The sequence below is a fragment of the Streptomyces sp. MRC013 genome, assembly GCF_023614235.1.
In the GTDB taxonomy this organism is placed as follows: domain Bacteria; phylum Actinomycetota; class Actinomycetes; order Streptomycetales; family Streptomycetaceae; genus Streptomyces.
Genome location: NZ_CP094264.1, coordinates 1,430,361 through 1,888,472 on the forward strand (window position 1 = coordinate 1,430,361; position 458,112 = coordinate 1,888,472).

Sequence of the window (458,112 nt, forward strand, 5' to 3'; positions counted from 1 at the left end):
CAAGACCCTGCGCCGCATCGTGGTCCCGCAGGCCATGCGCGTCATCGTGCCCCCCACGGGCAACGAGGTCATCAACATGCTGAAGACGACCTCGCTGGTGGCGGCGGTGCAGTACTACGAACTCCTGCGCAACGCGCAGGACATCGGGCAGGCGTCCGGCGCCCCGGTGGAGATGCTGTTCCTGGCGGCCACCTGGTACCTGATCATGACGTCGATCCTCAGTGTCGGGCAGTACTACCTGGAGCGGTACTACGCGCGCGGAAGCTCCCGCTCGCTTCCGGCCACCCCGTGGCAGAAGGTGAAGACGCACCTGCTGTCGTTCTCCAGCCGGCAGGGAGGCACGGCATGACCGCGACCGCCATGGTGAAGGCCGAGGGCGTCCACAAGTCCTACGGCACCGCGCACATCCTCAAGGGCATCGACCTGGAGGTGGCGCCGGGCGAGGTGTTCTGCCTCATCGGCCCCTCCGGTTCCGGCAAGTCGACGTTCCTGCGCTGCATCAACCACCTCGAGAAGATCAACGCCGGCCGGCTGTACGTCGACGGCGAGCTGGTCGGCTACCGCCAGAAGGGCGACAAGCTGTACGAGCTCGGGGACAGCGAGGTCGCGCTGAAGCGGCGGGACATCGGCATGGTGTTCCAGCGCTTCAACCTCTTCCCGCACATGACGGCCGTGGAGAACGTCATGGAGGCCCCGGTCCAGGTCAGGCGGGAGTCCAAGGCGGTGGCCCGGGAGCGGGCGCTGAAACTGCTGGACCGGGTCGGCCTCGGCGACCGCGCCGGGCACTACCCGTCCCAGCTCTCCGGCGGCCAGCAGCAGCGGGTGGCGATCGCCCGCGCCCTGGCGATGGAGCCGAAGCTGATGCTCTTCGACGAGCCCACGTCGGCGCTCGACCCGGAGCTCGTGGGCGACGTGCTGGACGTCATGCGGGACCTGGCCGAGTCGGGCATGACGATGGTCGTGGTCACCCACGAGATGGGCTTCGCGCGCGAGGTCGGCGACTCGCTGGTGTTCATGGACGGCGGCGTGGTGGTCGAGTCGGGCACCCCGCGGGACGTCCTGACGAACCCGCAGCACGACCGGACGAAGGCGTTCCTGTCGAAGGTGCTCTGACCGGCCCGGCGGGCCGCGCGGCGGAGGGGCGGTACGGGTGCCCGGCACCCCTACCGCCCCTCCTCCGCGTGCCTCGCGGGGGCGTGCGCGGCGCCGGGGAACCGGGGGCGCGGCCCCTTCGCGGTACCGCATGTGGCGCGTGTGGCGTTGAGCGTGCGGGGGCACGATCGGACACGATGCTCCGGGTAACAGCCGAAAGCTCTCCTCGTCCCTTACCCTTGAATCGTCGGACCCAAAACCGCCCCGGTGAGGACTTCTCGTGGAACTGGCCTCCTACTCGGACTACGCCGTACGTCTGGTGAACACCGAGGAACCGGCGCGCGGCAGGGACGCCCTCACCTCCGTCGAGGCGGTGCGGGACCTGTTCGACGGGATGACCCAGATGTCCCGCCGGCTGACCGACACGGACGTGAACCGGTTCCGGGCGGTGCGCGCGCGGCTGCGGGCGGTCTTCACCGCGGCCGACGAGGGCGACCGGTCCCGGGCGGTGGACCTGCTGAACTCGCTGCTGCTGGAGTTCCCGGTCAGCCCGCAGATCTCCGGCCACGACCTGCTCGACGACAAGGGCCACCCCCGTTGGCACATGCACCTGGCCGAGCACCCGTCGAACGCGACCGCCGGGTACGCCGCCGTCGCCGCCATGGGCCTGGCCTTCCACCTCACGGAGTTCGGCGCCGACCGGCTGGGCCTGTGCCAGGCGGTCCCGTGCCGCAACGCGTACCTGGACACCTCCACCAACCGCTCCCGCCGCTACTGCTCCGACCGCTGCGCCACCCGCGCGAACGTGGCCGCCTACCGGGCCCGCAAGCGCCTGGAGACCGAGCGCGCGGGCACCGGCCGCACGGCCGAGAGGAGCCACGCCAGCACGACGCCGACGGACCGCTGACGCCCGGGCCGGACGCCCCGGTACCGCGCCCGCACGCGGCCCAGCACCAGCTCGTCGGGGACCGCTCCGAAGGCCCTGCTGTCCACCGCCTCGGCGGCCCGGTTGTCCCCCAGCACCCACCAGCCGCCCTCGCGCCGCTCCGCCAGCCGCTTGACGATCAGCAGGTCCTGCTGGAGCGGGTGGCGCAGCACGGCCACCGCGCCGGGGCGCAGCGGCGCGCCGTAGTGCACCAGCAGCCGGTCGCCGTGGTGCAGCGCGGGCACCATGGAGGGCCCCGTCACCTCCGCGATCCCGAAGGGCAGCAAGGGCTCGCGCCCCCGTTCCGTCATCAGCGTCCACCGCCTGCCGGGGTTCCCGTGCGTCGTTCCTCCACCAGTCCCACGATCTTCCCGGACTTTCGTCCTAAGCCCCAGGGGGCACTCGCGAAAACCGCTCCCCCACCGAGTAATGTCCCACCTGAGAAGACGATCACGAGGAAGGACAGCTGCATGCTCTCCCGCCTGTTTGCCCCGAAGGTCAGGGTCAGCGCCCACTGCGACCTGCCCTGCGGTGTCTACGACCCCGCCCAGGCCCGTATCGAGGCCGAGTCGGTCAAGGCCGTCCAGGAGAAGATGGCCGCCAACGACGACCCGCACTTCCAGGCCCGCGCCACGGTGATCAAGGAGCAGCGCGCCGAGCTCGCGAAGCACCACGTCTCCGTGCTGTGGAGCGACTACTTCAAGGCCCCGCACTTCGAGAAGTACCCGGAGCTGCACCAGCTGGTCAACGACACCCTGAAGGCCCTGTCGGCCGCCAAGGCGTCGACGGACCCGAAGACCGGCGAGAAGGCCCTGGAGCTCATCGCCGAGATCGACCGCATCTTCTGGGAGACCAAGAAGGCCTGATCTTCGATCACCCCTGCGACCCGCGGCTTCCCCGGTCGCAGCGTCTCCGGGTCCGCACCCGGTCCGCGGTCCGCCGAACACGGCGCCTCCGACGGCCCGGGTGCGGTCCTCTTCTCCCGGCCGGTGCCCCGGCGGAGCGCGGTCCGAAGTCCGCTCGGGGCCGTTCGGGCGGGACGCGCGCGGACGGGGCGTGCAGGAGGTCGCGCGCGTCGAAGGCCGCGCCGGCGGAGGCGACGCCGACCGCCCCGGTCCGCCCCGTGAGGACGCGGTGGACCGCTTCCGCCGCGAGCGGGGCGCTGACGGCGCGGACCTCCCGGCCGCTCGCCACGGCGCGCCGTTCCGCGCCGCCGGAGCGCACGGCGGCGCCGACGGGGAAGGCCCGCGCGGACCGCCCGGGAAGCCCCTCCCCCGGCCACGCCCCGAACGGCGAGAGCCCTCGCCCACCGGCCTCCCGGTTCCGCCACCGCCCCGGTCCCGCCGCAGCCGCCCCCGCCCGGGACACCGGCCGCGGGGCCGGGTGGGGCGGGGGCGGCGCGGAGGCTCCGCGGACCGGCTGCTTGCAGCCAGCGAGGCGAAAAGGCCACCGGCCCGACGATCGACTCGCCTATCGTCGCCCACGGACGCACCCGCGCCCCGCCTCCGCGCACCGCAGGGCGGAGGCGCCCCTCCTTCCACTGCGCCGAGGTCCCTCCGTGCCCCTGCACTACCAAGCCTGCACCTTCCGCTACCCGCGCGGTTCACGACCGGTCCTCGACCGGCTCGACCTGCGGTTCTCACCGGGGCACACCGTCCTGCTGGGTCCCAACGGCGCGGGTAAGAGCACCCTGCTGTCCCTGGGCGCGAGCGCCACCGCGCCCCGCTCCGGGTCCGTCCGGTACGGGCGGCTCGACCCGGCCGACCGAAAACACGTACGGGCCTACCGGCGCAAGGTGTCGTGGCTGCCGCAGCGTCCCGGCTTCCTGCCGGGGATGACGTGCAGGGAGCACGTGGCGTACGTGGGCTGGCTCAAGGGCATGCGAGAGCGCGACGCCTGGCGGGCGGCGTCGCGGGCGATCGAGCGGGGGGAGCTCGCCGACAAGCTCACCGACAAGATCAGGACGTTGTCCGGTGGACAGCGGCAGCGGATCGCCATCGCCCAGGCCCTCGTCCACGACGCCGAACTGCTGCTGCTCGACGAACCCACCGTGGGGCTGGACCCGCACCAGCGCCGCCGCTTCCTCGATCTGCTGATCTCGCTCCGCGGCACCGTCCACGTGATCGTCTCCACCCACGACATCGGCGACCTCGACGAGGCGTTCGACGAGGTCGTCGTCCTGGAGGCGGGCCGGTCGAGGTTCCGGGGGACGGTCGACGAGTTCGCCGCACGCGCCCGGCCCGGCTGTGCTCCGGGCCGGCGCCTGGAGAGCGCGTACGCGTCGCTGCTGGAGGCGGCCGAGTGATCACCTGGGCCACCCTCCGCTCGTCGGCCGCACCCTGGCTGCTGCCGCCCGCCTTCTTCTACCTCGCCCTGTACATCGACGACGCCGCCCACACCGTGCCGTCGGGGTACGGGGTCGAGTCCGGCGAGCTGGCCGCGTACGGCGTGGTGGTCATCGCGCCGGTGCTGGCCGGGGCCGCCGCGTGGGAGTCGGGCCGCCACCGCCTCATGGGCGCCGTGCGGAACACCGGCGCCCGGCGCCCGGTCCGACGACTTCTCCGGGCCGCCGCACCCGCGCTGCTCCTGCACCTCCTCCTCGTCACGGGCGTGCTCGTCATGGCCCGCGGGGCCGTGGGCGTGTGGCCCGGCGGTTCCGGGTGGCTCGCCGCGGCGCACCTGGTGGTGCTGCCCCTGGGCTGGCTGGTGATCGGGTGGAGCCTGGGGGAAGTCCTCCCCAGGAGCGTCGCGGCGCCCGTCGCCGGCATCGGCTGCTGGACCTGGCTGGCCGTACCGCACGCGACCGGCAACGCCTGGGTGCGTCACCTCGGCGGCTTCATCGACGGGACGTCGTCCGTCACCGACGTCCGCGAGCCGGCCGTGTACGCCGTGCCGTGGCTCGTCGTGGCCTGCCTCGCCCTCGCCTGCCGGCTCCCGGTCCGGCCGCGCCGGCGTGCCTGGGCCGTGGCCGTCGGCGGTTTGGTGGCGGTGGGCGCCCTCGCCGCCGGGCGCCTCCTGGTCGCCGACTGGGGCCACCACCGCCCGACGAGTCCCCGCAGCGTCGCCCCGTCCTGTACGGGCGAGGCCCCGCGGGTGTGCGTGCCGCCGGAGTACGAGCCGTACGCCGAGCGGTTGCGCCGGGACGCCCTGGCCCCGCTCGGCCGCCTCCGGGCCGCCGGCGTGGCCGCGCCCCGGGAACTGCGGATCACCTCCGCCGGCGCCCGGCTCGAACCGGGTACGTGGCCGCTGTACTGGAGCCTCCCCGCACGTCGTTCCCCCGGTGCCGACGACCAGTACGCGGCGAACCTGGCCCAGTCCGCGGTGGCCGGGACGGCCGTACTGGCGGGATCGGCCGACTGCCGGCAGCCGGGCTCCCTCGCGACGGCCTGGGCCGCCCTGGTGATCGGGGTGGACGAGCGGGCCGTCCGGCAGGGGATGCCCGCGGCGGACTGGGCTGCGCTCCGCGACGTCCGCCGGCTCCCCGCCGGGGAGCAGAGCCGCTGGTTCCACGCGACCGCCGGAAGCGGAGAGGGCTGCGGGCCCGCTACCCCGTGAAGCACTACACGATCGCCGTGCGCCGATGGTGGACGGTTCCCGCCGCACTCGCCCTGCTGGTCCTCGTCTGCGTGGCCGTGGGGGCCGCCGACATCCCCGTGCCGAGCCTGAACGGCGGTATGGGCAGTACCCAACTCGCCTACTTCACGCCGGTGCTGGTCGTGGTCGCCGTCATGTACTGCCTGGAGCGGCGGCTGTGGGAGGCGGAGAGCACCGCGGCGGTCCCCGTCCACCTCCTCGACCTGGGAGCGCTCGTCCTCACCGTGGTGCTCGCGCACGCGGCGGGGCTGGTGGTGGGCCTGGACGTCGCCCGCAACACCACGCTGCTCCTCGCCCTCGCCCTCCTCGTACGCCGCCTCGCCAACGAGGCGGCGGCGGCCGCCGCCGGGCTGCTGTTCCTGATCCTCAACGTCATGCTCGGGCGTGTCCACGACCCGACGGGGCACGCCGTCCACACCTGGTGGGCCCTCACCCTCCACCCGGCGGGGAGCGTGGCCGCCTGGCTCGTCGCCGCGGTCCTGTTCGCCCTCGCGCTGAAGGCGACCGGAGCGGGGCGCCGGTGACCGGGACGCCGCGCCCGCAGCGGCGGGGCCGGCGGGCGCCGCGGCGTCCCGGGGCCCGCCGCCCACCGCCGTCCTCCCGACCGCGGAGCCCGGACGCCGCCGTCGCCGCGTGCGGCCGGGGCACCGGCCCAAAGCCCGCGTCCCCTACGCGCGGAGGCGCCCCGCGTGGCACCGTGCGGGGCGCCTCCGCGTCGCGGCGGGAGGCGCGGCGTGCGCGGTCACGCCGCCTGGATCAGGTCGCGGGCGAAGCGCGTGCCGGGCGGGAGCTGCCGCAGGATGCGGCCGAGGGCCTGGTCGAAGTCGCCGCCGGTCACCCCCGACTCGTACGCCGCTCCGCCGCAGTGCAGGGTGAGTTGCAGGTCCGTCCGCTCGGGCGATCCGTCGGGGAGCGCCTCGCCCAGTGTCAACAGGCAGCTCAGTGTGGCCTGCTGGGCCGTTCCGTCGGTCAGCACGGGCAGCGGCAGGTCCCATTCGAGTACGCAGCCCGTCAGCGGCAGCCCGCCGCTCTCCCCGGCCGCGCGCAGGTCGGCGAAGCCGCCGCCCGAGTAACGCACCCCCTGACACGGGTGCTGACGTTCCGTCCGTCCGACGTGATGAGGATGGCTTCCGCTCCCCGGCGGTCCCGGTACCAGCCGGTCCAGACGTCGGTCGACTCCGATGACTCCGATGACATGGCGCGGACTGTAGCGGTACATCCGTCCCCGGCGTGACCCCGGACACCCCCGGCGCCCGACTTCAGGTGATCTCGGCGCTGTCGCCCCGGTCGTCCTCCGGCCGTTCCGCGGCCTCGTGCGGCGCCCTCCCGAAGAGGTCGCACCGCGGGTTGTGGCACGGTCGGGGCCGCCAGGTGGGGACCCACGCGCCGAGCACCTTGCTCCGGTGTATGGCCTTACCGACAGGCTGTCCGCAGGAGGGGCACACCGGCTCGGCGGCCGGCGCCTCCCGCGGGCGGCGGACGGTACGGCGTCCTTCGCTGCCCATGCCTCCAGGGTATTGCGGTTCAGCGGTTCCGGCCGTACCGGCGGACGACGACGCCGTTGCCGAAGCTCCGGACGTCGTGCAGGACGAAGTCGGCGAGGGCGAAGCGGACGCCGCCGAACATCGGCATCCCCGAGCCGTAGAGCTGCGGGTACGTCTTGACCACCAGCTCGTCGACCTCGTCCATCAGCTCACCGGCGACGCCGGCGCCGCCGCACAGCCAGATGCCGAGCGGCCCCTCCCGCGCCTTCAGGGCACGGACGCGGGCGGCCAGGTCGTCCGCGACGATCTCCACGTCGGGGTGGGGGGAGGCCCCCATGGTGCGGGAGGCGACGATCTGCCGGAGGTGGCCGTACGGACTGGGCATGCCGGCGTCCAGGCCGAGCCGGTAGCTGCCGCGCCCCTGGATGACGGTGTCGAAGTGCCGGTTGGGGGCGTCGGCGATACCGAGCGCCCGGCGCCCCTCGGTGTTGACGGTCTCGGGGTACTCGGTGGCGAGATAGCCGAGGTACTCCTCGTCCAGGAAGCGGAACATGGAGGAGGCGTCGCCCTCCGGGTCGCCGATGAAGCCGTCGATCGAGCAGGCGACGAGGTACGTCAGGGTGCGCAAACCGTGGTCCTTCGCGTTCTCGGGGGTTCGATGGGGCGGCGTGGCCCACAACCACTACAGTCATAGTGCTACGCCTGTAGTGGTTGCAGCAAGGACGATTTTCGGACACCCGCCCCGCCGGGGCGGAGAGGGAGGAAGGCCCATGGCCGGCAATCCGGCGCGCAGGTTCGCGCTGCTCGACGCCGCCATCGACGTACTGGCCCGCGAGGGGGCCCGGGGGTTGACGTTCCGGGCGGTGGACGCGCGGGCCGGCGTCCCGGCCGGCACGGCGTCCAACTACTTCTCCAGCCGGGACGACCTGCTCACCCAGGTGGGGTCCCGCATCCACGTCCGCATGACCCCGCCGCCCGAGCGGATCGAGGCGGCGATGCGCCCCGAGCCCGACCGCCGGCTGGTCGCCGGACTGATGAAGTGGCTGGTCCAACGCATGACGGAGGAGCGCGCCGGCTACCTGGCGATGCTGGAGCTGCGGCTGGAGGCCACCCGCCGCCCGGCGCTCCGGGCCGAGCTGAGCAGGGCCGTGCGCGAGGAGCTCGACCGCAGCACCCGCTTCCACCTGGACTCGGGGCTGCCCGGCGACGCCGGCACCGTCCTCACCCTCTACCTCGCCATGACCGGCCTGCTGCTGGAGCACCTCACCCTGCCCGGCGTGCTCCCCCGGCGGAGCTGGACCGGACGGTCGACGCCCTCGTCGAACGCATCGTGCCGGAGGCCCGCACGGACCGGGACCGGTAGCCGGAGGCCCGCACGGACCGGGACCGCGGCCCCGCCGCGCACGGCGGCCGGGGAGGCGCTCCTCCGCCCCGTCCGGAGCGGACCGCCCCCCCGCCCGAGGCCGAACCCGGCCCGCCCAGGACCGGGCCCCGCCCGAGCCGGACCGCGGGCGCGCACAATGGGCGGGTGATCCCACGCGACCCCGCCGCCCCGGAGCCGCGGCTCGCCGCCTTGGAGCCGCGGCCGCCCTCGCCGCTGCGGCCGGTCGACGACGACCGGTTCGCCCGGCGCGGACTGCGGCTGCTGCTCAAGCGCGACGACCTGATCCACCCGGACCTGGTGGGCAACAAGTGGCGGAAGCTGGCCCCCACCCTGGCCGCGGCGGCCGGGCGGCCGGTGCTGACCTTCGGCGGGGCGTACTCCAACCACCTGCGGGCCACCGCGGCGGCCGGACGGCTGCTGGGCTTCCCGACCGTCGGCGTGGTCCGCGGCGACGAGCTGGCCGGGCGGCCGCTGAACCGGTCGCTGGAGCGGTGCGCGGCGGACGGGATGCGCCTGGTCTTCGTCGACCGGGCGACGTACCGCGCGAAGGGCGACCCGGAGGTGGTGGCGCGGCTGCTGGAGGACGCGCCGGAGGGCACGGTGGTCGTCCCGGAGGGCGGCAGCGGCGCGGCGGCGGTGCGCGGCTGCGCGGAGCTGGGCCGGGAGCTGCGGGGCCGGGCGGACGTGGTGGCGGTGGCGTGCGGCACGGGCGGGACCCTGGCCGGGCTGGCGGCGGGCCTGGCGCCGGGGCAGCGGGCGCTGGGCGTGCCGGTCCTGAGGGGCGGATTCCTGGGCGCGGAGGTGCGGGCGCTGCAGACGGCGGCGTTCGGCGGCCCGGCCGGCGAATGGAGCCTGGACGACCGCTTCCACTTCGGCGGGTACGGGCGGACGGGCCCCGTGCTGGAGGCGTTCGCGGAGGATTTCGCGGCGCGCCACGGGGTGGCGGTGGAGCGGCTGTACGTCGCCAAGATGCTGTACGCGCTGGTGGCGCTGGCCGAGGAGGGCGCCTTCGCGCCGGGTACGACGGTCGCCGCGGTGGTGACCGGGCGGCCGGATCCGGACGGGGGGCGGCACGCCTGAGCCGCGGGCGGTTCGACCGCCCGGGAGCTGGGTACGTCAACCCTCCGCCGGATCCTCGGGATTGGCCGCCGCAACCCCCTACCCACCGTACGTGCCCATGTGTCTACCATGAGTCACACCCATCGGTCCGGGGTCCCCGGCGACACGGCGGCGCGGATCGCGGTAGCGTCACAGGGACCACGCGTTTCGCGTACCGCACGGCTCCGGGGGATCTCGCTCCCCCGGCCCCCGAACGAGTTTGTGCCACCTTGGAGGTGAGGGTGTCCCAGATCGCAGGCGAGCCCGGGACCCAGGACTTCGTGGAAGTCCGGCTGCCCGCTGCGGGTGCCTACCTGTCCGTGCTGCGTACGGCCACGGCCGGTTTGGCGGCGCGTTTGGACTTCACCCTCGACGAGATCGAGGACCTGCGCATCGCGGTCGACGAGGCGTGCGCGATCCTGCTCCAGCAGGCCGTGGCCGGGTCGGTCCTCAGCTGCGTGTTCCGGCTGATCGACGACTCGCTGGAGGTCACGGTGTCGGCGCCCACCACCGACGGTCGCGCCCCCGAGCGGGACACGTTCGCCTGGACGGTGCTGTCCGCCCTGGCGGGCAAGGTGGACTCCTCGGTCGCCGACGACCGCACGGTCTCGATCAGCCTGTACAAACAGCGCGGCGCGGGACCCGGGCCGGCGTGATGGACGGGGACGGTCCGGTGCGGGACGAGGAGCGCGGCCCACGGGCGGTGGACGCGGCGGAGGGCATCGCGGGCATCCCGGAACAGCAGGCGCGGCCGCACCCGGTGGACGGTCCGGCGGAGGCGCCGGAGCGGACGCGGACGGGTGAGAGCGGGCAGCGGGGCAGGAACCAGCGGCACGACCCGCAGGACCGGAGCGGCGCGCGGGCGATGTTCGTCGAGCTGCGCGGCCTGCCGGACGGTTCGCCGGAGCGGGCCGAGCTGCGCAACCGGCTGGTGCGGATGCACCTGCCGCTCGTCGAGCACCTCGCACGCCGGTTCCGGAACCGGGGCGAGCCGCTGGACGACCTGACGCAGGTCGCGACGATCGGGCTGATCAAGTCCGTGGACCGGTTCGACCCGGAGCGGGGCGTCGAGTTCTCGACGTACGCGACGCCGACGGTCGTGGGCGAGATCAAGCGGCACTTCCGCGACAAGGGCTGGGCGGTCCGGGTCCCGCGGCGGCTCCAGGAGCTGCGGCTGTCGCTGACGACGGCGACGGCGGAGCTGTCGCAGCTGCACGGACGGTCACCGACCGTGCACGAACTGGCGGAGAGGCTGGCGATCTCCGAGGAGGAGGTCCTGGAGGGCCTGGAGTCCGCGAACGCCTACTCGACGCTCTCGCTGGACGTGCCCGACACGGACGACGAGTCGCCGGCCGTCGCGGACACGCTGGGCGCGGAGGACGAGGCCCTGGAGGGCGTCGAGTACCGGGAGTCGCTGAAGCCGTTGCTGGAGGGCCTGCCGCCCAGGGAGAAGCGGATCCTGCTGCTGCGGTTCTTCGGCAACATGACGCAGTCGCAGATCGCGCAGGAGGTGGGCATCTCCCAGATGCACGTCTCCCGGCTGCTGGCCCGCACGCTGGCCCAGCTCCGGGAGAGGCTCCTGGTGGAGGAGTGACCCGGCCCGCCGGCGGTCCGGCGGCCCGTCAGGGGGTGCGGCCGGTGATGCCCAGCGCCCGGGTGGTCGCGGGGTGGACCAGGAGCACCAGCGCCGCCACCGCCGCCACCGCCAGCGCGATCCCCGCCGGGACCGCCGCGCCCGCGCCCGTCAGGAGCGTGTACGCCACCGGCAGCGCCATGATCTGCGTGATGACCGCCGGCCCCCGGCTCCAGCTGCGGCACAGCAGCAGGCCCCGCGCCGCCAGCAGCGGGATGAGGCCGAGCGCGACGAGGGTCGCGCCGCCGGTGAGGGCCTGGGTGAAGCCGTCGGGGGTGCCGACCAGGGCGTTCACGAGGACGTAGACGCCCCCGGCGACGAGGGCGAGCGCCTCCAGCCCGGTCACCGCCGCGGCGGCCGTCACACGGGCGGGGCGCGGCGCTGGGGCGGGGCTGCGTTCGTTGCTGCTCACCCCAGCAGGGTAGCCGCCCCCTCCCGGCCCGCCTGGGCGCGGTACCGCACGGTGGGTAACCTGGCGGGCATGCGCGCACTCCTCGTGGTCAACCCGGCAGCCACCACCACGAGCGCCCGCACCCGCGACGTGTTGATCCACGCCCTCGCCAGCGAGGTGAAGCTGGACGCCGTGACGACGGAGTACCGGGGCCACGCCCGGGACCTGGCCCGGCGGGCCGCCGACGCCGGCGACGTCGACCTGGTCGTCGCGCTCGGCGGGGACGGCACCGTCAACGAGGTCGTCGACGGCCTGCTGCACCGCGGCCCCGACCCGGACCGGCTGCCGCGGCTGGCGGTGGTGCCCGGCGGGTCCACGAACGTGTTCGCCCGCGCACTGGGCCTGCCGAACGACGCGGTCGAGGCGACCGGCGCGATCCTCGACGCCCTGCGCGAGCGGCGGAGCCGGACGATCGGGCTGGGCCTGGCGGCCGGCACCCCCGGGACGGAGGACGAGGGCGTGCCGGCCCGCTGGTTCACCTTCTGCGCGGGCCTCGGTTTCGACGCGGGGGTGATCGGCCGCGTCGAGCAGCAGCGCGAGCGCGGCAAGCGGTCGACGCACGCGCTCTACCTGCGTCAGGTCGTGCGCCAGCTGCTGGCGGACCCGCACCGGCGGCACGGCACGATCACCCTGGAGCGACCGGGCCTCGACCCGGTCGAGGGACTGGTGCTGTCGATAGTCTGCAACACCTCTCCCTGGACCTTCCTGGGGAACAAACCGGTGTACGCGTCGCCGGAGGCGTCCTTCGACAAGGCGCTCGACGTGCTGGGGCTGAGCCGCCTGTCGGGTCCCGCCGTCGCCCGGTACGGGACGCAGCTGCTGACGTCCACCCCGGAGCGCGGTCCCCAGGGCAGACACGCGATCTCCCTGCACGACCAGATCGACTTCACCTTGCATTCCAAGGTCCCGCTGCCGTTTCAGATGGACGGAGACCACCTGGGACTCCGTACGAGCGTGACGTTCACAGGCGTTCGCCGTGCACTGGGTGTGATTGTGTGAGCAGAAGGGCTGTTGACCCTTTATCTCGAACGTATGGACCGGGATCCACCCCATAGAAGTACGGCTGTGACCTAGCCGACACCGAGGAATCAAAAAAAACTTTCTGGAAGGGGTTGTATCCGTCGTCGAGGTTTGCGAGTCTCTTCCTGGCGATCGGGACGGCCCGCAGAACCGGCCTCCACTGAGAGCCAGAACCCCTCCTCGAATCCAGGACCACACCAGTCCGTCTGGCAGTCGGCCCTTCACTTGCGGGGGGATTCGTGAAAGCGTTCACATTCACAAGCAACTTGCATGCAACACCAAGGAGAGGTAGCAGCCATGGACTGGCGTCACAACGCCGTTTGTCGTGAGGAAGACCCCGAGCTGTTCTTCCCCATCGGCAACACCGGTCCTGCGCTGCTGCAGATCGAGGAAGCCAAGGCCGTCTGCCGTCGCTGCCCCGTGATGGAGCAGTGCCTGCAGTGGGCGCTCGAGTCCGGCCAGGACTCCGGTGTCTGGGGCGGCCTCAGCGAGGACGAGCGTCGTGCGATGAAGCGCCGCGCCGCCCGTAACCGGGCGCGGAACGCCAGCGCCTGAGCACCGTCATCGCGCCTCCCGAGTAGCAGCGCGCAGCAGTAACCCACAGCGTTCGAGCCCCGGACCGCACGGATGCGGTCCGGGGCTCGCTGTCGTCCGCACCCCCTCCGGCCGGCCGGAGGGGGCTACTTCTGCGCGCGGACCGGGACGTCCAGCACCACCCGCGTCCCCCGGCCGGGGGCCGGGCGCATGGTGAACCGGCCGCCCAACTCCCCCTCCACCAGGGTCCGTACGATCTGCAGCCCCAGGTTGCCCGCGCGCTGCGGGTCGAAGCCCTCCGGCAGCCCCCGGCCGTCGTCCCGGACGGTGATCAGCAGCCGACCGTCGCCGCGGACCGCCGTGACCTCGACCGTGCCCTGCTCGGCCGGGGCGAAGGCGTGCTCCAGGGCGTTCTGCAGGACCTCGGTGAGCACCATGGACAGGGGGGGTGGCGACCTCCGCGTCGAGGATGCCGAAACGTCCGTTGCGCCGGCAGGCGACCTTTCCCGGTGAGATCTCCGCCACCATCGAGATGACCCGGTCCGCGATGTCGTCGAATTCGACGCGCTCGTCCAGGTTCTGCGACAGGGTCTCGTGGACGATGGCGATCGAGCCGACCCGGCGCACCGCCTCGTCCAGCGCCTCCCGGCCCCGGTCGGAGTCCATCCGGCGGGCCTGGAGGCGCAGCAGCGCGGCGACCGTCTGGAGGTTGTTCTTCACCCGGTGGTGGATCTCCCGGATGGTGGCGTCCTTGGTGATCAGCTCGCGCTCCCGGCGGCGCAGTTCCGTCACGTCGCGGAGGAGGACGAGCGAGCCGATGCGGGTGCCCTTCGGCTTGAGGGGGATCGCGCGGAGCTGGATGACGCCGCCGTTGCCCTCGACCTCCGTCTCGCGCGGGGCGTAGCCGCTGGCCAGTTTGACGAGCGCCTCGTCGACCGGGCCGCGGGAGGGCGCCAGTTCGGCGGTGATCTGACCGAGGTGCTGGCCGACCAGGTCGGCGGCGAGGCCGAGGCGGTGGTAGGCGGAGAGCGCGTTCGGCGAGGCGTACTGGACGACGCCCTCGGCGTCGAGCCGGATCAGGCCGTCGCCGGCGCGCGGCGAGGCGTCCATGTCGACCTGCTGCTCGGGGAAGGGGAAGGCCCCGGCTGCGATCATCTGGGCCAGGTCGGAGGCGGACTGGAGGTAGGTCAGCTCCAGCCGGGAGGGCGTGCGGACCGTGAGCAGGTTGGTGTTGCGGGCGATCACGCCGAGGACGCGGCCCTCCCGCCGCACCGGGATCGACTCGACCCGTACGGGGACCTCCTCACGCCACTCCGGGTCGCCCTCGCGCACGATGCGGCCCTCGTCGAGGGCGGCGTCGAGCAGCGGGCGGCGGCCCCGGGGGATGAGGCGGCCCACCATGTCGTCCTGGTAGGAGGTGGGTCCGGTGTTGGGGCGCATCTGCGCGACGGAGACGTAGCGGGCGCCGTCGCGGGTGGGGACCCACAGCACGAGGTCGGCGAAGGACAGGTCGGAGAGCAGCTGCCACTCCGAGACCAGCAGGTGGAGCCACTCGAGGTCGGACTCCCCGAGGGCGGTGTGCTGGCGTACGAGGTCGTTCATGGAGGGCACGTCTGCGAGCGTACTCGCGCGGTCGAACCTGGTGCTTTGCCGGTCCGTGGGGGAGGATGGAGCGGCAGCCCCTCCTCCGTCGCCGGGCGTGCGGACCGGTCCGACGAGGACGGGTGAAGACCTCCGCCCTCCCCGCACGGGGGGCGGACCGAGGCTCCGGCGCTCCCCGCCCCGGCCGCGCCGAGCCTCACCCGCGGCCGCGGGACCGCACACCCCGGCCGTCGCGGCCCCGGGTTGCGGTGCCGGACGGGTCGAGGGTCCCGTCGCGGCGCCGCGGCCCGTGGGCGCGTCCGGACCCGGGGCGGGCCCCGGCCGGTCCCCGCGCTCCCCCGCCGCGATCAGCCCGGGCGGAGTCTGGGAAGGCGGGCCCCGCTCCGGTAAATTGGTCTATACCTCCCTCCGTGCGCCCCTCCCTCCCTCCTCCCAGATCGGCAGGCCAGCGTGGAAGTCGTCATCGTCCGAGACGCCGAGGCAGGCGGCGAACTCGTCGCCGAGGCGGTCGCGGACCTCCTGCGGCGCAAGCCCGACGCCCTGCTCGGCGTGGCCACCGGCTCGACGCCGCTGCCCGTCTACGCCGCCCTGGCGGCCAGGGTCCGCTCCGGCTCGGTGGACGTCTCGCGCCTCCGGATCGCCCAGCTCGACGAGTACGTCGGACTGCCCACCGGACACCCCGGGTCGTACCGTTCCACGGTGCTGCGCCAGGTCGTGGAGCCGCTGGGTCTGGACCCGGAGGCGTTCATGGGCCCGGACGGCGGCGCCGAGGACGTGCGGGCGGCGTGCGAGGCGTACGACAGGGCGCTCGCCGAGGCGGGCGGCGTGGACCTCCAGATCCTCGGCATCGGCACGGACGGGCACATCGGCTTCAACGAGCCCTGCTCGTCGCTGGCCTCCCGCACCCGCGTCAAGACGCTCACCGAGCAGACCCGGGCCGACAACGCCCGGTTCTTCGGGGGCGACGTCGAGCAGGTGCCGCACCACGTCGTCACGCAGGGCGTCGGCACCATCCTGGAAGCCCGCCACCTGGTCCTCCTCGCCACCGGGGAGAGGAAGGCCGAGGCGGTCGCACGGGCCGTGGAGGGCCCGGTCGCCGCGTCCGTCCCGGCGTCCGCGCTCCAGCTGCACCCGCATGCGACGGTCGTCGCCGACGAGGCGGCCGCCTCCCGGCTGGAGCTCGCCGCCTACTTCCGCCGCGCCTACGCCCACAAGCCCGCCTGGCAGGGACTGTAGGACGCACCCGCGCCGCGCCCGGGAGGGCCCGTCCGGCGCCCGCCCGGCCGGGTGCGCTACGCGCCGGCGACGACCTCCGCCGCCGCGATCCCGCAGACCCGCGCCGCCCCGTGCGTCGCGATGTGCAGGGCCCCGCGCGGCGGGGCGTGGTCGAGGCCCATCTCCACGACGACCGTGTCGGGGCGGGCGGCGAGCAGCCCGTCCAGCGCCTCCGCCATCCACGGGTGGCGGTGCGCGTCGCGCACGACGGCCACGACGCGACGCCCCCCGGCCTCCCGCAGCACGTCCCCGGCGGCGGCGTCCGGGCCGTGGGTCCCGGTCCGCGTCCCCGGCAGCAGCCGCTCCAGTTCGGCGCCGACGCCCCACGGGGTCGCACCGCCCACCGCGGTGTTGGAGCCGGGGACGAAGGACGCCACGTACGGGGCCGGGCGCGGCGGTGCGTACGGCTCCTTCCCGGGCGTCACGCGCAGCGCGCGGCGCGCCGCCGCCAGACCGATGCCGGGGCCGGGCGCGGTCCCCTCCTGCACCGCCGCGCCCGGCCCCGAGCCGGCCCCCCCGGCCCGGTGCGCCCGGGTCCAGGACGCGAGGGCGCGCACCCGCGCCGCCGCGTCGGCCAGCCGCTCCTCGGGCAGTTCACCGGTTCGTACCGCTTCCACCAGCGCGTCGCGCAGGCCCAGTACGGTCCTCTCGTCCGCCGGGTCGCCGCCGACGCAGACGGCGTCGGCGCCCGCCGCGATCGCGAGGACGGAGCCGCGCTCGATGCCGTACGCCGACGCGACGGCCCGCATCTGCATGCCGTCGGTGACGATCAGCCCCTCGTGGCCCAGTTCCCGGCGCAGCAGTCCGGTGAGGATCCGCGGACTGAGGGTGGCGGGGCGGTCGGGGTCGAGCGCGGGCAGCAGGATATGCGCGCTCATCACCGATTTGGAACCCGCGGCGACGGCCGCCCGGAAAGGTGCCAGCTCACGGGCGTACAGTGTGTCCGGTTCCACATCGATACGGGGCAGCGCGAGGTGTGAGTCCACATTCGTGTCGCCGTGTCCGGGGAAGTGCTTGGCGCAGGCGGCCACGCCGGCGGACTGCACGCCCTCGACGTACGCGGCGGTGTGCCGGGAGACGAGTTCCGGGTCGGCGCCGAAGGACCGCACGCCGACGACCGGGTTGTCCGGGTCCGAGTTGACGTCGGCGCAGGGCGCCCAGTCCAGGTCCACCCCGCAGGCGGCGAGGCGGCGGCCCAGCTCGCGGGCGACGGCGCGGGTCAGGTCCGGGTCGTCGACGACGCCGAGCGCGAGGTTGCCGGGGAAGGAGGAGCCGGTGCGCGCCTCCAGCCGGGTGACGTCGCCGCCCTCCTCGTCGACCGCGACGAGGAGGTCCTCGCGCTCGGCGCGCAGCCGGGCGGTGAGGGCGGTCAGCTGCTCGGGCGCGGCGATGTTGCGGGCGAACAGGCCGACCGCGCCCAGCCCCTCGCCGACGCGCCGCAGCAGCCAGTCGGGCGGGGCGGTGCCGGTGAAGCCGGGCTGGAGGACGGTGAGGGCGTCGCGGGAGAGCGTGCCGGAGGCGCCGCGTGCGCGTGGGGCCATGGGACCGGCCGTCCTTTCACCGCGCCGGCCGCGGGTCCCGCGGCCGGCGCCGGAGGAGGGGGAGGGATCGGGACGGCCATCATGCCCGCGCCGCCGCCCCCCGTGGAGCCCCGCGGCGGGCGGCGGGCGCCCGGCCGGGACCGAGACCGGGTCCGGCCCGGGTTTCCGGGAGTGCCGGGGGTGTATAAGAGGAGCTGTCGCGTCCGCCACCGGTCCCACACCCGAGCAGGGACGACGACCCGGGACCGGTCCGTGCCACCATGTGGGCCGCGGCGGACGGGGAGCCGACGGCGGCGGCACAGGAGTCGGAGAGGCGGGCCATGGCCACGGACGGTGGCGGTACGGACACCACGGGCGGACTCCCGTCCGGGAACGGGGCGGCGGACCGCACGGCTCGCGTGCCGAAGTACTACCGGCTCAAGCGCCACCTGCTGGAGATGACCGAGACGCTGCCCCCCGGCACCCCCGTGCCGCCGGAGCGCGCCCTCGCCGCCGAGTTCGACACCTCCCGCACCACCGTGCGCCAGGCGCTCCAGGAGCTGGTCGTCGAGGGCCGCCTGGAGCGGATCCAGGGCAAGGGCACGTTCGTGGCGAAGCCCAAGGTCTCGCAGGTGCTGCGGCTCACCTCGTACACCGAGGACATGCGGGCCCAGGGCCTGGAGCCGGCCTCCCGGTTGCTGGACGTCGGGTACGTCGCCGCCGACGGCGCCCTCGCGGAGCTGCTCGGCACCGGGCCCGGCGGGCGGGTGCTGCGCGTCGAGCGGCTCCGCCTCGCCAGCGGGGAGCCGATGGCCATCGAGACGACGCACCTGTCGGCCGAGCGCTTCCCGGCGCTGCGGCGCTCCCTGGCGAAGTACGGCTCCCTCTACACGGCCCTCTCCGAGGTGTACGGCGTGCGGCCGGCCGAGGCCGAGGAGACCATCGAGACCTCCCTGGCCACCCCGCGCGAGGCCGGGCTGCTCGGTACGGACGTGGGCCTGCCCATGCTGATGCTCTCCCGCCACTCGGTCGACGAGCACGGCGCCCCCGTGGAGTGGGTCCGGTCGGTCTACCGGGGCGACCGCTACAAGTTCGTGGCACGCCTCAGGCGGCCCGCCGGGGGCTAGCGCCGCCGGGGGCGGAGGGCCGGCCCGGCGCCGGGGCGCCGTGGTCCCGGCGGCCCCTTCCGTTCACGGGGGTCACAGCGGTGGCCGCAGTCACACTGTTATCCGGCAACGGGTTCCCCGCGGCCGGGCCGTCCCCTAGATTCACCGCATCCACGGTTGATCACGAGGGGACGGTTCGTCATGTCCGAGGCGGTACGAGGGAAACAACCGGTCGTCACTCCCGTACGGGTGGTGATCGCGCTCTGCCTGGTCGCCCCGTTCGTCGCGATGCTCTGGGTGGGGTCCTACGCCCGGACGGAGCCCGTGCTCATCGGGGTCCCGTTCTTCTACTGGTACCAGATGCTGTGGGTCCTCCTGTCGACCGCGCTGACGATGGTGGCCTACAAGCTGTGGCACCGCGACCAGCGGGCCCGCTCCTCCCGGGACGGGGGTGCGGGGCGGTGAAGGACGGTGTCAACGGCGTCGCGCTCGCCGTCTTCGTCTTCTTCTTCCTGCTCGTCACGGTCCTCGGCTTCGCGGCCGCCCGCTGGCGCAGGGCCGAGAACGAGAACAGCCTGGACGAGTGGGGCCTGGGCGGGCGCTCGTTCGGCACGTGGATCACCTGGTTCCTGCTCGGCGGCGACCTGTACACGGCGTACACCTTCGTCGCCGTCCCCGCGGCGGTCTACGCGGCGGGCGCGGCCGGCTTCTTCGCCGTGCCGTACACGATCCTCGTCTACCCGCTGATCTTCGTCTTCCTGCCCCGCCTGTGGTCGGTGTCGCACCGGCACGGGTACGTCACCACCTCCGACTTCGTGCGCGGCCGGTTCGGCTCCAGGGGCCTGTCGCTGGCGGTCGCCGTCACCGGCATCCTCGCCACCATGCCGTACATCGCGCTCCAGCTGGTCGGCATCCAGGCCGTGCTGGACGTGATGGGCGTCGGCGGCGGCGCGTCGACCCACTGGTTCGTCAAGGACCTGCCGCTGCTCATCGCCTTCGGCGTGCTCGCGGCGTACACCTACTCCTCCGGGCTGCGCGCCCCCGCGCTGATCGCCTTCGTCAAGGACGCGCTGATCTACCTGGTCATCGTGGTCGCCATCGTCTACATCCCGATCAGACTGGGCGGCTTCGACGCGGTCTTCAGCGCGGCGGGCGACGCGTTCGCCCAGGTCAACCCGGTCACCGACAAGCCGCGCGGGGCGCTCGTACCCGGTGAGGCGGGCCAGTGGACGTACGCCACGCTGGCGCTCGGCTCGGCGCTGGCGCTCTTCATGTACCCGCACTCGATCACGGCGACCCTGTCGTCCGGCAGCCGCGACGTGATCCGCCGCAACACGACGATCCTGCCGCTGTACTCGCTGATGCTGGGTCTGCTGGCGCTGCTCGGGTTCATGGCGATCGCCGCCGGCATCACGGTGCAGAACGGCCAGCTGGCCATCCCCCAGCTGTTCGAGGACATGTTCCCGGACTGGTTCGCGGGCGTGGCCTTCGCCGCGATCGGCATCGGCGCGCTCGTCCCGGCCGCCATCATGTCCATCGCCGCGGCGAACCTGTTCACCCGCAACGTCTACCGGGACTTCCTGAAGCCGGACGCCACCCCGGAGCAGGAGACCAAGGTGTCCAAGCTCGTGTCGCTGCTGGTGAAGGTGGGGGCGCTCGTCTTCGTCCTGACGATGGACAAGACGGTCGCCATCAACTTCCAGCTCCTGGGCGGCATCTGGATCCTGCAGACCTTCCCGGCGCTGGTCGGCGGCCTGTTCACCCGCTGGTTCCACCGCTGGGCGCTGCTCGGCGGCTGGGCGGTCGGCATGGTGTACGGCACGTGGACCGCGTACAACGTGGCGGGTCCGACGCAGAAGCACTTCGGCGGCTCGGCGGCGGAGATCCCGGGCATCGGCGAGATCGGCTACGTCGGGCTCACCGCGTTCGTACTGAACCTGCTGGTCACGGTCGTCCTCACCGTCGTGCTGCGGACGGTCGGGGCGCCGGAGGGCGTCGACGAGACGGCGGCGTCCGACTACACCGCCGACACCGGCGACCCGGGCGTCACCCCCGAGCTGCCGAAGGTCGGAACGGGCCACTGAGGCGGGCCGCCCGGACCGCGGAGGGTCCCCGCACCCCGGTGCGGGGACCCTCCGCGCGTGCGTGAGGATGGGCGGATGAGACGCCGCCCCGCCCCGCAGCTCCTCGTCCTCGCCCTGCCGCTGCTCCTCAGCGCCTGCGGCACGTCCGCCGCCGGGGCGCGGACACCCGACCGGGCCGTCCTGGAAGCCCGCGCCGCCGCCCTGCGGACCCGGCCCGAGCACGTGTACGTCACGCGGGCCGACGGCTTCGACCTGGCCGAGCAGTCCGTGGGCGTCCTCGGCGACGACGGGTTCTCCGCCTCGTACGTCGCGGAGGGCGGCCGCACGATCACCCTCTCCGTCGAGCGCGGCGGCGTGGACGCGGCGGGCTGCGCCCGGACGGCCGCGGGTGCGGGCGGCGCCCCCGGGGGCACGCCCTGCGAGAGGGACGGCGCCGGCTGGTACCTGGCCGCGGAGCACGGCCACGCGTACCTGCGCTTCGAGAACGGGCTGCGCATCCGGGTCGGCGCCGACCGCGCCGTGGACCGCGGCACCCTGCGGGGCGCCGCCGAACGCGCCCGCCGCGCTTCGGACGAGGAGCTGGACGCCGTCCTGCCCGACCTCGCCCCCGGCCGGCCCGTCGACCGCGGCGACCTGCCTCCCGAGAGCGACGGCGCCCCGCGGAACGACGTGGGAACGAGCGGCTGATCGGGCACACTGAGGGCCATGGACGCCGCCACGACCCAGCCCTCCGTACCGCCTCCCGCGCCGCCCGCCGCCGGCTTCACCATCCGCCCGGTGCGTCCCGCCGAGCACGCCGCCCTGGGCGAGATCAGCGCCCGCGCCTACCTCGACGACCGCCTGCTGACCCACGGGGCCGACGACCCGTACCTCGACGTGCTGCGCGACGTGCCCCGCCGGGCCGCCGAGGCCGAGGTGCTCGTCGCCGCCGATCCGGACGGCGCCCTCCTCGGCGGCGTCACGTTCGTCCCGTCCGGCGGCACCCCGTGGGCGGACATCGCGGGCCCGGACGAGGCCGAGTTCCGGGTGCTCGCCGTGGACGGCGCGGCGCGCGGGCGGGGCGTGGGCGAGGCGCTCGTGCAGGCGTGCGCGGAACGGGCGCGCGCCCGCGAAGGGTGCGTACGGCTCGTGCTGTCGGTCGTGCCGGAGGCCGTCGCCGCCCGGCGGCTGTACGACCGGATGGGCTTCGCCAGGGCCCCGCACCGGGACTGGGAGCCCCTGCCCGGGCTGCCCCTCCACGTGTACGAGCTGACACTCTGACACAACATGTGGGGGGTGCCGTATCCGACTCCCCCCACATGTATGCTCGTCCTCGCTGTCGCAGCAGGGGAATCCGGTGTGAGTCCGGAACTGTCCCGCAACGGTGTACCGGTGTGCCCTTCGCGTACCCGCGAGTCCGACGACCTGCCGGCAGCGCGCCCGGACCGTCCGGCCCGGGTGCCCAGACGTCCGGGCCTCGCGGAGTGGGCCGGTGGACGCGGTCACGCACGCCCCCGTGCCCAGGGGGCACGGCGCGCCCGCTCGCCGCCGCCCCGCGCGGGGCCCCGAGCCGAGCGAGGGAGAGCCTCCACGTGACCATCGCGCCAGCGGATCCGGCCTCAGCCACCGAAGCCGACGCTCCCGGGACCGCGCTGCTGCGGACCCTGACCGACCTCACCGCGGACCTCCCCGACACCGACCCCGGCCGGGTCGCCGCCGCGGCCCTGCGGGGCCGGCACGCCGGGTCGGACGAGGCCGAGCTCCGGGAGCTCGCCACCGAGGCGGCCGCCGGCCTGATCGCCGAGGACCCGGCGTACTCGCGGCTCGCCGCCCGGCTGCTGGCGCGCACGATCACCGACGAGGCCGCCGGCCAGGGCGCGGTGACGTTCTCGGCCTCGGTCGCCACCGGTCACCGCGAGGGGCTCGTCGCCGACCGGACCGCCGGCCTCGTCGCCCGCCACGCCGCACGGCTCGACGCGATGGTCGACCCGGAGGCCGACGACCGCTTCGGCTACTTCGGCCTGCGCACCCTGTACTCGCGCTACCTGCTGCGCCACCCGATCACCCGCAAGGTCGTCGAGACCCCGCAGCAGTTCCTGCTCCGCGTCGCCTGCGGCCTGGCCGAGGACGACTCGGAGCGCGCGCTCGGCGAGGTGGAGGCGCTGTACGGGCTGATGAGCCGCCTCGACTACCTGCCCTCCTCCCCCACCCTCTTCAACTCGGGCACCAGCCACCCGCAGATGTCCTCCTGCTACCTGCTGGACTCCCCGCGGGACGAGCTGGACTCCATCTACGACCGCTACCACCAGGTGGCACGGCTGTCGAAGCACGCGGGCGGCATCGGCCTGTCGTACTCCCGCATCCGCGCCCGGGGTTCGCTCATCCGCGGCACCAACGGCCACTCCAACGGCATCGTGCCGTTCCTGAAGACGCTCGACGCCTCGGTCGCCGCCGTCAACCAGGGCGGCCGCCGCAAGGGCGCCGCCGCGGTGTACCTGGAGACCTGGCACGCCGACGTCGAGGAGTTCCTGGAGCTGCGCGACAACACCGGCGAGGACGCCCGCCGCACCCACAACCTGAACCTGGCGCACTGGGTCCCGGACGAGTTCATGCGCCGGGTCGCCGGCGACGCCGAGTGGTCGCTGTTCTCCCCGTCGGACGTGCCCGAGCTGGTCGACCTGTGGGGCGAGGAGTTCGACGCCGCGTACCGGGCCGCCGAGGCCAGGGGCCTGGCCCGCAGGACCATGCCGGCCCGCGACCTGTACGGCCGGATGATGCGGACCCTCGCGCAGACCGGCAACGGCTGGATGACGTTCAAGGACGCCGCCAACCGCACCGCCAACCAGACCGCCGAGCCGGGCCGCACGGTCCACTCCTCGAACCTGTGCACCGAGATCCTGGAGGTGACGGACGACGGGGAGACCGCCGTGTGCAACCTCGGCTCGGTGAACCTGGGCGCGTTCGTCGCCGGCGACGGCATCGACTGGGAGCGGCTGGACGAGACCGTCCGCACCGCGGTGACCTTCCTCGACCGGGTCGTCGACGTCAACTTCTACCCGACCGAGCAGGCCGCCCGGTCCAACACCCGCTGGCGCCCGGTGGGCCTGGGCGCGATGGGCCTGCAGGACGTCTTCTTCAAGCTGCGGCTGCCGTTCGACTCGCCCGGGGCGCGCGCCCTGTCCACCCGGATCGCCGAGCGGATCATGCTCGCCGCCTACGAGACCTCCGCCGACCTGGCCGAGCGCAACGGCCGGCTGCCCGCCTGGGACGAGACCCGCACCGCGCGCGGCGTGCTCCACCCGGACCACTACGACGTGGAGCCGGCCTGGCCGGAGCGGTGGGCGGCGCTGCGCGAGCGGATCGCCTCCGTCGGCCTGCGCAACTCGCTGCTCCTGGCGATCGCGCCGACCGCGACGATCGCGTCCATCGCGGGCGTCTACGAGTGCATCGAACCGCAGGTGTCCAACCTGTTCAAGCGCGAGACGCTCTCGGGGGAGTTCCTCCAGGTCAACTCCTACCTGGTGGACGACCTGAAGAGGCTCGGCGTGTGGGACGCGCAGACCCGCGAGGCGCTGCGCGAGGCCAACGGCTCGGTGCAGGGCCTCACCTGGGTTCCGGCCGAGGTGCGCGAGCTGTACCGCACCGCGTGGGAGATCCCGCAGCGCGGTCTGATCGACATGGCCGCCGCCCGGACGCCGTTCCTGGACCAGTCGCAGTCGCTGAACCTGTTCCTGGAGACGCCGACCATCGGCAAGCTGTCGTCGATGTACGCGTACGCCTGGAAGCAGGGCCTGAAGACGACGTACTACCTGCGCTCCCGCCCGGCGACGCGCATCGCCCGCGCCGCGTCGGCGACCCCCTGCCCGCCCCGCAGGCCTCCGAGCCCGACGCCGTGGCCTGCTCCCTTGAGAACCCCGAGTCCTGCGAGGCCTGCCAGTGACGAGCCCCACCCGCACCCCCCGCCCCTCGTCGACGGCGCCGCACGCCGGCAGGGCCAACCTGCTCGACCCGGGCTTCGAGCTCACGCTGCGGCCGATGCGCTACCCGGACTTCTACGAGCGGTACCGGGACGCCATCAGGAACACCTGGACCGTCGAGGAGGTCGACCTCCACTCGGACGTGGCGGACCTGGCGAAGCTGACCCCCGGCGAACAGCACCTGATCGGACGGCTCGTGGCGTTCTTCGCGACGGGCGACTCGATCGTCGCGAACAACCTGGTGCTGACGCTGTACAAGCACATCAACTCGCCCGAGGCCCGGCTGTACCTCTCCCGCCAGCTCTTCGAGGAGGCCGTGCACGTCCAGTTCTACCTGACGCTGCTCGACACCTACCTGCCCGACCCGGACGACCGGACCGCCGCGTTCGCCGCCGTCGAGAACATCCCCTCCATCCGCGAGAAGGCCGCGTTCTGCTTCCGCTGGATGGACTCGGTGGAGAAGCTGGACCGGCTGGAGACCCGGGCCGACCGGCGCCGCTTCCTGCTGAACCTGATCTGCTTCGCCGCGTGCATCGAGGGGCTGTTCTTCTACGGCGCGTTCGCCTACGTCTACTGGTTCCGCTCGCGCGGCCTGCTGCACGGCCTGGCGACCGGCACCAACTGGGTGTTCCGCGACGAGACGATGCACATGGGCTTCGCCTTCGAGGTCGTGGACACGGTCCGCAGGGAGGAGCCGGACCTGTTCGACGACGAACTCGGGCGGCAGGTCGCGGACATGCTGCAGGAGGCCGTGGAAGCCGAGCTGCAGTTCGCCCGCGACCTGTGCGGCGACGGACTGCCGGGCATGAACACCGAGTCGATGCGCGCCTACCTGGAGTGCGTCGCCGACCAGCGCCTGACGCGGCTGGGCCTGGCCCCGGTGTACGGCTCGGAGAACCCGTTCGCCTTCATGGAGCTGCAGGGCGTCCAGGAGCTGACGAACTTCTTCGAGCGGCGCCCGTCCGCGTACCAGGTCGCCGTCGAGGGCTCGGTCGACCTGGACGAGGACTTCTGACCGGTCCGGTCCGGACGCGGCGGCGGCCCGCGCCCTCCCTCGCGGGGGTGCGGGCCGCCGCGGCACGGGTCAGGTGCCGCAGGTGGGCGCCGACCGGGAGCGGCCGGCCCGGTGGACGGGGGCGGGGCGTGCGGCCGCCGGGAGGGGGACGCGTGCGGACCCCGGCGGCGGGGAGCCGGGCGCGGTCGGCCGCCGGCGCCCCCGGGGGTCAGTCGTTGGGGACGACCGGGTAGCGGGGCGTACCCTCGGCCATCTGGCGCAGGGCGTCCTTGCGGTCCCGCTTCGACAGGCGGTCGATGTACAGGTAGCCGTACAGGTGGTCCGTCTCGTGCTGGAGGCAGCGGGCGAAGTAGCCCGTGCCGCGCACCTTGACGGGGTTGCCCTTCACGTCCCGCCCTCGCACGACCGCGTAGTCGGGCCGGGCGAGGGAGGCGTACGCGGTGGGGACGGACAGGCAGCCCTCGTTGGAGTCGTCCAGGGCGCGCCGCTCCGGCGGCAGCTCCTCCAGGACCGGGTTGCAGACGACGCCGACGTGGCGCACGCCCTCGTCGTCGGGGCAGTCGTAGACGAAGACCTTCAGGTCGACGCCGATCTGGTTGGCGGCGAGGCCGACGCCCTCGGCGGTGCGCTGGCTGGCGAACATGTCGTCGACCAGCCGGGCCAGCTCGTCGTCGAACTCGGTGACGTCCTTGCACTCCTTGTGCAGCACGGGGTTGCCGACGACCGTGATCGGGTGCGACGTGCCGCGCTCGCGGTGGGCCCGCTCGCGCTCCTCGCAGTCCTCCGTGTCGACGACGAAGCCCTCGTCGTCCACGGGGAGGGCGTCGTAGTCCCGCTGGTCCGTCTCCTGCTGCGCCATGTCCGGTTTCGCGCCTTCCCTTGAGTACCCGTTCGATGTGCCCGTACAGCCTACGGGCCCGGTGCGACGGGCATCAGCAGACTTCCTCCAGATCCCGCCACTCCCGGCTGTCCGGACCGTCCGCGACCCAGCCGTCGAGGAGTCCGCGCACCAGCCCGGCCGGTGCGGCGATGCCGCACTCCCGCTCCGGCACCCACAGGTCGCCGGCGGTGCGGTGGCCGAGCGGGCCCGGGTGGCCGGGCTCGCTGTGGTCGTGCGGGTCGAGGTGCTCGCCGTCGCCCTCGGCGCTCGGCATCCGCGACTCGGAGCAGGAGCGGCACAGCAGCCGCACGGACGACGTCCAGTCCTCGGCGGCGAAGCCGGCGTCGGCGGCGAGCCGCTCCAGGGCGTCCCGGTCGGCCTCGGTCGCGGCCTCCAGGAGCACCACCCAGGTCGGTACGGGCGACGGGGCCCACAGTTCGATCTCGTCGAACACGGGGAAGCTGTGGCCGGACGCGGTGGTCCGCTCGCCGTTGGGCACCCCGTCGTGGAGGACGACCTCGCCCCAGCGGCGCCCGGACGAGGGGAGCGGGATCGACAGCACCTCCATCCGGGCCGGGTCGAGCCGGCGGCCCCACACCACCTCGGCCTCGCCCTCCGGCGACAGCCGCACGGCGGCGCTGCCCAGTTGCATGCCGGTCGGCTCCCCGCCGGGGGCGTCGCCCGCCGGCACCCTCAGGCCGTACGCCTGCCAGGCGCGCCGGGCGAGCGGCCAGTCCTGGAGGGCCGTGGCGGCGATGCCGACGTTCCACCAGTCGGGCGTCCCGGCCTCCTTCTCGAGCAGGGCGACCGCCCGCAGTCCGGCGGCGCGGGCCTGCTCCCAGTCGTGCCGGAACTTGTGCAGCAGCGCCAGGTTGAACCAGGACTCGGAGAGCCAGGGCTCCAGATCCGCGGCGCGTGTCAGCAGCGCGCCCGCGTCCTCGTACCGCCCGTCCCCGATCAGCGTGAACGCGCGGTCGGTGGCCTGCCGCCACGAGGCGGAGGGCCGATGCCGTACCTTCCCGAAGATCCTCACGATTCCCGCCTGCCGGTCGCTGAAGGTCACTGCCCCCGGACACCCTCTCGTTGGCATCCAACCATGCCCGGTCGCACGCCCGCTCATTACCCGTGGGTTACCCCGGGGCCGGCCCCTCGACGCCGCCGCGGGCGACGACCCTGACGAGGGATTCCACCACCGCCGGGTGGTAGTCCCTCGCGGTCCCCAGGCGGAGGTGCTCCAGCGCCCGGAGCGCCCCCCGGGCGGTTTCCCCCGACAGGTCGTCGTACGCGTTGGCGGCGCGGACGATCCGCGCGGCGAGGGGCTGCTCGGGGTACGGGTCGGCCTGCCGCTCCACGACGAGGGCGACGGCCGCGGGGACCCCGGTCCGGCGGACCACCGCGCCGCCGAGGAGGGCGATGCGGCGCTGCTCGGCGGCGGGCAGCAGGGCGGTGGCGCCTTCGGGGACCGGGTCGACAAGGGACAGCTGGCCGATGTCGTGCATGAGCGCCGCGTACTCCAGGACGGTCAGGTCCTCCCCCGACAGGCCCAGCTCCCGCCCGACGGCCCGGCTGAGCGAGGCGACCCGGTGGGCGTGGCCGGGCGGCGTGTAACCGGCGACCTCGGTGGCCCTGGCCAGGGACGCGATGGTCTGCCGGTAGGTGCGGCGGACCGCGCGGTGGCGGCGGAAGGCCAGCTGGGTGAGGAGCAGCGGCACGCACAGCACGGGGAGCGCCCACAGCCCGGCGGTGGTCACCGTGAGGGCCATCACCGCGCCGGACGCCCGGACGGCGGTCCCGACACCGGGCAGCGCCCTGAGTTCGTCGCGGAGGAGGGGCGCGTACGGCACGGGGCTCTCCCCGCGCCGCCGGAGACCCCGGGGGCGGGCGCGGGCGTGCCGGAGGAGGGCCGCCAGGACGGCGTCGCACAGCGCGGTGAGCACCAGGACGAGCAGCACGAGCGGCACGTGGCGCGGGCCCGGGGCGGCGTGCAGGGGGTCGGCGCAGACGGCGGAGAACGCGAGGGTCAGCACCCGGCGGGCCGCGTGGTCCGGGTCGGGTCCCCGGCCGCGCGCGATGTGCGGGACGAACCCGGCCAGCGCGCCCGTCGCGGCGACGGCGACGACCTGCGGGGCGCCGGGCCCGGCGGGCAGGAGGGCGTAGGCGAGGGCCCCGGCGGCGGCGAGCGGCGCGGGCTCCCGCTCGCCGGGCCCGTCGCGCCACCGGGTGAGCCCCCGACGGCGATCAGCACGCCGAAGGCGAGGGCGGTGCCGGGCCGGTGGACGCCGCTCCAGAGGGTCCACGCCACTCCCCCGGCCACCGCCCCGACGGCGCACCCCCGCATCCCCGCCACCACGCCCGGCGCGCTCACCGCTCCCCCGGCCGGGACGGCCCGGACCCCGCCGTCCCGCCGCCCGCGACACCGGAGGACGAGGGGGGAGCGGTCCCGGGGCCCGCGGGCCCCCGGCGGGAGGGCGGGGGGACGGACACGGGCGGGGACTCGTCGCAGGTCACGACCGTCTGCCAGCCGTGCCGGGCGAGGGCCCGGGCGAGGGCGTCGACCATGACCGGGTCGAACTGGGTGCCGGCGCAGCGGGCCAGCTCCCGCAGGGCCTCGGGGACGGGGCGGGCGCGGTCGTAGGAGCGGGCGGACGTCATGGCGTCGAACGCGTCGGCCACCGCGACCACCCGCGCCGGCTCCGGGATCTCGGCGCCCTGGAGGCCGTAGGGGTAGCCCTTGCCGTCGAGGCGCTCGTGGTGGTGGAGGATCGCGGCGCGCGCCTCGCCCAGGAAGCCGATTCCGCGCACCATCTCGTGCCCGTACTCCGGGTGCAGCTCGATGATCCGCCGCTCCTCCCGCGTCAGCGGGCCGTCCTTGCGCAGTACGCGGGTGGGGACGCCGATCTTTCCCACGTCGTGGAGCGTGCCGGCGAAGCGGAGGACCTCCAGCCGGTCCTCGTCCATCCCGAGTTCACGGCCGATCATGACGGAGGCGCGGCCGACGCGTTCGCTGTGCCCGCGCGTGTACGTGTCCTTGAGGTCCACGGCCTGGACGAGGGCCCGGATCGTCGCCCGGTGCGCGGCGCGCTCCCGGTGGTACTGGGCGTAGGCCCAGCAGGTGACGTACATCGGCGGCAGGGTGAACAGCGCCGCCGGCCAGCCGTACGGGCTGCGCCACAGCACGGCCGTCACCAGCCCGACCAGCCCGTGCGCGGCGTGCGCGGCGAGGGACCGGGCCAGGAGTCCCCGCCAGGCGTCGCGCGGCGGCACCCGCTCGGCGGCGGCGAGGATGCCGCCGTCGAGGGCGGCCAGGACGGCGCAGAACGCCAGGACCGCCACGCCCGCGGGGAGCAGCGCGTACGGCAGGTCGGGGGTCCGGTCGACCGCGGCGGGCCCGCCGAGCAGGGCGGCGGTCCGGGCGGCGGCCCAGACGGCGAGGGCGATCCGCGCGGCCCGCCAGACGCGCCGGGGCCGGGCGGGCGGCCGGTCCCCCACGGGGGAGACCAGCGCCCCGGGCACGGCGGCGAGCGCGGCGGCGGCGGGCGGCAGCAGGAGCGCGGCGGCGAGGAGGACGGGGAAGTGGCACCCGGCGGGGGCGGGCGGGGCGCCGTCGGCCCGGTCCGCGCGGCCGGCGGGCCGGCCGGTGCCGCGCCGCGCCGCGCCGCGGGCGAACCGGCACCGGGGCGGGTGCTCGCAGAGCGCGTACAGCCCCGCCAGGAGCGCCACGGCGCCCCACGGGGTCGCGGACCCGGCGGTGAACGCCGGGAAAGTGCAGGCGGCGGCGCCCAGCCCCGCGCAGGCGATGTACGCGTGCGCGGCTCCCGGAATGCCCGCCACGACCCCTCCCGTCTCCCCTCCGCTCGGACCGAGCGCCTGGCTGGCAGGCTAACGAGCGGGTGCGCCGGGAACGGCGGGACGGAACCGATTAGCACCTTCGGGTGAAAAGCACACGGGACGGGGCGCGGCCGCGCCCCGGCCCTCCGGGTGCGGTGCCCTCACTCCTGGGCGGACGCGGAGACGTCCTGGTCGGGGACGGCCTCCCCGGCCCGGATCATCTCGATCCGCCCCATGACCTTCGCGCGCAGGTCGCTCGGTACGTCGTCGTGCCCGCAGCACCGCTTGACGAGCTTCTTCACCGCCTGCTCGAGCCCGTACTTCTCCAGGCAGGGGGAGCATTCCTCGAAGTGCGTCTCGAACTTGGTGCAGTCGCTGTCGGGCATCTCGCGGTCGAGGAACTCGTAGAGGTGGTCCAGGACCTCCGAGCAGTCCGTCTCGTGCGGCTCTCCGCAGCTCATGAGCCCGAGCCCTTTCGGTCGTCCGTCGGCTCCCCGGCGCCCGCGGGCACCAGCCCGCGCTCCCGGGCGTAGCCCTCGAGCATGCCGCGCAACTGGCGGCGCCCCCGGTGGAGCCGGGACATCACGGTGCCGATGGGCGTGCCCATGATGTCCGCGATCTCCTTGTAGGCGAAGCCCTCGACGTCGGCCAGGTAGACGGCGATGCGGAACTCCTCGGGGATCGCCTGGAGGGCCGCCTTCACGTCGGAGTCCGGAAGGTGGTCCAGCGCCTGGGACTCGGCCGAGCGCAGACCGGTCGACATGTGCGACTCGGCGCGGGCGAGCTGCCAGTCCTCGATCTCCTCGGCCGCGCTGCGCTGGGGTTCGCGCTGCTTCTTGCGGTACGAGTTGATGAAGGTGTTGGTGAGGATGCGGTACAGCCACGCCTTCAGGTTGGTGCCCTCGCGGAACTGGTGGAACGAGCCGTACGCCTTGGCGAACGTCTCCTGCACCAGGTCCTCGGCGTCCGCCGGGTTGCGCGTCATCCGCAGGGCGGCCGAGTACATCTGGTCGAGGTAGCCGAGGGCGTCCCGCTCGAAGCGCGCGTTGCGCTCGCCGTCCGTCTCCCCGGGGCCTTCGACGGACCCCCTGTCGGTCCCAGTGACCGGACCCACCTCCTCCAGCGCCGCGGCGAGACCCGGTGCGGACCCGCTCGAATCGGAGGATAGTCGACCACCCGCCGGCCGTCCCCGCCGATTCCTCTCGCCCGTCACCCGCGCGGAGCCGGTCGCCGGCGCGGACAGCACCGTCCAGTCCAGCCCCGCGGCGCGCGACCGGCTGGGGCAGATGGTCGAACCCATGCGACGGACTCCCTCTCCTGGCCTGACGTCGTTCACCGACGGTCAGGACAACAGCGGGGCCCCGCTCCCCATTCCCGGTCGTCCCGGGAGGTCGCCGAGCCACTCCGCGACCCCTTCGGCGATCCTCCCGAGGGCGTCCTCCTGCGTGGCGGCGGCCCGCTTCGGCACGGCGAAGGAGTGGTCGGCCCACGGGACCTCCACGACCCGGTGCGCGCCGCCGGGGAACTCGGCGGGCTTCCCGAAGGGGTCGTTGCCGCCCTGGACGACGAGCGTGGGCAGGCCGCCGCCGAGGAGTTCGCCGGCACGGGTCCTCTCGGGCCTGCCCGGCGGGTGCAGGGGGAACGCCAGGGCGAGCACCGCCCGGGCGCCCAGGTCGCGGGCGGTGCGGCAGGCGACCCGGGCGCCGGCGCTGCGCCCCCCGGCGACGACGGGCAGGCCGGGCGCCCGCAGGGCGGGCCACAGGTCGCGCCAGGCGGCGTCGAGGGTCTTCGGGGCGGGGGCGAGCTTCCGGCCGGCGACGCGCCAGGGCTGTTCGACGAGGGCGACGGTGGCCGCGGCGGCGCGCGGCAGGTGCGCGGCGAGGGCCTGCAGGTCGCGGGCCTCGACGCCGCCCCCGGCGCCGTGGCCGAGGGCGACGACGAACCGGGCGCCGGGCCCGGCGTCGTACCAGGTGATCCGGGCGTCGCCGGCGCCCGTGGGGACGGTCTCGGTCTGTGTCACGGGGCCATCCTCGCGCGCCGGGCCGGCGCCGCTCAGAAGAGGGTGGTCTCCTCGGGCGCGTCGAGTTCCGCCAGGAGCTCGGGCCCGTTGTTGCGGACGTTGCTGACGGCGGTGGCGACCGGGTAGGCCCGCATCAGCCCCCCGGGCGGCGGGGCGAGCAGGGCGCGCAGCTCCTCGGCGTCCGTGCGGGCCGGGTCCAGCCAGGCGTCCCAGCGGTCCTCGGTGAGCGCGAGCGGCATCCGCGGGTGGATGTCGGCGAGCGAGCGGGGACCTTCGGCGGGGGCCGCGCCGAGGGGGCCCTTCTCGGCCTCGGTGGTGATCACCGAGCAGGTCGCGCGCCAGGCGCCCGGGTGGTCGGGGGGCAGCGTCGGATCGCGCCAGAACTCGTACAGCCCGGCCATCGCGAGGACGGAGCCGTCGACGGGCGTGACGAAGTAGGGCTGCTTGCGGGGTCGCTTCCTCCTGCCCTCGACCTCCAGCCGCCGCTCGTCGGCGCCGGTGACCCACTCGTAGTAGCCGTCGGCGGGGAGGACGCAGCGGCGGGAGGCGAAGGCGCGCCGGTAGGCGGGCTTCTCGTGGACGGTCTCGGCCCGGGCGTTGATCATCCGGGCCGCGCCCTCGGGGGACTTGGCCCAGGACGGTACGAGCCCCCACCTCAGGACGCGCAGCTGGCGGACCGGGCGGGTGTCGGCGGCGTCCTTCAGGGGCCGTTCGAGGACCGCGTACACCTCCTTGGTCGGGGCGACGTTCCAGTCGGGCTCCAGGGCCTCCTCGGGCTCCCACTTCTCCACGCCGAAGATCCCGGCGAGCTCCCCGGGCGTCCGGCCGGCCGCGTAACGTCCGCACATACCACCAAGCCTGCCACGTCCCGCCGTCCCCCGAGGAGCCGTCCACCCCATGGCCACCACGAAGATCCTTGACGACGTCCTGGGCACCCAGCCCGCGCCGGGGCTGTGGCTGGTGGTCGCGACCGCCGCGGCCGCACTGCTGACGACCACGGTGGGGGCGCTGTGGCGGCCCGCGCGGAACGCGGTGACGATCGCCCATGAGGGCGGCCACGGCCTGGTGGCACTGCTCACCGGGCGGCGGCTGGAGGCGATCCGGCTGCACTCGGACACCAGCGGGCTGACCGTGAGCCGGGGCAGGCCGACCGGTCTCGGCATGATCCTCACGGCGGCCGCCGGGTACACGGCGCCGCCGCTGCTGGGGCTGGGCGGGGCGTGGCTGCTGGCGGCGCACCGGGTCACGCTGCTGCTGTGGGTGGCGACGGCGCTGCTGACCGCGCTGCTGGTGATGGTCCGCAACGCGTACGGGATGCTGGCCGTGGTGGTGACGGGTGGGGCGTTCCTGCTGGTGTCGTGGCTGGCGGAGCCGCAGGTGCAGGCGGCGTTCGCGTACGGCGCGGTGTGGTTCCTGCTGCTGGGCGGGGTGCGGCCGGTGTTCGAGCTCCGGGCGAAGCGGCGGCGGGGGGAGGCGCGGGACTCCGACGCCGACCAGCTCGCCCGGCTCACGCACGCCCCGGCGGCGATGTGGATGCTCTTCTTCCACTCCGTGTCGCTCTCCTCGCTGGTCGGCGGGGCCCGCTGGCTGCTCGGCCTGTGACCCTCCCGGCCCACTAAAGTGAGGGGCATGACCGACACTTCCGCGCACCCCGATCCCTGGCCCGCCCCCTACGCGAGCGGCGCGGTCGACGCGACCGTCCCCGTGCCCGGTTCCAAGTCGGTCACGAACCGCGCCCTGGTGCTGGCCGCCCTCGCCTCCGAGCCGGGCTGGCTGCGCCGCCCGCTGCGGTCGAGGGACACGCTGCTGATGGCGGAGGCGCTGCGTGCGCTGGGCGTCGGCATCGAGGAGACGGTGTCGTCCAGCTCGACCGCCGCGGGCGCCCCGGACGGGTGCGGTGAGGCGTGGCGCGTCATCCCGGCGGGACTGCACGGCCCGGCCTCGGTCGACGTGGGCAACGCGGGCACGGTCATGCGGTTCCTGCCGCCGGTGGCGGCGCTGGCGGACGGCCCGGTCCGCTTCGACGGCGACGCCCGTTCGCACGAGCGCCCGCTGCACGGCGTGATCGACGCCCTGCGCGTGCTGGGCGCCCGGATCGACGACGGCGGGCGGGGCGCGCTGCCGATGACGGTGCACGGCGGGGGCGCCCTGGACGGCGGGAAGGTCGAGATCGACGCCTCGTCGTCCTCGCAGTTCGTCAGCGCCCTGCTGCTGTCGGCGCCCCGTTTCAACCAGGGCGTGGAGGTGCGGCACACGGGGCCGCGCCTGCCGTCGATGCCGCACATCCGGATGACCGTGGACATGCTGCGGGCGGTGGGCGCGCAGGTCGACGAGCCGGAGACGGGCGGCGAGCCGAACGTGTGGCGGGTCTCCCCCTCGGCGCTGCTCGGCCGGGACCTGGTGGTCGAGCCGGACCTGTCGAACGCGCAGCCGTTCCTGGCGGCCGCGCTGGTGACCGGCGGCCGGGTCACGGTCCCCGACTGGCCGGCGCGGACGACGCAGCCCGGTGACGCGCTGCGGGAGATCCTCACCGAGATGGGCGGTTCCTGCGAGCTGACGGAGGCCGGTCTCACCTTCACCGGTTCGGGCCGGATCCGCGGCATCGACGTGGACCTCGGCGAGGTCGGCGAGCTGACCCCCGGCATCGCGGCCCTGGCGGCGCTGGCGGACTCCCCGTCGACGCTGCGCGGCGTGGCGCACCTGCGGCTCCACGAGACGGACCGGCTGGCGGCGCTCACCAGGGAGATCAACGCCCTGGGCGGTGACGTGACGGAGACCGGGGACGGCCTGCGCATCCGGCCCCGCCCGCTGCGCGGCGGCGTGTTCCACACGTACGACGACCACCGGATGGCGACGGCCGGCGCCCTGATCGGCCTCGCGGTGGAGGGCGTGCGCGTCGAGAACGTGGCGACGACCGCCAAGACCCTGCCCGACTTCCCCCGGATGTGGACCGGGATGCTCGCGGTCGGGGCCTGAACGGCATGCGCCGCTACGGCAGGAACGCCGACGAGGACGACGTGCGCGTCCGTCCCAACCGCAAGGGGAACCGGCCCCGCACCAGCATCCGCCCGAAGCACGAGGACGCCGCGGAGGGCATGGTCCTCACCGTGGACCGCGGCCGGATCACCTGCCTCGTGGAGGGCCGCACGGTCACCGCCATGAAGGCGCGGGAGCTGGGCCGCAAGGCGGCGGTGGTCGGCGACCGGGTCTCCCTCGTCGGCGACCTGTCGGGCGACAAGGACACGCTGGCCCGGATCGTGCGGATCGGGGAGCGCGCGTCGGTGCTGCGCCGCACCGCGGACGACGACGACCCGTACGAACGGGTGGTGGTGGCCAACGCCGACCAGCTGGCCGTCGTGACGGCCCTCGCCGACCCGGAGCCCCGGCCGCGGCTGATCGACCGGTGCCTGGTCGCGGCGTTCGACGGCGGCCTGGAGCCGCTGCTGGTGCTGACCAAGTCGGACCTGGCCCCGCCGGGCAAGCTGCTGGAGCTGTACGGCGCGCTGGACATCCCGTCCGTCGTGACCAGCCGTGAGGAGCTGTACGGCGGGGGCGCGGCCGACCGGGTGCGCGAGCACCTGGCGGGCCGCACCACGGCGTTCGTGGGGCACTCGGGCGTGGGCAAGACGACGCTGGTGAACGCGCTGGTGCCCGAGGAGCGGCGGCGGTCGACGGGCCACGTCAACGCGGTGACGGGGCGCGGGCGGCACACCACGACGTCGGCGCTGGCCCTGCCGCTGGCGGGCGCCGGGGGCTGGGTGATCGACACGCCCGGCGTGCGGTCGTTCGGGCTGAACCACGTCGACCCGGCGCGTGTGATCCACGCCTTCCCGGACCTGGAGCCGGGCACGGCGGGCTGTCCGCGGGCGTGCGGCCACGACGAGCCGGACTGCGCGCTGGACGCGTGGGTCGAGGAGGGGCACGCGGACCGGGCGCGGCTCTACTCGCTGCGGCGGCTGCTGGCGACGCGGGAGCGGCACGAGGGCGACTGACGCGCACGGCCGGGCGCACGGGGGCTCCGGCGGGCCGTCGCACGGGGCGCGGCACCACGCGCCCGGGCCGCCGGGGGCCCGGGATAGAGTCGGCCGCATGGCCGACTACCACGATGACCTGCGTCTCGCCCACGCCCTGGCGGACGCCGCGGACGCCGTCACCATGGACCGGTTCAGGGCCCTGGACCTCCAGGTGGAGACGAAGCCGGACATGACCCCGGTCAGTGAGGCGGACCGGGCCGTCGAGGAGCTGATCCGCGGCCGCCTCCGGCAGGCCCGGCCGCACGACGCGGTCCTGGGCGAGGAGTACGGGACGGAGGGCACCGGCCCGCGCCGCTGGGTGGTCGACCCGATCGACGGCACCAAGAACTACGTGCGCGGAGTGCCCGTCTGGGCGACGCTGATCGCGCTGACGGAGGACGACGGCCGGGGCGGCCACCGGCCGGTGGTCGGGGTCGTGTCGGCCCCGGCGCTGGGCCGCCGCTGGTGGGCGGCGGAGGGCCTGGGCGCGTACGCGGGCCCCGGCCCGGAGTCGGCGACGCGCATCCGGGTGTCGGCGGTGGCGGGGCTGGCGGACGCCTCGTTCGCGTACTCGTCGCTGGACGGCTGGGAGGAGCGGGGGCTCCTGGAGGGCTTCCTGGACCTGTCGCGGGCGTGCTGGCGCACCCGCGCGTACGGCGACTTCTGGCCGTACATGATGGTGGCGGAGGGCTCGGTGGACATCTGCGCCGAACCGGAGCTGTCCCTGTGGGACATGGCGGCGAACGCGATCGTGGTCCAGGAGGCCGGCGGCAGGTTCACCGGGCTGGACGGCCGGGAGGGCCCGTGCGGCGTCGACGCGGCGGCGTCCAACGGCCTGCTCCACGGCGAGCTGCTGGCGTACCTCGGCACCCGGGACTGAGCCGGGTTCGGGACCCGCGCCGGGGCGGGCCGGGGGCGGACCCCGCGCGGCCGGACGCGCGGGCGGGCCGACCCCCTGGGGGCCGGCCCGCCGTCCGCGGTGGGCGGTCCGGTTCCGTCAGCCGCGCAGTTCCCGGACCGCGGCCTCCAGCCGCTTGCCGAAGTCCGCGTCGGCCCGGCGGAAGTTGCCGACCGCGCGCTCGACGATGTCCTCGCGCGACACCCGGGAGATCGAGCCGGCCAGGTTCCCGATCAGGCGGCCCTTCTCGTCCTCCGTCATCAGCCGGTAGAGGTTGCCCGCCTGGACGAAGTCGTCGTCCTCGGCGTGGACGGGCGCCGGCTGGTCGCCGGTCAGGCCGGTCACCGGGACCGGCTGCCACAGGGGGCGGCCGGTCTGGTGCGGGCCGCCGAAGCTGTTCGGCTCGTAGTTCCTGGCGCCCTTGTGGCGGCCGTCGTACAGGTACCCGTCCCGGCCGTGGGTGCGCGCCTCGGTGGCGTGCGGGCGGTTCACCGGCAGGTGGTCGGCGTTGACGCCGACGCGGTAGCGGTGGGCGTCGCCGTACGCGAAGAGGCGGCCCTGGAGCATCTTGTCGGGCGACGGGCCGATGCCGGGCACGAAGTGCGCCGGGGAGAAGACCGACTGCTCGACCTCGGCGAAGATGTTCTCCGGGTTGCGGTTCAGCTCCAGCCTGCCGAACTCGACGACCGGGTAGTCGGCGTGCGGCCACACCTTGGTCAGGTCGAACGGGTTGAAGCGGTACGTCGCGGCGTCGGCGGCCGGCATGATCTGCACGCCCACCGTCCACGTCGGGTACTCGCCGCGCTCGATCGCCTCGCGCAGGTCGCGCTGGTGGGAGTCGGGGTCCTCACCGGCGAGCCGGTCGGCCTCGGCCTGCGTGAGGTTCCTGATCCCCTGGTCGGTCTTGAAGTGGTACTTGACCCAGAAGACCTCGCCGGCCTCGTTGTTCCACTGGAACGTGTGCGAGCCGAAGCCGTCCATGTACCGGTAGCCGGCCGGGATGCCGCGGTCGCCGAACAACCACGTCACCTGGTGCGTGGACTCGGGTGACAGGCTCCAGAAGTCCCAGACGTTGTCCGCCTCCTGCGAGCCCGTGTACGGGTCGCGCTTCTGGGTGTGGATGAAGTCGGGGAACTTGACGGCGTCCCGGATGAAGAACACCGGGGTGTTGTTGCCGACGAGGTCGTAGTTGCCCTCCTCGGTGTAGAACTTCACCGCGAAGCCGCGCGGGTCGCGCACCGCGTCCGCCGCGCCGAGGCTGCCCGCGACGGTCGAGAAGCGCAGGAAGACCTCGGTCTCCTTGCCGATCCCGGAGAGGAACGCCGCCCTCGTGTACGGCGTCACGTCGGCGGTCACGGTGAAGGTGCCGTAGGCGCCCGCGCCGCGCGCATGGACCACGCGCTCCGGGATGCGCTCGCGGTTGAAGTGCGCCAGCTTCTCCAGCAGCAGCTGGTCCTGGACGAGGACCGGGCCGCCGGCGCCCGCGGTCTCGCTGTTCTGGTTGTCGGCGACCGGCGCGCCGGCCTCCGTGGTGAGCGGTCCCTGCGTCATGTGCGCCTCCTGCGTGTGGGCGACAGTCCTGTCCCCGGCCGAATCCGTCCCCGATCCTACAATAGACATTGTCTAAGTCAAGGCGCCCTCTAAATCAACATCGATTCGGGACTGGCTCCTCCGCCTGTTAGGCTGGACCGCATGAGCGACCTGTTGGAACGCCTGCGCGGCCGCGGCCTGCGGATGACCGCGCAGCGCCGCGTCGTGGCCGAGGTCCTCGACGGAGATCACGTCCATCTGACCGCCGACGAGGTCCACGCCCGCGCCGCCGAGCGCCTGCCCGAGATCTCCCGCGCGACCGTGTACAACACCCTGGGCGAGCTGGTCAGCCTGGGCGAGGTCCTGGAGGTGTCGACGGACCGCCGGGCCAAGCGGTACGACCCGAACGCGCACCGCCCGCACCACCACCTGGTCTGCGCCCGCTGCGGCACGATCCGCGACGTCCGCCCGGGGGGGGAACCCCCTGTCGGACCTCCCGGACTCGGAGCGCTTCGGCTTCACGGTCTCCGACGTGGAGGTCACCTACCGCGGCCTCTGCCCGGGCTGCGCGGGCGCCTGACCCCCGGGGGCCGCGGAGGGTCCCGGCGCGCCGCGCGCCGCCCCCGGCGCTCCGTGCGCTCCTCGCGCGCAGGACGTGAAAACGCCGAAGGCCGGATCCAGGGATCCGGCCTTCGGTTGCAGTAGCGGGGACAGGATTTGAACCTGCGACCTCTGGGTTATGAGCCCAGCGAGCTACCGAGCTGCTCCACCCCGCGTCGGTGAACACCACCTTACGGGACGGCGCGGACCAGCGCAAATCCGTTACTACGCCGTCAGCTCCTGGTGCAGGGCCTCGCTCAGCCGGGCCGCCCGCTCCGCGACCTCCGCCGGACCCAGCTCCACGGCGCGGGCGCACCACCGGCGCCCCTCGGCCAGTTCGCCGCGCCGGGCGGCGAGCAGCGCCAGGCGCAGCGCGGCCCGCCCGTGGCCGGCGCGGGCGGCGCGGCTCCACCACAGGGCGGCCTCCCGCTCGTTGCCGTCGCGGGCGAGCAGCAGCCCCAGGTTGAACGCGCCGTTGCGGCTGCCCGCCTCGGCGGCCTCCCGGTACCAGCGGGCCGCCTCCGCCACGTCGCCGCGTGCGGCGGCGAGCATCCCGACCCGCACCTGGGCGCGGCGGTGCCCCTGCTCGGCGGCCCGCCCGTACCACTCCTCGCACTCGGTCTTCGGCGTCTGCGGCTGGCCGAGCGTGTGCGGCTCGGGCGGCGACTGCCGCGCGTCGAGGACGGTCGCCAGCCGGAACGCCGCCTCGGCGCTGCCGCCGCCCGCGGCGCACCGCAGGTGCCGCTCGGCCTCCTGCTCGTCGCCGTCGCGGAGCCGGGCCATGCCGACCTGGAGGGCCGCCTCCGTGTGCCCGGCCGCCGCGGCCCGCTCGTACCAGCCCAGCGCGGTGCGGTCGTCGCCGCGGCCCGCGTGGAGGATGCCGAGGTTGAACGCGGCGTCGACGCTGCCCGCCTCGGCCGCCTTGGAGAACCACGGCTCCGCCCCGTGCGGGTCGCCCGCCTGGAGCAGGAGGATCGCCAGGGCGTTGGCCGCCTCCCGGTGGCCGGCGTACGCGGCGCGCCGGTACCACTGCTCGGCCTGGGCGGTGCGGCCCTGGGCGGCGGACAGCAGCCCGAGGTTGTAGGCGCCGTTCACGTCGCCCGCGTCCGTGGCCGTGCGGTACCAGCGCTCGGCGGTCTGGTACTCGCCGCGGGCGGCGTGCAGGGCGCCCAGGGCGTTGGCGGCGTTGCCGTCCCCGTCCTGGGCGGCGCGCAGCCACCACACGGCGGCGCTCTCCTCGTCGCCCGCGTCGCGCAGCAGGAAGCCGAGGGCGCAGGCGGCGCGCGACTCGCCCTCCTTCGCGGCCGTCAGGTACCAGCGGCCGGCCTCCTTCACCTCGCCGCGCTTCTCCAGGATCACGCCCAGGTGCAGCGCGGCCCTGCGGTGGCCGCGCGCGGCGGCCTGCCGGTACCACTGCTCGGCCGTCTCCTCGGCCGCCTCCGCCCCGCCGTCGCCGTCGGCCCGCCGCTCCAGGGCGCGGGCGAGCCGGTAGGCGGCCTCGCGGTGGCCCTGCTCGGCGGCGACGCGCAGCCAGCGTTCGGATCCGGCGTCGCCGCGGTGCTCCATGAGGTCGGCGAGGGCGTACGCGCCCAGCGCGTGGCCCTGCTCGGCCGACTGACGCAGCCAGTACTCGGCGGCGGGCTCGTCGCCGCGCTCCCGGTGGTGGCGGCCGAGGGCGTGAGCCGCGGCCGCGGAGCCGGCGACGGCGGCGACGCGCCACCAGCCGGCGGCCTCGTCGGGGTAACCGCGCTGGTGGAGGAGGACGCCCAGGTTGTTGGCGGCGGCGCGGTCACCGGCCGCGGTGGCGGCGCGCAGATAGGGTTCGGCGCCGTCCAGGTCGCCCCGGCGCAGCAGCACGGCGCCGAGGACGCTCATCGACGCGGCGTCCCCGTCCTCGGCGGCCCTCCGGTGCCGCGCCTCGGTCTCGACGGTGTCGGCGGCGGCCTCCGCGAAGTCCATCGCGGCGTCCAGCGCGGCGGGGTCCCAGCCCGCCGTGTTCTCCGGGGGGCGGCGCGGTCGATCGCCTCCGGGGTCCCTCCGGCGTGCCTTCGCTCGAACCGCCCAGTCTCCAAAAGCGCCGCCCTGTCCCCCATGCGTTCCATCGTGGCACCACCCGCAACCCGCCCACACCTGGTATATCGCACCCAGTGGGGTCACTTCAGCGTTTTGTCGACATGCCCACAGAGAGACAAGTCAAACCCGTCGCGCCCGAACTCCCCCCGGAGAGACGGCTTTCGGACCGGCACACGACCAAGGCCCGGATCCTTCGAGGATCCGGGCCTTGGCTTTCAGTAGCGGGGACAGGATTTGAACCTGCGACCTCTGGGTTATGAGCCCAGCGAGCTACCGAGCTGCTCCACCCCGCGCCGTTGTGTGATCCACCGTACCACGGTGCGGGAGGGGCGGTTCGCGGCCCCGCCGCCGGCGCCCGCGGAGGCGCCGGCGGCGGGGCCGCGGCCGGTCAGCCGGTGCCGCCCTGCGCCCCCCGGCCCGTATCCCGGGCGGGAGCGGACGGGGCGGGAGCGGACGGGGCGGTGGTGGACGGGGCGGTGGCGGACGGAGCCGGCGAGGGCTGCGGGTCGGCGGCGCCCTTGCGCCGGGCGTCCGCGTCGGCGGCGCGCCGGAGCGCCTCCGCGAGCGCCTGCTGCGCCTTGCCGTACGCCTCCCAGTCGCCCTTCCTGAGCGCCGTCTCGCCGTCCGTGAACGCCTTCTGGGCGTCCGCGATGGCCTGCTTGAGCGCGGCCTCGCCGGTGACCGGCGGCCTCGGCTGCTGCGGGGTGTCCGACGGCGGCGTCGTGGGCGTCCCGCCCTCCACGCCGAACACCTCGTTGAGCGCGGCCCCGAGGCTGTCCTCGAACCTCGTGATGTCCTTCGTGGCGTCGCCCTCCGGCTTGCTCGCGTCGATGTACGACACGGCCACCTTCTTCAGCAGCGGGTAGAGCGCGCTGCGGCCCTGGGCGTAGACCGGCTCGACGTACAGGAACCCGCCGTCCAGCGGAACGGTGAGCAGGTTGCCGTACTCGATCTCCGAGTCGGCGCCCTTCATGTCCCGGACGAACGTCGCCACGTCGGGCAGGCTGTTGAGCTTGCTCTGCACCTGGGCGGGGCCGGGCACCTCGGACGTGACCCTCAGCAGCCTTATCCGGCCGTAGTCCTTGCTGCCGGCGTCGGCGTCGACGGCCATGAACGCGCCCAGGTTGGGCCGTCCGTTCGGCGTGAACGTCGTCGTCAGCGAGAACCGCTGCCGCTCGTCCCCCGGCATCTTCAGGCTGAGGTAGTACGGCGGGACCGCGTTGCCGTCCTTCTTCGTCGGGTCCGCCGGCACCTGCCACGCGTCGGAGCCGCTGTAGAACTGGGCGGCGTCGCGCACGTGGTACCGGGTCAGCAGCTCGCGCTGGACCTTGAACATGTCCTGCGGGTACCGCAGGTGGGACTTCAGGTCGTCGCTGATGGCGCTCTTCGGCTGCACCGTGCCGGGGAACGCCTTCATCCAGGTCTTGAGGACTGGGTCCTTCGTGTCCCACTGGTACAGCTTCACCGTGCCGTCGTACGCGTCCACGGTGGCCTTCACCGAGTTGCGGATGTAGTTGACCTGGTTCTGCTGGGCCACGACCGTGCGGTTCTGGTTGCCGGCGGTCAGCGAGTCGGCGGTGCTGTCGCCGAGGGTCGTGCGGGAGGCGTAGGGGTAGCCGTTCGTCGTCGTGTAGGCGTCGACGATCCACTGGATGCGGCCGCCGACCACCGCCGGGTACGCGTCGCCGTCGATGGTCAGCCAGGGGGCGACCGCCTCGACGCGCTCCTTGGGCGTGCGGTTGTACAGGATGCGCGAGCCCTCGCCGATGGCTCCCGAATACAGGATCTGCGGCTCGCTGAAGGCCACCGCGTACGCGGCGCGGTTGAACGCGCCGGACAGGCTGACGCCGCTGTCGCCGCGGTAGCTGGTGGTCCGCTCGCCGTTCGCCTCGTAGTCGAGCTCCTTCTGCGGGCCGCCGACGATCGAGTACTGCTCGGTCTTCTCGCCGTAGTAGATCCGCTGCTCGTACGTGGGCATCCGGCCGGAGGTCGGCAGGCCGCTCTCGGTGAAGACCGGGGAGCCCGTGGCGTCCACCGACGTGCCCGTGGCCATGATCGCGCCGTAGCCGTGGGTGTAGGTGAAGTGGTCGTTGATCCAGTTCTGCTTCGGGATGCCCTTGATGTTCAGCTCGCGCAGGCCGACGACGGTGTCCTGGCCCCGGTAGCGGTCGACGTCGAGCGTGACGGGGAACTGGTAGTACTTCCGCTTCTGCTCCAGCTGCTGGAACGTCGGCGAGACGATGTCGGGGTCGACGAGCCGGTAGCTGGCCGCGGCGTCCGAGTCCCGGCGCAGCTGCTCCTTCGACTTGACCGTCGCCTTGCCCGAGTAGTTCTCCGGGACCGTCGTGTCGATCGCGTACGCCTTGCGCGTCGCCTCGATGTTCTTCTTGATGTACGGCGCTTCCTTGGCCTGCTCGTTCGGCTGGACCTGGAACTTCTGCACGATCGCCGGGTACAGGCCGCCGATCAGGATCGCCGACAGCACCATCAGGCCGAAGCCGATGACCGGCAGCTGCCAGGTGCGGCGCCACAGCGTCGCGAAGAACAGCAGGGCGCAGATGACCGCGATGCAGAAGAGGATCGTCTTCGCCGGGAGGTAGGCGTTGGCGTCGACGTACCGCAGGCCCGTCCAGTTGCCCGCGGCCTTGAAGTCGCTGGACTTCACCGCCAGGCCGTAGCGGTCGAGCCAGTACGCGCCGGCCTTCAGCGACACGAAGACGCCGAGCAGCACCGACAGGTGCCCCGTGGCCGCGGCCGTGGCGCGCGCGCCGGGGCTGGTGACGCGCAGCCCGCCGTACAGGTAGTGGGTGAGGGTCGCGGCGATCAGCGACAGCACCGTGGCCGCGAAGCCGAAGCCGAGCAGGAAGCGGTACCAGGGCAGGTCGAACGCGTAGAACGCGACGTCCATCCGGAACTGCGGGTCCTTCACGCCGAAGGGCACGCCGTTCACCCACATGAGCCAGGTGCGCCACTGGCCGGAGGCGGACGCGCCGGCGATCAGGCCGACGAGCGCCGCGACCGCGAGGAGCACCCACTTCTTGTACGGGGCGACGCCCATGCGGTACCGGTCGAGGCTCTGCTGCTCCAGCGACATCGCGCTCAGCGGCGGCCGCAGCCGGTGCGCGAGCCAGATGTTCAGCCCGACGGCCAGGGCCATCAGCAGGCCGAAGACGGCGAACATGCCGACCTTGGTCCACAGCGTGGTGGTGAAGACGGACGAGTAATCGACGGAGCGGTACCAGAGCCAGTCCGTCCAGAACCCGGCGAACATGACGAAGAGCATGGCCAGGACGGCCAGCACCCCCAGTGTCATGAGCAGGGTGCGGGCCCGCCGGGAGGGCCTGCCGACTCTGATCCGTGGCCCGGTCGGGCCTCCGCCTCGGTCCGGCATCTGGAAAGCCAACGTGCGCCCCTCGAGTTCGCGGTCCTGTGTGTCGCCTGCGTGGTTCCGTGGCCCCGGTTCTCCCCGGGCCCCACTGATGCAACTTACTGAAGCTTTACCTGGTTCCCGTCTCCGGGTCGGGAAGAGGCAGGATATTGACCATGTCCAACGTTTCCCCCTCCGGCCCTCCGATGGCCGCCGGCCCGCTCACACGCGCGGTCCTCGAGATCGACGAGTACGCCTCGGGGCTCGGCTGGGACCAGCCGGCCCGCCTGTTCGCCCTGGTCGACACGGCGCGGCTGCGCGCCGACGAGCCGGAACTGGCCGCCCGGCTCGGGCTCGACCCCGGCGGGGCCGCCGCACCGCTCACCCCGATCGTGCAGGACGAGCTGCCGGCCGGGGCCCCGCTGGACGAGTTCCTCGCGACGGTCGCCTGGCCCGACGCGGTCACCGGCTGCGCCCTGACCGTGGAACGGCTGATGCTCCCGCCGTCCGCCGAGGGGTCCGTGCCCGACGGCCTCGACGAAGCGGGGCTCGCGAAGTGGGTCGCGGCCCACCCGGACCGGCAGGAGGTGCGGATGACCGTGGCCGTCCTGCGCGGCGGGGCGCGCGAGTCGGCGATCCGGCTCCGCGAGAAGGACTCCCCCACGGAGGTGCTGACCGGATCCGACCTGGTGCCGGGGCTGGCGGAGGCGCTGGCCGCCACGTTCGAGGGCTGATCCCGGGCCGTCGGCTCCGGCCTGGTGCCGGGGGTGCGGAGCGGGGGCGGCGGGGACCCCGCCCCGGCTGCGTCCCCGGCTCCGGCCTCAGCTCCGCGAGCAGGTGGGGAGGGCCGCGGTGTCGCCCTCGCGCACCTTCTCCAGCGACTCCACCGCGTCCGCGATCGTGTCCACCCTGATCAGCCTCAGCCCGTCCGGGGTGTCCGCCGCGGCGGCCGGGCAGTTGGCGGCGGGGGGTGAGGAAGTACGTCGCCCCGGCGTCGCGCGCGCCCACCAGCTTCATCTCGATGCCGCCGATCGGGCCCACCTCGCCGGTCTCGTCGATGGTGCCCGTGCCGGCGACGAAGCGGCCGCCCGTCAGGGCGCCGGGGGTCAGCTTGTCGACGATGCCGAGGGCGAACATCAGGCCGGCGCTCGGCCCGCCCACGTCGTCGAGCCTGATGTCGATCCGGAAGGGGAAGGTGTGGTCCGTGCCGGCCCGGATGCCGACGACGGCCCGGTCGGCGTCCTCCGCCCGCCTGGTCGTGACGGTGACCTCCTCGGTGGTGGCCGGCTCGCGGCCGGCCTTCTCCGCCGCGGCGGCGTCCGCGGCCGGGACGACGGTGAAGCCGACCGGCTTCCCCGGCCGCCGCTCGGTGACGATCTCCGCCACGTCCCCCGGTTCCCGCACGGGCTTGCCGTCGACCTCCCTGATGACGTCGCCGGCGTGCAGCCTCCCCTCGGCGGGGCTGCCCTTCTGGACGGACGAGACGACCACGCGGGAGGCCACGGGGAGCCCGAGCTGCCGGAGCGCGGCGACGCGGGCGCTCTCCTGGGACTGGCTGAACTCCTCGGCGTTCTCCTGGGTGGCCTGCTCCTCCGTCTTGCCGTCCGGGTAGAGGGTGTCGTGCGGGACGACGACGCTGTCGTGGGCGAGCCAGCCGGCGACGGCCTCGGCCAGGTTCATCCGGTACTCCGCACCGGTGACCCTGACGGTGGTCATGTTCAGATGGCCGGATGTGGGGTACGTCTCGTGGCCGGAGATCCGCAGCACCGGCTCGCCGCCGGAGTCGCCCAGCGTGTTGACCGTGGGACCGGGGCTCATCTCGGAGTAGGGCACCGGGATGAGCACTCCCGCACAGAGCAGCGCGATCAGGGCGAGGGCGGCGGCGAGCATCGTCACGGTGCGGCGTGGCATGGAACGACAGTACGGGACCGGTTCGCCCGTGCACTCCCGGGGCCGCCGTCCGGGGTGATCGTCAGATGGATCCGTCGCGTGGGAGGGGCTTCTCCATCGCGTCGCGGAAGCGCGCGTAGCCGTCCAGCCCGGCCGTGTCCTCGGTGCTGCGGCTCCGTGCCGCCCAGCCGCCCCATATCGTGGCGCCGACGGTGGCCGAGAGCGGTATCAACAACCAGGCGAGTGCTGCCATCACAACCTCCCCAGGTGAAAGCGGCCGGCCGATCAGGGGATCGACCGGCTCTCCCCTCCACGCTGCTGCCGGGGAGGGCGTTGCGCAAATCGGGCTAAGGGCGGCGCCCCGGCGGGTCAGCAGGAGCCGACCCACTCCTCGGTGCCGTCGGAGAAGCGCTGGTGCTTCCAGATCGGGACCTCGTGCTTGAGATCGTCGATCAGCCTCCGGCACGCCGCGAACGCCTCCGCGCGGTGCGGGCACGACACGGCGACGACCACCGCGAGGTCGCCGACCGCCAGGTCGCCGACGCGGTGGACGGCGGCGAGGGCGCGTACGGGGAAGTCCGCGGCCACCTTCTCCGCCACCCGCCGAAGCTCGGCCTCGGCGGTGGGGTGGCCGGAGTAGCCGAGGGCGTCCACGGCGGCGCCGCCGTCGTGGTCGCGCACGGTCCCGACGAAGAGGGCGGTGCCGCCGGCGCCGGCGTCGCCGACGGCCCGGAACACCTCGTCGAGGGAGAGCGGCGTGTCGCGGATCGCCAGGAGCCGGATCGGCTGGTCGGCGGCGCGCTCGCCGGGGTGGTCGGAGCGGAGGGCCATGCCTCCATCGTGCCGTACGCCCCGCCCCGGGAAACCGCCCCCTCGGCCCGGCGGGCACACCGCGGCCGGAGGCGCCCCGCGGGGTTCGCGCCCCGTGTCACAGGCCCCGGCGGCGGCGCGCCCGGCGGACGAGGGCGGCCGTGCCGAGGAGGGCCACCGTGGCGCCCGCCGCGCCCGCGGCCGTGGCGTCCTTGCGGCCGAGGCGGCGGCCGGCGACGGTGTGGCGGCCGGCGACCTCCTCCAGGAGGGCGGCCAGCACCTCCTCGTTGGTCCAGGCCGGCCGCCAGCCGGCGTCGTGGAGCCGGCCGACGCTCACCACCCACGGGTGCATCGTGTACGTGAGGTCGCCGGCCGGCGACGGGGTGAGGCCGATGCGGTGCAGCCGGGTCGCCGCTCCCAGGGCGACGGCGGACGGCAGCTCCATCCGCCGGATGCCGCTGAGCGCCTCGACCTCCTCCTGCTCCAGCCACCCGTCGCAGCCGACGGCGAACTCCCCCGTCGACCTTCTCCAGCGCCGCGTACTCGAGGGCGCTCACCAGGTCCTCGACGTGGCAGAACTGCCAGGCAGGCCGGGACCCGGCCACGACCAGCAGCCGGGGCGACTCGAAGTAGCGGGTCAGGGCGGTGTCGGTGCCGCCGACGAGGACGGCGGGGCGCACGACGGTGACGTTGAGCCCCGGATGCGCGCGGGGTGCCCGGCGCGCCAGGCGCTCGATCTCCAGCAGGTCGCCCACCCCGGTCGCCTCGGCGGTGGCCCGCAGCTCGGCGTCCTCGGAGAGGGGGATGTCGTTGTCGGGGGAGGGCGCCGTACACCATGGCGGAGGTGCACAGGACGACGCGGCGGACCCCTGCCGCCGCGGCGGCCGTGAGCACCGTCTGGGTGCCGCGCACGTTGTACGCGCTGCGGGCGGCGGGGTCGGTCTCCAGGTCGAGGTCGAGTGCCAGGTGCACCACGACGTCCGCGCCGCGCAGCTTCTCGGCGATGGCCGGGTCCCGTACGTCCAGCGTGTGCCACAGCGCCTCGGGGACCTCGCCGCGGCGCTCGTCGATCGCGACGACCTGCCTGACCTCCCCGGACGCGGCGAGGCTCCGGGTCAGCAGGTCGCCGACGCCGGACGCGGCGCCCGTGACCGCGACGACGGGGCCCCGGGCGGCCGGCGGGATTGAGCGGTTTCGCGCTGCGCGAACCCGCGGATCTGGGGAACTCACCAGGCGTCTCCAGCGGTTGTCTTCAGTACGTACGCGGACGACGCGTACGTACCAGGTGACGTCCATCCTGCCGCAGCCGGCGCCCGAACAGAGCACCGAGCCCCGGACCCGGCCGGGATGTCTACGCTGGGTGTGATGTCGGGCAACCGCCGCCGGCACGAGGCCGGCGGCCCAACGAGCCGAGGAAACCCGTGAGCGACACCCCATTCGGATTCGGTCTTCCGCCGGAGGAGCCGGACGACGGCGACCAGGGCAGGAAGAAGCCCGAGGGTGGCGCCGGCCCCTTCGGGTTCGGCGGTCCGCCCGGCGGCCAGGGCGGCGCGGACAACCCGCTCGCCGCGATGTTCGGGTCGTTCGATCCGGCCGACCTGGGTGCGGCCTTCCAGCAGCTGGGCCGGATGCTGAGCTACGAGGGCGGTCCCGTGAACTGGGACATGGCCAAGCAGATCGCCCGCCAGGCGGTCTCCCAGGGCACCCCGGACGGCACGAAGGACGCCAGCGTGGGCCCCGCCGAGCGGAAGGCCGTCGAGGAGGCCGTGCGCCTGGCCGACCTGTGGCTGGACGGCGCGACGTCCCTGCCCTCCGGGTCGGCCACCGCGGTCGCCTGGTCGCGCGCGGAGTGGGTCGAGGCGACGCTGCCCGCCTGGCGGCAGCTCGTCGACCCGGTCGCGGAGCGCGTCGGCACGGCCATGGGCGACGTGCTGCCGCAGGAGATGCAGGCGATGGCGGGGCCGCTGATCGGCATGATGCGCTCCATGGGCGGCGCCATGTTCGGCCAGCAGATCGGCCGGGCCGTGGGCGTCCTCGCCGGCGAGGTGGTCGGGTCCACCGACATCGGCCTGCCCCTCGGCCCGTCCGGGCAGGCCGCGCTGCTGCCGCTGAACGTCACGGCGCTCGGCCGCGACCTGAGCGTCCCGCCGGACGAGGTGCGGCTGTACCTGGCGCTGCGCGAGGCGGCCCACCAGCGCCTCTTCGCCCACGTACCGTGGCTGCGCTCGCACCTGTTCGGCGCGGTCGACGGCTACGCGCGCGGGATCAAGGTCGACACGTCCAAGCTGGAGGACGCGGTCGCGCAGCTCGACCCGTCCAATCCCGAGCAGCTCCAGGAGGCCCTGCAGCAGGGCATGTTCCAGCCGGAGGACACGGCCGAGCAGAAGGCGGCCCTGGCCCGGCTGGAGACGGCGCTCGCGCTGGTCGAGGGCTGGGTGGACGCGGTGGTGCACGCGGCGGCCGGTTCCCGGCTGACCTCGGCGGACGCGCTGCGCGAGACGCTGCGCCGGCGCCGCGCCTCGGGCGGTCCCGCGGAGCAGACCTTCGCGACGCTGATCGGCCTGCAGCTGCGGCCGCGCCGGCTGCGGGACGCCTCGCGGCTGTGGGCGTCGCTCACCGACGCGCGCGGCGTCGACGGCCGGGACGCCCTGTGGGCGCACCCCGACATGCTGCCGACGGCCGCGGACCTGGACGATCCCGACGGCTTCGTCCACCGGGAGCAGATGGACTTCTCCGAGCTGGACAGGATGCTCGGCGAGGCCGCCGACCGGCCCGGCGAGAGCGACGGGGACGACGCCGACAAGTGAGCCTGCACGACGACGCGGTCCTCGTACTGGAGGGGTACGGGGAGCAGGAGGAGCTGCGACGCGCGTACCTGGACCACCTCGCGGCGCACGGGGACGCCGTGTGGAGGTCCTGCGCGGCCGGGCACCTCACGGCCAGCGCGCTGGTGGTGGACCCGAAGCGCGGCCGGGTGCTGCTGACCCTGCACCGGAAGCTGCGCATGTGGCTCCAGATGGGCGGTCACTGCGAGCCGGGTGACCGCACGATGGCGGCCGCGGCCCTGCGCGAGGCGGCCGAGGAGTCCGGGGTCCCGGGCCTGGCGCTGCTGCCGGGCGGCCCGGTGCGGCTGGACCGGCACCCGACGCCCTGCGCCTGGCACCTGGACGTGCAGTACGCGGCGGTGGCGCCGCCGGACGCGGTGGAGGCGATCAGCGACGAGTCCCTGGACCTGCGCTGGTTCCCGTACGACGACGTGTCCCGGGTGGCCGACGGGTCGGTGGTCCGGCTGCTGGAGCGGACCCTGGCCCGCCTGTAGTCCCGGGCGGGGCGGGCGGCGGCCGCGCGTGCGGCCGCCCCCGTCCCGGTCGCGGCGGTTCCGCCGCGCCCCCGGGCGCCGGTCAGTTCCAGGCGTTGTCCTGGTTCCGGCCGTGTGCGCCCTGCTGGCCCACGCCGAACTGGGCGGCGACGCCCTGCCCGATCTGCGCGTTCTGCGGGGGCATCACCTCGCTGGGCTGGACGAGGGCGAAGCCCTGGCCCAGGAAGTTCAGCTCCCAGCCCTCACCGGTGTTGCCGCGGCGCCGGCGGACGTTCGACGAGTGGGTCTGCGCCTGCATCTGCACGCGCAGCGACGACGACCAGGCGACGATCGCGTCCGCGTCGACGTTGACGTACTTGTCCGGGGTGACCTGGAGCATCAGCGGCTGACCGGACGTCATGAGGGCGACCCGGCCGCGGCCGGAGATGTTCAGCTGGTACTTGCCGGAGCCGGAGATGCCGTACTGGCTGTCCACGGCGATGACCTCGGTGTGCAGCGCCGAGTCGAGCGCCAGCACGTAGGCGCTGTCCACGGTCAACCCCTCCTGGTCGACGTCCACGACGTGGATGTGCTGCGCCAGGTTGGCGAGGTAGACGGTGCCCTGCCCGGAGCAGCGCATCAGGTCGAGCCCCTCGCCGGTGCGGGCGCGGGCCGTGCGCTGGGCCTGGTTCTGGTACTCGCCGTCGAAGTCCATCAGCCCCTGGTACGCCACCATGGCGCCCTTGCGGGCGAGGACGTCGTCGTGCCCGGTGAGGGCGACCCGCAGCAGCTGCGGGTTCTGCACGGTGTACCGCTCCTGGCTCTGCTGTTCCGTGTGGCTGAAAAGCGGGCTCTGCATGATCTGTTTCGCTCCCCCCGGCTCAGTGCCGGATCCGCAGGCGGTCGGTGCTGTCCTCGCTCGGCTGCACGACGACGACGCCCTGGCCCGAGAAGGCCATCTGGTACGCCTCGCCGCTGCCCCGCCCGATCAGGGAGGACGCCTTGAAGCTGCGCTTGCCCTTCACCTTCAGCGCCGGCGACCAGGCGACGAGCGCGTCCGGGTCGACGTACGTCTCGTCGTCGCCGCGTCCGCAGTCGACGACGACCGGCGTGCCGCGCGAGGTGAGCGCGACCCAGCCGGTGCCGGCGATCCGCACGTTCCACAGGCCCTGGCCGGCGAACTTCGCCATCCCCTTGACCCGTTCGACGCCCCACTGGAGGTGGGCGTCGAAGGCGAGGACGTTGGTGCCGTTGACGGACAGGGCGTCGTTGTCGAGGTGGACGACGACCACGTCGGCGCCGTAGTCGGCCAGGTAGAGCAGGCCGTCGCCGGAGCACTTCATCAGGGGCGCGCCCTCGCCGGTGACCCACGAGGAGGCGATCTGCCGCACGGCGGGCGGGTTCGGCTCGTACTGGACGAAGCCCTCGTACGCGACGACCGACCCGGTGCGGGCGAACAGGTCCTGGCCGGTGGCCATGGCGACCTTCAGCATGGCGTTGCCGTGGTTCTCCATGCGTACCGCGGCCGGGGTCGGGGCGTAGCCCGCGAGCTGCTGGTTCATTCTTCGGGCTCCCTCAGACCTCGTACGGCTGGACGACGATGAAGTTGCCGGGGGCGCCCCGGAACTGGAGGTTCACGGTCTCTCCGCTGTGGCCCGGGTAGGCGTTGCGGCGCAGCCTGACCTGGCTGGAGAGGACCACCTGGGAGGCGGCCGACCAGGCCACGACGGCGTTGCAGTCGGCGAAGGTGGTCGGCGTGACCGGCAGGACGACCGGGATGCCCTGCGTCTTCACGACGACCGTGCCGGTGCCCTGGAACAGCATCGTGAACAGCGCGCCGCCGGGGATGCCGTGGCCCTCGATGCGGCGGACCTCGTGGTGCAGCGACTCGTCGAACGCGAGGACGTTCTCGGCGGAGACGCAGATCCCGTCGCCCTGGAGCTCGACGGGGTGCAGGTGGGCGCTGTTCTCGGCGAGGAACACCTGGCCGCGGCCGGTGCAGCGCATCAGCTGCATCTCCTGGCCGGTGGCGTTGCCGACGACGCGGCCGGTGAACCCGGCGCCCTTGTAGCCGAAGTCGACCTTGCCCTGGTACATGACCATGCTGCCCTGGCGGGCGAGCACCGGGGTCTGCCCCATGGCCAGGTCGACCCGCATGAGCTGGGCGTTCTGCGGCGTCCATCGCTGCCCCGTGGGCGTCTCCCGGTACTTCCGGATCGCCGCCGCGAGCCCCGCGCCCCGCGGCGCCGCGTGCGGTGCGCCGGTCGGCATGCCCGCGGGCGGCTGCTGGCCGTACGGGGCGGGTGCGCCGTACGGGGCGGGGGCGGGTGCGCCGGGCGGCATGCCCGCGGGCGGCTGCTGGCCGTACGGGGCGGGGGCGCCGTACGGCGGCGTCTGGCCGGGTACGGGGGCGTGGGTTTGCCGGGGGTGCGGGGCCGGGGGCGGCGTGGGCGCCTGCGGGGCCGGGGCGTGCGCCGCGGCCGGGGCCTGCGGGACCAGGGGGCCCGCCATGGTGGGCTGGGCGTACAGCGGCTGCTGCGGCTGCGCGGGGGCCGGGGCCTGCGGCGGGGCCGGAGCCGCGAACGCGGGTGCGGGCCGGGCCGGGGCGGGGCCGCCGGGCGGGGGCGCGAAGCCGGGGGCCGCCTGCGGCTGCGCCTGGGACCCGGGCGCCTGGTGGGGCTGCTCCTCCTCCAGGACCTCACCGCCGAAGTTCTTCAGCAGCGCCTCCAGCCCGCCGTCGAAGCCCTGGCCGACCGCGGCGAAGCGCCAGCCGTCCTTGCGGTAGAAGTCGCCCAGCATGACCGCGCGCTCGGTGCTGAACTCGGCGCCGCCGAAGGCGTAGCGCGCGACCTCCTCACCGCCCGCGACGATCCGGATGTACCCCGGTGCGACCTGCGACATCTGCCCCGCGCCGTCGATCGTCGCCGTGAAGGACAGCTTGTGGATCGCCTCGGGGACGCGGTCGAGCGTGACGCGGAACGACTCGGTGTCGCCGGCCTGCGCGCCGAGCAGCTGGACGGATCCCTCGGGGGTCTTCGGCTGGTTGAAGAAGACGAAGTACCGGTCGTCGGAGAGCCGCTCGTCGGCGTCGAGGCCGAAGCAGCTGATGTCGAAGGTCAGCCCGGGACCCGTGATCTGCACGCCGACGTACAGATCGGTCCCGGCCGTCAGATCACTGATCCGGGCCTTGTGGCCCCGTTGGAATTCCCTGGCCATGCGTTACGACCGTCCCCCATCCCGGATTGGTGTGCGTCGCGCCAGGCTAACGGCTGGGTACGACGGGGGACCACGTCGGCGGCCGGCTCGGTACGGACTCGGTACACGGCCGGTGGCCGTCAGGTGCCGGGCTCTCGCGGAGGGCGGGGCGGACGGTCGACGGCGGCGGCGCCCTCCAGGTAGCCCCGCGCGCGCTCCGTCCGGGGGTACGGCTCCAGGAGCCGCCAGAAGCGGGGGCCGTGCCCGGGGACGAGCAGGTGCGCCAGCTCGTGCAGGAGGACGTAGTCGACGACGTACTCGGGCATGCCCTGGAGCCGGTGCGACAGGCGGATGCTGCCCTCGGCGGGGGTGCAGGAGCCCCAGCGGGTGTTCTGGTTGGTGACCCAGCGCACGGACGCCGGCCGCGCCCGGCCGCCGAGGTACTGGGCGGACAGCCGCTCGGCGCGCGCGGCCAGTTCGGAGTCGCCGGGACGGCGTCTGCTCTCCTGGGCGGCGAGCTTGTCGAGCATGACGTCGACCCAGCGCCGCTCCTCCGTCTCGGGCATCCGGGCGGGGATGAGGACGACGACCCGGTCGCCCTCCCGGTAGGCGGAGACGGTCCGGCGGCGCCGGGAGCTCCTGCGCACCTCGACGGCGGACGTCCGTCCGGCTCGGGCCGGGTCGCAGGCCGGGCTGTACTGGGGGTCGGCGGGCACGTCCCGACCGTACCCGCCCGCCCCGGAGGAATCCTCCGGCGGGGCGGTTCGCACACCGTCCGTCCACAGGTCGGACCATTCGTATGACGAAACGCCCGGCGTTGTGGACGGCGCTCCGCGGGGGTGGCGGCACCGGGGGATGCTGTCGGCGTGGTCGACGAGGGGGGCGGAGATGCGTCCGATGGTGAGACCGGCACTGCGCCGTGCCTGGCGTGACCTTCGGTACGTGCAGTTCGGCGTGGCGTCCGCGCACGCGGTCGTGGTGGGACCGGTGGACACGACGACCGGGAGCGTGCTGGAGCTGCTGGACGGGACGCGCGGTCTGCCGCTGCTGCGGAAGGAGGCACGCGGCCTCGGGGTACCGGACGCCTGGCTGGACGCACTGCTGAACCGGCTGGCGCGGGCCGGGCTGCTGGAGGACACGGCGGCGGACGGCCGGGGAGCCGACGCGCTGCGGTGGGGGGCGGGGGCGCTCGACCGGTTGCGCGCCGACCTCGGATCGCTGTCGGTGGTGCACCGGGGGCCGGGTGAGCCCCTGCGGCGGCTGGCGGCGCGCAGCGGTGTGCGGGTGCAGGTCCGGGGCGCGGGCCGGGTGGGGGCGGCGGTCGCGGCGCTCCTGTCGGCGGCGGGCGTGGGCCGCGTGGACGTGCTGGACGGCGGGCGGGTGCAGCCGTGGGACGTGGCGCCGGGCGGGCTGCCGCCCGAGTCGGTCGGGGAGCGGCGGGACGCGGCGGCCCGCCGGCTGGTGGCGCGGTCGGCGCCGGGCGGCCGCGCGGCCCGGGCGGGCGGGCCGGAGCCGGGGCTGTCGCTGGTGGTCGTCGCGCCGCGGGACGGTCTCGCGGCCTACGCCCCGGATCCGGTGGCGGCCGGCGCGTGGGTGGGCACGGGGATCCCGCACCTGTTCGCGGGGGTGCTGGAGGCGACGGGGGTGGTGGGGCCGCTGGTGCTGCCCGGGGGCTCGGCGTGCGCGCGGTGCCTGGAGCTGGGCCGGGTGGACGCCGATCCCGCCTGGCCCCGGCTGATGGCGCAGTGGAGGTCGGGCCGCCGGAGCGGTGCCGCTCCGGCCTGTGACGCGGGGCTGGCGGCGTCGGTGGCCGGGCTGGCCGCCGCGCACGCGCTGGCCTTCCTCGACGGGGACGTGCCGGCGAGCGCGGGCGCCCGGTGGGAGGTGTCGTCGCCGCTGCTGCGGTGGCGGGCGTCGGTCGTGCGGCCGCACGGGGGGTGCCCGTGCGGGGCGGCGGAGGGGGAGGAGGACCGGGTGGGACGGGAGCGGGCCTCGGCGGCTCTGGACGGGCAGGACACAATGGCGGGATAGCCGCCGTCGGCGGCGCGTGTCAGGCGATGCGGCACGACGGTCTGGGTTTTGGAGGGGCGCATGTCTGATCTTCCCCGGAAGGCGATCACCCGTACCGCCAAGCTGGCCGCGCTGCCACTGGGCTTCGCGGGGCGGGCCACGTGGGGGGCTCGGCAAGCGGATCGGGGGGAAGTCCGCCGAGATCGTGGCGCGTGAGCTGCAGCAGCGCACGGCGGACCAGCTGTTCAAGGTGCTGGGTGAGCTGAAGGGAGGGGCGATGAAGCTCGGCCAGGCGCTGTCGGTCTTCGAGTCGGCCCTGCCGGAGGAGGTCGCCGGGCCGTACCGGGCGGCGCTGACGAAGCTTCAGGAGGCGGCGCCGCCGATGCCGGCGCGCACGGTGCACGGGGTGCTCGTCGAGCACCTGGGCGCCGGGTGGCGGGACCTGTTCCTGGAGTTCGACGACAAGCCGGCCGCGGCGGCGTCGATCGGGCAGGTGCACCGGGCGGTGTGGCACGACGGGCGTCCGGTCGCGGTGAAGGTGCAGTACCCGGGGGCGGGCGAGGCACTGCTGTCGGACCTGACGCAGCTGAGCCGGTTCGCCCTGCTGCTGGGGCCGCTGATGCCGGGGATGGACGTCAAACCGCTGATCTCCGAGATGCGCGACCGGGTGTCGGAGGAGCTGGACTACGGGCTGGAGGCGCGGGCGCAGCAGGAGCACGCCGTCGAGTTCGCCGACGATCCCGACGTGGTGGTCCCCGGCGTGGTGCACCGGTCGGACCGGGTGCTGGTGACGGAGTGGATCGACGGGATACCGCTGTCGAAGGTCATAGCGGACGGCACGCCGGAGGAGCGGGACCGGGCGGGCCAGCTGCTGGCGCGGTTCCTGTTCTCGGGACCGGCGCGGACGGGGCTGCTGCACGCCGACCCCCACCCGGGGAACTTCCGTCTGCTGCCGGGTGAGGACGGTGGCGGGTCGCGGCTCGGCGTGCTGGACTTCGGCACGGTGGACCGGCTGCCCGGCGGGCTGCCGGAGACCATCGGCCTCTGTCTGCGGATGGCCCTGGAGGGCGAGGCGGAGACGGTCTACGAACTCCTGTGCGACGAGGGGTTCGTGAAGGAGTCGATCGAACTCGACCCGGAAGCGGTGCTGGAGTACCTGCTGCCGATCATCGAGCCGGCCGGCGCCGACGAGTTCCTCTTCACGCGGGAGTGGATCCGTACGCAGGCGGCGAGGATCGCCGATCCCCGTTCCCCGGCACACCAGTTGGGGAGGCAGCTGAACCTCCCGCCCGCGTACCTGCTGATCCACCGCGTGACGCTGAGCACGATCGGGGTGCTGTGCCAGCTGAACGCGTCGGTGCGGCTGCGGGACGAACTGGAGGAGTGGCTGCCGGGGTTCCTGCCGGAAGAGCCGCTGGAGGAGCCGGCCTGACGGGACGCCTCACCACCAGGTCGAGTCGAGCCTGCTCTCGATGGACCGGATGTGGTCGCGGGCGCAGGTCCCGCAGAAGTAGAGCCTGGTGCCGTTCTCGACGGAGCAGGTCCAGGCCAGGGGCAGGTCGTCGGCGGTCGCGCCGCAGCGTGAGCACACCACGCTCCGCGCGCGCGACTCCGCCGGTTCGGAAGTCCGCTCGTCCACCACGAGACGATAACCCCGCCGCGCGCGGATGGCGGGCAACGCACCGCGGGGACCGGTCCGGGTGGACCGGCCCCCGCGGGGAGGACGGCGGTCGGCGGGCGCCGCGGCCGGTTACTGCATGACCGCCATGGCGAGCGCGCGGCGGGCGCGGAGCGAGGCGCGTTCCGCACGGCGCTGCATCCGCCGCGCGGCGATCAGGCGCATGCCCGTGCGCTGCTCCTCGGCCTCCCTGAGGCGCTCGCGCATATGGGCACGGGCCAGGGCTTCTGGGATGAGTTGCATTTCTCGGTTCCTGTTCTGGCGCGAGGCGTGCGCGCCGAGGGTGGTGACGTCAGGGGTGGCCGAGCCCATGGGCTCGTTCGCGGAAGAGGTCATCGGAGCCTGCTTCTGGGGGTCGTGCGTGAGGGGGCGGTCGATGGTGCCGGCGACGGTGCTCATGCCGTGACCGGGTTCTTGCGCGGGCGGCCGCGCGGCCGCTTGCGGGCGACCACCACCCCCTGGACGAAGAGTTCGCCGCCCCAGACGCCCCACGGCTCACGCCGTTCCTTGGCGCCCGCGAGGCAGGCCGCCATGAGGGGGCAGGTGCGGCAGAGGGACTTGGCGTACTCGACGTCGGCCGGTGACTCGGCGAAGAAGACCTCCGGGTCGTAGGAGCGGCACGGGACGGGCACGCCGAGGTTCTCGATGGCGTCGTCCAGCGCGGTGAGCGCGGTGAGGGCGGTCACGTCGTGGTCCTCCGTGAGGCCGGGCGGGGGGAGCGTCTGGGAAGGCGGTACGGACGGGGCGTGCGCTTCGAGATGCACGGTGGTGTGTTCCTCGTCTGGTCGGTCCGGCCGGTCGGCCGGTGGGCTGGTACCGGGTTCTGCTGGTCCCGGGGCCCCTTCGCTCTGCTGCGCCCGTTCGGGGCAAAACAGAAGGGCCGCGGATCCCGGGTGGGGTTCCGCGGCCCTGAAGGCGCCGGCCTGATGCTGGATCAGGCTGGATCACTCCAGGGTTCGAGCCCGCGGAAGGCCCACATCGTGTGGTGCTGCTTCGTCTGCTTCGTTTCGTCGACACCGGTCGCCGCGAGGGCATAGGCCGGGGCCTGCGCCGCCGCTACTCCTGCTTCCGGTGCCTCGGTCGGTCGTTCGTCGGCCTCGAAGCCCTCGACGACGGGGAAGGCCGGCACGGGGAACGACGGACGGACGGCCCGCAGACCGGACAGACCGCTGCCGGGGAACGCCGAGCCGGAGAGGCCGAGCGCACAGGCGGAGGCGAACGGGCGATCGGTCATCTCGACGGTGCTGACGAAGCTGGTGTTGATGCTGATCACTGGAATCGCCTCCTCTCGGCGTCTCAAGGGGACCGGACGGAGCCGGACCCGCGGTGTTCGGATGAAGTGCAGCACGACGACAGCGCTTCACGGAAGCCGCTGTTCGCGTGGTTAAGAACCTATGGGGCTTCGTGGGGCGGGCGCAAACTATTTTTCCGACGAGTTGGGGTCAGTCCGCGCCGTCCCCGTCCGATCCTTCCCCACCTGCGCAGATGGCGAGGACATCGGTCCCGAAGCGGTTGAGCTTGCGAATGCCGACGCCGGGGATGACGGCCAGTTCGGCGTCGGTCGACGGGGCGGTCTCCGCGATGGCGATCAGGGTCTTCTCGGTGAAGACGCAGTAGTCGGGCTGCCCCAGCCGGCGGGCCTGGCCGGCACGCCACTGCAGGAGCCGCTCGTACAGGCCCTCGTCCATCTCCGAGGGGCACTCCTCGCAGCGCATCAGCTTCATCTCGCCGGCGGCCGTGAGCGTGGTGCCGCAGACCCGGCAGCGGACCGGGCCCCGGGCGCGCCGGGGACGGGCGGGCCCCGCGCCGCGCTCGGCGCCGTCGGCCGCGCGGACGGTGCGGGCGGCGGGGCTCCCGCCGCCGAGGCGCAGGTCCTGTAGGAAGCGGGACGGTTCGCGGTGGGGGCGGCCGCCGGGCGAGCGGGACAGCGCCCACGACAGGCTCAGGTACCGGCGGGCGCGGGTGACGCCGACGTAGAGCAGCCGCCGTTCCTCCTCGACCTGCTCGTCGGTCCTGGCGTACGCGATGGGCAGCATGCCCTCGGTGAGGCCGACGAGGAACACGGCGTCCCACTCGAGCCCCTTCGCCGCGTGGAGGGAGGCCAGCGTCACGCCCTGGACCGCGGGGGCGTGCTGGGCGGCGGCCCGCTCGTCCAGCTCCGCGACCAGGTCGGCGAGGACGGCCCCCGGGCGGGCGCGGGCGAGGTCCTCCGCGAGGCGGACCAGCGCCGCCAGGGACTCCCAGCGGTCCCGTACGGCGCCGGAGCCGGCGGGGGGCTCGGTCGTCCAGCCCTTGGTGGACAGTACGGCGCGGACCTGCGACGGCAGGTCGACGACGTCGTCGAGTAGCGGGTCGTTCGCGCCGAAGCGGGCGGCGCCGCGCAGGGCGGCACCCGCCTCCCGCACCTCCCGGCGCTCGAAGAACCGCTCGGCGCCGCGCAGCTGGTACGGGACGCCGGCGTCCGCGAGGGCCTGCTCGTGGATCTCGGACTGGGCGTTGACGCGGTACAGCACGGCGATCTCGCCCGCGGGGACGCCGGAGGCGATCAGGTCGCGGATGCGGCGGGCCGTGCCCTCGGCCTCGGTCGGCTCGTCGCCGTACTCGGTGTGGACGGGCTCGGGTCCGGGGTCGCGCTGGGAGACCAGCTCCAGCCGGTGGTCGGCGGCGCGGCCGCTCGCCCGGGCGAGCAGGCCGTTGGCCAGGTGGACGATCTGCGGGGTGGAGCGGTAGTCGCGGACCAGTCTGACGACGGTCGCGTGCGGGTGGCGGGTGCGGAAGTCCAGCAGGTAGTCGGGGGTGGCGCCGGTGAAGGAGTAGATCGTCTGGCCGGCGTCGCCGACGACGCACAGGCTGTCGCGGTCGCCCAGCCACAGGTCGAGGAGGCGCTGCTGGAGCGGGGACACGTCCTGGTACTCGTCCACCACGAAGTGCTGGTACTGGCGGCGGACCTGCTCCGCGATGTCGTGCCGGTCCTGGAGGATGCCGACCGTGAGCAGCAGGACGTCCTCGAAGTCGAGGACGTCGCGCTCCCGCTTCAGCTGCTCGTACATCGCGTAGACCTGGCTGGTCTCCGCCGGGTCGCGGGGGGCCTCGCGCCGGGCCTTGGCGACGGCGGCCGGGTAGTCGGCGGGAACGGTCTGCGTGACCTTCGCCCACTCGATCTCGGAGGTGACGTCCCGCAGCTCGGTGCGGTCGAGGCGGATCCGGCAGCGGGCGGCGGCGTCGGCGACGAGCGGGGCCTTGCGGTCGATGAGCCGGGGCAGGGCGCCGCCGACGGCTTTCGGCCAGAAGTACTGGAGCTGCCGGAGCGCCGCGGAGTGGAACGTGCGGGCCTGGACGCCGCCCGCGCCGAGCTGCCGCAGCCGGCCGCGCATCTCGCCGGCGGCGCGGTTGGTGAACGTGACGGCCAGCACGCTCGCGGGCTGGAGGATGCCGGCGCGCACCCCGTAAGCGATGCGGTGGGTGATCGCCCGGGTCTTGCCCGTGCCCGCGCCCGCCAGGACGCACACCGGGCCGCGGAGGGCCGTCGCCACCTCGCGCTGCTCGGGGTCGAGGCCGTCGAGCACCGCGTCCGCCGACTCGGGGACCTGCGGGAAGAGGGTGGAGTGCGTCGCTGGTGTCACCCCGCCATGCTGCCAGGTCCCCGCGGCGGGCCGCGCCGGCCGTCCACAGGGGCGGGCACCGGTCGTGCCCCGACGGGAATGCGGGGCGCCGCGCGGACGTTCCCCCGGTGCCATCAGGCACTTCAGGCCATATTCCGGATCATCCGAGGAGCGGACGAGACGATGCAGGGAACTGTGACGATGTACAGCACGACCTGGTGCGGGTACTGCCGGCGGCTCAAGAGCCAGCTGGACCGCGAAGGCATCGCGTACACCGAGATCAACATCGAGCAGGACCCGGAGTCCGCCGCTTTCGTGGAGAAGGCCAACAACGGCAACCAGACCGTTCCGACCGTGCTCGTCACGCCGAACGGCGGGGGCGAGGACGTCGTGATGACCAACCCGAGCCTGATGCAGGTCCAGCAGGCCCTCGCCGGCTGAGCCGGCCGGACCGGGGCCCCGGGGCCCCGCGCGAAGACGCCCCTGCCCCCCGCTGGCAGGGGCGTCCGCGCGCCGTGCGCGGCGCGGGGCGGGTCAGCCGGTGGCGCCGGGTCCGGGCAGCGGCCTGCCGTACCACGCCCCGATCAGGTGCGTCGCGATCGAGACGCCGGACGGCGGGAGCACCTCGCCGGACTCGAAGGCCCCCGCCAGGTCCTCGCGTGAGAACCAGCGGGCCTCCTCGATCTCGTCCCCGTCGACCTCGATCTCCGACGACGTGGCGCGGGCCGTGAAGCCCAGCATCAGGCTGGAGGGGAACGGCCACGGCTGGCTGGCGACGTACCGCACCTCGCCGATCGTGACGCCGACCTCCTCGTACACCTCCCGGGCCACGGACTGCTCGATGGCCTCGCCCGGCTCGACGAACCCGGCGAGGGTCGAGAAGCGGCCCTTGGGCCAGTGCACCTGCCGGCCGAGCAGCGCCCGGTCGTGCTCGTCGGTGACCAGCATGATCACCGCCGGGTCGGTGCGCGGGTAGTGCTCCGCGCCGCAGGCCGGGCAACGGCGGACGTGGCCCGCCGCCGCGATGTCCGTGCGCTCCCCGCAACGGGCGCAGAAGGGGTGGAGGCGCTGCCAGTTCTCCAGGGCCACCGCGTGGACCATCAGGGCCGCGTCCCGGGCGTCCAGCAGCAGGCCCGCCTCGCGCAGCCCGGCGTGGCGCGCCGACTGGTCCATCCGGCCGGGCAGCGCGTCCTCCTGGAGCGCGAAGTAGCTGACGCCCTCCTCGTCCGTGCCGAGGAAGTAGCGGGGGGCGTCGGTCTCGGGCGCCTCGAAGGAGGGCGTCATGACCAGCTCGGTGCGCCCGTCCGGGGTGTCGTCGACCAGGACCCGGCCGCCGGAGACGGCGAAGACGCGCGTGGTGGGGCGGCTCCACGCCGCCGCGAGCCACGCCTCGTCGAGGCGGTGGTGGGCGGCGCGGTCGATGCCGCCCGGTGCGGTGAAGCCGATCGGGCGGGGAACGGCCTCGTTGCTGACGGTGCTCACTGGTGCTACCAACTTCCCCGGTTCTGGGTCTCTGTTCGGCCTCGTGTTCAGCGGAGCGCGGCGGCCAGCCCGCCCCACAGGTGGGCGGTCGCCTCCACGCCCTTCAGCAGCAGGTCCAGCTCGACCTTCTCGTTCGGCGCGTGCCAGCCGTCGGACGGCACGGAGATCCCGAGGAACAGCACCGGGGCGGCCAGCACGTCCTGGAGGTCGGCGGCGGGCCCCGAGCCGCCCTCCCGGGTGTAGCGGATCCTGGCGCCGTCGAAGGCCAGGCTCATGGAGCGGGTGACGGCCTGCAGCGCCGGGTGGCCGAGCGGCGTCAGGCAGGGCCGGGTGGCCGCCCCGAAGGCGATCTCGTGGCGGATGCCGTCGGGGACGCGGGCGGCGACCCACTCGCGCACGGACTTCTCGATCCGGTCCGGGTCCTGGCCCGCGACGAGCCGGAAGGAGAGCTTCAGCCGCGCGGACGACGGGATGATCGTCTTGCCGCCGGGGCCCTGGTAGCCGCCGCCGATGCCGTTGACCTCGGCGGTGGGCCGGGCCCAGACGCGCTCCAGGGTGGAGTGGCCGGCCTCGCCGAAGGTGCCGTGCGAGCGGGCCGTGGCGAGCCACGCGGCCTCGTCGAACGGCAGCTCCGCGATGAGCTCCCGCTCCTCCTCGGTGAGCTCGGCGACGCCGTCGTAGAAGCCGGGGACGGTGACGCGCTCGTCCTCGTCGTGGAGGGCGGCGACCAGGCGGGCGGCGATCGTGGCCGGGTTGGGGACGGCGCCGCCGAAGGAGCCGGAGTGGACGTCCCGGTCGGGGCCGTACAGCTCGATCTCGCAGTCCGCGAGGCCGCGCATGCCGGTGCAGACGGTGGGCGTGGTCTCGGACCACATGCCGGTGTCGGAGACGACCACGGCGTCGGCGGCGAGCCGGTCGCGGCGCTCCTCGACCAGGGCGCGGAAGTGGGGGGAGCCGGACTCCTCCTCGCCCTCCACCAGCAGTTTCAGGTTGACGGCCGGGGTGGTGCGGCCGGTGAGGTCCAGGTGGGCGCGGACGCCGAGGGTGTGGAAGAGGACCTGGCCCTTGTCGTCGGCCGCGCCGCGCGCGTAGAGCCGGCCGTCGCGGACGACGGGCTCGAACGGCTCGGTGTGCCAGCCGTCCTCGCGGGCGGCGGGCTGCACGTCGTGGTGGCCGTAGACGAGGACCGTGGGGGCGCCGGGGTCGGCGGAGGGCCACTCCGCGTACACGGCGGGGGCTCCGTCCGTCTCCCAGACCTCCGCGATCGGGAAGCCGGTCCCGGCGAGCTTCGCGGCGAGCCACTCGGCGCTGCGCCGCACGTCCGGGGCGTGCTCGGGCTGAGCCGAGACCGAGGGGATGCGCAGCCACTCGGCGAGGTCGTCGAGGAAGGCGGCGCGGTGCCGCTCTATGTACTTCCGCACGGTCCGGACGGCGCTGTCCTGGGTGTCGCTCATACCGTCGAGCCTATCGGGCGCGCGGAGGCGTCCCGTCGGCCGTCCCGCCCAGCAGCACCCGTTCCAGTTCGGCGCGGCCGGGCAGCCCGTCCGGGCGCACGACCTCGCCGGTGCGCACGTAGACGAACGCGGCGGTGACCGCGTCGAGGGGCAGGCCGTGCAGCTCGGCCCAGGCGAGCCGGTAGACCGCGAGCTGGAGCGGGTCGCCGGTGCGGTGGCGGCTGGTCTTCCAGTCGACGACCTCGTACGCGCCGGAACCGGGGTCGTGGTAGACGGCGTCGATCCGGCCGCGCACGACCCGGCCGGCGAGTACGAGCTGGAACGGGGCCTCCACGCGGTGGGGGGTGCGGCGGGCGTACGGGGTCCTCTCGAACGCCTCCTTCAGGACGGCCAGGTCCCGCTCGTCGGCGATCTCCGGCTCGTCGGCGTACACCTCGCCGCCGGGCAGCTCGTCGGGGCCGAGCAGGGGCAGCGGCAGCTCCTCGAACCGGGACTCCACCCAGGCGTGGAACCGCGTGCCGCGCCGGGCGGCGGGCTGCGGGGGGCGCGGCATGGGACGGGCCAGCTCCGCCGCGAAGCCGTCCGGGTCGGCGGCGAGGCGCAGCAGCTGCGACGCGGAGAGGGAGGCGGGCAGGGGCACCTCGCGCGTGGTGGCGCGGGCGCGCAGCAGCTCACCGGCGAGCGCGTCGAGGTCGCGGTCCCAGGAGGCGACGGTCCGGGCCTCCTCGGGCGCGAGCGGGCCGGCGGCCCGGGGCGTGTCGGTGGTCCGGTCGGTACCGGCGGTCCCGGGCGTGTCCGTGATCCGGTCGGTACCGGTGGTCCGGTCCGTACCGGTGGTCCGGGGCGTGTCGGTGGTCCGGTCGGTACCGGCGGTCCCGGGCGTGTCCGTGATCCGGTCGGTACCGGTGGTCCGGTCCGTACCGGTGGTCCGGTCCGCGCCGGTGGTCCGGTCGGTACCGGTGACCCGGTCGGTACCGGTGGTCCGGTCCGTACCGGTGGTCCGGGGCGTGTCGTCGGCCCTGTTCGTACCGTCGGCGGCGGTGCGCTGGTGGGGGAGGGTGGGCGGGGGCGGGGGCGGGGCGGTCCGGCCCCGCGGGGCGGGGGCGACACCGCCGGGGTCCGTGCCGTCGGCGGGGGCCGCGGTGGGAGGGGCGCCGTCGGGGGCGGAGCCGTCTCCGCCGTCGGGGGGCGCGCCGGGCGCGGTGCCGGGCGCGGGGACACCGCCGGGAGCGGGGCGGCGGGGCTCGCACGGGACGGGGCCGGGGGTCCCGTCGGACGGGGGGGCTTCGTGGTCGTCGAAGGCGTCCTCGGGCGGGGCCTCGTCCGGCCAGGGGGCGTCGGGGGCGTCCGGCCACAGGGGGTCGCCCGGGGCGCCCGGGGAGTCGAAGGCGTCGGGGTCGTCGGGGGCGTCCGGCCACAGGGGGTCGCCCGGGGCTTCGGCGGTCTCCGGGGCCTGCGGGGCGGTCTCGGGCTCGGCGGGGGGTTCTCCAGGTACGCCAGGACCGTGTCGGCGGCGGCGCGGCGGCGGGCCAGGGAGTCCGGGTCCAGCGGCAGCGGCCACGCCGGGCCCTCGCCGGCCGTCCGGAGCGCCGGGTTCTCGGCGTCCTCCTCCGGCTCCTCCGCCCACGCCTCGACCTCCCCGTACCCGGCCGCGCAGTGGTCGTACAGGGCGTGCAGGAAGGCGGAGGGGCCGCGACGGCGCTTCTGGGTGGGCCCCCACCAGTGGCCGGAGCCGAGCAGCATCGAGCGGGGGCGGGTGAACGTCACGTAGCCCAGGCGCAGTTCCTCGGTGTGCTGGTGGTCGCGCATGGCGTCCTTGAACGCCCTGAGCGACTTCGCGTCCCACGTGTCGATCGCGGGCAGGGTCCCGGCGTCGCCGCGCAGGGCGTGCGGCAGCACCTGCGGCTGGGCCGTCCACGCCTCGCGCGCCCTGCCGTTGGGGAACTGGCCGGCCACGAGGCCGGGGACGGCGACCACGTCCCACTCCAGGCCCTTCGACTTGTGCGCCGTGAGGACCTTCACGGTGTTCTCCCCGCCGGGGAGCGCGTTGTCGAGGCCCTTCTCGTACTGGGCGGCCGTGCGCAGGAACCCGAGGAACGCCAGGAGCGTCGCCTCCCCGTCGAGGGACGCGAACCGGGCCGCGACGTCCAGGAAGTTCGACAGGGTCTCGCGGCGGCGGGCGGCCAGGGCGTGCGGGGACGCGGAGAGTTCGACCTCCAGGCCGGTGGTGGCGAGGATCCGGTGCAGGACGTCCATCAGCGGATCGGACAACGAGCGCCGCAGGTCGCGCAGTTCGGCGGCGAGGCGGGCGAACCGGACGCGGGCCTCCGCCGAGAAGGCCGACCCGTCGTCGTGCCCGCCCGGCTCCAGGAACGTGTCCAGCGCGTCCGCGAGGGACACCACCTCGGCGGGATCCACCCCCGCCACCGCCGCCGCCAGGCGCTCGTCCGCGTCGGCGGCCCCGTCGCCGTCGCGGTGGACCAGCAGGCGTGCGCGGCGGCCCAGCAGGGCGAGGTCCCGGGCGCCGATCCGCCAGCGCGGCCCGGTGAGGAGCCGTACCAGCGACGCGTTGGCGCCGGGGTCCTGGAGGACTTCGCACACGGCGACCAGGTCGGCGACCTCGGGGAGGTGCAGCAGCCCGGACAGGCCGACGACCTCGACCGGCACGTCGCGCGCGACGAGGGCGGCCTGGATCTGGGGGAAGTCGGCCGCCGTGCGGCACAGGACGGCGATCTCGCCGGGCTCCCTGCCCGTGCGGACCAGGTGGGCGATGGAGTCCGCGAGCCAGTCGACCTCCTCGGCCTGCGTCGGCAGCAGGGCGATCCGCACGGTGCCGTCCCGTTCGGCGCCCGGGGCGGGGCGCAGCGCCTCCACGCCCGCGTGCATGGCGCGCAGGGGCTCCGCGAGGCCGTTGGCGAGCCGCAGGAGCCGGCCGCCGCTGCGGCGGTTCTCGCTGAGCGCGTACCGGGTGGCCGGGCGCCCGTCCGCGTACGGGAAGTGCTCGGGGAAGTCGTCGAGGTTGGCGACGGACGCGCCGCGCCAGCCGTAGATGGCCTGGCAGGGGTCGCCCACGGCGGTGACGGGATGACCGGTGCCTCCGCCGAACAGGCCGGACAGGAGCCGCCGTTGCGCGACGGACGTGTCCTGGTACTCGTCGAGGAGGACGACCCGGAACTCGTCGCGCAGCTGGGCGCCGACCTCGGGGCGGGTGAGGGCCAGCTCGGCGGAGAGGGCGATCTGGTCGCCGAAGTCGAGCAGGTCCCGCTCGCGCTTGGCGGCCCGGTAGCGGACCACCAGGTCGAGCAGCTCGCGGCGGGCGGCCGCGGCGTCGGGGACCTTGCGGAGGTCGGCGTTGCCGAGGCGGACCCCGGCGAGGGCGGCGAGCAGCTCGGAGTCGTGCGCGCGGAGGTCCTCGGGCCGGACGAGGTGCTCGGACAGCTCGGCGTCGAGGGCGAGGAGGTCGCCGACGAGGGTGGGGAACGACCGCGTGAGCGCGGGGTACGGGCCGGGGGCCTCGCGCAGGACGCGGGCGGCGAGCTGGTGGCGCGTGGCGTCCGCGAGGAGGCGGGCCGTGGGTTCCAGGCCGATGCGCAGGCCGTGGTCGGTGAGGAGCCGGCCGGCGAAGGCGTGGTACGTGGAGATGCGGGGCTCGCCCGGCGGGTCGTCGGGGTCGGCGGGGTCGGGGTCGGTGACGCCGGCGCGGACGAGGGCGGCGCGGACCCGCTCGGCGAGTTCGCCGGCGGCCTTGTTGGTGAAGGTCAGGCCGAGGACCTGTTCGGGGGCGACCTGTCCCGTGCCGACCAGCCACACCACGCGGGCGGCCATCACCGTCGTCTTCCCGGAACCGGCTCCGGCCACGATGGCCTGCGGGGCGGGCGGCGCGGTGATGCAGGCCGTCTGCTCCGGGGTGAACGGGATGCCGAGCAGCTCCTTGAGCTGCTCGGGGTCGGTGATGCGTGCGGTCACCCGGAGAAGGCTAACCGGGGGCGCCGACGGCCCGGTCGGCCGGTCGACACCTCTTCACTTCACCCCATATCCCCCTACACCGCATCACCCTCCCCCACACACCTCATAGCACCCACTTCCCCTCACATCCCGTCACTTCCCCTTGTCGCGTGCTCACTCCACGATGTGGCGGCCCTCGGGGCGGGCACTGCAGGAGGCCCGGAAGGCGCAGGCGGCGCAGTGCTGCCCGGCGGTGGGCGTGAAGCGCTCGTCGAGGACGCGGCCCGCGGCGGTGGCGAGCAGGTCGGCCACCCACTCCCGCGGCGGCGGCTCCTGGGCCTGGACGCGCGGCAGGGCGTCGCCGCCCTCCTTCCCGGGGGCCGGTTGGCGCAGGTGGACCAGTTCGGCGCCGCCGGGTTCGGGGCGGCGGCCGCCGAAGACCTCGTCGACGGCGCCCTCGCGGACGGCCGCCTGGTAGACGGCGAGCTGGGCGTGGCGGGCGACCTCGTCCTTCGTGGGGGCCTGTTTGCCGGTCTTGAAGTCGACGACGTAGGCGCGGCCCCGCTCGTCCCGTTCGACCCGGTCCATGGAGCCCCGGATCCGCACCCGGTGCTCCCCCGCCTCCAGCGTCACGTCGAAGTCGTGCTCGGTGGCGGCGGCGGTCCGGCCGCCCCGGTCCATCACGTGCCAGCGCAGGAAGCGCTCCAGGGCCGCGCGCGCCTGTTCCTTCTCCTGGGCCGACTTCCACGGCGCGTCGAACGCCAGCGCGTTCCACACCGAGTCGAGGCGTTCCATGAGGACCGCCAGGTCGGCGGGGGTGCGGCCGGAGGCGACCTCGTCGGCGAGGACGTGGACGACGTTGCCGAAGCCCTGGGCGGCGGTCGCGGGGGCGTCCGCCCTCACCTCGCGGCCCAGGAACCACTGCAGGCCGCAGGTGCCGACCAGTTGGTCCAGTGCGCTGCCGGAGAGCGCGACGGGCTGGTCGCGGTCCCGGAGCGGGGCGGGCGCGTGCGTGGCGTCGTACAGCCCCCACCAGCGGTACGGGTGGGCGGCGGGGACGAGCGGCTGGCCCTCGTCGTCGGTGAGCGCGGCGAGCCTGGCCAGCCGCCGGGCGGCCGCGTCGCGCAGGACGGGTGAGGCGTCCGGGTCGACGGTGGTGGCCCGCAGTTCCGCGACGAGCGCGGCGACGGCGAGGGGGCGGCGCGGGCGGGTGGTGACGTCCTTCGGCTCGACGCCGAGTTCGGCGAGGAACCGGGAGGGCTGGTCGCCGTCCTCGGCGGGCGCCTTGACGGCGGTGACGACGAGCCGGTCGCGCGCGCGGGTGGCGGCGACGTAGAAGAGGCGGCGCTCCTCCGTGAGGAGGGCGCCGGGGGTGAGCGGTTCGGCCAGACCGTCGCGGCCGATCCGGTCGGCCTCCAGCAGGGAGCCGCGCCGCCGCAGGTCGGGCCAGAGGCCCTCCTGCACCCCGGCGACGACGACCAGGCCCCATTCGAGGCCCTTGGACCGGTGAGCCGTCATCAGGCGTACGGCGTCGGGGCGCGCCTGCCGCTTGGAGAGGGTGTCGGCGGCGATGTCCTGCGCCTCGAGTTCGGCGAGGAAGTTGAGGGCGCCGCGCCCGCCGGTGCGCTCCTCGGCGCGGGCGGCGGTGTCGAACAGGGCGCACACGGCGTCGAGGTCCCGGTCGGCGTTGCGGCCGGCGGGGCCGCCGCGCAGGGCGGCGCGGTGGAGGCGGTTCGGCCAGCCGGTGCCGTTCCACAGGTGCCAGAGGGCCTCCTCGGCGGTTCCCCCGAGGGCGAGGAGGTCGCGCGTCTCGCGGAGCAGCCGCCCCAGGTGCTGCGCCCCGCGCGCGTAGGCGGGGTCGTGGGCGACGAGCCGTTCGGGCTCGGCGAGGGCGCGGGCGAGCAGTGCGTCGGAGGGCGGGGGGCCTTGTCCCCCGCCGCACGCTCCTCGTCGCGCAGGGCGCGCCCGAGGCGCCGGAGGTCGGCGGCGTCCATGCCGCCGAGCGGTGAGGCGAGCAGGGTGAGCGCGGTCTCGGTGTCCAGCCAGGGGGCGGGCTCCCGCACCCCGGGGGCGTCGTCGCCGGAAGCCCCGCCGCCGGCGGACGGTCCCTCGGCGGAGGCGCCGACGGCAGGGGCCTCGCCGACGGCGTCCCCCTCGGCCAGGGCCTCCCCGGCGGCCGGGACGGCGCCCCCGGCCGGGGCGTCCCCCGCCGCGGGCCGCAGGGCCGCCTCGGCCGTGGCGCGCAGGGCCGTGAGGAGCGGGACCACCGCCGGTTCGTGGCGCAGCGCCACGTCCGCGCCGTCCACCTCCAGCGGCACGCCCGCCGAGGTCAGGGCGCGGCGCAGCGACGGCAGGGAGCGCGCGCCGGCGCGCACCAGGACGGCCATGTCGCTCCACGGCACCCCGTCCTCCAGGTGCGCGCGCCGCAGGACGTCCGCGATGTTGTCCAGTTCCGCGGAGGCGGTCGGGAAGGTGTACGCCTCCACCCGCCCGCCCTCCCGGACCGGTACCGGGTCCCGGTGGGCCCGCACCGTGTCGGCGGGCAGGCGCGGCAGCGGCATCCGGGCGGTGAGCAGCCGGGTCGCGGCCAGGACCGCCGAGGCGGAGCGGCGCGCGGTCCTCAGCACGGCGACCGGCGCCGGGCCGCCGTCCGCGCGCCGGAACGCGTGCGGGAAGTCGAGGACGCCGTTGACGTCCGCGCCCCGGAACGCGTAGATCGACTGGTCGGGGTCACCGAACGCGTACAGGGTCCTCCCCCGCCCCGCGAGCGCCCGGAGCAGCCGCACCTGTGCCGGGTCGGTGTCCTGGTACTCGTCGACGAAGACCGCGTCGTACGCGGGGGAGTTCCACGCGCTCGGCGAGGAGCACCGCGCGGTGGACCAGCTCGGCGTAGTCGAGGACGCCCTGCAGGTCGAGGACGTCCAGGTACTCGGCGAGGAACCCGGCCGCCGCCGACCAGTCGCGCCGCCCCGCGCGCGCGGCGAACGCGGCCAGCGCGCGCGGGCCGAGGCCCAGTTCGCGGGAGCGGGCCAGCACGGCGCGCACCTCGTCGGCGAAGCCGCGCGTGGTGAGGCAGGCCCGCAGCTCGTCGGGCCAATGGACGCGGGAGAGACCGGCACGCTCCAAGTCCGGATGCCCGGCGAGCAGTTCGCGCACGGCGACGTCCTGCTCGGGGCCGGACAGCAGGCGCAGCGGCTCGGCGAACAGGTCGGCGTCCTGGTGGGCGCGGACGAGGGCGTAGCAGTACGAGTGGAACGTCGTCGCCTGCGGCCCCCGCACCCCGGGCAGCCGGGCGGCCATGCGGTCGCGCAGTTCGACGGCGGCCTTGCGGCCGAAGGTGAGGACGAGCATCCGCTCGGGGTCGGCGCCCCGCTCGACGCGCGCCGCCACCGCCTCGACCAGGGTCGTCGTCTTGCCGGTGCCGGGGCCCGCGAGGACGAGGAGCGGTCCGTCCCCGTGGTCAACCACCGCCCGCTGCGCCGCGTCCAGGAGAGGAGGGGCCACCGGGTCCGGCGGGGTGCGCACCAGCCGGTACGCGCCGGGGGGACCCGGCCGTACCGGGTCCTGGTGCGGTGCGCGCCGGGTGGTGGAGGGGGAACTCACGTGGATCGCCGGTCCTGGGAGGTGTGCTGAGGTGGGGGTGCGGTGGAGAAGGGGCGCGGCCCCGCCGTATGGCGGAAGCTGTCAATCGTGAGCCATCGCACGCCCGGTGTCGTCGGCGTCACCGCCGTCGGCGCCGCCGGTCCCGTCCCAGCGGGCCCGCCTCATGTCGAGGCGCGGCGGGGAGGCCCCGGCGCCGTGCGCCGCCGTCCGGAGCGGGGTGGCCTCCGCGCGGTAGTGCCCGAGGGCGCGCCGTTCGCGCCCGGGCAGCAGCCGTCCGTCGGCGCGCACCACGCGCCACCACGGCACGGCCCCGCCGTACAGCGCCATGACCCTGCCGACCTGGCGGGGGCCGCCCTCGCCGAGCCATTCGGCGACGTCCCCGTAGGTCATCACCCGGCCGGGCGGGATGACCTCGGCGACCTCCAGGACGCGCTCCGCGTACTCCGGAAGCCGGTCGGGGTGCTCCTCAGCAGTCATCCGCACCATCCTGCACCACGGGTACGACAACGCGGGCACCGCACCCTGATGCCCCTCCCCGCCCCCGGCCGTGCCACCATCTTCCGGGCGGTGACTGGTGACACGAGATCGAGAAGGAACAGAGAAGGCGAGGGGAGAGGACGTGCGGCCTCCCGACGTGGCGAGCGCCTCCGGCGCCGGGCCGCGCCCGGACGGCGCCTCGCGCGGCGGCGGGCCGGAGCGCGGGGCGGACGACCGGCCCGCGCCGCCCGACGCCCCGGGCGAGCAGCGCGGCGACCTCTCCGGCGACGAGCCGCTGCTCGCGGCGCGCGTGCACCGCCCCTCCGACCTGCTGCGCCTGCTCGTCGGCCTCCTCGCGATCACCGTCGTCATCGGCATCGCGGCCTTCGCCAGCGGCACCACCTCCGGACTCGAACAGGACATCAACAAGGGCACCGGGCAGGCTCCGGACGTGTTCGTCAAGGTGGCCGGGCTCGTCTCCAGCATCGCCGTGCTGCTCGTGCCCGTGGCGTTCGCGATCGAGCGGCTGGTCAAGCGGGACGGGCTGCGCATCGCGGACGGCGTCCTGGCCGCCGTGCTCGCGCACGGGGTGACCCTCGCGACGGACCTGTGGGTGGCGCGGACGGCGCCCGCGGCGATCCAGGACGCGCTGACGCAGCCGCAGAGCGGCGGCGGGCTCACCGACCCGGTGCACGGCTACCTGGCGCCGGTCATCGCGTACATGTCGGCGGTCGGCATGGCCCGGCGGCCGCGCTGGCGGATCACCTTGTGGGCGGTGCTGCTGCTGGACGCGTTCACCATGCTGGTGGCGGGCTACACGACCCCCCTGTCGATCGTCCTGACGGTCCTGATCGGCTGGACGGTCGCGTACGGCGCCCTCTACGCGGTCGGCTCCCCGAACGTCCGCCCGACGGGCCAGACGCTCCTGGCGGGCCTGCGCCACGTCGGGTTCCGCCCGGTGTCCGCCATGCGCGCGGAGGGGCTGCCGGAGACCGCCGAGCAGGGCGACCGGGGCCGCCGCTACCTGGTCGCCCTGGAGGAGGGCCCGCCCCTCGACGTCACGGTGGTCGACCGGGAGCAGCAGGCGCAGGGCTTCTTCTACCGGGTGTGGCGCCGGATGACGCTGCGCGGCATCACCACGCGCCGCTCCATCCAGTCGCTGCGGCAGGCCCTGGAACAGGAGGCGCTCCTCGCGTACGCGGCGATCGCCGCCGGGGCGAACGCGCCGAAGCTGATCGCCACCTCCGAGCTCGGCCCGGACGCCGTGATGCTGGTGTACGAGCACCGGGGCGGCCGCTCCCTCGACTCGCTGGCCGACGAGGAGATCACCGACGAGGTGGTGTGCGGCTGCTGGGAGCAGGTCCGGGCGCTGCAGTCGCGGCGCATCGCGCACCGCCGGCTGACGGGCGACGCCCTGCTGGTGGACCACTCCGGCGACGTGGTGATCACGGACCTGCGCGGCGGCGAGATCGCCGCGGGCGACCTGGTGCTGCGGATGGACATCGCGCAGCTGCTCACCACGCTCGGCCTGCGGGTCGGCGCGGAGCGGGCGGTCGCGGCGGCCGTGGAGGTCCTCGGCCCCGACAAGGTCGCCGGCTGCCTGCCGCTGCTCCAGCCGATCGCGCTCAGCCGGTCCAGCCGCGCGACGCTGCGCAGGCTGGCCCGCGAGCGGTCGCAGCGGGAGCGGGAGGCGGTGCTGAAGGCGTCGGAGGCCGCGAAGCGGGCACGGTCGGAGGCGTCCGGCGGTACCGGCCCGAGGACGGGGCGCAGGGCGGTCCGGGCGGAGAAGCAGGCCGAGAAGCGGGCGCTGGAGGACGCGCTGCACGGCGCGCGGGAGGAGGACCTGCTGGCGCAGATCCGCCGCCAGGTGCTGCGCATCAGGCCGCAGGCCCCGGTGGAGCCGGTGCGGCTGGAGCGGATCAGGCCGCGCACGCTGATCAGCCTCATCGCGGGCGCCGTCGCCGCGTACTTCCTGCTGTCGCAGATCGCCAGCATCCCGCTGTCGACGATCAGCGGGGCGGACTGGACCTGGGTCTCGGCGGCCGTCGCGTGCTCGGCGCTCAGCTACGTGGCCGCGGCGATGAGCCTGCTGGGCTTCGTGCCGGAGCGGGTGCCGTTCCCCCGGACCGTGGTGGCGCAGGTCGCCGGTTCCTTCGTCAAGATCGTCGCGCCCGCCGCGGTGGGCGGGGTCGCGCTCAACACGCGGTTCCTCCAGCGGGCCGGGGTGCGGCCCGGCCTGGCGGTGGCGAGCGTCGGGGCGTCGCAGCTGTTCGGGCTGGGCGCGCACGTGCTGCTGCTGCTGGCGTTCGGCTACCTGACCGGTACCGAGCGCTCGCAGGGCGACTTCACCCCGTCGAGGACGGTCATCGCGGGGCTGCTGACGATCGCGGTGCTGCTGCTGGTGGTGACGGCGGTCCCGGCGCTGCGGAAGTTCGTGTCGACGCGGCTGCGGTCGCTGTTCGCGGGGGTGGTGCCGCGCATGCTGGACGTGCTCCAGCGGCCCGGCAAACTGCTGACCGGCATCGGCGGCATGCTGCTGCTGACGGCCACGTTCGTACTGTGCCTGGACGCCTCGGTCCGGGCGTTCAACGACGGCCTCCAGCCGCTGTCGTACGCGAGCCTCGCCGTGGTGTTCCTGGCGGGCAACGCACTCGGTTCGGCGGCGCCCACGCCGGGCGGCGTCGGCGCGGTCGAGGGCGCCCTGCTGGCCGGCCTGGTGCTGGCCGGGGTGCCGAAGGAGGTGGCGGCGCCGGCGGTGCTGCTGTACCGGCTGCTGACGCTGTGGCTGCCGGTGCTGCCGGGCTGGGTCTCGTTCAACCACCTCACGCGGAAGGACGCCCTGTAGGGCCGCGCGGGCGCGGCGGGTGCGCGGGCGCGGCGGACGCGAACGGGCGGCAGGGCCGCGCGGGTGCCGGGCACGAGCGGACCCGCAGAACCGCGCGGGAGCGGCGGGCGCGGGTGAGCGGCGGGCGGCGGGCACGGGTGAGCGGCGGGCACGCGGAGGCCGCCTCGCATCTGCTGGGGGAACCGGCTGCTCCCGCTTGCAGCCGCCGACCGCTCACGCCTACATTGCCGCACGTGCGTTCCTACACCTCGCAGCAGGCGGCGCGCCTCCTGGGCGTGAGCGCCGACACCGTACGCCGCTGGGCCGACGCCGGACGGCTCCCCACGCGCCGGGACGAGGCGGGGCGGAGGCTGGTCGACGGCCGCGACCTGGCGGCGTTCGCCGTCGAGCTGGCCGCGCGGCCCGGCGAGGGCGGCGATCCCCCGTACACCAGCGCGCGCAACGCGTTCCCCGGCATCGTCACCGCCGTGCGGCTCGGTGACGTGGCCGCCCAGGTGGAGATCCAGGCCGGTCCGCACCGGCTCGTGTCGCTGCTGACCCGCGAGGCCGTGGAGGAGCTGGGCCTGGAGGTGGGCGTGGAGGCGGTGGCGCGGGTGAAGTCGACCAACGTCCACGTCGACCGTGTCTGACCGTCCGCGCGCGCGCGCGCCCGGACCCCCGCTCCCCCGGTCCCCCCGGGGGCCCCCGTGTGCCGTGCCGTGCGCCGCTCCCTGGCCGCCCTGCTGGCCGCGGCCCTGCTGCCGCTGACGGCCTGCGCGGGCCCCGGGGACCCGGCGGGGCGGGGCGGGGGCCGGTTGACCGTGCTGGCCGCCGCCTCCCTCACGGACGTCCTCCGGGGCGTCGGCGCCGCCTACGAGGAGGAGCACCCCGGCACGGACGTCGTCTTCTCCTTCGCCGGGTCGCAGGAGCTGGCCTCCCAGGTGCGCCAGGGCGTCCCGGCCGACGTCCTGGTCACCGCCGACGCCCCGACCATGGACCGCCTGGGCCGGGCGGTCGGCGAGCCCGTCGTCGTCGCCCGCAACCGGCTCGCCATCGCCACCGCCGAGGGGAACCCCGAGCGGATCACCGGCCTGGAGGACCTGTCGCGGCCCGGCGTGAAGGTGGTGCTGGCCGCCCCCGAGGTGCCGGCCGGCCGCTACAGCCGGCAGGTCCTCGACCGGGCCGGCGTGGACGTGCGGCCCGTCTCCGAGGAGCCGAACGTCCGCGCCGTCCTCGGCAAGGTCCGGCTGGGCGAGGCGGACGCCGGGCTCGTGTACGCCACCGACGCGGCCGCCGCCCGCGACGAGGTCGACGCGGTCGCCCTGCCGGACGCGCACAACGCCGTCGCCTCCTACCCGGCCGCGGTCCTCGGCTCCGCGCGCGACCCCGGGGCGGCCCGCGGCCTCGTGGCGTGGCTGCGGTCGCCGCGCGCCCGCGCGCTGCTGGCGGCGGCCGGTTTCGAGACGCCGTGATCCGCGCCCGGCGGGTCCCGGTCCCGCTCGCCGTGCCGGCGCTGGCCGCGGTGGTGTTCCTGCTGGTGCCGCTCGCCGGGGTGCTGGCGCACGCCCCGTGGCGCACGCTCGGGGAGCGGCTGGCCGCACCCGCCGTGCGGGAGGCGCTCGGCCTGTCGCTGGTGGTGTCCGTGTGGGCGCTCGCCCTGTCGCTGCTGCTCGGCGTGCCGCTGGCGTGGGTGCTGGCCCGGGTCGACTTCCCCGGCAAGCCGCTGGTGCGGGTGCTGGTGATGCTGCCGATGGTGCTGCCGCCCACGGTGGCGGGCGTGGCCCTGCTGCAGGGGTTCGGGCGGCACGGCCTGCTGGGCGGGGTCCTGGCGGACCGGTTCGGGGCGTCGCTGCCGTTCTCGACGGCGGGCGCGGTGGTGGCGGCGGCGTTCGTGGCGATGCCGTTCCTGGTGATCAGCCTGGAGGGCGCGCTGGCGGGACTGCACCCGCGCTACGAGGAGACGGCCGCGTCGCTGGGCGCCGCGCCGCTGCGGGCGTTCCTCACGGTCACGGTGCCGATGGTCGGCCCGGGGCTGGTGGCGGGGGCGGCGCTGTGCTGGGCCCGGGCCCTGGGCGAGTTCGGGGCGACGATCACCTTCGCGGGGAACCTGCCGGGCACCACGCAGACGCTGCCGCTCCAGGTGTACCTGCTGCTCCAGAACGACCCGGAGGGCGCCGTCGCCGTGTCGCTGCTGCTCCTCGTCACGGCCGCGGCGGTCCTGGTCGCGCTGCGCGGGCGCTGGCTGGGACACGCGGCGGTACGGCGGGCCCCGCGTCCGCCGGCCGTCGCGCAGGAGGAGCGGAACGGCGCCGGCCCGCCCGCCGTCGAGCCGGCCGGCGGGCACCCCGAGGGGGCGGCGTGGCCGCTGTCGGCCGAGGTGAGCGGGGCCGCCGCCGTCCGCCTGGAGGTGCCCGCCGGGACGACGGTCGCCGTCGTCGGGCCGAACGGGGCCGGCAAGAGCACCCTGCTGCGCGCCCTGCTGGGCCTCACCCCGCGCGCCGCCGCCACGTCCCTGCGCCTGGGCGGGCGGGAGCTGGCCGGGCTGCCGCCGCACCGGCGCGGCATCGCGTGGGTGCCGCAGGACGGGGCGCTGTTCCCGCACCTGACGGCGCTGGCCAACACCGCGTACGGGCCGCGCGTCCGGGGCGTGCCGCGGGGCCGCGCGCGGGCGGAGGCCCGGAGGCGGCTGGAGCGGCTCGGCGTGGGCCACCTGGCGCACCGCAGGCCCGGGGAGCTGTCCGGCGGGCAGGCCCAGCGGGTGGCGCTCGCCCGGGCCCTGGCCGCGCGGCCCCGGCTGCTGCTGCTCGACGAGCCGCTGGCCGCCCTGGACCAGACGGCCCGCGCGCGGGTGCGGCACGCGCTGCGGCGGCACCTGGCCGGGTTCCCCGGGGTGTGCCTGATCGTCACCCACGACCCGGTGGAGGCGGTGTCGCTCGCCGACCGCGTCCTCGTCCTGGAGGAGGGGCGCCCGGTGCAGTACGCGGCGCCCGCCGAGGTGGCCCGGCACCCGCGCTCCCCGTGGGTCGCGCGCATGCTCGGCCGCAACGCCTGGCCGGGCACGGTGCGGGACGGGGGCCTGGACACGGCGGACGGCGCCCGGCTGGTCACGGCCGCCGACCCGGCGCCCGCCGACGGCGCGGCCGCCCTCGCGGTGGTGGCGCCCGAGGCGGTGGCGCTGCACCGCGCCCGCCCCTCGGGCAGCCCCCGCAACGTGTGGCGGGGCACCGTGCGGGAGCTGGCCGCGCACGGCGCGCGGTTGCGGGTCCTGGTGTCGGGCGGCCCGGGCGCGCCGTCCGACGCGGTCGCCGAGGTGACCCCGGCGGCGGCCGCGGACCTGGGGCTCGCGGAGGGCTCCGAGGTGTGGCTGAGCGTGAAGGCGACCGAGATCGACGTCGTACCGCTGTAGGCGCGGACGCCCCCCGTGCGCGCCCGCGCGGCGGCCACCCGCATGGGCGCGCGTCGCGGGCGGGGGGACGGCGGGGCGCCGACGATGGACGCATGCCGACCACTCGCCCCGCCCGGCGGACGACCGCCCGCCGCCGCACCGCCGTCCTCGCCGCCGCGGCCCTCCTCGCCGGCGCCGCCGCGGGGTGCGGCGACGGGGGCGGCGGGGACGGGGAGGAGGCCGGCCAGGCGATGAGGGGGCTGGCCGCGCAGAAGCCGTCGTGGAAGCCGTGCGCGCCCTCCTCGACGAAGGGCGGCGCGACGCCCCCGGCCCCGCTCCCGGACGGCACCCGGTGGGAGTGCGCCTTCATGGACGTCCCGCTCGACTACGCCGACCCCGGCGGCGACACGGTCGAACTGGCCCTGATCCGCGCCCGGGCCCGCGACCGGTCGAAGCGGATCGGCTCGCTGTTCTTCAACTTCGGCGGTCCGGGCGGCTCCGGGGTCACCGCCCTGCCGTCCTTCGCCCCCGACTACGAGGCCCTGCGCCGCCGTTACGACCTGGTCGGCTTCGACCCGCGCGGCGTGGGGCTGAGCAGCGGCGTGGAGTGCCTGGGCCCCCGCGCCCTGGACGCGTTCTTCGCCCGGGACGCGACGCCCGACGACGCCGCCGAGGAGAAGGCGTACCAGGGCGGGCTGAAGGAGTACGCGAAGGCGTGCGAGGAGAACTCCGGCGAGGTGCTGCCGCACGTCGGCACGGAGAACGCGGCCCGCGACATGGACCTGATGCGGCAGGTCCTCGGCGACGACAGGCTGCACTACTTCGGCATCTCGTACGGCACGGAGCTCGGCGGGGTGTACGCGCACCTGTTCCCCCGCCGGGTGGGCCGGGCCGTCTTCGACGCGGTCGTCGACCCGGGCGCGACCGCCGAGCAGGGGGCGCTCGGCCAGGCGAAGGGGTTCCAGCTGGCGCTGCGGAACTTCGCCGCCGACTGCGTGCGGCGGGGCGACGACTGCGCGCTGCCCGGCGGCACCCCGCAGGAGATCGAGCGGTTCGTCGTCGACCTGCTGAAGCGGCTCGACGAGCGCCCCGTGAAGGGCATCGGCGACCGCGAGCTGACCCAGACGCAGGCCGCCAACGGCATCGCGCAGGCGCTGTACTCCAAGGAGTACTGGCAGTACCTGGAGCAGGGACTCGACGAGGCGGACGGCGGCGACGGCGCCCTGCTGCTGGCGCTGTCCGACTCGATGAACGGCCGCGACGAGAACGGGGAGTACGACAACCTGCAGGCGGCGAACACGGCGATCAACTGCGTCGACGACCGGCAGCGGTTCACCGCGGAGCAGGTGAGGGCGAAGCTGCCCCGGTTCCGCGAGGCGTCGCCCGTCTTCGGCGAGCTCCTCGCCTGGGGGATGCTGGGGTGCGGCCAGTGGCCCGTCGCGGGCCGGTCGGACCACCCGGACGTGAGCGCCCCCGGCGCGCCGCCGATCCTGGTCGTCGGTACGACGGGCGACCCGGCCACGCCCTTCGAGGGCGCCGCGGCCATGGCCTCGGCGCTGGGCGGGGACGTCGGCGTGGAGGTGACGTACCGGGGCGAGGGGCACGGCGCGTACAACGGCGGCGACGCCTGCGTGCGGCGGGTGGTGGACGCCTACCTGCTCGACGGGAGGGTCCCGCCGTCGGGCACCGTCTGCCCGTGAAGGCCCCACCGGGGCGCGGGGAGCCGGGGGCGGGGGCGCCTACGATGGCTCTCCGGCGGCGGGACGCCCGGTACGCCGGGGAATCTTCGGGGGGTACATGTCCAAGCGGGTGCGGGTGCGGATCGCCGCGGCGGCGGCCCTGGCGGCCCTGGCGGCCGGTACGGTCACGGGCTGCCGGGACGGCGGGGCGGGCGGCGGGCCGGCGGCGGGGAGCACCCCGGGCGTGCCGGGGCTGCCCGCCGCGCTGACCGGCCAGAAGCCGCGGTGGGGGCCGTGCGGGGCGCCGGAGGGCGGGGAGAAGCCGGGACCGGCGTGGCGGTGCGCGGCGGTGGAGGTGCCGCTGGACTACCGGCGACCGGACGGCGAGACCCTGTCGGTGGCGCTGATCCGCAAGGAGGCCCGCGACCGGTCGAAGCGGATCGGCTCCCTGCTGTTCAACTTCGGCGGCCCCGGCGCGTCGGGCGTCGGGATGCTGCCGGGCTTCGCCCCGGCCTACGAGGCGCTGAACACCCGCTACGACCTGGTCGGCTTCGACCCGCGCGGCGTGGGCGGCAGTTCGGCGGTCGTGTGCCGGTCGGACGAGGAGCAGGCGAGCGCCGAGGCGAGGATCGACCCGACGCCCGACACGCCGGCCGAGGAGGCCGCCTACCTGGAGAACGGCTCCGACTTCGGGGCCGGCTGCGCCCGCCGCTCCGGCAGGCTGCTCCCCCACGTGACCACCGGCAACACGGCCCGCGACATGGACCTGATCCGCCACGTCCTGGGGGACGCCGACCTGAACTACTTCGGCATCTCGTACGGCACGCAGCTGGGCGCGGCCTACGCGCACCTCTTCCCCCGGCACACGGGCCGGACGGTGCTGGACGCGGTGGTCGACCCGACCGCCGACGGCGAGGGGCACGCCCGGCACCAGACGAGGGGCTTCCAGCGGGCGCTGGACAACTACTTCGCGTCCACCGGCGAGGACCCCGGGGCGGGCACGGCGCGGGTGGCGCGCCTGCTGGCGCGGCTCGACGGGCGGCCGCTGGGGACGAGCGGCGGCCGGATGCTGACGGAGGGCCTGGCCCTCACCGGCATCGTGCTCCCGCTGTACTCGCAGAGCAGCTGGCCGCTGCTGACGGAGGCGCTGCGGGAGGCGGAGGACGGCCGGGGCGACGCGCTGCTGCGGCTCGCCGACATGTACAACGACCGTGACGCGAGCGGACGCTACGGCACCGACAGCCACGCGCAGCGGGCGATCTCCTGCGCCGACACCGACCAGCGGCCCACGGCCGCCGACGCGAAGGCGCTGCTGCCCGAGTTCCGGCGCATCTCCCCCGTCTTCGGGGACTTCCTGGCGTGGGACACGGCGGGCTGGTGCGCGAACTGGCCGGTGAAGGGCGAACCGGCGGGCCGGGACGTGTCCGCGCCGGGGGCGGGGCCGATCCTGGTCGTGGGCACGACCGGCGACCCGGCGACGCCCTACGAGGGCGCGCGCAGGATGGCGGACGGCCTGGGCGAGGGCGTCGGCGTGCTGATCACCAACGAGGGCGAGGGGCACGGCGCGTACGGCTCGTCGGCGTGCGTGACGCGGAAGGTCGACGGCTACCTGCTGCGGGGCGAGGTCCCGGCGGACGGCACGACCTGCTCGTAGCCGCCCCGCGGGGCGGAGGGCGCCGGGGCCCCGGCGGGACCGGCCCGGCCCGGGCGCCCGCCCGCGGCCCGGCGGGCGGCGGACGCCCCCGCACCCGGGCTCCCTCCGAGGCCGGCGGGGAGCACCGGCCCCGGTCCCGACGGCGGTGCCCGTCCGGCGGCCTCCCCGGCCGCCGGGCCCGCCGTGGGATCCCGCTCGCGGGCCCTTATGGACCGGTCGACTCGGCGGTCTTTGGCCCTGCCCGCCGGACCGCGACCGGGGCAGGGTGGAAGGACCCGAATCCCGTGGAGGTCTCCTTGAGCATCGCGTTCCCGCCGACCGCCTCGGCCGCGGCGGTCGCCCCCGGCACCGGGGTGGCGCACCCCCGGCCGCCGGGCCGTCCCACGGCCGCCGGGCGGGCGTGGCCGCCGCGCCCGGCCGCGCCCTCGGCCCCGTGCCCCGTCCGGTGGCGGCGGTCACCGGCCTCGCCGCACTGCCGCGCACCGGCGCCGCCGCCCGCGAGGTGGTGGGGCACCCCGGTGTCGGCCGCCTCCCGTACGCGGCGGGGACGGCGCTCCGCGACGAGGGGGCGCCGCCCGTCGGGGAGGGGGCCGCGCCGCGACCCGCGGCCCGTGCGACCGCCTCCGGGGCGGAGGCCGGCCCTCTCGGTCCGAGGCCCGCGGTGCTCCCCGTCGTGCTCCTGCCGCCGCCCGTGCCCACCGGCGGGCACGGCTCCTCCCCGCCGCGTACGGGATGCCCGCCGCCGTACGGCACCGGGCGCCGGCCGGGCCGGGGGCGCCGACCGGCGTTCGCCGGAGGTCCGCGGCCCGCCTCGTGGCCCCGGGCGCCCGGTCGGCGGCGGCGTGATGCGTTTCCGGCACACGGACGCGATCTGGTCCGACCACCCCGAACTCACCGCCGGCGCGCTGTGGGCCACCGGCGTCGGCACCGCCGCCGACGTCGGCCCGCGCGTCGCCGGACACACGGCCCGCGCGGCGGCCCGGCTGGCCGGTGCCACCGAGGGCGGCTTCCCCGAAGTGCTGGCCTGGCGGCGGGCCTTCTCCCGGATGGGACTCAAGCCGACGCAGTACCGCTGCGCCGCGGAGTCGCTGCTGCGGCGGCTGAGGAAGGAGGGGGGACTGCCGCGCATCCATCCGGTGGTCGACCTGTGCAACGCGGTGTCGGTCGCGTACGCGGTGCCGGTGGCGGTCCTCGACGCGGACCGCATCGCCGGTCCCCTGCTTGAGGTGCGCCACGCCCGCGGCGACGAACACTACACGGCCTTCGGCGGCGGCACCGAGCACCCCGCACCCGGCGAGGTGACCTTCGTCGACTCCGCCGGACGGGCGCACGCCCGCCGCTGGACCAACCGGCAGAGCGGCCACTCCGCGGTCACCGCGCGCACCAGCCGCATCCTGGTGGTGGTGGAGGCCATGCACGACGGCGGGGCCGAGACCGTACCGGAGCTGCTGGGGACGGTGGCCGAGGAGCTGGCCGCGCACTGGCCGACCGACCCCGTGACGGCCGTCCTCACCCCCCGCGCACCGGAGTTCTCCTTCGGAGAGCCCTGATGGCGCGTGGGGGCCGCAGCGGCGCATGCGGCATCGACCCGGTGGACGAGGAGGGACCGGTGGCGGACGGAACGACCACCGCACCCGTGGCGGCGGCCGCGTCGGCGGACCGCCGGCCCCCGGCCCGCGGCTCCGACTTCCTGCAGCTCGACGTCGGTGACGCGCCCGTCGGCGGCAAGGCGGACTGGCTGGCCCGGCGGCTGCGGCAGGCGATGGCCGACGGCCGGTTGGCGGTGGGCAGCAGGCTGCCGCCCACCCGGATGCTCGCCGCCGAACTGCACGTCTCGCGCGGGGTGGTCACCGAGGCGTACCGGCGGCTGGCCGAGGACGGCCACGTCGAGGGGCGCCGGCGCGGTGGGACGGTGGTGGTCGCGGCACCCCCCGCGCGGCCGGCGGCACCCCGCGGCGCCGGGCCGTGCCGCGGCCCGGCGCCGGTCCCCGTCGACCGGGCGGGGCCGGGCGCGCCGTTCGCCGGGGAACCCGGCGCCGACGCCTTCGACGCGCTGCGCGCCGCCCCCGCGCGCATCGACCTCACCCCCGGGCGGCCCGACCTCACCGCGTTCCCCCGCACGGCCTGGCTGCGCGCCGAACGGGCCGTGCTCGCCGAGCTGTCCGCCGAGAACCTCGGCTACGGCGACCCCCGCGGAGCCCCGCGACTGCGCCGCGCCGTCGCGGCCTGGCTGGCGACCGGCCGCGGCATCCGGGTGGAGCCGGACGAGGTGCTGATCGTCGCCGGCACCGCGCAGGCGCTCACGCTGCTGTCCCCCGTGCTGCGGGCGGACGGCATCGACGGTGTCGCGATCGAGGACCCCGGTTCGCTCGGGACCCGCCAGCACCTGCGGAACGGAGCCCTGGCCACCCCGCCGGTACCGGTCGACGACCGCGGCGTGCGCGTCGACGCGCTGCGCGCCACCGGAGCCCGCGCGGTGCTCCTCACGCCCGCCCACCAGTTCCCCACCGGCGTGGTGACGAGCGGCGAGCGCCGCCGCGAGCTGCTCCTCTGGGCGGGGGACGGCGGGCTGGTCCTGGAGGACGACTACGACGCGGAGCACCGCTACGACCGGCCCCCGGCGGCAGCGCTGCGCGCGTCGTCGGCCGACGTGTGCTACATGGGCAGCGTGTCCAAGCTGCTCGCGCCCGCGCTGCGGATCGGCTGGATGGTCCCGCCGCCCCGCCACCGCGACGCGCTGGTCGACGCGAAGCGCTTCACCGACCTGGGCAACGCCGTGCTGCCGCAGTTGGCGCTCGCCCGGCTGATGGAGTCCGGCGGCCTGGAGCGGCATCTGCACCTCCTGCGCGGCCGTCACCGGCGGCGCCGCGACGCGATGATCGACGCCATCGCCGAGCACCTGCCGGGCGCGGTGGTGCACGGCGCGGCGGCCGGTCTGCACCTGACCGTCACGTACGCGCCGGAGGTGCCCGACACCGAGCTGGCCGCCGCCGCGCTCGCCCGGGGCGTGAAGTGCCAGCCGCTGTCGTGGCACCGGCAGGCACCCGGCCGTCCCGGCCTCGTCCTCGGCTACGCGGCCCCTCCGCGGGGAGCCATCGCCGAAGGGGTGGCGACGCTCGGCGAGGCGCTGCGCGAGCTGGCCTGACGCCGCCTTCGAACGGGTCGGCGGCGCCGTCCACGAGCTCGGCCGCGCCGGCCGCCGGGGGCGACACCGCCGGCCGGAGGCCCGTAGGGCACGAGCTGGAGGCGAGCGAGCGGAAGCCGGTGATCGAGCGGACAGCCCCGCAGGTCTGCCGGGCATCCCGCCGGGGGACGAACCGCTTCCAGATCGCCGACGGCCCCGGGCCGCCCAACCGGCTGTCACCGGCGGGCCAGGACCACGGAAGCACCCGGCCCCGTCCGGGGGCCTGAACCGCCGCTCCCTTCCTCGCCGCCGCCTCCCTCCGCTCACCGCGCCCTGGGTCACCCGGCCGCGTCGGCCGTTTCGCCCTCAGCATCGGCGTGCTGGACCAGGGGGAGAACTATGGATGTCGGGCCGGGCAGGACGGGTAACCTCTCCAGGTGGCTGACGACTGGTACGTCCTCATCGAGGAGGACACCCGCACGACGCGGCGTTTCGACCGTGGTGAGCTGAAGCTGCACCGCTGGGCCCTGGTGGCCACCCATCCGATCAGCGGTACCCGGGAGCAGGCGCAGGCCGCCGCCGAGGATGCCGCTCTCAACTACCTGCCGGACGTCCTGGCCAGACACGCGCGAAGCGGTGAGACCCCGGCCCGCCGCGCCTTCCTCACCCCGGACGGGGCCTGGCTGGTCTGGGTCAGGCAGCACCACCGCGAGTGCCACATACGCGTGACCACGGCCCGCCTCGTCCACGCGCACGAGGAGAGCCCGGCCCCGCCCAAGACCCTCAAGGAAAAGTTTCGCAACGCCCTGGAGGGCCCCGAACCTCCCCCGGCCCCCTGGACGCCCAAGGGCGGCAGCGAAGCTTCCCCTTGATCGTGGCCCCCTGGAGACGGGGAGCCTGGGGTTCCAGAGGGAGGAGTACCGGGTGGGAAGCGCGTACACGAAGCGGTACACCGAGGAGTTCGAGCGGGACGCGATCGCGCTCGTCGACTCCTCGGGCAAGACGGTCACCGCCGTCGCCCGGGAACTCGGCATCAACTCGGAGCCCCTGCGCGGCCGGTACCGCAAGGCCGAGGTCGACCGGGGCGAGGGACAGCCCGGTGAGCTGACCGGCGCCGAGCGCGAGGAGCTCAGGCGGCTGCGGCGGGAGGACCGTGAACAGCGGCAGACCATCGAGATCCTGAGAAAAGCGACGGCCTTCTCGTGAAGGGAGAACGACCGGTGAGCGGGCCGTACCGGTTGGTCCACGCGGAGAAGGCGACGTACCCGACCGTCCTGCTGTGCCGGGTGTGAAGGTCGCCCGCTCCCCTCAGCGGGCGGTTCGTGGGTCTTTGAGTGGTTCTGCTGCCGCCTGATGGTGTGGCGGCAAGGCGGAATGCCGGTCCACGGGTGCTGATCTGGTGATGTGACCGGGCGAGTGAACGCAAGCCGTACCCGAGTGACTCATCGGACGGGCAGTGGGCTCTGGTCGAGCCGGTGATCACCGCGTGGAAGAACCGGCGCCGCTCGGTCAGCGGCCACCGGGGCGCCTACGCCATGCGGGAGATCGTGAACGCGACCCTCCACCGGGGCGGGCCGGCTGCCGGTAGGCCCGCCTCCCGCACGATCCACCGCCCACGAGCGCGACGTACTGCTGCTTCGCCGCCCGGCGGGACGACGGCACCGACCAGGCCATCCACGACCTCCTGCGCTGCCGGGTCCGTGAACGCGCCCGACGACCGGAGGACCCGACCCTGGTGGTCCTGGACCCCCAGAGCGTCCACGCGGCCGCCGGGGTCCCCGCCGCCACGACCGGTCACGATCCCGCCAAGCGGGTGCCCGGCCGCAAGCGCGGCCCTGCCGTGGACGTCCTCGGCCCGGTCATCGCAGCCGTCGTCCTCGCCGCGAACACCCGCGACAACGCCGCGGGCATCGTCCTGCTGGACCAGGTCGCCGAGCACACCGGTGGCACCGTCCGCAAGGCCCTGGCCGACCAGGGTTTCAAGAACCAGGTCGTCGCGCACGGCGCCGGCCTGGGCACCGACGTCGAAACCGTCGTACGCAACCCGCAGGAGACGGGGTCCGTGCCGCAGCCGAAGCGGTGGAGGGTCGAGCAGACCTACGGGGCCCTGACACCGGAACCCCCACCAGCGACTCACTGCAACCCCAACCAGAAACAGACATCACCTCACAAACCACCCACTGAAGTCCGGGCCGGGCACGCGGCCGTGCGCCACCCGCGTTCGCGGCGAGCTCGGCGACGACCGGGGTCACCGTGGTGTGCGCGCCGGACTCGTGCGGCTGACCCCGGCGGGGAGGCGCTGGGAGGCGAGCCTGCGGGCCGGCCGGGCACCGCGCGGTGCCGACGTGACCGTCGTGCGGGGCTCCCGCACCGGCCGCGGAGGTCGGCGGGTGTCCCCGGAAGAGTGCGTTTCCGTCGTCATGGTCACGAGCCCGGTCCGGCGCGCATACCGCCACCGGTGACGACACCTTTACGCGATGTGGCCGTGCGCCAGCCGTGGGTGTCCTGTCGGGGTCGGCGGTGGGCCAGGTGCGAGGGGAAGGACGACGACGCAGCTTCCGGAACAGGCCGTCGCGCAGCGGGGTCAGGACCCGGCCGACGAGTTACTGCGATCGTTCGGCCGGCAGATCAAGATCCTTCGGCAGCGCGCCGGGCACACCCGGGTCGCCTTGGGGCGGCTCCTCGGCTACGGCGAGGCCCAGATCGCGGCCATCGAGCAGGGACGCCGCATTCCGCGGCCCGACACCGTCGACAAGCTCGACCACCTGCTGGAAGCCGAAGGCATGCTGCTCGCCATGAAGCGGCCCGTAGCCCTGACCCGGTACCCGGCGTTCTTCCGCGACGCGGCCCGGATCGAGGAGACGGCGGTCGAGTTCCACCAGTACGCCCCGCTGATCATGCCCGGCATGCTCCAGACCGAGGAGTACGCCAGGACCGTGTTCATCGTCTGGCGCCCGCGGCGGAGCGAAGCCGAGATCGAGCAGATGGTCTCGGCCCGGCTTGAACGGCACAGGATCTTCGATCGCAAGCCGGCGCCCGTGCTCGGCTTCGTGCTTGAGGAAGCGGTCCTCCAACGGCCCATCGGCGGGGTGGACGTCCTTCGAGGACAACTGGAGCATCTGCTGCTGGCCGGGCAGAACCCCCATGTGGAGATCCAGGTGATGCCGACCCAAGCGACCGATCACGCCTGTGTGGACGGCCCCTTCACCCTCATGGTGCCGGAGGGCGGGGAGCAGGCGGCTTACGTGGAGAGTCAGGGAAGCGGTCGCGTGCTCACCTGTCGGGAAACCGTCCGGGGCATCGCCGCCCGGTAGGGAGTCGTCCGGGCACAGGCGTTGTCGCCCGCCAAGTCCCAGCGCCTGATCGAGCAGTCGCTGCGAGAAGGAGACCTATGAACACCGAGCAGTCCGAGGTCCCACAGCTCCACTGGATCAAGAGCACCCACAGCGGAGGCGCGGGGGGCGATTGCGTCGAGGTGGCCTCAGCCCCGTCCGCCATCCACGTCCGCGACTCCAAGGACACCGGACAGGGCGGCCTCGCCGTCACACCGGGCGCCTGGACGGCGTTCCTCGGCCTCGCCCACCGAGGTTGACCGAAACCCGTACCACCTGACGTGTCGCCGGCCTGGCCGACCGCAGCCGCTCCCGGCGGGGTCGGGCCCGGCAGGCGGAGAATCGCGCATACGGCTGCGCAGACCCCGTGGCCGTCCCTTCGGGGGCGGCCACGGACGCGTTCCCGGGGAGTTCGGTGCGTCCGTGCCGCATCGGCGAGGCGGGCAGCGGACGGACGCCCGGCCAGGTGGGCCCGACGCCCCTCCGGCCCGCCGGTCCCGCGGTGCCCTCCCCGTCGTCCCCCGTCGCGTTCCACCTCGGTCCGGGCGACGTGACCTGGAACGCGCACCACGACGGCGGAGGCCCGTGGCGCCCGGTCGGGCCGGGCGCCACGGGCCTCCGTCCGGTCCCGCCGGCCGGCGGGAGGGATGGTCAGTAGACCGGCTTGTGCGGCTCGATCTGGTTGACCCAGCCGATGACGCCGCCGCCGACGTGGACGGCGTCGGAGAAGCCCGCGGACTTCAGCACCGCCAGGACCTCCGCGCTGCGGACGCCGGTCTTGCAGTGCAGGACGATCTTCTTGTCCTGCGGCAGGTCCTGGAGGGCGTTGCCCATCAGGAACTCGTTCTTGGGGATCAGCCGGGCGCCGGGGATCGAGACGATCTCGTACTCGTTGACCTCGCGGACGTCGATGATGTCGATGTCCTCTCCGTCGTCGATCCACTCCTTGAGCTGCTTCGGGGTGATCGTCGAACCGGCCGCCGCCTCCTGGGCCTCCTCGGACACGACGCCGCAGAAGGCCTCGTAGTCGATGAGCTCGGTGACGGTGGGGTTCTCTCCGCAGACGGCGCACTGCGGGTCCTTGCGGACCCTGACCTGCCGGTACTGCATCTCCAGGGCGTCGTAGACCATCAGCCGGCCGACCAGCGGGTCGCCCACGCCGGTCAGGACCTTGATCGCCTCGGTCACCTGGATGGAGCCGACGGACGCGCAGAGCACGCCCAGGACGCCGCCCTCCGCGCAGGAGGGGACCATGCCCGGCGGCGGGGGCTCGGGGTAGAGGCAGCGGTAGCAGGGGCCGTGCTCCGACCAGAAGACCGACGCCTGGCCGTCGAACCGGTAGATGGAGCCCCAGACGTACGGCTTGTTCAGCAGCACGCACGCGTCGTTGACGAGGTAGCGCGTGGCGAAGTTGTCCGTGCCGTCGACGATCAGGTCGTACTGCCCGAAGATGTCCAGCACGTTGTCGGCCTCGAGCCGCTCCTCGTGCAGGACCACGTTCACGTACGGGTTGATGCCCTTGACGGAGTCGCGGGCGGACTCCGCCTTGGAACGGCCGATGTCGGACTGGCTGTGGATGATCTGGCGCTGGAGGTTGGACTCGTCGACCTCGTCGAACTCCACGATGCCGAGCGTGCCCACCCCTGCGGCGGCCAGGTACATCAGGGCCGGCGAACCGAGCCCGCCGGCGCCCACGCACAGCACCTTGGCGTTCTTCAGCCGCTTCTGCCCGTCCATCCCGACGTCCGGGATGATCAGGTGGCGGGAGTACCTGCGGACCTCGTCTACGGTGAGCTCGGCAGCCGGCTCGACCAGGGGTGGCAGCGACACGGGGACTCCGTTGGTCGTATGTCAGTACGGGACTACCCCCGCGGGGGCGGGGACCAGGGGACTACCTGTCTGTTCGGTAACACTGCCACGGCCCTTCTCATTCCGAGACACCCGGTCCGATCTGCGAGACGATTTCGTCCCAGTACCCGGGCAGGGCCGCGAAGGGGCTCGTCCGCCCGGTGCGGTCGGTGAAGAAGACCGTCCCCGCGCCCTGCCAGCGGGCGATCCGCACGGCCTCGTCGAGGTGGTTGCGCGGCACGCCGTGGACGAAGTGCACGAACCTCTCCGGCGGGTGCTCGGCCGTCCACTCCGCCGCCTGGGACCAGCGGTACTCGGCCCAGGGCCCGGAGAAGGTGACCATCTGGTCGGCCGCGTCCGCGTAGCCGGGGTGCGGGGGGCCGCCGTGGCCGAGGACCAGGTAGGCGCCGTCGGCCTGGTTGACGGCGGCCTTCAGCACGGTGGCGAGCCGCCGGACCCCGGCGAGGTCCCGTCCCTCCGTGGGGCAGCGGTCCAGGAAGTAGCCGTCGACGCGGTACCAGTCGACCTGGCGGTGCGCCTCGGAGACCGCGTCGCTGAACGGCCGGGCGCCCCGGCCCAGGTCGAGGCGGCCGAGGACCCGGACGCCGGCGTTCCGGAGCCGGTCCGCCACCTCCAGGCGGTGCGGGTCGAGCCGGGCGCCGAGACCGCCCGCCACGTCGAGGACGGCCCAGTGCACGGGCGCTCCCGGCCGGGCCAGCTCGTCCCAGTCGGCGAGGGCCGGGAAGGGGTGGGCGCAGCCGGGGATGCCGAAGCCGAGCCGTTCGGCGCCGGCCGCCGACAGACCGGTGCCGGTGCCGGCCGCCGACGGGCCGGTGGCGGCGCCGGTGCCGGTGCCGGCGAGCGAGGGACCGGTGCCGGTGCCGGCGAGCGAGGGACCGGTGCCCGTCATCGACGGGCCGGTGGCGGCGCCGCTGCCGATCACCGCCAGGCCGGTGCCGCTGCTGGTCAGATGCGGCATGCCGCCTCCATCCAGATGTCCGCGAGGGATTCCTCCAGGTGGATGCGGGGCCTCCAGCCGAGCCGGTCGCGGGCGGTGCGCACGTCGGCCTGCTGCCAGGCCCCGCATCCGTCGGGGTAGGGGTGGCCGGTGACCGGCGGCTGGTGGTCGGAGGGCGACTCGGAGCGCTGGGCGCCGATGACGGGCCGCGCGGGCGGGCCGTCCGGCTCGTGGAGGGAGCCCGGGTAACCGGCGACGCGCGCCAGGAGGGAGGCGGCGTCGCGGAGCCGTACGGCGCGGCCGGTGCCGATGTTGACCACTCCCTGCGCCGCCGACAGGGAGGCGGCGTGCACGGCGCGCGCGACGTCCCGTACGTCGACGAAGTCGCGCTGCACGCCGAGGCCGCCGAGCCTCAGCTCCGTGTCGCCGGACTGCACGGCGCGGCGCACGGCCTCCGCGAGCCGGCCGAGGGGCGAGCCGGCCGGGGTGCCCGGGCCCACCGGCGAGAACACCCGCAGGACGACGGCGTCCAGCCCGGAACCGAGGACCAGCTCGGTCGCCGCGAGCTTGGACACCCCGTACGGCCCGCCGGGGCGGGGCACGGCGTCCTCGGCGGTCGACGAGCCGGGCTGCGACGGCCCGTACTCGGACGCGCAGCCGAGCTGGACCAGGCGGGCGCCGCAGCGGCTGCGGCGCAGCGCCTCGCAGACGGTGGCGACGGCGACCGTGTTGTGCCGGGTCAGTTCGCGGGCACCGCCGCGGGTGGTCCCGGCGCAGTTGATCACGACGCCCGGGTGCACGGCGTCCAGGAACCGGGTGAGTGCCCCCGGACTGCCGTTGGCGAGGTCGAAGCGCACGTCGGAGTCGTCGCGGCGGCCCAGGGCGGTGAGGTGTACCGCCGGGTCGGCGAGCAGCCGGTCGGCGACGAAGCGGCCGACGAATCCCGTGGCGCCGAGCAGCAGGACCCTCATCGCGCGCCCCCTTCGCGCCGTGCGGCCGTGGTCGGGGATTGGGGGGTCATGTCGTGTGTCTCCTCGGTGTTTCGCGGATGCGTGGGGCCCGGCGCCGTGCCGGGCACCCCGGGAGTCCCCGGGGCCGGCGGGACGCCCGGGCCTCCGGCCCGTTCTGCATGTGCTGTCTGTGCTGTCTGTGCTGTCTGTGCTGTCTGTGCTGTCTGCATGAATTCACATGGTCCGTGCATGTTCACGTGGTCTGCGGAACCGGCGTCCTGCGTGCTCTGCGGGACCGCGCGGATCGTGGACGCCGGAGGAAGGGTCAGGGGCGGACGGGCACGGCGGCCCGCACGGGCACGGTGGCGACCACCGCCGGGGCGGGCCCGACGGCCCTGCGGAGGGCACCCGGTACTGCGGGGGCGTCCCGGCCCCCGGCCGCCCGCCGTACCGGGGCGGTGGGGTTCCCCGGGAGGCCGGCCTCCCCGCCGCACGGCCCCCGGTGCCGGGGCGGCGACGCCTCGGCGAGGACGGCGGGCCGTCGGCGCCCGGTCCCGACCCCGGCGGAAGGGCTCGCAGCGAGGGCGTGCCCGGAGGGAGGGCGCCGGGTGGGAGCGGCACCGGAGGGGGCGCGCCCGGCGCGCGCCTGCCCGGCCGGGGGTCCTGAATGCTCAGGCATCGCCGCCCCCGTCCGCCGCCGCCGTGGCGGCGAACGCCCGCACGGACACGGACCGGGCCGAAACAAGCCGGGCGGACGCGGGCCGGGCGGATGCGGGCCGGGCGGACGCGGGCCGTACCGACCCGGGCCGGGCGGACACGGGCCGCACGGACACGAACCGTGCGGCCACGGACCGAGCAGGCGCGGGCCGTACCGCCACGGGCCGCGCGGACGCCGCCCGGCGGCCCGGTGCGGCGGGGCGGAGGGGCCGCGGGGTCGTGCGGCCGGCTGTCGGGCGGTATGTGCACGGTCGTACACGGTCCTCCGTGACCAGCGGCGGAGCACCGAAGAAGCGTTTGGCCAGCAGGCGGGGCGGCTCCACCGCGCCGCCCGGCGCGGCACGGCGCGGGCCGACCGCGTCCGGCCCGTCCACGCCGTACCGGTCGAGCGCCGGGGGAGCGGGGTGCCCTCCGGCCGGCCGACGGACGCCGGACGGTCGCCGGGGAGGCGTCGGGTGCGCTCCGGGGCGCGCCCGGGTCGCGGCGGCCCGGCACCCGGACACCGGCCCCGGACCGGAAGGCCCCGGACCGGGAAGCCGCGTGCCGGAAGGCCGCGTGCCGGAAGGCCGCGTGCCGGGAAGCCGCGTGCCGGAAGGCCGCGTGCCGGAAGGGCCCGGACCGGGAAGCCGCGTGCCGGAAGGGCCCGAGCCCGGAGGCTCCGTACCGGGAAGCCGGCCCTGCTGCGAGCCGGTCGCGCCAGGGTCCGGACCCGCCCGAGGCGTACGGGCGCCCGCCCTCCGCGAGCAGTCCGATCCGCACGAGTACACCCCCGATCTCCTTCGTGGACGGCGCCGTCGGTTCGGCGACTCCACGGCGGGACGACCGTAAGCGGGCGGGCGGGCGGCGCGCCGGACGGTTGTCCGTCACGCCACCGGAAGGGGTGAATGGGCGTGACTTTCGCACGCCGTCGGCGTTCTGCTGCGCTAAGACCGCACCCCGTCACCTTCCGTGACGACCCACCCGGGTGGCGGGGCGTCAGTCGCCCGGGTAGGCCCAGGGGTTGGGGCGGCACCTGACGCCGTCGATCTCCAGCGACTTGGTCTGCTGCTGCATCACCGGCGCCGGCGCGCCGGGGGTCTGGCAGGTGCGGTGGTTGTGGCCGAGGCGGTGGCCGACCTCGTGGTTGATGAGCATCTGCCGGTAGGCGAGCATCGCCCCGGGACCGAAGGTCTCGGCGCCCTGCGCCCACCGGTAGGCGTTGATCATGACGCGGTCGGTGGCGGCGGAGTCGCAGGAGACGTTGTCGACGGTCGTGTCGAGCCCGGACTTGGCGCACCAGACGCCGGTCGTCCCCGGGCTGGCCAGCGTGACGACGAAGTCGGGCTTGCCGGTGGAGATCCGCTCGAAGGTCATAGCGCCGCCGTGCGCCCAGCTGCGGTCGTCGTTGAGGGTCTCCTGCACGGCCCGGGCGAACAGCCTGCCGTCGAGCCCGAGCCCCTTCTCCACGTCGACGCGGTACCGGAACTTCCGTCCCCCGCCGGGCGCCCTGTCCGTCCCGGGGACGGCCTCGAACTCCCCGGACCCCTTCATCGCGGGGTCGAGGGGGAACTGCCGGGCCATCAGCTGCTCGTACGTCGCCGGCCCGGCGGGCGCCGCGGGCCGCGAGGGGGCGGCCCGCGGCGGGGTGGTCCGCTGGTCGGAGCGGGAGGCGGCGTCGTCGGCCGCGCCCCTGCCGGGCGCGTCGACGGCCCGGTCCGCCCGGTCCCGCTGCCGGGCGTCGCCGACCTGGCCGGTGACGACGACCGCGAGGACGGTGACGACGGCGGCCGCGGCGATCCCGGTGAGCGTACGGCCCCGGCCCGCGGCCTGCGTCCCGCCGCGGTCGCCGCCGCCGCGGTCGCCGTCCCGGTCGCCGTCCCGGTCGCCGTCGCCCCGGCTCCCGTCAGCGCCGGAACCGGCCGTGTCCGCCGCTCCGGCCCCCGGGCCGCCGGCCGGGGGGCCCTGCGGCCCGGCCGTCCCGGCGGAAGGGTCGCCGGCCGGGCGGGCGGAGGCCTCGCGGGCGCCCGGCGCCGCCGGGGCGTCGAACGCCTCGACGAACTCCCGGCGCGGTCCCGGGGCGCGCGGCGGGCTCTGCGCGATGCCCGGCCGGGGCGTCCCGGCCCCGTACGGGGCGCCGCCCCAGCCGCCGCCCGGCTCGCGCTGCTCGGGGTGCCCGCCCCGCACGTCGCGGGAGGGGGCGTGCACGGGGGTGCCGTGCGGCGGGGTCGCGAGGCCGTAGCCGTACCCGTACTGCCGCGGGGCCGGGTCCCCGGGGGGGCCGGTGGGGTGGGGCCGCCGGCTCCTCCCGCGGGAGGGGAGGAGCGGCCCGCCGCTCCCGTGCGTCCCCCTCCCCCGCCGGCGCCTCCCTGCGGCGGCGGCCGCCGCCGGGTGCGGTCGCGGTGGTCCTGTCGTCCGCCTCCCGGGGGGGTGGGGGCGGGGCCCTTGCGGCTGTGTCGTCCCACGCCCCGTGTCAGCTCCTCGCCCCGTCGCCCCGGCCGTCGCCGTCCCGGTCGGCGATCAGCTCGCGCACCGCCCGGGCGACCGCCTCGGGGTACTCCATCATCGCCACGTGACCGGCCTCCGGAAGCGTGAGCAGCCTCGCGTCCCGGAAGGTCGCGGCGGCCCTGCGCGCCGTGCGGTACGACACGAGCCGGTCCCGTCCCCCGTACACGAGGAGCGTCGGCGCCAGGACCCGTTCCGCCTGCCGCCACAGATTGTGCTGGCCGCCCAGAGTGTAGGCCTCGACGATGCCGCGCGCCGAACGGGCCGTCACGTCCCAGAAGTACGGGAGCCTCAGGCGGTGCTCCATCTCCTCGATCGCGGCCAGCAGCCCCTCGTCCGTGGCCCTGCCGGGATCGCCGTAGCAGAGGGCGAGCGCGCCCCGCACGCGCTGCTCGGCCGTCCACTGCCCGGTCAAGCGGGCGAGCAGCCGCGCCGCGCCGGGGAGGGCGAGCATCGCCATGGGCCACGCGGCGCGCTGGACGCGCAGCTCGGGCAGGGCGGGCGAGACGAGGGTCAGGGTGCGGACCAGGTCGGGGCGGACGGCCGCGACGCGCGTGGCGACGGCACCGCCCAGGGAGTTGCCGAGGAGGTGGACGGGGCCGCGGGCCTCGGCGTCGAGGAGGCGGACGACGGCGCGGGCGTGGCCCGCCACCGAGTGGTCGCCGTCGCCGGGCGGCGGGGAGGCGCCGAAGCCGGGCAGGTCGACGGCGTCCCCGTCCAGGACGTCCTCCAGGAGCGGCATCAGCGCCGACCAGTTCTGCGAGGAGCCGCCGAACCCGTGCACGTACAACGCGGGCGCCCCGCCGGGCGCGCCGGAGCGGCGGCGCACGTTCAGCGTCAGACCCGGGAGCTCCACGGAGCGCAGGCACTCCCCCTCCGCGATCCGCACGGCGTGCGCGCGAGGCGCCGCGGCGGAGGACGCGGGAAGCTCGGTCGAGGACATGCGGCAATGTTACGAGACGATCACGTCCGGGGCGGTGTGTTCGCCGTCACAGATCGCATAGCGTCGACAGGGGGGACCTTCTAGGCTCGTAGCGAGGGCAGAAGCCCGTGAGAAAGGGGAGCTCATGACCGTCGACCCCACCGATCCCGAGACGCTGGCGGAGCTGGCCCGGGAGAACGGCGCGACCGGCACCGCCGCACTGGACGAGGAGACCCCGGAGGCGGACGCGGCCGAACAGCACGCGGAGCTCCGGCAGCAGTCGGACGATCCGCTGTCGCGCATCGACCCGGGCACGGCGAACGAGGCGGACGCCGTGGAGCAGGCCCGGGTGGTGGCACTGGACGAGGACGACTACCGCGACGGCGAGTGAGAGGGGGCGTCCCCGTCGTTCCCGCAGGTCGGGGGTGCGGCGGTGGCCGGCCCGTTCGTGTTCGAACGTTCGGCTACCGCCGCCATCCGGTACGTGAAATTCTGCGTCCGCACCCCGCACGGCCGGATTACCCAAAAGTAGGATGGCCGACGCGGCGCACAGTGCACTTGGATCGATTTTGGGAGGCGGCGTGACAGCCATCGAGCAGACAGAGGCGACGCGCCCGAGGGGCACCCGCCTGCCGCGCCGAGCCCGACGCAACCAGCTGCTGGGCGCGGCCCAGCAGGTGTTCGTCGCCCAGGGGTACCACGCGGCGGCGATGGACGACATCGCCGAGCGGGCGGGTGTCAGCAAGCCGGTCCTGTACCAGCACTTCCCCGGCAAACTGGAGCTGTACCTGGCCCTGCTCGACCAGCACTGCGAGTCGCTGCTCCACTCCGTCCGGACGGCGCTGGCCTCGACGACGGACAACAAGCAGCGCGTGGCCGCCACGATGGACGCCTACTTCGCGTACGTGGAGGACGAAGGCGGGGCGTTCCGGCTGGTGTTCGAGTCGGACCTGACGAACGAACCCGCGGTGCGCGAGCGCGTCGAGCGGGTGTCCCTGCAGTGCGCCGAGGCGATCTCCGACGTGATCGCCGGTGACACGGGGCTGTCGAAGGACGAGTCGATGCTCCTGGCCGTCGCCCTGGGCGGCGTCGCGCAGGTCGTGGCACGGCACTGGCTGGCGAGCGACTCCCCGGTCCCGCGCGACAAGGCCGTACAGCTGCTGACCTCCCTGGCGTGGCGCGGCATCGCCGGGTTCCCGCTGCACGGGGCCGAGGGCCACTGAGCCGGGCGGCGCGGCGCTGTTCGCTCCTGGCGTGCGACGCCGGGCCGTGGCGCGTCGCCTCTCCGGGCTAATGTGTGCAGCGTACGGCGCGGTGATCGCGCAACGCTGACCGTTCGGAGGGACATAGCCGTGGAGGTCAAGATCGGCGTGCAGCACGCGCCCCGGGAGATCGTTCTGGAGAGCGGGCAGTCCGCCGAGGACGTCGAGCGCGCGGTGGCCGAGGCGCTGTCCGGCGAGGCGCAGCTGCTCAGCCTGACGGACGACAAGGGCCGCAAGGTGCTCGTCCCGGCGGACCGGCTCGCCTACGTGGAGATCGGCGAGCCGGCGACGCGCCGGGTGGGCTTCGGCGCGCTGTGACGAGGTGACGCAGGGGCAGGAGGCCCGGCGGGGGCGTCGTCCCCGCCGGGCCTCCTGCCGTGCGCGGCCCCTCCACCGCGGGAGGGTTGTCCTCCGGACGGGTCGGGTAGGACGGGTACGACCGCTCCGCCCGCCCCGTCGGATCCGCGAGGTGATGCTGTGCTCTGGGAAGCCCTCGGCTCCGTCCTGCTGGGACTCGCCCTGTCCTGGGCCGCCCTCCGGCGGCTGGCCGACCGGCTCCCACCGCGCCGTACGGTGCTGGTGACCGGTGTGCTCGGCGCGCTGTTCGGTGCGTTCGTCGCGCACTCCGCGCTCGGCCCCGGCCTGGTGCTCGGCACGCTCCTCGGGGCGGCCGCCGTCAGCGCCGTACTGCTGTCCCTGCTGATCCGGCCCCCGGCACGCCGCCTGCGGCGGTCGGCGGCGGCGTGATCCGCGCCGCCGACCGCCCGGCGGACGCCCCCTAGGCCGCGAGGCCCAGGGCCGCCATGCGCTTCGTGTGCGCCTTGGTGATCCGCGAGAACATCTCCCCGACCGCCGCCAGGTCGAACCCGCCGGCGACGCCGCCGACCAGCATCGTCGACAGCGCGTCCCGCTCCGCCACGACGCGCTGGGCCTGCGACAGGGCTTCGCCCATCAGCCGCCGCGCCCACAGCGCGAGGCGGCCGCCCACGCGCGGGTCGGCCTCGATCGCGGCGCGCACCTTCTCCACGGCGAAGTTCCCGTGCCCCGTGTCGTCCAGCACGGCCAGGACCAGCGCGCGCGTGTCGGAGTCGAGCCGGACGGCCACCTCCCGGTAGAAGTCGCTGGCGATCGAGTCCCCCACGTACGCCTTGACCAGGCCCTCCAGCCAGTCCGACGGCGCCGTCTGGCGGTGGAAGTCGTCCAGTGCCCTCGCGAACGGCTCCATCGCGGCGGTCGGCTCCACGTCGACGGCGGCCAGCCGGTCGCGCAGCCGCTCGAAGTGGTGGAACTCGGCGGACGCCATCTTCGCCAGCTCCGCCTTGTCGGCGAGCGTCGGCGCGAGCTTCGCGTCCTCCGCGAGCCGCTCGAAGGCCGCCAGCTCCCCGTAGGCGAGCGCGCCGAGCAGGTCCACGACGGCCGCGCGGTACTGCGGGTCGGCGGAGGCGCCGGCCCAGTCGAGGGCGGCGATCCCGGTCGGTCCTTCGGGGGCGGTGGCGTTGTCAGGCGTCTCCATGGAGCGCACAATAGCCCGCCGGCCCGGCCCCCCGAGGGCCCGGTCGACGGGTGTGACATCGCCCTCCTCGTGAATCGTCCCGACGCACCTGCGCGATTCCGGGGTACAGTGGTAAGGAGCCTGTCGAGCACGCGGACGCTTTCCGCGCCTGTCCGAGGGGCCGTTTCATGAATGAGGATGCCCGGTCGGTGGCCCGATCGGCTCCGACCCGACAGCCCTCGGTGCGCCTTCGCACATGAGGGGCCCTCAGCGGCATGACGCTCGAGCGACGGCAGTGGTCCCGCGCCACCCGGCTGTGATCTCGCGGTCTGCGGCCGGAGAGTCATCCGGCGCGGTAAGACCCCCAGCGTTCGCCTCATGCCGCGTCTCACAGAAGAGGCGACACCCTGACTACGACCGAGCAGCCCACGACTTTCCGAGAGCTCGGGATCCTCCCCGAGACCGCCGAGGCCCTGGAGGCCGTCGGCATCGTCACGCCGTTCCCGATCCAGGAGATGACCCTCCCGGTCGCCATGTCCGGGACGGACGTCATCGGCCAGGCCAAGACCGGTACGGGCAAGACCCTCGGCTTCGGCCTCCCCCTGGTGGACCGCGTCACCGTCCCCGCCGACGTCGAGGCCGGCCGCGCCCGCCCCGACCAGCTGACGGACGCGCCGCAGGCCCTCGTGGTCGTCCCGACCCGGGAGCTGTGCACGCAGGTCACCAACGACCTGCTCACCGCCGGCAAGGTGCGCAACGTCCGCGTCCTGGCGATCTACGGCGGCCGCGCCTACGAACCCCAGGTCGAGGCCCTGCGCAAGGGCGTCGACGTGGTCGTCGGCACGCCGGGCCGCCTGCTCGACCTGGCCGGGCAGCGGAAGCTCGACCTGTCGCACGTCCGCACGCTCGTGCTGGACGAGGCCGACGAGATGCTCGACCTGGGCTTCCTGCCCGACGTCGAGCGGATCATCAACATGCTCCCGGCGAAGCGCCAGACCATGCTGTTCTCGGCGACCATGCCGGGCGCCGTGATCGGCCTCGCCCGCCGCTACATGTCGCAGCCCACGCACATCCGCGCCACCGCGCCGGACGACGAGGGCGCGACCGTCGCCAACATCAAGCAGCATGTCTACCGCGCGCACTCCATGGACAAGCCGGAGATGGTCGCCCGCATCCTGCAGGCCCGCGGCCGCGGGCTGGCGATGATCTTCTGCCGTACGAAGCGCACCGCGGCCGACATCGCCGAGCAGCTGGAACGGCGCGGCTTCGCGTCCGGAGCCGTCCACGGCGACCTGGGCCAGGGCGCCCGCGAGCAGGCGCTGCGCGCCTTCCGCAACGGCAAGGTCGACGTACTGGTCTGCACCGACGTGGCCGCGCGCGGCATCGACGTCGAGGGCGTCACGCACGTGATCAACTACCAGTCGCCGGAGGACGAGAAGACCTACCTCCACCGCGTGGGCCGCACGGGCCGCGCCGGGGCGCACGGTACGGCGATCACCCTGGTGGACTGGGACGACATCCCGCGCTGGCAGCTGATCAACAAGGCGCTGGAGCTGGACTTCCACGACCCGGTCGAGACGTACTCCACCTCCCCGCACCTCTTCGCCGACCTGGACATCCCCGAGGGCACCAAGGGCGTCCTGCCCCGTGCCGAGCGGACCCGGGCCGGACTGGGCGCGGAGGAGCTGGAGGACCTGGGCGAGCCGGGCGGGCGCAAGCCGCGCGGCCGTCGCCGCGACGAGGAGCGCCCGGAGCCCGCCGAGCGCCCCCGCACCCCGCGGCAGCGCCGCCGTACGCGCGGCGGCGCCCCTCTGGACGAAACCGCCGCCGACGGCACGGCCGCACCGCAGGCGCCCGCCGCCGACGTCGCGGGCGGCGAGGAGGCCCCGGCCGAGCGCCGCGCCCCCCGTCGCCGCCGCCGTACCCGTGCGGGTGCGGCGCCCGCCGCGGAGGCCGCCGTCCAGGCCGCGCGGACCGCCCCGGAGGCGGGCGAGGCCGCGGACACCGCCGAGGGCCGGGCGCCCGAAGCGGAGACCAAGCCCCGCCGCCGCACCCGCAGGACCGCCGACACCGCGATCACCGAAACCCCGGCGACCGAAGCGGCCCCCGCCACCGAAACCGAGACCAAGCCCCGCCGCCGCACCCGCAGGACCGCCGCGTCCGCCGACACCGTGACGGTGCCGGAGCAGGCGTCCGAGGCCGGGCCGAGGCGCCGCACCCGCAAGGCGGCGGTTTCCGCCGATGCCTGAGCGACCGGCCGGAGGGCCCCGCCGTCACCGGGACGGCGGGGCCCTCCGCGTACCCGGCCCGTCGCCGCGCCGGCCGGGAGGGGCCGCCGCCGTCCCGGCCGGGCCGCGGGCCGGACCCCGTGCCGTTAGCCTCGGGGCATGAGCCGGCCGCCCACCTTCGTCCCTCCCCCCTGCGCCCGGGCCCGTCCGCTGCGGACCGCGCGGGGGCCCTTCGCCGTACTGGACGCCGCTCCCTCCGGGCCGGCCAGGGGCACCGCCCTGCTGCTGCCCGGGTACACGGGCAGCAAGGAGGACTTCATCGCCATGCTGGAGCCCCTCACGGGCGCCGGGTACCGGGTGGTCGCCGTCGACGGGCGGGGGCAGTACGAGACGTCGGGGCCGAGCCACCGGGAGGCGTACGCGCGTCGCGAGCTGGCCCTGGACGTGCTGGCGCAGGCCGGGGCCGTCGGGGGCGGGGAACCGGTCCACCTGCTGGGCCACTCGCTGGGCGGGCAGATCGCACGGGCCGCGGCCCTGGAGGACCGGGCGCCGTTCCGTACGCTCACCCTGGTCTCCTCCGGTCCCGCCGGGGTCGCCCCGGGGCAGCGGCGGAGGATCGGCCTGCTGAGCGACGCGCTGGGCGCCATGGACATGGGCCGGGTGTGGCGGGCGATGCGGGCCCTGGACCCTCCGGAGGACGTCGGCGACCCGCTGCGCGGCGACCGCGAGGACCTGCGCCGCCGCTGGCTGCGCCACAATCCCGCCCAGCTCCTGGCGACGGGGCGGCAGCTCGTCACCGAGCCGGACCGCGTCGCCGAGCTGGCCGCGCTGGACCCGCCGCTGCCCGTGCACGTCGTGTCCGGCGAACGGGACGACACCTGGCCGGTGCCCCTGCTGGACGCGATGGCCGAGCGGCTGGGCGCGCGCCGCACGCGGATCGCGGGCGCCGAGCACTCCCCCAACACCGACCGGCCCGTCGAGACGGCGGCGGCGGTGGCGGCGTTCTGGGACGCCCACCCCGTTCAGAACCGCGACTGAAGGTGCTGCCAGAACCCGTCCCGCAGCGCGCGGCGGAGCACGGCGTGGCCGCGCAGGGAACGGCCCAGCAGCCGTTCGGCCTCCACCAGGAGGTCCTGGTCGACGGAGCCGGGCAGGTAGGGGCGGCCGGGCAGCAGCTCGGCCAGCCCCTCGGCGCCCCGCTCCGCCAGCCACGTCGCGGCGATCCGCGCGCCCACGAACCGCACCTCGTCGCGCGACGGCGGCGGCTCGCCCTCGCTCTCGTACGTCGTCACGGGCCGCCGGGTGACGTACGGGCGGCAGAAGTCCAGGTCGAAGACGCGGGCGCTGTCGACCTCCCACAGCAGCGCCTCGGCCTGGTTGCGGCCCTCCGCGGACTCGACGCCCCACAGGTGGACCCGCGCCCCGTAGCCCTGCGCGGCCTCCACGGCGGAGACCAGGTCCTCGTCGCCGCCGACGAGCGCGGCGTCGCTGATGGCGCGGTGGCGGGCGAGTGACTCCAGGTCGGAGCGGATGAGGGAGTCGACGCCCTTCTGCTGGTTGTTGGCGTTGAGGTTGCCGAGGCGGACCTTCACGTCGGGGAGCTCGGCGATGGCCTGCTGCTCGGCGGTGTGGATGCGGCGCCGGGCGCCGTCGTACCAGTAGACGCGCAGCAGCCTGCTGTCCGCGAAGATCGCGCGGGCGGTGTCGATGAAGGCGTCGATGAGGCCCTCGGCGTCCAGGTCGAAGGAGCGGCGGTCCTCGGTGCCGGCGACCAGCAGTCCGGCGGAGGCGTAGACGTAGCCGGCGTCGACGAAGATGGCGTGCGTCGAAGGTGTCTTGGCGACCTCGGCCAGCATCCGCCGCAGGAGCTCGTTGGTGTGCTCCAGGCGCTGGGCGATGTCCTCGTCGTTCACAGGGACCTCATTGTCCGCCTCGGGCCGCCGGGCCGCCGGCCGCCCCTCTTTAGGCAATCGAAAAATTTATTTAGCGTAGGGAATGTTTCAACGGTTGTACATCGTTGCAGATGTCATCACACCGATCCGACGAAGGGAGAAGCCATGCGCTTCGAGATCATGCGGCTCGACGACGTCGACGGCGCCGCCGTCGACAGCACCGTCGTGGACGCGGCCTCCGTCAACCGCATCGTGCGGCAGGCCGCCGCGACCGGCCAGCGGCTCTACATCCGCCCGGCGGAAACCGCCGCCTCGTAGTTCCTCCGGCGGGAGGAGGGTGGGAGCAGGGCGCCGCGCCCCCGTACGGATCGTACGGGGGCGCGGCCGTGCGCCCGGGCGGCGGTCAGGCGGCCTGGATCGTCTGCGTCACCCCGTTGATGATCTGCTGCACGGCGATCGCGGAGAGCATCATCCCGGCGAGCCGGGTCACCAGCACCACGCCGCCGTCCCTGATCACGCGGATGATCACCAGCGAGTACCGCAGGGTCAGCCACAGCACCAGGTGCATCGCGACGATCGCCGCCCACACCGACACCTGCCCGCCCGGACCGTCCGCGTGCTGGACGGCGAGGATCACCGAGACGATCGCGCCGGGGCCCGCGAGCAGCGGCATGCCGAGCGGGACGAGGGCGACGTTCACGTCCTTGGTCTGCTTGGGCTCGTCGGTCTTGCCGGTGAGCAGGTCGAGCGCGACGAGCAGCAGGAGCAGCCCGCCCGCGATCATCAGGGCGGGCACGGAGACGTGGAGGTAGGCCAGGATCTGCTGGCCCAGGATGCCGAACACGGTGATCACGCCGAAGGCGACGGCCACGGCCTGCCAGGCCATCCGCCGCTGCACCTTGGCGGCCCGCCCGGAGGTCAGAGCGAGGAAGATCGGGGTGATCCCGGGGGGATCCATGATGACGAAGAGGGTCAGGAAGAGGGAGCCGAAGACGGCGACGTCGAACACGGTGAGGCCTTGCGGAGGAGGGGAGGGGTGGTGCGCGGCGGGTCGCGCCGCGGCGCGACCCGCCGGGACGGGACGGGGTGGGGTGAAAGGGACGGAGGGTGCAGAGCAGCGGGCCCGCTACGGGCGTCCGCCGGTGCCCGGCACCGGGAAGGCGCCGGTCGCCCGGCGCGTGATCTCGCCGTAGACCTCCGGGTCGGTGGTGAAGTCACCGAGACGGCAGGTCTTGCGGCCGCCGTGGTAGTCGCTGGAGCCGGTGGTCAGCAGTCCGAGCTCGCCGGCCAGGCCGCGCAGCCGGGCGCGGGTCGGCGCGTCGTGGTCCATGTGGTCGACCTCGACGCCGTCGAGCCCGTGCGCGGCGAGGTCGGCGATCACGGAGTCGGACACCGTGCGGCCGCGCTTGGCGGCGCCGGGGTGCGCCAGGACGGCCACCCCGCCGGCCGCCTTGACCAGACGGACCGCAGTGAACGGGTCCAGCTCGTGCTTCTCGACGTACGCGCGCCCGCCGTCCGCCAGCCACTCGGGGGTGAACGCGGCGGACACGTCCGGTACGACGCCCAGCTCGACCAGGGCCTGCGCGACGTGCGGGCGGCCCACGGAGCCGTCGCCCGCGATGGCGGCGACGCGCTCCCAGGTGACGGGCACGCCCAGCTCCCGGAGCCTGTCGACCATCGCGCGGGCCCGCGGCACCCGGTCGTCGCACACCAGTTCGCGCTCCCGCGCCAGCTCGGGCTCGTCCGGGTCGAAGAGGTACGCCAGCATGTGGACGCCGACTCCGTCGACGCGGCAGGACAGCTCGGCCCCGGTCACCAGCGCCAGCCCCCGGGGAGGGCCGCCAGCGCCTCGGCGTGGCCCCGCGTGGTGTCGTGGTCGGTCAGCGCGACCACGTCGAGGCCGGCCGCGGCCGCGGCGCGCACCAGGTCGGCGGGGGTGTCCGTGCCGTCCGACGCCGTGGAGTGGGTGTGCAGGTCGATGCGCACGGCACAGGCTCCAGGGCTCGCTGCGGACAGGGGACACCCAAGGATAACCGCCCCCCAAACCGACCATGCCCGGACGAACGGGCCGCCGCCCGGCCGGGGCGGCCGTCAGGAGAGCAGGCGCGGGGAGAGCGCCCCGCAGGGCACCATGTCGACCTCGGGCCCCGCCTCGCGCAGGTCGGTGAGGACCAGCTCGTCGTAGAGCAGGAGCCCGGAGTGCTCCGGCCAGGCGATCGCCCACAGCCACAGGCCGCGCGCCTCGCCCGCGAAGACGGCCCGCCCCTCGGGGACGCCGCCCACGTGCCACAGCGGCGTCAGCCGGCCGCCGGCGAGGACCTTGGCGTGCGGGGCCTCGTCGACGCACAGGTGGGGGCCCGGATCGGGGCCGTCCAGTCCGGCGTACCGGGCGCCGAGCCCCACCCCCAGCTCCTCCGCGACCAGCAGCAGCTCCCCCACGCCGCCGAGCGGCCCCGGACCGGAGCAGGCGACGGCGGTGGCGCGGCCGCCGCTGCGGTCGTCACCCGCGTAGGCGACGCCCGTGTAGAGCCAGCCGACGGGCAGCGGCCACGGCATCCAGACGGGGACCCGCGCCCGGTTCACGGCGACGTGCAGCGCCTCCAGGCTGGGGGGCACCACGGGCTGCAGCGGGTACACCGCGCCGTGCGCCCCGCACTGCCAGCGGTCGGAGAAGAGACCGGGCGCCCGGACCCGGCCTCCGCACTTCGGGCAACTGGGTTCGCCCCTCATAGCGTTCAACGGTCCTCCGCCGCCGCCGCCGCGTCAAGGACGATCACCCGTCCGGTGTGCCGCCCCGCCGCCCGCCGGGCGCGGCGGGGCGGGCTCAGTCGAGGCGGACCGGGGCCCGCCGCGGGTCCCGCAGGTCGGTCCCGGCGGCGAGCCAGCGCTCCTCCAGCGCCCGCGCGCCGTGCACCCGCTTCCACGCCGCCTCGACGGGCGTCATCGGCAGCAGCGGCAGGAACCGCACCGGGTCCGTCCCGCCGTCCGGCTCCAGGTCCGGCACCAGTCCGCCGGGCTCCCCGACGAGCACGGATGTGAACGGCGCGCCCGGCCACAGCGGCTCCCCCACGTCCAGGGACGCGCCCGGGGCGACGACGACCCCCTCCACCTGCGGCGAGGCGGCCAGCACGGCGAGCGGGCGGAGCACCTTGTCGGTGTCGGCGGCCCCGGCCCCCACGGTGAGGAGCAGCTCCGCGCGCGGACCGCGCACCGGGTCGGCGACCGGGTCCGTCGGGTCGGCCATGGGCCGCGCCGACATCCCGAGGGTGGCGTACCGGACGACCGGGCGGCCGCCGCCGTCCTCGACGCCGGTGAAGCGCAGCACCTCGACCCGGTCCGCGCCGAGGAAGGTGACGGAAGCCCGCGCGTCCGGTTCGCCGAGCGACGAGCGGAGCCGCGCCTCGACGAGCGCGAGAACTTTTTCCATACGGGGAGCATAGATCGCGCATCGAACGGGTAGGCAAAGAGATTGACCATCAGTCGGCTGATAGTGTGGGCCGCTGGTCGGGACAGCAGGTGGTGGAGGTGCTCCGCTTCCCAGCGGCAGCTGACGGAGCTCCTTCCGGTCCCGACGACACGTCATCCCCCACGGGGGACCGGCCGGAGGAGGTGGGGCTGCGGTGGATCGAAGTCGACCGTGCAGTACCAGCCGCTCTTCCGCGCCGCGCGGGCAGCTCCCGCCGCGCACCCCCCGCGCACGCCCCACCTCCCGTACGGCCCTCCGCACGGGCGTCTGAGGCGTTCCGGCCCGTTCTCCGCACGCCGGGCACCGCGCACGCTGGAAGAGCGCCTCGCCCCCGCCCGTCTGTAGCGAACCGCGAACGCCGTCCTGCGAACCGCGGTGCCGCCCGCTTCGCGGACGTACGCAACGCCACGTCCCCGTTCCGGGTTGTGCCGGGCCCCGCCGACGGCTTCCCGCGTGAAGGAGCCCGCCATGTCGATGATCCGTGACCTGCGCGCCGTCGTACGCCCGTCGCTGCGCAAGCGCAGCGCCTCGCCGTACAACGCCTACGACCCGACCCGCGACCCCTCCGCCTCGACCGCCGTCGTCGACTGCGCCGTGTACCGCGAGGGACGGCGCCTGGAGGGCGGCGGCCGCCTGACGCCGCGCGAGGCGATGCGGCGCGTCCGGGAGGACGGCGGCTTCGCGTGGATCGGGCTGCACGAGCCGACGGAGTCCGAATTCGCGGGCATCGCGGCCGAGTTCGGACTGCACCCGCTGGCCGTGGAGGACGCGGTCGACGCCCACCAGCGGCCGAAGCTGGAGCGGTACGACGACACGCTGTTCGCGGTCTTCAAGACGATCCACTACGTGGAGCACGCCGAGCTGACCGCGACGAGCGAGGTGGTGGAGACCGGCGAGCTGATGTGCTTCACCGGCCGGGACTTCGTCATCACCGTCCGGCACGGCGGGCAGGGCTCGCTGCGCAACCTGCGGCACCGGCTGGAGTCGGACCCGGAGTTGCTGGCGAAAGGGCCCTCGGCGGTCCTGCACGCCATCGCCGACCACGTGGTGGACGGGTACATCGCGGTCGCGGACGCCGTGGAGCTCGACATCGACCAGATCGAGATCGACGTCTTCTCGCCGCCGGCGAAGGGCGGCACGCGCGGTACGGACACGGGCCGCGTCTACCAGATGAAGCGCGAGGTGCTGGAGTTCAAGCGGGCCGTGACCCCGCTGGCGCGTCCGCTGCAACTGCTGAGCGAGCGGCCGATGCGGCTGGTCGACCCGGACATCCAGAAGTACTTCCGGGACGTCGCCGACCACCTGGCCCGGGTGCAGGAGCAGGTCGTGGGCTTCGACGAGCTGCTGAACTCCATCCTCCAGGCCAACCTCGCGCAGGCGACGGTCGCGCAGAACGAGGACATGCGCAAGATCACCTCCTGGGCGGCGATCATCGCCGTGCCGACGGCGGTGTGCGGCGTGTACGGCATGAACTTCGACCACATGCCGGAGCTCCAGTGGAGGTACGGCTACCCGATGGTGCTCACCGCCATCATCGGCACCTGCTTCGCGATCCACCGCACCCTGAAGCGCAACGGCTGGCTGTAGGGGCCTTCCCGCTGGCTAAGCTGCGGGCATGACTGACGACTCGCTGCTCGCCCGCGCCCTCGTCGAGGAGGCCACCAGGAAGTCCGGCCTCGTCTGGGTGCGCGGCGACGGGCCGGCGCGGGCGCTGTGGCACGTGTGGTACGAGGGCGCCGCGCACGTCGTCGGCGACGGCCCCGGTGAGCAGCCGCTGCCGTCGGGGCTCGCCGACGGGGCGGTGGCCGGGGTCACCGTGCGCAGCAAGGACAAGGGCGGCCGGGTCGTGGCGTGGTCGGCGGCGGTCGCCGAACTGGCGCCCGGCTCGGAGGAGTGGCGCGCGGCGGCGGACGAGCTGAAGGGCAAGCGGCTGAACGCGCCCGACGCGGAGACGATGACCGAGCGGTGGGCCCGCGAGTGCCGGCTGCTGCGGCTGACGCCCCGCGAGGCGGTCACGGACCTGCCGCGGGGCTCCCTGGCGGCGGTGCCGCTGCCGACCCCGGCCACCACCCGCGAACCGGTCCCGGCGGCCCTGCCGAGCCTGCTGCTGAAGCGGAGGAAGCGCCGCTGACCGCTGGCCGGGGGCCGGGGCGGGGGCGTCACCGTCCCGTGGGCGGAGCCGGTCGGGCCGCCGGGAGGGAGGGGCGGGGTGCCTCCCGGGCCGCGAGCGGGGCCCGAGGGCGCGGGTGGCCCGGGGGCGCCGGGCGGCGGGGCGGGCCGCGGAGAGGGGGCTCAGCCGCTGGTGCGGGGCAGCTGGCGGCCGTAGTCGAGGATGTCCTCCTTCTCCGGCTCCACCAGCGGGAAGTCCTCGTTCCAGTCCGACAGGACCACCACGCCCCCGCCGCCGCCGCGGGCGAACTGCAGCGGGAACGGCGTGCCCTCCAGGGACACGTCCAGGGTGCCGCCCTCGCCGTGCTCACCGCCCGCGACCTCGATGGTGCGGACCCCGCCGACCTTGTCGCGGTCGCCCTTGCGGACCTCGCCGTGGACCGTGAGCAGGCCCTTCAGCAGGACGTTCATCTCGGTGAAGCCGCGCAGGTGCTTGTACGAGGGGTCGTCCTGCGGGACCTTGACGTACTTGCCGTCCAGCTTGTCCGCCGCCTCGATGTCCGACTCGGTCGGCTCCTCGGAGTCCTGCGCGTGCCGCCAGAACGCCGCGCCGGCCTTCAGGAAGAGGGCGTCGCCCACGCGCAGCAGCTCGAACGTGGACTTCCGGGTGGTGACGGAACCGGTCGCGCCCCGGGCCTTGAGGCGCATGTTCAGCCGGTACGTGCCGGACTTGCTGACCAGGGAGCCCGCGAGGCGCACCGACACGGCGCCGTCGGCGGCGGCGCGGGCCTTGTCCTCGATCTCGTTCGCCGGGAGCCTGCCGACCCCGTTGGTCCCCTCGTCCGGGTCCTCCGCGCAGGCGGTCAGCGCCGCGGCCAGCCCGAGGCAGAGGGCGAGGGGGAGCATGACGCGTCGGGTACGCCGAACCGGGCGGAGAGCGGTCACCAGCGCTGCCTCTCAGTGTTTCACGGGGGGACGGCCGACCGCAGCGTACCGGGCGGGATCGCGCCCTCCGAACGGAGCCGGACGGACGCCCTGCCCGGGCGGCCCGAACCGTGACCGGCTAGCCTGAATCACCTGACTGCGGGCACAAGCTGCATGTCGACGGCGGTCGTGTGGATGGGAGGAGGCGCGGGACATGGCAGCAGGCGCCGCCCGGATCTTCGTCTCGCACCTCGCCGGGGCACCGGTCTTCGACCCGGGCGGCGACCAGGTGGGCCGGGTGCGCGACCTCGTCGCCATGCTCCGCGTGGGACGCCGCCCGCCCCGGGTGCTGGGGCTGGTCGTGGAGGTGATCGGACGCCGCAGGATCTTCCTGCCGATGACCCGGGTGACGGGGGTGGAGTCCGGCCAGGTGATCACGACCGGGGTCCTCAACGTCCGCCGCTTCGAGCAGCGCCCCACCGAGCGCCTCGTCCTCGGCGAGCTCCTCGACCGGCGGGTCCGGCTGGTCGACGGCGGCGACGAGGTGACCGTCCTCGACGTGGCGATGAGCCGGCTGCCCGCCCGGCGGGACTGGGAGGTCGACCGGGTCTTCGTGCGGCGCGGCGGCCGGGGGGCGCTCCGCCGCAGGGGCGAGACGCTGACCGTCGAGTGGTCGGCGGTCACCGGCTTCTCCCTGGAGGAGGACGCGCAGGGCGCGGAGAACCTGGTCGCCACGTTCGAGCGGATGCGCCCCGCCGACCTGGCGAACGCCCTGCACCACCTGACGCCCAAGCGCCGCGCCGAGGTCGCCGCCGCCCTCCACGACGACCGGCTGGCCGACGTGCTGGAGGAGCTGCCCGAGGACGACCAGGTCGAGATCCTCGGCAAGCTGAAGGCGGAGCGCGCCGCGGACGTCCTGGAGGCCATGGACCCGGACGACGCCGCGGACCTGCTGTCGGAACTGCCGGAGGAGGAGAAGGAACGGTTGCTCACCCTGATGCGCCCGGACGACGCGGCGGACGTGCGGCGGCTGATGTCGTACGAGGAGCGCACGGCGGGCGGGCTGATGACGACCGAGCCGATCGTGCTGCGGCCGGACGCGACGGTGGCGGACGCCCTCGCCCGCGTCCGCCAGCAGGATCTCTCCCCCGCGCTGGCCGCGCAGGTGTACGTGTGCCGGCCGCCCGACGAGACGCCGACCGGGAAGTTCCTCGGGACGGTCCACTTCCAGCGGCTGCTGCGGGACCCTCCGTTCACCCTGGTCTCCGCGATCGTCGACACGGACCTGGAACCGCTGCCGCCCGGCACCCCGCTGCCCTCCGTGGCCAGCCACCTCGCCGCGTACAACCTGGTCGCGGCGCCGGTCGTCGACGACGGCGGGTCGCTCCTCGGCGCCGTCACCGTCGACGACGTGCTGGACCACCTGCTGCCGGAGGACTGGCGGGAGACGGAGTTCGGCCCGGAGACGGAGCGGGAGGCCGCGCATGGGGCCTGACCGCCTCCCGGAACGGGGCGCCGGGCGCGACCGCGCCGGCCAGCGGGAGCGCGCCGTGCCGCGCGCCCGGCTCGACCAGCCGCTGGACCAGCCGCGCGTACGGCGGCCGAGGCTGCTGCCGGAGTACGACCCGGAGGCGTTCGGGCGGCTGTCGGAGCGGATCGCCCGGTTCCTCGGCACGGGCCGCTTCATCGTGTGGATGACGGGGGTCATCATCGCATGGCTGACCTGGAACATCGCCATGCCGGCCGCGCTGCGCTTCGACCCGTACCCGTTCATCTTCCTCACCCTGATGCTGTCGCTCCAGGCGTCGTACGCGGCGCCGCTGATCCTGCTCGCGCAGAACCGGCAGGACGACCGGGACCGGGTCAACCTGGAGCAGGACCGGGCGCAGAACGAGCGGTCGATCGCCGACACCGAGTACCTGACGCGGGAGGTCGCGGCACTGCGCATGGGCCTCGGCGAGGTCGCCACCCGCGACTGGATCCGCTCCGAGCTGGAGGACCTGGTGAAGGAGCTGGAGGGCCGGGGGGCCGTATTCCCGCCGGCCGCGCCGCCGCGGAGTGACGAAGGCGACCGCTGACGGGCTTTCCGGGGGCCGCGGTGGGCGCCGTACCATCGTCCGTATGACGACGGAAGACGCGGTGCGCGAAGCACTGGCGACGGTGAACGACCCCGAGATCCACCGACCGATCACCGAACTCGGCATGGTCAAGTCAGTCGAGGTCGGGGCGGACGGCGCGGTGGCCGTGACCGTGTACCTGACGGTCTCCGGCTGCCCGATGCGCGAGACGATCACGAAGAACGTGAGCGAGGCGGTCTCCCGCGTCGAGGGCGTCACCCGCGTCGACGTGTCGCTGGACGTCATGGGCGACGAGCAGCGCAGGGAGCTCGCCGCCGCGCTGCGCGGCACGACCGCCGAGCGCGAGGTGCCCTTCGCGAAGCCCGGCTCGCTGACCCGCGTGTACGCGGTGGCGTCCGGCAAGGGCGGCGTCGGCAAGTCGTCGGTGACGGTGAACCTCGCCGCCGCGATGGCCGCCGACGGGCTGAAGGTCGGCGTCGTGGACGCCGACATCTACGGCCACAGCGTGCCCCGCATGCTGGGCGCGGACGGGCGGCCCACCCAGGTCGAGAACATGATCATGCCGCCGTCCGCGAACGGCGTGAAGGTCATCTCGATCGGCATGTTCACCCCCGGCAACGCCCCGGTCGTGTGGCGCGGCCCGATGCTGCACCGGGCGCTCCAGCAGTTCCTCGCGGACGTCTACTGGGGCGACCTGGACGTGCTGCTGATGGACCTCCCGCCGGGCACGGGCGACATCGCGATCTCCGTGGCGCAGCTGGTGCCGAACGCCGAGATCCTCGTCGTCACCACGCCGCAGCAGGCGGCGGCCGAGGTGGCGGAGCGGGCCGGCTCGATCGCCGTGCAGACCCACCAGAAGATCGTCGGCGTGGTGGAGAACATGTCGGGCCTGCCGTGCCCCCACTGCGGCGAGATGGTCGACGTGTTCGGCACCGGCGGCGGCCAGCGGGTCGCGGACGGGCTGACGCGGACGACCGGCGCGACGGTGCCGGTGCTCGGCTCGATCCCGATCGACGTACGGCTGCGGGAGGGCGGCGACGAGGGCCGGCCCGTCGTGCTGTCCGACCCCGGCTCCCCGGCCGGCGCGGCGCTGCGCGCCATCGCGGGCAAGCTCGGCGGACGCCAGCGGGGCCTCGCGGGCATGTCCCTGGGCATCACGCCGCGCAACAAGTTCTGAGGCGTCCGCGCCCCGGGCCCACGGCCGCGGGGCGCGCCGGAGGGGCGCCGCCCCGTGCGGGGCGGCGCCCCTCCGGCGCGCCCGGACCCCTCCGGGGCTTCCGGTCAGGCGTACGCGGAGATGTCCGCGACGACGGTGAACGCGAGTCCGTACGCGCTCATCCCGCGCCCGTACGCGCCCAGGTGGACGTCGCGGGCGGTGCTCCCGGCGAGGACCCAGCCGAACGCGGACTCGCGGTAGTGGAACGGCCGCGGCGCGCCGTCCACGGGCAGCGACAGCGTCGTCCAGGCGGGCCCCTCCAGGTCGTGGGCGAGCTCGAACGCGGTCTCCGTCTGCTGGTCCAGCCACTCGTCGCGCAGCGCGTGGTCGAGCTGGGGCGGCCAGGTGTACGCGAGGAGCCCCGAGCCGGCCAGCCAGGCGGCGGAGGACACGCTCGTGGCGTCCAGGACGCCGGTGCCGTCGCCGCGCACGGGGTGGGCCGCGACGGTGACGACGACCGCGAAGGCACCGGGTTCCCGGGCCGCGGCCTCGGGACGTATGGAGGGCTCCTCGCCGTGGCCGGTCGAACCGTGCCGGACGGTGCCGTCCGCCGCCGTGCCCACCTGCGTCAGCCAGCGCGGGCCGGTGAACGCCTCGTCCAGCCCGTACCAGGGGAAGGGCGCCCGCAGGTAGCCGTCGAGGGCGCGGCCCCCCTCGGGCGTGGATGCGCCGCCGGGCACCGGTCGTACCCGCCCTTCCGCCCGTCTCGTGGTCTCCATCTGCCCGGCCGCCTCCTCGATCCGTTCGAACAGGGGGAGAGGATATCCACCCGGGCCCGGCCCGGGCCGCAGGACCGTCCCCCGGAGGGGCGTCCGGTGGCCCGGGTGGCCCAGTCCGTTCAGGTGGCGTCCGCGTCGAAGGGGGGCCGCTCGGCGGCCTCGGGGGCCTCGCGCTTCCTCAGGGGGTCGGGCGCCGCCGGGGCGGGGGCGGTTCCCCTGACGGCGCCGGCGACCTCGTCGATCTCCTTGCGGAGGTCGAAGCTGCTGCGCAGCTCCTGGAGGTCCTTCAGGTCGTGGTTCTCCGACAGCTGCTTGCGGATGAACGTCTTCGGGTTGAGGTCCTCGAACTCGAAGTCCTTGAACTCGGGTCCGAGCTCGCTGCGGATGTCCTGCTTGGCGCTCTCGGAGAAGGTCCGGATCTTGCGGATGAAGCGGCTGATGTCCTGGATGAGCTGGGGCAGCTTGTCGGGACCCCAGATGAGCACGGCGAGGATCACCAGCGTCACCACCTCGAGTCCGCCTATGTCACTGAACACCTTGCTCCTCCTCGGGTCTCCGCCGAACCAAGGTACCCGCTCCGCCCGTGCGGCGGGGCTTCCGCCGGGGCCGCCGGCCGGCCGTCCGCTCAGTCGTCCGCCGACGAGCCCAGGGTGAGGGTCCGGGACGAGTCCCGGCCGCCGCGCCGCACGGTGAGGCGGAGGTCCTCGCCGGGCCGGTGGGCGCGGATCTTGGCGATCAGCTCCTCGGCGTCGTGGACGCGTTCGCCGTCGACCTCGGTGATGACGTCGCCGGGGCGGATGCCCGCCCCGGCGGCGGGCCCGCCCGGGGTGACGGGCGCGCCGCCGTCCCGGGCCTCGTCCGCGACGCGGGCGCCGTCGCCGGTGAACCCCATGTCGAGGCTGACGCCGATGACGGGGTGCGTGGCCCTGCCGGTGTTGATGAGCTCCTCGGCGACGCGCTTGCCCTGGTTGATGGGGATGGCGAAGCCCAGGCCGATCGAGCCGGACTGGCCGTCGTCGATGCCGGAGCCGCTGTCGGCGGCGCGGATGGCGCTGTTGACGCCGATGACGCGGGCCTGCGAGTCGAGGAGCGGACCGCCGGAGTTGCCCGGGTTTATGGGGGCGTCGGTCTGGAGGGCGTCGACGTAGCTGACGTCGCTGTCGTCGCCCTTGCCGCCGCCCGCGGTGATGGGGCGGCCCTTGGCGCTGATGATGCCGGAGGTGACGGTGTTCTGGAGGTCGAAGGGCGCGCCGATGGCGACGACCGGGTCGCCGACGCGGACGCCGTCGGAGTCGCCGAGCGGGAGGGGCGCGAGGTTCGACACCCCGGTGACCCGGACGACGGCGAGGTCGTAGCCGCTGTCGCCGCCGACGAGGGTGGCTCCGGCGGTCTGGCCGCCGCTGAAGGTGACGGTGATGTCCCCGTCCCCGTCCGCGGAGTCGACCACGTGGTGGTTGGTGAGGATGTGGCCGCGCTCGTCGAGGACGAAGCCGGTGCCGGTGCCCTGTTCCCCGCCTCCGCTGACGTGGAGGGTGACGACGCCGGGCAGGGCGCGGGCGGCGATGCCGGCGACGCTGTCGGGGGCGCGGTCCCCGGCGTCCGCGGCGGCCTGGGGCAGCTCGACGGTGGTGAAGCCGCCGTTGCGCTCGACGTACGCGCCGACCGCGCCGCCGAGGACACCGGTGAGCAGCGCGAACACCAGCGCGCCGGCGAGCCCCAGGCCCCTGCGCGACCGCCGCGGCCGCGCGGCGTCCGGGTGGCCGGTGAGCGGCTGCGCGGGCTGCGGCGCGGCGGGGCCGGTCCAGGGGTCGTACCGTCCCCATCCCGCGGGCGCGGGCGGGTGGCCGTGCGGGGGCGCAGGGGTGCCGTGGGCGGCCGCGGGACCGGCCGGGGGCCGCTGTACGGGGGGCGCGGGCGCCCAGGGCCCCGGCTCGCCGTAGGGCGGCGTCCGGTACTCGTCGGGCTCGTGCAGGGAGCCGGTGTTCCCGGCGGGGTGTCCGGGCGCGGCGGCCACGGCCGGGGCGGCGGGCGGGGCCGCGGCCGGCGTTCCGGGCGCGGCGCCGGTCCCGTCGCCGGGGCCGCCCCGTGCCGTCGGCCGGGCCGGGCCGCCGCGGGCGGCGTCCGGCTCGGCCGGGGACGGTCCGGGGGTGCTCCCGGCGGGCGCCGGCCGCGTCCGCGGTGCGGGACCGCCCTCCCCGGCGGCCGGGAGCGCGTCCGCGGCCGCGGACGGGTCCGCCCCGGGCCGCGCCGGCGGTACGGGGTGCGCGGGCCCCGGCGGGCCGTCCGCCGGGCGCGTCGGGGCGGGGTTCGAGGGTGCGGGGCGGTTCCCCCACGTTCGTCTCGGCTGCGTGGGCTTCCCGTCGTCCATGCTCTCCCCGCTACTGGCCACTCAGCGCCCTTCCGGCGCCCCCGACCGTGGATTCAACCAGGTGTGCCGGGGTGCCGCTCACGGTGGCGGGGGGTGTCCGGTACGAAGGGCGGCGGGAGACCGGCACCGGGTCGGGAGCGCTCGCCAGGGGCAGGGCGCCGGCACCGATCAGGGGGGACACCGCGTGGAGGAACGGCGGAGCCGTCGGACGTCCCGTCCGGACCTGCGCACCCGGCAGCAGGGGCCCGGGCCGGTCGGCGAACCGGCCCGGGCCGGCGCTCGCGGTGGAGCGGCGGCGCGGGCCCTCGAGGGGCGCGGCGGGCTGCCCGGCGGACGGCGACCGCAGCGGCGTCACGCTGCTCCCGGGTGCCTCGCCCCGCGCCTCGACCACCCCGGCCGTCGGTATCGCGCCGCCCAGTGCGATCGCCGCGAACGAGACGGCGCTGGCCGCCGCGAACGCGAACCTCCGGCCGAGCCACACGGACCGCTCCACCTCCCGGCCGGGCTGGTGGATCCGGAAGCCCCCGCGCGCGGACGGCGCGCGCCCGCCCGCGGGGAGGTGGCCGAAGCCCCCGGGTCCCGCCCGGAACGGGTCGGGGCCGGGCCGCCCGGTGGTGTCCGGGGGAGACCCGGTGCGCCGGGGGCCGGTCCCCGGGCCGCCGTCCGCGAACGGCGGTCCGCCGCTCCCCCCGGGCAGCCCCTGAAGGCGTGCGAGCAGCCCCGCGGGGGGCGGCGGGGGTGCGGACTCGGCGAAGAAGCTCTTGACGCGGCGCTGCGCGTCGGCTTCGGCCTTGCAGCGGGCGCAGGTCGCCAGGTGGGCGAGGACCCGCTCACGGGCGTCGTGGCCCAGCTCGCCGTCGACGAGCGCGGCGAGCCGGTCCCCCAGATGGTGTTCCGCGGGGGTCGGACGTGCGCCACTCACGCGGCTCCGCCCTCCCCGCCCACGGCGACGAAGGCGCGCCCGGTGACGGGGCGCTGCCCGGCCCGCGCCTCGGGCGACCGGTGCTTGAGCGCCTTGCGCAGGTGCGAGCGGCCGCGGTGGATCCGGCTGCGGACCGTGCCGAGCTTCACGCCGAGCGTCGCGGCGATCTCCTCGTACGACAGGCCCTCGATGTCGCACAGCACGACGGCCGCGCGGAACTCCGGCGCCAGCGTGTCCAGCGCCTGCTGCACGTCCGCGTCGAAGTGGGTGTCGTGGAAGGCCTGCTGGGGCGACGGGTCGCGGCTGGGCAGCCGCTCCGCGGCGTCCTCGCCGAGCGCGTCGAAGCGGATGCGCTGCTTGCGCCGCACCGTGTCCAGGAAGAGGTTCGTGGTGATGCGGTGCAGCCAGCCCTCGAACGTGCCCGGCGTGTACGTCGACAGGGAGCGGAAGACGCGGACGAAGACCTCCTGCGTGAGGTCCTCGGCGTCGTGCTGGTTGCCCGTCAGGCGGTAGGCGAGGCGGTAGACGCGCCCGCTGTGCGTGCTGACGATCTCCTCCCAGGTCGGAGGAGCCCACGCCTGCGATTCCGCATCCGATGCGAAGGTCGCCGTCGTGGCTGCGGTCTCGGTGGCGGCGCGGGTGCTGTCAGCGATCTCGGTCACGGATTTCGGCTCACCCGCCGACCCGAGGAAGCGCCGCAGCCGCAGCGCCCCTCTCCGATCCACAGGCGCAGCCGCACCTCCCCTGTCGGCTCTGGTGGTGTCCAGTGGAGCCCCTACCATAGCCACCTCGCCCGTTAGCTCCGGATAAGAATCTTTACGAGAATTTGGGGCCGACTTCGGTCCTTGGTCCTCCCGGTCCTCCCCACCCCTTCCCAACGCCCGGTCCCATCTGCGGGTTCCCGGCGGCGAGCGGCTACAGTCACCGTTGCCGCCTACGGGAACAGGAGAGGGTCATTACCGCCAACCGGCAGACGAGCTGGGCCTTCGCCGACGCCTTCGCCGCCGAGGACGAAGCGCTGCACTGGGCCCGCGACCGGGCCCGGGAGGCAGGGGTGCCCTCGGTGTCCCCCGGCACCGGTGCCGCGTTGCGGATGCTCGCCGCCACGGCGGACGCCAAGGCCGTCGCGGAGATCGGTACGGGTACCGGCGTCTCCGGGATCTACCTGCTGCTGGGCATGCGGCCGGACGGGGTGCTGACCACCGTGGACCCGGAGCCGGACCGGCAGCAGTTCGCCAGGCAGGCGTTCCGGGCGGCGGGGTTCGCCGGGAACCGGGCGCGCTTCATCCCGGGCCGGGCGCTGGACGTGCTGCCGAGGCTGGCCGACGGCGGGTACGACGTGGTCTTCTGCGACGGCGACCGCGCCGAGTACCCGGCGTACCTCGACGAGTCCCTGCGGCTGCTGCGGCCGGGCGGACTGGTGTGCTTCGAGGGCGTGTTCGCGGACGGCCGCACGGTCGACTCGGGCGCCCAGCCGGTCGAGGTGCTGACGCTGCGGGAGTTGCTGCGCACGGTGCGGGAGAGCGGCGAGCTGGTGCCGTCCCTGCTGCCGGTCGGTGACGGGCTGCTCTGCGCCGTGCGCCGCGGCTGACCGGCGCCGCGACGCCCGCGGACCGTCCGGGCCCCGCGCGCCGCGCGGACCCCGCCCCTCCGGGAACGCGATCGCCCCGGCGCGGTGGGAACACCGGCCGGGGCGAATCGGGAAAACGTGGGCGTAAGCGTCAGCTCGTGACCTTCTTCAGCTCCTCGCCGAGGGCTACGGCCTCGTCCGGGGTCAGCTCGACGACGAGCCGACCGCCGCCTTCGAGCGGAACGCGCATGACGATGCCCCGCCCCTCCTTGGTCACCTCGAGCGGGCCGTCGCCCGTCCGCGGCTTCATGGCCGCCATGCTCGTTCCCCTTCCTGAAACCAGCTCACCGTTCAGCCGACGGCCCCATGGAAGGGCGCGGACCGGCGTCGAACACATTGCTTCCAGGCCATTATCCCGCATGGCGACACCCGATGACCAACATCGGATCGCATCGTTTGCACAATATGATCTCACAAACCCACCCATTTCGGCGATCCGGCTGCCGTACCCCGCCATCGCGGCGCCCGATGCGGGGCGCCGTCGTTTGACGCAGGTCACATGCCGGAGTCCGATGATCTCCGTCATGCTGGGCGGGACACGACCACCGGAGCCGCAAAGGGGACCCCGCCATGGCCGACACCGTGCTGTACGAGGTGAGCGAAGGGCTCGCGACCGTCACCATCAACCGGCCCGACGCGATGAACGCGCTGAACACCGAGGCGAAGGACGCGCTGCGGGAGGCCCTGGAGGCCGCGGGCGCCGACTCCGCCGTGCGCGCGGTGCTGCTGACCGCGGCGGGCCGGGCGTTCTGCGTGGGCCAGGACCTCAAGGAGCACGTGCAGTCGCTGACCGGCGAGGACGCGATGCGGACGGTGCGGGAGCACTACAACCCGATCGTCCGGGCGATCGCCGGGATGCCGAAGCCGGTGGTGGCCGGGGTGAACGGGGTCGCGGCGGGCGCCGGCTTCGGCTTCGCGCTGGCGGCGGACTACCGGGTCGTCGCCGACACGGCCTCGTTCAACACGTCCTTCGCGGGCGTGGCGCTCAGCGCCGACTCGGGCATCTCGTGGACGCTGCCCCGCCTGGTCGGCGCCGCCCGCGCCGCCGACCTGATGCTGTTCCCGCGCTCGCTGTCCGCGCGGGAGGCGTACGACCTGGGCCTGGTCGGCAGGCTGGTGCCGGCCGCCGAGCTGGCCGCGGAGGCGGAGCGGACCGCCCGCGCCCTCGCGGCGGGCCCCACGCTCGCGTACGCGTCGATCAAGGAGGCCATGGCGTACGGCGCCGGGCACACCCTGGCGGAGACCCTGGAGAAGGAGGACGAGCTCCAGACCCGGGCCGGCGCCTCCGAGGACCACCGGATCGCGGTGGAGGCGTTCCTCGCGAAGGAGAAGCCGGAGTACGTCGGCCGCTAGGAGGCCGGGGCCGCGGCGGGCGGGCGCGCGGTGCGGGCGACGCAGTCCGACAGGTGGTCGTCGACCAGGCCGCACGCCTGCATCAGCGCGTACGCCGTGGTGGGCCCGACGAAGCGGATGCCGCGCCGCTTCAGGGCCTTCGCCAGGGCCGTCGACTCGGGCGTGACCGCCGGGACGTCCGCGAGCGTGCGCGGGGCCGGGCGGGCCGCCGGGTCCGGCGCGTGGGACCAGACCAGTCCGTCGAGCTCGCCGGGTTCCCACCCGGCGAGCAGGCGCGCGTTGGCGAGCGTCGCGTCGATCTTGGCGCGGTTGCGGATGATGCCCTCGTCGGCGAGCAGCCGCTCCCGGTCGGCCTCCGTGAAGGCGGCGACCTCGGCGATCCGGAAACCGGCGAAGGCCCGCCGGAAGCCCTCCCGGCGGCGCAGGACGGTGATCCACGACAGGCCGGACTGGAACGCCTCCAGGCTCAGCCGTTCGAACAGCGCGTCGTCGCCGTGGACCGGGCGGCCCCACTCGCCGTCGTGGTAGGGGAGGTAGTCGGGGGTCGAGAGGCCCCACGGGCAGCGCGGCGCGCCGTCCGGCCCGGGCACCGCCCCGCCGGTCACCGGTCGCCCTCGCCGTCCCGCGTGTCGCGGCTCCCGCGGCCGTCGCGCGCCTCGCGGCCCTCGCGTTCGCCGGAACCGGGGAACTCACCACGGCCGGTGGGCTTCCCGTGCCCAGCGGGCTCCCCGCCGCCGGTCGGCTCCTCGCGGCCGCTGGGCCGGCCGTCGCCTGCGGGGCCGCCGTGGCCCGTGGGGCCGTCGTGCCGGGGGGTGCGGCGAAGAGGTCCGCGCGGCCGGAGGCCGTGGCCTGCGCGCCGGCCAGCGCGGACTCCAGCTCCGCGATCCGGGCGTCCCGCTCCGCGAGCTCTGCGGCCAGCCGGTCCAGGACGTCGTCGACCTCGTCCATCCGGTAGCCGCGGGGCGCCAGCGGGAGCCGCAGCGCCTCGACGTCGGCGCGGCTGACCGGCCGGGTGAGCGGCAGCGGGTCGACCAGGTGCTCCGGCGGCGCCTCGGGCAGCACCTCGCTCTCCGCGCCGCCGACCACCGCGAGGGTCACCGCGGCCACGACGACGACCATCGCTACAGCCAAGAACCAGAACACAGTGCGCCTCTCCCGGGACCGGAAACATGGAGCGTAGAACGTCCGGTGCCGATCGTGCCACGCGGTCGCGGCGGTTAGGGTCGCGGGGACGCCACACGAGGAGGACTTGCGGGATGCTGCGCCTGGGACGACGCGAATTCGACGCGCACGAGCCGGTGGTCATGGCCATCGTGAACCGGACCCCGGACTCCTTCTACGACCAGGGGGCCACCTTCCACGACGAGCCCGCCCTCGCCCGGGTCGAGCGGGCCGTGGCCGAGGGGGCGGCGATCGTCGACGTGGGAGGGGTGAAGGCGGGGCCCGGCGAGGAGGTCGACGCCGAGGAGGAGGCGCGGCGCACGGTCGGCTTCGTGGCGGAGGTGCGGCGGCGCCACCCCGACGTGGTGATCAGCGTCGACACCTGGCGGCACGAGGTCGGCGAGGCCGTGTGCGAGGCCGGGGCGGACCTGCTGAACGACGCCTGGGGCGGCGTCGATCCGAAGCTCGCGGAGGTCGCCGCCCGGTACGGGGCGGGACTCGTGTGCACCCACGCGGGCGGCGCCGAGCCGCGGACGCGTCCGCACCGGGTGGCGTACGACGACGTGGTGGCGGACATCCTGCGCGTGACGGTCGGGCTGGCCGAGCGGGCCGTGGCGCTGGGGGTGCCGCGGGAGTCGGTGCTGATCGACCCGGGGCACGACTTCGGGAAGAACACCCGGCACTCCCTGGAGGCGACGCGGCGGCTCGGGGAGATGGTGGAGACGGGGTGGCCGGTGCTGGTCTCCCTGTCGAACAAGGACTTCGTGGGCGAGACCCTGGACCGGCCGGTGAAGGAGCGGGTCGTCGGGACGCTGGCGACGACGGCGGTGTCGGCGTGGCTGGGGGCCCGGGTGTACCGGGTGCACGAGGTCGCCGAGACGCGGCAGGTGCTGGACATGGTGGCGTCCATCGCGGGGCACCGCGAGCCGGCCGTCGCCCGGCGGGGGCTGGCGTGACCGGCCGGGTCGCGCCGGCCCCGCGCCGGACGCGCGGGCTCAGCGCCCGGCCTCCTTGCTGACCAGGGCCACCGCCTCGTCCACGTCGTCCGTCACGTGGAACAGCATCAGGTCGCGCTCGGCGGCCTTGCCCTGGGCGATGACCGTGCCGCGGAGCCAGTCGACCAGGCCCGACCAGTACTCCGTGCCGAACAGGACGATCGGGAAGCGGGTGACCTTGCGGGTCTGGACGAGGGTCAGCGCCTCGAACAGCTCGTCCAGCGTGCCCAGACCGCCCGGCAGGACGACGAAACCCCGGGCGTACTTGACGAACATCGTCTTCCGCACGAAGAAGTAGCGGAAGTTGATGCCGATGTCGACGTGCGGGTTGAGGCCCTGCTCGAAGGGGAGCTCGATGCCGAGGCCGACGGAGACGCCCTTCGCCTCGCGCGCGCCCTTGTTCGCGGCCTCCATGGCGCCCGGCCCGCCGCCCGTGATCACCGCGAAGCCCGCCTCGGCCAGGGCCCTGCCGAGTCTCACGCCGGCCTCGTACTCCGGTGTGCCGGCCGGGGTGCGGGCCGAGCCGAAGACGCTGATGGCGCCGGGGAGTTCGGCCAGCGCGCCGAAGCCCTCGACGAACTCGGACTGGATGCGCATGACCCGCCAGGGGTCGGTGTGGACCCAGTCCGCGTCGCCCGCGGTGTCCAGCAGCCGCTGGTCGGCCGTGCCCGGCTGGATCTGTTCCCTGCGGCGGAGCACCGGTCCCAGCCGCTGCTCCGCGCGTGTCCGCACTCCTTCGGCCTCGGGGTTTCCCACGATCTGCTCCCTCCGCTGAACATCGTCTGCCGGGATCAGCGTAGGGCTGGAAATGTGAAGAGTGGCGAAATCGTGGTCGTCAGGCAGTGAGCCAGTCGTACAGGCGCCGCTCGCAGTGGGTGATCCGGTCGACCGCGACGCGCTCGTCCCGCTTGTGCGCGAGGACCGGGTTGCCGGGCCCGTAGTTGACGGCGGGCACGCCGAGCGCGCTGAAGCGGGAGACGTCGGTCCAGCCGAACTTGGGGCGGGCGGTGCCGCCGACCGCCGTCATGAACGCCGCCGCGGCCGGGTGGGAGAGGCCGGGCAGGGCGCCGCCGGAGTGGTCGTCGACGACGAACTCGTCCACGCCGCAGTCGGCGAACACCTCCCGCACGTGCTTCTCGGCCTCCTCCGGGGTGCGGTCGGGGGCGTAGCGGTAGTTCACGACGACGGTGCACTCGTCGGGGATCACGTTGGTGGCGACGCCGCCGGTGATCCCGACGGCGTTGAGGCCCTCGCGGTACTCCAGCCCGTCGACGACCGGGCGGCGCGGCTCGTACGAGGCGAGGCGGGCCAGGACGGGCGCGGCGGCGTGGACGGCGTTGGAGCCCATCCAGGAGCGGGCCGAGTGGGCGCGCTCGCCCCGCAGGGTGAGGCTGACGCGCAGGGTGCCCTGGCAGCCGCCCTCGACCTCCCCGTCGGACGGCTCCAGCAGGACGGCGAAGTCCCCGGCGAGCCAGTCGGGGTGCGCGGCGGCCACGTGCCCGAGGCCGTTGAGGTGGGCGGCGACCTCCTCGTTGTCGTAGAAGACGAACGTCAGGTCGCGGTTGGGCTCGGGGACGGTCGCGGCGATGCGGAGCTGGACGGCGACGCCGGACTTCATGTCGGACGTGCCGCAGCCCCACAGGACGCCGTCCGCGTCCAGCCGGGAGGGGACGTTGTCCGCGATCGGCACGGTGTCGATGTGGCCGGCGAGGACGACCCGCTCGGCGCGGCCGAGGTGCGTGCGGGCGACGACGTTGTTGCCGTACCGGTCGACGGTGAGGTGCGGGAGGGCGCGCAGGGCCTGCTCGATCGCGTCCGCGAGCGGCTTCTCGGTGCCGCTGACGGAGGGGAAGTCGACCAGCGCGGCGGTCAGTGCCGGACCGTCCAGCGTGAGGTCCAGAGCGGTGCGGAGGGGCGCTTCGGGCGTGGAGTCGGTCATGTGCCGACCCTATCCCGGCCCCTAGTACGGTTGACCGCGTGTCCGAGTCCGCCGTCCCCTCCCCCCGTCCCCGCCGCGCCCGCCGTGCCCGGGTCGCGGCGTCGTTCGCCGTCCTGCTGGCCGTCGCCGGTTACGTGGTGCTGCGGTACGAGTCGGGTGGCGGCGGCGCGCCGCGGTGCACGGTCGGCAGCGGGAGCCACACGTACACCCTCTCCCCGGAGCAGGCGGCGAACGCCGCGACGATCTCCGCCGTGGGCACCACGCGCGGGATGCCCGAGCGGGCGGTGACGATCGCGCTGGCGACCGCGCTGCAGGAGTCGGCGCTGCGCAACATCGACTACGGCGACCGGGATTCGCTGGGGCTGTTCCAGCAGCGGCCGTCGCAGGGCTGGGGGACGCCCCGGCAGATCATGGACCCGGTGTACTCGGCGGGCGTCTTCTACGACCGGCTGGCGGAGGTGCCGGGGTACTCGCGGCTGCCCCTGACGGTGGCCGCGCAGCGCGTGCAGCGCAGCGGGTTCCCCCAGGCGTACGCGAAGCACGAGCCGGACGCGGCGCTGCTGGCCGCGGCGCTGACCGGGCGCTCGGCGGCGTCGCTGACGTGCGCCCCGGCGCGCGGGGTGCGCCCCGGGGACGCGCGGCGGGTGCGGGGCGAGCTGGTGCGGGCGTTCGGCGCGGGCGTGCTCGGCGGGGTTCCGGCGGGCTCCGGCGACGGCAAGGGCGGCGGGGCGCCCGGCGGGACCGCCTCCGCGAGCCCGGTGCCGGGGGGCGGCTCCCGCACGGTGACGGTGCCCGTGCCCGTGCGGACGGGATCCGCCGGGCCGGGGGGCGAGGCGTCGGACGGCGCGCCGCGGCACGGCTGGGAGCTGGCGCAGTGGGCGGTGGCGCGGGCGGACGCGCTGGGCGTCGTGGAGGTCTCGTACGCGGGGCGCGTGTGGAGCGCGGACGAGGCCGACGAGGGGTGGCGCGCGGCGGGGCCCGGCACGGAGACGGCCGGCGTCGTCATCAGGACGGCGGAGTAGGAACCGCGGGGGAACGCCGTAGAGTAGCCGTACCGATCCGCAGAGTGGTCGCGGCGCCCGCCGACGCGGCTCGGTCAGCCGTCCGGGGCGTCACCCGGCCGGACCACCCCGCCCCCGCCGGGCCCTGCGTCCGCCGGGGGCCGCGGCCACCGGCGAACCGCCGCGGACGACTCCGGGGCACCTGCGGAGAGACGGTTCAGCCCGCCCCTCCGGGCCTCCCCGCCCACCCGTCCGGCGGGCGCCGGGAGACCGGCGCATTGCCAACTCTTTACCCGCGGGCACCGCAACCTCCCGCGGCCCCCGAGCGGTTGTCACAGCGTCCGATCGTCGGACAGGCATCACAACCACACGCCCTCTTCCCCGTCGAAGGAGCATCATGTCCCTCCCCCTGACCCGCCGGATCGCCCGTGCCGCGCTGCTCGCCGCAGCGGGAGCGGCCTCCGTGGTCGGTGCGGCCGGCTCCGCGAGCGCCGCGGACCTCCCCAAGACCGCCGACCTCACCGGCGGCGTCACCACCCTCGACACCGCGCAGGTCACCGACACGGTCGGCACCGTCTCGAGGGACGGCTCGGACCTCGCGAGCGGCAAGACCGCCGAGCGGGCCGCCCCGGTCGCGGGCGAGGCCCTCGACACCGCGGCCGAGGCCGCCATGCCGGCCTTCGGCGCGGCCGCCGGCGAACTCGCCCGGGGCGCCGGCGACGCCATGGGCGACGCCTCCGGGAACAAGCTCCCGGACGAGCCCTTCTCCGGGGGCCTGCCGGTCTCCGGTCCGGTCGGCTGACCCGCGCCCGCGGGAACGCGGAAGGGGCCGGGCCGCGCGATGCGGCCCGGCCCCTTCCCGTCTCCGTACGCCGACGGGGCCGGCCGTCACCCGAGGCGCTCGACCGCCTCGGCGACCCGCTCGTCCGTGGCCGTGAACGCGATCCGGACGAACCGCTCCCCCGCCGCGCCGTAGAAGTCGCCCGGCGCGACCAGGACGCCCCGGTCCGCCAGGTACCCGACGGTGTCCCAGCAGGGCTCGTCGCGGGTGGCCCACAGGTAGAGCCCCGCCTCGCTGTGTTCGATGCGGAAGCCGTGCGCCACCAGCGCCGCCCGCAGCTCCGCCCGCCGCTTCGCGTACCGTCCGCGCTGCTCGTCCACGTGGGCGTCGTCGCCGAGCGCCGCGACCGTCGCCGCCTGCACCGGGGCGGGCACCATCATGCCGCCGTGCTTGCGGATCCGCAGCAGCTCGCCCAGGACCGCCGCGTCGCCCGCGGCGAACGCGGCCCGGTAACCGGCCAGGTTGGACCGCTTGGACAGCGAGTGGACGGCGACGACCCCCTCGTACGATCCGCCGCACACGTCCGGGTGGAGCACGGAGACCGGGTCGGCCTCCCAGCCCAGCTCCAGGTAGCACTCGTCGCTGACGACCAGTACGCCGTGTTCGCGCGCCCAGGCGACGACCCGGGTCAGCTCGTCCTTGGCGAGGACCCCGCCCGTCGGGTTGGACGGGGAGTTCAGCCACAGCAGCCGCAGCCCGGCCGGGTCCAGCTCCGTCGGGTCGCCGTAGGCGACCGGGGCGGCCCCGGCGAGGCGGGCGCCGACCTCGTACGTCGGGTAGGCGAGCCGCGGGTGGGCGACCTCGTCGCCGGGGCCGAGGCCCAGCTGCGTCGGCAGCCACGCCACCAGTTCCTTGGAGCCGACGACCGGCAGGACGTTCGTGTGCGCGATGCCGCGGGCGCCGAGCCGGCGTCCGCACCAGCCGGTGATCGCGTCGCGGAGCGCGGCGGTCCCCCAGACGGTGGGGTAGCCGGGCGAGTCGGCCGCCTCGACCAGGGCCCTGCGGACCGGCCCGGGCACGGGGTCCACCGGGGTGCCGACCGACAGGTCGACGATGCCGCCGGAGTGGGAGGCGGCCGTCTTCTTGTACGGCTCCAGCTTGTCCCACGGGAAGACGGGGAGGCGGGAGGAGACTGCGGACACGGTGCTCACTTTCTCGCGGATGCGACGTCTGGCGGGGCGGGCGCCGGCACGAACGCCGCGGCCCCGTACGGCACGGAGGCCGTACGGGACCGACGACGGGGATGAGCGATCAGCCGTTCTGCGGCGGCAGGGCGGCGATGAAGGGGTGGTCGCGCTCGATCAGGCCGAGCTTGGAGGCACCACCGGGCGAGCCGAGCTCGTCGAAGAACTCGACGTTCGCCTTGTAGTAGTCCTTCCACTCCTCCGGGGTGTCGTCCTCGTAGAAGATCGCCTCGACCGGGCAGACCGGTTCACAGGCCCCGCAGTCGACGCATTCGTCCGGGTGGATGTACAAGGACCGCTGGCCCTCGTAGATGCAGTCGACGGGGCACTCCTCGATGCACGCCTTGTCCTTGACGTCGACACAAGGCTGCGCGATGACGTAGGTCACGCTGTCGTTCCTCCTTGGTAGGGCTGGCTCTGCGCGGGAGCGCGGCGTCGTCGATGCCCGCACCTAGTATCTCCGTTCTCGGGGGCGATCCGAACAGGAGGGGCGGACAGAGCTGTGGAGTTCACTGCGGGCGGACGACTCGAGGTCCGGATCACACCTTCCGACGTGGGAAAACGGGTATCCGTCCGCCGGTTGGGCGACCCGGGTTCCCCTAAGGGGACGTTCACCGACACCGTCGGGATCCTCACATCCTGGACCGACGGTGTGTTGCTGATCACACGGAGGACCGGAGAGATCGTCCGTGTGGCGGAGCGCACGCTGGTCGCGGGCAAGGTCGTACCGGCCGCCCCGGCCCGCAGGCGCGGCCCGGCGGCGGGCTTCGGGGAGCTGGCGCGGGTGCAGGCGCGGGCCTGGCGGCCGACGGAGAGCGAACCGCTGGGGGGGTGGACGCTGCGCGCCGCGCGGGGGTTCACCCGCCGGGCCAACTCCGCCCTGCCGCTCGGCGATCCCGGCGTACCGCTCGACGAGGCCCTCGCGCGCGTGCGCGCCTGGTACGGGCGGCGCGGCCTGCCCCCGCGCGTGCAGGCCGCGACCGGCGCCGAGGGCACCCAGGAGGACCTGTGCGCGGCGCTGGAGGAGCGGGGCTGGCGGCGCGAGGCGTCGGCGGAGGTGCGGATCGGGGGCCTCGCCCCCGTCGCGGACCCGGACGCCGGCACCGGCCGCGTGGCCCTGTCCCGCACCCCGGACGCGGCGTGGCTGCGCCGGTATCGGCGGGTGGGCGAGCCCGGCCCCCACGTGGTGCGGGTCCTGTCCTCCGGACCCTCGGTGTGGTTCGCCTCCGTGGCGGGCGCGGACGGGGTGCCGGTGGCGATCGGCCGGTGCGTGGTCGACGGCCGCTGGGCGGGGTTCACCGCCTTGGAGACCGACCCGGCGCACCGGCGGCAGGGCCTCGCCCGGGCGGTGACGGCCGCACTCGCCGTCCGCGCCCTGGAGGAGGGCGCGTCGGCCGCCTGGCTGCAGGTGGGGGCGGACGACGACGCGGCGCGCGCCCTGTACGACGGGATGGGCTTCGCGGTCCACCACCACTACCACCACTTCCGCATCGGCTGAGCGGGTACGGGGAACTCATGGACGACCGCACCGACCCCGGCGGGTGGCGTGCCCGGTTCGCGCGGGCGGCCCGCGAGGAGCGCCCCGACCTGGCGGAGCTGTGCCTGCTGATCGGAGCCGTGGCGGAGCCGGAGCTGGGCGAGGCGGAGCTGGACGCCGCCGAGATCGAGCTGGACCGGCTGGCGGGCCTCCTGCCGTACGGGCCGAAGACGCCGCACGCCTGGGTGGCGGCGCTGGCCTCGCTGCTCGGCGGGCGGTACGGCTTCCGCGGGACGCGGGGCGACTACCGGCGCCTGGAGTCCTCCCTCCTCCACCACGTGCTGCGGCGCCGCCGGGGCCTGCCGATCCTGCTGTCGGCCGTGTGGATCGAGGTGGCGCGGCGGGCGGGCGCCCCCGTGTACGGGGTGGCGCTGCCCGGCCACTTCGTCGTCGGTTTCGGGGACCCGGGCGAGCAGGTGCTGGCGGACCCGTTCGCCGGGGGCCGGGCGCTGACCGGCGCGGACGCGGAGCTGCTGGTGGCGGGCGCGACCGGGGAGCCGCTGCGGCCGTCGACGCTGGTGCCCGCGGACCCCCTCGACATGGTGCTGCGGATCTTGAACAACATCCGCGCCTGGGCGGCCGGGCGGCCCGAGCGCTCCGACACGGCGCTGTGGGCGGTGGAGCTGGCACTGCTGCTGCCGTCGCATCCGGCGCGGCTGCGGTACGAGCGGGCGGGGCTGCTCGTCCAGCGCGGGGACTTCCTGGCGGGCGCGGCGGAGATCGACGCGTACGCGGACGTGGTCGCCGCGGTGGAGCCGGCGGCCGCCGCCGCCCTGCGCGCCCGGGCGCGGGCGGCGCGGGCCCGGCTGAACTGAAGCCCGCTCCCCTCCCCGGACGGCGCGGCGGGGCGCCCCGGCCGGGGAGGGGAACGGGGAAGGGGCCGGGGAAGGGGGCGGGGCGCCGTCCTGGGAGGGGACGGGGGCGGAGGTACGCCCTCCGCTCCCCCGGTTCCCGCCGCCCTCGATCCGCCGGGCGGCTCCGGTCCGGGCGGGTCGCGTCCGATTCGGTGGGAGGGGTCCCGGGCGGCGGCACCGGCCCCGTGGCGGGCGGGGCCCGCGGTTCGCGGGGCCGCGCGGCCCGTCCGCGGCCTCCGTGAGGGTGGCGGCGGGTCCGCCGCCCCGTGCGGGTGCGCGGTGTGGTGGTCGCCGGTCGGCGGGCGTTCAGCTTCCCGTGGAGAGGCAGAACGGGTGGCCCGCGGGGTCCAGCAGGACCCTGCGCTCCTCGGGGTGCGGCTGGATCGCCGGTTCGGTGGCGCCCAGCGCCAGCATCCGGGCGTGGGCGGCCTCCAGGTCGGTGACGCCCAGTTCCATGTGCGCCTGCTTGCCCTGGGAGGGGTCGGGCCAGGTCGGGCGCCGGTAGTCGGCCACCCGGATGAAGCCCAGCCCGGGCGAACCGTCGCGGCCGAGGAGGACGAAGTCGTCGCTGGAGTAGACGACGGGCAGGTCGAGTGCCTCGCCGTAGAAGCGGGCCAGTTCGACCGGGTCGGGGCAGTCGAAGTCGACGGACAGCAGGCGGATCGCGGGTGCGGACGCGGGCGTGGATGCGGGTTCGGTGCTCATGGGCGGGACGCTACGACGGGACCAGGACAGTTCCGGTCCTGGTCATGGTGGACAATCCGGGATGTGACCAGCACCTCCGCCCGCCTGCTGCGCCTGGTCTCGCTGCTGTCCGCGCGGCCGGTGTGGACCTGCCGCGAGCTGGCCGAGCGGATGGCGGTCACCGACCGCACGATCCGGCGGGACGTCGCCAGGCTGCGGGAACTCGGCTACGGCATCGAGTCCGACCCCGGCCCGTGGGGCGGCTACCGCCTCGGCGGCGGGACCCGGGTGCCGCCGCTGAGCCTCGACGACGAGGAGGCGCTCGCCGTGGCCGTCGCCCTGCGCGAGGCCGCGCTCAGCGGCGTCCTGGGCGGCGACCGGGCCGCGCTGTCGGCGCTGCTGAAGCTGCGGCAGGTCCTGCCGTCCCGGATCGCGGAGCGGCTGGGCGAGATGGACTCCACCTTCGTCCACACCCCCCGGCCCGAGGGCCGCCGGATGATCCCGCCCGGCGTGCTGCCGGAACTGGCCGCCGCCTGCCGCCGCGGCGAGCGCACCCGCCTGTCGTACCGGGACCACGCCGGGAGGGCCACCGTCCGGGACGTCGACCCCTACCGCCTGGTGCACACGGGCCTGCGCTGGTACTTCGTCGCCCGGGACGTGGCGCGCGACCGGTGGCGGACCTTCCGGGCCGACCGGGTGGTGCGGGTACGGCCCACCGGGCACCCGGTCGAACTCGTCGACCCGCCCGACCCGGCCCTCCTGGTCTCCCGGGGCATCGCCGGCGTCGTCTACCCGCTCTACGCGACGGTCCGGCTCCCGCACCCCGTGGACCGGGCCCTGCGGCTCGTCCCGCCGACGATCGGCACCCACCGCCCCGACGGCCCCGACGCGACCCTCGTCGAGATCGGCGGCAACGACGCCGACCAAATCGCCGCCTACCTCCTCGGCCTGGGCACCCCCCTGCGGGTCCTCTCCCCCGACCCCGTACGGGAAGCGCTGCTGCGCCGCACCCGGGAACTGCTCGAGGACAACGGGGACGGCGACCGGCCCCGATAGGAAGCGCCGCATCAGGGCGGGTCCGGGCCTCGGCCGCCGCCGGGCGGTCACCCGGCGCCCCGGACGGAGACGACCGGCGGGCGCTCGGGCCCGGCCCGGGCTGCGGGGCCGCAGCGGACGGCAGCCGGGCGGGGGACCGAACCGGCCGGGGCCGGGCGCGGGCGTGACCGGGTGGGCCGACCGGGCGGTGGACGGCGCACGGGTCGGCCGGGCGGCCCGTGCACGTCTCGGCGGGGACCGGGCCGTGGGTGGGTGCCGGGCCGCACGCGGGTGCCGCCCTCGCCGGTCCGGCCCCGTGCCGCCCGGACCCGCCGCCTACCCCTGCGGGTCGAGCTCGATGGTGACCGTGCGCTCGGCTTCCGTCCTGCCGCGCAGGGCCTTGTGCATGGCGGCGGCCACGTCGTCGGCGGACAACTGGTGCTTCGTGCCGTCGCCCTTGGTGACCATGATGCCGTCGAAGGTCCCGTCGAGGAGGCGGTTGATGGCCTCCTTGTCGTAGTAGGGCTCCAGCCTCGTGCCGACCGCCTTCATCGACAGGATCTGCGGCAGCGACCGCTGGGGGCCGAACTGGATCTGCTTGCCGCCGGCCCTGATGGTGACCAGGCCGGACATCGCGGGCTCGGCGAACTCCCTCATCGCCCGGTCGACCTCGGCCCGCCCGATCACCGGCTCGCGGGTGGCCACGGGGAGTTCGACGACGTTCGCCCGCCCCGTCTCGACCTGGGCGCGGAACGCGTCCCTGACGAAGATCATCGACCGCTGGACGTCCAGCGCCGTACCGGCCTCACCCGGCACGGGCACGGCCTTGCCCGGCTCGAACCTGACGGTTCCCTCGGTGACCGCTCCGGAACCGCCGCCCAGGCCGGCCAGGGCGACACCCAGCTTCTCCTCGTCGACCGGGATGACCGGCTCGGCCGTGCGCTCGGCGCCGAACAGGGAGCCGATCACGGAGACGGGGTTGTAGTCGTTGCCGGCGGCGGCGCGGACCGTCTCCTGGCTGTCCAGGGTCAGGCCTGCCTTGTCGGGGGCGAGCGTGCGGTCCCGGCCGCCGATCTCCAGCCGGAGCGGCGCGGCGGCGCGCGCGCCGAGGACGGCGTCCAGCTTCCGTACGGCCTCCTCCTTCGTGGAGCCGCCGATGTCGACGCCCAGGACGGTGGTGCCCTTCGGCACGTCGGCCTGGTTGAGGAGCAGCCCCGCGCCGTAGGCGATGCCGGCGGCGACGACCACGCCCACGGCGAGGAGGACCAGTTTGGAGCGGCCCTTCCCCGCGGGGGGCGGGTGCCGGCGGGGCGGGCCGCGGGGCGGGCCCGGACGTCTCGGGGGCGGGCTCGCCGGAGGCGGGCGGGTACCCCTCCGGGTCGTCCCCGAAGGCTTCGTCGCGGGGGCCGGTCCCGTCGGCCGCGCGGGCGGGCCCCGGTGCCGGGTACGGCGAGAGGCCGGGCGGCCGCCCCCCGGTGTCCTGCGGGACGACGGAGAGGCCGCTCGTGAGCGTGTCGCCCGCCGCCTGGCCGGGCGGCGGGCCGGGGTGCGGACGCTGCGGGGTGAGGATCGCGGTGTCGTCGGACATTCCGCCGCCCGGGGCGTGGGCCTGGGCGGGGGGGCCGGCCGTGCCGGGGACCGCGGAGGCGTCCGGCGGAACGACTCCGGAGACTCCCGGGGTCCCGGGGACTCCCGGGACCCCGGGAACTCCGGGGGTCCCGGGAACTCCGGGAGGCCCAGGGACTCCTGGGACCCCGGGAACTCCGGGGGTCCCGGGAACTCCGGGGGGCCCAGGGACTCCGGGGGGCCCGGGGACTCCGGGGGCCGTCCCGAAGGCTCCGTGGACGGGGCCCGCCGTCTGGCCGGAGGGGGCGGCCGGGGCGCCGGGGGCGTCCGAGAAGTAGGGGAGGCCGGGGCCGGCGGGGTGCTCCTCGACACGGTCCTGCGGCGCGGCGGAGGCCGTCACCGCGTACCCGGCGCCGTTGGCGGCCGGACCCGGCCCGGCGCCGGGGTCCGGCGCCGGGCCGGGGTCCGGTGCGGCGGCGGTGCCGGGGGGTGCGGCGGCGGGCGGCTTGCGCGGGGCGAACCAGTCGTTGGCGGGCTTCCCCTGCGCGGGGGCCGGTTCCGGCTCGTCCGCGTCCGGGCGGGGCGCCCCCGCCGTCCGCTCGGCGGGCCCCTCCTGCTCGGTACCGCCCGCCGGCGCGTCCTGGCCTCCCGATCCCACGGGCTTGCGCATGACGACCGGCGGGATGGGCCTCGAACCCGGAATGTTGATCCGGATGCGGGTGGTCAGGGTCGTTTCGGTCTTCTTCTCCTCGGGCTGCGCGGGCGCACCGGCCCCGGGCGCCTCCTGGGGCCGGGGCGACCCGTAGGGCGGGGTGCCCGAGGGGTAGGCGGCTCCGCCGCGCCCCTGGTGCCCGGAGGGCGAAGTGTCAGTTTCACGACTCACAGCAGGATCTCCCGGTTGGCTCCGCCGCCCGCTCACACACCCACGGACGCCCGGCGGCGCGCACCACCATACTGGCCACCGCCATCGCGCCACTCCCTGCCGGGAGGGGCACCACCGGCCGCCACTCCTCAAGTTCGGGCACGTCCGCCGTCAAGTGGCCCGGTGGATCACCGCTGTTGCGGCGTCGCGAAGAGGGTGGCGCACATCACAGCGATCATCGTGCCGCCGAACACGAACACCAGGTCGACCAGTCCGCCCCAGAGGAGCTTGTCGCCCTCGCCGCGTCCGAGACCGGCCACCACGACGGCCGCCAGCCAGCCCGCGCCGGACGACACCACGCCCGACTGCCCGCCGACGGCGCGCAGCCCCCCGTAGAAGAGGGCCGCCGCCGCCAGCAGGGCGAGCAGCAGCCCGCCGGGGAGCCAGCCGGCCTGGACGAGTGCGCCGGCCAGCCCCACGAGGACGCCCAGCGAGGCGAGCACCGCGTGCGCGAGGACCTTCGCCGCGGCGCTCACGCGGCCACCCCGGCGAACAGGTCCGTCTCCCGCTCCCCCGCCGGAGCGCCGGGGACGCCCCGCGCCAACTGGTAGTGCTCCCGGATGAGGACGGGCTGCCCGAGACCGTTGGAGAGGGCGAAGAACCGGTCCTGCAGGGCGATCTGCGTGGCGTGCGCGCGCAGGGCGGCCGTCTTGCGGTCCGCGTACGCGGTGCCGTCGATCTCGGTGGTGACCAGTTCGTCGTCGACCACGCCCGGCAGGTCCCGGATGTCGGCGACGCCGGGGAAGGCCACCCCGCTCGCGGCGCGCAGGGCGGCGAAGCCCTCCTCGGCGGCCGAACGGGAGACCCGGTTCCAGTAGATCTTCGCGATGGCGTGCGGGGCGCCCAGGCCGGGCGCGTACGACGGGTCGGCGGCCAGGTCGGCGGCGCGCATCGCCACGCGGTGGGCCTGGACGTGGTCGGGGTGGCCGTACCCGCCGTCGGGGTCGTACGTCACGAGGACCTGGGGGCGGACCTCCCGGACGACCTCGACCAGGTGCGCCGCGGCGGCGTCCACGGGGGTGCTCCAGAAGGCGCCCTCGCGGTGGTTCTGCGGGAGGCCCGCCATCCCCGAGTCGCGGAAGCGGCCCGGGCCGCCGAGGAAGCGGTGGTCGGCGACGCCCAGCTCCCGCATGGCGGCGGCGAGTTCGCCGACGCGGTGGGGCCCGAGCCGGTCGTCGCGGTCGGGCGCGAGATGGGCGAGGCCGGGCGGGATGACCTCGCCCTCTTCGCCCCGTGTGCAGGTCACCAGGGTGACCCGGGCGCCCTCGGCCGCGTACCTGGCCATGGTGGCGCCGTTGTTGATCGACTCGTCGTCGGGGTGCGCGTGCACCAGGAGCAGACGACGGGCGGGGAGATCCGTCATGCGGACACCCTACGAGGTCCGCTCCCGAGGGGTGCTCGCGGAACGCGCGGAGGCGGCTTCTAGAACTTGAGGTTGCCGATCATGCCCGCCACGCTGGTGGTGAGCTGGCTCACGGTGGGGGCGATGGAGGAGCTCGCCAGGTAGAAGCCCAGGAGCATGCAGATCACGGCGTGCCCGGCCTTCAGCCCCGCTTTCCGGATGAGCAGGAAGACGACGATCGCCAGCAGCACCACCGCCGAAATCGAGAGTGCCACGGCGGTTCACCTCCATACATGTCGGTCGGAACGGGCAGCGCGCATGTGCCAGGAGGTTGATACCCACCTTGCGCCACGGATCATAACTTTCCGTCTCCGCGCTCCGATCGGTGCACGGCAGCACGGGGGGCGCACAGCCGCTAGTTTCGGTCACGCGGTTCGCCGTTGCGGTGTCCCCGCCCCCTGCCGGTGCGTCCGCCCGCGGCGCCTCGCCAGGGCGCGATCCGGGAGTTCGCCGCGGCGCCCGGCGGCCCGGCCGGTTCCCCGCGCACCTCCCCGGGGGGGGCGGGGCCCGCCGGGCCGGACCCGGGTCCCGGGCCGGGGAGGGGAGGAGGCCCGCGGGCGGCTCCCCCGAGGTCCCGCCCGGCGGGTCCCGGGAACGCCCGCCGATCCGGGGGGCGCGAGCCGGGGACGGCGCGGCGCGGTAGGCCACGCGCCGTGCCGCGCGGCCGAGTTGACGGGTGCGCCCTGCCGGCCCGGCGGTGCGCGGCGGGACCGGTCGCGCGGCGGTGCGCCGGCCGTCCGCGCCCGGACCGGGCGGCCGGCCGGGGCCGCCGTCGGGCGGGCGGCGGGGGGCCTCTCGGGGTTCGGGGTGACGCGGACGCCCCGGGCGGCGGGGGGCGGTCGGTGGCCGGAACCGGCCCGGGAGCACACCGGCGGGGACGCCGGCCGGGCGGCCCGCACGCGCCGTGGAGGGACGCGGGGGGCGGGTGGTGCCGGTGGGGGACCATCCGCCCGCGGATGAGGGGTTGCACATTCGGGGCGTACGGGACGTAGGGGGCGTCCGGATGCCGGAACCGGCCCCGAAGGGCGGATCGGCGGACGATCTGTAAATTGGCGAAATCCATATGTTCCGGCCGGGCAGGCGGGTATGGAGCACGTCCGCGCGGGACTGCGGCGTCCGCCGGGGTGGTGCCGGCGACGGGTCGTACCGCCGTACGGGGCCCACCGCGCCGGGCGGGCCCCGGGGAACGGCGCACGGGGCGGGTCCTCCGGGGCGGCGGCCCGGTGCGGCCCGCGGCCGGGCGGGCCTCCCGGGCGGCGGCACGCCCGTGCGGCCGGTGGCCGGAGGAGGCGGCACGCCCGTGCGGCGCCCCCCGACGGCCGGGGGCCGCCCCCACCCCGCGGCCGTCACGCGTCCCGTGGCCCGCCCGCACCGCGCACCGCGCGGCGCGGGCGCACCCTGCGGCCCGTCGCGTACCGCACACCCCGCGACCGCCACGCGCCCCACCGCCCGCCGCGCGCCCCGCGGCCGTCACGCGCCGGGCGGGCCGCCCCCGCCGGGCGGCGGCGCGGGGGCCGCCCGGTCCCGCGGGGGCTCCGCCCCGCCCGGTACGACGTGGACCTCCTCCGCGAAGTGGCACGCCGAGTCGTGCCGCGCCGGGGTCGCGACGTCCCGGAACGCGGCGGGCACGGCGAGCAGGGGCACCTCCAGGGCACACCGTTCGCGCGCCTTCCAGCAGCGGGTGCGGAAGCGGCAGCCGGACGGCGGGTTCGCCGGGGACGGGACGTCTCCGGCGAGCAGGATGCGCTCGCGGTGCTCCCTCGCCTCCGGGTCCGGCACGGGCACGGCGGAGAGCAGGGCCTGGGTGTAGGGGTGGGTGGGGTGGTCGTAGATCTCGGTGTCGGTGCCCGTCTCGACGATCCGGCCGAGGTACATGACGCCGACCCGGTCGGAGATGTGCCGGACGATCGACAGGTCGTGCGCGATGAAGACGTACGCCAGGCCGAACTCGTCCTGGAGCCGCTCCATCAGGTTGACGACCTGCGCCTGGACGGACACGTCGAGGGCGGAGACCGGCTCGTCGGCGACGATGACGCGCGGCCGGAGGGCGAGGCCGCGGGCGATGCCGATGCGCTGGCGCTGACCGCCGGAGAACTGGTGCGGGTAGCGGTTGACGTGCTCGGGGTTGAGGCCGACGACCTCCAGCAGCTCCTGCACCCTGCGGCGGCGGTCGCCCTTCGGCGCGACCTCCGGGTGGATCTCGTACGGTTCCCCGACGATGTCGCCGACCGTCATCCGGGGGTTCAGGGACGTGTACGGGTCCTGGAACACCATCTGGACGTCGCGCCGCACGGCCTTCAGCGCCCGCCCGGACAGCCGGGTGACGTCCTCACCCCGGTAGCGGATGGTGCCCGAGGTCGGCCGCTCCAGGCCGACCAGCATCCTGGCGACCGTCGACTTGCCGCAGCCGGACTCGCCGACGATGCCGAGCGTCTCGCCGGGGCCCAGGTCGAAGGAGACCCCGTCGACGGCCTTGACCGCGCCGACCTGCTTCCTGAACAGCACGCCCCGGGTGAGCGGGTAGTGCTTGACGAGCTCCCGTACCTCCAGGACCGGTTCAGCGCGCCGCATCGACGGGCTCCTTGTGGAGGGTCTCCCGCCAGAAGTGGCAGGCGCTGCTCCGGTCGGCCGAGACCTCGTACAGCGGGGGGACGTCGGTGCGGCACACGTCGCGGGCGCGGGGGCAGCGCGGGTGGAAGGGGCAGCCGGGCGGGATCGCGGTGAGGCTGGGCGGCAGGCCCCTGATCGCGTACAGCTCCCGGCCCTTGCGGTCGAGGCGGGGGATGGAGTCGAGCAGCCCCTGGGTGTAGGGGTGGGCGGGCGCCCGGTACAGGTCGTGGACGGGGGCGGTCTCGACGATGCGGCCCGCGTACATCACCGCGATCCTGTCGGCGACGTCGGCGACGACGCCGAGGTCGTGGGTGATGAGGACGAGGCCCATGCCCATCTCCCGCCGCAGCTCGGCCAGGAGCTCCATGACCTGGGCCTGGACGGTGACGTCGAGGGCGGTGGTGGGCTCGTCCGCGATGATCAGGGCGGGCTCCAGGGCCATCGCCATGGCGATCATGACGCGCTGGCGCATGCCGCCGCTGAACTGGTGGGGGTACTGGCCGACGCGTTCGCGGGCGGCGGGGACGCGGACGCGGTCCATCAGCTCGACGGCCCTGGCGCGGGCGTCCTTCTTCGACATGCCGCGGTGGACGGTGTACATCTCGGCGAGCTGGTCGCCGACGGTGAGGACGGGGTTGAGGGCCGACAGGGCGTCCTGGAAGACCATCGCCATCCGCGCGCCGCGCACCCTGCGCCGCTCCTCCGCCCCGAGGGTGAGCAGGTCGCGGCCCTGGAACAGGATCCGTCCGGCGGTGATCCGGCCGGGCGGCGTGTCGAGGATGCCCATGACGGCCTGGGCGGTGACGGACTTGCCGGAGCCGGACTCCCCGAGGACGGCGAGGGTCTCCCCCCGTCGACGGAGCAGGTGACGCCGTTGACCGCCCTCGCGGTGCCTTCGCGGGTGCGGAACTCGACGTGGAGGTCGCGTACTTCGAGCAGCATGGCGGCGGCTCCTCAGCGCAGCTTGGGGTCGAGGGCGTCGCGGACGGCGTCGCCGAGCATGATGAACGCGAGGACGGTGACGCTCAGCGCGCCCGCGGGCCACAGCAGCATGTGGGGGGCGTTGCGGATCTGCGGGGCGGCGTTGGAGATGTCGATGCCCCAGGAGACCGTGGGCGGGCGCAGCCCGACGCCGAGGAACGACAGCGTCGCCTCCAGCGCGATGTAGGTGCCCAGCGCGATCGTCGCGACGACGATGACGGGGGCGACGGCGTTCGGGGCGATGTGCCGCAGCATGAGCCGCCCGCCGCCGGCGCCGAGGGAGCGGGCAGCCTGGACGTAGTCGTGCTGCTTGGCGGTGATGACGGAGCCGCGGGCGATGCGGGCGATCTGCGGCCAGCCGAGCAGCACGATGAACCCGACGACGGGCCACACGGTGGTGCCGGTGACGACGGAGAGGAAGACCAGGCCGCCGAGGATGACGGGGATGCCGAAGAACACGTCGGCGGTGCGGGAGAGCAGGGCGTCGCCCCAGCCCCCGAAGAACCCGGCGAGCCCGCCGAGGAGGCCGCCGAGCAGGGCGGCGCCGAGGGTGGCGGCGACGCCGACGGTGATGGAGGCGCGGGCCCCGTGGACGGTGCGGGCGTACACGTCGCAGCCCTGGGTGTCGTACCCGAAGGGGTGGCCCGGCTCGGGGCCCTCCTGGGACTTGGCGAGGTCGCAGTGGAGGGGGTCGGTGTCGGTGAGGAGCTGCGGCCAGATCGCGACGAGCACCAGGAAGGCGATGAGCAGCGACGAGACGACGAAGACCGGGTTGCGGCGCAGCTGGTGCCAGGCGTCGGTCCACAGGCTGCGGGGCCTGCCGCCGGAGCCGGGCGGGGCGCCCTCCCCGCCGGTCGGCCCGGTCTCCCGCCCGTCCAGGGTCTCCGCCTCGCTCATGGCCAGGTCCATGGCGCCGCCGGCGCCGGTGGGGGCGACCGCCTCGCGCGGGTCCCCGTACGGGTTCCCCGCGCGGGGGTCCTTCCCGTACGGGTCAGGCATAGCGGATCCTCGGGTCCAGGACCGCGTAGAGCAGGTCGACGAGCAGGTTCGCCACGAGGAAGACGATCACGAGGATCGTCACGAAGCCGACGACGGTGGGCGAGTTGTTGCGCAGGATGCCCTGGTACAGCTGGTAGCCGACGCCGTGGATGTTGAAGATCCGCTCGGTGACGATGGCGCCGCCCATCAGCGCGCCGATGTCGGCGCCGATGAAGGTGACGACCGGGATGAGGGAGTTGCGCAGCAGGTGCCGGGTGATGACGCGGCGGCGCGGCAGGCCCTTGGCGACGGCGGTGCGGACGTAGTCGGCGCGGATGTTCTCGGCGATCGAGGTGCGGCTGAGCCTCGTGACGTAGGCGAGGGAGACGAGGGCGAGGACGACCCCGGGGAGGAGCAGCTCGTCGAAGCGGGCCTCGGAGGAGACGGACGGGCTGATCCACCCCCGCTTCACGCCGAGGAGGAACTGCAGGAGGTAGCCGGAGACGAAGGTGGGGACGGAGACGACGACGAGGGTGAGGACCAGCAGCCCCGTGTCGAGCGGGCGGCCGCGCCGGAGGCCGCTGACCACGCCGAGGGCGATGCCGACGACGACCTCGACGGCGACGGCGACGAGGGTGAGGCGCAGCGTCACCGGGAAGGCGGCGGCCATCAGCTCGGTCACCCGCTGGCCGTTGAAGGCGGTGCCGAAGTCCCCCCGGAAGATCGCCCCCATGTAGAGGAGGTACTGCTTCCACAGCGGCTCGTCGAGGTGGAGGTCCCTGCGGATGCGGGCGGCCGTGGCGGGGTCGGGCGCCTTGTCGCCGAAGAGCGCCGCGACGGGGTCGCCGAGGGCGTACACCATGAGGAAGATCAGCAGGGTGGTCCCGATGAACACGGGGATCATCTGGAGCAGCCGCCGGATGACGTAGCGCCCCATGTGGCCTCCTCCGGGGGGTGCGGGCGGCGGCTCAGCCGACCTTGATCTGGTCGTACACGGGGACGCTGAACTGGTTGAGCCTCACGTCGGAGAGCCGCTCGGAGTAGCCGGCGCTGCCGTTCTGGTACCAGAGGGGGATGGCGGGCATCTGGGCGGCGAGGACCCGCTCGGCGTCCTGGAAGTGCCTGACGGCGGCGGCCTGGTCGGACTCGGCGTTGGCGCGGTCGACGAGGGCGTCGAAGCGCCGGTTGCTGAACTTGCCGTAGTTGGAGGAGGCGCCGGTGGAGTAGAGGGGCTCCAGGAAGTTCTGGATGAGCGGGTAGTCGGCCTGCCAGCCGGAGCGGAAGGGCCCGGTGATCCGGCCGGCCGTGATCTGGTTGCGGAAGTCCGCGAAGGTGCCGACGGGGTTGACGGTGCAGACGGGGCCGCGGCCGAGGACGTTGTTGACGCTGTTGCAGACGGCGTCCATCCACTGCCGGTGGGAGCCGGTGTCGACGTTCGACGTGAGGGTGATCCGGCCGCCGGGGAGGCCGCCGCCCTCGGTGATGAGCCGCTTGGCCTCGGCGGGGTCGTAGGCGCAGGCGTCACCGCAGGCGTCGGAGTACCCGCCCTTGCCGCCGAGCGCCGGGGAGGTCCAGTCCTTGGCGGGGGTGCGGGTCTTCTGGAAGATCCGCTCGGTGATCTGCTCGCGGTTGATCGCCTTGGAGATGCCGGTGCGGACCTTCTCCATGCCGGGCTTGGACCACTCGGGCCGGTAGAAGGGGAAGACCAGGGTCTGGACGATGAGGGCGGGCTGGTTGATGTACCGGTCGCCCAGGTCGTTCCCGACGTTCTTGAGCTGCTGGGCGGGGATGTCGTCGACCAGGTCGAGGTTGCCGGAGATCAGGTCCTGGTAGGCGGTGTTGTTGTCGGTGTAGACGCGCAGGTCGACCCCGGCGTTCCGGGCCTTGTCGGGTCCCCGGTAGCCGTCCCAGCGGCGCAGCCGCATCCCGCTGCCCTTGGTGTACGAGTCGACGGTGTACGGGCCGTTGCCCACGGGCTTGTCCAGCCAGGCGGCGTGGTCGGTGAAGAACGCCCGCGGCAGCGGCATGAACGCCTGGTAGCCGAGGGTCTCCGGCCAGGTGGAGAACTCGTCCTTCAGGGCGACGGTGAAGGTGCGCTCGTCCTTGACGACCAGCCCGCGCATGGTCTTCGCCCTGGCGGCGCCGGACTCGGGGTGCACCTCCTCGTAGCCGACGATGTCGGAGAAGAACGGGGCGTTGTTCTGCTTGTTGTCGATGTGGGCCCCGTAGTTCCACGCGTCGACGAAGGACCGGGCGGTGACCTTCTCGCCGTTGCTGAAGGTCCAGCCGTCCTCGAGGGTGACGGTGAAGTTCCGGGAGTCGGCCGTCTCGATCCTCTCGGCGACCATGTCCTGGGCCTCGCCCGTCCCCGGGTCGTACCGCTTGAGGCCCCGGAAGACCATGTCGAGGACCTTGCCGCCCTGGACCTCGTTGGTGTTGGCGGGCTCCAGGGGGTTCTGGGGGTCCCCCCAGGACGAGCTCAGGACGCCGTCGCCCCCTCCACCGCCCCCTCCGCCGCAGGCGGTCGCGGTGGCCGCGAGGACGGCGGCGACGGCGGCGGCCCGCACGGCCCTCGTAGTTCCGGGCATGGAGTGCCTCCCTCATCCGCCGGCAGTTGCTGCGCCCCAATACACCGCGGCCGCGGGGGCACCGCACTCCGGCGGCGACCATCCGGTGTCCGCGCGCCCGGGAAAACCGCCCGAACGGGCGCGGCGGGAGGAGGGGGCGGCCCGTCCGGCGGCCGTACGCGACGGTGCCCGGCCCACCGCGGGGGTGGGCCGGGCACCGTCGGGACCGGGAGGGGTCACCCCGCGTGGATGACGTCCTTCTCCTCGGCGAAGTGGCACGCCGACTCGTGCGCGGCCGGGGAGTCCGAGCCCTTGAAGCGCTCGGGGACCGCCAGCAGCGGGACCTCCTGGGCGCACTTGTCCTGCGCCTTCCAGCAGCGGGTGCGGAAGCGGCAGCCGGACGGCGGGTTCGCCGGGGACGGGACGTCGCCGGTGAGGATGATCCGCTCCCGGCCCTCGCGCATCTCCGGGTCCGGCACCGGCACCGCGGACAGCAGCGCCTGCGTGTACGGGTGGGTGGGGTGGTCGTAGATCTGCGTGTCCGTGCCGATCTCGGCCATCTTCCCGAGGTACATCACGCCGACCCGGTCGGAGATGTGCCGCACCACGGACAGGTCGTGGGCGATGAAGATGTAGGAGAGGTCGAACTCGTCCTGCAGCTTCTCCATCAGGTTGACGACCTGCGCCTGGACGGACACGTCGAGGGCGGAGACCGGCTCGTCGCAGATGATGATCTCCGGGTTGAGCGCCAGGCCGCGGGCGATGCCGATGCGCTGGCGCTGACCGCCGGAGAACTGGTGCGGGTACCGGTTGATGTACTCCGGGTTGAGGCCGACGACGTCCAGCAGCTCCTGCACCCTGCGGCGGCGGTCGCCCTTGGGCGCCACCTCCGGGTGGATGTCGAAGGTCTCGCCGATGATGTCGCCGACCGTCATCCGGGGGTTCAGGGACGTGTACGGGTCCTGGAAGACCATCTGGATGTTGCGGCGCACCGCCTTGAGGGCCCGGCCGGACAGCTTGGTGATGTCCTGGCCCTTGTAGAAGATCTCGCCGGCGGTGGCGCTCTCCAGCAGCATCAGCAGCTTGGCGACGGTGGACTTGCCGCAGCCGGACTCGCCGACGATGCCGAGGGTCTCGCCCCGGTAGAGGTCGAAGGAGATGCCGTCGACGGCCTTGACCGCGCCGACCTTCTTCTTGAACAGGATGCCCTGGGTGAGCGGGAAGTGCTTGACCAGGTTGCGGACCCGCAGGATCGGCTCGCCGCGGTCGGCGGCGGGAACGGCGCCCATGGACATGTCCGCCTTCTCGAGGTCAGCCATGGATCGTCTCCTTCCAGAAGTGGCACGCACTGCCGCGGCCGACGAGCTCGGTGCCGTCCTGCTCGGTGACCTGGTGCAGCGGCGGAAGATCGGTGCGGCAGACGTCCTGGGCCTTCGGGCACCGCGGGTTGAACGCGCAGCCGGTGGGGATGCGCGTCAGGTTGGGCGGCAGGCCCTTGATCGCGTAGAGCTCCTGGCCCTTCTGGTCCAGACGCGGGATCGAGTCCAGCAGGCCGCGCGTGTACGGGTGGGCGGGGCGCTTGTAGAGCTCGTGGACGGGGGCCGTCTCGACGATGCGGCCCGCGTACATCACCGCGATCTTGTCGGCGACGTCGGCGACGACGCCGAGGTCGTGGGTGATGAGGATGAGACCCATGTTGTACTCGCGCTGGAGCTCCGCGAGCAGCTCCATGACCTGGGCCTGGACCGTCACGTCGAGAGCGGTCGTCGGCTCGTCGGCGATGATCAGGTCCGGCTCCAGGGAGAGCGCCATGGCGATCATGATGCGCTGGCGCATGCCGCCGGAGAACTGGTGCGGGTAGTCGTTCACCCGGGCCTTGGCGGCCGGGATCTTCACCCGGTCCATCAGCTCGATGGCCTTGGCCTTGGCGTCCTTCTTGGACAGGCCGAGGTGGACGCGGAACATCTCGCTGAGCTGGTAGCCCACGGAGAGCACCGGGTTCAGCGACGACAGCGCGTCCTGGAAGATCATCGCGATCTTGCGCCCGCGGATGCGGCGGCGCTCCTCGGCGGACATCTTGAGCATGTCCTGGCCGTGGAAGAGGATCTCGCCCTTGGGGATGCGGCCCGGAGGCATGTCGAGGATGCCCATGATGGCCTGGGCCGTCACGGACTTGCCGGAGCCCGACTCGCCCAGCACGGCGAGGGTCTCGCCGGAGCTGACCGAGTAGTTCACTCCGTTGACGGCCTTGGCGACGCCGTCCCGGGTGTGGAACTCCACGTGGAGGTCGCGCACTTCGAGCAGCGGCCGGACGTCGTCCGCGGCACCGCGCGGCGCGGGGACGCCCCCGGTCTTTTCAGTGGTGATCACGTACGCCTCCCTCAGCGCAGCTTGGGGTCGAGGGCGTTGCGTACCGCATCGCCGAACATGAGGAACGAGAGGACGGTGATGGAGACCATCACGGAGGGGATGATCAGCACGTAGGAGGCGTTGCGCAGCTGCTCACGGCCGCTGGACACGTCCACGCCCCAGGAGACGGTCGGCTCCGCCAGGCCGACGCCCAGGAAGGAGAGCGTCGCCTCGGCCGCGATGTACCCGCCGAGCGCGATGGTGGCGACGACGATGATCGGGGCGAGGGCGTTGGGCAGGATGTGCCGGATCAGGATGCGGCTGGTGGAGGCGCCCAGCGCCTTGGCGGCGACGACGTAGTCGGCCTGCTTGATGGTGATGACCGCGCCCCGGGAGACCCGGGCGATCTGGGTCCAGCCGAGGAACGCCAGGGCGAAGATCACCACGTAGACCTCGCGCTTCTCGAAGCTGCTGAGCACGACCATCGCGCCGAGCAGGAACGGGACGCCGAAGAAGATGTCCGTGATGCGGGAGAGCAGGCTGTCGACCCACCCGCCGAAGTAGCCGGCGAGCATGCCGACCAGCGTGCCGAGGATCGTGACCAGGGTGGTGACGCCGACGCCGACGAGGATCGACGCGCGGGCGCCGTAGAGCACGCGGGCGTAGATGGAGCGGCCCTGGCCGTCGTAGCCGAGCCAGTCCGGCTGGAAGAAGTGGCCCCAGTTCGGCGGCTGGAGGTAGTGCTTGGCCAGGTCGGCGTCGCGCGGCGAGGCGCTGGTGAACAGCGACGGGAAGAACGCGATCACCAGCAGCAGCGTGATGAGCGCCGCCGATATCAGGAACATCGGCTGGCGGCGCAGGTCGTGCCAGGCGTCGGACCAGAGGCTGCGCGGCTTGCCCGGGGCCGGCCCGGTCTCGGCGACGATGTCGGAGGCCGAGGGCGGGGTGATCGGCTCGGCGTCGGCCTTCCGGAGGGTCCCGCTGTTCTCTGCGGTGTTCTCGGCGGTTGTCTCAGGCATACCGGATCCTCGGGTCCAGGACCGCGTACAGCAGGTCGACGAGCAGGCTCATGAGCAGGTAGACGAGGACGATCAGCGACGCGATGCCGACGACGGTGGCGCCCTCGCGGCGGATGAGCGCGTCGAAGATGGTGTAGCCGACGCCCTTCACGTTGAAGATGCCCTCGGTGACGATGGCGCCGGTCATCAGGGTGCCGATGTCGGTGCCGAGGAAGGTGACCACCGGCACGAGCGAGTTGCGGAGCAGGTGGACGCCGATGATGCGGCGGCGCGGCAGGCCCTTGGCGACCGCGGTGCGCATGTAGTCGGCGCGCAGGTTCTCCGCCATCGACGTACGGGTGAGCCGGGCCACGTACGCCAGGGAGAGGGAGCCGAGCACGATGGCCGGCAGGAAGAGGTCCCCGAAGCTCTCGGAGTCCTGAACGGTCGGGGTCACCAGGCCGAGCTGGAAGGCGAAGACGAACTGCATCAGGTAGCCCAGCACGAAGGAGGGCATGGAGATCAGCACCAGGGTCAGCGTCAGCAGGCTCTTGTCCCGCATCGAGTTGGGCTTGAGGCCCGCGACGACGCCGAGGCCGATGCCCACCAGCACCGTGAAGGCGAAGGCGAACAGCGTGAGGCGGATCGTGACCGGGAACGCCTCGGCGATGATGTCCGCGATGGGGCGCTGGCTGGCGATCTGGACGCCGAAGTCGCCCTGGACCAGGTTGGTCAGGTAGTTCCAGTACTGGATCAGCAGCGGCTGGTCGAGTCCGAGTTGCTTGCGGATGGACTCGATGACCGCCGGGTCGTAGTTCTGCTCTCCCGCGAGCGCTCTGACGGGGTCGCCGGGCAGGGCGAACATCATGCTGAAGATCAGAAAGGTTGACCCGATGAACACCGGGATCATCTGGAGCAGTCGTCGTGCGACATAGCGCCCCATTGGTGCCTCCGTGTGGGGTTGACTGCGGTCCGGCGGCAGCCGCGGGCATGAGGGAGCGGCTGCCGTCGGACCACCGCCGCCGTCGGAGCTCCGACGGCGGCGGTTGACGGCCGAGTGAGGTGGCCCGTGGGCGCTTTTACTTGACGGTGACCTGCGTCAGCTCGAGGTCGCCGTGGAAGTCGACGCTGACGTTGTCGACGCCCTTGCCGTGGCCGCCGTTGATGCGGTAGTTCCACAGCGGGATCGCCGGCATCTTCTCGACGAGCTTCTTCTCGACCTCCTGGTAGGCCTTCACGGCCTCCTCCAGGGAGTTCGCGTTGTCGCCCTTCGCCATCAGCCCGTCGATCTCCTTGTCGGAGAAGCGACCGTTGTTGGACTCGGCCTTGGTGTGGTAGAGCTCCTTGAGGAAGTTCACGTTGACCGGGTAGTCGGCCACCCAGCCACCGCGGTACATGCCCTTGACCTGGTTGTTGTCACGGGCCTCGAGGTCCGTGGGGAAGTCCGGCTTCGGGTCGCCGACGCAGTCCACGCCGGTGGCGTTGCGGATGGACTCGCAGACCGCGGTCACCCACTCCTTGTGGCCGCCGTCGCTGTTGTACTGGATGAAGACCTTGTTGCCGGGGACGCCGCCGCCCTCGGTGACGAGCTTCTTCGCCTTGGCGGGGTTGTACGTGAAGACGTCCGTGCCCAGCTTCTGGTTGCCCTTGACCTGCGGCGGCGTGAAGCTGGTCGCCGGGGTGCGGGTGTTGTTCAGGACGGTCTTGGTGATCGTGTCCCGGTCGATCGCCATCGACAGGCCCTGGATGACCTTGGGGTCGACGCCCTTGAACGGCTTGCTGTAGAACGCCGGGACGAGCGACTGGACGGCCGCGTAGTCCTGCTCGATGGCGCCCTCGCCCAGGTCCTGCTTGTACTTCGGCAGGTCCGTCGGGCCGACCTGGCGGATGATGTCCAGGTTGCCGGAGACGACGTCGCGGTACGCGGCCTCGACGGTCGCGTAGTTCTTGAACTGGATGCCCTTGTTGGCGGCCTTGTTCGGGCCCTGGTAGCCGTCGAACGCCTTGACCTGGATGAGCTTCTTGTGGTCCCAGCGCTCGAACTGGTAGGGGCCGTTGCCGACCGGCTTCTTGCCGAACGCCTTCGGGTCGTCGAAGAAGACCTTCGGCAGCGGGGCCCAGGTCGCGTAGCCCAGCTTGTAGTTGAAGTAGGGGACCTTCGTCTTCAGCGTGATGGTGAAGGTGGTGTCGTCGATCGCCTTCAGGCCCGACATCTTGTCGGCCTTCGGCTCGCCCTTCTCCGGGTGGACGTCGTCGTAGCCCTGGATGTCGGAGAACCAGAAGGAGTTCTGCTGGGCGTTCTTGACGTTGGCGTACCAGTTCCAGGCGTCGATGTACGACTGGGAGGTCACGGCCTCGCCGTTGTGGAACTTCCAGCCCTTCTTGAGCTTGACGGTCCACACCTTGGAGTCCTTGGTCTCGACGGACTCGGCGTTCGTGTAGACGATCTCGCCCTTGGCGTCGAAGTCGAGGAGCTGCGTGAAGAGCGACTGGATGACGTACGAGCCGTTGGTCTCGTTCGTGTCAGCCGGGATCAGGGGCTTCTGCGGCTCGCCGACGTCGATGGACACGTAGCCGGCGGGCTTGCCGCTGCCGCTGCCCTTGCCCTCGTCGCCCTTGCTTCCGCCACAGGCCGTGGCAGCCATGGCAACGGCGATCGCGCCCGCCACCCACTTGGCGCTCTTGACACCGCGCATGGGTTCCTCCTCATGAGTCACTTGTCACTGAAGTGGGGGATATGCGCAGATCGCCGACACCCCTGACGGCGTTCGCGCGGCACCCCTGTGTGTGCTCGTGAGTCGGCGCGCTCCCCACAGCGCGTGACCCGTTGACCCGAGCTCAATGGAGCCAACTATTAAGTACGAGGGGTCCGTAAACCACACTTACAGGGTCTCGTTTTGACAACATCAGTCATGCCCCGTTAGCCAAAATCCGGACAAACCGATCATAGACAGACACCCTCGAAACGGACTGTTAACCCGTGTTCCGGTGAGCAGTGATCGATATGCGGACACTTGGTCGAGGTAAACGAGTTGACGGAGGACCCTCCCGCCTGCCGGGGCGCCGCCGCTCGCGTGACCCGCGCGGCACCCGGCTCGGGGGGCCCGGGGCCGCCCGGCTCGGGGGCCGGCTCCGCCCGGCTCGGGGGCCCGGCTCGGGAGGCCCGGCGCCGCACGGAATCCGGAGGGGATGCGGCCCCGAAGTCGCCGGGGACCGCCGGTCCGGTCGACTTTCCGCCATTCCCGCACGGTGGGAGGGGGCGGCGACGGCGCGCGGTACCGGCCGCGATCGCGGTCCGGGCCGCAGCGCCCGCCCCTCCGGCCGGCCGTCCCCGTCGGGTTCCCCGGCCGGCCCGGGGCGGGGCGGCCGGGGAGGGGCGGTCCGGAAGCGGCCGGGTGGGGGCGATCGGACGGGAACGGCCCGGGGCGGCCGCGGCGGGGCACGGTCGGGGAACCGCGGCCCGAGGGCGGCGGCCGGGACGGGGGAGGTCCCAACGCGGCGGCCCGAGGGCGGCGGCCCGGACCGCTCGCCGGTCCGGCACCCGGGCGCCGGGCGGCCGCACATGCGGAACGCCCGGCCGGGAAGGCCCCGGCCGGGCGTTCACGTCGACCGTCCGCGGCCCGGTCGGCGCGGACGGGTGGGGCGGCGGTCCGCGGGAGCCGCCCGGTCCCGGACCCGGGCGGGTCCTTCCGGGGACTCGCCGCGGGCGACGGCCCGCGGGGGCCGCCGGGGGCGCGTCAGGAGTGCTTGGCGCGGGAGGCGGCGCGGGCGCGCTCGCGCGCGTCCAGGTTGACCTTGCGGATGCGCACGGCCTCCGGGGTCACCTCGACGCACTCGTCGTCGCGGCAGAACTCCAGGGACTGCTCCAGCGACAGCTTCCGCGGCGGGACGATCGACTCGGCGACGTCGGCCGTGGAGGAGCGCATGTTGGTGAGCTTCTTCTCCTTGGTGATGTTGACGTCCATGTCGTCGGAGCGGGAGTTCTCACCGACGATCATGCCCTCGTACACCTCGGTGCCCGGCTCCACGAAGAGGACGCCGCGCTCCTGGAGGTTGGTCATGGCGAAGGCGGTGACCGCGCCGGCCCGGTCGGCGACGAGCGAGCCGTTGTTACGGGTCGTCAGGGTGCCGAACCAGGGCTCGTGGCCCTCGTGGATGGAGTGGGCGATGCCCGTGCCGCGGGTCTGCGTCAGGAACTCCGTGCGGAAGCCGATGAGGCCGCGCGACGGGACGACGAACTCCATGCGGACCCAGCCGGAGCCGTGGTTCGACATGTTGTCCATGCGGCCCTTGCGGACGCCCATGAGCTGCGTGACGGCGCCCATGTGCTCCTCGGGGACGTCGATCGTCATGCGCTCGACCGGCTCGTGGACCTTGCCGTCGATCTCCTTGGTGACGACCTGCGGCTTGCCGACCGTCAGCTCGTACCCCTCCCGGCGCATCGTCTCGACGAGGATGGCCAGCGCCAGCTCGCCGCGGCCCTGCACCTCCCAGGCGTCGGGGCGCTCGGTCTCCAGCACGCGCAGCGAGACGTTGCCGACGAGCTCGCGGTCGAGGCGGTCCTTGACCTGGCGGGCGGTGACCTTGCGGTCCTTGACGGCGGCCTTGGCGTCGGCGCCCTTGCCCGTGCCGCCCCGGCCGACCAGCGGCGAGGTGTTGGTGCCGATGGTCATGGAGATGGCCGGCTCGTCGACCGTGATCAGCGGCAGCGCGACCGGGTTCTCCGGGTCGGCCAGCGTCTCGCCGATCATGATGTCGGGGATGCCGGCGACGGCGCAGATGTCGCCCGGGCCGGCCTTCTCGGCCGGCTTGCGGGTCAGCGCCTCCGTCATCATCAGCTCGGAGATGCGGACGTTCTGCACCGAGCCGTCGCGCTTCATCCAGGCGACGGTCTGACCCTTCTTCAACTCGCCCTGCTGGACGCGCAGGAGCGCGATGCGGCCGAGGAAGTTGTCGGCGTCGAGGTTGGTGACGTGGGCCTGGAGCGGGGCGTCCTCGTCGTAGACGGGCGCGGGGATGTGGTCCAGGATCGTGGAGAAGAACGGCTCCAGGCTGGTGGAGTCGGCGGGGACCGTGCCGTCCTCCGGCTTGGTCAGCGAGGCGACGCCGTCGCGGCCGCAGGCGTAGACGATCGGGAACTCGATCTGGTCCTCGTCGGCGTCCAGGTCCAGGAAGAGGTCGTACGTCTCGTTGACGACCTCGTCGATCCGGGAGTCCGGGCGGTCCGTCTTGTTGATGCAGAGGATGACCGGCATCCGCTGCTGGAGGGCCTTGCGGAGCACGAAGCGGGTCTGCGGGAGCGGCCCCTCGGACGCGTCCACGAGGAGCACGACGCCGTCGACCATCGACAGGCCGCGCTCGACCTCGCCGCCGAAGTCGGCGTGGCCGGGGGTGTCGATGATGTTGATGGTGATCGGGGCCCCGCCGTCCTTGGGGTGGTACTTCACCGCCGTGTTCTTGGCGAGGATCGTGATGCCCTTCTCACGCTCCAGGTCGTTCGAGTCCATCATGCGGTCGTCGACGGAGTCGAGCTGGTGGGCCGCGAAGGCCCCGGCCTGCTTGAGCATGGCGTCGACGATGGTCGTCTTGCCGTGGTCGACGTGGGCGACGATGGCTACGTTACGGATGTCGTGGCGCGTGGGCATGGGTGGCTGGCGCTTCTCTCGGATCGTGGGTGCGGCGTCTCTTTTTCCTCAGTACGCCCGCCGGGCGGACGCGCCACGGCTCTGTCCATGGTACGGGGCTGCCGCGCACTCGGCCTCCCGGGCACGATCGTGCCCGCCGGGAGGCCCGGCGGGCGGTCGATCCGCGTGGTTTCCGCGCCCGTTCGCCGCGGGTTCACTTCTCCTTCGGTGCCGCGAACCCGATGTCCTCGTACCGCGGCGTCGCGAAGCCGAAGGCGCCCGCGTTGACCACGTTCCTCCGGACGGCGACGAGCTCGGGCCGCTGGAAGAGGGGGATCGACCCGGCGGCGGCCCAGATCCGGGCGTCGGCGCGGCGCAGCAGGTCGCGGGCGGCCTTCTCGTCCAGTTCGGCGGCGGCCCGCTCGAAGAGCTGGTCGATGTGGTCGGTGCCCACGCGCGTGTAGTTCTGCTCCACCAGCAGCGAGCCGTCCGCGGCGGGCTCCGGCTTGGCGTGGATCGGCCGGCCGTCCGTGGCGGGGAAGGCGGTTCCGGGCCAGGAGTAGAGGGCGAGGTCGTAGTCGCCGGAGGCGATGTGGTCCTTGAAGAAGTCCTCGTCGGGGACCTTGCTGATCTCGGTGCGCACGCCGATGCGGTCCAGCATCGCCGCGATCCGGCCGCCGACGGTGCGGAGCGTCCCGGAGCCGGGTCCGGAGGGCAGGACGAAGCGGAGGGTCAGGGGCCGGCCGTCCTTGCCGAGGGGGCCCGCGGCGGAGCCGGTCCCGCCGGCCGGGGCGGCGGTGCCGACGGGCGCGTACGCGCCGGGGACGCCCTGTCCGGCCCCGGGACGCCCGGAGGCGGAGGCGCCCCGGGCCCCGCCGGCCTCCCCGGCTCTCCGGGCTCCCGTCCCGGTGAGGGCCGCCGTGACGGCGTGCGCCCGGCCGGGGGCGGTCCCGCCGCGGACGGCCGGGGGCGCGGAGGCGCGCGGGCCGGCGGCCGGCTTGTCCTCGCCGACGATGTACAGGCCCTCGTCGGACGGGAGGTCCACCGTCCTCGCCCCGGCCGCGGTGCCCGGTGCCCGACCGGGCGCCGCGGCGGGCGAGGCGCCCTTCGACGGGGTCCCCGACGCCTCCGCCTCGGTGCCCTCCTTCGGCGGGGCGCTCGCGCGGGCGCCCTCCTTCGTCCAGCCCGCGTCGGCGAGCAGGGCGAGGGCCTCCTCGGTGTCCTGGTCGCCCAGGGCGCCGCTGCTGTCGGCGTACGCGTCCTGCCCGGCCAGCGCCAGGTGGGAGCCGAGCGGTTCCGCGGGCAGGCCCAGCGGGGCGAGTACGGCCTCGGCCAGCTCGCGGCGGTCCAGGGCGCGGGCGACCGCCCGGCGCACCCGCTCGTCGGCGAGCGGGCCCGACTCGCCGTTCAGGGCGAGCTGGGTGTAGGCGGGCTCCAGGGTCCTGCGGACGACGTAGCGGCCCAGGGCCCGCCGCTCGGTCTCGCGCGCGGCGGCGGCCCGCCGGTCCCGGAGCCGCGCGGCGCGCGCCTCGGCGGCCTTCGCCCGGTCGGAGCCGTGCGCGGCGGCCCAGGACCCCAGGGCGGCCGAGGGCGCCTCGGCGCCGGCCCCCCGGGCGATGGGCCCGCCCTTCGCGTCCGACCGGTCCCCGGGTGCGGCGCGGGTGATGCGGGCGGCGACGGGTGCGTCCACCTCGGCGAGGTCGACGGTCCCGGCGGTGAGCGCCTCGGCGCGGCGGTCGCGCGGAACGGCGCGCAGGACGAGGCGTTCGAGCTTGGCGGGCCGGCCCCACCAGCGCGGGTCGCGGACGAGGGTGAGGGCGCCGGCCTTCCGGTCGACCGCCTTCAGCCGGAACGGCCCGGCGGTGCGCGGCAGGCCGGTGCGGGCGCCGTCGTTGAAGGCGTTCGGCGATCCGGTGACCTCCTTCGGGTACAGGGGGGTGAACAGCGACTTCCAGTCGGCGTAGGGCTTGCCGAAGGTGACCCGGACCTCCAGGTCGTCGGCGCCGCGCTCGATCTTCTCGATGCGCTCGTACCCGGCGTTGCGCGCCGTCCAGTACGCGCTGTCGCGCCCGCGCAGGGCACGCCACTGGGCGACGAAGTCGGGGGCGCCGATCTCGCGGCCGTCGCTCCACACGGCCTGCTGGTGGAGCCGGTAGCGGACGACCTGCCGGGGCTCGCGCTCGATGACCTCGGCGGACTCCAGGTAGTCCGGGTTGGGCTGCGGCCGGCCCCGCTCGTCGAGGGTGAAGAGGGCGGGCAGCACGGCCCCGGCGACCCGGGCGGTGGCGGCGTCGGCGTCGGCCTGGAAGGTGTTGAGGGTGGCGGGCAGCGCGTCGACCGCCCAGCGCAGGGTGCCGCCGTCGGCGACCTCGGAGCGGGGTGCGGCCGCGACGTCCGCGGGGACGGCCCGGACGCCGCCCTCGTCCCCGGAGCTGCAGCCGGCGAGTACGGACACGGCGAGCACCCCGCTGGTGAGGAGCGCGGCGGACCGGAGTGCGCGGACGCGGACCTGGGCCATGGCTTGTACCTCTTCGTCCGGATTCCCGAATTTAGGGATGATCACATCTATTGCCCGACCACTGAAGGGGAGGACGCGCGCAGGTCGACGGCGACACGGCGGGGGCGGGCCGGAAGTCCACCCGCGCGGTCCAACGGGTCTTAGGGGAAGCAGCCGGCGCGCCCCCGGACGGGCGGGCCCGCCGGGCGCCGCCGCGACGTCCCGGCCCGCCCGGCCGGGGCCGGGGCGGCCACCCCCGCCGGCGCGGGGGCGGGCGCCGGGCACCGCCGCGGCCCCGCCTCCGGTCGCGGGGGTCCGGCCGCCGCCCTAGCCTCGCTCCTGTGACGCGCAGAGCCCCCCCGGGTCCTCGTGCCCCTCCTCGCCGGGCTGCTGGCGGCGGGGTGCCCGCCGGCGGGGCCCGCCGCCCCGGCCGGGCGCGCGGAGGAGCCGGGCCCGCCGCAGGGGCGGCAGGGGGGCCGCCGCCCGGGCGGACGCGCCGGGGACACGCGTGCCGGAGGCGGCCCGGGCCCCCGACCGGTTCCACGGGGGCCGGCGGCCCCCGCCGCCGGCCGTGCGCGTACGGGACCCCTCCGGGCGCCTCCCGCAGCGGTGGGCCGGCGCGACGGCCCGCCGCTGCGCGCCCGGCGCCGGCGGCGGGCCGTCCGCGGCGGCGTGGGAGCGGCGGCACGCGGACGCCGTCACGGAGCGCCCCTCGCGGGACCGCCCGGACGAGGGGGCGCGCACCGCCGCTTCCGCGCCGAGCACCGGAGCGGAGGCGGGCACCGGAGGCGGGGCCGGGAGCGAGGCCGAAACGGGCACCGGCGCCGGGGGCGGGGCCCGCGCCCGGGCCGGGGCCGGGGACCGAGTCGGGACCGGGGCTCGGGCCGGGACCGCGACCGGGGTGGGAGCCGAAGCCGAGGCCGGGACCGTCGAAGAACACGGCGCGGGCCTGGCGGGGCGGTCCGTGCCCGGCCCGGCGGCCTCCTCCCCGAGCGCTCCCGGACCGGGCGGCGGGGGCCCCGGTGCGAGCCTGGCCGTCCCGTTGGCGCTGGCCGCCGGGGTGCTGGCGGCGGCCGGGTACGCGTACGCGGGCCGGCGCCGACGGGCCCGGACGCGGACGACGCCGCACGGCGGGACGCCCGTGCCGGGCGGCACGGAGCCGGACGAGCGGACGCGGGGCGGTCGTCCGCCGCCCCGTGCCTGCGGGCCGCCGAGGGGGCCGTCGGACAGGCCGCCGGGCTGATCGGGGCCGTGGACCGGTGGGCCGTGGAACTCGCGGGGGCCGCCGGGTGCGCTCGCGGAGGACGAGGCGTGCCCCAGGGGGCGCGGGGTGTTCGGAGGCGGGACTCCGACGACCGGGCGGCCGGGCCGGCCCGTACGCCGCCGGCCCCACACGCCCGGCCCGTACGCCACCGAACCCCGCGCGCCGCGCCGTCAGAACATGCTCAGCAGCTGGTCCACCGTGGGCTCGGCCGATCCCTCCCCGTCGGGGAGGGCCAGCTCGAACCAGACCGTCTTGCCGCGGGGCGTCCTGCGCGAGCCCCAGCCGGCGCTGAGCAGCCCGACGAGCTGGAGCCCGCGGCCGCCCTCGTCGGTGTCGCGGGCGCGGCGGCGCCGGGGTTGGACCAGGCCGGCGTCCCACACCTCGCACACCAGTGTGCGGTCGCGCAGCAGCCGGAGCCGGATCTCCCCCTCCCCGTAGCGCAGGGCGTTGGTGACGAGTTCGCTGACGAGCAGTTCGACGGTGTCGACCAGCGGCTCCAGCCCCCAGGCGGCGAGCTGGTCGCGGGCCAGCTCGCGGGCGCGTCCCACGGACCGGGGCTCGCGCGGCAGGCACCAGTCGCCGACCGCCTCGGCCGGCAACCCGCGGACCCGGGCCATCAGCAGCGCGATGTCGTCCTGGCCGTGCCGGGTGTCTAGGGTGTTGAGGACGTGGTCGCAGGCGTCCTCCAGGGGCCGCTCGGGGCCGGTGAGGACGCCCCGGAGCGCCCGGAGGCCCTCGTCCAGAGGGTGGTCGCGGGACTCGACGAGCCCGTCGGTGTAGAGGGAGAGCAGCGCCCCCTCGGGCAGCTCGACCTCGACCTCCTCGAACGGCTCCCCGCCGACGCCGAGCGGCATCCCCGGCGGTACGTCGAGCAGCCGCGCCTCCTCGCCGGGCGCGACCAGCACGGGCGGCAGGTGCCCGGCGTTGGCGAACGTGCAGTGCCGGGTGACGGCGTCGTACACGGCGTACACGCAGGTCGCGAGGTACACCTCGGACCGCTCGGGGCCGCGCGGCCGGTGGGCCGCGCGCGAGGACTGGGTGCCGATGGGCGCGCCGAGGCCGCGGGCGATCTCGTCCAGGTGGGAGAGGACCTCGGCCGGTTCGAGGTCGAGCTGCGCCAGGGTCCGCACGGCGGTGCGGAGTTCGCCCATGGCGACGGCGGCGCGCAGGCCCCGGCCCATGACGTCGCCGACGACGAGGGCGGTGCGGTGGCCGGGCAGGTCGATGACGTCGAACCAGTCGCCGCCGACCTCGGTGGCGTCGTTGCCGGGGAGGTAGCGGCAGGCGATGTCCAGCCCGGCGGCCTCCGGGTCGCCGGGCGGCAGGAGGCTGCGCTGGAGGATCAGGGCGCGCTCGTGCTCGCGGCGGTAGAGGCGGGCGTTGTCGATGCAGACGGCGGCGCGGGCGGCGAGTTCGACGGCGAGGGCCCGGTCGCGTTCGCCGAACGGTTCGCTGCCCTTCGTACGGGAGAACTGGACGAGCCCGACGACGGTGTCGTGGGCGACCATCGGCACGGCGAGGGTCGAGTGGACGAGGCCGCCGTCGTCGGTGGGGACGAGGACGGGACGGCCGGTGCTCAGGGCGTTCGCGCAGGGCGAGGTGAACGGGAAGCGGTGGACGGAGCCGACCAGGGGCGGCTCGGCCTCGCAGCAGTCGGGACCGGCGGGCGGGACGACGAGGGGCGGCGCGTCGGAGACGGCGCTGGCGAAGGCGACGCGGCGGAGCTGGGCGGTGCGCCCCCCGGTCCGGCCGGGCGGGGCCTCGTCGCCGGTGAGGAGGCCCTGGTAGAGGTCGACGGCGGCGAGGTCGCAGAAGCCGGGCACGGCGACGTCGAGGAGTTCGCGGGCGGTGGTCTCCAGGTCGAGGGAGGTGCCGATGCGGGCGGTCGCCTCGTTGAGGAGGGCGAGGTTGCGGCGGGCGCTGGCGGCCTCGCGGGCGACGTTGTGGCGGCGGGTCACGTCGGTGGTGAGACCGGCGACGCCGATGGGGCGGCCGGATCCGCTGTGCACCCGGTAGAGGTTGACGGACCAGTGGCGGCGGTCGGTGGAGCCGGGAACGGTGCCGGTGACCTCCAGGTCGGTGACGGCCTCGCCGGTCTCCAGGACGCGGCGGAGCGCGGCGGTCATCCGGTCGGCCTCGGGGCGGGAGAGGTAGTCGCGGACGGTGCGGCCGCGGTGGTCCTCGGCGGTGCCCCCGAAGACGGTGGCGAAGCGCTGGTTGGCGCGTTGGACCCTCAGGTCCGTGCCGAAGAGCAGGAAGCCGAAGGGGGATTGACCGAATATCGCCTGGGAGGAGGCCAGGTCGGTCTCGATCCGGTGTAGGGCGCGTACGTCCACGGCGATGCAGACGGCGCCGCGTTCGCCGTACTCGTTCTCGCTCGGCATGACGTACACCTCGGCCACGTGGCGCGCGTACCGCTCGCCGGGGACGCGGAAGGGGACGAGGCCCGTCCACTCCTTGCCGTCGAGGATCTCGGCGATCTTGCGGCGGCCCTGCGACCGCGACTCGGCGGGCATGAGCACCTCGACGGGGTCCATGCCCCCGACCTCGTCGGCGGGGATGCCGAACATCTCCGCGGCACGCCGGCTCCACTGGTCGACGAGTCCGTCGGGGCCGATGGAGAACGACGCCACTCCGACGTAGTCGTAGATCGAGCCAGGCGGGCTGCTCTGCCACACGACGCCGTCCGTCGTCCCGGATATCTCGCTCACGCGACCGTCCCCTCCAGCTCACCGCACCGGACCGGCCCTGCCCGCAGTATTCAGCACCACGGCCCCCGTCGGCACGCCGTTCGCGATCACAGGGTGGTCTCGTTCGTTTTGAGCCGAGCCCGCGGTGATCGTTGTCCCTTACCTCTTCTAACCCGGCGGGGAGGGCTCGAACCACACGCTCCCGCCGGTTCGGCTGTTTCCGTACCCCGGTTCCTACCCTGCCCGGGGCGGCCCGGGGTACGGATCCGGAACGGGATCGGGGCTTCGGGACGGCGGGGGCGGAAGCCTGGGGGTAGGAGGGGGAGCGCACGGCACGGGGAGGGAGCGCGCACGGCGCGGGGTGCGGCGGGAGGAGCGCACGGCGCACGAGGGCGGGTGACGGGAGCGCACAGCGCATCGAGGGCGGGGCGACGGGAGCGCGGTGTACGGGGGTGGTGAGCGCGCGAGGGCGGTGAGCGCGCGCCGGGCGTCCCGGGCGGCGTGCCGGCGGGCGGCCCGCGCGACGCGGTCAGGGATGCGGGGGGCCGTCGTCCGGGGGAAGGCGACGAAGGGCCTCGACGACCGCGGGGACGTCCTGCTCCAGCCAGTCGACGGTGTCCCATTCCGCGCGGGTCAGCCAGCGCAGTCCGTCGTGGTCCTGGAGGGGCCGCGGCTCGCCCGAGAGCACGCGGGCCGTCCACACGTGCAGCACGTAGCCGCGTCCGAGCGGCCAGGCGCCCGGAACGCGCTCCCCCGGTTCCACCTCGATGCCCAGTTCCTCGCGGAGTTCGCGCACGAGGGCCTCACGCGGGCCCTCGCCCGGCTCCACCTTGCCGCCGGGCAGCTCCCAGCGGCCGGCCAGCTCGGGCGGCGCGCTGCGGCGCGCGGCGAGCAGCCGCCCACGGTCGTACACGGCCCCGGCGACCACCACACGATCCGTCATGCGCCGGAGCCTATCCCCGGCGGCGGTCAGTGCGCCGGCTCCCCGATGCGCTCCACCCAGTAGAGCTGCCGGTGGCCGCGCGAGTCGAGGCTGTCGACGACCTTCTGCGCCTCGTCGCGCGTCGCGTACCGGCCGACCCGGTAGTTGTTGCCGTTGCCGTCCTGGCGGATGACCTGCCAGAGAAGAGCCGTACCGCTGTCGGGCATTACGCCGATCCCCCCGCCCGGTCGCCTGCGTCGAAGGATTCCGTCGAAACCGCAATCCGCATATGCCCGAGCTTACGCCTGACCTTCACGGACCGGATACGCGTTTGCACGAAGAGGTACGGATCCGGCCAGGAACCGCGTCCGGGGGTGGCGCACTCGCCCGGGCGCGCCCCGCGGACCGGTGGCGCCGGGCCCCTCGGGCCCCGGCCCTCAGCGCACCGGCAGGTGGTAGGCGACCCGGTAGCGGTCGGCGGGGACGACGACGTCGGCCGTCTCCACCGCCCGCCCGGACGCGAAGTACGTACGCTCCACCACGATCACCACGTGGCCCGGCACCCCCGAGCGCCAGCAGCTCCTCCGCGAGGCCGGGGCGCGCGCCGACCTCCTCCACCACGTTGTCGACGACGACGTCGATCGCGGCCATGCGCTCGACGACCCCGCAGCCGCCCAGCGGTCCTTCCTCGGGGAGCATGACGGGCGTGCGCCCGGTGACGGCGAGGGGTTCCCAAGAGGTGGAGAGCATCATCGGCTCGCCGCCGTCCCGGAAGACGTACCGCGTGCGCATCACGGGGTCGCCGGGCTCGATGCCCAGCCGGGCGGCGATCTGCGCCGGCGCCCGCTCCCGTTCGCTGCCGGACTCCCAGGTGCCCCGCGCGCCCTCCGCGGTCTGCTCCTGGCGGAACGGGGTCACCGGCCCGTGCGCCGGGCGGTAGCCGGAGCGGGCGATCCGGCGCGGTACGGGGCGCTCCCGGACGTACGTGCCGGATCCGGAGCGTCCCTCGACCAGGCCTTCGGCCATCAGGACCTTGCGCGCCTCCAGGGCGACGGTGTCCGAGACGCCGTACTCCTCGCGGATGCGGGCCTGGGAGGGCAGCCGGGTGTGCGGGGGCAGCGAACCGTTGACGATCTTCTTCCGGAGATCGCCCGCAACGCGCAGGTAGGCGGGCTGCTCGCCGAAGGTCACGGGCCACTCCCATCAGGTCGACGACGGCGACAGCCTGGCAACCCGGTCTTCGCCCCCGCAAGTACGGGCCAGCGCTTCACTCTTCGTGAAGTGCGCCGTCCGGCGGCGTACGCCCGCGCTTCGCCACGGAGGGCGCGCGGTGGCGGCCGCCGCGCGCCCCTCGCCCCTTCCCGGCGGCGTCAGCCGGCCGGGGAGGCCGGCGCCTCGGCGGAGAGCTTCAGCGCGGTGTGCGCGTCCCCGCCGAGGCCGAGCGGCGGGGCGTCGTGACCCGGCTCAACGCCTGGGGGCGGCCGCCGAGACCGGCGACCGCCCCTGTCGGATCAGGCTCCGGGACGCGTCAGAACTGCAGCGCCCACGAGTCGATCCTGCCCGAGTCGTAGCGGGCGTTGTCCGTCACCCGCAGCTTCCACGTGCCGTTCGCGACCTCGGAGGAGGCGTTCACGGTGTACGTGGTGTTGATGTTGTCGGCGCTGCCGCCCGTGTTGTAGTCCTTCAGCATGTAGGCGGTGCCGTCCGGCGCGACGAGCTGGACGCGCAGGTCGCCGATGTAGGTGTGCTGGATGTTGACCTCGACCTTCAGGTCGCTCGGGGCGTTGCCCTTGACGTCGGTGACGGTGACCGGGGACTCGACGGTGGCGAGGTCGGCGACCGTGTAGTCGGTGGTGTTCTCGAAGCGGGAGCCGGGCGGCGGGGGCGTGGTGCCGCCGCCGTCGCCGACGTACAGCAGGCGGTTCGGGGAACCGGCGCCGGGGCTGGTGACGACGCCGCTGGTGGCGGAGGAGGTCATCGCCGAGGCGACCTGGGCCGGGGTGGCGGAGGGGTTGTTGGCCAGGTACAGGGCGGCGGCACCGGCGACGTGCGGAGCGGCCATCGACGTACCGGAGATGGTGTTGGTGGCCGTGTCGCCGGTGTGCCAGGCCGACGTGATGTTGGAGCCGGGCGCGAAGATGTCCAGCACGCTGCCGTAGTTGGAGAAGCTGGAGCGGGCGTCGGTGCTGGTGGTCGAGCCGACGGTGAGGCCCTCGGGGACGCGGGCGGGCGAGGAGGTGGACGCGTCCTTGTTGTCGTTGCCGGCCGCGAGGGCGTAGGTGACGCCGGACGCGATGGAGTTGCGCACGGCCTGGTCCAGCGTGGAGTCGATGCCGCCGCCGAGGCTCATGTTGGCGACGGCCGGCTTGACCGCGTTGCGGGTCACCCAGTCGATGCCGGCGACGACGCCGGCGGTGGTGCCGGAGCCCTGGTTGTTGAGGACGCGGACGCCGACGATCTTCGCCTTCTTGGCGACGCCGTACGTGCCGCCGGCGACGGTGCCGGCGACGTGGGTGCCGTGGCCGTTGCCGTCCTGGGCCACGTTGTCGTTGTCCACGGCGTCGTAGCCGTTGGAGGCACGGCCGCCGAACTCGCTGTGGGAGATGCGCACGCCGGTGTCGATGATGTACGCGGTGACGCCCTGGCCGCCCGGCTCGGGGTACGTGTAGCTCTTGTCCAGCGGCAGGGCGCGCTGGTCGAGGCGGTCGAGGCCCCAGGTCGGGTTCGGCTGGGTGCCGGTGATGGTGAAGACCCGGTCCTGGACGACCGACTTGACGGCCGGGTCCGCGGCGAGCTTTCTCGCCTGCTCCTCGGAGAGCGTCACGGCATAGCCGTTGAGTGCGCTGGTGTACGTCTTCTTGATCTTCGCGCCGTACTTGGCCGCGACCGCCTTGCCGGACGCGGCGTCCGAGTCGGCGGTCTCCTTCAGGGTGACGATGTAGCTGCCCTGGACGGCGTTGGGGGCGTCGGCGTACTGGATCACGCCCTCCTGCACCGGCTCGGCGGCAGCCGGGTGCGCGGAGAGGGTGCCCAGTCCGACGGCGGCGGCGGCCACCGCCGCGGCGGCGACCGTGCGTCGCGACGTACGCATCACTGACATGTGAGGGGTCCTCCTCATAGGTGGTGCGCTGCTGTGGGGGATGAGTGGGACAGGTGCATGACAACCCCTGACCCGTGCATGCACGACAGGACGCACCGCTGGGTAGACGGTGCCGACTGCCTTGGTCTGTCAGGCGAAAGGTTCGCCGATCCGCGGGAATCCCACAAGGGTTCGGAACGATCGCCCACGGATTCACCACACGGCTGCCATGCTGGGCACCATGCTGGAGGACGCTCGCTACATCTGTCGAGAATGCGGAACGCGATCACCCGTTTCGGCTCTGACCTGGAACTGTCCTGACTGCTACGGCCCTTGGGACCTGGACTTCACCGCCTCGCCGGTCCCGCGCGGCGAGTTGGCCGGCCGGGTGAACTCGCTGTGGCGGTACGAGGAGGCGCTGCCGCTCTCCGACCCGCACGTCACCCTGGGAGAGGGCCGCACCCCGCTTGTCCGGCTCACGGACACCGCGTCGGCCAAGCTGGACTACCTGATGCCGACGCTCTCCTTCAAGGACCGGGGCGCCGCGCTCCTCGTCGAACTGGCCCGGCGGCTCGGCCCGGACCGGGTCGTCGCCGACAGCAGCGGCAACGCGGGCACGGCGGTCGCCGCGTACTGCGCGCGGGCGGGGCTGGAGTGCACCGTGTACGTCCCGGAGGCCACACCGCCGAAGAAGCTGGAGCAGATCCGGGCGCACGGGGCCCGGGCGGAGGTCGTTCCGGGCGACCGGGAGGCGGCGGCGCGGGCGGCCCGCGGCGCGGCGGGCGCGCCGGGCGTCTTCTACGCGTCGCACGTGGACAACCCGTACTTCCTGCACGGCACGAAGACGTACGTGTACGAGCTGTGGGAGGACCTGGGCGGACGCCTCCCCGACACGCTCGTCGTCCCGGTCGGCAACGGCACGCTGCTGCTGGGCGCCGCCCTGGCGACCGCCGAGCTGCTGGCGGCGGGCCTGGTCGACCGGCGGCCGCCGCTGGTGGCGGTCCAGGCGGCACCGGTGGCACCCCTGGCGCGGGCGTTCGCGGCGGACGCGGCGGACGCGGAGCCCGTACCGTCCGCGCCGACCGTGGCGGAGGGCATCGCCATCCCGCACCCGCGGCGCGCCCGGCAGGTCCTGCGGGCGGTGCGGGAGTCGGGCGGCGGGTTTTGTACGGTGACCGACGCCCAGGTCAGGAACGCCCAACTCGACCTGGCGCGGCGCGGCCTGTTCGTCGAGCCGACCGGCGCGGCGTGCTGGGCGGCGGTCACGGCGGAGCCGCCGCCGGGCGAGACGGTGGTGCCGCTGTGCGGGGCGGGCGCCAAGACGGGTCTCGCCGCCGGGGGCTGAGGGCGGGCGGCAGGACGGGCCTCCCCACCGGTGCCGGGACGGGGACCCGCCGGGACGGCGGCCGGGGGTGGGGCGGGACCCGCCGGGTCGGCCGCCGACGGGACCCGCCGCCGGTGCCGGGACGGGAGGTGCCCGGCCCGCGCTCCGGCCGGCCGCGGGTGGCCTCCGGCACCCGTACGTCAGCGAATCGCGGTGATCATCTTCGCCACCGCCCGTTCCCGCTTCAGCCGGTTCTCCGGCGTCGCGGCCGCGGGCAGCCAGAACAACGTCCAGAAGGCCCCGGCGTACCACACCGCCACGGCCAGCGCCAGGCAGCGGGGACTCGTCAGGGAGCTGCTCCCGCCGCCCCCGGTGACGCGCCTGAGGCGGTGGGCCGCGACCGTCAGCGCCGCGTCCGCTTTCTGGGGGTGGCGCGTGGCGATCGCGTCACTGACCGATCGGACGGTGCCGGGATAGCGGTCGTCGAGCAGGTCCATCAGCTCCTCCGCGGCCACCCGGTCCCCGCCCGCGGGGTCCACCGAGCCCGTCCGCAGCATCTCCCCCACCGGCCCCTGGGCGAAGAAGACGCCCTTGAAGACGGTACGCGCATCGGTTTCGAGCGGCTTGGCCCCGGCCGCGCCGGCCCCCGCGGGGACGGGAGGCGGCTGCGCGGCGTTGGCGACGGACACGCCGGCCGCCAGAACCGCGGTGGCGACCAACCAGACGAGCAGCCGGACCTTCTTCAACGGAACCTCCGAGAATCTCCTGTGTCATTTCCCCGTGCACACGGCCCCGGTCGGGGCCTCGGGCAGGTCTCCGGCCTTTCCGGTCGCTTCCGTTCCGCCCCTCCGCCGCACCGCGCGCAGCACTTCCACAGGAGCCGGCAAGGGGTCGTGAACGCTCCGGTACGCGAGGAGGTCGACGGCCGCCATCGTGAGCGAGAAGGTCGTGATGCCCATGAAGAACGCGATCCCCGCGTGGAAGGTGAGCGAAGCCGACAGGAAGGGGCGGCGCAGTCTCCGGGGAACCAGCACACCGATGGCGAGAGCGATCTCCCCGACCAACACGGACCAGGTGAAAAGGGTCACGGAGAACCCGTTCACCAGGATCGGGCGCAGGACCCACTGCTGCCATGCGGTGGCACCGAAGACGGGGTCGGAGAGCCAGTAGTACATCGCCGTCCCGTCCGCCCACTCCTGGACCCCGAGTTTCGCGACACCGGCCTGGAAGTAGACGACGAAGACCTGGACCCGGATCAGGAGCAGGAACGCCAGGGCGGCGAGCCTCCGCGCGTACGACAGCCCGAGGACGGGGTCGTCCGGGTCGCCGCGCACCGGCGAAGTCCAGTGCCAGCGGCGGTCGTCGCAGAGGCCGACCGGGACGAGCAGCAGGGTGGCGACCGCGCACACCTGGTCCCCGCCGTCCAGGACGCTCGCGTTGTTCTGGACGCTGAACGCCACGTACCAGTGGGGGACGCAGGTCCACCGCGGCCGCCAGCCGGCGATCACCGCGAGCAGCACCGCCAGGGCCGCCAGCCTGCCCGCCTCGAGCGAGGGTGCGACGCAGAACAGTCCGATCGCCGGCGCTCCGTCGCACTGCTGCGCCCTGCCGGCCGTACCGGGCGCGGGTGGGACGAAGAGCGTGTCGGGACCGTTGACGGCGAGCGTCAGGAAGGTCGCCGACGCGAGGAGGCTCCGGGACGCCCCCAGCACGTTGCCGAACGGGTCCCGCGCCGTGATCGCCGTGAGCCCTGCTCCGATTCTCAGGAGCATGCGACCTCCAGGTGCAGCACGCGCGTGGTCATGGTGTCCGGGGAGTACTTCTTCGCCCACGCCCAGGGCAGCGGTTCACGCTCGGAGATGCCGAGGGTTCCGCACAGCACCGGCGACGGCGCGTCGTTGCGGAGCCTCGCGGAGACCGCGGTGCCGGCGAGGCAGACGGCCGGGGCCCCGCCCTCGCACTCCACCCAGGTCGCCTTCTTGTCGGCCGCCTGCTGGTACAGACGCCCCAGTTCCACGTTCCGGGCCCGCAGGGCCCTGCTGACACCGAAGAGGTTCGACGGGGAGGCTCCCCCGGTCCGCTCCACCTCGCTCCATGCTCCCGGTTCCTCCTCCACCCACACCGACTGCCGCGGCTCGCGAGGGCTCCGGGTGAAGAACGCCCATCCTTCCGGCAGGAAGGAGCGCACGACCGGTGCCGCGGCGGGGCTTCCGGCGGCTGTCTCGGGAACGACGCTGAACGCCACGTGGAGGAGGCCCAGCACCGCCACCGACGCCAGGACCAGGGCGGTGCGCGCCCTGCGCACCAGGAATCGGGACGAGTCCACCCCGGCCCCTCCTCACGCTCTCCGCCGTCACTTCCCCAGGCCGTTCAGCACGTCGACCACGAAGCGCTCGTTCTCCAGGGTTCGGCTGCCGGAGGCGCCGACGCTTCCCCAGTCGACGTCGTAGTACCGGAACATGGCGAAGTACACGACCACGAAGTAGAAGGCCCCCGCGATCATCGCCGCGCAGTTCGGGCTCACCAGCGCCTCCGCGGCGCCGCTGGATTTCACCACCTCGTCGAGGTGCGCGGCCGCGGTCCCGATCGCCTCCTTGGTGCGCTGCGGGGAGCCCGAGTCGATCGCGGCCGCGACGGCTCCCACCGTGCCGGGGTGTCCGCGCTCGACCTCGGCCATGAGCCCGTCGGTGGCCCGCCTCTGCTCCGGCGAGGCGGGCTTCACCCCCGGGAAGTAGTGCGCGGGGATCCTCGCGGCGACGGGGCCCTGTCCGAAGAAGACCCCCCGGAAGACGGTGGCGGCGTCCCACGGAAGGGAGTCGGCGGCCACGCGCCGGGGTTCGCCCACCGGGCCGGCGTTCGCGTTGCCGACGGCCGCGCCGCCGACCGCGAGCGCCAGGACGAGGGAGAGGCAGGTGAAGCGGCGCCGGGTGGACATGCCCGCACTCCTTACGCAGCTGTTGGCGTTCGACGTCGACGCAGCGGAAGGGGCGACGACCCGGGGCGGTCCGGGAACCCGACCCCCCGTGACTCCACGCTAGGATCGCGGCACTCCGGGCGACAGTCCCTTGGCCGGTGCACGCCACGTCCGGACGGTGCGCGCCGCACCCGGGAGGCGGTCGCCGCACGGGCGGTGCACGCCCGCGCCCGGGTGGTGGTCGCGGAGTCGCCCGCCGCGGGCGGTCCCGCCCCGGTGCGGCCCCGGCCCGGGGGACGCCTCCCGGCACCGGTCGGCTCGAAACCGGCTCCGCGTCGCCCGCGCCGCCGGACCGCCGTTGGCCTGCACGCCTCCCCGAAGCCCTTGGGAACCACGGGACGCCGCGGATCGCCGGTGGGACGCCGGGCACCCCGGCGGGCGAGGCCCGCCGCGTCATCGCCGCCCGGCGACGGCGCGGTGCGGGACCCGGATCGGGAACCCGGCACTTGTGGTGTGCATCACATATCTACGGTGACCACCTCAAGCAACTGGTTGCGGAGGTAACCAGTTCTTCCATGCATGAACCCCGAAGCGGAGACGATCACCCCATGTCCAGCCCTCTCGCCCCGCTCCCACCCGAACCGTGACGACGGCACCGACGCCTCCCGGTACGGCGACGGGATCGATGAAACGACACGAGAGCGAACGTAGCGAGATGATTGAACATGAAAGTAAAATGGTGGACATGGACGTCTCATTATCCGTACGGAGCAGTCAGGCAGCCTCACGGCGCCGACTGGAGTTCGGGCTGCTGGGCCCGCTGGTCGCACGCTCCGGGAACGGGGTGCTCGACGTCGGACCGCCGAAGCGGCGCGTGCTGCTGATCCGGCTGCTACTGGAACGAGGGCATGCCGTGCCGCTGGAGTCGCTCTGCGACGACCTGTGGTTCAGCCGTCCGCCGCGGGGTGCCATCTCCTCGATCCACTCGCACATCAGCAGGCTGCGCGACGCGCTGGAACCCGACCGGGCGCGGGGTGGCGCGGCGAGCGTGCTGGTGCGGGAGTCGATGGGGTACGCCCTGCGGATCCCCCCGGAAGCGCAGGACGCGTTTCGTTTCGAGCGCAAGCTGGGACACGCCCGGCGCCTCCTGGGCGAGGGACGCGTCACAGCGGCCCGGCTGGAGATCGACGCGGCGCTGGCGCTGTGGCGGGGAGCGGCGCTCGCCGACGCCGTGGACCACCCCTTCGCCGCCCAGGAGATCGCCAGACTGGAGGAAGCCCTCCTGCTGGCCCGGGAGTTGCGGGTGACCATCCTGATGCACGAGGGGAATCTGGAGGAAGCCGTCCTGTCGGCCGAGGAGCTGACGTCGCGCACCCCCTTGCGGGAGGTCAGCTGGGAGCTGTTGATGCGGGCCCTGTACATGTCGGGTCGGCCCGCCGAGGCCCTGCAGCGGTACGCCACGCTTCGCAGGCTGTTCTCGGAGGAACTCGGGATGGACCCCGGCCCCCGGCTGCAGCGGCTGCAGGCCGCGATCCTGCGGTAGGACGACGACCAGCTCACCGTCACGTGCTTCTCCGCACCGCCCACGGCGCATGCCCGGCAGCCGAACGGGGACTGACCCGCGAGGCCGTGGGGCGGGGGTCCGTCCGGAAGGCCTTCCGGACGGACCCCGGGGTCACAGCAGCGCCGGGTCCTGGCGGAGGATCCCGTAGAACTTGCTCTGCAGGTCGCGCCCCGGGTCGAGCCCCAGGCTGCGCGAGAGGCGCTCGACCATCTGGCTGTACGCGTCCAGGGCGTCCGCCTGGCGACCCGAGCGGTAGAGGGCGGTGATCAGTTGGGCGCAGAAGCGCTCATGGAACGGATACATGGCGTGCATCTGCTCCAGATCGCGAATCAGTGAGTGGTGCTGATTCAGCTTCAGCCGAATGTCGAACAATCTTTCGGAAGCGGCGATCCGGGTCTGCTGGAGCCGGCTGTAGGCCATACGGCAGATGGCCCCCTGCCCCGTGTCCACGAGCGCCGGGCCCCGCCACAGCCCGGTCGCCGTCGCGAGAAGCTCGGCGGATTTCTCCAATGCCGCGTCCCCCAGCGATTCGGCCTGCTGGACCAGTCCCTCGAAGCGGGCGGCGTCGACCTCGACCTCGGGGCCGGTCAACGCGTAGCCGGAGGGGGAGGTCTCTATGATCGCCCGCAGACCGGGCTTTCCGCTGTGCAGGGCGAGCACCCGGCGAAGCCGGGCGATGTGACCGTGCAGCGAGTTCTCCGCGTTGCGGGGCGGCTCCTCGCCCCACAATTCGTCGATCAGGTCGTTCCGGGACACCGTGCGCCCGGCAGAGAGGGCGAGGACGGCGACGATCGCCCTCAGCTTCTCTCCCGGAATCCTGATGCGCACATCGCCGTCAGACACGTCCAAGGGTCCGAGAATTCTTATTTTCATCGAACATCCACTTCCAAGAGAACTACCGGTCAATCCTGCGAATGAAGCGGCGACACCCGACAGTGGTCTGGTTCTTGTTTCTCGTTCAACGCGTGCGAGTTCTCAGTCCGTAGACCCTCCCCCGGAAGCCCCTCCTGGGACTCCCCTCGGCATCATGGACCACGTTTCTTGTCGTCGGCTTGTTGCTCCGCCCTACCGGATTACCTACTTTTTGGTAGTAACTTCGGGGGCGACGGTGGCCCGACCGGCGCCACGCGGCCTCGAACGCCCCTACGGCGCAGTTCAGCGCGGTCCGGGACGGGCGCCGGCCGCACCTCGGACCGCAGTGGGGGAAGGGTCGGCCGCCGACCGGCCGACCGTGCTGATCAGCACGGGCTGGGAGAAGAGGGTGCTGGGCCGCACACCGAACATCGCGTGGAAGGCGCTGCTGAAGTGGGACGGGCTGGCGAACCCCGCTTCCACGGCCGCGGTGCTCAGGTCCGGCCAGGTCTCCAGCAGGGTGGCCACCCGCAGTACCCGGGCCCACAGCCTGTACCTGCGAAAGGTGGTACCCGTCTCGGCGCGGAACAGCCGGAGGAAGGCGGAGACCGAGAGACCGGCCTCCACCGCCAGTTCCTTGGCAGGCAACCGCTGCCCCCGGGGCCCGTTCAGCCGGGCGGCCGCCCGCCTCACCCGCGGATCCCGGCTTCCGTCGGTGCCGTCCGGGCCGACCAGGTCCAGCCAGTACCGGACCTGTGCGGGCGGCACCCCGTCGCTCAACGAAGCGGCCAGCCGCACCACTTCGGCTTCGTGCTCGTGGTCCCCGGCCAGCCCGGCGTCGCCGGTCATCATCCGGCGGCAGGCCCGCTCCCGCGTCGACGCCGGGTCGAGGTAGTAGAAGACCATCCGCGTCCCGTCGGCGACGACCCGGTGCCGTACCCGTGCGGGCACCAGGACCGTGCGGACCGCGCGCCGGGAGCCGTGCTCCAGTTCGAGCGTGAACTCCGCGTCGACGCCGACCGCCAGACAGCTCACCGCGCTGGAGTGGAAGTCCGGCTTCAACGAGGGCCCGACGTACAGAGCCTGTCCCGGCCACAGCCACAACACAGCCTGCTCAGAGCATGTTTCTGAAAGCTGCGCCGGTCGCATGCGGGCATGCTAGCCCTGTTCCGCTGGTTTCGCCGGGCGCCGTTCCCACGCACGTCACCGGAGCAGTTCCGCACCAGCCGCCCCGGCCACGCCGGTTTCCTTCCCTCCCCCGCGAACGGACAAGACGACATCATGTGGATCGACCGCCTCATCACCGCCCTGCTCTTCATCGTCGGCGCGGTGAACCTGCTGCCCGCCGTGGTCGCGGTGGCCCCGTCCCGGATCTCCACGGCGTACGGGATCTCGATCGACGGAGCCCACTCCGCCGACCTGACCGTGCTGCTGCGGCACCGGGCGGTGCTGTTGGGGCTGGTCGGGATCGGTCTGCTGTGCGCGGCGTTCATCCCCTCGCTGCGAGTGGCCGCCATGGTCGCGGGGGCGGTCAGCATGGGCACGTTCCTGCTCTTCGCCCACGCCGCCCCGGCACTCAACGGCGCCACCATGCGGGTGGCCCGCATCGACATCGCGGCGATCGCGCTGCTCGCCGTGGCGGCCGCGCTGGTGTGGCGCAAAAACGCCTGAACGGCCGAGGAGGCCGGGAGGGCCGGGGAAGCACCCGGCCCTCCCGGCCTCCTCGGCCGCCCGCCGCCTCCTCGGGCACGCGGCGCGCGGGCCCGGTCACGCCGCGCGCCGGGCGCCCCGTTCCATCAGGCCGAGCGCGGCGCTCAGCAGCGGCCGGACGGGACCGGGCAACGGCAACCGGGGGCCCGGGACCGGTGCCAGGGCAGCCGGTCACCGATGTCACCGGTCAGCGCCCCGGCCACATGGGCACCGTGCGCCACGGACATGGCCAGGCCGTGACCGCAGCAGCCCCCCACGTACCAGACGTCCGGACGGCCGGCGAGCGGACCGACGACCGGCAGACCGTCGGTGGTCATCCCGATCTGCCCGGCCCAGCGGTGGGTCACCTCGACCTCGGCGAGGGCCGGGTGCAGTCCGCGCAGCCGCTCCTCCAGCCCCCGCCACACCGCCGCCGAGCCCGAATCGTCGGCCACCGGCACGAGCAGTGGCCTGCCTCCGCCCAGCACCAGCCGCCCGTCGTGGGCGAGCCGGAAGTACGGCGCCATGGGATGGGCGTCGATCAGCGCACAGCCGGTCCGGCCGCCCAGCGCCCGCCGTGCCTCGGCGGGCAGCGGCGCGGTCGCGACGGCGTGCACCAGCAGCGGCAGCACCGTGCCCACCGGCAGTCCCAGTGCGCCCGCCGCCGCGTTGACGGCCAGCACCGCCTTGCGGGTGCGCACCATCCCCCCGGCGAAGACCAGACGGGTCTCGTCGGCGGACGCTCCGGGCCTGAGCGCCAGCAGCGGGCTGTTACCGAGGAAGCGGACGCCCTTGGCGGCGCAGGCGCGGGCCAGGGCGCCGGTGAGGGCCGCCGGGTCGAGGGCGGCCGCGCGGTACAGCAGGCCGGCGTGGTACGGCACGTCCACCCGGTCGCGCAGGTCCGCGGCGGAGAGGACCGGTACGTCCAGGCCGAGCTCCCGGTACGCCACCGCCTGCCGGGAGAGTGCCGTCAGTCCGTCGGCGGTGCGGGTGGCCACCACCTGCTCGCCGGTTCGGCAGGACGCCGCCACGCCGAGCCGGGCGCACACTTCGACGACCTGCTCCACCGCCTCGACGCTGGCCGTGTGCATACGGCGGGCGGTGTCCGGGCCGAAGCGTCGCACGGCCTGGTCGACGGGCGGGCCGACGCGGGGGCCGAGCAGCCCCGTACCGCGCCCGCTGGCGCCCGCGGCCGGGCCCTCGGCGTCGACCACCAGGATGTCCAGGGACGGGTCGCGTTCGGCGAGGTGGTAGGCGGTGGAGAGTCCGGCGAGACCGGCGCCCACCACCGTCACCTCCGCCTCCAGCACCCCGCGCACCCGGGGCGGCGGTGCCGGTTCGCCGCCGGAAGGCTGCGTCGGGGTGGGGCCGGGGCCCCTCCAGCAGGGTCGGCCGGCCGGAGGTCTCGTCACGCTTCCTCCAGGGGCGGTCGGTCGTCGGTCACGGCGGAGGGCGGGACGCCTTCGTCGGCGAGGGCGTGGAAGGACCTGCCGTGCCAGAGCAGGGGGCGGCCGGCCGCCGTGCGCACCGCCGCGATCCGGCCCACCACCAGACAGTGGTCGCCGTAGCGGCGTATGTCCTCCGTCAGGCAGACGGACCAGCCGAGGGTGTCCTCCAGCACGGGCACCGCGAGCACCCGGCGATGGTCCACGTCCGCGAACCGCTCGGCGGAGCCGATCCGGGGGTCCGCGAAGAGCTTCGCGCGCGCCCGCTGCGACTGTGGCAGCAGGTTGACGGCGAACCGTCCCCGTTCCCCGATCACGGAGAGGGTCCGCGAGCCGGTACCCATGCAGGCGAGGAGGAGGGGCGGGTCGGCGGAGAGCGAGGTGACCGCCGAAACGGTGCTGCCCGCCGGGCCGTCCGGGCCCTGCGCGGTCACCACTGTCACGCCGGACGCCAGCCTGGCGTAGAAGTCCAGGCAGGCCTCCTCCCCGACGTGCGGTGCGGTGAACGGGGCGGACCCGTCCCGATCGCCGCAGGGTGCTCCGATGGTGACCTGGCGCATCACCGGGCTCCTTTCTGGAGTGCGTTGGAGAGCTGCCGGTTCCGGGGCGGAGGCGGGCCGTTCAGGGCGGTCCGGCCCCCGGCCGGTGGGCTCACCGCCCCGCCTCGAGCGCGTCGCGCAGGGCGACGAGGGTGGCGCGGGCGGTGGTCCGGTTGCGCGCGGACCGCCGTACCACTCCGGTGAGCAGCGGGGCGACACCCGTGATCAGCCGGCCGTGCAGCCCTCGCCGCCGGTCGTACCACTCCTCCGTCACCTGGCAGCCGCCCGGCACCGCCGTGAAGCGGTAGGTCCAGCGGGAGAGCGGGACGCCGAAGAAGCTGACGTCGAAGGCGAACACCTCGCCGGGAACGGTTTCCAGCACCCGGCAGAGGGTCACCCAGGGCAGCCAGGAGGCGCGGTTGCGGCCGAGGAAACGGGCTCCCCGCCCCAGCCGGCCGCCGCGTCCGAGGAGCCACGCGCCTCGGCACTCCGGGCTCCACTCGCCCATGCGCCGCACGTCGCTGACGGCGGCCCAGGCCGTCCGGGGCGATGCTCTGACGGTCACCCTCTCGGCCACTTCCGGTGCGGTCGTCACGTCGCTCACCGTGTCACCTTCCGAAGTCGCGGACGCTCACCGACGGCCCGGGGCCGGAGTCCTCCGGCCGGGCATCCACCAGTTCCAGCGGTTCATCAGCCGCATGGAGGCCGGCACCACGAGCAACCGGATCACAGTGGCGTCGAGGGCGATCGCCACCGCCATGCCGATCCCGATCTGCTGAATGGGCAGGATGCCCGCGAACGCGAACGCCGTGAAGACCGCCACCATCAGCACCGCGGCGCCCGAGATCAGCGGCGCGGTGGCGGCCATGCCGCGGGCCACGCTGTCGGTTTCGTCCCCGGTGGCGAGGTACTCCTCCCGGACCCGGCTGAGCAGGAACACCTCGTAGTCGGTGCTCAGGCTGAACAGCAGGGTCACCAGCAGCACCGGGACGAAGTTGGTGAGGTTGTCGCTTCTGTCGAAGCCGAGCAGTCCGCTGCCCCAGCCGTCCTGGAAGACCAGCACCAGCACGCCGTAGGTGGCGGCCATCGAGACCAGGTTCATGAGGATCGCCGACAGGGGCAGGAACACCGACCGGAAGGTGAGGAGCAACAGCAGGTAGATGACGGCGAGCATGGTGCCGACGACCGGCAGCATGCTGTCCGAGATCACCTCGTTGGCGTCGACGCCCTCGGCGGTCTCACCACCGGCGTACACGCGCCAGCCGTCCGCCGCCGCCAGTGGGGCGGAGGCGGTACGCACCGACTCCAGCAGGTCGCGCACGGATGTGGAGGAGGCGGTGTCGCCGCCGACCACCTCGACGACCAGGGTGCGTCCGTCGGCCGAGACGAAGTGGCGTACGGCACCGCGCAGATCGGCCGGCAGGGCGGCCGCCGTCCGGGGGGCCAGGGCGGCGAACGGGCGGGTGCCGTCCACCCGGCGCAGCGGGTCGACGACGGAGTCGACCCGCACCGCGCCGGGCAGCTCGGCCAGTTCGTCGTGGAGTCGGAGCAGCCGGGCGGAGTCGTCCGCCGAGCGTTGCCACAGGGGGGCGTCGGACTCCACGACGACCTGGATCGGTGCCGCGCTGCCCTCGCCGAACTGCTCCTTGGCGGTGTCGTACCCCTCGCGCACGGCGGCCCCGGTGGGCACCACCCGGGCGTCCGGGGTGAAGGTCTCCAGCCTCAGCGACGGCACCGCGAGCGCACCCATCGCGACGAGGCTGATCAGCAGGAAGGCGACGGGGCGGCGCATCACCGCCCGGCTGACGCCCACCCACCGGCTCCCGCGGGCGGGCTTCCCCGCGGCGGCGCGGCGGCCGATCGCGCCCCATTCGATCCGGGGACCGAGCAGGTGGAGCAGGACGGGCAGCAGCAGCACGCTGGTGAGGATGGAGAACGCCACCACGACGACGGCGCCGAGCGCCATGGACCAGATGACGTTGAGGTCGACCAGGAAGAGGGTCGACATGGCGGCGACGATGGTGACGCCGGAGGCCACCACCGTCTCCCCGGAGGTCCGCAGGGTGCGGGCGACGGCGCGCTCCACGGCGTCGGCGGACGGATCCGGCCCCTCGGCCCGCAGCTCGTCCTTGAACCGCATGATGACGAAGAGGGAGTAGTCGACGCCCACGCCGAGGCCCAGCATGGTGGCGGCGTTCTGGACGAAGACGGAGAGCTCGGTGTGGCGGGCCAGGACCGCGAGCAGCCCGAGGGTGAAGGCGACCGAGGTGACGCCGACGAGCAGCGAGGCGAGGGCGGCGGCGACACTGCGGAAGAGCAGCAGGAGCACCAGGGCGATCAGCGGCAGGGTGATCAGCTCGGCGCGGAGCAGACCGCGTTCGCTGAGGTGGTTGACCTCGCCCCAGAGCGCCGCCTGGCTGACCAGCGAGACCCGTAGCCCCTGGCGTTCGTAGGCGTCGCTCAGTCCCTCCTGGATGCCCGGCAGTACGCGGCGGGCGGTGCCGTCGTCGAGCCCGGAGCCGAGCCGCACGAGTGCCGTGCGCCCGTCCTCGCCGGTGAAGGCGCCGCGGGCCCGGTCGCCGGTGAGCGTGGTGTAGCCGTAGGAGCCGGTGACCCGCAGTCCGGGGTCGCGGGTGACCCGGTCGACGACGCCCCGGACCCGTTCGTCGAACGCGGGGTCGGCCCGGTCGTACCGGGTGTCCCTGACGACGAGGGTGAGGGAGGTGGCGCCGCGCCCCTCGAACCCGCGGGTGACCCGCTGGGCGGCCGTCGCGGAGTCCGAGCCCGTGACGTACCAGCCGCCGCCGCTCAACGCGTCGGCGAGTTGGGTGGCCCCGTACCCCGCCACCAGGAGCAGCACGATCCAGAGCGTGGCCAGCGGTCTGCGGCGGCGGCGGGTCAGGCGGGCGGTTCCCCCGGCCAGCCTGTCCACGTACCCGCGGTCGCCCGGTCCGCTGCGCGGACCGCCTCCGGAGGGCGGGGCCGCGGTCCGGGTCGTCTGTTCCGTCATGCGCGGATCGCGATTCCGTGGGTGCGGTCGTCGGTGAGGATCTCCATCAGGGCCCGGTTGCCCGCGCGCAGCCGGTCGGTGCGACCGGTGATCTTGTTGGTGATCTGCACCTCGCAGGCGGCGATCTTGGTGTTGAGGCAGTGTTTGATGCCGCCCGGCGGGTTGTAGTAGTTCAGCCCGACGAACTGCTCCGGCCGGGCGGTGAAACGGCCGCGGACGTCGACGGTGTCGTCGCCGCTGGCGAAGTTCCAGTAGAAGTAGCCGAAGTCGGCCCTGGCGGTGAGCGCCTGGCGCAGTGACACCAGGGAGTACTCCCGTTCCCGGTGGCGCAGGACCAGGAAGGTCACCATGGGAGTGGTGACCGGACCGGCGATGCGGGTGCGCCCGGTGACGATCTCCAGGAAGCCGTCGGGTTCCTCGTCGAAGCCGGCGACCTGGCCGAAGGCGTAGTAGTCGGTGTGCCTACTGCCCCAGTTGTGGCACTGGCTGCCGGTCCAGCCGTCGATGTCGACGGTCCGGCCGTCCACGGTGAGGGTGCCGTCGTACACCGCGAGCGGCACGCCGACCAGGTTCTTCGCCTTGGGGAAGCCACCCGTGTACATCTTCGGGGGCAGCAGCAGGAGCGGCGGCTCGTCGCCCTTGTACGTCAGGTCCCAGGCGATCCGGCCGTTGGTGCCGACCGCCTCGCCGCGCAGGGCGCCCGGTTCGAGCACCCGGTCGCCCACACGGGCGCTGAAGGTGTCCCGGTCGAAGGCGCACTCGGCGATCGGGTACTCCTCCTTGGCGACGACGTGCTCCCCGGTGACGCCGTCGAAGTAGATCGCCCACAGTTCGCCGATGGCCGCTTCGGGCATGCCGGTCGGGCTGAAGATGGTGTAGCGGATCCAGAACGCCCGCGGCTCCGTCGGGTGGTTGCCGCGCTGGTAGAAGCTTTCGTAGTGTCCTTCGCGCTGCCCCGGCCGGTAGTACGTCCGGTTGAGGGTCAGCGCGTCGGCGGTGGTGTAGTCGGTGTGCATCGGAATCCGTGTCTCCTCCGGTCTGCCGGTGCGCCGCACGCGTGCACGGCAGACGTGCTGTCGATCCGCCTGTCAGTCCGCCGGGGCGCCCGCGGCCGCCGGTGCGCCCGTGCCGGGGACGGCGTGGCGGCGCTCATGCAGCGTCATGACCATCCCGTACTTCGGCCGCAGGGTGATGGTCGCGTGATTCACCACCCGATGGGACGGGACATGCCGGAAGTCGTACCGCCGGATGAGTGTGGCCAGCAGCAGGTGCGCCTCCATCAGCGCGAAGTGCTTGCCGATACAGAGGTGGGGACCGGCGCCGAAGGGCATGTGCGCGAAGCGGTGGCGGCCCTTCCGCTCCGCCGCGGCGAAGTGGTCGGGCTCGAAGCGCTCGGGGTCGGCCCAGTGGCGCGGGTGCCGGTGGATGTTGAACAGGTTGACCAGGACCCGGGAGCCCTTCGGCACGTGATGGCCGCCGAGCACGGTGTCCCTGAGCGTCAGCCGGGGCACGATCGGCGCCGACGGGTACAGCCGCAGCGCCTCCTCGAAGATCTGCAGCAGGTACGGCATCCGGCGCAGATCCTCCACGGTGGGCATCCGGTCCCCCAGCTCCCGGTCCACCTCCTCCTGCGCACGGCGCAGCACCTCCCGGTGCTGGGAGAGCAGGTAGAAGGCCCAGCTGAGCGTGACGGCGGTGGTCTCGTGGCCGGCCGCGAAGGTGGTGACGATCTCGTCGCGCAGCTCCCGGTCGTCCATGCCCTCCCCGGTCTCCTCGTCCCGGGCGGCGAGCAGCATGTCGAGCAGGTCCTTGGCGCCGCCCTCGGGCGTCCCCGCGGCCCGGCGCTCCTCGATGAGGCCGTACATCATCTCGTCGAGGCCCTCCATCACCTGGTGGAAACGGCGGTTGCGGGGGTCGGCCAGGTGGTGGGCGGGCTGAACGGGTTCTGCAGCCGGTCGAAGGCGTAGTTCACCGCCACGTCCACGGCTTCGGGGCTGAGCTTGTCCCGGGTGCGGGTGACATCGGTACTGAACATGCAGCGGCTGACGATGTCCAGGGTGACCCGCATCATCTCGCCATGCACGTCCACCTCGGCGCCGGAGGCGTAGAGGCGCTCCATGTGGGCGAGCTGGTCGACCGTGGAGTCCACCATGGCGCGGAACATCCCCGAGAGCGCCTGCTTGGAGTAGATCGGCTGCATCATGCGCCGGTTGCGCATCCAGCTCTCGTGGTCGTCGCTGGTGAGCAGCCCCTCCCCGAGGATGAGCCGGAGCGGGTTGTCCGGGCCCAGTTTCCCGTACGTGGCGCTGTCGGTGAGCACGTCGCCGGCCAGCTCGGGGCTGGAGACGCCGTGCACCACGACCGGGCCCAGCCGGTAGCGGACGAGGTCGCCGTGGGCCTGCCATCCCAGGCGCATCGCGTCGAGGATGTCCCTGCGGAAGTCCACGACGCTGCCCAGTACCGGCAGGCCGCCGGCCTCCGGCGCGGGTCCGTCGTGCTGCCGCCCCACCGCCGTCACTTCTGGCCCAGGGCGCACACCCAGCCGAGCGAACGGCGCGGCTCGGCGACGAACCGGACGTTCCGGAAGCCGGCCTCGGCCAGCATCCCGGTCAGTTCGGCACCGGACAGGATGTGCAGCCCGTCCCGCTCCGAGCGCTCGGTGAACTGCCGCCCGAAGAAGCGCTGTACCAGCGAGGGGTCGTCCGCCGCCGCCTCCCTGCTCATCTCCAGGGTGATCGCCACCTGCCCGCCCGGCCGGAGCACACGGTGTGCCTCGGCGAGCCCGCGCATCGGATCCGGCCAGAAGTAGAAGGTCTCGATCGCGCTCACGTGGTCGAAACCGGCGTCGTCGTAGGGCAGGGCGGCCGAGTCGCCGTGCCGGACCTCCACCCGCCCGCGGGCGATGGCGTCGGCGTTGCGGCGAACGGCCTGGCTCACCATGTCCATCGAGTAGTCGACGCCCGCGACGAAGCCCTGCGGCGTCCGCTCGGAAAGCAGCTTGACCGCCATCCCGCCGCCGCACCCCACGTCCAGAACGCGCTGGGAGCGGCGCACCTCCATGTGTTCGATCGTCCACACCGTCAACGAGCGGTGCTGGAGCGTCATCAGGTGGCCGACGAGTCGCCCGGCCGTGCCGTCGGGCTTCCGGAAGTTCGTCTCGACCACTTCCAGGGGTTTCTTGAGCAGCGTGCCGATCATCCGGCTTTCCCTTCGCGGACTTGCGGGTGGGGAGACATTCCCGGCCGGCGGCGCGAGAGAGCCGCCGGATCCCGGCCGGGTCCCGGCCACGGTGGCGGTGGCAGCCGGAGGTCGTCGGCTCGGGGGCCGTGGGCCGGGCCGTGGTGCGTTGCGGCCCTCCGGGGAAGCGGACCGCGGGGGTCCGCTTCCCCGGAGGGCCGATGCGGAGAGGGCAGGATTCGAACCTGCGAGGGCTTGCACCCGATCCGGATCGCCCGGAACCCCGTTGGGCCGCTTCGGGTACCTCTCCTTGCGGCAGGGCCGGAAGACGCGCGTCCTTTTTGCCGGTGTCCATGATTCTGCCGCCCCCTCCTGACATTCCGCTGAGACGGTTCTGAGACGTGGGGTTCACCGGTGTTCAAGAGGCGATCCCTGAGAGGATTCCCCCCGGGAGGGACGGTCTCCGGCGCATGCCGCCCGGAGGCCTCGGCGAGCGGAGAGACCTTGTGCCCGAATCACCCGTTCAGGCCGTGGACGAGAAGAACGATTCCCGCTGCCTGCACGACGGCGAGGCGCGGCGGGTCCTGGCCGGAGCGCGCTGGCGCCGGATGGTGGCGATCGGCGAGGGCAGGGCGGACCGGCGCGCGGAACCGGTCGAAGGTTACGGCAGCGCGTGCTGGCCCGAACGGGTCGCGGACGCCCTGCGGGAGGGGGAACCGGCGGTGGCCTGCCTGAACCTGCTGAGCGGGCGGGTGCGGCAGGCCGCCGACATCCGTTCCCGGCAGCTTCCCGAAGCGTTGGCTTTCGGCGGGGACCTGGCGGTGGTCCAGCTGATGGGCCGCGAGCTGCTGCGCCCGGGCTTCGACGCCGGCGCCTTCCGAACGGAACTCGTCCGGATCATCGTCCCGCTGCGCGAACGCGGTTACGACGTGCTGCTGGTGGACCCCTTCGATCTGACGCGATCGCCCGGGGCACGGCAGCCGGGCGACGAGGTGGTACGGGCTCGGCAGCGCGCCCGGGTCAAGCATTCCCGGACCCTGGCGCTGCGGCACGGGGCGTTCCATGTGGACCTGTCGTCCAGCGGCCCGGTGGGTGACGCCGGGATGTGGGACGGTACCGGGACGGCGCTGAACAGCCGTGGCCACGCCGTGACGGCCGCGGCGGTGGTGCGGGGACTCGGCCGGCACATCCGTCCCCCGGGCCCCGCCCCGCACCCTCCGCCGGCCGGCAAGGCGGCACGGCGCTGAGAGAGGGGGCGCGGGGCCCGGCCGGCCTCACGACGCGGTGGTCGGACGCGCCGGCGATCCACGTCCTGCCGTGTGGTCACGGCACTCCGCGACGCGGCTCAGCTCTCCAGCACCCGCTTGAGTCGCCCCAGGGTGGCGCGCATCCCGGCCAGGTTGGCGAGATGGCGCCGATCGGGACGGGTACCGGTGAAAATCCGGCCGAGCAGTTCGGCGAACCCGCCGCGCCGGCCGGTGCGCAGGTCCTGCCAGTACTCGGTCACCCGGGTCCCGTCCTCCTCCGGCGCGAACCGGTAGCCCCACAGGGCGACCGGGAGCCCGAAGGTGCTGACCCGGAAGGCGAAGACGGCACCCGGTTCCGCGCTGATGACCCGGCAGCCGGTGAACCACACGAACGGCCCCTTGCGATTGAACCCGATGAACCGGGCACCGACCGGGGCGGGGCCGTGCGGCACCCCGCGCACCGCCACGCACTCCGGGCTCCAGCGCCCCATCGACCGCACGTCCGCCACAGCGGCGTACACCCGCTCGGGCGCGGCCTTGACGAAGACGCTCTCCTCGATCTCCCAGCGGCGTTCCACCGGAATCATCGGCTTCCTCCAGGACCGCGCGGCAGATATGTCATGCGCTCATCAGGCTCGGGTGAGCAACAGTACTGCGTTCTGGCCCCCGAAGCCGAAGGAGTTGCTGACGACCACCTCGACCGGCGTCGCACGGCCCTCCTTGGCCACCACGTCCAGCTCGATCTCCGGATCCGGACTCTCCAGGTTGGCGGTCGGCGGGACGAACGAATCCGCCAGTGTCAGCGCGGCCACCGCCGCCTCGATCGCTCCGGCGGCGGCGAGCGAGTGCCCCGTCACGCCCTTGACCGAGGTGACCGCCGGCCGATCACCGAGGACGTTGCGGATCAGCCGGGCCTCGGTCGCATCGTTGATCAGGGTCGAGGTGCCGTGCGCGTTGACGTGGTCCACCTCGTCCGGGCCGACGCCGGCGTCCCGGAGCGCCGCTCGCAGCGCGAGCGCGGCGCCCGTGCACTCCGGGTCCGGCGCCGTCGGGTGGTAGGCGTCGGCGGAGGCACCGTAGCCGCTGACCATCGCGCGGATCCGGGCCCCCCGTGCCCGGGCGTCCCCGGCCCGCTCCAGCACCAGCACGGCGGCACCCTCGGCGACGACGAAGCCGTCCCGGTCCGCGTCGAAGGGACGGGAGGTGCCGCGGACGTCGTCGTTCCGGCGGGACAGCGCGCCCATCTGGCTGAAGCCGGTGACCAGCGAGGGAGTCAGAGGCGCCTCCGTACCCCCGGTGATCACCACATCGCAGGTCCCCGAGCGCAGCAGCTCACGGGCGGTGCCGATGGCGGTCGTGCCCGAGGCGCACGCCGTCGCCGTCACCAGTGACGGGCCGCGGGCGCCGAACTCCATCGACACGTACCCGGCGGCCATGTTGGCCGACAGCATCGGTATGAGCCGGGGGAGACCCGGCGCGGCCCCGAGTCGAGGAGCCTGCGATGCTGCGTCTCCCAGGTCGCGGCGCCGCCGATCCCGTTGCCGAGCACCACGCCGACACGGGCGCCGTCCCAGGTCTGCGGATCCAGGCCCGAGTCGGCCACCGCCTCCACGGCGGCGGCCAGCACCAGCTGGCTGGAGCGGTCGAACTGCCCGGCCCGGCGCCGGCCGAGCACCGCCACCGGGTCGAAGCCGGGCACCTGGCAGGCGAAGTCGGTCGTGATGCCCTCGAGCTCCGGCATCCTGGCGGCCTCCGTGCCGGCACCCTCCCGGATGCGCTCCCAGGACGCGGCGGTCCCGGTCCCGGCCGGGGTCATCATGCCGAGTCCGGTGACGGCCGCGTCGAACCGCTCGTGCTCGCCGCTCCGGCCGCCGCCCATCAGGCGGCTACCGACTTCTGCTCGATGACCCGGGCCGCCTGGGCCAGCGTGGAGTCGGGGCCGACCTCGTCGTTGGTCAGTGCGACACCGAACTCCTCCTCGGCGGCGACGGTGAGTTCGACCAGGGCGAGCGAGTCCATCTCCAGATGTCCGAACGTGTCGTCCGGGTTCAGTTCGTCGGCCTCCAGCCCGAAGCCCTCGGTCAGCAGCTTGACGAGACGGTCGTAGACGTTGCTCATGACGGGCTCCTTGATGTCGGTGGCCGGTCCGCGCGGACCGATGGGGATTCTCGGAGGGGGCCGCGTGGTCAGCGGTGGGCCGGCACGCCGGTCGCCTCGGCGGGAGACGGCTCCACGCCCGCTGCCTCATAGCGCTCCCGGAAGGCGGTGTACGCCGGATGGGGCTCGGGTTCGAAGCGCAGCGCGAACGGCTTCAGGAAATTACCGAAGAGGGCACGGTCCCCGAAGAGGTGGATCGGAATGGCCAGCAGCGCCCACTCCGCTCCGAAGAGCCAGATCCAGGCGAGCACGACGAGCCCCTGGGTCACCAGGCTGTGCATCGCGTTGTAGAGGACGAAGTAGACCCTGGGTATCCGCTTGCCGGGGCTGCGGCGGTGCGCCAAGGCCCCGGGGAGGTAGCCAATCAGGTCGATGTAGACGAACAGGCCGATCGCCGGAAGCCATCGGACCTCGTCGAGGTGGGTGAAGAAGAGGACGGTCGCCACCACCAGCCCGAGCCCGTACTCCAGACGGATCAGCCGGTAGGTGGTGGGCGTCTCGAAGAGGTTCTTGCCGTCCATCAGCGGGGCCCGGGGGCGCTCGGGGAAGGGACGGCCGACTCCTGCACCGCCCTTGCCACCGCCTCGTCGTCCACCACGCCCACCGCTCCGGCGAAGAGGCCGAAGACGACCCGGGCGATGGTCTCCTTGAACACCCGCTGCGCCACGGGATCCAGGATGCCGGCCAGGCTGGGGATGCCGAAGTCGAAGTCGGCGGAGAAGAAGACGAGGCTGTCCGGCCCGTCGGCGGTGATCCGCCAACTGCCGGAGAACCGCTCGAAGTCACCGTCGACCTGCTCGAAGGAGATGACCAGGGCCTCCCGGTCGAAACGGTCGGCCTCGGTCCACCGCAGGATGCCGTTGCGGAAGTACACCTCCCAGTCGCTCGTCTCCTCGTCCCGGGAGATCTTGTGGACGGTCACGCTCCGGACCACGTCGGTGAAATCCGGGTAGCGGGCGAAGTCGTGGACCCGCTCGAACACGTCCTGGGGGCCGGCGCCGCGAATACGGAGGACTACGGATGCGTTACGCATGGTCTCGGCTGCTTCCTGCGGTGGGTGGGTAGCGGACCGCCTGCGCGCGGCACGCCCGGTCGAACGCCTCGTAGAGGAAGTCCACATCGCTGCGGTCCAGGACGGCGGGCGGGGTCAGGCGGAGCACCAGGTGCGAGTTCAGGGAGTGGTTGGCGATCACCCCGTTGTCGATCAGCTCGATGAGCAGGTCGCCGGCCGGTCCCGGCTCGGCGAACTCGATGCCCAGCAGGAGTCCCCGGCCGCGCACCTCGCGCACGGCGTCCCCGTAGTGGTGCGCGGCGATCCTGCGGAGTTCCGGCAGCAGTCCGTCGCCCAGTTCGCGGGCCCTGGTGACGAGGTCCTCCTCCTTCATCGCCGCGATGGCCCCGCGGGCGGCGGCCATCGCGAGCGGAGCGCCGGAGAAGGTGGAGGTGTGCAGATACGGGTCGCGGTCGAAGACGGAGAACGCCTCCCGGGTCGCCACCACCGCCGACACCGGCACGACCCCGCCGCTGAGTCCCTTGCCGACGAGCATGATGTCGGGGGTGACGCCCTCCGCGTCCGCGCCCCACCAGGTGCCGAGCCGTCCCAGGCCGGTCTGGATCTCGTCGAGCACCAGCAGTGCGCCGTTCCGGTCGCAGGCCTCCCGCACGGAGCGCAGGTAGCCGGCCGGGGGAATGACGACCCCGGCCTCGCCCTGCACCGGTTCCACGAACACGCAGCACTCGCCGGGCGCCTCGGCGAGCACCGCCTCCAGTGCCGCGGCGTCACCGAACGGAACGTGCGTGGTTCCCGGCAGCAGCGGCTCGAACGGGGTGCGGAAGACCTCGCTGCCGGTGAGGCTGAGTGCGCCCGCCGTCTTGCCGTGGTAGCCGTTCACCGTGGCGACCAGTCGGCGCCGGCCCTTGGTCCGGGCCAGCTTCAGCGCGGTCTCGACGGCTTCGGCCCCCGAGCCGGCGAAGTGGACGCGGGACAGTCCGTCCGGGACGACGGAGATCAGCGCCTCGGCCGCCAGCGCCGCCTGCGGCTCCAGGAAGACCCGGGTGGCGATCGGATGCGTCTGCAACTGCTCGACGACGTGCCGGATCACCGTAGGGTGCCGGGCACCGGTCAGGAAGACGCCGTAGCCGCCGCAGTTGAGGAAGCGCCGTCCCTCGGCCGTGGTGACCCAGGCGCCCTGCGACTCCACTTCGACGTGGCCGCCGAACATCTCGCCGAGGGTGGCCCGGCCCCGGTTCAGGTGGTCGCGGTACAGCCGGCCGACTTCCTCACGGCCGGGTACGCGGCGGGCACCTGGAAGGGTGGACCGGCTCGGGACGGGTGCCGGTGAGGTACCGGGTGCGATGGTCACGATGGTCTCCTCAGGCCAGACGCAGCGGTTCGCCCGCCGCGTGCGCCAGGTACGGGCGGGTGAAGCTGCTCCGGGACGGCGGGTGGAAGCCGATCCCGTGCGAGGCGGCGGCCAGGACGGCGACGTCGGACGTGGTCATGAACGCCGTCCCGCCCAGCAGTTCCACCGCCTGGTCGCGGGCGTCCCCGAGCGCGTCCTGCGCCGCGTACCGGGCGACCAGCGCCTGGGCGAGGCCGTCGTTGCCGATCTCGCCGTCCCGCACCCGTCGGGCCACGCCCTCCAGGAGCTGGGCGGCCGCCTCCAGGCGGATCAGCGCCCGGGCCCGGTCCGGCTCGCTGCCCCTGCACTGGTCCACGGCACGCTCGACCAGACCGCTGACCATGCCCAGGTAGCAGCTGGAGATGAGCAGTTCGAACCAGATGAGGCCGACGGTCTGAAGCTCGTCCAGCTCGCCCGGGCCCGCCGTGTTGGGCATCATCAGCTGCTCGTCCACGAAGACGTCGGTCAGCCGGATCTCGTCGCTCTCGGCGCCCGCGAGTGCCTGGCTCGCCCAGAACGGGTGCACGCTGAGCCCCTCCGTCTGCCGGGGGATCAGCAGCACCGCCATCTGCGTGGCGCCGTCGGCGGTGGGCAGCGCCGCACTGGCGGTGAGCAGGTCCATGGAGCGGGAGAGGCTGCACGGCTTCTTGGAGCCGTTTATCAGGTAGCCGCCCTCGGTCTTCCGGGCGGTCATGGTCGGCGACAGGATGCCCTGGCCGGGCCGTCCCTCCGCGAACCCGGAGGCGACCAGCAGCCCCTGTTCCGCCACCCCTTCGAGCAGCGCCCACTCCATGCCGCCGCTCTGCACGCTGGCCGCGAGGCTGAACAGGGTGGCCACGGAGAAGTGGTGCATGGTGGTGGCCACCGCCAGGGACGGGGCGTAGGAGGCCAGGGCCCGGGTCACGGCCATCGCCTGGAGCGGGTCCGCGCCGCACCCTCCGTACTCCTCGGGGATCACCAGCGCGGGCCCGCCGCACTGCCGGAAGTGGCCGACGGCCGGGCTCCGCGGTGCCTCCAGCTCCGTCAGCGGAACGCCGGCGAGGCGGTCGAGCAGGCCGGGCAAGAAGGATTCACAGGTCGCGCGTGCTGCTTCGAGTGGGCGCATGCGGATTCTCTCTGCTCTCTCAGTCTTTGCGGGTCTCACCGGTGGTCCCGGCGCTCGGTCGAACCGGGGCCACCGGCCGCGGACGGCGGTCGCCGTCCGCGGCTTGCGGCGCTGTCACCCGGCCGCCGCGTCCGCCTCCGCCTCGTTCCCGCGCATCGCCTGCCAGGCGCCGAACACGGCGTCCCTCGGGCGGATGCCGCCGGCGGAGACGCTCACTCCCTGGATGTGCGAGGTACGCAGGATCGGGTAGTTGGCCTCGCCGTACACTCCGCCGGTCAGGCCGGTGCCGCCGTGCGTGGGCAGCCCGGGCAGGAAGCCGATGTGCGAGTCGTTCACCTTGAGCAGGCCGCCCTTGGTGATCCGGGTGACGAAGTGGTCCACCACCTCGGGGTCGCGGGCCCACACCGAGTTCCGCAGCCCGTAGGGGTTGCCGTTGACGAAGTCCACGAACCGGTCGAGCAGTACGGTGTCCGGGGCCGGCTCGGCGGCGATCACCGGCAGCAGCGGGAAGAAGGTCTCGTGGCGCACCGCCTGGATCTCCCGGGCCTCGGCCATCCCCCGCACCAGGACCACCGTCGGCTCCAGGAAGATGCCCGCGGTGTCCCGGGTGCCGTCGGCCTGCATCGCGTGCCCGCCGCAGACCAGCTCGGCACCGCGGGCGAGGGCGTCGTCCAGGCAGGCGAAGAACTTCTCGTTGCGCAGTACCGGGGTGAGCAGCACTCCCTCGTCCCGGACGGAACCGCCCCGGACCTCGCGGGCCTTCTCGGCCAGCAGGGCCACCAGCCGGTCCGTGACGTCCGGGTGCGCGAGCACCTGGTTGGGGATCATGCACAGCTGGCCGGAGCCGTAGAAGCTCTCGGTCAACGCCTCGGCGGCGTACTCCAGGTCCGCGTCCTTCCACACCACGACCGCGTCGTTGCCGGCGAGTTCCAGGATCGGCTTCTTGCCGGACGCCACGCAGCGCTCCTGGAAACGCATACCGGCCTCGCTGCTGCCGAAGTACATGACGTCGTCGACGAGCGGGCTGTCCAGCCAGGCGGAGAGCACCGGGGCCGGGTCGCCGCAGACCACGTTCAGCGTGCCACCGGGTGCGCCGAGTTCCTGGAGCACCGGCGCGACCACCTCGTGCAGGACGTACATCACGCCCAGCGGGGCGCTGCGCGGAGCCCGTACGACCAGGGAGTTGCCGGCCATCATCGCCGTCACGCCGAGCAGCGCGCTCGACAGCGGGGCGTTCTGCGGCGGGTTGAGGCAGACCACGCCGTCCGGCCTGCGCCGCACGGATATCCGCCGCTCGCCGTGCCGGGACTCGTGCAGCATCTGGCTGCGGTAGAACGCGAGGGACTCGGGCCCGAAGCACTCCAGCGCCCCGGACACCTGCCAGCGGGCCAGCGCCAGCGGGTGGCCCTCCCGCAGCAGGATCTCGATGGTGCGGTCGGCCTTCTCCGCCAGTCGGCGGTGCAGCAGGGCGCCGAACCGGTCCAGCCGCTCCTCGAGCGGGAACGCGTTCCACTCGGCGGTCGCACGGGAGGCGGCCTCGACGGCTTGCAGCACGGTCTCCCGGTCCGCCCGCGCCACCCGCCCGACGATGCTGCCGCCGGGCAGGTCCTCGGGGGCCAGCCGGCCGCTCTCCAGCTTCCTCTTCAGCGTCAGGCTGCTGAAGGCGTCCTCCAGCAGGGCGTCCGAGTCGACCACGTAGACCCACCGGTCACTCGGCACGCTCTTGCCGTCGACGAGCGAGGCGTAGCTCAGCAGGCCGGTGCCGTTCTCCCCGGTGCCGGCGGTGTCCTCGGGATGCGACGCCCGGGGCGTCGTACGGGCGCTGCCCACGCAGATCCTCCGCTCTCCCGCCTCCACCACGGGGACGGGAAGAAATGTCCAACGTCATGGCCCTCGCGACCGACTGTCACAGCCACGCCTGACAATCGGCGGAGACGGGCCTGAGACCGGTTTGTCAGGCTGATCAGAGAGCCCTCCGCGACCATGGGCCGGTGTGTTCGTCGGCTGCTCAGATGACGACAGGGAGAAGCGGATGGTCAGCGTCAACCAGGAGTCCGACCGGGACGCAGTGGTCGCGGTCCTACGGAAGAGCGCGGACAACCCCAGCGCCTTCCTCGCCCTCAACGCCGGCAACGCCTTCTTCACCGATCCGTCGTCCGCCGGGCTGGTCGCCTATCGCGAGGCCGGCCGCTACCTGATCCAGTTCGGCGGCGTCTTCGCGCCGGAGGGCGACCGGGAGCGCCTGCTCCGCGCCTTCCTCGACTTCGCCCGTACGGCCCGCCGCAAGGTGGTCGCCGTCCAGCTCCAGCGCGGTGACGCCGAGTCGTACGCCAGGTGCGGTTTCACCGTGAACCAGGTCGGCTCCTCGTACGCGGTCAGACTGCCGGGGCACACGCTGCGCGGCACCAAGTTCATGAAGCTGCGCAACAAGATCTCCAAGGCCAGGCGAAGCGGTCTCGAGGTGACCGAGGTCCCCTACGCCGAGGCCGCCGGCGAGCTCGCCTCCATCGACCGCGCATGGCTGCGCTCCAAGGGGCGTCACGCCAAGGAGATCGAGTTCCTGGTCGGGGAGTGCGGCGGCCCGGTCCAGCACCACCGGCGGCTGCTGCTCGGCAGGCTGGCCGGCGCCTCGATCGGCTACATCTCCTACTCCCCCGCCTACGGCTCGCATCCCGGGTGGCTGCACGACCTCAGCCGCCGCCGCGCGACCGCGCCACCGGGGGTGATGGAGGCCATCAACCTGCACGCGATGGAGACCTTCCGCCAGGAGGGAGCCGAGTGGCTGCACTTCGGCTTCACCCCGTTCGTCGGTCTGTCCCCCGACCACGAGATCACCGGGGCGAGTCGTCTGACCACCCGCTTCATGCGTCTCATGGCCGAACGCGGCGACAAGGTCTACCCCTCGGCCAGCCAGCTCGCCTACAAGGAGAAGTGGGGTCCCGAGCTGGTGCTCCCCGAGTACCTCGCCTTCCACGGCCGCGCCAGCCTCCCCGCCGTCTGGCAGATCCTCCGCGTCACCAAGTCCATCTGACGCACACCTCGGAGCCGCGGCCGGCCCCGTCCGCGGTCCGTCGTACGACCGCGCTTCCCCATCACCGCCGGGGCGGGTTCCGGCTCCTGCGCGCAACACCCCCACGAGGTCGGGCGGCGCTCCCGGTCGGGGCCACGGGTGCCGTCGGAGGAGGTCGTGCATCACGCCGGCCGGCCGGGCGGCAGATGGCGCGCGCCCCGGACCGCCGGGACGTGGAAACGGGGCCCGTCCCCGGGGGACCAGGCCCCGTCCACCCGGCGCGCAGGCCGGGACTCGCCCGTCACGTCACCGGTCACACGTTGAAGCGGAACTCCACCACAACGGCTTTGACCTGCGGTTGTGCGGGCGCATCCCAGCACCGTCCCAACACGGGACTCTCCACGAAGTACGAGAAGATCCAGAACGCCAGGACTGTGCGCCAAGGATGCCGCCGCACAGAGCTCGGCGCTGTAATAGTTTCTGTACTAGGCTTGCGACCATGAAGTCACCTCGCCCCGGCGGCACGGAGAACATCTCCGTCTCGATGCCCTCGGAACTCCTCGGCGCTCTGCGCACGCGCACCGGCAAGCGCGGGGTGTCCGCGTACGTGACGGCGGCGGTCCGGCATCAGCTCGCCATGGACGGCCTCGCCGAGATCGTGGCCGCCTACGAAGCCGAGCACGAGCCGCTGAGCGAAGCCGAGGTCCAGGCCGCGCAGAGCGAACTGTTCGGAGACGCACCGGCGCCCTACGCGTCGAACGACAGCGCCGCATGAAGGAGCCCGCGGCCAGGTCCCTGGTGCTCGACTCCCAGGCGCTGTCGCTGCTGCTGCGCAACGATCGCCAGACGATCACCCGGATCGAGGCCGCTCGACGCGTAGGCGTGCCCGTCCTCGTGTCGGCCCTGACGGTGGTGGAGGCCGTCCACGGGAAGACGGACACCGCTCGGCTGCACTGGGTGCTCTCCCGGCTTCAGGTCCAGGACGTCACCCAGGCGGACAGCCTCACCGCGGTGCAGCTGCTGAGCGACGCCGGCGGCCTGCACGGCCATAAGTACGCCATCGACGCCCTCGTCGCCGCGATGGCGCTCCGTTCTCCGGCACCCGTTCTCGTACTGACCTCGGATCGCGACGACTGGTCGAACCTGTGCGGCGACCAAGTGCAGGTCAAGGACGTCTGACTTCGGTGTTCACTCAGCTTGAATCCACCTGCTGATCGACTGCTGCTTCGTAGAAGGCGTCCGCGAGGGCGATGATGATCGCGTTGACGGCTGGCCCGTCGGTGAAGAAGTAGTCGGCCATCGTGTTGTGGGCGTCCTGGTTGTCTGCGGCTGCCTCCGTGACGGCCGCTCGGAAATCCGGTGACTCCAGGAACTGGATTCCCCGTGATCTCGGACACCCGCTGGTTACACCGCGAGGGCGTGTGGGTGCCGTTGCCTGGTCTCGGCTGGGGTGAGGCAGCCGAGGGTCTTGTGTCTGCGCAGGCGGCGGCGGTTGTAGAAGGTCTCGACGAAGGCGAAGACCTCGGCGCGGGCGGCGACCCGGTCGGGCCGGATGCGGGCGCCGATCTCTTGAGCAGGGCCCAGAAATTCTCCACGGCAATGTCGTCGAAGCGTGACCCGGTGCGTCCGCAACCGTTCCTCAGTCCCGACCCGCATACCCGGTCGCGAAACCGGGTCGAGGCGTATGCGCTGCCGCGGTCGCTGTGGATCACGCAGTCGGGCTCGCGTCCGCCGCGGCCGTGGGCCATACCGAGGGCGTCCACGACGAGCGCGATCGCCTCCCGCTCGAACTCCTCGGTGTACCGCTTCGTGTACGCGCTTCCCACCCGGTGCTCCTCCCTCTGGAACCCCGGGCTCCCCGTCTCCAGGGGTCCACGACCAAGGGGAAGGTTCAAGCCGTGCCGATCACTTTGCCAGGGACGGCAGCCACCGTCCCATGGTTCAGCCACGGCCCTCGGCCTGCTCCTACCGAGCGGCCTGGGTGGGTACCGGACGCGGCAGCCTGCTCCCCGCGGCGGTCGAATCGTGGTCACGGGGGCTCATCTGAGCGGAACCCAGCACCGGCAGCCCGCCCACTTCCCGGCGCAATCCCAGCACGGGGAAGACCAAGGGGCCCGACTCCGGAGAGTCGAACCCCTCCCGAACCGCATATTTGCCGGATCAGTGACGTGGTGTCATGTCGCTCGCTAGACGTTGAAGCGGAACTCCACCACGTCGCCGTCCTGCATCACGTACTCCTTGCCCTCCATGCGGGCCTTGCCGGCGGCGCGGGCCTCGGCCACCGAGCCGGTGGCGACCAGGTCCTCGTAGGAGATGACCTCCGCCTTGATGAAGCCCTTCTGGAAGTCGGTGTGGATGACGCCGGCCGCCTCGGGGGCCGTCGCGCCCTTCTTGATCGTCCAGGCGCGGGCCTCCTTCGGGCCGGCCGTCAGGTACGTCTGGAGGCCCAGGGTGTCGAAGCCGACGCGGGCCAGCGTGGCGAGGCCCGGCTCCTCCGCGCCGACGGACTGGAGGAGCTCCATGGCGTCCTCCTCGTCGAGCTCGGCGAGGTCCGCCTCCAGCTTGGCGTTGAGGAAGATCGCCTCGGCCGGGGCGACCAGGGCGCGCTGCTCGTCCTTGAACGCCTCGTCCGTCAGCTCGTCCTCGTCGACGTTGAAGACGTAGAGGAACGGCTTGGCGGTGAGGAGGTGCAGGTCGTGGAGGAGCTCCGCCTTCTCGCCGCCCTGGACGACGCCCTGCGAGAAGAGGGTGTCGCCGCGCTCCAGGATCTCCTTCGCGGCCTCGACCGCGGCGACCTTCGGCGCGACGTCCTTCTTGATCCGGGACTCCTTCTGGAGGCGCGGGAGGACCTTCTCGATGGTCTGGAGGTCGGCGAGGATCAGCTCGGTGTTGATCGTCTCGATGTCGTCCTTCGGCGAGACCTTGCCGTCGACGTGGACGACGTTCTCGTCCTTGAAGGCGCGGATGACCTGGCAGATCGCGTCCGACTCCCGGATGTTCGCCAGGAACTTGTTGCCCAGGCCCTCACCCTCGCTCGCGCCGCGGACGATGCCCGCGATGTCGACGAAGTCGACCGTCGCCGGGAGGACGCGCTGCGAGCCGAAGATCTCGGCCAGCTTGCCGAGGCGCGCGTCCGGGACGCCGACGACGCCGACGTTGGGCTCGATCGTGGCGAACGGGTAGTTGGCCGCCAGCACGTCGTTCTTGGTCAGGGCGTTGAACAGGGTCGACTTGCCGACATTCGGCAGGCCGACGATTCCGATCGTGAGCGACACGTTGGCGACTTCCCTAGAAGTGTGGATGGTGGGCCGACCCCCCAGTTTACGGGCGTGCCGGCATCGGCGGTGACGGGCGGGCGGCCGGGTCCGGGCGGGGGACTTCGCGCCAAGGTCGTTCCAAAGGTGTGTCTCGTACCGGCTTTCGGGCCGTCCCCCGCCTACTTTGTCACCGTGGAGCAGCACAGGAGCAGTCCCTCCCGCCGCCCGAGCCCTCCGAGGTCCGTCGCCCTGTTCCGGGGCGGGGCCGCGGGGGGCGTCGCCGGGGTGGTCCCGGTGGGCGGGAAGGGCGCGGCCGACGGGGCCGGCCCGCGGCGCGGCGGCCAGGAGGGTGCACACATGGACGGGTGGTCCGGTGGACGGCGTGGCGGGCGGCTCGACCCCCGGCCGGGGGTGCCGCGCGGGGGGCGGCCCGGTGAGCGGCCGCAGCGGCGCGACGGCCGGCCCGGCGCGCCGGGCGACGTGCGGCCCGTCCCCCGCGGCACCGCGCGCGGGGACCGCGGCGGGGGGCCGGTCGCGACCCGGCCCGGCCCGAGGGAAGGGCTCACCGGGCCCGGCGCGGGACCGCGGGGGTTGTCCGCCGCGGTGCGGCGGTTGCGCGGGCTCCGGCTCACCGGGCTCGGCGGGGGCCTCTTCGCGGCCGCCGCCATGCTGCTCGTCGGGGTTGTCGACGAACGGGTGTTCGGCGGTTCGCCGCTCGTGTACGGGCTGCTGTTCCTGCCGGTCAGCGCGGTGACCGCGCTCTGGGTGCGGGGTGCCGACCTGGTGTCGGCGCCCATCGGCGTACCCATCGCGTTCGCCGTCGGGGTGGTGCCGATCGCCGGCGGGGAGGGCGGGGTGGGGGGGCCACGCGATGGCCCTGGTGACCGCGCTCGCCGTGCACGCGGGGTGGCTGTACGGCGGGACGCTGGTGGCCGGGGTGATCACCTGCGTACGGAAGGCGCGGCTGACGGGGCGGCGCCGGCGGGCGGCCCCCGGATGGCGGTCCGGCGGCGGCCCTGAGCGGGCTCCGGCCCCGAGCCGCTCCGGCCCCGAGCGGGCTCCGGCCCCGAGCCCCTTCCCGGACCCGGGCCGTCCCTGCGCCCTGAGCCCCTGTTCCTCCCCCGCGCACCCGGGCCCCTCCGCCTTCCCCCCGGGAGTGCGGTCCGCGGGGAGCGTGGAAGGCGGCCCCGCGGCACCAGGGGGGGTGGCCGCGGGGCCGCCGGTCGTTCGCCCCGGGCCGGGGCCGGGCGGCCCCACGGGCCGCCGGGGAGGGGTCAGACGGTGGTGACGACCTCGTCGTACTCCAGGCGCGGGGAGCGCGGGTGCCGGGCGTCGCCGCCGGGCCTGCCGATGTTGACGATCATCAGCGGGGTGTGGTCCCCGTCCAGGAACTCCTTCTGGACGGCCGCGAAGTCGAAGCCGGTCATCGGGCCGGCCGCGAGGCCCGCCGCGCGGACGCCGACGATGAAGTACGCGGCCTGGAGCGCGGCGTTCATGGCGGCGGCCGACTCGCGGACCGGGCGCTCGGCGAAGAAGGCGTCCTTGGCCTGCGGGAACGCGGGGAACAGCTTCGGCAGCTCCTCGTGGAACTCGTTGTCGGCGGCGAGGATCGCGACGAGCGGGGCGGTCTCGGTCTTGGCCCGGTTGCCCTCGGCCATCAGCGGGACCAGGCGCCCGCGCGCCTCGGCCGAGCGGACCAGGACGATGCGCAGCGGCGTCTGGTTGAACGCGGTCGGGCCGTACTTGACCAGGTCGTAGATCGCCTTGACCTGCTCATCGGTCACCGGCTCGTCGGTGAACGCGTGGGCGGTGCGGGCCTCGCGGAACAGCAGGTTCTGCGCGGCGGGGTCGAGGACGAGCGACATGGGGCGGTGCCTTCCGACGTACGGGGATCATGGGCGCCGCACGGCGGAGCGCCACGCGGTGTCCCCCTACCGTACGAGGAAATGCGTGAAAGTTCAATTAAATACCGGACGTGCCCCTCCGCTCCCCGTCCTCCGCCTCGGGCTCCCCCTCCCGCGCGAGGGCCGCGTCCAGCCGCGCCCTGGCGCCCTCCAGCCAGTGGCGGCAGACCCTCGCCAGCTCCTCCCCGCGCTCCCAGAGCGCCAGCGACTCCTCCAGCGTCGTCCCGCCCGCCTCCAGGCGGCGCACCACCTCGACCAGCTCGTCGCGCGCCTGCTCGTACCCGATCGCCGCCACCCCGGCACCCGCCGCGCCGGCCGCCGTGTCCGCCGTCATGTCCTCCGACCTCGCCATGCCCCCACCCTACGGCCGGGGTCCGACACCGCCGCCGTCCGCGCGCCGCACCGCGAACTCGCCGTCCGCGACCCGCGCCCTCAGCTCCTCGCCGGGGCCCACCTCGTCCGGCGAGCGCACCACCGCGCCGTCCGGCCGCTGGAGCACCGCGTACCCCCGCTCCAGGGTGGCCGCCGGCGACAGCGCCACCACCCGCGCGCGCGTGTGGGCGAGTTCCGAGTCGGCCCGGTCCAGCAGGTGCCCCAGCACCCGCCGGCTCCGCGCCAGCAGCGCCTCGACCCGCTCCTCCCGCTCCTCGACCATCCGCCGCGGGTGCTCCATCACCGGCCGGGCCAGCGCGTGCGCCAGCCCGCGCTCCTCCCGCTCCAGCAGCCCGCGCACGCTGCGGAGCGCGCGGTCCCGCAGCCCGCGCACCCGCTCCAGCTCCTCCCGGACGTCCGGGACGACCTTCTTCGCCGCGTCCGTCGGCGTCGCCGCCCTCAGGTCGGCGACGAGGTCCAGCAGCGGCGAGTCCGGTTCGTGCCCGATCGCGGACACCACGGGCGTACGGCAGGCGGCGACCGCCCGTACGAGCTGTTCGTCGGAGAACGGCAGCAGGTCCTCGACGCTGCCGCCGCCGCGCGCGACGACGATGACGTCGACCTCCTCCAGCCCGTCGAGCTCCTTCACCGCCCCCACCACCTGCGGCACCGCGTGGACGCCCTGCACCGCGACGTTGCGCACCTCGAAGCGGACGGCCGGCCACCGGCGCCGCGCCACCTCCAGCACGTCCCGCTCGGCGGCCGACGCCCGGCCGCACACCAGGCCCACCAGCCGCGGCAGGAAGGGCAGCGGGCGCTTGAGCTCCGCCGCGAAGAGCCCCTCCGCGGCCAGCGACCGCCTCAGCTGCTCCAGGCGGGCCAGCAACTCCCCGACGCCCACCGGCCGCACCTCCGCGGCCCTCAACGAGAGCTGGCCGCGCGGCGCGTACCACTCCGGCTTGGCGTGCACCACGACCCGGGCGCCCTCGGACACCACGTCCGCCACCGCGTCGAACACCTGGCGGTAGCAGGTCACGCTCACCGAGACGTCGTGGGACGGGTCGCGCAGCGTCATGAACACCATCCCGGCGCCCGGCCGCCGCGACAGCTGCGTGATCTGGCCCTCCACCCAGACGGCGCCGAGCCGGTCGATCCACCCCCCGATGAGCCGGGACACCCGGCCGACGGGCAGCGGGGCTTCGGCGGACGTAGTCAGTGCCATACGGGGAGCGTACGCGCCGCCGCCGACAACCCGCCGCGCCCGCCCGCGGCGGATCTCCGGCCGGTCCGCCCGCCCTTACGATGGGGGCATGACTCCTACGCCCCCTGCCCGCCGGGTCCTCCTCGCCGCTCCGCGCGGTTACTGCGCGGGCGTGGACCGCGCCGTGATCGCCGTCGAGAAGGCGCTGGAGCAGTACGGCGCGCCGATCTACGTGCGGCACGAGATCGTCCACAACAAGTACGTCGTGCAGACCCTGGAGAAGAAGGGCGCGATCTTCGTCGAGGAGACGCAGGAGGTGCCCGAGGGCTCCATCGTGATGTTCTCCGCGCACGGCGTCGCCCCGGTCGTCCACGAGGAGGCGGCCGAGCGCAGGCTCGCGACGATCGACGCGACGTGCCCGCTGGTCACCAAGGTCCACAAGGAGGCCGTGCGGTTCGCCAGGGAGGACTACGACATCCTCCTCATCGGCCACGAGGGGCACGAGGAGGTCATCGGCACGTCCGGCGAGGCGCCCGACCACATCCAGCTGGTCGACGGCCCCGGGGACGTGGCGGGGGTCGAGGTGCGCGACCCGTCGAAGGTCGTCTGGCTGTCGCAGACCACGCTGTCGGTCGACGAGACGATGGAGACGGTCGACGCGCTGAAGGAGAAGTTCCCGCTGCTGGTCTCGCCGCCGAGCGACGACATCTGCTACGCCACGCAGAACCGCCAGCTCGCCGTGAAGCAGATGGGCGCCGAGTCGGACCTGGTCGTCGTGGTCGGCTCGCGCAACTCGTCGAACTCCAAGCGCCTCGTCGAGGTGGCCGAGCTGGCCGGCGCCCGCGCCGCGTACCTGGTCGACTTCGCCGACGAGATCGACGAGGCGTGGCTGGAGGGCGTGTCCACGGTCGGCGTCACCTCCGGCGCCTCGGTGCCCGAGGTGCTGGTCGAGGGCGTTCTGGAGTGGCTGTCGCAGCGCGGCTTCGAGGACGTGGAGATCGTGAAGGCGGCGGAGGAGTCCATCACCTTCTCGCTGCCGAAGGAGCTGCGCCGCGACCTGCGCGCCGAGGCCGCCGCGCTGACGGAGGGCTAGGAGCCTCCCGGGGCCGCCGGTCCCGCGGTCCTCGCGGTGCGCGCCGCCCGTGCGCCGTAACGTGGGGCGCATGAACGTCTTCGGAGTGGACATCGGCGGGTCGGGGATCAAGGGCGCCCCCGTGGACCTGGAGCGCGGCGATCTGGCCGGACCCCGCCACAAGGTACTGACCCCGCGGCCCGCGACGCCGTCCGACGTCGCGGGCCGCGTCGCGGAGGTCGTGGCGCACTTCGGCTGGTCGGGGCCGGTCGGAGTGACGTTCCCCGGCGTGGTGACGGGTTCGACGGTCCGCACGGCCGCCAACGTCGACAAGGGCTGGGTCGGCGTGGACGCCGCGGTGCTGCTCGGCGAGCGGCTCGGCGGGCTCCCTGTGACGGTGCTGAACGACGCGGACGCGGCGGGCGTCGCCGAGATGACGCACGGCGCGGGCCGGGGCCGCACCGGCACGGTGGTCGTGCTGACGTTCGGCACGGGCATCGGCAGCGCCCTCTTCACCGGCGGCCGCCTGGTGCCCAACACCGAGCTGGGCCACCTGGAGCTGAACGGCGAGGAGGCGGAGAGGCGGGCGTCGACGAGGGCCAAGGAGGACGAGGACCTCGACTGGCCGGAGTGGGCGCACCGGGTGCGGGAGTACCTCGCCCACCTGGAGATGCTCTTCTCGCCGGAGCTGTTCGTCGTCGGAGGCGGGGTGAGCCGCAAGGCCGAGCGGTTCCTGCCGCTGCTCGACGGCGTGCGGGCGGAGATCGTCCCGGCGCAACTGCAGAACAACGCCGGAATCGTGGGCGCCGCGATGGCCGCTGCCGCCCGCTGACCGGGCCGGCGCGGCGCCCGGACGGCGGGCGCCGCGCCCCGGCTCAGCCCTTCCCCGCCGCGGGCCCCCCCGCCGCGGGCTCCCCCGCCCCGGGCTTCCCCGTTTCGAGCGCCGCGGCCATCTGGCCCAGCCGCTCGAAGGAGGCCGTGCCGGTGACCACCGTCGTCACGCCCTCCTCGCGCAGCACCAGGGCGTCGTACTTGGGCCCCTCCCAGCGCTGCCACGTCCGCCCCTCGATCTGCTGCACCCCGCCGGTGTCCCGCGCGTCGTGGGTGACCTCGACCACGTACTTCACCGGGGAGTCGGTGGACTGCTCCACGGCGACGTACTCGCGCTCCGGCGTCAGGAAGCCCAGGTGCCAGGCGTCGGCCTCCCGGCGGTCGTACGAGACCGACGTCGCCCGCCAGCCGGCGCCCAGGCCCCGGGGGGCCGCGACCGGGTAGGGGGCGGCGCGCTGGGCCGTCACCAGCTCGACGCGGTAGTCGACCGGCTTGAGCGGGTCCGCCGTGTCGTCGTGCGGGACGAAGAGGTAGATCACTCCCGCCACGGCGCAGATCACCGTCATCGACTGGAACATCCCGCGCACTGTCTGCTTGCCTCGCATACCTGCCACCCCCCCATGGTCGCACCCGGGCCCCCCGCTCATACGTGGGCCCCTCTGCTCAGTTTGTCGACGTACCGATAGAGTCGCAGCACCGTCTTCACCACCGGCCGTCGCCGTACAGAAAGGTGCGCTCCGATGACCGAGCACCATCTGCCGTCCGAGCTCGAGGTGTCCCCCGAGGCTCCCGACCGCAACCTCGCCCTGGAGCTGGTCCGGGTCACGGAGGCCGCCGCGATGGCGGCCGGCCGCTGGGTCGGCCGCGGTGACAAGAACGGCGCCGACGGCGCGGCCGTGCGCGCCATGCGCACCCTCGTCTCCACCGTGTCGATGAACGGCGTCGTCGTCATCGGCGAGGGCGAGAAGGACGAGGCCCCGATGCTGTTCAACGGCGAGCGGGTCGGCGACGGGACCGGTGCCGAGTGCGACATCGCCGTGGACCCGATCGACGGCACCACGCTCACCGCGAAGGGCATGCCCAACGCGATCGCCGTGCTGGCCGCCGCCGACCGGGGCGCCATGTTCGACCCGTCCGCGGTGTTCTACATGGACAAGCTGGTCACCGGGCCCGACGCGGCCGACTTCGTGGACATCGACGCGCCCGTGGCGGTGAACATCCGCCGCGTCGCCAAGGCGAAGAACTCCACGCCCGAGGACGTCACCGTCGTCATCCTGGACCGGCCGCGCCACGAGGGCGTCGTCCGGGAGATCCGCGAGACGGGCGCCCGGATCAGGTTCATCTCGGACGGCGACGTGGCCGGTTCCATCATGGCCGTCCGCGAGGGCACCGGCGTGGACCTGCTGATGGGCATCGGCGGCACGCCCGAGGGCATCATCAGCGCCTGCGCCATCAAGTGCCTGGGCGGCACCATCCAGGGCAAGCTGTGGCCGAAGGACGACGCGGAGCGGCAGCGCGCCCTCGACGCGGGCCACGACCTGGACCGGGTGCTCTCCACGGAGGACCTGGTCCGCGGTGACAACGTCTTCTTCGTGGCGACCGGCATCACCGACGGCGAACTGCTGCGCGGCGTCCGCTACCGCTCCGAGACGGCGACGACCTCGTCGCTCGTGATGCGTTCGAAGTCCGGCACGATCCGGCAGATCGACTCGACGCACCGGCTGTCGAAGCTGCGCGCGTACAGCAAGATCGACTTCGACCGGGCGAAGTAGCCGGAGGGCCGCGTCCGGCGGCGCCCTCCGCAGGGCGGCCGCCGGCCGGGCCCGCGCCGGTACGGGCGGCGGTACGAAGAGGGGCGCTCCCCCGCGGGGGGGAGCGCCCCTTCTCGTGCGGGCCGTACCGCGGTCCGCCGTGCCGTCCGTACCGCCGCCCGGGCGGTCAGCCTGCGGCGGCGATCCGCCGGCCGGTCGACGCCGCCTTCTTCAGCTCCACCTCGCGGCGCCGGCGGCGGGCCAGCACCACCCGGCGCTCGGCGGCGGTCAGGCCGCCCCACACGCCGTACGGCTCGGGCTGGAGCAGGGCGTGCTCGCGGCACTCGGTCATCACGGGGCAGCGGGCGCAGACCCGCTTGGCGGCCTCCTCGCGGGCGAGCCGCGCGGCCGTGGGCTCCTTCGACGGGGCGAAGAAGAGTCCCGCCTCGTCGCGGCGGCACACCGCCTCCGCGTGCCAGGGTCCCGCCTCGTCCTGCCGCGCCGGAACGCGCTGGGACGGGACGGCGGCGACCTGCAGGGGCTGATGCGGCAGTTGCAGCACGGTCTACTCCTGACGACGGCTTGCGCGGGCGAGAGGGACGACGCAGCAAGCCCTACCCGCTGTACGCACGCCTATGCACCGCGTCGCACGTGCTTCCAGAGTGCGGACCGGCCCATGGCCGAAACCCGACGGTCGGCGGGCGGCCCCGGAGGACGTCCGCCGTCAGCGCCCGGAGTGCCCGCGGGTCCGGCCGTGGAGGAGGTCGGCGACGCGTCTGCCGCGCTCGGGGCGGGCCTCGACGCCGCCGAAGACCGAGCAGCCGTTGACCACCACCACCGGGGCCTCGGGATCGGCGGCCTCCGCCGCGTCCACCCGGAAGCTCCCGAAGACGCCCGTCCCGCCGCCGCGCAGGGAGACGTTCTCGGGGACGCGGACCTCGACGGTGCCGAAGACGGAGACGACGTCGACGGTGGTGAGGCGCTGGGTGAAGAACGCCTCGGTGAGGTCGATCTCGACCGTGCCGAAGAGGGAGAACGCGCTCGTGCGCGGCCCGATCCGCCGGCGGCCCCGGCGGGCGCCGCCGGTGAACAGCGCGACCAGCCGCTCCTCCCCGCCGGCCGGGCCCGCCGCGCCGGGCACCGGCTCGGCGCGCTCCCCGGCCGGCGCCTTCCGCCGGGCGCCGGCGGCCCGGCCGGGGCCGGTGTCCGGCGCGCGCACCGCCGGGGCGGACCGCGCGGAGCGGGGGCCGGGCCGCTTCCGGGGCTGTTCTCGGGGATCCACGGCCCCAGCGTAACGAAGCCCGGCGGGCGGGGTGGCGGGCGGGACGCGGCCGGCCCCACCTCGCGGACCGGGGCGCCCGCCGACGTTCTACGCTTGTGGGCGCGTCGCCAAGGGAGGCCGCGCCGCTGTCCGTCGAATGAGGAATGGCCGTCATGCCAGAGTTTGCGTACTCCGACCTGCTCCCGCTGGGTGAGGACACCACGCCCTACCGCCTGGTGACCTCGGAGGGGGTCTCCACCTTCGAGGCCGACGGGCGGACCTTCCTCAAGGTGGAGCCGGAGGCGCTGCGCAGGCTGGCCGAGGAGGCGATCCACGACATCCAGCACTACCTGCGCCCCGCGCACCTCGCGCAGCTCCGGAAGATCGTCGACGACCCGGAGGCGTCGGCGAACGACAAGTTCGTGGCGCTGGACCTGCTGAAGAACGCCAACATCGCCGCCGCGGGCGTCCTGCCCATGTGCCAGGACACGGGCACGGCGATCGTCATGGGCAAGCGCGGCCAGAACGTGCTGACCGGGGGCCGCGACGAGGAGGCCCTGTCGCGCGGCGTCTTCGACGCGTACACCAGGCTCAACCTGCGGTACTCGCAGATGGCGCCGCTGACGATGTGGGAGGAGAGGAACACCGGCTCCAACCTCCCGGCGCAGATCGAGCTGTACGCCACCGACGGCGACGCGTACAAGTTCCTCTTCATGGCGAAGGGCGGCGGCTCCGCCAACAAGTCGTTCCTCTACCAGGAGACGAAGGCCGTCCTGAACGAGGCCTCCATGATGAGGTTCCTGGAGGAGAAGATCCGCTCGCTCGGCACGGCGGCCTGCCCGCCGTACCACCTGGCGATCGTGGTGGGCGGCACGTCCGCCGAGTACGCGCTGAAGACCGCCAAGTACGCCTCGGCCCACTACCTGGACGAACTCCCGGAGGAGGGCTCGGCCCTCGGCCACGGCTTCCGCGACAGGGAGCTGGAGGAGAAGGTCTTCGAGCTGACGCAGAGGATCGGCATCGGCGCGCAGTTCGGCGGCAAGTACTTCTGCCACGACGTGCGCGTGGTGCGCCTGCCCCGGCACGGCGCGTCCTGCCCGGTCGCCATCGCCGTGTCCTGCTCGGCCGACCGGCAGGCCGTCGCGAAGATCACCGCCGAGGGCGTCTTCCTGGAGCGGCTGGAGACGGACCCGGCGCGCTTCCTGCCGGACACGACCGACGAGCAGCTCGCCGAGGAGGGCGACGTCGTCAGGGTCGACCTGAACCAGCCGATGGACGACATCCTGGCCGAGCTGTCCAAGTACCCGGTCAAGACCCGGCTGTCGCTCACCGGCCCGCTGGTCGTGGCGCGCGACATCGCGCACGCCAAGATAAAGGAGCGGCTGGACGCGGGCGAGGAGATGCCGCAGTACCTGAAGGACCACCCGGTGTACTACGCGGGCCCGGCGAAGACGCCCGAGGGGTACGCCTCCGGGTCGTTCGGCCCGACGACGGCCGGGCGCATGGACTCGTACGTGGAGCAGTTCCAGGCGGCGGGCGGCTCGAAGGTCATGCTGGCCAAGGGCAACCGGTCGCAGGCGGTGACCGACGCGTGCGCCGCGCACGGCGGCTTCTACCTGGGCTCCATCGGCGGCCCGGCGGCCCGGCTGGCGCAGGACTGCATCAGGAAGGTCGAGGTCGTCGAGTACGAGGAGCTCGGCATGGAGGCGGTCTGGAGGATCGAGGTCGAGGACTTCCCGGCGTTCATCGTGGTGGACGACAAGGGCAACGACTTCTTCAGGGACCCGGCGCCCGCGCCGACGTTCACGTCCATCCCGGTGCGCGGCCCCGGCCTGGGCTGAGCGCGGAGCGGGACCCGGGGTGCCCGCTGCGCCCCGGTCCGGCGGCGCCCGCGGACTCCGTCCGGCGTCCGCCAGAGTGCCTCCTGGAAGTGCGGCCGCCCGCGGTCTTCACTGATCGGTGAACCACGGGGAACAGGGCTGACGAGACGACTGATCGACTCTTCCGGAGGTCGGACGATGGCGGACACGAGCGGACCGCGCGGCGACGGCGGCACCGGTGGCGGCGGCCACCGGGTCGAGCGCGACTCCATGGGCGAGGTGCGGGTCCCCGCGCACGCCAAGTGGCGGGCGCAGACGCAGCGGGCGGTGGAGAACTTCCCCGTCTCGGGGCAGCGCCTGGAGCGGGCCCACATCGCGGCCCTGGCACGGGTCAAGGCGGCGGCGGCCAAGGTCAACGCGGAACTGGGCGTCCTGGACCCGGAGATCGCGGAGGCGGTGCGGGCGTCCGCGGCGGAGGTCGCGGAGGGCCGGTGGGACGACCACTTCCCGGTGGATGTCTTCCAGACCGGCTCCGGCACCTCGTCCAACATGAACATGAACGAGGTCCTCGCCACCCTCGCGACCGAGCGGCTCGGCGGCCGCCCCGTCCACCCCAACGACCACGTCAACGCGTCCCAGTCGTCGAACGACGTGTTCCCGTCGTCGATCCACATCGCGGCGACGGCCGCCGTGACCGGCGACCTCATCCCGGCCCTCGACCACCTGGCCACCGCCCTGGGGCGAAAATCAGCCGAATTCGCGGAGGTCGTCAAGTCGGGGCGGACGCACCTGATGGACGCCACCCCGGTGACACTCGGCCAGGAGTTCGGCGGTTACGCGGCGCAGGTGCGGTACGGGGTGGAGCGGCTGCGGGCCTCGCTGCCGCGCCTCGCGGAGCTGCCGCTGGGCGGCACGGCGGTCGGCACGGGCATCAACACGCCGCCCGGTTTCCCCGCCGCCGTCATCGCGGAGGTGGCGCGGGACACCGGGCTGCCGCTGACCGAGGCCCGCGACCACTTCGAGGCGCAGGGGGCGCGGGACGGGCTGGTGGAGACGTCGGGCCAGCTCCGCACGGTCGCCGTCTCCCTCACCAAGATCGCCAACGATCTGCGGTGGATGGCGTCCGGGCCGCGCACCGGTCTGGCCGAGATCAACCTGCCGGACCTCCAGCCCGGTTCGTCGATCATGCCCGGCAAGGTGAACCCGGTGGTCCCGGAGGCGGTCCTGATGGTCGCCGCGCAGGTCGTCGGCAACGACGCCGCGGTGGCGGCGGCCGGCGCCGCCGGGAACTTCGAGCTCAACGTGATGCTCCCGGTCATGGCGAAGAACCTGCTGGAGTCGATCCGGCTCCTCGCCAACGCGTCGCGGCTCCTCGCGGACCGCACGGTCGACGGGATCACCGCCAACGCCGAACGGGCCCGCGAGTACGCCGAGTCGTCCCCGTCGGTGGTGACGCCGCTCAACCGGTACATCGGGTACGAGGAGGCGGCGAAGGTCGCCAAGCGGTCGCTGGCCGAACGGAAGACGATCCGCGAGGTGGTCCTGGAGTCCGGGTACGTGGAGCGGGGCGACCTCACCCTCGAGCAGCTCGACGAGGCGCTCGACGTCCTGCGGATGACCCGACCCTGACCGCCGCCTTCCGCTCGCACCGCCCCTGACCGCCGCCTTCCGCTCGAACCGCCCCTGACCTGCGGAGGCGGCGGCCGGGGCGACCGCCGTCCGTGACCCGGATCGCGGACGCGCGCCCCGGCGCGGCCCTAGGATCTGCCCATGACAGCGGACACGACAGGCTCAGCGCGGGAGGTCGGGACGGTGCCGGCGGCGAAGGCCCCGCCGGTGGGAGGGGCGGGCGGCCCCCGTTGGGCGCCGGGCGACCGGATCCTGTGGCGGTACCGGGACAACGGCGACGGCCACGTCCACATCTGCCGCCCCGTGACCGTCGTCCGGGACACCCCCGACCTGCTCGCCGTCTGGATGGCGCCCGGAACCGAGTGCGTCAAGCCGGTGCTGGCGGACGGCACGCCCGTCCACGAGGAGCCGCTCGCCACCCGCTACACCGCGCCGCGCACCACCGCGCGCACCCGGTGGTCCGGCATGGGCGTGCTGAAGCTGGCCCGCCCGGCCGACCCGTGGTCGGTGTGGCTGTTCTGGGCGGACGGCTGGAAGTTCCGCAGCTGGTACGTGAACCTGGAGTCGCCGCGCGTGCGGTGGTCCGGCGGCGTCGACTCCGAGGACCACTTCCTCGACATCTCCGTCTACCCCGACCGCAGCTGGCTGTGGCGGGACGAGGACGAGTTCGCCCAGGCGCAGCGCGCCGGCCTCGTGGACGCCGCCCTGGCCCGGCGGGTGCGGGAGGCGGGCGACGCCGCCGTCGAGGTGATCAGGGCGTGGGGGGCGCCCTTCTCGGACGGCTGGGAGGACTGGCGCCCGGACCCGGGCTGGGCGATTCCGGAACTGCCGGCCGACTGGGACCGCGGTCCGACCCGCGCGGCGCCGTGAGACTCTTGATACACCCCCGGGGGATAACCGTAGGATCGTCCTCCGCCGGACGGCCGCCCCGACCCGCGGCAGCAACGGCCGAGCAGTGGAAGCGAACTGACCGCAAGTCACCCAAGAGGGGGGTGGAACCGTGCCCGAGGCGCGCACGGATCCGCCGTCCCCTGTCGACGCCGCGTTCAGAGCGGGTATAGCGCCTGACAGAGCGATTGCATCGCCCAACCGGCCCGGACGGACGGAATCCCACGCGTGACGGAGCATCCCACCTCCCACGAAGGCCGGCAGCCGCTCGCTGCCCGGCCTCAAGAACGCACCCGGCTCCGGCAGGAGGCCCCCGGGCCCGCCGACGACCCCGTCGCTGCCGCGCCCGCGCACGGCAGGCCGCACCCCGGCGGCTCCTCCGTGCCCTCCCAGCCCGGCCCGCCCGCCCCGGCGGACGCCCCGAGCGGGTCGCGCGCCGCGAACGCGGCCCTCGGGGCGTCCCGGGCGGCCCACGCCGCGTCCGCGGTCCGCGGGGCGGCGGGTGCCGCGGGCGTGTCCGCGCACGACGAGGCGGGGGCGAGGGCGCGTGCGGACGCCGCGCCCGAACGTTCCGGCACCGGTCGGGCGCGGACGCCGGCGGAGGACGCGGCGGACGGCGGAGCGGCGGAGCGCGCCCCCGCGGCCGCCGTCGGCCTGCCGCAGGACCCGGCGGGCACCGCCCGCCGGGAGGGCGACCGGCTGCGGTTCGTGGGCGCCGCGACACGGCGGATCGCGCGCGGCATCGACCTGGACGAGATCGTGCTGGGCCTGTGCCGGGCCACCGTGCCGACGTTCGCCGACGCGATCCTGGTGTACCTGCGGGACCCGCTGCCGGTCGGCGACGAGCGCCCGGTGGAACCGTTCGTGCTGCGGCTGCGCCGTACGGACCGGCTGCGTCTGACGGAGGACGACCCCGGCGACCTGGGCCTGCTCACGGCCGGGCCGGCCATGGCGGCGGACGCCGAGCAGAGCGCGGCCGCGGAGCTGTGCCGGGTCCGCCCCGGCGGACACCTGGCGGAGGTGCTGCGCGGGGTGCGGCCGGTGTTCGGCGACTCCGAGGCCGCCCGGGCGGCGCTGCCGGAGCTGCTCGGCGAGGGGCGCTGCGCGCACTCCGGGCACCGGGCGATCCTCGCGCCGCTGCGGGGCCGCCGCCGGGTGATCGGCGCCGCGGTGTTCCTGCGCAGCCCCGACCGCTCCCCGTTCGAGCCGAACGACCTGCTGGTCGCGGCGCAGCTGGCGACGCACACGGCGCTCGGCATCGACAAGGCGGTGCTGTACGGGCGTGAGGCGTACATCGCGGACGAGCTCCAGCGGACGATGCTCCCGGAGAACCTTCCGCAGCCGACCGGCGTACGGCTGGCCTCCCGCTACCTGCCGGCCGCCGAGACCGCGCGGGTCGGCGGCGACTGGTACGACGCGATCCCGCTGCCCGGCAGCCGGGTCGCCCTCGTCGTGGGCGACGTCATGGGCCACTCCATGACCTCGGCCGCGATCATGGGGCAGCTGCGGACCACGGCGCAGACCCTCGCCGGACTCGACCTGCCGCCGCAGGAGGTGCTGCACCACCTGGACGAGCAGGCGCAGCGGCTCGGCGAGAACCGCATGGCGACCTGCCTGTACGCGGTGTACGACCCGGTCGCGCACCGCATCACCGTCGCCAACGCCGGCCATCCGCCGCCGGTCCTGCTCCACCTCGGCGGCCGGGCGGAGGTGCTGCGGGTACCGTCGGGCGCGCCGATCGGCGTGGGCGGCGTGGACTTCGAGGCGGTGGAGCTCGGCGCGCCGGCGGGCGCGACGCTGCTGCTCTACACGGACGGGCTGGTCGAGTCGCGGCTGAGGGACGTGTGGACCGGGATCGAGCAGCTGCGCGAGCGGCTCGCGGCGGCCGCGCGGCTGACGGGCCTGGACCACCCGCCGCCGCTGGAGGCGCTCTGCGACGACGTGCTCGACATGCTCGGGCCCGGCGACCGGGACGACGACATCGCGCTGCTGGCGGCCCGGTTCGACGGGATAACGCCGAGCGACGTGGCGTACTGGTCCCTGGACCCGGAGGACGCCGCGCCGGGCCGGGCGCGCCGGCTGGTCCGCAGGGCGCTGGAGCGCTGGGGCCTGGAGGAGCTCAACGACTCGGTGGAGCTGCTGGTCAGCGAGGTCGTCACCAACGCCGTGCGGTACGCGTCGCGGCCGGTGACGCTGCGGCTGCTGCGGACGGAGGTGCTGCGCTGCGAGGTGGGCGACGACTCCCCCAGCTGCCGCGGCAGCGCCGGGCGCGGGACACCGACGAGGGCGGGCGCGGCCTGTTCCTGGTCAACCGGCTGGCGCGCCGGTGGGGCGCGACGCGGCTGTCGACCGGCAAGGTCGTCTGGTTCGAGCTGCCGGCGCGGGGCTGAGGCCCACCGCGGAACGCGGGAGGGGGCGGCCGGGATCCCGGCCGCCCCCTCCCGCGTCCGGTCGCGCGGGCTACTGCCGGGCGGGTCCGCCCCCGTCGGGCCCGGTGTCCGGGCCCGGTTCCGTGCCCGGCTGCCCGCCGTCACCCGGATCGGTGGTGCTCGGGGGCGGGGAGGACGGGGACTGCGTGGGCGACGGCGTGGGCCGGCCGGCCGACGGGCTCGGTGCGGACGGGGTGGCGCTCGGCGCGCCGGGGGACGGCGTGCCCGAGGGCTCCTCCGGGTCGTCGTCCGGCGACGAGGACGGAGAGGCGCTCCGGGAGGACGTGGCGGTGGGCTTCGGCCCGGGGTCGTAGAACTCGGTGACGTCCAGGTCGAACCGCGCGTCGGAGCCGCCGCCGAGGGCGTCCAGCGTGTAGTCGGCCCAGATGCGGGCCGGGAAGCCGCCGCCGCTGGCCCGGCCCGAGTCGGCCGTACCGGTCAGGGTGACCTGGGTGCCCTTCTCGGCGTCCTCGCCGAACAGGGCGACCACGGTGGCCAGCTCGGGCGTGTACCCGGCGAACCAGGCCGACTTGTTGTTCTCGGAGGTGCCGGTCTTGCCGGCCGCCCGGTACGCGGGGGTGTTCGCCTCGTGGCCGGAGCCGTTCGTGACGACGCCGGTCAGGACCGAGGTGACGGTGTCGGCGGTCTGGCGGGCGACGACCTGCGCGCCGATCGGGTCGGGCAGCTCGACCGTGCGGTCCTCGTGCTCCGCGGACCTCACGATCGCCGGGGTGACCTTCTTGCCGTGGTTGTCGAGCGTGGCGTAGACGCCGGCCATGTCCCAGGTGGAGGCGCCCATGGTGCCCAGCGTCATCGCGGGCTGCTCGACGAACCCGTCGGTGTCCTTCATGCCCAGGGCGAGGGCGGTCTTCTTCACCTTGCCGGGGCCGACGTCGACGATCATCTGGGCGAAGACCGAGTTGATCGACTTGTTCATGGCCTCCTGGACGGTGACCTCGCCGTAGCTGCGGTCGTCCAGGTTCTCCGGGGCGAACGGGGTGTCGCCGCCCTGGACGGGGCGCCCGCTGGTGCCGTCGTAGCGGGTGTTGGCGCCGATCCGCCGGCCGTCCTGCGTCCTGGACCCGTTCTCCAGGGCGGAGGCGAGGACGAGCGGCTTGAACGTCGAGGCGGGCTGGTAGTCGCGCCGGGTGGCGTTGGACATCCAGTGCTCGGTGGCGTCGACACCGCCGTAGAGGGCGACGACGTGCCCGGTCTTCGGGTCGACGGAGGTCGCTCCGGCCTGGACGGTGGAGTCGACCTCGTCGTCCTCGCGGTCGAGCCGGCTCTCCAGCTGCTCGTCGACCGCCTCGACCAGCTCCCGCTGGCGCCTTTTGTCGATGTTGAGGGTGATGGTCCAGCCGCCGGCCCTGAGGTCCTCCTCCTTGACGCCCTGCTCGACCAGCTCCTGGTTGGCGGCCTCGACCAGGTAGCCGGTCTGGCCCTCCATGCCGGGGGCCGGCTTCGGCCTGTGGGGGACGGGGAACGTCATCCGGGCGCGCTCGGCCGGGTCGAGCCAGCTCTCCTCGACCATGTTGTCCAGGACGTAGTTCCAGCGCTCGGTGACGAGCCTGCGGCCGGTGGGCGACGCGGACGTCCAGTCGTACTGGCTGGGCGCCTGGAGCAGCGCGGCGAGGTAGGCGCCCCGTTCGACGGTCAGCTTGTCGGCGTCGACGCCGTAGTACGCCTGCGCCGCGGCCTGGATGCCGTACGCGTTGCGGCCGTAGTAGCTGGTGTTGAGGTAGCCGGCGAGGATCTCGTCCTTGCTCTGGCGCTGGTCGACCTTGAGGGAGATCACCAGCTCCTTGAGTTTCCGGGTGACGGTCTGGCTCTGGTCCAGGTAGTAGTTCTTGACGTACTGCTGGGTGATGGTCGAGCCGCCCTGCTTGCCCCTGCCGGTCAGGGTGTTGACGACGCCCCGGACCGTGCCCTTGAAGTCGACGCCGGAGTCCTCGTAGAAGGTCTTGTTCTCGGCCGCGACGAACGCCTTCTCGACCGGGTCGGGGATCTCGTCCAGGCCGACGATGGACCGGTTGACCTTGCCGCTGCGGGCGAGGACCGAGCCGTCGGAGTACTTGTAGACGTTGCTCTGCAGCTCCGCCTCGGCGTTGGCGGTGGGGACGGGGACGAGCAGGTACACGGCGTAGAGGCCGCCCAGGAGGAGCAGGAGGAGCACGGAGAACGTGCCCAGCAGCTTCCGCCACGTGAAGAGGCGGCGTATGCCCCCGCCGCTGCCCTGCTCCCGGCGCGCCCCGCGCTGCCGGGACCGTCGCGCCTTCGCTCGGCCCATGGCTCCGTCGCTCCCGTCGGTCGGTGTTCGTCCGTCGTGTTCCGGGCGCCCGTGTCCGGATCAGCTCAGCAAGCTAACCCGCGGCGGTCGGCCGAGACCAACGGATCCCGCCTTTTCCGAACGTGACAATCAGCACCCGCTTCCGAGGAAACCGACTCCCGGGGAGTGGACAAGGTTGCGGGAAGCGTTAAAGTGATATCACTTTGCTTGACCGGAGAGATCACCAGAGCGGGGGGCCATGCCCATGAGCGCGAGTACGAGCACGAACACGATCGGCGGCCGGACGGGGGACGCGGCGGCGCCGGAGGCGTCGCGGGTGCGGGTGCGGGAGTTCACGGCGTACAGCGTCGGCGGCGGGGCGGCGCTGCTGTCGGGCCTGGCCGGGCTCGCGGCGGGGGTGTGCCTCGTCGTCGCGGGGACGGCGGTCGCCGAGGAGACGTCGACGGCCGCGCGGGTCGGGCTGGTCGTGGCGGGCGCCCTGGTGTGCCTGGGATCGCTGCTGACGATGTGCGGGCTCAACATGGTGGCGCCCGGCGAGGCCCGCGTCGTCCAGCTGTTCGGCCGCTACCGGGGCACGGTCCGGGCGGACGGGCTGCGCTGGGTGAACCCGCTGACGTCGCGGGTGGCGATCTCGACGCGCGTGCGGAACCACGAGACGGCGGTGCTGAAGGTCAACGACGCGTACGGCAACCCGATCGAGCTGGCCGCGGTCGTCGTGTGGCGCGTGGAGGACACGGCGCAGGCCATGTTCGAGGTGGACGACTTCGAGCAGTTCGTCTCCACGCAGACGGAGGCGGCGGTCCGGCACATCGCGATCGAGTACCCGTACGACTCGCACGACGAGGGCGGCCTGTCGCTGCGCGGCGACGCCGAGGAGATCACCGAGAAGCTCGCGGCCGAGCTCCACGCGCGCGTGGAGGCGGCCGGCGTCCGTGTCATCGAGTCGCGGTTCACGCACCTCGCGTACGCTCCGGAGATCGCCTCGGCGATGCTCCAGCGGCAGCAGGCCGGGGCGATGGTGGCGGCCCGCCAGAAGATCGTGGAGGGCGCGGTCGGCATGGTCGAGGCGGCACTGGACCGGATCGCGGAGCGCGACATAGTGGAACTGGACCCCGAGCGGAAGGCGGCCATGGTCTCCAACCTGATGGTGGTGCTGTGCGGTGACCGCTCCGCCCAGCCGGTCGTCAACACGGGCACGCTCTACCAGTGACCGCCCGCCGCGAGCGCAAGCAGGTGCTCCTCCGCCTCGACCCGGCGGTGTACGAGGCGCTGGCGCGCTGGGCGTCGGACGAGTTGCGCAGCGCCAACTCGCAGATCGAGTTCCTGCTGCGCAGAGCGCTGGACGAGGCAGGCCGGCTGCCGTCCGCCCCGGCGCCCCTCCCCCGCCGCGGCCGCCCGCCCAGGCGGCCGCCGCCGGAGGGGGACCGGGCCGGGGAGGGGGCGGGAGCGCGGCCGGAGGGCCGCCCGACGGACCAGGGGGGTAGCGGCGGCCCCGGACGCCTCCCGGCGGCGGCCGGTACGGAGCCCGGCGGCGCGCACGGGCCGCCGCCGGGCTCCGTACCGGCCGGGGTTCGCGCCCCCGGCCCCCGGCGGACGTCCCACCCGGGTCCCGGTCCGCCCGGCCCCGGTCCACCCGGGTCCGGTCTACCCGGCCCCGGCGGGGAGCACCCGTACCGGCAGGGCGGCCAGGGCGCCCCGCAGCGCCTCGGCGAGCTCCTCGAACTCGGCGGCCCGCGCCGCGCCGGTGCGCATCGCCAGGGCGATGCGGCGGGAGGGGGCCGGGTCCGCGAAGCGACCGGTCGCCAGGCTCGGGGTGCGTCCGGCCTCGACCCTCACCGCCGTGCGCGGCAGCAGCGTCACCCCGAGCCCGCCCGCGACCAGCTGCACCAGCGTCGACAGCCCGGCCGCCGTCGTGGTGACCGCCGCGCCGTCCGCGCGCCCGGCCTCGCGGCAGACGTCGAGGGCCTGGTCGCGCAGGCAGTGGCCCTCGTCGAGCAGCAGCAGGGGCAGTTCGCGCAGCACGTCGCGCGGGATGCCGCTGCGGCCGCCCAGCGGGTGGCCGTCGGGCGTGATCAGGACGAAGTCCTCGTCGAACAGCGGGAGTTCGGTGACGCCGGGCACTCCCAGCGGCACGGCGAGCAGCAGCACGTCCAGCCTCCCCGCGGTCAGCCCCTCCAGCAGGGAGTACGTCTGCTCCTCGTGGACCTGGAGGTCCAGCTCCGGGTAGCGGTCGCGGACAAGCCGCAGGACCGCCGGGAGGAGGTAGGGCGCGACGGTCGGGATCACGCCGAGGCGCAGCACGCCCGTGAACGGGGCGCGCACCGCCTCGGCCTCCTCCATCAGCTCGCCCACCGCGTCCAGCACCGCCCGGGTGCGGGCGGCGAGCCGCTCCCCCGCCGGTGAGAGCAGCACCCTGCGCGTCGTACGCTCGAGGAGCTGGACGCCCAGCGCCTCCTCCAGGGCCGAGACCGCACCCGAGAGCGCGGGCTGGCTCATCCCTAGCGCCGCCGCCGCGTCCCGGAAGTGGAGGTACTCGGCGACCGCCGCGAAGGCCCGGAGCTGTGCCAGGGTCGGCTGCTTTCCTTTGTGCGCCAGGTGCGTGGGGGAGAACACTGATAACCGCCTTCGATCAACGTAACCCATTCTAGCTATTTCACTGATCAATGTGTCCCGTGCCATGCTGGCGATCGTCCAACCCGCACGGATGACCCCGCAAGGGGGATCCCCGCCTCTAGGAGAGCGTGTGCTCACTGTCGGTGACCAGTTCCCCACGTACGACCTGACCGCCTGCGTGTCGCTCGAGAGCGGCAAGGAGTTCGCGCAGATCGACAGCAAGACCTACGAGGGCAAGTGGCGCGTGGTGTTCTTCTGGCCGAAGGACTTCACCTTCGTGTGCCCGACCGAGATCGCCGCGTTCGGCAAGCTGAACGACGAGTTCGCGGACCGCGACGCGCAGGTCCTCGGCGTCTCCGGCGACTCGGAGTTCGTCCACCACGCCTGGCGCAAGGACCACGCCGACCTGCGTGACCTGCCCTTCCCGATGCTCGCCGACTCCAAGCACGAGCTGATGCGGGCCTGCGGCGTCGAGGGCGAGGACGGCTTCGCGCAGCGCGCCGTCTTCATCGTCGACCCCAACAACGAGGTCCAGTTCACCATGGTGACCGCCGGCTCCGTCGGCCGTAACCCCAAGGAGGTCCTGCGGGTCCTGGACGCCCTGCAGACCGACGAGCTGTGCCCCTGCAACTGGAGCAAGGGCGACGAGACCCTCGACCCGGTCAAGCTGCTGGCCGGCGAGTGACCGACCGGAACGAGTGAACCACCATGTCTCTTGACGCCCTGAAGTCCGCCCTCCCGGACTACGCGAAGGACCTGAAGCTGAACCTCGGCTCGGTCATCGGCAACAGCGACCTCCCGCAGCAGCAGCTGTGGGGCACCGTGCTGGCGTGCGCGATCGCCTCGCGCTCCCCGAAGGTGCTGGCGGAGCTGGAGCCGGAGGCGAGGGAGCGGCTCACGCCCGAGGCGTACGAGGCGGCCAAGGCCGCCGCCGCCATCATGGCGATGAACAACGTCTTCTACCGGACGCGCCACCTCCTCTCCGACCCGGAGTACGGGACGATCCGCGCCGGTCTGCGGATGAACGTCATCGGCAACCCGGGCGTGGAGAAGGTCGACTTCGAGCTGTGGTCGCTCGCCGTCTCCGCGGTCAACGGCTGCGGCCAGTGCCTCGACTCGCACGAGCAGGTGCTGCGCAAGGCGGGCCTGGAGCGCGAGACGATCCAGGAGGCGTTCAAGATCGCCGCGGTGATCCAGGCGGTCGGCGCGACGCTGGACGCGGAGGCGGTCCTGGCCGCCGCCGAGTAGTCGGCCGCCCCGGTGAACGGGGCGCGCGAGGGCCCCGTCGGCAGCCGATGCCGGCGGGGCCCTTCCGTCGTGCCGCGCCGTCCGGCGCCCGGGACCGCCCCGTCCGGGGGGTCAACCGGTGCCGGAGGAGCGGGGGCCGGCGGGACCCGGCGACTCCGGGGACCTCAGCCGCTCCATGAGTTCGCGCACGTCTTCCACCATGAACTCCTTCACCCCGTCGAGCGGCGCGTGGGTCGCCTCCTCGGACGGGTCGCCCGACCCCTCGGCGTGCTCGTGGAGCGTGCCGACGGAGAGGCCGATCACGGCGGGCCCGTCCAGGACGACGATCTCCGCGTACGTCCCGCCGCTGACACTGAAGTACGCCCTGTCCCCCAGCCCCGGCACCGGCTCCGGCCCGGGCTCCTCCGGCATGGCGGCCACCCCCTGCACCGCCTCGAACTCCGGCGCCGGGTCGGTCTTCTTGTGCAACTCGTACCGGAGGCTCGCCTCGTAGCCGGCCGGTGCCTCGCCCAGCTGCACCGAGCAGTACGCCCGGTCGAGCGCCGGATGCTCGTAGGTGTCGGCGGTGGTGGTGGCGCCGCGCTTGCCCAGGGCGGTGACCAGGGCGGACAGCGGCGCCTCCGCGCACAGGGCGTCGGGCGTGCGGTAGTCGCCGAGGTCCGCGCCGCGCGTCTGGTACGCGGTGAGGCCCGCCGCCCACAGCAGGGACGCGCCCAGCGCGCCGCCCAGCCCCCCACAGCCAGGGGCGCCGGTACCGCGCCCCGCCCCACCCGGCCGCCGGGGCGCCCTCCTCGGGACGATCCGCCCCGGCGGCGTACGGAACGCCGCCGGGGCCGCGGGCCGGCACCGCGTGGTGCCCGGACCCGCCCCCGTCGTCGAGTAGTTCGGGTTCGGATATCACTCGGCCTCCGGCCGCTCGTGCCCGCCACCGGTGCCGCCGCCCGGCCCGGGCGGGGCCGTGCCGGTGTGCGCGGCGGCGAGGCGGCGCAGGGCCTGCTCCTCGCCGTACACCCGCAGGTATCCGACGACCGTGTTGGTGACGGCGACCAGCGGGACCGCGACGACCGCCCCGCCGAGGCCCGCGACGAGGCCGCCCGCCGAGACGGTCAGCACGACCGCCAGCGGGTGCACCCGCACGGCCCGGCCGAGGATGAACGGCTGGAGGACGTGCCCCTCGATCTGCTGCACCGCCAGCACCACGACGAGGACCATCAGCGCCGTGAACACCCCGTTGGTGACGAGCGCGACGACGACCGCGAGGGCGCCCGAGATCACCGCGCCCACCAGCGGGATGAACGAGAACAGGAAGACGAACACGCCCAGCGGGACCGCGAGCGGCACGTCGAGGAAGTAGATGCCGAGCCCGATGAAGACCGCGTCGATGAGGGCGACGACCACCGTGCCGCGCACGTACGCGGTGAGGGTCCGCCAGGCGCGCGGCCCGGCACCCGCGACACCCGGCCGGGCCTGGGCGGGCACCAGGGTGAGGAACCACTGCCAGACCTTCTTCCCGTCGTAGAGCAGGAAGAGGGTCGAGAACATCGCGAGCAGCGTCCCGGTCATCACCTCGACCATGACCGTGACGCCGGTGAGGCCCGCGGAGGTGATCTCCTCGGTGTTGGTGCCGATCGTGTCGCTGAGGCTCTGGGCGATGTCGTTGATCTGGCTCTCGGTCACGTGGAACGGGCTGTCCAGCGCCCAGCGCTTCAGCTCCTCGATGCCGTCCCGCACGCGCGCGGAGACGTTGTTGAGGTTGTCCATGACCTGCCACACGACGAACCAGCCGACGAGGCCCATGACGACGAAGCCGAGGACGGCGGTGACCACCGTGGCGAGCCCGCGCGGCAGCCCGAGCCGCCTCAGCCGGCCCACGGTCGGCTGGAGCAGGGCGGTGATGAGCAGCGCGGCGACGAAGGCGAGGGCCACCAGCCGCACCGTGCTGATGACCTTCATCAGCACCCACAGCGTGCCCGCGAGGACGAGCAGCCGCCAGCCGGCCTCGGCGGCGACGCGCACCCCCCAGGGGACGGCGTCCGCGGGGTCGGGCCGGGCGGCGACGGCGGGCGCGTACGCGGGGGGCGCGGGGACGATGTCCCGCCCGCCGTCCGCCCCTTCGGCGCCGGGGGCGGCCCCGCCGGACGGCCTGCGCGCGGGGACGCCGGTGCCGGACGCGACGACGGGGACGTCGGCCTCCGCCTCGGCCCGCGCGCGGCGCTCCTCGAGCCTCTGCCCCATCCGGCTCAGCCCGGTACCGAGCCGGCCGAGCCACCCTGGCACTTTCGACATGACCTTCCCTGCTCCCCACCAGTCCCCCGGAGTTCCGGTCCCCCGACCGTACACGCACGGAGCCCCCCACCGTGGGACGGCGAGGGGCTCCGGAAGTCGGGCTCCGCTGTCAGTACCAGTGGTTGGCCTGCCAGAACGACCATGCGCCGCAGGGGCTGCCGTAGCGGTCGTTCATGTAGTTGAGGCCCCACTTGATCTGGGTGGCGGGGTTGGTCCGCCAGTCCGCGCCCGCGGAGGCCATCTTGGACCCGGGAAGCGCCTGGACCAGGCCGTACGCACCGGACGAGGGGTTCTGGGCGCGGTAGTTCCAGCTGGACTCGTGGTCCACTATGTTGCTGAAGCACTGGAACTGGCCGCTCGGCACCATCTGGCGGGCGATGGCCTGCACCTCGGCGACGGAGTACGAGGACTGGACGGCGAAGTCCGAAGCGTCGCGGGCCGCTTCACGGCTGGCCCGCTCGCGCGCCTCGCGCTCCTTCTCGGCCTTCTCCTCCGCGGCGGCCTTCTTCGCCTCGGCGTCCTTGGCCGCCTGGAGGCGGGCGGCCTCCCAGGCGGACTGCTGGGCGGCGGTGTCGGCCGCGGCGGCCTGCGCCTCGGCTTGCTGCGTCAGCGAGGCGATCTGAACCTGCGCCTGCTGACCGGCGGGTATGTCGGCGAGGAGGGTCGCGTCGGCGGCGGTCGCCTCGAACTTCTCCGACTGGGTCGCCTGCGGGTCGCCCGCGGCGACACCGACGACGGCGCCGACGGTGGTGACCGCGGTGGCCGAAGCCACCGCGAATCCCCGGACCGAGATCCGGCTCACACGGTTTCCTTCCAGCATCGCCCGCACAGGTGACCTCGCGGGCGCGATCGTGCCCCTGACGCTGGTCCCCCCACTCGCTGGGTCACGGGGGACACGGGCCCGGTGGGCGGCTCCCCTGCGGGAGCGCCGCGTGGTGCTCGGGCGGCATACGGCGGACGTCTGTTGAGTTGTGCCGCCACGGGTCCGTGGGGTGTGGCTGTGCCGTATGCGGGGCCTGACGGAAGCAAGACTCTGCCGGAAGGCTCCGACGCAAGGCAATTCCCCGCCGCGTGTGAAAGCTCACACCCCACCCGTCGTGAAAGTTTCGCCCGAAGGGGCGCACGACGCGGCGCCGTCCGGCTAAGCTCTCGCGCTTCGCCGGACGGCGCCCGGGGTCCAGCTCCGTTCTGCGCCTTTTGACCGGCGGCCGGTCAGTCCGGGACCGTCCGGACGCCGGCCTGGGTCCGCATCACGCTCAGATGTGGACGTCTTCGAGCATCTCGGTCACCAGGGCGGCGATCTGGGAGCGCTCGGACCGGGCGAGCGTGACGTGGGCGAAGAGCGGATGCCCCTTCAGCTTCTCGACCACGGCGACGACCCCGTCGTACCGCCCCACCCGCAGGTTGTCCCGCTGGGCGACGTCATGGGTGAGGACGACGCGGGAGTTCGTCCCGATTCTGGACAACACGGTCAGCAGGACGTTGCGCTCCAGGGACTGCGCCTCGTCCACGATGACGAACGCGTCGTGCAGGGAGCGGCCCCGGATGTGGGTGAGGGGCAGCACCTCCAGCATGTCGCGGGCCGTGATCTCCTCGATGACCTCGCGCGACGTCACCGCGGACAGCGTGTCGAAGACGGCCTGCGCCCAGGGGTTCATCTTCTCGGCCTCGGTGCCCGGCAGGTAGCCGAGTTCCTGCCCGCCCACCGCGTACAGCGGGCGGAAGACCATCACCTTCTGGTGCTGGCGGCGCTCCAGCACGGCCTCGAGGCCGGCGCACAGCGCGAGCGCGGACTTGCCGGTGCCGGCCCGGCCGCCGAGCGACACGATGCCGACGTCCGGGTCGAGCAGCAGGTCGAGTGCGATGCGCTGCTCGGCGCTGCGGCCCCGGATGCCGAACGCCTCGCGGTCGCCGCGCACCAGCCTCACGGACCCGTCGGCCGTGACCCGGCCGAGCGCCTTGCCCCGTTCGGACTGCAGGACGAGGCCGGTGTGCACGGGGAGGTCCGCCGCCTCCGGCACGTGGAGCGCCTCCTGGGTGTAGAGGAGGTCCACCTGTTCGGCGGAGAGCCGCACCTCGCACATGCCGGTCCAGCCGGAGTCGGTGACGGCGAGCTCGGCGCGGTACTCCTCGGCGAGGAGGCCCACGGAGGACGCCTTGATGCGGAGCGGCAGGTCCTTCGAGACGACCGTGACGTCGTACCCCTCCGCCTGGAGGTTGCGGGCCACGGCGAGGATGCGCGAGTCGTTGTCCCCGAGGCGGTAGCCGGCCGGGAGGAGGCCCGGGTCCGAGTGGTTGAGCTCCACGCGCAGCGTCCCGCCCAGGTCGCCCACGGCGACGGGGGCGTCGAGGCGGCCGTACCGGACGCGCAGGTCGTCCAGGAGGCGCAGTGCCTGACGGGCGAAGTAGCCGAGTTCCGGGTGGTGCCTCTTGGCCTCCAGTTCCGTCACCACGACGACGGGCAGCACGACCTCGTGCTCCTCGAAGCGGGTCAGGGCGTTGGGGTCGGCCAGCAGGACGCTGGTGTCGAGAACATAGGTGCGCCGATCGTCGGGGCGGCGCTTGGTACTGGTCACCACGGAAGGACAGACCCCCTCTTTTAGAGGCGCGTGAGGCCGGGGTGCGACTGCTGCGGAGTCGCGGTGGGACGGGTCGGGATCGGGCTCCGGTGCACGGGCCGCGACTTCGGCCCTCCGCTTCGCCCGTGCACCGGTGCTGCACGGTTGTCCTGGCGCAAGGAGCCTCCCGGGCGAGCGGGTTCCGTACCGCTCGCTCTGCAAGGGATATGCCCCTGCCGCCACCGCGCCATGCCCGCGACGCCCTTGGCATATGACAATCCGTCCGGCCGGACGTGCCGGAGCCGGGCCGCGTCCTTCGGCGGCCCGGCTCGGGAGGGGGGTGCGGGGGGCGTCCGCCCGCAGGTCAGGTGCCGTAGCGGCGGTGGCGGGCGGCGTAGTCGCGCAGCGCCCGCAGGAAGTCGACCTTGCGGAAGGCCGGCCAGTGGACCTCGCAGAAGTAGTACTCGGAGTGCGCGCTCTGCCAGAGCATGAAGCCGGAGAGCCGCTGCTCGCCGCTGGTGCGGATGACCAGGTCCGGATCGGGCTGGCCGCGCGTGTAGAGGTGCTCGGCGATCATGTCGGTGTCGACGACCTCGGCCAGCTCCTCGAAGGAGGTGCCCTTCTCGGCGTGGTGCAGCAGCAGGGAGCGCACCGCGTCGGCGATCTCCTGACGGCCGCCGTAGCCGACGGCGACGTTGACGAGTATCCCGCCGATGTGCCGCGTCGACTCCTCGGCCTCCTTCAGGACCGCCTGTGTGCGCGGCGGGAGGAGGTCCATCGTGCCGACGTGGTGGACCCGCCAGCGGCCGTCCGCCGCGATGGTGCGGACCGCCTCCTCGATGATGCCGAGGAGCGGCACCAGCTGCTCCTCCGGCCGGTTCAGGTTGTCGGTGGACAGCATCCAGAGGGTGACGACCTCGACGTCGGTCTCCGTGCACCAGCCGAGCAGCTCCATGATCTTGCTGGCCCCGGCCTTGTGGCCCTGCTCGGGGGTGCCGCCGGACGCCTTCGCCCAGCGCCTGTTGCCGTCGAGGATGACGCCGATGTGCTTGGGCACCTGGGCGTGGTCGAGGCGGCCCTCCACCCGGCGCGCGTAGAGCCCGTACACCAGGTCGCGCAAGTTCACCGATCTCACCTCTCGCGTACGGGACCCCGCTGCCGGCCCCGAGACCCGCCACATTACTGGGCGCTCCGGGCGGAGGCCCAACCCGGTGTGTCACAAGTCCGTGATGAGGGAAGGACATCCGTTTGTTCTCGGCGTCCCGGCCCGCGCCGGGCGCCCGGCCCCCGGCGTCCCGTCCGGTGGCGGGGTGCGGGACGTTCCCGGAGCGGGGGCGGGTGCGCCGGGACCGGGTGCGGGGCGGGGGTGCGAAGAACGGGCCGGTCCGTGGGGGGGGATACGGACCGGCCCGAGGGGGGGGCTTCCACCATAACCCTTCGTAAGAGGTGGTGGTGCCGCGACATGCCGTCGCCACGCTCCGGAAGTGCCGGGTCGCGGCACGGGTACGGAACCGGCCCCGGGCGGTCCTCCGCGGGGAGACGCGCGGCACGGGCACCCCGGCCTCGCCCGGACGGGCGGCCCCTACGCCCGGGCGAGGGCGCCGAGGAGGAGGCCCAGCAGGGCCCCGGCGATCATGAAGGGGCCGAAGGGGATGGCGCTCCCGCGGGTCGCTCGGCGGCGCGCGACGAGCCCCAGGCCGTACCCGGCTCCGAGGAGGAAGCCCGCGAAGGCGCCCGCCAGCAGGACGGGCCAGCCGTACCAGCCGAGCGCGGCGCCCAGCGGGAGCGCGAGTTTGACGTCGCCGAACCCCATGCCGTTCGGGTTGACGAGGAAGAGCACCAGGTAGGCGCCGCCCAGCGCGAGCGCGCCCAGCACGGACAGCCGCCACGACCCGGCGTGGCCCGGCAGCAGCGCGGCGACGCCCAGCAGGAGCGGGACGGCGGCGGCGAGCGGCAGGGTCAGGGGGTCGGGCAGCCGGTGCACCCGCCGGTCGACGACCGCGAGGAGCAGCGCGAACGGCGCCAGCAGCAGCCACACCGCCAGTTCGGGCCGCCACCCGGTGGCCGCGGCGAGCAGTCCGCACCCGACGGCCCCGGTGAGCGGCACGCCCACCGCCCGTCGCCGTCCGGGGGCGGCGGTCGGTGGGCAGTCGGCGCAGTGCGCGGGGCCCAGCCAGCCGCGCGGGCCGGAGGCGTAGGCGTGCCCGGCGGGGCAGGCGCCGCGCCGGGGCTCGTCGGGCTCGACGGCGAACCGGTGCGCGGCGCGCCGCACGAGCAGCGCGGCGGCAGCGCCCCACGAAACGGCGGCGGCGATCAGCGTGGCGTACACGACGCCGACCCTAGAAGGGGCCGGCCGGTGGGTCACGGCGCGGGACGGCCGCAACGCACCCGTCCGGCGGGCCGCCGGACGGGCCGTGCGGGTCGCCGACCGGAGCGCGGTGGCGGCGGGACCGCGGAGCCCGGGGGCGCGGGACTGCGGGAACCGGAGCGCGGTGGCGGCGGGACTGCGGGGACCGGGGCGCAGGACTGCGGGAACCGGAGCGCGGTGGCGGCGGGACCGCGGAGCCCGGGGCGCAGGACTGCGGGAACCGGAGCGCGGTGGCGGCGGGGCCGTGGGAGCCGGAGCGGGGTAGCGGTGGGGCGGGAACCTGCGGCGGGGCGGCCCGGGGGCCTACCGTGCGGGGTATGGGATGGCGGAACGGAACGGGCACGCTGCGGATCGGCGGCGGGGCGGCGGTCCCCGTCGAGATCGCCGCCTCGCACCGGACGCGGGCGCGCGGGCTGCTCGGGCGGGACGGGATCGACGGGGCGATGCTGCTGACGCCGTGCGGGAGCGTGCACACCTTCCGGATGCGGTTCGCGATCGACGTGGCGTACCTCGACCGCGACCTGACGGTCCTCGCCGTCGTCCCCGGGATGCGGCCGGGGCGGTTCGGGCTGCCCCGGCTCCGGGCCCGGCACGTGCTGGAGGCAGAGGCCGGGGCGATGGAGCGGTGGGGCGTACGGCCGGGGCTCCGGCTCCTGGTCGACGCACCGGTCACGGGGGACCCGGACCGAGCAGGGTGAACGCCCCGTACGCGGCGGAACCCAGCGCCGCCACGGCGAGCACCGCGCCCGCGTACCGGGCGCGCAGCCGGGCGAGGGCGACGGCCGCCGGGAGCAGCAGCGGGAAGGCGGGCATGATCAGCCGCGGCCGGGACCCGAAGTACGCGGCGCCGACGAGGGACACGGCGACCACGGTGAGCGTGTAGACGAGGACCGGAAGCGGCTGGCGTTGCCGCACGCACAGCCACACCGCCCAGCCGAGCACCGCGAACGCCGCGAGGAGCCCCGCCCCGGCGAGCGGCTGCGGCCCGGTCAGTTGCGCCCCGACGAACCGTGCGAGGGCGGCGCCCCCGTCGACGCCGTTGCCCCAGCCGGCCTGGACGTCGAAGTACCCGGCGGGGTCGCCGACCCGTACCGCGACGTACCCGACGTACGCCAGCCAGCCCAGCGGTGCCAGCAGCACCCCGACGGCGAGGCCCGGCGCGACGCGGCGCTCCCGGACGGCGGTGACGAGCGCGGTGACGCCGAGCGCGGCGATCAGTGCGACGGCGGACGGCCGGGTGAGGCCGGCCAGCACCGCGAGGACGCCCGCCCGGACCCAGCGGCCGCGCAGCACGGCGTGCAGCGACCAGGCGGCGAACGCCGTGAACAGCGTCTCCGTGTACGCCATGGACTGCACGAACGCCGTCGGGTACACGCCCCACAGCACCGCCAGGACGACACCGGCACGCCGCCCCGCGAGGTGCGCGCCGACCGCGTAGACGCCCCAGGCGGCGACGAGCGACGCCGCCCAGGAGACGGCCAGCCCGGCGGGGGCGGCGCCGACGGGGAGCACCGTGGACAGGGTGCGCTCCAGGGCGGGGAGCAGGGGGAAGAACGCCAGGTCGGAGTGGACGGCACCGTCCGGGAGGGCGACCTCGTGGCCGTACCCGTGCTCGGCGATGCGGGTGTACCAGACGGAGTCCCAGCGGCCCGTGAGCCGGTGCCACGCGTCCTCCCCGCTCACGGCGGCCGCGACGAGGAGGACGGCGAGACCGGTGAGGCGCGCCGCCGCGTAGCCCAGCAGCGCGAGACCGGCGGCGTTCACCCGGCCGGGCCGGCCCGGGGGTCGGGGCGGGGCCGGACGGTCGGGGCGGTCCGGGAGGTCGGGCGGGCAGGGGGGTCCGGACGGTACAGGGTGCCGGAGCGGCCGGAGGGGTCCGGACGGCCGCGGTGTTCCAAACGGCCGGGGTGGTCAGGGCGGCCGGGGCGGTTCGGGCGGCCGGGGCGGGGGGCGTCCTCCGTCGCGGCCGCCCGTACGGGCGGGGCCGTTCGGTCCGGGGGCACCGGCCGATTATGTCCAGCACCCGGACGTACCCGTTCGGGGAAGCGGCCGAAAAGCGCTGCGGGGTGCGCCCCGGTGCGGGCGGAGCCGGGGTACCGGGGTGATGCGGTGACCGGTCGTAGCCGGTCCGGGAGCGGCGGTCCCGCGGGCGGCAACGCAGCACCGACGGCCCAGCCGGTGGCGAAAGGCGGGCGGCGTCTCGGCGGGAGCAACCACCACGGGTGCCGAGGCCGCGGCGGGCGGCGGGCGGCGGGGAGGAGCGTCACCGCTGAGGCGCCTCGGAGCGCCGGGGACGGTGAAACGGCCGGATGTCGTGGGAGGGAGGGCGGTGAGCGGCCGGCGGACGCGGGTGTCCCGGACCCGCCGGCCGCTCACCGCCGGATGCGGATCGCCCCGCCCTCCACCGCCGGGCACCGACCGTCCGGCCCTCCACCCCCGGGTACCGACCGTCCGGCCCTCCACCCCCGGCGCCGAACAATCGGCCCTCCACCGCCGGGCGCCGAACGACCGACCGGCCGACCGACCGACGGTGCCGGCCGTCCTGCGCCGTCTAGCCGCCGGTCGGGAAGGAGACCTCCACCCGGCGGTTCTTGCGGCGGCCCTCCTCCGTGCTGTTGTCCGCGATCGGGTACTGCTCCCCGTAGCCGCGGATCTCGTACGCGATGTTCTGCGCCGCCAGCAGCGGCGACAGCACGCCGTGGACGGCGTCGGCACGCTGCTTGGACAGGAGGTCGCCGTGGGCCTCGGAGCCGAGGTCGTCGGTGAAGCCGAAGACACGGATCCTCGTGGCGTTCCGCTTCTTGATCTCCTCGGCGATCGCCGCGATGCGGGAGTTCGCCTCCGGCGTCAGCTTGGCGCTGTCCTTGCCGAACAGGACCTCCGCCTGGAGCGCGAACTTCAGGTGGGTGCTGGTCTCCTCACGGCGCTCCTCGCCGCCCTCGGACTCCACGATGGAGACGATCGGCAGCACCTTCGCGGCCGCCAGGGTGGCCCCCTCGCGCATCTTCAGCCCGGGGGCGGTCGGGTCGATCTCCGGCACCGGCGCGGACGCCTCGGTCCCGGGCGGTACGGCCCCCGGCGTCTCGTCGGCGTGCGCGGCGGAGGGGACGGCGAGGTGGGCGCCGGCGAGGAGCGCGAAGGCGCCGAGGACGCTGGTCAGGGGACGGCGTGTGGGGGCCCGCATCACGAGATCTCGATGGTCGCGGGGGACATCTTCGGCAGTTGGAACTCCACCTGCGTGGTCGTCGCGGGAGGCGCGGGGAACTGAATGAAGACGATGATGGACTCACCCGCCTTCACGGTGGTCACCCCTGTGGTCGTGAGCGGATACCCCTCCGTGTCCCGCAGCACGTAGTAACGCTTCTTGTCCGTCTTGTCGATGAGCGTGGCACCGGCGAAGGACGGTCCGGTCTTCTTGACCTGAAGTTCCTCGCCGTTCCATTCGAGGGGGGCGTCGAGCGTCTCGGACGTGGGGTTCTTCAGGGTTCCCGTCACCGTCAGGAAACCGCCCCGATCCCTGGCGGCGGTGTGGATGACGAGCTCCAGTCCGCCCGCTCCGTTCAGTGTGGCGAGCGTCTTGCCGGTGTCCGGCCCGTTCTCCCCCGCCACTGGACGGGGTCTGGGAGGCAGGGACGGACGATGCGCTTCCCGCTTTGCCCGGTGTCCCCTCCCCGCCGCTGCCGCCTGCGGTGTCACCGCCGCAGGCAGTAAGCAGGAAGGCCAGCGCCGCCGCCGTCATGCCCGTCACGGCACTACGCGCGGTCACTCCGCTTCTCATACCCATGAATGTCATTCTCTCTGCGTTCCTTCGTGGTCAGTCCTCGGCGAGCCGCACCTCGAAAAGGTCGGCCATATCCGGAAGATCCCTCGGGTCCAAGTTGAGGACGGAGCCCTCGCAGTTCAACGACCCCGGTGACGACGGGTTTTCACCGTCGGCCGGTTCCCCGGTCGGCTCCTCGGCTGGTTCCTCAGTCGGTTCCTCGGCTGCTTCCTCGGCCGGTTCGAAGTCACAACGGGGAACGACGACCGCCGTGGCCGTCGCCACGGCGTAGTCCCCTTCCGTACCCGGCAGGATCGTGTCGCCCACCGGCTTTCCCGACTTCACGGTCACCGTGAACCCCCAGCGACCATTGGTGAGTGCGTCGCAGATCTGTACCGTCGCGCCGTTCCGGGCGGCGTAGGTGCGACTCGCTCCGCAACCGTCCTTGCCGACCAGTTCACCGGCGAAGAGGTCCGCCAGCCCGTCGGCGTCGAGACCGTCCATCTCGAAGAGGTCCCTCGACTCCTTGGCCGCTGCCAGCGCGGCGGCGTCCGCCGCCGACTGCGCACCGTTCCGGGTCGCTCCCGCCTGGCCCACCGCGAGGAACGCGAGTGCGAGAAAGAGCAGGCTCACCACCATGAACACGTAGAGCGGCGAGGCTTGTCCGGACTCCCGACCGGGGCGGACAGCGCCTCTCAGCCCCCGATGATCTTGCTGACCTGGGAGCGCAGCCCCGACGCGATGGTGTTGCCGATCCCCGAGCCGACCAGGGCCGCGATGATCACTCCCACCAGGATGATGATCCCCACGTACTCCACCGCCCCCTGGCCCCGGTCCCCCCGGCGCTTCAGGGCGGTCGTCGTGGTGTGCGCCCAGGTGCCCACGTACACCTTGGCCTGGGTCAGGGCCTTCAGTGCGATGTTCGACATGGCGGTCCCCTCCGGGGTCGGGATGGTGCGGGTCTTCGGTGCCGTGTGCGCGTGGTGCGGGGCGGCCCCCGGGGGGCACACGGGTGGAAGCGCGCCCGTACGCAGGGTAAGCCCCCTCCATGATGGGGCCCAGGGCCCCCTCATGGGTCCGAATCGGCGATCGGGACCGGAAACGGTGGTCAGCCACGGCCTGTCGCGCCCCCCGTCGTCTCGCGTCGGCTCGGCAACGAATGTCCCACATCCGCTTGCGGAAGCGAAGCCTCTTCCACACATTCGGCCGGGTGGCGGCCGTGGCCTCCCGCCCGGGGCGGCGGGGCCGCCTGCGGTGCGGTGTCCGTGTCCGGGAACGGGGTGTGTGCGGTCGCAGACGGCCGCCGCCGCGTCCGGGTCGTCTGGGCCACCGTCAGCCGCCCAGCAGGTCGGTCAGGTCGACGCCCGAGCCGTAGTAGAAGCTCAGTGTGATGAGGATCATCGTGGCGGGCAGCATCACCAGCGTCACCACGAGCGTGGTCTTCGGGACCGCCTTCGCCGCCGCGCGGCGGGCGTTCTGGGCGTCGGTGCGGCGCATGTCGTTGGCGATCTGGATGAGCGTGTCGACGATGGGCGCGCCCAGTTCCTCGCCCTGCTGGAGGGCGGTGACGAACATCGACACCTGCTCGGAGGCGTTGCGCCTGCGGAGCTGGTCGAAGGCCTCGCGGCGGCTGACGCCCATGTCCATCTGGCGCAGGGTGATGCGCAGTTCGTCGGCCCAGGGGCCGGAGTACTTCTCCGCGACCCGTTCCAGCGCCTGGCGGAAGCCGAGTCCGGCGGAGACGACGACGGCGAGGACGTCGAGGAAGTCGGGCAGGGTGCGTTCGATGTCGTCCCTGCGGCGCCGGATGGCGATGCGCAGCAGTACGTCCGTCCAGGTCAGGCCGTACGCGAGGACGATCGCCGCGACGACGGGCTGGCCGCGCAGCAGCATCGCCAGGGCGGCGGCCGCGCCGAGGGCCCCGTACACGGCGCGCCGGGCGGCGTACCGGTCGACGGTGAGGCCGCCGGGGTTGCCCGCCATGTCGAGGCGGCGGCGCAGGGCGTCGACGCGCTTGGGGCCCATCAGGCGCAGCACGGACGGGGCCCAGCGCATGCCGAGCCGGTCGACGCCGGAGCCGACGGCGGAGGTGCGGGTGGCGCCGACCTCCAGGGCGACGGCCAGGTCGCCGGGGAGTTCGGCCTCGGCGCGGTACAGGCGTACGCCGTGGAAGACGCCGTACACGGCGAGCCCCGTCAGCGCGGCCAGCAGGAGCACCATGTCCCGTTCCCCTCCTCTCCCTCTCCCCGGCGCATCAGACGCGGACCCGGGACAGCCGGCGGATCATCACGAACCCCGCCGTGTACAGCGCGAACGCGATGACCGAGCCGGCCTGTCCGGCGAACGACCCCGTCATCTCGTCGAGGGCTCCCGGGTTCATGCCGTTGATCATGAGGAGGAAGCCGAGGCCGAGGAGGGGCAGGGCGAAGGCGGTGACCTTGACCTGGGAGAGCAGGGTGGCGACCTCGCGGCGGGTCTCCTTGCGCTCGTCGAGCGTGCCGGTGAGGTTGCGCAGCGAGCCGACGACCTGGCCGCCGGCCCGGTTGGAGAGGACCAGGGTGGTGACCAGGACGACGAGTTCGCGGGAGGGCAGCCGGTCGGCGAGGGCGCCGAGGGCGTCGTCGAGGCTGTGGCCGACGGCGAGCTGGTCGGCGACCCTGCGGAGCTCCTCGCCTGCCGGGTCGTCGAGTTCGTCGGCGGCCATGGAGATGGCGGTGCGGAGGGCGAGGCCGGCCTGGGTGGCGTTGGCGAGGACGCGCGTCAGCTCGGGCAGCTGGTTGATGAACGCCTCGGTACGGCGCCGGCGCTGCCAGTCGAGGAACGCGTCGGCGCCCCACAGCCCGGCCAGGGCGGCGAGGACGCCGAAGAACGGGGCGAACACGGCGGTGACCGCGGCGTACAGGGCCAGGAGGCCCGCGAGGGCGTAGACCGCGTACTCGGCGGGGGTGAGGGCGAGGCCCGTGACGGCGAGCTTCCGTTCCAGGCGGCGGCCCGGCCCCGTCCGGCGCAGCCGGCGGTCCAGGCCGGGGAACCGGCGGCCGCGGGCCGCGGTGGGCGCGGGGCCCGTCCGGGTCATCCGCGCCACGAGCGCCTTCTGCTGCGCCCTGCCCGCGGCGTGGGCGTGCACGCCCAGGACGGCGAGGAGGCCGGCCAAAAGGGTGACGCCGAGCGTCAGGAGCGGGAGGTTGTCCATCGTGTCGTCTGTCCGTCGATTCCGGGAGGGGGCTGCGGGGGGCGGGGCTACGCGGCGGTCCCGCGCAGGGCCAGTTGGGCGTCGCTGTGGGCGACGCCGAACGCGGCGGGGGCCGGTTCGTTGTGCATGTACAGCCGCTCGGCGACCCGCCGGGGCAGGGGGTGGTGGGTGAAGTGGCCGTGGACGCGGCCGTCGGGGGTCATCGGCCGGGCCTCGAACCGGCAGACCGACACGATGCGGTACTCCTCCCGGCCGTGCGAGTCGACGACCGCGATCTCGGTGATCCTGCGGGAGCCGTCGGCGTGCCTGGTGAGCTGGACGATGACGTCGACGGCGCTGTTGATCTGGTCCCGGATGGCCGCGAAGGGCACCTCCACCTCGGACATGGAGGCGAGGGTCTGGAGGCGCGTCAGGGCGTCCTCGGCGCTGTTGGCGTGGACGGTGGCGAGGGAGCCGTCGTGGCCGGTGGACATGGCCTGGAGCATGTCGAGGGTCTCGCCGCCGCGGACCTCGCCGACGACGATGCGGTCGGGGCGCATGCGCAGGGAGTTGCGGACGAGGTCGCGGATGGTGATGCGGCCCTTGCCCTCGACGTTGGCGGGCCGGGACTCCAGGGTGATGACGTGGGACTGCTGGAGCCGCAGCTCGGCGGAGTCCTCGATGGTGACGATGCGCTCGCCGTCCGGGATGAGGCCGGACAGGGCGTTGAGCAGGGTGGTCTTGCCGGTGCCGGTGGCGCCGGAGACGATCACGTTGAACTTGGCGCGCACCAGCCCGGAGAGCAGCATCACCATGTGTTCGTCCAGCGATCCGAGGGCGACCATCTCGTGGAGCGTGAAGGCGCGGGGGAAGCGGCGGATGGTGAGGACGGGGCCGCTGAGGGAGAGCGGCGGGATGATGACGTTGACGCGTTCGCCGGAGGGGAGGCGGGCGTCGACCATGGGGTTGGACTCGTCGACGCGGCGGTTGACGGTGGAGACGATGCGCTCGATGGTCTGCATCAGCTGCTCGGTGGAGGAGAAGCGCATGGGCAGCCGTTCGAGGCGGCCGTGCCGCTCCACGTACACCTGGTCGGGGCCGTTGACCATGATCTCGCTGACGGACGCGTCCTCCAGGAGGGGTTCGAGGATGCCGAGGCCGAGCGCCTCGTCGACGACGCGGCGGATGAGGTGGGACCGCTCGGTGGAGGAGAGGACGGGGCCCTCGCGGCTGATGATGTGGCCGAGGACCCGTTCGAGGCGTACGCGGCGGTCGGCGGCCGGGAGGGCGGACATCTCCGCGAGGTCGATCTCCTCCAGGAGCTTGCCGCGGTAGGTGCCGACGAGGTGGTCCTCCTCGCCGTCCCTCCCGCCGGCCGGCTCGGAGCCGGTGATGCGTGCCCGCAGGCTCACGGGGTCCCTCCTTCGCTGGTCGTGACGGGCATGGTGGTGGTCCTGGTGACCGGGTCGAAGCTGAGGAGGGGCAGGACGGTGGGGACGGGGACGGTCACGGTCGCCGTGACGTCTTCGCCGTGGGGCGGGGCGCTGACCGTGGCGCCGTCGGCGAGCCAGCCGCTCATGGCGCCGTACCCCGCGGCCTCGCCGTTCCCGCCCTGGGAGGCGACGCGGGCGGCGGCGCGGGCGGCGGTGCCGGCCTGCTGGGCGGCGTAGGCGACGATGCCGAGCTGGACGGCGGCGAGGGCGGCGACCAGGAGGACGCCGATCCAGCCCGCGAACTCGATGGCGGCCTGGCCCCGGTCGGGGCGCTCCCCGCGGTTCCGCGGGGCGCCGGGCCGGTGTCCGGTCACGGGCCTCACTTCTCCCTCTCGTCGGCCGCGGCCGCGTGGGCCCTGACGGTGAAGGGGAGGTTCGCGCCGGGGAAGAGGGCGGGGACGCGGACGCTGACGTCGGCGGTGAACAGGTCGCCCGCGCTGCCGCAGGACGCGCTCGCCGACCAGGCGCCGGACAGCGTCCGCCCGGCCGCGCCGGCGCAGTCGCCGCCGACCGCGCCCGCGCGGGCCGCCTCGTCGGCGGCGTTGCCGGCGAGGGAGTACGTGTAGCCGATGAGCGCCGCCTGCCAGAGCAGGAGCAGTACGCCGAGCACGAGCGGCACCATGCCGGTGAACTCCACCGCCACCTGCCCCCGGTCGCCGTACCGGCGCCGGCGAGCGCCGTCCGGCGCCGCCGTCCGCGCGTGTGCCATGGCCGCCCCTCCCCTCTCCGCTACTTCCTGCGTGTCTTCAGCAGCCTGCCCGGCCGGTCGCCCGCCGACTCCGGGGCCTTGACGAGGCCGAGTTCGCCGGCGAGCGCCCACAGGGCCTGCTTGACGGCCGACCTGGGGTCCAGCTCGTGCATGCGGCCCGCGTCGACGGCCGACTGGAGCTCCTTGAAGGCGGCGGGGACGCCGGTGCGGGCGACGCGGGTGCCGGTGATCCTCTCGACGAGGGCGGGCTGGATCTCCGTGTGGCGGGTGTGGCGGTTGACGACGGTCGTGGTGTCCTCCGCCTTGCGGATCTGGAGCCGGTCCCAGAGGCGGACCATGCGCTTGGCGGCGCGGACCGCGACGACGTCGGGGGTGACGACGAGGAGGGCCGTGTCGGCCATCTCGACGGCGGCGGCGTTCGCGGAGTCCATCTTCGTGCCGCAGTCGACGACGACGACCTCGTAGCGGTGGCGCAGCGCGCTGACGATCTGGCGGGCGGACCGGTCGGCGACCTCCTCGCCGCGTTCGCCGTCGGCGGGGGCGAGGAGCAGGGACAGGCCGGTCGGGTGGGTGTAGAGGGCGTCCTGCAGGACGCGGGGGGTGATGTCCTCGATGGCCGCGAGGTCGACGGCGGAGCGGCGGAACTGCACGTCCAGGTAGGAGGCGACGTCGCCGGACTGGAGGTCGAGGTCGGCGAGGGCGGTGCTGCGGCCGGAGGCGCGGGCGGCGAGGGCGAGCTGGACGGCGGTGACGGTGGTGCCGACGCCGCCCTTCGCGCCGCTGACGGTGACGACGGTGCCGGCCGGCCCGCCGGGGGCGTCGCCGGTCCGGCCGAGGTGGCGGCGGACGCCGGCGGCCCAGGCGGCGGCGGACTGGACGCGCTGGGCGAGCTCCTCATACGCGAGGGGGAGGCCGACCAGGCCGCGGGCGCCGGAGTCCATGGCGGCCGAGTACAGGCCGGGGCTGGTGTCGGCGGTGACGAGGACGACGCCGACGGCGGGGAAGCGGAGGGCGACCTCGCGGATCAGGTCGAGGGCGGGTACGGGGCCGATCCGTTCGTGGACGAGGACGACCTCGGGGAGGCCGTCGACGGATTCGGCGGCCGCCCGGGCGAGGGCGTCGACGAGGGTGGTGGAGTCGCCGGCCGGTGCGGGGGCGGCCTGCTCGGCGTCGGGGAGCTGGCCGAGCAGGGTGGTGAGGGCGCGGGCGGCGTCGGGGTCGCCGGCGGCCGCGAGGACGCGAACGGTCATCGTGCTGTCCGCCCCCTCACTTGTTCTTGTCTTCGCCGAGCGTGTACGTCGACTCGCCGGGCTTCGGGGCGGCGGGGCCGTCCTTCGGCAGCAGGGCGAGGCGCACGTGCTCGGCGAACGACTCGGCGTAGGCGACGCGCTGGGCGTCGGCGGTGGTGAGGGCGAAGGTGATCGGTACGGCCTCGCGGACGCCGCCGGCCGTGCCGCGGTCGCTCCCGCGCCGGTCGAGGGGGTGAGCTTGCCGACGTCGAGGACGCGGGCGCCGGCGACGATGAGCCGGGACTCGGCGACGGCGTTCCTGCCGCGGCCCTCGTCGTCGAAGGTGGCGAAGATGTTCACCCGCGCCCCGGCGGTGATCTTCCCGGCGACGCCGGTGGAGGCGTCGATCATGATGGCGATCTCCTGCTCCCCGCTCGCGAGGGCGGGCCGGTCGGCGATCATGTCCCTCTGGAGCAGGGATCCCTTCCCGAGGTCCGAGACGGCGATCTTGCCCCGGACGGCGGAGAGGTCCCTGACGGCGTTGGCGGACAGCCACCGCTCCGGCATGGTGATCTTCTCGAAGTGGCCGGGCCGGAGGGGCTCGTAGGCCGGCACGTCCGCCTTGACGCGGTACGCCGCGACCTCCGGTCCGACCTTCGCCTGGACGTCGCCGACGATGACGACGACGCCGGCGAACGCGCCGAGGGCGCACAGGACGGACAGGACCAGCAGGATGACGCCGCGGCGCTGACGTGCGTTCATGGGCGGGAGGACCTCGTGGGGTGGCGGGCGGAGGAGGGGCGGGGACGCGGGTGCGGGGGGCGCGGGCGGGGCGCCGGGGCGGGTCACGACGCGCGCCGCGTCGGCGTGCCCGGGGCCGGGGCGGCGAGGGGGCCGCGGGCCTCGGGCGCGTGGGGCGGGGCGAGCGGGGCGGCGCAGAAGCCGCAGCGGTCGCCGAGGAGCTCGACGCCGCACCAGGCGCAGGTCTCGCGGCGCACGGACGACACGAGCTGGTGCAGTACGGGCAGGTCGGGCAGGTACGCGGCGAACTCCACGAGCTTGGCCGTACCCCACCAGGCGGCGGAGGCGGCGGGCCGCGGGACCTCGTCGACGCCCTGGACGCGCCAGGCGGGGGCGAGGGTGCCGGTGACCCAGTCGGCGGCGAGCTGGCCGCGGGCGACGGCCATGCGGGTGGCGAACTCCGGCCCGGGGAACGGGTCGCCGCCCTGGGAGCCGAGGCGGACGAGGCGGGGCTCCGGGTTGGCGAGGACGGCGAACTGGGAGCCGGGCACCCAGGACTTGGCGTGCGCCTTGAGGGTGACGGGGACGCGGTCGAGGCGGGCGACGGAGTTGAGTACGGCGCCGGCGTGGACGTAGTGGGCGAGGAGCCGGGCGGCGGTGGCGAGGACGCCGGGGCCGAAGTCGCAGGCGGACAGCTGGCGGAGCTGGCGGGCGAGGACGGCGACGCCGAGCGGCGGCAGGTCCAGCGGCAGCAGGGCGATGCGGTCGCTCTCCAGGAGGGCGCGCACGGTGTGCAGGCGGTGCACGTGGGGGTGGGGGGTGGAGGCCGGGTAGAGGGCGACGAGGTGCCCGTACCGCTCGACGAGGGCCTGGGTGTCGGCGAGGGCTGCGGCCAGGGACTGGGCGCCGGGCGGGGGGAGTACGACGGCGCCGGGGGTGTGGGGGTCGGACGGTGGTAGCACCAGGTCGGCACTGGTGACGGCAATCGCGGTCGGCACGCTGGTTCCCCGTTCGGTTCCGGCCACCGGTGTTCCCGGCGTGTCGCGGGGGTCCGCGACACCTTTCGCTCCGTGTGTGCTCCTGACCCGCACTTTATCGGCGGGAACGGGGCTGGAGAACCGCTTTCGGACTCCTCATGACAGATCACACGTTCCGCATAAGCCATCAAAACGTGCCAATTGCCCACGCGTTGGGCGGCGCGCCGCCCCGCGGCGGGCGCGGAGCCTCACCACGGCAGGTCGCGCACCTGCTCGACGCACAGCACCAGGAACAGCACCCCGGCCGCGCCCAGCATCGCGTTGCCGAACCACCCGTTGCGCCAGCCGCGGGGGGTGCGGGAGGAGTTGAGCAGCCACAGCAGGGTCAGGGCGAGGAACGGCATGAAGAAGGCGCCGACCACGCCGTAGACGACGACCAGGAAGAACGGCCGGTCCAGGAAGAGCAGCGACATCGGCGGGAAGGTCAGCCACAGCAGGTACGCGCGGAACGGCACCGACCGTTCCGCCGGCACCGCGGCCTCCCCCGGCACCGCGGGGGCGCCGCCCCGACCCCGAAGACGGGCGACGAAGTCCGCGAACAGCAGGCTCACGCCCTGCCACACGCCGATCAGCGAGGTCACGGACGTGGCGAAGAACCCGACGAGGAACAGCTTCGCCGTGGCCGCCCCGTACCGCTCCTCCAGCAGCCCGCCGAGGTCGACCAGGCCCTTGTCGCCCTCGGCGAGGACGATGCCCGAGGTGTGCAGCAGTTCGGCGCCCACGATCAGCATGGCCACGACGAAGACCCCGGTCGTCGCGTACGCGACCCGGTTGTCCAGCCGCATCACCCGCATCCAGCCGGTGTCCCGCCAGCCCTTGGCGTTGACCCAGTAGCCGTACGCGGCGAGGGTGATCGTGCCGCCGACCCCGCCGACCAGGCCCAGGGTGTACAGCAGCGAGCCGTCCGGGAGGGCCGGGACCAGCCCGGCGGGGAGGTCGCCGAGGTTCGGGGCCACCCGTACGGCCAGGTAGACGGTGACCAGGAACATCACGCCGACGAGGACCGTCATGACCTTCTCGAAGACGGCGTACCGGTTGAACCAGACGAACAGCAGCCCGCCCACCCCGCACAGGACCGCCCACCATTTCAGGTCCATGACACCGGGGAACAGCGCGGCGAGCGGCAGGGCGGTGGAGGACATGGCGGCGGCGCCGTAGACGAAGCCCCACACAGCGACGTAGCCGGTGAAGTAGACGGTCGTCCACGGGCCCAGGGAGAGCCAGCCGTCGAGGAGGGTGCGACCGGTGGCGAGGTGCCAGCGGCCGGCGGCCTCGGCGAGGGAGATCTTGATCAGGCAGCCGAGGACGGCCGCCCAGAGAAGGGTGTAACCGTACCTGCCGCCGGCGACGAGCGTGGCGACCAGGTCGCCGGCGCCGACGCCGGTCGCGGCGACCACGATGCCGGGCCCGATGTGCCGCCAGCTCGGTCTGCGCAGCACGGGGGGAGGGCGCCCCGCCCCCGCCGCGCGCCACGCCGTGAGCGGTGTCCGCGGTGTCCGCCATGAGCCGTCGGCCCCTTCCCGTCTCTCCAGTGGTGCGCACGTCACCCAAGCGCCCGCCGGACGGACGCGCAAGGGCACGTACCGGAGCGGCCCTTTCCGGCCACGACCGGAGTTCCTTCTTGACGCGTCCATGCCATCACACCATCCTGCGACGACGGGGTCACCCACCCCGCCCCCCACTCAGGAGACAGCATGCGACTACGCATACCCGGCGGACGGTCCGTCACCCTCGCGGCCGTCCTCGCGCTGGCCGTCGTGGCGCCCCTCACCGCCACCGCGAACACCCCCGACCCGGCCTCCGCCCCCTCCGCCGCCCCGGCCGCCGCCGCCGAGGAGGTCATCCGCCAGTACCGGATCCAGGGCCCGTCCACCCCCGCCGCACGGGCGGCGGTCGCCGCCACCGGAGCCTCGGTCGACGAGGTGGACGAGCGCGCGATCGTCGTCAGCGCCGACTCCGCGCAGGCCCGCGGCCTGCGCGCGCTCGGCCACCGCCTGGAGGCGCTGCCCGCCCCCGGCGCCCGCTCCGACCGCGGCACCGTCACGCCGATGGACTTCCCGTCCGCCGACTCCCGCTACCACACCTACGCGGAGATGACGGCCGAGATCAACCAGCGGCTCCAGCAGTACCCGAACATCATGAGCAAGCGGGTGATCGGCAAGTCCTACCAGGGCCGCGACATCATCGCCATCAAGGTCAGCGACAACGTGGCGACGGACGAGAACGAGCCCGAGGTGATGTTCACCCACCACCAGCACGCCCGTGAGCACCTCACCGTCGAGATGGCCCTCTACCTGCTGCGCGAGCTCGGCGCCGGCTACGGCTCCGACTCGCGCATCACCAACGCCGTCAACGGCCGCGAGCTCTGGATCGTGCCCGACCTCAACCCGGACGGCGGCGAGTACGACATCGCCTCGGGCACCTACCGCAGCTGGCGCAAGAACCGGCAGCCCAACCCCGGCTCCTCCTACGTCGGCACCGACATGAACCGCAACTGGGCCTACAAGTGGGGCTGCTGCAACGGCTCCTCCGGCTCCCCGAGCGCCATCACCTACCGGGGGTCGGCCCCCGAGTCCACGCCCGAGGTGAAGGTCCTCGCCAACTTCGTCCGCTCCCGCGTCATCGGCGGGAAGCAGCAGATCCGGGCGTCGATCGACTTCCACACCTACAGCGAGCTGGTCCTCTGGCCGTTCGGCTGGACCTACTCCGACACCGCGCCCGGCATGACCCAGGACGACCGGGACGCCTTCGCCGCCGTCGGCCGCAAGATGGCCGCCAGCAACGACTACACCCCCCAGCAGTCCAGCGACCTCTACGTCACCGACGGGTCGATCGACGACTGGCTCTGGGGCAACCAGCGCATCTTCGCCTACACCTTCGAGATGTACCCGGGCAGCGCCTCCGGCGGCGGCTTCTACCCGCCCGACGAGGTGATCGAGCGCGAGACCGCCCGCAACCGCGACGCGGTGCTCCAGCTGGTGGAGAACGCCGACTGCATGTACCGGTCGATCGGCAAGCAGCAGCAGTACTGCTCCGCTCCCTGATCCATCGGGCCCACCCGCCCCGCGGGGCGCCCGCTCCCACCCGTCCTCCGCGGCGGCACGGTTCCCGTGCCGCCGCGGAGGCGCGACGGGCGGCCGGCGCGCGGCACCCCGGACCGGGCGGCCGGCGGGCGGGGCCGGCGGTCCGGCTCGTCGCGTGGCGCCCCCGTCGCAGCCGGGCGGGAAACGCCGGCCCGGTCCCCGACCGGGGGTTGGACACGGCCGGGCGGAGTGCGCGACGATCCCCGCACCGGGTGCGACGAGAGGGAGGCCCGATGGCCGCCGGACAGCCGGAAGGACCCGACGCGCTCGCCGCGCGGCTCGCGGACGAGCGGATCGACCACCGCTTCAAGGGCCTCCCGCCGGACGCGGACGGCCTGACCGTCGGCGAGCTCGCCGCCGAGCGGCGCAACGTCTTCGCGGGCGGCTTCACCACGCCGCTCCTGACGCTCTCCGCCGAGGCCCTGGAGCACAACCTGGCGCTGCTGGGGGCGTACTCCGCGCGCCACGGCCTGGCGTTCGCCCCGCACGGCAAGACGACGATGGCGCCGGGGCTGTTCGCCCGGCAGCTGGCGCACGGCGCCTGGGGCATCACGGTGGCCGTCCCGCACCAGGCGCGGGTGTGCCGGGCCTTCGGGGTGCGGCGGGTGTTCCTGGCGAACGAGCTGGTCGACGCGGCCGCCCTGCGCTGGGTCGCCGCGCGGCTCGCGGACGACCCCGGCTTCCACTTCGTCTGCTACGTCGACTCGGTGCGCGGCGTCGAGCTGATGGACGAGGCGCTGGCCGGATCCGCGCGGCCCGTGGACGTGGTGGTCGAGCTGGCGGCGGGCGAGGGCGCCCGGACCGGGGTGCGGACCCGTGCGGCGGCCGTGGACGTCGCCCGCGCGGCGGCGCGGACGGCGTCGCTGCGGCTGGTCGGCGTCGCCGGGTACGAGGCGCAGGTGCCGGACGCGTCCCCGGCGACCGTACGGGCGTGGCTGCGGCGGCTCGTCGGGCTGGCGGCGGAGCTGGACGGGGCGGGGCTCCTCGCGGACGCGGAGGAGATCGTCCTCAGCGCGGGCGGCAGCGAGTGGTTCGACGCGGTCGCGGACGTGTTCGCGGAGGTGCCGGAGCTGTCGGCACCCGTGCTGAAGCTCCTGCGGTCGGGGGCGTACGTCTCCCACGACCACGGGCACTACGAGCGGCTGACGCCGTTCAACCGCGTTCCGGAGGAGGGTGCGCTGGAGCCGGCGTTCCGGCTGTGGGCGCAGGTCGTCTCCCGGCCCACGCGGGAAGAGGCGTTCCTCAACGCGGGCAAGCGGGACGTCTCGTACGACCTGGGGCTGCCCGTGCCGCACCTGGTGAGGTCCGGCCGGGACGGCGCGGTCCGCCCGGCGGAGGGGCTGGCGGTGACGGCGCTGTCGGACCAGCACGCCTGGCTGCGGACGGACCCGGAGGGCACCGGGCCGGAGGTCGGGGACTGGGTGGCGCTGGGGCTGGCGCACCCGTGCACGGTGTTCGAGAAGTGGCCGCTGATCCCGCTGGTGGAGGCGGACGGGACGGCCGTCGACTACGTCCGCACGTTCTTCTGAGGACCGGGTCCCCGGCCTCCGCGGCGGGGCGCGCACGGGTGGAGCCGTCCTCCGGGAGGCCGTCAGGCGCGGGAGGGCTCGCGGTCCTCGGCGCGGCGCGGCGACGGCAGCCACACGCCGCCGGCGAAGTCGGAGCGGCGCAGCAGCAGCTGGGCGCCGACCGCGCACACGACGGCGGCCAGGGCGAAGCCGTACGCGGGGGTGCGGCCGTCGGCCGCGGTTACGTGGACGAGGCCGGCCGACAGGACGGTGACGGCGCGTCCGACGCGGCCGTTCCAGGCGGTCGCGGCGAGCGGCGGCACGGCCCACAGCAGGTACCAGGGCTGGACCATCGGGGAGAGCACCACCAGCGCGAGCAGGGCGAGGCCCAGGGCGTGCAGCGGGTCCAGCCGGCCGCGCGCCACCCACGACGCGAGGTAGGCGACGAGGCCCAGGGCCAGGGTCAGGCCCATGGCCTGGACGGCCCGTTTGACGGGCTCCGGTTCGGCGCCGGACAGGTGGTGCATGGACTCGCCGAGTACGACGCCGAGGTCGCTGCTGAGGGAGAGCGCCGTGTGGATCGTCCCGGCGACGCTCTGGGTGCGCAGCCAGCCGAAGCCGGTGCCGGCGCACAGCGTCGCGCCGACCGCGACGCCGGCGGCCACGGCGCCGGGTCCGAGCAGGCCCTTCGCGATCCGCCGCAGCAGCGGCCCGGACGCCTCGCGGCCGACGGCGGCCCCGATGAACAGCAGCGCGAGCGCGGCCGGCGACTTGACCGTCATGGCGAGGGCGACGAGGGCGCTGCCCGCGACCCAGCGGCCGCGGCGCACCGCGAGCGCGGTGCCCGCCAGGAGCAGGCCGGCCATCAGCCCGTCGTTGTGGAGCCCGCCGACGACGTGGACGAGGAGCAGCGGGTTGAGCGCGCCGAGCCAGAGCGCGCCCGCCGTGGCCCGGCGCGGGGCGAACCGGAGCAGCGCCCAGAACAGCAGGGCGAGCGCGGCGACGGCGACGGCCCGCATCCCGAGCACGGCCGGCACGATGTGCCCGGCCGCCGCGGCGGCGACGGCCTTCGCGAGGAGGAGGAAGGCCGGGCCGTACGGGGCGGGGGTGTCCGTCCAGTGTCCGCCGACGCTCGCGGCGGCCGCCCCCCGAGCCCGTCGGGCGCGAGGACGGACGGCCCGTGGCGGTAGACGTCGTGGCCCTCGACGACCATGGCGCCCTGCGCGATGTAGCTGTACACGTCGGCGCTGTACAGCGGCGGGGCGAGGAGGAGCGGGGCGGTCCACCAGGCGAGCGTGGCGGCGGCCGCCCGGGCCCGCACGGGGACGCCCTCGGCGACCAGCCGCCCGTACCGCCACCAGGCGACGACCAGGAGGGTGAGTCCGGCGAGGGCCAGGAGCGTTCCGGGCCGGGTCGTGTCCTGGGTTCGCGGGAGCCACAGGCCCCACGAGTCCCGGGCCGGCAGTGCGCCCGCGGCCCAGCCGCCCAGGGCCACCCCGGCCGACCCGGCCGCGCCCAGGCGCCTGCATCCGGCGACGCTCCTCAAGGACCACATGGGGAGCCAACCTACCCGGCCGGGCCCGCCGACCCGCCCCGGCCGGCACGCTCCCCGTACGGCCGCCCCGGTCGCGGAAGGCCGTCCCCCGGAAGGCCGTCCCCCGGAAGGGTGCCCCGCGGCCGGAGGGCCGCCACCGGGGAGGGCGCTGCGACCGGTGCGGAGCCGGCCGGGGCCGTCCCCGCCGGTTGCCCGGCGTGGCGCAAAACACGAGGCGTGGCGGACCGCGCGACCGTAAGCTCGCGGCATGCAGGTCATCCAGTCGGCGAAGCTCGCCAACGTCTGTTACGAAATCCGCGGCCCGGTGCTCGAGGAGGCGATGCGGCTGGAGGCGGCGGGCCACCGCATCCTCAAGCTGAACACCGGCAACCCGGCCGCGTTCGGCTTCGAGTGCCCGCCCGCGATCCTCGAGGACATGCTCCGCAACCTCGGCACGTCGCACGGGTACGGCGACGCGAAGGGCCTGCTCGCGGCGCGGCGCGCGGTGATGAGCCACTACGAGACGCGGGGCGTCCCGCTCTCCGTGGAGGACATCTACCTCGGCAACGGCGTCTCGGAGCTCATCCAGATGTCGATGCAGGCCCTCCTCGACGACGGCGACGAGGTCCTCGTCCCGGCCCCGGACTACCCGCTGTGGACGGCGTCGGTGGCGCTGGCGGGCGGCACGCCGGTGCACTACCGGTGCGACGAGCAGTCCGACTGGATGCCCGACCTGGCCGACGTCGAGCGCAGGATCACCGACCGCACCAAGGCGCTCGTCGTCATCAACCCGAACAACCCGACCGGCGCCGTCTACGACGACGAGATGCTGCGCGGCCTCACCGAGATCGCCCGCCGGCACAACCTGGTGGTCTGCTCGGACGAGATCTACGACAAGATCCTCTACGACGGCGCCACCCACACCCCGACCGCCGCCGTCGCCCCGGACCTGCTGTGCCTGACGTTCAACGGCATGTCCAAGAACTACCGCGTGGCCGGCTACCGCAGCGGCTGGCTGGCCGTCTGCGGCCCGAAGGCGCACGCCTCCTCGTACATCGAGGGCCTGACGATCCTCGCCAACATGCGCCTGTGCGCGAACATGCCCGCCCAGCACGCCATCGCGGCCGCCCTGCAGGGCCTGCAGTCGATCGAGGCGCTGGTCGCGCCGGGCGGCCGGCTGCTGGAGCAGCGGGACGCGGCGTACGAGCGGCTGATCGACATCCCGGGCGTCAGCTGCGTGAAGCCGAAGGGCGCGCTGTACCTCTTCCCGCGCCTCGACCCGGCCGTCCACAAGATCAAGGACGACCGGCAGATGGTCCTCGACCTGCTGCGGGCGGAGAAGATCATGGTGGTGCACGGGACGGGCTTCAACTGGCGCGAGCCGGACCACTTCCGCATCGTGACGCTGCCCACCACCGTGGACCTGGTCGACGCGGTCACCCGGATCGGGACCTTCCTGGACGGCTACAGCCAGCACTGACCGTCACATGGACCAGACATAATTTTAGATTGATTCCAATGTAGGATGGCCTTCTGTCCGTGAACAGGAGGCCATCCCATGTACGAGCCGATCCGCACCAAGTCGGTCCACCGGGCGGCCGACGGCGACCGGGACTCCTTCCCGCGCCGCTCCCGGGAGGAGGAGCTGGACATCCAGCTCGCCGGGCACCTCGCGGCGCTGCTCGCCGTCACCGACGAACTGGGCGACCACGCCGCGGCGGAGCGCATCGCCCGGCAGGTGGCCAGGCTGCGCGGCGCGCCGCCCGCCCGGCGCCCCGGGCCGGGCGGCGCGGACCGGTCCGCGCTGCACCGCCGCGCTCACGCCCTCGCGGGGCGCGCCCTGGTCGTCGCGGCCTCCCGCGCCGACACCGCCGTGGCCGTCCTCGCCGCCGAACGGATGGACGCCCACGCGGCGGCCCTGGGCGGGAACGCCCTGGTCGCCACCGGCTGAGCGGCCGGGGACACGCAGACCGGCGGCGGGCGGGCAGCCGGGGCGGGGGGAGGGCCGCCCGCCCGGCCCTTCGCGGAGGCCGGAGGGGCGCGCGGAGGCCGGAGGGCTCCTGTACGCAGCGCCACGAGGAGCGGGGCGGGCCGGGCACGGCGACCTCCCGGGACCCGCTCCCGGCGCCCCGGGGGCGGGGCGGGACCGGCCCGGAAAAGGGCGTCCCCCGGAACGACGATGCCGTTCCGGGGGCCGTCGGCCGCGGCCGGCCGAGATGACTTCACAGGTCAGGGCGTTGTCGTACGGCCCGGCCGCGGGTCTGCGGGGCCGGGGTCAGCCCAGGCGGGAGACGAGCGCGCGGTACTCGTCCCACAGCTCCTTCGGCGTGTGGTCGCCGAAGGTGTCGAGGTGCTCGGGGATGAGCGCCGCCTCCTCGCGCCACACGTCCGCGTCGACCTTCAGCAGGAAGTCGAGGTCCTCCTCGGGCAGGTCGAGGCCCTCGGTGTCCAGCGCGTCGCGCGTCGGCAGGATGCCGATCGGGGTCTCGACGCCCTCGGCCCTGCCCTCCAGGCGCTCCACGATCCACTTCAGCACGCGGCTGTTCTCGCCGAAGCCGGGCCAGACGAACCTGCCCGCGTCGTTCTTGCGGAACCAGTTCACGTAGTAGATCTTCGGCAGCTTGGACCGGTCGGCGTTCTTGCCGACCTCGATCCAGTGGGCCATGTAGTCGCCCATGTTGTAGCCGCAGAAGGGGAGCATCGCGAACGGGTCGCGGCGCAGCTCGCCGACCTTGCCCTCGGCGGCGGCGGTCTTCTCGGAGGCGACGTTCGCGCCGAGGAAGACGCCGTGCCGCCAGTCGAAGGACTCGGTGACCAGCGGTACGGCCGAGGCGCGGCGGCCGCCGAAGAGGATCGCGGAGATCGGCACGCCCTTAGGGTCCTCCCACTCGGGCGCGATGATCGGGCACTGCGAGGCGGGCACGGTGAACCGGGCGTTCGGGTGGGCGGCCGGGGTGCCGGACTCCGGCGTCCAGTCGTTGCCCTTCCAGTCGGTCAGGTGTGCGGGCGTCTCCTCGGTCATGCCCTCCCACCACACGTCGCCGTCGTCGGTGAGCGCGACGTTGGTGAAGACGGCGTTGCCCCACAGGGTCTTCATGGCGTTGGCGTTGGTGTGCTCACCGGTGCCGGGCGCGACGCCGAAGAAGCCGGCCTCGGGGTTGATCGCGTAGAGGCGGCCGTCCTCCCCGAACCGCATCCAGGCGATGTCGTCGCCGATCGTCTCGACCGTCCAGCCGGGGATGGTGGGCTCCAGCATCGCGAGGTTCGTCTTGCCGCACGCGGACGGGAAGGCGGCGGCGACGTACTTGGCCTCGCCCTGCGGCGGGGTCAGCTTGAGGATGAGCATGTGCTCGGCGAGCCAGCCCTCGTCGCGGGCCATGACGGACGCGATGCGCAGCGCGTAGCACTTCTTGCCGAGCAGGGCGTTGCCGCCGTAGCCCGAGCCGTACGACCAGATCTCGCGGGACTCGGGGAAGTGCGAGATGTACTTGGTGGGGTTGCACGGCCAGGGCACGTCGGCCCGGCCGGGCTCCAGCGGGGCGCCGAGGGTGTGGACGGCCTTGACGAAGAAGCCGTCGTCGCCGAGCTCGTCCAGGACCGCCTGCCCCATGCGCGTCATCGTGCGCATGGAGACGGCGACGTACGCGGAGTCGGTGATCTCGACGCCGATCGCGGAGAGCGGCGAGCCGACGGGGCCCATGCAGAAGGGCACGACGTACATCGTGCGGCCGCGCATCGAGCCGCGGAAGATACCCTGTTCGCCGGTGAAGATCTCCCGCATCTCGGCGGGGGCCTTCCAGTGGTTGGTCGGGCCCGCGTCCTCCTCCTTCTCGGAGCAGATGAAGGTGCGGTCCTCGACGCGGGCGACGTCGGTCGGGTCGGAGGCGGCGTAGTAGGAGTTGGGGCGCTTGATCGGGTCCAGCTTCCGGAAGGTGCCCTTGGCCACGAGCTCCTCGCACAGGCGCTCGTACTCGGCCTCGGAGCCGTCGCACCAGACCACCTGGTCCGGCTGCGTGATCGACGCGATCTCGTCGACCCAGGCGGTGAGGGCCTGGTGCTGGGTGGGGGCGGTGCTGGGAGCCGCGTTCTCGCGCGCCACGGTTGCTCCTTGTCGAGGGGTCCTTGGTTGTTGCCCCGTGGGGGCTGCGACCCGGACGCTGCGTGCTTCGCGCTCATCCGGTGCCGACGGCACTCATTTGATCATCCGACGGGAATGTGCATATGTCCAGAGGGCCTCTCACGTGAGCATCGCCACTTGTGTCCCGGTGCCTACGGAGGCGTAGGTAGCATTCCGCCATGACCGCCGCAGCCGTGATCGAGCAGACCGATGCCGACGCCTGCCCGCCCCGCGTACCCGTGAAGCCGCGCCTGCGCGGCTGGCTGCACGCCGGGATGTTCCCCGTCGCGCTGGTCGCCGGGATCGCCCTGACCGCCCTGGCGGACTCGGCGCGCGGCCGCCTCGCCTGCGGCGTCTACGCGCTCACGGCCTGTCTGCTGTTCGGTGTGAGCGCGCTGTACCACCGGGGGGACTGGGGGCCGCGGGTCACGGCCGTGCTGCGGCGTCTGGACCATGCCAACATCTTCCTGATCATCGCGGGTACGTACACCCCGCTGACGCTGCTCCTCCTCCCCGGGCCGACCGCCCGGGTCCTGCTGTGGGCCGTCTGGGCCGCCGCGGCGGCGGGCATCGCGTTCCGCGTGTTCTGGGTCGGCGCGCCGCGCTGGCTGTACACGCCGTGCTACATCGCCATGGGCTGGGCGGCCGTCTTCTTCCTGCCGGACTTCCTGCGGGCGGGCGGCGTCGCCGTGCTCGTACTCGTCGTCGTCGGCGGCCTCCTCTACAGCGCGGGCGGCGTGGTGTACGGCCTGAAGCGGCCCGACCCGTCGCCGCACTGGTTCGGCTTCCACGAGGTGTTCCACTCCCTGACGCTCGCCGCGTTCGTCGCCCACTACGTGGGCATCTCCCTGGTCGCGTACCGGCACGCGTAGACGGCCGCGAGTGCGCTCCCCCGCGCACCCGTGCGCCCGCACGTCCACGTCCCCGCAAGCCCCGCCGCGCATCGGGGCGCCCCGCGCGGGATGCGTGCGCCGGGCGCCCGGGTGCACGCTCAGCGCCCGCCCAGCTGCCGGGCGAGCCGCTCCGGGTCGGTCGTCGGGGCGTCGCAGGCGAAGTGGCGGCAGACGTACGCCGCGGGGCGCCCGCCGACCGGCGGCCGGTCCTTCAGCAGCGGGAACTCGTCGCTGCCCGGCTCCCCCACGGCGACCACGGCGCCCGGGGCCGTGCCCAGCAGCGCCGCCCGGTGCAGGGCGGCGGTGCCCGCGTCGTCCGCCGGGCCCACCACGGCCACCTCGCGCGGCCCGTCCAGCAGCGCCTCCGCCACGGCCAGGCCCCAGCCGACGAACCGGGGGCGCGCGGTCCCAGCGCCCCCACCACGCCGAGCGCCTGCTCCGCGGCGGTGCGGTGCGTCTGCGAGCCGGTGTGCGCCGCGTACGACAGCAACGCCCCGGCGGCCGCGGTCCAGCCGGACGGCGCCGCGTTGTCGGTGGGGTCCTGGGGGCGGCGGATCAGCCGCTCGGCGTCGTGCGCGGTGTCGTACAGCTCGCCGTCCTCGCCCCGGAACCGGTCGAGGACGGCGTCCAGCAGCAGCCCCGCGAACTCCAGCCAGACGCCCTCGCCGGTGACGGCGGCCAGGGCGAGGAAGCCCTCCGCCACGTCGCCGTAGTCCTCCAGCACCCCGGCGTTCGCCCCGGCGCGACCGTCCTTCGAGGTCCGCGTCAGCCGTCCGCCCTCGTCGAGGTGGACGCGGACGAGCAGGTCGGCGGCCTCCACGGCGCGCTCGACCAGGTCGGGGCGGTCGAGGCAGGCGCCGGTCTCGGCGAGCGCGGCGACGGCGAGGCCGTTCCACGCGGCGACGACCTTGTCGTCGCGGCCCGGCCTGGCCCGCTCGTCCCGCGCCGCGAGGAGCCGGCGCCGGATGCCGGCGAGCCGTCCGGCGTCCGCCTCCCCGGCGTCCCGCGGCAGCCGGAGCACGGACGCGCCCTCCTCGAAGGTGCCCTCCTCGGTCACCCCGTAGGACCGGGCGGCGAACGCGGCGTCGTCCTCCCCCAGCACCTCGCGCAGCCGCGCCGGGGTCCACACGTAGTACGCGCCCTCGACGTGCCGTCCCGTTCCGTCGTCGGAGTCGGCGTCCAGCGCGGAGGCGAAGCCGCCCTCGGGCGTGCGCAGCTCGCGCACCATGAAGTCGGCGGTCTCCAGCGCGACCCTCCAGGCCAGGGCGCTGCCGGTGGCCCGCCACAGGTGCGTGTACGCACGGCACAAGAGGGCGTTGTCGTAGAGCATCTTCTCGAAGTGGGGCACGATCCACTCGCGGTCCACCGAGTACCGGGCGAAGCCGCCGCCGAGCTGGTCGTAGATGCCGCCGCGGGCCATGGCCCCGCACGTGTCGGCGGCCATCTGCAGCGCGCCCTCGGAGCCGGTGCGGGCGTGGTGCCGCAGCAGGAACTCGACCACCATGGAGGGCGGGAACTTCGGCGCCCCGCCGAAGCCGCCGTGCCGTTCGTCGTACTCGCGGGTCAGGCCGAGCAGCGCCTGCGCCAGCTCCGGCCCGCCCGGCGCGCCGCCGCCGCCGAGCGCCAGGGAGCGGCCGGACAGCTCCCGCACGATGTTCCCGGCGACCTCCCCCACCTCGTCGCGCCGGTCCCGCCAGGCGGCCGCCACGCCCTCCAGCACCTGCCGGAAGGACGGCATGCCGTGGCGGGGCTCGGGCGGGAAGTAGGTGCCGAAGTAGAAGGGCTCCCCGTCCGGCGTCATGAACACGGACATGGGCCAGCCGCCGTGCCCGGTGGCGGCCTGCACGGCCTCCATGTAGACCGCGTCCACGTCGGGCCGCTCCTCGCGGTCCACCTTGACGGAGACGAAGTGCTCGTTCATGTACGCGGCGGTGTCCCCGTCCTCGAACGACTCGTGCGCCATGACGTGGCACCAGTGGCAGGCGCTGTAGCCGACGCTCAGGAAGACGGGGACACCGCGCCGCCGGGCTTCCTCGAACGCGTCGGCCTCCCAGGGCCACCAGTCGACGGGGTTGTCGGCGTGTTGGAGGAGGTACGGGGACGTGGCCTGCGCGAGTCGGTTGGGCATGTCCCCATCCTCGCGCACCGGCCCCCGCCCCCGCCCCCGCGCCACGGGGACGGGGCGCGAACGGGACGGAGGGACGCCGGCCGCGGTGCCCGCGCGGCCGGGCCGGCTCCGGCGGCCGGGCCGGTGGCGGGTCGCGCCGGCGGTGCGGTCCCCTCCCCGCCCCGGGCCGTACGCGGGTCCCGGAAGCCGCCGGGCCGGACGTGTCGCCGTCAGCCGCCGGACGCGGTGTGACGGGCGTTCCCCGGCGGCCCGGCGGCGCCGTCCGGCAGCTCCCCCCGCGATGCCGCGCCCCGCGGGCCGGGAGAGCCCTGGGACCGGAGGGCGAGGAGGTACCCGGCCTGGAAGCGGCTCCCGGCGCCGAGTTCGTCCATCAGCTCGGCGATGTGCCGCCGGCAGGTCCGCAGCGACATCCCCAGCCGCCGGGCGATCAGTTCGTCCTTGGCCCCACCGGCCAGCCGCGCGGCGATGGCGTCCTGCAACTGGGCCGAGGTGGTCGCGGAGTACGAGGTGGCGAACGGCTCCGCGAGGCTCCAGGCGTGGTGGAAGACCGAACGGAGGAAGGCGACGGTGGACGGCTCGCGCAGGACCACGGCCGCGTCGGGGTCGTCCCACACCGGAAGGAACGCCGTGGCGCGGTCGAAGACCACCATCTTGCCGAAGAGCTCGCCCAGGGTGCGGACCTCCGCGCCGGCCGCGGCCACCGCCCGCACGTACGCCTGCGTGCCCGCGCTGTGCCGGGCCGTGTGCTGGTAGAGGGTGAGCAGCCGTACGCCGCGGCGCAGCATCTCCAGGTCCCTGGGGAGGGCACGCTCGAGGTGGCCGGGCGGACGCCCGCCCCCGGGCTGCACGGTGAGCACCTCCTCGGTGCAGCGGGCCGCGGCGTCGGAGATCAGCAGCATGACCTGGTCGCGGGACCCGACCACCTCGATGGCCCCGGTACCGGCTCCGCGCCGGTGCGCCTCCTCGTACAGCGGGACCAGCGAACCGAGTCTCTGCCGGGTCCGCTCCAGGATCTCCAGGCGGTGCCGCAGCGCGCTCTCCTCCGGGCCCACCAGCTCGGCCGTGGCGGTGTAGGGGCTGACGGCGCGCAGCGGCGCGGGCGACTGCCGGGGATCGCGGACCACCAGCCGGTGGCGCGCCAGTTCGGCGGCCGCCCGTCCGGCCTCCTCTTCGTCCAGGCCGAGTACGGCGGCCAGGGCGGCGGCCGTCGCCGGTCCGTGCTCCAGCAGCCGGGTGTACAGCCGGACCGCCGCGGGGCCGAGCTCCTCGGATCCGGACGCCTGCCCCGGCTCGGGGAGCGGCGACAGCCGTGGCCCGCCCCGTTCCTCGCCGGACGCTCCCCTTTCACGTGTTCTGTCCATTTTCGCTCCCCCTCCTCTTCATGCCACGCACCTTGCTGAGGGCCGCCCGCCCTGGACCGGGAGTTCTTTCCCGGGCGATTCTTGAGTCGCCGGAGAGAAAGACGTCCGCAGGGTTTTCCACTCGCAATTCAGGCCCCAGGTCCTCAGGAGTGCAAAATGAAGTTCGCCCGATTCCTTTGTGCGGCCGCCATGACCACGGCCGTGATGGGGGGCCTCGCGGCCGGAGCTGCGCCCGGCGCCGGGCCGGGTGCGATCGCCGCCTGGTCCCCGGCCGGGTGCGAGGCCCGCCCGGGGGACACCGAGTGGTCCGATCCCGCAACCGACTGCCCTCCGGTCCAGTAGAGCCCTTACGGCCCTGCCGCGTTCCCGCTTCACGCGAAAGCTGCTGGAAAACCCGATGCCGAACCCCTCCCACGGCCGCCGGGAGGCCCGTTTCCCCTGGTGGCCGACGATCTCGGTGCTCTGCGCCGGGTGCGTCGCGACCCTGCTGTACCGGCGGGCCGCCGTCCTGCCGCCTCCCCCGGCGGGCCGCCGCGGCGGCGGCGGCCCCTCCTTCCCCGACGACGCCGTCACCCACCTCAGCACGTCGTGGTGACCGACGGCCCCCGTCCGCCCCACCGCTCCGGGGATGGCGGGCGGGTCGGCCGGTCCCTGCCGGCAGGGCCCCGCCGGCAGGGACCGGCCGTGGAGCCGCCCCCTTTTTTCGCCCCGTCCCGGAATTCCGATCCAAGTCGCGGCGCCGGTCCGCGCATTCCCGCTGGGAAACCGCGGCGGCGGCCCACCGGCCGCCGCCACGGAAAACGCTCGGATAAACCACCAGGAGGAGAGAACATGTCGATCAACCGCAAGCGCACGGCCATGATGGTGATCAGCTCCGTCGCCGCCGCCGGCGTCCTGCTGCCCACCACCGCCTCCCACGCCGCCGAGGCACCCGCGGCCCGGCCGGCCGCGGCCCAGCCGGAGGGGTCGAGCACGATCAGCGGCCGCGGACGGGTCGAGGTGATCACCAAGGTCGTCGAACTCACCGCGAAGCTCTACCACATCGTCAACAACGCCATCGAGCGCAACCAGAACCGCTCGGGCTACGTGAAGTCCCTGATGGAGGGCTCCTTCTACGAGGCCGGCCAGCGCTACAACGTCATGGTCGTCAACAACGCCAACCGGTACACCAGCAACCTCCACGGCGTCGTGTACGACGCCAAGGTCAGCGGCCACCACGGCACCTACCGGGTGATCGTCTTCGAGTCGGGCCAGTTCACCAACCACGGCGACGGGGGCTGGATCAACTGGGCCTTCCGCGGCTGGTTCGACCGCGACGGCGGCTACGTGAACTTCCGCCGCTCCTGGTGACCGGCCGCGCCGCACCCCGGCCCCGGACTCCGCACATCCTTCCCCCGGACCACGGTCCCCGCAGAACAGGAGGTCCCGCCATGCGCCGCACGACCACCCTCACCGCACTCGCCCTGACCACCGCCCTCCTGACCGGAGCCGCCGCGCTCCCGGCCCAGGCCGCCGAGCGCCCCGCCGCCCCGGCGTCCTCCGCCGCCCCCGCGGCTCGGGAGGGCGGCCCCGAAGCCGCCGGCAAGAGCGTCACCGTCAGCGTCTCCATGGACCAGCTCGGCCGCGGCCGCGCGATCACCGACGCCCTGCGCAGCATCAACACCGACGACCGCGGCGCGTTCGTCCAGAAGGCGGTCGACAAGGCGTTCGAAGCAGCCGGCGGGTGGCACAACGTCATGCTGTTCAACCTGAGCCACAACTACGACGACCGGTTCCGGGGCACCCGGCTCTACGCCAACGTCACGTGGGGAAACGTCCACTACGGCCTCTGGGTCTTCGAGTCCGGGGAGTTCACCAACCACGGCGACGGGGGCTGGATCAACTGGGGCTTCCGCGGCTGGTACGAGCGCAACGGCGGGCATGTGAAGTTCAACCGCTCCTGGTGACGCGGCGCGGGGGGCACCGGTCACGGGCCCCCTCCGCCGCGGAACGCCTCCGGCCCCCTCGGGTCCTCACGGATCCGAGGGGGCCGTCGGGCACTCCCGCCGCTCCGGGGAGCCGGGCGGCCGCACGCCGGCCCGGGGCTCCGGCGCCGCGAGGGGCCCGCGGCGGGTACGGGCCCGCCCGCGGCCCCCGCCGCTTCCGGGCGGGCGGTCACTCCCGGGCGGACGCCTCGGCCTGGGCGGGGGACGGCCCCGGCTCCTCGGGTGCCTCCTCGAAGTCGACGCGGTTCATGTGCCGGTTCATCGACTTCATCAGGGCCCACACGGCGACGGCCATGACGGCGAAGACGACGAAGCCGAGGACGCCGGGCGTCACCTTGTTCTCGTCCAGCTCGGCGGCGAGGGGGACGAGCTGGGTCAGTGCCTGGTGTGCGCTCATGTCAGACATTGTCCCGGATGCCCGCGAAGAGGTCGCTCTCGGGGAGGGCGGTGTCCACGAGGGACTTGGCCAGCTCGTACTCCTCCGTCGGCCAGACCTCCTTCTGGATCTCCATCGGGACGCGGAACCAGCCGCCGTCCGGGTCGATCTGCGTGCGGTGCGCGATCAGCGCCCTGTCGCGCGTCTCGAAGAAGTCGGCGCACGGGACGTACGTGGTGAGCGTGCGCTCGGGGCGCTGGAACTCGTCCCAGCGCTGCAGCCACTCCCCGTACGGCGACTCCAGGCCGCGCTCCAGCAGCGCCTCGTGCAGCGCCCGGGTGCGCGGACGGTTGAAGCCCTGGTTGTAGTAGAGCTTCAGCGGCTGCCAGACCGGGCCGAACTCCGACTCCGGGTACTTCTCGGGGTCGGCCGCGCCCTCGAAGGCCACCATCGTGATCTTGTGGGTCATGATGTGGTCGGGGTGCGGGTACCCGCCGTTCTCGTCGTAGGTGGTGATCACCTGCGGACGGAACGCCCGGACGGACCTCACCAGGCGCCCGGCGGCCTTGTCGATGTCCTCCAGGGCGAAGCAGCCCTGCGGGAGCGGGGGCAGCGGGTCCCCCTCGGGGAGACCGGAGTCGACGAAGCCGAGCCACTCCTGCCGGACGCCCAGGATCTCCCGGGCCTCGTCCATCTCCTTGCGGCGCACCTCGTGGATGTTCTCCTCGACGTACGGGTCGCCCTGGAGCTTCGGGTTGAGGACGGAGCCGCGCTCACCGCCCGTGCACGTCACGACGAGCACGTCCACCCCTTCGGACACGTACTTGGCCATCGTGGCCGCGCCCTTGCTCGACTCGTCGTCGGGGTGGGCGTGCACCGCCATCAGTCGCAGCTGCTCAGTCAAGACTGGTCCTCAATGAATCGGTCAGGTCGCTCGGCTCCTATAGTGACGGAATCGGCGCGGGGGATATTCCGCCGTCCGCCGTACGAGAGGAGCGATCATGAGCGTGACGGGAGAGCGGCTCCCCGAGGGCCGGTACGGCCGCGCCGCCGAGGCGCGCACGGACCGCGGGCTCGTGATCGTGGGCTCGGTGCTGGGGGCCGCGCTGCTCGCGCTGGTCGGCTGGTTCGGCTACGACTACATCGCGGGCCAGAAGGTCAGCGCCGAGCTGATCAAGTTCGACGTGGTGGCGGCGGACCGCGTGGACGTGCACCTGGAGGTGCGCAAGGCGGACGGCGCGAAGGGGTACTGCACGGTGCGGGCGCTCGCGGAGAGCGGCACCGAGGTGGGCCGCAGGGAGTTCCGCTTCGACCAGGCCGCGCCGCGCCTCGACCAGGTGGTCACCCTCCGCACGACGAAGGCCGCCACGGCCGCGCAGCTCCTCGGCTGCACGTCGGACTGACCGCGCCCCCGGCGGCGCGCCGGGCCTCGGGTGACCTGCGGAGTCAGGGATTCCGTGACTTTCGTCCTCCCCCTTCGGGCACGCAGTTGTTAGGCTCGTGGTTTCGCCCTCCCGGGAAGACCGCATGCTTCTGGTAGGGCGATGCTTTGTATACCCAGCACCGACGAGGAGCACCTGTGACCCAGACCAGCGACAACGTCACCTGGCTCACCCAGGAGGCGTACAACCAGCTCAAGGCCGAGCTGGAGTACCTGTCGGGTCCCGCGCGAGCCGAGATCTCCGCGAAGATCGCGGCGGCGCGCGAGGAGGGGGACCTGCGCGAGAACGGCGGGTACCACGCGGCCAAGGAGGAGCAGGGCAAGCAGGAGCTGCGGGTCCGGCAGCTCACCCAGCTCCTGGAGCACGCGAAGGTCGGCGAGGCCCCCGCCGTGACCGGCGTGGTCGCCCCCGGCACGGTCGTGACGATCGCCTTCGACGGCGACGAGGACGACACCCTGACCTTCCTGCTGGCTTCCCGCGAGTACGCGAGCTCCGACATCGAGACGTACTCCCCGCAGTCCCCGCTCGGCTCGGGCGTGAACGGCAAGAAGGTCGGCGAGGACGCGGAGTACGAGCTGCCGAACGGGAAGAAGGCGTCGGTCCGCATCCTGGACGCCAAGCCGTACCAGGGCTGATCCCGCACACCGACGCGGCCGGGGGCCGGACCGGACCGGTCCGGCCCCCGGCCGCGTCCCGGGGCGGGGCCGCCGTACCGGACGTTCCGCGCGGAGGCCGCGCGGGTCCCGCGCCGGAGGGGGCCCGCCGCCGGCACGGCCCCGGTCCCGGCCGCCCGGCGGGACGCGCTCAGTCCAGGACCGTGTAGCCGGCCTCCCCCAGCGCGCGCCGCACCTCCGCGCAGTGCTCGGGGCCCTTCGTCTCCAGCTGCAGCTCCACCTCCACCTCCGTCAGCCCCAGCCGCGGGTCGGTGCGGACGTGGCCCACGTCCAGGACGTTGGCGTCGACCACCGTCAGCACGCCCAGCAGGTTGGCCAGCGCGCCCGGCCGGTCCGCCAGGCGCAGCCGCAGGCTCAGGTAGCGGCCGGCCGCGGCCATGCCGTGCCGCAGCACCCGCTGCAGGACCAGCGGGTCGATGTTGCCGCCCGACAGCACGGCCACCACCGGCCCCTCGAACGACCCCGGGTCGGACAGCAGCGCCGCGACCGGGCTCGCCCCCGCCGGTTCGACGACCAGCTTGGCCCGCTCCAGGCACAGCAGCAGCGCCGACGACAGGGCGTCCTCCGAGACCGTGCGGACCTCGTCGACGACCTCCCGGACGATCTCGAACGGCACGTCGCCCGGCAGGCCGACCATGATCCCGTCCGCCATCGTGGGTCCGCAGTCCACCGCCACGGGCCGGCCCGCCGCCAGCGACCCCGGGTACGCGGCGGCCGTCTGCGCCTGGACGCCGACCACCTTCACGTCGGGCCGCAGCGCCTTCACCGCCACGCCGATGCCCGCCGCGAGGCCTCCGCCGCCCATGCCGACGACGATCGTCCGCACCTCCGGGCACTGCTCCAGGATCTCCAGCCCGACCGTGCCCTGGCCCGCGATGACGTCCGGGTGGTCGAAGGGATGGATGAAGACCGCACCCGTGTCGCGCGCGTGGCTCTGCGCCGCCTCCAGCGTCTCGTCGACGACCTGCCCGTGCAGCCGCACGTCGGCGCCGTACTCGCGGGTCGCGGCGACCTTCGGCAGCGGGGCGCCGATCGGCATGAACACCGTGGAGGCCACCCCCAGCAGGGACGAGGCCAGCGCGACACCCTGCGCGTGGTTCCCGGCGGACGCGGCGACCACCCCGGCCGCCCGCTCCTCGGGCCGCAGCCCCGAGATCCGCACGTACGCGCCGCGCAGCTTGAACGAACCGGTCCGCTGCAGGTTCTCGCACTTCAGGTGGACGGGGGCGCCGACCAGCCCCGACAGGTGCCTGCTGCCCTCCAGTGCGGTCATCCGCGCTACCCCGGACAGCATCTTCTGGGCGCCCCTCACGTCGTCGAGCATGACGTGCCGTGCGGGGCGAGTGGTGCGGAAGCTCATGGCAGCAGTCTCGCAGCTCCGGAAGCGGTCCATCTCGTTTGCGCAGCGCAGGTACGGACGCACGGCACTGCGCGTACTGTGTCCCCCACCAAAACCGACCGCCGCAGGAGAGAGTCCCCCGGCCATGCCCACTTCCCAGGACATGACGACTGGTCTTGACACCGGTCTCCTCGATGCCCTCCAGCACCAGGTGGCCGTCTTCGCCCGCCGGGCGGAGCAGACCCGCCTCGGCGGGACCGGGCAGCTCCGCACCACGATGGACCGGGCCGCCTACCTGCTGCTCAACCGGCTCGACCAGGAAGGCCCGATGGGCGTGAAGGCGCTGGCGGCCGGGATGGGCATCGACTCCTCCACGGTGACCCGCCAGGTCGCGCCGCTCGTCGACACCGGCCTGGTCAAGCGGACGTCGCACCCGGAGGACGGCCGCGCCGTCGTGCTGCAGCTGTCGCCGCGCGGCCAGGCCCGCCTGGAGGAGGTGCGCTCCTCCCGCCGCGACCTGATGGCGAGGGTGACGGAGGGGTGGACGGCCGCCGAGCGGGAGGCGTTCTGCACCCTGCTCACCCGCTTCAACTCGGCGCTCTCCGCGCAGCAGTCGGGCCCCCGGGCCGCCGGACCGGAGCCGGTGCGGCCCTCCTGAGGCCCGGCCCGGCAGGCGGCGCGGGGACGCCGCCGTCCGGACCTCGGTGCGCGCCGGTCAGGCCAGCGCCTGCCGGAGGTCGGCGAGGAGGTCGTCGACGTTCTCGATGCCGACGGACAGCCGCACCAGGTCCGCCGGGACCTCCAGCGCGGAGCCGGCCGCGCTGGCGTGCGTCATCCGGCCCGGGTGCTCGATCAGCGACTCCACGCCGCCCAGCGACTCGCCCAGCGTGAACAGCTTCGCCCGGTCGCACACGGCGACGGCCGCCTCCTCACCGCCCGCGACGCGGAACGACACCATGCCGCCGAAGCCGCGCATCTGCTTGGCGGCGACCTCGTGGCCCGGGTGGTCCGGCAGGCCCGGGTAGAGGACCCGCGTCACCTTCGGGTGCCGGGTCAGCATCTCCGCCACGCGCTCGGCGTTCGCGCAGTGCCGGTCCATGCGGACGGCGAGGGTCTTGATGCCGCGCAGCACGATCCACGAGTCGAACGGCCCGGCCACCGCGCCCATCGCGTTCTGGTGGTACGCCAGTTCCTCGCCGAGCGCCTCGTCCGCCGTGACGAGCGCGCCGCCCACCACGTCGGAGTGGCCGCCCATGTACTTGGTGAGGGAGTGCACGACGACGTCCGCGCCGAGCGCCAGCGGCTGCTGGAGGTAGGACGAGGCGAAGGTGTTGTCGACGACGAGCCTCACCCCGGCGGTGCGGGCCACGTCCGCGAGGGCCGCGATGTCGGTGATGCCGAGCAGCGGGTTCGACGGCGTCTCGACCCAGATCGCCTTCGTGCGGTCGGTGAGCGCGGCCCGCACCGCCGCCGGGTCGGAGGTGTCGGCGACCGACCACGCGACGCCCCAGCGCGAGGCGACCTTCGCGAACAGCCGGAACGTGCCGCCGTACGCGTCGTCGGGGATCACCACGTGGTCGCCGGGGACGAGCAGGGCGCGCAGCAGGCAGTCCTCGGCGGCGAGGCCCGACGCGAACGCCAGGCCGCGGCGGCCGCCCTCCAGCGCCGCGAGGTTCTCCTCCAGCGCCGTGCGCGTCGGGTTGGCGCTGCGGCTGTACTCGTAGCCGCCGCGCAGGCCGCCCACGCCGTCCTGCTTGTACGTGGACACCTGGTAGATGGGGGGACGACCGCGCCGGTCAGCGGGTCGGCGGCGTTGCCCGCGTGGATGGCCCGGGTCTCGAAGTTCTGGTGGGTGTGCTCGTCGCTCATGGGGCGAGCGTAGTGCGGCGGACGCGCCCGGCGCCCTCCGGCGGGTGTCCGGGACAATGGGCGCATGGTGGAGATTCTCTGGTTCCTGCTCGCCGTCGGCCTGATCGCCTCGGTCGTCGCGCCCTGGCTGCTGCGCCGCCGCTCCGGCGGCATCCGCCTCGTCGAGCCCGGGGCGCCCGACGCCGCCGACCCGCTCGCCTACGGCTTCGTGCGGCAGGAACTGCTCGACGTCCGCATGCCCGGCCCGGACGAGGACCTGGTGGAGGTCCTCGACGTGGTGCAGCGCACCCAGGACTGGCGGGCCGCGTCGCAGCTGCTGGCCGGCACCCCCGCGGAGGACGAGGTGCGCTGGCAGCGGGTGCAGGCGTTCGCGGGAGCCGCGTCGCTGGAGCTGGCGCAGCGGCCGGGCGCCGGCGGCGCCTGGTTGCGGGCGTGGCGGGCCGAGGCGCCGAAGGACGCGGGCGGCGCGGCCGTGCACGCCGAGTTCCTGGTGCAGCAGGCGTGGCGGACGTCGCGGGTCGGCACCGACGAGTTCCGGATCATCCTGGAGGAGGCGCGGGCCGTGTGCGGGGAGGCGGCGCTGCTGGCGCCGGGCGACCCCGTCCCGTACATCGTCGAGCTGGCCGTGGCCCGTGGACTGGGCTACCCGCACGAGCGGTTCGACCAGGTGTGGGCGAAGGTCGTCGACCGGAACCCGCGGCACATGGGGGCGCACATCGCGGCGCTGCACTACTGGTGCGAGAAGTGGCACGGCTCCCGCGAGGACGCCGACCGGTTCGCCCGGTCCGCCGCCGCCCGCGCCCCGCAGGGCTCGCTGCTGGCCGCGCTGCCGCTGTTCGCGGTGTGGGAGCACCTGCCCGACGTGGCGCTGGTGCGGGACTTCTACGGGACGCAGGTCGTGTCGCGGGCGATGGAGGGCGCGCTGTACGCGGTCCACTCGGCCCGCCCGGACGACCCGATGCTGGCGCACGTGCGCCACCTGCTGATCCACTTCCTGGTGGGCGCGCAGCGCTGGAGCGAGGCCATGCACCAGATCGTGCACGTGGACGGGCACGTCGGGGCGCTGCCGTGGACGATGGGCGAGGACCCGGCGGCGGAGTACGCGGTGTACCGGGCGCTGGCGGTGGCCGGGTACGAGGCGAACGGCGGCAGCCCCGCCACGCTGCCGCACTGACCTTCCGGGGGCGCCGCGCGTCCGGGGGCGGCGGGCGTGCGCCGGGAGGACGCACGTGACCGGCGTGCTCCGGGGCGCCGTGCCCCCGCGCGGACGCCCTCCCCGCGTCCACGGGCTTCCGGTTCCGGCAGCCGCCCCGTGCGCCCCGCCCGGGCCCCGGCGGGCGGCGTCGTCCGCCGGGGTCCGGGCGGGGCGCGGGACGTTCGAGTCTGGGCGACCCCACGGAGGAGGCCCGTCATGTTCCCGTACCGCCGCACGCCGGAGACGCCCGCGCCCGAGCAGGCGCTGAAGGGCCGTCCCGAGCCGGAGTTCACCGTCCCGGACCGGCACACCGTCCTCGGCACGCCCCTGCTCGGCCCGTACCCGCAGGGGCTGGAGGTCGCGGACTTCGGCCTCGGCTGCTTCTGGGGCGCGGAGCGGCGGTTCTGGCAGGTCCCCGGAGTGTGGACGACGCTCGTCGGCTACCAGGGCGGCTACACGCCGAACCCGTCGTACGAGGAGGTCTGCTCGGGCCTGACGGGCCACACGGAGGCCGTCCGCGTCGTGTACGACCCGGCCGCGGTGTCGTACGGGGAACTGCTGAAGGTCTTCTGGGAGGCCCACGACCCCACCCAGGGCCACCGCCAGGGCAACGACGTGGGCACGCAGTACCGCTCGGCGGTCTACACCCACTCCCCCGCCCAGGCCGCCGCGGCGCGGGCGTCCCGCGACGCCTACCAGCGGGTCCTGACGTCCTCGGGGCACGGCACGATCACCACGGAACTGCTCCCGGCGGACGGCCGCCCGTTCTACCCGGCGGAGCCGTACCACCAGCAGTACCTGGACAAGAACCCCTCCGGCTACTGCGGCACCGGCGGCACCGGCGTCGCCTGCCCGGTGGGCGTGGCGCCGGCTCCCACCGGGGAGTGACGGGCTGCCGGGCCCGGACGCACCGCGACGGCGTGCCTGCGGGCCCGCGTCCCTGATGGATCCCGAAGGCGTGGTCCCGGGTGCGTCGCCGGCCGGAGTCGGGCGGAGTCCGGGGGACGTCTCGCCGGTCGGCACGGGGGGCGGGGCCGTTCCGGCCGGACCGGTGGCAGGAGCGCTCCGGCCCGGCCACGTCCCGAACGACGTGCAGGCGGGCGGGGCCGGTGGCGGCACGCGCCTTCAGGACGTGCCCCTCGGCCGGGGTTCACCGGCCGGGCGTTCCGCGCGGACGGCGGTCATCCCTTTTCGCGCAGGCGGGCGATCTGCCGGCGGGAGAGTTCGACGGTGCGCTGCATGTGCCGGTGCAACAGGGCGCGCTCGTCCTCGGTGTAGTCGGCGAACATCGCCCGCCACCCCCGGCCCAGCTCGGACCACAGCTCCGTGAGGTCCCGCATCGCCTCCGGGACGGGCTCCACCCGGACCCGGCGGCGGTCGGTCTCGTCACGGTGCCGGACGACGTAACCGGCCTTCTCAAGACGGTCGACCAGCCGGGTCGCCGATCCGCTGGTCAGGCCGGTGAGTTCGGCGATCCGGCCGGTGGTGAACGGGCCGGGCTCGGCGATCAGCAGGTTGAGGCACTGGACGTCGGTGGGGTGCAGCCCGAGGCGGTCCGCGACCGCCTGGTTGAACATGACGTACGAGGCCAGGTAGCGGCTGGACTCCTGCTGGAGGTCGTCGATCAGCATGCACACCCCTAAATATCTGCGTGACGCAGTCAATGTGTCGTACGGTAACCGCATGACGAAGGAATTCTACCGGTCTGTGGTGGCCGTCGCCGGGGCGACCGGCGCCCAGGGCGGCGCGGCCGCCCGCTCGCTGCTCCGCCGGGGGTTCCAGGTCCGGGCCCCGACCCGCAGCCCCGGGTCGGCCGCCGCACAGGCGCTGAGGGGCTTGGGCGCCGAGGTGCACGCGGCCGACTTCGACGACGGCGGGTCCCTGGAGGCCGCCCCCTGAAGGGGGCCGACGGATTGTTCGCGATGTCCACGCCGTTCGGCTCGGACCCGGAGACCGAGGTCCGGCGGGGCGTCGACCTGCTGGAGGCCGCCCGGGGTGTCGGACACATCGTGTTCACCTCGGCGGCGCACGCCGACCGCGGCACGGGCGTTCCGCACTTCGAGAGCAAGTACCGCATCGAGCAGCATCTGCGGGGGCTGGGCGTGCCGTGGACGGTCCTCGGCCCGGCGGTGTCCATGGACGACCACACGGTCGAACGGTCCCTCCGGGGACTGCGTGAAGGCCGGTTCGTGCTGCCGGTGCCGGTCGACCGGCTGCTGACGCTGATCCCCGCGCGGGACATCGGCGCTTTCGCAGCCCATGTCCTCACGCGGCCACAGGAGTTCGCGGGCCGGCGCATCGATATCGCCTCCGACGAGCTGACCTGCCCGGAGATCGCGGAAGCCCTGATCCGCGCACGCGGCCGGCCGGTCGTCTTCGGGCGGCTGCCGATCTCCCGCGTCGAGGCGTTCTCGGCCGATCTCGCCGCGATGTTCCGCTACTTCACCGAAGTCGGCCTCGATGTGGACGTGGCCGCACTGCGGCGCGACTTCCCGGAGGTCGGCTGGCAGCGCTTCGGCACCTGGGCGGCCGAACGCACTTGGCCGGTCGGCTGATCCCGCGCGGTCGGCACGTCACCGGGTTCGGGACACGAGCGGTCCGTGCGGACTCCCCGGCCGGGAGGGGTGCGGGCCCCGCGCACGGCCGGGCACGCCGTGCGCGGTCAGGAGTGCGACTGGGCCTTCCGGATCGCGGCGGCCGTCGCCGCCGGGTCGTAACCGTCGGGCACGCCGTCGACGAGGAGGACGTCGCCCTCCATGTGGCGGGTGCGCAGGGGGGAGCAGGGCCCGGTACTCCCGCGAGTCGTACCAGCGGCGGGCGTGGTCCAGGGACGGGAAGGCGATGATCACCGGGGAGCCCGGCCACTCGCCCTCCAGGACCTCCCGCTCCGGGGCGCCGTGGACGAGGAAGCGGCCCCCGAACGGGTCCAGGGTGCCCTGGATCCGTTCGATGTAGGTGAGGACCTCGTCGTGCAGGGTCTCCGCCGGGCGCAGGTTGCCTATGGCGTACGCGGGCATGGGTGTCTCCTCTTCGTCGGGGTCTTCGCGGAGGGCCGGTCCGCCCCGTCGCGGGGCCCGCCGGCCTCCGGGCGCCCGGTCGGGAACGGGGCGCGGACGCCGTGTCGGCGCGGCGTCCGCCGGATCGTCGACGGGTCGGCGCGGCGATCCGTCGACGCGTCGATCGTGAAACGGTAGCGGACCTCGCTCGCCGGCGCCCGGTCGTACGGCTCGTCGATCCGGTTCGCGGGGATCCGCCGTGCCAGGGACGCAGCGGGAGATCCCCGGCACGCGAACCCGTGGCCGGAGCGCGGCCCGTGCCCGGGCCTGACCCGCGACGCGACGGGCGCCGGGCACGGGCCGCGCCGCAGGGCGCCTGCCGAAGGCGGGGCCGCTGTCCGGCGGCCGCCCGTGGGGCGGGCGACGGAGACCGTACGGCGGCGTCCCGGGCGGTACCGGCGAGGCCGCCGCCCCTACGGGGAAGGCGGCGGCGCCCCCGCGCGGGGGCGCCGCCGCCTTCCCGTACGGGCGGGGCCGGTGGCCTGCCGGTCAGAGCGCCGAGCCGGCCTTCCACTCGGCCCAGCTCATGTTCCAGCCGTTGAGGCCGTTGTCCGGCGCGATCGTCTTGTCCTTGGAGTTCTTGACGATGACCACGTCGCCGATCAGCGAGTTGTCGTAGAACCAGGCGCCCGGCTGCTTCGGGTCTCCGGCGCCCTTGACGTCGTTGAGGCCCACGCAGCCGTGGCTGGTGTTGACGTTGCCGAAGACCGAGTCGGCGCCCCAGTAGTTGCCGTGGATGAACGTCCCGGACGTCGACAGCCGCATGGCGTGCGGGACGTCCTTGATGTCGTACTCGCCCTTGCCGTCGTCGTCCGTGAACCCGACGGTCGCACCGTTCATCCGGGTCTCCTTAAACTTCTCGGAGATCACCATCTGACCGTTGTAGGTCGGGTTCTCCGGGGAGCCGGCGGAGATCGGGATCGTCTTGACCGTCTTGCCGTTCCGCTGGACCTTCATGGTCTTCGCGGCGACGTCGACGGTCGAGACCTGGTTGCGGCCGATCTTGAAGGTGACGGTCTTCTGCTGGACGCCGAAGACGCCGTCCGCGCCCTCGACCCCGTCGAGCTTCAGCTTCAGCGTGACCGTGGAGCCCTCGGCCCAGTACCGCTCGGGGCGGAAGTCGACGCGCTGGGCGTTGAACCAGTGGCCGACGACCTCCTGGCCGCTGGAGGAGGACACCTCGATACCGGCCTGGACGGCCTTCTTGTCGGTGATCGGCTTGTTGAAGCTGATCGACACCGGCATGCCGACGCCGACGGTGGAGCCGTCCTCCGGAGTGAAGTTGCCGATGAAGCTGTTCGCCTGGGAGACGGTCGTGAAGGAGGAGTTCTCGTGGGCCTCGCGGCCCTCGGCGTCCTTCGCCGTCACGGCGATCCGGTAGGTGGTGGAGCGCTCCAGTTGCTCCGAGGGCTGCCAGCTCCTGCCGTCCGCGGAGATCTCGCCCTCGACCGCGGTGCCCTCGGAGGAGGTCATCGTGACCGAGGTGAGCGTGCCCTCGGCGACCGTGACCTTGGCGTCGTTGTTGATCGACGCGTTGATCGCGCCGTTCTTCGGGGTGATCGATATTCGGGCCTGCGAGGTCTTCTGCGCCGCCGCCTCGTCGACCTGGGCCTGTGAACTGTTCGGACTCTCACTGCTGCCGTCGGCCGCGTCGGCCTCGCCGCCGCCGTCGCAGCCCGTGAGTACCAGCACACCGCTGAGCAGTGCGGACGCGGCCATCAGGCCTCTGCGCCGCTTACCGTCCGTCATCACACGCTTCTCCATCGCCGTCAATTCCCTACCAACACTTCCCCACAACGCCCATAACACCCCCTCCGGTTCCACTTCGGTGCGCGGTGTGGGAAATCCCACTGGCCGACACGCCGACGGGCCGCCCGTCCGGGCGCCCGGGTGGAGGCGCGGGCCCCGGGGATCCGGGGGTGGCACACGTCCGGCTCAGCCGGCCCCGCCCCGCCCTTCTTCCCCGCCGCCGCCGTCCGAGTCGTCCGGGCCGTCGCCCGGCCCGCCGTCCGGATCGGCGTCGTCCGCATCGACGTCGTCGAGGCCGTCGTTGTCGAGGCCGTCGTCGTCCAGGTCGTCGTCGTCCAGGTCGTCGTCGTCCAGGTCGTCGTCGAGGTGCCAGGCGTCGGCGTCGGGATCGCGGGCGGCCAGCTCGCTGGTCCAGGAGGCCTGGACCAGCTCCACGCCGGGCACCCCGCCGATCAGCCGGGAGGGTTCGACGAGGTACGCGAGGGCTTCCGCTTCGTCCTCGCGGACGACCGCGCCGGCGTGCGCGCGCTCGTCGTCCGGCATGAACTCGTCGTCCCGGATCCGTAGCAGAGCGGCGTCGGTCAGCCGGCCCCGCTCGGTCACCTCCAGCACCAGATCGACCCGGAGGCGTACATACCGTGAAATCTCAGAAGCGCTCATATGACGGAGCGTAGGACGCCCGGGGCCGGGCTTTTCCGCGACCCGCTGTGTTCACTAGCATCGGCACAACACCCGATTCTCGATTCCGCAAGGGGATCTGATCCTGTGTCCGTCGCACGCCGACCGCTGCTGACCGCCACCGCCGCCGGGACACTCCTCGGGGCCCTGTGGTTCGTCCCCTCGGCGAACGCCACCGGCGGGGAACCGGCCGCCCCGCGGTCCCACCGGGTCGCCGCGCTGCAGGCCGACGCCGCCGACGACGGCCGGATGCCCCGCGGCGGGGCCGCGCAGGAGCTGCGGCTGGCCGACACGGGCGCGGGCGTGGACACGGCGCCGTACGTCCTGGGCGGCGCGGCGTTCCTGGCCGTCGGCACCGGCCTGGTGGCCTTCGCGGTGCGGCGCGGGACGTACGCGCCGCTCTGACGCGTACGCCCGGGGCGCGGGCCCCGTCACGGGGCCCGGCCGTCACGCCAGCGGGCCCGTCACCGGCTCCACCGCGGCGACGACCCCGCCCTCCCGCACGAACGCGTCCGCCGCCTCCAGGTCGGGCGCCAGGAACCGGTCCGGCCCGGGCCCCCGCACGCCCGCCGCGCGCAGGGCGTCGATCACGGCGCGGGACGCGGGCGCCGGGGTGAGGCCGTGGCGCAGCTCGATCGCCCGCGTCGCCGCGTACAGCTCGACGGCGAGGATCCGGTTGAGGTTGCCGATCGCGGTGCGCAGCTTGCGCGCCGCCGACCAGCCCATGGAGACGTGGTCCTCCTGCATCGCGGACGACGGGATGGAGTCGGCGGAGGCCGGGACGGCGAGCCGCTTCATCTCGCTGACCAGTGCGGCCTGCGTGTACTGGGCGATCATCAGCCCCGAGTCGACGCCGGCGTCCTCGGCGAGGAACGGCGGCAGGCCGTGGCTGCGGCTCTTGTCGAGGAGCCGGTCGGTGCGGCGCTCGGCGATGGAGCCGAGGTCGGCGGCGGCGACGGCGAGGAAGTCGAGGGCGTACGCGACGGGGGCGCCGTGGAAGTTGCCGTTGGACTCCACCCGTCCGTCCGGCAGGACGACCGGGTTGTCGACGGCGGCGGCCAGCTCGCGCTCGGCGACGAGGCGGGCGTGGGCCATCGTGTCCCGGCCGGCGCCGGCGACCTGCGGGGCGCAGCGCACGGAGTAGGCGTCCTGGACCCGGGGGGCCTCGTCCACCTGGTGGTGGCCGACCAGGCCGGAGCCCTCGAGGACGGCGAGCATGTTGGCGGCGGCCGCGCCCTGGCCGGGGTGCGGGCGGATGGCGTGCAGCTCGGGGCGGAGCACCCGGTCCGTGCCGAGCAGCGCCTCCAGGGTGAGGGCTGCGGTGACGTCGGCCGTCTTGTACAGCTTCTCCAGGTCGGCGAGGGCCATGACGAGCATGCCGAGCATGCCGTCGGTGCCGTTGAGGAGGGCCAGTCCCTCCTTCTCGCGCAGTTCGACGGGGGCGATGCCGTGCTCGGCGAGCAGCTCACCGGCGGGGCGGACGGTGCCGTCGGGACCCTCGGCGTCGCCCTCGCCCATGAGCGCGAGGGCGCAGTGGGAGAGCGGCGCGAGGTCGCCGGAGCAGCCGAGGGAGCCGTACTCGTGGACGACGGGGGTGATCCCCGCGTTGAGGACGTCGGCCATGGTCCGCGCCACGAGCGGCCGGACGCCGGTGTGGCCGGAGGCGACGGTCTTCAGGCGCAGGAACATCAGGGCGCGCACGACCTCGCGCTCGACCCGCGGGCCCATGCCGGCGGCGTGCGAGCGGACGATGTTGCGCTGGAGCCGGCCGCGCAGCTCCTGGCCGATGTGCCGCGTGGCGAGCGCCCCGAACCCGGTCGACACGCCGTACACCGGCTCGGGCTTGGCGGCGAGGGCGTCCACGGTCTCCCGGGCGCGGGCGAGGGCGTCGAGGGCCTCCCGGGCGAGCTCGACGCGGGCGTTGCCGCGGGCGACCGCGACGACGTCGGCGGCGGTGGTACCGGACGTCCCCACCACGACAGTATGCATATCCATATTCAGCAGCCTACGGACTGAATCGCAACGTGTCACTACTCGTCCGGGGACCGGCCGCTGCCTCCGGGTGGCCGTCCCGACCGCCCCGTCCCGACCGGCCACGACCGCCTCCGACCGGCTCCGGCCCGCTCCACCCCGACCGGACCCGTCCCGCCCCGTGCGGCTCCGCTTTCCCGCGGCGCTCATCCCTCCGGGGGCGCGTCGCGGAACCGCCTGCGGTCGCGCGCGGCGGCCGGCGGCGCGTCGGCGAGCCGCACGACGGCGCCGTCCCGCCCGGCGACCACGGGCCTCGGGGAGCGGACCGCCTTCGCGCGGTACTGGGCGGCGTCCGCCAGCCGGAACAGCCGGCGGGCCGAGCGCACCGGCCCGATCGGGTCGCCCGTCGACGCCACCCCGCAGGCGACGCCCTCCCCGAGTTCCAGCTCCCCGGCCCGTACGCACAGCTCGCCGGCGACCTCGACCACGCGGTCCGCCTCCGGCCCGACCGACACCAGGCAGAACTCGTCGCCGCCGAGCCGGGCCGCCAGCGCGCCCGGGAGCCGCGCCCCCGCACACGACAGCACCGCCCCGAACCTCTCCAGGAGCCGGTCGCCCGCGGAGTGCCCGTGGGTGTCGTTGACGCGCTTGAGACCGTTCAGGTCGCACACGACCAGGCTGACCACGGAGCCGTCCGCCAGGAACCGCTCCATGGCCTCGTCCAGCCGGGTGTCGACGGCCCTGCGGTTGGCGAGCCCGGTCAGCGGGTCGGTGAAGGCGAGCTTGCGCACCTCCTCCAGCCGCTCGGTCTGCGCGAGCCCGGCGGCGACGACCGAGGCGAGGACGGCGGCGAAGTCCGCGTCGTCCCGGTCGAAGACCGGCGCCCCGACCGGGCGGGCGACGTAGAGCTCGCCCCACGCCCGCCCGTGCAGCACGATCGGCGCGACCACGCAGCAGCCCCGTCCGCGCCGCCGCAGCGCCGCCGCCCTCCCCCAGGAGCCGGGTCCGGTCCGGCCAGGGGCCTCCGGGTCGCAGCGCCCGGGGCCGGAGGCGGCCGGCACGCCGTCGGCCGTCTCCACCCAGGCCTCGGGCTCCCCGCCGCCCGCCCACCGCTCGTGCAGGAACTCGGTGATCTCCGAGAACCGGTACACCGGATACGTCTCGCAGTCCGGGAACTCCTCCTCGTCCGGTGTCCGCTGCCCCGCGTTGACCAGGACCTTCAGTCGGCCGAGGTCCCGCTGCCAGACCGAGAGCGCCGCGAAGGAGCCCCCCAGCGCCCGGCACGCGCCGAGCGCGGCGGCCCGCCAGCACTCGCGCGGAGTGTGCGCCGCCGCCATCCCCTGCGCGAGTGCCACCACGGCCCTCAGCCGGACATCCTCACCCATTCCCCCAGCTTAGGGAGGAATCGACGCTTTCCACCCGGGGACCGAACCCCGGTTACGCCAGGTGACCGCACCGCTCCCGGTCCGCTACTCCCCCGGCCAGCGCGGGGCGCGCTTCTCGTTGAACGCCGCCACGCCCTCCCTGCGGTCCCCGGAGAAGGCGACCGACCGCCACGCACCGTCCTCGATCTCCAGCCCCGCCCGCAGGTCCAGTCCGTGGCCCAGGCGCAGGGCCCGCTTGGCGGCGCGCAGGCCCACCGGCGAGTTCGCCGCGATCCGCGCACCCAGTTCCAGTGCGGCGCCGCGCGCGTCGTCCTCGACCAGCTCGTCGACCAGCCCCAGCCCGGCGGCCTCCGCCGCCGGCACCCGGCGGGCGGTGAACACCAGTTCCGCGGCGCGCGCCGCCCCGACGCGGCGCGGCAGCAGCTGCGTACCGCCGCCGCCGGGGATGACGCCCACGGACACCTCGGGCAGTCCGACGACCGCGGTGGCGTCGGCGACGATCAGGTCGCAGGCGAGCGCCAGCTCGAAGCCGCCGCCCAGGGCGAAGCCGCGCACGGCCGCGACGGACGGCATCGGCAGCTCCAGCACGCCCGTGTACGCGGCGCGGGCGGTCGGCCGCTGGCGCATCATGTCGGCGTCCGTGAAGGAGTTGCGCTCCTTCAGGTCGGCGCCCACGCAGAAGGCCCGGTCGTTGGAGGAGGTCAGGACCGTGACCCGGGCCTCGGGGTCGGCGGCGAGCGCGTCGCAGGCGGCGGCGATGGACCGGGCCATCTCGGTGGAGACCGCGTTCATGGCCTTGGGCCGGTCGAGGACCAGTTCCGCCACGTACCCGTGCCGACGCACGGCGACGAACTCCCCGTACCGCTCCTCGGACTGCTGCTCGGACTGCTGCTCGGACATGGCGCCCGCCCTCCCGGTTAACGATCGTTATCGCTTCTACCCGGGGATCTTAGGCTCCCGCCGCGACAGCATCCAGGGCTCGACGACGCCGAGGCCGCGGACGGGCCGCTGCCAGGTGGGCCGCAGGGCGAAGCGGTACGGGGGCGGGGTCCGGCCCTCCTCCGCCGCCCGGGCGGCCTCCTCCGCCGCCCGGGCCTCGGACACGGGCGCCTCGCCCGTGCGGGACAGCTCCTCGGCGAAGGCGCCGTCGACGAGGACGGTGTTCTTGGGTGCTATCGAGGTGAGCCGGCTCGCCAGGTTCACGGTCGTCCCGAACACGTCGCCCATGCGGGTGGTGACCGTGCCGAAGGCGATCCCGACGCGCAGGGCGGGCATCGTCCTGTCCTCCTTCAGCGTCTCGACGAGACGCAGCGAGATCTCCGCGGCCGTGCCCGCGTCGTCGGCGGCGAAGAGCACCTCGTCGCCCAGGGTCTTGATCAGCCGCCCGCCGTGCGCCGCGACCAGGTCGGCGCAGGTCGTCTCGAACGTCTCGACCAGCTCGCCGAGTTCCTCCTCCTCCAGCCGGCGGGTGAGCCGGGTGAAGCCGACGAGGTCGGCGAAGCCCACGGCGAGCCGCCGGTCGACCATCTCCTCGTCGTCGCCCGCCTGCACGACCCGGCCGGTCGCCGCGGCCAGCTGCCGCCGCCAGACGTACACCAGGAACTCCTGGAGCTCCGGCAGCAGCAGCTCCACCAGGGGGTACGTCACCTCGGTGCGGGTCATGCCGGGCTCGGGCGGCTCGGTCAGCCCCTCCAGGAAGGAGTCGATCTGCCACTCCGCGAGCCGCGCCGTCGTCTGCCCCGTCGAGCGGGCCACCTGCACGGCCATCGGCTCGCTCAGCAGTCCCGCCTCGACGAGACCGGCCAGGCGGCGCAGCGCCAGCACGTCGGCCTCGGTCAGCGCCTTGGCCTGGCCGATGTCCGCGAAGCCCATGGCCCGCCAGAAGCGGGAGGCGAGGTCCATGGAGACGCCTGCCGTGCGGGCGGCCTGGAAGGGGGTGTAGCGCCGCTCGGCACCGAGGATCAGCTGCTCCAGGCGGATGGCGAGGGGGTTGTCGGTCGGCTCCGCCGTGTGGTCGACGACATGGTGGGGGGTGGGGTGTCCCGTACCGTCCGCGTTCTCGTCGTCGACGGTCACCGGCCGCCTCCTGCCCGATCCGTGCGCACTGCCCTGCCTGCCGTTCCTGTCGCTGACCCGCCGCGTCGGCCGCCCCGGCCGACCCGGCCGACGGATCGCCTCAACGATACGGCAGGTGTGCCCTGGCTCACGTCCCGTGGACGAACGCGTTCAGTCCGCCGGGCGGAGGTGGACGACGTCGCCCGCCCCCACGGCCTCCCGCCGGCCGTCCGGGCCCGCCACGACCAGCCGCCCGTGCCCGTCGACCGCCTCCGCCTCGCCGGTGAGCGTCCGGCCTCCGGGCAGCTCCGCCCGCACCCTCCGGCCGAGCGTCGCGCAGCCGGCGGCGTACGCGGCCTCGACCCCGGACGCGGCCGGGTCGCCCCCGGCGGCGGTCCACCTGCCGTACCACTCCTCCAGCGACCGCAGGACGGCCCTCAGCAGCGGGTCGCGGTCGGTGCACACGGCGCCGGCGAGGGCGAGCGACCCGGCCGTGGGCACGGGCAGCTCGTCGGCGCGGAGGGTCACGTTGACGCCGACGCCGACGACGACGCCGTGGTCGCCGGCGCGCTCGGCGAGGATGCCGCCGGCCTTGCGCTCCCCGCCGTCGGCGGCGGTCCCGGCGCCGGGGCCGCCCGGGTGCCCGGGGAGCGTGACGAGCAGGTCGTTGGGCCACTTCAGCGCCGTGTCGACGCCGGCGGCCCGCGCCAGCGCGGTGGCCACGGCGACGCCGGTCAGCAGCGGCAGCCAGGAGAGGCGCCCGGCCGGCACGTCCGGCTTGAGGAGGACGGAGAAGAACAGCCCCGAGCGGGCCGGTGCCGACCAGACCCGGTCCAGGCGGCCCCGTCCGGCGGTCTGCTCCTCGGCGACGAGGACGGCGCCCTCGGGGAGTCCGGCGGCGCGGGAGGCCAGGTCGGTGTTGGTGGAGCCGGTGGCGGGCACGAGATCCAGGGACGTCCACAGCGCGCCCGGCCGCAGCAGGGCCCGGCGCAGTGCGGGGGCGCCCAGCGGGGGCCGTTCGAGATCGCTCCAGCGGCTCGCCGGGCCTGTTCCTTGACCAAGGGGGGACGTCATGCAACCCAGCCTAGGTGTGGCAAAGACCGCACTGCCGAACGGCATCCCCGCCGATACTCTACGGGCCAGTAGCCGATGACCCCGTGACCACACCTGACCAGGCAGGGAGCCGCATCCCGATGTCCGAGCGTCAAGAGATCGACATCCACACGACCGCGGGGAAGCTCGCGGATCTGCAGCGCCGTATCGAGGAGGCGACGCACGCGGGTTCCGAGCGCGCCGTCGAGAAACAGCACGCCAAGGGCAAGCTGACCGCCCGCGAGCGGATCGCCCTCCTGCTGGACGAGGACTCCTTCGTGGAGCTGGACGAGTTCGCCAGGCACCGGTCCACCAACTTCGGCCTGGAGGCGAACCGCCCGTACGGCGACGGCGTCGTCACCGGCTACGGGACGGTCGACGGCCGGCCGGTAGCGGTCTTCTCGCAGGACTTCACGGTCTTCGGCGGCGCGCTGGGCGAGACGTTCGGCCAGAAGATCGTCAAGGTGATGGACTTCGCGCTGAAGACCGGCTGCCCGGTCGTCGGCATCAACGACTCCGGCGGCGCCCGCATCCAGGAGGGCGTCAGCGCGCTGGGCCTGTACGGCGAGATCTTCCGCCGCAACACCCACGCGTCCGGGGTGATCCCGCAGATCAGCCTGGTCGTCGGCCCCTGCGCGGGCGGCGCCGTCTACTCCCCGGCGATCACCGACTTCACGGTGATGGTCGACCGGACGTCGCACATGTTCATCACCGGCCCGGACGTCATCAAGACGGTGACCGGCGAGGACGTCGGCTTCGAGGAGCTGGGCGGCGCGCGGACGCACAACGCGACGTCGGGCGTGGCGCACCACATGGCGGCGGACGAGAGGGACGCCGTCGACTACGTGAAGTCGCTGCTGTCCTACCTGCCGTCCAACAACCTGTCGGAGCCCCCGGCCTTCCCGGAGGAGGCGGACCTCGCCGTCACCGACGACGACCGCGAGCTGGACGCGGTCGTCCCCGACTCCGCGAACCAGCCGTACGACATCCACACGGTCGTCGAGCACGTCCTGGACGACGGCGAGTTCCTGGAGACGCAGGGGATGTTCGCGCCGAACATCGTCACCGGCTTCGGCCGCGTCGAGGGCTTCCCGGTGGGCGTCGTCGCCAACCAGCCGATGCAGTTCGCGGGCTGCCTGGACATCAACGCGAGCGAGAAGGCCGCGCGTTTCGTCCGGACCTGCGACGCGTTCAACATCCCCGTCCTGACCTTCGTCGACGTCCCGGGCTTCCTGCCGGGCGTGGACCAGGAGTACGGCGGCATCATCCGGCGCGGCGCGAAGCTCATCTACGCGTACGCGGAGGCGACGGTCCCGCTGATCACCGTCATCACCCGCAAGGCGTTCGGCGGCGCGTACGACGTGATGGGCTCCAAGCACCTCGGCGCCGACCTGAACCTGGCGTGGCCGACCGCGCAGATCGCGGTGATGGGCGCCCAGGGCGCGGTGAACATCCTGCACCGCCGGACGATCGCGGAGGCCCCGGAGGAGGAGCGGGAGGCGCTGCGCGCCCGGCTGATCCAGGAGTACGAGGACACGCTGCTCAACCCGTACACGGCGGCGGAGCGCGGCTACGTCGACGCGGTGATCATGCCGTCGGAGACCCGCTCGCAGATCGTCCGCGGCCTGCGCCAGCTGCGCACCAAGCGGGAGAACCTGCCCCCGAAGAAGCACGGCAACATCCCCCTGTGAGGAGCTTCGATGATCAAGGTCGTACGGGGCAACCCGACCCCCGAGGAGCTCGCCGCCGCCCTGGCCGTGGTCAGGGCTCGCGCCGCGGCGGCGGCCGCCGGGGCCGCGGGCCCGGCGCCGCGGCCCGCGGACGCCTGGTCCGCGCCCGCGCGCATCGCGCGGAGCCTGCCGCCGTCCCCGGGGCCGCGGTCCTGGACGCGGAGCTACTGGCCGGCGTAGCGGCGCCCCGGTCCCCGCGCGTCCCGCCTGAGTACGCGTACTCAGGCGGGACGCGTCCGCGGTCCGCAGGATCGAGGGATGCTGTGGTCCGATCCCGAGAACGAGCCGCCCGAGGAGATGCGGGCCACACAGGCCATGCTCCGCCGGGCCGGCGTCCTGCTGGCACTGGCGATGCTCGTGGCGATGTCCGCCGCGGGCCTGCGCTGACCCCCGCCGGGCGGGCCGGGGCCGGGGCGCGGTCCCGCCGTCGGGCCGGTGCCGGGGCGGCGGGGGCCGGTGCCGGGGCGGCGGGGGCCGGTGCCGGGGCGGCGGGGCTGCATACGATGGCGACATGACTGCCCAGCGCCGTGTCGTCCTCGCCTCCGCCTCCCCCGCCCGCCTCGGACTGCTGCGCCAGGCCGGGTTCTCCCCCGAGGTCGTCGTCAGCGGCTTCGACGAGAGCAGCGTGACCGCCCCGACCCCCGCCGAGCTGGCCCTCGCGCTCGCCGAGGCGAAGGCGTCGCTGGTGGCCGCCCGGCCCGAGGTGTCGGGCGCGCTGGTGATCGGCTGCGACTCGGTGCTGGAGCTGGACGGCAGGGCGCTGGGCAAGCCCGCCGACGCCGAGGAGGCCGTCGCCCGCTGGAAGTCCATGCGCGGCCGGGTCGGCGTCCTGCAGACCGGTCACTGCGTCCACGACACGGCGGCGAAGCGGTACGTCTCCGCGACCGCGTCCACGCTGGTGCGCTTCGGCGACCCGACGGACGAGGAGATCGCCGCGTACGTCGCCAGCGGCGAGCCGCTGAACGTGGCGGGCGCGTTCACCCTCGACGGACGCTCGGCGCCGTTCGTCGACGGCGTCGACGGCGACCCGGGCAACGTCATCGGCCTGTCGCTGCCGCTGCTGCGCCGCCTCCTGCGCCGGCTGGACGTGTCCGTCACCGACCTGTGGGCGTAGGACCCGTCACACGGCTTCCGGGGACTCCCCGGCCGGGGAGCCGGGGCCGCCGGCCCGGTCGTCCGCCCCGGGCCCGGCGGGGGGCCGCGGCCCGTGCGTGACGAGGGCGAGCACCACCAGCCCCATGACCGCCGTCATCCACGCGAAGGCCGCCCAGCCGACGGGGCCGACGGCGGCGGCGCCCAGCAGGGCGTGGGTGACCGCGCACGTGACGAGCAGGACGCGGCCCCACCGGCCGGGTGCGGCGCGCCGGACGCCCGCGCGGAGCAGTACGGCCCCGCACAGGGCCAGGTACGCGCCGAGGACGCCGCCCGCCGCCCAGGTGCCGGCGACCATCGTGTCCGGGTCGAGGCCCGCCAGGGACATCCGCTGGCTCGACTGGACGGCCGCGAGCACGCCGTGCAGCAGCACCGCGCCCACCGCCTCGGCGAGCAGCACGGCGCCCGCCGCGAGCGCCGTCGTTCTGAGGGTCATCGCGGCCACTCCCCTGCCCCTTACCGTCGGTACGGACGACAACGCGCAGGCTACTCACGGGTAAACCCCCGGACAAGGGTGGCGACGCTCCGGCAAAGAATCGTTCCGCCATTCGTAGGGACCCCACAAAGAAACGGGACACCCCGCTGGCCCCCGGAACAGCGACTCCGGCCGCGCCCCCGGGCTACTGTGCTGGCAAGAAGCCCTGTGTGCCGAGGTGACGCGAGGGGTTTCGGGTCTGAGCGGACCTCGCACCACGTTCCGTGTGGGCAACCTCACGACCGGGGAAGAGTCGAAACGTCGTGTCGGCAGTCCCTAAACTCAGCGTGTTTTGGGAATGGAGGGAGCCATCGTGCGCAAGGTGCTCATCGCCAACCGTGGCGAAATCGCTGTCCGTGTCGCCCGTGCCTGCCGGGACGCCGGGATCGCGAGCGTAGCCGTCTACGCCGATCCGGATCGGGACGCCCTGCACGTCCGTGCGGCGGACGAGGCGTTCGCCCTGGGCGGTGACACCCCGGCGGCCAGTTACCTGGACATCGCGAAGGTGCTCCGGGCGGCGAAGGACTCGGGGGCCGACGCGGTCCACCCGGGGTACGGCTTCCTGTCGGAGAACGCCGAGTTCGCCCAGGCCGTCATCGACGCCGGGCTGACCTGGATCGGCCCGCCCCCGCAGGCGATCCGGGACCTGGGCGACAAGGTGGCCGCCCGCCACATCGCCCAGCGGGCCGGGGCGCCGCTGGTGGCCGGGACGCCCGACCCGGTCTCGGGGGCCGAGGAGGTCGTGGCGTTCGCCCGGGAGCACGGGCTGCCCATCGCGATCAAGGCCGCGTTCGGCGGCGGCGGGCGCGGGCTGAAGGTGGCCCGGACCCTGGAGGAGGTCCCGGAGCTGTACGACTCCGCCGTCCGCGAGGCGGTCGCGGCCTTCGGCCGGGGCGAGTGCTTCGTGGAGCGCTACCTCGACCGGCCCCGGCACGTGGAGACGCAGTGCCTGGCCGACACCCACGGCAACGTCGTGGTGGTCTCCACCCGCGACTGCTCCCTGCAGCGCCGCCACCAGAAGCTGGTGGAGGAGGCTCCCGCGCCGTTCCTGACCGAGGAGCAGAACGCCGAGCTGTACCGGGCGTCGAAGGCCATCCTGAAGGAGGCCGGGTACGTCGGCGCCGGCACGGTGGAGTTCCTGGTCGGCAACGACGGCACGATCTCCTTCCTGGAGGTCAACACCCGGCTGCAGGTCGAGCACCCGGTCACCGAGGAGGTCACCGGCATCGACCTGGTGCGGGAGATGTTCCGCATCGCCGACGGCGAGGAGCTGGGCTACGGCGACCCGGAGATCCGCGGCCACTCCTTCGAGTTCCGCATCAACGGCGAGGACCCGGGGCGGGGCTTCCTGCCCGCGCCCGGCACCGTCACCGTCTTCGACCCGCCCACCGGCCCGGGCGTGCGCCTGGACGCGGGCGTGGAGTCCGGCAGCGTCATCGGCCCGGCCTGGGACTCGCTGCTGGCCAAGCTGGTCATCACCGGCGCCACCCGGCAGCAGGCGCTGGAGCGCGCGCGCCGCGCGCTGGCGGAGTTCCGCGTCGAGGGCATGGCCACCGCCATCCCCTTCCACCGGGCGGTCGTGGCCGACCCGGCGTTCGCCCCGCAGGAGGGCCCCTTCGCCATCCACACCCGGTGGATCGAGACGGAGTTCGTCAACGAGATCAAGCCGTTCGCCGCCCCGGCCGAAGCCGAGGAGGAGGAGACCGGCCGCGAGACGGTCGTGGTCGAGGTCGGCGGCAAGCGCCTGGAGGTGTCGCTGCCCACCTCCCTCGGCATGAGCCTGGCCCGCACCGGCCTGGCGGCCGGCGCCCGGCCCAAGCGCCGCGCGAAGAAGAAGGCCGCCTCGGCCGCCTCCGGCGACACCCTGGCCTCCCCGATGCAGGGCACCATCGTCAAGGTCGCCGTCGAGGAGGGCCAGCAGGTCGACGAGGGCGACCTGATCGTGGTCCTGGAGGCCATGAAGATGGAGCAGCCCCTCAACGCCCACCGCTCCGGCACGGTCAAGGGCCTGGCCGCCGAGGTCGGCGCCTCCGTCACCTCCGGCGCCGTGATCTGCGAGATCAAGGACTGACACCCGCCCGACGACGTCGAGGGGCCCGCCGGACGGCGGGCCCCTCACGCGTACGACGGCGTCCTGGAAGGACCGGGGAGGACCGCCGCCGACGACGACCGGGCCGACGCGCGCCGCCGCCCGCCGCAACCGCGAGCGGCTGCGGCGGGCGGCGCGCGGCCTTCGCGGAGCAGGGCACGGACGCCGCGCCGGAGGGCGTCGCGCGGTGCACCGGCGTGGGGATCGGCACGCTGCACCGCCGCCCCCCGAACCGGCACGCCCTGATGGGCGCGGTGTTCCGGAAAGGTCAGGACGCTGTCACCGGCCGCAAGGGACACGTGCCGCAGGACGAGGTCTGCGACACGCGAACCGTCCACGGTGAAATCCCGGGGCGGCACTGCCGGCGGCCCGCTGCCGGGTGCCGACGCCGCACCCTGCGGCTGGCGGCCGAGACGGGGGCGCCGGACTTTGCGGCTGACGGCCGAGACGGGAGCACCGGGCCTTCACGCCCGCGCACGCCGAGGACGGCGCCCGGTCACCCCTTCCCGCCTAATTTCCGCCAACAGTATGGGCGGTTATTGCGGCGTCATGTGCACCGTACATAGACTCCGTCGCCGTCCTGATCATTCAACTGGGGGACCCCGTGTTACTTGCTCGAAACACCATACGGTGGGGCGTGGCTGCCAGCGCCGCCCTGGCCCTTGTCGCCGCGGGGCCCGCGTGGGCTGCTTACAGGTCGGGGGTGGAGAGGAACTATTCCGAGACGAATAGCGGCGACACCGCCATCAAGACCTGCGACATGGAAGCGGACCAGAACTCGGTGGAGGCCCAGTACGTCCGTACTGGCGGTGATACCGTAAACCATCTGTGGGACCACAACGGCGCGGGCCCCGACAACTGCGTCCGGAGCGGCACCGGCAAGGCCATCAACAAGCACCGTACGTGTGAGCAGCGGTTCGCATGGCCGGACGTGTGCGGCAGCTGGGCGTACCGGCCCTGACGTCTCATGGCCATACGCGGGGCGCATCTTGTGAGCGCCCCGCGGTTTTACGTTGCTCGGATTGGGAGTAATGGATGGCGGTCGTGCGGCTGCAGGACGTGTCCCACACGGTCGCGGACCGGGTGTTGTTCGATGGTTTGAGTCTGCACGTCATGGCTGGGGAGTCAGTGGCCGTGATGGGGCCGAGCGGGAGCGGGAAGACCACGCTCCTGTCGGTTCTCTTGGGCTTGATCAAGCCCAGGAACGGCTTGGTTGAAGTTGCGGGCATGGACCTGTCGTCAATGGGGACATCCGCGAGGGCGCGCCATCGCGCCAGTCACGTTGGCATGGTTTTTCAGTTCGGTGAATTACTCCCGGAACTGACGGCGATGGAGAATGTCATGCTCGCCGCGATGCTTGCCGGCAGGAAACGTCGACGGAGTCAGAATGGCGCACGCCAACTCCTCGACGACCTCGGCATCAAGCACCCGGATGAGCCTGTGGGAACCATGTCCGGCGGGGAGCGTCAGCGCGTAGCCATCGCACGCGCCGTTGTCAACCGACCCTCACTCGTCCTTGCCGACGAGCCGACTGGTGCACTCGATGCAGCCAACCGTGACCACGTTGCCGAACTCCTTCACGCGCTCCCCGGCCAATGGGGATGTGGAGTGGTCGTCGTCACCCATGACGAGAGCGTGGCCCGGAGAGCTGACCGGGTGCTGACGTTCAGTCGAGGCCGCCTTTGGGGAAACGCCGTGATGGCCCGCCCGCTGACACGCCAACTCCTTGCCATCGGGATGGCGGCCTCAAGGGCAGGTGAAGGACACCGGTTGCGTGTGGCCGCGCTCCTGCTGGCCACCGTGGTGTGGTGTCTTGCTGTAGGGGCGGGTGCGATCGCCTACGTGACGGGGCAAACCAGCGACGAGAGGGCCCTGGCCCGCGGCCCGCGATTCACCGCCGTCCACCCCGCGGAGCGGCAAACCGCTTGGTGGAAGGAGCGAGGCGATACGGTGGGGGGGATTCAGCACCGCGTGGTGTTCGTCGAGCCCCTCGCCCCGACTGCTGAAGTACCGCCCGGTCTTAAGGCTTGGCCAGCGCCAGGTCAAGCGGTGCTGTCCCCAGCACTCGCAGAAGCCGGTGAAGCCGTTACTAGCCGCTACGGCGAAGATGCGGGGCGCATAAGCCCTGCCGGGCTGGTGTGGCCCGGTGAACGTCTCGCGTACGTACGGCCTGCGCCTTCGCGGGGTGAGTGGGCAGAAGAAGATCGAATCTCCGGTTTTGGTGGCGCCTACCGGTTTGACGACGACTGGGTGGTCGACCCAGGCGGATTCGCCGTGGTCGTAGCAGCCTTCGTCGGCCTCCCTGCGGCCGTGCTCGTCGCGGCTGCCGCGCGTGCCGGTTCGGAAAAGCGTGACGCCAGGAGTCGGGTCGTGCACGCTCTCGGCGGTACGCGCCGTCACATGATGCTGCTGGCAGTTGGTGAGACCGTCGGCCCTGTGGCAATTGGCACGGTCTTGGTAAGCGCCCTTCTCGTGCTGGCTTCCACGGCTGACATGACTGTGCCCGTTACCGGGTGGACTGTGGAATCGAGCATGGTTCGCTCCCGGTTGGGGGTGATCTTGACCGTAGTATGGCTCGCCGCGGTCTTGGTCGCCGTGTCAGCCGCCGCGGTGTCCCGCAGGAGTGACGGTCGCAGCGTTCGGGCCCCGGTGGCCCGTAAGCCGCGTCGGCGGGGGCCGGTTCTGTGCACAGTGGGCATCGTCATGGCGGTACCGATGGAGGTCGGACCACTCGCGCCGAATTACCGCACCAGCCTGCTGCAGTACGCGGCCGGTATCGGATTGGCGCTCTGGTTCCTCCCCAGCGTCGTGGCCTGGATCACGACGCGGTGGGGGAGGTGGTTGGCCGACGGCGCACGCCTACGTGCCGGCCGCCTGGTTGCCGGGCGTTGGCTGGCAGCGTACCCGGGCGTCGTGGTGAGGCTGGTGGCTGCCGTGGTGGTCGGGGTTGGACTGGTAAGCCAAGTACAGCTGTGGAGCAGCCGGGGATCGAACGACACTGCGCGCGCGCAGGCGGTTTACGACGAGTTGGGTTCGAGCGTGCTGATGGTGTCTGCGCGCACCGGGGCCGTGGACGGGCTTGACGAGTTCTCCGCCGACCTGGGCTCTTCTCGCGGAGTTTTCTCCCTGGGGGCTGATCCAGCGGAAAACGTCGTACTGACCGGATCGTGCCGAGCCTGGACCCTGGTGAGTCAGCGGTGTCCCATCGGTAAGGAACGGTGGAACGCGTCGACAAGTGATGCCAGGTTGGCAGCGGTGGCCAAGTGGGGGGCCGGCCACCAATCTCTCGTCATGGCGTCGGGGAGACCGGCGGCGCATGACGAAGTGCTGCGCTTGGTCGTCGTTTCCTCGATGACCGATCGTGATGCCGCGGGAGACATCAAGCGGGCGGCATATCGGCATCTGGGAATGGCTCCGTACTCCACCGTGATCGCCGGCAGTCATGTCGACGGAGCACTACGTTACGGCGTGATTACCCAGTGGACGCTCGTCTTGGGTGCGGTGGGCGTGGTGGTGCTGGCGCTGGCTGCGGCCGTGGCCGCCCTCGATGCATTTGCTGTGGTAGCGGGCCGAATGGTGCCGATCAGCGTGTTGTCCGGAGAAAAGAGCGTCTTCCGAACCACTGCCTGGTGGTACCTGAGTGTGCCATTCGGGCTGGCAGGTGTACTGGCTGTCGCGGTCGCGTCGGTGCTCGGCTACCCCATGGTGGCCAAGGGCGGTGCAGTGTGGTCCGGAGGATTCACTTGGGGGGTTGCAGTGGGCACGCTCGCATTGGGCGCAGTCGTGGGCGCAGTGGGAGCACGATTGGTAGCGGCGCGGGCGCGTGCTGGGCTGCCCTCGGGGGACTGAGAGCCTGTTGGGTGGCCGGTTGATCGCCGGTCTTGGGACTGGTGGGCTCGCATGTTGAGGTGTCGCGTATTCGGCGCGCGGTTGGCGGCTTGATTGCTGACTGTTGCCGGTAGCGGTGGTCCAGCGCGGGTCGATGCGGCCCGGCCAAGCGTCTTGATCGTCGGCCAGCGGTTTCTTCAGAGGAAGTGAGAGGAACCGGCAGGCGAAGGTGGGGTCAGCGTCGTCTCCGTCGCCGTGGACGTGGTGCTCCCAGTCATTGGCGGTGTCTGCGGATGCCTGGAGGGGGAAGAAGCCGGTTCGTCGTGGCTGTCCCGTGTCGGGGTGAGGCTTGTCCTCAACAGCGATCTGCCGGACCATTGTGGCTGTGAGCAGACCGGTTTCCTCGGCGACCTCTCGAAGAACCGCTTCTTCCGGTCCTTCACCTGATTTGGCTCCTCCCGCAGGGACCTGGGTGCCGGCCTCCGGCATACCGATGTGGTCGAACACCAGCAGCTCGGGGACGGCGCGATGCCGGATCACGTATGCAGCGACACGGATTCTGGGTCGGGTCATTCCGGCATTGCCCGTCATCGGCGCCGTTATCGCCGCCGTGGCCACATCCGTCGCCGTTTTCGCTGGAACCGCGCTTGCCGTGGCGCCCAGTGCCTCGGCCGACAGTTGTAACGGGTGCAACCACCCGAGGGTCTGCTTCTACCAGACCCAGCCCGACTGGACCATCGGCATGGCCGACGCCGCGTACCAGGACGTCACGGCCTCCTACCAGACCCTCAGTTCCAGGGCCCGCGGTGCCGACCGGGTGTACAACTCCCGCAACGACGACCGTGCGATGCTCCGCTTCACCAACGGCGGCAGCACGTACTACAAGTGCCTCCCGCCCAACGGAACCATCCAGTTCTCGTCGGCTTCCACCGTCACAGGAATCAGGATCGACACGGCGTCCGCCTGCTGATCCCGCCGGTACGAACACATCAGCTCTACGGTTGACCGATCGAGGCAGACGCGAGGGTGCGTGCCAGGTTCGGTACGCGTCCTGGTGTGTCAGCCCTTGGCGGTTATCAAAAGATGAGCGCCGATCCCGCCGGTAGCTGGTCTTGAGGGAGCGTTTCGTCAACGTGTCGCCGCAGCCTCTGCCCTGGTACGGGGTTCGGGAAGCGCGCCGCCAAACTGGAAGGCGGCGAAGTCGGCGTGGGCCTGCTCGACGGTTTTCGGGTACGCCTCGCACTTGGCGTGCTCGGCCAGCGCCCGGTAGATACTGGCGACGGAGGGGTTCTGACCCTTGCGCTTGCCGGTGGGGACGATCAGGTCGGGCTGGATCTGCTCGACGGACTCGCCGCCCGCGCGGCGCCGCAGCACGGTGTGGAGCATGTCGTCGGTGATGACCGGCGGCCGGTCGCCGTGCCTGCCCTTGCGGGCGGCGGCGTCGAGCCCTTCGAGCGTCGACTCGCGGATGTTCTCCCGCCCGGTCCTTGCCATCGCGGCGAAGAACGCGAACAGCAGCTTGCCGGGGCCGGTGGGGTCGTAGATGCCGAGCAGGGGTCCGACGAACATCTCCAGGACCAGGCCGTGGGCGGTGAGGTGGTCGGCGAGCGCGGTGAACTCGGCGGCGTCGCGGCCGAGGCGCTTCATCTCGTAGACGGTGAAGACGACCCGGCAGCGCGAGGCGTGACCCTTGACATCCCGCGCCGTACGGAGGGCCTCCTCGAACCGGGGGCGGACCCGTACCCGGGTGCTGATCTTCTCGCTGAGGATCTTGTCACGGGGGATGCCGTGCTTGGCGAGCGCGTCGAGCTGGGAGTCGAGTTCCTGGCCGAGAATCGAGCAGTGGGCGTAGCCGATGTGGATGTCCGCGCTCGGCAGGTCTGGGTCGGTCGGCGCTGGCGGCGGGGTGCCCGGTCGCCACGACCGGCCCGGGCTGCGGTCGGCGGGAGGGCACCCGCAGTGCCTTCTTCAGTCGGGGCACCATGGTGAAGCGGCGAGGGTGGTAGGTGGAGGCGACCGCGCCGCCGTGCGAGCGGCAGGGCGAGCCGGGCTGGGCGTCACACTTCGGACAGGCCTGCTGTTCGACGTCGTCGGCGTCCGATCGGTCGTTCGGGGACGGCTGTCGAGGGTCCGTCGTGGATTCGGCGGGACCAAAGTGTCCCGCCTCGCTCGGGGACAGCGGGGCAACCTGGCCGGAGTCGGAACCTATCTCAGGTCGCACACCTGGTCCCGCTGACGCGCTTCCCGGGTCACCGCCACGCCGTCGCCTCGGTTGCATGGATACAGTAGTGCTCGTAGGTGCTCTTGCCACCGGTCTTGGGCACCGCACAGGCGGTGACCTGGAACTCGCCGTCACCCACGCTCACCATGCTGGTGAACTTGTCGTCTCCGTACTCGATCTGGGCAGTGCGCTTGGCTCCCCCTGTGGCCTCTACTGTGACCAGATCCCCCGGGCTCCCGCGTTCGACGCGCGCCCATACCGCCTGGCAGTCCTCGCTGTAGCGGAGCTGGAGAAGGGCCGGGTTGCCGACGGCGGGCTTGTAGGTACGTGCATCTTCGCCGCATCCCTGGTTCTGAGGGTTCTTCCCCTCGCAGGCTTCACCCGGACAGGTCGGTTCGTCGAGGAAGCCCTTCATCAGGTGATCTCCGAGAGGGGTCACGAAGGCAGCTGCCACGGCACCGACGACCGCCACGGCGTAGGCCAGTGTTGTCGCGCTGTTGCGCCTGTTCCGCCCACCGCGTGTGGGCGGTGGTGACTCGGGTTCGGGGGAGGTTGCGGAGTTGTCGCTGGTGTCGTTCGTCGTCATGGGAACCAACCTTGGTGCGCTGACTGGGAGAGCCAGAATCCACCTCCGTTCCCGTAGGGAATAGGCTCACGTCCGAGGCGCGGGAGGCGTAGAAGGCGCGTAGACCGCCTCCTCACGCGCCCCTCGCTCAGCCAACGACAACACCGCGGACCGAGCAACGGGGGCTCGGTCGGAGGCCCGGCCGCCTGGCCCCGCAATCGGGCGTCCGCACCCGGCGCGCCGGCGCCGATCGCCGTTTACGGCCCACTCGCCCTGGCCGTCGTCGTCATCGTCGGGGTGGACGGTGTCCAGGCCGCGCAGCGGACGCAGCCCGTCGACCGGCTGGGAGGCGGCGATCTCGTCCACCCGCTGGAGCGCGTTCTTCATCGCGGTGCCCGTGGTCCGCGTCGGCGGCCGACGCAGCTGCTCCGGGTACGGGTACCGCTTGCCCTCCGGCGCCTTCGACAGCGCCACCAGATCGCCCGGCAACGCCGCATCCGCCCGTCGGGCTGCTTTCGCGACCGCGGTGTGCAGCCGCTTCTCCGCGAGTGTCCGGACCTCCGCCACCTGCCGTGCGAGGACCGAGGCTCCGGGCAGCGGGACCCGGTTCCCGCGCAGCCAGCCCACCGCGTGGTCGAACGACGCCTTCGGCCCCTCCGCATGCGCCGTCCACGCCCGCCCGTGCGTGAACGCCCCAAACGTCCGGCCCCGTCCGTGATCCTTGAACTGGTGGTAGCCGTACGCGTCCCGGATCTCCCACGCGTGCTCGTACGCGGTCTTCAGCCGCTCCGTGTAATCCCTGCGCACGGGACGTCCTCGATCCCCGGCTGCTCGGCCAGGTGATCCACCACCGGCCACGGCACGGCAAGCGGGTCCTCCGGGAACAGCCCGACGTACCGGACTGTGCAGATCTGAAGGGCGGAGCCGAGACGGTTGTGATCCCCGCGCCGCTTCGCGATCAGCTTCCGGTCCTCGTCGGCCAGGAAGAACCGCTCCGGCTCGGACCTCGTCGGCTCCTCGGCGAACCCCCGTGCGCCTCAGCCTGACCGTCGTCCAAAAGCCCCACGGCCACGCGCGGAACGCAGCCAGGCCCTGACAGTGGTCGTGGATCTTCCGTTGAAGATCCACACCAGGTCGGTCGTGCGTGCCGGGCGGTCAAGACCACGTGCTCAGCGCCAGCGGCTGTACCGATGGCTCCCAGGACCGGTTGCGCTGCGACGAGGTCCCCGGCGGTCGTGGTCCGGGCAGCCCGGCGGAACGGGGCGTCCGCCACGCGCACGAGGTGGTGGCCGCACAGGGCAGCACCGAGCCGGGCCCCTCACCGACCGGGGCCGGTCAGGGGGTCGAGGAGCATCGACCTCGAAACGTGCGCTTGGCCCTCCGGCGCCCGATGCTGCGGACAACGGGGCCGCTTCACCCTCCCGGACCGCTCTGAACCGCAGCGCACGGTGACCGAGCGGTCGTCGGAACACCATTGCCGGAGTGGTCTCGCCGTCGCCCGGCCCGCACAGCGCGAGGACGGCGGCGTGCCGCTCGGCGATGAACCCGAAGGGCTCGACTCCCCCGTCCCCGTAGCCGAGCCACAGCTTGCGCCGGCCTTCGGCGAACGCCCGCGGGATCCCGCGGGCCCGGTCCACGGTGACGTCGAGCGCGGCCGCGATCCGCCGCCGGGTCGCACCCGGCTCCAGGGCCTCCCGCCCACCGGCGCGGACGATCTCCAGCGGGTCGTGTCCGGCCGCGCGGACGATCTCCAGCGGGTCGTGTCCGGCCGCGCGGACGGCGGTGGCGAAGCCGCGGCGCAGGGAGTGCCCGGACCAGTGGCCGGACAGGGCGGCGGCGACGGCCGGGCGCTCGACGACTTCGGCGGCGGCCCCCGCGGTCATCCGCCCGGCCGGGTCCCCGATCGGCTCCACGATCCCGGTGCGCTCGTTGCGGCGGGTCGTCGGCGGGGCGATGCGGTCCCAGCGGTCGACGCGGACGAACACGGGCCCTGTGTGTCCGGCGGCCGCGAGGACGGCCGGATGGGCGCGCGGGACCCGGACGGCGAGGCCCTCGCCGGCCGCCTCCCCGCCCCGGCCCCGCGCGGCGTGAGGCCTGAGCCGGCGGGCACCCCGCCCGCTCAGCCCGCGGCCGCCGCCCGGCGCAGCCCGGCCCACTCCAGTACCGCGTAGACCGCCACGACCAGCGCGCCGATCAGCATGAACACCACCCCGAACCCGGAGAGCGGCACCACGTCGCCGAACGCGACGGCGGCACAGGCGGCGGCCGAGGCCCCGTTGACCGCGACGACGGCCCGGACGAGCGGGGGCGGGAGGACCGGGCGGCGGGCGATCCACAGGAGCGCGGCCGCCCCGCAGAGTTGGAAGACCCCGAACGCGACCGAGAACGCCACCGGCATGCCCGTGGCCGACCCGAGCGGCCCGGCGGCGGCCACCAGCGCGGCGCCCGTCACCGCGGTGCTCGCACCGTCCACGCGCAGCACCGTCCGCAGGAACCGGTCCGGGCCCGCCGGGTGCGGGGCCGTGGCGCGTACAGGCAGGGGGTGCGTCATCTCGGGTCTCCTCCTCGGGCGGCGGTGGCCCCACCGTGCCACGCGGCGGGTCGCGGACTCCATGACCTCCCGGGTCATGGACCCGGCGCGGCCGGTGCGTACGGTGGAGCCGTGAGGACCGACGACACGCCCGGTGCGGGGCGGTTGCTGCGCGAGTGGCGGTTGCGCCGGAAGCTCAGCCAGCTCGACCTGGCCCTGAGGGCGGAGACGTCCACGCGGCACCTGTCCTGCGTGGAGACCGGCCGCGCCCGTCCCAGCCGGGAGATGCTGCTCCGGCTCGCCGAGCACCTGGAGGTGCCGCTGCGCGACCGCAACGGCCTGCTGCTGGCGGCCGGTTACGCCCCCGCCTACCGGGAGAGTCCGCTGGACGGCGGGCGGATGGCGATGGCCCGCGCGGCGCTGAGGACGATGTTGCTGCGCCACGAGCCCTACCCGGCCGCCGCCGTGGACGGCGTGTGGAACGTCGTCGACCGCAACCGCGCGATGTCCGTCCTGCTCGGCTCCGTACCGGCGCACCTGACGGAGTCGGGCGGCAACGTGATGCGCCTGATCCTCCACCCGGACGGCCTGGCCCCGCGGTGCGTGAACTTCGCGGAGGTCCGCGCGCACGCGCTGGGCCGCCTGCGCCACCAGGTCGCCGCCACCGGCCGCCCCGAGCTGCGGGAGCTGTACGAGGAGGTGTCCGCGTACCCGCCGCCGCCCGGCCCGGAGCCGGCACCGGAGCCGGTCGACCCGGTGGGGATCGCGGTGCCGCTGCGCGTCCGCACGCCGTACGGGGTGATGTCCTTCTTCAGCGTGATCGCCACGTTCGGCGCGCCCGCGGACGTGACGCTCTCCGAACTGGCCGTGGAGACGTTCTTCCCGGTGGACGAGGAGACCGAGGACCGCCTGCGCGCCTTCGCGGCCGACCGGTGACCGGCCGCTCGCGGCGCCCCGGCCCCCGCGCCCCGGTCCCGTGCGCCCCGGCCCCCGCACCCGCCGGGACCGGGGCGTCAGCGGCGCCGGAGGTCGGCGACGCGGGGCTGGCGCTCCTGCCCGTCCGGCGGCAGCGGGGCGCTGCGCAGCGGGGGGGCCGGGGTGGCGGGCGCCGCGCTGGCCCGGCAGGGGCACGTCCCGGCGGTGGTGGCGGGCCTGCCGGGCGCCCTCCGCGGCGGAGGCGCCGGGGCCGTCGCCCGCGACGGCGATCTGGACGCCCTGGTCCGCGAGGGCCTGGAGCTCCATCGCCGCCCGCTCGTCGTGGGGGGGCGGCTCGTCCGTCACCAGACGCGTGATCATGTCGGTGGGAACGGTCTGGAACATCGTGTCCGTGCCCAGCTTGGTGTGGTCGGCGAGGACCACGACCTCCGACGCCGCCTGGACCAGTGCCCGGTCGACGCTCGCGGAGAGCATGTTCGACGTGGACAGCCCGCGCTCCGCGGTGAGCCCCGCGCCGGACAGGAACGCGCGCGACACCCGCAGCCCGTGGAGGGACTGCTCGGCGCCGCTGCCGACCAGCGCGTAGTTGGAGCCGCGCAGCGTCCCGCCGGTCACGACCACCTCGACGCGGTTGGTGTGCGCCAGCGCCTGGGCGACCAGCAGGGAGTTGGTCACCACGGTCAGGCCGGGGACGCGGGCGAGCCGGCGGGCCAGCTCCTGCGTCGTCGTGCCCGCACCGACGACGATCGCCTCGCCCTCCTGGACGAGGTCGGCGGCGGCGTCGGCGATCGCCGTCTTCTCCGCCGTCGCGAGATGGGATTTCTGCGGGTAGCCGGACTCCCGCGTGAAACCGCCCGGCAGTACCGCACCGCCGTGCCGGCGGTCGAGGAGTCCTTCGGCCTCGAGCGCCCGCACGTCCCGCCGGACGGTCACTTCGGAGGTCTGGACGACGCGGGCGAGCTCCCGGAGCGACACCGCTCCGTTGGCCCGCACCATTTCAAGGATCAACTGACGACGTTCTGCAGCGAACACGAAACCGACAGTAACGCCAGCGGCCGGTGCTCCGCAGACGCGGAGGTCATTTTCGAGAAGTCGCGGACAAACAGGGCCGCCCCGTGCTATGGGCGACCCTGTCCGTGAACGGTCCGCGACCGGCCGGTGTCCCGACTTGCCGGGGGTTGCCGGGGGTTGTCCCCGGCGGCCGGCGCCTCACGCCTCCGCGGTGGGCTTCCGGGCGTGCAACTGCCGTGCCACTTCGGCGATCGATCCCGACAGCGACGGGTACACGGTGAAGGCGTTCGCGATCTGCTCGACCGTCAGGTTGTTGTCGACCGCGATCGAGATCGGGTGGATCAGCTCGCTCGCCCGCGGCGCGACGACGCAGCCGCCGACGACGATGCCCGTGCCCGGACGGCAGAAGAGCTTCACGAAGCCGTCCCGGATGCCCTGCATCTTCGCGCGCGGGTTGCGCAGCAGCGGCAGCTTGACCGCCCGGGCGTCGATCCTCCCCGCGTCGACGTCGGCCTGCGTGTAGCCGACGGTGGCGATCTCGGGATCGGTGAAGACGTTCGAGGAGACCGTCTTCAGGTCCAGCGGCGCGACCGTCTCGCCGAGGAAGTGGTACATCGCGATGCGGCCCTGCTGGGCGGCGACCGACGCCAGGGCGAACACCCCGGTCACGTCGCCGGCCGCGTACACCCCGGGCGCGGACGTGCGGGACACCCTGTCGGTCCGGACGTGGCCGGAGTCCCTGAGACGGACGCCCGCCTCCTCCAGGCCCATGCCGGCCGTGTTGGGCACGGCGCCGACCGCCATCAGGCAGTGCGTGCCGGAGATGACCCGCCCGTCCGCGAGCGTGACCTCCACGCGGTCGCCGACGCGCTTCGCCGACTGGGCGCGGGAGCGGGCCATGACGTTCATGCCGCGGCGCCGGAACACGTCCTCCAGGACGGCCGCCGCGTCCGGGTCCTCGCCGGGCAGGACGCGGTCGCGGGAGGAGACGAGCGTGACGCGCGAGCCGAGCGCCTGGTACGCGCCGGCGAACTCGGCGCCGGTCACGCCGGAGCCGACCACGATGAGCTCCTCGGGCAGCTCGTCGAGGTCGTACACCTGCGTCCAGTTGAGGATGCGCTCGCCGTCGGGCCGGGCGTCGGGGATCTCGCGGGGGTGGCCGCCGGTCGCGACGAGCACGGCGTCGGCGGTGAGGGTCTCCTCCGTGCCGTCCTCGGCGGTGACGACGACGCGGCGCGAGCCGTCGAGCTCCTGCGGTCCGTCGAGGCGGCCGCGGCCGCGCACCACGCGGGCGCCGGCGCGGGTGACGGAGGCGGTGATGTCGTGCGACTGGGCGAGCGCGAGGCGCTTCACCCGGCGGTTCACCTTGCCGAGGTCGACGCCGACGACGCGGGCGGCCTGCTCCTCGTAGGGGGTGTCGTCGGCGACGATGATGCCCAGCTCCTCGTAGGAGGAGTCGAAGGTCGTCATGACCTCGGCCGTCGCGATGAGGGTCTTCGAAGGGACGCAGTCCGTCAGGACGGACGCCCCGCCGAGGCCGTCGCGGTCGACGACGGTCACCTCCGCGCCGAGCTGGGCGCCCACCAGGGCCGCCTCGTATCCGCCGGGTCCGCCACCGATGATCACGATCCGGGTCACTGGGGTCACGCCTCGCGCTCTCGTCACGCGACCCCGCGGACGGGTGGGCCCAGGGGGTCGGGGTTGTCCTCATGGTTGGGAGTACGTACGTCATTGTCCCGCACTGTTCGATCCGGTGACATTCTCCCGCACCCCGCCCCCCGCCTCACCTCCGGGTCTCCCCCGCGGCCCCGCCCGGGGCGGCGGGAGGGGCGGAACCTCCGGGTGCGGCCCAGGGGGGCGGCGCGGGCGCGGCCCAGAGGGGCGACGCGGGCACGGGAACGGCCCCGGGGACGGCCCCGGGGACGGTCCGGGGAACGGCCCGGGGGACGGGAGGAGCGTGCCGGGGCCGGTGGTGCGGGAGCCCGGATGCGAGGTGCGCAGGCACGCGGGGCGGGGCCTCCCGTACCCTCGGTGCCATGTCGCTCTACGCCGCGTACGCCGGCAACCTCGACGCGCGGCTGATGACGCGCCGCGCCCCGCACTCCCCGCTGCGCGGCACCGGCTGGCTGAACGGCTGGCGGCTGACGTTCGGCGGTGAGCAGATGGGCTGGGAGGGGGGCGCTCGCCACGATCGTGGAGGCCCCGCGCTCGCAGGTCTTCGTCGCCCTGTACGACATCGCCCCCATGGACGAGGACTCGATGGACCGCTGGGAGGGCGTCGGCCTCGACGTCTACCGGCGCATGCGGGTCCGCGTGCACACCCTGGACGGCGAGGAGCCCGCCTGGGCGTACGTCCTCAACGGGTACGAGGGCGGTCTCCCCTCCGCCCGCTACCTGGGCGAGATCGCCGACGCCGCCGAGTCCGCCGGCGCGCCCCACGACTACGTGATGGAGCTGCGCAAGCGCCCCTGCTGACCCCCGGGCCGCCCGGCCCTCCGCCGGTGCCGGGCAACGATGCGGACACACTGCGGGCCCCGCCATCTACGCGCGTAGGCCGGGACGGGTTACCCTCGTCCGCGTGAACGCATCTGTTACCCCGGACCAGCACCGGGACGACCCCCGCACCGCCGCCGAGGGCGCCGCCGCGCGCCTGCGCGAGCTGACGGGCGCCGAGGAGCACCACGTCGCCCTCGTGATGGGCTCCGGCTGGGCCCCGGCCGCCGCCGCGCTCGGCGCCCCGGAGGCCGACTTCCCGGTCACCGAACTGCCGGGCTTCCCCCGCCGGTCGTCGAGGGGCACGGCGGCCGGGTCCGCTCGTACCGCGTGGGCGGCAAGCGCGCCCTGGTCTTCCTCGGCCGCACGCACTTCTACGAGGGCCGCGGCGTCGCCGCCGTCGCCCACGGCGTGCGCACCGCCGTCGCGGCGGGCTGCGGGACCGTCGTCCTCACCAACGGCTGCGGCGGCCTGCGCGAGGGCATGCGCCCCGGCCAGCCGGTCCTGATCAGCGACCACATCAACCTGACGGCGGCCTCCCCCGTCGAGGGCGCCAACTTCGTCGACCTGACCGACCTGTACTCGCCGCGGCTGCGCGCCCTGTGCAAGGAGGTGGACCCGTCCCTGGAGGAGGGCGTCTACGTCCAGTTCCCCGGCCCGCACTACGAGACCCCGGCCGAGATCAACATGGTCCGCGTCCTCGGCGGCGACCTGGTCGGCATGTCCACGGTGCTGGAGGCCATCGCGGCGCGCGAGGCGGGCGCGGAGGTCCTCGGCATCTCCCTCGTCACCAACCTGGCCGCGGGCCTTTCGGGTGAGCCTCTCAACCACGAGGAGGTCCTCCGGGCGGGCCGGGACTCGGCCGCGCGGATGGGCGAGCTGCTCACGCGCGTGCTGGAACGCATCTGATCCGGCCCGTCGCGGTCCGCCCGGCCCCCGCACGGGGGCGGCGCGGCCGCGACGGGCGCAAGGGGGCGGGTACCGGACGCCCGGCCCCACCGGCCGCGCGGCGCCGGCGCGCCGCGTGCGCCGGTACCGCGTACGACGACACCAGAGAGGCGGACCCCGTGCAGCAGAACCCGCAGCAGGGCCGGCGGGACCTCATCGCGCAGGCGGAGGCGTGGCTGGCCGAGGACCCCGACGAGGAGACCCGCGCCGAGCTGGCGCGGCTCCTCGCGGACCGGGACGTCGACGAACTCGCCGCCCGTTTCGCCGGCACCCTGCAGTTCGGCACGGCCGGGCTGCGCGGCGAGCTGGGCGCGGGCCCCATGCGGATGAACCGCTCGGTGGTCATCCGCGCCGCCGCGGGCCTCGCCGCGTACCTGAGGGCGAAGGGCCGGGGGGACGGCCTGGTGGTGATCGGGTATGACGCGCGCCGCAAGTCGGCCGACTTCGCCCGCGACACGGCCGCCGTGATGGTCGCCGCGGGGCTGCGGGCGGCGCTGCTGCCGCGCCCGCTGCCGACGCCGGTCCTGGCGTACGCCACGAGGCACCTGGGCGCGGTCGCGGGCGTCGAGGTGACCGCGAGCCACAACCCGCCCCGCGACAACGGCTACAAGGTGTACCTGGGCGACGGGTCGCAGATCGTGCCCCCGGCGGACGCGGAGATCGCCGCGGAGATCACCGCGGTGCGGTCGCTGGCGGACGTGGCGCGCGCGGAGGGCGGCTGGGAGGTCCTCGGCGAGGAGGTCCTGGACGCGTACCTGGCCCGTACGGACCACGTCCTGACGCCGGGCACCCCGCGCACGGCGCGGGTCGTGTACACGGCGATGCACGGCGTCGGCAAGGACGTGCTGCTGGCGGCGTTCGCGCGGGCGGGCTTCCCCGCGCCGGTGCTGGTGGAGGAACAGGCGGAGCCGGATCCGGAGTTCCCGACGGTCGCCTTCCCCAACCCCGAGGAGCCGGGCGCGATGGACCTCGCCTTCGCGAAGGCGCGGGAGGCGGGCCCGGACCTCGTCGTCGCCAACGACCCGGACGCGGACCGCTGCGCGGTGGCCGTGCCGGACGCGTCGGCCGGGGGCGGCTGGCGGATGCTGCGCGGCGACGAGGTGGGCGCGCTGCTCGCGGAGCACCTGGTGCGCAAGGGCGCGACGGGCGTGTTCGCGGAGTCGATCGTGTCCTCGTCGCTGCTCGGCCGGATCGCGGCGGCGGGGGGCGTGGGGTACGCGCAGACGCTGACGGGCTTCAAGTGGATCGCCCGCGTGGAGGGCCTGCGCTACGGCTACGAGGAGGCGCTCGGCTACTGCGTCGACCCGGAGGGCGTGCGCGACAAGGACGGCATCACCGCGGCACTGCTCGTCGCGGAGCTGGCCTCGGAGCTGAAGGAGCGGGGCCGCACGCTGTCGGACCTGCTGGACGACCTGGCCGTCGAGCACGGCCTGCACGCGACGGACCAGCTGTCGGTCCGCGTCCGGGACCTGGGTGTGATCACCGACGCGATGCGCCGGCTGCGGGAGGCGCCCCCGCCGGAGCTGGCGGGCCTGGCGGTGACGAGCGCGGAGGACCTGGCGCGGGGCTCCGGCGACCTGCCGGCCACGGACGGCCTGCGGTACCACCTGCAGGGCGAGTACGCGGCGCGGGTCATCGTCCGCCCGAGCGGGACGGAGCCCAAGCTGAAGTGCTACCTGGAGGTCGTCGTCCCGGTCCCGGACGCCGCCTCCCTGCCGGACGCGCGGGCGCGGGCGGCCCGGACGCTGGACGCGGTGAAGCGCGACCTGGCGGCGGCCGCGGGCATCTGAGCCGCACGACGGCGAGGGGGCGACCCGTACGGGGGCGCCGTGGGCGCGCGAGCCGTACGCGGGGATCCCTGGACGCGCAACCCGTACGGGGCGCCGTGGACGTGCGGGCCGTGCGCGGGGCGCCGTGGACGCGCGGGCCGTGCGCGGGGCGCCGTGGACGCGCGACCCGTACGGGGGGCGCTATGGAGCCGCGAGCCATACACGGGGCGCCGTGGACGCGCGACCCGTCCGTACGCGGGGCGCGGCGCGGAGCCTCCAGCCCGTAGGGGAGGCGCGGTACAGGCGTCCGCTCGTACGACGCGGGGCGCCGCGGATCCGCGGGCCCGGAGGGCCCCGGCGCCCCCGGGCCGTTCACCCGATGGCGAGCAGGACCACCAGGGCGGCCAGGCCGAGCAGGGCGGGGGCGATGACCTCGTACGCCCACCGGACCTCGGGCTCGCCGCCCGCGGTGGGGCGGGCGGCGTTCCGCTCGGCGAGCTCCCGCAGTTCCCGGAGGGTGTCCTCGGTGCCGGCGGAGGCCCCGTCGCCGCCGCGCGCGGCGCGCTTCCGCTGCCGCATGGAGACGGGCACCGCCCACACCTGGTACCTGGTGCCGTCCCGGGTCACGACCTCGGTCGAGTACGTCGCCCGCACCGTCGCCACGGCGGCCCAGGGGAGGACGATGGTGCGGAACGGGTTGCGCACGCGCATCCGGTCGTCGCCGGCGAAGACGGCGGGCCGGAAGGTGAAGGCGACCACCAGCGGCACGCCCAGCAGCAGGGCGGCCGCCGCCGTCCAGGGCGTGCGGCCGTCTCCGCGGAGCAGGGCGTCGCCGCCCATCCACAGGCCGATGCCGAGCAGCAGCGCACCGCCCGCCATGGCCATCGGCGACCGGTAGGAGCGGTCGGCGTAGGCGGGCTCGTACGGTGTCCCGGACTCTCCGGGCCGCTCAGGACTCGTCATGGGCCGATTGTGCCTCACGGCCCCTACGGGGCCCCTGCACCGGGGGTCCTGTCACCCCGCCCAGACCGGAGCCCGTCCCTTCGGCCTGGTGAGCACCCAGGTACGGCAGGCACCGTCGCATGTTCCGGGAGAAGCGTGGCAGTGCCCTGGTAGTCCGCCCCCGCCGCCCATACGGAGCCCTGCTGTATCTCCTGCGGCGCGACCGCTCGCTCGTCCCTCCCGCGTATCCACCGGGTCCATCCCCACTGGGCGGTCACCGCGAGGGCGGAGGAGGCGACGCCAGGTTGCCTGCAGACCCCGTTCGGGGCTGCCGCCCGGCAGAGGCCGCGTACCCCGGTTGGTCGAGCACGCCTCATGGCTGCTCTGTGCCCGAAGGCGTGAACGCGGCACTCGGTGGCGCGAGCCGGGCTGCTTCCAGCAGGCTCTGACGGCGCTGGTGTACCTGCGTGAGAACGAGGCACCACCCAGGCTCGCGGCGGGGTTCGGGATTTCCACCACGACCGCCTGGCGGTACGTCGACGAGCCCCCGGAGGTCCTGGCCTCCTGGGCGCCCGGCCTGCACGAGGCCCCCGCCAGCCTGGGCGGGGGAGACTTCGTCATCGCCGACGGCACGCCCATCCCCGTCGATCACATCGCCTCGGACGAACCGTACTGTTCCTAGAAACACCGCAAGCACGGCATGAACGTCCAAGTCGTCGCGTGTTCGGACGGCACCCCGCTGTGGTCCTCCCGCGCACCCCCGGGCCACACCCACGACCTGACCGCGGCCCGCGCCCACGGCCTCGTCCACGCCTGCCCCACCCGACAGATCCTCGTACTCGCGGACCGCGCCCACCGAGGCGCCGGCGCCACCTTCCGCACCCCGTACCACCACCACCGCGAACACCCCGAGCACCACCGGCAGTCCAACCGCGACCACGCCCGACTCCGAGCCCCGGCGAACGCGCCTTCGCCCAACTCAGGACGTGGCGGCCACTGCAGCGAGTCCACTTTTCCACCCACCACATCGGCACAGCCGTCCAAGCCGTCCACACCCTACCGACCTGCACGTATTCAGAACGAAAACGGTTCAGCCGGGCACCCGGGCGGTGCCGTCGGCGCCTCGACGGACCTTATCCGCACCAGTAGGCCGCGCCGGCTTCGGTCACAGCGAGGAACCGCAGAGTCGAATTGGACAGATCGATCGCCGATGGGCAGACAAGCTCACGAAGCTCCCGGCCAGGCAGGTTGGCCTCGGTCGACAACCTATCTACCAGGAGTTTTCATCCGCTGCTACCAGCGGTATCCGCCCCAACCTCAGCGCTAGGTCGGAAACTGCTCACCAGCTAGTACGCGACCTTCAAGCCAAAGAAACTTCCGGGTCGGGACAGTCCCGGGTTCAATGGGGTCATGACATCTACGAGCTTCCGCGAACCCATGCCCAGAGCACTTGCCGAACCTCCGAACCTGATGGCCTGATTTCGCGCGACACACGCCACGATATATGGCACGCTGCACCCGCCAGGGCGCACCCCGCTCACGCAGGAGCCTTAACGAATATCCATCGACCGGCGGCTTCCCACCGAGGACTCGACCGTCCCATCCTCGAGTTACACAGCCACCAGATGACCTGAATCCGCAGTCCAACCAGAACGCCGGCGGAAACCAGGGAGGTTCTCCATACAAATATCCCCAACCCTATCGAACCCACAGAAAACAACAACCAAAAGGAACCTAAAACTCCGGACAGTAAATCAGCACTGGGGGACTGCTTCTCGTGCGGGGGTATTTTTCCAAAGGGGTCAAGAATGTCGAAGTCGACATCCTTCCCCGTATTCAGAAATTAGCTGTGGGGGGAATGGCGGGAATCTCCGCCGTCCTATCGCTGCACGCCTTCACGTCCGCCCTCAAGTGGCGACCGGACATATACGAGACGACAGCGATCGCCTTTCTCCTGGCAACCGTCACAGGCCTACATATTCTGCACTGCTCACGTGCACTATGCAGTGCATCAAATTCACCACCCACCATTTCCTTTTTTCTTCAATCCCTTCTGACATTGTCTCCACTGCCACTCGTACATGGCGAATGGGCGGGGATTTCCGGCCTGCTCGCCGGGGCATTTCTCATCACGTTGGACGGGAGGACGGCCTGGGCCCTCGCAGGTGCCCTCAGCACCCTGCAGGCATGTGCGACGTTCCTGACCTCAGCCGAAGCCGGAGCAGCTCTCTTCTCCCTCACGATCACCGGGTTGACCGGTTTGACTTTTTTCTGCGTGACGCGGTTGGCTCAGTTGGCCGAACGGCTTCAGGCCGCTCGTGGAGAGGACGCCCAACTCGCCGTCATCAACGAGCGGCACCGTTTCGCGCGAGACCTGCATGACCTGGTCGGTTACAGTCTCTCGACCGCGGCGACGAAGTCTGAACTAGCCTACCGCTTGGCCGAGCGGAGCCCCGACAGCGCCCGTGCGGAACTTTCCCAGGTCATCCAAGTCATTCGGAACACGCACTCGGAAATGCGGAAAGTCGCGCACGACTACCATCACCTGTCTTTGGACAATGAGATCGAATCCGCTCGATCGGTGCTTGAGGCCGCTGGTATCGAACCTCGGTTCTCATCCCTCGGCGTCGACTTCGCTCACCGGTCGAGCAGCGTTCTCGCAGCGGTACTGAGGGAGGGCACGAGCAATGTGCTCAAGCACAGCACAGCCCGTTACTGCGTGGTGCGGCTCTTCCGGCGTGACGACTCCGTCCGGCTCGTCATCATCAACGACGGTCCTACGCCGAAGCGGGAGACCGGTGGAACCCTGCACGGGGTGGGGTTGCGCAGCCTGTCCGAGCGTATCCTCGCGCTCGGTGGCAGGTTGCATGTATCCCGTGGCGGAATAGCGGGTCACGAGGAGTTCAGGCTCGAGGCGATGGTCCCCGACACGCCGGCCGGATTGATTCGTAACGTCATCAGGGGCCGTGGGTCGGTCTGGGGAGAGAGTCGTCTAATCCCATGGATGGCTTCAGATCCAGCCCTCCGCCATCGAGATCCTGATGGCGTCGACTCGGTTTCTGGCCCCTGACTTGGTGACCACCGTCGAAAGGTAGTTCCGTACCGTACTGAGCTCCAAGCAGAGCCGGTCTGCTATTTCCCGGGCGGGGGCCCCTTCAGCCGCAAGCCGGAGCACCTCCGCCTCGCGCCGGGTGAACGGACTAGCGCTGGTTTTCATGGCGACGGCGGCCAACTCCACATCGATCACTCGCTCACCCCTCGCGACACGCTGGATCGCGAAGACGAGTTGGTCGAGGGGGGTGTCCTTCAGCAGGAAGCCGGCGACGCCCGCTTCGACGGCACGACGGATGTTCCCCGGCCTCGCGAGACCGGTGACAATGAGGATTCGACAGCACGGAAGGGTCTCCTTCAACCGGGTGGCTGCGGAGATCCCGTCCAGCCCTGGCAGATCGATGTCGATGAGAGCCACATCGGGCACGGTCTCTCCGGCCCTGTCGATGATTTGATCACCTCGTTCGAGTTCTCCTACGACCTCGATGTCTTCCTCCAGTCGCAGCGCACTCACCAGTGCTTCCCTCAGCAGGTGCATGTCCTCCGCCACCAGCACTCGGATCACGGAAGGTTCCCCCTGGGCCTCGATTGCCGTTCTCGGGCACGTAGGAGCCGCCGGTCGGGCGGCCCCGGGTGCGCCGAAGGTAGTCGTACCCCCCGGTTCTCCGTGCTCAATCGCGAGTTCGCGCCGCCTGCACCGGGCGTACGCGCAGTACGAGCACCCCCGGCACGAGGACGCCGAGCAGCCCCAGAGCCGCGCAGGAAGACACCACCTGGGCCAGCGCTTCTCCCGGCACGAGAGAGTCGAAGTCCACGCCGTGTGGTGCCAGCCGTCTCGACAACACCGACAGGAAGACACCCAGTACAGCGCTCGCGGTGAGAACCGCGCCGACCACGACCACCACCGACTCCCAGAGGAGCATGCGCAGCAGTTGGGCACTCGTGGCGCCGGTCAGCCGCAGCACCGCGAACTCCCCACGGCGTTGCCGAGTGGTCAGAAGCAGGGTGTTGAGGATGCCGATGGCCGAGAAGACGATCAGTGGCGTCATGAGTACACGCGTCCCCACCTCGTTCCGACGCTGTTGCTCGCGCAGCACGGAGATGTCGGCTCCGTCGTCCTCCGCTCTCCCTGCCTCCGTCGGCGTGCCGGTGGAGGACGCGGATGGGGGCGGCACCGGAGGGGCAGCGGTGGCGGACGCGTTCATGGAGGCCTGACTCCTGATGATCGCGTCCGATGCCGCACCACTGCACAGCAGCGCCGCACTGAGCCCCACCGCGATGAGTACGGGGCCGGACATGGCCGCCACCCGCCGTGCGGAACGGATGCTGGTGACGGCAGCCAGGCGCCCCGAGTAACGCGAGAGGAGAAGCCCCGGCAGTGCGCCCGGCACCACCAGGGGGCGTACAAGCAGCGGAGCCAACAACCAAGCCGACAGAAGCAGAAACAGACACAGTCCCACCGCGCCGTTGACGGCCTGGTCGGCACCGCTCTCGTGCTCGTAGCGCTGCCAGACGGCCCCGGCGAGGACCAGGGTGAGCACGGCTGTGGCCATGCGGCCGACGGGCATGACGCCGCGCTCCACCTCCGCCTCGCGCAAGCCGGAGAGCGGAGACGTCCGTGCCGGCCGACGCACCGAGACCAGCGTGGCGAGTACGGCGACCCCAACGGTGCTCAGCACGCCGATCACGAAGCCCTGCGGGGAGAACCCCGCCTCGGGGCCGGGCGGGAAGACCTTGTTGGCGACAAGCCAGTCGAGGGCGGGCCCGGCACAGAGGCTGCCGGCGACGGCCCCCGCGACACCACCCGCCAGTGCGATCACCGACATTTCCGCGACGATCCCCGCCCCCACCTGAATCGGGGTCGCCCCGATCGTCCGCAGTACACCGATCTCGCGTCGGCGCCTGCGGACGACGAGTGCCAGGGTGTTGCCGACCAACAGCAGAGCCGCCAGTCCGGAGGTGCCGCCGACCAGGCCCATCAGGGACTCGGCGGACCGCTCCGGCCCGTGCCCGAGCCCGGCCCGGTGGACACGGTCCACGATTGTTGCGAGCGCAGTGAAGAGGGCGGACATCATGACCACCACGAGAAGCGAACCCGCGTACTGGCCCAGTCGTGAGCGACAGGAGTCGAGAACGAAGGAGAACACCGTTCAGCTCCCCACCGCGGCGAGCCTGGCCGCGATCGTGTCGGGCGCCACGCTCTCGCCGGTCAGGCGGTCCGCCAGCCTGCCGTCCGCGAGGACGAGCACTTCATCCGCCCAGGCCGCGGCCTGCGGATCGTGGGTCACCATGACGACGGTCGTGCCGAGGCCGTCGACGGCGTCACGCAGCAGGGCGAGCACATCACGACCCGAAGCGCGGTCCAGAGCACCGGTCGGCTCGTCGGCGAAGACGATCTCGGGCTCGGTGATCAGCGCCCGGGCCACCGCCACCCTCTGCTGTTGTCCTCCCGACAGCTCCGCCGGCCGGTGCCTGCGACGGTCTCCGAGTCCGACGCGGGAAAGGATGTCGGCCAGGCGCGCGGAATCGGGCCTGCGCCCCGCCAACCGCAGTGGGAGGGCCACGTTGTCGACGACGTTTAATGCCGGTACCAGATTGAACTCCTGGAACACGAATCCGATATGGGCTCGACGCAATCGGGTCAGCCGTCGCTCGGACCATCCCCCGATGTCCCGGTTCCCGATCATGACACTGCCCGAAGTGGGTGGCTCCAGCCCGGCCGCGCAGTGCATGAGCGTCGACTTGCCGGACCCGGACGGCCCCATCACGGCCGTGAAGGTACCGCCCGGAAAATCGTGGCTGACCTCCTGCAGCGCGGCGACCGCGTTGTCCCCGCGGCCGTACACCTTGGAGAGCGCACGCAACCGGACGGCGTGAGGCGAGCGGGTAGTAACGTGAGGCACGGGAGATGACCGCGGAGTCGTCATATGACAAGCCAAGTGGTCCCACACGGGGTTGTCGATGGAGACAGGTCGACAGCGGGGGTAGGGAAAGCTCTACCCTCCCGCACGGGGACGGGGACGGGAATGGTGCACGGGACCGGGGCCGCGCGGTTACGGGAGCGGGCGGCGCAATCGGTTCGGGCCGCCCTGTACCTGGCCACCGGCCTGGCCACCGGCCTCACCTGGCTGGTCGTCTCCAGTGCACTGCTGGCCACCGGAGTCGCCACCTTACCTCTGCTCGTTGGGGTGGTCCCGCTCTGCGCGGTACTCGTCTCGGGCGTACCTCTGGGTATGGTCGAGCGCCTCCGGTTACGTCTGTTCACCGGGGAACGGGACGGGTTCGGCCAAGGGAGCGATCTCTTCGCCCCCGCCCCCCGTAGAACCGACCGCCCGACGCACCTCCGCACAGCCGACGGTCCGATGGTCTGGGTGCGGCAACGGTTGGCGGAGCGGGCCACCTGGTGGGAGTTCGCTTACGCCGTGCTCCACGGTGTGCTCTCGATCATCGAGTTCGTGTTCGTCCTCGCTTCCGTGACGCTCTGCGGTGCCCTGCTGACCGCACCGGTGCTGCGCCGCCTCACCCGTGACGGCAGCCTGCGGGTGGCGGTGTTCCAGGCCGACACGGACGCACAGGCCCTGGTGCTGGTGCTGTGCGGAGCGGTGTCCCTGGTCCTCACCCACCTGCTCCTCACCCGCTACGCCGACGCGCGGGCCGAGGCCACCGTGTACCTGCTGGGCAAGCGTAAGCCGGAGCAGGGCACGGACCAGGAGCAGTACATCGGACGGCTGGTGCGCTCCAGAGCACGGATCATGGACGCGTACGACGCAGAACGCCGGCGCATCGAGCGGGATCTGCACGACGGGGCGCAGCAGCGGCTCACCGGGCTCATCATGACGCTGGGACTGGCCCGGCTGGCCGTGACCGACAGCGGCACGGAGATTCGAGAGCTGGTGGAACGCGCGCACGAGCAGGCACGGCTCACCCTGACCGAGCTGCGCGACCTCGTGCACGGCATCTTCCCGGCAGTCCTCACCGACCGGGGCCTGCCCATCGCGCTCACCGCCCTCGCGGAGAGTTCACCCCTGCCGGTGACGGCGGAGATCGAGCTGGCCGACCGGCTCCCGGAGGCCGTGGAGGCGACCACCTATTTCGTGGCCTGCGAAGCACTGGCGAACGTGACGAAGCACAGTGAGGCGAACGAGGCCCGGCTGTCGCTGCGCATGTCCGGGCCACGCCTGGTGCTCGAGGTTTACGACGACGGGCGCGGGGGCGCGGACGCCGAGGACGGCAGCGGCCTGCTGGGGCTGGCGGACCGGGTGGCGGCTCTGGGCGGCACCGTTCACCTGTCGAGCCCGATCGGCGGGCCGACCCTGTTACACGTGGAGATACCGTGCGCATCGTGATCGCTGAGGACTCCGCCCTACTGCGTGAAGGGCTGGTCCAGATCCTCGTGAAGTTCGGCCACCAAGTCGTCGCGGCGGTGGACAACGCCCCGTCCCTGCTGGCCGCGGTACGTGAACACGCGCCGGAACTCGCCGTGGTCGACGTCCGGCTCCCGCCCGGCTTCCGGGACGAAGGACTGCGGGCGGCGATCGTCCTGCGGCGGGAACATCCTGGCCTCGGCGTACTGGTGCTCTCGCAGTACCTGGAGGCGGACTACGCCTCTGAACTGCTGGGGGCCGGCGAGACCAAGACCGGGACCGGAGCCTCGGGCGTAGGTTATCTGCTCAAGGACCGGGTCGGAGACGTGGTGGACTTCGTTACCCAGGCGCAGCGGGTCGCCGACGGTGAGACCGTGATCGATCCGGAGATCATACGGCGGCTGCTGGGTAGCCGCCGCGGACGTACTTCGGTACGGGAGCTCACGCCACGTGAGACGGAGGTACTCGCTTTGATGGCCGAAGGCCGCTCCAACTCGGCCATCGCCCAGTCGCTGTCGTTCAGTCAGGCCGCCGTGTCGAAACACATCGGGAAGATCTTCGACAAGCTGGAGTTGCCCCCGAGTGACGCGGACCACCGACGGGTGCTCGCGGTTCTGGCCTATCTGCGCCGTTAGGGCGCGTATCGAGTCGTGATCAATCTGTGGGATGTGTCTTTGTGACGCGGTCTGGTCCGGTAGACCGTCGTATGTGACACGAGTGCAACTGACCGACCCGGAGTGGGAGTGCATCGAGCCGTACCTGCCGATCGGTGAGTACGGCCCGTACCCCGAGCGGTTGCGGCAGCAGTTTGAGGGCGTGATCTGGCGGTTCAAGACGGGCGGCCAGTGGCGGGAGATGCCGGCAGAGTTCGGTGCATGGTCGACCGTCCACAACCGCTTCCGGCAGTGGCGTGACGCCGGGGTCTTCGAGGCCCTGCTGGAGGGCCTGATCGCGGAAGCTGCGAAGCGCGGTGAGGTGGACCTGTCCCTGGTCAGCATCGACTCCACCACCGCCCGTGCCCACCACGACGCGGCCGGGATGCACCTCGACGAGGACGTCGTCACCGCCCTGGAGAAAGCCGCCGCCGAGGAGGAGAAGGCCAGGTCAAAGGGGGCGGCCTCGAAGAACAAAGCGGGCAGGAGACCGAAAGCGATCCCGCGCGGGAAGAACGACGACGCGTCCGGCGTCGGCGGAAACTCCGGCTGAAGGCCGCCCTCCTGGGACGCTCCAGGGGCGGGCAGACCAGCAAGGTCCAACCTCGCCGCCGACCGCAAGTGCCGCCCGCTGGCGTTCATCCTGACCGCGGGCCAGGCAGCGGACAGCCCGCAGTTCATCCCCGTCCTGAAGAAGGTGCGGGTGCGCGGGCCCGTCGGCCGCCCCCGAACCCGGCCGGACGCGGTCGCCGGAGACAAGGCTTACTCGTCTCGCGGCAACCGTGCCCACCTGCGCAAACGCCGTATCAAAGCGGTCATCCCGGAGAAGAAGGACCAGGCCGCCAACCGGAAGAAGAAGGGCAGCGGAGGCGGCAGGCCCGTCAGTCACGACACCGAGCTCTACAAGGAACGGAACACCGTCGAGCGGGCGATCAACAGGATGAAGGCATGGCGAGGCATCGCCACCCGCTACGACAAGACCCCGGGGAGCTACCTCGCCGGACTCCACCTCCGGGCATCCGTGATCTGGATCAAGGACCTCACACGAGCCACCCCTTGATCACAACCGAATACGCCCCCTAGGGGCCAGCGGACACGGACGGCCGAGGCTCGTCGAACTGTGCCCGGTACAACGACGTGTACGTGCCTCCGGCCGTCAGCAGTTCCTCGTGGGTGCCCGTCTCCACCACGGACCCGTCCCGCAGGACGACGATGAGGTCGGCCGACCGTACGGTGGCGAGCCGGTGCGCCACCACCAGTGCCGTCCGGCCCGCCATGGCCCTGGCCAGGGCCCGCTGTACCTGCACTTCCGACTCCGAGTCCAGATGAGCGGTGGCTTCGTCCAATACCACGATGCGCGGGTTCTTCAACAGCAGGCGGGCGATGGCGAACCGCTGCCGTTCACCACCGGACAGGTGGTGGCCCCCGTCACCGACCACGGTGTCCAGACCGTTAGGCAGTCGTCGTACGGTGTCCCAGACCATCGCCTCGCGGCAGGCCGCCTCACACTCCTCTTCGGTGGCATCGGCGCGGGCGTACACGAGGTTGGCGCGCAGGGTGTCGTGGAAGAAATGGCCTTCCTGCGTGACGACGCCGATGGCGGAACGCAGCGACTCCTGAGTGACCTGCCGCAGGTCAATGCCGCCGATGCGAACTACGCCACTCGTGGGGTCGAGGAGCCGACACACGAGGTTGATCAGTGTCGACTTTCCCGCGCCGGAAGGCCCGACCACGGCGACCGTCCGACCCGCTTCGATGCACAGGCTGACCTCACGAAGAACGTCACGCTCCCCGGCGGACCGGCCAGTGCCGCATCCCGTCGTTCCGGAAGCGGCGGCTTCCCACGAGGTGAGGTCAGCGGGGGCAGATCCGTGTCGCAGGCTCACCCGATCGAACCGGATGGACGAGGCGTCCGCCGGGAGTTCTCGCGCGCCCGGGGAATCCGCCACCGCGGGGACGAGGTCAAGCACTTCAAAGATCCGCTCGAAACTCACCACTGCGGCGGTCACCTCCGCCTTGGCCTGGGAGAGCGATGTGATGGGTCCGTACAGCCGGGCGAGCAGAGTTACCAAGGCGATCATGGTGCCGACGGAGATTCGCCCGTCGACGGCGAGGAACCCGCCGGTGAGGTAGACGGCCGCAGTGGCCATCGTCGCCAGCCAGGAGACGGCGAGGCCGAGCAGAGAGCCGACGACGGCCAGTCGGATTCCGGTGTCCCGCAGTCTGGCACCCCTGCGGACGAAGGCGCGGTCCTCTTCCTCGGCCCGGCCGTAGAGCTTGGCCAGCATCGCTCCCCGCGCGTTGAACCGCTCGGTCATGAACGTGCCCAGCTCGGCGCTGCCATCCAGCTGTCGGCGGTTGAGCTCGCGCAAGCGGCGGTCGAGAAGGCGGGCTGGCAGGAGACAAGCCGGGACGAGAACCGCGGCCAGCAAGGTGATCTGCCAGGAAAGCAGGGTCATGGTGACCCCTACCGTGGCGACGGCCACCAGATTCGAGAGCAGGGTTGCGGCGGTGCCGGTGAGCGCGCGCTGCGCTCCCTGCACGTCATTGTCCAGCCGGGTGACCAGCTCACCCGTGCGCATGCGGGTGAAGAAGGACAGCGGCATACGCTGCACATGGGCGAAAGCCCTGCGGCGCAGGTCGAGAGTGATCCCTTCGCCGATTCCGGCGGCCAGTCTGCGCTGAGCCAATGTCACCGCCACCGCCACCGTCGCCAGTAACACGATCTCCAGCACGAGAAGAACGATCCGAGATCGGTCGCCCTTCAGCACTCCTTCATCGACGATGCGTTGGGTGAGCAGTGCGGGAAGCACGATCAGAGCGGACTCAAGCACCACCAGGATCAGAAAGGCGGTCAAGTGCCATCGGAAGGGTGCTGCGGTCTCCGCGATGCGCCGCCAAGTGCCGGACACACGAGAATCTTCCGCTGGGGGCCGGCCTTCGGACCGGGACTGCTCCCCCGTATGAGGTGCCGGCTCGCCGTGGACCGTGCCTCCGGTCCCCGCCATGGAATCCTCCTCGTTGCCCGTCGTGCTGGTTGCTGAACGATGGTGCGGGACGGCTCATGCCGCCCCGCACCACCGCTTGGGTTCAGCTCGCTCAGCAGAAGATGCTGATGCCGCTGGTGTCGTTGCAGTGGTTGCTCTGCGTGCTGGCCAGCGCGTCGGCCTCCTCCTGCGGGAGCTCCAGGGCCTGGAGGTCGAGGATGTTCACCATGATGTGCTCCTTCTGTTCGGTACGGGACCACAGCGGCCCCGTAGGAGGTGGGTTGAAACTCCGTCAGAACGCCTTGGCGATCGGCCGGAGGAACGGGAGGAAACTCACAGTGCCGCTCAGCACACTCTTGAGGCCGAGCAGGATGCCTGCGTTTCCAGTGGCGTGATCCATGGAGATCCGCATGAGTTGATAGCCTGGGAAGACGGACTCACCGCGCAGCCCGAGCAGGTGCCAGGAAAGGCGTCCGAGGTGGCGGCGCAGCCGGGCGGCGGTCACCGGGTCGGCGGGGTCCGCGATGCGGTACAGCACAGCCAGTTGTCCGACCCGGCCACTCCAGAGAGCGGGGAGCGCGAAGAATTCGGAGGCGCACGCGTTCCGTGCCGCTTCCATCGATTCCGCCAACCGGGCGTCGTCACGATGCGCGAGCAGTTCCGTACCGACCAGCGCGACTCCTGCGGAGCCACCTTCCAGATAGGGGTTCAGACGCCAGCCCTCGTCTACGTTGAGAGTGCCGAACGTGGAGACCCGGCACCGATCCAGGTCGCGATGAGTGGCTTGGACCGCCGCGTCCAGCCAGGTGGTGTCGCCCGTCGCCTCATAAGTACGCAGCAAGAACAGAGCCGGGCCGGACCACCCGTGCATCAGGCCCGCCGGCCCCGTGGTGGCCTTGACTAGGCCGAGTCCGCCGAGGGCGGATGAGGTGGGACGGGGAAAGGCACCCCGGAACACGGTCTCGGCCACCCGCTCCGCAAGCCTGAGCGAGGCTACCCGGTACTCGTCGTCGCCGGTGACTTCGGCGAAGTGTGCCAGGTTAAGACCAATTCCGGACAGGCCGCTGAAGAGGTTCGGGTTCCGCAGCTTGTCGAGCGCGGGATCCAGGTGTTCAAGAAGCCTCAGCGCCTCCTTGCGGTGGCCCAACCGGTCCAACACATGGGCCACTCCATGACTGCCGTCGAAGAACCCCGGATGGGAAGCGCCGTTTCGATCGATCGCGCTGAGCAGCCATTCGACCGCACCTTCAGGAATCCTGTAACCACATTCAACGAGCGCATGCAGAACCCCCGACGCGCCGAACGCAAAGGTCTCGCCCGCGTGGGAGAACTGGCGTACATCGCCCGGAAAGAGCCGGTCGAGCCGGTCGGGCGTCGCGCTCGCGGTGATCGCCGCGGCTAGCGAGTCCAGCAACGCGGGCCAGTCGGTTTCTGTGCCATCCGCGCCCTCGACGCGTACCCTGGGCTGGCCGACACCCGCCCGCACCGCCTTTGTCTCGGGCAGCGAACTTCCCAGTGCCGTACGGATCGCCGTCATGTACGAGTCGGGAACGGGAAAGTTCTCCCGTACTGCGGTCATCAGATCGAATGCCTTGGCCTGGTCGAGACAGAGGATCGACACCAGGGGCATGAACAGCCACAGACGGAGTACCGCCAGGGCGAATCTGTCGATCTCGGCGCCACGCATGTCGGGCGGAGCCGCGAAGCCCGGTGCCGCCAGGGCCTGCCGGAAGCCCTCCGGGTCGTCAGAGGAGGTTTCGAAGTCGATGAGTGCGGCACGGCCGTCCGCAAGAAGCAGCACGTTGTGCGGATGCACGTCCCCGTACACCACTCCGCGTCGATGGATTTCGTCGAGCACCGCCTCAACCTGCTCGCACGCGTCGACTGCCCAGGCCGTGTAGGCGGCCTTGTCCTCCACCGACGCGTCTGCGCCCAGCAAGGGGTACGTCTGCGCCTCCCTGGCACTCAGGCGCTCACCGTCGAAGTACTCGATTGCCAAGAAGTGGTGGTCCCAGGCCGTGAAATGCTCGTACAGCCGCGGTATTCCCTGTATACCGTCCAGCTTCAGCAGGATGTCCCGCTCGCGCAGCAATCGAGTCACCGCGTCCGAACCGGCCGCGTCCAGCGCTGCATGGGGACGCGCCTCTTTCAGCACCACACGCAGGTCATCCTTCAGGCGTCTGGCCAGGTAAATCCCGCCGCCATTGGAGAAGTGCAGGGGCTTCTGTACCTCATACGGAAACGCGTCCGCCGGTCCAGACGACCCGTCCCGCTCCGCTATGGACTCCCGCAGGACGTCCGGCGGGGTCACCCACTCCGGCACCTCGAACACCGGCTTGCGAAGATCGGGGACGAGTTCCCCGTCCGCTCCCCGCATGGCAGGAACCACATCACCGCTCTCCAGCAGGAGATCCCTCTTGCGGAACCCCCCGTAGCGCGCATATAGAGGGCCTGCCCCGTACCTCACATCGCTCAGGATGTACGGCCCAGGTTCGCCCTCAAGGAGGGCGGAAAGCCTTGTGAGCACATCGCCCAATTCTTTTTCGTCCCGGGGGTATATGGTTACGAGTTTTCCACTCGAACCACGCGGCGCATACTTTGCGTTCTGTCCGAGAAAGGCACGTCGACTCGGCAGGAACTTGAACGCGTATCGGCGCGGAACGCAAAAGTCCCATACTGTTTCAATGATTCGTTCCGCATTCTCCATGACGCCCGAGGCGTGCACCTTCCACCCCTGGTCGACCATACGATCGCCTGCAGGGCACAGTTCCAGCCACAGATCTCCCCTATAGCAACGCCAGCCGTCCGGAACAGGCCGAGTCACCACCGCATACTCTCCGGAACTCGCCCCGCCAACCACATCTCCAGGCCTTCCGGGGGCATCAAAGAACACCGGATCGGCCATGCAGTAGGTTTCATATCGCTTGTCCATCGAATTCTCCCCTCACTCATGGCCGTTCGCACGATCGCTCGACAGACCTGACTTCTCCAGCGCCCCATCGAACGCATGAACAATCATTCCTGCGGAACAGGAAACAAGATAGGGAAGAGCTACTGAAAACCACTAGTAATAACTACTAGGGGTTATGGGACCTCACCCGTTCGAAAGTGACCGGTCGGGCAGGCTCGCTCCCGCCCGCCCCGGCGGGCGGGAGCGAGTGCCCCTTGCGGCAGTGAGCTTTTCCAACCTGGGGACAGAAATTGGCAGGTGAGGTGACAACGTAGTCAAGCCCCTGGTAGATGGGTTTTCGACCAAGAGAACCGTCTCCACCAGAGGCTTCGCGTGCTTGCTTACCCGCCCGGCATCGACGTGTCCGGCTCTGCCCTTCGCTTCCTCGCCCAGGAACTACGGCGACACCGCCGTCTGATCGGCTCCCGTTGGCGGCCGAGCGCCGGCCGCCAGGCTCTCCTCACGCTCGCCCACCTACGGGTGGGACACACCTACGCCCAGCTCGCGGCCGGGTTCGGCATCGGGACCACGACCGCATACCGCTACGTCACCGAGGCCGTCGATCTCCTGGCCACCCTCGCGCCCACCCTGTCCGACGCGGTGCGGACCGCGTCGGCGAAGGCGTACCTGCTCCTGGACGGCACACCTCTGCCGATCGACCGCATCGTCGCGGACCGGCCCTCCTACCCCGGCAAGCACAAGAAGCACGGGATGAACGTGCAGGTCATCACCGGCCCCTCCGGCTGGCTGCTGTGGGCCTCACCGGCCCTACTCGGAGCTGTCCACGATGTCCGCGCGGCCCGCGAACACGACATCACCGACCCCCTCGCCGAGGCCGGCGTCACGTGCTGGGCCGACAAGGGCTACCGAGGCGCCAGTGGCACGGCCCGCACCCCGTACTGGGGACGGTGGGAGACCCTCTCCGCCGGCCAGCAGGCGGTGAACCAGGCCCACGCGAAAATCCGCGCCCCCGTCGAGCAGGCCATCGCCACCCTCAAGTCCTGGCGGCTCCTGCGCAAGATCCGGTGCTCGACCACCCGAATCGCCTGCCTTGTCCAGGCCGTCCTTCACCATGCACCTGACCAGCTCAGGCCGATGATGGAAAAGCCTCATTGACGTTTTCTCAGCGAAATAATCTTCGGGAAGTGGGTTGATCAGGGCGTTAAGGGTTGGGTCGGACAGCGGTGGCCCGGGTGCGGACAGACGTGAAGCCTTTGGTAGGACGGTTCTCACCACAAGATCGTCCGTTGCACCAGAGGCTTCACGTTGGTCACCTATGTTGCCATGCTCGACGTCCCGCGCCACGTGGTGGAATACGTGGCCCGGCTGCTGGCCGGCCACCGCCGCCGGATCGGCACCCCGAAGGGCTCCCGGGCGTTGAGCCCGTTCCGGCAGGCCGTCTTCGTGCTGCGCTGGTTCCGCGAGGCCGGCTGCGTGCACTGCCTGGCCCGCGATGCGGGAATCTCGCAGGCCACCGGCTACCGCTACCTCCACGAGGCAATCGACGTCCTGGCCGACCAGGCCCCCGAGCTGCATGAGGTGCTGGACCGCTGCCGCGCGCGGCAGATGAGCCACGTGGTGCTGGACGGCACCCTGGTCTCCTGCGACCGTGTCGCCGGGACTACCGAGAAGGGCAACGACCTGTGGTACTCCGGCAAGGCTCGGCACTTCGCCGGGAACATCCAGTTCGTGGCCGCACCCGACGGCACCCCGCTGTGGGTCTCCGACGTCGAACCCGGATCCGTCCACGACCTGCGTGCCGCCCGCATCCATGCCCTGCCCGCCTTGTACGCGGCGGCCCGCGCCGGTCTGCCGACGCTGGCCGACGTCGGCTACACCGGCGCCGGCAAGGGCATCCACACCCCGTTCCGTCCGCACCCCGACATCGCTTCCCCGCTCGCGCCGGACAACCGCGCCCACAACCGGCTCCTGCGCGGCATCCGGGCCCTGGGCGAACGGGCCGCCGCTGAACTCAAGCAGCGCTGGCGCGCGCTGCAGCACGTCACGCTCAGCCCCAGCCGGATCGGACGCATCGCCCAAGCCGCACTCGTCCTCAACAACTCAGAGGGCGTTAAGTCCCGTTCCTGGTGATGTGGTGTCGCCCGTTCGTGGGTGATGGAACGGTTCCACGCCCGCGTCGTGTCGTGTGCATGATGGGGTCGCGGACATGGAACGGATGCCGTACGCAACCGACTTGTCCGACGAGCAGTGGGCACTGATCGAACCGCTGGTCACCGCGTGGAAGCAGGAGCGGGTGGCGCGGTCGGCGACCGGGAACCCGGGCTCCTGCGACCTGCGTGAGGTCGTGAACGCGCTGCTCTACCAGAACCGGACGGGCTGTCAGTGGCGGCTTCTGCCGCATGATCTCCCGGCCTGGTCTGCGGTGTTCTACTACTTCACCCTGTGGCGCCAGGACGGCCTTGACCAGCGAATCCAGGAGATCCTGCGCTGCCAGGTGCGGGAGAGGTCCAGACGATTAGAGGACCCGTCCCTGGTGATCATCGATACCCAGTCCGTCCGTGTGGCGGCCGGGGTGCCGAAGAAGACGACGGGACTGGACGCGAACAAGAAGACGCCCGGCAGGAAGCGGGGACTGGCCGTCGACGTGCTGGGCCTGGTCATCGGTGTGGTGGTCCTCGCCGCGAGCGCGCACGACAACGAAGCCGGCATCGCCCTGCTGGACCAGGCGGCCGAGCGGTGCGGGATGCGCCTGGAGAAAGTCCTGGTCGACCAGGGCTTCAAGGACGCCGTGATCATCCACGGGGCGGTGAAGGACATCACCGTCGAGGTGGTCCGCCGCAACCCCGGCGACGAAGGCAAGGGCTTCGTCCCGCAACCGAAGCGGTGGGTGGTTGAGCAGGTCAACGGCACCCTCATGCTGCACCGGCGCCTCGCCCGCGACTACGACCACCGGCCCGACAACGCGGCCTCACGCGTCTACTGGGCCTCCACCGCCGGCATGCTCCGCCGCCTGACCACCCCCACCGCCGCCTGGCGGGACGACGTGGAGCTGGCCGCGTGAACGTCCACGAACTCCTGCGGCTGCTGCAGACCGAACACGACGAGACCACCGCACGAGCCGAGAACCTGCGCGAGCAGATCGAGCGGCTCACCACCGCCCTCGCCGAGACCGAAGCCCGCCTGGCCGAGCTCGCCGCCACCCGCAAGGTCATCGACGGCCTCACCCCACACGACCACGGAACGGCCCCCGCGGAGACCGCCACCGCGACCGTCTACCAGCGCATCGTGACCACGTTCAACGACCACCCCCAGAAGGTGTTCCGCGTCCGTGATCTGCACGAACACCTCGGCCTGCCCACCGACGAGCCCTCGATCAACGTCACCCGCTCCCGCCTGGGACGACTCGTCCGCCAAGGACTCCTCGAACAACCCGAACGCGGCCGCTACCAGAAACGGACTTAACGCCCTCTCATGGAAGTGACAACCGCTGAGAAAACGTCACTGTCCTCGCAAGACGCCTTCGATCACGCGCAGTTGTACAGCATTTGCACCATGTGCAAACCGTGTACGCGCCGCGGGGTCGCGCCTACGCTCGGCGGGCGGAGCACGGTGTCCTCGTGGACATGAACCACGATTCTCCCCGCCTTCCCGCTCGATCAGGCGACTTGAGCATGAAGCTGCACCCCCTCGCGCGCGGGCGTCCGGCTCGGGCGGAAGCTGGCCGCCGTGTGGTTGCGCGAACGCGGCGTGACGTGCGAACGCGCCGACGACACCCTCCAGGTAGTCGCCGAACTCGCCGCCAACGCAGCGCTGCACGGGCGCGTGCCCGGTCGGGGCTTCCTCCTCGCCCTGCGCCTCACGAACGCCGATCGCGTCCTGCGCGTCAAGGTGACCGACACGCGCGCCGAGGCTGTACCCACGTCCACACCGCAGGCTCCTCCGACCGACGGCGAGAACGGACGCGGCCTGCTGATCGTCGCCGCGTCGGCCGACCGGTGGGGCGTGGCGGAGGGGCCGGTACCGCGGAAGACGGTGTGGGCCGAGCTGGATCTCATACGGGAGGACCCCGCCGCGTCGGGCGGGCTTCCGGACACGGACGGGACGGTACCCGCTTCGCCCGTCCCGGAACCTGCGAGGTGAGCGCCGCCACTGTCCGGCGTGAGGGCCGGGCACGCCCCGCCCGAGCGGCCCGCACCGCGCGGCGCGGCCTGGTCCGGCACAAAGGTCGGGGGAACGCCCGTGCGCGCCTTCGCCGGTACGGTGGCGCGGGCCCGCCCCCGGCCCGCCCTCCAGGGCCCGAGCCCCTTCGGCGCATTCGCGCGCCCCGGGTCCGCGGCGGCGGACCTCCCCGTCAGCCGAGCGTCCGGTACGCGCCCTCCGCGCCCACCCGTCCCACGTACTCCGCCAGCCCCTCCGGGGTCTCCCCCGCCCAGCCCACGTAACCGTCCGGGCGGATCAGGAACACCCCCGCGCCGTACACCCGCGCCACGTCCGCGTCGGCCGTCAGCAGGGTCCAGTGCGGCCCCCGGAACGCGTCGAACAGCCGCAGCCCGTTCACCGTCGCGTCCGGCGCGCGGTCACCCGCCCTCACCGGGCCGGGGTTCCCGCGGGTCTCCTCGGTGAGGGACGAGGTGCGGTAGCCGAGGCCGAGTTGGCGGGTCGCCCCGCCCCGGCGGGTCTCGCCGCGGTGCACGCTCCTCGACAGGCGGAGCACACCGGCGGCGATCGGGCGCCGCTCCTCCTCGTAGGTGTCGAGGAGCGAGGCGGGCGCGCCGTCCCGCAGTACCGCGCCGAGTTTCCACCCCAGGTTGTACACGTCCTGGACGCCGGTGTTGAGACCCTGGCCGCCGGCCGGCGAGTGGACGTGCGCCGCGTCGCCGACGAGGAGGACGCGGCCCGCGCGGAAGCGGTCCGCCAGGGCCGCGCGCGGGCGGAAGTCCGAGGTCCACCGCACCTCGTTCACGTCCTCGCGGCGCAGGTGCGAGCGGGCTGCGACGAGGTCGCGCACGGCGTCGGGGGAGAGGTCCACCGCGGTGCCTTCCGGGAACCGCGCCACGAGCTGGAAGTCCTCCGTGCCCGCGAGCGGGCAGATCGCCATGAGGCGGTCTCCGCCCTCGCCACCCCCGGCGACCTCGCCGCCTCCGGCGCCCTCGCCACCGGGGAAGAAGTGCCAGTTGTCGCGGTCCAGGCCGGTGATGCGGACGTCCGCCACCAGTGCGGGGAAGGGGTCGACCGCCTCGCCGACCATCCCTACGCCCAGCGCCCGGCGCACCGTCGAGCGGCCCCCGTCGGCGGCGACCGCGTAGCGGGCCCGCAGTTCCGTGCCGTCGGCGAAGTACACGGTCACCCCGTCCCCGTCCTGCGCGAGGCCGACCGCCTCCCGCCGGAAGGCGACCCGCCCGCCCAGCTCGCGCAACCGCGCCAGCAGGATCTCCTGGGTGCGCCACTGCGGCACCATCCACGGCTCGTCGAACGGCACGCCCTCCGTCGCCTCCGGCGCGTCGAACATCCGGTACTCGCCCACGCGCCGCCCGTCCCGCCAGACCATCCCGACCGGGTAGGTGCCGCCGGCCGCGCGGATCGCGTCGAGGACGCCGAGGTCGTGGAAGACCTCCAGGGTGCGCGGCTGGAGTCCCTTGCCGCGCGAGCCGGGCGACAGGCCGTCGGCCCGCTCGACGACCAGCGCGTCCACTCCGCGCCGGGCGAGGTCGACGCCGAGGGCCAGGCCGCTCGGGCCCGCGCCCACCACCAGTACGTCCACCTGTGCCGCCATGCAGCCACACTCCTTAACGTCGTTAAGTACCGTCGGGTGCGACGATGCCCTTAACGGCGTTAAGCTGTCAAGCGTGAACGTGAGAGACCGCGCGCCCCTCGACCGCAAGCGGGTCGCGGACGCGGCCCTGAAGCTCCTCAACGAGGTGGGCCTGGAAGGGCTGACGCTGAGCGCCATCGGCCGCGAGCTGGGCGTCAAGGCACCCGCCCTGTACTGGCACTTCAAGGACAAGCAGGCGCTGCTCGACGAGATGGCCACGGAGATGTACCGCCGCATGGTCGCCGGCATCCCCCTCCACCCCGCCGACACCTGGCGGGAACGGTTGCGCAAGTCCGCCCACGGCCTGCGCGGGGCGCTGCGCGACTACCGCGACGGCGCGAAGGTCTTCAGCGGCTCGCGCTTCACGGGCGTCGAGCACGCCGAGCGGATGGAGGAGGACCTGCGCCTCCTCACGGCCGCCGGCTTCACCCTCCCCCAGGCGGTCCGGGCCACCACGACGACGTACCTGTACACGGTCGGCTTCGTCACCGAGGAGCAGGGCGTCGAGCCGCTGCCCGGTGAGCGGCGCGAGGGCTACGACCTCGGGGAACGCGCCCGGATGCTGGCCGACTTTCCGCTGTCCGCCGCCGCGGGCGCCGAGATCTTCGCGGACTACGACCGGCACTTCGCGGAGGGGCTGGAACTCGTGATCGCCGGCGTCGCGGCGCGGTACGGCGTCGGCTGACCGGCACCCGGGACGGGCGGGCGGACCCGGAAGCGGGCGGCGGGACCCGGCTCCGACGGCCCCACGAGACCCACGGGATCCACCAGCCCGCCGAGCCCGACGAGCCCGACGGACCCGACGGGCCCGCCGCCGGAAGGGGGCGTCGCCGAGAGGGAGGCGTCGCCGAGAGGGAGGTGCCGCCGAGAGGGAGGTGCCGCCGAGAGGGAGGTGCCGCCGGGAGGAAGGTGCCGCCGGGAGGAAGGTGCCGCCGGGAGGGAGGTGCCACGGAAACCGCCGGGGCGCCCCTCCGCCGCGACCGCGACCGCGGCGGGCGCGCCTCCCGGGTCCCGCCGTTCCACGGGACCCGGAGACGGGCCGGCGGCTCCGGCTCCGGCGCCGCTCAGCGGCTGGAGAGGACCACGAGCCGCCGGGTCGCCCTGGTCATCGCCACGTAGCGGTCCACCGCCCCCGTCACGCCCGCACCGAACCGCTCCGGGTCCACGAGGACCACCATGTCGAACTCCAAGCCCTTCGACAGCTCCGGGGTCAGCGACCGGACGCGGGGCCGGCCCCGGAAGCCGGGGGCGCCGATGACGCAGGCGGTCCCGTCCGCGTGCGTGCCGAGCCAGTCGTCGAGGACCGCGTCCAGCTCCTCTGCGGAGCCGTACTCCACGGGGACGCCGCCGCTGCGGACGGACACCGGCACGTTGGCGTCCGGCAGCACCTCCCGGATGACCGGCTCGGCCGCCGCCATGACCTCCTCCGGCGTCCGGTAGTTGACGGTCAGCGACGCCACCTCGACCCGGTCCAGCCCGACCCTCCCCAGCCGCTCCCGCCATGTCTCCGTGAACCCGCGCCTGGCCTGGGCCCGGTCCCCGACGACGGTGAAGCTCTGGGACGGGCAGCGCAGCAGCAGCATCTGCCACTCCGCGTCCGTCAGCTCCTGCGCCTCGTCCACGACGACGTGCGCGAACGGCCCGGCGAGGACGTCCGGTTCGACGGCGGGGAGCGCGGACTCGTCGACCAGGCTGTCCCGCAGGTCCTGCCCGTGCAGCATCGTCACCGCGCCCTCCCCGTCGGCGTCGGCCGCGATCACGTCGTCGATGACGGCGGACATCCGCTCGCGTTCGGCGGCGACGGCGGCCCGGCGGCGCCGCCCGCGCACGGCCGCCGCCGGGTCGCCGAGCCGCTGCCGGGCCGCGTCCAGGATCGGCAGGTCGGACACCGTCCACGCCTGCCCGTCGGCCCGCTGGAGCCTCCGCACGTCCTCGGGGCCCAGCCAGGGCGCGCACATCCGCAGGTACGCGGGGACCGTCCACAGGTCGCCCACCAGGTCGGCCGCCTCGATCAGCGGCCACGCGGCGCCGAGGGCGCCGGTCAGCTCGTCGTCCCGGCTCAGCGCCCTGCGGAGCAGCCCGGCCGGCACGCCGTCACCGTGCTTGTCCAGCAGGATCGCGACCAGTTCCTCCCAGATCCGCTCCCGCGCCTCGTTGTGCGGCACGCCGGGCTCCGCCGCCCCGAACGCCTCCGCCCAGTCCTCGGCCGTCAGCCGCACCTCACCCCACGGCGTGGTGACGGTCATGCCCTCGGCAGGGGGCGTCTCGTAGAACGCGACGGCCTTCTCGACGGCCTTCACCATGTCCGCGGACGACTTGAGGCGGGCCGCCTCCGGGTCGGCCTCGGGGACCGCCCCGGCGCCCTCGGCGACGAGGTCCCGCAGGGTGCAGGTGCGCACCCCCTCCTCGCCGAGGCCGGGAAGCACGTCGGCGACGTACGCCAGGTACGGGCGGCTGGGGCCGACGAACAGCACGCCGCCCCGGCGGTGCCCGAACCGGGGGTCGGAGTACAGCAGGTAGGCGGAACGGTGCAGCGCGACGACGGTCTTGCCGGTGCCCGGACCGCCGTCCACGACGAGGGTCCCGCGCGATCCCGCCCGGATGACGGCGTCCTGGTCCGCCTGGATGGTGGCGAGCACGTCCCGCATCCGGTCGGACCGGTCGGCCCCCAGGGCGGCGATGAAGGCGGACTGGTCGTCCAGCGCGGCGCTGCCCTCCAGCCCCTCGGCGGTGAACGCCTCGTCCCAGTAGTCGCCGACCCGGCCGTGAATCCATCGGTACCTGCGGCGGCTCGCCAGGCCCATCGGGTCGGCGTGGGTCGCCGCGAAGAACGGCTCGGCCGCCGGGGAACGCCAGTCGACCAGCAGCCGGCGGCCCGCGCCGTCGGTGAGACCCAGCCGTCCGACGTACACGGGCTCCGGGTCGTCCACGCCCACCATGCGCCCGAGGCACAGGTCCAGGCCGAAGCGGCGCAGGGTGCGCAGGCGGGCGGTCAGCCGGTGGATCTCGATGTCCCGCTCCATCGCCTCCCGGCCGGCGCCGCCGGGCGCCCTGCGCATGGCGTCGAGACGGCCGGACAGGTCGGCGACCGACTGCTCCAGGCATTCCGCGACCGCCGTGAAGTGCTCCTCGTCGCGGGCGATCAGCGCGGGGTCGGCCTTGGGCGCGAGGCGGCCGGGGAGGTCGAACGCATGGACGGCGCGCATCTCACCCTTGACAAAATCACTCATATAGCGTGAATCTCGCAATCCTACAGCTTCCGGTATCGGCCTGCGATTGTGCGCCCTCACGGGGGCCTTGCCGCAAGACCCCCGGTGCGCTATACGTTGAAAATGGCGAGGAGCACCGGCTCCCGCCTCTTCCGTCGTCCGGGCCCGTGAATCCCCCGCCGGGGGCCGTCCCGCGACCCCGCGGCCCGGCCCGCCGCGCCCCCGAGCCCGCTGCGGCCCGCCGGCCGCCGCGGCCTCGAGCCGACCGGTCGCCGCCCACCGCGACCGCGCCCCGTGCCCACCAGGACGTGACGCGGCTCACCCGCCCCGTGCCCACCTGGGACTTCCGTACCCGTGGACGCGGTGTCCGCACTCCGGGCTGTACAGGCCGCTACGCGCGTAGATATGCTCCCCTGGTGACCATGCCCACCCATGCACTCGCTGACGTGACCGCGTCCGACAGCACGCTGCGCCGCTTCCTCCACGGGCTGCCCGGTGTGGATGCCGTCGGCCTCGGGGCGCGCGCCGCCGTCCTCGGTACGCGCTCGATCAAGACCACGGCCAAGGCGTACGCCATCGACCTGGCCATCTCGATGATCGACCTGACGACGCTCGAAGGCGCGGACACCCCGGGCAAGGTCCGGGCACTGGCCGCCAAGGCCGTCCGTCCCGACCCGACCGACCGCGCCGCCCCGCACACGGCCGCCGTCTGCGTCTACCCCGACATGGTGGCGACCGCCAGGGCCGCCCTCGCCGCGGCGGGCTCGACGGACGTGAAGGTCGCCTCCGTCGCCACCGCCTTCCCCGCCGGCCGCGCCGCGCTCGACGTGAAGCTCGCGGACACCCGCGACGCCGTCGCCGCCGGGGCCGACGAGATCGACATGGTGATCGACCGGGGCGCCTTCCTCGCGGGGCGGTACCTGAAGGTGTACGAGGAGATCCGCGCCGTGAAGGAGGCCTGCGGCGGTGCCCGGCTGAAGGTCATCTTCGAGACCGGCGAGCTCTCCACGTACGACAACATCCGCCGCGCCTCCTGGCTCGGCATGCTCGCGGGCGCGGACTTCGTCAAGACCTCGACCGGCAAGGTCGCGGTCAACGCCACCCCCGCCAACACGCTCCTGATGCTGGAGGCGGTGCGCGACTTCCGCGCCCTGACCGGCGTCCAGGTGGGGGTGAAGCCCGCGGGCGGCATCCGCACCTCCAAGGACGCGATCAGGTTCCTGGTCCTGGTCAACGAGACCGCGGGCGGGGACTGGCTGGACGACCGCTGGTTCCGCTTCGGCGCGTCGAGCCTGCTGAACGACCTGCTCATGCAGCGCCAGAAGCTGGCCACCGGACGGTATTCCGGTCCCGACTACGTGACGGTGGACTGATCACCATGGCATCCGCATTCGAGTACGCACCCGCCCCCGAGTCCCGCTCGGTCGTCGACATCGCGCCGTCGTACGGCCTGTTCATCGACGGCGAGTTCACCGACGCGGCGGACGGCGCGGTCTTCAAGACCGTCTCCCCCTCCACCGAGGAGGTCCTCTCCGAGGTCGCCCGGGCCGGCGCCGAGGACGTGGACCGCGCCGTGCGCGCGGCCCGGAAGGCGTTCGCGAAGTGGTCGGCGCTGCCCGGCTCCGAGCGCGCCAAGTACCTGTTCCGCATCGCGCGGATCATCCAGGAGCGCTCCCGCGAGCTGGCCGTCCTGGAGACCCTGGACAACGGCAAGCCGATCCGGGAGACCCGCGACCACGACCTGCCGCTGGTCGCCGGGCACTTCTTCTACTACGCGGGCTGGGCCGACAAGCTGAACCACGCCGGCTTCGGCCCCCGCCCCAGGCCGCTGGGCGTGGCCGGCCAGGTCATCCCCTGGAACTTCCCGCTGCTGATGCTGGCGTGGAAGATCGCCCCCGCGCTCGCCGCAGGCAACACGGTCGTCCTCAAGCCGGCCGAGACGACCCCGCTGTCGGCGCTGTTCTTCGCGGACGTGTGCCGCCGGGCGGGCCTGCCCAGGGGCGTCGTCAACATCCTCCCCGGGTACGGGGACGCGGGCGCCGCCCTGGTCGAGCACCCGGACGTGGACAAGGTCGCCTTCACCGGCTCCACCGCCGTCGGCAAGGCCATCGCCCGGCAGGTCGCGGGGACGCGCAAGAAGCTCACGCTGGAGCTGGGCGGCAAGGGCGCCAACATCGTCTTCGACGACGCCCCGATCGACCAGGCCGTCGAGGGCGTCGTCACGGGCATCTTCTTCAACCAGGGACAGGTCTGCTGCGCCGGCTCGCGCCTCCTGCTGCAGGAGTCGGTGCACGACGAGTTCCTCGACGCCCTGAAGCGCCGCCTGTCCACACTGCGCCTCGGCGATCCGCTGGACAAGAACACCGACATCGGCGCCGTCAACTCGCCCGAGCAGCTGGCCCGCATCACGGCGCTCGCGGAGACCGGCGAGGCGGAGGGCGCCGAGCGCTGGTCGCCCGCCTGCGAGCTGCCTCCGAGGGGCTACTGGTTCGCGCCGACGCTCTTCACGGGCGTCACCCAGGCGCACACGATCGCCCGCGAGGAGGTCTTCGGCCCGGTCCTGTCGGTGCTGACGTTCCGCACACCGGCCGAGGCCGTCGCCAAGGCGAACAACAGCCGGTACGGCCTGTCGGCGGGCGTCTGGACGGAGAAGGGCTCCCGCATCCTCGCGGTCGCCGACAGGCTCCGCGCGGGCGTCGTGTGGGCCAACACGTTCAACAGGCTCGACCCGGCGTCGCCGTTCGGCGGCTACAAGGAGTCGGGCTTCGGCCGCGAGGGCGGCCGGCACGGTCTGGAGGCGTACCTCGCCCCGTCGAGCCCGGAGGATGAGCGCCGATGAGCGGCACCGGAGACCAGAACCGCCTGAGCGTCTTCAAGACCTACAAGCTGTACGTCGGGGGGAAGTTCCCCCGCAGCGAGAGCGGCCGGGTGTACGAGGTGACAGACAGCAAGGGGACGTGGCTGGCCAACGCGCCGCTCTCGTCCCGCAAGGACGCGCGGGACGCGGTCGTCGCCGCGCGCAAGGCGTTCGGCGGCTGGTCCGGCGCCACGGCGTACCTGCGCGGCCAGATCCTGTACCGGGTCGCGGAGATGATGGAGGGCCGCAGGGGCCAGTTCGTCCGCGAGGTGGCGCACGCGGAGGGCCTGTCGAAGTCGAAGGCCGCCGAGGTCGTCGAGGCCGCCGTGGACCGCTGGGTCTGGTACGCGGGCTGGACGGACAAGGTGAGCCAGGTCCTCGGCGGCGCCAACCCCGTCTCGGGCCCCTTCTTCAACCTGTCCACGCCGGAGCCGACCGGGGTCGTCGCCGTCGTCGCCCCGCAGGAGTCGTCGCTGCTGGGCCTGGTCTCGGTGGTCGCCCCGGTGATCGCCACGGGCAACACGGCGGTCGTCGTGGCCAGCGAGCGGGCCCCGCTGCCCGCCCTGTCGCTGGCCGAGGTCCTGGCCACCTCGGACGTACCGGGCGGGGTCGTGAACATCCTGTCGGGCCGCACGGCGGAGATCGCCGCTCCGCTCGCCGCACACCAGGACGTCAACGCCGTCGACCTGACGGGCGCGGGTCCCGAGCTCGCCCGCGACCTGGAGGTGGCGGCGGCCGACAACCTGAAGCGCGTCCTGCGCCCCCGGGGCGCGGACGGCGGCGCCGACTGGACCGCCGACCCCGGCACGGGCCGCCTCACGGCGTTCCTGGAGACCAAGACGGTCTGGCACCCGACCGGCTCCCTGGGCGCGTCCGGCTCGGCGTACTGAGCGGCCCCGCCCCGCCGCCCCTCCCCCGGGGGGCGGCGGGGCGCCCCTCCCGGGGACGCCCGTACCCGGGGCACACCGTACGCAGGACGGCCCGCACGCGGGGCGAGCGGCCGGTCGCGCTCCGCGGGGAGGGGGTGGCGCCGCCACCGGGGCCTCCCGGTGGGGTCCCGCTCCGGGCCGATGGTCCACACTGGTGTCCCGTGAGTTCCCCACCGATCCCGACCCGCGTCGTGCTGCTCGCGGGTCCCTCAGGTTCCGGCAAGTCGTCCCTCGCCGCCCGCGCCGGACTGCCCGTGCTCCGGCTCGACGACTTCTACAAGGAGGGCGACGACCCGTCCCTGCCGCTCGTGCCGGGCGGCACGGACGTCGACTGGGACTCCCCCGGGTCGTGGGACGCGGACGAGGCGGTCGCCGCGATCGCCGAGCTGTGCGCCACGGGCCGTGCGACCGTCCCCGTGTACGACATCTCCACCAGCTCCCGCGTCGGCCGCGCGACCCTGGACGTCGCCCGCGCGCCGCTGTTCGTCGCGGAGGGCGTCTTCGCGGCCGACGTCGCGCGCCGCTGCGAGGAGCTCGGGGTTCTGGCGGACGTGCTGTGCCTGTGCGGCCGGCCGTCCACGACGTTCCGCCGCCGGCTGGTGCGGGACCTGCGCGAGGGCCGCAAGTCGGTGCCGTTCCTGCTGCGCCGGGGATGGCGGCTGATGCGTGCCGAGCGGTCGGTCGTGGCCCGGCAGACGGCGCTGGGCGCGTACCCCTGCGGGAGGGACGAGGCGCTGGTCCGGCTCGCCGCCGCGGCGGTGGGACGGCAGCGCGGCCCGAGGACGCCGGAGCCGGTGTAGGCGGCGCGGCGGAGCCGGACGCGGCGACCGTGCGGAGTCCCCGCGGCCGGAGACCGCCGTGGCGCGCGGGACCGGACGCGGCGACCCCGCGGAGCCCTTCCCCGCGACGGGAACACCTGCGCCGGGCAAGCCCCCCAGCTCGCCCGGCGCAGGTGTTTCCGATCCCCCGATGGGATCCCCCGTGATCCCCGCGGGGTCCCCCCCACCTCCCCCGTGGGTTCCCCCCGCCCCCCGTCCTCAGGCCACGAGCTGGCCGAAGGACTCCTCCCGGTCACGGCCGAAGCTGAGGACCTCGTCCTCGCGCAGCCGGCGGAGCGACCGCCAGATGCTCGACTTCACCGTGCCGACGCTGATGTCCAGGATCTCCGCGATCTCCGGATCGGTGCGGCCCTCGTAGTAGCGCAGGACCAGCATGGTGCGCTGCAGCTCGGGCAGTCGGGCGAGCGCCTGCCAGAGCACCGTGCGCAGCTCCGTGCCGCGCATCGCGTCGGAGTCGCCCACCGTCTCCGGCAGCTCCTCCGTCGGGTACTCGTTGAGCTTGCGGCGCCGCCAGGCGCTGATGTGCAGGTTGGTCATCGTGCGGCGCAGGTAGCCGCCGACCGCCGCCTTGTCGCTGATCCGGTCCCAGGCGCGGTACGTCGAGAACAGCGCGCTCTGCAGCAGGTCCTCGGCCTCGTGCCGGTCCCCGGTCAGGTGGTAGGCGGTGGCGTACAGGGAGGCGCGGCGCTCCTGGACGTAGGCGGTGAAGGCGGCTTCCGCGTTCCTCTTCCTCGCCGGGCCCCTCCGCTCCCCCGCGGTCTCCCCGTGCGCCCTGCCCCCGTCGGTCAGGGCGACCACGCAGGGCGCCTTGTGCGGGCGTCCGGGGCCGCGGACGCGTCCCCGCCCCGCCCCGGGCTCCCGGTTCCGTTCGGCGGAGGGGGAGCCCCCTCGGCGCCGGACCGCCCGGTGCTCCGCGCGACGTCGTGGAGACGCGTGACAACTGCGTTCGAAGTGGTGCCGTGCTGCACTGCGTTCATCACGCCCCCCTGTCGTCGTGGAGTCGGCTCGTCCGTGTGGAAAAAAGACTGCCGAGGGGAGTTCATGGCGGTGTCCGCCGACTGTCACAGGCGTGTCACAGGGGCCCGCGGCGCACCGGTCTGGTACTGGAGGGACCGCCGGGGGCCCCGCGGGTCGAACTCGTCTCCCCCATGGGACAGAATGACGCCGTGCCTTTCCTGTTGCTGATCGAGGACGACGACGCCATCCGCACGGCCCTCGAACTCTCGCTGTCCCGCCAGGGCCACCGCGTGGCCACCGCGGCGACGGGTGAGGACGGCCTGAAACTGCTCCGGGAACAGCGGCCGGACCTGATCGTCCTGGACGTGATGCTGCCCGGTATCGACGGTTTCGAGGTGTGCCGGCGCATCCGGCGCACGGACCAGTTGCCGATCATCCTGCTGACCGCGCGCAGCGACGACATCGACGTGGTCGTCGGCCTGGAGTCGGGCGCGGACGACTACGTCGTCAAGCCGGTGCAGGGACGGGTGCTGGACGCCCGGATCCGCGCCGTGCTGCGGCGCGGGGAGCGGGAGACGACCGACTCGGCGACCTTCGGCGCGCTGGCCATCGACCGGTCGGCGATGACGGTGACGAAGAACGGCGAGGAGCTCCAGCTGACGCCGACCGAACTGCGGCTGCTGCTGGAGCTGAGCCGCCGGCCCGGGCAGGCGCTGTCGCGGCAGCAGCTGCTGCGGCTGGTGTGGGAGCACGACTACCTGGGCGACTCGCGCCTGGTGGACGCGTGTGTGCAGCGGCTGCGGGCGAAGGTGGAGGACGTTCCGTCGTCGCCGACCCTGATCCGTACGGTGCGCGGCGTCGGCTACCGGCTCGACGCCCCCGCGTGAGCGTGCGCGGAGGGCGGGGCGGTGCGCCGGGCGGTGCCGCCGAGGACGTACGCAGGGCTCTGGGCGCGGGGAGGCGGTGGACGAGCCTGCGGGTGCGGCTGATCGTCGTGTTCGGCCTGGTCGCGCTGACGGCAGCCGTGTCGGCGTCGGGAATCGCGTACTGGCTGAACCGCGAGGCGGTGCTGACGCGTACGCAGGAGGCGGCGCTCGGCGACTTCAAGCAGGAGATGCAGAACCGCGCGGCCGCGCTCCCGCCGCGGCCCACGCGGGAGGAGCTGCGGCGGACCGCCCGGTTGATGGCCCGGGGCGGCGGCGGGTACAGCGTGGTGCTGCTGGGCGAGCGGGACGGGGGCGAACAGGTCGTCGGGGCCTCGGACCCGGACCGGTTCGCGCTGGACGACGTGCCGGCGTCGCTGCGGGTGGCCGTGGACGAGGAGCAGGAGCTCACGGCCGCCAACAAGCACGCCTACCACGTGTTCTGGCTGCGGACGACGCTGCGCGGCACGCCGTACCTGGTGGGCGGGACGCGGATCGTCGGCGGCGGGCCGACCGGGTACATGCTGAAGTCGCTGGAGCCGGAGCGGCAGGACCTGAACTCGCTGGGCTGGTCGCTGGGGGTGGCGACGCTGCTGGCCCTGCTGGGGTCGGCGCTGCTGGCGCAGGTGGCGGCGACGACGGTGCTGAAGCCGGTGCACCGGCTGGGCGAGGCGGCGCGGCGGCTCGGCGAGGGGAAGCTCGACACGCGGCTGCGGGTGTCCGGTACGGACGAGCTCGCCGAGCTGGCGAGGACGTTCAACAGCGCCGCGGAGAGCCTCCAGAAGAAGGTCGCGGACATGAGCGCGCGGGAGGAGTCCAGCCGCCGGTTCGTGGCGGACATGTCGCACGAGCTGCGGACGCCGATGACGGCGCTGACGGCGGTGACGGAGGTCCTGGAGGAGGAGCAGGACAGTCTCGACCCCATGGTCGCCCCGGCGGTGTCGCTGGTGATCAGCGAGACGCGGCGGCTGAACACGCTGGTCGAGAACCTCATGGAGGTCACGCGGTTCGACGCGGGCACGGCGAAGCTGGTCCTGGACGACGTGGACGTGGCCGACCAGGTGACGGCCTGCATCGACGCGCGGGCGTGGCTGGACGCGGTGGAGCTGGACGCCGAACGGGGCATCGTGGCGCGGCTGGACCCGCGCCGGCTGGACGTCATACTGGCGAACCTGATCGGCAACGCGCTCAAGCACGGCGGTTCGCCGGTGCGGGTGTCGGTGCGCACGTCGGGCGACGACCTGATCGTGCGGGTGCGGGACCACGGGCCGGGCATTCCCGAGGACGTGCTGCCGCACGTCTTCGACCGGTTCTACAAGGCGAGCGCGTCCCGGCCGCGGTCGGAGGGGAGCGGGCTCGGACTGTCGATCGCCATGGAGAACGCGCTGGTCCACGGCGGCGACATCACCGCGGCCAACTCGCCGGACGGGGGCGGTGCGGTGTTCACGCTGCGGCTGCCCCGCGACGGTTCGAAGGTCGCGGCCCGCGACGGGGAGGGCGGCTCCGCGCACGGTGAGGGGGGCGGCCGCGACGGCCGCGGGAACGACGGTCCGGAGGACGGGGGGCAGCACGGTGGCGAGCGGGACGCGCGGGCCTGACACCGGCGGGCGTGCGGCGGGCCGGGGCCCGCGCGCGGAGCACGCCGGCGGTCCGGCCGCACGCCGATGGGGGGTGTCGGCCGGGGCGGCCGTGCTGGCCGCGGTCACCGCCGGGTGCGGCATCCGCACGACGTCGGTGCCGGTCGACGCGGGCGGGGCGCCGTCCCGGGTGCCGTGCAGCCTGTCGGAGACGGCCGCGCGGCCGACGGCGCCCGGCGCGGGGATGCCGGCGCGGGTGTACCTCGTGTGCGCGTCGGGCCTGGAGCCGGTGGAGCGCACCGTGCGGCCCGGGGGCGGCGTACCGGGCGGGGCGTCGCGGGCGGCCGTCGCGCAGGCGCTGCTCGACGCGATACGGGAGCGGCCCTCGCAGAGCGAGCGGCAGGCGGGCTTCACCACGTACCTGGAGGAGCCGCTGACGGTGTCGGCGGGCCGCGCGGGCGATCCGGAGGGCTCGCTGCGGCTGAGCCGGGGGCCGGAGGAGCTGCCGCCGGTGGCGCTGGCGCAGATCGTGTGCACGTACGGGGAGACGGACGCGACCTCGGTGCACGGCGCCGTGGTGCTGGGGGGCCGGGGGAGCACCCGGTGCGGCGCTATGTGTGCGACGGGGGAGTGAAGGACCGCCCGGAGTCCCCGGTGCCGACCCGGGCCCCCTGACCCGCTCCGGCCGTCCGGGCCGGTGGCGCCCGGCTCCGAACGGGCGGGTCCGCGGGTGTCCTGAGGGGGACGGGGCCTTCCCGGAAAGGGGAACCGATCCCGTCGGTGTCCGCGTCTTGGGGGGCGTGCAGCGTCAAGGTCCGGGCGGCATGGCCGTCATCCGCTACCGCGTCGCGGGGCTCGTCCTCCTCTCCCTCCATCTGGTGCTCGTGGGGTGGCTGACGCTGCGACCGCTGGACGTGATGTGGGTGACGGCGGCGAACCTGGAGCCGCTCGCCGGGATAAGGGCCGATCTGGCGCTGGGCCCGGTCGAGGCGGCGCGGCGGCTCGGCGAGGCGCTGGTGCTGCTGGCGCCGCTGGGCGTGCTGCTGCCGCTGGCGGACGCGCGGCTCGACGTGGCGCCGTGGGCGTCGCTGGTGCGGACGGTGTCCGCGGGGGCGCTGGTGTCCCTGGGGATCGAGCTGCTGCAGACGGCGGTGCCGGGCCGGGTGGTGGACGTGGACGCGGTGCTGCTGAACACGGCGGGGGTGGCGCTGGCGCACCTGGCGGTCGTGCCGGCGTTCCGGGCGCGGCTGCGGCGCAGGACGGGCGCGCCGGACCGCGGGGCGCGCACCGGTGCCGGGGCGGGCCGCCGGTCCTTCCCGGAGGAGGGGCGGCGGGGCGGCGCCCTTCGGACGGAGGAGGTCCCTCAGGGGAAGACCCCGAGGATTCCCAGGGTCGGGATCGCCCCGTAGTGGGAAGCTTTGTCCGGGGTAGGCGGGGAGGATGGAGTCATCGGAGGCCCGACGGCGGCCTCCGCGAAGCACCTCACGAAGGAGCCCACCATGGCCGCACTTGCCCGCCCTCGCGACGGACGCGTGATCGCCGGAGTATGCGCGGCGCTGGCACGGCGCTTCGGCACCTCGGCGACCACGATGCGTGTGATCTTCGCCGTGTCGTGTCTGCTGCCGGGTCCGCAGTTCCTGCTGTACCTGGCGCTGTGGATGCTGCTGCCGACGGAGAAGACCGCGACCCCGGCCTGGTAGCGGCCGCGGTCCCCTCGCCCCCGCCGCCTCCCCGGCGCGACGGACGGCGGTGGGCGCGCACCCGGAAGGTGCGCGCCCACCGCCGTCGTACGTCCGGGGCCGGTTCAGCCGAGGCCGGGGACCGGGAGGAGGCCGCCGAGGGGGAGGCCGCCGAGGAGCTTGGTGACCGGGTCGAGCGGGGTGTCGGCCGGTGCGACGGGGGCGGCTTCGGCGAGGGCGGCTTCGGCGGGAGTGGCTTCGGCGGGGGCGGCTTCGGCGGGGGCGGCTTCGGCGAGGGTGCCCTCGGCTCGGGTGGCGGTCTCGCCCGCTTCGCCGGACAGGTCGGAGGCGGTCTGCGCGACCGGTACCGACTCGGTGGCGGTCTCCACGACCTCGCCGGTGGGGATGTCGGTGAGCGCGGAGGCGCTGCCGGCGGCGGAGACGGCGAGGGCGGCGCCGAACACGGCGACACCGAGGGCCTTGGCGGCGGACTGCTTCATCGGAATTCGTCCTCGGGGGAATCGGGGATGAGCGGTTCCGCAAGCTAGCCATCGCGCGCTGCGTCCCGCAAACACCGGAGGCGGCCGGGGCGCGGGGCTCCCGGCCCCGCCCGTCCGCTCCCCGCGGCGGCGTCTCGGACCTCCTCCCGGGCAGACGCGCTGGTGGTGGCGGTCTGACCGAACAGCCGTTCGGGATCCCGCTCGGCGCATCCCGGCCCGGTCACGTCGTCGATCACCGCCAGTCGTTCATCGAAAGGGATGAAGGCGGACTTCATCGCGTTGACGGTGAGCCTCCGCATGTCGTCGAACCTGTGGTCGAACGCCTCGGTCAGCGGCTCGCACTCGCGGCTCGGGCCCGTTCCGGGCGTCAAGCGGTCGTCGATGTCGACGGCGACGACCCCGCCGGGGACGAGGCCCCCCTCCGGGTGCTGTTCGGGGACGTGGCGGACCTCCGCGCACCCGACGCCGTCCTCGTCGAGGTCCTCCGCGCACTCGGCGGCGGTGCGGAGAAGGGCCTCACGGGCACGGGCCTGCGCGACGGCGCAGGTGTGGGCGGGGGCCTCGCGGAACCACCTGCCGGGCCGGTCCGGTCCGGCCCCGGGCGGGGCGCCGTGGCCGCGCGCGGACCGGGGCGACGACCGTGCCGGGGCGCGGTCCCCGGCGAGGTGGTCGTGGGACGGGACCCTCGGGGCGCGGTGGACCCGGTCCGCGGTGGGGGGACCGGGTCCCGACGCGTCGTCTCCGGGCTCCGGTCCCCCCACCCGCGCTCGCCACCGCCCGGCTCCGCCCGGTCCGGGGCGGAGGCGTCCCGGAGGGGCGGCGGGCCGGCGGGGATCACTCGATACGGAACGGTGACCGTGTGTACGCATGGCGTACACCTGGTCTTCTGAGACTGTTCTGTCATGGCACACCACGCACTCGTAGGTCCGGGCCGCGCCCGGCAGCCGCGCCTGGGGCGGGCCGTAGGGGGTTCGGAGTCGGTGGCGACGGTCGGCGGGGTGGTCCTCCTCCTCCCGGACGGCACGCCCGAATCGGCGCGCCGCGCCTCGCCGCTGCACCGCGCCGCACTGCTCCCGCTGGCGCGGCGCCTCGTGCGGGCGGGCCGCGACGAGGGGCTGGTCGCGCACGTGGTGCGGTACCGGGGACGCGGCTGGAACGGCGCCGACGCGCGGCTCGCGGCGGACGCCCGGTGGGCCGTCGCCGAGGTGGTGCGGCGCCACGGCGACGTACCGGTCTGCCTCGCCGGGCACGGTATGGGAGGGCGGGCCGCGCTGCGGGCGGCCGGGCACCCGGCGGTGGCGTCCGTACTGGCGCTGGCGCCGTGGCTGCCGGAGGACGACGTGGCCGCCGAGCCGGAGCCGGTCCGGCAGCTCGTGGGCCGCCAGGTGATGATCGTGCACGGGACGACCGACGCCGCCGCCCACCCCGACCTGTCGTACTGGCTGGCGGTGCGGGCGAAGAAGGCGAACCGGTCGACGTGCCGCTTCGAGGTCCACTCGGACGGGCACGCGCTGCGTCAGCACCACGACGAGGTCGTCGCGCTGGCGACCGACTTCGTGCTGGGCTCGCTCTTCCACCGCCCCTACACCCGCCCGGTCACCGACGCCTTCGCGGCGCCGCCGCCCCTGGGGCTGCGGATGCCGCTGGCGGCCGGGTTCGGCCGTTCGCTGCGGTCCTGAGTCAGCTCTCCTCCGGGTTGCGCCGCGGGTCGGGTTCGCCGCCGGCGATGGTGTCGGCGTACTCGGACGGGTCGAGGGTGCCCCTGCGGTCCGGGTTGATGCCGGGGCTGCCGCCGGGCTGGCCCCCGCCGGTCGTGCCGTAGCCGCCCGGGACGCCGGGGACGCTGTCCGCGTCGGCCGCCTCGCGCGCGACCCGGCGGGTGGCGCGGACGCCGGCGCGGCGCTCGGGGTAGGGGTAGCTGAAGGGCCGTGAGGCCGCCCGCTCCTCCTCCGCCCGGCGGGCCGCCTCGGCGGCCTCCGCCTCGTGGCCGCTCCGCTGGTCCACCTCGCGCACCGGGTCGGCGCCGTGCGCCGGGTCCGCCCCGCGCTCCCGGTCCGGGTCGGGACGCCGTACGGGACGCTGGTCGTCGTTCCTGGTCATGGCCACCGGGTACCCGGCGCGCGCCGCCCGATGCCGTACGGCGCCCGCCTACTGCCCCGAGACGCCCAGCAGCCTGCCGCGGCGGGACAGCAGGAACTTCTTGAACGCCGCCACCGGGGGCGTGTCCGGGCGGCCCGCCTGCCAGGCGACGCCGATCTCGCGGACCGCGCGCGGCGCCGTCACCGCCAGTTCGACGACACCGGGCCGGGGCACCGCGGGCGGTGGCAGCAGGGCGACGCCCAGGCCGGCCGCGACCAGCCCGCGCAGCGTCTCCGCCTCCTCGCCCTCGAACGCGACGCGCGGCCGGAACCCCGCCTCGGCGCACAGGTCGTCGGTGATGCGGCGCAGCCCGTACCCCGGCTCCAGGGTCACGAAGGCCTCGTCGGCCGCCTCCGCGAGCCGGACGCGCCTGCGGCCGGCCAGCCGGTGGTCGTCCGGCACGACGAGCCGCAGCCGCTGCTCGTCGAGGCGGCGGGCGGCCAGGTCGGGGGCGTCGGGCACCGGCGAGGTCAGGCACAGGTCGAGCTCGCCCGCCCGGAGCCGCTCGATCATGGCCTCGCCGTAGTTCTGGACGAGGGTGAAGCGGACCCTGGGGTGGTCGACGCGGAACGCCCGCAGCAGGCCGGGCACGGTCTCCGAACCCATCGTGTGCAGGAAGCCGAACGCGACGCGCCCGGCCGTCGGGTGCACGTCGGCGCGCACGGCCTCGGCGGCCCGCTCCACGTCGCCGAGCGCCCGCTCCACGGACGCCAGGAACGTCCGGCCCGCCGGGGTCAGCGACAGGGTCCGGCCCTTGCGCGCGAACAACGTGACGCCCAGGTCCGCCTCCAGGCGCGCCACGGCCCGCGACAGCGTCGACTGGGGGACGCCGGTCTCCCGCGCGGCCCTGGTCACGTGCTCGTGGCGGGCGACGGCCGCGAAGTACGCCAGACGGGGGGCGAGCAGCAGTCCGGTCTCCTCCTCGTTGCCGGCCGGCGACGGCCGGGGCCGCGACCTGTACTCATGCGTCATGGGAACGATTAAAGCCTTTTCATGCATTGGACGCATGAGCCGGGCGCTCCGTACGGTCGAGGCATGTCTCCCGCCAGTACCGGGGCGTCCGCGGCAGCCGCGGACGCCGACACCCGCCTCGCCCCCGGCCGTCCCGGCCACCGCCGGATGAGCCTCGCCCTCCTCGCCGCCGGCGTCGCGGCGTTCGCCCTCCTCTACTCGACCCAGGCCCTGCTCCCGGCCGTCTCCGCCGATTTCGCGGTGAGCGCGTCGGCCGCCAGCTGGACCGTCTCCGCCGCGACCGGCGCGCTCGCGCTGTGCGTGCTGCCGCTGAGCGCCCTGTCGGAGCGGCTGGGACGGCGGGCCGTGATGACCGGTTCGCTGGTGACGGCCGTCGCCGTGGGCCTGCTGGTGCCGTTCGCGCCGACCCTGGAGTGGCTGATCTCGCTGCGCGCCGTGCAGGGCGCGGCGCTGGCCGGGCTGCCGGCGTCGGCGATGGCGTACCTGGCGGAGGAGGTGCGGCCGAAGGCCCTGGTCGCGGCGGTCGGGCTGTTCGTCGCGGGCAACAGCGTCGGCGGGATGTGCGGCCGCGTCGTGACCGGGTGGGCCGCGCAGCTGTGGGGCTGGCGGGCGGGACTCGCCGCCGTGGGGCTGACGGCGGCGGCGTGCGTCGTGGCGTACCGGCTGCTGCTGCCGGCCGCGCGGCACTTCACGCCCTCGTCGCCGGAGCCGCGCGCGGTGGCGCGGACGGTGCGCGCGCACCTGTCGGATCCGCTGCTGCTGCGGCTGTACGCGATCGGCGCGCTGTTCATGACGGTCTTCGGCGCCGTGTACACGGTGATCGGCTACCGGCTGACGGAGGCGCCGTTCTCGCTGCCGCAGGGGGTCGCCGGATCGGTGTTCCTCGTGTACCTGGTCGGTACGGCGTCGTCCGCCGCGGCCGGCGGGCTGGTCGGGCGCGCCGGGCGGCGCGGGGCGCTGTACCTGGCGGCGGCCGTGACGGCGGCCGGGCTGCTGCTGTCGTCGGCCGGTTCGCTGGCCGCCGTGCTGGCGGGACTGGTCCTCGTCACGGCGGGCTTCTTCGCCGGCCACGCGGTCGCCTCGTCGTCGGTGAGCCGGACGGCGGCCACCGGACGGGCGCAGGCGTCGGCGCTGTACCAGTCGGCGTACTACCTCGGCGGCAGCGCGGGCGGCACGCTCGGCGCTGCCGCCTACCACGCGGGCGGCTGGCCGGGCACGGTCCTGCTGGGCCTGGCCGCCGTCCTCGGCGTCGTCTCCCTCACCCTGTACGGCACGCACAGCGCCCGCGCGGCACGGCGGCGCGGGCCGGAGGGGCGGGGCGGCGCCGCCGGCGCGGGGCGGCGGACGCCGGTCGTCGCGGCGGGCGGACCCCGCTGAGGTGCGGCGCGAGCCGTGCGGTCCCGCCGGGCGACGGGTCCGGCCCCCCCGGCGCCGGGCGGCGGCGCGTCGCCGGACCGCGCCGGGCGGTCGCCGGACCGCCCTCCGCCGCGGGCCGGTCACCGGCGGCTCCCCGGGGTCGGCGGCTTCCCGGGCGCCGGGGCGGGAGCGACCGGCCGGGCGGTACGCGCGCGGTCCGGCTCCCGCGCGACGGGACGTCAGTTGAGGAGGCGCACCGGGCTGCCGGCCAGGTACGCCTCGATGTCCTCGACGGCCTGCCCGTAGTAGGTGCGGTAGTTGTTCCGCGAGACGTAGCCGAGGTGCGGGGTGGCCAGGAGCCGGGGCGCGGTGCGCACCGGGTGGTCCGCGGGCAGCGGCTCGACGTCGAAGACGTCGACGCCCGCCCCGGCGATCCGGCCCTCGTGCAGCGCGGCGAGCAGGGCCTCCTGGTCGACGACGGCCGAGCGGGAGGTGTTGACCAGGTACGCGGTGGGCTTGAGCAGGGCCAGCTCGGGGGCGCCCACCAGGCCGCGGGTCCGCTCGCCGAGCACGAGGTGGACCGAGACGAAGTCGCTCTCGCGCAGCAGTTCCTCCTTCGAGGAGGCCAGGCGGACGCCGACCTCGTCCGCGCGCTCCTCGGTGAGGTTCTCGCTCCAGGCCGCCACCTCCATGCCGAAGGCGAGGCCCACCCGGGCGACCCGGCTGCCGATCTTCCCCAGGCCGAGCAGGCCCAGGCGACGGCCGTGCAGGTCGGCGCCGACCGTGGACTGCCAGGGGCCGTTCGAGCGCAGGGCCTCGTTCTCGGTGACGATCCCCCGGGCGAGGCCGAGGAGCAGGGCCCAGGTCAGCTCGACCGGCGGGGTCGGGGAGCTCTCGGTGCCGCAGACCGTCACGCCGTTGCGTGCGGCGGCGGCGTGGTCGATGGCCGAGTTGCGCATGCCGGACGCGACGAGCAGCTTCAGCCGGGGCAGCCGGTCGAGCAGGGAGGCGGGGAAGGGGACGCGCTCGCGCAGGGTCACCGCCATGTCGAAGTCGGCGAGGGCGGAGGCCAGTTCGTCCTCCGTGGCGAAGTGCTCGGTGAAGCCGACCACCTCCACCCGGTCCTGGACGGGGCTCCAGTCGGCCACGCTGGTGGCGATGGCCTGGAAGTCGTCGAGCACAGCGCATCGAAGCCGCATGTCGGTCGTCTCCGTGTCTTTCCGCGGGTCGGTGGGCCCCGCACCCGGCAGGGGCGGGGCGGTGCCGCCGCGGTCCGCCTGCGCGCCGGTCGGCGGACCGCCCGGCGCACGCGTCTGACGGCCCGGCGGCCTCCGGAGAACCTACGACACGGGCGCGCCGCGGGTCCCGCCCACCCCGGTGCGGGCGCCCGCACCGCTTCCGCTCGGCACTCCCCCGCGTCCCGGGCGTCCCGGACGTCCCGGACGCCCGGGACGGACCGCCCCTTGACGTAACCGGCCCGCTGCACCGAACGTCCTACGGAACGGAGAACCGACCGGACACGAGGAGAAAGAGACGTATGGGGGCAAAGTGTGGGGCATGGCGGCGGCGCACCGCCGTCGCACTGGGCATGACCGGACTGGTCGCACCGCTGACGCTGGCCGTGGGCGCGGGCCCCGCGCAGGCGGCGGCGACGTGCACGACGCAGACCGGGCCGTACCAGAGGCAGGTGGAGAAGTTCCTCGGCAGACCGGTCGACGGCAGACAGTCGCCGGCGGACTGCCGGGCGATCCGGTCGTTCCAGCAGGCGCACGGCATCACGCCGTCCGTCGGCTACGCCGGGCCGCTCACCTGGCGCACGATGGACACGATCCTGAAGCAGCGGGCCGCCGGGAGGACGCCCAACAAGGCGGGGGCCTGCCCGGTCAACAAGGGCCGGATAGCCTGCGTCGACCTGACCCGGCAGCTCAGCTGGGTCCAGGACGGGTCGAAGCTGGTGTACGGGCCGGTGCCGGTCCGCACGGGCCGCGACGGCGCGGAGACCCGCACGGGCGCGAAGAAGATCTACTACCGGTCCCTCAACCACTGGTCGACCCTCTACAAGGTGTGGATGCCGCACTCGCAGTTCTTCGACGGCGGGCAGGCGTTCCACGCGACCACCAAGTCGATGTACAACCCGCCGGGTTCCGGGGGCTGCGTCAACATGCGGCCCGCCGACGCGAAGGCATACTGGAACCTGCTGCGCAACGGGGACGACGTCTTCGTGTACGGACGCAAGCCCGGCACCTGACGCACCGCCCCGGCCCGTGTTGTCAGTCCCCTCCGGTAGCTTCCCGGAGGGGAGGACACGGCGCGACAGGGATGGGACACGATGGCGGAGACGGTGGCACCCGAGGGCCTGGAGGCCCGGCTGGAGGAGTACCGGACGGAGCTGACCGGCTACTGCTACCGGATGCTCGGCTCGATCTTCGAGGCGGAGGACGCCGTACAGGACACGATGGTGCGCGCCTGGCGCGCCCTCGACCGCTTCGAGGGCCGCTCGTCACTGCGCTCCTGGCTGTACCGGATCGCGACGAACGTCTGCACGGACGCGCTCGGCGCGGGCGCCCGCCGGGCCCGTCCGATGGACCTGACGGCGGCGACGCCCGTCGCACAGGCTCAGCTCACCGCCCGCCCCGAGGCCACCTGGCTGGAGCCGGTGCCCGACGGGCGGGTGCTGCCGCAGACCGACGACCCGGCGGAGGCGGCCCTGGCACGCGAGTCGGTGCGCCTGGCGTTCGTCGCGGCGCTCCAGCGCCTGCCGGCCCGGCAGCGGGCGGTGCTGATCCTGCGGGAGGTGCTCGCCTGGAGGGCGAGCGAGGTGGCCGAGCTGCTGGACACCTCGGTCGCCTCGGTGAACAGCGCGCTCCAGCGGGCCCGGGCGACGCTGGCCGCGTCGGACCCGGCGCGCACGGACGCGGCCGACCCGCTGGACGAGGGGCAGCGAGAGCTCCTGGAGCGGTACGTGGCGGCTTTCGAGGCGTACGACATGGCGGCGCTGACGGCGCTGCTCCACGAGGACGCGACGCTCTCCATGCCCCCCTACGACCTGTGGCTGCGCGGCCACGACGACATCGTGGGCTGGATGCTGGGCGTCGGCGCGGTCTGCCGGGGCTCGCGCCTGCTGGCGACGGTGGCGAACGGCACGCCGGCGTTCGCGCACTACCACCCGGATCCGGAGGGCGGGTTCGGCCCCTGGGCGCTCATGGTCGTCGAGACCGCCGGCGGGAAGGTCTCCGGAATCACGTCGTTCCTGGACGTGGACCGGTGGTTCCCGCTGTTCGGCCTCCCGGACCGCCTGGAGGCCCGAGCAGCCGGTCGGTGAGTCCGGTGAGCGCCAGCAGGGCCCGCAGGCCGGGTCCCGCGTTCCGCACGGTGAGCGGGTGGCCCCGGCGGCGGGCGGCCAGCTGCAGCCGGGCGAGCGCGTCGACGGCGGCCAGGCCCGGGTGCGCGAGCGGGGCCGCGTCGACGACGACCGCCGCGCCCGGGGCGGCGCCGTCGAGGAGCGCGGCCAGCTCACCGCAGAGGCGCGGCGCGTCGGCGGGCCCGATCGGCCCGCCGACGCGCAGGACGACCGGATCCGTGTCCTTCACACCGGTAGGACCCCCGCCGCGCCCGGAACTCATCGGGCGGCCGGGGTCCGGGCCCGGTGGACGGCGGGCGCCCGGGCCGGGTCCGGCGGGCGCCCGGCCGGGAGGCGGCGGCGGGTGCGCCGGCCGGGCGGGGGTCAGGCGACGCGGTCGAGGACGATCGGCCGCGGCGTGAAGGCGGTGCCCGCCGGGGCGACGTCCCAGGCGCCCTCCAGGGCCTCCAGGGCGTAGGCGAACCTCTCCGGGGTGTCCGTGTGCAGCGTCATCAGCGGCCGGCCGGCGGTGACCGTGTCGCCCGGCTTGGCGTGCAGCTCCACACCGGCGCCCGCCTGCACGGGGTCCTCCTTGCGGGCACGGCCCGCGCCGAGGCGCCAGGCGGCGACCCCGACGCCGTACGCGTCGAGACGGGTGAGGACCCCGGAGGAGGGGGCGGTGACGACGTGCCGCTCGCGGGCGACCGGCAGCTCGGCGTCCGGGTCGCCGCCCTGTGCGGCGATCATGCGGCGCCACACGTCCATCGCGGAGCCGTCCGCGAGGGCCCTCGCCGGGTCGGCGTCCTTCAGCCCGGCCGCGTCGAGCATCTCCCGGGCGAGCGCCACGGTCAGCTCGACGACGTCGGCGGGGCCGCCGCCGGCGAGGACCTCGACGGACTCGCGGACCTCCAGGGCGTTGCCCGCGGTCAGGCCGAGCGGCGTCGACATGTCGGTGAGCAGGGCGACCGTGCGCACGCCGTGGTCGGTGCCCAGGCCGACCATGGTGGAGGCCAGCTCGCGGGCGTCGTCGCGGTTCTTCATGAAGGCGCCGGAGCCGACCTTCACGTCCAGGACGAGCGAGCCCGTCCCCTCGGCGATCTTCTTCGACATGATCGAGGAGGCGATCAGCGGGATCGCCTCGACCGTGCCGGTCACGTCGCGCAGCGCGTACAGCTTCTTGTCGGCGGGGGCGAGGCCGTCGCCCGCCGCGCAGATCACGGCGCCGGTCGTGTCGAGGACGTGCAGCATCTCCTCGTTGGAGAGCAGGGCCCGCCAACCGGGGATGGACTCCAGCTTGTCGAGGGTGCCGCCGGTGTGTCCGAGGCCCCGGCCGCTGAGCTGCGGCACGGCGGCGCCGCACGCGGCGACGAGCGGCGCGAGCGGCAGCGTGATCTTGTCGCCGACGCCGCCGGTGGAGTGCTTGTCGGCGGTGGGGCGGGAGAGCGGGGAGAAGTCCATCCGCTCGCCCGAGGCGATCATGGCGGCGGTCCAGCGGGCGATCTCCGCCCGGTTCATGCCGTTGAGCAGGATCGCCATCGCGAGGGCCGACATCTGTTCGTCGGCGACCTCGCCGCGCGTGTACGCGTCGATGATCCAGTCGATCTGCTCCGGGGTCAGCTCGCCCCGGTCCCGCTTCGTGCGGATGACGGAGATCGCGTCCATGGGCTCGGTGTTTCCTTCCGGCGGGCTGCGGCGGGGATCTCCCGCGCGCAGGGGGACGGGGAGCGGCGCGGCCCTTCCCACCGGGTGGGAAGGGCCGCTTCCGGCTCGGGCTAGGCGAGGTGGCCGGGGCCGAACGCCTGCGGCAGCATCTCGTCGAGCGTCCGCACGCCGTCCGGGGTGTCCAGCAGCAGCTCGCCGCCGCCGAACTCGAACAGGAGCTGCCGGCAGCGCCCGCAGGGCACGAGCGTCTCGCCGCGGCCGTCCACGCACACGAAGTGCGTGAGCCGGCCGCCGCCGGTGGCCTGGAGCTGGGAGACGAGCCCGCACTCGGCGCACAGGCCGAGGCCGTACGAGGCGTTCTCCACGTTGCAGCCGGTGACCGTGCGGCCGTCGTCGACGACCGCCGCAGCTCCGACCGGGTAGCCCGAGTACGGCGCGTACGCGCGGGACATGGCGTCCCGCGCCGCGGCGTGCAGGGCGCCCCAGTCGAAGGGCGGCTCCGGGGCGGCGGTCACCCGCCCTGGCCCTTCCGGTACGGCAGGCCGTCGGCCTTGGGCATCCGCAGCCGCTGCGCGGACAGGGCCAGTACGAGCAGCGTCGTGACGTACGGAGCGGCGTCGACGAACTGGCTGGGCAGCGTCTCGGTCATCGCGTGCCAGGCGAAGAGGACGGCGGAGGCGACGGCGGAGACGGCGGCGGCCGCGTACTTCCTCCGGTACAGCGTCCAGACCACCGCGACGACCAGCAGGATCGCCAGCAGGAGCAGCATCGCGTGGACGTTCTCGGCGCCGCCGCGCAGCTTGAGGCTGTCGGTGAAGCCGAACAGGCCGGCGCCGAGGGCGAGGCCGCCCGGCATCCAGTTGCCGAAGATCATCGCCGCGAGGCCGATGAAGCCGCGGCCCCCGGTCTGGCCCTCCTGGTAGAGGCCGGTCGACACGATCGCCAGGAACGCGCCGCCGAGGCCCGCGAGGGCGCCGGAGACGAGGACGGCGATGTACTTGTACTTGTAGACGTTGACGCCCAGGGACTCGGCGGCGACCGGGTTCTCGCCGCAGGAGCGCAGCCGCAGGCCGAAGCCGGTCCGCCACAGGATCCACCAGGTGGCGGGGACCAGCAGCAGCGCGACCACGGTCAGCAGCGACAGGTTGGTGACCAGGCCGCCGACGACGCCGGCCAGGTCGGAGACGAGGAACCAGTGCCTGGCCTGGAGGTCGCCGAGCCACTCCGACAGCCCGGGGACGGTGATGCGGTCGATCGCCCCGACGGGCGGGGACTGCTTGGAGGAGCCGCCGGGGGCCTCGGCGAACGTGAAGTTCGACAGGTACTGGGTGGCTCCGAGGGCCAGGATGTTGATCGCCACGCCGGAGACGATGTGGTTGACGTTGAAGGTGACCGTCATGACCGCGTGCAGCAGGCCGCCGAGCGCGCCGCCGACGAGGCCGAGGACGACACCGGCCCAGGGGCCCCACTGGTAGCCGGCCCAGGCACCGAACCAGGTGCCGAGGACCATCATGCCCTCCAGGCCGATGTTGACGACGCCGGCCCGCTCGGCCCACAGGCCGCCGAGGCCGGCCAGCCCGATCGGCACGGCCAGCTGGAGGGCGCCGGACACCTGGCCGACCGAGGTCAGGTCGTCGGCGCCGCTGACGAGGCGGACCAGCGAGAACAGCGCCAGGCCGGCCGCGACGATCAGCAGGGTGACGGGCGGGGACGGCCTGCGGCGCCCGCCGCCCTTCCGCGGCGCGGTCGCCGTGGGGGTAACAGTGCTCGTGGACTCGCTCATGCCGCCACGTCCTCCTTGTTCTCGCGGGCCTGGGCGGCGAGTTCCTCGCCCACCTTCCGCTGCTGCCGGCGGAGCCCGTACTGCCGGACGAGTTCGTACGACACGACCACCGCGATCACGATGAGGCCCTTCATGATCGTGGTGATCTCCTTCGGGTAGCCGTACTGGTCCAGTGAGGCGGACGCCTTCTCCAGGAAGGAGACGAGCAGCGCGGCGAAGAAGAGGCCGACCGGGTGGTTGCGGCCGAGCAGGGCGATGGTGATGCCCGTGAAGCCGACGCCGGCCGGGAAGGCCAGGCTGTACGTGTGGGTCTGGCCCAGCAGCAGCGGCAGGCCGGTCAGGCCCGCGACGCCGCCGGAGATCAGCATGGCGGTGAGGACCATCCTCCTGGCGTCGACGCCGCTCGCCTGGGCGGCGGACTCGCTGGCGCCGGTGGCGCGCAGGTCGAAGCCGAACCGGGTGCGGTTGAGGACGAACCAGTAGACGGCGCCGAGGGCGAAGGCGACGAAGGTGAAGCCGTAGACGTTGCCGCCCTCGACGGCCAGGCCGGTCATCCAGCCGGACCCGGCGATCTCGCCGGTGGTGAGGTCGTTGGAGCCGGGCGGCTGCTCGCCGAGGTTGGCGGGCAGGATCAGCCAGGCGATCAGACTGGTCGCGATGGCGTTCAGCATGATCGTCGAGACGACCTCGCTGACGCCGCGGGTCGTCTTGAGGAAGCCGGCGACGCCGGCCCAGAAGGCGCCCACGAGGACCGCGACGAGCACGATCAGCAGGACGTGGAGGGGACCGGGCAGCTCCACGGCGGCGCCGACCACCGCGGCGAGCATCGCCGCGAGGCGGTACTGGCCGTCGACACCGATGTTGAACAGGTTCATCCGGAAGCCGACGGCGACGGCCAGGGCCGCCAGGTAGTACGTGCCCGTCTGGTTGAGGATGAGGACCTGGATGTCCGGGTACTCCGCCTCCTGGATCATCAGGGTGTAGGGCTCGACCGGGTCGAGGCCCGAGGCGAGCAGGACGAGCGTGGTGAGGACGAAGGCCACGGCCAGGGCGAGCACCGGGCCCGCGATGCCCAGCAGCACCTTGTCGGACTTCTTCATCGGCCCTCACCGTCCGTGTCGTGGTCGTGTTCGAGGTGGCCGGCGGCCGCGCCCGTCATGGCCGAACCCAGCTCCTCGGGGGTGATCTCGGCGGGGTCCGCGTCCGCGACCAGGCGGCCCCGGTACATCACCCGCAGGGTGTCGGAGAGCCCGATCAGCTCGTCCAGGTCGGCGGAGATCAGCAGCACCGCCAGGCCCTCGCGGCGGGCCTCGCGGATCTGGTCCCAGATCTGGGCCTGCGCGCCGACGTCCACACCGCGGGTGGGGTGGGCGGCGATCAGGAACTTCGGGTGGTGGCTCATCTCGCGTCCGACGATCAGCTTCTGCTGGTTGCCGCCGGAGAGGGACGCCGCGGTGACCTCGACGCCGGGGGTGCGCACGTCGTACTCGCGCACGATCCGCTCGGTGTCCAGGCGGGCCGCCTTCGGGTCGAGGACGCCGCGCCTGCTGTTGGGCGCCTCGGTGACGTGGCCGAGGATGCGGTTCTCCCACAGCGGGGACTCCAGCAGCAGCCCGTGGCGGTGGCGGTCCTCGGGGATGTAGCCGATGCCGCCCTCGCGGCGCTTGCGGGTAGGGGTGCGGGAGACGTCCTCGCCGTCGAGCGTGATCACGCCGGCGTCGGGGGCGCCCATGCCGATCAGGGCCTCGACGAGCTCGGTCTGGCCGTTGCCCTCCACGCCGGCGATGCCCAGGACCTCGCCCTTGTGGATGGTGAAGGTGATCCCGCCGAGGACCTCGCGGACCACGCCGTCGGGGTCGGTCCGGGTGAGGCGCAGGCCCTCCACCCGGAGCATCGGCACGTCCGTGACCGTCGACTCGCGGGTCTCGGGCGAGGGCAGCTCGCTGCCGACCATCAGCTCGGCGAGCTGCCGGGGCGTGGTGGCCCCAGGGTCGGCCGTGCCCACCGTCGTGCCGCGCCGGATGACGGTGATGTCGTCGGCGACGGACAGCACCTCGCCCAGCTTGTGGGAGATGAAGATGACGGTGAGCCCCTCGGCCTTCAGCTCGCGCAGGTTGCCGAAGAGGGCGTCGACCTCCTGCGGGACCAGCACCGCGGTGGGCTCGTCGAGGATGAGCGTGCGGGCGCCGCGGTAGAGGACCTTGAGGATCTCCACGCGCTGGCGGTCGGCGACGCCGAGGTGCTCGACGAGCGCGTCGGGGCGGATGTTCAGCCCGTACGCGTCGGAGATCTCCCTGATCCTGTCGCGGGCGCGGGAGCCGATGCCGTGCAGCTTCTCGGCGCCGAGGACGACGTTCTCCAGCACCGTGAGGTTGTCCGCCAGCATGAAGTGCTGGTGGACCATGCCGATGCCGGCCGCGATGGCGTCGGCGGGGCTCGCGAAGGAGACCCGTTCGCCGTCGACCGCGATGGTGCCCTCGTCCGGCTTCTGCATGCCGTAGAGGATCTTCATCAGGGTCGACTTGCCGGCGCCGTTCTCCCCGACCAGGGCGTGGACGGTGCCCTTGCGGACGGTGATGTCGATGTCGTGGTTGGCGACGACGCCGGGGAAGCGCTTGGTGATGCCGCGCAGTTCCACGGCGGGGGGGCTGGACGCGTTGATGACGCACTCTCCTTGGCGGGGAAGGAGCGGAGAAGCAGGGGACGGGCGGACGCGCTGGGCACGGTGGCGGGGTTCGACGGGGCTCGGTGGGGCCGAAGGTACCGCGCCGAAGATGATTCTACGCGCGTAGCGACCCCTTACGCCGCACCGCACGGCCAGGACGTGGCCCGGGGTCCGGACGGACGGTGGGGAGCCGTCCGTCCGGACCCCGGGCCGGGCCCTGGTGCCGCGACCGGGTTACGGGGCGGTGGGGACCTCGACCTTGCCGGACGCGATGTCGGCCTCGGCCTTGTCGACGGCGGCGACGACCTCGGTCATCTTGGTGAAGGCCGGGTTCGAGGTGGACAGGCCCACGCCGTCGGCGTCGAGGCCGTAGCGGACCTCGCCGCTCTGCGGCTTGCCGTCCTTGACCGACTTGATCAGGTTGTAGACGGCGCCCGAGACGTCCTTGGTCACCGAGGTGAGGATGTGCTCCTTGTACGCGGCGAGGCCGACCTGCTTGTACTGGTCGGAGTCGACGCCGATGACCCACTTCTTCGCCTTGGCGGCGGCCTCGATGGAGCCGGTGCCGGCGAGGCCGGCGGCCGCGTAGATCACGTCGGCGCCCGCGTCGACCTGGCCCTGCGCGGCGGCCTTGCCCAGGTCGGGCTTGGAGAAGCCGCCGAAGTCCGGCGGTTGCGTCAGGTACTGGACCTTGACGTTGACGTTCTTGTCGGTGTCCTTGACGCCCTTGACGAAGCCCGCCTCGAACTTCTTGATGAGCGGGGTCTCGACGCCGCCGATGAAGCCGACGGTCTTCGACTTGGTCACCTTGGCGGCGGCGACGCCGGCCAGGTAGGAGCCCTGCTCCTCGTTGAAGACCAGGTTGGCGATGTTCTTGCCGGTCTTCGACGTGTCGTCGATCAGGCCGAAGGTGGTGTCCGGGAACTTCGGCGCGACCTCGGCGATGGCGGGGGCGTACGCGAAGCCGACGCCGATGACGGGGTTGTTCCCGGCGCGGGCGAGCGAGGTGAGGCGCTGGACCTTGTCCGGGTCGCCCTCGCCCTCGCCGGGCTCGGCCTCCGTGCCGGAGATGCCGAACTCCTTCTCGGCCTTCTCCAGACCGGCGAACGCGGCGTCGTTGAACGACTGGTCGCCGCGGCCGCCGATGTCGTACGCGATGGCGGCCTTGCCGCTCTTCGCGTCGCCGGCGCTGTCCGACTTCTTGTCACTGCCACAGGCGGTCACGCTGAGCGCGAGCGCCGCGGACGCGATGCCCGCGGTGGCGATCCTGGTGATCCGGCGCAAGGGGGGGCTCCTTCGACCTGACCGAAGCGCCTCTTCCGGCGCTGGTTCCGCGGGCGATCGTAACGCGCGTAGATGTCAGATTAAGCCCTGTACGGAAGCTGTTATCGATTCGTCGCGAACAGGCCATCCGCCGGCCCCCTCCCCGCAGGGCGGACCGGGTAGCCGGACGCTTCGGCGTGTCCCGCCGACCGCGGGCCGCCCACCCGGCAACCGGCGGGCGGCAACCGGCGGGCGGCGGGCCCCTGGCCGGAGGGGCGAATTCCGGCCACGTGGAGCATCGCGCGTGCGGAAGCGGTGGCCGGTTCCGCACGCGCGGGGCGTCCCGTACGGGAGCGGTGGGGCCGGGCCGGTGCCGCGGGCGCGGTCCGGGTCCCCCGCGGGCCGCGGCGGCCACCCGGGCGAGGGCCCCGCGGGTGCCGGTGCCGGCGGGCGGTGCCGCGCGCACGGCCGGGGGCGGGGCCCCGTGCGAAACCCGGGCGGGGTTCCGCGCGGGGCCGCCCCGGTCAGGCGCCGGCGTCGATCAGCGCCGCGGCGGTGAACAGCTCCACGCCCACCTTGATCGCGGCCTCGTCCACGTCGAAGTTGCCCCGGTGGAGGTCGAGGTGGCTCGGGTCGCCGGGGCGGCGGACGCCCAGGCGGGCCATGGCTCCGGGGACGTGCTCCAGGTACCAGGAGAAGTCCTCGCCGCCCAGGGACTGCTCGGTGTCCTCCACCGAGTACGGGCCGCGGCGGCGCTCCATGGACTCGCGCAGGAGTTCCGTGACGACCGGGTCGTTGACGACCGGCGGGACGCCCCGGACGTAGGTGATCTGGGACTTCGCGCCGTGCAGGGCGGCGACCTCGTCGACCGCCGCGTGGATCTGGTCCGGCGCGCCGCGCCAGGCCTCGATGTCGAGGCAGCGGACGGTGCCGCCCAGCTCGGCGTGCTGGGGGATGACGTTCGGGGCGTGGCCGGCCTCGATGCGGCCCCAGGTGAGGACCAGGCCGGCGCGGGCGTCGATGCGGCGGGCGAGGAGGGCCGGGACGTCCGCGGCGACCCGTGCGGCGGCGGTGACCAGGTCGGTGGTCAGGTGCGGGCGGGCGGTGTGGCCGCCGGGGCCGTCGAGGGCGATCTCCAGGCGGTCGCACGCCGAGGTGATGGGGCCGACGCGCAGGCCGATCCTGCCGGCGTCCACGCGCGGGTCGCAGTGGACGGCGATGATCCGCCCGACGCCGTCCAGGACGCCCGCCTCGACCGCCCCGAGGGCGCCGCCGGGGAGGACCTCCTCGGCGGGCTGGAAGAGGAGGCGCACGGGACGCGACAGCAGGCCCTGGCGGTGCAGGTCGGCGAGGAGGATGCCGGCGCCGAGGACCGTGGTGGTGTGGACGTCGTGGCCGCAGGCGTGGGCGCGGTCCGGGACGGTGGAGCGGTACTCGCAGTCGACCTTGGTGTCCGGGATGGGCAGGCCGTCGATGTCCGCGCGCAGGGCGAGCATGGGACGGTGGCCGTCCCAGACGCCGACGTCGCAGACGAGCCCGGTACCGCCGGGCAGGACCCGGGGACGCAGGCCGGCGGCCTCCAGCCGGGCCTTGATGGCGGCGGTGGTGCGGAACTCCTGGTTGCCCAGCTCGGGGTGCATGTGCAGATCCCGGCGGAAGGCGATCAGCTCGGTGCGGAGTGACTCCGGCAGCGTGCCGAGGAGGGGCGCATCGACGGGGGCGTCGGCTTCGGGCTCGCGGGACATCAACTTGTTCACCCATCACAGGCTAGGCGTCATCACCACCCAACTTACGTGTGATCTGAAAAACTTCAGCCCCTTAGGGGAAAGAAACCCGGCCGACCGGGCTTGAGAGGGGTCCGAAGTGGGTAAGCTCACGCGTTTCCGGGGCTTGTTCCGCCACTTCCATCCTTTTCGGGCAGATCGGGAGCCCGACGGCCCCTCAGGCTCCGGTGAGCGACAGACCGTGCACCGAGCGTGCCGTCTCGGTCACGGCCGCGAGGAAGCCGCGCGCCCGGGGCGGGGCGCCCGCCCGCAGCCACTCGGGAGCCACGTCGCAGACGGTGATCGCGACGCCCGTGCCGGCCAGGGCCGCCGGGAGGGTGTGCACGACCGTGGAGGGGAAGCTGAGGACCGTACGGGCGAGGGGCCGCGCCGCGCGACCAGCTCCAGCGGCAGTTCGGGGCGGACGATCTCCAGCCCGGTCGTCGCGGCGATGCGGTGCAGCTTGGTCACGCTCTCGCGGCGGTGTGCGAAGTAGCGCTTCACCCCGTGCGCCGCCGCGAGGGCGGTGACGGCGTCCACGTACCGGTCGGGGTCGACCACGCCGGTCTCCACCAGGGAGGTGCCGACCAGGTCGGCGCCCTCGGCGAGCCGGGGCGGCCCGAACCGGGCGCGGGTCCAGGCGAAGCGGTTCGCGCTCACCGCCGTGCCCTCGGGGGCCTCCACCGGCAGGGCGGTGAAGATCTCGACCGTGCGCCCCCGGCCGGGCGCCAGCCTGCGGCGGGCCAGGGCGGTGACCGGGGCGAGGGCCAGCTCGCGCGGGCTGCGGCTGCCGCGCCGGTGCCAGCGCACCAGGCGCTCGCCGCGGGCCAGCTGGGCGGCGTACTCCATGGTGGCCGTGCCGTCGTCGACGACGGTGACGCGGCGCGGCGGGAACACGCCGAGCAGGAGCTGCACGTACCGCGAGAACGGGTCGCCGACCAGGACGCGGCCGGCGTCGCGCAGCAGCGGCGCGAGGTCCCTGAGCGTACGGACGGGGCCGCCGTGCCGGCCCTCGCCGCGGGCCTCGTGCCAGCGGACCGCGACGCCCTCGTCGCGGGCCAGCCGGGCCATGCGGCGCAGCTGGCCCCGCGACATGGGATCGGTCGGCGGGAGGACGACGAGGGTGAGCGGCTCGGATCCGCCAGGCCGCGCGTGCACCCACTCCAGGACGTTCAGGACCTGGACGGGGCTTTCGGCCAGCGCGACGTTCATGCCGGTGGTCATGCCGGGGCCAGGACCCTGCGGAGCTTCTTCATGGGTGCCAGCTCCGACTCGTACACCCGCTTCACCCCGTCGCCGAGGGCGGCCTCGATGGTGCGGATGTCGCGCACGAGGCGGGTGAGGCCCTGCGGTTCGACGGAAGCGGCCTGGTCGGAGCCCCACATGGCGCGGTCGAGGGTGATGTGCCGCTCGACGAAGACCGCGCCGAGGGCGACGGCGGCGAGGGTGGTCTGCAGGCCGGTCTCGTGGCCGCTGTAGCCGATGGGGATGTTGGGGTAGTCGCGGCGCAGGGACTCGATGACGCGGAGGTTCAGCTCCTCGGCCTTCGCCGGGTAGGTGGAGGTGGCGTGGCAGAGCAGGATGTTGGCGGAGCCCAGGACCTCCACGGCGTGCCGGATCTGCCGCGGGGTCGACATGCCGGTGGACAGGACGACGGTGCGGCCGGTGGCGCGGACGGCGCGCAGCAGCTCGTCGTCGGTGAGGGAGGCCGAGGCGATCTTGTGCGCGGGGACGTCGAACTTCTCCAGGAAGGCGACGGCCTCGGTGTCCCACGGGGAGGCGAACCAGTCGATGCCGCGGGCCCGGCAGTGCTCGTCGATGGCGCGGTACTCGGCCTCGCCGAACTCGACGCGGTGCCGGTAGTCGATGTACGTCATCCGGCCCCAGGGGGTGTCGCGCTCGACGTCCCACTGGTCGCGGGGGGTGCAGATCTCGGGGGTGCGCTTCTGGAACTTCACGGCGTCGCAGCCCGCGTCGGCGGCGGCGTCGACGAGGGCGAGGGCCTTGTCGAGGTCGCCGTTGTGGTTGATGCCGATCTCGCCGGTGACGTAGACGGGGTGGCCGGGGCCGACGGTGCGGCCGCCGAGGGCGCGGGTGAGCTGCTGCTGGTCGTTCATGGTCGCTTTCCTTGGGGGAGCGGGACGGGGCGTGGGCGGTGGTGCTCAGTTCGGGGCCGAGGAGCCAGGCGGCGATCTCGCGCACGGCCCCCGCGCCGCCCCGCGCCGCGGTGACGGCGCGGGCCGCGGCGCGCACGGCGGCGTGGGCGTCGGCGACGGCGACCGGCCAGCCGACGAGGCCGAGGCAGGGCAGGTCGTTGACGTCGTTGCCGGCGTAGAGGACCCGCTGGGGGTCGACGCCGTACTCCTCGCACCAGTGCTTGAGGGCGGCGTCCTTGCGGTCGATGCCGTGCAGGACGGGGACGTGGAGCTTGCGGGCGCGGGCGGCGACGACGGGGTTCTTCTCGGTGGAGAGGATCAGCAGGTGCAGCCCGGCCCGGCGGAGCGCGGCGATCCCGAGCCCGTCGCCGCGGTGGACGGCGACCAGTTCGCGGCCGTCGGAGTCGACCAGGACCCGGTCGTCGGTCTGGGTGCCGTCGAAGTCGAGGACGACCGCGTCCACGTCGGCGAGGGTCGGGGTGTCCGCCGGGTCGAGGAGCGGCGCCAGCGCGCGGGCGCGGGCCAGGTCGTGCGGGTCGTCGATCTCCAGGACCCGCGCGGGGTCGGTCGGGACGAGGGCGGTGCGGCCGAAGAAGCGGTGCCGGTGCGCGCGGAAGCCGGCGGCGTCCATGGCGTACGCGGCGCCCGTCTCCAGGTACTCGGGGCTGCGGTCCTGGCGGCGGGGGCGGTGCGCCTTGTCGTGGTTGACGCCCCGGGCGTCCCGGGCGGCGGGGGGCGCCCGGGGGCTCGTGCCGCCAGAGGAAGCCGTGGGAAGGGGGCGACCGTGAGGGCCGTGTCGGCGCCGCCGTCGAGGATCTCCGCGGTGACGCCGTCGACGTCCCCGGAGGTGAGGAACGGGCTGGTGCACTGGACGAGGAGGACCACGTCGGCGGGGCGGCCGTGCCGGGAGGCGTGGGCGTCCAGGGCGTGCAGGACGGCCGCCTCGCTGGTCGCCGTGTCGCCGGCGAGGCCGGCCGGGCGGTGGACCACCTCGGCGCCGGCGCCCGCCGCGGCCGCCGCGATGTCCGGGTCGTCCGTCGAGACCGCCACGTGCGTGACGCGGCGGGCGCCCCGGCAGGCGCGGACGGCGCGGGCGACCAGGGGCACGCCGCCGACCGGGGCGAGGTTCTTGCCGGGGACGCCCTTGGAGCCGCCCCGGGCCGGGATCACCGCCAGTACGGTGCGGGGGGGCGCTCACAGTTCCCCCAGCCGGCGGATGACGGGCGCCACGCGCTGGACGCCGTGCCGGTACGCGCCCCGCGCGGCCTCGCGCGCCGCGTCGCGCAGGAGCCCGCGCACCCCGCGCGTCCCGGGCTCGGACGCGTCGGCGTCCAGGCGGTGGCGGGCGAGGACGCCCGGGAGGTAGCCGGGGGCGGAGGCGGCCGTGTAGTACGGGGCGATCGGCGGCAGGGCGTCCCGCGCCAGCAGGTCGGCCACGCGCCGGCGGGCCGCCGCGAAGGCCGCGTCGGGGTCGTGCGCGGCGCCCTCGGCGGGGGCCGCGCCCTGGTCGGCGAGCCACGCCGGGTCGGGCGCCGGCTCGTGCCCGGCGTCGAGGCGGTCCCAGGAGGTGAGCAGCCCGGAGCCGATGAAGTGGTGGTTGCCGAGCGCCTCGCGCACGCCCAGGTCGGTGAGGACGGCGGTCGGCACCCTCCGGTGCAGGGCCTCCAGGGCGGCCGTCGACGAGACGGTGACCAGCAGGTCCGTGCGGTCCAGGACGTCGCCCATGTGCCCGTACACCAGGCGCAGGTTGGGCGGCAGCGGCAGGGTCCGGGCGAGCTTCTGGTACGGCAGCTCCTCGACGTGCGTCGTGTGCTCGCCCGGCTTGGAGCGGAGCTTCAGCAGCACCTCGCGGCCCGGGTGGAGCCGGGCGTGGCCGGCCAGGCGGCGCAGCAGGTACAGGCGGTCGGCGCGCGGGGCGGGCACGGAGGGCTGCGCGGCGAACACGACGGTGTGCCGCCCCGGCACGGGCCGGTGGGGCGCCCCGCCGAGGAACGGCAGCGCGGCCTCGACGATCGCCGAGGGGTCGGCGCCGACCCCCTCGTACACCGCGCGGAAGCGCCGGGCGTCGTACGGGGAGTTCGCCAGGACGACGTCGGCGCCGTGCCGCAGCAGCAGCCCGTCGGCGAGCTTCTCGTAGACGACGCCGACGTAACCGGTGACGACGACGGGGCGGCGGCGGGGCCCCGCCCCGGCCAGTCCGTGCAGGAACGCCTGCACGGTGCCGCCGACGAGGGCGAGGACGACCACGTCGTACGCCTCCTCCCGCACGGCGCGCAGGAACTCCGCGCCCGTCACCTCCCGGGGCGTGCCCAGGCCGGCCTCGGCGAGCTGCCGGGCGGTCGGGGTGGCGCGGCCGCGCAGCGCGTACCCGGTGACGTCCGGGCCGGCGGCGCCGGGCGGGGGTGGCGGGGCGATCCGGCGCGCGGTGAGCGCGCCCCATTTCCAGCGGGTGTCCGAATCCGCGAGAACGGCGATCCGGGGCGTGGGGGAAGGCACGCCGAGGACGTTAGGAATCCATTTCGGTGCGCGGCCCAACTCGATGGCAACAAACGGTGAACAGCGTCCGGCGGCCGTCCGGTTCAGCGGTACGCCGTCCAGTGTTCACCGCGCATCCCTTCCCCTGTCGCGAAGAATGCGGGGGCCGCCCCCTAACGTCCGGGGAGTGGTCAAGCTCTCCGTCGTCGTGCCGTTCTTCAACGTGCAGAGGTACGCGCCCGACGTCCTCCGAAGCCTGCGCGCGAACTCCCGCGGCGATTTCGAATTCCTGCTGGTCGACGACTGCTCCACGGACGGCACGCCGGAGATCCTCCGACGGGCCGCGCGGGAGCTCCCCGGCGCGGTGCTGCTGCGCCACGAACGCAACGGGGGGCTGGCGACGGCCCGCAACACCGGGCTGGACGCGGCGCGCGGCGAGTACATCGCGTTCCTGGACGGCGACGACTGGCTGGCACCGGGCCACTTCGCCCGCGTCCTGTCGGCGATCGAGGAGCTGGGGTGCGACTTCGTACGCACCGACCACGTCCGCTGCACCGGCCGGGAGCGGTCCCTGCAGCGGGTCCCGGTGGGCCGGCGCGGGGAGGTGCTGCGGCCGCGCGACGCGATCCTGCCGGCCCACCGGTCCACCTCGGTGGACTACCCGTACGCCTGGGCGGGGATGTACCACCGGCGGCTCGCGGAACGCGGGCTGCTGCACTTCACGGACGGGCTGCGCACCGCCGAGGACCGCCCGTGGATCTGGCGGCTGCACCGCGAGGCGGATTCCTTCGCCGTGGTCGGCGGAACTCCGGGAATCTTCTACCGGCGCGGGGTCTCCTCCTCCCTCACGCAAATCGGCGACATTCGCCAGCTGGATTTCATCCGGGCTTTCGACCAGGTGCTGGAGGAAACCGGAAAGGACCCGGAAGCCGACCGGCTGATGCCGAAAGCGGTGCGCACGTACTGCGCGATCATCGCCCACCACGTCGGTTCGGCGGAGCGGTTCGAACCGGTCGTCGCGCGGAAGCTGCGGGCGTGGAGCGCGGCGGCGCTGCGCCGCATGCCGCAGGACGTGCTGGCGGAGGCCCTGGACGAGATGGACGCGGAGCGGGCGGTGGTGCTGCGGCGGCTGCGGCGGCGGCCCGCCCTGGTGGGTGCGGGGGTGCCGGCATGACGGTCCAACTGCTGTACGCCTCCAGCCTGTACGGCGCGGCGACGCTCGCCGCCGCCCTGGACTCCGGCCGCCTGCCGGGGGCCGGGCGGCGGGTGCTGCTGGTGGCGAACAACGCGCCGGTGCCCGAGACGGCGCCGCCGCTCGACCGGATGCCGGGCTTCGAGCGGCTGCGCGGCCGGTTCGACTCGGTGCTGTCCTGGAACGAGGCGATCGCGCCGCTCCACCCGGCCGGCTGGACGCCCCGCCCCGACGACGTGCCGCTGTGGGAGCGGTACCTGCGGCTGCTGTGGGGGCTGGGCGACGAGCGGGTCGAGCTGGTGGTGGAGTCGTTGCAGGTGGCGCCCGCACTGGCGCTGGCGCGGCTGTTCCCCGACGCGCCGCTCGACGTGTACGCGGACGGGCTGATGAGTTACGGCCCGACCCGGGTGCGGCTCGACCCGCTGGTCGGGGAGCGGGTGCGGCGGGTGCTGCACCCGGAGCTGGTGCCGGGCCTGCGGCCGCTGCTGCTGGCGGAGTTCGGCGCCGAGCCGGTGGTGGTGCCGGAGGGCGGGTTCACCGGGGTGCTGGACGAGCTGGCCGGGCCCGAGGGGCTGCCGGAGGTGCCGGACCGGGGCGGCGCGCTGCTGCTGGGGCAGTACCTGGCCGCGCTGGACCTCCTCTCCCCCGCCGAGGAGGAGGAGTCGCACCTGCGGATGGTGCGGGGCGCCGTCGCCCTCGGACACCGCCGGCTGGTGTTCAAGCCGCACCCGGTGGCCCCGCCGTCCTGGACGCGGACGCTGGAGCGGGAGGCGGAGGCGCTGGGCGCGGAGCTGACGGTGCTGGAGCGGCCGGTGCTGGCGGAGGTCGTGTTCCGGCGGATGCGGCCCGACCTGGTGGTGGGCTGCTTCTCGACGGCACTGTTCACGGCGGCCCGCTTCCACGGCATCCCGGTGGCGCGGACCGGCACCGGTCTGCTGCTGGAGCGGCTCACGCCGTACGAGAACAGCAACCGGGTGCCGGCGACCCTCGCCGACGTGCTCCTCCCCGACCTGGACGCGGGCGCGGCCGGGCCGGCGCGGGCGGCGGACGCGGAGGTGACCGCGCTGGTCGAGGCGGTGGGGTACGCGATGCGGCCCCGGGTGCGCCCCGACCTGCGCCCGGCGGCCGAGCGGTACCTGTCGGGCGCCGGGCCGGAGCACGTGGCGCGGTACTTCCGGCGCCGCAGGCTCACCGCCCTGGGGCTGCCGGGCGGCCTGCCGGCCTCCGGCAGCCGCACCGCCCGCCGCCTCGTCCGCCGGGCCTTGCGCCGCTCCCCCCGCCTCCGCTCCCTGGGCCGCCGCCTGGTGTCCTGACGGGCCCGCGCCGCCGCCGGCCGGCGTCCGGGACGCCGTCGCGGTACCGGGCCACCGCACCACGGGCGCACCGGACCGAGCGGAGGGCGGCGGGAACCGCGGTGAGGACGACCGCGCCCGCCGGGAGGCACGACAGACGGCCGCATGGGCAGGCCGGCGCCTCGAAAGCCCCGAAGCGCCGCACCTTGCCGGGTTCGGGGCGGAGGGGGCGGCCCCCGCCCCCCGCTCCGTGCGGAAGGCCCTGGTCGCCGGCCCGGGTCCGCCTCGTTCCCGGACCGGCCCGGGTGCCCTCGTGCCCACCGCCCGCCCGGTGTCCGCCCGCCGCCCCGTGCAGGACGACGCGCGCCGCCCGGGCACCGGGCGGCGCGCGTTCGAGCGCTGCGGCTCCGTGGCACGGCCGGGACCCGGTGGGCGGCGGGCCGCGACGTGGGCGGTGACGTTCCGCCGCGGCGACCGGCACGTGCGCACCGCCACCCGTACCGTGCCGCGTCCCGGCGGAACGGACCCCGTGCCGCGCGGACCCCGTGACGGCCACGGCTCCGGCACGCGCGCGATCAGCCGGGTACGGAACCGGAAGCCCCCGTGACCTGCCCCGAAGCGCTTCCGCACGGGTTGTGGCGCTCCCGGTTCCCGGCAGGGGGTTTAGCTCATACTGCTCCCTGGTCCACTCCTTGTGCGCCGTGAATCCACGCCCGTACCTTCGTCCCGGCCGCAGCGCTGCGGTCGACGAAGTGACGAAAGCGACCTCCGATGCTCACGATTCTCGGCTTCGTCATGATCGCGACGTTCCTGACGCTGATCATGACGAAGAAGATGTCCCCGATCGCCTCACTCATCCTCGTCCCCGCGGTCTTCTGCGTGGTGGCGGGGCAGAGCGGCGACCTCGGCGGGTACGTACTGGACGGCATCGGCGACCTGGCGCCGACCGCGGCGATGCTCATGTTCGCCATCATCTTCTTCGGCATCATGATCGACGTCGGGCTGTTCGACCCGGTCGTGCGCGGGGTGCTGCGCTTCTGCAAGGCCGACCCGGCCCGCGTGGTGCTCGGCACCGCGGTTCTGGCGGCGGTCGTCTCGCTGGACGGCGACGGGTCGACCACGTTCATGATCACCGTGTCCGCGCTGCTGCCGCTCTACCACCGGCTGGGGATCAGCGTCCTCGTCCTCACCGCCGTCACGGCGACGGCGAACGGCGTGATGAACACCGTTCCCTGGGGTGGTCCCACGGCCCGCGCGGCGACGGCCCTGGGACTGGACCCCGGGGACATCTTCGTCCCCATGGTCCCGGCCCTCGCCATCGGCCTGCTGACCGTGTTCGCCCTGGCCTGGACCCTGGGACTGCGCGAACGCCGCAGGCTGGGGAGGCTGACGTCCGGGAGGACCGGTGAGCCGGCGGCCGACGCCGCCGAGGGCGCGGGCACCACGGCCGGGACGGGCGGCGCGGGCCGCGGCGGCGTGTCCCCGGCCGGTGCTCCGCAGGGCTCGGGCGGCGCCGTCGCCGTCGCCGGGACCGGCCCGCAGGCGCCGCCCGTCACCGCTGTGGAGGACGCCGACCCCGGCGTGCTCGACCCGGACCGCCCGACGCTGCGCCCCCGGCTGCTGTGGTTCAACGCCCTGCTGACGCTCACCGTCATGACGGTCCTCATCGGCCAGTGGCTGCCCATCCCGGTGATCTTCCTGCTGGCGGCCGGAGTCGCGCTGACCGTCAACTTCCCCCGGGTGGCGGAGCAGCGCGAGCGCATCGCGGCGCACGCGCCGAACGTCCTCAACGTCTCCGGGATGGTCTTCGCCGCCGCCGTCTTCACCGGTGTGCTGAACGGCACCAAGATGGTCGACCACATGGCGAGCACGCTCATCCACGCGCTCCCCGACGGGCTGGGTCCGCACATGGCCGTGGTGACGGGCCTGCTGAGCATCCCCTTCACGTACTTCATGTCGAACGACGGCTTCTACTTCGGCATCGTGCCCGTCCTCGCCGACGCCGGGGCGCAGCACGGCGTCTCCCCCTGGAGATCGCCCGGGCCTCGCTGGTCGCGCAGCCGCTGCACATGTCCAGCCCGCTGGTGCCGGCCGTCTACGTACTGCTCGGCATGGCCAAGGTGGAGTTCGGGGACCACACCCGGTTCACCGTCAAGTGGGCGGTGCTGGCGTCACTGGCCATCCTGGGCGCGGGCCTGCTGCTCGGCATCGTCTGACGGGGCCTCCGCCCGCCGCGGGCCCGGTCCCCCCGTCCAGCCGTAGCGGTGCTCGGGGCGGCCGGCGCCCGCGTACCGCAGGGACCGGACGACCTCCCCGGCCCGCTCCAGCAGTTTGAGGTAGCGCTGGGCGGTCTGCCGGCTGAGCCCGGTCCGCTGGGCCGTCTCGCCGGCGGACAGCGGCTCGCCGGCCCGGCGCAGCGCCTGCCGCACCAGCTCCGCCGTGTGCGCCGAGTGCCCCTTGGGCAGGGCGTCGGGGCCGGTGGCCACGCTGCCGAGCACCCCGAAGATGCGGTCGACCTCGTCCTGCCGGGCCGTCTCACCGCCACCGGCGAGGGTCCGGCGCAGGGCCGCGTAGCCCTCCAGCTTGACCCGCAGCCCGGCGTACGTGAACGGCTTGATCAGATAGTGCAGGGCGCCGTGCCGCATGGCCGCGCGGAGCGTGGCGACGTCCCGGGCGGCCGTCACCATGATCACGTCGGCCCGCAGGCCCAGCTCCCGCATGCGGTGGACGAGGCCCAGCCCGTTCCCGTCCGGCAGGTAGTGGTCGAGCAGCACCAGGTCGCAGTGGTGGTGCTCCAGCCAGGCGAGTGCCTCGGCGACGGTGTGGGCCCGCCCGGCCGTGCGGAACCCGGGCACGCGGTCGGTGTAGGCGGCGTTGATCCGGGCCACCCGGACGTCGTCGTCGACGACCAGCACGTCGATCACGTCCACGCGCGCGCCTCCTCGGTCCCCCCGCTCGCCCCGCCGGGCTCTCCGTTCCCACCCGCGGCGAGTGCCTCGGGCAGCACGACGGTGAACTCCGCGCCACCGCCCTCGCCCGCCGCGACGGTCACGGACCCGCCGTAGCGCTCGGCGTGCCGCCGCACCAGGGCGAGCCCGATCCCCCGCCCGCGCCGGCCGTCCGGCAGCGGGGGCTTGGTGGACCAACCCTCGGTGAAGACGGCTTCCCGCTGCTCCTCGGGCACGCCGGGACCGGTGTCGCGAACGCGGACCACCGCCGTCGTCCCCTCCGCCCACAGCTCGGCCTCGACCAGCCGCTCGGCCTCCGGGCCGTCCCGCCCGGTGACCGAGTCGAGCGCGTTGTCGATGAGGTTGCCGACGACGGTCACGAGGTCGTGCGGGGCCAGGACGGTGCCGGTCAGGCACGTCCGCGGACCGAGGCGCAGCGCCACGCCCCGCTCCGCGGCGACCGTCGCCTTGCCGACGAGCAGCGCCGACAGCAGCGGGTCGCCGACGCGCTCGGCGATCTGCTCGGCCACCACGCGGTGGGCGCCGACGGCTTCGCCGACGAACTCCGCGGCCTCCTCGTACAACCCGAGCTCCAGCAGTCCGAGGAGCGTGTGCAGCCGGTTCGCGTGTTCGTGGTCCGTGGCGCGCAGGGCGTCGAGCAGGGCCCGCGTGCTGTCCAGCGCCCGGCCGAGCGCCTCCAGCTCGGTGCGGTCGCGCAGGGTCGCGACGGCACCGCCGTCCTGTGTGAGCATCCGGTTGACGACGAGGACCCGGGCCCGGTGCACGGCCATCAGGTCGGGGCCCCGGACACGGCCGGTCAGCACGTCGGTGACGCGGCCGGGACCGAGCAGTTCCTCCAGCGGTGCACCGGTGCCGTCCCCGCCGGGCACGGCCGCGTCCGGCAGGCCGAGCAGGCGCTGGGCCTCGTCGTTGACGAGCCGGACCCTGCCGTGCCGGTCGAGCGCCACCACGCCCTCCCGGATGCCGTGCAGCATGGCCTCGCGTTCGTCGAGCAGGGCGGCGATGGCACCGAACGTCAGGCCGCGGGTACGCCGGCCCACCGCCCGGGAGACGGCGAACGCCGCGAGCACGCCGACCGCGAGGGCGGCGGCGGCGTAGCCGAGCAGCTGGGGGACGGTGGCGACGAGCCGGTCGCGGACGTTCTGGTACCGGATGCCCACGGAGACCGCGCCCACGATCTCCCCGTCCGCGGTGCGCACCGGCGTCTTGCCGCGAGCGGTGCGGCCGAGCGTGCCCGCGTCGATCTGGCGGACGTCGTGCCCGGCGAGGACGCGGCCCGGATCGGTGGAGACGTGCCGTCCGACGAGGTCGGGGTTCGGGTGGGAGTAGCGGACGCCCCGCTCGTCCATGACGACGACGTACTCGGCCCCGGTCGTGCGGCGGACCCGTTCGGCGAGGTCCTGCACCGGGTTGCCCGGCTGCGGCTCGGTGCGCGTGAGCTCGGCGGCGAGCGCGCCCCGGGACGCCACGGTCTGCGCGATGGCGAGGGCCCGGTGGGTCGCCTGGTCGTCGAGGCGCTCGCTGAGCGGGACGAGGAACAGGGCCGTCGTCAGCACGGTGACGACGGCGGCGGTGGCGAGCTGCGTGAGGAGCACCAGCGAGGCGACGCGCCGCGGCCGTCCCGGCATCCGCAGGCGGAGCGGTCTCGAACGTGCCGGGTGGTCCACGACTGCCAGGCTACCGCTCGGTACGGCGTGCGCCGGGCCGGGCACGCGACCGCCTTACGCGTGGGTCGCACGGCGGGCGCCCGCTGAAGGGCGACGGCTACGAGCGGCGGCACGCGGTCGGGTGCGGGATCGACCGCCTCGAGTGCCGCCGGGCCGCTGCCGCCCGGTACGGCGGACCCGCCGTCCGCCGCGGAGCGGCCGTGCCGGTCACAGCCGCCCGTCGACGGCTGCGACCGGCGCTTTCCCCGCAGGACCCGGACCTAGTCGGCCAGCGGCTCCTGGAGCTCGGTCACCCACTCGCTGCGGTCCTCCGGGGACTCCAGGTACAGCTCGCGGGTGCAGCCCGCGGAGCGGTGGCCGTGGGCGGCGGTCCAGGCGGTGAGCACCTGGTACGTGGAGACCACGTCGTCCATCGGCCCGCGGTGGATGACGGTCGCGGCGCGCTCGACGGGCGGCAGCTCGACGAAGTCGACGTCCGGGGCGGTCACGTCCGGCGAGACGACCACCCCCGCGTGGACGCGGACCGCGCCGCCGCCGTCCGGGGCGTCCTCGTAGTACGCGAGGCCCGGACCGAAACCGGTGAGCCCGGCGGCGGACAGCCGGGCGCACAGCTCCTGGAAGAGGGGGCCGATGACGGGACCGATGGCGGTCGGCTCGTAGCCCGCGGCGATCCCGCTCAGCTCGGCCAGCCGTACGGCGGGAAGACTCTTGACGACGACGTCCTGGGTGGGCATGTGCCCCTCGCTCTCGATGGCCCGGAGCCTCGCCGCGACCTGCCCGAGCCGGGCGGTGGTCTCGGCGACCGCCGCCTCCAGTTCGGCCCGCCGCAGCCGCAGCATCCCGCGCAGCTCGTCCGCGCCGACCTCCTCGTCCACGATCGACCGCACCTGGTCGAGCGTGAAGCCGAGGTCCTTCAGCGCGATGACCCGGTTGAGGCGGGCCAGCTGGCCGGCCCCGTAGAACCGGTAGCCGCTGTGCGGGTCGACGCGGGCGGGCCGCAGCAGCCCGATGGCGTCGTAGTGGCGCAGCATCCGGACGGACACGCGGCCGTGCCGGGCGAAGTCTCCGATGGTGAACATGATGTCTCCCATGACACGGCCTCACACGGTGTCAGGGTCAAGCCCGCGGCCCGCCGGGCCCGTCAGGCGCCGCTCAGCGAGAGCTTGGCGGCGAAGCCGAGGAACAGCGCGCCCGCCGCCGAGGTGGCCGCAGCCGACAGGCGCCCGCGGCGGCGGAACGCGGCGGCCAGGTGCGTGCCGGCGAAGATCAGCAGGGAGAGGTAGAGGACGCTCGCCACCTGTGCGAGGGTGCCCAGCACGACGAAGGACAGCGCTGGGTACGGGTACGCCGGGTCGACGAACTGGACGAAGAACGCGACGAAGAACAGGATCGCCTTCGGGTTGAGCAGGCTGATCACGAAGGCCCTGCGGAACGGCCGCTCCCCGGCCCGTGCCGGTCCCGCCGCGCCCGGTCCACGGTCCGCCGCCGCGCCCGCCGCCGGTCCCGCCGCTTCCACCGCGCCCACCGGCCCCGCCGCCGGCGCGGCCTCCCGTACCGCGTCGGCCCGGTCGCCGCGCCCGCGCCACATCGACCACGCGGCCCGCAGCATCCCGACGGCGAGCCACGTCAGGTACCCGGCGCCGGCGTACCTCACGACGCCGAACAGCACGGCGTTCGCCTGGAGCAGCGAGGCGACGCCCGCGGCGGACAGGGTCATGAGGACCGTGTCGCCGCACCAGACGCCGCCCGCGGCGGCGTAGCCCTTCCGGACGCCGCCGCGGGCGGCGACGGAGAGCACGTAGAGCGAGTTCGGACCCGGCAGGAGGACGATGACGAGGAGGCCGGCCAGGTAGGTCGGCAGGTCGGTGACACCCAGCATGGGGCGGAGTGTCGCACGGCCGCGCGCCGCCCCGCCGCCGGCTTCCGCACCGTGGGACGGCGCGGTCCGGCGGAGGTGTCAGAAGGCGTCCGTCGGGACGTACGTGCCCCACACCCCGCGCAGCGCGTCGCACACCTCGCCGACCGTGGCGCGCGCCCTGAGCGCGTCCTTCATCGGGTAGAGCACGTTCTCCGTGCCCTCCGCGGCCTTCCTCAGCTCCGCGAGGGCCGCGTCGACCGCCGCCCGGTCGCGTTCGGCGCGGAGTCCGGCGAGGCGCTCGGCCTGCTGGGCCTCGATGGCCGGGTCGACGCGGAGCGGCTCGTACGGCTCCTCCTCGTCGAGCGTGAAGCGGTTGACGCCGACGACGACCCGTTCGCCGCTGTCGGTCTCCTGGGCGATGCGGTACGCGGACCGCTCGATCTCGCCCTTCTGGAAGCCGTGTTCGATGGCGCTGACGGCGCCCCCGAGCTCCTCGACCTTCCCCATCAGTTCGAGGACGAGGGCCTCCACCTCGTCGGTCATCCTCTCGACGACGTACGACCCGGCGAACGGGTCGACGGTGGCGGTCACGTCCGTCTCGTAGGCGAGGACCTGCTGGGTGCGCAGGGCGAGGCGGGCGCTCTTGTCGGTGGGCAGCGCGATGGCCTCGTCGAAGGAGTTGGTGTGCAGCGACTGCGTGCCGCCGAGCACGGCCGCGAGGCCCTGGACGGCGACGCGCACCAGGTTGACCTCCGGCTGCTGGGCGGTGAGCTGGACGCCGGCGGTCTGGGTGTGGAAGCGCAGCATCCACGACTTGGGGTTCTTCGCGCCGAACTCCTCGCGCATGACCCGCGCCCAGATGCGGCGGGCCGCGCGGAACTTGGCGACCTCCTCCAGGATCGTCGTGCGGGCGACGAAGAAGAAGGAGAGGCGGGGCGCGAAGTCGTCCACGTCCATGCCGGCGGCGACGGCCGTGCGGACGTACTCGATGCCGTCCGCGAGGGTGAACGCGATCTCCTGCGCGGGCGAGGCCCCGGCCTCCGCCATGTGGTAGCCGGAGATCGAGATGGTGTTCCACTTCGGGATCTCGGCCTTGCAGTACTTGAAGATGTCGGCGATCAGCCGGAGGGAGGGCTTGGGCGGGAAGATGTAGGTGCCGCGGGCGATGTACTCCTTCAGCACGTCGTTCTGGATCGTGCCGGTGAGCCTGTCGGCGGGCACGCCCTGCTCCTCGGCGACGAGTTGGTAGAGCAGCAGCAGGAGGGCGGCGGGGGCGTTGATCGTCATCGACGTGGAGACCTTGTCCAGCGGGATGCCGTCGAACAGGACGCGCATGTCGTCGAGGGAGTCGATCGCCACGCCGACCTTGCCGACCTCGCCGTGCGCGATGGGGGCGTCGGAGTCGTGGCCCATCTGGGTGGGCAGGTCGAAGGCGACGGACAGGCCCGTCGTGCCGTTGGCGATGAGCTGCTTGTAGCGGGCGTTGGACTCCACGGCCGTGCCGAAGCCGGCGTACTGCCTCATGGTCCAGGGGCGACCCGTGTACATGGTCGGGTAGACGCCCCGGGTGAAGGGGTACGAGCCGGGCTCGCCCAGCTTCTCCGCGGCGTCCCAGCCGGACAGGGCGTCCGGCCCGTACACCGGTTCGATGGGCAGTCCCGACTCCGACTCGCGCGCCATGTGCTGTGCCTTCCGATAGACCTGCTCGCAGGTACCGATCCTCGCGACGGACTGTAGCGGCGGGCGTGCGGGCGATGGAGGGCCGCACGCTGGGACCTTCCTCACAGGCTCCGCCGGCTCCCGGGCCGCCCCGTCACAGCATCGTCACACCACCCCGGTGTCGGGCGACCGCGGGAGAGGGGGAAGTATCCCTACGGACACAGGACCCGTTCCGGGGGGAGCCTCCATGCACCGTCGCCCGACCTCCGTACGCGCAGGGCTGTCCGCCCTCGCCGTGATCGCCCTGGCCACCGGTTGCGCCGTCCGGACCGCGGGGCCGACCGGGCCCGCCGCGCCGACGGCCGCGCGGGAGCCGGTCGCCGCGGTCGCGCCGCCCTCGGCGCCCGCCCCGCCGCCGCCGACGCCGGTTCCGACGCCGACGCCGGTTCCGACGCCGACGCCGACGCCGTCGGCGCTCCCGCCCTCACCGCCGGCGGCGTCCCCGCCGCCCCCTCCCCCCTCGCCCTCCCGGTCCGCGTCCCCGCCGGAGGGCGGCGACGGCAAGCCGTCGGCGTCCCCCGCGGGGAGGGTGCTGATGGCCGAGGGCGCCGAGAGCGAGCGGGTGCGCGAGCTCCAGGCGCGGCTGCGCCAGATCGGGTACTTCCACCGCAGCCCCACCGCCTTCTACGGCTCCCTGACCGCCGGGGCGGTGACGCGGTTCCAGAAGGGGCGGCGGCTGCCGGCGACGGGGGCGGTGGACGAGGCGACCTGGGCGGAGCTCGTCGGGGCGACGCGGAAGCCGACGCCGGACGAGCTGCGGCCGCCGACCACCAACGAGCTGGACACCCCCGACCCGCGCTGTGCCACGGGGCGGGTGCTGTGCATCAGCAAGGAGAGCCGGACGCTGGCCTGGATGATCGACGGCAAGGTCGTGTCGGCCATGGACGTCCGCTTCGGCTCCGTCAGCACCCCGACCCGCGAGGGCGTCTTCAAGGTGGACCGCAAGGAGCGGACGTGGACCTCGACGCTGTACCACTCCGAGATGCCGTACTCGATGTTCTTCAGCCGCGGCCAGGCGGTGCACTACTCGGCGGACTTCGCGGCGCGCGGCTACGACGGCGGCTCGCACGGCTGCGTGAACGTGCGTGACAAGGCGCGGCTGGCGCGGGTGTTCGAGCAGGTGCGGGTGGGTGACAAGGTGGTCGTCCACTGGTGATCCGGGCGCTCCGGGCACCGCGGCCGGAGCCGGAGGGGTGGAGGAGGGGCGCGGGCGGGACCGGGGGAACGTGCCCCGCCCGCGCCGGGTGCGCCGAACCGTGGGTACGGGGGGAACCCCGGCTCCTTGCGCCGCCGATGACCAGTCGGCTCACTCCATACTGCGCCGCCGGCCCGGAAAGTGTCACACCCTCCGCGCGGCCGGGGACGGCCCCGGCCCGGCGGTCCGCCGGCGGGGGCGGAGCGGGTCCGGCCCGCCCCCGCCGACCGGAGGGACCGGCGCGGCGCACGGGTCCGGCCCGGCGGCTCAGCGAGCCTTGCCGCCGCCCTTGACCGGGGGCTTCGGGCCGGCGGGCTTCTCCTTGCCGGCCGTCCTCCCGCCGCCGCCGTCGCCCGGGCCGGGGTCGGCGTCACCGCCGCCGACGACGCGGTCGCCCGTGCCCGCACCGGCGTCCGTGCCCGGGACCGCACCGACCGCGCCGGTGTCGGCGGACGGCTCTTCGGGCCGGCGGCCGTCGGACAGCACCTGGTCGCAGAACCGCCGGACCCCGCCGCTGGCCTTGGCCACGAGTTCCAGCTGCTGCCGGCGCGCGGCGTCGATGCGGCCGTCCCGGAAGTCGCGGCAGTCCTGCGTGGTCCGGGCCGGCCAGGTGCCGTCCGGCGCCTTGCCGGCCGCGCCGGACCGGTCGTCGGTCCGGGTGCCGCCGGTGGGAGCGCCGCCGCCCGGGGCGGCGCCCCGGGCCGTGGCGGTGCCGGCCGTACCGGTCGGCGGGGCCGGCGGGGCCGGCGAGGCCGGCGGCGTCAGCGGCGGCGGGCTGCTCGGACCGGAGGCCCTTCCGGGCCCGGTGGAACCGCGCGGGGTGGCCGCCGGGCCGTCCGTGGCCTCCGGTCCCGCCGGTACGGAGGCCGCCACGGCGGGCCGGGGCGCCTCGTGGGTCCCGAGCGTGGGCAGGACGCCCGTGCCGGCGGCGACGGAGACGCCGCCCACCGCGAGCCCGGCGGCCGAGGCGGCCAGGCCCCAGTGGGCGGGGCGCATCCAGCCGCGCGTGCGGCCCCGGCGCGGCGGGTGCGGGGCCGCGCCCCTCCGTACCGGGCCGGGGTCGGAGCCCCGCGGCCTCGCCTCGCACGCGGGCCGGGCGGCGCGGAACGCCGCGAGCGCCGCCTCCTCGCCGGGCAGCGCCCCCGAGGGTGCCTGGGCGAGGGGGGGCGGCGGCGTCGCGGGCCCTGCCGAGGGTCTCCGACAGGCGTTCGATCTGCCACTGTGTGTAATCGTCGTCGGCGTCGACCGGCTCACCACGCAGCAGTCGCTCCGCCGCCTCGTGGTCGAGCCACTCATACCGCTCGTCGGCCATCACATGTCCTTCTGCGTCCGCGGGTGCGAATGCGTCACAGCGCGGCCCGCGGCCGGGACGTGCGCGACCGAGCCCGCGCGGGGTCCCGGCGGCGGTGGTACGGCGCTCAGCGCGGCGCCGCCGGGACCACCCGTGCCGAGGAGCTCGGCGAGCCGTTTCAGGCCGCGGTGGGCGGCGGTCCGGACGGCTCCGGGCCGTTTGCCGAGCACCTCGGCGGCGCTCTTGGCGTCGAGTCCGACGACCACCCGGAGGATCACCGCCTCGGCCTGGTCCTGGGGGAGCCGCCCTATCAGGTCCATGGTGTGCCCCGTGGCGAGGGCCTCCATGGCCTCGCCGGCGGTGTCGCAGTCGGCCGGCTTGTCGGTCAGCTCGGTCTCGTCGCCGCCCTGGGCGGGCCGGCGGCCCCGCATGCGCAGGTGGTCCAGGGCCCGGTTGCGGGCGATGCGGGCCGCCCAGCCGCGGAAGCGGTCGGCGTCACCGCTGAACCGGCCGAGGTCCCGGGCGATCTGCAGCCACGCCTCCGACGCCACGTCCTCGGCGTCCACGTCCCCCACCAGCGTCCTCAGATATCCGAGCAGCCGCGGATGCACGGCGCGGTACACAGTACGGAAGGAGTCCTCGTCCCCGTCCTGTGCCGCGAGCACCGCGGCGGTCAGCTCCGCGTCGTCCCCCAGCACTCCCACAACCCGTTCGTCGTCGCGGCAGGCACATCAGGACGGTCCGCCCTGCGCGCAGCAGCACGCTACGTGCTCATGCCGTATCTCGTCCATGTTTGTACAACACGCGGCGGCCCGCGTCTCGGGGTGGTGTGACAGAAAACGCGTCCGCGGCGCTGATAGGAGTACGGGGCCGTCCTGCGGACCCGCGGACGGCGGCCGGGGCCTCTCCTGTGGGGGGTGGCGGCCCCGGTCGTCCTCCTGAAGCGCCGGGCGCGCTAGCCGCTCCGCGCGGCCTCCCCGCCGGAGCCGTCCGGCCCGGTTCGCCCCAGTTCCCCGGCCAGCCGCCTCAGTCCCCGGTGCGCGGCCGTGCGCACCGCCCCCGGCCGCTTGCCCAGGACCCGCGCCGCCGCCGGCCCGCCCAGACCGATCACCACGTGCAGCAGGACCGCCTCCGCCTGGTCCCGCGGGAGCGTCCGCACCAGGGCGAGCGCCTCCTGCGTCGCCAGGGACTCCAGCGCGGCGGCCGCCGTGTCGTGCCGGTCGGGGAGGTCCAGCGCCTCCTGGCCGAGCGCCGCGGCAGGGGGCGGCGCCGCCGCCCGCGCAGGTGGTCCAGCGCCCGGTGCCGCGCGATGGCCGCCGCCCAGCCGCGGAAGCCGCGGCCGTCGCCCCGGAACCGGCCGAGGTCCCTGGCGATCTCCAGCCACGCCTCGGCGGCCACGTCCTCGGCGTCGTCGCCGACCAGCCGCCGCAGGTACCCCAGGAGTCCGGGGTGCACCGCCCGGTACACGCGCGCGAAGGCCCGCTCGTCGCCGCCCTGCGCCAGCGGGACGGCCGCGTCCAGTCCCCCGTCGTCTCCCCCCACACCCCAGCCTGCGTACGACCGGGCCGAAGTGTCACAGTGGGGGTGATCCACGTCACGCCCGGTGAGGCGGTACTCAAGTTTGACCAATGATTCCGGAGGGGATATCCTCCTCCACGTAGTCAACATTGACTACTAGATCCCCAGGGGGCCTGTGTGACCTTTCTGCCCGAGACCGGATACGTGCCCACCGCCGAGGACCGCGCCGGACTGGACGCGTGGTTCGCCGAGTACGACGCCCGCAGCGCGCGGCGCGACGTCGAGGGGATGGCCGACATGGCCGTCTTCCCGCTGAACCTGGTCACCGACGACACGGCCGGCGAGGGACGGTCCGCGCAGTGGGACCGCGACCGGTTCGTCGCCGTCATGACCGGGGTGATGGGCGGGGGCGACGGGGACGTCGCCTTCGAGTCCACCCGGACGCCCGTCTTCCTCTCCCCCTCCATGGCCGTCGTCTTCAGCGACTCGACCGTGACCGCGGGGGGTGAGAAGCGGCAGCTCAGGTACGCCGACGTCCTGATCAGGCGGGGCGGTGCCTGGGCGTTCCAGACGATGATGCAGGGCGGCTGGGGCGGGGCCCTCTGATAACCCGTCAGGAAACGGGGCGGGACCGGTGATAATGCGCGGGTGAACACCGCGTCCCCCGTCCCGCTCCCCGCGGACCGCGTACCGCCCGGCACCGCCGACTGGCGGTCCTCCGACGCCCGGCGCTGGCTCGCCGCCGCGCCGGGCGTCTGGGCCCATCCGCTGTGGGCCGTGCTCCCGCTCGTCCTGACGGCGGTGTGGACGGTGGCGGCGGGCCCCGACCCGTCCTGCACCCCGGCCGAGCCGTGCGGGACGGACTGGCCGGGCCTCTGCGTGTCGGCGGCGCTGCCGCTCACCCTCTACTGGGTCGTGCGGCAGCCCCGGCTCGCCCTGCTCGGCCTCGCCGTGGTCCTGCTCGGGCACCTGGTGGACGGCGCTTCCGCCTCGGCGCTGGGCGAGCCCCGGTGGTTCGCCTTCGTCGTCGCGCTCGCGTTCACCACCGCCGGGCTGCTGCACCGCCTCGCCGTGGCGGGCCGCCAGCGGGCGCTGGCGCGCGAGGCGGCGGGCCCGGTCCTCCACCCCGTGCCGGCGGCGGCGCTCGCGTTCCGCCGCGGGCGGGTCTCGTTCGCCCTCGCGGCGCTGCTGCTGGCCGTCGCCGTGTTCGGGTTCTGGCAGGCGCAGCAGGTCGTCGGCGCCTTCGAGCGGCGGGCCGCCGGGCTGACGCCCGTGAGCGGCCGGGTCACCCTGTCCGACGAGGACGATCTGGTGATCGACGTCGCCGTCGGCGACCGGGTCCACCGCGTGGAGACCTACGTCCCGGAGCAGTACCCCGTCGGCAGCCGGGCCGAGCTGCTGGTGGACGGCGACTGGGTGCGGCTGACGGCGGAGCCGTACGACGTCACCGGCTGGGAGGTGCTCGTCTTCCTCGGGCTCGTCGGCGGGCTGGCGTTCCTCGCCAACGGCGCCGACGGGCGGACCCGGTCCCGGCAGCTCCACCGGGGCCCGCTGCCCGTCCTGCGGGTGCTGGTCCGCGAGGACCACGGCGACGGCAGGACGTGGGTGTACGCAGCGGACGACCCGGCCGCCGAACGGCCCCTCCTCCACTTCCACTCCCTCCACACCTTCGAGGAGGACGGGGAGCGGCGCGATCCGCGCGGCGACGAGGAGGGTTCCGGGGACCACGACGCAGGGGGCGACGACGAGCTGGCCGAGGGGCTGCGCAGGGTCGGCGCCGTCCTCAGGGGCGAGGACCCGCCGCCCCCGCTGCGCGAGGCCGTCCTCTACGGCCCGCCGTACGTCGGCGCGGAGCTCGCCTTCCTCGCGCCCGACGGCGAGGACCACGCCGAGGTGTCCGTCGAGTGCAGCGTCACCGCCGTCAGGCCGGCCGTGCCGGGGCCGTTCGGCGGCGACACGGGCCCGTCCGGGCGGTCCGGCGCGGAGCGGCGGCCCGTCGACGAGGTCGCCGCGGAGCTGGAGCCGTCCGCCGCGCCCCGCACCTGGGGCGCGACCGGCCCGTCCCGCGCCGTCGGCGCGTTCCTGCTGCTGGTGCAGGGCGGCGGCGTGTGGGCGCTGCTGGACGGCGGCGTGTCCTGGCTGTCGGTGTTCCCGCTGGCCGGCCTGTTCCTCGTCGTCACGGCCGCGTCGACGGCGCTCAACTGGCGGCTCACCGCCGACCGCGGCGGGCTGTGGGCCGCCGGGGCGTGGCGGGTGCGGCGGGTCCCGTGGGACGACGTGCTGGCCGTGCGCCACGACCACGGCGCCGGTCTCGTCGTCGCCCGGGAGGGGGACACCGAGGTGGTCCTCTCGCCCGTCGGCTGGCCGTGGCTGGAGCGGCGGCTGGGGCGCGAGCCGTACGGGCCGCGCGCCGCCGACGAGGCCGAGGCGCTGCTGAACAGGCCGGAGCTGCGGCCCCTGGAGGAGGCCACCGCGGCCCGGCAGGGCATGCCGGTGGGGCCGGTCGTCGCGCTCGCCTCGGCGCTGTGGGGCGCGGCGGCGCTGCTGCTCTGAGCGCGCCGCCCGGAGCGGTACCCCCGCCCCGCCCCGCCGGGCCCCTACACCCCGCGGGCCCGGCGAGACAGGACGGCCCGGGTGATGCGGCGTCCTTCGGCGGACAGGTCAAGGGCGCGGCGCAGCCCGCCCGCCGCGCCGTCCGCGAGGGCCTCCAGGACCTCCGCCTGGCGGCGCAGCTCCCCGTCGGCCAGCGGCCCCACGTCCTCCGGCCCGCCCGCGCCGCGGCGGTCCAGGACCCCCGCGAGCCCCGACGAGGGGGCGGCGCACAGCCGGTGGTGCAGCTCCAGGGCGGCGAGGGAGCACGCGTCGGCCCACTTCCGGAGCGGCTCGCGCGCCCAGGCGCCGGGCGCGGCGTCCAGCATGCGCCGTACGAGCGCGGCCTCCTCGGCGCCCGCCGGCACGGCCCGGGCGCCGTCGACGGCGGCCCGCGCCTCCGCGAGGCGGTCCGCCCAGCCGGCGCCCCCGCGCGCGACCGCCGACCACAGGGGGCGGAGCCGGTCGGCGCCCTCCGGGTCGAGCAGCGGCAGGCAGCGGTCGAGGCAGGCCAGCGCGGCGGCGGCCAGCCCCCTTTCGTCGGCCCGCTCGATCAGTTCCACCAGGCTCGGGGTCGTGCTCGTGCTCATGACGTCTCCCGTCGCGGACGCGGTGTTTCTCCTTTACTGCGTCGCCCGGCGGCAAAGCGTCACCGGCCGCGACGCGGACCCCGCCGGGCCGGACCGGGTCCGCACCCGCCCCGGCCCCCGGCGGACCCGCCGTGCGTCAGAGCCGTCCCGCGAGCGCCGAGAACTCGCTCCAGGACAGGGACGGGTCGCGCGGGTCCCACACCTTCTGCGCCAGCGCCCGCAGCGGCATGCGGATCCCGGCGGCGACCCGGTCCTGCGTCTGGGCGTTCGCGAAGTCGCACCACACGGCGAGCCGGCCGCCCAGGATCTGCCCGGAGTACCGCGACGGCACCGGCTGGGTGCCGCGCAGCACCAGCGGCGTCCACGAGGCGTAGATCTCCCGGCCCGTCGGGTAGGTGAACCGGTTCGGCTCGCCCAGGACGTAGTAGAGGTACCGGTCGTTGACGTTCACGACCTTCCGCCCCTCGCGCAGGTACTCCACCGGGGGCCGGGCGCCGATCTCGCGGCCCGTCCAGTACTCGACCTCGACGCGCTCGTCGGCGGCGACCGCCCCGCCGGGGAAGATCCCGTCGTTCCACGCCTTCGGCTGCTTGCCGGCCGCCCGCACGACCGCGGCCCGGTCGTTGAGCCAGTCCGTCGCCAGGTCCCGGACCCGCGCCCCGGGGCCGTACCGGTCGCGGGCCTCGGCGGCCAGCCGGGGGTAGGACGCCTCCGGGTCCGGCGCCATGAGCGCCCGGTACTCGTCGGCGCCGACGTGGAAGTACCGGCCGGGGAACAGCTGCGCGTACTCGCGCAGCAGCTCGTCGACGATCCGCGCCGACTCGGGCCGCGCGATGTCGATCGCCCCCCGCGCGACCGCGCCCCGCGCGTCGCGCAGGCGCAGGGAGGGGTGGGCGGAGAGGACGGCGCCGAGGTGCCCGGGCGAGTCGATCTCGGGGACCACGGTGATGTGGAGGCTCGCCGCGAGGGCGACCAGCCGGCGGACCTCCGCCTTGGTGAGGTGCCGCCGCGACACGACCTCGGGGTGGCTGTCGGACTCGATGCGGAACGCCTGGTCGTCGGAGAAGTGCAGCCCCAGTTGGTTCAGCTTGAGGTCGGCCATCTCGCGGATGCGGGCCTCCAGCCAGGCGGCGGTGAAGTGCTTGCGGGCGATGTCGATCATCAGTCCGCGCTGCGGGCGGTCCGGGCGGTCCCGCACCACGCCCTCCGGCACGACGCCGCCCGAGCGGAGCGCCTGCTTGACGGTCCGCGTCCCGTAGAAGACGCCCGCCTCGTCGGGGGCGGCGATGCGGACGCGGCCGTCGCGGGTCGTCAGCGTGTACGACTCGGGGACACCGGACACCCCTCCGCCGCCGAGGGCCAGCTCGATGTCGCCGGCGCGGGCGGGCGACTCGCCGCGGTGCTCGATGCCCAGCTCCCGCGCGAGCAGCCGCGCCTCGTCGGCGAGCACGCCGCTGCCGCGCGCGACGACCACGCCGCTGCCGTCACCGGGCCGCCATCCGGGCCCCCGGGCGGGCATGTGCTCCCGCACGGCGGGGATGGTGCGCGGCGCGGTGGAGAGCGGGTGGGTCCGCGTGGGGCTGGGGGACGCCTCGGCGGTACGGGAGGGGGTGGCCGCCGTACCGGGGCCGGCGGCATCGCCGTCCCCGCCGGCGCCGCACCCGCCGAGCCCCAGCGCCAGCACGAGGGCCGCCGAGCCGGCCGCCCGGCGACGCCCCCTCCCCCGCCGCCGCGGGGCCGTGGGACGGGATATGCCTGATGTAGGGCCGTTCGGGTGATTAACCGGGCGATCGGAGGCGGTGGACCCGCCGCGAGGCGTAACAAAAGACCTGGCGATGTCCGGTATCGGCCCCTTATCTGCGGGTTCGTTGCGGGCGGTCACGCGCTTGCCTCCTCCCCGAGGCCACCGGGCCCCGGTACCGACGCGCCGAGTGCGTCCGTCTCTTGCATTGAAACTCCGCCTTCCGAGTGAAGTACGGGAAGGCCGGGGACCACAACCGCCCACCGTCGTTACCGTCGCGTCATTTACCTCACAGACGACAACACGCCCCTCGTACCCCCGTCACCCCCGTCACCCCCGTCATCCCTGTTCTGCCCGAGGAGCCCACGCTGTCCCGCGAATCCCTCTCCGCCGCCCCGCAGACCCTCGCCCCCGCGCCGGCCGTGGCGGCCCAGGCCCGCGCCCCCCGTCCCGCCGACCGGCTGGCCCTGTTCAACGCCATGCCCGCCGCCTCCGCCGAGGCGTCCCTGCTGACCTGCTGCGGCAGCCGCCGCTGGGCCCGTCGCGTGGCCGCCCACCGCCCCTACCCGGCCGTCGACGCGCTCCTGGCCGCCGCCGACGAGGCAGCCTACGACCTGTCGGGCGCCGACCTCGACGAGGCCCTGGGCGCCGAGGAGGCGCCCGTGCTGCCGCCCAGCACCTGCCCGGCGGCCTACACCGCCCTGTGCGCGGCGCACGACGCGTACCTGGCGCGTTTCGGCCACGCCTTCGTCGTCTGCCTCGACGCCGACCAGCCCGACGAGCATCCCGGCTGGCTCGTGAGCGGCATCAGGTCACGACTCGGCAACGAACCGGAGAAGGAGCGGGCGGTCGCCGCCGAGGAGCTCCGCCGCCTCATCCGGGTGCGACTTGCCCGTATCGTCACCTGATGTGTCGTTCCGGTCGCCCGCAGTAGGCCGTCCGTGCCTGTTTGGTTGCCTGTTTGATCACACCCCCGGACCCCGCGTGAGGGAAGCGGCGAGTCGTCGCTACCATGACCGGGGCCGGTGGACCGTACCCGGCCGGGTCCGACCGACAGAGAAGCCGGCCGACCCTGATCACCGCTCCCGGAGGGTTTTTCCGTGCCGGCTGGAACGCTGTACCGCGGCCGGGAAGGGATGTGGTCGTGGGTGGCTCATCGAGTCACCGGCGTCCTCATCTTCTTCTTCCTGTTCGTACACGTACTGGACACCTCTCTCGTCCGCGTCTCGCCCGAGGCCTACGACGAAGTCGTGGCGACGTACAAGACGCCGATCGTCGCGCTGCTGGAGTACGGCCTGGTGGCCGCCATCCTCTTCCACGCGCTCAACGGCCTGCGCGTCATCGCCGTGGACTTCTGGGCCAAGGGCCCCCGCTACCAGAAGCACATGCTCTGGACCGTCGTGAGCCTCTGGATCGTGCTGATGGCGGGCGCCCTGTACCCCGTCCTCGGTCACGCCGCACGTGAAATGTTCGGGAGCTGACGCCAGACATGTCCGCTGACCTCTCCAAGACCCCCGCCGACCCGTCCAAGGCCCCCGTCGGCCCGTTCGGCGGCGTGAGCCTGTACGACGCCGACAACCCGGCCCCGCTGATCGAGCCGCCCCGCAAGCGGACCAAGCGGAGCCCGAAGTCGACGCGGGGCAACTTCGAGCTCGCCGCGTGGCTGTTCATGCGCCTGTCCGGCGTGGTCCTCGTCGTCCTCGTCATCGGCCACCTGCTGATCCAGCTCGTGCTGGACGGCGGCGTCTCCAAGATCGGCTTCGCCTTCGTGGCGGGCCGCTGGGCGTCCCCGTTCTGGCAGGTCTGGGACCTGCTGATGCTGTGGCTCGCGATGCTCCACGGCGCCAACGGCCTGCGTACCGTCATCAACGACTACGCCGAGCGCCCGAACACGCGCCTGTGGCTCAAGGGCCTGCTGTACACCGCGACGGTGTTCACCATCCTCCTGGGCACGCTGGTGATCTTCACCTTCGACCCGAACATCCGCTAGGCACGGGCTGGGGCAATCCACACCATGAAGATCCACAAGTACGACACCGTCATCGTCGGCGCCGGCGGCGCGGGCATGCGCGCCGCCATCGAGGCGACGAAGCGCAGCCGCACCGCCGTGCTGACGAAGCTCTACCCCACCCGCTCCCACACGGGCGCCGCGCAGGGCGGCATGGCCGCCGCGCTGGCCAACGTGGAGGAGGACAACTGGGAGTGGCACACCTTCGACACGGTCAAGGGCGGCGACTACCTGGTCGACCAGGACGCCGCCGAGATCCTGGCGAAGGAGGCCATCGACGCCGTCCTCGACCTGGAGAAGATGGGCCTGCCGTTCAACCGGACCCCGGACGGCACCATCGACCAGCGCCGCTTCGGCGGCCACTCCCGCAACCACGGCGAGGCCCCGGTCCGCCGGTCCTGCTACGCCGCGGACCGCACCGGCCACATGATCCTCCAGACGCTGTACCAGAACTGCGTCAAGGAGGGCGTGGAGTTCTTCAACGAGTTCTACGTCCTGGACCAACTGATCACCGAGGTCGACGGGGTCAGGAAGTCGGCCGGCGTGGTCGCGTACGAGCTGGCCACCGGCGAGATCCACATCTTCCAGGCGAAGGCCGTCATCTACGCCTCCGGCGGCTGCGGCAAGTTCTTCAAGGTGACGTCGAACGCGCACACCCTGACCGGCGACGGCCAGGCGGCCGTGTACCGGCGCGGGCTGCCGCTGGAGGACATGGAGTTCTTCCAGTTCCACCCGACGGGCATCTGGCGCATGGGCATCCTGCTGACGGAGGGCGCCCGCGGTGAGGGCGGCATCCTCCGCAACAAGGACGGCGAGCGCTTCATGGAGAAGTACGCGCCGGTCATGAAGGACCTCGCCTCCCGCGACGTCGTCTCCCGCTCCATCTACACGGAGATCCGCGAGGGCCGCGGCTGCGGTCCCGAGGGCGACCACGTCTTCCTGGACCTGACGCACCTGCCGCCGGAGCAGCTGGACGCCAAGCTCCCGGACATCACCGAGTTCGCGCGGACGTACCTGGGCATCGAGCCGTACACGGACCCGATCCCGATCCAGCCGACCGCGCACTACGCGATGGGCGGCATCCCGACGAACGTCCAGGGCGAGGTCCTCAGCGACAACACCACGGTCGTCCCGGGCCTGTACGCGGCCGGCGAGGTCGCCTGCGTCTCCGTGCACGGCGCCAACCGCCTGGGCACCAACTCCCTGCTCGACATCAACGTCTTCGGGCGCCGCGCCGGCATCGCCGCCGCCGAGTACTCCGCGAAGGCCGACTACGTCGAGCTGCCGGAGAACCCGGCGTCCTTCGTGGAGGAGCAGGTCGAGCGCCTGCGCCGCTCCACGGGCACCGAGCGGGTCGCCGAGCTCCGCCGGGAGCTGCAGGAGACCATGGACGCCAACGTCATGGTGTTCCGCACCGAGCAGACGATCAAGACCGCGGTCGAGAAGATCGCCGAGCTGCGCGAGCGCTACCGGAACGTCGCCATCCAGGACAAGGGCAAGCGGTACAACACCGATCTGCTGGAGGCCATCGAGCTGGGCAACCTGCTCGACCTGGCCGAGGTCATGGCCGTCTCGGCGCTGGCCCGCAAGGAGTCCCGCGGCGGTCACTACCGCGAGGACTACCCGAACCGCGACGACGTCAACTTCATGCGCCACACCATGGCGTACCGCGAGGTCGGCGACGACGGCACCGAGACCGTCCGCCTCGACTACAAGCCGGTCGTCCAGACCCGCTACCAGCCGATGGAGCGTAAGTACTGATGGCTACCCCGATCCTGGAGAAGACGGCCGCCAAGGCCGGCGCCTCCCCCTACATAACGGTCACGTTCCGGGTCCGCCGCTTCAACCCCGAGATGTCGGACGAGGCGCAGTGGCAGGACTTCCAGGTCGAGATCGACCCCAAGGAGCGGGTGCTCGACGGTCTCCACAAGATCAAGTGGGACGTGGACGGCTCGCTGACCTTCCGCCGCTCCTGCGCGCACGGCATCTGCGGCTCCGACGCCATGCGGATCAACGGCAAGAACCGGCTGGCCTGCAAGACGCTGATCAAGGACATCAACCCGGAGAAGCCGATCACGGTCGAGCCCATCAAGGGCATGACGGTCCTCAAGGACCTCGTGGTCGACATGGAGCCGTTCTTCCAGGCGTACCGGGACGTGATGCCGTTCCTGATCACGTCGGGGAACGAGCCGACGCGGGAGCGGCTGCAGTCCGCGGAGGACCGGGAGCGCTTCGACGACACGACCAAGTGCATCCTGTGCGCCGCCTGCACCTCCTCCTGCCCGGTGTTCTGGAACGACGGCCAGTACTTCGGCCCGGCCGCGATCGTCAACGCCCACCGCTTCATCTTCGACTCGCGCGACGAGGCCGCGGAGCAGCGGCTGGAGGTCCTCAACGACAAGGACGGCGTGTGGCGCTGCCGCACCACGTTCAACTGCACGGACGCCTGCCCGCGCGGCATCGAGGTCACCAAGGCGATCGCCGAGGTCAAGCGCGCGCTGATCACGCGCCGCTACTGACGCCCCGGCGCTCGGCGCGCCCCCGCGGACGGCCCGCTCCCGTACCACCGGTACGGGGCGGGCCGTCCGCCGTTTTTTGGCCGGTAAGAGCCGTGGGGCGACTGGTTGCAGTGGGCATCTACCGGGGGGCGGGGCGCTCGTTCCGTCCACCCAGTCCGCTTCGTTCCCTCTTCGTCTGCGAGGCCCCCATGCCCGAAACACCGATCGAGTCCGTGCCGGAAACCGTACCGGGAGGGCAGCGGGTCGCGTCCCCGGCCGCCGGGGAGCGGGAGCCCGTGGCGTTCCCCCAGGACCGCACCTGCCCCTACCATCCGCCGACCGCCTTCGACCCCCTCCGCGAGGAGCGCCCCCTCTCCCGGGTCCGCCTCTACGACGGCCGCCTCGTCTGGTTCGTCACCGGCCACGCCGCGGCGCGGGAGCTCCTCGCCGACCCGCGGCTGTCGACGGACTCCACCGACCCGGCGTTCCCCATCCCCACCGAGCGGGCGGCGGTGCTCCGCACCCGGCGGCGGGCGGTGATGCTCGGCGAGGACGACCCGGTGCACAACGAGCAGCGCAGGCCGCTGATCCCCAGCTTCACGCTGAAGCGGATCGCGCAGCTGCGCCCGGGCATCGAGCGGATCGTGCACGAGCTGCTGGACCGGATGGTCGAGCAGGGCCCGCCGGCGGAACTGGTGAGCGCGTTCGCGCTGCCGGTGCCGTCGATGGTGATCTGCGAGCTGCTGGGCGTGCCCTACGAGGACCACGAGTTCTTCGAGGAGCAGTCCCGGCGGGCGCTGCGCGGCCCCCGCGCGGAGGACAGCACCGAGGCGGCCGACCGGCTGGAGGCGTACCTGGGCGGTCTGGTCGACGCCAAGCGGACCGCGCCGGGGGACGGGCTGCTGGACCAGCTCGTGGTGGAGCAGTACGCCACGGGACGGATGGGCCGGCAGGAGCTGGTCGACCTGGCGCTGCTGATGCTGGTGGCGGGGCACGAGACGACCGCCAACATGCTGTCGCTCGGCACCTTCGCGCTGCTGCGCCACCCGGAGCGGCTGGCGGAGCTGCGGGCCGACCCGTCGCTGCTGCCGGCGGCGGTGGAGGAGCTGCTGCGGTTCCTGTCGATCGCGGACGGGATGCTGCGGTTCGCGCGGGAGGACGTGGAGGTGGCCGGGACGGTGATCCGGGCCGGTGAGGGCGTGGTCTTCTCGACGTCCCTGATCAACCGGGACGCCTCGGTGTACGCGGACCCCGACGTCCTCGACTGGCGGCGGTCGGCCCGGCACCACCTGGCGTTCGGCTTCGGCATCCACCAGTGCCTGGGGCAGAACCTGGCGCGGGCGGAGATGGAGATCGCCCTCGGGGCGCTGCTGGAACGGCTCCCGGGACTGCGGCTGGCCGTCCCGGCGGAGGAGATCCCCTTCAAACCCGGCGACACGCTGCAGGGGATGGTGGAGTTGCCGGTGGTCTGGTGAGGAGGCTGGACACCATGCGAATCTCCATCGATCAGGACCGCTGCATCGGGGCGGGCCAGTGCGCCCTGACGGCCCCCGAGGTGTTCACCCAGGACGACGACGGCTACGGCGCCCTGCGGCCGGGGCACGACCCGGACCATCCGATGGCGAGGGAGGCGGCCCGCGCCTGCCCGGTCCGCGCCATCACGGTCGCCGACTCCTGACGGGCGGGCCCGCCCCGGCGGCACGGGCGGGTCCGACCGCGCCGCCGGGACCGCGAGGGGGTGCCGGGCGGGGGCGGAGGGTGTGCGGCACCCCTCCGCCCCGCGGGGGCGGTCGTCGGGCGGCAGGTCCGCTCAGCCGCCGGCGGCGGCCGGCGCCGGCGGCCGGTCGCGGGCGAGACGCCACAGCGATGTCACTTCCGCGGCCCGGGCGGCGTGGAGGGGGTCGGCGGCGTCCCCCGCCCGTGGGTGCCGCGGCCTGGTGTCGAGCCTGTCCACCACGCGCAGGCCCGCCGCATCGATACCGGCCAGCAGTTCGCCGCGCGTCCTGAGTCCCAGGTGCTCGGCCAGGTCGGACAGGAGGAGCCACCCCTCGCCCCCCCGGTGCGAGGTGCGCGCCGAGCCCGTCCAGGAAACCGCGGAGCATGGCGCCGCCGGGGTCGTAGACGCCCTGTTCCACGGCGGACGTGGGCCGGGCCGGGATCCAGGGCGGGTTGCAGACGACGAGGTCCGCGCGCCCGCCGGGGAAGAGGGCCGGGCCCACGACCTCGACGCGTCCGGTCAGGCGCAGCCGGCGGACGTTCTCCCGCGCGCACGCCAGGGCGCGCGGGCCGGCGTCCGTGGCCACGATGCGCTCGACTCCCCGGCGGGCCAGGACGGCCGCGAGCACTCCCGTCCCCGTACCGAGGTCGAACGCGGTGCGGCGGCCCGTGCGGCGGTCCGCCGGCGCGGGGAGCGGCGCGTGCGCGACGAGGTCGACGTATTCGCCCCTGACCGGGGAGAACACACCGTAGTGCGGGTGGATCCGGGCGCCGAGGGCCGGCACCTCCACGCCTTTGGTGCGCCACTGGTGCGCTCCGATCGCGCCCAGGAGTTCCGTGAGCGGGACGGCCGTGGGCCCGGACGGCGGGCCGTACGCCTCGGTGCACGCCCGGCGCACGTCGGGGGCCCTGCGCAGGTCTAGGCGGTAGTCCTCCTCCAGCAGCACGAGCAGCCTGCCGAGTACGCGGGCGCGGTGGCCGCGGGCCCGGCGGTGCAGGTGGAAGGAGTCCGCGGGGCCGTCACCCCGCCGGGGGGCCTTGCGGTCGACGCGGCGGCCCATCGCCTGCAGGAGCCGGCGTGCGCCGTGGAAGTCGCCCCGCCACAGCAGGGCGGTGCCCTCGCAGGCCAGGCGGTGGGCGGTGTCGGCGTTCAGGCGGTCGTCCGCGACGACGACGCGGCGGGGCGGCGGGGCCGCGCTCTCGGAGTGCCAGCGGGCGGAACGGGGGGTGTCGGACTCGGTCCAGTGGACGGTGGGCACCACGTACTCCTCGTGCTCGAACGTGCGGGGGCACGGAGAGCGCTTCGACGAGGAGCGGGAGGGACGGCCCGTACCGCGGCACGGGCTCGTGCGTCGGGGCCGGCGGGCTACCGCTCCCTCGTCGAAGCGCGGGAGGAGGAGTCGCCGAGAACCATGCCGAGCGTCATGAACGGACCTTTCGAGGAGACGACGCAAGAGGCTCGCACACCCCCGCCGCCCCGGGCAAGCCGCTTCGGGCGGAGGTTCCGACCTCCGGGCCACGCGGCGCCCGCCCGCCGATGAGGGGCCGCGCGGCGGGGGCCGGGAGGGCCGGGCCGGGGCGGGCACCCGTGCGGCAGGGACCGGGAGGACCGGGCCGGGACGCGCGGAGCGGGAGGCGCGGGGGTGCCCGCCGTTCCGGCCGCGGGGCCTCCGGGCGGCGGGCGCCGCCGGCCGGTCCGCCCGTCGCGACGGCGGGCGCGGGAGCGGGGCCCGCCCCGTTAGGCTCGGGTGCCGTGAAGGAACGGAAGGCGTCCGCCAAGGCGCCGAAGAGCGAGCAGACGCGCGCCCTCATCCTGGAGACCGCGCTCCGGCTGTTCGAGGAGCGCGGCTACGACAGGACGACGATGCGGGCCGTCGCCCAGGAGGCGGGCGTCTCCGTGGGCAGCGCCTACTACTACTTCGCCTCCAAGGAACACCTGGTCCAGGGTTTCTACGACCGGATCGCCGCCGAGCACGAGGCCGCGGTCCGGCCGGTCCTGGCCGGCGGCGGGGACCTCGCGGTGCGGGTCCGCGACACGCTGCTGACCTGGCTGGACGTGGCGGAGCCGTACCACCGGTTCGCGGCGCAGTTCTTCAAGAACGCCGCCGACCCGAAGAGCCCGCTCAGCCCCTTCTCCCCCGAGTCGGCCGACGCCCGCCGGGCCGCGATCTGCGTCCACGAGCGGGTGCTGCGGGGTTCCGACACGAAGACCGCACCCGAACTGGCCGACGTGCTGCCGCAGTTGCTGTGGCTGATGCACATGGGACTGGTGCTGTTCTGGGTCTACGACCGCAGCGAGGGCGCCGAGCGGAGCCGCCGGCTCGTGGAGCGGACGGCCCCGCTGGTCGCGCAGGCCGTCGCGCTGTCCCGGTTCCGGGTGCTGCGGCCGCTGGTGCGCCAGGCCCGCGACGTCGCCGCGGAGTTCCTGCCGGGGGCCGGGGAGGCGCTGGGGAGGGACGCGCCCGCGGACGGCGCGGCCCGGCCGCCGGGCGGGGACGGGCCGCCGGAGGGCGCCCCGCGGGGGCCGGCTACAGCCAGCTGAGCTCCCAGAGGCGCCAGATGCCCGTGCCGTCGGACAGGTACTGCGAACCCGTGATGTCCGGGCTGCTCAGCACGTAGTCCTTCTTCTGCCACAGCGGCACCAGCGGCACGTCCTCGGCGACCCGCGTCTGGATCTCCTTGAAGCCGTCCACGGCCCTGGCCCGGTCGACGTGCTGCTGGGTGGCGGCGATGAGCCGGTCGACGCGGGTGCTGGCATAGGCGTTCTGCAGGGTGCTGCCCCGGCCGACCAGGGGCTGGGTGAAGCTGTCCGAGTCCGGGAAGTCCGGGAGCCAGCCGATCCCGTACGCGTCGTAGGCGCCGTCGGCGTAACCCTTCTGGAACTCCTTCCACTCCGCGGAGACGATCTTCACCCGGAACAGTCCGGTTCCCTCCAGCTGGCGGCGCAGCTCGACCGCCTCCGCCGCCGACGTCTCGCCGGCGCGGTGCGCGTAGGTGAGGCTGACGGGTGTGTCGACGTCCGCGTCGCGCAGCAGTTCCCGCGCCCGGTCCACGGCCTCCCGCCCATCGGGGTAGAGGTCGAAGAAGGGCGTGCTGTGGCCGATGAAGCCGCGCGGGATCAGCGAGTACAGCGGCTCCACCGTCGAGCGGTACGGGCCGCTGGCGATCCTGTTGCGGTCGACCAGCGCGGCCACGGCCTGCCGTACCGCCTTCTGCGCCGTCACCGAGCCCTCACGGAGGTTGAAGACGATGCTGCGGATCTCCGCCGTGGGGGCCTCCGTCACCCGGACGCCCTCCTCGTCCGGGTCGAGCGTGGAGAGCGTCTCCGGCGGGAGGTCCCGGTGGGTCACGTCGACGTCGCCGTTGCGCAGGGCGAGGGCGAGCTGCTCGCCCTCGGCGAAGTACCGCACCTCGACCGGAGCGGCGGGGCGTTCCAGGGCGCCCCGGTAGCGGGGGTTGGGCTCCAGCAGCGCGCGGACGCCCGGCCGGTACTCGGCGAGCACGTACGGCCCGGAGCCGTCGACGGCGGTGCCCCCGCGCAGCCGGTCCTTCGGGTAGCGCGTGCTGTCGACGATCGCGCCCGCGCCCGTGGCGAGCTTCAGCGGGAACGTCGCGTCCTTGGCGGCCAGCCTGAAGACGACCTTGCGGTCCCGGGCGGTGACGCTCTCGAGCGTCGGGAAGAGCGCCGCCGGGCCGACGTCGGCGGCGATGCCGAGCATCCGGTCGAACGAGTACTTCACGTCCTGCGCGGTCACCTCGCGGCCGTTGGAGAAGGTCAGGCCCTCCCGCAGGGTGCACTCGTACCTGGTGAGCGACGAACCGGCGAAGCCGCAGACCTCGGCGGCGTCGGGCACCGGGGTCGTGGCACCCGGCTTGAAGGTCAGCAGAGACTGGTAGACGTTGCTGTAGACGGCCCAGGAACCGGAGTCGTACGCGCCGGCCGGATCCAGGGAGGTGACCTCGTCGGTCGTACCGACGGATATCGGCCGCCCCTTGCCGCGGTCCAACGGCAGCAGGTGCCAGAGCCCCGCACCGACCGCCGCCAAGACCGCGCACACCATGATGATCCGGACATGGATCGACCGCATAGTCGTGATTCCTTTCGCGCCCTCCCCTGTGCGATGGCGCAAACTCAACCACAGACGGTTCACGCGGGGAAGGGCGAACTTTCACTTCCCGGTCACGTCGACTCCACCGTCCGGTGCCCGGCGCTCGGTGCCGGCATCCGCCACGCCGCTCGTGCAGCCCCGACCCCCGCGGGCCCCTGCCGCCGAAGCGGGAGTCCTTCGAGCGACTCGCCGAAGTGCGCGAGGTGCCGGACAGGCAGGACGGGGCAGGCCGTACGGAGCCGACGAGCCCCACGGCTCGTCCGACCCGCACGGCTGCTCCCGTACGACGGGCCGGCGGCGCAGCACCCTTGATCGTCTTCTGTGCGGCGCCTGGGCTCTCGTGCCCATGGGGACGGGGGAACCGGGCCGCGGTCGGCGCGCGTGGCACGAGGGGTCGGTCAGGCGTCGTGCGGCCGCAGCCCTGCTGGCCGGGGCGGGGCTGGTCCTTCCGGGCACGGTGTTCGTCGTACTGCCGGGGATGGTGGTCGACCACGATCTCGCCGGGGCGAGCGTCGCCGCGCAGGATCGGCCGAAGGCGGTGAACGATGTCCGCACGACGCTTCTGCAGGTGATCGGCGGCCTGGTCGTGCTTTTCGGCGCGTGCGCCACCTGGCGGCGGCCGCGGGTGAGTCAGGACGGACTGCGCGCCACCCAGGAGGGCTACGTCACCGACCGGTTCAGCCGGGCCGCCGACCAGCTCGGCAGCGACAAGCTGGACGTGCGCACCGGCGGGTTGCACGCGCTGTGGCGGATCGCGGAGCAGTCCGCCCGCGACCGGGAGGCCATCGTCTCCATCCAGGCGGCGTACCTGCGTACCCACCTGCCCTGGCCGCCCGCCGGGCCGGAAGCACCGGCGGCGGACGTGTCCGTCAACGACGTCGCGCCCCTGGAGACTCGCGCCGCCGACGCCCAGGTGGCGCTGACCGCGCTCGGCGTGCTGCGCCAGCACCGGGAGCAGTCCTGGGCCGGTCCCAGCATCACCGACCTGCGCCGGGCGGACTGCGACGGGCTGGGGTTCTCCGAGGTCAACTTCGACCGCGCCTGCATGGAGGCGGCGGGCCTGTACCACGCCCATCTGACCCGGGCGTCCCTGGTCTCGGTCAACCTGCGGCACGCCGACCTCACGACGGCGATCCTCCGCCGGGCCCGCCGCGTCCTGGCCGACCCGCGGGCGGCGAAGCTGGTCGAAACCGACTTGCGCGACGCCGACTTCACCGAGACCGATCCGCGCGAGGCGAACCTGCGCAAGGCCGACGCCCACGGCGCGGCCTTCCACCGCGCCGACCTCCGCATGACCGACTTGCGCGGCACCGACCTGAGCACCGCCGACCTCGTCGAGGCACGCCTGGCCGGCGCCCTGGCCAGTGAGCACACCCGCTGGCCCGCCGGCTTCGACCACGTGGCCGCCGGGGTCGTCGAAGCCGACGACCCCGGCCCCGAGCCCTCGCCCCTCCTCCAGCCGCCCGGGATGACGTGGCGGGCACCGCCGCTGCGGTCCACTCCCTGACCGGGGCGCGCCGGTCAAAACTGCGGCGACCGCGACCCACCGTCCGGTGCCGTTCTCGGTGGCGTCCTGATCGCGCGGGGCCCGGGCCGCCGGCCGGATCCGGGGGCTGATGCCGCCCCCCGGGCCGTCAACCCGGCGGGGACGACGGGCGGGGGCGGGGGCGGTCAGGCGGCCCGGGAGGCCAGTTCCACGACCGTGATGTCGGACGGGGCGCCCACGCGGACCGGCGGTCCCCAGGCACCCGCCCCGCGCGACACGTACAGCTGCGTGTCCCCGTACCGTTCCAGGCCCTCGACGGTCGGGTTGGCCAGCTCCGCGAGGAAGTTGCCGGGCCACATCTGGCCGCCGTGGGTGTGGCCGGAGAGCTGCAGGTCCACCCCGTGCCGTACGGCGTCGTGGATCATCACCGGCTGGTGCGCGAGGAGCACGGCGGTACGGGTCCGGTCGCGGTCGCCGAGGGCGCGCGCGAAGTCGGGGCCGTCGCCGTGGTTCTCGCCGGCCAGGTCGTTGACGCCGGCCAGGTCGAAACCGGCGGCGATCTCGACGCGCTCGTTGCGCAGCGGGCGCAGGCCCAGCCCGCGGACCTCCTCCACCCACTCCTCGGCGCCGGAGAAGTACTCGTGGTTCCCGGTGACGAAGAAGGCGCCGTGCCGGGCGCGGAGGCGGGCCAGCGGCTCGGCAGCCGGGCCCAGGTTCTCGACGGTGCCGTCGACGAGGTCGCCCACGACGGCGATCAGGTCCGGCTGGGTGGAGTCGACCGCGTCGACGATCCGCTGGGCGTGGGCGCGGCCGAGGACGGGGCCGAGGTGGATGTCGCTGACGACGGCTATGCGGTAGCCGTGGGCGGCGCGCGGCAGCTTGGCGAGGGGGACGGTGACCCGCCTCACGGCGGGGCCGCGCAGGACGGTGTGGGCGCCGTTGGCGACCGTGCCCGCCGCGACGGCCGTCGCGGTCACCGCCAGCGCCCTCGCCACGAACAGGCGCCGGGAGGGGCCGGGGGTGCCGGGTCCTTCCCCTGCGCCGCGGCGGCCGGGGCCTCGGGGACGGCCGGGGTCTCGGAGACGGCCCGGGCCTCGGGGGCGGCCGGGTCCTTCGGGGCCTCCGGGGCCTCCGGGGCCTCCGGGGCCTCCGGGGCCTCCGGGGCCTCCGGGGCCTCCGGGGCCTTTGGGGCCTCCGGGACAACCCGGGCCTCGGGAGCGGCCGGAGCCTCCGGGACAGCCCGGGCCTCGGGGGCAGCCGGGGTCTCCGGGACAGCCCGGACCTCCGGGACGGCCGGGGCCGCGACCGCCGTCGCGCATCCGCCCTCCCGCGGCTCGCTGCTCCGCGCCCCCCTCCGGACGGCGCCCCCGCGGGGCCGCCGTGCCCGCCCGCCGCGCCCGGAGCCCCCGCCCCGGCGGTCTCCCCGGCGGAGGGGGCCGGGCCCGCGGCGGGGGCCCGCGCGGCGGCCGCGGGGACGTCGCAGGAGGAGGGGGCGCAGGACCTCGGCGACCAGGAGCGACAGCACCAGGTACAGGAGCATCGCCAGCCACAGGAAGCCCGGCCACGCCAGGGCCTGCTGCAGCGGGAACGGGGCCCCCGCCCGCCCCGCCGTCAGCGCGCCGATCGCCGTCAGCGGCAGGACGAACGCCGCCGCCGTACCCGCCCGGCGCGGCCATCCGCCGGGGCGGGTGACGTCGCGGACCAGGCGGCGCCACACGTACCAGTGCGCGAGCCCCAGCAGGGCCAGGATCAGGGAGATGACCAGCACGACCACCGGGGCTCCTACTCCTCGTCGCGTTCGCGCCTCAGGGCCCGCACTCCGCGCAACCCCATCACGCCAATGGCCGTCCCCAGGAGAAAGGACGTGACGGCAAGGAGAAGATGAACCCAGAAGTACCCGGTGGGGTCACCCGCGTCGTCGAAGGCGAGGCCGCTCGCATCACTCCAGAGGTTCTTGACGAAAGTGATCCAGATGAACCAGCTCCAGACCCCGAACGCGAGCAGGAACCAGGAAGCGGAGCGACCGAGTCTCATGGGGCCAGTATCCGGTGCACCGGTGTCGGCGGGCGCGCGGGGTGGCGGTACTTTCTCGGACGTGCATGCTCTCAAGAAGGCCGCCGTCGCCGCGGCCACCGCCGTGCTGCTCCCCCTCGCCGCCGCCGGCCCCGCACTCGCCGCGCCGGCCCCGCAGCCTTCGCCGCAGCTGAGGCCCCCGAGCGCATGTCGGCGGTCGGCGGCGCCCGGCTCGGCCGGCCGGGCACGCAGGTGGACCTCGCGGGCGGGGCGCCGGTCCTGCCGAAGGAGCTGAGCGGACGGTCCTGGATCGTGGCGGACGCGGAGAGCGGCGACGTGCTCGCGGCGCACAACGCGCACTGGCGGCTCGCCCCCGCGTCCACGATGAAGATGCTGTTCGCGGACACGCTGCTGCCGAAGTTCCCCAGGACGCAGAGGCACCTGGTCGAGACCGGGGAGCTGGCCGGGCTCGGCGACGGGTCCAGCCTGGTGGGGATAAAGGAGAAGCACACCTACACCGTCCACGACCTGTGGCTCGGGGTGTTCCTCCGCTCCGGAAACGACGCCGTCCACGCGCTGGCGCGGATGAACGGGGGCATAGCGAAGACGGTGCGCGAGATGAACGCGCGCGCCGACGAGCTCCAGGCCCTCGACACCGAGGTGGTCTCGCCGGACGGGTACGACGCCCGGGGCCAGGTGTCGTCGGCGTACGACCTGACGCTGATAGCCCGCAGCGGCATGCAGAACAAGGACTTCCGCGAGTACTGCTCGACCGTGCGGACGCGGTTCCCCGGGGAGCAGGTGCCCGGCGGGAAGCGGGGGGCGTTCGAGATCCAGAACACCAACCGGCTGCTGACCGGCGCCGACGGCGTCACGCCGTACAAGGGCATCGCGGGCGTGAAGAACGGGATGACGACGCACGCGGGGTCGACCTTCACCGGGGTCGCCGAGCGCAACGGCCGGGTGCTGCTGGTGACGGTGATGAACCCGTCGTCGAAGGAGCCGTACGCCGTCTACAAGGAGGCCGCGCGGCTCCTCGACTGGGGGTTCGCGGCGGCGGGGAAGGTGCGGCCGGTCGGTGAGCTGGTGCCGCCGAGGTCCGCGCGGACCGGTACCGCCCCCAGCGCCTCCCCCGGCCGTCCCGGCGTGGTGCGGTCCGAGGTCACCGGGGACGCGGCCGAGGCCGCCGTCGCCGGGTCGGGCGGGGCCGGGGTCGCCCTGGGCGTCGCGGGCGGGGTGCTGTCGGCGGTGGCCGGCGCGGCGTTCCTGATCAACCGGCGGTGGCCAGCGCGGAAGGACGGGTAGTCCCCTCCCGGCGGTCGCCCGTGGCGGACCAGGCGGCGCAGAACAGCAGCAGCCGGGCGGTGAAGCTGATCCACAGCAGCAGGGCGACGGGGACGCCGAACGCCCCGTACGTCGACTTCGCCGCCACGCCCCCGAGGTAGCCGCCGAGGAGCGTCTTCAGCAGTTCGAAGCCGACCGCGCCGATCAGGGCGGCGGTGACCAGGTCGTGGCGCGGCGGTTCGACGCCGGGCAGCAGCGTCAGCAGGTACAGCAGGAGCAGGAAGTCCGCGAGGACCGCGAAGGCGAGCACGGCCACGTGGAGCAGGACGCCGCCGGCGCCGTCCTCGGGGACGCCCAGCCGGTCGGCGGTCCACCCGACGGCGGTGGCGCCCAGTGTGGAGGCGGCGAGCGAGACGAGCGCCGTGCCGCCGAGGCCCAGCAGGAGCAGGGCGTCCTTGCCCTTGCGGACGGCCACGTTGCCGTCGTCGGCGTCGTCGAGGGCCCACACGGCGCGCAGGCAGTCGCGCAGGGAGCCGACCCAGCCGATGCCCGTGAACAGCAGCACGCCGCCCGCGACGAGGCCGACCGTGCCGGCGTTGTCGACGAAGGAGCCCAGGTCGAGCTGGTCGGAGATGCCCGGAACCTGCTCGCTGATCTTGTTCTCGGCGGTGTGCAGCCGCCCGTCGTCGAGGAAGGCGGCGCCGACGGCGGCGCCCAGGGTGATCAGCGGGAAGAGGGACAGGAAGCTGATGAACGTGATCGCGGCGGCGAGCCGCTCCCAGTGGGCGCGGTCCAGCGTCTCGTAGGCGCGCCAGGCGTGGGTGCGCAGGAGGCGGGCGGCCCAGGGGCCGATGACGGGAAGCTTGGTCAGCCAGTCCATGGCGGTACGCCTACCACCGGACGGCCCGCGTACCGCCCGGATCGCCCGCCGCCCGCCGGCGTCCCGCCGGGCGGGGTCAGCCGCCCTGCGGGGTGGCGGCCGGCTCGTCGACCGGTGAGCCCTGCGGGGGCACCGTCCCGGCGGGGCCGCGGCCGCCGAAGCCGTACGTGTGCAGCTTGCGCCACACCGCGTCGGCGCCCTGCTCGTACAGGGCGAAGGAGCGCACCGTCCACGCCGCCTCGAAGTCGGCGAGCTCCGCGAAGGCCCGGTCCATCGCCTCGTCGGGGATGCCGTGCGCGACCGTGACGTGCGGGTGGTAGGGGAACCGCAGCTCGCGCTCGAGCGGCCCGGAGGCGTCGCGGATGCGCTGCTGGAGCCGGGCGCACGCCTCGCCGCCCTCCACGACCCGCACGTAGACGACCGGGGAGAGCGGACGGAACGTGCCCGTGCCGCTCAGCCGCATCGGGAAGGGGCGCCCGGCCGCGGCGACCGAGGCGAGGTGGGCCCGGATCCCCGGCAGCCGCTCGGCCTCCACCTCCGTGGGCGGGAGGAGCGTGACGTGCGTGGGGATGCCGTGGGCGGCGGCGTCGCCGAAGCCCGCGCGCCGCTCCTGGAGCAGGCTGCCGTAGGGCTCCGGGACCGCGATCGAAACGCCGAGCGTTACGGTCCCCACGTCGTCCTCCTCGTCCTTCGGTCATGTCCGTGCGGGTGCGCCGGGGCGCGCCCGCGGGTCGGTCGCCAGTGTGGCGCTTCGGCCGGTTCCCCGGCCAGGCCCGTCCGGCTCAGTGCTTGGCGGGCAGGAAGCCCACCTTCTCGTAGGTCCGGGCGAGGGTCTCCGCGGCGACGGCGCGGGCCTTCTCGGCACCCTTGGCCAGGATCGAGTCCAGCGTCTCCGGGTCGTCCAGGTATTCCCGGGTGAGGGTCTGGAAGGGCGTGACGAAGTCCACGACGATCTCCGCGAGGTCCGTCTTCAGAGCGCCGTACATCTTGCCCTCGTACCCCTCGACCAGGTCGTCGACGGGCGTGCCGGTGAGCGTCGACATGATCGTGAGGAGGTTGCTGACGCCGGGCTTGCCCTCCGGGTCGAAGCGGATCACCGTGTCCGTGTCCGTGACGGCGCTCTTGACCTTCTTCGCGGTCGTCTTCGGGTCGTCCAGGAGGTTGATCAGGCCCTTGGGGTTCGCCGCCGACTTCGACATCTTCGCCGTCGGGTCCTGGAGGTCGTAGATCTTCGCCGTCTCCTTGAGGATGTACGGCGCGGGGACGGTGAACGTGTCGCCGAAGCGGGCGTTGAACCGCTCGGCGAGGTCGCGGGTCAGCTCGATGTGCTGGCGCTGGTCCTCGCCGACCGGGACCTCGCCCGCCTGGTAGAGGAGGATGTCCGCGACCTGGAGGACCGGGTACGTGAACAGACCGACCGTGGCGCGGTCGGCGCCCTGCCTGGCGGACTTGTCCTTGAACTGCGTCATCCGGGACGCCTCGCCGAAGCCGGTGAGGCAGTTCATGACCCATGCCAGCTGCGTGTGCTCGGGGACGTGGCTCTGGACGAAGAGGGTGCACCGCTCCGGGTCGAGGCCGGCCGCGAGCAGCTGGGCGGCGGCCAGGCGGGTGTTGGCGCGGAGCTCGGCCGGGTCCTGCGGCACGGTGATCGCGTGGAGGTCGACGACCATGTAGAAGGCGTCGTGGGACTCCTGCAGCGCGACCCACTGGCGGACCGCGCCGAGGTAGTTGCCGAGGTGGAAGGAGCCCGCGGTGGGCTGGATTCCGGAGAGCACACGAGGGTCAGCAGAGGCCATGCGCCCATTCTCTCAGGTCCGGCGGGCGCCCCGGCACTGCCTGTGGACAACCGTGCGACCACGGACCGGGCCCGCCCCGACGGGGGTGCGCCGGGCGGGGGCGCGCGCCGGGGGTGCCTCCGCCGCCGGGGGTGCCTCGCGTACGGCGGCTGCGCGGTCCCCGGCCGCCGCACCGGCCGGGCGGGAGCGCGGCGGCTTCGGGCACGGCCCCGGCACGGGGGTCGCGCGGGCCGGGGGGCGCCGCACGGCTCCGGAACGCCGTCCGCGCCCGCTACGGCAGGACCCGGCACAGCGCGTCGAGGGCGCCCGGCCAGGCGCTGTCGGTGGGGGTGGCGTACCCGACGACGAGTGCGTCCCGGCCGGGCGGGGCGTCCGGGTGGCGGAAGGCGTCCAGGCCCTGGAGGGCGAGGCCCTGGAGGGCGGCGGCGCGCAGGACGGCCCGCTCGCTGCCGGGCGGCAGTTCCAGGACGGCGTGCAGGCCGGCGGCGATGCCGGTGACGCGGACGCCCGGAGCCCGCTCGGCGAGGGCCGCCACGAGCTGGTCGCGGCGGCGCCGGTACCGCAGCCGCATGCCGCGCACGTGCCGGTCGTACGCCCCCGAGGCGACGAACTCGGCCAGGGTGAGCTGGTCGAGGGCGCTCGACGCCCACTCGACCTCGCCCTTCGCCGCCAGCACCTCGCCGACCAGGTGCCGGGGCGGCACCATCCAGCCGAGGCGCAGTCCGGGCGCGAGGGACTTGCTGACGGTGCCCAGGTAGACGACGTGTTCCGGGTCGAGGCCCTGAAGGGCGCCGACGGGCTGCCGGTCGTACCGGAACTCGCCGTCGTAGTCGTCCTCCAGCACCAGCCCGCCGGAGGCCCGCGCCCAGTCGACGAGCGCGGCCCGCCGGTCCGGTGCGAGGGCGCCGCCGAGCGGGAACTGGTGGGCGGGCGTGATCAGGACGGCGCCGGGCCGGAGCCCTCCGTCCCCGGTCAGGGCCTCGGTGCGGGTGCCGAGCCCGTCGAGCGGCAGCGCCGGGGTGCGCAGCCCGGCGGCGGTGAGGGCCCGCCAGTGGACGTCGAGCCCGTACGACTCCACGGCGACCTCCCGGACGCGGCGGGCCCGCAGGACGGCGGCGAGCAGCAGGATCCCCTGGGCGAAGCCGGAGCAGACGACGATCCGCTCGGGGTCGGCGCGCACGCCGCGCGAGCGGGCCAGGTACTCGGCGAGGGCGGTGCGCAGTTCGGGGCGGCCGCGCGGATCGGTGTAGCCGAACGCCTCGTGCGGGGCGTCGGTGAGGGCGCGGCGGGCGGCCTTGAGCCACTCGGCGCGCGGGAAGGAGGCGAGGTCGGGGGTGCCGGGGTGGAGGGTGCGCAGGGGCCCGCCGGTGCGGGGGCGGCCGCGCTGCCACGGCAGGGGCTCGACGGCCTGGGCCCGCCGGGCGGGCGCGGCGGCGCGGCGGGCGACGCGGGTGCCGGAGCCCTGGCGGGCGGTGAGCCAGCCCTCGGCGACCAGCTCGGCGTAGGCGTCGGCGACGGTGTTGCGGGCGACGCCGAGGTCGGCGGCGAGGGCGCGCGACGACGGCAGCCGGGTGCCGGGGGCGAGGCGGCCGGTCCTGACGGCCTCGCGGAGGGCCTCCATCAGCCCGGCGCGCAGGCCGGGCCCCTGGATCTCCAGGTGGAGGTCGGCGCCGAACGCGGCGGAAATGGCCCGTGATCCCGTCATGGGAATGGACCATACCGGCACGCCAACGCGGGCGTACGGTCGAGGGCATGACGACGAACACGCAGCAGAAGCAGCAGGCCCCGGCCCCCGCCGGCACCGCGCCCGCGAACGGCGGTCACGCCCCCGAGCACCCCGCCCGCCTCGCCCCCGCGGAACTCGCCCCGGAGGTGTACAGGGCGATGGTCCGGCTGGACGCGGCCGCCCACAAGGGGCTCGACCCGGTGCTGGTCGAGCTGGTCAAGATCCGCGCCTCGCAGATCAACCACTGTGCGTTCTGCCTGGACATGCACACCAAGGACGCGCTGGCCGCCGGGGAGAGCGTCGAGCGGATCGTGCAGCTCGGCGCCTGGCGGGAGTCGCGGCACTTCTACACGGAGAAGGAGCTCGCCGCGCTCGAACTGACCGAGGCGATCACCCTCCTGACGGAGGGCTTCGTCCCGGACGAGGTGTACGAGCGGGTCGCGCACCACTTCGACGAGCCGGAACTGGCCCACCTGATCGCGTCGATCGTCGTGATCAACGCGTGGAACCGGTTCGCCGTGACGGCCCGCTCGGTGCCGGGCCACTACAGGCCCGGCCAGTACAAGGGCCACGGCGCGTGACCCGACCGCACGCGGCGGCGGCGCGCGCGGAGGAGTTCCGGGCGCTCCACCGCGGCCGGGCCCCGGAGGACCCGCTGGTCCTCCCGGGCCCGTGGGACGCGGCGAGCGCGCGGGTCTTCGCCGAGGCGGGGTTCCCCGCACTGGCGACGCCGTCCGCGGGGGTGGCGGCGTCGCTCGGGTACGAGGACGGGCACACCCCCGCCGAGGAGATGTTCGCGGCGGTGGCGCGGATCGTCCGCGCCGTGGACCTCCCCGTCTCGGCCGACCTGGAGGACGGGTACGGGCTGCCGGCGGGGGAGCTGGCGGCGCGGGTGCTCGACGCGGGCCTGGCCGGTGTGAACCTGGAGGACGGCGGGGCCGGCGGGCTGAAGGACCCGGCGGCGCACGCCGACTGGCTGGCGGAGTTCCGCGCGGCCGTGGGGGGCGGGGTGTTCCTCAACGCCCGCGTGGACACGTACGTGCGGGGCGTGCCGGATCCGGAGGAGACGGTCCGGCGGGCGCGGCTGTACGCGGGGGCCGGCGCGGACGGCGTGTACCCCCTGCTGGCACCGCCGGACCTGCTGCCGGTGCTGCGCGCGGAGGTGGGCGTCCCGCTCAACGCGATCGCCGTCCCCGGCGGCCCGTCACCCGCCGAACTGGGCCGGCTGGGCGCCGCCCGCATCACGTACGGACCGGCCCTGCACCGGCGGGCGACGGCGGCCCTGCGCGACATCGCCGCCGCCCTGCGGGACGGCGCGGCCGCCGCGGCGGAGGTGCCGCGGACCGGCTGAACGGGCCGGGTCCGGGGCGCCCGCCCGGGCGCGGGGACGCGTCCGCGGACCGCGCCCGGACGGCGGGGAGCCCCCGGCGGCACGAGGCCGTCCGGGGGCTCCTCCGGTGGCGCGGGGGCTCTCCCGGTGGTGCGGGGGCTCCTCCGGTGGTGCGGGATCGGTCAGAGGAGGCCGAGGCCGCGCACGGCGTCGCGCTCCTCCTCCAGCTCCTTCACCGACGCGTCGATGCGGGTGCGGGAGAACTCGTTGACGTCCAGGCCCTGGACGATCCGGTACTCGCCGTCCTCGCAGGTGACGGGGAAGGAGGAGATGAGGCCCTCCGGCACGCCGTAGGAGCCGTCGGACGGGATGCCCATGGAGGTCCAGTCGCCCTCGGCGGTGCCGTTGACCCACGTGTGGACGTGGTCGATGGCGGCGTTCGCGGCGGAGGCGGCGGAGGAGGCGCCGCGGGCCTCGATGATGGCCGCGCCGCGCTTGGCGACGGTCGGGATGAACTCCTCGGCCAGCCACTTCTCGTCGTCGACGACCTCGGCGGCGTTCCTGCCGCCGACGGTGGCGTGGAAGATGTCCGGGTACTGCGTGGCGGAGTGGTTGCCCCAGATCGTCAGCCGCTTGATGTCGGAGACGGCGGCGCCGGTCTTGGCCGCGAGCTGCGAGATCGCGCGGTTGTGGTCCAGGCGGGTCATCGCGGTGAAGCGCTCGGCCGGCACGTCCGGGGCGGCGGCCTGGGCGATGAGGGCGTTGGTGTTGGCCGGGTTGCCGACGACGAGGACCTTGATGTCGTCCGCGGCGTGGTCGTTGATGGCCTTGCCCTGCGGCTTGAAGATGCCGCCGTTGGCCTCCAGCAGGTCGCCGCGCTCCATGCCCTTGGTGCGGGGGCGGGCGCCGACGAGGAGGGCCACGTTCGCACCGTCGAAGGCGACGTTCGGGTCGTCGGTGATCTCGATGCCCCGCAGCAGCGGGAAGGCGCAGTCGTCGAGCTCCATGGCGGTGCCCTCGGCGGCCTTCAGGCCCTGCGGGATCTCCAGGAGGCGCAGCTTGACCGGCACGTCGGCGCCGAGCAGGTGACCGGAGGCGATGCGGAACAGCAGCGCGTAGCCGATCTGGCCGGCCGCGCCGGTGACGGTGACATTCACGGGAGTGCGGGTCATGTGCGATCTCCGTAAGACAGCTGGCGGTGGGGGTCCCTGCCCCGGGTGCGGGACGGCCTCCGCGCCGGGGGTGTCCGGTGTCGCCGCACACTCTCTCGACGTGGAGATATCCAGCGTCAGGCTATCCGACCCGGCCTCTCTTGAATCCCCGCCCCCTTGTGGTCCGGCTCACCCGTACGGGGGCCGCCGCACGGGCAGGGGGCCGCCGCACGGCCCGTCCCTCCGTTCCGGAGCGAGGCGCGGGAGCCCGCGGGGGTACCCGGCGGGGCGACGACCATCGGGGTGTACGCGCCGCTCCCGGCACCGGGCGGGGCGCTTCGGGCGGCGCCGGGCCCGGGCGGGGCGCTCCGAGTGGCGCCGGTCCCGGGCGGGGCGCTCCGAGTGGCGCCGGGCCCGGGTGGCCTCGGCGGTGTCCCCGAGCGGCCGCCCCGCGGGCGGGTGCGGGAGCCCGCCCGGTGTTCCTGGTGGCGGCTTCCGGCGCCCGGTGGCGGCCGTCGGCGGACCGGGCGGCGAGTACGGGCGCGGGCGCCGGGGCGGCCGGAACCGGCAGCCGGTTTCCCAGTTGTGGCAGGGTGCCCACACCGTTCCGGAACGGTCACTTCCGTGCCACAGGGGCCGAATGCGCCTTGATCGGGTTTGGCACGTCCATGACGCTGTTGGTGCGCGGCGCCCGTCCTGTACTCGGGGGAGGGGACGGGCGTCGCCACCCGCGCCCCCGCTTCGAAAGCGGCCCCGGCCCCGGGCCCCGGGCCTTGACGGCGCCCGGACCACCGCCGGGCACAGCGGCTCGGCGCCCGCCGGTGCGGCGCTCATCGGTGCGGGAGGTCATCCGGCCCGACGGGGGGAAGCGGTCAACGCACGCACCCGAGGTGGATCACGCCGACGCGCACCCGGCGGCCGCCGATCTCGTACACCACGCGGTAGCGGCCGACGAGGACGCGGAGCACGCCGGAACTGCCGAACGCCCCCCCGGGGCGGGGACCGTCGGCGGGGTCGACCAGTACGGCGACGGTCCGGCCGCGGTCGGTGACGGCGACCGGTTCGCGCGTGGCGCCGACCTCGCGCACGACGGCACCCGGACGGGCGCGGGCTCCCAGATCGAGCACTTCGCCTCCGCCGTGCGCGTCACCCTGCGGAAGTGCGCACCTCCCGCCCCCGGCGCCGACGGTTCCCGGCTCCTCGTCGGCCGGGAGCACGGCGAGAGGGCGCCGATCCGGCGGGGGCGGGACGTGCGGTCGGCCACCCGGCGCAGCCCCGGCCGGCTCCACATCGCCCGGCACCCTGCAGCCGGGCGAACGGTTCCCGGCTACGCGTCCCGGTCGCCCCGCCCTCCGTCCGCGCCGTCCTGCTCGTCGTCACCATTGGCCGGGCCGGGGGTGACGCGGTCGTCAAGCGTGATGGTGACACGGTCGCCGTCGCCGGGACCGAGACGGGTCAGACACTGCTCGATCCGCTCGTAGAGCGTGGTGGCGAACTCCCGGTCGCCGCTGCCGTCCGGCGCAGTGCCGGTGATGGCGTGCAGGCTGATCAGCAGCGCGATCAGGGAACGGCCGGACAGGGGGTGAAGACCCGCTCGTCGGCCTCGTCGGTAACGCGCGGCGGAACGCGGAAGTGCGGGTGGCCCGCGGTGTGGGTGGTGAGGAACTCCCAGGTGTCACGGTGGCAGCGCAGGTCCGCGGAGGAGATGCGGGCCGCGGTCCGCAGCAGGGCGGTGTGCTCCGTGCTCACCCGCACCGGATCGGAGGCTCCGGCGGAGTGATCCTGGAACCGGTCGACCACCGTGCGCAGGCCGGCAAGCTCCTGCGTCAGGGAGGCGAGTCCGGTACGAACTTCCTCCAGGGTGGTGGCGAGATCACCCTTGACCTGCTCGACGGCTTCCCGCACCGTCTCACGCAGCCGGTCGGCGGCATCGCCGCCTCGGTCCTCGGCTCCGGCGGGAGCGGCCGAAGCGGTGAGCCGCTCGTGGAAGGGGCCGAGTTCGGCTACGAGGACCTCGTGAACGGCCCGGCGTACGGACTCCACCGACGGCACCGCTCCCGGCGCGGCCTCTGCCGCTGCCCGTTCTTCGTCCGGTCCGGCTCCGCGGCCCTCCTGCACGTCCGCCGCACCGGTCGCGGCGGCTGGGTCCTGTGTCCCCTCCTCCCCGGCAGAGGAATCGCCCCCGGGCCCGAGGAGGGGATCGGAGGCGTGGTTTTCCTGGTCGGTACCGCGCTGTGCGGGGATCCCGGACCGGAGGACCGCGCCCTCGTCTTCGAGGTCGACCGCGGTGGCGGTCGCGCCGGGTAGGGCGGGAGCGTGCGCCTGACCGGGGAGGGAGAGGGTACCGAGGTGATCGAGGGTGGTACGCAGTTCCGTCAACTCGGCGCGCAACGAGCCGATGGCCTCCTCGGCTTTGCTGGTGAAAGCGTCAGCACCGGAATTGAGCCTGATGGTGCTGTGGAAGTCCTTGCGCATCCGGTTGAGCTCGTCGGTGACGCGGGTGAGTCCCTCGGTGACGGCTCGAGAAGTCGCCGCCTGAGTGGTCCGATTGGAGTCGTCGATCTTGTCGAAGTTCTCGGTGAGGGTCTCCCGCAACCCCTGGTCCCCGTGCAGGACGGCGTTGTGCACCATGGTCAGCATCTGCGCGAGATCGGGCTTCCTGGACATCTTTCCCCTGTCTGTCACTTCGGGTAATCAATTGACTCCTCTGCGCATGGTGCCCGAAGGGGAGCATGACTCGTGGCACAACCGGTCAACTCCTTGAAAAAGAGCGCATATTGGCCACGCCGACGATGCCGGATGACCGATTCCCAGCTCCTCGCCGAGAGATCCGCTTCTGATCCGAGGCGGCCAACTCCGAGGCGCGGCACGGTTGACGACCGCGAGGCCAGCAGTCCGGGACATCCCGGCGTGCCGTAGCGGCGGTCAGGGGGCGCGGGTCGCGTCACGAGCGGACCGCGGCACCGGACGGTCGGCGCGGGAACCTGCGGCAGGCAGGGACCGGGCACAGGAGGCTGGTAGGACCGGGCACAGCGGGCTGGCAGGAGGGACCGGGCTGCGGACACGGCGGAGACGGATGAGGCAGCGGGCCCCCGCCGGCGTCTCCGCCCGCACCGACAGCGGCTACGGCCCTCGCCGCCGGTACACCGGTGCGCCCGGGCCGTCGGCGCCCCGGCCGGGGACCCGGCGTCCCCGGCCGGGAGTGCGCCCCGATCACCTGCGGTGACGGGAACGCCGGGCCCGCTCCCCCTGGATGAATGAGTCCGATGTCTGTGCTGGTCGCGACTATGGCGAAGGGCGCCCGTTGGTCAGTGCGTGAAGACGAACCTGGACGCCCTTCTGGCGGCACTGCACATGTTCATCGACGACCATGCGGCTCCTCGTCGCCGGATCGGGCGACCTCCGAAACTGACGGACGCCGAGTTGTTGTGTCTGGCGGTGACCCAGGTCCTGCTCGGGTTTCCCTCGGCCCGGCACTTCATCCGCTTCGCCCATGCCCGGCTGGGGCACCTCTTCCGCTACCTGCCCCAGCAGTCGGCCTACAACAAGCGACTCAACGCGGCCGGGCCGCTGATCAGCCACGTGATCGAGGCCCTGGCCCGGCAGGTGCCGACCTGGAACGACGACCTGCGGCTGATCGGCTCCACCCCGCTGCCCTGCGCGGCCTTCCGGGAGACGGTCAAACGCTCCGAACTGGCCGGGCACTGCGGCTACGGATACCGCCGCAGCCACTCCCGCTTCTTCTGGGGCTTTCGGCTCTACCTCCTCACCGCCGCGCAGGGCATGCCCGTCACCTGGCGCCTGGCCGACCCCGAGATCGGCGAGCCGGAGGTGACGGCCGCGTTACCGCAGTGCGACCACCACCTCGTCCGCGCGGGGCAGGTGGTCCTCGCCGACAGGGGCTTCGCCGGGAAGGAGTTCGAGACCTTCGTCAGCGAGCGCCTGGGCGCCCACCTCGTGCGGCCGGACCGCAAGGACGAACCGGTCCGGTACGGGAAGACCGCCCGGGTCCGGCAGTGGATCGAGGCCGTCATCGACACCCTCGAAGGCCGGCTCGGCCTCGAACGACACGGTGGCAGAACCCCGGCCGGAGTCTTCGCCCGCACCGGCCGACGCCTCCTCGCCCTGGCCGCCGGCATCTGGCACAACTGGACCACCGGAGCCACAGTCAAACGATCACTGATCACCTGCGACCACCGAGAACATCGGACTCATCCATCTAGTGACCGAGCGGCATCTGCGGCCGGTCGGCAAGGACTGCTTGGTCGCCTTCGGCGGCAACCTCTACCCGGTGCCCGCCCGCAAGGTCCGCCCGCGTCAGCTGGTGGAGATCCGGGCCACGAAACCGCAGGTCATGCTGCACTCGACCGTCGCCGACGCCAGTGGCGAGACGCTGCCGTCCACCCATCTGCGGGCGGTTGGCCGCGGGGTCCGCGTCGTCGGAACCTCCGCTTCTGACTCACTGATGCAGAACCGCGCCGTTCGAGCATCCTGATGAGGGACAACCGCCTTTGTAAGCTGACCGAGTATGCCCATGACAGTGGGAAAGGGGCTGTGGAGTGTCGCGGTCGACACGGGTGTTCACGATGGCGGTCCTGATGGTGAGTGCTGTCGGCTACACGGCGACCGAAGCGATCAACAGCAGTCTGGAGACCAGCCCGGCCGGGCCCGACACGTCGGTTCCGGCAGCAGTCGTCTCCGCTCCGCGCTGCAGCGGTGCGCATGCGGATTTCCCTGCGTGTGACGTGGACCAGATGACATGCGAGAACTCCGCCACTCGCCACCGTGCGTCCCCGAGTCCAACCTCCGCGCCGCCTCGGATCACGTTCCGGTTGTGCTTCGACGGAACGTCGGCCGGGAACTGAACGCTGTCGGCACATCGTCCAGAACGCCATGGTTCGGCACGGATGCGCGTACGGTCTCTCACCCACCGGCCCGAAGGAGGAAGACAGAGTGAGCGAACAGGACCAGGTGGAGGTCGCGTTCGACCGCGTCGGGGCATGGCTGCGCAAGCACGCTCCCATGTCGTACCAGGCGCTCGGGGCGCCTGCTTCCGAAGCGGAGATCGCCGCCACGGAAGCGGGCATGCACGTGGCCTTTCCCGGAGAACTGCGGGCTCTACTGGGGCTGCACAACGGGACGGAGTGGTGTGAGGTGGAGGGTGATGAGGAGGGCGAGCTGAACCCGGCCGCGTTCCTTCCGCATGGTGCGCTCTATTCCCTCGAGCAGATGCGGCAAGCGCACACTCTCTATGCGAATCCCGGACCGGGGATCGGCGACGCGGCGTTGCGCACCCGTGTGCCGTGGGCCGGGGACGACGACGGGTTCTACGGGCTGTACGTGGATACGGAGGGAGGGCAGGTGGGCCGGTTCTCCAACCCTCCGGAGTTCTGGCCCCTGCCGTACGGGACGATCACGGGCTACCTGACGGCCGTCGCCGATTGCCTGGAGTCGGGGCACGGGCCGTTCGCGGAGGATCCACACAAAGTTCCGGGCCTGGCTGCGGGCTGCCTGCTGTGGGAGCGTCCTGGCGGGACTGCGCCGGCATCGGTGGAGTGGGTTCCCGTGCGCTGACCGACCTTGGACGACGTGACGGAGCCCCGGGCCTGCAGGCCCGGGGCTCCGCCGTGCTGCGGCGGTCGGCTACGGCTTGGCCATCTCGCACTTCACGGTGTCCAGCATGGGGTCACAGCCGTCGAACCAGTCGTTGCCCGGGTCGACGTAGAACGCGTCCTTGTCCAGGAGCCGCATGCCGACAGGGAACGGTGGGTTGCCCACCACGCCCATGCGTTCCATGGAACCGGAGTTGACGTACTTGGACATCGAGGACCGGCCGCACTTCTCGGCCCAGGTCGGCGCGTCGTAACGGGTGTCGTCGAGCAGGTGCTCCGTGCCGTCGTCGGTCTTGGCGGCGACGGTCTGGATGCACTCGCCGCCGCCTCCCGCTCCGGCCGGGTTCAGACCGTCGGGGGCGGGCATGCCCGGAGACTCATAGGTGGACGCGAAGGGGTACTCGTCGCAAGAGACCTGGTCCGGGGTCCCGGTGCTCGCGAGTTCCGGGTGCATGAAGGTCTTCGGATGGTTGAGGAACAGGATGTTCGGCACCCAGCCGTCGGTGCGCTTGGACCGGGACTTGGCGCACATCACCTTCCGGGAGTTCTCCTTGTCCCAGCCGGATGCGACGCGGGCCGGATCGCCGGGGATGAAGTGGAGCGGCCGGATGGGCGTGGCGCCGAGAAGGCGGTTCGGCACGCTCTTGTTCTGGATCAGCCAGGTGTGAGCGGCCGCGGCCGGATACTTCGCGGTGTTGAAGGCATAGCCGGGGATGTAGTCCTTGAGGACACAACCGGGGGCGCCGTAGGTCCTGACCTTGTCGCAGCGGACGTTGACCTTCGGAGAGGTGAACGGGCCGGTCCGGTCCTGCCATTCGCCCTTGCTGCCGTCCGGCAGCGGCGGCGGCTCGACACCGGTGTCGAACATGCCGGCGAAGTATACCGGCAGGTCCGCCGACAGGTCGACGTCCTTGGTGCCGGCCGCGTTGGTGACGTTGCCGTTCCACGTGTGCGTCGCCGTACCGGTCAGCATGTGGTTGTCGTTGGGCTGGTTCGGCGCCTTGTTGCCGCCCTTCCAGTACGTGTTGCCGTACCAGTCGAACGGCTTCGGACCGTCGCAGGCGGAACCGAAGCAGGTGGAGACGAGATAGTCGTCCACGTCGGCGGTGTCGAGCAGGACAGCGAAGTCCTCGGCGGGGAACGTGTTGCTGATCGGGTTCCACTGGATCCACGTCTTGATGGTGTTGCCGTTCCGGTCGACCTTCACCATGTAGGCGACTTCGAAGAGTGCCTCGTAGCGGATCGGGTCCACGCCCGGCAGCACCTTCGTCTCCGCGGTGAACTTCGCGTCGATGAACACGCATGCCTCGTCACGGGTGAACAGCGACTTCTGCGCCTCACCGTACAGACTGGGCTGGCACCACGTGTCGGTGACGATCGGGTCCGGGTAGTCGGCGGCCTGGGCCTCGGCCGACTGCTGCTCGCGGGCCGCCTCCCGGGTTCCCGCCAGGGAGCGCTGCTTCTTGGGCGTGAGGGTGATGGTCATGTCACCGGACGTGAACTCGCGCTTCTGCAGTGCGGGGGTCTGGGCGGAGCGGGCCGTCTGGTCGCCCCAGCCCTTCCAGTTCCACGCCGGCAGCGGACCGTCCAGGTAGGCCGGGTCCGGGGCGTTCACGTTCGGGGCCGGCAGCTTGATGTCGACCTTCTGCGCCCGGTTGTAGTCCCGGTTGCCGACGGTAAATCCGTAGTCGCGGATCGGCCCGACGTTCGTCGCGCGGTCCATATTGCGAATCTGGATCTGGTGGTTGCCGTCCTGGGCCGGTGCCGCCGTGAACGCCGCGGTCTGGGTGCTGGTGGCCGCGACGGTCTGCCAGCCCGTGGTGGGGCCGTCCTCGTCGTACGGGTCGACACGGTACTGGACGGTGTTGGCGTCGGTCGTTCCCGTGGAGACGTTGAACGTGCCCGGCGTGCCGGCGCTGCCGCCTCCCCAGTTCTCCGGGTAGGTGGGGGACGTGACCGAGGCCGGAACCGCCGGGGCGGTGGTGTCGACGACGAACTGGGTCCAGGGGGACCAGGCGAGGTTGTAGTGGGTGCCGTCGTAGGCGTTGGTGCGGAACTTGTACGTCCGGCCGTCCTTGAGCTGTCCGGCGGGGACGGTGACGCTCACCGGCTTGCCCTGTGCCCCGTACGGGGACAGGAGCAGCCCCTCGCCGAGAGGGGTGGTGATGGGGGTGTTGGTGGCGGCGTCGTAGACCTGGAAGGTGCCGTTGACCTGGTCGCCGTCCTGGTCGGTGAACGTGTCCCGCAGAACCGGGGTGGTCGTGTTGACCGCCCACACGCCGGCGTAAGACTTGAACGGGGATCCGGCCTGTCGGTTCGTGCCGTCCGAGGGGCGGTAGTTATAGGTGACCGTCAGCTTGGGCTGGTTGGCGGTGTTGTTCGCGGAGTTGACCCGCTTCCACTCCAGGGCGTCGCCCTCGTTGGAGGCCCGCAGCCCCATGCCGGAGGCGTTCCACTTCTGGCCGGCCCAGTATTGGGCGAGGTGGTGACGTCCGCGGTGATCCACCCGTCCGCGGCGCTGCAATCGGGGTTGCCGCGGGTCGCAGTGGAGGTGGCGTACTTTGCGGCCATGGCAGGCTGGTTGGTCCAGCGGCTGGAGGTACTGGCGTTGTTCGCCGTCCACACTTCCCAGGGCTGGGCGGTGCAGTCGGTGTTGCCGGAGTGGAAGTTCCACAGCGACAGGGTCGCCGAGGAGACGAGGGCGTCCGCGATGGGGGCGGTGTTCCAGGTGATGAAGGATCGGGCGGTGCGGTAGGTGCCGTCCGGGTTCTTCGTGCCGGGGTTGCCGAGGTTGAGCTCGGTGTCGGCCGACCAGTCGACCGTCTCGCCCTGCTGCACATAGGTGTCGAAGAGGTTCCCCAGGACCGAGGTCGACGGGTCGACCGTCACGGGGTACGTCGTCTTCGGATCGGCGAGGAACTTCGCATCGGGGGTGACGACCAGGTCCACGACACCGTGGCCCTTGTCGACGACCTTCATCCCCACACGGGCCCGGTTCTCGTGCTTACCGGAGCGCTCGTCGACGGATGCGTCCCACATCACGGGGGCCGGCATCGTCGCCCGCACCTCGCCGGTCCTGGCGTCGGCGAAGGAGACTGATCCGTCGTCGTTGGCCTTCGCGGTCAGGCCCTTGGCTCTGACCGGCAGTGTGTAGGAGTAATCGCCGGCACTCGGCCGTTCGGCGATCTCGACGAACTGCTCGAAGCCGGTACGGGTCGCCTCGATGACCACGTCAGCCCCAGGAGCCGCATCTGGGTAGCGGGCCGTGGTGCCGTTCAGGACGGGGGCGGGCAGACCGCCCTTCCACTGCAGGGTGACCGCCTCGTCTCCGCTTCCCAGCGTGACCAGGTCTCGTGCGGCCGCGTTCCTGGCCGCGGCCAAGGACGACGCCTTCGTTCCCCCCCGGCCCGCCAGGCGCAGCCCCTTGGGATGACTCTTGGCCGTGACACCGCCGTCGGCAGTGGGGGCGAGGGTGGCATCGACCTTCCGCCACTCTCCGTCACGCCATACCCGCTCGGGGCCAGTGGTGAGTTCGGTGGTCAGCGACCCGTCAGGGTTCGCGACCGTGTAGGCGGTAGGGGTCGTCTCGTCGGTGACGACGACCTTCTTGCCGGTCTTCTTCGCTTCCAGGACCGCCCACGCCTTGGAGCCCTTGGCGTGCTGAGCGGCCCAGGCCATGTCGGAAGCAAGGACCTCCTCTTCCGACGGCTGACGAGTCTGGGGCGCTGCCGCCTGCGGTCCGACAGGTGCCGCAACGGCTGCACCGCCGGCGGTGAACGCGGCCTCGGCAGTCAGCAGCAGAGCTGCCGCGATAGCCGTGCGGAATATTCGTCTGCGTCGTAAGGACCTGGAGAACTGTGTGTCAGGAGACACGAAGTGAAACCTTCCTCAGGGGAATTCGGGTATGCGTGCAGGGCACACAGTCGAAGGACGCTATGCACGTCAGGCGGAAGGCACTAGTGCACTTTCAGTCACCCGAAGGAACTCGGGAGTAACAACAGCGACGACGTCTATCTCGCAAGGGGTTGAGGCCTCAAACATCGAGTTGATTACGCCTCGACACAGGGCAAAGAACACGCATTACCGCTCTCCGACCCCCGATTCGCGAAAATCGCATGCCCGAATCACGCATGACGGGAGAATGAGCACCAAACCATCAGACAGAACCCAAATCACCATTTAAAGTGACGTTCTTTGGCTGAAACCGTCGACTGCACCTCGACATCGAAGGCGACTACCGGTCGCAGCCCTGCCCCAGGCTCGCCGTCAACCCTGCCCTGCCTTCGGATACATCCGCACTGCACGGGCCGATCGGCCCTGCCGGATTGGACGACACACCGTTCTCACCTGTGTCAGGGACACACCCGCTCCCACCTTTCCCGCCGACGGTCCGAATCACAGGCGAGCAGCAGCGACCACCAGCGATCTCCGGCCGGGGCAAATCGCAGGTTCGGCAGACCCTCTCTCTGCCGCTTCAACCACCCAGCCCCCTGTTCGCCGATGAGGACGACGGTCCATACAACACCTATAGCGCTGTCCTTGATTGCAAGCCGAATACCAGCGTCTTGGCGCCGATCTGTGACGCCTGCGCATCAATCCCCACCCACCTCTCCCACGCTCAGGGAACTCACGTGCCCGTCTCTTAAATCACCATCTCCTCCGAACTCAGCGGCAGCGTCGTGGGAAAAGGCGCCAACGATGGCCTTTCCGCCATGATCCTCAAGCATGCCGGTTTCCGGCAGATCGAGGACTGGCACGGCCGACGCCACCGGCTTCCCACCGCCACCCCGGTCGCCGACCAGGTCGCCATGCCAGCCACGTTGCCGAGATGCTCCGCGCCGCCCACTATGGTGTCGATCTCGCACCCTCCCTGGACACGGCCGGGATGAGCACCCCGGCAAATCCTTTTGAGTGCTACACAGCCGGAGCCGCGCTCCTTCAGATTACCGACCGGGCAGGTCGACCAAGAACAGCACGGACCTTCACTGACGTTTTCTCAGCGAAATAATCTTCGGGAAGTGGGTTGATCAGGGCGTTAAGGGTTGGGTCGGACAGCGGTGGCCCGGGTGCGGACAGACGTGAAGCCTCTGGTAGGACAGTTCTCACCACAAGATCGTCCGTTGCACCAGAGGCTTCACGTTGGTCACCTATGTTGCCATGCTCGACGTCCCGCGCCACGTGGTGGAATACGTGGCCCGGCTGCTGGCCGGCCACCGCCGCCGGATCGGCACCCCGAAGGGCTCCCGGGCGTTGAGCCCGTTCCGGCAGGCCGTCTTCGTGCTGCGCTGGTTCCGCGAGGCCGGCTGCGTGCACTGCCTGGCCCGCGATGCGGGAATCTCGCAGGCCACCGGCTACCGCTACCTCCACGAGGCGATCGACGTCCTGGCCGACCAGGCCCCCGAGCTGCAGGAGGTGCTGGACCGCTGCCGCGCGCGGCAGATGAGCCACGTGGTGCTGGACGGCACCCTGATCTCCTGCGACCGTGTCGCCGGGACTACCGAGAAGGGCAACGACCTGTGGTACTCCGGCAAGGCTCGGCACTTCGCCGGGAACATCCAGTTCGTGGCCGCACCCGACGGCACCCCGCTGTGGGTCTCCGACGTCGAACCCGGATCCGTCCACGGCCTGCGTGCCGCCCGCATCCATGCCCTGCCCGCCTTGTACGCGGCGGCCCGCGCCGGTCTGCCGACGCTGGCCGACGTCGGCTACACCGGCGCCGGCAAGGGCATCCACACCCCGTTCCGTCCGCACCCCGACATCGCTTCCCCGCTCGCGCCGGACAACCGCGCCCACAACCGGCTCCTGCGCGGCATCCGGGCCCTGGGCGAACGGGCCGCCGCTGAACTCAAGCAGCGCTGGCGCGCGCTGCAGCACGTCACGCTCAGCCCCAGCCGGATCGGACGCATCGCCCAAGCCGCACTCGTCCTCAACAACTCATGGAAGTGACAACCGCTGAGAAAACGTCAATGAGCGGTCGACCAACTTCTTCATTCCGAATACGGTGTCCTGGAACGTGTCCGGGAAGCGCCGGAGACAGCGGGCGAGCACATCAACGACCTCGACGAGGAGGCGGTTGAACAGGCAGGCCACCGCATGCCCGACGGGTTGCAGCACCTCCTCGCTGGATCGAAGTGGGAGTCCGATGACATCCGCGACGACCTGCAGGCATACGTCGCAGGCAAGCTCGGCGAGACCGACGGCATTCTGATCATCGACGACACCGGGTTCATCAAGGGCACTACCTCAGCCGGGGTACAGCGCCAGTACTCCGGAACCGCCGGCCGGACCGAGAATTGCCGAATCGGCGTCTTCGCCGCCTACGCCTCCGCCCGTGACCGGGCTTTGGTCGACCGTGAGCTCTACCTCCCGAAGTCCTGGACCGAGGACCGGGAACGCTGTCGCACCGCAGGGGTTCCCGACGAGCGGGAGTTCGCCACCAAGGGCGAACTGGCCCGGCACATGGTGCTGCGGGCCCTCGCCTCGCCGCTGCCCATTACCTGGGTCACCGCGGATTCCGCCTACGGTCAGGACAACCGATTCCGCCGACTGCTGGAACAGTCGGGTGTCGACCATGCGCTGGCCGTCTCCAAGTCCCAATTCAGTGTGGACTGTTCGCGGATTGAGGTTCTGTTCACACAGGTCCCGGACGAAGCGTGGGAGAAGATTTCATGCGGCGACGGCGCGAAGGGACCCCGCGTCTCCCACTGGGCAGCGGTGAGGCTGCCGGCCGTCGCTGAATCCGACTATCAGGCCGAGGTCCCTCACCGGATGCGGTGGGCACTGGCCCGGCGCGGCATCAGCAAGCCCGACGAGATCGCCTCCTACATCGCCTACACACCCCTTCAGGTCACCGTCCAGGAGCTGGCCCGGATCGCCGGCAGCCGGTGGGCGATCGAGGAGTGCTCCCAGCCCCGAAGAACGAATGCGGCCTGGACCAGTACGAGGTCCGCCGCTGCGCGGGCTGGTACCGGCACATCACTCTGGCCATGCTCGCGCACGCTTTCCTGGCCGCCACGACACACCAGGCCCGGGAAAAAGGGGCGGAGCAGGTGGGACAGCCGGGGCCATCGAGCTCACAGTGGCGGAGGTTCGGCGACTCCTGGCCGCTTGTCGTGCCCGGCCCCCGCACCTGAACGGACATCGAGGACGACATCACGCGCTGAGCTGGTCGAACTGGCGCCGCCGACGCCAAGCAGTTGCCCGCCGCTGTCACTGCCTGGGGCGTTGTCGCACGATCGAGGGGCGGTCTCCATGAGACCACCCCCGCGTGATCGAAGCCCCGCTACACTCCAGCCGCCCGACGAAACCCGCAGATCAGACAGCAAAGTCCTGCTGGAGTACTAGGGACTGTCTCCAGTTGTGATCATTGGGCTTTCAGGAGGCTGCTGATCCAGATGGTCGCTGCGCGGAGATGGAGTCCGGCGAGGTAGCTCTCGGGTGTCTTGTCGTAGCGGGTCGCGATGCCGCGCCAGTCCTTCATCCTGTTGATGGCCCGCTCGACCGTGTTGCGGTCGCGGTAGAGATCGGCATTGTGGGTGACGGGCCTGCCGCCCCGGCTGCCTTTCTTCCTGCGGTTGGCGGCCTGGTCCTTCTTCTCCGGGATGACCGCCTTGATGCGGCGTTTGCGCAGGTGGGCTCGGTTGGCGCGGGAGGAGTAGGCCTTATCACCGGCCACGGCGGCGGGCCGGGTGCGGGGACGGCCGACGGGCAGACGGACCCGCACCTTGCTCAGCACCGGGATGAAGTGGGGGCTGTCGCCAGCCTGCCCGGCGGTCAGAAGGAGGGCCATCGGCCGGCAGCGCCGGTCGGCGGCCAGGTGAATCTTGCTGGTCAGCCCGCCGCGGGACCGCCCGAGGAGGGCGGCCTTCAGCCGGGCCCGCCGTCGTAAGCGGATGCGTTGGCGTTCGGCGCGGACCGGATCGCTTTCGCTGTCCTGCCCGTCTTGTCCCTTCGACGCTCCCCCTTTTGCACGGCCGCCTCCTCGAGTGCGGACAGGGTCTGTTCGCTGACCCGCATGCCGGCGGCGTCGTGATGGGCCCGCGTGGTGGTGGAGTCCACGCTGACCAGGGACATGTCGATCTCGTCCCTGCGGGCGGCTTCGGCGATCGCTTCGTCCAGCAGGGCCTGGAAGACGCCCGCGTCCCGCCATCGCATGAAGCGGTTGTAGACGGTCTGCCAGGCGCCGAACCGCTCGGGCATCTCCCTCCACTGGCTGCCGGTCCGGAACCGCCAGATCACCCCTTCGAACTGCTCACGCAGCCGCTCGGGGTACGGGCCGAACCTGCCGACCGGCAGGAACGGCCCGATGAACTCCCACTCTTGGTCCGTGAGTTGCGCACGCGTCACACCACAGTCCTACCGGACCGGCACCCATCCCCGTGCTTGATCACAACAAGAGACAGCCCCTAGCGCACGGTGAAGCGGACGACCTCCTTGAGGAACGGGATCTCCAGCCACGGCTTCGGCTGGGTCATCAGGGCGAAGAGGACGATGCAGCCGCCCAGCACCCCGTACGTGATCATGTCGGTGAACCGGGACCGTACGGCGAGCATCCCGACGGACGGCAGTGCACGCCGCATCCCGGCGCCCGCCAGCAGCGCGGCGCCGACCAGCAGCGCCCCGATCCGGGGCGCGTGCAGGAACGGGTCGATCCCGATGATCAGCAATCCGAGGGCGGTGAGCCCGAGGACGGTGAGCAGCGGCCACTGCCGGGCGGGAGCGGGCGCGTCACCGGGGGCCGCCCGTCCGCCTCCCTCGGGTCGAACGGTTCCCTCGGTCACCGCGGGCGGCCGCCGCGAGGCGCCCGGCGCGGACGCGTCCTCCTCGGTACCGGTCTCCGGTACGGCGTCCGGGTCCTCGTCGTCGGTCTCCCGGCGGCCCGCGCCTCCGGTCGTGCCGTCCCCGGCAGGGCCGCGCCCCGACGGCGCCCCGGCCCGTACCGGCCCGCCCCCCGGATGCCCGGAGACCATCACGGCACCGGCCACGGCGGCGCCGGCCGCCGCGAGCAGTCCGGCACCGGCCCCCGCCCCGACGACCGTCTCCGCCCCTACGGCGGCGTCGGCGGCATCGGCATCCACATCGGGGGCGCCGGCCCCTTCGGGGGTGCCGGCCCCTTCGGTGACACCAGCCCCGTCAGGGACACCAGCCCCGTCAGGGACACCGGTCCCTTCGGGGACACCGGTCCCTTCGGGGACACCGGTCCCTTCGGGGGTGCCGGTCCCTTCGGGGGTGCCGGGGTCGGTACCGGCCTCCTCCGGACCGGCACCGCCGGCGGACCCGGCACCGGTCCCGTGTGAGGTCGCGGTGGGCGCGTCGTCACCGGACGCCGTGGGCGCCGCGGCCGCTCCCGCCGCGGTACGGCCGGCGGCGCAGGGGGCCGCGGCGTCCGGACCGGCGTCCGCCTCCGGGGCGGGAGGTGTCGTACCCGCGTGGGCGGGGTCCGCGGGCCCGGATCCGTCGTTCGGCATGGGGTGGCCTCTCCGGGGTCAGAGCGCCGCGCGCTCGGCCGCCTCGACGACGTTCACCAGCAGTTGCGCCCGCGTCATCGGGCCGACGCCGCCCGGGTTCGGGGCGACCCAGCCGGCCACCTCGCGCACGCCCGGGTGCACGTCGCCCATGATCACGCCGTTCTCGTCACGGCTCACGCCCACGTCCAGCACGGCCGCGCCCGGCTTGACGTCCTCGGGCTTGATGAGGTGCGCCACGCCCGCCGCCGCGACCACGATGTCGGCCCGCCGCAGGTGGGCGGAGAGGTCCCGGGTGCCGGTGTGGCACTGCGTCACCGTCGCGTTCTCCGAGCGCCGCGTCAGCAGCAGCGGCATCGGGCGTCCGATCGTCACGCCGCGCCCCACCACCACCACGTGCGCTCCGGCGATCTCCACGCCGTGCCGCCGCAGCAGCGTCACGATGCCCGCCGGCGTACAGGGCAGCGGCGCGGGCTCGCCCAGGACCAGCCGCCCGAGGTTCATGGGATGGAGGCCGTCCGCGTCCTTCGCCGGGTCCATCAGCTCCAGCACCCGGTTGGTGTCCACGCCCTTGGGCAGCGGCAGCTGCACGATGTAGCCGGTGCACGCGGGGTCCCCGTTCAACTCGCGGACCACCGCCTCGACGTCCTCCTGCGTCGCCGTCGCGGGCAGCTCGCGCTGGATCGACGCGATGCCCACCTGGGCGCAGTCGCGGTGCTTTCCGGCCACGTACTTCTGACTGCCGACGTCGTCGCCCACCAGCAGCGTCCCGAGCCCCGGCGTGACGCCCCTGGCCTTCAGGGCCGCCACCCGGGCGGTCAGGTCGGACTTGATCGCTGCGGCCGCAGCCTTGCCGTCGAGAATCTGGGCGCTCATGCGCCCATACTCGCGGATGTACCCTCCCGGGTTCCAATCCGGGGCCGTCCGGTGCCAGGTTGCACTTGCACAACACCTCGGCATACGAGCTGGACAAAGTTACCGCAGGTTTATGACGATGATCCGCAGAGTGCCGCGGGCAGTGCCGGGGAGGCGGACGCCAACAGATTCCTTCTTCCTCCGCGATGGCCGCGCCGTCCCCGCACAACGGAGGAATCCCGGAAATGAGCTTCGGCGACCCGAACAACCCCTACGGGCAGCAGCCCCAGCAGGGCCAGCCCGGTTACGGCTACCCGCAGCAGGGCCGGCCCGGTTACGGCTACCCGCAGCAGGCCGCTCCCGGCTACGGCGGCTACCCGGCCGCGCCCATGAAGATGCCCGGCCTGATGACGGCCGCGCGCGTCCTGCTCTTCATCGTCGCGGGCCTGCAGATCCTCTTCGGCGTCTTCGCGGCGATCGGCATCGCCGCCGCCCAGGGTGTCGCCAGCGAGTACGGCAGCAACGACGAGGTCAACATGTTCGCGGGCCTCGGGTACGCGCTCGTGTTCATCCTGCTGGCGCTCGCCGCGTGGGCCATCGTCCTCGGGGTGAAGTTCGGCAAGGGCGGCAACGGCGTGCGCGTCACGACGATCGTCTACGCGGCGCTGTACATCCTGCTCAGCCTGGCGAACTTCACCACCGGTGAGGCCGCCTCCGCCGTCGGCGGCGTCGTCGGCCTCGCCATCGGCGGCATCATCCTCGCCGCCATGGTGAACAGCAGCGCCTCGGCGTGGTTCAACCGCCCGCGCTTCTGAACCGGCTCCACCGGCATCCGCGAAGGCCGTGCCCAGCCCGCGAGGGCGGGGTCGCGGCCTTCGCCGTACCCCCTCTCAGCCGCCCGCCGCGTACGGCGAGGTCCGCACCACCTGGATCAGCCGGCCCCGCACCAGCACGTAGGCGTTGCCGTCCTCGAACTCCAGCCGCCTCCGGTCCGGCCGCACCTGCCGCACGTCGCTCACCGTGTGGGGCAGCCCGCCCACCGCGATCACGTCGCCCACCCGCACCTGGTCCCCCGTGACCTCCACGGTGCGCACGGTCAGCCGGGACATCAGCGGCCCCCGTCCGGGGCCGTGCCGCCCGCCCCCGACAGCGCCCGCGCGAGCCGCCTGGCCGTCCTGGGCGCGCACCGGCCCAACTCCACCAGCGGGTAGGGGGGATCGGCGGCCAGCGAGACGCAGTCGAGCCCCAGCGACGGCAGCGTGACCCCCGCCCCGGACAGCGCGGCGCGCAGCTCGCCGCACGCCTCCTCCGCCTCCCTGATCCGCTCGGCCGCCGCCCGTTCGGCGTTTCCCATGCGCGTTTCCCCTTTCCGGTCCACTTCTCCGTTCCGCACCTCCAGCATCGTCGGGTAGCGGTACGTTCACCAGGGGTGACGACTTTCGACGCGGTGAACGGAAATCGGGGAGCAGGCATGCCCACAGCCAAGGAACTCGACCCGAGCGAGTCCCTCTCGGCCCTCTTCGGCGCGAAGTTGCGGAAGTTACGCCACGGCGCCGGACTGACGCAGCGGCGGCTCGGCGCGATGATCCCGATCGCCCACAGCATGATCGCCCGGTTCGAGCTGGGTACGGAGACCCCGACGCAGCAGGTCGTGGAGGCCCTGGACCGCCTTCTGGCGGCCGACGGCGACCTCGTGGACCTGTGGCTCCACGTCGTCCGGACACCGATCCCGGACTGGGCGCGGAAGTACATCCACCTGGAGCCGCAGGCACACAAGATTCAGACGTACTCCGGCCACACGGTCCATGGGTTGCTCCAGACCCCGGGCTATGCAAGGGCCCTACTGGGCAACGCTGTCCCCGGCGTCGGTAAGCGACTGGAGGGACTGCTGACGGCACGGCTCGCTCGGCAAGGCGTTCTGCGTCGACCGGACGACCCGACGAAGTTGTGGGCCATTATCGATGAAGCCGTGCTACGGCGGCCTGTCGGCGGCTCGGTGGTGATGCGTGAGCAGCTTGGCCATCTGCTCGCTGTTTCAGCGGAGTTGGAGAACGTTACGCTGCAAGTGCTTCCGTTCGAGCAAGGTGCGCCGGCTGTCATGAGCGGTGCGCTCACCGTGCTGTCGTTCCTGGATCGGCAGCCCGTTGCGTACTTGGAGAACTCGCAGTCCGGAGAGTTGGTCGAACACGCTAGGCGGGTCTCCGAGTACGCCCTAGCATTCGACCACTTGTTGGCTCAGGCGTTGTCCCCCGAGGCATCGACCCGCCTGATCCGATCCGCGATGGAGGACCACCGTGACCCACGTATCCCGACCCGACCTCAGCGCCGCCGTCTGGCGCAAGTCCAGCCACAGCAACGCGCAGGGCGGGGAGTGCGTCGAGGTCGCTGACGGCTTCACCGGCACCGTGCCCGTACGCGACAGCAAGAACCCCCACCACCCCGCCCTGATCGTCTCCGACGGCGCCTGGGACGCGTTCGTCGGCTCGCTCAAGTAGCCCGTACGGCGGAACGGCCGAGGCCGCCCGGTGATCGCCGGGCGGCCTCGGTGCGTCGGTGGCGGGGCGCTCAGTGGAAGAAGTGGCGCGTGCCCGTGAGGTACATGGTCACGCCGGCCTTCCGCGCGGCCTCGACGACCAGCTCGTCGCGGACGGAACCGCCCGGCTGGACGACCGCCTTCACGCCCGCGGCCGCGAGGATCTCCAGGCCGTCCGGGAACGGGAAGAACGCGTCGGACGCGGCGTACGAACCGCGGGCCCGCTCCTCGCCGGCCCGCTCGACGGCCAGCCTGGCGGAGTCGACGCGGTTGACCTGGCCCATACCGACGCCGACGCTGGCGCCGCCCTTGGCGAGGAGGATCGCGTTCGACTTGACGGCGCGGCAGGCGCGCCAGGCGAAGGCCAGCTCGGCGAGTTCGGCGTCGGACAGGGCCTCGCCGGTGGCGAGGGTCCACGTCGACGGGTCGTCGCCCTCGGCCTGGAGGCGGTCGGTCGCCTGGAGCAGCGCGCCGCCGTCGACGGGCCTGACCTCGACGGGCGCGGACGGGGCGCCCGGGCAGCGCAGGACCCGGATGTTCTTCTTGCGGGCGAGGACCTCGACCGCGCCGTCCTCGTAGTCGGGGGCGACGACGACCTCGGTGAAGATCTCCGCGACCTGCTCGGCCATGGCGACGGAGACGGGGCGGTTGACGGCGATGACGCCGCCGAACGCGGAGAGCGGGTCGCAGGCGTGGGCCTTGCGGTGGGCCTCGGCGACGTCCGCGCCGATCGCGATGCCGCACGGGTTGGCGTGCTTGATGATCGCGACGCACGGGTCGGCGTGGTCGTAGGCGGCGCGGCGGGCGGCGTCGGTGTCCGTGTAGTTGTTGAAGGACATCTCCTTGCCGTGCAGCTGCTCCGCCTCGGCCAGTCCGCCCCCGCCGTCGACGTAGAGCGCGGCGGCCTGGTGGGGGTTCTCGCCGTACCGCAGGACGCTGCGGCGGGTGTACGCGGCGCCCGTGAAGTCGGGGAAGGCCGACTCGTCGGCGGGCGCGTAGGAGGACGCGAACCAGGAGGCGACGGCCAGGTCGTACGCGGCGGTGTGCTGGAACGCCTCGGCGGCGAGCCGCTTGCGGGCCGCCAGGTCGAAGCCGCCGGCGGCGACGGCGGCGAGGACGTCGCCGTACCGGGCCGGGGAGGTGACCACGGCGACGGAGGGGTGGTTCTTGGCGGCGGCGCGGACCATGGAGGGGCCGCCGATGTCGATCTGCTCGACGCACTCGTCGGGGGCGGCGCCGGACGCGACGGTCGCCTCGAACGGGTACAGGTTCACCACGACCAGGTCGAACGGCTCCACGCCCAGCTCGGCGAGCTGCTCGCGGTGCGCGTCGAGGCGCAGGTCGGCGAGGATCCCGGCGTGCACGCGCGGGTGCAGCGTCTTGACGCGGCCGTCCAGGCACTCGGGGAAGCCGGTCAGCTCCTCGACCCTGGTGACCGGGACGCCGGCGGCGGCGATCCTCGCGGCCGTGGAGCCCGTGGAGACCAGCTCGACACGCGCCTCGTGCAGGCCGCGGGCCAGCTCCTCCAGCCCCGTCTTGTCGTAGACACTGATCAACGCGCGACGGATGGGCTTATTCACCGACATGAACCTTTCGTCCCTCAATGCGGTAGCCGTGCCGGGCGAGACGCCCCACGACCTCGACGAGCAGCGTGCGCTCGACTTCCTTGATGCGCTCGTGGAGAGCGGCCTCGTCGTCCGTGTCCCGGACCCCGACCACGCCCTGGGCGATGATCGGGCCGGTGTCGACGCCGTCGTCGACGAAGTGGACGGTGCACCCGGTGACCTTCGCGCCGTACGCGAGCGCGTCCCGCACTCCGTGGGCACCGGGGAAACTGGGCAGCAGGGCGGGGTGGGTGTTGACGGTCCGCCCGCCGAAGCGCGCCAGGAACTCCTTCCCGACGATCTTCATGAAGCCGGCCGAGACGACGAGGTCCGGCTCGTACGCGGCGGTGGCCTCGGCCAGCGCGCGGTCCCACTCCTCCCGCGTCGCGTAGTCCCGCACCCGGCGCACGAATGTCGGCACGCCCGCGCGCTCGGCCCGCTCCAGGCCCGCGACGCCGGTGCGGTCGGCGCCGACGGCGACGATCCGCACCCGCGAGCCGTACCCCTCGGGGTCGGCGGCGATCGCGTCGAGGAGTGCCTGGAGGTTCGTGCCGGAACCGGAGACCAGGACGACGATGCGGGCGGGGGCGGCGGGGGCCACGGGGGGGACTCTTTTCGCGTGAGCGGTACGTGCGAGGTGCTGGTTTGTACGGTCGTACCAACGCGTTCCGTGCCCCGACACGGGGAACCCTACGAACGCGCCGACCATCGGCAACGATACCGGCACACCGCGCCTCCCCCGCGGGACGGGGGCCGGGGCGGGCGGTAGCGTCTGGTGCGGAGCCGTTTCCCCGTGGCGCCGACAGAGCGGACGGGCGGGGGCGGAGGTATAACGACGACAGGGAAGACGTTCACCACATGCCGGACCGAGGCCGCCAGCCCACCGACGACAGCAACCCGTTCGCGCCGCCGCCCGAGGGGAGCCCCGACCAGCCCTGGCAGCCGCGCCGTTCGGCGGAGGGGGGCGACGGTTCCGGCGCCTCCGGTGACGGCGAGGGCGGCGAAGGGGGGGCGCGAGGGCCACGAGGGACGCTGGAACAGCCGCTGGAGCCCGCGCCAGCCGGGCCGCTCCTCGGACGGTTTCGGCGGCGAACCGCCCCGGCAGGGGCGGCCGCAGCAGGAGGGTCCGCAGCTGCGCTGGGACCCGAAGGACCCGTCGCAGCGGCGTGCGCGGTACGCGCTGCTGGCGGGCATGTGGGGCTTCTTCTTCTCGGTCTTCGACTTCCCCGAGCTGGGCCTGCTGCTGGGCGCCCTCGCCCTGTACTGGGGCGTCAGCTCGCTGCGTGGGCGCGGCCGGGACGAGTCGGCCTCCGCGACGGTGAGATCGCAGACGACGGCGGCGGTGAGCGGCCTGATCACGGGCGCGCTGGCGCTGGTCATCGTGGCGACGATGTTCACCTTCCAGCTGGTGTACCGGGACTTCTACACCTGCGTGGACGACGCCCTGACCAAGGACGGGCAGGTGTCCTGCAACGAGCGGCTCCCCGCCCCCCTGCGGGACCTGATCGGCGTCAAGCGGTAGACGCCCCTCCCGGAGCGGTGGGGGCGGCGGGGGCGGTGCGGGCGGCCGAGGAGCCGTGGACGGCGCAGGCGACGCAGACGGTGAAGACGACGCAGACGACGCAGGCGGTGAGGACGCGTCAGCGGGGCTCCTTTCCATCCTCCCGGACCGGTCGGGTCGGGAGTTCCCCAAGGACGTACCGGTCGTCCTGACCAGCCCGCGCGGCGACGCGCGCCGCCCCGCCCCGTGGCGGTCGGCCGAGCCGCCCCGCCGGACGGCGGCACGGCCGCGGTCACCGCGGCGCCCGCGCCGCACGGCCCCGGGGGAGCCGCGGGGATCACGGGCGAGGTGGTCGGCTTCGTCCCGGACGGCCGCGGGCCTTCCGACGGGGTACGTCAGCGGTGACGACGCGTCGCTGGACGCGGTGCGGGAGGTGGCCGGCCGGTCCGGCCCGCCGGACGCGGCGGTGCAGTCCGTCGGCGCGGCACGCTCGATCCGGTTCGGCCCGCCGGACGCGGCACGCCCGGTCTTCCGGGACGGCGCGCTGGTCACCGTCGCCAGCGCGACGGCGGTGGGGGCCGTCCGCATCCCGGGCGCGCAGGGTGGTCCCGGCCCGCGGGGAGGGCCGGGACCACTTCACGGAGGGCCGCGAGCACGTGGCGGCCTTCGCCGAGGCGGGCCCGACGGACCGCCTGGAGCCCGCCCGACCCGCCACCGGCGAGGGGCGCCCCGCACGGTTCGCCGTTCGAGGCGCCCGCAGGCGCCCTCCCCTCCCCCACCGCTACTCCGGAGTGCCCGCCGGGGACTCCTGCCGCGGGGGTTCCGGGGCCGGGGCCGTGGGGACGGGGTGGGGCGGCCGGGCGCGGGGGTGCGGTCCGGAGCCGGGCCGTGCGTCCCGCGAACCGGGCGCGTCCCCCGGCTCCTGGGACTCCTGTACGTCCCCCGGCTCCTGGAACTCTTGTACGTCCCCCGGGCCCTGCGGGTCCCCCGCGTCCCGCAGGGCCCGGAGCTCCTGGGCGTCCGGCAGGCCCTTCGCGTCCCGCGGGTCCCGGGCCTCCCGGCTCTCCCGGGCCTCCTGCGGTGAGGGCCCCTGCGGTGAGGGCCCCTGCGGCGGGGACGCCGGCGGCGGGGGCGTGGGGTCGGCCGGGTGGGCGTTCCGCTCGCGGGTGCGCCAGATCCGCAGAGTCAGGGCCGTCGGTACGGCCACCACCGCCGTCCACGCCAGTGCCGCCGCACCCGTCCGCCACCACACCGGGCCGAAGTCCGCCAGCCTGGCCGACCCCAGCGGCCCGGACGCCGCCGCCGCGAGCGCCGCCGCCACCACGCCGCAGACCACCGCCGCCAGGGCCGCCGCCCCGGCCGTGCGCGCGGCGCTCCAGGTCTCGTCGCGGCGGGCCAGCGGGGGCGCGGCCTCCTCCGCCGTGCACCACCCGGCCACCAGTCCGGCCGCCAGCGGCACCAGCACCGCCACCCCCGCCGCCCAGCCGCCCCGTGCGCCGCCCGGTACGGCGGCCAGCAGCGGGAAGTCCGGCACCGCGGGCACCCCCGCCACGCCCAGCGGCGTCACCGTCGCGCCCACGCCCAGCTCGAACCCGGGCCCCAGGGCGTACGCCGCGCCCCACACCGCCGCGTTCGGCAGCAGGGCCAGGGCCAGCACCACGACCGCCACCCGTCCGGCCCAGTTGGCCGAAAGGCCCGTCAGGGACGCGTACGCCGCGCCCCCGTGCCAGGCGAGCGACCCCACCACCAGCAGCGCGCCCCCCGCGAGCAGCGCCAGCAGCGCCCCGCCCGCCGCCCGCGCCGCCGCCAGCGACCGGGTGCGCGCCGGCGCCCGCCGCACCCACTCCGGCAGTCGCTGCGGCAGCGGCCCGAGCGGGCGCCCGCACGCGCTCCACGCCCCGGCCGCCGCCGCCAGCACCACGACCGGCGGAACGTGTCCGACCGCGCTCAGCGGACGCGCCTCCAGGGGCCCGCCGAGGGCGTACAGCGCGGCGCCCACGGCGACGACGAGGTACCCGGCGGACACCGCGTACACCGCCCCGGCCGGTGCCGGCCTCGGGCGGGTGCCGCCCGGTTCGAGGACGTCGCGGGCGGCCCGGTGGGCCAGCCACAGCGGCACCGCGGACAGCAGCAGGGGGACGACGCCGACCGGGGCCGGGCCGCCGGACAGGGTGTCGGGCCGTACCAGCTCCACGCCGTGCGCCAGCAGCCACAGGCCCGCCGCGGCGTGCAGGGCGCCGGCCGGGCCGCCGTCGGGGTACGGGGAGCCGATCCACGCGGCCATGACGAGGACGGTGAAGGCGGCGAGGCCCAGCCCGGCCGCGGCCAGGCCGCGCGCGAAGGCCCGTCCCGCCGCGGCGGCGGGACGGGCGCCGTACAGGACGGCCTGCGGCTCGGCGGGGACGGTCGTCCCGGACACGGGGGAGGGAGGGGGGACCGGCGCGGAAACGGACACGGAGACATGCTGCCAACGACACGCGCCGTAACTGCGCAACAGGCGGATGCCCGCTGTGTCGCCCAATATACGTTTATGTACTTTTCCGCTACGCAGGGTGTTCGCGGAGGCTGACGATGACGCAGGGCACGATCGACGGGACGCCGGCGAGGGTGGCACCGGGTCCGCCGCCCGAAGCACCGGACCCGCCGCCCGGGCCGGCTGCGGGCGCGCGGCCCGCGACGCCCGTCGAGGCGTTCGAGGCGCTGTACGCGCACGCCGCGCCCGACCTGGTACGGCAGGCGTACGCCCTGACCGGGCGGCGGCGGCTGGCACGGGAGGCCGTCGAACACGCGTTCCACCGCGCCTGGGACCACTGGCCGGAGGTCGCCGTCGACCGGGACCCGGCCGGCTGGGTGCGGGCGACCGCGCACGACTACGCCCTCTCCCCCTGGCACCGGCTGCGCCCCGGGCTCCGGTACCCCGACCCGCCCGCGGGCGGCGCCACGGTGCGGGCGCTGCACGGCGTCCTGCTGGACCTGCCGCCCTCGTACCGGCGCACGCTGCTGCTCCACGACGGGCTGGGCGTCGGCCTGCCGGAGGTGGCCGCCGAGACGGAGGCCAGCAGCCCGGCCGCCGCGCACCGGCTGCTGCACGCCCGCGGGGCGGTCGCGGAGCGGGTGCCGCTCCTGGCGGACCCGGACGTGCTGCGCGGGGGCCTGGCGGAGCTGCTGGACCAGGGAGCGGCGACCGCCCTGGCGACGCCCCGGGCGGTGCGGGTCGGCGGGGAGTGGCGCGTACGGCTGCGGACCTGCGGTACGGCGGCGCTGTCGGTGCTCATCGTGACGGCGACGGCGTTCACCCTGTCGACGGCCCCGACGCGGTACGAGCCGCCGCCGGTGCCCGCGCGGGCGGTGACGGGCGTCCCGCCCCTGAGCGGTCCGCAGCGGCCGACGCTCCAGGACGAGGAGCTCCGCTCCCACCTGGCCCGGCAGCCGGTGACCGGCCCGGCCCGCCTGGTCCCCTCACCGCACTAGGCGCCCGCCACGCGCAGCGGGCCCGCTCCCGGGGGTACCGGGGCGGGCCCGCTGCGGCTTGCCCGTGCCTCGCGGCCGGGCCCGGACGCTACGCCTGGGCGCCGAGGATCTCGCGGGCGAGCTTCGCCGTCTCGGTCGGCGTCTTGCCGACCTTGACGCCGGCGGCCTCCAGGGCCTCCTTCTTCGCCTGCGCCGTGCCGGAGGAGCCGGACACGATGGCGCCGGCGTGGCCCATGGTCTTGCCCTCGGGCGCGGTGAAGCCGGCGACGTAGCCGACGACCGGCTTGGTCACGTTCGCCTTGATGAAGTCGGCCGCGCGCTCCTCCGCGTCGCCGCCGATCTCGCCGATCATGACGATCAGCTCGGTCTCCGGGTCGGCCTCGAAGGCCGCCAGCGCGTCGATGTGGGTGGTGCCGATGACCGGGTCGCCACCGATGCCGACGCAGGACGAGAAGCCGATGTCGCGCAGCTCGTACATCATCTGGTAGGTCAGCGTGCCGGACTTCGACACCAGGCCGATCCTGCCCGGCTTGGTGATGTCGCCGGGGATGATGCCCGCGTTGGACTGGCCCGGGGTGATGAGGCCGGGGCAGTTGGGGCCGATGATGCGGGTCTTGTTGCCCTTCGACTTCGCGTACGCCCAGAAGGCGGCGGAGTCGTGGACGGCGATGCCCTCGGTGATGACGACCGCGAGGGGGATCCCGGCGTCGATGGCCTCCACGACGGCGGCCTTCGCGAAGGCCGGCGGCACGAAGAGGACGGAGACGTCGGCGCCCGTCTTCTCCATCGCCTCGGCGACCGTGCCGAAGACCGGGACCTCGGTGCCGTCGAAGTCGACGGTCGTGCCGGCCTTGCGCGGGTTGACGCCGCCGACGATGTTGGTGCCGTCACCGAGCATGAGCTTGGTGTGCTTCATGCCCGTGGCGCCGGTCATGCCCTGGACGATGACCTTGCTGTCCTTGGTGAGGAAGATAGCCATGGTGTGTCTGTGACCTCGTCCCTTTTACTTCGCAGCCGCGAGCTCGGCGGCCTTGTCGGCCGCGCCGTCCATGGTGTCCACGCGCTGCACCAGCGGGTGGTTGGCGTCCGACAGGATCTTGCGACCCAGCTCCGCGTTGTTGCCGTCGAGGCGCACGACCAGCGGCTTGGTGACTTCCTCGCCCTTGGACTTGAGGAGCTCCAGGGCCTGCACGATGCCGTTGGCGACCTCGTCGCAGGCGGTGATGCCGCCGAAGACGTTGACGAACACGGACTTGACGTCCGGGTCGCCGAGGATGATCTCCAGGCCGTTCGCCATGACCTCGGCGGAGGCGCCGCCGCCGATGTCGAGGAAGTTGGCCGGCTTCACGCCGCCGTGCGCCTCACCGGCGTACGCGACGACGTCCAGGGTGGACATGACCAGGCCCGCGCCGTTGCCGATGATGCCGACCTCGCCGTCGAGCTTGACGTAGTTGAGGCCCTTGGCCTTGGCGGCGGCCTCGAGCGGGTTGGCGGCGGCCTTGTCCTCCAGCGCCTCGTGCCCGGGCTGGCGGAAGTCGGCGTTGGCGTCCAGGGAGACCTTGCCGTCGAGGGCCAGGATGTCACCGGAGGCGACCTTGGCGAGCGGGTTGACCTCGACGAGGAGGGCGTCCTCGGCGACGAACGTCTTCCACAGGGTCACCAGGACCTCGGCGACCTTCTCGGCGACCTCGGCCGGGAACTTCGCCTGCGCGACGATCTCGCGGGCCTTCTCGACCGTCACGCCCTCGTTGGCGTCGACCGGGACCTTCGCGAGGGCCTCGGGCTTGGTGGCCGCGACCTCCTCGATGTCCATGCCGCCCTCGACGGACGCCATCGCCAGGAAGGTGCGGTTGGTGCGGTCGAGGAGGTACGAGACGTAGTACTCCTCGACGATCTCCGGGGCCGTCTCGGCGATCATGACCTTGTGGACCGTGTGGCCCTTGATGTCCATGCCGAGGATCTGCCGGGCCTTCTCGACCGCGTCCTGCGGGTCCGAGGCCAGCTTGACGCCGCCGGCCTTGCCGCGGCCGCCGACCTTGACCTGCGCCTTGACGACCGACTTGCCGCCCAGCCGCTCCGTCGCCTCGCGCGCCGCCTCAGGCGTGTCGATGACTTCACCGGCCAGCACCGGTACACCGTGCTTGGCGAAGAGGTCCCTCGCCTGGTACTCGAACAGGTCCACGCGCGTCCGTCCCTTTTCTGGTGATCGCGGTTCGTTGTCATGCGTGGGCGTGCCGCGCGCCCGTCGTGCGGGCGGAGGGCAACGTGACTGCTCTGTCACAAGGGAGGCGTACACGGTGTCCGTGGACGCGGCATGTCCGCCTCGCAGGTTATCCCCGGAGGCGGTGCCGCCCTAAATCGCAGATCACACCCGAACGGTGATACCCGTCACAGAAGGGAACCCCGGACGGACCGTTCCGCCGGCCGCGGGAGCGCCCGCGGCCGCGGCTCCCACTACGGCCCGGACGGCGGTGGGGCCGCGGTGCGGGCACCCCGGCCGGTGCCGGGCGGAGCGCCGTGCGCCCGGCGCCCCGGCACACGGCACGGGGGCGGACGTACGGGGGCCGGAACGGACGTACGGGGGCCGGGGCTCCGGCGGCGCGGGCTCGCGGCGGCGCCCGGCACGGGGAGCCCCCGGCGGCGGTACGAAACGACCGTACGGGGGCCGGGGCGGCACCCCGGCGGCACCCGGCCCCGGCGGCCCGCGGGGCCGGGGCCCCTGCCCGCCTGACCGGCCCGCCCGCTCGGCCGCCGACGTCCTCCCCCCGGCCCCCCACGGCGCCGGGGGTCACCGCGCGGCCCGGTCAGGCGGGTTCGGGCACCGGTACCGGACGCTTCTCCAGGGCCGCGGCCATCACCTCGGGGAAGAGGTCCGGTGTGCACGCGAACGCCGGCGTCCCCAGCGCCGCAAGGGCGGCGGCGTGTTCCCGGTCGTACGCGGGGGCCCCTTCGTCGGACAGGGCGAGCAGCGTCACGAACCGCACCCCGGCCGCCTTCATCGCCGCGACGCGCTTCAGCGTCCCGTCGCGTGTGCCGCCCTCGTACAGATCGCTGATCAGCACCACGACCGTGTCGGCGGGCCGGGTGATCCGCGACTGGCAGTACGCGAGCGCCCGGTCGATGTCCGTGCCGCCGCCCAGCCGCGTACCGAACAGCACGTCCACCGGGTCGTCGATCCGGTCGGTCAGGTCGACGACGGCCGTGTCGAAGACGACGAGCCGGGTCGCGATCGAGCGCATCGAGGCCAGGACCGCGCCGAACACCGACGCGTACACGACGGACGCCGCCATCGACCCGGACTGGTCGACGCAGAGCACCACCTCCTTCCCCACGGCCTGCGAGGCCCGTCCGTAGCCGATCAGGCGCTCGGGGACGACCGTGCGGTGCTCGGGGAGGTAGTTCCGCAGGTTGGCGCGGATCGTGCGGTCCCAGTCGATGTCCCGGTGCCGGGGCCGGCTGAGGCGGGCGCTGCGGTCGAGGGCGCCGGCGAGGGTGGCCCGGGTGCGTGTGGCCAGGCGCTTCTCCAGGTCGTCGACGACCTTGCGGACGACGGCCCGCGCCGTCTCCCTCGTCGTCTCGGGCATGGCCCCGCCGAGGGAGAGCAGCGTGCCGACGAGGTGGACGTCCGCCTCGACGGCCTCCAGCGTCTCCGGCTCCGCCAACAGCGCGGCCAGGCCGAGCCGGTCGATCGCGTCGCGCTGCACGACCTGTACGACGGGAGCGGGGAAGTACGTGCGGATGTCGCCGAGCCAGCGCGCCACGGACGGGGCCGACCCGCCGAGCCCCGCCGACCGGTTCCGGCGCCCCCGCCGGCCGGTGTCACCGCCGGTCCCCCCGTACAGGGCGCCCAGCGCACCGTCCACGACGGCGTCGGTGCCGGTCAGCGCGCGGCCCGTGCCGTCCGCCGCTCCCCCGCCGAGCACCATGCGCCAGCGCCGCAGCCGCTCGTCGTCGCCGGTCATCGGCCCACCCCCGCGAGTTCGCCGTCCGGCCGCCCAAGGCCCAGCAGCACGTCCAGCAGGGGCAGCACCCCGTCGGCGCGGGCCTCGTCGAGGCCGGGGCCGAAGCCGGGTGCGCCCGCCTCGGTGAGCACCGCGCCGCCGCGGGCGGGGCCGCGCCGCACGAGTTCGCCGAGCGTGCGGCGCACTGCCGGCCCGTACGCGGAGAACGTACGGCGCAGCAGCGGCAGCACGCCCGTGAACGCCTCGGCGGGCACGGCCGTCAGCCACGCGTCGACCAGGGCGAGGAGCCGTTCGTCGTGGACGAGCAGCATGCCGCCGGATCCGTCGCCGCCGGCGCCGCCGACGAACCCCTCGATCCACGCGGCGGCCTCGGCGGGCGCCGTGCCGGGTGACAGCGCGAGGCCCATCAGGCGGGCGGCCTCGTCCTCGGCGAGCCGCCCGTCGTCGAGGAGGAGCCGGGCGGCGCGGCCGCGCAGGACGCCGGGGACCGTGTCGCGCCGGGTGAGCCGCTCCAGGACGGCCGTCCACCGCGCGGTGACCTCACCGGCGTCCGGAAGGAGCCGCACCGCCGTGTGGACGGCGTCGACGTGGCCGCGCATCTCGGCGGCACCGTCCGCGTCCAGCCCCGCGCAGGCCGGCGGCAGGCCGACGCATATCCGCAGGGCGAGGCCGGTGGCGACCTCCGCGAGCGCGGAGGCGTCCGTGGCACGCACGTCCCCGTAGCGGAGGGTGCGGGCGAGGGGCGGCAGGGCCAGGGCGAGGCGGCCGACGTCGGCGTCGAGGGCCGCGCGGTCGGCGAGGGCCCGCACGACCGGGGGCAACGCCTCGGGCAGGTCGGCGAGGAGGCACCGCTCGGCGAGGGCCGTGACCTCGGCGAGGGCCGTGGCGGCGGCGGCCTCCGCCTCGGCCTTGGCGGTGGCGGCGGACAGGACCGTGGTGCCCCATACGCCGGCCTCCGCGACCCGCACGTGGAGTTCGGGCTCCCAGCGCAGCCGCCAGACCTCCCGGAAGGTGCCCGTGCCGCGGGCCCGCTCGGGCTCCCCCAGTCGACGCCGAGGAGGCGCAGCCGGTGCAGGAGGCGGCTGCGGGCGGCGTCGGTGTCCTTGCGCAGGTCGAGGGCGAGTTCCCGCTCGGCCGCCTCCGGCCTGAGGCGCAGGGTGCGCTGGAGCCGGTGCAGATCGCGCTGGAGCGGCACGGCGGGCGCCCCGTCGGGCACCTCGCCCAGGGCGTCGCCGACGACGAGCCGGTCCCGGATCAGGGCGAGCGGCACGTCGGAGCCGTCGCACATCACCGCCCGGACGGCGTCGGTCGTCTCGGTGAGCCCCGCCAGCGGGCGGCCGCGCATCGCGGCGAGCGCCCCGGCGAGCCGCACGGCCTCGACGACGTGGGCGGACGACACCGGGTGGTCCTCCTCGCGGAGCAGCCCGGCGGCCTTCGTCATCCACCGCTCGACCGGCCGGTCGGGCGCGGCGAACAGGTGCTCGTACCATCCGGGCGAGTCGATCCCGGCGCCGTACCCGGAGCGGCGGGCGAGCCTGCGGTGCGTCCACGGCACCCAGGTGGTCTCGGTCCTGACCCTGGGGAGGCCCTTGAGGAGGGCCCGGTCGGCGGTGACGGTGTGCTTCCCGGCGAGCGCCGGGACGTGCCAGGCGCCGCAGACGACGGCGACGGTGCCGTGCTCCCGGAGGGCGGCGCGCAGCCGGAGCCGCATGTGCGCCTCGCGGACGGGGTCGCGGGCGCCGCCGCCGTGCCCGTACGCCTCGCGCAGCGCCGTCATCGCCTCCGCGACGGCCGCGAACGGGGCGAGCGGGTCGCCCGTGTGCGCCGCGCGGTGCTCGACGACGTCCTCCCACCAGCGCTCCGGGTCGTCGTACCCGGCGGTCGCGGCCAGTACGGCGAGGGGGTCGACGCGCAGTCCGCGGCGCCGCCCGTCGGCGGACGGCCCGCCCGTGTCGTCGTCCGCGTCCTCCTCGTCCTCGTCCTCCCAGGTGGGGTCGCCCATCATGGCGAGGGAGTGGGCGGCGGGCAGGTCGACGAAGCGGACGGCGGCACCGTGGTCGAGCGCCCAGCGGACGGCGACCCACTCGGGCGAGAAGGCGGCGAACGGCCAGAACGCGGACCGTCCGGGGTCGTCGGCGGCGTGTGCCAGCAGGGCGACCGGCGGTCGCATCCGCTCGTCGGCGGCGAGCGGCAGCAGGGCGTCGGCCTCCGGCGGGCCCTCGATCAGCACGGCCCCGGGGCGTACCGCGTCGAGGGCGGCGCGGACCGCGCGCGCCGAGCCGGGTCCGTGGTGGCGCACTCCGAGCAGCAGGGGGTCGGTCACGCCGAGACCTCCCGGCAGGCGCGGTAGAAGTCCTTCCAGCCGTCCCGCTCGCGCACGACGGTCTCCAGGTACTCCTGCCAGACGACGCGGTCGGCGGCGGGGTCGCGGACGACGGCGCCGAGGAGGCCGGCGGCCACGTCGGCGGGGCGCAGCACACCGTCCCCGAAGTGCGCGGCGAGGGCGAGTCCGCCGGTGACGACGGAGATCGCCTCGGCGGTGGAGAGCGTGCCGGAGGGCGACTTGAGCCTGGTGCGGCCGTCGGCGGTGACGCCGTCGCGCAGTTCGCGGAAGACGGTGACGACGCGGCGGATCTCGTCCGTGCCCTCGGGTGCGCCGGGCAGGTCGAGGGAGCGGCCGATCTGGTCGACGCGGCGGGAGACGATGTCGACCTCGGCCTCCGGTGTCTCCGGCAGGGGCAGGACGACCGTGTTGAAGCGGCGGCGCAGGGCGCTCGACAGGTCGTTGACGCCGCGGTCGCGGTCGTTGGCCGTGGCGATCAGGTTGAAGCCGCGGACGGCCTGGACCTCCTGGCCCAACTCGGGGACGGGCAGGGTCTTCTCGGACAGGATCGTGATGAGCGTGTCCTGCACGTCGGCGGGGATGCGGGTCAGCTCCTCCACGCGGGCCGTCATGCCCTCGGCCATGGCGCGCATGACCGGACCGGGCACGAGGGCGTCGCGGCTGGGGCCGTGGGCGAGGAGCCGCGCGTAGTTCCACCCGTACCGGATGGCCTCCTCCGGTGTCCCGGCCGTGCCCTGGACGAGGAGCGTCGAGTCGCCGCTGACGGCCGCCGCGAGGTGCTCGGACACCCAGGTCTTCGCCGTGCCGGGGACGCCGAGGAGGAGCAGGGCCCGGTCGGTGGCGAGCGTGGTGACGGCGACCTCGACGATCCGGCGCGGTCCCACGTACTTGGGCGTGACCACCGTGCCGTCCGGGAGCGTGCCGCCCAGCAGGTACGTGGCGACCGCCCACGGCGAGAGCCGCCAACGCTCCGGACGGGGCCGGTCGTCGGCCGCGGCGAGCGCCTCCAGCTCGTGCGCGAACGCGTCCTCCGCATGCGGCCGCAGGGCGTCGGCGCCGGTTCCGGAGCCGGTCCCCGGACCGGTTCCGGCGCGGTCGTCCTCGGTGGTCGCGGACGTGGTCATGGATTCCCCTCCAGATCGTCCAGTCGTTCGACCGGGTCTGGAGTCCACCGTGCACCACGCCACTGACAATCCCCGGCGCGGGCGGGTGCGTGGCCGGCGGGGACGTCGCGGCGGGCCCGCCGCGCGGCGGGCCCACCCGCGGTACTACTTGTCGGCGATCGGGGAGACCGCGACGCAGCTGACGGCGGCGGCCTTGCCGCCCCCGGACGACTCCTTCAGCACCTTGCCCTCGTGGATGATCTTGCAGGTGGCCTTGACGTCCTGGACGCCGGCGGCGATCGGCGTGACGACCGGCGCCTCGACCCCCTTCAGCGTCACCGTCTTGCTCCAGGGGAGGGTCGGCTTGTCGACGGTCTCCAGCTTCGGACTCATCGCGTCCCCCTCGCCGCTGTTGTAGGTGATCGAGTCGATGTTGGCGCCGGTCACCTCGTACGTCACCTCGTACGTCGTGTTGAGCGCGCTGTCGACGCGCTCGGCGGCCTCGTCGGGGTTCAGGGCGCAGGCGCCCAGCCCGAACGTCATGGAGACGGCGGCCAGGACGGCGGCGGCGGATCGGCTCGTGCGGTTCATGTGTTCCCCCGAGAATCGGTTTGTGAGGCCTCAACACTACGTGTGCGCCCGGAGGTTCCCAAGACGGGAGCCGTCGCCGCAGGTCGGCGCCGGTCGAACGGGCCTCGGCGGCCGGACGGGGCGACGGGAGGACAACCCGGCGGGGCGTCGGTCAGCGCCCGGGCCGCGGCCACCGGAACCTGCGTGCCGCCGTCGATGTCAGTGCCGGGTCCTACCGTCGGGGACATGACTGAGCAGGGGGGACGCTGGACGGCCGAACAGGTGCTGGCTCTGGCGCCTGACGCCGCCTCGCGCGCGGCGGGGGGCAGGCTGGGCGCCGCCGGGCCGTGGTCCGGGGCGGGGTGCGCGGACTCCGGTGTGGTGTGGGGGCTGTGCGAGGGCGGCGGCGGCAGGCCGTACCGGACTGCCGTCGACCTCACGGGCCCGGCGTACACGTGCAGTTGCCCGAGCCGGAAGTCCCCGTGCAAGCACGCGCTGGGGCTGCTGCTGCTCTGGGCGGCGGACGCCGCCGCCGTGCCGGCGGGGGCGTCCGTTCCGGACTGGGCGGAGCGGTGGCCGGAGGGCCGCGGTGCGCGGACCGGGGCGCGGGGGCGGAAGGGCGGGAGCGGGCCGGTCGGCGCGGAGGCCGCGCGGCGCCGGGCGGCGGCCAGGGCGGCCCGCGTCACGGCCGGTGCGGAGGAGCTGGAGCGGCGCCTGGCCGACCTGGTGCGCGGCGGGCTGGCCGCCGCCGAGCGGGCCGGGTACGGCCTGTGGGAGGAGACCGCGCGCCGCATGGTCGACGCCCAGGCGCCGGGCCTGGCGGGCCGGGTGCGGGAGCTGGGCGCGATACCCGGTTCGGGCACCGGCTGGCCGGTGCGGCTGCTGGAGGAGAGCGCGCTGACGCACCTGCTGGACCGGGCGTGGCTGGGCGTCGACCGGTTGCCGGAGCCGCTGGCCGCGACGGTCCGCGTCCGGGTCGGCCTGCCCGCCGCGACGGAGGGCCCCGCGGTCCGGGACCGCTGGCTGGTCCTCGCCCAGTACGACACGTCCGACGGCAGACTGACGACGCGTCGCATCTGGCTGTACGGGCGGGACACGGGGCACACGGCGCTGCTGCTGTCGTTCGGGGCGGCGGGCCGTGCCCCGGAGCTGTCGCTGCCGGTGGGCGCGGTCGTCGACGCCGAACTCGTCCGGTATCGGGGGGCCGGGCAGGTGCGGGCGGAGCTGGGCGAGCGGTTCGGGACCCCCGTGCCGGGGGACGCGCCGCCGCCGGGAGGGGCGGTCGGCGACGCGCTCACCGCGTACGGCCTGGCGCTGCGGGACGATCCGTGGCTGGACTCCTGGCCGGCGACGCTGCGGGACGTGGTGCCCGTGCCGGCGGTGGGCGGCTGGCAGCTGGCCGACGCGGACGGCCGCGCCGCGCTGCCCGTCGTCGACTCGGCCCCGGCCGGACCGGGGCTGTGGCGGTTGGCGGCGGTGTCCGGCGGGGCGCCGGTCACGGTGTTCGGCGAGTGCGGTCACCGCGGCTTCACGCCGTTGGCCGCCTGGTCCCCGGACGCACCGGGCACGGTCCCGCTCACCTGACGGCTGGAGGAGAAGACATGACCACCACGCTCTGGGAGGACCTCGTCACCTCGGCCCTCCTGGGCACGGACCGGCGTCCGCCGCCGCTCCCGGCGGTCGCGGGCGCCGGGAAGGCCGGGGACGAGGGCTCCGGAGGCGAAGCCCCCGGGAGCGGGGGCTCCGGGGGCGGGGTCCCCGCCGACCCTGCGGTCGCGCTGCTGGACGCCGCCGCCGCCCAGACCGTGCGGCGGCGGGCCGGACTCCTCCCCGCCGCCGCCGCGCCGCTGCCGCGGCCGGCTCCGCCCGACGGACGTCCGCCGCTGCCCGGGGCCGCGGCACGCCGGCTGGCGCAGCTGCTCGCCGGTCGGCCGCCGGCGGCCGGCGGCCGCCGGGGCACCGCGCCCGACCTGGCCGAGCTGCTGCCGCAGTGGCTGGCCGCCGCCCACGCCTACGGTTACCGCGCCCCCGCGACCGCTCTGCCGGCGCTGCTCGACGCCGCCCGCGCCCGTACCGACCTGCGGCCGCAGGCACTGGCGTTCGGCGGGCCGCGCGCACTGTGGCTGGCCGCGTTCAACCCGGAGTGGAGGTTCGCCCTGCGCGGCGCGTCCGGCGGGGCGGCGCTGCCCGCTCCCGACGACGACGAGGGCGTGCGGCGTTTGTGGGAGGAGGGCCTGTCCGCCGAACGGGTCGCCCTGCTGGCGGCCGTACGGGCGCACGACCCGGCGGCGGCGCCGGGCCTGCTGGCGTCGACGTGGGCGGCGGAGCGCGCCGAGGACCGGCTGGTGTTCCTGGACTCGCTGCGGACGGGCCTGTCGGCGGCCGACGAGGAGTTCCTGGAAGGGGTCCTCCCGGACCGCAGCCGCAACGTCCGGTCCACGGCCGCGGAGCTGCTGTCCTCGCTGCCCGGGTCGGCGTTCGCCGCGAGGATGGCCGCGCGGGCCGCCTCGTGCGTCGGCCTGGACCGCACCAGGCGGCGGCCGGTGATCACGGTGGAGGCGCCGCACGAGTGCGACGCGGGGATGCAGCGCGACGGCGTCGTACCGCAGCCGCCCTCCGGCCGGGGCGGGCGGTCCTGGTGGCTCGGCCAGCTGGTGGAGGCCGCCCCACTGGGCCTGTGGCGGGAACGGTTCGGCGGGCGGACCCCCGAGGAGATCGTCGCGCTGCCGGTGGCCGGCGACTGGCGCGAGGAACTGCACTCCGCGTGGTGCAGGGCGGCGGTGCGGCAGCGGGACGCGGCGTGGTCGCGGGCGCTGCTCGGCTCCGCGTCGGCGTCGCCCGCGGCCGGGCCGGGCCCCTCGTCGTCGGCGGCGCTGCTGTCGGCGCTGCCGCACGGGGAGCGGGCGGAGTGGGTCGCGGCGTTCATCGCGGCGCACGGCCTGTCGGAGGCGTTCCAACCGCTCGCGGCGTGCACGGTGCCGTGGTCCGGGGTGCTGGGGCGGGCCGTGGTCGACGCGCTGGACATCGCACGGGAGGCCGGCAGCTATCCGTGGAGCTTCAGCGGGGTGATGGGGCTGGCGGAGCGGTGCCTCGACCCCCGGGAGGCGGACCGGCTGGAGGTGCTGACGGCGGCGTCCGAGGAGGGGGAGGACGCGGCGCCCGGGGCCGGGGGGTACTGGGCGGAGGCGTTCCAGCGGCTGGTCGCCACCCTGCGCCTGCGCGCGGCGATGCACGCGGAGCTGGCTCCTCCGGAAGCCTGACCGGTCCTCGCGCCGGCCGCGCAGGCGGCCCGCCCCGGCGGTGGACGGACGGACCGGCACGGCGGCGGACCGGCGTGCCCGACGGGCGGGTCAAGGCCTCGGACCGGCGGGACGGTGCCGCGAACCGGCACGGCGGACGAACCGGCACGGCGGGGAGGGGAGGGGGCACTCGCGCCGGGCGCCCCCCGGGCTCAGGCCTCGGTCGGCTGGCGGACGTGGGCGTTGACCCAGTCGACGATGGACGCCGTCGTCGCGCCGGGCGTGAAGATCGCCGCCACACCCTTCTCCTTCAGCGGCGGGATGTCGTCCTCCGGGATGATGCCGCCGCCGAAGACCTTGATGTCCTCCGCCTCGCGCTCCTTCAGCAGCTCCAGCACGCGCGCGAACAGCGTGTTGTGCGCGCCGGACAGGATGGACAGCCCGATCGCGTCGGCGTCCTCCTGGATCGCGGTGTCCACGATCTGCTCCGGCGTCTGGTGCAGGCCGGTGTAGATGACCTCCATACCGGCGTCGCGCAGCGCCCGCGCGATCACCTTCGCACCGCGATCGTGGCCGTCGAGACCCGGCTTGGCGACCACCACGCGGATCGGACCGGTCACACCCATCACTGCCTCCACATGCGTCCCCCGTACCTGTGTGCCGGGGAGGTGAACGAACGTTATCGCCAGCATCCCGCAACCGGCCGTTTCGCGGTCAAGAGCGAGGGGGAAATCACACGTGGGACATGTTCGCCGCGTGTCGTCCCCGCACCGGGTGCGCCACGGGCCGGCCGGGGCGGACACGCTCCGGAGTCGTGACCAGGCCGTCGTGTTTCCGCGCCGCCAGCCGCGCGGCACGGACGCGCGGCGCATCCCCACCCTCGGTCGCGGCGCCTCAGGGCGTACGGGAGGGAACCGCCCTCTGCGTGCCGCCCGCCAGGAGGTCGGCCATGCGGGAACCGCCACCGTCCGTCACCGCGACCGCCCTCCGCGCCGACGCCCTGAGGTCGGCCGTCGTGGAGGCGGTCGTCCTCGCCGGGCACCTGCTCCTCTACCCCACGGGCCTCGCCCCCGCGGGTCTCCGCCCCGGTCGGTGCCCCGCCACCGCGCCGCACGGCACCCGTCCGCCCGTCGTCCTGCTGCACGGGCTCTCCGACAACCGCTCCGTCTTCGTCCCGCTCCACCGGGCCCTCGCGCGGGACGGCACCCGGCACGTCCGGGCCGTCAACCACTCGCCGCTCATCTGCGACCTGCGCACCGCCGCCCACCGGCTCGCCGGCCACGTCGACGAGCTCCGCGTCCGCACCGGCCACGACGAGGTCGACCTCGTCGGGCACAGTCTGGGCGGCCTGGTCGCCCGGTACTACGTGCAACGGCTCGGCGGCGCCCCCCACGTCCGCACGGTCGTCACGCTCGGCACGCCGCACGGCGGCACCTCCGCCGTCCCGCTCGCCGGCGTGCACCCGCTCGTCCGCCAGATGCGCCCCCGCTCCCCCGTCCTGTGCGAGCTGGCGGCCCCGGCCCCCGGTTGCCGCACCCGCTTCGTCAGCTTCTGGAGCGAACTCGACCTCTGGATGTCGCCCGTCGAGGCGGCCCGCCTCGACCACCCCGACCTGGACACGCTGAACGTCAGGGTCGGCGGCGTCGGCCACCTCACGCTCCCGGTCCACCCGGCGGTGACCGCCAGGGTCGTCGCGGAACTCGACCACGAGGACCCCGCTCCGGAACCCGGGACTCCGTGATCGTGGCGCGAAACCGCCACCCCATGTCGAACGGATTTCGAACGTAGGGCCAAGGCTCGGTGTGCGCTCCGCCGAAAGGCGACCGAATGCCCGTTTCCCCGGGCGGTAAACCCCGCCGAAGATTGTCGGTTGCGTAGACCGCCGGGTACAGTCGCGCCCACTGCTTCCCTCCGGGTTCCCGTCAGGGTTGGCCCGGAACTGGTCCTGCTGCCGAGGCGAGAGAGAAGTTGGTGAACGACCAGCACCCCCACGCCGGCTACGTCGGAGACGACGTGTACACCACGGGCAGTTTCACGACCAGCGAGAGCGGCTTCGGCGACGGCGGCCAGGTCCCCGCGTACGGCCTCGGCTCCTACGGAACCGGTGCCCACCAGGTGGCCGACCCCCTCTACGGGGACGTCCCCGGCGGCTACGACACCGGGTACGACGGCCGGTACGACACCACCGGGTGGCCCGACGCGTACACCACGTACGCCGACCGGACCGGCCAGTGGGACACCGCCGCCTGGCCCCGGCCGCAGGACGACCAGCAGTACGCGGCGACGGCGCCCACCTACGGGACGACCGGCCAGTGGTACGCGCCGGAGCCCGGGCCCTACGGGGCCGAACTCCCCGGCGCCGAGGGGTACGGCACCGACCCCTACGCCACGGCCGCGTGGACCCACGTCCCCGAAGGGGCCGCCCCCGTCGGGGCGTTCATCCCCGAGCAGTACGACCCCTCCGCCGTGGACGGCGCTCCCGGGGCCGAACCGGAGGCGGACCCCGCTCACGGGGCCGAGGACGAACCGCGGACCGGTGACTTCGCCTTCGAGACGGACGGCTTCACCGACGACTTCGCCGAGGGCTTCGTCGACGGGTTCGCCGATGAGCTCACCGACGGCGGCCCGTCGACGGAGTCGCTGGAGGTACTCGACGAGGCCGTCGCCCCCGCGCCCGCCGCGCGCCCGGCCCGCCGCGCCGGCGGCAGCCGCGGCAGGCGGCGCACCCCGGCCCGGCGCTCCGCGCTGCTGACCGTCGCCGTGCCCTCGGCGTGCGTCATGGGGGTCGCCGGCATCGCCGCCGCGTCCGTCAGCGGACTCACCGGCACCGAGCAGGACGACGGCACGGCGGTGACCGCCGCCGACCCGGCCTCCCTGAAGCCGGCCGTCGTCAACAGCGCCCTCGACACCCAGCTCGCCGCGCTCGACGCCGAGGCCCTCGACTTCAGCGACCGCGCCAGCCGCACGCAGGAGCGCATCGACCTCAAGGCCCGTCAGGAGGCGGAGCGCAAGAAGCGCGAGGAGGAGGCGAAGCGCCGCGAGGCCATGCGCCCCAAGTTCGCGCTCCCGGTGCATCTGCGCCAGCTGAGCGCCGGCTACGGCCAGGCGGGCGTCAACTGGATGTCCCTGCACACCGGCATCGACTTCCCCGTCCAGTACGGCACGCCCGTGATGGCGGCGACGGACGGCACCGTGCGCACCCAGTGGAACAGCGCGTACGGGAACATGGTCATCGTCACCGCCAAGGACGGTACCGAGACCTGGTACTGCCACCTGAGCAGCGCCAAGATCCGCTCGGGTTTCGTCAAGGCGGGCGACGTCATCGCCTACTCCGGCAACTCCGGCAACTCCACCGGCCCGCACCTGCACTTCGAGGTGCGGCCGGGCGGCGGAACCGCGATCGACCCGGAGGCGTGGCTCCGCGAGCACGGCCTGAACCCGACCGGCTGACCCGAGGTCCGGCCGCCCCGGCGCCCGACGCGCCCGGCACGGGCCGATCCGCCGACCGCCCCGGCCCCCGTACGCCGGCGCCGATCCGCCGACGCCCGGCCCGGCGGTCGGCGCGCCGGTCGGCCGGCCCGCTCGGGAGCCCGCCGGCGAGGGACCGGCCACCCCGCCCGGTCGGCCCCGATACCGGACGTGCCCGGCCGCCCCGGAGGCCGACACGCCGCCCGGTACGCCGCCCCGGGGAGCGGCGTGCCGGGCGGCCGCCCACCGGCCCGCCCGGCTCTGTACCGGCCGCCCGCGCCCTACAGCTTCTCGACCGGCGCGTACCGCAGCAGCAGCCGCTTCGGCTTCCCGTCGCCGAAGTCGACGGTCGCCTGGGCGTCGCCGCCCGACCCGGTCACCGCCGTCACCGTGCCCAGGCCGAACTGGTCGTGCGTGACCCTGTCGCCCACGGCCAGCGCGACCGCCGGCTTGTCCGCCGTACGCCGCGTCGCGAAGCCGGACGGTCCCGAACGGGACCGGGACGCCGACAGGGAGGCCGCCACGCCCGAGGCCGGGCTCGACGGGCCGGCCGGGGCGGCGGAGGTCCTGCCCGTGCGCTTCCACTCCACGTGCTGCGGGGGGATCTCCTCCAGGAATCGCGACGGCGGGTTGTAGGCGGGCTGGCCCCAGGCGCTGCGCATCGACGAACGCGTCAGGTAGAGCCGCTCCCGGGCACGTGTGATGCCCACGTACGCGAGGCGGCGCTCCTCCTCCAGCTCCTTGGTCTGGCCGAGGGCCCGCATGTGCGGGAAGACCCCGTCCTCCAGGCCGGTCAGGAACACCACCGGGAACTCCAGGCCCTTGGCGGTGTGCAGCGTCATCAGCGTGATGACGCCGTCGCCGTCCTCGTCGCCGTCGGGGATCTGGTCGGAGTCCGCGACGAGGGCGACCTGCTCCAGGAACTCGGCGAGCGTGCCCGTCCCCTCGCCCTCCCCGCGCCCCTGCTCGAACTCCAGGGCCACGGCGGCGAGTTCCTGCAGGTTCTCGATCCGCGTCTCGTCCTGCGGGTCCGTCGACGCCTGGAGTTCCGCGAGGTACCCGGTGCGCTCCAGGACCGCCTCCAGCACGACGGCCGGACCTGCGCCGGACTCGACGACCGTGCGCAGCTCCTCCATCAGCGTGTTGAACCGCTTCACGGCGTTGGTGGAGCGGGCCGCCATGCCGTACGCCTCGTCGACGCGCTTCAGCGCCTGCGGGAAGGTGATCCTCTCGCGCAGGGCGAGGGCCTCGATCATGGCCTCGGCGCGCTCGCCGATGCCGCGCTTGGGCACGTTGAGGATGCGGCGCAGGGGGACGGCGTCCTCCGGGTTGGCCAGGACGCGCAGGTACGCGAGGACGTCGCGGACCTCCTTGCGCTCGTAGAAGCGGACGCCGCCGACGACCTTGTAGGGCAGGCCGACGCGGATGAAGACCTCCTCGAAGACGCGGGACTGGGCGTTGGTCCGGTAGAAGACGGCGACGTCGCCCGCCTTGGCCTCGCCGGCGTCGGTGAGCCGGTCGATCTCGTCGGCGACGAACTGCGCCTCGTCGTGCTCGGTGTCCGCGACGTAGCCGGTGATGCGGGCCCCCGCGCCGGCGTTCGTCCAGAGGTTCTTGGGGCGGCGGCCCTCGTTGCGCTCGATCACCGCGTTGGCGGCGGAGAGGATGGTCTGCGTGGAGCGGTAGTTCCGCTCCAGCAGGATCGTCGTGGCGTCCGGGTAGTCCTCCTCGAACTGGAGGATGTTGCGGATGGTGGCGCCGCGGAAGGCGTAGATCGACTGGTCGGCGTCGCCGACGACGCACAGCTCCGACGGCGGGGGCTCCGCGTCGCCGGACGGGCCGACCAGCTCGCGCACGAGCGTGTACTGGGCGTGGTTGGTGTCCTGGTACTCGTCGACGAGGACGTGGCGGAAGCGGCGGCGGTAGTGCTCGGCGACGTCCGGGAAGGCCTGGAGCAGGTGGACCGTCGTCATGATGATGTCGTCGAAGTCCAGGGCGTTGGCCTCGCGGAGCCGCGCCTGGTACATGCGGTACGCCTCGGCGAGGGTCTTCTCGAAGCCGTCCGACGCCTGGTCGGCGAAGGCCTCCTCGTCGATGAGCTCGTTCTTGAGGTTGGAGACCTTGGCGCTGAAGGACTTCGGCGGGTACCGCTTCGGGTCGAGGTCCAGATCGCGGCAGACCAGGGCCATGAGGCGCTTGGAGTCGGCGGCGTCGTAGATCGAGAACGACGACGTGAAGCCGAACCTCTTGGACTCGCGGCGCAGGATGCGGACGCACGCGCTGTGGAAGGTCATCACCCACATCGCCTGAGCGCTCGGGCCGACGAGCTGCTCGACGCGCTCCTTCATCTCGCCGGCGGCCTTGTTCGTGAACGTGATCGCCAGTATCTGCCCCGGGTGGACGTCCCGGCCGGCAAGGAGGTGGGCGATGCGGTGGGTGAGGACGCGGGTCTTGCCGGAACCCGCGCCGGCGACGATGAGCAGCGGCGAGCCCGTGTGGACGACGGCGGCGCGCTGCTGCTCGTTCAGCCCCTCCAGCAGCGCCTCCGGGGTGAGGACCGGGCGCGGTGAGCCGTCCCGGTAGTACGGGTCGCGGACCGGGGGCGCGTCGAACCTCCCCTCGAAGAGGTCGTACGGGACCTCCTCCGCGGCCGGGGGGCCTCGGAGTCCTCGGGCGGCGGGGGTTCCTCCGCGGGGTGGTCGCGGAGGTCCGCCAGGAAGCTGTCGTCAAAGAGGCTGCTCATCGCCTACCGAGTCTAGGCCGCCCCGCCGACAGTACGGAGCCGGAACCGGATCCCCCGCGCCCGGCGACGCGACGGCGGCGGCCCGCCGGGGCCGCGCAGGGCGCGCGGCACGCCGGGAGGGGTCAGGTCCAGAGGACGGCGATGAAGACGTTCGCCGTGGTCAGGGCGCCGACCGCCGCGAAGGGGCCCTTGCCGGCGCGCTCGTCGTCCCGCTTCACGTAGACCAGGCCGAGGACGATCACCAGCAGCGCCAGCTTGACGCCGATCTTGACGTTGTCGACGGCGGAGCCCTGGGCCTGGTTGAGGCCCACCAGGGCCATGCCGGTCACGAGCATGGTCAGTGCGCCGTGCAGCATGCCCGGGACCATGCGGGCCGTACCGGCGCCCATCGCCTTCATCTGGGTCAGGAACCCTCCGAGGAGGGCGGCGATGCCGATGACGTGCAGGGCGACGAAGACGTTGAGGAGGACGTTCATGGGTCGGAGCCTAATCCCGGCCATACCACCGCCCGTCGGCCAGGTCCACCTGCTTCACCACAACGGTCACGGGAGATACGTAGTGAACGGTTCCGATCGGAACGGTGCGACCGAAATCCACACTCAAACCTCCAGGTGAGGCCAATACCGGTCATTTCGCCACTTCGCCCGGGGTTCCGCACCTAGCGTCCTCCCCCAGGCGGCCCGGCCCCCACCGGTCGGAGCCCGCAGCACAGCACCGCACCGAAGGGAAGTGAGCGCCCCCGTGGCAGCGCATAGGAAGCCCAGGCAACGCGTGTTCGGCGGACGGGCCGGCCGCAGGGCCGCCACCCTGGCCCTGGCCGGGGCCGCGACCGCCACCGCCTTCGAGGGCCCCGCGCACGCCGAGCCGCGCCTCACCGCCGCCCAGGTCAAGGCCCGGGTCGACCGGCTCCACCGCGAGGCGGAGGCCGCGACGGAGAAGTACAACGACGCCAGGGAGAAGGCCGACGCGGCGCGGGACCGGCTCGACGCCCTCCGCGACGAGGCCGCCCGGCACACCGAGCGCCTCAACGCCGGCCGCAACGCGCTCGGCGCCACCGCCGCCGCGCAGTACCGCGCCGGCGCCTTGGGCCCCGTCTTCCGGCTGGTGCTCTCCTCCGACCCCGACCGGTATCTGCGGGGCGCCGCCCTCGCCGAGCGGGTCGCCGACCGGCAGGCCGGCGCGGTGGCGTCCCTGCGCGGACAACTCGTCGAGATCGACCGGCTGCGGAAGGAGGGGGACGTGCACGCCCGCGAGCTGAGGACCCACGAGGCCGAACTGAACCGGCAGAAGGCCGCCGTCCAGGACAGGCTCGCCACCGCCCGGGGCCTCCTGGCCCGCCTCACCACCGCCGAACGCGCCGCGTACGGAGCCGTGCCGCGCGCGGGGGACCCGGGCCGCGCCGGCGACGGTGCCCGTGCGGTGACGGCGGCCGACGGGGTCCGGGCGCCGAACCCGCGCGCCGCGCGGGCCGTCTCGTACGCCTACGGGGCGATCGGCAAGCCGTACCTGTGGGGGGCGACCGGTCCGTCCGGGTACGACTGCTCGGGGCTGGCGCAGGCGGCGTGGCGGGCGGCCGGGGTGGCGCTGCCCCGGACGACGTACTCGCAGATCAACGCCGGGCAGCGGATCGCACGCTCCCAGCTCGCCCCGGGCGATCTGGTCTTCTTCTACCCGGGCGTCAGCCACGTCGGGATCTACGTCGGCGGGGGCAGGATGATCCACGCGCCGCGCGCGGGTTCGACGGTGCGGGTCGCGTCGATCGACGAGATGCCCTGGGCGGGCGCCGTCCGCATCGGCTGAACCCGACGCACCCTGCGGGCTCGTCGGTTCATCGACTCATTGGTCCGCCGTTTCCCCGGTCCACTGCGTTGGCCATCGGTTTCCGGGTCTACCGGTCCACTGCGTTGGTCCACCGGTCTCCGGGTCTACCGGTCCACTGCGTTGGTCCACCGGTCTCCGGGGCTACCGGTCCACTGCGTTGGTCCACCGGTTTCCGGGGCTACCGGTTCGGCTCGTCGGTTCTGGCGGCTCGTTGGTTCGCCGGCGGCACGGTCGCGGCCGCTCCCGCTCCCGCTCCCGCTCCCTCCAACCGTCCCGTCAGCCAGGTGAACACCGCGGGGACCTCCCCCGCCCACGTCGACGTGCGGTGCCCGCCGGCGACGCGGCGTACCTCTACGTGTGTCGGGGGCCGGGCGGCGGCACGCAGTTCGAGCCCCTGGCGGTGGCCGTCGTCACCGTCGCCCGTGTAGAGGAGGGTCAGGCGGGGCGGGGCGGACGCCTCCCGGAGGATGGTGAGCGGATTGTTGGCCCGCCGCAGCGCCGGGTCCCGAGCGGTGATGGAGTCGGGTTCGGCGGCCGGGTCGTTGTAGCCGGACATGCTGACCGCGTACCGGTAGCGGTCGGGATGGGCCAGGGCGACCTTCGCCGCGCAGTGGCCGCCCGCCGAGAACCCCGCGGCCGCCCAGCCGTCCGGCGTGGTGACGGCCCGGAAGTGATCGGTGATCATCTTCCGTACGTCGACGCTGACCCACGTCTCGGCGTTGACGACGCCCGGCACGTTGGCGCAGCCCGCGTCGGCGTCGCCGAGGAGCTTGGTGCGGGGTGCGACGAGGATGAACGGCGCCACCTTCCCCTTCCGCATGAGCGGCTCCAACCGCTCGGTGACGCGCAGCCCGGCGAACCAGGACGAGGGGGTGCCGGGGTAACCGGAGAACAGCTCCACCACGGGGAACCTCACGTCCCGGTAGGCGGGGTCGTCGTACTGCGGCGGCAGCCAGACGTACACCTCGGCGGTGACGCCCGACACCCGGCCCCGGAGGAGCGTGGTCCGGATGCGGCCGTCGAGCGGCGCGGCGACCGGCCGGAACGTCTGCCCCGTCTTCGGCAGGTCGGTGATCCGGCGACCGCCGAGCCCGTCCGGACCGAGGTCTGGGGCCGCGTCGACGTGGTCCTCGCGGCCGAGGAGGTCGGCCCAGCCGCTGAACAGGCCGTTGGCGTTGTTCACCGCGACGAAGACCACCAGCATCGCCGTCACCTGGGCGAAGCCCACCATGGCCAGCCGGGCCAGGCAGCGGACGGGGAACGGCCCCCGCACCCGGTTCCACAGCGTGAGCGGCAGGACGACCGCCAGGGCGGCGAGCGCGATCGCGGTCACGAGGAAGGGGGTACCCGTCAGGCTCATCACGGCAAGTAGGAGGGCTCCGGGCGTTCCGCGGTTGCCGCGTCCACGCGGTGATCTGCGCCTGAACGCGCACCGGCCCGTTCCCGGCGCGTTCCCGGCGCGTTCCCGGGGCCGGGCGGGCGGGCGTTGGAGGCCGGGCGGGCGCACGTCCGGAAGACGGGTGGGCGTTGGAGGCCGGGTGAGCCGCCGAAGGGCGCCGGATGAGCCGCCGATACGGGCTGGGCGGAGCCACGGGAAGCCGGGCGACCCGCCGGGAAGCCAGGCGAGCCAGCGGGCACAGGCCGGGCGGCCTGTCGGTGGCCAGAAGTGAGCCCCCTGGTACGGCCCGGACGAACCAGGCGGGGCGTCAGACGGCCTGACGTTCCGCCGGGAACGGGCCGGCAGGGCGCCGGTGCGCCCCGGGCCGACCGGTGCCCCGCACGGGACCGGTGCCCCGCACGGGACCGGTGCCCCACACGGACCGGTGCCCCACACGGACCGGCGGGTCACACCAGCCGGCGGGCCGTCGCCCAGCGGGTCAGTTCGTGCCGGTTGGACAACTGGAGCTTCCGCAGCACCGCGGAGACGTGGGACTCGACCGTCTTCACCGAGATGAAGAGCTGCTTCGCGATCTCCTTGTACGCGTAGCCGCGCGCGATGAGCCGCAGCACCTCCCGCTCGCGCTGGGTGAGCCGGTCCAGGTCCTCGTCGACGGGCGGCGCGTCCGTGGAGGCGAACGCGTCCAGCACGAAGCCGGCCAGTCGCGGCGAGAACACCGCGTCGCCCTCCTGCACCCGGAAGATCGAGTCGACCAGGTCGGCACCGGTGATGGTCTTGGTGACGTACCCGCGTGCGCCGCCCCGGATGACGCCGATGACGTCCTCCGCCGCGTCGGACACGGACAGCGCGAGAAACCGCACCGGGTGCTCGGTGTCCGCCGCCAGCGGGGCGCAGCGGCGGAGCACCTCCACCCCGCCGCCGCCCGGCAGGTGCACGTCGAGGAGGACCACCTCGGGTCGGGTGGCGTTGATGACGGCGACCGCCTGGTCCACGTCGGCGGCCTCTCCGACCACCTCCACCCCGGTCTCCTCCGTGCGTCCGATCTCGGCCTGCACGCCGGTGCGGAACATCCGGTGGTCGTCGACGAGCACCACCCGCGCCCGGCGCTCCGCAGCCCCTCCGGCCGCCTGTCCGGTCGTCGTCATCCGTCCGCCTCCTCGACCCTGTCCATCTCCAACTCGACCTCCGTACCGCCGTCCGGCGCGGACCGTACACGTGCGGTGCCGCCGTAACGCCGCATCCGGCCGATGATCGATTCTCGTACGCCCATCCGGTCCGCGGGGACGGAGCCGAGGTCGAAGCCGGGCCCCCGGTCCCGTACGGAGACGAAGACCGTACGGCCCTCGACCTCCGCGTAGACCTGCACGGGGCCGCCTCCGCCACCGTACTTGGCGGCGTTGACCATCGCCTCGCGCGCGGCCTGCATCTGCGCGGCCAGCCGCTCGTCGAGCGGGCAGTCGCCGACGACCACGACTTCCAGCGGCACGCCGTGCTTGTCCTCGACCTCGGCGGCGGCCCTGCGCACGGCGTCGGCGAGCGTCTCCGGCTCCTCCGCGTCGTCCCTGCCGGTGCCCTCGGGCCGGTACAGCCAGTTCCGCAGCTCCCGCTCCTGGGCACGGGCCAGACGGCGGACCTCGGCGGCGTCTCCGGCACTGCGCTGTATCAGCGTCAGGGTGTGCAGTACCGAGTCGTGGACGTGCGCGGCGACCTCGGCGCGCTCCTGAGCCCGGATGCGCATGGTCCGCTCCTCGGTCAGGTCCTGCGACATCCGTACGAGCCAGGGCCCGGCGAGCAGCGCCATGCCGGCCAGCACCGCTATCGCCGCCGTCAGTGCCGTGCCCAGCTGGGCGGCGGACCCGCGCACCACCAGGAACACCGCGAGTCCCAGGCCGACGAGCGACACCCCGGCCAGGCCGCGGGCCAGCTGGAACAACCGCCTGCCGCGGCCCGACTCGGTCCACCGGGCACGACGCGCGTTGTCGGCCTGCCGCCACACCAGCACGACGCCCACGCCGACGAGGAGGGCCGGCCACACGTACCGGTTCGCCTCGCCGCCCAGGTCGGCCGTGCCGACGAACACGGCCGCACCGACCAGCAGCGCGATCAGCGCGACGGCCTGCCCCCTGTCGGGCTTGCGCAGGCGGCGGCGTCCGTCGGGCGCCGCCTCGAACAGCGTGCGCGGCCCGCTGGGGCGGCCGCCCACGCCGAGCGGCACGGCGATCCAGAACGCCGCGTACAGCAGGACGCCGAGCGGGCCGTCCGCGAGGAACAGCCCGAGGAACGCGAGCCGCACCCACGCCACCGGCAGCCCCAGGTGACCGGCCAGCCCGCGCGCGACACCGCCGAGCATCCGGCCGTCGGCGCTGCGGTAGAGCCTGCGCACGGGCGGATCGTCGGTCGTCTCGGGCATGCGGGCGGCGACGGGCATGGACCGATCGTCACACGCCGCGCCCGCCCGGACATCAGGGTCGGCCCTGAACCGGACCCTGAGAAGTGGTCGGCGTACCCCGACGGTTCCGGAACCCCTGGGGGCGCGGGGACGGAATATCAGGGGTCGGCCAGGGTCGTGGCGGGTGCCGTCGCGGGCGGCGGACGGTCACCATGGTCGTATGACAAGCGCGACGCCCGCCTCGCCGGAGGCGCCCGGCACCCCGCAGCGCCCGCCGCTGCGCCGCACGCCGCGGCAGAGAGTGGTGGCCGGGGTGTGCGGGGGCCTGGGCAGGCACTTCGACCTCGACCCGGTGGTGTTCCGGGTCGTGACGGGCGTGCTCGCCGTGGCCGGCGGCACCGGCCTGATCTTCTACGGCTTCGCCTGGTTGTGCGTCACCGCGGACGGCGAGGACGACAACGAGGCGCGGCGGCTGCTGACCGGTCGGGTCGAGGGGGCGTCCCTCGTCGCCGTCCTGACGGCGCTGGTCGGCTGCGGGCTGTTCCTGTCGATGGTGGGGGGCAACGGCGGGGCGATCGGCTTCGCGGTCCTGCTGGTCTGCGCGGCCGGCGGCGCGGCGGTCTGGTCGCAGCGGCGCCGGCTCGCCGACGGGGGGAGGCGGCCGCCGCGGCGCACCCGGCGGGCCCCGACGCCCCACCGGAGACGAAGGCCCCGCCCCTGCCCATCGCCCCCTCGTGGTGGCGCGACCCGATCGTCAAGGACGGCTCGACCGGGCCCGTACCGCTCGGCTACCTGTGGGGTCCGGTCGAAGGCCCGCACGCCGGCCTGCCGGAGGACCCGCACCGGGCGTGGGGCGCGGTCCCGGGCGCCCCGCCCCGGACGGCGGCCGCCCCGCGAGGGCCGCGGTCCGTCGGCGGACTCGTCCTGCTCCTCGCCGTGGCGGCGGGGTACACGGGCACCGCGGCCACCTGGGACGGGCATCCGCTCGGCGTCAGCCTCCAGTTCGGGCTCGGAGCCTCACTCGCCGTGTTCGCCCTCGGACTGGCCGTCAGCTCGTTCCTGGGCCGTACCGGCTTCGGCACGGTCCTCATGACGGTCGTGACGGCGCTGCTGCTGGCGGGCGCCTCGGCGGTGCCCCCGCAGATCGGCACGGTGTGGACGCGCGCCGAGTGGGCCCCGGCGTCCCTCGTGGACCTGCGGCCCCGCTACGCGCTCGGTTCGGGTGTCGGCACGCTCGACCTCTCCGCCCTGGACGTGCCGCGCGGCCGGACGGTGGAGGTGGTCGCCGAAGCGGGGGCGGGGCGCCTGACCGTCACCGTGCCCGCCGACGTGGCCGTGCGGCTGCGCGCGCGGGCGGGCCTCGGAGACATACGCCTGCCCGGTCCCCCCCGCCACGGGTTCGGCCCCCGACCGGTCGACGCAGCCGTCCAGCGGTGATCCGGGGGTGGCGGTGGACCGGGGCATCACCCGCGTCATCCCCCCGCCGCCGGGTGCCGTCCCGGGCGGCACGCTGGAGCTGAACCTGCGGATCGCCGTGGGACGGGTGGAGGTGGCCCGTGCTGCGTCATGAGTTCCACCCCGGCCGGTTGGTCGCCGGTGTGACGGGCCTAGGGGTCGCCGTCGTGTACGAGGGTGACGCGACGGGCGCCTGGGACGCCCCCTGGTACGCGGGACTCCTCCTCCTGTGCTGCGGCCTGGTGCTGGCGGCGGTGGCGTCCCGGGTCGGCCACCGGGCACGGCGACGCGCCGCGAGGGCCGCCGGGACGGGCGGCGCGGGTCCTCCTACCGGTACGAGCGGCGGCCGCACCACCGAGTACGGCCTTGGGAACACCGGTGCGGCGGTTACCGGTGAGGACGATCACGGTGGTGCAGCACAGTGATCCACTGCGCTGCCGGGGGTCCGGTGAAACGTCTCCGGGCCTGCTTCGGGGCTGGCCGCGGTCCGGCTCGTGCCGGTGGGGTTTCCGAGTGATGGGCGGGTCGAGGCGTACGGGACGTTCGTCGGCGGCCCTCGGCGGCGGACCCGGCCCGCAAGCGGGTCTCGACCGGCCAGCAGTCCACCGCCCGGCAGAACCTCGTCCCCCACGGGGCCGGGATTGAGGACCCGGCCGTCTTCGGGGAGGACGGCGGCGCCTCCGGCCGTCTCCCCCCTACAGCGTCCGAGGTTCCGCGCGCCCCTCGACTACGTACGGCCCGGCGACACCGTCCACATCTCCGCGTGCCCCGCCCCGCACGCGGCACCGGCCACATCCTCGACATGCCCGACGTCCTCCGCCGCGACCGCCTCGCCCTTGCGCATCCACGGCGGCGCGTGCTCCGCCGCGGACCTCACCGCCCGTCACCCGCGCACCGGCGAGTTGCCGTCCACCGTGAAGTTCACGGTGCGGGCCCCGCCGCCACCGGCGAAGTCCAGCGCGGACTCCAGCGCGGGCTGATCCACGACGGACTGCGCACCACCGAGGGCAAGGGAAGCAAAGGCGGGCGCCGCCCCGCCGCGGCGGCCGGCAAGACCGACACCGTGCGCACGCCTGTCTGGAGGGCCGCTCGATCACCGCCCTCACCCGCGACCACGGCGGCAGCCGCGGCGCCGTCCACACGGCCGGCACCGTCCTCCCGCCCGCCGCCCCCGTGGCCTCGTACTCGCCTTCGGGCTGGTGGGGCGGCGGCGTCCGGAACCACCCTGCACGGCCGTGGTCGTTCGCGGGGAAGACGGATACGAGATCGACACCGCTCCGGACCGCCTCAACGTCGTCTTGGTGCACCACATCGCCTTGGTGCACCACCGGCTTTCGACCGGCGCGTTCTGGGCCCTGGGGCGCAGCCGTGAGACGGTCGAGCAGTCCGTCCGCGCGTCCCTCGGCTTCGGGGTCTACCACCCCGGCGGTCCCCCGGTCGCACACGCGCGCGTCGTCACCGACCTCGCGACCTTCGCCCGTTCGTGCGACGTCTACGTCGCTCCTACCCACCGCGGCATGGGCCTGGGTACCTGGCTGGCGGCCACGGTCCGCGACCACCTGGTTCCTTGCCGGCCCAAGCGGGTGCTCCTGTCCACCCTCGACGCGCATCAGGTCTACGAGAGGGTCGGCTCCGTCCCCTTCCCGGATCCGCAGAAGATGATGGTCCTGAACGCCCCGGGGCCTCCCCCGTAGCGCCGCCGTGCCGTGAGGACCCGCGGACTCCCCCGCCCCGACGACCGCCGCGGCTCGCCGGCGACCGTCGCGCCCCGTCGGCGAGCGCCGGGACGGGTGGTCGGCGCCCCGTAACGGCGGAACCGCCGCCCACACCTGTGGACGGCGGCTCCCCGACCGTTCGGGTCACCCCGGCGTCCCCGGAGGCTCCGGGGGCGCGGGATCACTCCCACTCGATGGTGCCCGGGGGCTTGCTGGTGACGTCGAGGACGACGCGGTTGACGTCCTTCACCTCGTTGGTGATCCGCGTCGAGATGCGCGCGAGCACGTCGTACGGCATGCGCGTCCAGTCCGCCGTCATGGCGTCCTCGGACGAGACCGGACGCAGCACGATCGGGTGGCCGTAGGTGCGGCCGTCGCCCTGCACGCCCACGGACCGCACGTCCGCGAGCAGGACGACGGGGCACTGCCAGATCTCGCGGTCCAGGCCGGCCGCGGTCAGCTCCTCGCGGGCGATGGCGTCGGCCTCGCGCAGCAGGTCCAGGCGCTCCCTGGTGACCTCGCCGACGATCCGGATGCCGAGGCCGGGGCCGGGGAACGGCTGCCGCTGGACGATCTCCTCCGGCAGGCCGAGCTCCTGGCCGACCATGCGGACCTCGTCCTTGAACAGCTTCCGCAGCGGCTCGATCAGCTTGAACTCGAGGTCCTCGGGGAGACCGCCGACGTTGTGGTGGGACTTGATGTTGGCCGTGCCCGTACCGCCGCCGGACTCCACCACGTCCGGGTAGAGCGTGCCCTGCACCAGGAACTCGACGGGCTGGTCGCCCGACGCCTCCGCGACGATCTCCGCCTGGGCCTGCTCGAAGACGCGGATGAACTCACGGCCGATGATCCTGCGCTTCTCCTCGGGGTCGGTGACCCCGGCGAGCGCGGCCAGGAACCGCTCCTGCGCGTCGACGACCTTCAACTCGACGCCGGTCGCGGCGACGAAGTCCTTCTCGACCTGCTCGGTCTCGCCCTTGCGCATCAGGCCGTGGTCGACGTACACGCAGGTCAGCTGGGAGCCGATGGCCCGCTGGACGAGCGCGGCGGCCACGGCGGAGTCGACGCCGCCGGACAGGCCGCAGATGGCCCGCCTGTCACCGACCTGCTCGCGGATGGCCGCGACCTGCTCCTCGATGACGTTGCCGGTCGTCCAGGAGGGCTCGATGCCGGCGCCGCGGTAGAGGAAGTGCTCCAGGATCTGCTGGCCGTGCGTGGAGTGCATCACCTCGGGGTGGTACTGCACGCCGTACAGCTTCTTCTCGTCGTTCTCGAAGGCGGCGACCGGCACGACGTCCGTGGACGCGGTGACGGTGAAGCCCTCGGGCGCGGCGGAGCAGGCGTCGCCGTGCGACATCCACACCGACTGCTCGGCGGGGGTGCCCTCGAACAGGGTCGATCCGGTCCTGCTGACGTGCAGCGGCGTACGGCCGTACTCGCGGGCTCCGGTGTTGTCGACCGTGCCGCCGAGGACCGTCGCCATCAGCTGGAAGCCGTAGCACATGCCGAAGACGGGGACGCCGGCCTCGAAGATCTCGCGGTCGATGCGGGGGGCGCCCTCCTCGTACACGGACGAGGGGCCGCCGGAGAGGATGATCGCCCTGGGGTTCCTCGCGAGCATCTCGGCCACCGGCATGGTGGACGGGACGATCTCGCTGTAGACCCGGGCCTCGCGGACCCTACGGGCGATGAGCTGGGCGTACTGCGCGCCGAAGTCGACAACGAGGACTGCGTCCGGGTTGGCGTCGGGCGAGGCGGCAGCAGGGGGCGCTGATGTCACTACGGCGGCCTTCCGGCGGTGGGAGGGGGTCGGTATCAGTCGATTCTACCGGCGTGGCCGACAAGCGTTTCGTCTCACCATCCGAACCGGTTGCCGATCCGGCTGGCAGGGGCGCCGTCCGCGGGTCCATACTTGCCGCCATGCGCACGCACTCGACCTTCGTCTTCACCTATGGCACCGGCTGGTCCGGCTGCCCTGGTCGTGCTGCTTGAGCATCTGCTGACAAGCGACCTCCCAGGCGCCCCGGACCGACAAGGCCCGGGGCGCCTGTCGTCTCCCCGGGCCACAGGACGGCCCGGAGCTCCGCGAGACACCAGGAGCCCCAGCGATGACCCCTTCGAACGCCCCCGCCCGAACGCCCGGCGAGGCCGCCACCTGCAGGACCTCCACCGAGACCACCGGAGCGCGCACGGACGACGCCGCGGAACTGATCATCGGAGCCCGCGAGCGCATCGACGCGCTCGACGACCGGATCATCGGCCTGATCCGGGAGCGGATGGCCGCGTCGGCCGTCATCCAGGAGGCCCGCATCGGTTCGGGCGGCCGCCGGGTGAACCTCGCCCGCGAGATGGAGGTGCTGGCCCACTACAGGGACGCCCTGGGCAGGCCGGGCACGGCGCTGGCGATGACGGTGCTGGAGCTGTGCCGGGGCCGCGTCTGAGGCGGCCCGGACGGGGAGGCCGGCGGGGCGGGGCGCGTTCGGGACGGGGCGCCCTCACCCGTATGGCACGTGACCTGGGCCACACCGCCTTCGTTGGTCCCGGTGTCCGCGCCAGCGCGTGACCTCGTCGGAGGGTGTGGCGCATCGCGTGTGCGCCGTGGGACCGCGCTCCGGCGTATGTGACCGGACGGCAGGGGACAGCGGTCCGGTCAACCCGAAGGGGCGGTCGGCTCCGGGGACGCCCGGAGCCGACCGCCGCCCACGGGCGGCGGCTTCGCGGAAGTCCCTCGGGGGCGGGCGCGTCGTCGCCCGGACGCCCTGTCTCCTCCGCTTCCGCCGTCAGTACGAACCACCGGAGAAGCGGGGCTCAGCCCGCCGACCACAATCCGCGGACCACCCGACCGCCGGATGCCGCACGACCACCGGAACTCCCGGCGCCGCTGGTGACGGCTGCCCTCGCACCCCGCGCCGGGCCTCCCTGGTGACGGTCGCGCGCCGGTCGGGCTCACCGGGGATCCGGCGCCGTGTCCGGGGTGTACCCGACCCGGCGGTCCGGCCCCGGGACGTACCGGGCCCACCCACCCGCCGTGCCGGCCTACCGGGAGCAGGCGGGCCGCTCCTCAGGGTGAGGACTGCCCGGTGTACCGGGCGAAGTCCTCCGAGCACGCGTCGAGGGCCGCCCGGGCCCGGCCGACCGAGGCACCCGCGCCGGCGGACAGCACGAGCTCCGTCGAGGTGGGGGTTTTCGCGGAGTGCCCCGTGCGTACGGTGCACTCGACGGACGACAGGGGGACGGCCGTGTGCGGGGGGACGCTCACGGCCACCTGGACCTCGGCGCCTCGCGCGGTGGCGCCCGCGGCCCCGATCAGCGCCTCCATGCCGGCCACGAGCGGTTCCGCGGCCTCCTCCCGGGAGCCACCGGGCAGGGGCAGGGTTCCGTCCACGGTCCTCACGCCGATGCCCCGCAGCGTCGTGACCGTAAGCCTCAGGCTGCGGGCGCTGAACACCCGACGGTGGTGCAGGACGTACACGGCCGCCAGGGCCGTGCGTACGGTGTCGACGAGCGGTTGCGCGGTCGACGGGGCGGCCCAGCTCCACCGCCGGGCGGCGACCCTGCGCGGGGCGTGGCCCTCCGTGAGGGTGGTCAGGCCCTCGTGCACGGTGTCTCCGAGGTGCCAGCGTCCTCCATGGTCGAGGGAGAACAGGCGGCCTTCGTCGTCGACGGCGAGCAGCGCGTCGGCGTCCGTGCGTCCGAACGGGAACAACCGGGAGCCCGTGGACTCGCCGAGGAGCGCGCAGGGGCGCAGGGCGTGTCTCGCCTCGGTGGGGTCGATCACGCACCCCGTGGCCGCGACGTCGCGGCCGGGTCCCGTCGGGTGCACGCGCAGTCCGTGGAATTCGCGCAACGCCCGCTCGGCGGCCGGAAACAGTGTCCACGTGGCCCCGCCGACCACCGGCTCGGCGAGCGTGACGGTCCGCAGGGCGGCAAGCATGGCGGCGTCCCCGGCGTCACGGCCCTCGTACCAGCCGGCCGCGGTCAGCGGGTTCTCCCCCGGGTCATGACCCGATGACGTCGATACCGAGGCGGCGGAGCAGCGCCGAGCAGGAGCGGCACACCTTAGCGGGGGTGCCGTGCTCGGGGTCGCCCTGGGCACGGATCTTCTTCGAGACGAGGACGGCACCGGCGAAGTGGGCGACGGCCTCGTCGAGGGTGGTCGGTCCGGGATCGTTGCGCTGACGGTCCAGACCCCACAACTGGTCGGACACCAGAGCCGATTCGGCGCAGTATCCGAGGAAGGGCTCGCGCTGCTCCACCGGCAGGGTGTCGAAGAACCGCCGTACGGAGGGGTGGAGTCGGGGTTCGCTGTCACCGGCGAGGTTGGTGTGGCTGTAGATCTGACCACGGACCAGCAGCGACGCCGCTACCCCGGGGACGAGGTCAGACAAAGTAATCCTCCGCGTCTTCCAGGTTGCTGCTCATCAGGTTCATCAGCGCCTCGTACTTCTCACTCCCGAGATAGTAGGCTCCGGTGTGGTGTGAGAAGAAGAACCGCCCCTTCTCGTCCATGAGGACGGTGGAGCCGTCGTATGTGTCGTAGCCGACCGGAAAGAGCTTCGCACCCAGATCGACGGCAAGCTCGCCGATCTCCTCGGCATCCCCCTTGAAGACGAGATGCGGCGTGAAGACGGCGATGTTCTCGGGGGCGGTGTCGATGACGGCACGCAGGAACGCGTGCTCCCTGACGAACGCGAGGGCGGGCGCGGAGGGTTCGATCTCCACACCGTAGGATCGGTACCGCTCCACCACCGTCATGACCGCCTCAGCCGCTTCCTCGCCGACGTCACGGCCGGGATACCATCCGGCTTTCGCCAGCCAGGCATCCACTTCCTCAGCCGAAGAAAGAATCGGCATTCTCACCCTCACTCTAGACGTGTGCCGTGACACCGATCAGCGGGAGAATCCTCGAACAGGACCGGCACGGCTCTTTGTAGTCACCGTGCTCCTTCAGTCCGGTGGGGGAATCCTGCTCCCCGATCCGCAGGGAGTAGACAAGCGCCCCGCTCATCGCGCTGCGTATGTCGTCCGGTGTACCGATCGCTTTCCCGTCCCTGTCTTCTATACTACGCAGCCGGTCCGAGACGAGCGCGATCTCCGCACACTTCCCGTGCCCTGCGCCCGGGTTCTCGCCGTCCGCCCGGATCTGGTTCTCCACCTGGTCGAGAACGTTCTTCAGTGCGGGGTGGACGTCGAGCTGCGACTGGCCGTGGCGTTTCGTGGAGCTGGTGTGGCTCGTCAGCGTTCCCTCGTGCAGGAGCCCGCCCGCGCACGCCTTCACCAGACGGTCCTTACCGGGCGGGTTGTGCCCCGCTTCCTGCTTCTGGGCGTCGTCGGCCAGGGCGCGCGTCTCCCGGACCAGAGCGGCCCGCTGTTCCTCTTCGCTGAGGTGGTTCACATCGAGGGCGTCGCGCCGGTGGTGTTTCATCTTCCCCGCGCTCTGGCCGTGCCAGTCCGGCTGCGGGGACATCGGTTTCCCGTGGGGCCCGCCGGAGTTCCCGCCACCACCGCCTCCACCGCCACCACCGCCGCCTCCACCGCCGCCTCCCTCACGGCGACCGTCCTCGTCCGCACCGTCCTTCGCGTTGATGGACCGGACCCGGTCACGGACACCGCCGTCGGTGTCCCTGTGCGTCTTGGAGCTTCCGGTGATAGCGGCGGGGACCTTCCTGCCGACGTGCTCACCGAGGTCGTCGAGCGCCTTGGTGAGCTTCTCGGTGACGCCCTCGATGCGTGGCGTCGAGAACGGCGGTGAGCGAGTCCTTTCCCCTGGCCCGCCCGTGGTGGTTCTTGGCCTTGCCGAGCTTGCCGCCGGTCCGGGACTTCATGGTGACCTGGACCGAGGCCAGGTGCGTTCCGGCCTTCGCATGCGCGTCGTGGTCGATCCTGGGACCACCGCCCGGCCCCGGGCCACTCGGATCGTCAGCGGAATCGAGCCGGAGTCCGTCCTGGGCGGCTCGTTCTGTCCGGCCGACGTCGTAACCGTTCTGCACTCCGGCGGCGTTGAGCGCTGTCTGTATCGCGAGGTCGGCCACGACGTTCTCTATCGCGGCGACCGCGGGCTCGGTGAGTACGGTGACGATCTCACCGACGGCGGCCTCCGCCATGTCCTTCAGGATCGCTTTGAAGGCGATGCGCGTCGCTGCGATCTTGGCGCCGGCCAGTAGGGTCGACAGACCGGCCGTCACCGGCGCCAACGCCAGGGTGAGACCCACCGTGGCGCACGGGTCGGCCAGTTCACCCACAGCGGCGATCTTGCGGGCGACGATGATGTCGGCGACGCTGTCCAGCGCACCCGCCACCAGACGGGCGGCTTTGGCCATGTCCTTGTGCTTGCCCTGCACCTTCGCCCAGTGCTGGTCGAGGGCCGTGAGCGATTCGCTCTGCCCACTGGAGAGCAGCACCTGCACGTGTCCGTAGGCGACTCCGGCGTCGTCCTCCGCGTCGTCCGCGAACTCCCGCAAGGAGTCCGCCATATCGCGGTAGGCGTCCTCGTCGACATTGGGCCAGCCCACGCCGACGACATCGAGCATCGTGTCGACACCTTCAGGGATCGTATAACCCACGACGCCCTCCCCCGCTTTCCGCCGCAAAGCGGCTTAAACACCCCACCAACCTCGGCCAACGTACTATGGGACGCATGACGTGAACTAGGGCGCGTATCGAGTCGTGATCAATCTGTGGGATGTGTCTTTGTGGCGCGGTCTGGTCCGGTAGACCGTCGTATGTGACGCGAGTGCAACTGACCGACCCGGAGTGGGAGTTCATCGAGCCGTACCTGCCGATCGGTGAGTACGGCCCGTACCCCGAGCGGTTGCGGCAGCAGTTTGAGGGCGTGATCTGGCGGTTCAAGACGGGCGGCCAGTGGCGGGAGATGCCGGCAGGGTTCGGTGCATGGTCGACCGTCCACAACCGCTTCCGGCAGTGGCGTGACGCCGGGGTCTTCGAGGCCCTGCTGGAGGGCCTGATCGCGGAAGCTGCGAAGCGCGGTGAGGTGGACCTGTCCCTGGTCAGCATCGACTCCACCACCGCCCGTGCCCACCACGACGCGGCCGGGATGCACCTCGACGAGGACGTCGTCACCGCCCTGGAGAAAGCCGCCGCCGAGGAGGAGAAGGCCAGGTCAAAGGGGGCGGCCTCGAAGAACAAAGCGGGCAGGAGACCGAAAGCGATCCCGCGCGGGAAGAACGACGACGCGTCCGGCGTCGGCGGAAACTCCGGCTGAAGGCCGCCCTCCTGGGACGCTCCAGGGGCGGGCAGACCAGCAAGGTCCACCTCGCCGCCGACCGCAAGTGCCGCCCGCTGGCGTTCATCCTGACCGCGGGCCAGGCAGCGGACAGCCCGCAGTTCATCCCCGTCCTGAAGAAGGTGCGGGTGCGCGGGCCCGTCGGCCGCCCCCGAACCCGGCCGGACGCGGTCGCCGGAGACAAGGCTTACTCGTCTCGCGGCAACCGTGCCCACCTGCGCAAACGCCGTATCAAAGCGGTCATCCCGGAGAAGAAGGACCAGGCCGCCAACCGGAAGAAGAAGGGCAGCGGAGGCGGCAGGCCCGTCAGTCACGACACCGAGCTCTACAAGGAACGGAACACCGTCGAGCGGGCGATCAACAGGATGAAGGCATGGCGAGGCATCGCCACCCGCTACGACAAGACCCCGGGGAGCTACCTCGCCGGACTCCACCTCCGGGCATCCGTGATCTGGATCAAGGACCTCACACGAGCCACCCCTTGATCACAACCGAATACGCCCCCTAGTGGTCTGAGCAGGCGTCATGGCGTCGGTCGCGGTCTCCGCCCGGGAAGCCCACCGGCGGTTCCGGTCCGGACGCGCACCGTGGGTCGTCAGTCCGCCCGGCTGTTCCCACAGCTTCCGGCCGCACGCGAGTGGTCCCGCCATGGCCGGTTGCGCCCCGGGCGCCGGAGGCGTCCTGCCGCGTTCCGTCCGCCGTGCCGCCCCGGCCCCGGTGCCGCGCCGCGCCGAGGGGCGGCGGGTGGACGGCGCGGTGCCGTGACCGCCGTGGAGGATGATCCGGGCATCACGTGATGCAGGTCATGTGAAAAGTTCGCGGTCCGCGGGCAACCCCTGTCCGTCGTCGCCGGTCAAGCATGCGACACAGGGGCCGTGCCCGTCGCACGCGACGGCTCGGGCCCAACCGCACCCCGTGCCGCGTCCGGCGGCACGCCCCACCCACAAGGGCTCGACTTGAAGCTTCGCCGTGCCGTGGCCGTCGCCGCCGCGACCGCCGTCATCACGCCCGCCGCCTTCCTCATGGCCCCGACCGCGCACGCGGAGGACGGGGTTCCGTCGACGGCGGAGTCCTCGCCGTCGATGTCCTCCGACGAGGGGACGAAGACCACCGAGCAGGCCCCGTCCGACGCGCCGAGCGTCTCCGCGACCCCGCTGCCGACCGAGGAGAAGAAGCCGGAGGAGAAGTCGGCCGACGGCACCGCCCCGGCGCCCTCCGACAGCACCTCCTCCGGGCAGCCCGCCGGCACCGCCCCGGGCGAGGACGGGGAAGGGGAAGAGGGCGAGGAGCTGCCGTACTGCGAGGAGGTCGACGAGAACTTCGAGGAGAAGGCCCTCGACGTCCGGATCTCCGGCCTGCCCGGCAAGATCGTGGCCGGCAGCGGCTGGAAGGACTTCGACCTCACCATCACGAACAAGTCGAAGCTCGACCTCAAGGAGGTCGTCTTCTTCGCCGAGGTCGAGAACTTCGAAGAGGACGAGTCCAAGTGGCTCAGCAAGTACGTCGACCTGCAGTTCAAGATGCCGAACAGCGACAAGTGGGTCGGCATCGGCCACGAGGAGTGGGCCGGGGGCTACTTCTGGGGCGTCGAGACCATGAAGCCGAAAGACTTCGTGGAGATCGACCTCCGCGTCCGCATCGACAAGGCCGCCCCGGCCGGCGACAGCTACGCCTTCGGCACCGGCGGCTACGTCGGTGACGTCAAGGGCCAGGAGTGCCTCGCCGAGAACAGCGGCGCGCTGGTGGAGTTCGCCGTGCTGAAGCCGGGCAGCTCCGTCGGCGACCCGGGTGAGGCCGCTCCGGGCGACGGCCGGGGCAAGGACGTCGAGAAGCCGGACACCAAGCCGCAGGGCGGCGTCGAGCAGCTCCCCGTCACCGGCAACCTCGCCGAGACCGGCTCCGACTCCATGCTGCCGGTCATCGGGATCGCGGGCGGCGTCGCGCTCGTCGCCGGTACCGGTGTCGTCTTCGCGCTGAGGCGCCGGCAGAACGGTGCCACCGCGTAACGGAGGCACCCGAGGACAAGGGAGGCGCTGCGCTCGGAGGGGGGCGCAGCGCCTCTCTGTGTTCTCGTTTTCCGCTCCGCGCTTTCCGCAGGCGGGTGCCGGCCGGCGCGCGGAGGGCGCCGTACCGCCACGCGTCCGCGCAGCGCGTCGCACACGCCACACCTAGCGCCGCGTGTCACGCCCCACGCCACGTGCCACACTTCACGCCCCACGTCCCACGCCCCACGCCACGCGTCACGCACCCCACGCCACACCCACGCCGTGCGTCACGCTCCACGCCGCGCCGCGCGTCACGCGCCGGGGGTCTTCGGCGGGACCTTCGGCAGGCCCAGGAACGGCAGGCGCAGGGCGGCGAAGGCGTCCCGCGGGACGGCCGGGGACCTGGGCTCGACGGGGGCCAGGCGCACGTAGGGGTCGCCCTGGGCGGGGCGGGGGTCCGGCTCGCCCTTGTTGGGCCAGAGGGACATGGCGCGCTCCGCCTGGGCGGTGATGGTGAGGGAGGGGTTCACCCCGAGGTTCGCGGAGACGGCCGCGCCGTCCACGACGGAGACGCCCGGGTGGCCGTAGAGCCGGTGGTACGGGTCGACGACGCCGTCCCGCGCGGTGGCGCCGATGACGCAGCCGCCCAGGAAGTGCGCGGTCAGCGGGGTGCCCATCAGCTCGCCGACGTTGGAGCCGGCGAAGCCGCCGATCTCCTTCGCGATCAGGGTCGCCGCCCGGGTCGCCTCGGGGATCTGCTTGGGGTTGGGGGCTCCGTGGCCCTGACGAGCGGTGAGCAGGCCCTTGCCGATGCCGCCGGGCTTGAGGTACGTCGTCAGGGAGTTGTCGAGCGACTGCATGACGAGGCCGATGACGGTCCGCTCCGACCAGCGGCGGTTGGACAGGGACCGCAGCGCCTGGACGGGATGGCGGGCGACGTTGCCGAACCAGGCGGCGACGCGGTGCCTCGCGTGGGGGACCTGGAGGGTCGACAGGACGCCCATCGCGTTGGAGCCCCTGCCGTAGCGGACGGGCTCGATGTGGGTGTTCCCGTCCGGGTGGACGGACGAGGTGATGGCGACGCCCCGGGTGAAGTCGACGCGGGGCGCCCCGTGCCGCCTGCGGTAGCGGCGGTCGGTGGTCTGGGCGCCGACGAGCGCCTCGGAGTTGGTGCGGGTCAGCTCCCCGAGCCGGTCGGAGAGGCGGGGCAGCAGCCCCCGGTCCTTCATGCGGTGCAGGAGGGTCTGGGTGCCGTACGTCCCGGCCGCGACGACGACGTACCGGGCGCGGTAGGTGCGCGGGGCGCCCCTGCGGCGGCGGTCGGTGGGGACGGTGCGGACGAGGTGACCGCCCCCGCCGTCCTCGGTCACGGCGGTGACGGTGGTCATCGGGTGGACGACGGCGCCCGCCTTCTCCGCGAGGTGCAGGTAGTTCTCCGTGAGGGTGTTCTTCGCGCCGTGCCGGCAGCCCGTCATGCACTCGCCGCACTCGGCGCAGGCGCGGCGGGCGGGGCCGGCGCCTCCGAAGTACGGGTCGGGGACCCGCTCGCCGGGGGCGGCCCGGGTGGCGCCGTCCGCGTCCCGGCCGTCGCCGAAGAAGACCCCGACGGGCGCCGGGTGGAAGGTGTCGCCGACGCCCATGGCCTCGGCCGCCGCCCTGAGGTGGACGTCGGAGGGGGTCGTGGTCGGGTTGAGGCGGACGCCCAGCATGCGCTCGGCCTGGTCGTAGTACGGGGCGAGTTCGGCCCGCCAGTCGGTGATCCCCGCCCACTGCCCGTCCTGGAAGAAGGCGGGCGGCGGCACGTAGAGGGTGTTGGCGTAGTTGAGGGAGCCGCCGCCGACGCCGGCACCCGCGAGGACCATGACGTTGCCGAGCAGGTGGACGCGCTGGAGGCCGTACAGGCCGAGGGCGGGGGCCCACAGGTAGTTGCGCAGGTCCCAGGAGGTCTTCGGCAGGGTGGCGGGGGTGAAGCGGCGGCCGGCCTCCAGGACGCCGACGCGGTACCCCTTCTCGGTGAGGCGCAGGGCCGCGACGGAGCCGCCGAAGCCGGAGCCCACGACGACGACGTCGTAGTCGTACGCGTCGTCGGGCGCCCCGTGGGAGGCGTTGCCGCCGGAGCCGTTCCGCCCGGCTTCCGGCGGGTTCTGGGCAGGGGGGACCTCGGACATGGCTCTCCTCGTACCGGAAGGGGTGGAGCGGGCGGCCCGCGCCCGCCGTCGTCAGCGCAGGCGCAGGGCCTTCATCAGCCTCAGGCCGCGGTTCATGAGCGACGCGTACCCCTCGTCGTCCATCCCGAAGGACGGGGCGAGCGGCATCACGCGCTGCCGGGCGACCGTCTGGGCCTCCGTGTACCTGAGGATGCCCTCCGAGCCGTGCCGGCGGCCCAGGCCCGAGTCCTTCATCCCGCCCATGGGCGCCTGGGCGCTGCCGTACGCGGCCCCGTACCCCTCGTTGACGTTCACGGTGCCGGTGCGCAGGCGGGCGGCGACGGCGAGGCCGCGGCGGCCGTCCCTCGTCCAGACGCTGGCGTTGAGGCCGTACGCGGTGTCGTTGGCGCGCTCGATCACCTCGTCCTCGTCGGTGAAGCGGTACACGGAGACGACCGGGCCGAAGGTCTCCTCGGTGCACACCGCCATCGACGGGTCGACGCCGTCGAGGACGGTCGGCTCGTGGAAGAGGGGGCCGACGTCGGGGCGGGGGACGCCGCCCGCCAGGACCCGGGCGCCCTTGGCGACGGCCTCCTCGACGTGCCGGGTGACGGCCTCCAGCTGCCGCACGCCGACGAGGGAGCCCATGTCGGCGCCGTACGCGAGGGCGGTGCCGAGCCTCATCGCCCTGGTGCGGGCGACGAACCGCTCCAGGAACGCGTCGGCGACCGACTCGTGGAGGTACAGCCGCTCGACGGAGACGCACAGCTGCCCGGCGGAGGAGAAGCAGGCGCGCACGGCGCCGGCGGCGGCCTTCTCCACGTCGGCGTCCCGCAGGACCAGCATGGGGTTCTTGCCGCCGAGTTCGAGGGAGACGCCGACGAGCCGGGCCGCCGCGCCCCGGGCGACCTCGCGGCCGGTGCGGGTGGAGCCGGTGAACGAGACGTAGTCGGCGTGCCGGACGACCTCGGGGCCGACGACCGGGCCGTCGCCGAGGACGACCTGGAACACCCCGGCGGGCAGCCCCGCCTCGACGAGCAGCTCGCGCGCCCACAGGGCGGTCAGCGCGGTCTGGGTGTCGGGCTTCATGACGACGGCGTTGCCCGCGGCGAACGCGGGCAGCGCGTCGCCGACGGACAGCTCCAGCGGGTAGTTCCAGGGGGCGATCTGGCCGACGACGCCGCGCGGCTGGCGCAGTTCGGTCACCTGGGTGAGGACCGGTACGGCGCCGCCGCGCCGCCTGGGGCCCAGGTACGAGGCGGCGCGCACGCCGTAGTGGCGGGCGGCGATGGCGACGGCCTGGACCTCCTCGTGGGCGTGGAGGCGCGCCTTGCCGGTCTCCAGCTGGACGAGGTCGAGGACCTCCGCCTGGCGCTCCAGGAGCAGGTCGTGGAAGCGGAGCAGGACGGCGGCGCGGCGCCGGACGGGCACGGCCGCCCAGGCGGTCTGCGCGGCGCGGGCGCGGGCGAACGCCTCCGCCACGTCCTCGGGCGCCGACTCGGGCAGCTCGGCGAGGCGCTCGCCGGTGAACGGGGTGTGGTTGGCGGTCCGGCCGGAGCCGACGACGCCGCGGACGAGCCGGGCGACCACCTCGGGCGTCACCACGTCGGCCGCGGTGCGCGCGCCGGCGGGCGCGGGGGCCACGGGGTTCGCGGGTCCGGGGGCGAACACCGTCGCCGACGGGGAGGCCGGCGTGGACGCGGAGGGGGACGTGGGTCCGGTGGCGTTGGCGGGGGCCTGCGTGTCCGTCATGGGGGCGAGGGTATGCCGGACGCGGACGTTTTGGGTACCCGGCGGTAACAACTTTCCGCCGGTCGAGTCCCGCGCCGGTGGCGGCCGGCGGGCGGGTCCCGGTCAGCGCGTCGCCAGCAGCAGGACGCCGAGGGTGACGGCGACGGCGACGGCGGCGACGAGGGCGGCGACGAGGGGTGCGGAGGCGGGGGCGGCCGGCCGGCGGGTCCTCGGGGGCGTGCCGTAGGGGGGAGTACCGGCCGGCGGCGGGACCCCGTAGGGGGTGCCGGCGAGCGGCGGGACCCCGTAGGGGGAGGACCGGCCGGCGGGGCGCCGCCGGGAGGGGGGTGGTAGGGCGGCAGGGCGGCGGGCGGACCGTACGGCGAGGGGGTGCCGGTCACCGGCGGCCCGTACGGCGAGGGCGCGCCGGTCGCCGGCGGCCCGTCCGCCGGGGGTGGCCGTCGGCGGGGACGGCGTCGGGGAGCACCGCGTCCTGGGGTTCGGTGCCGGCGGGAGGCGGCGCGGGCAGGGCGGGCGCGGCGGGGCCGCGGTCGGGCACCCCGGCCATCTGCCCCAGGGGCGAGGCGCCCGGGGCCCCCGCCGCCTCCGGCACGTCCGGGACCTCCGGGGCGGCGGGGACGTACGGGGGCGGGGGCGCGGCGGGCGGGCCCGGGACGGCGGGCGCCGACCTGTGGGGCAGCACCCTCGCCATGTACCGGACCCGGTCCCGGGCTCGCGCGGGTGGTACGGAGTGCGGGCGCGCCCCGTACGGCGCGTCCCCCTGACCCTCCTGCCCGCCCGCCTGGCCCTCGTCGGGCCGGTCGTGTGCCGCCGGCACGTCCGCCGGGCCGGCGCGGCCTGGCACCGCCGCGGCGACCGCCCCCACCGCGCCCGCGGGCCCGCCCACCGCGTACGACCGCAGCAGCCGCTCCGCCTCCGCCCCGTCGATCCTGCGCGCCGGGTCGCGCTCCAGCAGCCCCCGCACGACGGGCAGCAGCGCCCCCGCGGCGGCGGGCGGGCGGATCTCCGCCTCCACCACGGCGTGCAGCACCCCGCCCAGCGAGTCGCGGTGGAACGGCGAGTGACCCGTCATCACCGCGCACAGCAGCACCCCCAGCGACCACAGGTCCGCCGCCGGCCCCGCCCGGTGGCCCTGCATCCGCTCCGGCGCGGTGTACTCGGGCGAACCGACGAACATGCCCGCCTCGGTCAGCGTGGTCGCCCCCGCCAGCTGGGCGATCCCGAAGTCGGTGAGGACGACCCGTCCGGTGGCCTCCTCCACCAGCACGTTGGCCGGTTTCAGATCGCGGTGGAGCACCCCGATCGCGTGCGCGGCGCGCAGCGCGGACAGCAGCGCCAGGCCGATCCGGGCCGCCTCGTACGCGTCCACCGGGCCCCGTACGGCGACCCGCTCGGCGAGCGACACGCCCTCGACGAACTCCATCACGATGTACGGGACGCCGTCCTCCTCCACCACGTCGTGGACGCAGACGATGTGCGGGTGGTGGACCCGGGCCACGGCGCGCGCCTCGCGCAGCGTGGTGTCGACGGCCACGTCGCCGCCGCTCGGGACGCCCGCGTCGACGTGGAGCTCCTTCACGGCGACCGGACGGCCCAGCAGTTCGTCGTGGGCGCGCCACACGGTCCCCATCCCGCCGCGGCCCAGCCGGACCTCCAGGCGGTAGCGGCCGACGATCCGCCGCCGCGGTTCCCCCTGCTCCTGCGGCCTCCACCCTCCGACCGACACGGCCCACCTCCTCCGCTCGCGCCGAGGAGGTCACCCCTCGGCGGGTCGCCAGTGGCGCAGCACGATGTCGAACTGCTCCCGCGTGGTCGCCCAGTCCTCCTCGGGAGACGACATGTACAGCGCGTACTCGGTTCCGTCGTCCGTGTAGTACACCTGGTCTATCGCGTGGCGCTTACCGGGGTGTGTCCTTTTCTCGTACCAGGTGAACTCCCAGAGACAGGATTCCAGCTGATCACGGAACGTATTCCGGTCGAGCCCCACTCGGCGGTACCGCGGCAGTCTCTCCCGCAGGGCCTCCTCCACGTCGAGCATGTGCGCGTACGGGTCCTCGAAGTCCGGCGCGTCGTCGACGCTGACGCGGATGCGGTGCCTGCCGCCGTCCGGGGTGTAGTCGACCTGGCCGCCCTCCGTCCGCCGCTTCCAGCCGGCCGGCACGAGCAGGCTGAAGCCGAGCGGGTCCCGCACCCGCTCCCATCCCCGCGGCACCCCGCCCGGGCCGGGGGACGCGCCCCGCGCGGGGGTGGCGCCTGGGGCAGGGGCGGCGCTCGGCGCGGGGGCGGCGGCGACACCGGTGGTGTGGGGGGCCCGGCCGGCGTCGACGTACCGCATGACGGCGAAACCGGCGCCGGCGCCGAGCACCGCCGCCGCGAGGAGCACGACCGCGACGGCCCTGCGCCGGCGCGCCCGCCCGGGGGCGCCGGTCCGGCCGGGGGCGGGCGGCGCGACGGGGGCGGGGGCCGTGTCGCCCACCCGGCCGGCGGCGCCGTCCGCGACCTCCCGCAGCTCCCCCGGCGTGACGGGGCGGGTCGGGACGGAGTCCCGTGCGGCGGCCGGCGCACGGCCCCGCACCGCCTCGGCCAGCATGCGCTCCGCCTCCGCGGCGGTGGGCCTGTCGGCGGGGTCCTTGCGGAGCAACGCGGTGATCACCGGGGCGAGCGGGCCCGCGTGCACGGCCGCCCCGGCCTCCTCGGTGACCACCGCCTGCATGGTCCCGATCGGCGAGGAGCGGCGGAACGGCGACTCGCCCTGGACGGCCGTGTAGAGGGTGGCGCCCAGCGCCCACAGGTCGGAGGCCGGGCCCGGGTCCGCGCCGCGGACCCGCTCCGGGGCCAGGTAGTCGACGGAGCCGACGAGCTCGCCGGTGCGGGTGATGGTGGAGTCGCCCTCGATGGCGGCGATGCCGAAGTCGGTGAGCAGGACGCGTCCGTCGCGGGCCAGCAGCACGTTGCCCGGCTTGACGTCCCGGTGCAGCACCCCGGCGGCGTGCGCGGCACCCAGCGCGCCCAGCACGTGCAGGCCGATCCTCGCGGCCTCGCGCGGTGCGATCCGGCCATCCGGCGCGGACTTGACCGCGTCGGCGAGGGAGGGGCCGTCGACGTACTGCATGACGATCCACGGGCGGCCGTCGTGCTCCAGCACGTCGTGGACGGTGACGACGCCCGGGTGGGTGATCCTGGCGGCGGCCCGCGCCTCCTTCTGCGTACGGGCGTGCAGGACGGCCCGGTCGGCCTCGGAGACGTACTGGCCCGCCGTCAGCTCCTTCACCGCCACGGTGCGGTGGAGCACCTCGTCGTGGGCGCGCCACACCCTGCCCATCCCGCCCCGGCCGATGGTCTCGCCCAGCCGGTAGCGCCCCGCGAGCACCTGCCCCCCGCCCCTGCCCTGAGTCTGTTCCACGTGTCTCCGCCCGGCCCGCCCCGCTGCTTCGGGGCAAGGTTACGGAGGGTACGCGGCGCGGGGAACCTCGGGGGCGGCGGCGGATGCCGCCCCGGGACGCGCATCCTTCCGATTGGCGTGAATTCGCCACCATCTGCGGTCCGAACGGGTTAACCGGCGGACCGTCAGCGGGTGGCGTGGTACGCCTTGGTGGCCTGCTCGTAGATCTCCGTGACCTTGTCCCGCCCGGACTCGGGGCCGATGACCTGGATGACGTGGTAGCGGTCCCCGACGAGGAGTGCGAGGTTCCGCACGTACACCTGGCGCCCGTTGACGTCCTGCCAGGTGAACTGGCCCTCGGCCATGGCCTGCCGGCCGACGTCGACGCGGCGCAGACCGGTCGCCGTCGCCCAGGTCGAGTCGCGCCACGGCTGGAGCTCGCGCTCCTTGCCGCGCTGGTACTCCAGCGGGTCCGCGCCGGCGGTGCGGACGGTGTCGCGGCCGGGGACGACGATCAGCGTGTAGTCGCCGTCCGAGTAGCGGACCTGCCCGACGTCGTTGATGGGGCTGCGGCGCCAGGTCCGGTCGACGCCGATGCGGAAGCCCTCCGGGTCCTCCCGGACGACGTACCCCTCCGGCAGCGCGGGCGCGGTGGGCGTCCCGGCGTTCGACGAGGGCGCGGGTCCGCCGGGGACCGGGCTCTGCGGCACGGGCTCCGCCTGGCCGGGCGGGACCTGCGCGGGCGGCACGGAGGCGGTCGGCCGGGCCGTGCCGGTGGGCTGCTGCGACCGGTCCTGCGTCCCCGCCCCCGGCATGAACGCCACCGCGTACGCGACGGCGGCCGCGAGGCCGAGCAGCACCACCAGCAGGAGCGTGCGCCCCAGTGCGCGCGGGCTGCCCCCGGACCGCCGCTGCCCGGCCTTCGCGCGGCGGTGCCTGGCGGGCGCCGGGGCCGCGGGGGCGGTGGGGGCGGAGGTGCGGGTGCGGGTACGGGTGCGGCGCCTGCGGACCAGGTCCCCACGGCGGCGGAGGATCGGCAGGCGGGCGGCGTCGGCGGACGGCATGGGGACGACGGAGGCGCCCGCGTCGGGTTCGGGCGCCGAGCGGACGAGGGAGCGCAGCCAGCCGCGCAGCTCCTCGAAGTCGGGGCGCTCGGTCGGGTCCTGGCGCAGCAGCGACTCGACGACCGGGCGCAGCGGGCCGCACTCCTCGGCGAACGCGGGCGGTTCGGAGCAGACCATCTGGACGAGTTCGGCGGCGCTGTCCTCGGGGTACGGGGCGTGGCCCTGGAGGACGCGGAACAGCAGCGCGCCGAGCGCCCACAGGTCCGTGGCGGGGCCGATGGGCGGGGCGAGCCGCCAGGTGCCGTACACGGGACCGGCCTGCTCGGGCGCCCACCGCTCGGTGACGGCGCCGACGACGGCGATCCGCGCCTGGCGGGCCCGCTCGGCGGCGAGCGGCGTGGCGGGGCCGCGGTAGACGGAGGCGGGGTCCGCTCCGCCGTCCGCGCCGGCGTGGTCCCGGTCCGTGCCGGCCCCGGGGCCGGGGGGGCCGGGGCCGGCGCCGGGAGTCGGCGCTCAGGGCGGCCCGGGCGCCGCCGTACGGGGCGACCTCCCCGTCGGAGGGGCCGCCGCCCGCGGAGACCGGGCCGTCCCGCCACGTGCCGGTGAGCAGCGCGCGCGGAGGGCGGCCCCCGTCGTCCCCGTCGTCCCCGTCACCGTGGACGTCGTCGGGGCCGTAGGGGTCCTGGGCGCCGTGGGTGCCGTAGGGGTCGTGGGTCCCGTAGGGGTCGTGGGTGCCGTACCGGGTGGTGCCGTCGTCCCCGTCCACCTCGTCGTCGGCGTCGCCGTCGTCGGCGATGCGGTCCGCGGCCTGGGCGACGTACTGGGGTTCGTAGCCGCTGGGCAGGGCCGGCGGGCCGGGCGGGAGCGGGGCGGGGGCCACGGCGCGGGGCACGGCGCGGGAGACCTCGTACACGTCGTCGTACGGACCGTCCTCGCCGTGGGCCCGCACGTGCCCGGTGACGACCTCGGCCTCACCGCCGTACTCGTCGTACTCGCCGTACTCGCCGTACGGATCGTCCTCGCCGTGCTCGGCGTACTCGTCCTCGTCCCCTCCGTCGGGGCCGTCCGCGTACGGCTCCGGCTCCCCGGCGTCGTGCCCGTGCCCGTACGGGTCGCCCTCCCCCTTCCGGGGAGGGGGCGTCCTCGCCGTCCGGGAGCGGCACCGGCGCGTAGCCGCACAGGGCCTCCTCGGCGGCGCCCGTGGCGAGCCCGCTCAGGACGACCCGGCCGTCGTCGCAGACGAGGACCGTGCGCTCGGTGACGTTGCGGTGCGTCCAGCCGTGGGCGTGCAGCGCGCGCAGCGCCGTGAGCACGTCGGAGGCGATCTCGGCGGCGCGGTACGGGCCGAGCGGCTCGTCGCGGACGAGGGCGGCGAGCGGCCGGCCGGCGACCAGCTCGCTGACGATCCACAGCGAGCCGTCCTCGGTGAAGACGTCGAAGACCTGGTCGAGGCGCGGGTGGTCGGGGATCCGGGCCACCGCCTGCACGGCCTCGACGGCCCGCCGGATGGCCGGATCGGGGGCCGCGCGGACGGCCGTGCGCCGCGGCGCGTGCCCGTACGGGAGGTCGTGGGCGCCGTCCGCGTCGACGACCTCGGCGTCCACGGTCTCCGGCAGGGGCAGCTGCCGGACCATGACCTCCTGGCCGCTGTACGTGTCGAAGGCGCGCGTCTCGACCGGTCCGTACGCCTCGTCGTCGCCGTCCTCGCCGTAGGGGTCGACGGGCAGGCGATAGCGGTCGGCGAGCACCCTTCCCGCGTAGTCGTCCACGGCACCTCCCCAGCAGTGCGCTGTCCCCCCGGCTCCGCCGTCCGCACGGAATCGTGCGGAGCCGTCGATCCCGGTCCTTGCCTGTGCGGTCACCCCTGCGGTGCGCCCTCGTACGGCCCGCGCGTTCTCACGATACGTGCCGCGGGTCAGTCCGTGGGCCGGAACGTCGCGAACGCGGTGTTCCTGAGCGCGGTGCACTCCGGCCCGTCCCACTCGCCGGACTCGCAGGAGATCATGATCGCGTAGCCGTGCGTGGCGTCGACCTTGAAGCCCCTGTTGAGCACCCGTACCCGCTTCCCGTCCTGGTTCCGTTCGAACTGCCAGTCCGCGGCGGTCGGGTAGCCGTTGTACGAGACGGGCCTGATGCCGTGGTGCTCGTAGCCGTTGCTGCTCGCGGCGACGGCCCCCATGGCGGCGGTCCACGCTGCGGCGGCGTCGCGGCCGGGGCTGTCGGTGTAGTCGACCTGCACGCGCGGGAAGCCGCCCGAGGCGCTGAACACCCCGCCGGAGCCGCGGCCCGCCACGTCCGTCATGCGGAAGCCGGCGGGCATGGCCATGGAGAAGTGGAAGCGGCCGTTGGTGACCATCCGGTACCCGGCGGGGAGTGCGGGGCCGGTCCCCGATCCGGCTCCGGGCGAGGAGGACGGTCCGGTGCCCGTGCCCTTGCCGCCCGCCGTGCCGGACCCGCCGCCCGGGGCGGCGGAGCGGCCCTCGTCCCGCTGCCGTCCGGGCCCGCCCCCGGGGCCGCCGTCGCCGGTGCCGCTCTCGGAGGGGCCTCCGGCGCCGGGGCCCGCCGAGGCGGTCCTGTCGCCGCCCGGGGTGCCGCCCGTGCCCCGGGCGGTCGTCCCGCCGTCGCTTCCGAGGGCGAACGCGAGGACGGTGGCGAGGACCGCGAGGACGGCCACGACCGCGA

Annotated in this window: 364 protein-coding genes, 3 tRNA genes, 54 pseudogenes and 1 riboswitch (2 of these 422 running past the window's edge); of the genes and pseudogenes, 176 read left to right on the plus strand and 245 right to left on the minus strand. The window is 74.0% G+C overall.

Annotated features, from left to right (window positions below):
* From LUW75_RS06250 to LUW75_RS06260, 3 genes are all read left to right on the plus strand, one after another.
* Positions 1 to 349, plus strand: the end of a protein-coding gene (locus tag LUW75_RS06250) for an amino acid ABC transporter permease (RefSeq protein WP_250334733.1). It extends 587 nt beyond the left edge of the window; 349 of the gene's 936 nt are visible here — the last part of the coding sequence; its start codon lies off the left edge, out of view; the stop codon is at positions 347 to 349.
* Positions 346 to 1,113 carry an amino acid ABC transporter ATP-binding protein gene (locus LUW75_RS06255; RefSeq protein WP_284453805.1) on the plus strand — a complete coding sequence of 256 codons (768 nt, stop codon included), beginning with the start codon at positions 346 to 348 and terminating at the stop codon, positions 1,111 to 1,113. The genes LUW75_RS06250 and LUW75_RS06255 overlap by 4 nt, the downstream gene beginning before the upstream one ends.
* Before the next feature lie 259 nt (positions 1,114 to 1,372).
* Positions 1,373 to 1,999, plus strand: coding sequence for a CGNR zinc finger domain-containing protein (locus LUW75_RS06260; protein ID WP_250334734.1), 627 nt, complete (start codon positions 1,373 to 1,375; stop codon positions 1,997 to 1,999).
* Here the strand turns inward: LUW75_RS06260 and sodX are convergent.
* Positions 1,906 to 2,328, minus strand: a complete 423-nt coding sequence (gene sodX, locus LUW75_RS06265) for a nickel-type superoxide dismutase maturation protease (protein ID WP_250334735.1) — start codon at positions 2,326 to 2,328, stop codon at positions 1,906 to 1,908. The two genes, LUW75_RS06260 and sodX, sit on opposite strands and share 94 nt — an antisense overlap.
* Positions 2,329 to 2,487: 159 nt before the next feature.
* Here sodX and sodN point away from each other — a divergent pair, with 159 nt between their 5' ends.
* The 4 genes from sodN to LUW75_RS06290 all read left to right on the plus strand — a co-directional run bounded on the left by sodN (position 2,488) and on the right by LUW75_RS06290 (position 6,135).
* Complete coding sequence (gene sodN, locus LUW75_RS06270) at positions 2,488 to 2,883, plus strand: superoxide dismutase, Ni (RefSeq protein ID WP_250334736.1); 396 nt, start codon at positions 2,488 to 2,490, stop codon at positions 2,881 to 2,883.
* 692 nt (positions 2,884 to 3,575) lie between these two features.
* Positions 3,576 to 4,322 (plus strand): ABC transporter ATP-binding protein, encoded by a 747-nt coding sequence (locus LUW75_RS06280; protein WP_250334737.1) that lies wholly within the window; start codon positions 3,576 to 3,578, stop codon positions 4,320 to 4,322.
* The gene (locus LUW75_RS06285; RefSeq protein ID WP_250334738.1) at positions 4,319 to 5,572 is read left to right on the plus strand and encodes a DUF7224 domain-containing protein; all 1,254 of its coding nucleotides are present in this window, start codon (positions 4,319 to 4,321) and stop codon (positions 5,570 to 5,572) included. Before LUW75_RS06280 ends, LUW75_RS06285 begins: the two co-directional genes overlap by 4 nt.
* A complete protein-coding gene (locus tag LUW75_RS06290; RefSeq protein WP_250334739.1) occupies positions 5,569 to 6,135 on the plus strand; it encodes a hypothetical protein in 567 nt (188 codons plus the stop codon). Before LUW75_RS06285 ends, LUW75_RS06290 begins: the two co-directional genes overlap by 4 nt.
* A gap of 218 nt (positions 6,136 to 6,353) precedes the next feature.
* Here the strand turns inward: LUW75_RS06290 and LUW75_RS06295 are convergent.
* The 3 genes and pseudogenes from LUW75_RS06295 to LUW75_RS06305 form a co-directional block, all read right to left on the minus strand.
* Positions 6,354 to 6,808 (minus strand): annotated as a pseudogene (locus LUW75_RS06295) (DUF6304 family protein).
* A gap of 62 nt (positions 6,809 to 6,870) precedes the next feature.
* On the minus strand, positions 6,871 to 7,116 hold the full coding sequence (locus LUW75_RS06300) for a hypothetical protein (RefSeq protein ID WP_250334740.1): 246 nt from the start codon (positions 7,114 to 7,116) through the stop codon (positions 6,871 to 6,873).
* Between the two features lie 19 nt (positions 7,117 to 7,135).
* Positions 7,136 to 7,723, minus strand: a complete 588-nt coding sequence (locus LUW75_RS06305) for a dihydrofolate reductase family protein (RefSeq protein WP_250334741.1) — start codon at positions 7,721 to 7,723, stop codon at positions 7,136 to 7,138.
* Between the two features lie 142 nt (positions 7,724 to 7,865).
* Here LUW75_RS06305 and LUW75_RS06310 point away from each other — a divergent pair.
* From LUW75_RS06310 to LUW75_RS06325, 4 genes and pseudogenes are all read left to right on the plus strand, one after another.
* Positions 7,866 to 8,458: pseudogene (locus tag LUW75_RS06310) on the plus strand (TetR/AcrR family transcriptional regulator).
* 165 nt (positions 8,459 to 8,623) lie between these two features.
* Positions 8,624 to 9,559 (plus strand): 1-aminocyclopropane-1-carboxylate deaminase/D-cysteine desulfhydrase, encoded by a 936-nt coding sequence (locus LUW75_RS06315; RefSeq protein ID WP_250334742.1) that lies wholly within the window; start codon positions 8,624 to 8,626, stop codon positions 9,557 to 9,559.
* 260 nt (positions 9,560 to 9,819) lie between these two features.
* Positions 9,820 to 10,233 (plus strand): ATP-binding protein, encoded by a 414-nt coding sequence (locus tag LUW75_RS06320; RefSeq protein WP_028963827.1) that lies wholly within the window; start codon positions 9,820 to 9,822, stop codon positions 10,231 to 10,233.
* A complete protein-coding gene (locus tag LUW75_RS06325; protein WP_462933697.1) occupies positions 10,233 to 11,171 on the plus strand; it encodes an RNA polymerase sigma factor SigF in 939 nt (312 codons plus the stop codon). The genes LUW75_RS06320 and LUW75_RS06325 overlap by 1 nt, the downstream gene beginning before the upstream one ends.
* Positions 11,172 to 11,199: 28 nt before the next feature.
* Here LUW75_RS06325 and LUW75_RS06330 read toward each other — a convergent pair whose 3' ends face one another.
* Positions 11,200 to 11,622, minus strand: coding sequence for a hypothetical protein (locus tag LUW75_RS06330; RefSeq protein WP_250334744.1), 423 nt, complete (start codon positions 11,620 to 11,622; stop codon positions 11,200 to 11,202).
* Between the two features lie 69 nt (positions 11,623 to 11,691).
* Here LUW75_RS06330 and LUW75_RS06335 point away from each other — a divergent pair, with 69 nt between their 5' ends.
* Positions 11,692 to 12,660, plus strand: a complete 969-nt coding sequence (locus LUW75_RS06335; RefSeq protein WP_250334745.1) for a diacylglycerol/lipid kinase family protein — start codon at positions 11,692 to 11,694, stop codon at positions 12,658 to 12,660.
* Between the two features lie 318 nt (positions 12,661 to 12,978).
* On the plus strand, positions 12,979 to 13,236 hold the full coding sequence (locus LUW75_RS06340) for a WhiB family transcriptional regulator (RefSeq protein ID WP_003953983.1): 258 nt from the start codon (positions 12,979 to 12,981) through the stop codon (positions 13,234 to 13,236).
* A gap of 125 nt (positions 13,237 to 13,361) precedes the next feature.
* Here LUW75_RS06340 and LUW75_RS06345 read toward each other — a convergent pair.
* Positions 13,362 to 14,817 (minus strand): annotated as a pseudogene (locus LUW75_RS06345) (sensor histidine kinase).
* Positions 14,818 to 15,267: 450 nt separating this feature from the next.
* On the opposite strand from LUW75_RS06345, the gene nagB reads away from it, so the two are divergent.
* A complete protein-coding gene (gene nagB, locus LUW75_RS06350; protein WP_250334746.1) occupies positions 15,268 to 16,053 on the plus strand; it encodes a glucosamine-6-phosphate deaminase in 786 nt (261 codons plus the stop codon).
* 56 nt (positions 16,054 to 16,109) lie between these two features.
* Here the strand turns inward: nagB and LUW75_RS06355 are convergent, their stop codons facing one another.
* Complete coding sequence (locus LUW75_RS06355) at positions 16,110 to 17,633, minus strand: glycoside hydrolase family 3 protein (protein ID WP_250334747.1); 1,524 nt, start codon at positions 17,631 to 17,633, stop codon at positions 16,110 to 16,112.
* 320 nt (positions 17,634 to 17,953) lie between these two features.
* Between LUW75_RS06355 and LUW75_RS06360 the strand changes: the two genes are divergently transcribed.
* The 7 genes and pseudogenes from LUW75_RS06360 to LUW75_RS06390 all read left to right on the plus strand — a co-directional run bounded on the left by LUW75_RS06360 (position 17,954) and on the right by LUW75_RS06390 (position 25,773).
* On the plus strand, positions 17,954 to 18,739 hold the full coding sequence (locus LUW75_RS06360) for a GntR family transcriptional regulator (RefSeq protein ID WP_250334748.1): 786 nt from the start codon (positions 17,954 to 17,956) through the stop codon (positions 18,737 to 18,739).
* 180 nt (positions 18,740 to 18,919) lie between these two features.
* Positions 18,920 to 19,183 carry a DUF3311 domain-containing protein gene (locus tag LUW75_RS06365; RefSeq protein WP_250337569.1) on the plus strand — a complete coding sequence of 88 codons (264 nt, stop codon included), beginning with the start codon at positions 18,920 to 18,922 and terminating at the stop codon, positions 19,181 to 19,183.
* Entirely contained in the window at positions 19,180 to 20,802 is a 1,623-nt protein-coding gene (gene mctP / locus LUW75_RS06370) for a monocarboxylate uptake permease MctP (RefSeq protein WP_250334749.1), read from the plus strand. Before LUW75_RS06365 ends, mctP begins: the two co-directional genes overlap by 4 nt.
* A gap of 75 nt (positions 20,803 to 20,877) precedes the next feature.
* Positions 20,878 to 21,489 carry a hypothetical protein gene (locus LUW75_RS06375; RefSeq protein WP_250334750.1) on the plus strand — a complete coding sequence of 204 codons (612 nt, stop codon included), beginning with the start codon at positions 20,878 to 20,880 and terminating at the stop codon, positions 21,487 to 21,489.
* Positions 21,490 to 21,507: 18 nt separating this feature from the next.
* Positions 21,508 to 22,062 (plus strand): GNAT family N-acetyltransferase, encoded by a 555-nt coding sequence (locus LUW75_RS06380; RefSeq protein ID WP_250334751.1) that lies wholly within the window; start codon positions 21,508 to 21,510, stop codon positions 22,060 to 22,062.
* A 38-nt stretch (positions 22,063 to 22,100) separates the two neighbouring features.
* Positions 22,101 to 22,228: riboswitch (cobalamin riboswitch) on the plus strand.
* A 145-nt stretch (positions 22,229 to 22,373) separates the two neighbouring features.
* Positions 22,374 to 24,721, plus strand: a pseudogene (locus tag LUW75_RS06385) (ribonucleoside-diphosphate reductase subunit alpha).
* Complete coding sequence (locus LUW75_RS06390) at positions 24,718 to 25,773, plus strand: ribonucleotide-diphosphate reductase subunit beta (RefSeq protein WP_462933698.1); 1,056 nt, start codon at positions 24,718 to 24,720, stop codon at positions 25,771 to 25,773. The pseudogene LUW75_RS06385 and the gene LUW75_RS06390 overlap by 4 nt, the downstream one beginning before the upstream one ends.
* A 208-nt stretch (positions 25,774 to 25,981) precedes the next feature.
* Here LUW75_RS06390 and def read toward each other — a convergent pair whose 3' ends face one another.
* From def to LUW75_RS06430, 8 genes and pseudogenes are all read right to left on the minus strand, one after another.
* Positions 25,982 to 26,632 (minus strand): peptide deformylase, encoded by a 651-nt coding sequence (def, locus tag LUW75_RS06395; protein ID WP_250334752.1) that lies wholly within the window; start codon positions 26,630 to 26,632, stop codon positions 25,982 to 25,984.
* 73 nt (positions 26,633 to 26,705) lie between these two features.
* The gene (locus tag LUW75_RS06400; protein ID WP_250337571.1) at positions 26,706 to 27,686 is read right to left on the minus strand and encodes a tetratricopeptide repeat protein; all 981 of its coding nucleotides are present in this window, start codon (positions 27,684 to 27,686) and stop codon (positions 26,706 to 26,708) included.
* Between the two features lie 97 nt (positions 27,687 to 27,783).
* Positions 27,784 to 28,991, minus strand: a pseudogene (locus LUW75_RS06405) (HD-GYP domain-containing protein).
* A 23-nt stretch (positions 28,992 to 29,014) separates the two neighbouring features.
* The gene (locus LUW75_RS06410; protein ID WP_250334753.1) at positions 29,015 to 30,484 is read right to left on the minus strand and encodes an HD-GYP domain-containing protein; all 1,470 of its coding nucleotides are present in this window, start codon (positions 30,482 to 30,484) and stop codon (positions 29,015 to 29,017) included.
* Positions 30,485 to 30,642: 158 nt separating this feature from the next.
* The gene (gene rsrA, locus LUW75_RS06415) at positions 30,643 to 30,942 is read right to left on the minus strand and encodes a mycothiol system anti-sigma-R factor (protein WP_250334754.1); all 300 of its coding nucleotides are present in this window, start codon (positions 30,940 to 30,942) and stop codon (positions 30,643 to 30,645) included.
* Positions 30,939 to 31,595 (minus strand): sigma-70 family RNA polymerase sigma factor, encoded by a 657-nt coding sequence (locus tag LUW75_RS06420; RefSeq protein ID WP_250334755.1) that lies wholly within the window; start codon positions 31,593 to 31,595, stop codon positions 30,939 to 30,941. Before LUW75_RS06420 ends, rsrA begins: the two co-directional genes overlap by 4 nt.
* Positions 31,596 to 31,823: 228 nt before the next feature.
* Complete coding sequence (locus LUW75_RS06425) at positions 31,824 to 32,501, minus strand: alpha/beta hydrolase family protein (RefSeq protein WP_250334756.1); 678 nt, start codon at positions 32,499 to 32,501, stop codon at positions 31,824 to 31,826.
* A gap of 32 nt (positions 32,502 to 32,533) precedes the next feature.
* Positions 32,534 to 33,349, minus strand: coding sequence for an SOS response-associated peptidase (locus tag LUW75_RS06430; protein ID WP_250334757.1), 816 nt, complete (start codon positions 33,347 to 33,349; stop codon positions 32,534 to 32,536).
* Between the two features lie 49 nt (positions 33,350 to 33,398).
* On the opposite strand from LUW75_RS06430, the gene LUW75_RS06435 reads away from it, so the two are divergent.
* The 4 genes from LUW75_RS06435 to hisN all read left to right on the plus strand — a co-directional run bounded on the left by LUW75_RS06435 (position 33,399) and on the right by hisN (position 37,394).
* Entirely contained in the window at positions 33,399 to 34,103 is a 705-nt protein-coding gene (locus LUW75_RS06435) for a M50 family metallopeptidase (protein WP_250334758.1), read from the plus strand.
* 27 nt (positions 34,104 to 34,130) lie between these two features.
* The gene (gene aroA, locus LUW75_RS06440) at positions 34,131 to 35,477 is read left to right on the plus strand and encodes a 3-phosphoshikimate 1-carboxyvinyltransferase (RefSeq protein ID WP_250334759.1); all 1,347 of its coding nucleotides are present in this window, start codon (positions 34,131 to 34,133) and stop codon (positions 35,475 to 35,477) included.
* 5 nt (positions 35,478 to 35,482) lie between these two features.
* Complete coding sequence (gene rsgA / locus LUW75_RS06445) at positions 35,483 to 36,493, plus strand: ribosome small subunit-dependent GTPase A (RefSeq protein ID WP_250334760.1); 1,011 nt, start codon at positions 35,483 to 35,485, stop codon at positions 36,491 to 36,493.
* A 97-nt stretch (positions 36,494 to 36,590) separates the two neighbouring features.
* A complete protein-coding gene (gene hisN / locus LUW75_RS06450) occupies positions 36,591 to 37,394 on the plus strand; it encodes a histidinol-phosphatase (RefSeq protein ID WP_250334761.1) in 804 nt (267 codons plus the stop codon).
* A gap of 117 nt (positions 37,395 to 37,511) precedes the next feature.
* Here the strand turns inward: hisN and LUW75_RS06455 are convergent, their stop codons facing one another.
* Complete coding sequence (locus tag LUW75_RS06455; protein WP_250334762.1) at positions 37,512 to 38,963, minus strand: catalase; 1,452 nt, start codon at positions 38,961 to 38,963, stop codon at positions 37,512 to 37,514.
* Between the two features lie 141 nt (positions 38,964 to 39,104).
* On the opposite strand from LUW75_RS06455, the pseudogene LUW75_RS06460 reads away from it, so the two are divergent.
* Positions 39,105 to 39,522, plus strand: a pseudogene (locus LUW75_RS06460) (Fur family transcriptional regulator).
* A 122-nt stretch (positions 39,523 to 39,644) separates the two neighbouring features.
* On the opposite strand, the gene LUW75_RS06465 reads toward LUW75_RS06460, so the two are convergent.
* From LUW75_RS06465 to LUW75_RS06480, 4 genes are all read right to left on the minus strand, one after another.
* A tRNA-Met gene (locus LUW75_RS06465) sits at positions 39,645 to 39,718 on the minus strand.
* A gap of 49 nt (positions 39,719 to 39,767) precedes the next feature.
* Complete coding sequence (locus LUW75_RS06470) at positions 39,768 to 41,501, minus strand: tetratricopeptide repeat protein (RefSeq protein WP_250334763.1); 1,734 nt, start codon at positions 41,499 to 41,501, stop codon at positions 39,768 to 39,770.
* A 333-nt stretch (positions 41,502 to 41,834) separates the two neighbouring features.
* Positions 41,835 to 41,908 (minus strand) — tRNA-Met (locus LUW75_RS06475).
* 95 nt (positions 41,909 to 42,003) lie between these two features.
* Positions 42,004 to 45,006, minus strand: a complete 3,003-nt coding sequence (locus LUW75_RS06480) for a UPF0182 family membrane protein (protein ID WP_250337572.1) — start codon at positions 45,004 to 45,006, stop codon at positions 42,004 to 42,006.
* Positions 45,007 to 45,158: 152 nt separating this feature from the next.
* On the opposite strand from LUW75_RS06480, the gene LUW75_RS06485 reads away from it, so the two are divergent.
* Entirely contained in the window at positions 45,159 to 45,716 is a 558-nt protein-coding gene (locus LUW75_RS06485; protein WP_250334764.1) for a PPA1309 family protein, read from the plus strand.
* Between the two features lie 87 nt (positions 45,717 to 45,803).
* On the opposite strand, the pseudogene LUW75_RS06490 reads toward LUW75_RS06485, so the two are convergent.
* The 4 genes and pseudogenes from LUW75_RS06490 to LUW75_RS06505 all read right to left on the minus strand — a co-directional run bounded on the left by LUW75_RS06490 (position 45,804) and on the right by LUW75_RS06505 (position 48,912).
* Positions 45,804 to 46,893: pseudogene (locus tag LUW75_RS06490) on the minus strand (YlbL family protein).
* Positions 46,894 to 46,954: 61 nt separating this feature from the next.
* Positions 46,955 to 47,125 (minus strand): hypothetical protein, encoded by a 171-nt coding sequence (locus tag LUW75_RS06495; RefSeq protein WP_250334765.1) that lies wholly within the window; start codon positions 47,123 to 47,125, stop codon positions 46,955 to 46,957.
* A gap of 116 nt (positions 47,126 to 47,241) precedes the next feature.
* Positions 47,242 to 47,703 (minus strand): molybdenum cofactor biosynthesis protein MoaE, encoded by a 462-nt coding sequence (locus LUW75_RS06500; protein WP_250334766.1) that lies wholly within the window; start codon positions 47,701 to 47,703, stop codon positions 47,242 to 47,244.
* A 97-nt stretch (positions 47,704 to 47,800) separates the two neighbouring features.
* Positions 47,801 to 48,912: pseudogene (locus LUW75_RS06505) on the minus strand (SDR family oxidoreductase).
* 191 nt (positions 48,913 to 49,103) lie between these two features.
* Between LUW75_RS06505 and LUW75_RS06510 the strand changes: the two are divergent.
* Together LUW75_RS06510 and LUW75_RS06515 are read left to right on the plus strand one after the other, a co-directional pair.
* Positions 49,104 to 50,489, plus strand: coding sequence for a zinc-dependent metalloprotease (locus LUW75_RS06510; protein ID WP_250334767.1), 1,386 nt, complete (start codon positions 49,104 to 49,106; stop codon positions 50,487 to 50,489).
* Positions 50,486 to 51,001 (plus strand): NUDIX hydrolase, encoded by a 516-nt coding sequence (locus tag LUW75_RS06515; RefSeq protein ID WP_250334768.1) that lies wholly within the window; start codon positions 50,486 to 50,488, stop codon positions 50,999 to 51,001. Before LUW75_RS06510 ends, LUW75_RS06515 begins: the two co-directional genes overlap by 4 nt.
* 82 nt (positions 51,002 to 51,083) lie before the next feature.
* On the opposite strand, the gene LUW75_RS06520 is transcribed toward LUW75_RS06515, so the two are convergent.
* From LUW75_RS06520 to LUW75_RS06535, 4 genes are all read right to left on the minus strand, one after another.
* Positions 51,084 to 51,839 (minus strand): AIM24 family protein, encoded by a 756-nt coding sequence (locus LUW75_RS06520; RefSeq protein WP_250334769.1) that lies wholly within the window; start codon positions 51,837 to 51,839, stop codon positions 51,084 to 51,086.
* Between the two features lie 22 nt (positions 51,840 to 51,861).
* Complete coding sequence (locus LUW75_RS06525; RefSeq protein WP_250334770.1) at positions 51,862 to 52,542, minus strand: AIM24 family protein; 681 nt, start codon at positions 52,540 to 52,542, stop codon at positions 51,862 to 51,864.
* A 13-nt stretch (positions 52,543 to 52,555) separates the two neighbouring features.
* Complete coding sequence (locus LUW75_RS06530) at positions 52,556 to 54,196, minus strand: TerD family protein (protein WP_250334771.1); 1,641 nt, start codon at positions 54,194 to 54,196, stop codon at positions 52,556 to 52,558.
* 119 nt (positions 54,197 to 54,315) lie between these two features.
* A complete protein-coding gene (locus LUW75_RS06535; RefSeq protein WP_250334772.1) occupies positions 54,316 to 54,891 on the minus strand; it encodes a M48 metallopeptidase family protein in 576 nt (191 codons plus the stop codon).
* A gap of 172 nt (positions 54,892 to 55,063) precedes the next feature.
* Between LUW75_RS06535 and LUW75_RS06540 the strand changes: the two genes are divergently transcribed.
* Both LUW75_RS06540 and LUW75_RS06545 read left to right on the plus strand, forming a co-directional pair.
* Positions 55,064 to 56,206 (plus strand): ThiF family adenylyltransferase, encoded by a 1,143-nt coding sequence (locus tag LUW75_RS06540; RefSeq protein ID WP_250334773.1) that lies wholly within the window; start codon positions 55,064 to 55,066, stop codon positions 56,204 to 56,206.
* A 60-nt stretch (positions 56,207 to 56,266) separates the two neighbouring features.
* Positions 56,267 to 57,617 (plus strand): annotated as a pseudogene (locus LUW75_RS06545) (ABC1 kinase family protein).
* Positions 57,618 to 57,626: 9 nt separating this feature from the next.
* On the opposite strand, the gene LUW75_RS06550 reads toward LUW75_RS06545, so the two are convergent.
* The 5 genes from LUW75_RS06550 to LUW75_RS06570 form a co-directional block, all read right to left on the minus strand.
* Positions 57,627 to 57,824 carry a hypothetical protein gene (locus LUW75_RS06550; protein ID WP_250334774.1) on the minus strand — a complete coding sequence of 66 codons (198 nt, stop codon included), beginning with the start codon at positions 57,822 to 57,824 and terminating at the stop codon, positions 57,627 to 57,629.
* Between the two features lie 111 nt (positions 57,825 to 57,935).
* Positions 57,936 to 58,262 carry a hypothetical protein gene (locus LUW75_RS06555; protein ID WP_250334775.1) on the minus strand — a complete coding sequence of 109 codons (327 nt, stop codon included), beginning with the start codon at positions 58,260 to 58,262 and terminating at the stop codon, positions 57,936 to 57,938.
* Complete coding sequence (locus LUW75_RS06560; protein ID WP_168439505.1) at positions 58,259 to 58,627, minus strand: WhiB family transcriptional regulator; 369 nt, start codon at positions 58,625 to 58,627, stop codon at positions 58,259 to 58,261. The genes LUW75_RS06555 and LUW75_RS06560 overlap by 4 nt, the downstream gene beginning before the upstream one ends.
* A 170-nt stretch (positions 58,628 to 58,797) precedes the next feature.
* The gene (locus LUW75_RS06565; RefSeq protein ID WP_250334776.1) at positions 58,798 to 59,136 is read right to left on the minus strand and encodes a hypothetical protein; all 339 of its coding nucleotides are present in this window, start codon (positions 59,134 to 59,136) and stop codon (positions 58,798 to 58,800) included.
* Between the two features lie 169 nt (positions 59,137 to 59,305).
* On the minus strand, positions 59,306 to 61,486 hold the full coding sequence (locus tag LUW75_RS06570) for an ATP-dependent DNA helicase UvrD2 (RefSeq protein ID WP_250334777.1): 2,181 nt from the start codon (positions 61,484 to 61,486) through the stop codon (positions 59,306 to 59,308).
* Positions 61,487 to 61,648: 162 nt separating this feature from the next.
* On the opposite strand from LUW75_RS06570, the gene LUW75_RS06575 reads away from it, so the two are divergent.
* Positions 61,649 to 61,906, plus strand: coding sequence for a mycoredoxin (locus LUW75_RS06575; RefSeq protein WP_250334778.1), 258 nt, complete (start codon positions 61,649 to 61,651; stop codon positions 61,904 to 61,906).
* Between the two features lie 93 nt (positions 61,907 to 61,999).
* On the opposite strand, the gene nudC is transcribed toward LUW75_RS06575, so the two are convergent.
* The 5 genes and pseudogenes from nudC to LUW75_RS06605 form a co-directional block, all read right to left on the minus strand.
* Positions 62,000 to 62,947, minus strand: a complete 948-nt coding sequence (gene nudC, locus LUW75_RS06580; protein ID WP_250334779.1) for an NAD(+) diphosphatase — start codon at positions 62,945 to 62,947, stop codon at positions 62,000 to 62,002.
* 47 nt (positions 62,948 to 62,994) lie between these two features.
* Positions 62,995 to 64,401: a dipeptidase gene (locus tag LUW75_RS06585; protein ID WP_250334780.1), complete on the minus strand. Its 1,407-nt coding sequence runs from the start codon at positions 64,399 to 64,401 to the stop codon at positions 62,995 to 62,997.
* A 10-nt stretch (positions 64,402 to 64,411) separates the two neighbouring features.
* A pseudogene (locus tag LUW75_RS06590) lies at positions 64,412 to 68,367 on the minus strand (ATP-dependent helicase).
* A 153-nt stretch (positions 68,368 to 68,520) separates the two neighbouring features.
* A pseudogene (locus LUW75_RS24575) lies at positions 68,521 to 71,871 on the minus strand (ATP-dependent helicase).
* A gap of 159 nt (positions 71,872 to 72,030) precedes the next feature.
* A complete protein-coding gene (locus tag LUW75_RS06605) occupies positions 72,031 to 72,426 on the minus strand; it encodes an MGMT family protein (protein ID WP_250334782.1) in 396 nt (131 codons plus the stop codon).
* A 142-nt stretch (positions 72,427 to 72,568) separates the two neighbouring features.
* On the opposite strand from LUW75_RS06605, the gene LUW75_RS06610 reads away from it, so the two are divergent.
* The 13 genes and pseudogenes from LUW75_RS06610 to LUW75_RS06670 all read left to right on the plus strand — a co-directional run bounded on the left by LUW75_RS06610 (position 72,569) and on the right by LUW75_RS06670 (position 88,684).
* On the plus strand, positions 72,569 to 75,271 hold the full coding sequence (locus tag LUW75_RS06610) for a lysylphosphatidylglycerol synthase domain-containing protein (protein ID WP_250334783.1): 2,703 nt from the start codon (positions 72,569 to 72,571) through the stop codon (positions 75,269 to 75,271).
* Between the two features lie 233 nt (positions 75,272 to 75,504).
* Positions 75,505 to 75,900, plus strand: coding sequence for a TOBE domain-containing protein (locus tag LUW75_RS06615; protein WP_250334784.1), 396 nt, complete (start codon positions 75,505 to 75,507; stop codon positions 75,898 to 75,900).
* Positions 75,901 to 75,969: 69 nt separating this feature from the next.
* A complete protein-coding gene (gene modA / locus LUW75_RS06620) occupies positions 75,970 to 76,722 on the plus strand; it encodes a molybdate ABC transporter substrate-binding protein (protein WP_250334785.1) in 753 nt (250 codons plus the stop codon).
* Positions 76,719 to 78,656 (plus strand): ABC transporter permease, encoded by a 1,938-nt coding sequence (locus LUW75_RS06625; RefSeq protein WP_250334786.1) that lies wholly within the window; start codon positions 76,719 to 76,721, stop codon positions 78,654 to 78,656. The genes modA and LUW75_RS06625 overlap by 4 nt, the downstream gene beginning before the upstream one ends.
* A gap of 92 nt (positions 78,657 to 78,748) precedes the next feature.
* A complete protein-coding gene (locus LUW75_RS06630) occupies positions 78,749 to 80,335 on the plus strand; it encodes an alpha/beta hydrolase (protein ID WP_250334787.1) in 1,587 nt (528 codons plus the stop codon).
* A 97-nt stretch (positions 80,336 to 80,432) separates the two neighbouring features.
* Complete coding sequence (locus tag LUW75_RS06635; RefSeq protein ID WP_250334788.1) at positions 80,433 to 81,968, plus strand: alpha/beta hydrolase; 1,536 nt, start codon at positions 80,433 to 80,435, stop codon at positions 81,966 to 81,968.
* A gap of 845 nt (positions 81,969 to 82,813) precedes the next feature.
* Complete coding sequence (locus LUW75_RS06640; RefSeq protein ID WP_250334789.1) at positions 82,814 to 83,518, plus strand: B3/B4 domain-containing protein; 705 nt, start codon at positions 82,814 to 82,816, stop codon at positions 83,516 to 83,518.
* Entirely contained in the window at positions 83,518 to 85,113 is a 1,596-nt protein-coding gene (pdxR, locus tag LUW75_RS06645; RefSeq protein WP_250334790.1) for a MocR-like pyridoxine biosynthesis transcription factor PdxR, read from the plus strand. The genes LUW75_RS06640 and pdxR (LUW75_RS06645) overlap by 1 nt, the downstream gene beginning before the upstream one ends.
* A gap of 416 nt (positions 85,114 to 85,529) precedes the next feature.
* On the plus strand, positions 85,530 to 85,964 hold the full coding sequence (locus LUW75_RS06650; RefSeq protein WP_250334791.1) for a hypothetical protein: 435 nt from the start codon (positions 85,530 to 85,532) through the stop codon (positions 85,962 to 85,964).
* A 52-nt stretch (positions 85,965 to 86,016) separates the two neighbouring features.
* Positions 86,017 to 86,298, plus strand: a complete 282-nt coding sequence (locus LUW75_RS06655; protein ID WP_250334792.1) for a transposase — start codon at positions 86,017 to 86,019, stop codon at positions 86,296 to 86,298.
* A 257-nt stretch (positions 86,299 to 86,555) separates the two neighbouring features.
* A pseudogene (locus LUW75_RS24580) lies at positions 86,556 to 87,203 on the plus strand (transposase); the annotation flags it as partial.
* A gap of 366 nt (positions 87,204 to 87,569) precedes the next feature.
* Positions 87,570 to 88,487, plus strand: a pseudogene (locus LUW75_RS06665) (helix-turn-helix domain-containing protein).
* Positions 88,484 to 88,684 carry a DUF397 domain-containing protein gene (locus tag LUW75_RS06670; protein WP_250334794.1) on the plus strand — a complete coding sequence of 67 codons (201 nt, stop codon included), beginning with the start codon at positions 88,484 to 88,486 and terminating at the stop codon, positions 88,682 to 88,684. The pseudogene LUW75_RS06665 and the gene LUW75_RS06670 overlap by 4 nt, the downstream one beginning before the upstream one ends.
* 391 nt (positions 88,685 to 89,075) lie before the next feature.
* Here LUW75_RS06670 and moeZ read toward each other — a convergent pair whose 3' ends face one another.
* The 5 genes from moeZ to LUW75_RS06695 all read right to left on the minus strand — a co-directional run bounded on the left by moeZ (position 89,076) and on the right by LUW75_RS06695 (position 96,321).
* The gene (gene moeZ, locus LUW75_RS06675) at positions 89,076 to 90,254 is read right to left on the minus strand and encodes an adenylyltransferase/sulfurtransferase MoeZ (protein ID WP_250334795.1); all 1,179 of its coding nucleotides are present in this window, start codon (positions 90,252 to 90,254) and stop codon (positions 89,076 to 89,078) included.
* Positions 90,255 to 90,351: 97 nt separating this feature from the next.
* On the minus strand, positions 90,352 to 91,251 hold the full coding sequence (locus LUW75_RS06680; protein WP_250334796.1) for a spherulation-specific family 4 protein: 900 nt from the start codon (positions 91,249 to 91,251) through the stop codon (positions 90,352 to 90,354).
* Positions 91,239 to 92,201 carry an NAD-dependent epimerase/dehydratase family protein gene (locus LUW75_RS06685; protein WP_250334797.1) on the minus strand — a complete coding sequence of 321 codons (963 nt, stop codon included), beginning with the start codon at positions 92,199 to 92,201 and terminating at the stop codon, positions 91,239 to 91,241. Before LUW75_RS06685 ends, LUW75_RS06680 begins: the two co-directional genes overlap by 13 nt.
* A 1,671-nt stretch (positions 92,202 to 93,872) precedes the next feature.
* The gene (locus LUW75_RS06690; protein ID WP_349816399.1) at positions 93,873 to 95,081 is read right to left on the minus strand and encodes a DUF3152 domain-containing protein; all 1,209 of its coding nucleotides are present in this window, start codon (positions 95,079 to 95,081) and stop codon (positions 93,873 to 93,875) included.
* Positions 95,082 to 95,346: 265 nt separating this feature from the next.
* The gene (locus tag LUW75_RS06695; protein ID WP_250334798.1) at positions 95,347 to 96,321 is read right to left on the minus strand and encodes an alpha/beta fold hydrolase; all 975 of its coding nucleotides are present in this window, start codon (positions 96,319 to 96,321) and stop codon (positions 95,347 to 95,349) included.
* Positions 96,322 to 96,445: 124 nt separating this feature from the next.
* On the opposite strand from LUW75_RS06695, the gene LUW75_RS06700 reads away from it, so the two are divergent.
* The 4 genes from LUW75_RS06700 (at position 96,446) to LUW75_RS06715 (ending at position 98,309) form a co-directional block, all read left to right on the plus strand.
* Complete coding sequence (locus LUW75_RS06700) at positions 96,446 to 96,691, plus strand: hypothetical protein (protein WP_250334799.1); 246 nt, start codon at positions 96,446 to 96,448, stop codon at positions 96,689 to 96,691.
* A 190-nt stretch (positions 96,692 to 96,881) separates the two neighbouring features.
* Positions 96,882 to 97,523 carry a TetR/AcrR family transcriptional regulator gene (locus LUW75_RS06705; protein WP_250334800.1) on the plus strand — a complete coding sequence of 214 codons (642 nt, stop codon included), beginning with the start codon at positions 96,882 to 96,884 and terminating at the stop codon, positions 97,521 to 97,523.
* A 129-nt stretch (positions 97,524 to 97,652) separates the two neighbouring features.
* Positions 97,653 to 97,880 carry a DUF3107 domain-containing protein gene (locus LUW75_RS06710; RefSeq protein ID WP_250334801.1) on the plus strand — a complete coding sequence of 76 codons (228 nt, stop codon included), beginning with the start codon at positions 97,653 to 97,655 and terminating at the stop codon, positions 97,878 to 97,880.
* A gap of 159 nt (positions 97,881 to 98,039) precedes the next feature.
* A complete protein-coding gene (locus LUW75_RS06715) occupies positions 98,040 to 98,309 on the plus strand; it encodes a hypothetical protein (protein WP_250334802.1) in 270 nt (89 codons plus the stop codon).
* Between the two features lie 31 nt (positions 98,310 to 98,340).
* On the opposite strand, the gene LUW75_RS06720 is transcribed toward LUW75_RS06715, so the two are convergent.
* On the minus strand, positions 98,341 to 99,075 hold the full coding sequence (locus tag LUW75_RS06720; protein ID WP_250334803.1) for a ferritin-like fold-containing protein: 735 nt from the start codon (positions 99,073 to 99,075) through the stop codon (positions 98,341 to 98,343).
* A gap of 494 nt (positions 99,076 to 99,569) precedes the next feature.
* On the opposite strand from LUW75_RS06720, the gene LUW75_RS06725 reads away from it, so the two are divergent.
* Positions 99,570 to 101,303 (plus strand): DEAD/DEAH box helicase, encoded by a 1,734-nt coding sequence (locus LUW75_RS06725; RefSeq protein WP_250334804.1) that lies wholly within the window; start codon positions 99,570 to 99,572, stop codon positions 101,301 to 101,303.
* Between the two features lie 138 nt (positions 101,304 to 101,441).
* Entirely contained in the window at positions 101,442 to 102,320 is an 879-nt protein-coding gene (locus LUW75_RS06730; RefSeq protein WP_250334805.1) for an alpha/beta fold hydrolase, read from the plus strand.
* Here the strand turns inward: LUW75_RS06730 and LUW75_RS06735 are convergent.
* Positions 102,305 to 103,138 carry an NYN domain-containing protein gene (locus tag LUW75_RS06735; protein ID WP_250337573.1) on the minus strand — a complete coding sequence of 278 codons (834 nt, stop codon included), beginning with the start codon at positions 103,136 to 103,138 and terminating at the stop codon, positions 102,305 to 102,307. The genes LUW75_RS06730 and LUW75_RS06735 overlap by 16 nt on opposite strands.
* A gap of 201 nt (positions 103,139 to 103,339) precedes the next feature.
* Here LUW75_RS06735 and LUW75_RS06740 point away from each other — a divergent pair, with 201 nt between their 5' ends.
* Positions 103,340 to 103,492: a hypothetical protein gene (locus LUW75_RS06740; protein WP_250334806.1), complete on the plus strand. Its 153-nt coding sequence runs from the start codon at positions 103,340 to 103,342 to the stop codon at positions 103,490 to 103,492.
* 85 nt (positions 103,493 to 103,577) lie between these two features.
* Here the strand turns inward: LUW75_RS06740 and LUW75_RS06745 are convergent, their stop codons facing one another.
* From LUW75_RS06745 to LUW75_RS06760, 4 genes and pseudogenes are all read right to left on the minus strand, one after another.
* Positions 103,578 to 104,183 (minus strand): MarC family protein, encoded by a 606-nt coding sequence (locus LUW75_RS06745; protein WP_250334807.1) that lies wholly within the window; start codon positions 104,181 to 104,183, stop codon positions 103,578 to 103,580.
* A 117-nt stretch (positions 104,184 to 104,300) separates the two neighbouring features.
* Positions 104,301 to 105,160: pseudogene (locus tag LUW75_RS06750) on the minus strand (PHP domain-containing protein).
* A 105-nt stretch (positions 105,161 to 105,265) separates the two neighbouring features.
* Positions 105,266 to 105,904 carry a DUF6758 family protein gene (locus LUW75_RS06755; RefSeq protein ID WP_250334808.1) on the minus strand — a complete coding sequence of 213 codons (639 nt, stop codon included), beginning with the start codon at positions 105,902 to 105,904 and terminating at the stop codon, positions 105,266 to 105,268.
* A 94-nt stretch (positions 105,905 to 105,998) separates the two neighbouring features.
* The gene (locus LUW75_RS06760; protein ID WP_250334809.1) at positions 105,999 to 106,601 is read right to left on the minus strand and encodes a suppressor of fused domain protein; all 603 of its coding nucleotides are present in this window, start codon (positions 106,599 to 106,601) and stop codon (positions 105,999 to 106,001) included.
* 507 nt (positions 106,602 to 107,108) lie between these two features.
* Here LUW75_RS06760 and LUW75_RS06765 point away from each other — a divergent pair.
* Both LUW75_RS06765 and LUW75_RS06770 read left to right on the plus strand, forming a co-directional pair.
* Positions 107,109 to 108,227 (plus strand): magnesium and cobalt transport protein CorA, encoded by a 1,119-nt coding sequence (locus LUW75_RS06765; RefSeq protein ID WP_250334810.1) that lies wholly within the window; start codon positions 107,109 to 107,111, stop codon positions 108,225 to 108,227.
* A 28-nt stretch (positions 108,228 to 108,255) separates the two neighbouring features.
* Positions 108,256 to 108,771, plus strand: coding sequence for a hypothetical protein (locus LUW75_RS06770; RefSeq protein WP_250334811.1), 516 nt, complete (start codon positions 108,256 to 108,258; stop codon positions 108,769 to 108,771).
* Positions 108,772 to 108,932: 161 nt separating this feature from the next.
* Here LUW75_RS06770 and LUW75_RS06775 read toward each other — a convergent pair whose 3' ends face one another.
* Positions 108,933 to 109,655 (minus strand): hypothetical protein, encoded by a 723-nt coding sequence (locus tag LUW75_RS06775; RefSeq protein ID WP_250334812.1) that lies wholly within the window; start codon positions 109,653 to 109,655, stop codon positions 108,933 to 108,935.
* A 232-nt stretch (positions 109,656 to 109,887) separates the two neighbouring features.
* On the opposite strand from LUW75_RS06775, the gene LUW75_RS06780 reads away from it, so the two are divergent.
* The 3 genes from LUW75_RS06780 to LUW75_RS06790 are packed head-to-tail and all read left to right on the plus strand — an operon-like array spanning position 109,888 to position 112,928.
* On the plus strand, positions 109,888 to 111,168 hold the full coding sequence (locus LUW75_RS06780) for a magnesium transporter MgtE N-terminal domain-containing protein (RefSeq protein ID WP_250334813.1): 1,281 nt from the start codon (positions 109,888 to 109,890) through the stop codon (positions 111,166 to 111,168).
* Entirely contained in the window at positions 111,158 to 111,751 is a 594-nt protein-coding gene (locus LUW75_RS06785) for a DUF1003 domain-containing protein (protein WP_250334814.1), read from the plus strand. Before LUW75_RS06780 ends, LUW75_RS06785 begins: the two co-directional genes overlap by 11 nt.
* A 43-nt stretch (positions 111,752 to 111,794) precedes the next feature.
* Positions 111,795 to 112,928 carry an Mrp/NBP35 family ATP-binding protein gene (locus tag LUW75_RS06790; RefSeq protein ID WP_250334815.1) on the plus strand — a complete coding sequence of 378 codons (1,134 nt, stop codon included), beginning with the start codon at positions 111,795 to 111,797 and terminating at the stop codon, positions 112,926 to 112,928.
* A 104-nt stretch (positions 112,929 to 113,032) separates the two neighbouring features.
* On the opposite strand, the gene LUW75_RS06795 is transcribed toward LUW75_RS06790, so the two are convergent.
* The 5 genes from LUW75_RS06795 to sigE form a co-directional block, all read right to left on the minus strand.
* A complete protein-coding gene (locus tag LUW75_RS06795) occupies positions 113,033 to 113,686 on the minus strand; it encodes a hypothetical protein (RefSeq protein WP_250334816.1) in 654 nt (217 codons plus the stop codon).
* 119 nt (positions 113,687 to 113,805) lie between these two features.
* Positions 113,806 to 114,222: a sec-independent translocase gene (locus tag LUW75_RS06800; protein ID WP_250334817.1), complete on the minus strand. Its 417-nt coding sequence runs from the start codon at positions 114,220 to 114,222 to the stop codon at positions 113,806 to 113,808.
* A gap of 89 nt (positions 114,223 to 114,311) precedes the next feature.
* Positions 114,312 to 116,054, minus strand: a complete 1,743-nt coding sequence (locus LUW75_RS06805; RefSeq protein WP_250334818.1) for a trypsin-like peptidase domain-containing protein — start codon at positions 116,052 to 116,054, stop codon at positions 114,312 to 114,314.
* A 10-nt stretch (positions 116,055 to 116,064) separates the two neighbouring features.
* Entirely contained in the window at positions 116,065 to 116,976 is a 912-nt protein-coding gene (locus LUW75_RS06810) for a zf-HC2 domain-containing protein (RefSeq protein ID WP_250334819.1), read from the minus strand.
* Positions 116,973 to 117,758 carry an RNA polymerase sigma factor SigE gene (sigE, locus tag LUW75_RS06815; protein ID WP_250334820.1) on the minus strand — a complete coding sequence of 262 codons (786 nt, stop codon included), beginning with the start codon at positions 117,756 to 117,758 and terminating at the stop codon, positions 116,973 to 116,975. Before sigE ends, LUW75_RS06810 begins: the two co-directional genes overlap by 4 nt.
* A gap of 272 nt (positions 117,759 to 118,030) precedes the next feature.
* Between sigE and LUW75_RS06820 the strand changes: the two genes are divergently transcribed.
* Entirely contained in the window at positions 118,031 to 118,567 is a 537-nt protein-coding gene (locus LUW75_RS06820; protein WP_349816400.1) for an O-methyltransferase, read from the plus strand.
* Between the two features lie 130 nt (positions 118,568 to 118,697).
* Here the strand turns inward: LUW75_RS06820 and LUW75_RS06825 are convergent, their stop codons facing one another.
* Positions 118,698 to 118,865 carry a DUF3117 domain-containing protein gene (locus tag LUW75_RS06825; protein ID WP_010474836.1) on the minus strand — a complete coding sequence of 56 codons (168 nt, stop codon included), beginning with the start codon at positions 118,863 to 118,865 and terminating at the stop codon, positions 118,698 to 118,700.
* A 311-nt stretch (positions 118,866 to 119,176) separates the two neighbouring features.
* On the opposite strand from LUW75_RS06825, the gene chcB reads away from it, so the two are divergent.
* Positions 119,177 to 119,959 carry a 2-cyclohexenylcarbonyl CoA isomerase gene (gene chcB / locus LUW75_RS06830; protein ID WP_250334821.1) on the plus strand — a complete coding sequence of 261 codons (783 nt, stop codon included), beginning with the start codon at positions 119,177 to 119,179 and terminating at the stop codon, positions 119,957 to 119,959.
* Here chcB and LUW75_RS06835 read toward each other — a convergent pair.
* Together LUW75_RS06835 and LUW75_RS24910 are read right to left on the minus strand one after the other, a co-directional pair.
* Positions 119,956 to 120,564, minus strand: a complete 609-nt coding sequence (locus LUW75_RS06835) for a DNA-3-methyladenine glycosylase I (RefSeq protein ID WP_284453808.1) — start codon at positions 120,562 to 120,564, stop codon at positions 119,956 to 119,958. The two genes, chcB and LUW75_RS06835, sit on opposite strands and share 4 nt — an antisense overlap.
* Before the next feature lie 340 nt (positions 120,565 to 120,904).
* A pseudogene (locus LUW75_RS24910) lies at positions 120,905 to 121,078 on the minus strand (hypothetical protein); the annotation flags it as partial.
* A gap of 137 nt (positions 121,079 to 121,215) precedes the next feature.
* Between LUW75_RS24910 and folP the strand changes: the two are divergent.
* The gene (gene folP, locus LUW75_RS06845; RefSeq protein WP_250334822.1) at positions 121,216 to 122,076 is read left to right on the plus strand and encodes a dihydropteroate synthase; all 861 of its coding nucleotides are present in this window, start codon (positions 121,216 to 121,218) and stop codon (positions 122,074 to 122,076) included.
* 39 nt (positions 122,077 to 122,115) lie between these two features.
* On the opposite strand, the gene LUW75_RS06850 is transcribed toward folP, so the two are convergent.
* The gene (locus tag LUW75_RS06850) at positions 122,116 to 122,871 is read right to left on the minus strand and encodes an LOG family protein (protein WP_250334823.1); all 756 of its coding nucleotides are present in this window, start codon (positions 122,869 to 122,871) and stop codon (positions 122,116 to 122,118) included.
* A gap of 79 nt (positions 122,872 to 122,950) precedes the next feature.
* Positions 122,951 to 124,054 carry a succinyl-diaminopimelate desuccinylase gene (gene dapE / locus LUW75_RS06855; RefSeq protein WP_250334824.1) on the minus strand — a complete coding sequence of 368 codons (1,104 nt, stop codon included), beginning with the start codon at positions 124,052 to 124,054 and terminating at the stop codon, positions 122,951 to 122,953.
* 38 nt (positions 124,055 to 124,092) lie between these two features.
* Between dapE and LUW75_RS06860 the strand changes: the two genes are divergently transcribed.
* Positions 124,093 to 125,076, plus strand: coding sequence for a hypothetical protein (locus LUW75_RS06860; RefSeq protein ID WP_250334825.1), 984 nt, complete (start codon positions 124,093 to 124,095; stop codon positions 125,074 to 125,076).
* 376 nt (positions 125,077 to 125,452) lie between these two features.
* Positions 125,453 to 125,857: an ATP-binding protein gene (locus LUW75_RS06865; RefSeq protein WP_250334826.1), complete on the plus strand. Its 405-nt coding sequence runs from the start codon at positions 125,453 to 125,455 to the stop codon at positions 125,855 to 125,857.
* Between the two features lie 86 nt (positions 125,858 to 125,943).
* Here the strand turns inward: LUW75_RS06865 and dapC are convergent, their stop codons facing one another.
* The gene (dapC, locus tag LUW75_RS06870) at positions 125,944 to 127,038 is read right to left on the minus strand and encodes a succinyldiaminopimelate transaminase (RefSeq protein ID WP_250334827.1); all 1,095 of its coding nucleotides are present in this window, start codon (positions 127,036 to 127,038) and stop codon (positions 125,944 to 125,946) included.
* A 109-nt stretch (positions 127,039 to 127,147) separates the two neighbouring features.
* Positions 127,148 to 127,468, minus strand: a complete 321-nt coding sequence (fdxA, locus tag LUW75_RS06875; protein WP_010474859.1) for a ferredoxin — start codon at positions 127,466 to 127,468, stop codon at positions 127,148 to 127,150.
* Positions 127,469 to 127,582: 114 nt separating this feature from the next.
* Between fdxA and LUW75_RS06880 the strand changes: the two genes are divergently transcribed.
* Both LUW75_RS06880 and LUW75_RS06885 read left to right on the plus strand, forming a co-directional pair.
* The gene (locus LUW75_RS06880) at positions 127,583 to 128,578 is read left to right on the plus strand and encodes a GNAT family N-acetyltransferase (RefSeq protein WP_250334828.1); all 996 of its coding nucleotides are present in this window, start codon (positions 127,583 to 127,585) and stop codon (positions 128,576 to 128,578) included.
* A gap of 17 nt (positions 128,579 to 128,595) precedes the next feature.
* Positions 128,596 to 129,432, plus strand: a complete 837-nt coding sequence (locus LUW75_RS06885) for a transglutaminase family protein (RefSeq protein ID WP_250334829.1) — start codon at positions 128,596 to 128,598, stop codon at positions 129,430 to 129,432.
* 345 nt (positions 129,433 to 129,777) lie between these two features.
* Here LUW75_RS06885 and LUW75_RS06890 read toward each other — a convergent pair whose 3' ends face one another.
* Positions 129,778 to 130,176 carry a VOC family protein gene (locus tag LUW75_RS06890; RefSeq protein WP_250334830.1) on the minus strand — a complete coding sequence of 133 codons (399 nt, stop codon included), beginning with the start codon at positions 130,174 to 130,176 and terminating at the stop codon, positions 129,778 to 129,780.
* 63 nt (positions 130,177 to 130,239) lie between these two features.
* Here LUW75_RS06890 and LUW75_RS06895 point away from each other — a divergent pair, with 63 nt between their 5' ends.
* The gene (locus LUW75_RS06895) at positions 130,240 to 131,211 is read left to right on the plus strand and encodes a helix-turn-helix transcriptional regulator (RefSeq protein ID WP_250334831.1); all 972 of its coding nucleotides are present in this window, start codon (positions 130,240 to 130,242) and stop codon (positions 131,209 to 131,211) included.
* Between the two features lie 315 nt (positions 131,212 to 131,526).
* Here the strand turns inward: LUW75_RS06895 and LUW75_RS06900 are convergent.
* From LUW75_RS06900 to LUW75_RS07000, 21 genes and pseudogenes are all read right to left on the minus strand, one after another.
* Positions 131,527 to 133,639: pseudogene (locus LUW75_RS06900) on the minus strand (hypothetical protein).
* A gap of 167 nt (positions 133,640 to 133,806) precedes the next feature.
* Complete coding sequence (locus LUW75_RS06905) at positions 133,807 to 134,154, minus strand: DUF6113 family protein (protein WP_250334832.1); 348 nt, start codon at positions 134,152 to 134,154, stop codon at positions 133,807 to 133,809.
* Positions 134,151 to 135,041 carry an N-acetyl-1-D-myo-inositol-2-amino-2-deoxy-alpha-D-glucopyranoside deacetylase gene (mshB, locus tag LUW75_RS06910; RefSeq protein WP_250334833.1) on the minus strand — a complete coding sequence of 297 codons (891 nt, stop codon included), beginning with the start codon at positions 135,039 to 135,041 and terminating at the stop codon, positions 134,151 to 134,153. Before mshB ends, LUW75_RS06905 begins: the two co-directional genes overlap by 4 nt.
* Before the next feature lie 59 nt (positions 135,042 to 135,100).
* Positions 135,101 to 135,295 carry a hypothetical protein gene (locus LUW75_RS06915; RefSeq protein ID WP_168440799.1) on the minus strand — a complete coding sequence of 65 codons (195 nt, stop codon included), beginning with the start codon at positions 135,293 to 135,295 and terminating at the stop codon, positions 135,101 to 135,103.
* A 1,255-nt stretch (positions 135,296 to 136,550) separates the two neighbouring features.
* Positions 136,551 to 137,651 (minus strand): ABC transporter ATP-binding protein, encoded by a 1,101-nt coding sequence (locus LUW75_RS06920; RefSeq protein WP_250334834.1) that lies wholly within the window; start codon positions 137,649 to 137,651, stop codon positions 136,551 to 136,553.
* Positions 137,638 to 138,632 (minus strand): annotated as a pseudogene (locus LUW75_RS06925) (ABC transporter ATP-binding protein). Before LUW75_RS06925 ends, LUW75_RS06920 begins: the two are co-directional and overlap by 14 nt.
* 12 nt (positions 138,633 to 138,644) lie before the next feature.
* Positions 138,645 to 139,670 carry an ABC transporter permease gene (locus LUW75_RS06930; protein ID WP_250334835.1) on the minus strand — a complete coding sequence of 342 codons (1,026 nt, stop codon included), beginning with the start codon at positions 139,668 to 139,670 and terminating at the stop codon, positions 138,645 to 138,647.
* The gene (locus LUW75_RS06935; protein WP_250334836.1) at positions 139,663 to 140,586 is read right to left on the minus strand and encodes an ABC transporter permease; all 924 of its coding nucleotides are present in this window, start codon (positions 140,584 to 140,586) and stop codon (positions 139,663 to 139,665) included. Before LUW75_RS06935 ends, LUW75_RS06930 begins: the two co-directional genes overlap by 8 nt.
* Positions 140,587 to 140,617: 31 nt before the next feature.
* Entirely contained in the window at positions 140,618 to 142,237 is a 1,620-nt protein-coding gene (locus tag LUW75_RS06940; protein WP_250334837.1) for a peptide ABC transporter substrate-binding protein, read from the minus strand.
* A gap of 215 nt (positions 142,238 to 142,452) precedes the next feature.
* Complete coding sequence (locus LUW75_RS06945) at positions 142,453 to 143,535, minus strand: ABC transporter ATP-binding protein (RefSeq protein WP_250334838.1); 1,083 nt, start codon at positions 143,533 to 143,535, stop codon at positions 142,453 to 142,455.
* Positions 143,528 to 144,586, minus strand: coding sequence for an ABC transporter ATP-binding protein (locus tag LUW75_RS06950; protein WP_250334839.1), 1,059 nt, complete (start codon positions 144,584 to 144,586; stop codon positions 143,528 to 143,530). Before LUW75_RS06950 ends, LUW75_RS06945 begins: the two co-directional genes overlap by 8 nt.
* A gap of 11 nt (positions 144,587 to 144,597) precedes the next feature.
* A complete protein-coding gene (locus LUW75_RS06955; RefSeq protein ID WP_250334840.1) occupies positions 144,598 to 145,584 on the minus strand; it encodes an ABC transporter permease in 987 nt (328 codons plus the stop codon).
* Positions 145,577 to 146,506 (minus strand): ABC transporter permease, encoded by a 930-nt coding sequence (locus tag LUW75_RS06960; RefSeq protein WP_250334841.1) that lies wholly within the window; start codon positions 146,504 to 146,506, stop codon positions 145,577 to 145,579. Before LUW75_RS06960 ends, LUW75_RS06955 begins: the two co-directional genes overlap by 8 nt.
* Before the next feature lie 136 nt (positions 146,507 to 146,642).
* Entirely contained in the window at positions 146,643 to 148,259 is a 1,617-nt protein-coding gene (locus LUW75_RS06965) for a peptide ABC transporter substrate-binding protein (protein WP_250334842.1), read from the minus strand.
* Positions 148,260 to 149,300: 1,041 nt separating this feature from the next.
* Entirely contained in the window at positions 149,301 to 151,208 is a 1,908-nt protein-coding gene (typA, locus tag LUW75_RS06970) for a translational GTPase TypA (protein ID WP_250334843.1), read from the minus strand.
* A gap of 193 nt (positions 151,209 to 151,401) precedes the next feature.
* Positions 151,402 to 153,705: an ABC transporter substrate-binding protein gene (locus tag LUW75_RS06975; RefSeq protein ID WP_250334844.1), complete on the minus strand. Its 2,304-nt coding sequence runs from the start codon at positions 153,703 to 153,705 to the stop codon at positions 151,402 to 151,404.
* Between the two features lie 1,413 nt (positions 153,706 to 155,118).
* Positions 155,119 to 157,659, minus strand: coding sequence for a SpoIIE family protein phosphatase (locus LUW75_RS06980; protein WP_250334845.1), 2,541 nt, complete (start codon positions 157,657 to 157,659; stop codon positions 155,119 to 155,121).
* A gap of 508 nt (positions 157,660 to 158,167) precedes the next feature.
* Entirely contained in the window at positions 158,168 to 158,581 is a 414-nt protein-coding gene (locus tag LUW75_RS06985) for a (deoxy)nucleoside triphosphate pyrophosphohydrolase (protein WP_250334846.1), read from the minus strand.
* A 26-nt stretch (positions 158,582 to 158,607) separates the two neighbouring features.
* Complete coding sequence (locus LUW75_RS06990; protein ID WP_250334847.1) at positions 158,608 to 158,787, minus strand: SPOR domain-containing protein; 180 nt, start codon at positions 158,785 to 158,787, stop codon at positions 158,608 to 158,610.
* Between the two features lie 210 nt (positions 158,788 to 158,997).
* Positions 158,998 to 159,751 (minus strand): annotated as a pseudogene (locus tag LUW75_RS06995) (GntR family transcriptional regulator).
* A 337-nt stretch (positions 159,752 to 160,088) separates the two neighbouring features.
* Positions 160,089 to 161,660 (minus strand): S8 family peptidase, encoded by a 1,572-nt coding sequence (locus LUW75_RS07000; protein ID WP_250334848.1) that lies wholly within the window; start codon positions 161,658 to 161,660, stop codon positions 160,089 to 160,091.
* Positions 161,661 to 161,868: 208 nt separating this feature from the next.
* Between LUW75_RS07000 and LUW75_RS07005 the strand changes: the two genes are divergently transcribed.
* Positions 161,869 to 162,984: a threonine synthase gene (locus LUW75_RS07005; RefSeq protein WP_462933699.1), complete on the plus strand. Its 1,116-nt coding sequence runs from the start codon at positions 161,869 to 161,871 to the stop codon at positions 162,982 to 162,984.
* Positions 162,985 to 163,163: 179 nt separating this feature from the next.
* Here the strand turns inward: LUW75_RS07005 and LUW75_RS07010 are convergent, their stop codons facing one another.
* Genes LUW75_RS07010 through LUW75_RS07025 form a run of 4 tightly spaced genes read right to left on the minus strand, consistent with a single transcriptional unit; the run spans position 163,164 to position 165,898 of the window.
* On the minus strand, positions 163,164 to 163,709 hold the full coding sequence (locus LUW75_RS07010) for a hypothetical protein (RefSeq protein ID WP_250334850.1): 546 nt from the start codon (positions 163,707 to 163,709) through the stop codon (positions 163,164 to 163,166).
* 24 nt (positions 163,710 to 163,733) lie between these two features.
* Positions 163,734 to 164,735 carry a sporulation-delaying protein SdpB family protein gene (locus LUW75_RS07015; RefSeq protein WP_250334851.1) on the minus strand — a complete coding sequence of 334 codons (1,002 nt, stop codon included), beginning with the start codon at positions 164,733 to 164,735 and terminating at the stop codon, positions 163,734 to 163,736.
* The gene (locus tag LUW75_RS07020; protein WP_250334852.1) at positions 164,726 to 165,289 is read right to left on the minus strand and encodes an SdpA family antimicrobial peptide system protein; all 564 of its coding nucleotides are present in this window, start codon (positions 165,287 to 165,289) and stop codon (positions 164,726 to 164,728) included. The genes LUW75_RS07015 and LUW75_RS07020 overlap by 10 nt, the downstream gene beginning before the upstream one ends.
* Positions 165,290 to 165,316: 27 nt before the next feature.
* Entirely contained in the window at positions 165,317 to 165,898 is a 582-nt protein-coding gene (locus tag LUW75_RS07025) for a hypothetical protein (RefSeq protein ID WP_250334853.1), read from the minus strand.
* Between the two features lie 724 nt (positions 165,899 to 166,622).
* On the opposite strand from LUW75_RS07025, the gene LUW75_RS07030 reads away from it, so the two are divergent.
* Positions 166,623 to 167,420, plus strand: a complete 798-nt coding sequence (locus LUW75_RS07030; protein ID WP_250334854.1) for an AfsR/SARP family transcriptional regulator — start codon at positions 166,623 to 166,625, stop codon at positions 167,418 to 167,420.
* Between the two features lie 132 nt (positions 167,421 to 167,552).
* Here LUW75_RS07030 and LUW75_RS07035 read toward each other — a convergent pair whose 3' ends face one another.
* Both LUW75_RS07035 and LUW75_RS07040 read right to left on the minus strand, forming a co-directional pair.
* Positions 167,553 to 168,284 (minus strand): AfsR/SARP family transcriptional regulator, encoded by a 732-nt coding sequence (locus tag LUW75_RS07035; protein ID WP_250337576.1) that lies wholly within the window; start codon positions 168,282 to 168,284, stop codon positions 167,553 to 167,555.
* Between the two features lie 312 nt (positions 168,285 to 168,596).
* Positions 168,597 to 169,328 (minus strand): AraC family transcriptional regulator, encoded by a 732-nt coding sequence (locus LUW75_RS07040; protein WP_250334855.1) that lies wholly within the window; start codon positions 169,326 to 169,328, stop codon positions 168,597 to 168,599.
* A 120-nt stretch (positions 169,329 to 169,448) separates the two neighbouring features.
* On the opposite strand from LUW75_RS07040, the gene LUW75_RS07045 reads away from it, so the two are divergent.
* On the plus strand, positions 169,449 to 169,964 hold the full coding sequence (locus tag LUW75_RS07045) for a hypothetical protein (protein ID WP_250334856.1): 516 nt from the start codon (positions 169,449 to 169,451) through the stop codon (positions 169,962 to 169,964).
* Between the two features lie 143 nt (positions 169,965 to 170,107).
* On the opposite strand, the gene LUW75_RS07050 is transcribed toward LUW75_RS07045, so the two are convergent.
* The 9 genes from LUW75_RS07050 to LUW75_RS07085 form a co-directional block, all read right to left on the minus strand.
* Complete coding sequence (locus LUW75_RS07050) at positions 170,108 to 171,301, minus strand: NAD(P)/FAD-dependent oxidoreductase (protein WP_250334857.1); 1,194 nt, start codon at positions 171,299 to 171,301, stop codon at positions 170,108 to 170,110.
* 89 nt (positions 171,302 to 171,390) lie between these two features.
* Complete coding sequence (locus LUW75_RS07055) at positions 171,391 to 171,987, minus strand: flavin reductase family protein (RefSeq protein ID WP_250334858.1); 597 nt, start codon at positions 171,985 to 171,987, stop codon at positions 171,391 to 171,393.
* Positions 171,988 to 172,078: 91 nt separating this feature from the next.
* Positions 172,079 to 172,570, minus strand: coding sequence for an SRPBCC family protein (locus tag LUW75_RS07060; protein WP_250334859.1), 492 nt, complete (start codon positions 172,568 to 172,570; stop codon positions 172,079 to 172,081).
* A gap of 27 nt (positions 172,571 to 172,597) precedes the next feature.
* Positions 172,598 to 174,976, minus strand: a complete 2,379-nt coding sequence (locus LUW75_RS07065; RefSeq protein ID WP_250334860.1) for an MMPL family transporter — start codon at positions 174,974 to 174,976, stop codon at positions 172,598 to 172,600.
* The gene (locus tag LUW75_RS07070) at positions 174,973 to 175,992 is read right to left on the minus strand and encodes a hypothetical protein (protein WP_250334861.1); all 1,020 of its coding nucleotides are present in this window, start codon (positions 175,990 to 175,992) and stop codon (positions 174,973 to 174,975) included. The genes LUW75_RS07065 and LUW75_RS07070 overlap by 4 nt, the downstream gene beginning before the upstream one ends.
* Positions 175,993 to 176,064: 72 nt before the next feature.
* Positions 176,065 to 176,862, minus strand: a complete 798-nt coding sequence (locus tag LUW75_RS24285) for a cytochrome P450 (protein WP_284453809.1) — start codon at positions 176,860 to 176,862, stop codon at positions 176,065 to 176,067.
* Positions 176,862 to 177,485 (minus strand): cytochrome P450, encoded by a 624-nt coding sequence (locus LUW75_RS24290; RefSeq protein ID WP_284453810.1) that lies wholly within the window; start codon positions 177,483 to 177,485, stop codon positions 176,862 to 176,864. Before LUW75_RS24290 ends, LUW75_RS24285 begins: the two co-directional genes overlap by 1 nt.
* A gap of 5 nt (positions 177,486 to 177,490) precedes the next feature.
* Positions 177,491 to 178,174: a class I SAM-dependent methyltransferase gene (locus LUW75_RS07080; protein WP_250334862.1), complete on the minus strand. Its 684-nt coding sequence runs from the start codon at positions 178,172 to 178,174 to the stop codon at positions 177,491 to 177,493.
* A gap of 203 nt (positions 178,175 to 178,377) precedes the next feature.
* A tRNA-Arg gene (locus LUW75_RS07085) sits at positions 178,378 to 178,463 on the minus strand.
* Between the two features lie 220 nt (positions 178,464 to 178,683).
* Here LUW75_RS07085 and LUW75_RS07090 point away from each other — a divergent pair.
* A complete protein-coding gene (locus LUW75_RS07090) occupies positions 178,684 to 179,400 on the plus strand; it encodes an SGNH/GDSL hydrolase family protein (protein ID WP_250334863.1) in 717 nt (238 codons plus the stop codon).
* Between the two features lie 98 nt (positions 179,401 to 179,498).
* Here LUW75_RS07090 and LUW75_RS07095 read toward each other — a convergent pair whose 3' ends face one another.
* From LUW75_RS07095 to LUW75_RS07130, 8 genes and pseudogenes are all read right to left on the minus strand, one after another.
* A complete protein-coding gene (locus tag LUW75_RS07095; protein WP_250334864.1) occupies positions 179,499 to 179,987 on the minus strand; it encodes an SRPBCC family protein in 489 nt (162 codons plus the stop codon).
* Positions 179,988 to 180,029: 42 nt separating this feature from the next.
* Positions 180,030 to 181,279 (minus strand): annotated as a pseudogene (locus LUW75_RS07100) (beta-ketoacyl-[acyl-carrier-protein] synthase family protein).
* Positions 181,279 to 181,518 (minus strand): acyl carrier protein, encoded by a 240-nt coding sequence (locus LUW75_RS07105; protein ID WP_250334865.1) that lies wholly within the window; start codon positions 181,516 to 181,518, stop codon positions 181,279 to 181,281. The pseudogene LUW75_RS07100 and the gene LUW75_RS07105 overlap by 1 nt, the downstream one beginning before the upstream one ends.
* 68 nt (positions 181,519 to 181,586) lie before the next feature.
* On the minus strand, positions 181,587 to 182,078 hold the full coding sequence (locus tag LUW75_RS07110) for a hypothetical protein (protein ID WP_250334866.1): 492 nt from the start codon (positions 182,076 to 182,078) through the stop codon (positions 181,587 to 181,589).
* Positions 182,078 to 182,590 carry a type II toxin-antitoxin system RatA family toxin gene (locus LUW75_RS07115; protein WP_250334867.1) on the minus strand — a complete coding sequence of 171 codons (513 nt, stop codon included), beginning with the start codon at positions 182,588 to 182,590 and terminating at the stop codon, positions 182,078 to 182,080. The genes LUW75_RS07110 and LUW75_RS07115 overlap by 1 nt, the downstream gene beginning before the upstream one ends.
* The gene (locus tag LUW75_RS07120; protein ID WP_462933700.1) at positions 182,583 to 183,920 is read right to left on the minus strand and encodes an aspartate aminotransferase family protein; all 1,338 of its coding nucleotides are present in this window, start codon (positions 183,918 to 183,920) and stop codon (positions 182,583 to 182,585) included. Before LUW75_RS07120 ends, LUW75_RS07115 begins: the two co-directional genes overlap by 8 nt.
* Positions 183,921 to 183,930: 10 nt before the next feature.
* Positions 183,931 to 185,022, minus strand: coding sequence for an acyl-CoA dehydrogenase family protein (locus tag LUW75_RS07125; RefSeq protein ID WP_349816401.1), 1,092 nt, complete (start codon positions 185,020 to 185,022; stop codon positions 183,931 to 183,933).
* A 156-nt stretch (positions 185,023 to 185,178) separates the two neighbouring features.
* The gene (locus LUW75_RS07130) at positions 185,179 to 186,894 is read right to left on the minus strand and encodes an aldehyde dehydrogenase family protein (protein ID WP_349816402.1); all 1,716 of its coding nucleotides are present in this window, start codon (positions 186,892 to 186,894) and stop codon (positions 185,179 to 185,181) included.
* Positions 186,895 to 187,096: 202 nt separating this feature from the next.
* Here LUW75_RS07130 and LUW75_RS07135 point away from each other — a divergent pair, with 202 nt between their 5' ends.
* From LUW75_RS07135 to LUW75_RS07145, 3 genes are all read left to right on the plus strand, one after another.
* Positions 187,097 to 188,095 carry a bifunctional lysylphosphatidylglycerol flippase/synthetase MprF gene (locus tag LUW75_RS07135; protein ID WP_250334869.1) on the plus strand — a complete coding sequence of 333 codons (999 nt, stop codon included), beginning with the start codon at positions 187,097 to 187,099 and terminating at the stop codon, positions 188,093 to 188,095.
* Between the two features lie 478 nt (positions 188,096 to 188,573).
* The gene (locus LUW75_RS07140; protein WP_014048106.1) at positions 188,574 to 188,849 is read left to right on the plus strand and encodes a hypothetical protein; all 276 of its coding nucleotides are present in this window, start codon (positions 188,574 to 188,576) and stop codon (positions 188,847 to 188,849) included.
* Complete coding sequence (locus LUW75_RS07145) at positions 188,846 to 189,253, plus strand: PIN domain-containing protein (protein WP_250334870.1); 408 nt, start codon at positions 188,846 to 188,848, stop codon at positions 189,251 to 189,253. Before LUW75_RS07140 ends, LUW75_RS07145 begins: the two co-directional genes overlap by 4 nt.
* Before the next feature lie 225 nt (positions 189,254 to 189,478).
* Here the strand turns inward: LUW75_RS07145 and LUW75_RS07150 are convergent, their stop codons facing one another.
* Together LUW75_RS07150 and ychF are read right to left on the minus strand one after the other, a co-directional pair.
* Positions 189,479 to 189,730, minus strand: coding sequence for a hypothetical protein (locus tag LUW75_RS07150; protein ID WP_250334871.1), 252 nt, complete (start codon positions 189,728 to 189,730; stop codon positions 189,479 to 189,481).
* 530 nt (positions 189,731 to 190,260) lie between these two features.
* Positions 190,261 to 191,349 (minus strand): redox-regulated ATPase YchF, encoded by a 1,089-nt coding sequence (gene ychF / locus LUW75_RS07155; protein ID WP_250334872.1) that lies wholly within the window; start codon positions 191,347 to 191,349, stop codon positions 190,261 to 190,263.
* A gap of 648 nt (positions 191,350 to 191,997) precedes the next feature.
* Here ychF and LUW75_RS07160 point away from each other — a divergent pair.
* Positions 191,998 to 192,351, plus strand: coding sequence for a DUF6542 domain-containing protein (locus LUW75_RS07160; RefSeq protein ID WP_462933701.1), 354 nt, complete (start codon positions 191,998 to 192,000; stop codon positions 192,349 to 192,351).
* 254 nt (positions 192,352 to 192,605) lie between these two features.
* Here the strand turns inward: LUW75_RS07160 and LUW75_RS07165 are convergent, their stop codons facing one another.
* The 3 genes from LUW75_RS07165 to xseA all read right to left on the minus strand — a co-directional run bounded on the left by LUW75_RS07165 (position 192,606) and on the right by xseA (position 194,829).
* Positions 192,606 to 193,196, minus strand: coding sequence for a malonic semialdehyde reductase (locus tag LUW75_RS07165; RefSeq protein WP_250334873.1), 591 nt, complete (start codon positions 193,194 to 193,196; stop codon positions 192,606 to 192,608).
* 97 nt (positions 193,197 to 193,293) lie between these two features.
* Complete coding sequence (locus LUW75_RS07170) at positions 193,294 to 193,569, minus strand: exodeoxyribonuclease VII small subunit (RefSeq protein ID WP_250337579.1); 276 nt, start codon at positions 193,567 to 193,569, stop codon at positions 193,294 to 193,296.
* 27 nt (positions 193,570 to 193,596) lie between these two features.
* On the minus strand, positions 193,597 to 194,829 hold the full coding sequence (xseA, locus tag LUW75_RS07175; protein WP_250334874.1) for an exodeoxyribonuclease VII large subunit: 1,233 nt from the start codon (positions 194,827 to 194,829) through the stop codon (positions 193,597 to 193,599).
* An 88-nt stretch (positions 194,830 to 194,917) separates the two neighbouring features.
* On the opposite strand from xseA, the gene LUW75_RS07180 reads away from it, so the two are divergent.
* Both LUW75_RS07180 and ppgK read left to right on the plus strand, forming a co-directional pair.
* On the plus strand, positions 194,918 to 195,901 hold the full coding sequence (locus tag LUW75_RS07180) for a 4-hydroxy-3-methylbut-2-enyl diphosphate reductase (RefSeq protein WP_250334875.1): 984 nt from the start codon (positions 194,918 to 194,920) through the stop codon (positions 195,899 to 195,901).
* A 70-nt stretch (positions 195,902 to 195,971) separates the two neighbouring features.
* Positions 195,972 to 196,712 carry a polyphosphate--glucose phosphotransferase gene (ppgK, locus tag LUW75_RS07185; protein WP_250334876.1) on the plus strand — a complete coding sequence of 247 codons (741 nt, stop codon included), beginning with the start codon at positions 195,972 to 195,974 and terminating at the stop codon, positions 196,710 to 196,712.
* Between the two features lie 43 nt (positions 196,713 to 196,755).
* Here ppgK and LUW75_RS07190 read toward each other — a convergent pair whose 3' ends face one another.
* A complete protein-coding gene (locus LUW75_RS07190; RefSeq protein WP_250337580.1) occupies positions 196,756 to 197,316 on the minus strand; it encodes a DUF4245 domain-containing protein in 561 nt (186 codons plus the stop codon).
* 135 nt (positions 197,317 to 197,451) lie between these two features.
* Here LUW75_RS07190 and glpX point away from each other — a divergent pair, with 135 nt between their 5' ends.
* Positions 197,452 to 198,483 carry a class II fructose-bisphosphatase gene (gene glpX / locus LUW75_RS07195; protein WP_250334877.1) on the plus strand — a complete coding sequence of 344 codons (1,032 nt, stop codon included), beginning with the start codon at positions 197,452 to 197,454 and terminating at the stop codon, positions 198,481 to 198,483.
* A 166-nt stretch (positions 198,484 to 198,649) separates the two neighbouring features.
* On the opposite strand, the gene LUW75_RS07200 is transcribed toward glpX, so the two are convergent.
* Positions 198,650 to 199,024, minus strand: coding sequence for a WhiB family transcriptional regulator (locus tag LUW75_RS07200; protein ID WP_250334878.1), 375 nt, complete (start codon positions 199,022 to 199,024; stop codon positions 198,650 to 198,652).
* A gap of 162 nt (positions 199,025 to 199,186) precedes the next feature.
* A complete protein-coding gene (locus LUW75_RS07205) occupies positions 199,187 to 199,744 on the minus strand; it encodes a LiaF domain-containing protein (protein WP_250334879.1) in 558 nt (185 codons plus the stop codon).
* A gap of 143 nt (positions 199,745 to 199,887) precedes the next feature.
* Here LUW75_RS07205 and LUW75_RS07210 point away from each other — a divergent pair, with 143 nt between their 5' ends.
* The 4 genes and pseudogenes from LUW75_RS07210 (at position 199,888) to LUW75_RS07225 (ending at position 206,450) form a co-directional block, all read left to right on the plus strand.
* Entirely contained in the window at positions 199,888 to 201,564 is a 1,677-nt protein-coding gene (locus LUW75_RS07210; RefSeq protein ID WP_250334880.1) for a fumarate hydratase, read from the plus strand.
* Positions 201,565 to 201,741: 177 nt separating this feature from the next.
* On the plus strand, positions 201,742 to 203,172 hold the full coding sequence (locus LUW75_RS07215) for a class II fumarate hydratase (RefSeq protein ID WP_250334881.1): 1,431 nt from the start codon (positions 201,742 to 201,744) through the stop codon (positions 203,170 to 203,172).
* Between the two features lie 141 nt (positions 203,173 to 203,313).
* Positions 203,314 to 204,042, plus strand: a complete 729-nt coding sequence (gene fomD / locus LUW75_RS07220) for a cytidylyl-2-hydroxypropylphosphonate hydrolase (protein WP_250334882.1) — start codon at positions 203,314 to 203,316, stop codon at positions 204,040 to 204,042.
* A 246-nt stretch (positions 204,043 to 204,288) separates the two neighbouring features.
* Positions 204,289 to 206,450, plus strand: a pseudogene (locus LUW75_RS07225) (SpoIIE family protein phosphatase).
* 70 nt (positions 206,451 to 206,520) lie between these two features.
* On the opposite strand, the gene LUW75_RS07230 reads toward LUW75_RS07225, so the two are convergent.
* Positions 206,521 to 208,776 carry a transglycosylase domain-containing protein gene (locus tag LUW75_RS07230; protein WP_250334883.1) on the minus strand — a complete coding sequence of 752 codons (2,256 nt, stop codon included), beginning with the start codon at positions 208,774 to 208,776 and terminating at the stop codon, positions 206,521 to 206,523.
* Between the two features lie 244 nt (positions 208,777 to 209,020).
* Between LUW75_RS07230 and LUW75_RS07235 the strand changes: the two genes are divergently transcribed.
* Both LUW75_RS07235 and LUW75_RS07240 read left to right on the plus strand, forming a co-directional pair.
* Positions 209,021 to 209,986 (plus strand): SPFH domain-containing protein, encoded by a 966-nt coding sequence (locus LUW75_RS07235; RefSeq protein ID WP_462933702.1) that lies wholly within the window; start codon positions 209,021 to 209,023, stop codon positions 209,984 to 209,986.
* Positions 209,983 to 210,192: pseudogene (locus LUW75_RS07240) on the plus strand (type II toxin-antitoxin system antitoxin); the annotation flags it as partial. The gene LUW75_RS07235 and the pseudogene LUW75_RS07240, both read left to right, overlap by 4 nt.
* Before the next feature lie 228 nt (positions 210,193 to 210,420).
* Here the strand turns inward: LUW75_RS07240 and LUW75_RS07245 are convergent.
* Positions 210,421 to 211,419 (minus strand): hydrogen peroxide-inducible genes activator, encoded by a 999-nt coding sequence (locus tag LUW75_RS07245; RefSeq protein ID WP_250334885.1) that lies wholly within the window; start codon positions 211,417 to 211,419, stop codon positions 210,421 to 210,423.
* 100 nt (positions 211,420 to 211,519) lie between these two features.
* Between LUW75_RS07245 and LUW75_RS07250 the strand changes: the two genes are divergently transcribed.
* Both LUW75_RS07250 and LUW75_RS07255 read left to right on the plus strand, forming a co-directional pair.
* Positions 211,520 to 212,074 carry a peroxiredoxin gene (locus LUW75_RS07250; protein WP_250334886.1) on the plus strand — a complete coding sequence of 185 codons (555 nt, stop codon included), beginning with the start codon at positions 211,520 to 211,522 and terminating at the stop codon, positions 212,072 to 212,074.
* 23 nt (positions 212,075 to 212,097) lie between these two features.
* Positions 212,098 to 212,637 (plus strand): alkyl hydroperoxide reductase, encoded by a 540-nt coding sequence (locus LUW75_RS07255; RefSeq protein ID WP_250334887.1) that lies wholly within the window; start codon positions 212,098 to 212,100, stop codon positions 212,635 to 212,637.
* A 111-nt stretch (positions 212,638 to 212,748) separates the two neighbouring features.
* On the opposite strand, the gene LUW75_RS07260 is transcribed toward LUW75_RS07255, so the two are convergent.
* The 6 genes from LUW75_RS07260 to LUW75_RS07285 form a co-directional block, all read right to left on the minus strand.
* On the minus strand, positions 212,749 to 213,156 hold the full coding sequence (locus LUW75_RS07260; protein ID WP_250334888.1) for a hypothetical protein: 408 nt from the start codon (positions 213,154 to 213,156) through the stop codon (positions 212,749 to 212,751).
* Between the two features lie 378 nt (positions 213,157 to 213,534).
* Positions 213,535 to 214,923 (minus strand): AI-2E family transporter, encoded by a 1,389-nt coding sequence (locus LUW75_RS07265; protein ID WP_250334889.1) that lies wholly within the window; start codon positions 214,921 to 214,923, stop codon positions 213,535 to 213,537.
* Positions 214,924 to 215,032: 109 nt separating this feature from the next.
* The gene (locus LUW75_RS07270; RefSeq protein WP_250334890.1) at positions 215,033 to 215,725 is read right to left on the minus strand and encodes an aggregation-promoting factor C-terminal-like domain-containing protein; all 693 of its coding nucleotides are present in this window, start codon (positions 215,723 to 215,725) and stop codon (positions 215,033 to 215,035) included.
* A 454-nt stretch (positions 215,726 to 216,179) separates the two neighbouring features.
* A complete protein-coding gene (locus LUW75_RS07275) occupies positions 216,180 to 217,502 on the minus strand; it encodes a PhoH family protein (RefSeq protein WP_250334891.1) in 1,323 nt (440 codons plus the stop codon).
* A gap of 343 nt (positions 217,503 to 217,845) precedes the next feature.
* A complete protein-coding gene (locus LUW75_RS07280) occupies positions 217,846 to 218,607 on the minus strand; it encodes an isoprenyl transferase (RefSeq protein ID WP_250334892.1) in 762 nt (253 codons plus the stop codon).
* A 456-nt stretch (positions 218,608 to 219,063) separates the two neighbouring features.
* The gene (locus LUW75_RS07285) at positions 219,064 to 219,810 is read right to left on the minus strand and encodes a prepilin peptidase (protein WP_250334893.1); all 747 of its coding nucleotides are present in this window, start codon (positions 219,808 to 219,810) and stop codon (positions 219,064 to 219,066) included.
* Positions 219,811 to 220,166: 356 nt separating this feature from the next.
* Here LUW75_RS07285 and LUW75_RS07290 point away from each other — a divergent pair, with 356 nt between their 5' ends.
* Positions 220,167 to 220,547: a DUF192 domain-containing protein gene (locus LUW75_RS07290; RefSeq protein WP_250334894.1), complete on the plus strand. Its 381-nt coding sequence runs from the start codon at positions 220,167 to 220,169 to the stop codon at positions 220,545 to 220,547.
* Here LUW75_RS07290 and LUW75_RS07295 read toward each other — a convergent pair.
* From LUW75_RS07295 to LUW75_RS07360, 14 genes and pseudogenes are all read right to left on the minus strand, one after another.
* Entirely contained in the window at positions 220,519 to 221,613 is a 1,095-nt protein-coding gene (locus LUW75_RS07295) for a hypothetical protein (RefSeq protein ID WP_250334895.1), read from the minus strand. The two genes, LUW75_RS07290 and LUW75_RS07295, sit on opposite strands and share 29 nt — an antisense overlap.
* Positions 221,614 to 222,400: 787 nt before the next feature.
* On the minus strand, positions 222,401 to 223,033 hold the full coding sequence (locus LUW75_RS07300) for an OmpA family protein (protein ID WP_250334896.1): 633 nt from the start codon (positions 223,031 to 223,033) through the stop codon (positions 222,401 to 222,403).
* A complete protein-coding gene (locus LUW75_RS07305; RefSeq protein WP_250334897.1) occupies positions 223,033 to 223,458 on the minus strand; it encodes a hypothetical protein in 426 nt (141 codons plus the stop codon). Before LUW75_RS07305 ends, LUW75_RS07300 begins: the two co-directional genes overlap by 1 nt.
* Positions 223,459 to 223,663: 205 nt before the next feature.
* Complete coding sequence (locus LUW75_RS07310) at positions 223,664 to 224,308, minus strand: pilus assembly protein TadG-related protein (protein ID WP_284453872.1); 645 nt, start codon at positions 224,306 to 224,308, stop codon at positions 223,664 to 223,666.
* Positions 224,305 to 224,538, minus strand: a complete 234-nt coding sequence (locus LUW75_RS07315; protein WP_250334898.1) for a hypothetical protein — start codon at positions 224,536 to 224,538, stop codon at positions 224,305 to 224,307. Before LUW75_RS07315 ends, LUW75_RS07310 begins: the two co-directional genes overlap by 4 nt.
* Before the next feature lie 403 nt (positions 224,539 to 224,941).
* The gene (locus LUW75_RS07320; RefSeq protein ID WP_250334899.1) at positions 224,942 to 225,829 is read right to left on the minus strand and encodes a DUF5936 domain-containing protein; all 888 of its coding nucleotides are present in this window, start codon (positions 225,827 to 225,829) and stop codon (positions 224,942 to 224,944) included.
* A gap of 34 nt (positions 225,830 to 225,863) precedes the next feature.
* Positions 225,864 to 226,802, minus strand: coding sequence for a type II secretion system F family protein (locus LUW75_RS07325; protein ID WP_250334900.1), 939 nt, complete (start codon positions 226,800 to 226,802; stop codon positions 225,864 to 225,866).
* Between the two features lie 47 nt (positions 226,803 to 226,849).
* Positions 226,850 to 228,193: a CpaF family protein gene (locus tag LUW75_RS07330; RefSeq protein ID WP_250334901.1), complete on the minus strand. Its 1,344-nt coding sequence runs from the start codon at positions 228,191 to 228,193 to the stop codon at positions 226,850 to 226,852.
* Positions 228,190 to 228,588, minus strand: coding sequence for a TadE/TadG family type IV pilus assembly protein (locus tag LUW75_RS07335; protein ID WP_250334902.1), 399 nt, complete (start codon positions 228,586 to 228,588; stop codon positions 228,190 to 228,192). The genes LUW75_RS07330 and LUW75_RS07335 overlap by 4 nt, the downstream gene beginning before the upstream one ends.
* Before the next feature lie 5 nt (positions 228,589 to 228,593).
* Positions 228,594 to 228,983, minus strand: coding sequence for a TadE/TadG family type IV pilus assembly protein (locus LUW75_RS07340; protein ID WP_250334903.1), 390 nt, complete (start codon positions 228,981 to 228,983; stop codon positions 228,594 to 228,596).
* Positions 228,984 to 229,003: 20 nt separating this feature from the next.
* Complete coding sequence (locus tag LUW75_RS07345; RefSeq protein ID WP_250337582.1) at positions 229,004 to 230,233, minus strand: AAA family ATPase; 1,230 nt, start codon at positions 230,231 to 230,233, stop codon at positions 229,004 to 229,006.
* A gap of 276 nt (positions 230,234 to 230,509) precedes the next feature.
* Positions 230,510 to 230,974, minus strand: a pseudogene (gene cpaB, locus LUW75_RS24585) (Flp pilus assembly protein CpaB); the annotation flags it as partial.
* An 83-nt stretch (positions 230,975 to 231,057) separates the two neighbouring features.
* On the minus strand, positions 231,058 to 231,951 hold the full coding sequence (locus tag LUW75_RS07355) for a hypothetical protein (protein ID WP_250334904.1): 894 nt from the start codon (positions 231,949 to 231,951) through the stop codon (positions 231,058 to 231,060).
* Between the two features lie 227 nt (positions 231,952 to 232,178).
* Positions 232,179 to 233,429, minus strand: coding sequence for an Nramp family divalent metal transporter (locus LUW75_RS07360; RefSeq protein WP_250334905.1), 1,251 nt, complete (start codon positions 233,427 to 233,429; stop codon positions 232,179 to 232,181).
* Between the two features lie 255 nt (positions 233,430 to 233,684).
* Here LUW75_RS07360 and LUW75_RS07365 point away from each other — a divergent pair, with 255 nt between their 5' ends.
* Both LUW75_RS07365 and LUW75_RS07370 read left to right on the plus strand, forming a co-directional pair.
* Positions 233,685 to 235,034 (plus strand): M14 family metallopeptidase, encoded by a 1,350-nt coding sequence (locus LUW75_RS07365; protein ID WP_250334906.1) that lies wholly within the window; start codon positions 233,685 to 233,687, stop codon positions 235,032 to 235,034.
* A gap of 272 nt (positions 235,035 to 235,306) precedes the next feature.
* Positions 235,307 to 236,602: an alanine racemase gene (locus LUW75_RS07370; protein WP_250334907.1), complete on the plus strand. Its 1,296-nt coding sequence runs from the start codon at positions 235,307 to 235,309 to the stop codon at positions 236,600 to 236,602.
* A gap of 62 nt (positions 236,603 to 236,664) precedes the next feature.
* Here the strand turns inward: LUW75_RS07370 and mptB are convergent.
* A pseudogene (mptB, locus tag LUW75_RS07375) lies at positions 236,665 to 238,136 on the minus strand (polyprenol phosphomannose-dependent alpha 1,6 mannosyltransferase MptB).
* Between the two features lie 247 nt (positions 238,137 to 238,383).
* Here mptB and LUW75_RS07380 point away from each other — a divergent pair.
* Positions 238,384 to 239,595, plus strand: a complete 1,212-nt coding sequence (locus tag LUW75_RS07380; RefSeq protein WP_250334908.1) for a pyridoxal phosphate-dependent aminotransferase — start codon at positions 238,384 to 238,386, stop codon at positions 239,593 to 239,595.
* A gap of 78 nt (positions 239,596 to 239,673) precedes the next feature.
* A complete protein-coding gene (locus tag LUW75_RS07385) occupies positions 239,674 to 240,066 on the plus strand; it encodes an SCO4983 family protein (RefSeq protein WP_250334909.1) in 393 nt (130 codons plus the stop codon).
* 324 nt (positions 240,067 to 240,390) lie between these two features.
* On the opposite strand, the gene LUW75_RS07390 is transcribed toward LUW75_RS07385, so the two are convergent.
* A complete protein-coding gene (locus LUW75_RS07390; RefSeq protein ID WP_250334910.1) occupies positions 240,391 to 242,214 on the minus strand; it encodes a phosphoenolpyruvate carboxykinase (GTP) in 1,824 nt (607 codons plus the stop codon).
* Between the two features lie 197 nt (positions 242,215 to 242,411).
* Here LUW75_RS07390 and trhA point away from each other — a divergent pair, with 197 nt between their 5' ends.
* A complete protein-coding gene (gene trhA / locus LUW75_RS07395) occupies positions 242,412 to 243,104 on the plus strand; it encodes a PAQR family membrane homeostasis protein TrhA (RefSeq protein WP_250334911.1) in 693 nt (230 codons plus the stop codon).
* Positions 243,105 to 243,223: 119 nt separating this feature from the next.
* Here trhA and LUW75_RS07400 read toward each other — a convergent pair.
* Positions 243,224 to 245,253 (minus strand): annotated as a pseudogene (locus LUW75_RS07400) (thioredoxin domain-containing protein).
* 209 nt (positions 245,254 to 245,462) lie between these two features.
* Positions 245,463 to 246,614, minus strand: a complete 1,152-nt coding sequence (locus tag LUW75_RS07405) for a LuxR family transcriptional regulator (RefSeq protein WP_250334912.1) — start codon at positions 246,612 to 246,614, stop codon at positions 245,463 to 245,465.
* A gap of 397 nt (positions 246,615 to 247,011) precedes the next feature.
* Between LUW75_RS07405 and LUW75_RS07410 the strand changes: the two genes are divergently transcribed.
* The 3 genes from LUW75_RS07410 (at position 247,012) to LUW75_RS07420 (ending at position 248,560) form a co-directional block, all read left to right on the plus strand.
* Positions 247,012 to 247,209, plus strand: coding sequence for a hypothetical protein (locus LUW75_RS07410; RefSeq protein WP_250334913.1), 198 nt, complete (start codon positions 247,012 to 247,014; stop codon positions 247,207 to 247,209).
* Between the two features lie 236 nt (positions 247,210 to 247,445).
* Positions 247,446 to 247,964, plus strand: coding sequence for a stress protein (locus tag LUW75_RS07415; protein ID WP_250334914.1), 519 nt, complete (start codon positions 247,446 to 247,448; stop codon positions 247,962 to 247,964).
* Between the two features lie 80 nt (positions 247,965 to 248,044).
* Positions 248,045 to 248,560, plus strand: coding sequence for a stress protein (locus LUW75_RS07420; RefSeq protein ID WP_250334915.1), 516 nt, complete (start codon positions 248,045 to 248,047; stop codon positions 248,558 to 248,560).
* Positions 248,561 to 248,768: 208 nt separating this feature from the next.
* Here LUW75_RS07420 and LUW75_RS07425 read toward each other — a convergent pair whose 3' ends face one another.
* Both LUW75_RS07425 and mca read right to left on the minus strand, forming a co-directional pair.
* Positions 248,769 to 249,005, minus strand: coding sequence for a hypothetical protein (locus tag LUW75_RS07425; RefSeq protein WP_250334916.1), 237 nt, complete (start codon positions 249,003 to 249,005; stop codon positions 248,769 to 248,771).
* The gene (gene mca, locus LUW75_RS07430) at positions 248,998 to 249,879 is read right to left on the minus strand and encodes a mycothiol conjugate amidase Mca (RefSeq protein WP_250334917.1); all 882 of its coding nucleotides are present in this window, start codon (positions 249,877 to 249,879) and stop codon (positions 248,998 to 249,000) included. The genes LUW75_RS07425 and mca overlap by 8 nt, the downstream gene beginning before the upstream one ends.
* A gap of 97 nt (positions 249,880 to 249,976) precedes the next feature.
* Between mca and LUW75_RS07435 the strand changes: the two genes are divergently transcribed.
* Together LUW75_RS07435 and greA are read left to right on the plus strand one after the other, a co-directional pair.
* The gene (locus LUW75_RS07435; RefSeq protein WP_250334918.1) at positions 249,977 to 250,378 is read left to right on the plus strand and encodes a DUF4307 domain-containing protein; all 402 of its coding nucleotides are present in this window, start codon (positions 249,977 to 249,979) and stop codon (positions 250,376 to 250,378) included.
* Between the two features lie 176 nt (positions 250,379 to 250,554).
* On the plus strand, positions 250,555 to 251,052 hold the full coding sequence (greA, locus tag LUW75_RS07440) for a transcription elongation factor GreA (RefSeq protein ID WP_250334919.1): 498 nt from the start codon (positions 250,555 to 250,557) through the stop codon (positions 251,050 to 251,052).
* A gap of 169 nt (positions 251,053 to 251,221) precedes the next feature.
* On the opposite strand, the gene ilvA is transcribed toward greA, so the two are convergent.
* Entirely contained in the window at positions 251,222 to 252,451 is a 1,230-nt protein-coding gene (gene ilvA, locus LUW75_RS07445; RefSeq protein ID WP_250334920.1) for a threonine ammonia-lyase, read from the minus strand.
* A 124-nt stretch (positions 252,452 to 252,575) separates the two neighbouring features.
* Between ilvA and LUW75_RS07450 the strand changes: the two genes are divergently transcribed.
* Positions 252,576 to 253,088 (plus strand): MarR family winged helix-turn-helix transcriptional regulator, encoded by a 513-nt coding sequence (locus LUW75_RS07450; RefSeq protein ID WP_250334921.1) that lies wholly within the window; start codon positions 252,576 to 252,578, stop codon positions 253,086 to 253,088.
* A gap of 57 nt (positions 253,089 to 253,145) precedes the next feature.
* On the opposite strand, the pseudogene LUW75_RS07455 reads toward LUW75_RS07450, so the two are convergent.
* Positions 253,146 to 254,299, minus strand: a pseudogene (locus tag LUW75_RS07455) (cystathionine gamma-synthase).
* Between the two features lie 67 nt (positions 254,300 to 254,366).
* Here LUW75_RS07455 and LUW75_RS07460 point away from each other — a divergent pair.
* Positions 254,367 to 255,473 carry a hypothetical protein gene (locus LUW75_RS07460; protein ID WP_250337583.1) on the plus strand — a complete coding sequence of 369 codons (1,107 nt, stop codon included), beginning with the start codon at positions 254,367 to 254,369 and terminating at the stop codon, positions 255,471 to 255,473.
* A gap of 237 nt (positions 255,474 to 255,710) precedes the next feature.
* Entirely contained in the window at positions 255,711 to 256,382 is a 672-nt protein-coding gene (msrA, locus tag LUW75_RS07465) for a peptide-methionine (S)-S-oxide reductase MsrA (protein ID WP_250334922.1), read from the plus strand.
* Positions 256,383 to 256,675: 293 nt separating this feature from the next.
* Here msrA and LUW75_RS07470 read toward each other — a convergent pair whose 3' ends face one another.
* The gene (locus LUW75_RS07470; protein ID WP_250334923.1) at positions 256,676 to 257,125 is read right to left on the minus strand and encodes a MarR family winged helix-turn-helix transcriptional regulator; all 450 of its coding nucleotides are present in this window, start codon (positions 257,123 to 257,125) and stop codon (positions 256,676 to 256,678) included.
* A gap of 52 nt (positions 257,126 to 257,177) precedes the next feature.
* On the opposite strand from LUW75_RS07470, the gene LUW75_RS24295 reads away from it, so the two are divergent.
* Positions 257,178 to 257,393 (plus strand): NmrA family NAD(P)-binding protein, encoded by a 216-nt coding sequence (locus LUW75_RS24295; protein WP_284453811.1) that lies wholly within the window; start codon positions 257,178 to 257,180, stop codon positions 257,391 to 257,393.
* A gap of 23 nt (positions 257,394 to 257,416) precedes the next feature.
* Positions 257,417 to 258,049: an NmrA family NAD(P)-binding protein gene (locus LUW75_RS07475; protein WP_284453812.1), complete on the plus strand. Its 633-nt coding sequence runs from the start codon at positions 257,417 to 257,419 to the stop codon at positions 258,047 to 258,049.
* A gap of 107 nt (positions 258,050 to 258,156) precedes the next feature.
* Here the strand turns inward: LUW75_RS07475 and LUW75_RS07480 are convergent.
* The 3 genes and pseudogenes from LUW75_RS07480 to LUW75_RS07490 form a co-directional block, all read right to left on the minus strand.
* Positions 258,157 to 258,511 (minus strand): annotated as a pseudogene (locus LUW75_RS07480) (DUF1330 domain-containing protein).
* 528 nt (positions 258,512 to 259,039) lie between these two features.
* On the minus strand, positions 259,040 to 260,314 hold the full coding sequence (locus LUW75_RS07485; protein WP_250334924.1) for a L,D-transpeptidase: 1,275 nt from the start codon (positions 260,312 to 260,314) through the stop codon (positions 259,040 to 259,042).
* A 171-nt stretch (positions 260,315 to 260,485) separates the two neighbouring features.
* Positions 260,486 to 260,959, minus strand: coding sequence for a hypothetical protein (locus tag LUW75_RS07490; protein ID WP_250334925.1), 474 nt, complete (start codon positions 260,957 to 260,959; stop codon positions 260,486 to 260,488).
* Between the two features lie 105 nt (positions 260,960 to 261,064).
* On the opposite strand from LUW75_RS07490, the gene LUW75_RS07495 reads away from it, so the two are divergent.
* Positions 261,065 to 261,382, plus strand: coding sequence for a hypothetical protein (locus tag LUW75_RS07495; protein WP_250334926.1), 318 nt, complete (start codon positions 261,065 to 261,067; stop codon positions 261,380 to 261,382).
* A 42-nt stretch (positions 261,383 to 261,424) separates the two neighbouring features.
* Here LUW75_RS07495 and hutH read toward each other — a convergent pair whose 3' ends face one another.
* The 5 genes from hutH to LUW75_RS07520 form a co-directional block, all read right to left on the minus strand.
* Positions 261,425 to 262,966 (minus strand): histidine ammonia-lyase, encoded by a 1,542-nt coding sequence (gene hutH / locus LUW75_RS07500; RefSeq protein WP_250337584.1) that lies wholly within the window; start codon positions 262,964 to 262,966, stop codon positions 261,425 to 261,427.
* A 188-nt stretch (positions 262,967 to 263,154) separates the two neighbouring features.
* The gene (locus LUW75_RS07505) at positions 263,155 to 264,333 is read right to left on the minus strand and encodes a GGDEF domain-containing protein (protein ID WP_250334927.1); all 1,179 of its coding nucleotides are present in this window, start codon (positions 264,331 to 264,333) and stop codon (positions 263,155 to 263,157) included.
* A gap of 84 nt (positions 264,334 to 264,417) precedes the next feature.
* Positions 264,418 to 265,233: an enoyl-CoA hydratase/isomerase family protein gene (locus tag LUW75_RS07510; protein WP_250334928.1), complete on the minus strand. Its 816-nt coding sequence runs from the start codon at positions 265,231 to 265,233 to the stop codon at positions 264,418 to 264,420.
* A 36-nt stretch (positions 265,234 to 265,269) separates the two neighbouring features.
* Entirely contained in the window at positions 265,270 to 266,409 is a 1,140-nt protein-coding gene (locus LUW75_RS07515) for an adenylate/guanylate cyclase domain-containing protein (RefSeq protein WP_250334929.1), read from the minus strand.
* A gap of 150 nt (positions 266,410 to 266,559) precedes the next feature.
* Positions 266,560 to 267,462 carry a biotin--[acetyl-CoA-carboxylase] ligase gene (locus LUW75_RS07520; protein WP_250334930.1) on the minus strand — a complete coding sequence of 301 codons (903 nt, stop codon included), beginning with the start codon at positions 267,460 to 267,462 and terminating at the stop codon, positions 266,560 to 266,562.
* A 119-nt stretch (positions 267,463 to 267,581) separates the two neighbouring features.
* Between LUW75_RS07520 and LUW75_RS07525 the strand changes: the two genes are divergently transcribed.
* The 4 genes from LUW75_RS07525 to LUW75_RS07535 all read left to right on the plus strand — a co-directional run bounded on the left by LUW75_RS07525 (position 267,582) and on the right by LUW75_RS07535 (position 270,324).
* Positions 267,582 to 269,171, plus strand: coding sequence for an acyl-CoA carboxylase subunit beta (locus LUW75_RS07525; protein WP_250334931.1), 1,590 nt, complete (start codon positions 267,582 to 267,584; stop codon positions 269,169 to 269,171).
* 9 nt (positions 269,172 to 269,180) lie between these two features.
* Positions 269,181 to 269,390 (plus strand): acyl-CoA carboxylase epsilon subunit, encoded by a 210-nt coding sequence (locus LUW75_RS07530; RefSeq protein WP_250334932.1) that lies wholly within the window; start codon positions 269,181 to 269,183, stop codon positions 269,388 to 269,390.
* 78 nt (positions 269,391 to 269,468) lie between these two features.
* A complete protein-coding gene (mmpB, locus tag LUW75_RS24300; RefSeq protein ID WP_284453813.1) occupies positions 269,469 to 269,597 on the plus strand; it encodes a morphogenic membrane protein MmpB in 129 nt (42 codons plus the stop codon).
* A 124-nt stretch (positions 269,598 to 269,721) separates the two neighbouring features.
* On the plus strand, positions 269,722 to 270,324 hold the full coding sequence (locus LUW75_RS07535; RefSeq protein WP_250334933.1) for a nucleoside triphosphate pyrophosphatase: 603 nt from the start codon (positions 269,722 to 269,724) through the stop codon (positions 270,322 to 270,324).
* Positions 270,325 to 270,330: 6 nt separating this feature from the next.
* Here LUW75_RS07535 and LUW75_RS07540 read toward each other — a convergent pair whose 3' ends face one another.
* Positions 270,331 to 270,798: a hypothetical protein gene (locus LUW75_RS07540; protein ID WP_250334934.1), complete on the minus strand. Its 468-nt coding sequence runs from the start codon at positions 270,796 to 270,798 to the stop codon at positions 270,331 to 270,333.
* A 352-nt stretch (positions 270,799 to 271,150) separates the two neighbouring features.
* Here LUW75_RS07540 and LUW75_RS07545 point away from each other — a divergent pair, with 352 nt between their 5' ends.
* The 3 genes from LUW75_RS07545 to LUW75_RS24590 all read left to right on the plus strand — a co-directional run bounded on the left by LUW75_RS07545 (position 271,151) and on the right by LUW75_RS24590 (position 276,775).
* Positions 271,151 to 272,908 (plus strand): acetyl/propionyl/methylcrotonyl-CoA carboxylase subunit alpha, encoded by a 1,758-nt coding sequence (locus LUW75_RS07545; protein WP_250334935.1) that lies wholly within the window; start codon positions 271,151 to 271,153, stop codon positions 272,906 to 272,908.
* 721 nt (positions 272,909 to 273,629) lie between these two features.
* Positions 273,630 to 273,887 (plus strand): hypothetical protein, encoded by a 258-nt coding sequence (locus LUW75_RS07550; protein ID WP_250334936.1) that lies wholly within the window; start codon positions 273,630 to 273,632, stop codon positions 273,885 to 273,887.
* Positions 273,888 to 273,970: 83 nt separating this feature from the next.
* Positions 273,971 to 276,775 carry an ABC transporter ATP-binding protein gene (locus LUW75_RS24590; protein ID WP_349816403.1) on the plus strand — a complete coding sequence of 935 codons (2,805 nt, stop codon included), beginning with the start codon at positions 273,971 to 273,973 and terminating at the stop codon, positions 276,773 to 276,775.
* Between the two features lie 114 nt (positions 276,776 to 276,889).
* On the opposite strand, the pseudogene LUW75_RS07560 reads toward LUW75_RS24590, so the two are convergent.
* Positions 276,890 to 277,327: pseudogene (locus tag LUW75_RS07560) on the minus strand (NUDIX hydrolase); the annotation flags it as partial.
* A 79-nt stretch (positions 277,328 to 277,406) separates the two neighbouring features.
* On the opposite strand from LUW75_RS07560, the gene LUW75_RS07565 reads away from it, so the two are divergent.
* Positions 277,407 to 277,724 (plus strand): hypothetical protein, encoded by a 318-nt coding sequence (locus tag LUW75_RS07565; protein ID WP_250334937.1) that lies wholly within the window; start codon positions 277,407 to 277,409, stop codon positions 277,722 to 277,724.
* A gap of 158 nt (positions 277,725 to 277,882) precedes the next feature.
* Here the strand turns inward: LUW75_RS07565 and LUW75_RS07570 are convergent, their stop codons facing one another.
* The 6 genes and pseudogenes from LUW75_RS07570 to LUW75_RS07590 form a co-directional block, all read right to left on the minus strand.
* A complete protein-coding gene (locus tag LUW75_RS07570) occupies positions 277,883 to 278,632 on the minus strand; it encodes a recombinase family protein (protein ID WP_349816461.1) in 750 nt (249 codons plus the stop codon).
* The gene (locus LUW75_RS24915) at positions 278,529 to 279,032 is read right to left on the minus strand and encodes a zinc finger domain-containing protein (RefSeq protein ID WP_462933703.1); all 504 of its coding nucleotides are present in this window, start codon (positions 279,030 to 279,032) and stop codon (positions 278,529 to 278,531) included. The genes LUW75_RS07570 and LUW75_RS24915 overlap by 104 nt, the downstream gene beginning before the upstream one ends.
* Positions 279,004 to 279,561 (minus strand): DUF2690 domain-containing protein, encoded by a 558-nt coding sequence (locus tag LUW75_RS07575; protein ID WP_250334938.1) that lies wholly within the window; start codon positions 279,559 to 279,561, stop codon positions 279,004 to 279,006. Before LUW75_RS07575 ends, LUW75_RS24915 begins: the two co-directional genes overlap by 29 nt.
* Positions 279,562 to 279,888: 327 nt before the next feature.
* A pseudogene (locus tag LUW75_RS24595) lies at positions 279,889 to 280,612 on the minus strand (DUF4158 domain-containing protein); the annotation flags it as partial.
* Between the two features lie 97 nt (positions 280,613 to 280,709).
* Complete coding sequence (locus tag LUW75_RS07585) at positions 280,710 to 281,525, minus strand: site-specific integrase (protein WP_250334939.1); 816 nt, start codon at positions 281,523 to 281,525, stop codon at positions 280,710 to 280,712.
* Positions 281,526 to 281,659: 134 nt separating this feature from the next.
* On the minus strand, positions 281,660 to 282,091 hold the full coding sequence (locus tag LUW75_RS07590; RefSeq protein WP_250334940.1) for a hypothetical protein: 432 nt from the start codon (positions 282,089 to 282,091) through the stop codon (positions 281,660 to 281,662).
* Between the two features lie 111 nt (positions 282,092 to 282,202).
* Here LUW75_RS07590 and LUW75_RS07595 point away from each other — a divergent pair, with 111 nt between their 5' ends.
* Complete coding sequence (locus tag LUW75_RS07595) at positions 282,203 to 283,006, plus strand: helix-turn-helix domain-containing protein (RefSeq protein WP_250334941.1); 804 nt, start codon at positions 282,203 to 282,205, stop codon at positions 283,004 to 283,006.
* 77 nt (positions 283,007 to 283,083) lie between these two features.
* On the opposite strand, the pseudogene LUW75_RS07600 reads toward LUW75_RS07595, so the two are convergent.
* Both LUW75_RS07600 and LUW75_RS07605 read right to left on the minus strand, forming a co-directional pair.
* A pseudogene (locus tag LUW75_RS07600) lies at positions 283,084 to 284,002 on the minus strand (DeoR/GlpR family DNA-binding transcription regulator).
* Positions 284,003 to 284,215: 213 nt separating this feature from the next.
* Positions 284,216 to 285,655, minus strand: coding sequence for an NAD(P)H-quinone dehydrogenase (locus LUW75_RS07605; RefSeq protein ID WP_250337586.1), 1,440 nt, complete (start codon positions 285,653 to 285,655; stop codon positions 284,216 to 284,218).
* 398 nt (positions 285,656 to 286,053) lie between these two features.
* Here LUW75_RS07605 and LUW75_RS07610 point away from each other — a divergent pair.
* The 3 genes and pseudogenes from LUW75_RS07610 (at position 286,054) to LUW75_RS07620 (ending at position 289,248) form a co-directional block, all read left to right on the plus strand.
* Positions 286,054 to 286,492, plus strand: a pseudogene (locus tag LUW75_RS07610) (gamma-glutamylcyclotransferase).
* A 103-nt stretch (positions 286,493 to 286,595) separates the two neighbouring features.
* Positions 286,596 to 287,419: pseudogene (locus tag LUW75_RS07615) on the plus strand (purine-nucleoside phosphorylase).
* Between the two features lie 158 nt (positions 287,420 to 287,577).
* Entirely contained in the window at positions 287,578 to 289,248 is a 1,671-nt protein-coding gene (locus LUW75_RS07620; RefSeq protein ID WP_250334942.1) for a phospho-sugar mutase, read from the plus strand.
* A 351-nt stretch (positions 289,249 to 289,599) separates the two neighbouring features.
* Here LUW75_RS07620 and LUW75_RS07625 read toward each other — a convergent pair whose 3' ends face one another.
* Positions 289,600 to 290,190: a PH domain-containing protein gene (locus LUW75_RS07625; RefSeq protein WP_250334943.1), complete on the minus strand. Its 591-nt coding sequence runs from the start codon at positions 290,188 to 290,190 to the stop codon at positions 289,600 to 289,602.
* A gap of 307 nt (positions 290,191 to 290,497) precedes the next feature.
* On the opposite strand from LUW75_RS07625, the pseudogene LUW75_RS07630 reads away from it, so the two are divergent.
* A pseudogene (locus LUW75_RS07630) lies at positions 290,498 to 291,246 on the plus strand (transposase family protein); the annotation flags it as partial.
* A gap of 700 nt (positions 291,247 to 291,946) precedes the next feature.
* Entirely contained in the window at positions 291,947 to 293,239 is a 1,293-nt protein-coding gene (locus LUW75_RS07635; RefSeq protein ID WP_250334944.1) for a sensor histidine kinase, read from the plus strand.
* On the opposite strand, the gene LUW75_RS07640 is transcribed toward LUW75_RS07635, so the two are convergent.
* The 3 genes from LUW75_RS07640 to LUW75_RS07650 form a co-directional block, all read right to left on the minus strand.
* Positions 293,180 to 293,785 carry a response regulator transcription factor gene (locus LUW75_RS07640; protein WP_250334945.1) on the minus strand — a complete coding sequence of 202 codons (606 nt, stop codon included), beginning with the start codon at positions 293,783 to 293,785 and terminating at the stop codon, positions 293,180 to 293,182. The two genes, LUW75_RS07635 and LUW75_RS07640, sit on opposite strands and share 60 nt — an antisense overlap.
* A gap of 106 nt (positions 293,786 to 293,891) precedes the next feature.
* The gene (locus tag LUW75_RS07645) at positions 293,892 to 295,367 is read right to left on the minus strand and encodes an FtsX-like permease family protein (protein ID WP_250334946.1); all 1,476 of its coding nucleotides are present in this window, start codon (positions 295,365 to 295,367) and stop codon (positions 293,892 to 293,894) included.
* 3 nt (positions 295,368 to 295,370) lie between these two features.
* Positions 295,371 to 296,147, minus strand: coding sequence for an ABC transporter ATP-binding protein (locus tag LUW75_RS07650; protein WP_250334947.1), 777 nt, complete (start codon positions 296,145 to 296,147; stop codon positions 295,371 to 295,373).
* A gap of 99 nt (positions 296,148 to 296,246) precedes the next feature.
* Between LUW75_RS07650 and LUW75_RS07655 the strand changes: the two genes are divergently transcribed.
* From LUW75_RS07655 to LUW75_RS07665, 3 genes and pseudogenes are all read left to right on the plus strand, one after another.
* Positions 296,247 to 297,566 carry a sensor histidine kinase gene (locus tag LUW75_RS07655; protein ID WP_250334948.1) on the plus strand — a complete coding sequence of 440 codons (1,320 nt, stop codon included), beginning with the start codon at positions 296,247 to 296,249 and terminating at the stop codon, positions 297,564 to 297,566.
* Positions 297,563 to 298,219, plus strand: coding sequence for a response regulator transcription factor (locus tag LUW75_RS07660; protein WP_250334949.1), 657 nt, complete (start codon positions 297,563 to 297,565; stop codon positions 298,217 to 298,219). Before LUW75_RS07655 ends, LUW75_RS07660 begins: the two co-directional genes overlap by 4 nt.
* A gap of 73 nt (positions 298,220 to 298,292) precedes the next feature.
* Positions 298,293 to 299,297, plus strand: a pseudogene (locus LUW75_RS07665) (IS5 family transposase).
* A 19-nt stretch (positions 299,298 to 299,316) separates the two neighbouring features.
* Here LUW75_RS07665 and LUW75_RS07670 read toward each other — a convergent pair.
* From LUW75_RS07670 to lanKC, 3 genes are all read right to left on the minus strand, one after another.
* Positions 299,317 to 301,095: an ABC transporter ATP-binding protein gene (locus tag LUW75_RS07670; protein WP_250334950.1), complete on the minus strand. Its 1,779-nt coding sequence runs from the start codon at positions 301,093 to 301,095 to the stop codon at positions 299,317 to 299,319.
* A gap of 241 nt (positions 301,096 to 301,336) precedes the next feature.
* Entirely contained in the window at positions 301,337 to 301,453 is a 117-nt protein-coding gene (locus LUW75_RS07675; RefSeq protein ID WP_250334951.1) for a class III lanthipeptide, read from the minus strand.
* A 63-nt stretch (positions 301,454 to 301,516) separates the two neighbouring features.
* A complete protein-coding gene (gene lanKC / locus LUW75_RS07680; protein ID WP_250334952.1) occupies positions 301,517 to 304,156 on the minus strand; it encodes a class III lanthionine synthetase LanKC in 2,640 nt (879 codons plus the stop codon).
* A gap of 351 nt (positions 304,157 to 304,507) precedes the next feature.
* Here lanKC and LUW75_RS07685 point away from each other — a divergent pair.
* From LUW75_RS07685 to LUW75_RS07705, 5 genes and pseudogenes are all read left to right on the plus strand, one after another.
* Positions 304,508 to 305,273, plus strand: a pseudogene (locus LUW75_RS07685) (transposase family protein).
* A gap of 167 nt (positions 305,274 to 305,440) precedes the next feature.
* Positions 305,441 to 306,265: a transposase family protein gene (locus LUW75_RS07690; protein ID WP_462933704.1), complete on the plus strand. Its 825-nt coding sequence runs from the start codon at positions 305,441 to 305,443 to the stop codon at positions 306,263 to 306,265.
* Between the two features lie 76 nt (positions 306,266 to 306,341).
* The gene (locus LUW75_RS07695) at positions 306,342 to 307,196 is read left to right on the plus strand and encodes an IS5 family transposase (RefSeq protein WP_250334954.1); all 855 of its coding nucleotides are present in this window, start codon (positions 306,342 to 306,344) and stop codon (positions 307,194 to 307,196) included.
* On the plus strand, positions 307,193 to 307,597 hold the full coding sequence (locus LUW75_RS07700; RefSeq protein ID WP_250334955.1) for a type IV toxin-antitoxin system AbiEi family antitoxin domain-containing protein: 405 nt from the start codon (positions 307,193 to 307,195) through the stop codon (positions 307,595 to 307,597). The genes LUW75_RS07695 and LUW75_RS07700 overlap by 4 nt, the downstream gene beginning before the upstream one ends.
* Positions 307,598 to 307,861: 264 nt before the next feature.
* The gene (locus tag LUW75_RS07705; RefSeq protein WP_250334956.1) at positions 307,862 to 308,275 is read left to right on the plus strand and encodes an ATP-binding protein; all 414 of its coding nucleotides are present in this window, start codon (positions 307,862 to 307,864) and stop codon (positions 308,273 to 308,275) included.
* A gap of 211 nt (positions 308,276 to 308,486) precedes the next feature.
* Here the strand turns inward: LUW75_RS07705 and LUW75_RS07710 are convergent, their stop codons facing one another.
* On the minus strand, positions 308,487 to 309,908 hold the full coding sequence (locus tag LUW75_RS07710) for an FAD-dependent monooxygenase (RefSeq protein ID WP_250334957.1): 1,422 nt from the start codon (positions 309,906 to 309,908) through the stop codon (positions 308,487 to 308,489).
* Between the two features lie 73 nt (positions 309,909 to 309,981).
* Between LUW75_RS07710 and LUW75_RS07715 the strand changes: the two genes are divergently transcribed.
* A complete protein-coding gene (locus LUW75_RS07715; protein ID WP_250334958.1) occupies positions 309,982 to 310,632 on the plus strand; it encodes a TetR/AcrR family transcriptional regulator in 651 nt (216 codons plus the stop codon).
* A gap of 379 nt (positions 310,633 to 311,011) precedes the next feature.
* Here the strand turns inward: LUW75_RS07715 and helR are convergent, their stop codons facing one another.
* Entirely contained in the window at positions 311,012 to 313,177 is a 2,166-nt protein-coding gene (gene helR, locus LUW75_RS07720) for an RNA polymerase recycling motor ATPase HelR (RefSeq protein WP_250334959.1), read from the minus strand.
* A gap of 401 nt (positions 313,178 to 313,578) precedes the next feature.
* Here helR and deoC point away from each other — a divergent pair, with 401 nt between their 5' ends.
* The 4 genes from deoC (at position 313,579) to LUW75_RS07740 (ending at position 317,742) form a co-directional block, all read left to right on the plus strand.
* Positions 313,579 to 314,529, plus strand: a complete 951-nt coding sequence (deoC, locus tag LUW75_RS07725; RefSeq protein ID WP_250334960.1) for a deoxyribose-phosphate aldolase — start codon at positions 313,579 to 313,581, stop codon at positions 314,527 to 314,529.
* Between the two features lie 5 nt (positions 314,530 to 314,534).
* Positions 314,535 to 315,995, plus strand: a complete 1,461-nt coding sequence (locus tag LUW75_RS07730) for an aldehyde dehydrogenase family protein (RefSeq protein ID WP_250334961.1) — start codon at positions 314,535 to 314,537, stop codon at positions 315,993 to 315,995.
* A complete protein-coding gene (locus LUW75_RS07735) occupies positions 315,992 to 316,903 on the plus strand; it encodes an aldehyde dehydrogenase family protein (protein WP_250334962.1) in 912 nt (303 codons plus the stop codon). Before LUW75_RS07730 ends, LUW75_RS07735 begins: the two co-directional genes overlap by 4 nt.
* A gap of 200 nt (positions 316,904 to 317,103) precedes the next feature.
* A complete protein-coding gene (locus LUW75_RS07740; protein ID WP_250334963.1) occupies positions 317,104 to 317,742 on the plus strand; it encodes a uridine kinase family protein in 639 nt (212 codons plus the stop codon).
* A 237-nt stretch (positions 317,743 to 317,979) separates the two neighbouring features.
* Here the strand turns inward: LUW75_RS07740 and LUW75_RS07745 are convergent.
* A pseudogene (locus tag LUW75_RS07745) lies at positions 317,980 to 318,758 on the minus strand (SigE family RNA polymerase sigma factor).
* A 189-nt stretch (positions 318,759 to 318,947) separates the two neighbouring features.
* Here LUW75_RS07745 and afsQ1 point away from each other — a divergent pair.
* From afsQ1 to LUW75_RS07770, 5 genes are all read left to right on the plus strand, one after another.
* Entirely contained in the window at positions 318,948 to 319,625 is a 678-nt protein-coding gene (afsQ1, locus tag LUW75_RS07750) for a two-component system response regulator AfsQ1 (RefSeq protein WP_250334964.1), read from the plus strand.
* A 92-nt stretch (positions 319,626 to 319,717) separates the two neighbouring features.
* Positions 319,718 to 321,259, plus strand: a complete 1,542-nt coding sequence (locus LUW75_RS07755; RefSeq protein WP_462933785.1) for an ATP-binding protein — start codon at positions 319,718 to 319,720, stop codon at positions 321,257 to 321,259.
* Positions 321,260 to 321,332: 73 nt separating this feature from the next.
* On the plus strand, positions 321,333 to 321,872 hold the full coding sequence (locus tag LUW75_RS07760) for a hypothetical protein (RefSeq protein ID WP_250334965.1): 540 nt from the start codon (positions 321,333 to 321,335) through the stop codon (positions 321,870 to 321,872).
* Between the two features lie 190 nt (positions 321,873 to 322,062).
* A complete protein-coding gene (locus LUW75_RS07765; protein ID WP_250334966.1) occupies positions 322,063 to 322,647 on the plus strand; it encodes a VanZ family protein in 585 nt (194 codons plus the stop codon).
* A 90-nt stretch (positions 322,648 to 322,737) separates the two neighbouring features.
* Positions 322,738 to 322,938 (plus strand): PspC domain-containing protein, encoded by a 201-nt coding sequence (locus LUW75_RS07770; protein ID WP_250334967.1) that lies wholly within the window; start codon positions 322,738 to 322,740, stop codon positions 322,936 to 322,938.
* 104 nt (positions 322,939 to 323,042) lie between these two features.
* Here LUW75_RS07770 and LUW75_RS07775 read toward each other — a convergent pair whose 3' ends face one another.
* Together LUW75_RS07775 and LUW75_RS24920 are read right to left on the minus strand one after the other, a co-directional pair.
* Positions 323,043 to 323,417, minus strand: a complete 375-nt coding sequence (locus LUW75_RS07775) for an ATP-binding protein (RefSeq protein WP_250334968.1) — start codon at positions 323,415 to 323,417, stop codon at positions 323,043 to 323,045.
* Positions 323,418 to 323,566: 149 nt separating this feature from the next.
* Positions 323,567 to 323,806 (minus strand): annotated as a pseudogene (locus LUW75_RS24920) (adenosine deaminase); the annotation flags it as partial.
* A gap of 513 nt (positions 323,807 to 324,319) precedes the next feature.
* On the opposite strand from LUW75_RS24920, the gene LUW75_RS07785 reads away from it, so the two are divergent.
* Complete coding sequence (locus LUW75_RS07785; protein WP_250334970.1) at positions 324,320 to 325,096, plus strand: alpha/beta fold hydrolase; 777 nt, start codon at positions 324,320 to 324,322, stop codon at positions 325,094 to 325,096.
* 1 nt (position 325,097) lies between these two features.
* On the opposite strand, the gene LUW75_RS07790 is transcribed toward LUW75_RS07785, so the two are convergent.
* Both LUW75_RS07790 and LUW75_RS07795 read right to left on the minus strand, forming a co-directional pair.
* Positions 325,098 to 325,517, minus strand: a complete 420-nt coding sequence (locus LUW75_RS07790; RefSeq protein WP_250334971.1) for a hypothetical protein — start codon at positions 325,515 to 325,517, stop codon at positions 325,098 to 325,100.
* A gap of 48 nt (positions 325,518 to 325,565) precedes the next feature.
* Positions 325,566 to 326,528 carry a LysR family transcriptional regulator gene (locus LUW75_RS07795; protein WP_250334972.1) on the minus strand — a complete coding sequence of 321 codons (963 nt, stop codon included), beginning with the start codon at positions 326,526 to 326,528 and terminating at the stop codon, positions 325,566 to 325,568.
* 63 nt (positions 326,529 to 326,591) lie between these two features.
* On the opposite strand from LUW75_RS07795, the gene LUW75_RS07800 reads away from it, so the two are divergent.
* Positions 326,592 to 327,905 carry an MFS transporter gene (locus tag LUW75_RS07800; RefSeq protein ID WP_250334973.1) on the plus strand — a complete coding sequence of 438 codons (1,314 nt, stop codon included), beginning with the start codon at positions 326,592 to 326,594 and terminating at the stop codon, positions 327,903 to 327,905.
* 218 nt (positions 327,906 to 328,123) lie between these two features.
* Here the strand turns inward: LUW75_RS07800 and LUW75_RS07805 are convergent, their stop codons facing one another.
* A complete protein-coding gene (locus LUW75_RS07805) occupies positions 328,124 to 329,083 on the minus strand; it encodes a D-2-hydroxyacid dehydrogenase family protein (RefSeq protein WP_250334974.1) in 960 nt (319 codons plus the stop codon).
* Between the two features lie 338 nt (positions 329,084 to 329,421).
* Here LUW75_RS07805 and LUW75_RS07810 point away from each other — a divergent pair, with 338 nt between their 5' ends.
* Both LUW75_RS07810 and LUW75_RS07815 read left to right on the plus strand, forming a co-directional pair.
* Positions 329,422 to 330,132: a L,D-transpeptidase family protein gene (locus LUW75_RS07810; RefSeq protein ID WP_462933705.1), complete on the plus strand. Its 711-nt coding sequence runs from the start codon at positions 329,422 to 329,424 to the stop codon at positions 330,130 to 330,132.
* An 81-nt stretch (positions 330,133 to 330,213) separates the two neighbouring features.
* Positions 330,214 to 331,206, plus strand: coding sequence for a sigma-70 family RNA polymerase sigma factor (locus LUW75_RS07815; protein ID WP_250334975.1), 993 nt, complete (start codon positions 330,214 to 330,216; stop codon positions 331,204 to 331,206).
* On the opposite strand, the gene LUW75_RS07820 is transcribed toward LUW75_RS07815, so the two are convergent.
* From LUW75_RS07820 to LUW75_RS07875, 12 genes and pseudogenes are all read right to left on the minus strand, one after another.
* A complete protein-coding gene (locus LUW75_RS07820) occupies positions 331,124 to 331,474 on the minus strand; it encodes an STAS domain-containing protein (protein ID WP_250334976.1) in 351 nt (116 codons plus the stop codon). The two genes, LUW75_RS07815 and LUW75_RS07820, sit on opposite strands and share 83 nt — an antisense overlap.
* 134 nt (positions 331,475 to 331,608) lie before the next feature.
* On the minus strand, positions 331,609 to 332,886 hold the full coding sequence (locus tag LUW75_RS07825; protein ID WP_250334977.1) for a thymidine phosphorylase: 1,278 nt from the start codon (positions 332,884 to 332,886) through the stop codon (positions 331,609 to 331,611).
* A 110-nt stretch (positions 332,887 to 332,996) separates the two neighbouring features.
* Entirely contained in the window at positions 332,997 to 333,401 is a 405-nt protein-coding gene (locus LUW75_RS07830) for a cytidine deaminase (protein ID WP_284453816.1), read from the minus strand.
* Positions 333,398 to 334,669, minus strand: a complete 1,272-nt coding sequence (locus LUW75_RS07835; RefSeq protein ID WP_250334978.1) for an ABC transporter permease — start codon at positions 334,667 to 334,669, stop codon at positions 333,398 to 333,400. The genes LUW75_RS07830 and LUW75_RS07835 overlap by 4 nt, the downstream gene beginning before the upstream one ends.
* Positions 334,666 to 335,769, minus strand: a complete 1,104-nt coding sequence (locus tag LUW75_RS07840) for an ABC transporter permease (protein ID WP_250334979.1) — start codon at positions 335,767 to 335,769, stop codon at positions 334,666 to 334,668. The genes LUW75_RS07835 and LUW75_RS07840 overlap by 4 nt, the downstream gene beginning before the upstream one ends.
* Positions 335,766 to 337,307, minus strand: a complete 1,542-nt coding sequence (locus tag LUW75_RS07845) for an ABC transporter ATP-binding protein (protein WP_250334980.1) — start codon at positions 337,305 to 337,307, stop codon at positions 335,766 to 335,768. Before LUW75_RS07845 ends, LUW75_RS07840 begins: the two co-directional genes overlap by 4 nt.
* Positions 337,308 to 337,568: 261 nt before the next feature.
* On the minus strand, positions 337,569 to 338,618 hold the full coding sequence (locus tag LUW75_RS07850; RefSeq protein ID WP_250334981.1) for a BMP family lipoprotein: 1,050 nt from the start codon (positions 338,616 to 338,618) through the stop codon (positions 337,569 to 337,571).
* A 503-nt stretch (positions 338,619 to 339,121) separates the two neighbouring features.
* Positions 339,122 to 340,342, minus strand: a complete 1,221-nt coding sequence (locus LUW75_RS07855) for an amidohydrolase (RefSeq protein ID WP_250337591.1) — start codon at positions 340,340 to 340,342, stop codon at positions 339,122 to 339,124.
* Between the two features lie 196 nt (positions 340,343 to 340,538).
* Positions 340,539 to 341,572 (minus strand): annotated as a pseudogene (locus LUW75_RS07860) (hypothetical protein).
* Positions 341,573 to 341,580: 8 nt separating this feature from the next.
* Positions 341,581 to 342,477: an N-acetylneuraminate synthase family protein gene (locus LUW75_RS07865; protein ID WP_250334982.1), complete on the minus strand. Its 897-nt coding sequence runs from the start codon at positions 342,475 to 342,477 to the stop codon at positions 341,581 to 341,583.
* 40 nt (positions 342,478 to 342,517) lie between these two features.
* Positions 342,518 to 343,692: pseudogene (locus LUW75_RS07870) on the minus strand (cytidylyltransferase domain-containing protein); the annotation flags it as partial.
* Between the two features lie 18 nt (positions 343,693 to 343,710).
* On the minus strand, positions 343,711 to 345,012 hold the full coding sequence (locus tag LUW75_RS07875) for a DUF6716 putative glycosyltransferase (RefSeq protein ID WP_250334983.1): 1,302 nt from the start codon (positions 345,010 to 345,012) through the stop codon (positions 343,711 to 343,713).
* A 166-nt stretch (positions 345,013 to 345,178) separates the two neighbouring features.
* Here LUW75_RS07875 and LUW75_RS07880 point away from each other — a divergent pair, with 166 nt between their 5' ends.
* From LUW75_RS07880 to LUW75_RS07890, 3 genes and pseudogenes are all read left to right on the plus strand, one after another.
* The gene (locus LUW75_RS07880; RefSeq protein WP_250334984.1) at positions 345,179 to 346,165 is read left to right on the plus strand and encodes a glycosyltransferase family 2 protein; all 987 of its coding nucleotides are present in this window, start codon (positions 345,179 to 345,181) and stop codon (positions 346,163 to 346,165) included.
* The gene (locus tag LUW75_RS07885; protein WP_250334985.1) at positions 346,162 to 347,496 is read left to right on the plus strand and encodes an alpha-2,8-polysialyltransferase family protein; all 1,335 of its coding nucleotides are present in this window, start codon (positions 346,162 to 346,164) and stop codon (positions 347,494 to 347,496) included. Before LUW75_RS07880 ends, LUW75_RS07885 begins: the two co-directional genes overlap by 4 nt.
* 750 nt (positions 347,497 to 348,246) lie before the next feature.
* Positions 348,247 to 349,691: pseudogene (locus tag LUW75_RS07890) on the plus strand (CitMHS family transporter).
* On the opposite strand, the gene LUW75_RS07895 reads toward LUW75_RS07890, so the two are convergent.
* The 5 genes from LUW75_RS07895 to LUW75_RS07915 form a co-directional block, all read right to left on the minus strand.
* The gene (locus LUW75_RS07895) at positions 349,647 to 350,399 is read right to left on the minus strand and encodes a response regulator (RefSeq protein ID WP_250337592.1); all 753 of its coding nucleotides are present in this window, start codon (positions 350,397 to 350,399) and stop codon (positions 349,647 to 349,649) included. The pseudogene LUW75_RS07890 and the gene LUW75_RS07895 sit on opposite strands and share 45 nt — an antisense overlap.
* Complete coding sequence (locus LUW75_RS07900) at positions 350,396 to 352,072, minus strand: sensor histidine kinase (protein ID WP_250337593.1); 1,677 nt, start codon at positions 352,070 to 352,072, stop codon at positions 350,396 to 350,398. The genes LUW75_RS07895 and LUW75_RS07900 overlap by 4 nt, the downstream gene beginning before the upstream one ends.
* Before the next feature lie 299 nt (positions 352,073 to 352,371).
* Positions 352,372 to 353,190, minus strand: a complete 819-nt coding sequence (locus LUW75_RS07905; protein ID WP_250334986.1) for a MerR family transcriptional regulator — start codon at positions 353,188 to 353,190, stop codon at positions 352,372 to 352,374.
* A 62-nt stretch (positions 353,191 to 353,252) separates the two neighbouring features.
* Positions 353,253 to 353,990, minus strand: a complete 738-nt coding sequence (gene leuE / locus LUW75_RS07910) for a leucine efflux protein LeuE (RefSeq protein WP_250334987.1) — start codon at positions 353,988 to 353,990, stop codon at positions 353,253 to 353,255.
* Between the two features lie 78 nt (positions 353,991 to 354,068).
* The gene (locus tag LUW75_RS07915; protein WP_250334988.1) at positions 354,069 to 355,649 is read right to left on the minus strand and encodes an acyl-CoA mutase large subunit family protein; all 1,581 of its coding nucleotides are present in this window, start codon (positions 355,647 to 355,649) and stop codon (positions 354,069 to 354,071) included.
* A 574-nt stretch (positions 355,650 to 356,223) separates the two neighbouring features.
* Here LUW75_RS07915 and LUW75_RS24925 point away from each other — a divergent pair.
* Positions 356,224 to 356,844: a L,D-transpeptidase family protein gene (locus LUW75_RS24925; RefSeq protein WP_462933706.1), complete on the plus strand. Its 621-nt coding sequence runs from the start codon at positions 356,224 to 356,226 to the stop codon at positions 356,842 to 356,844.
* Between the two features lie 306 nt (positions 356,845 to 357,150).
* On the opposite strand, the gene LUW75_RS07925 is transcribed toward LUW75_RS24925, so the two are convergent.
* The 3 genes and pseudogenes from LUW75_RS07925 to LUW75_RS07935 form a co-directional block, all read right to left on the minus strand.
* Positions 357,151 to 357,879, minus strand: a complete 729-nt coding sequence (locus LUW75_RS07925; protein ID WP_250334990.1) for a hypothetical protein — start codon at positions 357,877 to 357,879, stop codon at positions 357,151 to 357,153.
* A gap of 315 nt (positions 357,880 to 358,194) precedes the next feature.
* Complete coding sequence (locus LUW75_RS07930; RefSeq protein ID WP_250337594.1) at positions 358,195 to 358,872, minus strand: RNA polymerase sigma factor; 678 nt, start codon at positions 358,870 to 358,872, stop codon at positions 358,195 to 358,197.
* 257 nt (positions 358,873 to 359,129) lie between these two features.
* A pseudogene (locus LUW75_RS07935) lies at positions 359,130 to 359,842 on the minus strand (RNA polymerase sigma factor).
* Between the two features lie 27 nt (positions 359,843 to 359,869).
* Between LUW75_RS07935 and LUW75_RS07940 the strand changes: the two are divergent.
* Together LUW75_RS07940 and LUW75_RS07945 are read left to right on the plus strand one after the other, a co-directional pair.
* A complete protein-coding gene (locus tag LUW75_RS07940) occupies positions 359,870 to 360,298 on the plus strand; it encodes a nuclear transport factor 2 family protein (RefSeq protein WP_250334991.1) in 429 nt (142 codons plus the stop codon).
* Between the two features lie 42 nt (positions 360,299 to 360,340).
* On the plus strand, positions 360,341 to 362,245 hold the full coding sequence (locus tag LUW75_RS07945) for a hypothetical protein (protein WP_250334992.1): 1,905 nt from the start codon (positions 360,341 to 360,343) through the stop codon (positions 362,243 to 362,245).
* 44 nt (positions 362,246 to 362,289) lie between these two features.
* On the opposite strand, the gene LUW75_RS07950 is transcribed toward LUW75_RS07945, so the two are convergent.
* Together LUW75_RS07950 and LUW75_RS07955 are read right to left on the minus strand one after the other, a co-directional pair.
* Positions 362,290 to 362,871 (minus strand): hypothetical protein, encoded by a 582-nt coding sequence (locus LUW75_RS07950; RefSeq protein WP_250334993.1) that lies wholly within the window; start codon positions 362,869 to 362,871, stop codon positions 362,290 to 362,292.
* 136 nt (positions 362,872 to 363,007) lie between these two features.
* Positions 363,008 to 364,624, minus strand: a complete 1,617-nt coding sequence (locus LUW75_RS07955; protein ID WP_462933786.1) for a beta-N-acetylhexosaminidase — start codon at positions 364,622 to 364,624, stop codon at positions 363,008 to 363,010.
* Between the two features lie 410 nt (positions 364,625 to 365,034).
* Between LUW75_RS07955 and LUW75_RS07960 the strand changes: the two genes are divergently transcribed.
* From LUW75_RS07960 to LUW75_RS07990, 7 genes are all read left to right on the plus strand, one after another.
* Positions 365,035 to 365,520 (plus strand): 2-oxo-4-hydroxy-4-carboxy-5-ureidoimidazoline decarboxylase, encoded by a 486-nt coding sequence (locus LUW75_RS07960; protein ID WP_349816404.1) that lies wholly within the window; start codon positions 365,035 to 365,037, stop codon positions 365,518 to 365,520.
* Positions 365,521 to 365,712: 192 nt separating this feature from the next.
* On the plus strand, positions 365,713 to 366,093 hold the full coding sequence (gene sdhC, locus LUW75_RS07965; protein WP_284453817.1) for a succinate dehydrogenase, cytochrome b556 subunit: 381 nt from the start codon (positions 365,713 to 365,715) through the stop codon (positions 366,091 to 366,093).
* A gap of 8 nt (positions 366,094 to 366,101) precedes the next feature.
* A complete protein-coding gene (locus LUW75_RS07970) occupies positions 366,102 to 366,602 on the plus strand; it encodes a succinate dehydrogenase hydrophobic membrane anchor subunit (RefSeq protein WP_250334995.1) in 501 nt (166 codons plus the stop codon).
* A gap of 24 nt (positions 366,603 to 366,626) precedes the next feature.
* Positions 366,627 to 368,381: a succinate dehydrogenase flavoprotein subunit gene (sdhA, locus tag LUW75_RS07975; RefSeq protein WP_250334996.1), complete on the plus strand. Its 1,755-nt coding sequence runs from the start codon at positions 366,627 to 366,629 to the stop codon at positions 368,379 to 368,381.
* Positions 368,381 to 369,139, plus strand: coding sequence for a succinate dehydrogenase iron-sulfur subunit (locus LUW75_RS07980; protein WP_250334997.1), 759 nt, complete (start codon positions 368,381 to 368,383; stop codon positions 369,137 to 369,139). Before sdhA ends, LUW75_RS07980 begins: the two co-directional genes overlap by 1 nt.
* Before the next feature lie 188 nt (positions 369,140 to 369,327).
* Positions 369,328 to 370,593, plus strand: a complete 1,266-nt coding sequence (locus tag LUW75_RS07985; protein WP_250334998.1) for a cytochrome P450 — start codon at positions 369,328 to 369,330, stop codon at positions 370,591 to 370,593.
* A gap of 14 nt (positions 370,594 to 370,607) precedes the next feature.
* Positions 370,608 to 370,796, plus strand: coding sequence for a ferredoxin (locus LUW75_RS07990; RefSeq protein ID WP_250334999.1), 189 nt, complete (start codon positions 370,608 to 370,610; stop codon positions 370,794 to 370,796).
* 132 nt (positions 370,797 to 370,928) lie between these two features.
* Here LUW75_RS07990 and LUW75_RS07995 read toward each other — a convergent pair.
* Positions 370,929 to 372,093: pseudogene (locus LUW75_RS07995) on the minus strand (methyltransferase).
* A gap of 494 nt (positions 372,094 to 372,587) precedes the next feature.
* Between LUW75_RS07995 and LUW75_RS08000 the strand changes: the two are divergent.
* Positions 372,588 to 373,376 carry a TetR/AcrR family transcriptional regulator gene (locus tag LUW75_RS08000; protein ID WP_250335000.1) on the plus strand — a complete coding sequence of 263 codons (789 nt, stop codon included), beginning with the start codon at positions 372,588 to 372,590 and terminating at the stop codon, positions 373,374 to 373,376.
* On the opposite strand, the gene LUW75_RS08005 is transcribed toward LUW75_RS08000, so the two are convergent.
* Positions 373,363 to 374,922 (minus strand): ABC transporter substrate-binding protein, encoded by a 1,560-nt coding sequence (locus LUW75_RS08005; RefSeq protein ID WP_250335001.1) that lies wholly within the window; start codon positions 374,920 to 374,922, stop codon positions 373,363 to 373,365. The two genes, LUW75_RS08000 and LUW75_RS08005, sit on opposite strands and share 14 nt — an antisense overlap.
* A gap of 367 nt (positions 374,923 to 375,289) precedes the next feature.
* Here LUW75_RS08005 and LUW75_RS08010 point away from each other — a divergent pair, with 367 nt between their 5' ends.
* Positions 375,290 to 376,450, plus strand: a complete 1,161-nt coding sequence (locus LUW75_RS08010; RefSeq protein WP_250335002.1) for a pentapeptide repeat-containing protein — start codon at positions 375,290 to 375,292, stop codon at positions 376,448 to 376,450.
* A gap of 164 nt (positions 376,451 to 376,614) precedes the next feature.
* Here LUW75_RS08010 and LUW75_RS08015 read toward each other — a convergent pair.
* Together LUW75_RS08015 and LUW75_RS08020 are read right to left on the minus strand one after the other, a co-directional pair.
* Positions 376,615 to 378,146: pseudogene (locus tag LUW75_RS08015) on the minus strand (metallophosphoesterase).
* A gap of 65 nt (positions 378,147 to 378,211) precedes the next feature.
* Positions 378,212 to 378,463 carry an SCO4848 family membrane protein gene (locus LUW75_RS08020; protein WP_250335003.1) on the minus strand — a complete coding sequence of 84 codons (252 nt, stop codon included), beginning with the start codon at positions 378,461 to 378,463 and terminating at the stop codon, positions 378,212 to 378,214.
* 61 nt (positions 378,464 to 378,524) lie between these two features.
* On the opposite strand from LUW75_RS08020, the pseudogene LUW75_RS08025 reads away from it, so the two are divergent.
* A pseudogene (locus LUW75_RS08025) lies at positions 378,525 to 379,747 on the plus strand (D-alanyl-D-alanine carboxypeptidase family protein).
* Here LUW75_RS08025 and LUW75_RS08030 read toward each other — a convergent pair.
* The 4 genes from LUW75_RS08030 to pdxR (LUW75_RS08045) all read right to left on the minus strand — a co-directional run bounded on the left by LUW75_RS08030 (position 379,713) and on the right by pdxR (LUW75_RS08045) (position 384,107).
* Positions 379,713 to 380,606, minus strand: coding sequence for a YihY/virulence factor BrkB family protein (locus LUW75_RS08030; protein ID WP_250335004.1), 894 nt, complete (start codon positions 380,604 to 380,606; stop codon positions 379,713 to 379,715). The pseudogene LUW75_RS08025 and the gene LUW75_RS08030 overlap by 35 nt on opposite strands.
* A gap of 76 nt (positions 380,607 to 380,682) precedes the next feature.
* Entirely contained in the window at positions 380,683 to 381,279 is a 597-nt protein-coding gene (locus tag LUW75_RS08035; RefSeq protein ID WP_250335005.1) for a 2'-5' RNA ligase family protein, read from the minus strand.
* A gap of 109 nt (positions 381,280 to 381,388) precedes the next feature.
* A complete protein-coding gene (gene trpS / locus LUW75_RS08040; protein WP_250335006.1) occupies positions 381,389 to 382,402 on the minus strand; it encodes a tryptophan--tRNA ligase in 1,014 nt (337 codons plus the stop codon).
* A gap of 271 nt (positions 382,403 to 382,673) precedes the next feature.
* Positions 382,674 to 384,107: a MocR-like pyridoxine biosynthesis transcription factor PdxR gene (gene pdxR, locus LUW75_RS08045; protein ID WP_250335007.1), complete on the minus strand. Its 1,434-nt coding sequence runs from the start codon at positions 384,105 to 384,107 to the stop codon at positions 382,674 to 382,676.
* A gap of 47 nt (positions 384,108 to 384,154) precedes the next feature.
* On the opposite strand from pdxR (LUW75_RS08045), the gene LUW75_RS08050 reads away from it, so the two are divergent.
* Both LUW75_RS08050 and LUW75_RS08055 read left to right on the plus strand, forming a co-directional pair.
* Positions 384,155 to 384,709, plus strand: coding sequence for a carboxymuconolactone decarboxylase family protein (locus LUW75_RS08050; protein WP_250335008.1), 555 nt, complete (start codon positions 384,155 to 384,157; stop codon positions 384,707 to 384,709).
* Entirely contained in the window at positions 384,706 to 385,479 is a 774-nt protein-coding gene (locus tag LUW75_RS08055; protein WP_250335009.1) for an isocitrate lyase/PEP mutase family protein, read from the plus strand. The genes LUW75_RS08050 and LUW75_RS08055 overlap by 4 nt, the downstream gene beginning before the upstream one ends.
* Before the next feature lie 161 nt (positions 385,480 to 385,640).
* Here the strand turns inward: LUW75_RS08055 and LUW75_RS08060 are convergent, their stop codons facing one another.
* From LUW75_RS08060 to LUW75_RS08070, 3 genes are all read right to left on the minus strand, one after another.
* Positions 385,641 to 386,630 (minus strand): malate dehydrogenase, encoded by a 990-nt coding sequence (locus LUW75_RS08060; protein WP_250335010.1) that lies wholly within the window; start codon positions 386,628 to 386,630, stop codon positions 385,641 to 385,643.
* An 851-nt stretch (positions 386,631 to 387,481) separates the two neighbouring features.
* Positions 387,482 to 387,736, minus strand: coding sequence for a type II toxin-antitoxin system Phd/YefM family antitoxin (locus tag LUW75_RS08065; protein WP_250335011.1), 255 nt, complete (start codon positions 387,734 to 387,736; stop codon positions 387,482 to 387,484).
* Between the two features lie 433 nt (positions 387,737 to 388,169).
* Positions 388,170 to 389,276, minus strand: a complete 1,107-nt coding sequence (locus tag LUW75_RS08070; protein ID WP_250335012.1) for a hypothetical protein — start codon at positions 389,274 to 389,276, stop codon at positions 388,170 to 388,172.
* A 648-nt stretch (positions 389,277 to 389,924) separates the two neighbouring features.
* On the opposite strand from LUW75_RS08070, the pseudogene LUW75_RS08075 reads away from it, so the two are divergent.
* The 3 genes and pseudogenes from LUW75_RS08075 to LUW75_RS08085 all read left to right on the plus strand — a co-directional run.
* Positions 389,925 to 390,806, plus strand: a pseudogene (locus tag LUW75_RS08075) (IS982 family transposase); the annotation flags it as partial.
* 25 nt (positions 390,807 to 390,831) lie between these two features.
* Entirely contained in the window at positions 390,832 to 391,104 is a 273-nt protein-coding gene (locus tag LUW75_RS24930) for a Mu transposase domain-containing protein (protein WP_373683292.1), read from the plus strand.
* Positions 391,105 to 391,562: 458 nt separating this feature from the next.
* A complete protein-coding gene (locus LUW75_RS08085) occupies positions 391,563 to 392,183 on the plus strand; it encodes an SMI1/KNR4 family protein (protein ID WP_168438157.1) in 621 nt (206 codons plus the stop codon).
* Positions 392,184 to 394,073: 1,890 nt separating this feature from the next.
* On the opposite strand, the pseudogene LUW75_RS08095 reads toward LUW75_RS08085, so the two are convergent.
* A pseudogene (locus tag LUW75_RS08095) lies at positions 394,074 to 395,899 on the minus strand (DNRLRE domain-containing protein); the annotation flags it as partial.
* A gap of 1,461 nt (positions 395,900 to 397,360) precedes the next feature.
* Here LUW75_RS08095 and LUW75_RS08100 point away from each other — a divergent pair.
* Complete coding sequence (locus tag LUW75_RS08100; RefSeq protein WP_250335015.1) at positions 397,361 to 398,167, plus strand: transposase family protein; 807 nt, start codon at positions 397,361 to 397,363, stop codon at positions 398,165 to 398,167.
* 120 nt (positions 398,168 to 398,287) lie between these two features.
* A pseudogene (locus LUW75_RS08105) lies at positions 398,288 to 399,354 on the plus strand (IS701 family transposase); the annotation flags it as partial.
* Positions 399,355 to 399,584: 230 nt separating this feature from the next.
* On the opposite strand, the pseudogene LUW75_RS08110 reads toward LUW75_RS08105, so the two are convergent.
* The 3 genes and pseudogenes from LUW75_RS08110 to LUW75_RS08120 all read right to left on the minus strand — a co-directional run bounded on the left by LUW75_RS08110 (position 399,585) and on the right by LUW75_RS08120 (position 402,561).
* Positions 399,585 to 400,567: pseudogene (locus LUW75_RS08110) on the minus strand (IS5 family transposase).
* 59 nt (positions 400,568 to 400,626) lie between these two features.
* Positions 400,627 to 401,298 carry a DUF3017 domain-containing protein gene (locus tag LUW75_RS08115; protein WP_250335017.1) on the minus strand — a complete coding sequence of 224 codons (672 nt, stop codon included), beginning with the start codon at positions 401,296 to 401,298 and terminating at the stop codon, positions 400,627 to 400,629.
* Between the two features lie 408 nt (positions 401,299 to 401,706).
* Positions 401,707 to 402,561, minus strand: coding sequence for a bifunctional methylenetetrahydrofolate dehydrogenase/methenyltetrahydrofolate cyclohydrolase (locus tag LUW75_RS08120; RefSeq protein ID WP_250335018.1), 855 nt, complete (start codon positions 402,559 to 402,561; stop codon positions 401,707 to 401,709).
* A 224-nt stretch (positions 402,562 to 402,785) separates the two neighbouring features.
* Here LUW75_RS08120 and LUW75_RS08125 point away from each other — a divergent pair, with 224 nt between their 5' ends.
* Entirely contained in the window at positions 402,786 to 403,355 is a 570-nt protein-coding gene (locus LUW75_RS08125; RefSeq protein WP_250335019.1) for a hypothetical protein, read from the plus strand.
* 75 nt (positions 403,356 to 403,430) lie between these two features.
* Here LUW75_RS08125 and LUW75_RS08130 read toward each other — a convergent pair whose 3' ends face one another.
* The gene (locus LUW75_RS08130) at positions 403,431 to 403,649 is read right to left on the minus strand and encodes a hypothetical protein (RefSeq protein ID WP_250335020.1); all 219 of its coding nucleotides are present in this window, start codon (positions 403,647 to 403,649) and stop codon (positions 403,431 to 403,433) included.
* The gene (locus tag LUW75_RS08135) at positions 403,649 to 403,894 is read right to left on the minus strand and encodes a hypothetical protein (protein ID WP_250335021.1); all 246 of its coding nucleotides are present in this window, start codon (positions 403,892 to 403,894) and stop codon (positions 403,649 to 403,651) included. Before LUW75_RS08135 ends, LUW75_RS08130 begins: the two co-directional genes overlap by 1 nt.
* 75 nt (positions 403,895 to 403,969) lie before the next feature.
* On the opposite strand from LUW75_RS08135, the gene LUW75_RS08140 reads away from it, so the two are divergent.
* Positions 403,970 to 404,929 carry a helix-turn-helix domain-containing protein gene (locus LUW75_RS08140; protein WP_250335022.1) on the plus strand — a complete coding sequence of 320 codons (960 nt, stop codon included), beginning with the start codon at positions 403,970 to 403,972 and terminating at the stop codon, positions 404,927 to 404,929.
* Entirely contained in the window at positions 404,835 to 405,035 is a 201-nt protein-coding gene (locus tag LUW75_RS08145; protein WP_250335023.1) for a DUF397 domain-containing protein, read from the plus strand. The genes LUW75_RS08140 and LUW75_RS08145 overlap by 95 nt, the downstream gene beginning before the upstream one ends.
* Positions 405,036 to 405,105: 70 nt before the next feature.
* Here LUW75_RS08145 and purH read toward each other — a convergent pair whose 3' ends face one another.
* Positions 405,106 to 406,659, minus strand: a complete 1,554-nt coding sequence (gene purH, locus LUW75_RS08150; protein WP_250335024.1) for a bifunctional phosphoribosylaminoimidazolecarboxamide formyltransferase/IMP cyclohydrolase — start codon at positions 406,657 to 406,659, stop codon at positions 405,106 to 405,108.
* Positions 406,646 to 407,278, minus strand: coding sequence for a phosphoribosylglycinamide formyltransferase (gene purN / locus LUW75_RS08155; protein ID WP_250335025.1), 633 nt, complete (start codon positions 407,276 to 407,278; stop codon positions 406,646 to 406,648). The genes purH and purN overlap by 14 nt, the downstream gene beginning before the upstream one ends.
* A 257-nt stretch (positions 407,279 to 407,535) precedes the next feature.
* Between purN and LUW75_RS08160 the strand changes: the two are divergent.
* A pseudogene (locus LUW75_RS08160) lies at positions 407,536 to 408,199 on the plus strand (hypothetical protein).
* 760 nt (positions 408,200 to 408,959) lie between these two features.
* Here LUW75_RS08160 and LUW75_RS24310 read toward each other — a convergent pair.
* Complete coding sequence (locus tag LUW75_RS24310; RefSeq protein WP_284453818.1) at positions 408,960 to 410,597, minus strand: cell division protein PerM; 1,638 nt, start codon at positions 410,595 to 410,597, stop codon at positions 408,960 to 408,962.
* Positions 410,598 to 410,749: 152 nt separating this feature from the next.
* Between LUW75_RS24310 and LUW75_RS08170 the strand changes: the two genes are divergently transcribed.
* Positions 410,750 to 411,649, plus strand: a complete 900-nt coding sequence (locus LUW75_RS08170; RefSeq protein ID WP_250335026.1) for a sigma-70 family RNA polymerase sigma factor — start codon at positions 410,750 to 410,752, stop codon at positions 411,647 to 411,649.
* An 88-nt stretch (positions 411,650 to 411,737) separates the two neighbouring features.
* Here LUW75_RS08170 and sucD read toward each other — a convergent pair whose 3' ends face one another.
* The 6 genes and pseudogenes from sucD to LUW75_RS08205 form a co-directional block, all read right to left on the minus strand.
* Complete coding sequence (gene sucD / locus LUW75_RS08175) at positions 411,738 to 412,628, minus strand: succinate--CoA ligase subunit alpha (RefSeq protein WP_250335027.1); 891 nt, start codon at positions 412,626 to 412,628, stop codon at positions 411,738 to 411,740.
* A gap of 24 nt (positions 412,629 to 412,652) precedes the next feature.
* Entirely contained in the window at positions 412,653 to 413,831 is a 1,179-nt protein-coding gene (gene sucC / locus LUW75_RS08180) for an ADP-forming succinate--CoA ligase subunit beta (protein ID WP_250335028.1), read from the minus strand.
* Between the two features lie 622 nt (positions 413,832 to 414,453).
* The gene (locus LUW75_RS08190; RefSeq protein ID WP_250335029.1) at positions 414,454 to 415,611 is read right to left on the minus strand and encodes a VWA domain-containing protein; all 1,158 of its coding nucleotides are present in this window, start codon (positions 415,609 to 415,611) and stop codon (positions 414,454 to 414,456) included.
* Positions 415,608 to 417,973 (minus strand): annotated as a pseudogene (locus tag LUW75_RS08195) (DUF5682 family protein). The gene LUW75_RS08190 and the pseudogene LUW75_RS08195 overlap by 4 nt, the downstream one beginning before the upstream one ends.
* Complete coding sequence (locus LUW75_RS08200) at positions 417,931 to 419,079, minus strand: ATP-binding protein (RefSeq protein WP_462933707.1); 1,149 nt, start codon at positions 419,077 to 419,079, stop codon at positions 417,931 to 417,933. The pseudogene LUW75_RS08195 and the gene LUW75_RS08200 overlap by 43 nt, the downstream one beginning before the upstream one ends.
* Before the next feature lie 144 nt (positions 419,080 to 419,223).
* The gene (locus LUW75_RS08205; RefSeq protein WP_250335031.1) at positions 419,224 to 419,649 is read right to left on the minus strand and encodes an MmpS family transport accessory protein; all 426 of its coding nucleotides are present in this window, start codon (positions 419,647 to 419,649) and stop codon (positions 419,224 to 419,226) included.
* A gap of 225 nt (positions 419,650 to 419,874) precedes the next feature.
* On the opposite strand from LUW75_RS08205, the gene LUW75_RS08210 reads away from it, so the two are divergent.
* Both LUW75_RS08210 and LUW75_RS08215 read left to right on the plus strand, forming a co-directional pair.
* Positions 419,875 to 421,212 carry an SWIM zinc finger family protein gene (locus tag LUW75_RS08210; RefSeq protein WP_250335032.1) on the plus strand — a complete coding sequence of 446 codons (1,338 nt, stop codon included), beginning with the start codon at positions 419,875 to 419,877 and terminating at the stop codon, positions 421,210 to 421,212.
* A gap of 17 nt (positions 421,213 to 421,229) precedes the next feature.
* Positions 421,230 to 422,888 (plus strand): DUF5691 domain-containing protein, encoded by a 1,659-nt coding sequence (locus LUW75_RS08215; protein WP_250335033.1) that lies wholly within the window; start codon positions 421,230 to 421,232, stop codon positions 422,886 to 422,888.
* A gap of 191 nt (positions 422,889 to 423,079) precedes the next feature.
* Here LUW75_RS08215 and LUW75_RS08220 read toward each other — a convergent pair whose 3' ends face one another.
* A complete protein-coding gene (locus LUW75_RS08220) occupies positions 423,080 to 423,493 on the minus strand; it encodes a cobalamin B12-binding domain-containing protein (RefSeq protein ID WP_250335034.1) in 414 nt (137 codons plus the stop codon).
* A 323-nt stretch (positions 423,494 to 423,816) separates the two neighbouring features.
* On the opposite strand from LUW75_RS08220, the gene LUW75_RS08225 reads away from it, so the two are divergent.
* Together LUW75_RS08225 and LUW75_RS08230 are read left to right on the plus strand one after the other, a co-directional pair.
* A complete protein-coding gene (locus LUW75_RS08225) occupies positions 423,817 to 424,608 on the plus strand; it encodes an esterase/lipase family protein (protein WP_250335035.1) in 792 nt (263 codons plus the stop codon).
* Between the two features lie 230 nt (positions 424,609 to 424,838).
* Entirely contained in the window at positions 424,839 to 426,317 is a 1,479-nt protein-coding gene (locus tag LUW75_RS08230; RefSeq protein WP_250335036.1) for a peptidoglycan DD-metalloendopeptidase family protein, read from the plus strand.
* 299 nt (positions 426,318 to 426,616) lie between these two features.
* Here the strand turns inward: LUW75_RS08230 and pcrA are convergent.
* Together pcrA and LUW75_RS08240 are read right to left on the minus strand one after the other, a co-directional pair.
* A pseudogene (gene pcrA, locus LUW75_RS08235) lies at positions 426,617 to 429,078 on the minus strand (DNA helicase PcrA).
* A gap of 122 nt (positions 429,079 to 429,200) precedes the next feature.
* The gene (locus LUW75_RS08240) at positions 429,201 to 429,554 is read right to left on the minus strand and encodes a hypothetical protein (protein WP_250335037.1); all 354 of its coding nucleotides are present in this window, start codon (positions 429,552 to 429,554) and stop codon (positions 429,201 to 429,203) included.
* A gap of 265 nt (positions 429,555 to 429,819) precedes the next feature.
* Between LUW75_RS08240 and LUW75_RS08245 the strand changes: the two genes are divergently transcribed.
* Entirely contained in the window at positions 429,820 to 430,878 is a 1,059-nt protein-coding gene (locus tag LUW75_RS08245) for a C40 family peptidase (protein ID WP_250335038.1), read from the plus strand.
* Between the two features lie 199 nt (positions 430,879 to 431,077).
* Here the strand turns inward: LUW75_RS08245 and LUW75_RS08250 are convergent, their stop codons facing one another.
* The 3 genes from LUW75_RS08250 to LUW75_RS08260 form a co-directional block, all read right to left on the minus strand.
* A complete protein-coding gene (locus tag LUW75_RS08250) occupies positions 431,078 to 432,259 on the minus strand; it encodes an alpha/beta hydrolase (protein WP_250335039.1) in 1,182 nt (393 codons plus the stop codon).
* Positions 432,260 to 432,744: 485 nt separating this feature from the next.
* Positions 432,745 to 433,443 carry a LuxR C-terminal-related transcriptional regulator gene (locus tag LUW75_RS08255; protein ID WP_250335040.1) on the minus strand — a complete coding sequence of 233 codons (699 nt, stop codon included), beginning with the start codon at positions 433,441 to 433,443 and terminating at the stop codon, positions 432,745 to 432,747.
* Complete coding sequence (locus tag LUW75_RS08260) at positions 433,440 to 434,726, minus strand: ATP-binding protein (protein ID WP_250335041.1); 1,287 nt, start codon at positions 434,724 to 434,726, stop codon at positions 433,440 to 433,442. Before LUW75_RS08260 ends, LUW75_RS08255 begins: the two co-directional genes overlap by 4 nt.
* Positions 434,727 to 434,907: 181 nt before the next feature.
* On the opposite strand from LUW75_RS08260, the pseudogene LUW75_RS08265 reads away from it, so the two are divergent.
* From LUW75_RS08265 to LUW75_RS08275, 3 genes and pseudogenes are all read left to right on the plus strand, one after another.
* Positions 434,908 to 436,257: pseudogene (locus tag LUW75_RS08265) on the plus strand (PspC domain-containing protein).
* Positions 436,244 to 436,567, plus strand: a complete 324-nt coding sequence (locus LUW75_RS08270; RefSeq protein WP_250335042.1) for a hypothetical protein — start codon at positions 436,244 to 436,246, stop codon at positions 436,565 to 436,567. The pseudogene LUW75_RS08265 and the gene LUW75_RS08270 overlap by 14 nt, the downstream one beginning before the upstream one ends.
* Positions 436,568 to 437,377: 810 nt before the next feature.
* Positions 437,378 to 437,836, plus strand: a complete 459-nt coding sequence (locus tag LUW75_RS08275) for a GNAT family N-acetyltransferase (protein ID WP_250335043.1) — start codon at positions 437,378 to 437,380, stop codon at positions 437,834 to 437,836.
* Positions 437,837 to 438,038: 202 nt separating this feature from the next.
* On the opposite strand, the gene guaA is transcribed toward LUW75_RS08275, so the two are convergent.
* Positions 438,039 to 439,637, minus strand: a complete 1,599-nt coding sequence (gene guaA, locus LUW75_RS08280) for a glutamine-hydrolyzing GMP synthase (protein WP_250335044.1) — start codon at positions 439,635 to 439,637, stop codon at positions 438,039 to 438,041.
* A 328-nt stretch (positions 439,638 to 439,965) separates the two neighbouring features.
* On the opposite strand from guaA, the gene LUW75_RS08285 reads away from it, so the two are divergent.
* Positions 439,966 to 440,298: a chorismate mutase gene (locus LUW75_RS08285; RefSeq protein ID WP_250335045.1), complete on the plus strand. Its 333-nt coding sequence runs from the start codon at positions 439,966 to 439,968 to the stop codon at positions 440,296 to 440,298.
* Positions 440,299 to 440,918: 620 nt separating this feature from the next.
* On the opposite strand, the gene LUW75_RS08290 is transcribed toward LUW75_RS08285, so the two are convergent.
* From LUW75_RS08290 to LUW75_RS08310, 5 genes are all read right to left on the minus strand, one after another.
* Complete coding sequence (locus LUW75_RS08290) at positions 440,919 to 441,839, minus strand: SUKH-3 domain-containing protein (RefSeq protein ID WP_284453874.1); 921 nt, start codon at positions 441,837 to 441,839, stop codon at positions 440,919 to 440,921.
* A 16-nt stretch (positions 441,840 to 441,855) separates the two neighbouring features.
* Complete coding sequence (locus LUW75_RS08295; RefSeq protein ID WP_250335047.1) at positions 441,856 to 442,245, minus strand: YwqJ-related putative deaminase; 390 nt, start codon at positions 442,243 to 442,245, stop codon at positions 441,856 to 441,858.
* On the minus strand, positions 442,238 to 442,711 hold the full coding sequence (locus LUW75_RS08300) for an SUKH-3 domain-containing protein (RefSeq protein ID WP_168437844.1): 474 nt from the start codon (positions 442,709 to 442,711) through the stop codon (positions 442,238 to 442,240). The genes LUW75_RS08295 and LUW75_RS08300 overlap by 8 nt, the downstream gene beginning before the upstream one ends.
* 13 nt (positions 442,712 to 442,724) lie before the next feature.
* Positions 442,725 to 443,324, minus strand: coding sequence for a YwqJ-related putative deaminase (locus LUW75_RS08305; RefSeq protein WP_250335048.1), 600 nt, complete (start codon positions 443,322 to 443,324; stop codon positions 442,725 to 442,727).
* Between the two features lie 211 nt (positions 443,325 to 443,535).
* Positions 443,536 to 444,387 carry a WXG100-like domain-containing protein gene (locus LUW75_RS08310; RefSeq protein WP_250335049.1) on the minus strand — a complete coding sequence of 284 codons (852 nt, stop codon included), beginning with the start codon at positions 444,385 to 444,387 and terminating at the stop codon, positions 443,536 to 443,538.
* A 194-nt stretch (positions 444,388 to 444,581) separates the two neighbouring features.
* Here LUW75_RS08310 and LUW75_RS08315 point away from each other — a divergent pair.
* A pseudogene (locus LUW75_RS08315) lies at positions 444,582 to 445,585 on the plus strand (IS5 family transposase).
* A gap of 471 nt (positions 445,586 to 446,056) precedes the next feature.
* Complete coding sequence (locus LUW75_RS08320) at positions 446,057 to 447,106, plus strand: LAETG motif-containing sortase-dependent surface protein (RefSeq protein ID WP_250335050.1); 1,050 nt, start codon at positions 446,057 to 446,059, stop codon at positions 447,104 to 447,106.
* 290 nt (positions 447,107 to 447,396) lie between these two features.
* Here the strand turns inward: LUW75_RS08320 and LUW75_RS08325 are convergent, their stop codons facing one another.
* The 6 genes and pseudogenes from LUW75_RS08325 to LUW75_RS08355 all read right to left on the minus strand — a co-directional run.
* Complete coding sequence (locus LUW75_RS08325; protein WP_250335051.1) at positions 447,397 to 449,253, minus strand: GMC family oxidoreductase; 1,857 nt, start codon at positions 449,251 to 449,253, stop codon at positions 447,397 to 447,399.
* Positions 449,254 to 449,304: 51 nt separating this feature from the next.
* Entirely contained in the window at positions 449,305 to 450,984 is a 1,680-nt protein-coding gene (locus tag LUW75_RS08330) for a succinic semialdehyde dehydrogenase (protein ID WP_250335052.1), read from the minus strand.
* Between the two features lie 376 nt (positions 450,985 to 451,360).
* A complete protein-coding gene (locus tag LUW75_RS24600; RefSeq protein ID WP_349816405.1) occupies positions 451,361 to 452,710 on the minus strand; it encodes a serine/threonine-protein kinase in 1,350 nt (449 codons plus the stop codon).
* Between the two features lie 30 nt (positions 452,711 to 452,740).
* Complete coding sequence (locus LUW75_RS08340; protein ID WP_250335053.1) at positions 452,741 to 454,387, minus strand: serine/threonine-protein kinase; 1,647 nt, start codon at positions 454,385 to 454,387, stop codon at positions 452,741 to 452,743.
* Positions 454,388 to 454,551: 164 nt separating this feature from the next.
* Positions 454,552 to 457,199 (minus strand): annotated as a pseudogene (locus LUW75_RS24935) (protein kinase).
* Between the two features lie 146 nt (positions 457,200 to 457,345).
* Positions 457,346 to 458,112, minus strand: a pseudogene (locus LUW75_RS08355) (serine/threonine-protein kinase) (it continues 1,092 nt past the right edge of the window).

Excerpts from the sequence above, each read along its gene's own strand:
- typA (WP_250334843.1), bottom strand. The coding sequence starts at position 151,208 with ATGCCCACGCGCCACGACATCCGTAACGTAGCCATCGTCGCCCACGTC.
- LUW75_RS07415 (WP_250334914.1), top strand. The coding sequence starts at position 247,446 with ATGTCGATCAACCGCAAGCGCACGGCCATGATGGTGATCAGCTCCGTC.
- LUW75_RS06300 (WP_250334740.1), bottom strand. The coding sequence starts at position 7,116 with ATGGGCAGCGAAGGACGCCGTACCGTCCGCCGCCCGCGGGAGGCGCCG.
- LUW75_RS07065 (WP_250334860.1), bottom strand. The coding sequence starts at position 174,976 with ATGACGGAACAGACGACCCGGACCGCGGCCCCGCCCTCCGGAGGCGGT.
- ilvA (WP_250334920.1), bottom strand. The coding sequence starts at position 252,451 with ATGAGCTTCCGCACCACTCGCCCCGCACGGCACGTCATGCTCGACGAC.
- LUW75_RS08205 (WP_250335031.1), bottom strand. The coding sequence starts at position 419,649 with ATGAACCGCACGAGCCGATCCGCCGCCGCCGTCCTGGCCGCCGTCTCC.
- LUW75_RS08225 (WP_250335035.1), top strand. The coding sequence starts at position 423,817 with ATGCGGGAACCGCCACCGTCCGTCACCGCGACCGCCCTCCGCGCCGAC.
- LUW75_RS08120 (WP_250335018.1), bottom strand. The coding sequence starts at position 402,561 with ATGAGCGCCCAGATTCTCGACGGCAAGGCTGCGGCCGCAGCGATCAAG.
- LUW75_RS08260 (WP_250335041.1), bottom strand. The coding sequence starts at position 434,726 with ATGCCCGTCGCCGCCCGCATGCCCGAGACGACCGACGATCCGCCCGTG.
- ppgK (WP_250334876.1), top strand. The coding sequence starts at position 195,972 with ATGAACGTCTTCGGAGTGGACATCGGCGGGTCGGGGATCAAGGGCGCC.
- LUW75_RS07800 (WP_250334973.1), top strand. The coding sequence starts at position 326,592 with ATGTCTCCCGCCAGTACCGGGGCGTCCGCGGCAGCCGCGGACGCCGAC.
- hutH (WP_250337584.1), bottom strand. The coding sequence starts at position 262,966 with ATGCATACTGTCGTGGTGGGGACGTCCGGTACCACCGCCGCCGACGTC.
- LUW75_RS07055 (WP_250334858.1), bottom strand. The coding sequence starts at position 171,987 with ATGCGCCAGGTCACCATCGGAGCACCCTGCGGCGATCGGGACGGGTCC.
- LUW75_RS07320 (WP_250334899.1), bottom strand. The coding sequence starts at position 225,829 with ATGGTGCTCCTGCTGGCCGCGCTGACGGGGCTCGCCGTGTACGGCGTC.
- LUW75_RS07245 (WP_250334885.1), bottom strand. The coding sequence starts at position 211,419 with ATGGGTTACGTTGATCGAAGGCGGTTATCAGTGTTCTCCCCCACGCAC.
- LUW75_RS24915 (WP_462933703.1), bottom strand. The coding sequence starts at position 279,032 with ATGCAACCGAGGCGACGGCGTGGCGGTGACCCGGGAAGCGCGTCAGCG.
- trpS (WP_250335006.1), bottom strand. The coding sequence starts at position 382,402 with ATGGCCTCTGCTGACCCTCGTGTGCTCTCCGGAATCCAGCCCACCGCG.
- LUW75_RS06730 (WP_250334805.1), top strand. The coding sequence starts at position 101,442 with ATGAGCCGGCCGCCCACCTTCGTCCCTCCCCCCTGCGCCCGGGCCCGT.
- LUW75_RS06935 (WP_250334836.1), bottom strand. The coding sequence starts at position 140,586 with ATGGGGCGCTACGTCATCCGGCGGCTGCTCCAGATGATCCCCGTGTTC.
- LUW75_RS06765 (WP_250334810.1), top strand. The coding sequence starts at position 107,109 with ATGTCGATGATCCGTGACCTGCGCGCCGTCGTACGCCCGTCGCTGCGC.
- LUW75_RS07210 (WP_250334880.1), top strand. The coding sequence starts at position 199,888 with ATGGCCGTCATGCCAGAGTTTGCGTACTCCGACCTGCTCCCGCTGGGT.
- LUW75_RS07080 (WP_250334862.1), bottom strand. The coding sequence starts at position 178,174 with ATGATCGGCACGCTGCTCAAGAAACCCCTGGAAGTGGTCGAGACGAAC.
- LUW75_RS07165 (WP_250334873.1), bottom strand. The coding sequence starts at position 193,196 with ATGTCGCTCGTCCTCGACCCCGCCGCGCAGAACCTGCTGTTCCGCGAG.
- LUW75_RS07885 (WP_250334985.1), top strand. The coding sequence starts at position 346,162 with ATGACGGTCCAACTGCTGTACGCCTCCAGCCTGTACGGCGCGGCGACG.
- LUW75_RS07365 (WP_250334906.1), top strand. The coding sequence starts at position 233,685 with ATGCGACTACGCATACCCGGCGGACGGTCCGTCACCCTCGCGGCCGTC.
- LUW75_RS07815 (WP_250334975.1), top strand. The coding sequence starts at position 330,214 with ATGGCGGAGACGGTGGCACCCGAGGGCCTGGAGGCCCGGCTGGAGGAG.
- LUW75_RS06255 (WP_284453805.1), top strand. The coding sequence starts at position 346 with ATGACCGCGACCGCCATGGTGAAGGCCGAGGGCGTCCACAAGTCCTAC.
- LUW75_RS06335 (WP_250334745.1), top strand. The coding sequence starts at position 11,692 with ATGCGCGCACTCCTCGTGGTCAACCCGGCAGCCACCACCACGAGCGCC.
- LUW75_RS07535 (WP_250334933.1), top strand. The coding sequence starts at position 269,722 with ATGACTGCCCAGCGCCGTGTCGTCCTCGCCTCCGCCTCCCCCGCCCGC.
- LUW75_RS07810 (WP_462933705.1), top strand. The coding sequence starts at position 329,422 with ATGGGGGCAAAGTGTGGGGCATGGCGGCGGCGCACCGCCGTCGCACTG.
- LUW75_RS06740 (WP_250334806.1), top strand. The coding sequence starts at position 103,340 with ATGCGCTTCGAGATCATGCGGCTCGACGACGTCGACGGCGCCGCCGTC.
- pdxR (WP_250334790.1), top strand. The coding sequence starts at position 83,518 with ATGGCGCGTGGGGGCCGCAGCGGCGCATGCGGCATCGACCCGGTGGAC.
- LUW75_RS07145 (WP_250334870.1), top strand. The coding sequence starts at position 188,846 with ATGAAGGAGCCCGCGGCCAGGTCCCTGGTGCTCGACTCCCAGGCGCTG.
- LUW75_RS06670 (WP_250334794.1), top strand. The coding sequence starts at position 88,484 with ATGAACACCGAGCAGTCCGAGGTCCCACAGCTCCACTGGATCAAGAGC.
- LUW75_RS07710 (WP_250334957.1), bottom strand. The coding sequence starts at position 309,908 with ATGGCGGCACAGGTGGACGTACTGGTGGTGGGCGCGGGCCCGAGCGGC.
- LUW75_RS06485 (WP_250334764.1), top strand. The coding sequence starts at position 45,159 with ATGTCCAACGTTTCCCCCTCCGGCCCTCCGATGGCCGCCGGCCCGCTC.
- LUW75_RS07180 (WP_250334875.1), top strand. The coding sequence starts at position 194,918 with ATGACTCCTACGCCCCCTGCCCGCCGGGTCCTCCTCGCCGCTCCGCGC.
- LUW75_RS07505 (WP_250334927.1), bottom strand. The coding sequence starts at position 264,333 with ATGGGTGAGGATGTCCGGCTGAGGGCCGTGGTGGCACTCGCGCAGGGG.
- sucD (WP_250335027.1), bottom strand. The coding sequence starts at position 412,628 with ATGGCTATCTTCCTCACCAAGGACAGCAAGGTCATCGTCCAGGGCATG.
- LUW75_RS06785 (WP_250334814.1), top strand. The coding sequence starts at position 111,158 with ATGGGGCCTGACCGCCTCCCGGAACGGGGCGCCGGGCGCGACCGCGCC.
- LUW75_RS06965 (WP_250334842.1), bottom strand. The coding sequence starts at position 148,259 with ATGCGCGGTGTCAAGAGCGCCAAGTGGGTGGCGGGCGCGATCGCCGTT.
- LUW75_RS08070 (WP_250335012.1), bottom strand. The coding sequence starts at position 389,276 with ATGTCCAGGAAGCCCGATCTCGCGCAGATGCTGACCATGGTGCACAAC.
- LUW75_RS07025 (WP_250334853.1), bottom strand. The coding sequence starts at position 165,898 with ATGTCCACCCGGCGCCGCTTCACCTGCCTCTCCCTCGTCCTGGCGCTC.
- LUW75_RS07835 (WP_250334978.1), bottom strand. The coding sequence starts at position 334,669 with ATGAGCGAGTCCACGAGCACTGTTACCCCCACGGCGACCGCGCCGCGG.
- rsrA (WP_250334754.1), bottom strand. The coding sequence starts at position 30,942 with ATGAGCTGCGGAGAGCCGCACGAGACGGACTGCTCGGAGGTCCTGGAC.
- hisN (WP_250334761.1), top strand. The coding sequence starts at position 36,591 with ATGGCCGACTACCACGATGACCTGCGTCTCGCCCACGCCCTGGCGGAC.
- LUW75_RS06700 (WP_250334799.1), top strand. The coding sequence starts at position 96,446 with ATGACCGTCGACCCCACCGATCCCGAGACGCTGGCGGAGCTGGCCCGG.
- LUW75_RS07005 (WP_462933699.1), top strand. The coding sequence starts at position 161,869 with ATGCTGGGCACCATGCTGGAGGACGCTCGCTACATCTGTCGAGAATGC.
- sigE (WP_250334820.1), bottom strand. The coding sequence starts at position 117,758 with ATGGTAGGGGCTCCACTGGACACCACCAGAGCCGACAGGGGAGGTGCG.
- LUW75_RS06940 (WP_250334837.1), bottom strand. The coding sequence starts at position 142,237 with ATGCCCGGAACTACGAGGGCCGTGCGGGCCGCCGCCGTCGCCGCCGTC.
- LUW75_RS06530 (WP_250334771.1), bottom strand. The coding sequence starts at position 54,196 with ATGGCCAGGGAATTCCAACGGGGCCACAAGGCCCGGATCAGTGATCTG.
- LUW75_RS06790 (WP_250334815.1), top strand. The coding sequence starts at position 111,795 with ATGACGACGGAAGACGCGGTGCGCGAAGCACTGGCGACGGTGAACGAC.
- LUW75_RS24925 (WP_462933706.1), top strand. The coding sequence starts at position 356,224 with ATGGCCGAGGGCGCCGAGAGCGAGCGGGTGCGCGAGCTCCAGGCGCGG.
- LUW75_RS07300 (WP_250334896.1), bottom strand. The coding sequence starts at position 223,033 with ATGCGGGCCCCCACACGCCGTCCCCTGACCAGCGTCCTCGGCGCCTTC.
- LUW75_RS06805 (WP_250334818.1), bottom strand. The coding sequence starts at position 116,054 with ATGGACGACGGGAAGCCCACGCAGCCGAGACGAACGTGGGGGAACCGC.
- LUW75_RS08330 (WP_250335052.1), bottom strand. The coding sequence starts at position 450,984 with ATGACGGACACGCAGGCCCCCGCCAACGCCACCGGACCCACGTCCCCC.
- trhA (WP_250334911.1), top strand. The coding sequence starts at position 242,412 with ATGACCGCCGCAGCCGTGATCGAGCAGACCGATGCCGACGCCTGCCCG.
- LUW75_RS06355 (WP_250334747.1), bottom strand. The coding sequence starts at position 17,633 with ATGGCCCCACGCGCACGCGGCGCCTCCGGCACGCTCTCCCGCGACGCC.
- LUW75_RS06695 (WP_250334798.1), bottom strand. The coding sequence starts at position 96,321 with ATGTCCTCGACCGAGCTTCCCGCGTCCTCCGCCGCGGCGCCTCGCGCG.
- LUW75_RS06430 (WP_250334757.1), bottom strand. The coding sequence starts at position 33,349 with ATGTGCGGACGTTACGCGGCCGGCCGGACGCCCGGGGAGCTCGCCGGG.
- LUW75_RS07485 (WP_250334924.1), bottom strand. The coding sequence starts at position 260,314 with ATGGAGAAGCGTGTGATGACGGACGGTAAGCGGCGCAGAGGCCTGATG.
- LUW75_RS07435 (WP_250334918.1), top strand. The coding sequence starts at position 249,977 with ATGAGCGTGACGGGAGAGCGGCTCCCCGAGGGCCGGTACGGCCGCGCC.
- LUW75_RS07625 (WP_250334943.1), bottom strand. The coding sequence starts at position 290,190 with ATGACGAGTCCTGAGCGGCCCGGAGAGTCCGGGACACCGTACGAGCCC.
- LUW75_RS07735 (WP_250334962.1), top strand. The coding sequence starts at position 315,992 with ATGAGCGGCACCGGAGACCAGAACCGCCTGAGCGTCTTCAAGACCTAC.
- LUW75_RS08210 (WP_250335032.1), top strand. The coding sequence starts at position 419,875 with ATGACTGAGCAGGGGGGACGCTGGACGGCCGAACAGGTGCTGGCTCTG.
- LUW75_RS06525 (WP_250334770.1), bottom strand. The coding sequence starts at position 52,542 with ATGAACCAGCAGCTCGCGGGCTACGCCCCGACCCCGGCCGCGGTACGC.
- LUW75_RS07530 (WP_250334932.1), top strand. The coding sequence starts at position 269,181 with ATGATCAAGGTCGTACGGGGCAACCCGACCCCCGAGGAGCTCGCCGCC.
- LUW75_RS06500 (WP_250334766.1), bottom strand. The coding sequence starts at position 47,703 with ATGGCCCTCCGCTCCGACCACCCCGGCGAGCGCGCCGCCGACCAGCCG.
- LUW75_RS07475 (WP_284453812.1), top strand. The coding sequence starts at position 257,417 with ATGTCCACGCCGTTCGGCTCGGACCCGGAGACCGAGGTCCGGCGGGGC.
- LUW75_RS08220 (WP_250335034.1), bottom strand. The coding sequence starts at position 423,493 with ATGGGTGTGACCGGTCCGATCCGCGTGGTGGTCGCCAAGCCGGGTCTC.
- deoC (WP_250334960.1), top strand. The coding sequence starts at position 313,579 with ATGCCCACCCATGCACTCGCTGACGTGACCGCGTCCGACAGCACGCTG.
- LUW75_RS06720 (WP_250334803.1), bottom strand. The coding sequence starts at position 99,075 with ATGGAGACGCCTGACAACGCCACCGCCCCCGAAGGACCGACCGGGATC.
- LUW75_RS07215 (WP_250334881.1), top strand. The coding sequence starts at position 201,742 with ATGGCGGACACGAGCGGACCGCGCGGCGACGGCGGCACCGGTGGCGGC.
- LUW75_RS07170 (WP_250337579.1), bottom strand. The coding sequence starts at position 193,569 with ATGACGGCGGACACGGCGGCCGGCGCGGCGGGTGCCGGGGTGGCGGCG.
- LUW75_RS08005 (WP_250335001.1), bottom strand. The coding sequence starts at position 374,922 with ATGCGGTCGATCCATGTCCGGATCATCATGGTGTGCGCGGTCTTGGCG.
- LUW75_RS07950 (WP_250334993.1), bottom strand. The coding sequence starts at position 362,871 with ATGAGCACGAGCACGACCCCGAGCCTGGTGGAACTGATCGAGCGGGCC.
- helR (WP_250334959.1), bottom strand. The coding sequence starts at position 313,177 with ATGAGTGATTTTGTCAAGGGTGAGATGCGCGCCGTCCATGCGTTCGAC.
- LUW75_RS07520 (WP_250334930.1), bottom strand. The coding sequence starts at position 267,462 with ATGACGTCCCCCCTTGGTCAAGGAACAGGCCCGGCGAGCCGCTGGAGC.
- LUW75_RS07105 (WP_250334865.1), bottom strand. The coding sequence starts at position 181,518 with ATGAGCAACGTCTACGACCGTCTCGTCAAGCTGCTGACCGAGGGCTTC.
- LUW75_RS07235 (WP_462933702.1), top strand. The coding sequence starts at position 209,021 with ATGAGCGCGAGTACGAGCACGAACACGATCGGCGGCCGGACGGGGGAC.
- LUW75_RS07900 (WP_250337593.1), bottom strand. The coding sequence starts at position 352,072 with ATGCCGGGACGGCCGCGGCGCGTCGCCTCGCTGGTGCTCCTCACGCAG.
- LUW75_RS07190 (WP_250337580.1), bottom strand. The coding sequence starts at position 197,316 with ATGCGAGGCAAGCAGACAGTGCGCGGGATGTTCCAGTCGATGACGGTG.
- sdhA (WP_250334996.1), top strand. The coding sequence starts at position 366,627 with ATGAAGATCCACAAGTACGACACCGTCATCGTCGGCGCCGGCGGCGCG.
- LUW75_RS07425 (WP_250334916.1), bottom strand. The coding sequence starts at position 249,005 with ATGTCTGACATGAGCGCACACCAGGCACTGACCCAGCTCGTCCCCCTC.
- LUW75_RS06770 (WP_250334811.1), top strand. The coding sequence starts at position 108,256 with ATGACTGACGACTCGCTGCTCGCCCGCGCCCTCGTCGAGGAGGCCACC.
- LUW75_RS08250 (WP_250335039.1), bottom strand. The coding sequence starts at position 432,259 with ATGAGCCTGACGGGTACCCCCTTCCTCGTGACCGCGATCGCGCTCGCC.
- LUW75_RS07785 (WP_250334970.1), top strand. The coding sequence starts at position 324,320 with ATGGCACACCACGCACTCGTAGGTCCGGGCCGCGCCCGGCAGCCGCGC.
- LUW75_RS06585 (WP_250334780.1), bottom strand. The coding sequence starts at position 64,401 with ATGAGCGACACCCAGGACAGCGCCGTCCGGACCGTGCGGAAGTACATA.
- LUW75_RS07675 (WP_250334951.1), bottom strand. The coding sequence starts at position 301,453 with ATGGTGAACATCCTCGACCTCCAGGCCCTGGAGCTCCCGCAGGAGGAG.
- LUW75_RS07970 (WP_250334995.1), top strand. The coding sequence starts at position 366,102 with ATGTCCGCTGACCTCTCCAAGACCCCCGCCGACCCGTCCAAGGCCCCC.
- LUW75_RS07730 (WP_250334961.1), top strand. The coding sequence starts at position 314,535 with ATGGCATCCGCATTCGAGTACGCACCCGCCCCCGAGTCCCGCTCGGTC.
- LUW75_RS07765 (WP_250334966.1), top strand. The coding sequence starts at position 322,063 with ATGGCCGTCATCCGCTACCGCGTCGCGGGGCTCGTCCTCCTCTCCCTC.
- LUW75_RS07265 (WP_250334889.1), bottom strand. The coding sequence starts at position 214,923 with ATGTCGAAAGTGCCAGGGTGGCTCGGCCGGCTCGGTACCGGGCTGAGC.
- rsgA (WP_250334760.1), top strand. The coding sequence starts at position 35,483 with ATGCGCCGCTACGGCAGGAACGCCGACGAGGACGACGTGCGCGTCCGT.
- LUW75_RS06340 (WP_003953983.1), top strand. The coding sequence starts at position 12,979 with ATGGACTGGCGTCACAACGCCGTTTGTCGTGAGGAAGACCCCGAGCTG.
- LUW75_RS07655 (WP_250334948.1), top strand. The coding sequence starts at position 296,247 with ATGGTGCACGGGACCGGGGCCGCGCGGTTACGGGAGCGGGCGGCGCAA.
- sodN (WP_250334736.1), top strand. The coding sequence starts at position 2,488 with ATGCTCTCCCGCCTGTTTGCCCCGAAGGTCAGGGTCAGCGCCCACTGC.
- LUW75_RS08060 (WP_250335010.1), bottom strand. The coding sequence starts at position 386,630 with ATGACCCGCACTCCCGTGAATGTCACCGTCACCGGCGCGGCCGGCCAG.
- LUW75_RS07795 (WP_250334972.1), bottom strand. The coding sequence starts at position 326,528 with ATGACGCATGAGTACAGGTCGCGGCCCCGGCCGTCGCCGGCCGGCAAC.
- mshB (WP_250334833.1), bottom strand. The coding sequence starts at position 135,041 with ATGACGGATCTCCCCGCCCGTCGTCTGCTCCTGGTGCACGCGCACCCC.
- LUW75_RS24285 (WP_284453809.1), bottom strand. The coding sequence starts at position 176,862 with ATGGAGGGCCTCGACGAGATGATGTACGGCCTCATCGAGGAGCGCCGG.
- LUW75_RS07990 (WP_250334999.1), top strand. The coding sequence starts at position 370,608 with ATGCGAATCTCCATCGATCAGGACCGCTGCATCGGGGCGGGCCAGTGC.
- LUW75_RS07070 (WP_250334861.1), bottom strand. The coding sequence starts at position 175,992 with ATGCACACCGACTACACCACCGCCGACGCGCTGACCCTCAACCGGACG.
- LUW75_RS07915 (WP_250334988.1), bottom strand. The coding sequence starts at position 355,649 with ATGGCGCGCGAGTCGGAGTCGGGACTGCCCATCGAACCGGTGTACGGG.
- LUW75_RS07150 (WP_250334871.1), bottom strand. The coding sequence starts at position 189,730 with ATGCGGGTCGGGACTGAGGAACGGTTGCGGACGCACCGGGTCACGCTT.
- LUW75_RS07770 (WP_250334967.1), top strand. The coding sequence starts at position 322,738 with ATGGCCGCACTTGCCCGCCCTCGCGACGGACGCGTGATCGCCGGAGTA.
- LUW75_RS07380 (WP_250334908.1), top strand. The coding sequence starts at position 238,384 with ATGCAGGTCATCCAGTCGGCGAAGCTCGCCAACGTCTGTTACGAAATC.
- LUW75_RS07805 (WP_250334974.1), bottom strand. The coding sequence starts at position 329,083 with ATGCGGCTTCGATGCGCTGTGCTCGACGACTTCCAGGCCATCGCCACC.
- LUW75_RS07840 (WP_250334979.1), bottom strand. The coding sequence starts at position 335,769 with ATGAAGAAGTCCGACAAGGTGCTGCTGGGCATCGCGGGCCCGGTGCTC.
- LUW75_RS06955 (WP_250334840.1), bottom strand. The coding sequence starts at position 145,584 with ATGCCTGAGACAACCGCCGAGAACACCGCAGAGAACAGCGGGACCCTC.
- leuE (WP_250334987.1), bottom strand. The coding sequence starts at position 353,990 with ATGCTGGGTGTCACCGACCTGCCGACCTACCTGGCCGGCCTCCTCGTC.
- lanKC (WP_250334952.1), bottom strand. The coding sequence starts at position 304,156 with ATGGACAAGCGATATGAAACCTACTGCATGGCCGATCCGGTGTTCTTT.
- LUW75_RS07575 (WP_250334938.1), bottom strand. The coding sequence starts at position 279,561 with ATGACGACGAACGACACCAGCGACAACTCCGCAACCTCCCCCGAACCC.
- aroA (WP_250334759.1), top strand. The coding sequence starts at position 34,131 with ATGACCGACACTTCCGCGCACCCCGATCCCTGGCCCGCCCCCTACGCG.
- LUW75_RS07340 (WP_250334903.1), bottom strand. The coding sequence starts at position 228,983 with ATGGCACACGCGCGGACGGCGGCGCCGGACGGCGCTCGCCGGCGCCGG.
- LUW75_RS06755 (WP_250334808.1), bottom strand. The coding sequence starts at position 105,904 with ATGAGGGGCGAACCCAGTTGCCCGAAGTGCGGAGGCCGGGTCCGGGCG.
- LUW75_RS07790 (WP_250334971.1), bottom strand. The coding sequence starts at position 325,517 with ATGACCAGGAACGACGACCAGCGTCCCGTACGGCGTCCCGACCCGGAC.
- LUW75_RS07230 (WP_250334883.1), bottom strand. The coding sequence starts at position 208,776 with ATGGGCCGAGCGAAGGCGCGACGGTCCCGGCAGCGCGGGGCGCGCCGG.
- LUW75_RS06435 (WP_250334758.1), top strand. The coding sequence starts at position 33,399 with ATGGCCACCACGAAGATCCTTGACGACGTCCTGGGCACCCAGCCCGCG.
- LUW75_RS07015 (WP_250334851.1), bottom strand. The coding sequence starts at position 164,735 with ATGCTCCTGAGAATCGGAGCAGGGCTCACGGCGATCACGGCGCGGGAC.
- LUW75_RS06455 (WP_250334762.1), bottom strand. The coding sequence starts at position 38,963 with ATGACGCAGGGACCGCTCACCACGGAGGCCGGCGCGCCGGTCGCCGAC.
- LUW75_RS06890 (WP_250334830.1), bottom strand. The coding sequence starts at position 130,176 with ATGAGCACCGAACCCGCATCCACGCCCGCGTCCGCACCCGCGATCCGC.
- LUW75_RS08170 (WP_250335026.1), top strand. The coding sequence starts at position 410,750 with ATGACGCAGGGCACGATCGACGGGACGCCGGCGAGGGTGGCACCGGGT.
- LUW75_RS07140 (WP_014048106.1), top strand. The coding sequence starts at position 188,574 with ATGAAGTCACCTCGCCCCGGCGGCACGGAGAACATCTCCGTCTCGATG.
- sodX (WP_250334735.1), bottom strand. The coding sequence starts at position 2,328 with ATGACGGAACGGGGGCGCGAGCCCTTGCTGCCCTTCGGGATCGCGGAG.
- LUW75_RS07540 (WP_250334934.1), bottom strand. The coding sequence starts at position 270,798 with ATGACCCTCAGAACGACGGCGCTCGCGGCGGGCGCCGTGCTGCTCGCC.
- LUW75_RS07030 (WP_250334854.1), top strand. The coding sequence starts at position 166,623 with ATGGACGTCTCATTATCCGTACGGAGCAGTCAGGCAGCCTCACGGCGC.
- LUW75_RS06605 (WP_250334782.1), bottom strand. The coding sequence starts at position 72,426 with ATGACTGCTGAGGAGCACCCCGACCGGCTTCCGGAGTACGCGGAGCGC.
- LUW75_RS07490 (WP_250334925.1), bottom strand. The coding sequence starts at position 260,959 with ATGAGCGCTTCTGAGATTTCACGGTATGTACGCCTCCGGGTCGATCTG.
- LUW75_RS06930 (WP_250334835.1), bottom strand. The coding sequence starts at position 139,670 with ATGCCTGACCCGTACGGGAAGGACCCCCGCGCGGGGAACCCGTACGGG.
- LUW75_RS06990 (WP_250334847.1), bottom strand. The coding sequence starts at position 158,787 with ATGCCCGACAGCGGTACGGCTCTTCTCTGGCAGGTCATCCGCCAGGAC.
- LUW75_RS07525 (WP_250334931.1), top strand. The coding sequence starts at position 267,582 with ATGTCCGAGCGTCAAGAGATCGACATCCACACGACCGCGGGGAAGCTC.
- LUW75_RS06975 (WP_250334844.1), bottom strand. The coding sequence starts at position 153,705 with ATGGCCCAGGTCCGCGTCCGCGCACTCCGGTCCGCCGCGCTCCTCACC.
- LUW75_RS07370 (WP_250334907.1), top strand. The coding sequence starts at position 235,307 with ATGGCCGCCGGACAGCCGGAAGGACCCGACGCGCTCGCCGCGCGGCTC.
- LUW75_RS06960 (WP_250334841.1), bottom strand. The coding sequence starts at position 146,506 with ATGGGGCGCTATGTCGCACGACGACTGCTCCAGATGATCCCGGTGTTC.
- LUW75_RS08190 (WP_250335029.1), bottom strand. The coding sequence starts at position 415,611 with ATGACCGGCGACGACGAGCGGCTGCGGCGCTGGCGCATGGTGCTCGGC.
- purH (WP_250335024.1), bottom strand. The coding sequence starts at position 406,659 with ATGTCGGTGAATAAGCCCATCCGTCGCGCGTTGATCAGTGTCTACGAC.
- LUW75_RS06760 (WP_250334809.1), bottom strand. The coding sequence starts at position 106,601 with ATGGAAAAAGTTCTCGCGCTCGTCGAGGCGCGGCTCCGCTCGTCGCTC.
- LUW75_RS08125 (WP_250335019.1), top strand. The coding sequence starts at position 402,786 with ATGAGCTTCGGCGACCCGAACAACCCCTACGGGCAGCAGCCCCAGCAG.
- LUW75_RS08325 (WP_250335051.1), bottom strand. The coding sequence starts at position 449,253 with ATGTCCGAGGTCCCCCCTGCCCAGAACCCGCCGGAAGCCGGGCGGAAC.
- LUW75_RS07590 (WP_250334940.1), bottom strand. The coding sequence starts at position 282,091 with ATGACGCACCCCCTGCCTGTACGCGCCACGGCCCCGCACCCGGCGGGC.
- LUW75_RS07775 (WP_250334968.1), bottom strand. The coding sequence starts at position 323,417 with ATGAAGCAGTCCGCCGCCAAGGCCCTCGGTGTCGCCGTGTTCGGCGCC.
- LUW75_RS06775 (WP_250334812.1), bottom strand. The coding sequence starts at position 109,655 with ATGCTCCCCCTCGCCCTCTGCCTCGGGCTGGCCGCGGCGCTGACCGCC.
- LUW75_RS08305 (WP_250335048.1), bottom strand. The coding sequence starts at position 443,324 with ATGTCCCCGCAGCCGGACTGGCACGGCCAGAGCGCGGGGAAGATGAAA.
- LUW75_RS07045 (WP_250334856.1), top strand. The coding sequence starts at position 169,449 with ATGCTAGCCCTGTTCCGCTGGTTTCGCCGGGCGCCGTTCCCACGCACG.
- LUW75_RS06495 (WP_250334765.1), bottom strand. The coding sequence starts at position 47,125 with ATGGCAGCACTCGCCTGGTTGTTGATACCGCTCTCGGCCACCGTCGGC.
- LUW75_RS06470 (WP_250334763.1), bottom strand. The coding sequence starts at position 41,501 with ATGGACTTCGCGGAGGCCGCCGCCGACACCGTCGAGACCGAGGCGCGG.
- msrA (WP_250334922.1), top strand. The coding sequence starts at position 255,711 with ATGTTCCCGTACCGCCGCACGCCGGAGACGCCCGCGCCCGAGCAGGCG.
- fomD (WP_250334882.1), top strand. The coding sequence starts at position 203,314 with ATGACAGCGGACACGACAGGCTCAGCGCGGGAGGTCGGGACGGTGCCG.
- LUW75_RS08050 (WP_250335008.1), top strand. The coding sequence starts at position 384,155 with ATGACGACGAACACGCAGCAGAAGCAGCAGGCCCCGGCCCCCGCCGGC.
- LUW75_RS07825 (WP_250334977.1), bottom strand. The coding sequence starts at position 332,886 with ATGGACGCGATCTCCGTCATCCGCACGAAGCGGGACCGGGGCGAGCTG.
- LUW75_RS07315 (WP_250334898.1), bottom strand. The coding sequence starts at position 224,538 with ATGTCGAACATCGCACTGAAGGCCCTGACCCAGGCCAAGGTGTACGTG.
- LUW75_RS06325 (WP_462933697.1), top strand. The coding sequence starts at position 10,233 with ATGGACGGGGACGGTCCGGTGCGGGACGAGGAGCGCGGCCCACGGGCG.
- LUW75_RS07000 (WP_250334848.1), bottom strand. The coding sequence starts at position 161,660 with ATGTCAGTGATGCGTACGTCGCGACGCACGGTCGCCGCCGCGGCGGTG.
- LUW75_RS08135 (WP_250335021.1), bottom strand. The coding sequence starts at position 403,894 with ATGGGAAACGCCGAACGGGCGGCGGCCGAGCGGATCAGGGAGGCGGAG.
- LUW75_RS08200 (WP_462933707.1), bottom strand. The coding sequence starts at position 419,079 with ATGACCACGTCCGCGACCACCGAGGACGACCGCGCCGGAACCGGTCCG.
- LUW75_RS07905 (WP_250334986.1), bottom strand. The coding sequence starts at position 353,190 with ATGTTCACCATCGGAGACTTCGCCCGGCACGGCCGCGTGTCCGTCCGG.
- LUW75_RS07980 (WP_250334997.1), top strand. The coding sequence starts at position 368,381 with ATGGCTACCCCGATCCTGGAGAAGACGGCCGCCAAGGCCGGCGCCTCC.
- LUW75_RS06635 (WP_250334788.1), top strand. The coding sequence starts at position 80,433 with ATGTCCAAGCGGGTGCGGGTGCGGATCGCCGCGGCGGCGGCCCTGGCG.
- LUW75_RS07450 (WP_250334921.1), top strand. The coding sequence starts at position 252,576 with ATGCCCACTTCCCAGGACATGACGACTGGTCTTGACACCGGTCTCCTC.
- LUW75_RS06825 (WP_010474836.1), bottom strand. The coding sequence starts at position 118,865 with ATGGCGGCCATGAAGCCGCGGACGGGCGACGGCCCGCTCGAGGTGACC.
- LUW75_RS06630 (WP_250334787.1), top strand. The coding sequence starts at position 78,749 with ATGCCGACCACTCGCCCCGCCCGGCGGACGACCGCCCGCCGCCGCACC.
- LUW75_RS07160 (WP_462933701.1), top strand. The coding sequence starts at position 191,998 with ATGCTGCTCGTCGGGGTTGTCGACGAACGGGTGTTCGGCGGTTCGCCG.
- LUW75_RS07855 (WP_250337591.1), bottom strand. The coding sequence starts at position 340,342 with ATGTCCCGCGAGCCCGAAGCCGACGCCCCCGTCGATGCGCCCCTCCTC.
- LUW75_RS06735 (WP_250337573.1), bottom strand. The coding sequence starts at position 103,138 with ATGCTGGCCGAGGTCGCCAAGACACCTTCGACGCACGCCATCTTCGTC.
- LUW75_RS07985 (WP_250334998.1), top strand. The coding sequence starts at position 369,328 with ATGCCCGAAACACCGATCGAGTCCGTGCCGGAAACCGTACCGGGAGGG.
- LUW75_RS07325 (WP_250334900.1), bottom strand. The coding sequence starts at position 226,802 with ATGGACAACCTCCCGCTCCTGACGCTCGGCGTCACCCTTTTGGCCGGC.
- LUW75_RS06480 (WP_250337572.1), bottom strand. The coding sequence starts at position 45,006 with ATGCCGGACCGAGGCGGAGGCCCGACCGGGCCACGGATCAGAGTCGGC.
- LUW75_RS06640 (WP_250334789.1), top strand. The coding sequence starts at position 82,814 with ATGCGTTTCCGGCACACGGACGCGATCTGGTCCGACCACCCCGAACTC.
- LUW75_RS07405 (WP_250334912.1), bottom strand. The coding sequence starts at position 246,614 with ATGGACAGAACACGTGAAAGGGGAGCGTCCGGCGAGGAACGGGGCGGG.
- LUW75_RS08030 (WP_250335004.1), bottom strand. The coding sequence starts at position 380,606 with ATGGACTGGCTGACCAAGCTTCCCGTCATCGGCCCCTGGGCCGCCCGC.
- LUW75_RS07470 (WP_250334923.1), bottom strand. The coding sequence starts at position 257,125 with ATGCTGATCGACGACCTCCAGCAGGAGTCCAGCCGCTACCTGGCCTCG.
- LUW75_RS08240 (WP_250335037.1), bottom strand. The coding sequence starts at position 429,554 with ATGAACGTCCTCCTCAACGTCTTCGTCGCCCTGCACGTCATCGGCATC.
- LUW75_RS07290 (WP_250334894.1), top strand. The coding sequence starts at position 220,167 with ATGGGATGGCGGAACGGAACGGGCACGCTGCGGATCGGCGGCGGGGCG.
- LUW75_RS24295 (WP_284453811.1), top strand. The coding sequence starts at position 257,178 with ATGACGAAGGAATTCTACCGGTCTGTGGTGGCCGTCGCCGGGGCGACC.
- folP (WP_250334822.1), top strand. The coding sequence starts at position 121,216 with ATGCTGCGCCTGGGACGACGCGAATTCGACGCGCACGAGCCGGTGGTC.
- LUW75_RS06685 (WP_250334797.1), bottom strand. The coding sequence starts at position 92,201 with ATGAGGGTCCTGCTGCTCGGCGCCACGGGATTCGTCGGCCGCTTCGTC.
- LUW75_RS07650 (WP_250334947.1), bottom strand. The coding sequence starts at position 296,147 with ATGACGACTCCGCGGTCATCTCCCGTGCCTCACGTTACTACCCGCTCG.
- mmpB (WP_284453813.1), top strand. The coding sequence starts at position 269,469 with ATGCTGTGGTCCGATCCCGAGAACGAGCCGCCCGAGGAGATGCGGGCC.
- LUW75_RS06375 (WP_250334750.1), top strand. The coding sequence starts at position 20,878 with ATGAGACGCCGCCCCGCCCCGCAGCTCCTCGTCCTCGCCCTGCCGCTG.
- LUW75_RS06365 (WP_250337569.1), top strand. The coding sequence starts at position 18,920 with ATGTCCGAGGCGGTACGAGGGAAACAACCGGTCGTCACTCCCGTACGG.
- LUW75_RS07695 (WP_250334954.1), top strand. The coding sequence starts at position 306,342 with ATGGAACGGATGCCGTACGCAACCGACTTGTCCGACGAGCAGTGGGCA.
- LUW75_RS06725 (WP_250334804.1), top strand. The coding sequence starts at position 99,570 with ATGACCCTCCCGGTCGCCATGTCCGGGACGGACGTCATCGGCCAGGCC.
- LUW75_RS06575 (WP_250334778.1), top strand. The coding sequence starts at position 61,649 with ATGCAGGGAACTGTGACGATGTACAGCACGACCTGGTGCGGGTACTGC.
- LUW75_RS06520 (WP_250334769.1), bottom strand. The coding sequence starts at position 51,839 with ATGCAGAGCCCGCTTTTCAGCCACACGGAACAGCAGAGCCAGGAGCGG.
- LUW75_RS06920 (WP_250334834.1), bottom strand. The coding sequence starts at position 137,651 with ATGCGGCGCGCTGAACCGGTCCTGGAGGTACGGGAGCTCGTCAAGCAC.
- xseA (WP_250334874.1), bottom strand. The coding sequence starts at position 194,829 with ATGGCACTGACTACGTCCGCCGAAGCCCCGCTGCCCGTCGGCCGGGTG.
- LUW75_RS06680 (WP_250334796.1), bottom strand. The coding sequence starts at position 91,251 with ATGCCGCATCTGACCAGCAGCGGCACCGGCCTGGCGGTGATCGGCAGC.
- LUW75_RS06555 (WP_250334775.1), bottom strand. The coding sequence starts at position 58,262 with ATGAGCACCGTCGCCGGCACCATCGACCGCCCCCTCACGCACGACCCC.
- LUW75_RS08020 (WP_250335003.1), bottom strand. The coding sequence starts at position 378,463 with ATGAGACTCGGTCGCTCCGCTTCCTGGTTCCTGCTCGCGTTCGGGGTC.
- LUW75_RS08130 (WP_250335020.1), bottom strand. The coding sequence starts at position 403,649 with ATGTCCCGGCTGACCGTGCGCACCGTGGAGGTCACGGGGGACCAGGTG.
- LUW75_RS06945 (WP_250334838.1), bottom strand. The coding sequence starts at position 143,535 with ATGGCTGACCTCGAGAAGGCGGACATGTCCATGGGCGCCGTTCCCGCC.
- LUW75_RS08215 (WP_250335033.1), top strand. The coding sequence starts at position 421,230 with ATGACCACCACGCTCTGGGAGGACCTCGTCACCTCGGCCCTCCTGGGC.
- LUW75_RS06985 (WP_250334846.1), bottom strand. The coding sequence starts at position 158,581 with ATGACGGATCGTGTGGTGGTCGCCGGGGCCGTGTACGACCGTGGGCGG.
- LUW75_RS07255 (WP_250334887.1), top strand. The coding sequence starts at position 212,098 with ATGTCTCTTGACGCCCTGAAGTCCGCCCTCCCGGACTACGCGAAGGAC.
- LUW75_RS07420 (WP_250334915.1), top strand. The coding sequence starts at position 248,045 with ATGCGCCGCACGACCACCCTCACCGCACTCGCCCTGACCACCGCCCTC.
- pdxR (WP_250335007.1), bottom strand. The coding sequence starts at position 384,107 with ATGACGGGATCACGGGCCATTTCCGCCGCGTTCGGCGCCGACCTCCAC.
- LUW75_RS07925 (WP_250334990.1), bottom strand. The coding sequence starts at position 357,879 with ATGCGCCCCGCCCACTGGGGCCTGGCCGCCTCGGCCGCCGGGCTCGCG.
- LUW75_RS08285 (WP_250335045.1), top strand. The coding sequence starts at position 439,966 with ATGACCCCTTCGAACGCCCCCGCCCGAACGCCCGGCGAGGCCGCCACC.
- LUW75_RS08010 (WP_250335002.1), top strand. The coding sequence starts at position 375,290 with ATGGGGACGGGGGAACCGGGCCGCGGTCGGCGCGCGTGGCACGAGGGG.
- chcB (WP_250334821.1), top strand. The coding sequence starts at position 119,177 with ATGGCCGACACCGTGCTGTACGAGGTGAGCGAAGGGCTCGCGACCGTC.
- LUW75_RS07510 (WP_250334928.1), bottom strand. The coding sequence starts at position 265,233 with ATGTCCGAGCAGCAGTCCGAGCAGCAGTCCGAGGAGCGGTACGGGGAG.
- glpX (WP_250334877.1), top strand. The coding sequence starts at position 197,452 with ATGACCGAGCACCATCTGCCGTCCGAGCTCGAGGTGTCCCCCGAGGCT.
- def (WP_250334752.1), bottom strand. The coding sequence starts at position 26,632 with ATGGCGCAGCAGGAGACGGACCAGCGGGACTACGACGCCCTCCCCGTG.
- LUW75_RS07110 (WP_250334866.1), bottom strand. The coding sequence starts at position 182,078 with ATGGACGGCAAGAACCTCTTCGAGACGCCCACCACCTACCGGCTGATC.
- LUW75_RS07095 (WP_250334864.1), bottom strand. The coding sequence starts at position 179,987 with ATGATTCCGGTGGAACGCCGCTGGGAGATCGAGGAGAGCGTCTTCGTC.
- LUW75_RS06380 (WP_250334751.1), top strand. The coding sequence starts at position 21,508 with ATGGACGCCGCCACGACCCAGCCCTCCGTACCGCCTCCCGCGCCGCCC.
- LUW75_RS06865 (WP_250334826.1), top strand. The coding sequence starts at position 125,453 with ATGTCCCTCCCCCTGACCCGCCGGATCGCCCGTGCCGCGCTGCTCGCC.
- LUW75_RS06360 (WP_250334748.1), top strand. The coding sequence starts at position 17,954 with ATGGCCACGGACGGTGGCGGTACGGACACCACGGGCGGACTCCCGTCC.
- LUW75_RS08255 (WP_250335040.1), bottom strand. The coding sequence starts at position 433,443 with ATGACGACGACCGGACAGGCGGCCGGAGGGGCTGCGGAGCGCCGGGCG.
- LUW75_RS08310 (WP_250335049.1), bottom strand. The coding sequence starts at position 444,387 with ATGCTCGATGTCGTCGGCGTGGGCTGGCCCAATGTCGACGAGGACGCC.
- LUW75_RS07385 (WP_250334909.1), top strand. The coding sequence starts at position 239,674 with ATGTACGAGCCGATCCGCACCAAGTCGGTCCACCGGGCGGCCGACGGC.
- dapE (WP_250334824.1), bottom strand. The coding sequence starts at position 124,054 with ATGACCGACTCCACGCCCGAAGCGCCCCTCCGCACCGCTCTGGACCTC.
- LUW75_RS07115 (WP_250334867.1), bottom strand. The coding sequence starts at position 182,590 with ATGCGTAACGCATCCGTAGTCCTCCGTATTCGCGGCGCCGGCCCCCAG.
- LUW75_RS07345 (WP_250337582.1), bottom strand. The coding sequence starts at position 230,233 with ATGACCGTTCGCGTCCTCGCGGCCGCCGGCGACCCCGACGCCGCCCGC.
- LUW75_RS07865 (WP_250334982.1), bottom strand. The coding sequence starts at position 342,477 with ATGAACGACCAGCAGCAGCTCACCCGCGCCCTCGGCGGCCGCACCGTC.
- LUW75_RS07135 (WP_250334869.1), top strand. The coding sequence starts at position 187,097 with ATGGTCAGCGTCAACCAGGAGTCCGACCGGGACGCAGTGGTCGCGGTC.
- LUW75_RS06540 (WP_250334773.1), top strand. The coding sequence starts at position 55,064 with ATGCGTCCGATGGTGAGACCGGCACTGCGCCGTGCCTGGCGTGACCTT.
- LUW75_RS08300 (WP_168437844.1), bottom strand. The coding sequence starts at position 442,711 with ATGCCGATTCTTTCTTCGGCTGAGGAAGTGGATGCCTGGCTGGCGAAA.
- LUW75_RS06780 (WP_250334813.1), top strand. The coding sequence starts at position 109,888 with ATGGCAGCAGGCGCCGCCCGGATCTTCGTCTCGCACCTCGCCGGGGCA.
- LUW75_RS07410 (WP_250334913.1), top strand. The coding sequence starts at position 247,012 with ATGCCGAACCCCTCCCACGGCCGCCGGGAGGCCCGTTTCCCCTGGTGG.
- LUW75_RS06795 (WP_250334816.1), bottom strand. The coding sequence starts at position 113,686 with ATGGAGACCACGAGACGGGCGGAAGGGCGGGTACGACCGGTGCCCGGC.
- LUW75_RS06885 (WP_250334829.1), top strand. The coding sequence starts at position 128,596 with ATGGACGACCGCACCGACCCCGGCGGGTGGCGTGCCCGGTTCGCGCGG.